This is a genomic window from Allobosea sp. Tri-44 (assembly GCF_004123845.1).
Taxonomy (GTDB): domain Bacteria; phylum Pseudomonadota; class Alphaproteobacteria; order Rhizobiales; family Beijerinckiaceae; genus Allobosea.
On sequence record NZ_NBDP01000003.1, the window covers coordinates 55,362 to 504,788 of the forward strand.

Sequence of the window (449,427 nt, forward strand, 5' to 3'; positions counted from 1 at the left end):
GAAAGAGAAACGGTGGCCATGTTGGAAAACCCTTCTGGTCAGATGCCTTCTGGCGTCGGGGCCGTCCTGGCCGCGACCCGTGGACCATCGGGCCCGATCTCGTAACAGCTGGTAAATTCGGCTCGGCCAATTGCTCGCGAATTGGGCAAAGCCGCGGCGTGGTTAACCAAATGTCACGAGGTGCCGGTGCGAGCCGGTCTGCAGGCTTCGCTCAGCGATGTCCCGGACAAGGAAAAGCCGCCGGCGACGGGTCTCGTCGACGGCGGCTGGAAAAGTACAGGCGGCTGAAAGTGCAGGCGCTCAGGCGATGCGCTCGACCTCGTGCTGCTGGTTGGCAGTGTCCCGGCCGCGCTCGATGATCTCGCGCGAGAGGGCGCGCAGCTTCAGCAGCGTCTCGTCCGGAAGCTGCTCGATGACCTCGCCGGTATCGCGATCCGTCTTGCGCAGTACGATGCTGCGCGTCTTCGGATCGATCTCGATCCGGCGATCGATCACGTCGCGCAGATTCTGCTCGCGGCGCTGTTCATCGAAGCGGCGCTGCTGCGTCGTCTCGTCCTGCGTGCTCTGCTGGCGCTGCGCGTCGGAGCGACGCTCCTCGGCGCGGGCACGGATGTCGAGCTGGACCGGTTCGCCAGCCGCGATCGAGCGGACGGTCTTCTCCGGAGGGAGATCGACCGGCGTCGCGCCGTTCTGGACGGAAATGTCGGTGCGAATCGTCGCCTGGACGGCACCGGTCGCGAACGTCTTGGGTGTCGCGCCGAAATCCATTCTGGACTCCTCTCGCAAGGGCGGACTTCTTCCAAGCGTGAGACCATGCAGCAGAGAGTTGAATCTGCCGTTAGGGAAATTGGTAAATTGCAGTGCATCCGGCGCATTTTTTGCGCCCAGAAAGGGTTAATGCCCGTTCCGTCGAGTCGTCGCGCAGATTAACTATGAAATGGCCCGCTCTCGACATGCTGTGAGTTGGCTATGCCGCAGCTGTCGCAACGCTTTTCTTGGTTGTACGATTCTTACAGACTCTTCGAAACCACCAGGGGGCCGGCATTGGGCCGGGCGAAGACTCCGGCGCCGACGGTCGCAGTCGGCCCGTAGCCCGGCGCCCTGTTCTGGCGGTTGGTGTCGGTCGCGAGGTCGCGCATGATCGATTCCGAAATTGCGCGTGCGGTCGCCAGCACAGTCTGGTTGAGGTCGATCAGGTCCTGGAAGGCAAGGTGCGCGTTCTTCAGGCGCTTGACCTTCTCCGGCGCGAAGCGGGCGAGAGCAACGGCGTTCAGCTTGATCTGCTCGACGCCCTTCATGTAGACGCCGGCGAGCTCGGCCTTGCGTGTCTCGCGCTCCATCGCGTCCTTGAGGCGGCCCGCCTTGACCAGGCCGGTCTCCTCGCCGACGACATGGGAGAGGGCGCCGAGCGTCTCCATAACGGCTTCGATCAGCGTCTCGGCCTCGACGGCGTTCGAGACGCGCGGGCGCTCGTCGACGACGCGCAGGCGCTCAACCATTGTCGGCTCCCGCCCGTCCGGTGGCCGACGCGCCCGCCTGGACCTGGATCAGGTCGCGCATGATCTGGTCGGAGAGGCCGACGCCGCCGGCCCGCTGCATCTGCTTGGCATATTCCTGCGTCAGCATGGAGCGCCAGACATCGCCGCCGACGCCATTCTCGCCGAGAGGACCCTCGGTCCCGCTCGAACTCATCATGGTCTGGGTGAAGTTCTCGAGGAAGACGGTCTCGAAATCGGCGGCGGTCTTCTTCGCCTTACTGTTCTGCGAGCTCAGCGCGTCGGCGATGCCGCCGGCGAGATTGACGGCGGCGCCGATGGCGAGCTTGGCAGCAGGGGCGGCGAGGATGGCAGTCATTACATCACCTCGATGTCGGCTTGCAGCGCGCCGGCTGCCTTGATGGCTTGCAGGATGGAGAGAAGGTCGCGCGGGCCGAGGCCGAGCGCGTTGAGCCCGTCGACGAGTTCGCGCAGGGTCACGCTCTCCTTGACCAGAGCGAGCTTGTTGGTGCCCTCGGTGTCGACTTTGACGTTGCTGCGCGGGACCACGACCGTCCGACCATTGCCGAACTCGTTGGGCTGGCTGACCTGCGGCTCCTCGGAGATCGTAACGGTCAGGTTGCCCTGGGCGACGGCGACGGTCGAGACGCGCACGTCCTTGCCCATCACGATGATGCCGGAGCGCTCGTCTATGACGACGCGGGCGCCTTGGTCGGGCTCGACCCGGAGCTGCTCGATATCGGTGAGCATCCGGATCATGTTGCCCTGGAAACGCGCCGGGATCTGCAACACGACTGTCGAGGGGTCGGTCGGCTCGGCCGCGTCGCCGCCGATGAAGTCGTTGATCGCGGCGGCGATGCGGCGCGCGGTGGTCAGGTCGGGATTGCGCAGCGACAGGCGCAGCGTCTTCAGCTTGTTGAGGGCAAAATCGATCTCGCGCTCGATCAGGCCACCATTGGCGATCCGTCCGACGGTCGGGACGCCGCGCGTGATCTTGGCGGCCTCGGCCTCGGCCGAGAAGCCGGAGATCGCGACAGGCCCCTGCGAGACGGCATAGACCTCGCCATCGGCGCCGAGCAGCGGGGTGGCAAGCAAGGTGCCGCCCTGCAGCGACTTGGCGTCGCCCAGTGCCGAGACCGTGACGTCGAGCCGCGTGCCCTGGACGGCGAAGGGTGGCAGATTGGCGGTGATCATCACCGCTGCGACGTTCGCCGTACGCATGCTGGCGCCGCGGGTGTTGACGCCGAGGCGCTCCAGCATCGCCGTCAGCGACTGCTTGGTGAAAGGGGCGTTGTTGAGCGTGTCGCCGGTACCGTTGAGGCCGACGACGATGCCGTAGCCGAGGATCTGGTTGCTGCGCACGCCCTCGACCGAGGCGAGATCCTTGATGCGCGAGAGTGCGGTTCCCATGCCGCCGCTACCGGCAAAGGCGGTTCGCGTGGCGCCAGCCTCGGCCGCGCCGCTGCGCGCCGGGCCGTTATTGGTGCCATTGCCGCTGCGACCGGCCGGGCCCGCAGGTCCCGCCGGGGCGGGATCAGCCGCCATGGCGGCGCCGGCCAGCAGCAGCGCTGCAAGCGACGTCAGCAAATGGCGGAGGCGAAAGGGGCGAGGCATTTGGCACCGGGGTCAATCTGATGTCGCCAGCCCGTTGCGAGGAGCGTGCCAGTTCAGGAGAAAATGAAAACGCTTTTTAATCAGGCTTTTAGAGATAGGTGGCCTGATGAGATTGGGAGCGGTCGCCGGCGCAAAGCTGCCGCCCGGCAAATCCTGCCGGGTGATTTACCGGTCGTTAACCACGTTGCCGGCACAAGGATATGGGTCAGGCAGCGTCCGTTCAGCGCCTTTTCGGGCCGACCTTGCGAGAGCGTGATGATCCGCATCGACCAGCGCAGCCCTATTTCTTCGACCGGCCCGACGAGCCGTAGCGGGTCGACGAGCAACTCGAGTTTCCGCCTGCCGACGCGCGAAAGCACGGCGACCGCGCAGGGCACGTCCGTCAGCCATGCCGGCTCGCTCGACGGGCTGCTCGCGGTCCAGGCCGAGGAAGACGGTCAGGAGCGCAAGCGGCGTCAGGCCCGCCGCGGTCACGATCTCCTTGACGGACTTGATCAGCTCAAGGCCGCGCTACTGGCGGGACGGGTGCAGGTCTCCGAGCTCGAGCGGCTGAAGGCGATGCTGTCGGCGCGGCGCGAGGCGACCGACGATCCACGCCTCGACGAGGTGCTCGCCCATATCGAGCTGCGCGCCGCCGTCGAACTGGCGAAGCTCGGGCGCTGATCAGCGAATGAACTGATCGGCGTAGTCGGCCCCGAGCCCGTTGGTCGCGTAATGCGCCCGGCATTTGTCGAGCCGGGTGAAAACGTCGTCATAGCCGAGGCACTTGCCGTCCGGGTCGACATAGATCATCGCGCCGTTGACCTGGAACATGGTGATCATCTCCTCGACATCGGGATCGACCACCAAGGTATGGGTCTCGCCCGGCGCCTCGTAGACATAGGAGCCTTCGGTCGCGACCCAGTCATGTTCGAGATAGCGCCACTTGCCCTTCAGCACATAGCCGTGCACCGGCTGGGGATGGCGATGGCGCGAGAGGACGCCGGCGCGGCGCACGCGCAACAGGTTCATCCAGTAGCCGCGCGTCACCGAGAGGCACAAGGGCCGGAACCAGACATTGTCGTCGACCGGCACCCAGACACGCTCGTCCTCGGGGATGACGTTCGGCACGATCAGCTCCGGCGGGGAATCCTTCGGCTGCGGGTGCCGATAGGGGGTCCAGCGCTCTTCGGAGCTGACCTGGACGGGGACCGGGCTGACCGTGTTCATCGTTATTTCCTCCGCTTGAGTTCCTGATTCAGCTGGCTGGGCGGCTGATTCAGGAAACGCGGCCATGCCGCTGGTGTTTCGATCTTTTCTACGTGCTGTCAGACGGCGAGATAGCCGCCGTCGACCGGCAGGACCGCGCCGGTGACGAAGCGGGCGGCGTCAGAGAGCAGGAACAGCACCGCGCCGCCGACATCGCTCGGATCGCCCCAGCGGTTCATCGGCGTACGCGACAGGATCGGCGCGGAGCGCGCCGCATCCTCGACGAGGGGCTTGGTCAGTTCGGTCGCGATCCAGCCCGGCGCGACGGCGTTGACGCGGATGCCGTCCTGCGCCCAGGCGGCAGCGAGCGACTTGGTCAACTGGCCGACGCCGCCCTTCGAGGCCGAATAGCCCGGCGCATAGGCCGAGCCGTGGAAGGTCAGCATCGAGGCGGTGTTGACGATCGCGCCCTTGGCGAGCGCGAGCTTCTCCTTCGCCGCCAGGCACATCCGCATCGTGCCGGTGAGATTGACCTCGATCGTCAGCCGGAAGGCCTCGATCTCGAACTCCTTGCCGCCGCGCTGGATCATGCCGGCGCAGTTGACCAGCGCGTCGATGCGCTCGCAAGCAGCGACGATCGCTGCCACCTGCGCATCACTGGTGACATCGAGCCTGGCATGGCGGATCGCGGCATGGGCGGGCGTGGCCGCGACCTCGTCCTCGGTGAGGCCGGTGGCGAGGACCTGGTAGCCGGCCTGAGCAAGCGCGAGCGCAGTGCCGGCGCCGATACCGCGGGTGCCACCGGTGACGAGGGCGAGGGGGGAGGAGGAGACTGTCATGCCTCCAATCTAAATCGGTTCGCAGAGTTGCCAACTGCGCCGGAGGACGGGGCGCCCTGCGTCCGCGCGATCGGCAGGGTTGCTTGCTCGCTGAGTGTTGCCCAAAAGGCCGGCTTCCCCCTTGGAGCGGAACCCGCTAGGAAGCGCGCGGGCCGGCGGCAGCGGTTATGCTGTTGCCTGCAATCGTTCCAGACTGGCCAGAGCAGGGGTCGTATCACATGAGCAAGATCAAGGTCGCCAACCCGGTCGTCGACATGGACGGCGACGAGATGACCCGCATCATCTGGCAGAAGATCAAGGACACGCTGATCTTCCCCTATCTCGATCTCGAACTCGATTATTACGACCTCTCGGTCGAGAACCGCGACGCGACCGACGATCAGGTCACGATCGACGCCGCCAACGCCACCAAGAAGCACGGCGTCGCAGTGAAGTGCGCCACGATCACGCCCGACGAAGGGCGCGTGAAGGAATTCAACCTCAAGTCGATGTGGAAGTCGCCGAACGGCACGATCCGCAACATCCTCGGCGGCGTGATCTTCCGCGAGCCGATCATCTGCAAGAACGTCCCGCGCCTGGTGCCGGGCTGGACCCAGCCGATCGTCATCGGCCGCCATGCCTATGGCGACCAGTATCGCGCGACCGACTTCAAGTTCCCCGGCAAGGGCACGCTCTCGATCAAGTTCGTCGGCGAGGACGGCAACGTCATCGAGAAGGAGGTCTTCAAGGCTCCCGAGGCCGGCGTCGCCATGGCGATGTACAACCTCGACGACTCGATCCGCGACTTCGCCCGGGCCTCGCTTAACTATGGCCTGCTGCGCAAGTACCCGGTCTATCTCTCGACGAAGAACACCATCCTCAAGACCTATGACGGACGCTTCAAGGACATCTTCGAGGAGACCTACCAGAACGAGTTCAAGGCCGAGTTCGACAAGCTCGGCATCACCTATGAGCACCGTCTGATCGACGACATGGTGGCGTCGGCGATGAAGTGGTCGGGCGGCTATGTCTGGGCCTGCAAGAACTACGATGGCGACGTGCAGTCCGACACGGTGGCGCAGGGCTTCGGCTCGCTCGGCCTGATGACCTCGGTGCTGATGACGCCGGATGGCAAGACCGTCGAGGCCGAAGCCGCCCACGGCACGGTGACCCGCCATTATCGCGAGCACCAGAAGGGCAAGGAGACCTCGACCAACTCGATCGCCTCGATCTTCGCCTGGTCGCGTGGCCTCAGCCACCGCGCCAAGCTCGACGACAACGCCGAGCTCGCCAAGTTCGCCAGCCTGCTCGAGAAGGTCACGGTCGATACCGTCGAGGCCGGCGACATGACCAAGGACCTGGCGCTCTTGGTCGGCCCCGACCAGAAGTTCCTCTCGACCACCGGCTTCCTCGACAAGGTCAGCGAGAACCTGCGCAAGGCGATGGCCGCGTAAGCGGCCCGCGACTTGTCCGCGACACGAAGCCCGGCCGGTCTGGCCGGGCTTTTTTGTGTATGGCCGGTGGCTGGGCAGACGGCCCATGACCGCAATCTCGCCTCGGGATAGCGCTGGGACAGCGCCAGAGCCTGGGCCTGCAAGGTCCAGCGGTTGAACCGTCTCCTAGGGCGTTAGAAGCTTGGCCAGGATCGCGGCGATATCGGCAGGGGTGAAGGGTTTATTGATCCGTGGAGCGGATTGCAGCGCGTCAGTGGCGAGATCAAGGGTGCCGTACCCGGTCACTACGACGAACGGTATACCACGATCGGCGAGCTCCGCGGCGATGGGGGCGCTGCTCGTTCCGGCGAGATTGGCGTCGAGGAGGACGGCATCCATGCGCTCACTAGCGATCGTCGCGATCGCCGCGGGAACCGTCGGCGCCGGGCCCACGACCACATAGCCCAGATCTTCGAGCGTCACGGTGATGTATTCGGCGATCAGATATTCGTCTTCGACGACGAGGATGCGGCGCTCTGCGCCGGGCGATGGATCAGCAGACATCCTACGACTCCTCGCCGGGTGCGATCGCGCTTGTCGCGTTCACTGCATCCTTGAGGGGAAAAGCAATGGTCGCAAGAAGTCCCTCGGGCCGGAAATCGAGGATTGCCTCACCCCGCAGCTCGTGGCGCACGCTTCCCTTGATGAAGCGGGTTCCCTGGCCGACCCGACCAGGCGCAGACACAGCCGGTCCGCCACTTTCCGTCCAGGTAAGTTCAAAGCGCGGGTTACCGCCGTTCGTCTCGATGCGCCAACCAATCGAAACCAAGCCGGCGTCGGTCGACAACGCGCCGTATTTGAGCGCGTTGGTCGCCAGCTCGTGCAGCATCAACGTCAGCGATTGGCTTACGACCGGCTCGAAGTCGACGAGCGGGCCTTCGGCAATCTCGATGCGGCCATTGATCCTGAACGGCTCGAGCGCCTGGCCGACGATGCGACCCAGCGCGACATGCCGAAAGCCGCCCTTCAACGCGATGTCGTGCGCGCGGCCGAGCGCCTGGAGGCGGCCGGTAAAGGCTTTGCCGAATTCCTCGACCGTTCCGCTGCTGCTGAGCGTCTGAGCTGCCAACGACTGAACCACCATGAGCGAATTCTTCACCCGGTGGCTGAGCTCGGCGATAAGCATCTCGCGATGCAGCTCTGCCTGCTTTCGCTCTGTCATATCGTTGAATGCCAGCAAAATAAAATCGGGTCGGTCGCCGTAGCCGAGGATCCGCTGGGCATTCAGCGCCATCCAGCGGCGGCCGATTTGTGGAAAGTCATGTTCCACCCCGAAATCGGCGATCCAGCCCGCCGTCGGCAGCAAGTCACCGAGCAGCTTGCGAAGCGCCGGGATGTCCCATTGGCCGTCGCCCAGCTCGTACACGCGACGTCCCTCGGTCTCCTTCGCGTCGACCTGAAAATATTGGTAGAAGGCCGGATTGGCCGATTGAACGCGCAGACCACCATCCAGCACAATCATCGGGTCATGGACCGTCCGCACGATCGCCTGGGCATAGTCACGCGCCTCGGCGATGTGGGATTGCGATCGTTCCAGTTCGGTTACATCGACGAAACTCGCAACCGCGCCAGCGATACGGTTGTCGCCGGTGCGATAAGGCTGCACGCGAAGCGAATAGGAACGGCCATTATCGGCACGAATCGTCTCTTCGGACATGGCAAGCTTGTCTATCGCCTCGCGCGCTTTGCCGACGAGATCGCCATCGACGAACTTCTGCGCGAGATTGGCGATCGGCCGCCCGATATCGGCATCGATCACGTCGAACAGTCGGCTCACCGCGGGCGTGTACCATTTTATCCGCGTATGTGTGTCGAGGAAAATCGTCGCGATGTCGTTGCCTGACAGCAGATTGCGAAGATCATCGCCGGTCTCGTCGAGCTCGGCCACCTTGTGCTCAAGCTCGGTGTTGACCGCGTTGAGCTCCTCATTGAGCGACTGTAGTTCCTCTTTGGACGATTCAAGCTCCTCATTGGTCGCCTGGAGTTCCTCGTTGACGCTGGTGGCCTCCTCATTTGCGGCCTTCAGCTCCTCATTCGCCGTTTCATATTCCTCGACGATTGCCTGAAGCTCCTCGCGCGCCTCCCTGAGCTCGTCGTCGTAGTCGCGTTCCTGCTCGGGCTTCGCTTTCTTCGTTCTCGAAGCGGCGGGGCGGCTTTCAGGGCCCTTCCGGGCTGGCGAAAAGCTGACAAGTATCAGCCCGTCGCCGTTGCGGCCGCCAAGCGGGCTGGCAGTGACCTCGACCCGGCCGGTTTTGGCGCGAGTTGCCACGGATTTCGCGGCTTCGTTGTCCTCGAGCACCTGCTTCACCGCGCGGCGTATCGCCAATGCCAGTCCATCGCGCGCCATCGCCATCAGATCGAGTGTCGGCGCGCCAGGCGGCTGCGTCAGGTAATCCACGGTCGTTCCGTGAAAATGCTGGATCCGGTAGTGGCGGTCGATGACCACCGAGGCGGGGCCAAAACGATCGGCAAGCGCCTGGACCGTGACGTCGGCGAGCTTTGGTTTGGCGCGCTCGCGTTCCTGCGCCTGAACCGGCGGCCAGATCGGAAGATCGACAGCTTTAGATCCGCCGCTCCTCTGGTAGATGCGCCAACGCTTCGACACGATCGAGAACAGATGATCGCGCTGCCCGACCGATTCAGCGTTGCCAAGAAACAAGTAGCCGCCTTCGCGCAGCGCGAAATGCGCGAGCGACAGGACGCGATTTTGCCCGTCAGCGTCGAGATAGATGAGCAGGTTGCGACAGCTCACGAGGTCCATCTTCGAGTAAGGCGGGTCGACGAGCAGATTTTGCGGCGCAAAGACGACGGTTTCGCGAATCTCGCGCTTGATGCGATAGCTTTCGCCGGTCTTCTCGAAGAACCGATCGAGGCGGTCCGAAGAGAGGCTCTCGACCATGCTGCCGGGATAGACGCCGCGGCGCGCGGCCGCGAGATTGTTGTCGGCAAGATCGGTGGCGAAAATCTTGAGCTGCAGGCCCTTTTCAGCCGTTTCGGCATGCTCGGCCAGCAGCATCGCGATCGTATAGGCTTCCTCGCCCGTCGAGCAGGCGGGAACCCAGGCGCGAATGGCCTGGTCGGGCGCTGCCCGTTGGACAAGCGGCCCGATGACATCGCGGTCGAGTGCATCCCACGCTTCGGGATCGCGGAAGAAGCCGGTGACATTGATCATCATGTCGCGGACGAGCGCCTGCAATTCGGCGGGATCGTCGCGGAGCTTCAGCAAATAGTCATCGAACGAGTCCAGCCCGGCCAGTCCCATCCGCCGGTGCGTCCGCCGCGTCAGCGTCGTGCGCTTGTACTGGCGAAAATCGTGGCCGCTGCGCGCGCGGATGAGCGTCAGCACGTCACCGAAGCTCGATTCCGATGCACCGGCGATCACCTCGGTGGCGTCACCCTCGATGTAGGGGTGCTGCGCGTAGCGCATCAGTGCCGCCGGCATCTCGTCGGGTGTGAGCACGTAGTCGACCGCGCCCGAGGCGATCGCATGCCGCGGCATGCTGTCGAACTTCGCGGTCTCGGGCGTTTGCGCGATGCACATGCCACCCGAGAGCTTGATGTCCTGGATGCCGGCGGAGCCGTTGCTGCCGGCGCCGCTCATCACCACCGCGATCGAACCGGTCTTCCGGTCCTTGGCAAGTGCAGTAAAGAAGTGGTCGATCGGATGGCGCCGGCCGCGCGGCTCGGCCGGCTCCCGGAGCCGCAGTATTCCGTCTTCGATCAAAAGCGTCTGCGCGGGGACGATCACATAGACATGGTTGGCCTGGACCGCCATCCCGTCCTCGACCTCGATGACAGGCATGTCCGTATGTCTGCCGAGCAGCTCGGCAAGCAGGCTTTTTCGCGTGGGCTCGAGGTGCTGGACGATCACGAAACCCATGCCGCTATCGGGCGGCATCGCCTTCAGGAACTCGGTCGCGACCTCGAGGCCACCCGCCGACATGCCGATGCCGACGATCGGGAAGGCGGCGCCGTCGCTCTCGTCAGGGTTCGCGCTCTGGGGATCGGTGGCCGCAGGACGCTGAGTGCCACGCGCCCGGCTTTTACCCGAGACCGTCTTTTTTCGGATGGGAGCCGTATTAGCCATCTCATGTCCCATTTGAGAGGCAAGCCCCAGACCGTTGATATTTATTTTATATCAGGGAGAACTGGATAGAGAAAGGAAGGTTCCGCCGTCAGATGAGCGCCTCGACGTGGCGCGCCGGCATCCCGACCAGGATCGCGCTATTCGACCACGACCTCGCGCCGGGCCAGCACGCGCGGGCCGGTGAGCGGCGCGTCCATCACATAGCGCAATTCGTAGGTGCCGGGCTCGGCCGGGGCCTCCAGCGTGCTCTCGACATTCTCGGCCGGAAAGAAGTTCGGACCTTGCGCCTCGGGCGGTCCATCGGGCTTGACCAGGACGACGCGGTCGCGGTCGCCATTCGGGCCGATGCCGCGCACGGGCAGGGGATTGCCACGCGCGACGCGGACGGGAGCGGCGAGCGTCGCGCTCGGCGCTGTCGTCAGGAGCGGCTGGCGCAGAAGGATGACCGGCTTGCCCTCGCTCTCGCCGAGCAGGCGCAGTTCGAAGGTGCCGACCTCGCCCGGCGCCGGCAGCGACAGCACCGAGACCTGGCCGAGCGGCGCGGCGACGATGGCCGCTTCCGCGGGGTCGGTCGGCCTGCTGATGGCGAGGCGGGCATTGGCCGGGGCGCGGCTGACGAAAGCGGTGGCCATAGCGCCGGCCATCAGCGTGCGGGGGGCCGACAGGCTCGGACCCTGCGGCGGGCGCTGCGGCCGCGGCTGCTGGGCCATGGCGGGGCTGCCTGCGCAGAGAAGCAAGGCCAAGACTGTGCGGCGGAGGATCATCATCCCACGGCGAGCTGGTGGAGGCGGGCGGCCAGCTCCGGCTGGCGCAGCATGAGCAGGCGGAAATCGGCGGGGTCTAGGATGAGGAGCTTGGTCGCGACGGTTGCGCGCGCTGCGATGCCGCCCTCTGCCGGCGCGATCTCACCAAGAACGAGCTCGCCGAAGAAGCAACCCTCGTCGAGCCGCCGGCTGCCATCGGCCGCGATGAGCTCGACCTCGCCGCTGGCGACGAAATAGAGCGAGTGGGCCGGCTCATGCGGGCGGAGCACGGTGCCGCCGCCGCGCACGGTGCGGGCACGCAGCGCATGCATGATCTCGGCGATCTCGGCGGCGTTGAGGCCGCTGAACAGGGGCACGCGTGCGAGCATGCTCCAGGTGACGACGAATTCACGCCGGTGGATCTCCTGGGCGAAGGCGGTGGCGATGATGCCGACCGGCAGCGCCAGCATGACGAGGCCCATCACGGCGGTCAGCGAAGCGACGATCTTGCCGAGCGGGCTGATTGGAAACGCATCGCCGTAGCCGACCGTGGTCAGCGTCACGATCGCCCACCACATCGCGTCGGGAATGGTGCCGAACTTCTCAGGCTGGACGTCGTGCTCGACGAAATGCATCGCGGTCGCCGAGAGCAGCATGGCGCCGATCAGGATGACGACGCAGGCGACGAGCGCCTTTCGCTCGGCATGCAGTGCGGCCCCGAGCGAGGCCATGCCGGGCGAATAGCGGCCGAGCTTGAAGAAGCGCAGCAGGCGGAAGAGCAGCAGGATCTTGAGATCGCCATAGCCGAGCAGGGCGGTATAGAGCGGCACCGTCGCGAGAAAGTCGAGCAAAGCCGGTGGCGACAGCGCATAAGCGCGCCGCGCCGCCCAGTCGCTCTGGTCGCGATAGCGCGCATGCTCGGGCGAGGTCCAGAGCCGAACCGCATATTCGAGCGTGAACAGCACGGCCGAGACGAGCTCGATCCAGTAGAACGCCCGGCCATGGGCAGCGGCGAGGCTCGGCACCGATTCCAGCACCAGCGCCGCGATGTTGACGACGATCAGGGTGACCAGCCCGCCATGGACGAGCCTGGCCGAAAGATCGTCGCCGGCGCCGCGGTCGATGATCAGATGCGCCCGCCGCCGCCAGCTCATGCCAGGCTGCGGGGCGGGCGTCATGATCGTCTCAGCCCATCGCGTCGGCGACGGCGTCGAGCGCGGCCTGCGCCTGCGCGCCGTCGGGGCCACCGGCCTGGGCCATGTCGCGACGGCCGCCGCCGCCCTTGCCGCCGAGGCGCTCCGACGCTGCGCGCACCAAAGCGACCGCATCGAAACGCTCGGTCAAATCGGGCGTGACGCCGACGACGACGCCGGCCTTGCCGTCCTCGGCGACGCCGACGATGGCGACGACGCCGGAGCCGACGCGGGTCTTGGCCTCATCGACCAGGCTCTTCAGGTCCTTCATCTCGACGCCGGTGACGGCGCGCGCCAGCAGCCTGGCACCGGCGACCTCGCGGATCGGATCGCTCGCTTCGCCGCCGCCACCCATGGCGAGCTTTTTGCGCGCTTCGCTGAGCTCGCGTTCGAGCTTGCGGCGCTCCTCGACCAGTGTCGCGACGCGCGCCGGGAGTTCGGCGATCGGTGCCTTCAGCAGCCCGGCCATCTCGTCGAGCGCGACGCTCTCCTCGCGCAGGTGACGGCGCGCCGCCTCGCCGGTGAGCGCCTCGAGCCGACGCACACCGGCTGCGACGCCGGCCTCGGACAGGACAGTGACCAGACCGATATCGCCGGTGCGGCTGGCATGGGTGCCGCCGCAGAGCTCGACCGAGAAGGTTTTTGGCGTGTTGGAGTCACGGTCGGTGCCCATCGACACCACGCGGACCTCGTCGCCATATTTCTCGCCGAACAGCGCCCGTGCGCCCGAAGCGATGGCGTCGTCGACCGACATCAGCTTGGTGACGATGGGCTCGTTCTGCAGCACCAGCCGGTTCGCCATCTCCTCGACCCTGGCCAATTCCTCGCGCGAGATCGGCTTGGGATGGCTGAAGTCGAAGCGCAGGCGTTCGGGCTGCACCAGCGAGCCCTTCTGCGCGACATGGTCGCCGAGCACGCGCCGCAGCGCCTCGTGCAGCAGATGGGTCGCTGAATGGTTGGCGCGGATGCCGCCGCGCCGGCCATGCTCAACCGTCAGCTCGGCCGGCTTGCCGATCCCGATCTCGCCGGAGACGACCTTGACCTGATGGGCGAAGACATCGCCGAGCTTCTTCAGGACATCGGTCACCTCGGCCTTGAAGCCGTTGCCGACAAGGCTGCCGGTATCGCCGACCTGACCGCCGGATTCGGCATAGAACGGCGTCTGGTTGAGGATGACGATGCCGCTCTCGCCTTCCTTCAGCGTCGTGACCTCGGCATTGCCCTTGACCAGAGCGGTGACCACGCCCTCGGCGCTCTCGGTATCGTAGCCGAGGAACTCGGTTGCGCCGACGCGCTCGCGCAGCGGGAACCAGAGCGTCTCGGTCGCGGCCTCGCCGGTGCCGGCCCAGGCAGCGCGCGCCTTGGCCTTCTGCTGCGCCATCGCCGCGTCGAAGCCCTCGATGTCGACGCCGACACCGCGGGCGCGCAAAGCATCCTGGGTCAGGTCGAGCGGGAAGCCATAGGTGTCGTAGAGGGTGAAGGCGACGTCGCCTTTCAGCTTGTCGCCGGAACCCAGCGCCTGCGTTTCCTGGTCGAGGATCGACAGGCCGCGCGCCAGCGTGGTGCGGAAGCGGCTCTCCTCGAGCTTCAGCGTTTCGCTGATCAGCGCCTCGGCCCGGATCAGCTCGGGATAGGCCTGGCCCATCTCGCGCACCAGCGCCGGCACCAGCCTGTGCATCAGCGGGTCCTTGGCGCCGAGCAGCTGCGCATGGCGCATGCCGCGGCGCATGATCCGGCGCAGCACATAGCCGCGGCCCTCGTTCGAGGGCAGCACGCCGTCGGCGATCAGGAAGGCGGAGCAGCGCAGATGGTCGGCGATGACGCGATGGCTCGCGCTCATCGGCCCGTCCGAGGGGACGTTGGTGAGATCGGCGATGGTGCGGATCAGCGTCGCGAACAGGTCGATCGAATAGTTATCATGCGTGCCCTGGAGCACGGCGGCGACGCGCTCCAACCCCATGCCGGTATCGATCGAGGGGCGGGGCAGGTTGGTGCGAATGCCACCCGCCGCTTCCTCGTACTGCATGAACACGAGATTCCAGATCTCGATGAAGCGGTCGCCATCCTCGTCGGGCGAGCCCGGAGGGCCGCCGGGGATGTGGTCGCCATGGTCGTAGAAGATCTCGGAGCACGGGCCGCAGGGGCCGATGTCGCCCATGCGCCAGAAATTGTCGGAGGTCGCGATCCGGATGATGCGCGAATCCGGCAGGCCGGCGATCTTCTTCCAGAGCGTGTACGCCTCGTCGTCTTCGGAGTAGACCGTGACGGTCAGCTTTTCCTTGGGCAGTCCGAATTCGCGCGTGACCAGGGTCCAGGCATGGGTGATCGCCTGTTCCTTGAAATAGTCGCCGAAGGAGAAGTTCCCCAGCATCTCGAAGAAGGTGTGGTGGCGGGCGGTGTAGCCGACATTGTCGAGATCGTTGTGCTTGCCGCCGGCGCGGACGCATTTCTGCGCCGTGGTGGCGCGCGCGTAAGGGCGCTTCTCCTGGCCGGTGAAGACGTTCTTGAACTGCACCATGCCGGAATTGGCGAACATCAAGGTCGGGTCGTTGCGCGGCACGAGCGGGCTCGACGGCACCACCTCATGGCCGTTCGCCTTGAAGTAATCGAGGAAGGTCGACCTGATCTCGTTGACGCCGCTCATCGCAATCTTGGCTCTGCTCATGCTGGGGCCGGCTGGCCCGGCGCAGTGGTTCTAGTCAGCGCATGTGCGCCTGTCCAGAAAGCGCCAGCAAGGACACAGTCCCGGCAAGAAGCTGACCACAAAACGGAAACGGGCGGCCTTGAGGCCGCCCGTCGACTTAATGACTCTGCGCCTTGGTTTGAAGGCTCAGGCCTCGCCCTCGTCGAGGTCCTCGGCGGTCGGATCGGCGTTCTCCAGGATGCGCTCGGCGACCAGACCGGAATTCTGGCGGATGGTCGTTTCGATCTTGGCGGCGACGTCCGGATTGGCCTTGAGGAAGGTCTTGGCGTTCTCGCGGCCCTGGCCGAGGCGCTGACTGTCGAAGGAGAACCAGGCGCCGGATTTCTCGACGATGCCGGCCTTGACGCCGAGATCGACCAGTTCACCCGCTTTCGAGATGCCCTCGCCGAACATGATGTCGAACTCGACCTGCTTGAAGGGCGGCGCGACCTTGTTCTTGACGACCTTGACGCGGACCTGGTTGCCGGTCGCCTCGTCGCGCTCCTTCAGCGTCGAGACGCGGCGGATGTCGAGGCGCACCGAGGCGTAGAATTTCAGCGCATTGCCGCCGGTGGTGGTCTCAGGGCTGCCGTACATCACACCGATCTTCATGCGGATCTGGTTGATGAAGATGACCATGCAGTTCGAGCGCGAGATCGAAGCAGTGAGCTTGCGCAGCGCCTGGCTCATCAGGCGCGCCTGCAGGCCGGGCTGGTTGTCGCCCATTTCGCCTTCGATCTCGGCGCGCGGCGTCAGTGCCGCGACGGAGTCGATGACCAGCACGTCGATGGCGCCGGAGCGGACCAGCGTGTCGGTAATTTCGAGCGCCTGCTCACCGGTGTCGGGCTGGGAGATCAGCAGATCGTCGAGATTGACGCCGAGCTTACGGGCATAGACCGGGTCGAGCGCATGCTCGGCGTCGACGAAGGCGCAGACGCCGCCCTTCTTCTGCGCTTCCGCGATGGTGTGGAGCGCGAGCGTGGTCTTGCCGGAGGATTCAGGCCCATAGATCTCAACGACACGACCACGGGGCAGGCCGCCGACGCCGAGCGCGATATCGAGGCCGAGCGAACCGGTCGAGACCGTCTCGATCTCGATCGCCTGCTGGTTCTTGCCCAGGCGCATGATCGAGCCCTTGCCGAAAGCCCGTTCGATCTGCGAGAGCGCCGCGTCGAGCGCCTTGGCCTTGTCCATCGAAGAGCCTTCCACGAGCCTGAGATTCGCCTGATTCACGACGTGCGCTCCTTATGGCAGGGGCGCGACCACATCTCAATCCGCGCCATGGGAACGACTATGGTCATGGTTTGTTCTCTCTCGCAAGTTCTTTTTTTGTTCTCATTGGGGTGTAGTGGAAATTGTAGGAGTCGGCCGGTCGACGGCCGCGTTCCGGCTTGTCCTTCGAGCCGTTGCGTCAGGTGCACACCCATTCGCGCACTGCGCACCGCGTGCCTGTCCGCTCGCAAGCCTGCACGGCCTGATCCTCGGCCTGCTGGCGCGTCGGCGCAGCCCTTGCACTCCAGGGCGTGACGCGGTCGCTCTTGTCCTCGGCGACGGCGAGCGCGCCGCAGTGATGGTAGGGGAAGCCGGTGCGGTCATCATCGTCCCAATGGCGATGATTGCGGAAGACGCTTACGACGACGCATTCGTCGCCCCCAGCCCGCCGGCAATGCGCGAGAGCCAGATCCGCCGCCTCTTGCCGCTTGTCGGCGCCCCAGAAGAAGCCGTGCTTCTGGTTCGTGCTCGAATAGGCGATCGCCGCCCAGATGCCGCTTTCCTTTGACGCGGGCGGCCCCTTGACCGGCCTGGTCTGCAGATCGGCTGCGCCGAGCTGGATCGAGCAAGCGAAAAGCACGGCGATCGCCGCAATGGCAGAGCGGAGTGTCATCTTGGCTCCTTATTGTCGGGCGGCCGAGGCTACGGAAACGACGACGCAGCCACTCGCCGTCGGGAGAAGCAGGGCGTTTCCGCCATTATTGGCGAGGGCGTAGACGGCGATCTGTCCGAGGTTATTGGCGAGTTTGCTGCCTTGCGGGAGAACGGCCGGAATCTCGCCGCATGGGGCGGAGAAGGGCGCTACCCGGACCATGGTGCCTTCGCAGGTCGATTGCGTCGGCGCGGCGAAAACGACGCCGGCGGCAGGTCCGCTATAGTTCTGGGCTGTGTAGCTCATGCCGACCAGGGCCTGCACGGCATGACGATCGGCAGCTTCGCTGTTCCACGACGACTGGACGTCGTATTTCGCGCCATTCGTCAGCAATTCACCGAGGACGGGGAACACGGTGGAGCAGTTCTTCAGGCCCGCCTGCCTGGCGTGTTGCAGGAAGGGCGTTTCGGGGCGAGATCGGTCGGCCTTGTTCGTTTCCGCGATCGCCGGTTGCGAGACGAGGTTGCGGATCGTGGCATAATTCATCGAGCCGTAGGCGAGTCCGCCCAGGACAACGATGCCGATGGCGGAATAGGTCGCGATCCGGGTCCAGCTGCGTTTGGACGCGGCGCCGTCGTCGACATGGCCTGGCCGGGCCGAATGGCCCTGCTGCCGCGACATGATCCGATCATGGATGGATTGCTGGTTCATCGGCCTCGCCTGTTCATCTGATCGCCTCGACCGCTTTCGAGAGCCCTTTGAAGGTGGCGGCCAGCGTCACGGTCTTGCCGCCGGTCGTCTCATAGGAGACCTCCGGGGTCGCGCTCCTGGAAATCTGCTCGCGCAGGACCGGTCCGACGGGAAGCATTCCGACGCAGACCGTGGCGTTGCAGCCGTCGAGCTGGACCTTGACCGGATTGGTCTGGCCCGGAAGCCTCAGCGATATCGGTCCGGGGTATTTCGCATCCGGCGCGGTGCGCAGGATCATATAGGGCTTGCCGTCCTTCGAGGCCGCGAGCGACCAGCTGAAGGCCAGGCGGCCGGCCGAATCTTCGATGGTCTGGGTCACGTTGCAGACCTTCTGCCGCGCCTGCAGGTTTTCGTCGCAGATCAGCGTCCAGTTTTCGAAGGGATGGGTGATCCGCCGATAGCCGCCCAGCTTCGCGTTGGGAGGCAATGCCACGTCGGAGGGCTTGATCCTGTAATCGGAACCGGCCGGCGCCTGTCCGGCCGCGTTCTGGCCGGACAGGAGCAAGCAAGCCATGGCCATGGACACGGCTGATGCGGCTCGCTTGTCAGTCATGCCGGCCTCAGTTCAGCGTGACGCTGACACCGGCGCCGACACCCCATTCGCCACCGCTGGTCGCGCCGGTCAGGTTGGCACGGACGCGGCCGTTTTCGCTGGTGTAGCCGGCGCCGAAGGCGAACGCGCCCTCGTTTCGCCAGACGCCGCCACCGGCCGCCACGCTGAGCTTGCCGGGACGATCGTCGAAGCGGAGCGACGCGGCGGCAAGCCCGACCGCAGCGGCTTGCCTCGCCTCCTGGCGAGCTGCGCGAATTTCCTGGTTCAGCTGTCCGAACTTCTGGTCGGTATAGGCCCTGCCGGCATCGACGATGTTTGCGATCTGGCTGTCCGTGTAGGCCTTGGCCTCGGTAATGCCCCGGTTGAGCTGGTTGACGTTGACGGCGTCGGTCCCTCTCACGCCTTCGGCGACGTTGGAGATGACGACCGGCGCATTGGGGTCGCCGCCCTGCAGGGTCAGGCTGTTCTTCTTGCTGCCATCCACGTTGAGGTCATAGAAGACGGCGCTGTTGGTGATCGCGCCGATCCCGCCTGCCAGGCTTTCCAGCGCCACGTTGGTCGCATAGAGCTGCGAGCCGTTGATCGCATCGGTGCTGGCCGCCGAGATGCGTCCGGCGGCGACGTTCGTCAGCGTCCTCTCCGAGCCGACATTGCCGATGCTCACGGTGCCCACTGGGGCGGCGCCCGCGAAGTTGTAGACCGTGCCGCGGATCGTGGTGCTGGCGGTCCCGACGGCTGCGTCCGTCGCGGAGCCGGCGCCGAGCGCGACGCTGCCGGCGTGGTTAGCCGTGGCGCCGGGGCCGAGGGCGAGCGCTTGGATGCCGTTCGCGGTCGAGTTGGTGCCGAGCGCGACTCCGTCCGCCAGATTGACCGTCGCGTTCTGGCCGATGGCGATGCCGCCGGGCGCGGTCATCTGCACGATGGCGCCGTTGCCCATGCCGATGCCGTTGTCGCCATTGACCGTTGTGCGCGGGCCGACCGCCACCGAGTCGACACCGACCGCCAACGAGTCCGAAGCGGTCGAGTTGGCGTGGAAGTACTGGATCGGCGTCACCGAGAAGGAGCTCATGGCGCCCTTCAACTGCCGAAGCGTGACGGCGTCCTGGTCCAGCGTTCCGTCAGCCACGTTGGTGATCTGGCGGAAGGATGTGGCATTGCCCACCGAAACGGCGCCAAGCAACGTCTTGTCGGTGGTATTGTAGGGGATGAGATTGGTTCCCACCGTAATCGTGCCGGACGCCGGCGCCAAAGCACGATCGGCGATCGAGCCCGAGCCGAGCGCGATGCCGCCCAGGACGGTGGCCTGGCTGTCGCGGCCGAGCGCCAGCGAATTGTCGGCGGCGGCGGTCGCCTGGTAGCCGACGGCCGTGGCCGCGATCCCCTGGGCGAAGGAATCGGTGATCGCAAGGGTCCGGTCGTTGGTGCGCACATAGCGGATGCCGTCGCCATTGGCGTCGGTGTAGGCGGTCGAGACATTGCCGGCGATATTGTTGACCGTCGTGCCGAGCGTGGCGAGGTTGGTCGTGTTCACCGTGACCTGCTGGTTGGTCGCAAAGAGCTGCGAGCCGTTCACCGCGTCGGTCGATGAGGCCGTGAGCTGGCCTGCCGCGACGTTCTGGATCTGGCGCTCGGCGCCGGCCGAGCCGACCGAGAAGGCGCCGATCGGCGCCGTGCCCGCGAAGCTGTAGGCCGTGCCGCCGATCGTCGCGCCCGCCACCGCCGTCGTCGTGCCCGACACCGAATTGAGGCCGATCGCGACGTCGCCGGTGTTGTTGGCCACTGCATTCGGGCCGATGGCGACGGAATCCGTCCCCAGGGCCTGCGAATCCGGCAGGATCGAGTTGGCGTGGAAATACTTGATGCCGGCGCCGGTGGTGATGTTGTTGACGGTGATGCCGATGGCGTCGACCGCCTGGTTGGTCGCGAAGAGCTGCGAGCCGTTGATCGCGTCGGTCGAGCCGCTGTTGATCCGGCCCGCCGCGACATTGGTGATCGTGCGCTCGGCCCCCGCCGCGCCGACGCTCACCGTGGAGGTCGGGCCCGTGCCGGCGAAATTGTAGGTCGTGCCGTTGATGACGGCGTTCGGGGTGCCCACCGCAACCGCGGTCGCCGAACCTGAGCCCAGGGCGACGTCGCGGGCATTGTTGGCGACGGCAGCGTCACCGAAGGCGACCGCGCCCGCGGCGCCCGCCCGGCTGAAGTTGCCGAGCGCCACCGAGCCCTGGCCGATCGCGACGTTGTTGTTGCCGATGGCGACCGCGCCATTGGCCTGGTTGGCCGCCGTGGCGCTCGCCGTGCCGTCGGCATTGGCGATGTTGTTGGCGCCGCCGGTGAAGGCGCCGGTGCCGCTGGCGAAGCTCGGGTCGCCGATCGCGACCGCGCCGTCGCCATAGGCGACGTTGCCGGCGCCGATGGCGACAGCCTTGCCTCCGCTTGCGTTTGCGTTGGTGCCGATGGCGACGGCGTCGACGGAGCCCGCAGTGGCCTGGAGACCGACCGCGATGGCGTTGGCTGCGGACGCCGACACGTCCGTGCCGATGCCGATGGCGCTTTGTGCGCTGGCGCCTGCTCCAAAGGTGCGCGAGCCGAGATAGATGGCGTTCAACCCGGATGCGCTCGCCGAAACGCCGACAGCGACGGCATTCGTGCCGCTGGTTACGGCGCCGATGCCGAGCGCGGTGCTGGCGATTCCGCTGGCATTGGCGTTGACGCCGGCAGCGAGAGTATTGGCTCCCGTCGCATTCGCGCCGGATCCGAATGCGGAGGCGTTCTGGCCGCTCGCAATAGCCCCATTGCCGATTGCTGTGGCAAAATCGGCAGTGGCCTGCGTGGCCTGGCCGAGCGCGACGGCGAAACCGCCGGACGAGACCGCATTGGTGCCGATCGCGATGCTGTTGGGTATGGCCGTGTTGGCCTGAACGCCTGCGACCGCGCCGAGGCCGAATGCGATGGACTGATTGCCCCAGGCACTGGCGTTCCTGCCCATCGCCGTGGCGCTCGTGCCCGTCGACCGGCTCTGGCGCCCGATCGCAACGGCGTCGACCTGGGACGCCAATACGTCCGTGCCGATGGCGACGGCGCTCTCTTGAAGCGCGCCCATTCCCGCAGCGGTCCGGTTGCCAAGATTGACGGAGTTGATCGCGGTCGCGGTCGCCTGGAAGCCGATGGCGATGGCATTCTGGTTGCTCGCCGTGGCGCTGTTACCTTGGGCAATCGAATCCAGCCCGGACGCTGTTGCCCCATGCCCGATCGCGGTGGCGCGCAGCCCGGTCGCCCGGGTAACAAAGCCGATCGCCGTCGACTCCAGTCCGTCGGCTCGCGCGTTCAGGCCAAAGGCGGCCGCGCCTGCGGCTGCAACCGAGTTGACGCCAATGGCGCTTGCTGCGTCGCCGGTGGCTTGGGCGTTCCCGCCTATGGCGAGTGCGTTGACGCCGTTTGCGCCTGCGAAGACACCTATGCCTATGGCATTGAGGCCATTGGCACTCATCGCATTGCCGATGGCGATCGAAGCGTTGCCCGTCGCACTGTTATTGGTGCCCAACGCCACGCTGGTCGCGCCATTCGCTTGGGTACCGGCACCGATGGCGACGGAGCTGGCGCCAACCGCCGTGCCGCCGCCAGCCTGATATTGCGCCCGGGCTGGCGAGGAGAGGCCGAGCGCGGCGAGCGCGGCGAGGCCGCCGATCGCGCCGGCCGAACGCAGGCCCCCGCCGGCGCCCAAGGTCCCGAGACCCATGCCCTTGCGACTGACGCCGAGCACGCGGTGGGCCATGCGCAGCACCGCCATCAGCCGGCGGCGCAGCGAGCGGCTGTCGCCGCCTGAAACCCAATTGCCGGTGAAGCCGCCACGGAACCTACCCTGCGCGCGCCCGTCAGTGCAGTCAGTCATCAGCCCACTTGCTCCTTGGCCCCGCTCGAAAGCTCTCGATGTGCCGCATCGGCTTTGGCGTCTGTGTGATCGGTGGTTTCTGGGTGATTGGTTCGGTCGCGCTGTTCCGCCAGCGTCATTGCGATTTTGGTCCCGTGCTCCTCCGCCAGGCCGAAAGCTCTTTCGACCCATGGCTGGCTGGGTTCGGGAACAGCATGCAACGCTGCATGGACGCGCTCGGGCGGCAGCTTCCGCCCGATGACGGCGCTGCAGGCCGTGAAATGAAGAGCCGGGTCGCGCTCGGCATAGAATGGAGAGGTCAGGCCGAGGACGAGGTGAGAGAATAGAAAATCGATTTCCGCCGTGGTTAGCCGGTCAACATATTGACTCTGTATAGCCGTCCATGCCGCGTCGGCCTTAGAGCAAATTAATTCAAATTCAGTAATTGTTTTGCTCATACGTTAAGTCGACCGCCGCGTCAGAAGCCTATTAGAGCTGTTTGATGAGTACCTATGGTTGCGCGCCTAGGTAAAGCACCAATTCTGCCTCTTTGAAGACACGGAATTAGCGCATTGAGCTTGCGGTATGGATTTGCTGAAAAAACTGGCAATCCTTGGAATCTCGCTGAAAAACACGGCAAACGTTAGCCTCTAAGTGCTGTGTCATGCGCTACTTGTTAGGGCGGCATGTCTGAGGCTCATGATTGACGCGTTGTTAGGCGGTCGGACGAGTGCGTGCGCGCGCAGCGCGTTCGGGCCTGCGGTGCTCTGACGTGCGCCGAAATCGCTTCACGAATCAGGCTCTACTCGTCTCCAGCTTTGCCGGAGCGGGATTCGCGCTGTCCGAACGCTCTCAAAGCGTCACAGACGACGCCGGCGAACGCCGTCGCGGCCGGTGACAGGTTGCGGTCGGGCGATCTGCAGCAGGCGAGCACATTCTGCGACAGAAAAGCATCGTCGATCTCGACATGAGTCAGTCGCGCCCGAGCTCCTGCCTGCTCTCGCCCGGTCACGACGCTGACCCCGACTCCGCATTCGACAAGCGAATGGATCAGCTCGAAGGAGTTCGTCTGGACGATCGGATGGATCCGCGCATCGGACCCACCGAAGGCGATATCGAATATCTGTCGTATGAAACCCGGTCCGTCCGGCAGGATGAGATTGTGTCCGCCGAGATCCGACAGCGCGACGGACGCTCGCGCCGCAAGCGGATGGTCGGGTGAGGCGATCATATACATCTTGAGAGAGAGACTCTCCATGTATGACAGCTCCGCGTCCGGAGCGAAATTATAGGCAACGGCAAAATCGATGTCGCCATCCTTCAGGAGCGAAACGAGTCCACGCGTGCTGTCGACTTTGACGCCGAAGGTTATATTCGGATGTAACTTCTGAAATCTTTTGACCGCTTCGGGTAGGATGGTATTTACGACGACATCGTTGAATCCGAGCGTCACATGCCCGCGCCCCAGACCCTGCAGCGCGATGATTTCATCGTTTGCGGTGCGCAGTTCATTGATCGCCGAACGCAGGCGGAACTGCAGGATGCGTCCCGCCTCCGTCAGTTGCAGTCCGGCTCGACCACGCGCCCTTTCGAACAGCTTGACGCCGAGATCGGTCTCGAGGTTGCTGACCTGCCGGTTGATCGCCGACGCTGCGATGTGCAGGGATTCCGCCGCGGCGCGAAAGGAGCCGCGCTCGGCCACCTCGGAGAAGTAGCGCAGCGCGGTCGAGCCCACCAATCTATGAATCACCGGGTGCTCCGATAGCCATGCAACCGCCTGGTTTTCCGTCGAAAAATCACAGGGATTGCGAATCCAGATGGCGGGCAGCCCTCGCCATTCCGTCCATGAGGCGTGATGACGTTAGGTAACTGTCAATCGGTAACGTCGGCGGCCACTCAAATGAGTTAAATCGTTTGAAATTTTTCCTGGCATATGCGCCGGGGACAGCCGCAATGCCAGGATGCTCGCTTTAACGGGGTGGTTGTGGATCCGAGGAGCGAATACGATCGGTCCGAGGAGCGTGAAGCGTGATGCGCAAATCCCTGATCCGCCTGCTTCTCATCCCGCTCGACCTTGTCGTGGGGCTCGTCATCCTGCTCGACGAGCTGGTGCGGCCGCTCTACCGGCCATTGATCGCCTGGTTCGCCTCACTCCGGCTGGTAGCGCGGCTGGAGACGGCGATTGGGCGGCTGCCCCCCTATGGCGCGCTCGTCGCTCTCGCGATTCCCTTCGCCATCGTCGAGCCGCTGAAGCTGCTCGGCCTGCTGTTCCTGGCGCGCGGAGCGTTCATGGCCGGCATCGTCACGACGGCGATCGGCCATCTCGCCGGCTTCCTCTTGGTCGAGCGCGTCTATCATGCCGGGCGGGCGCAGCTCCTCACCATCCCCTGGTTCGCCCGGATCATGGGCTGGATCGATGCGATCCGGCAGGTTGTGATCGGGCGGATCAAGGCGAGCGCTGCCTGGCGACGTGCGGTCTTACTAGGGCAGGCGGCGCGGGAGCGCTTGCGTGGCTGGAGACTCTGGTTCGCGCGCCGGCGCGCCTGACGGAAGAGCCTCAACTTCCGGCTCTGCCTGCCAGGCGGCGGCAAGCCGCTCCAGCTCAATTGTGTAGCAATACAGCGCGAACACGATCGCGAGGAGCAGGCCGGAGCGCCATACCAGGGTGAAGCTGTCGCCGAATTTCGTCAGCTCCGGCAGGTGACGCAGGAAATAGATCGAGGCCAGCGCGCCGCCAACGATCGCGCCGAGACGGGCGGCGAACGCCAGGACATGTCCAAGAGGCAGGCTGCGGAAGCCTTGCGGCACCGGCAGTAGATAAAGCCGCGTCCAGTAACAGAATTGGCCGAGCAGCGCCGCCACACAGACCTGCGCCAGAATCTCGCTCGGCAGTGTCTGCTGCTGGCCGATCCGCTCGACCAGGATGCGGAAGGCGGTGTGGATATGGAAGAGGATCACCAGCGCGCAGAGAGTCTGCACGATCAGCAGCAGCGTGTAGGCGAGGACGGGCCGTTGCGTCATGGGCGCACGATAAATCGCAGCCCGGTGCTGATCAACGCGCTAGCCTCGAAACGAGCCTGCGGCCAGAGCAGCGGCGGCGCGGCCGGCGGCCTCGACATAGGCCGGGTCGCGGTGGACGAGCATGACCGAGAAGGCGCCGTCCATCAGCAGCACGACCTGGCGGGCGAGTTCGTCTGGTGCCGCGACGCCGTGGCTGGCGCACTCGCTGGCGAGCCAGCGCTCGAAGCCGGCCTTGTGGCGCGCGCCGATCTTGATCGCGGGATGGCCGGGCAGGTTGGCGAGCTCGGCGGCGGTGCGCAGGAAGCCGCAGCCCTTCCAGCGTGGATGCCGGGCCGAGCGCGCGAGGTTCTGGAAGATCGCCTCGATCTTCTGCGGCAGCTCGCCTTCGGCCTTGTCGAACCAGCCGGCCATCAGCTTGAGATTGGGCTGGTCGCGCGCCTCCAGATAGGCGGCGACGAGCTCGTCCTTGCTCTCGAAATGATAATAGAGCGTGCGCTTGGTGACACCTGCCTTCTCGGCAACAGCGTCGACGCTGACGGCGCGGATGCCCTCGCCATAGAAGAGCTTGCTGGCGGCCTCGATGATGCGGGTGCGCGTCGGCTTGTCAGGTTCGGCCATGGCCAATGTATACCGTACAGGTAGTATACATCGTCAAGCCTGGAGCGCAGCTTCGACCGGTCGAAACCGGAAGAAGGCCAAGGCGATGCCCGACAATGATCCCGTCCTGATTCACCAGCGCGAGGCGATAGCGACGCTGACGCTGAACCGCCCCGACAAGCTCAACGCGCTGAGCTACGGGCTGATCGACCGCCTGCTCGAAATGCTCGACGCGATCGAGGTCGATCCCTCCATCCGGGCGGTGATCCTGACCGGCGCCGGCGAGCGCGCCTTCTCGGCCGGTGGCGACATCCACGAATTCTCGCAGAGCGTCGCAGCCGGGCCGGAGCAGGCGGTGCGCGATTTCGTCCGTCGTGGCCAGGCGCTGACAGCGCGGCTGGAAGCCTTCGGCAAGCCGGTGATCGCGGCGGTGAACGGGCTCGCCTATGGTGGCGGCTGCGAGATCACCGAGGCGGTGCCGCTCGCCATCGCCAGCGAGCGCGCGATGTTCGCCAAGCCGGAGATCAATCTCGGCATGCCGCCGACCTTTGGCGGGACACAGCGCCTGCCGCGGCTCGCCGGCCGCAAGCGCGCGCTGGAATTGCTCCTGACCGGCGACCCGTTCACGCCGCAGCGGGCGCTCGAGCTGGGGCTAGTCAATGCGGTGGTGCCGCATGAGGAGCTGCTGCCGGCGGCGCATGCGCTGGCGGCGCGCATCCTGCGGCATTCTTCGCTGGCGGCAGCGAGCATTCTCATCGCGGTGACGCGCGGCATCAACACCAGCATCGCCGAAGGATTGCTGATCGAGAGCGAGCAGTTCGCCCGCATCGTGCCGACGGCCGATCTGCGCGAAGGGCTCGACGCCTGGATGGCGCGGCGCCAGCCGGTCTATTCCGGCGACTGGTCGCTGGTTGCCAAAGCCGGCTGAGGGGGTGGGGATGAGCGATCATACGAGCTTCAGCCGCGAGACCTTCGCCGCCTTCCGTGCCGATGACCGGCCGGGCCCGGTGCAAATGCTGAACCTGATCCGGCTCAATGCCGAGGCGCAGTATCCGGCCGGGCTGCATGGCGGCGGTCGCGAGGCCTTCGCGGCCTATGGCCGGATCAGCGCGCCGGTGTTGTCGCGGCTCGGCGGGCGCATCATCTGGCGCGGCGGCTTCGAGCAGATGCTGATCGGCCCGAGGGGCGAGCGCTGGGACATCTGCTTTATCGCCGAATATCCCAGTGTCGAGGCCTTCGCCGCGATGTTCCGCGATCCGATCTATCGTGAGGCGATGGTGCACCGGCAGGCGGCGGTCAGGGACTGCCGGCTGATCCGGCTGGAATCGCGGGAAGCCGGCGTGACCTTCGCGGGATAGGGCAGGGTCGCTCAGTTCTGCTTCAGACGCCCGATCAGGCCATGGATGTCGCCGAGCACGAAGAGGTCGCGGACGAGGCCGCCTTCGAAGGTGAAGGCCGGTGCACCATGCCACCAGACATGGCGGCCTGTTGGTGGCACCCCGAACATTTCGCGACGATGGAAACCGTGGAAGCGCAAGCGTCCGAAGATGCGGTTGCCTTCCTCGACCAGCGCGAGGATGTCGGAGGTGTAGTCGCCGAGCGAGCCGGTGACCCAGTCGACATAACCCGCGAATTCGCGATGGCCGCGCAGGACCGGGCCGAGCGAGCCGCGAAAGGTGAAGTCCTCGTGGAAGATCCGCGGGATCAGCGATTTGTCGGCGTGATCCCACATCTCCTTGTAGAAGACCCTGACGATCTCCTTCTGCGGCGAGAGCGTGACGCCATCGAAGGCGAGTGCGGGTTCGTCCTGCGGCGCGTCCCGTCCCTTCGGCATCTCAGTCATGCTCGGCTCTCCTTCGATGCCGCAAGGTCTGCCAAGTGCGTGCCGAGTGAGACATCAAATGTCGCAAAGCGCCATTGGGCAATCACGCATGCCGGGCTGCGTGGAGACCCCCGTCCGCCTGCGGGCCGCATCTAATCAACCTGCTGCGCGCGGTGGTTCCGCCAGGGCGGGCGCGGCCGTTTTCGAACCGCCGAGCCGGCGCGAGAGCCCCTCCATGGCAAGAAAGATTACCGGGGTGATGAACAGGGTCAGCACCTGCGAGACGATCAGCCCGCCGACCACGGCAAGGCCGAGCGGCTGACGGAGCTCCGCGCTGGCGCCGGCGCCGATCGCGATCGGCAGCGCGCCGAGGATCGCAGCCAGCGTCGTCATGATGATCGGCCGGAAACGACGTAGGCAGGCTTCGCGGATCGCAGTCTCCGGCGGCTCGCCGGCCCGCTGCAGTTCGAGCGCGACATCGATCATCATGATCGCGTTCTTCTTGACGATGCCGATCAGCATCAGGAGCCCGATCACGGCGATGACCGAGAGATCGAGGCCGAAGAGCTTGAGCGTCAGCAGCGCGCCGAGCGCCGCCGCCGGCAGGCCGGTCAGGATGGTCAGCGGGTGGATGAAGCTCTCATAGAGAATGCCGAGCACGATGTAGATCGTCAGCACCGCGCCAGCGATCAGCAGGCCCTGGTTGCCGAGCGACTGCTCGAAGGTCTTGGCGACGCCGGCGAAGCTGGTGCCGATCTGCGGCGGCATATTGAGCCCGGCCTTGATCGCGTCGATGCGCTGGACGGCCTCGCCGAGCGCACGGCCGGCGGGCAGGTTGAAGGACAGCGTGACGGCAGGGAGCTGCCCGAGCTGGTTGACGGTCAGCGGGCCGGCCTTGCGCTCGATGCGGGCGAAGGTGCCGAGCGGGACGAGCGCGCCGGAAGAGGAGCGGAAGCGGACCTGGTCGAGCCGATCGTTCGACCATTGGATGTCGGGATTGAACTCGATGATGACCTGATAGCTGTCGCTGGTGGTGTAGATCGTCGAGATCTGGCGCACGCCGAAGCCGGAATAGAGGCTGGAGCGCAGCACGTCGGCGCTGATGCCGAGCGACTGCGCCTTGGCCCGGTCGACGACGAGGTTGGCAAGCAGGGCCTTGTTCTGCAGGTCGGTGGTGACGTCGACGAAGAGCGGGTCGTGCTGCAGCGCCTCCAGCATCTTGCCCGACCAGTCTGACAGCGCCGCCTGGTCGATCGCCTGCATGACGAACTGGTACTGGCTCTTCGAGGCGCGCGCGCCGATGTTGAGGTTCTGCACCGGTGACATGTAGGTCGCGATGCCGGGGATGGCGGCGAGCTGGCGGCGCAGATCCGCGAGCATCTGCTGCAAGGGCGGGCGCTGGTCCTTCGGCTTCAGCTCGACGAAGAGCCGCCCGGCATTGAGGCTGCTCGACTGGCCGCCGGAACCGATGGTCGAGGCGACATGGGCGACATAGGGCGAGCGCCGGAAGACCTCCTCGACCTTCTGCTGCAGGGCCGACATCGCGTCGAAGGAGATGTCCTGGCGCGCTTCGGTCGCGACCTGGAGCTGGCCGATATCCTCCTGCGGGAAGAAGCCCTTGGGGATGGTCACAACCAGCCAGGCGCTGGCGGCGACGCTGGCGAGGAAGATCATCAGCACGGTGCGACGGTATTTCAGGCTGAGGTCGAGCCCGGCGCGATAGGTGCCGAGCAGGGCGTCGAAGCCGCGTTCGAGGAAGGCGAGCCGGTCCTTGCCGCCGCCGCGGCCGGCCGCACTGGCGCCGAGCCTGGCGCACATCATCGGCGTCAGCGTCAGCGAGACGAAGGCCGAGGCGAGGATGGCGACGGTGACGACCACCGCGAACTCGTTGAAGACGCGCCCGATCACGCCGCCCATCAGCAGCACCGGGATGAATACCGCGACCAGCGAGAGCGAGATCGAGACGATGGTGAAACCGATCTCGCTCGACCCCTTCAGCGCCGCGTCGAAGGCCGAAAGCCCGTCCTCCTCCATATGGCGCACGATGTTTTCCAGCATGACGATCGCATCGTCGACGACGAGGCCGACGGCGAGCGTCAGGCCGAGCAGCGAGATGTTGTCGATCGAGAAGCCGAACAGATACATCGCGCCCAGCGTCGCGATCAGCGAGATCGGCACGGCCACTGCCGGGATCAGCGTCGCGGTGAAGCGGCGCAGGAACAGGAAGATCACCGCGACGACGAGCACCATGGTCAGTCCCAGGGTGAACTGCACGTCCTCGACCGCCTGGCGGATCGAGGCGGAGCGGTCATTGAGCAGGCCGAGCGTGGTCGCCGGCGGCAGCAGCGACTGCATCTGGCCGATCGCGGTCTTGACGCGGTCGACGACCTCGACCGTGTTGGCGTCGGGCTGGCGGAAAACCGCGACGACGAGCGCGCGCGAACCGTCATACCAGCTCGCGAGCTGGAGATTCTCGACCGAGTCGATCACCTTGGCGACGTCGCCGAGCCGGACCGGGCGGCCGTCGCGGGTGGCGATGATGATGTCGGCGAAATGGCCGGCGTCGGCGAGCTGGGTCTGCGCCTCCAGCGTCAACTGCTGCGGGCCGGACTGCATGGTGCCGACCGGGGTGTTGACGTTGGCGGCGGTGATCGCCAGCTGCAATTCGTTGATGCCGATGCCGCGGGCGGCCAGCGCGGTCGGGTCGACCTGGATACGCACCGCATATTTCTGGCTGCCGAAGATCTGGACCTGCGCCACGCCCTCGACGGTGGAGAGCGTCGGCGAAAGCACCTGCTGGACGAAGGCGTCGATCTTGGAGAGGGGCGTGACCTCGCTCTTCAGCGCCAGCAGCAGGATCGGGGCGTCGGCGGGGTTGAATTTGCGGTAGCTCGGCGGCGTCGTCATGTCGACCGGGAGCTGGCGCTGGGTCCGGGCGATCGCGGCCTGGACGTCGGCCGCAGCGGCGTCGATGTCGCGGTCGAGCGCGAACTGGATCGCGATCGAGGTCGTGCCGAGCGCGTTGGTGGTCGCGATCGAGTCGATGCCGGCGATGGTGGCGAATTGCTTGATCAGCGGCGTCGCCACCGAGGTCGCCATGATCTCGGGCGAAGCGCCGGGCAATTGCGCGGAAACGTTGACGACCGGGAATTCAGCCCGGGGCAGCGCTGCGACCGGCAGCGAGCGCCAGGCGAACAGGCCCCCGAGGATGAGCGCGCACGACATCAGGATCGTCGCGACCGGATGGCGGATGCAGAAGGCGGAGACCGACATGGCGCGCCCTCACGGCTTGCTGGTTTGGGGGGCGGCCAGCCTGATCTTGGCGCCCGGCGCCAGCCGCGACTGGCCCTCGGTCACGACCTTCTCGTCCTGCGACAGGCCGGAGGCGATCGCCACGACACCGTTCTCATTGGAGGCGACCTTGACGGGCCTCGCCTCGACCGTGTCGTCGCCCTTGGCGACGTAGACGAACGGGCCCTTCTGCCCCTCCTGCAGGGCGACCGAGGGTACGGTGACGGAGCCGGGCATCATGCCGAGCTGGATGACGACGTCGACATATTGCCCGGGCCAGAGCCGGTGCGGCTCGTTCGTGAACAGCGCCTTCACGCTGACCGTGCCCGAGGGAATGTCGACCGCGGAATCGATGAAGGAGAGATCGCCGGTGGCGAGTTCCTCGCGCGTGCCGGAGGCGAAGGCGGTGACTTTCGCCGGCGTCTGCCCCTTCGCCGCGGCCTGCACCAGGGTCAGGTCGCGCTCGGGCAGGGTGAAGGTGACGCGGATCGGGGCGAGCTGCGTCACCGTCACGAGATTGCTGTTGGCGTCGTTGACGCGCACCGCATTGCCCGGCGTCGCCGTGATTGCGCCGAGCCGGCCCGAGATCGGGGCGGTGATCGTGGTGTAGCCGAGCCGGACGCGGTCGAGCGCCAATGTCGCCTCGTCCGCCTTGACGACGGCCGTGGCGACGGCCTCGTCGGCAGTCGCCTGGTCGAGCGCCTGCTGCGTGCCGGCGCCCTTGTCGACCAGGCTCTTCTGGCGGGCGAGATCGGCGCGCTTTTGCGCCACGGTCGCCTTGTCGCGCTCGACATTGGCCTCGTCGCGGGCCACCTGCGCCTTGAGCTCGCGATCGTCGAGGGTGAAGAGTAGGTCACCCTGCTTGACCTCCTGGCCCTCCTTGACGTGCTGGTCGGCGATGACGCCATCGAGGCGGGATTTGACCGCGACGATCGCGACCGGCTCGGCGAAACCGATCGAGCGGCGCGTCACGGGTACATCGGCGCGGCTGGCGAGCACGGTCGTGACCGGACTCGCCGGCGGATCCGCACGGCGCTCGGCATGCGCTTGTTCCGGGCCGTCCTGCGGCCTGATCACGCGATAGGCGGCGAAGGCGGCGACAGCCAGCAGAAGGGCTATGATCGCGTAACGTTTCATCGAAGGTCCCGGCGCAGCGCTGTCGACGACGAGCCACCTTACAGCCGGCCGCCCGGGAGCGCCTGTCCGCAGCATGAACTCTTGGTAATGCTTGATCGATCGCGGGCTGCCCTGTGCCGTCATTTTGAAGCAGCAAGGCGCCGAGGCCGGTGTTGGGTCAGTTGCCTGATAAGGAGGCAAAACCATTGATCGGATGGGCGCCAATTCTACAAAGCCGGATGCAATTATTTAAGGTGTCGACGTTATAGGCTTGGCGGTCATTGCTTAGAAGGTCGCTCTGCATGAGTGCGCTGTCGCCGAACGAATTCAGATCGTCAATCGATCTCGAAAAGCGCAAATTCCATATGAAGTCCTATTTCGAGAGTAGTTTCTACCGACAGTATCGCGCAGCGAGCATGGCTCTGAACAGCCTGGGACGGAGCCCTCGCGTCCTGTCATTGGGAGCTGGCGGAGCTTTCGTCGAGGAAGTCGTTCAGAAACATCTCGACGCTTCGGTCTTCGTCGTCGATTTCGCCGAAACCCTGAAGATAGAGGGCGAACTCTACGGCAATTTTGCAGGCATGTTCGCCGGCGACATCTCCGCTCCGGAGTGGGTCTCGCCGCTCGATGCCGTCGATGCCGTCTTCTGGTTCGACAATATCGAGCATCTGCGTACGGACCCGACAGGGATCCTGCGCAAGCTGCGTTCAGCTCTCTCGGATACCGGGCAGGTTTTCATAACCACCGATAATTTCGCGCGGCTGAGGAACATCCTGAAGCTGATCTTCAATCGCTCGATCGTCGCCTTGCCTCCCGACCTCTTCGCCGATGTCGATTTCGAGCACGAATACGTCCACCGGCGCGAATATACCCGGCCTGAGCTGGAAACCTGCCTCGCCAATGCAGGTCTGAGGCTCATGGAAGTCGAGATGCTTTGGCAAAGCCCGTCGGAGAGCCTGAAGAAGCTGCCGTTCCGAACCTTCGAATATCTGTTCCCGCGCTTTCGCCCGCATATGCTGATCCGGGCGCAAAAGGCCTAGGCGCCCGGAATCATAACTCGCGCCGCTCAGATCATCGCCGCCTTCACGGTCTCGACGAGCTGCTTCATCGTGAAGGGCTTGGGCAGGAACTGAAACTCCTCGCCCTCCGGCAGATTCTTGCGGAAGGCCTCCTCGGCATAGCCGGAGACGAAGACGACCTTCGTGGCAGGGCTGCGCTTGCGCAACTCGCCGAGCAGCGTCGGGCCGTCCATCTCGGGCATGACGACGTCGGAGATCACGAGGTCGATCTTGCCTTCGTGCTGTATGAACAGCTCGAGCGCCTCGACACCGGACGCGGCCTCGTGGACGGTGTAGCCGCGCGAGACCAGCATGCGGGCGTTGAGAGCCCGCACCGCGTCCTCGTCTTCGACCAGCAGGATCATGCCGGCACCGGTATGATCGGCGGCGACCTTCTTCGGCGCCTCCCTGGCGGCCGCCTCGGCAGCGATGTCCTCCTCGGTCGGGATATAGCGCGGCAGGAAGATGCGGAAATTGGTGCCGCGCCCGACGACGGAGTCGCAGAAGACGAAGCCGCCGGTCTGCTTGACGATGCCATAGACCATTGAGAGGCCAAGGCCCGTGCCCTTGCCGACCTCCTTGGTGGTGAAGAAGGGCTCGAAGATTTTTTCGAGATGCTCCTGCGCGATGCCGGTGCCGCTGTCCTCGACCTCGAGCAGGACGTAGTCGGTGGCGGGCAGGGCCTCGTAGCCGAGCTCGCCAACCTCGGCCGCCGGCACGTTGCGGGTGCGCACCTGCAGCTTGCCGCCGCTCGCCATGGCGTCGCGGGCGTTGACGGCGAGGTTGACCACGACCTGCTCGAGCTGGCCGAGATCGGCCTTGACCGGCCAGAGGTCGCGGCCCTGGCGGACATCGAGCGCGATCTTGTCGGCAACCACGCGCTTCAACATCAGCGAGAGGTCGGAGAGCACGTCACCGAGCGCCAGCACCTGCGGGCGCAGGGTCTGACGGCGCGAGAAGGCGAGCAGCTGCCGGACCAGCGAGGCCGCCCGGTAGGCGTTCTGCTTGATCTGCATGATGTCCGGGAAGGACGGATCGGTCGGCTTGTGGCTGGCGAGCAGGAATTCGGAGGCGTTGATGATGACCTGCAGCACGTTGTTGAAATCGTGCGCGATGCCGCCGGCGAGCTGGCCGACCGCCTGCATCTTGCCGGCCTGGTCCATATTGTCCTTGAGCTTGCGCTCGGCAGTGGTTTCCAGCGCATAGACGATGGCGCGCTCGCCATCGGTGTCCTCGCTGGCCGGAACGGGCGAGAGATAGAGCCTGGCCGAGCGGCCTTCCTCGCCGGTGAGCGCGACGTCGAGCGGGGCGATCTCGCCTTTGCCCGCGAGCGCAGCGTCGAAGGCCTGGGCGAGGGCGCCATTGCCGTTGACCAGCTCCTGGATCGTCGCCGGCTGGGCGCCGCCTTGCGTCAGGCGAGCGAAGGAGGCGTTCGAGCGCAGGATCGCGCCATGGCGGTCGACGGTCGCGATCGCCATCGGCGTCGCGTGGAAGAAGCGGGCAAAGCGCGCCTCGGCATCGGTATGGCGGTCGGCCCCGGCTTCGCCGGCGGCGCGGTTCAGGACCAGCGTGCGCGAGGCGCCGGCGCGTCCGTCCTGGCCGAAGGCGACCTGATGGTGCAGGCGCACCGGCAGGGACTGGCCGTTGCGACGGCGCAGGTCGACGTCGAGCACTTCGATGCGCACATCGCCGGGCTGGCCGCGAATGGCCTGGATCAGCGCCGCGGCATTGGGCGAGGCGATGTCGTCGAGCTGCAGGCCGCCCGAACCGAAGCGGGCGAGGTCGTAGTCGAGCCAGCCTGCCAGCGTGGCGTTGAGATAGGGCACCTCGCTGTCGGCATCGATTGAGAGGAAGCCGGCCGGGGCATGGTCGAGATAGTCGATCGCGTGCTGCAATTCCTGGAACGCGTTCTCCTGGCGCTCGCGCTCGGGGGTTACGTCGGCGACACTCCACAGGCAGGCCGGGCGGCCGGCGCGGGTGATCGGCGAGACGCGCACCCGGTACCAGCCGACGGCACCGCGTTCGTTCAAGGCCGGCTCAAGCCGGATCTCCTCGGAGAGCCGGCGGCCGGCGCGCGCGGCGGTGGCGAGGCGGTAGATCGCCTCGGAAACCTCGGCGCGGCCCTTGAACAGACGCTCGACCGGGGCGATCTCGCTAGCGTTGCGGGCGCCGGCAAAGGCGAGATAGGCCTCGTTGGCGTAAACGATGCGATTATCGCCTTCGGTGACGACGACACCGTCGTCGGCACTGTCGACGATCGCCTTGGTCAGGTCGTTGCGGGCCGAGCGGCCGGCGAACTGGATCAGCCCGATCGCGAAGGCGAACAGGCAGAACACGCCGACGACCGAGAGCAAGGCGAGCAAACCGAGGATCAGCGGCTGCGCCCATTCATTGGCGATGAAGCCGAGCGCGATCGCGGCGCCGACCAGGAGCCCCGCGATCAGCAGGATGATCCCGACATGGCCGGGCCGGTCGGACCGGTCGATCGCGGTCGATGCCGTGCTTGCGCTCATTGCAGCGGGTCCGTTTTCCTTCAGTCGCCCGTCGGTGATAGGCTAGGGCAGGGCGCCAGGATATTGTCGCCTGCCCGGCCAGCGAGTTAGGCGCGCCGGCGCTTCAGGCGCAAGACGTATCCGATGACTTCCGCCACTGCCTGATAGTGTTCGACAGGAATTTCGTCATCGATCTCGACGGTGGCGTAGAGCGCGCGGGCCAGAGGTGGGTTCTCGACGATCGGGATGCTGTGCTCGCCGGCGACCTCGCGGATCTTCAGCGCGATCGCGTCGACGCCCTTGGCGAGGCAGACCGGAGCGCCCTGGCCCTGATCGTAAAGCAGGGCGATCGCATAGTGGGTCGGGTTGGTGATGATCACCGTCGCCTTCGGCACCTGCGCCATCATGCGCGAGCGGGCGCGCTGGGCCCGCAATTGCCGCAGCTTGGCCTTCACCTCGGGATTGCCCTCGGAGTTCTTGTACTCGTCCTTCAGCTCCTGCTTAGTCATGCGCTGGCGCTGGTGCCAGCTGAAGCGCTGGTAGCCGAAATCGCCGATCGCGATGATCGCGAAGATGGCGAGCACGCCGGCCATCAGCTTGATGGTCAAAACGAGGACGGCCGGGAGCAAGGCGCGCACGTCCATCTGGGCGAAGCCCTGCAGGCGGTCGCGCTCGCCCCAGAGCACGATCCAGACGCCGACGCCGACCAGCGCGATCTTGGCGAGGCCCTTGGCGAAATTGACCCAGGCATCCTTGCCGAAGATGCGCTTGAAGCCCGCCATGGGCGAGATCCGATCGAACTTCGGCATCATCGGCTCGGTGGTCCAGAGCGGCTTATGCTGGATCAGGGCGCCGGCAAGCGCAGCGACGAGGATGAAGCCGAGCGGCAGGGCGAGCGCGGCGAAGCCCGTCATCACGCCCTTACTGGTGACATGGAAGAGGGCGGCCGGGTCGTCCGAGACCTGATGGGCGTTCATCAGGAAAGAGCGCAGCGAGAGCGCAGCGTCGCGGGCGGCCGAGCCTGCGGCGATCAGGAGCGCCAGCGTGAAGCCGCAGAGCACGAAGAAGGTGCCGATCTCCTGCGATTTCGCGACATCGCCCTTCTCGATGGCGTCGTCGAGCTTTCGCTGGGTCGGTTCTTCTGTGCGGTCTTCGTTTTCGACGTCACCGGCCATGCCTGCGCCTCCTCACAGACCGATGAACTGGCGCAGGAAGGTGCCGAGATCGTCGAGGAAGACGCCCATCATCACGCCGACCGTGGCGAGGAACACCAGCATGCCGCCGAGGATGGAAGCCGGTACGGCGAGGAAGAAGACCTGCATCTGCGGCATCAGGCGCGCGAGCACGCCGAGGCCGAGATTGAACAGCAAACCGAAGACGATGAAGGGCGCCGAAATCTGCACTGCGAGGGCAAAGCCCTGCGCCATCGCCTTGACCGCGAGCGTCATCACGTCGCCGATCTCCGGAAAGCCACCGGGCGGCAGCAGCCGGTAGCTCTCATGGATGGCTGCGAGCGCCAGGTGATGGAGATCGGCCGCCAGGATCAGCGTGATGCCGAGCATCGACAGGAAGTTGGCGAGCGAGGGGTTCTGCAGGCCGCCTGTCGGGTCGACGGTGACGGCAAAGCCGAGGCCGAGCGTCTGGGCGATGATGAAGCCGGCGGTCTGCAGCGCGCCCATCAAAAGACGAACGGTCGCGCCGATGACGAGCCCGACCAGGATTTCGCTGATCAGCAGCCCGCCGAGACCTGCCGGGTCCTGCGGCATGGTGATCGTGCCGCGTGCCATCGGCAGGATGACGAGGGTGACGAAGAAGGCGAGGGAGAGCCGGCCGCGCGACAGGATGAAGCGTTCGCCGATGCCCGGCATCAGCATCACCAGGGTGCCGACGCGCGCAAAGATCAGCACGAACAGCGCGCTGATCTCGGGCAGGATGGCGATCTGCATCGGGCGGACCCGGCTCCCGCGCCAGTGAGACGTGCCGGCCGGACTCCATGGGAAGGAGGCGCTGGCTGGCGCGAGGCTCATTCGCCCGTGGCGATTCGGACGGCGACCCTGCCCATATAACCCGCCAGGGCGTCGCCCATGAACGGCAAAAACAGCAGCATGGCGGCGAAGACTGCGATGATCTTGGGAACGTAGACCAGGGTCTGCTCCTGGATCTGCGTCAACGCCTGGATCAGCGAGACGACGAGGCCGACGGCGAGCGCGATCAGCATCAGCGGCGCGCCGGCCTTGAGGAAGACGACGATGCCGTCGCGGGCGACGTCGAGGATGGCTGCGGAGGTCATGGGCTCTGATCCGGTCGGCGTTCGGCGGGACAGTGGTCGTCAGACCGGCATCCGCATGATTTCCTCATAGGCGGCGATGACGCGGTCGCGCACCGCCACCAGCGTCTCGATCGCCGCTTCGCTCTCGGCGACCGCGGTGACCACGTCGACGACATTGGAGCGGCCGGCGGCGACATTGCCGGCCTGGATATCGGCCTGACGAGCGCTCTGTGCCGTCGATTCCAGTGCCTTGCCGACGAGGGACGAGAAGTCCGGCAGGCCGGCGCCGGCTCCGTCGAGCCCGCCGACCGAGGCGGGCTTCTTCAGCAGGGCGCTCGTGCCCATACCCTGCATCGAGGCGTAGGCGCCGGCGGCAAAACTCGATGTGGTCATGAGAGTAGCTCCGCTTCAGCCGATCGCGTCAGGCGCGCAGGATGTCGATGGTGCGTTGGATCATCCGGCGCGTGGACGAGATGACGTTGAGGTTGGCCTCGTAGCTGCGCTGGGCCTCGCGCATATCCATCGTCTCGATCAGCGAATTGACGTTGGGCATCTTGACCTGGCCGCTGGCGTCGGCAGCGGGATGGCCGGGGTCGTATTTCGTCTTGAAGTCGCTGCGGTCGCGGTTGACCCGGCCGAGATCGACGACCTGGGCGTCGAGCTCGCGGTCGAGCCTGCCCTGGAAGCTCACGATCTTGCGGCGATAGGGGTCGACGCCGGTGCGCTCGGGCGAGGAATCGGCGTTGGCGAGGTTCTCGGCGATGACGCGCATGCGGCCGGCCTGACCCTTCAGGCCGGATGCGGCGACGGCGAGGCTCTTGAGCAGATCCATGACGTGGCTCCTTAGCGACCCTTGCCGATCGCGATCTTCATCAGCCCGAGGCTCTTGCTGTAGAGCGAGGCCGCGAGCTGGTAGTCTGACTGGTTCTGCGCGACCTTCATCATCTCGTCCTCGAGATTGACGCTGTTGGCGCTCGGCGTCGTCTCGAAGCGCTTGGGGTCACGCGGATCGAAGCCGCCTCGCTGGCCGGAGAGGCCAAGATGCATCGGCGAGGTCTGCAACAGCGTCGTGCCGACGCCGGCCGGGGAGGGCGCGCGCAGGTCATGCGGCTTGAATTTGGGGGTATCGGCATTGGAGACGTTCTCGGCGAGCAGCTTCTGGCGCGCCTGATGCCACTGCATGCGCGTCTTCAGAGCTCCCATCAGGCCAAGGCCATTGTTCGCCATGCTGCCAATCTCCCGTCGGCTCTTGCCGAAGTGGGAAATTATTGCCGAGTGCATGGTTAACGCGCGGTTAACTCCGTCCGATCTGCAGGTTCATGTTAACCATCTGCTAACCATGTTTCTCGAACTGGCGGCGCTTATGGTATAGCCAACTCCGTCTATCCGTCTGATCGCCCTTACAAAGAGCGGTCGGCGGCTGTCGCGTCGCTTCATGAGGCAGACCTTGCAGACTTTGTTTGGCTTCGAACTTTCCTCCGGCCTGCGTTGGATCATCGCCTTCGCAGTAGTGCTGCTTCTGGTCGCGCTGCTCGGCTTCTTCCTGCGGCGGATGAGCGGCGGGCGGCTTAAGTTCAAGGGCCAGGGTGGGGGACGTGCCCGCCAGCCGCGCCTCGGCGTGGTCGATGTCTACGATCTCGACCGGCAGCGCCAGCTGATCCTGGTGCGGCGCGACAATGTCGAGCACCTCGTGATGATCGGCGGCGCTTCCGACGTGGTGGTCGAGACCAATATCGTACGCAGCGGTGGGCGTGTGGCGGTGCCGACGCCGACTGAAGGCCTGGCCGAGCGGCCGCTGGCCTTCGAACCCGAGCAGCGTCCGCATATCGCCGAGGAGCCGCGCCCGCTGCCGCCTTCGCCGGTGCCGGCCGCGGCCGTTCCGGTCGACCCCGTTCCGCCGCCGCGCCCGCAGCCGCCAGTTGCTCCGGCGGCGCCCGCACGCCCGATAGCCCAGCCTCAGCCGCCACGTCCTGCGCCAGCTCCGATTCCTGCCGCGGTCACCGCGGGGGCTGCCGGCATCAGCGCCGCCCTGACTCGTGATCCGGCTCCAGCCGCCAGCGCCAGCGAGCTCGGCGATATGGCACGCCAGCTCGAAGAGGCCTTGAAGCGACCGTTCTCCGCCGTGCGTCCCGGCTCGGCCGGCCCGCGCACGGAGCCGGGAGCGCCCACACCAACACCTGTCGCGCCGCCGCCGGCGCCTCCCGTGCCGTCGCCTCCCGCGCCGCCGGCTCCGCCCGTCGCCGCTGCCAAGCCGCCGGCTCCGACGCCAGCGCCCGCCCGACCGGCGCTGGATATGGAGGCCGAGCTCGAAATGGCGCTGGGGTTGAAGCCGGCATCGGCCCGCCCTGCTGCAGCAGAGACGCCGCTGGTCGCCCCACCGGTCTTCGCCCCGCCCAAGCCTCCGGCCGCCGAGCCAGTCAAGGCCGAGGAGAAGAAACCCGCCCCGGCAAGGGAGCAGACGCCGCCAGCTCCGGCCGAGCGGCCCAAGCCCGTCAAGTTTGCGCCGGTCTTTGACGACATGCTCGACGACGAGCTGGACTCCGCCAAAACGGATGCGCCCGAGGTGCCGGCCAAGAGCGAGGACAAACCCAGCGAGGACAAGCCGAACGAAGCGAAGCCCGCGGATTCCAAACCCGCTGCGGAAGCCAAGCCTGCTGAAACCAAGCCTGCTGAGGCGAAGGCGGAGACCAAGCCGGCCGAATCGAAGCCGGCGGCCAAGCCCGCTGAGGACGATCCGTTCTCGGTCGATGCGATCGAGGCGGAGTTCGCCCGCTTGCTCGGGCGCGATCCCAAGCCGAAAGGCTGAGCCAGCCTTCCTGGCGCGAAGGGGCCCAGCCTCCCTGGCGCGAAGGGACAAAGAGCCTCCCTGCCGCGAAGGCGGCAGGGGATAGCGACGCAAACCCCCTTCGCCCGCCCCAGAGCCTTGCTCTAGCGTTCCTTCGAGCCCGCGCCTTGATTCGGGCAGGGACGGATGATGGGCAGGCGGACACCCACGGCACGGAGATTGCGCTGGCTGGCGGTGTTCGCCGTCGCGCTGGGTGCGCTCGGAAGCGTCGCCCAGGCCCAGACGCTCTCGCTCGATCTCGGCCAGGGCGGCGTCACCGAGCGGGCGCTGCAGGTGGTCGCCGCGATCACGGTGCTGTCGCTGGCGCCGTCGATCCTGATCATGGTGACCTCGTTCACCCGCATCGCAGTTGTCCTGTCCCTGCTGCGCTCGGCGATCGGCACCCAGACCGCGCCGCCCAATGCCGTGATCATCGGGCTTTCGCTGTTCCTGACCGGCTTCGTGATGGCGCCGACCCTGAAGGAGGCCTATCGCGTCGCCGGCGCGCCTTTGATCGCCGGACAGATGCAGCCGCAGGAGGCGTTCGAGCGCGGCATCGTGCCGTTCCGCGAGTTCATGTTGAAGCATGTGCGCGAGAAGGATCTGGCGCTGTTCATGGAGATGTCGCGCGAGCCCCCGCCCGAGCGTCCCGATCAGGTTCAGATTCAGGTGCTGGTGCCGGCCTTCATGATCTCGGAGCTCAGGCGCGCCTTCGAGATCGGCTTCCTGCTGTTCGTACCCTTCCTGATCATCGACCTTGTGGTCGCCTCGATCCTGATGTCGGTCGGCATGATGATGCTGCCGCCGGTCACGGTGGCGCTGCCGTTCAAGCTGATCTTCTTCGTGCTGGTCGATGGCTGGGGGCTGGTCGCAGGCTCGCTGGTCAAGAGCTATGGCAGCTGAGGCAACCGCTCAGCCCTGACCGGGCTTGGGTCCGGCATTGGCCGCGTCGGCTTCGCCTGCTTTCCGTCTCTCGCGCACGGAGCTGGAATAGGCCGGGTAGCGCTTGCGATATTCCTTGAGGAAGTCGGTCATGGTGTCGGAGCCGGAGGCCGAACGCGCGGCCTCGCGGATATCAGCGGCGTTGGCGCGGCTCGCTCCGGTGACGAAGCCGAACAGCCGCGCATCGGCGCCTTGCGCCATCTTGCCAGCGAATTTGGTGCGCAGGCGGTCGAGCGAGAGCGCCTCGTCCGACATGACATAGCCGATTGCGGCGCGCATCACGTCGCCGCGCTCGCCGTCGCTGAGGGGTGCCTGTCCGCGCCAGCTCTCGCCGAGGATGCGTTCGAGCGCCTCGCCGCCCTCGCGCCAGCGCCGTCCGCTCCAGAGGATGTCGGCGTTGAGCCGATCGACTTCGGGGCCGCTTTCGCCCTCCATCAGGTCGAGCGCCTGATCGGTGCGCGACAGGTCGGAGAGCGCCTTGGCCTCGAGCAGCAGGCGGGCGCGCTTGACGTCGGCCGGGAGCTCGGCGAGCCGGGTCGAGACGATCGCCTGCAAAGCTTCTGCCGGCTTGCCGTTCATCAATCGGATCATGGCGAGCCGCGTCGCCACGGTGGAGCGCGCCGCGCCGGTCAGGCGCCGATCCATCTGGTATTGTAGGATATCGCTGGCCTGGTCGAGCAAATCGAGCTCGACCAGCCGGTCGGCAAGCAGGCGGGTGATCTCGTCGCCGCGCCGGCCGATCGGCAGGAACTCCTTGAAGTCGTAGAACAGCGCCAATGCGTCGAGCCGCGGCAGCTTTTCGAGATTGGGATCGCTGAACAACGCTTCAAAGCGCTGGGCGGTCTCGTCGTGCAGGAGCCGCGTCGCCGGGTGCTCCGGGAAGACCTCGTTGGCGCGCCGCGCCGTCTGGAAGGCGTCGCGCCAGCGCTGCTGCTCGGCATAGAGGCGACCGAGCTCGGCCAGCGTCTCGATCTCGACCTCGCCGCCGCGCCAGATCGCCGAGACCGTCTCCAGTCGGGCGATGGCCTCGTCGACCGGCAGGTCGGTGCGCTTCTCGGCACGGGCAAGCTTGACGGCGCGCAACTGCGCCTCGGCTGCGACCGGCCGGGTTTTCGCCTCGAAGAGCGGGCGGTAGGCGTTGAGCGCAGCCTCCGGCCGGCCGCTGACATCGTCGAGCTTGGCACGCAGCAGCGCCAGCTCTTCGGGGTTCATCAGTTCCTCGGGCATCTCGGCGAGCCGTCCGATCTGCTTCTCCGCCACTGTCGCCTCGCCGGAGGCGAGCGCGGCCCGCGCCATCGCCGGGCGGAACTCGGCCTGGAGATCGACGGGGTAGCGGTCGAGGATGTCTTCCGCCCGGCGGAAGCCGGCGAGGGCCTGACCGTTGCGGCCGAGCCGCTGCTCCGAGAGGGCGCGCCAGAGCCCCGCCTCGGCTTCGTCGCGGACTGGAGCGGCCTCGAAGGCCTTCAGCGCCTCGGCGCTGCGGTGCATGCGGGAGGCGATCACGCCGCGCAGGAAGACCGCGTCGCGGTTGCCGCGCATCGCGGCGTCATCGGCCAGGAGGGCATTCAGCGGTCCGGCTGCTTCCGCCATCATGCCGTTGGCGGCAAGGAAGCGGGCCAGTGCCAGACGGGTTTCGGATTTGCGTCCACGCGAGGCTCCGGCGACCTCGCGCAGCAAGGCTGCCGCGCGATCGCGGACATCGGCAGTGTGCAGGGCGGACCAGGCCTCGCTGTCGAGCAATGGCTGGGTGGCCGCTGCAGCGCTCTTCTTGTCTGCTTCGCTCGGTTTTTCGGCGTCGAGGCTGACGATCAGGCCGTTGCTACGGCCGATCCGCACCTCGTTGGTGTCGGCGCGCACGGCAAGATCATCGGCGACGGCGCTGACCACCACGCCATGGGCGCTTTGCGGCAGCCCGAACTCGACGAAACGATAGGGCTTCGACACGGCCCGCGTCGGTCCCATTGCGGTCGCGACCGCGATCGTCGGGCCGCCCTCACTGTTCTCAAGCCAGTGCACGCCGGTCAGGCCCGGCACCGGCACGTTGACGATGGTCTGGCCGCGCTCGTCGGCGCCGCGGCGCGGGCTGAGCGCGCCGGCCGGCTTGCCGGCCTTGTCGCCGAAGGTCAGGGACCATTGCGCGCCGTCATCGGAGAGCCGCACGATCTGCTGGCGGCGCGTCTTCAGCCTGACGATGGTGACCTTGGTCTCGCGAGTGACGGTGACGTCCTGAACCAGTGCGGGCAGCACGCCCTTGAGCCTGTCCGGGTCGAGCGTGTCGCGCGTGTCGAACACCAACGTGACCCGTCCCGGCTCGGCGAAGGCGGCGGCGCCTGTAGGCCGCGAGAAGCGGAAGTCGATGCGGCCACCATCACCATCGGCGGCGGAGCCGATCTCGACATCCCGGGGCGGTGCGTCAGCGGCGACCGTAGCCACTGGCTTGGGCTGGGCTTGCGGCGTCTCGGCTGTCGGGGCAGGGGACGGCGGTGCCGCGGCTGGCTTTTGCTCTGGCGCCTTGCTCTCCGCCGGCTTGGCTCCGCTTGACGGGGCGGTCTGCAGATCGGCCAGCGACAGCGGGATGGCGGCGCCGGAATGCGGCAGGTCTACGGTCCAGCCCGCCTCGTCGCGGAAGCTGCGAAGCTGGCGATCCTTCGGCACGGTGAAGACGAGCTGCGTCCGATCATCCTCGATCGTCGCCTGCTCGAGTGTGAAGTCGGCCGGCAGCAGACTACGAATCTGCGATGGCGTCACCGTCAGCGCCTGATCGAAGTTCAGGGTCAGCTTGCCGTCGCCCGAGACGGGCGTGAGCATGGTCTCCGGCGGCGTTGAGAACATCAGGCGATCGAGTGTCGGCAGGCGGGCGCTGCGGAAGCCGAGCGGCTTTGGCGGAATAGCCGGAGCGCGGGCGATCTCGCGGGCGCGTGCCTCTGCGAGGCGCAGGCGCTGGGTGAGTTCGGCGAGAATCTCGGGCGGCAGGCCCGGCAATTGGCCGGTCCAATTCTCGGGCAGCAGGTCGACGAAGGCCCGGTCGCCGGCTTCGAGCAGATTGGCGCGGTAGGGGCGGGCGAGCGCAAGGCGCAGGCCGCGGCCGTCGGGGTCGACCCGCACGACCGAAACATAATTCGGCAGGTCGGCGGCGAGCCGGCCGGGCTCGAGCTTCACCGGCTGGCTGAAGCCGATTACGACGACACCGTTCGAGACCCGCACGCGCGTCGTCACCGGTTCGTCGAAGGTGAAGGCAAGGCGGCCGAAGCCGGCGCGCATGGCCTCGCCGCGCAAGGTCGCGGTGGCGGCCGCCACCGGCGCGACGACGCCGGCAGCGAGGCTCAGCGCCGCCAGGCCAATGCCGAAGCTCAGGGACCGCAGGATACGCACGACCGCTACTCAACTCGACGCGATGGCAGAGCGGCGACAGGCCCTCCAACCTGCGCGGAGGCTAGCCCGTCAAGGATAACGGTGGGTTAAGGGGCGATCTCCCGCAGAAGTGTCTCTCTACGTGTGCCCGGCCGCGTATTTCCTCGCGCTGCGGGCGAGGTGCCGCGACAGCGCCCGCGCCGCTGGTGAGAGGCTTCGACCCTTTCTCACGCAGATCTTGAGGCAGGCCTTGCGCAGATTGCGGCCCTGGAGCGGAACAGTGACCAAACGTCCTTCGGACACGTCCCGCCGCGTGGCGCAGCGGGTCAACATGCTGACCCCCATGCCGGCCCGTGCGAAGGAGCGCAGCGACTCGATCGAGTTCGTGACCAGGGCCGGCTTGAGCTCGATACCGGTGGCTGCGGCGATATCGTCGACGAGGCGCCTCAGGCCGAAGGTCCTGTCCGGGAGCGCAAGCTTCATCTCACCGACATCTTCGATCCTCACCGAGTGCCGTTGCGCGACGGCATCGTCCATATGGGCGGCGACGACCAGCGCATCGGCGATCTCGGCGAGCGACAGGACGCTGCGGTGGAGGATCGGGTTGAACGCCACCACCACGTCGGCCTCGTCGTCGAGGAGGCGCTGCACGAGCTGGTCGGAACTCGCGACCATGACCTCGAAGCTCACCGAAGGGTGCGCGGTCGAGAACTCCGTGAGGGCAGGGTAGAGAAAATCGTCGAGCGCGCCTTCGACCGCCCAAACACGCACGTGGCCGCGCTTCATTCCCTGAAGCTCCTCGATGGCGGAACGCGCCGTCTGGACGCTGCCGAGGATGGTGCGAGCCGTCTCGAGAACCGCCGATCCCGCCGTGGTCAACCTCATGCCGCGCGCCCGGCGCTCGAACAGCGCCGTGCCGTACTCCTCCTCGAGAGCGGCGACCTGGCGGCTGATCGCCGACGGGGCGACGCGCAACGCATCCGCCGCTTCACGGACGGAGCCGTGATCGGCGACGAGCGCGAAATACCGGTAGCGGGTGAGCGACATGCTGAGAGCCTTCCGGCGTAAGCGAACCTGTTGGCCCGACAGTAAGAAACCGTTGCCGGATCGGCAACGATCTCTCCGCGATTCCGCTCTGGCTGGGCGATCTTCGCTCCCTTTAGGAATGATCAGAACAATACGGGGAGCCGATCTGATGTATTCGACCCAACCGAGCCAGGACGGCAGCTACAGGTTCATCCCCGCTGTTTTCCAATACTCCGGTGGCGTCGCGGCGCAGCCCGGCTTCAGGATCGAGCGCGCGCAACTGGCGTCCCCGGTCGCGCTGGACCAGGGCCTTGCGATCATCGAGGCGCATCTGAAACGGGTCGGCAGGCCGCTGACCGCGTTCTGCGCCTGCGAACTGCGCTCGCCCGAGCCCTTTTCGGAAGGCGGGTTCGACGCCTTCAACCGGCTCTATGCCTCCCGCCTCGACCAATGGGGCGTCCTGCAGGGAAAGGTGAACCCGGTCGCCCGGACCAACATCTGCCCCGAGCTCGGCAAGCCGGACACCGTATCGCTCCATGCCTTCAGCTATACCGTGCCTGATGCCTCGGTGCGGGCGAGCTTCGTGGTGGCCGGCAGTGGCGAGGCGCCGGAAGGCGGTGCGAGCTACGCTCAAGGAACGATCCGGCCAGGCGACGCTTCCGCCGCCGGCGTGCGTGCCAAGGCCGAATGGGTGATGGGAGAGATGGAGCACCGTCTCGCGGGGCTCGGCTTTAGCTGGGCGGACGCCACGGTCGCCAACATCTACACGGTTCGCGACATCCATCCGCTCCTTGCGGACGTCCTCCTGCCCATCACCAGCCTCGGCCGCGGCCTGACCTGGCACTTCTCGCGGCCTCCGGTGGCTGTCCTCGACTACGAGATGGATGTCAGGGGCCTGCCGCGAGAGTTCGTGATCGAGGCGCAGCCCTGACCAGAAACGACCTGGCTGCAGGTGTTGCCGGAACGGGAACGCAGTGCAGCCGGCCACAGCTTTGACGATCTCATGCTTGGAGAGCCCCGATGTTGCTTGATCGACGTGCGTTGCTCCTGGCGGGATTGACCGCCCCGGCTCTCGCAAGAGCGCAACTGGCAAGAGCGCAAACCGAGTGGCGAGCGACGAGGCCACTGCGGCTGATCCTCCCGTTCACGGCCGGGACGTCGATGGATCCGGTCGCGCGGCTGGCCCAGGAGAGCCTGAAGGACACGCTCGGCCAGACCGTTGTCGTCGAGAACATCGCCGGCGCCGCCACCGTCATCGCCGGGGCCGAGACGCTGAAGTCCCCGGCCGACGGGCACACCATGCTGATGATCGCCAACAGTTTTGCGGCGAACATCACGCTGCGGGCACGGACCGCGGACTGGCAGCGCGCCTTCGCTCCGGTGGTGCAGGCGACTGTGGTGCCCCATGTTCTCGTGGTCGCGCCGTCGCTGAAGACGGACTGGGCGGGCTTCATCAAGCGCCTGCGCGAGAGCGGCGACTCGATGACTTACGGGAGCCCCGGGATCGGGACCTCGCCGCATCTCGGCTCCGAGCACTTCCTGCGCCTGATCGGCGGCAAGGCGGTCCATGCGCCCTATAACGGCACCGCGCAGCTCTTCGTCGACCTGTTCGCCGGCCGGATCGATTTTGCGTTCAGCAACCTTCCGGACGTCGTCCAGGCGATCGAGGAGGGCAAGCTCCTCGCGCTTGCGGTCACCGCCGACAAGCGCGTGCGGGAGCTGCCCAATGTCCCGACCTTCGCCGAACTCGGGCAGCCGGACCTTCTCTCGGACAGCTGGTTCGGCGTCATGGTGCGCCGCGACACGCCGCCGCCGGCCCGCGAGGCGCTGGAGCGCGCCTGGCTTACGGCCCTGACGCGCCCGGATGTGCGCGAGCGCCTCCAGGGCCTGAGCTTCACGGTGCTGGCCCGGCCGGGCGCTGAGTTCGAGACAGTGATCGATCGCTACGTGTCGACCTATGCGACGATCATCAAGGAGAGCGGCATCTCGGTTCAGCAGTGACTACCGACTCCGTGGCCTGATCGCTGCGCGACCTGTCAGCCAAGTCAAACCGGCAGGGTGGTCAGCGTCGCGGCGCGGGCTCGATCGCCTGCAGTTCATTGCCTGCCGGCATGGCGGCCGGAGCGCGTTCGGTGGCGACCACGGGACGCCCGCGCAGCGAGAGCGCGACGGTGAGCCGCTCCGCCGCCTCCGGCGACATCGCGGCGAGCACGTCCGACATCTTGCGCGGGCTCATCTGCTGGACGACGGGAACCAGGATGTCGAGCGCCAGCCGGTCGAAGACGCGGGCGGCGTCTTTCGGCTTCATCGTTTCGTACATGATCACCAGGTTCTTGGCGGCTTGATTGGCCTCGGTCTCCTGCTTGCGCGGGCCTTCGGCCTTCTCTTCCAGTGCCTTGAGATCGTCGACGCGGCCGCCGAGCTTCTTCTCGGCCGAATCGAGCAGCTTCTCGCGCATGTCGAGCTCGCGCATGCGGGCTTCGATCTCCTCGCGGCGCTGGCCGAGCCGTTCGAGCAGGGCTTTCTCCGCCGGCGAGACCGGCTGGGCCGTGCCGTTCATCAGGCCGGCCTTGTTGTTCGGGGCGGCGTCGCGCTTGGCCTGCTCCTCGGGCGGGAGCTTGGGCGCCGGCGGGTCGATCGTGCCGGTGGTCTCGGGATCCATGAAGACGTCGGGCTGATGGGCTTTGGCGATGATCTTGGCCAGCCCCCAGACCTCTTTTTCAGGCTTGGCGGGGAGGGCCTTGGCGCTCGCTGTCGGCACCTTGCTCGGAGGAGGCTCCGCCGACCAGGCAAGCAGCTTCAGCGCCAGGAGACCCATGGCGCCGAGGATGACGGCTGGAATCAGGCGGGGCGACTGGATCACGCAGCCTGGCCTTCGAGCCTGCGGGCGGCGCGGGCGCGGATCGCGGCGGCGGCGTCGGCGGCGCTCGCCATGCGCGAGAGCACCGGCTTCTCGGGCTCGGGCGCGGGCTTGGCCGCGACCATGCTGGCGGCACTGACGATCTGGCCGATGCGCTCCATCACGCCCTGGCCGACCTCGATCTGCTGGGCGAGGTCGGCAGCGTAGCGCTCGGCGGTGCGCAGGCGTTCGCCGAGCGTGCGATCACAGTCGCCGAGCGTCAGCTTCAGGCCGGCGATGGCGCGCTCGGCCGTATCGGTGGCGGAGATCAGCGCGCCGATGGTCTGACGCATGGCGCTCTCATCGGCCTTCAACCGTTCGATGCGCTTGGAGAGCACGAAGCAGGTGATGATGGTGGCGACCAACAGGCAGCCCACCAGCGCATCGGCGATCAGGGTGATGGTCATGGGGCAGGGACTCCCTGGTCAGGACGCCGGATTGAGATGGCTGGTGTCGAAGGCGGCCATGGTCGTCTTCGAGCGTCGCAACGGGCTGACGACCTGGACCGCGATCTTGTCGTCGACGCGCCCGATCCGGCCTTCGCTGACGATGAACTCGCCGCAGCGCAGCGATGCGACGGAGTCGGGGCGTGCATCGAACATCAGCGTGTCACCGATTTCGAGCTTCATCACCCGCTTCAGCGGCATAGTGCATTCGTGCAGCACGCATTTGACCGCGACATCCGCCTGCCAGACCTCGGTCGCGAGATGGTTCTCCCAGATCGGATCGCGCCCGAGCTTCTCACCCATGAAGCTCTCGAGCAGCAATTCCCGGATCGGCTCGATGGTGGCGTAGGGCAGGAGCAGATGGAGCGAGCCGCCGCGGCCCTCCATGTCGAAGCGCAGCTCGACGCGGATGGCGGCGTTGGCCGGCCGGGAGATCGAGACGAAGCGCGGATTGGATTCGATCCGGTCGATCTTGAAGTTCACCGGCGAGAGCGGCTTGAAGGCGGCTTCGGCATCGCCGAGCACGACGCCGATGACGCGGCGTAGCAGGCTCATCTCAATCGAGGTGAAGGGGCGCCCGTCGACCCGCGCCGCCGACTGGCCACGCTTGCCGCCGAGCATGGTGTCGAGCACCGAATAGGTGAGGGCGGACTCGATGGTGACGAGGCCGAAATTGTCCCATTCCTCGGCCTTGAACACGGCGAGCATCGCCGGCAGCGAGATCGAGTTCATATAGTCGCCGAAGCGCACCGAGCGGATGCTTTCCAGCGTCACCTCGACATTGTCGCTGAATAGGTTGCGCAGGCTGGTGGAGAGGAGGCGGACCAGACGCTCGAAGATGATTTCGAGCATCGGCAGGCGTTCATAGGTGACCGAGCCCGAATCGACGATCGCCTGGATGCCGTTGCGGCCGCCCTTGCCGTCGTCTCCGATGGAGAAGCCGAGCATCGTATCGATCTCGTCCTGATTCATCAGGCGATCGATATTGGCTTCCGCTTCGCCACCGTCCTCGTCGACGATGTCGGGCATGGCAGCCCACTCCGCCGCCATGCCTTCCGGCGTCAGCGGCAGTTTGTCCTTGTCCTGGGCTTCGAGGTCGCTGCTGGCCATGTGGGTCTGCTCGGGCGAATGAGGCTGCCGCTATTGCAGCAGCAGTTCCTTGAAGAGGACGGCGTCGACCTTTGCCGGGTAGACGGTGACGTTGACCCGGCGCAGCAGCTCTTCCTTGAGCCGGTACATGCCGGCCGAGCCGTCGAGGTCGGAAGGACGCAGCTCGCGCATGAAGACCTGGAAGGCGTCCTCGACGCGCGGCAGCAGCGGCTTGACCTGGTCCGCGGTCTTGGGATCGGCGATCTCGAGCGCGACCTTGATCTTGACGATCGGCTGGCGATCCTGCTGCGGCCCGGCAGAGATGCCGATCATCATGTCCTTCATCTCGACGAAGGTGATCAGCTTCTTGGCAGCCGCGGCGGTCTGCTCGGCCGTCACCTCCTCGACGGGCTTCTTCTTCATAAGGAAGAACCAGCCACCGCCGAGTACCGCGACGAGCGCCGCGGCGCCGCCGATCATGACGAGCTTCTTCTTGCCGGATTTCGGCGCCGCGTCGGCGCCGCCCTCGGCGGTCTCGTCGTCCTTGCTCGTCTTCTTCGCCATCTCGGCTTGCCCGCCCGGGACGGGCACCGCCGCCGGCCCGTCTCTCTGGCTCCGACCTTGACCAATTACGGTTAACGGCTCGTTAAGCAGGGCAGTTTTTGCCGGGTCGTTTCTGCCGCGCTGGCGAGTTCGTGCCGGTGCAATAAGAGGCGCCCATCAGGTCAATATTTAGCTATATCAATGGCTTGCCAGAATTAACCATGTTGGCATGTCGCTTGCCACCTGATTGGCGTGGCCACCGCGCTGGGGAGCGTCGGGGCGGCCATGGGACAGATCGGGAGCAGGAGCCGTGGAAAACGCGCTTCTCGTCAGCCTGTCGCGCCAGATGGCTCTGGCGCGCGAGCTCGACGTCATCGCCAACAACGTCGCCAATGTCGGCACGAACGGCTTCAAGGCGCGCTCGGCGCGCTTTGCCGAGTACGTCTCGCCGACGGCGCGCGCCGACACCTTCCAGACGCAGGATCGCCGGCTCTCCTATGTCATCGACAAGGGCACGCCGATCGACCTCTCGCTGGGGGCGATCGAGCGCACCGGCAACCCACTCGACGTCGCGGTTCAGGGCGACAACTATCTCGTCGTCCAGACCCCCCAGGGCGAGCGCTACACCCGCGCCGGCTCACTCGATATCAATGGCCGCGGCCAGCTCGTGACCCAGTCCGGCCAGCCGGTCATGGGCGATGGCGGGCCGATTGTCTTCGGTTCGACCGAGAGCAACCCGCGGATCGCCACGGATGGCACGGTCACGTCCGATCAGGGCCAGCGCGGCAAGCTCCGGATCGTCCGCTTCGACAACCCCGCCGCGCTCGCCAGCGATGGCAGCAACCTGTTCTCCTCGACCACCGCTGCGCAGGCCGCAGGCCCACAGGCGCGGCTCGAGACCGGGGCGATCGAGCGCTCCAACGTCAAGGCCGTGGTCGAGATGACGCGGCTGGTCGAGGTCCAGCGCGCCTATCAGACGCTCTCGGCGATGATGGCCAAGACCGACGAACTACGTGCCAAGGCGATCACCCGCCTGGCCGATCAGCAAGCCTGACGCGGAAAGGGAGCAATCCATGCGCGCGCTTTACACTGCCGCCACCGGCATGATGGCCCAGGAACTCAACGTCCAGGTCATCTCGAACAACATCGCGAACGTCCGCACCACCGGCTACAAGCGCCAACGCGTGCATTTCCAGGACCTGCTCTACGAGCACTTTCGCCGCGCCGGCACGCAGACCTCGGACCAGAACACGCAGGTTCCAGCCGGCACCTTCGTCGGCTCGGGCGTCAAGACCGCCTCGACCGGGCGGGTGATGAGCCAGGGCAACCTGACGCCGACGGAGAAGCAGTACGACATCGCGATCCGCGGCGAGGGCTTCTTCCGCATCCAGATGCCGGACGGCCGCACCGCCTATTCGCGTGACGGCTCCTTCGATCTCGACAGCCAAGGTCGGCTGGTGACGCGCGACGGCTACCAGGTCCAGCCGGGCATCACCGTCCCGAACAACGCGACTAGCGTCAACATCAACGCGCAGGGCACGGTCGAGGTCAATCTTCCCGGCCAGACCGCTCCGCAGCAGCTCGGCCAGATCCAGCTCACCCGCTTTATCAACAAGGTTGGCCTCGAATCGATCGGCGACAACCTGTTCATCGAAACGGCTGGCTCCGGCCCGGCGATCGACGGGCTCGGCGGCGAAGAGGGCTTCGGCACGCTGCAGCAGAACTACCTGGAAGAAGGCAACGTCCAGGCGGTGACCGAGCTCTCCTCGCTGATCGCGGCGCAGCGCGCCTACGAGATGAACTCCAAGGTGATCTCGGCCGCTGACCAGATGATGCAGTCGACCACGCAGATCATGCGCTGAGAGGGATGAGCCAGATGATCCGCTCCATTCTCCTGATCGCGACCATGACCGCGATTCCCGCCATGGCGCTGGCCGAAGCGGTGGCTCCGGCCGGCGAGCGTACGCCCGCGGCCGCGCCGGCGGCAGCCTCCAAGCTCAAGCTGAAGACCGACCTCACCCTCTCGCGCGACATTATCGGCTTCGGCGACCTGATCGCCGGTCTGTCGCCGCAGGATGCGGCGCTGCCCGCCTTCAGGGCGCCGGCGCTCGGCGAGACCGGCACGATCCAGGTCAGCCGCATCGTCGAGGCCGCGGTGAAGCACGGCCTCCTGCGCGATGCGCAGGAGCTCGATGGCCAGGGCGTCGCCCAGGTGGTGGTGACCCGGGCGTCGCGCCGGATCACCGGGCTCGATGTCGAGGCCGCCGTGAAGTCGGCATTGCTCGAACGCTTCGGCTTCGACGGGCGCGCCTTCGCGCTGCTGCTCGATGGCGGCGCACCCTCCGTCGTGGTCGAACCGGAATTGACCGGCGACCTCGCCGCGCTCGACCTGAATTACGACGCACGTACCCGCCGTATCACCGGCCGCCTGACCATGCCTGGCAGCGCCGCGACCCGGCTGAAACCGGTGCGCGTCTCGGGCCAGCTGGTCGAGACGACGGAGGCCGTGGTGTCGCTGCGCACGATCGCCCGTGGCGAGACGCTCAAGGCATCCGACGTCACCATCGAGCGCCGGCCGCGCGATGCGCAGTTCAACGATGTGATCGGCGAGGCGAAAGCGGCGGTCGGCAAGGTCGCCAAGCGAATGCTGGTGGCGGGCTCGGTGCTGCGCAGCGGCGATGTCCAGCGCGAGGAGATCGTCGGGCGCGGCGACATCGTCACGATCCTCTACGAGGCGCGCGGCGTCGCGATCAGCATGCGCGGCCGCGCCAACGAGGCCGGTGCGATCGGCGACGTCATCTCGATCACCAATCCACAATCCAAGCGCGTGCTGCAGGGAACCGTCACCGGTCCCGGGCGCGTCAACGTCAGCCCGCAGGGCGGCGGCCAGATCGCCGCTGCCCGCTGAAGGCGATCCCATTGCTCCAGTTGCGGACCATTCCCATGACCCGGACCAACCCTCTTTCCATCCCCGCTGCCCTTGGCCTCAGCCTGATGCTGGGGGCTTGCGGTGCCGCCGACAGGCTCGCCAATGTCGGCCAGGCGCCGGCCCTGTCGCCGATCGAGGACCCGACCGCCGCCAAGGGCTACAAGCCGGTGCAGATGCCGATGCCGCCGATCGAGCACGCCTCCTTCGCGCCGAACTCGCTCTGGCGCACCGGCTCGCGCGCCTTCTTCAAGGACCAGCGCGCCCGCCAGGTCGGCGATCTCGTCACGGTCAAGGTCAAGGTCACCGACCGGGCCCAGCTCGACAACACCACCAAGCGCAGCCGCAAGAACGGCGAAGACCTCGGTGCCGAGAATTTCTTCGGCGCCGAGAGCAAATGGAGCAAGAAGGCCGATCCCAGCTCGCTGCTGAAGCTGGATTCGGATTCGTCGAGCGAGGGCACCGGCTCGGTGCGCCGGGCCGAGCAGCTCGCCACCAATGTCGCTGCCGCCGTCACCCAGACCCTGCCGAACGGCAATCTGGTGATCGAGGGCAAGCAGGAGATCCGGGTGAATTTCGAGGTGCGCGAGCTGATCGTCGCCGGCGTGATCCGGCCGGAGGACATCGAATCCGACAACACGATCGAGTCGGCCAAGATCGCCCAGGCCCGCATCGCCTATGGCGGCCGTGGCCAGATCACCGACGTGCAGCAGCCACGCTATGGCCAGCAGGTGATGGACATCCTGCTGCCGTTCTGAGGCATGTCCCGGAAAAGTGGAAACCGGTTTTCCGAGACAGGACATGCCTGAAAGATAATACCCATCCCGAGTTTCCGGCGCGACGGCAACGCTCCCCACGTTCCATGCCTTCGCGCCGGGCGGCGGTCTCTCCCGAGCCGCCTTTCCTCCCGGCCGCCCGCCACGCTCCCCAGCTATCCACGGCTGGCGGCCAGAAGCCCCGCGCCCTCCCGCGCGGGGCTTTCCTCTTTAGGCGTGAACCGCCGTCAAGCCTCGAGGACAGAGCCGGAAGAGGAGGCGTCGTGGGCCTGCCGCAGCGCGCCGGCCGATCCGCGAACCATGTCGGAGATCTCGAGCAATTGCCTCGCCAGCGGGCTGGTCTTGCGCCAGACCATGCCGATGGTCCGCGAAGGCTCGGGCTGTCCGAAGCGCACGACCGAGACCGATGCCGAGCGCGTCTCGACCGCCACCGCCATTTCCGGGATCAGGGTGACCCCGAGGCCCGCATCGACCATCTGGACCAGCGTCGACAGCGAGCTTGCATCGAGGAGGTCGCGCGGCTGCGCGGTGCGCGGCTTGGTGTTGCAAAAGGAGAGGGCCTGGTCGCGAAAGCAATGGCCCTCTTCCAGCAGCAGCAGCCGCATCTCGCGCAACGCTTCGCGATCGGGCACGGGCTTGCCCTCGTCCTGGCGCGGGCGGACGAGGACGAAGCTTTCGGTGAAGAGGGCGATCTCGGTCAGTGACGGTTCCGATACCGGCAGGGCGACGATCGCCATGTCGAGCCGGCCCTCGTTCAGCTCCTGGACCAGCCTCGGCGTCAGCGTCTCGCGCACGTGCAGGTCGAGGCCGCCATGCAGGCGAGTGAGATCGCCGATGAGGCTCGGCAGCAGATAGGGCGCGACCGTCGGGATCACGCCGATGCGCAGTTTCGCAACGAGCCCGTTCCGTGAGGCGCGCGCGTAGCCCTCCAGCTCGTCGAGGGCGCGCAGGATATCCTTGCCCCGCTGGGCGATCTCCTCGCCGAAGCTGGTCAGGCGCACCTGGCGCCTGTCCCGCTCGAACAGCTCGGCGCCGAGCTCTTCCTCGAGCGTCTTGATCTGCATGGACAGCGCCGGCTGCGAGATGGCGCAGGATTCGGCGGCGCGTCCGAAATGGCCATGCCGTGCCAGCGCCTCCAGATAGCGAAGCTGCTTGAAGGTCAGGTTTGTCATAATCTGAGCTTATCGTCGCGATCAGAAAATCGGAATTAAAATAATGAAATCCTTTTGCTAAGACCCACCCAGCAGCCAGCTGAGCTCGGAGAGTGACATGAACGCGAAGACTGAGGACAGCACGGGCAAATGCCCCGTCGCCCATGGCGGCGGCGCCCGGCAGAACCACGACTGGTGGCCGAACCGGCTGCCTGTCGAGCTGTTGAATCAGCACTCGGCCAAGTCTGACCCTCTGGGCCAGGCTTTCGACTATCGCGAGGCGTTCAAGACGCTCGACTATGAGGCGCTGAAGAACGATCTGCGCAAGCTGATGACCGATTCGCAGGAGTGGTGGCCTGCCGATTTCGGCCATTATGGTCCCCTGTTCATCCGCATGGCCTGGCACAGCGCCGGTACCTATCGCCTCGCCGATGGACGGGGCGGTGGTGGCCGTGGCCAGCAGCGCTTCGCTCCGCTCAACAGCTGGCCGGACAATGTCAGCCTCGACAAGGCGCGCCGCCTGCTCTGGCCAATCAAGCAGAAGCACGGCCAGAAAATATCGTGGGCGGACCTGATGATCCTCGCCGGCAACGTCGCGCTCGAGACGATGGGCTTCCGCACCTTCGGCTTCGCCGCCGGACGCGCCGACACCTGGGAACCGGACCAGGACGTCTACTGGGGCCGTGAGACGGCCTGGCTCGGCGGTGATCTGCGCTATGCCAATGGCTCTGAGGGCGTAAAAAAGCCTGCCGGCGAAGCCGTGCTCGTCTCCGACGACGATGCCGACGGCAAGGTGCATTCGCGCAACCTCGAAAACCCGCTCGCCGCGGCGCAGATGGGCCTGATCTACGTCAATCCAGAAGGTCCGGACGGCAATCCCGACCCGCTGCTGGCCGCAAGGGACATCCGCGACACCTTCGCCCGCATGGCGATGAACGACGAGGAGACCGTCGCTCTCATCGCCGGCGGCCACACCTTCGGCAAGACTCACGGCGCCGGCCCGACCGACAATGTCGGTTCCGATCCCGAGGCCGACGGCCTCGAAGCGCAGGGCCTCGGCTGGCACAACAGCTTCGGCTCCGGCAAGGGCGGGGATACCATCACCAGCGGCCTCGAGGTCACCTGGACCCAGACGCCGGCGCAGTGGAGCAATTTCTTCTTTGAGAACCTCTTCGGCTTCGAATGGGAACTGGAGAAGTCGCCGGCCGGCGCTCATCAGTGGGTCGCCAAGAATTCCGACGCGATCATCCCTGACGCACATGATCGGTCAAAGAAGCGCAAGCCGACGATGCTGACGACCGATCTGTCGCTGCGTGTCGACCCGGCCTATGAGAAAATCTCGCGCCGCTTCCTCGAGAACCCGCAGGCCTTCGCCGAGGCCTTCGCCCGCGCCTGGTTCAAGCTGACCCATCGCGATCTCGGCCCGCGCTCGCGCTATCTCGGCCCGGAAGTGCCGAAGGAAGAGCTGATCTGGCAGGATGTGGTGCCGGCGGTCGACCATCCGCTGGTCAACGCGGTGGACATCGCCGCGCTCAAGGAGAAAATCAGGGGCTCCAGCCTCAGTGTCTCCGAGCTGGTCGGCACCGCCTGGGCCTCCGCCTCGACCTTCCGCGGCGGCGACAAGCGCGGCGGTGCCAATGGCGCGCGCATCCGCCTGGCGCCGCAGAAGGATTGGGAGGTCAACAAACCGGCCGAGCTCGCTAGGGTGATCGAGGTGCTCGACGGCATCCGCCGCCAGTTCAACAAGGAGGCCGACGGCGACCAGAAGATCTCGCTGGCCGACCTCATCGTGCTGGCCGGCAATGTCGGCGTCGAGCAGGCGGCCAAGGCCGCTGGCCACGAGGTGAGCGTGCCGTTCACCCCCGGCCGGACCGACGCCAGGCAGGAGCAGACCGACACCCACTCCTTCGATGTGATGGAGCCGGTCGTCGACGGCTTCCGCAACTACCAGAAGGCCGGGGCCAGGGTGCCGGCCGAGGTGGCGCTGATCGACAAGGCGCAGCTCCTGAGTCTGACCGCGCCCGAGTTGACCGTGCTGATCGGCGGCCTGCGCGCCATCGACATCAACGCCGACGGGACGAAGCACGGCATCCTGACCGACCGGCCGGGCGCGCTGACGAACGACTTCTTCGTAAACCTGCTCGACATGGGCACGCAGTGGAAGGCGGCCTCCGAGGCCAAGGACGTGTTCGCGGGCACCGATCGCAAGACCGGCGCGTCGAAGTGGACCGGCACCCGCACTGACCTCGTTTTCGGCTCGAACTCGATCCTGCGCGCTCTGGCCGAGGTCTATGCCAGCTCGGATGCTCAGGCGAAGTTCGTGAACGACTTCGTCGCGGCCTGGACCAAGGTGATGAACCTCGACCGCTTCGACCTCGCCTGATCCGATGACTTGGCCCGGCCGCCACGCCTCGTGGTGGCCGGGCTGTAATCCTGGTCTTCGATGAAAAAAGGCCCCGCAGCGAAACTGCGGGGCCTTTTTCTTGGAAAGGACGATGTTGTCTACCGCGCCTCAATCGTCGCGGAAGACGCGCTCGTTGCGCTCGTGGCGCTCTTGGGCTTCGAGCGAGAGCGTCGCGATCGGGCGGGCTTCCAGGCGCTTCAGCGAGATCGGTTCGCCGGTCTCCTCGCAATAGCCGTAGGAGCCGTCCTCGATGCGGGCGAGCGCGCTGTCGATCTTGGAGATCAGCTTGCGCTGGCGGTCGCGGGCGCGCAGTTCGATGGCGCGGTCGGTTTCCGAGGAGGCGCGGTCGGCGATGTCCGGATGGTTCTCGCTCTCGCTCTGCAGGGTGACCAGGGTCTCCTTGGCCTCCTTGAGGATCTCCTCCTTCCAGGCGAGCAGCTTGCCGCGAAAGTACTCGCGCTGCCGCTCATTCATGAACGGCTCCTTGTCGGAGGGTTTGTAGTCAGGCTCGAGACTGATCTGCTTCGACATGAGAGGCCTTCTGCATGAACGTCCGCTCGAGGGCCCCGCCGGCTTTGCCGTGTCGAGGCCGCCGATTTGGCGCCCTTATAGCGACTGGTCACATTAGGAACAATCGCTTTCGCGTCGCCATGAACAAGCTGGCAAAGTGCTGGAAAATCAACGCAATCCGATGATCGCCTCGGCGATGTCCGCGGCGAGCGGCCAGGCGATCCTCTGCCGGTAGTGGGTATGGTCGAAATAGTTGTCCGGCCCGCGATTCTCCGGCCGGTCTACGCGCCAGCCAATGAGAGCAGTTTTCGGGCGGCTCTCGACTAGCCTGGCATAGGCATCGCGGCAGGCGGCATCGGCCTGGGCGCCGGCGCTGCCGGGCATGGGCAGGGCAGTGACGAATTGGACGGCCGCACCAATCTGACGGGCACGTCCGGAACCATCATGTAGAGCAACTCATGCAGCGCCGCCTCGACCGGGAAAGTGCGGCCGAAACCGCCCCAGCGCCGGTCAGAACTGGAAGTAGATGAACTCGTAATTGGCGTCGTCGCCGATCTTGAACAGGACCAGCACGAAGAGGATGGCGGTGAGGACGGCGAGCCAGCGCGCCGGGGTCGCCTTGTGCACCGCCGCCCAGGCGGTCGGGCCGATCATCGCGACCGCGATCGCGGGCAGGAAGGCGCGCCATTTGAAGCCGGTGCCGACGGGGCCGAGGCCGAGCATGCCCTTGTAGATTGCGAGCGCCGCGTCGAAGGAGGTGGCGCGGAACAGCACCCAGCAGAAGGCGACAAAAAGGAAGGTCAGCGCCCAGCCGAGCAGCTTCGGCATCGGCAGCCCGGCGCGGCGCCAGAGCACGCCGATGGCGAGCACGACGCCATGCGCCACGCCCCAGGCGACGAAGTTGAGGCCGGCGCCGTGCCAGAGGCCGCCGAGCGCCATGGTGGCGAACAGCGCCCAGAGCTGCAGCGGCAGGCCATGCCGCGAGCCGCCGAGCGGAATGTAGAGATAGTCGCGCAGGAAGCGCGACAGGGTCATGTGCCAGCGCCGCCAGAAATCCTGCAGGCTGGTGGCACGATAGGGCGCGTCGAAATTCTGCGGCAGCACGATGCCGAAGAGCAGGGCCAGGCCCAGCGCCATGTCGGTGTAGCCGGAGAAGTCGAAATAGATCTGGAAGGTGAAGGCGAGGGTGCCTTGCCACGCCTGCGCCATGCTCACCACCTCGCCGGCAGCGGCGGCGGCGAAGACAGGGTTGGCGTATTCGGAGAGCGGGTCGCCGATCAGCACCTTCTTCGCCAGGCCAATCGTCAGCAGCATGATGCCGCGGGCGATGCGCTCGGCGGCGTCGGGTCGGAGGTAAGGTCGCTCGTCGAACTGGTGCATGATCTCGCGCCAGCGCACCAGCGGCCCGGCCAGCACCTGTGGGAAGAAGGCGATGTAGAGCGCATAGCGGACGAGATCGTAGCGCGGCGCCTCGCCCCGGCGCAGATCGGTCAGGTACATCACATGGTGGAAGGTGAAGAAGGAGATGCCGAGCGGCAGCGCGAGATCGAGCTTCGTCGTCGGCAATCCCGGAATAATCGCAGCGAGATCGGCGAAGAAGTTGAAGTATTTGAACAGCGCCAGGATCGCGAGGTTGATCGCGATGGCGAGCGTGATCAGCATCCCGCGCTTGGTCTTCAGGAAGGCTTCAGCGATCAGCCAGTTGAGCAGGATCGAGAAGGCGAGCAAGGGCACGAAGCGCCAGTCCCACCAGCCATAGAAGGCGAAGGAGAACAGGGCCAGCAGCGGCAGCCGCCAGGTCGGCGCGAAGCGCTCGACCAGCCAGTGCAGGGCGAGTGCCAGCGGCAGGAAGCCGAGCAGGAAGGCGAAGGAGTTGAACAGCATCGGGCGGATGAGGGTGGCAGGAGAGGGCCGCCTTAGATGATTATCGTCGCCCTGTCATGGTCGGGACGTCGCACGCCGCCGTCGCCGCTGCCCGTCGCTCAGATGTTGTCGCCGCGTAGCGCCTCGCACACGGCTTCCGTCACCTCTTTCGTCGTCGCCTTGCCGCCGAGGTCTGGCGTGTGCAGGGCAGGGTCGGCGGTGATGCGCTCGACGGCACGCATCAGCCGGGCCGCCGCGGCCTTCTCGCCGAGATGCTCGAGCATCATCGCTCCCGTCCAGAAGGTCGCGACGGGATTCGCGATGCCCTTTCCGGTGATGTCGAAGGCCGAGCCGTGGATCGGCTCGAACATGGACGGGCTCTTGCGCTCGGGATTGAGATTCGCGGTCGGCGCGATGCCGAGCGAGCCGGCGAGCGCCGCGGCGAGGTCGGAGAGGATGTCGGCGTGGAGATTGGTCGCGACGATGGTGTCGAGCGTCTCGGGCTTCAGCGTCATGCGCATGGTCATCGCGTCGACCAGCATCTTGTCCCAGCTGACATCCGGGAAACCTGCCGCGACCTCGGCGGCGATCTCGTCCCACATCACCATGCCATGGCGCTGGGCGTTCGACTTGGTGACCACGGTCAGAAACTTGCGCGGCCGCGAGCGGGCGATCTCGAAGGCGTAGCGGATGATCCGGGTCACGCCCGCGCGCGTGAACATGGCGACATCGGTCGCGACCTCCTCCGGCAGGCCCTTGTGCACGCGGCCACCGACGCCGGAATACTCGCCCTCCGAGTTCTCGCGCACGATCACCCAGTCGAGCTCGGGGCCGGAGACATGGCGCAGCGGGCTCACGATCCCCGGCAGGATGCGGGTCGGCCGGACATTGGCGTACTGGTCGAGCGGCTGGCAGATGGCGAGCCGGAGGCCCCAGAGCGTCAGGTGGTCGGGGATGTCGGGCGCGCCGACGGCGCCGAAATAGATCGCGTCGAAAGCCCGCAACTGGTCCGCCCCGTCGGCCGGCATCATCAGGCCGTGCTTGCGATAATAGTCGGAGCCCCAGTCGAAGGATTCGACGTCGAGGCTAAAGCCGCCATCGCGTTCGGCGCAGACCTCCAGGGCCTGGAGCCCGGCGGCGATGACCTCGGGGCCGATACCGTCTCCGCCGATGGCGGCGATCCTGTGCGTGCGCATATTCTCGTCCGGTGCTTTTGAGCTGCTGTGAGATGCGGCGGCCGGCAGGGCCGAGCGCAGTCTTGGTGGCTACTGTGCCGTCACGCCGGCATTGCGGATGACCGGCACCCATTTGTCGATCTCGCTGCGGACGAGCTCGCCGAGCGCGGCCGGCGTCTGCCCGGCCTCATCGGGGAGTTCGGCGCCGAGATCGAGGAAGCGCTTGCGCGTCGTCTCGTCCTTGAGCGCGGCGCGGGCTGCGGCATTCAGCCGGTCGACGATCTCCTTGGGCGTGCCCCTCGGCGCGAACATCGCGTTCCAGCCGGTGGCCTGGAACTGCGGCAACCCCTGCTCGGCCGAGGTCGGGACATCGGGAATGACCGGGAGCCGGTCCTTGACCGCGACGACGAGGCCCTTGCCTTCCTTGGCCTGCACGGTCGGGACGATGGCCACCGTCTGGTCGCAGACATAATCGACCTGGCCGCCGAGCAGCGCGTTCAGCGCCGGTCCCGAGCCGCGGAAGGGGACGTGCTGCGGCTTGGTGCCGAGCAGCGAGTCGAGGAAGAGGCAGGTCAGATGCGAGGTCGAGCCGACCCCGCCGGAGCCGTAGTTCAGCTTTTCGGCATTGGCCTTGAGATAGGCGACGAACTCGCGGAAATCCTTGACCGGGAGGTCCTTTTTCGCGACCACCAGCATCGGCGTCGAAGCCGAATTCATCACCGGCTCGAAATCGGTGCGCGGGTCGTAGGCGAGCTTGGGATAGAGTCCGACGCTCGCGGCCTGCGTGCCGAGGTTGCCCATCAGCAGCGTGTAGCCGTCGGGCGTCGCCTTGGCGACGCGGGTCGCCCCCGTGGTGCCGCCGGCGCCGGCGACGTTCTCGACCACGACCGACTGGCCGAGCGTGCGGCCCATATGGTCGGCCATCAGCCTGGCGACGATGTCGGTGGTGCCGCCGGCGGCGAAGGGCACGACCAGCGTGATCGGGCGGGTCGGGTACGGCGTCTGCGCTGCCACTGAAGATGTCGCCGCCAGCCCGAGCGCCAGCGCGAACAGGATTCGCTTCATCGGTTCTCTCCCTTAAGTCGGCGCCCTGAGGCGGCGCGTCGATCTGCTCTTCCATTTATCTTCCATGGAAGTTTGCATGGTTGATCGTCATCGCGAGAAGCCGTGCTGTCAAGCTTCCATTCTTGCTTGCATGGAAATAATCACATGTGCTCAATCGGCTGCTGGAGGGGCCTATGGTCGAGCTTGCGCGTGCCGGGATTGTCGACGCTGGAGCCAAACGGGGCTCCTTGGTCGACGAGGCCTATGCCGCGCTGAAGCAGGCGATTCGCGACACTGATTTTCCACCCGGCTATCAGGGCTCCGAGCAGGAGATCGCGGTTCGGCTCGGCATGAGCCGCACGCCTGTGCACGAGGCGATCATCCGGCTGCAGGAGGACGGGCTGGTCCGCGTCCTGTCCAAGCGCGGCGTGCTGATCTGCCCGCTGGCGCCGCAGGACATCCGGGAGATCTACGAGGTCGTCATCGCGGTGGAATCGATGGCGGCGGAATTGCTGGCGGCCTTGCCGGATGCGGCGCGCGCGACCGTGGCCGATGAGCTGGAAGCGGCGACCGCCGCGATGGATGAGGCACTGGCGCGCGACGACTTGCCTGGCTGGGCCGAGGCCGACGAACTCTTCCATCGCCTGCTGGCCGAGCGCTGCGGCAATGGGCGCTTGCGCCGCATTGCCCAGACGGTGACCGACCAGGCGCATCGGGCGCGCATGCTGACGCTGAAGCTGCGGGCGCGGCCAATCGGTTCGGCGCAGGCGCATCGCCTGATCATCGCAGCCGTGCTGGTCGGCGACGCCGGTGAGGCCCATCGTTGCGCCCGGGCCCACCGCGTTGCCGCGCGCGACGAGATCGTTCCTTTGATCGAGCATATCGGCCTGCGGCAGCTCTGACGGGCTGGCCGCCTTACGCTCCGCTTGCGATGCTGAAGGCGCTCTACGATCTGTCGGATCTGGGTCTAGGTCCTGTCCCCATTGAATGCCGAAGGTTGCGAAGCAGCGCCCGGCGGTGGGGAAACCCAACGCCGGGGTGCGACCAGCTCATTTCGTGACGAACCTGGTCAGCTCCGTCTCGTTCGTGTCGACGACGAACACGGCCAGGATGCGTGCTGGTTCGGTCGCGCTGGCGTTCGCGCTGACGCCATGGAAGGCGCCGGGCTCCTCGACCCAGTTTTCGCCGGCCTTGTAGACCTTCTCCGGCGAACCATTGACGCTGCTGCGCACCGCGCCCTCGAGAACGGTCGCATAGATGAAGGCGGATTTCGCATGAGTGTGGGCCGACGAGGCGCCACCCGGCCCGTATTCGACGAGCACGCTCTTCAAGCTCTTGCCAGGGATATTCGGAATCGGGCGATCGAACACGATCGTCAACTTGGCCGCGGTGGGCTCGGCGGCCGGAGCCGCGGTGATCGCCAGCGCCGTGAAGGCGACGGCCGAGAAAAATCGCGTAAGCATTGCAAACCCTCCTTGCTGGTCAGCTTCTGGCCTGCTGCGCCTTGGACTGGCCGAGCCAGTCCTCGAAGCGGATCGCGCCGATGCGCGCGTTCTCGCCGGGTGTGAGCGAGCGGTCGGAGAGAACGGCGCCGTAGTAGCGCGCGTGGATATCCGGCACGACCTTGCGCGGGTCCTGCGTCGCCCGCAGGAAGCGCCGGGCCAATTCGTCGAGCGGCATCGCTTCGGGACCGGCAACCTCGACCGTGCCGTTGACCGGCGGAGCGAGCGCGACATCGGCCAGCGCCGCCGCGACATCGCTCGATGCCATCGGCTGGATCAGGGCCGGCGACAGGCGAATCTCGTCGCCAATGGTGGCCGACTGGGCGATGGCGCCGACGAACTCGAAGAACTGAGTGGCGCGCAGGATGGAGTAGGAGATGCCGGAGGCCTTGATCAGGTCTTCCTGAGCGACCTTCGCCCGGAAATAACCGTTCTCGGGCAGCCGCTCGCTGCCGACGATCGAGAGGGCGACATGGTGGCGTACGCCGGCGGCGGCTTCCGCGGCGAGCAGATTGCGGCCCGAGGTCTCGAAGAAGTCGAGGACGGCCTTGTCCTCCCAGACGGGCGCGTTCGCCACGTCGACGACGACGTCGGCACCGTCGAGCGCTTCGGCCAGACCTTCGCGGGTGATGGTGTTGACGCCGGTGTTGGGCGCAGCTGCGAGCGCCTCATGGCCGCGCGCTTTGAGGTTCTGCACGAGCTTCGATCCGATGAGGCCGGTGCCGCCGATGACGACGATCTTCATGGGCTTTCTCCGTTTCTCCCGACCGCAACCATTGCCGTCGACATGGCCGGAGAGTGCCGCCGCGCTTGCGGGGAGTCCTTGCGGCGGGCTTGAATTGCTCTTGGGAGAAGCTTGGTTTCTTGTCCAAGTCGGCACCTTGCGGCAGAAGAGCGAGCCAGGGCGCTGTCCGTCTCGGATTGATCTCGATCAGCCGCCTCGGTCAACGCAACGACGGCATTCGGCCAGAGGATGACCGACGTGCAATTCGCGTTTGGAGATTACCTGCTCGACCCCGAGCGCCGGGAGCTGACCCTGCGCGCGCAGGTCGTGACCGTCGGGCCGCAGGTCTTCGACCTCCTGCTGCATCTTATCGGGAATCGCGACCGGGTCGTCAGCAAGGACGAGCTGCTGCAGGCGGTGTGGAGCGGCCGGGTCGTCTCCGAGTCGACGATCACCAGTCACATCAACGCGGTCAGGAAGGCCGTCGGTGATAATGGCAACGAGCAGCGCCTGGTCCGGACGATCGCCCGCAAGGGGTTCCGCTTCGTCGGCGAAGTCGAGCAGGCCGGGCAAGCGCGACAGCCGGTTGGGCCGGGCGTCCTCGAACGCGCCGCGAGCCAGGTGCCGGAACTGCGCTCCACGCCGCTCCCGCCGGACAAGCCCTCAATCACTGTCCTGCCCTTTCAGAACCTGAGCGGCGATCCCGAACAGGAGTATTTTGCCGACGGCGTGGTCGAGGACATCATCGCGGCCCTGTCGCGCATCCGCTGGCTGTTCGTCATCGCGCGCAATTCGAGCTTCGCCTTCAAGGGCCGGGCGGTGGATGTGAAGGAGATCGGCCGGGAGCTCGGCGTGCGCTACGTGCTGGAAGGCAGCGTCCGCAAATCCGGGAACAAGGTGCGCATCACCGGGCAGCTCATCGACGCGACAACCGGGACGCATCTCTGGGCGGAGCGCTTCGAAGGTATGCTCGACGACATTTTCGACCTGCAGGACCGGATCGCCGAAAGCGTCGTCGGCGCGATCGCACCGCAGCTCGAACGGGCGGAGATCGAACGCGCCAAGCGGAAGCCGACGGAGAGCCTGGACGCCTACGACTACTACCTGCGCGGCACGGCGAAGCTGCACTCCGGCACCAGGGAGGCCATCGAGGCGGCGCTGCCGCTGTTCTATATGGCCACCGAGCTCGATCCCGAATTCGCGTCGGCCTATGGCATGGCGGCCTGGTGCCATCTGTGGCGCAAGGTAAATGGCTGGATGGTCGATCGCCCGCGCGAGATCGCCGAGGGCGTGCGGTTGGCGCGGCAGGCGGTCGAATTCGGCCGGGACGATGCGGTCGCCCTGACCCGGGCCGGACATGCGCTCGGCCATTTCACCGGCGATCTCGATGGCGGCATCGCGCTGATCGACAGGGCGGTGCTCCTCAATCCGAACCTCGCCGCCGCCTGGTTCCTCGGCGGTTTCCTGCGCGCCCTCAACGGCGAACCTGTTTCCGCTCTCGAGCATTTCGAGCATGCCGTTCGCCTGAGCCCGCTGGATCCCGAAATCTTCAGGATGCAGGTCGGGATGGCGCTGGCGCATTTCTTCGCGGGGCACTTCGATTCCGCCGTGGCCTGGGCCGAAAAGGCCGCCGGAAACCTTCCCAGCCTCCTCGTCGCCGCCGCCGTGATGGCGGCGAGCCATGCGCTTTCTGGCCGTGCCAATGAGGCGAGGCAAGCGATGGAGCGTATGCATGCGCTCGATCCATCCATGCGGATCGCAAAGCTCAAGGACTGGCTTCCGATCCATCGCTCGGAAGATTTGGCGCGGTTCGCGGAGGGATTGCGGCTGGCCGGGTTGCCCGAGTGACGCGGCCTATGGGTCGTGGCGGATCTGCAGTCTTCGAGCGAATGCAGGAGTGGTATTCCGGCCGCCCGTCGGGTCACCAGCTTCCGCCTACGCCCTTAACCAAGGATCGAACGCGCGCGAAGCGCGCCTATGGAAGCGTCTCGCGAACTGCAACGATATTTCGAGACGGAGGCGCGCCGTGTTCTATCGCTTTGTCCCGATCGCCTCTGCGGCGTTCCAGCTCGCATTGGTGAGCCCGGTGTCGCATCGTCCTGCGCGGAGCGGATGAATGCTCTCGAAAACTGCGTCCACGCAGCAAAAGCGGCCGCCTCGACCTCGTCAGGCGGCCAGGGCGCCGCGGCAGCGCGCGCGAGCCAGCCATACAGTTCCGCAACCAGCCTTCAAGCACGCTCACTGTGAGAGCCCTCACGCAGCCCGTCGGATTGCGGGAGCTTTCGCGAGGTATGGCCACACCTGAGTGTGAAGAACGGCTCGGAGAGCTCGAGGCTGGCCCGATGGCCGATTTCTCTTCCCAGATGGAAAGTTCGCGAGGCCAGTTTCGATCAGGATGACTGCAGGGCACCTCGTGGCGAGCGTTAAAAGGGTGACGTAGCGCGCCGACCGGGACCGAGCGCTCTTGAGCGCACGACCGGCATCGAAAGACAGTCGGCCTCGCAGCAACCGATCCCACTCTCTCGCAAACACGACAGGAGCCTTCCATGACGGAAAACGGCATCTTCGTTCCGACCGACGCGATCAGGACGATGTTCTCGTGCGCCATGTCGGACATGTACCGGGAAGAGGTTCCGCAATACGGAACGCTGATGGAGCTGGTCGGCGAGATCAATCTCGCTACGCGCCGGGCCGATCCCACACTGGACCGCAGGCTGGTGTCCAACGCCGAGATCGAGCGGCTCGATCTCGAACGGCACGGTGCCATCCGTATCGGCACGGCGGCGGAACTGGCGACGATGCGGCGGCTCTTCGCCGTCATGGGTATGCATCCGGTCGGCTATTACGATCTCTCGGCTGCCGGCGTGCCTGTCCATTCAACCGCGTTCCGGCCACTTGATCCGGATGCGCTGCGGCGCAACCTGTTCCGTGTGTTCACATCTCTGCTGCGACTTGACCAAGGGACCGCATATCAATCACCTGACGCCGCGCACGCTGGACATCGATGCCGTGCAGGATGCAATGCCGAGACAAGGGATCGCTACGGCGGGCTGGGAAAAGGCTCACCTCATCGCCGGCCGGTGCGCGATCACTGCGGCTCTATGCCGAACTCCTTGATCAGCGCGCCCATGGTCGCGATCTCCTTGTTGAGGAAGGCCGAGGCACCGGCCGGCGTGGCGAGCGGGCCGACATCGACATCGAAGCCGAGCGTCGGGGCGCGCTCGCGGACGTCCGGCTGCTGGAGCGCCTCGCCGATCTTCTGGCTCAGCGTCTGGACGATCTCGGGCGGCGTGCCGGTGGGCGCCATGACCATGAACCAGCCGCCGATGTCCGCGCTAGGGAGGGATTCGGCGATCGCCGGCACGTTTGGGATCGACTTCAGGCGCCTCGTGCCGGCGACGGCGATCGGGCGCAGCGAGCCTTCCTTGATGAAAGGCTCCGCGACCGAGGCTGACTGGATCGTCGCCTGGACGCGTCCGGCGATCGCGTCCTGGATCGAGTTCGCCGCCGAAGCATAAGGAACGAGCACCATCCCGATGCCCGCACGCCGGTTGATGGTCTGGCCGATCAGGCCGGAGATGTTGCGCTCGCTGTCCACGGCAAGGCTAAGTGAGCCCGGCTTCGCCTTCTCCTGCGCGATCAAGTCGGCGAGCGAATGGATCGGCAGCTTCGGATCGACCAGCAGGACATGGTGGCTGCGCGCGACGAGCGCGACCGGCGCGAAGTCCTTCTCCGGATCGTAAGAGAGCTTCTTGAAGGTGTGCGGGTTGGTCGAGAGCGAGGCCGAGGTGGCGAAGAGAAACGTGTAGCCGTCCGGCGTGGCGCGTGCGACGGATTGGGTTCCGACGATGTTGGCGGCGCCGGTGCGGTTCTCGACATAGACCTGCTGGCCGAGGCTGCGCGAGAGCTTGTCGGCGAGCACGCGCGCCAGGATGTCGGGGCTGTTGCCGGCCGCCTGCGGCACCACGAGAGCGACCGGGCGCTGCGGCCAGGACTGGGCCTGGGCCGGCGTCGCGGCCGCCAGCGCAACCGCGGCCGAGAGCAACAACCATGTGAGCTTGGGCATCGTTTCCTCCGGGGTGGTTTGATTGTGATGGGAGTGCGCGCGGTCAGGCTTCGTCGGCGACGCCGTTGCGCAGCGTGCCGAGGCGATCGATCTCGACCTCCACGGTGTCGCCGGGTTTCAGCCAGAGTGGGGGCATGCGTTTGGCACCGACACCGCCCGGCGTGCCGGTCGCGATGACGTCGCCGGGCTCCAGCCGCGTGAAGGCGGAGCAGTATTCGATGATGCGCGGGATATCGAAGATCATCTGGTCGAAGGTCGCGTCCTGCACGACCTGACCGTTGACCCGCGTCTGCAATCTGAGCGCACCGAGTTCGCCGAGCTCGTCGGGCGTCATCATCCAGGGGCCGAAGGCGCCGGTGCCGGGAAAGTTCTTGCCGGGGGTGAACTGGTGGGTGTGACGCTGGAAATCGCGCACGCTGCCTTCATTGTAGCAGGCATAGCCTGCGATATGGCCGAAGGCGTCGGCCCGCGCGATGTAGCGCCCGGGCTTGCCGATGACGATGGCGAGTTCGCCTTCGAAGTCGAGCTCATGCGAGACGCGCGGCCGGACGATGTCCGTCTCATGGCCGATCTGGGAGTTGGTGAAGCGGCCGAAGATGGTCGGGTGATCGACTTCGGCGCGGCCGGTCTCCTTGCGATGCATCTCGTAGTTCAGGCCGACGCAGAGGATCTTGTCCGGATTCGGCAGCACGGGGAGCCAGGTGATGGCCGAGAGCGGGTGGCGAGGCGCGCCAGCGGCTGCCGCCGCGGCCTCGCCGAGAGCGTCGGCCGCGATAGCCGATTTCAGATCGGGGAAGCGGCTGCGCAGGGCGGCGCCGAGGTCGACCGCCTGCTCGCCCTCGATCAGGCCCCAGCTCGGGGAACCGCCTATCTGGAAAGTCGCAAAGCGCATGGGTTGGGATCCTTTACGGGACGGCGCGGATGGGTTGAGCGTGGTGGAGCCCGGTCGCAGCCGGAGTGATGCGGGCTCGCAATTCGTCGAGCAGGGCGCCGAGCGCGACATCGTCGGCGGCGGTGCCGAAGACATAGTGGTCCGGCCGCACGATCGCGGCGCGGCAGCCATGCGCGGCGAACCAGCGAGCGAGCACGCCGTCCCGCTCTGTGACCGCGTTGTCGGCACGCGCGGCAGGAGCACGTATCGGATCGGATGACACCATGATCAGGCGCAGCCCGAGCGCGGAGACCTGTCGCGATAGCCCCGGCGGCAGCTTCGCGGCCAAAGTTGGCTCGACGATCAGCCGCAGGCCGGCGCCAGCGACCGCGTCGAGCCGACCATACCCCTCCGGTGACTTCACCCAGGGCTGCGGGAAGAGCGTGCCTTTCGCGGCATCGTCGCGGGTCGTTAGCAACCCGGTGACGAGCGGCGGAACGATCTCTTGGCGCGTGATGGTGCGCGGCTGCCCGCCGCCTTCTGCGAGGATGCGGGCATCTCGCGCGCGGGCGGCTACCGGGTCACGCTCGCATATCACCTGACCGATCGCCTTTATCCTCGTCGTCAGCTCGCGAACATGGCGGCTGCGTTCCTCCTCATAGCTGTCGAGCAGGCTCTCATCGGAGCTGCCCTCCAGCACGCGCGCGAGCTTCCAGATCAGATTGGCGACGTCACGCACGCCCTGGCACATGCCCTGCCCGATGAAGGGCGGCTGCTGATGGGCCGCGTCGCCGGCGATGAAGACGCGGCCGTCGCGCCACCGTTCGGCGACCAGCGCATGGAAGCGATAGCTCGCCGCGCGCCAGAGAGTGGCGTCGGCCGGCGTCAGCCAGCGCGCGAGCAGCGCCCAGACACGATCAGGCGTCTGGGCTTCCTGCGGATCCTCGCCCGGCAGGAGCATGATCTCCCAGCGGCGGTGACGGCCGGGGCCGATGATGAAGGTCGTCGGGCGGCGCGGGTCGCAATACTGCGCCGCGGTCTGCGGCAGCTTGTCGGCGACATCCTCGTTAATCAGCACGTCGACGACCAGCCAGGGTTCGTCGAAGACTAGGTCCGCGAGCCCGATGCGGAGCCGCTCGCGCACGCCGCTGGATGCGCCGTCGCAGGCGATCACATAGTCCGCGCGGACCGTCCGGCGCGAACCATCGTCGCCCGCCAGGGTCAGCGTGACGCCGGTCTGCGTCTGCTGGAGGCCGACGAGCTCCGTCCCGAGCGAGACCTTCACGCCTTCATAGCGCCCTGCATGCTCGCGCAAGGCGCCCTCCACCGGCGGCTGGGTGAAGACCATGGTCGGCGTGTAGCCGAGCGGATAGGGCTCCGGCACCATGTCGATGCGGCGGATGAGCTGGCCATCGGCGCCGAAATGCTCGGAGGCCGGAAACGGCGCCACATATGGCAGCACCTGCTCGGCGACGCCGAGATTGTCGAGGAGCCGCATGATCTCGTGATCGATCGCGATGGCGCGGGGCTTGTCGTAGACCGCGCGCTGCCGGTCGATGACGAGGCTGCAGATGCCATGGTGCCCGAGCAGGCTCGCGGCGACCGCGCCGCTCGGGCCGAAGCCGACGACGACGACCTGGTAGTCGTTTGGGGATGGGAGGTCTGGTTCGTTCAAGGGAGAATCCTGCCGTTCCGATCTGGTCAGCGGGCGCCCGGCGGCATGGCCGCGGGGCGATAGACGATGGCGGCTTGCGCGACCTTGACGTGGTCGCCCTTGGGCGGCGCGATGCCCCAATGGTCGGTTCGCCCCGGCGGCCAGACCCATTCTTCCGGCCCGCGCATGCGGTAGCTGTCGTCGACCTGCAGCACCTCGGCGGTGAATTCGACGACGAAGCCGACGGGATCGATGAAATAGGCGAAGACATTGTCGCCCGGCCCATGCCGGCCCACGCCCCAGGCGATCGGATAGCCGGCATCGACGAGGCGGCCTGAGGCACGCATCACCGATTCCCAGTCGGGCACGAGGAAGGCGATGTGGTTCAGCCCGTTCGCCTTGGCCTCGGCCAGCACCACGGCGTGGTGGTCGCTGTTGCAGCGCAGGAAAGCCATGATCTTGGAGCGGTCCGTCAGGACGAAGCCCAGCGCCTCTTCGTAGAACGCCGTCTCCGCAGCCACGTCGGCGCTGTTGAGGTTCACATGCGCCAGCCGCAGCGGCCGGTCGCGCTCCTCCTTTGCATCGGCATGCAGCCGGTCGCCCTGGACGAAGCGGAAGATGCCGCCCTGCGGCTCGCGGATTGCCATCATTGTCCCGCCATCGGGCTCGGGATTGGCCGCCGGCGGCGAAAGCAGCGTGGCGCCATGGGCGACGGCTCGTGCGGCGAGCATGCCGAGATCCTCGGCGGCATCGACCCTGAAGGTCACGGACAGGATCGCCGGGCTGTCGCTGCCGTGCAAAGCGAGCACATGGTGATCGGCCCCGCTCGCGCGCAGATGGACAGCCCCGTCCTGCCGGGCGGCGACGGCTAAGCCCCAGACCTCCGTGTAGAAGCGCTCCGAACCTTTGAGGTCCGGCGTTCCGATGGCGACGCTACGCAGGCCGGTGACGGGAAAATGTGTCATGTCAGGCCTCGCCCTCGCGCCCGAGGAAGGTCGCAGCGTTCTCGCTGAGCAGCCGTTTGCGCAGACGCTCGTCGATAAAAGCCGTTTCGATGCGCTCGACCGGCCTCCGTTCGTGGAAATTGAACGGGTAATCCGTCCCGATCATGATCTGCGTCTCGCCGAAGAGGCTGGTCAGGTGCCTCAGAGTCGGCTCGTCATAGACCAGCGCGTCGTAGAACAGGCGCCGCGCCTGCTCCGTCGGCGACAGCGCGATGCTCTCCTGCAGCGCCGGGAAGACACGCCGGCCTTCTTCCAGCCGCGGCAGCAGCAGGCCGAGCGTGCCGCCGCCATGGCTGAAGGCGATCCGCAGCTTCGGCCGGCGCAGCATCAGGTTCGAGCAGATCACCGAGGCTGCCGCGAGACCGACCTCGCCGGGATAGGCCAGCACCTGCTGCAACTGCGCGGGCCCGACCAGCCGATCCTGGCCGCAGGGACGCACGGCATGGACGAACACGGCCGCGCCCAACTCTTCCGCCGCCTCGAAGAACGGATCGAAATCAGGGGAACCGATCGGCTTGCCGTTGACGTTGCTGCCGACCTCGACCCCCGCGAAGCTCGAATCCCGCATCAGCCGGGCGAGTTCCCGGAGCGCGCGATCCATATCCTGCAGCGGCACCGCGCCGAGCCCCACGAGCCGGCCGCCAGCCTCCGCGACCATGCCAGCGATCTGGTCGTTGACATAACGCAGCAATTCGGCGGCGGGCTCGGCTTCCATCCAGTAGGAGAGCAGCTCCGGCATCGGCGAGATCGCCTGCAGGGAGAGGGCCATGCCGTCGAGATCGGCGAGGCGCTTCGGAACGTCCCAGCAGCGATCCGAGACCGTGCGATAGGTCCGGCCGTCGATCACGATGTGCCGATGGCACTCATGCGCGGGGGCGGTCGATGGCCAGCCGGTGGGCGGCGCCACCTTGAGGAAGACCGGAAACGTCGCCGGCACGACATGCGCGTGAATATCGACACCGCAGGCGCAGCGCGCCTTCATCCGACTTCCCTCGACTGCTGCTGCCGGCACCGTTTCCGCCCCGTCGATTGCAGATTTTTTGTCTGCCTTCTTATATTGCGAAATTTTTAGATGTGAAGCATTAATTTATAAATTATTTGCCGGAGCTACAGCGTGTACAAATCAAGTAGGGGAATCGCGGCCGCGTCGAACATGCTGCCGGCCGATCCCGCCGAGGCTCAGGTTCAAGCGTTCCGCATGCACGCACCCATTCCCTCAACCCGCACGTTGGATCTCTATGACAAGCTGCGGGACGATCTTTTGTCCGGCCGGCTGAAGCCGGGACAGAAGCTGCAGATGCGCTTCCTGATGGATACCTATCAGGCTGGACAGACGCCCTTGCGCGAAGCGCTGAACCGGTTGACCTCCGAGGGGCTGGTGGAAGCCCGCGAGCAACGCGGCTTCCTGGTCCCGCCCGTCAGCCGGTCGGAGCTTCAGGAACTGACGACGACGCGCTGCTGGCTCGAAGCACTGGCCCTGCGTAAGTCGATGGAGGCCGCGACGCCGGCCTGGGAGGAGGCGCTGGTCGTCGCCCATCACCGTCTTAGCCGCACGCGCCGCTCGCTAAATCCCGACCAATTCGAGGACAATCCGGAATGGGAGCGGCTGCACCGCATTTTCCATCGCACGCTGATCGGCCAGTGCGGATCCACTCCGCTGATCGGCTTTTGCGAACATCTCGCCGACCAGCTCTATCGCTACCGGCGCCTCTCGATCCGCCGGGCATTCCCGACCCGCAAGGTCGCCGACGAGCATCAAGCGATCATAACCGCTGTCTTGGAGGGGGAAGTCGATCACGCCGTCGGGCTGCTGGAGCACCACTATCAACAAACCGCGGATGTGATCCTCGAAGATCCAGCGCTTTGAAGGGAGCAGTTTCCTGGAGGATGCCTTCAGCTTTAGATTATCGAGCTGGCCAAGCCGGGCGCGATTTGCGCGACCGGCCGCCGGCACCTCCCTTAATCCGTTACCACAGCGCGGCGGCGGCCTTGGTCCCGCTATGTCACTTCGCCTTCGGTCGAGGAAGACCGCATCATCCGCAGCATGGTCGATCGCGATCTCGAACACCGCTATCCCAAGCGCGAGCCGAAAATCGGCGAGGTGATCTTCCGGATCGAGGGCTGGACAGTGTTCCATCCGCAGGATGCCGGCCGGCGCGTGATCAAGGGCGTGGATTTCCAGGTCCGGCGCGGCGAGATCGTCGGCATCGCCGGGTTGATGGGCGCAGGCCGGACCGAATTCGTCATGAGCGTCTTTGGCCGCTCCTATGGGCGCCAGATCAGCCGCACGGCGACGCTGGAGGGCCGCGAGGTCGATCTCTCGACGGTGCGCCGCGCCATCGATGCAGGGCTCGCCTATGTCACTGAGGATCGCGAGGAGCTCGGGCTCATCCTGGCCGAGGACATCCGCAAGAACATGGCGCTGGCCAACCTCGCGGCGGTCGCGCCCGGCGGGGTCGTCGACGACATGGCCGAGCTCAAGGTCGCGCAGGGCTACCGCACGCGAACGGGAATCTGCAGCGCCAGCGTCTACCAGGAGGCCGGCCAGCTTTCGGGCGGCAACCAGCGAAGGTCGTTGCTGTCGAAATGGCTCTTCACGGAGCCCAAGGTCCTGATCCTGGACGAGCCGACGCGCGGCATCGACATCGGGGCCAAATACGAAATCTGCTGCATCATCAACGAGCTGGCGGATTCGGGGCGCGGCGTCATCGGGATCTCCTCGGAGATGCCGGAACTGCTGGGAATCTGCGTGATGAATGAAGGCGCCTTTGTCGGCGAATTCGCGGCCGCCGATGCAAGCCAGGAAAAGATCATGCGCGCTATCATGCGCAATGGGGAGGCCAGACATGAGCGGCGATATCCGGAGCGGCGAAACCTTGAGCGGCGGGCCGGTGCGTCCGGCTAGTAACCATCTGAAGACGGGCCTGCGCGACTACGGCATGCTGATGTCGCTGGTGGCGATCATGCTGTTCTTCCAGGTCGTGACGGGGGCACGCTGCTGCGGCCGCTGAACCTCACCAGCCTCGTCCTGCAGAACAGCTTCATCGTCATCATGGCGCTGGGCATGCTGATGGTCATCGTCACGGGACATATCGATCTTTCGGTCGGTTCGGTCGCTGGCGTGGTCGGCGCGGTCGCGGCCGTGCTGATGGTGCGCTACGAGATGCATTTCGTGCCGGCCGCCCTGATCTGCCTGGCGCTTGATTGGGCACATATTCAATCAATCGATTGATTGAATTGTAAAGCCGTGCTATGTCTCTCGTCATGGCACGCGCATCCATCCTCAACGACGCCGAAGGCACGCGGCAGGCGCTGATCCGGACAGGGCTCGACCTGTTCGGCCGCAACGGCTTCGACGCGACCTCGACGCGCGAGATCGCGCAGGCGGCGAAGGTCAACAGCGCCGGCATCGCCTATCATTTCGGCGGCAAGGACGGGCTGAGGCAGGCCTGCGCCGAGGCGATCATCGCCCGGATCCAGGCCGTTCTGGCGGGCGCTGCGCCCGTGGCCGCGATCATGGCCGGTACGGCCGATCGGGACGCCGCAGCCGAGCAGCTGCTGTCGCTGGTCGAGCGCATGGTCGCCTTCCTGACGACAGCGCCGGAGAGCGAGCTGATCGCGCGCTTCGTCGTGCGCGAGATGCTGACGCCTGGCCCGGCCTTCGAGACGATCTATGGCGGGTTGTTCGAGCCGGTGCATCGGCGGGTCTGCGGGGTCTGGGCAGCAGCGACCGGCATGGAGCCGGAGGCGCCAGCGACGCGGCTCGCCGTCTTCGCCGCGATCGGCCAGGTCGTCTATTTCCGCATCGCACGGCCGGCGGTCACTCGCCGCATGGGCTGGAACGGCATCGGTCCGGAAGAAGCGCGCGCCATCGGCGAAACCGTCAGGTGCTCGGTCCGCGCCAGCATCCTCGCCTGCAGGGGAGAGATATCATGATCCTCGACTTCATCTGCTCCTTCGCCATCGCCGCCTCGCTCGGCGTCTGCGCGCCGCCGACGACCCGCGTCGTCGGTTATGCCGAGGGCGAATATGTCCGGCTCGGGCCGATCGACACGGCGCGGATCGAGAGTGTCGCGGTCCGCCGCGGCGAGCGTGTCGTACCTGGCGCGCTGCTCGCCGAATTGCAGGCCGACGATGCCCGAAACGCCGTCGCCGAGAGCGAGGCGCGTCTGGTCCAGGCGCAGGCACAGCTCGCCAACCTGCTCAGCGGCAAGCGGCCGGAGGAGATCGCCGTGATCGAGGCGGTCGCCGCCTCGGCGAAGGCGCAGGAACGCGAGTCGGAGCGGGCGCTTGAACGCCGGCAGGATCTCTTCCGCCGCGGCGTCTCGACCCAGGCCGATCTCGACCAGGCCCAGACGGCGCGCGATGTCGCGACAGCGCGAGTGCGCGAGACCGTCGCCAATCTCAACGTCGCCCGGCTGGCGGCGCGCGAGGAGGAGATCAATGCGGCGCGCAACCAGGTGGCGCAGGCGCAGGCCGCGCTCGACCAGGCGAAATGGCGGCTCGGCCAGCGCAAGCTGATGGCGCCGGCCGCCGGGATCGTCACCGATCTGGTGCGTCATCCCGGGGAACTCGCCGGGCCGTCGGCGCCGGCGCTGACGATCCTGCCCGATGGCGCGGTCAAGCTGATGCTCTATGTGCCGGAGGCGCTGCTCTTCGGTACCACCGTCGGCACGCGGCTCGATGTGCGCTGCTCGGGCTGTCCTCAGGGGCTTGCCGCCACCGTCTCCTATGTCTCGCAGGAGCCGGAATTCACGCCGCCGGTGATCTATTCGGCCGAGACCCGCCAGAAGCTGGTCTATCTCGTCGAGGCGCGGCCTGAGGGCGGGCCGGCGGCTCGGCTCCAGCCTGGTCAGATCGTCGATGTCATGCTGCGGGGGCGGCGGTGAGCGACGACAACGTCATCGACGTCCGCGGGATGACCAAGCGCTTCGGCAAGCGCACCGTGGTCGACAATGTCGACCTGACCGTCCGGCAGGGCGAGATCGTCGGCTTCCTCGGGCCCAACGGCTCCGGCAAGACCACGACGATCCGGCTGATCTGCGGACTGCTCACCCCCGATGCCGGGGAGGGCACCGTGCTCGGGCTCGACGTCCGGACCCAGAGTGCGCAGATCAAGCTCCAGGTCGGCTACATGACCCAGAAGTTCTCCTTCTACGAGGACCTGACGATCGAGGAAAACCTGACCTTCGTCGCCCGGCTCTATGCGCTGAAGCCGGTCGAGGAAGCGGTCTCGCGCACACTCGACAATCTCGGTCTGACCTCGCGCAAGGACCAGCTCGCCGGCACGCTCTCGGGCGGCTGGAAGCAGCGGCTGGCGCTCGCCGCCTGCATCATGCACCAGCCGAAACTGCTTTTGCTCGACGAGCCGACCGCCGGCGTCGATCCCAAGGCGCGACGCGAGTTCTGGGACGAGATCCACCGGCTCGCTGGCGATGGCCTCACCGTGCTGGTCTCGACCCATTACATGGACGAAGCCGAGCGCTGCCACCGCATCGGCTACATCGCCTATGGCCGGATGCTGGCGACGGGAACCGTCGAGGAGGTGGTCCGCGGCTCCGGGCTTTCGACCTATGTCGTCCATGGCGCGCTGAAGCCGGCCGAGATCGCCGACCTCGCGAAGACCGACGGCGTCGAGCAGGTCGCGCCCTTCGGGACGACGCTGCATGTCGTCGGCACCGACAAGGAGAAGCTGCAAGCGGCGCTGGCGCATCTGAAGGATCGCGCCGGCATCCGCATCGAGCCGGACGCGACCAGCCTGGAGGACGTCTTCATCCAGTTCATGGCCAAGGCCCAGGCCGAAGGGAGAGCGGCATGAGCACTGTAGCCCTGCTATCGGCTGGCCGGCTCGGCGCGGTGCTGGCCAAGGAGTTCGTGCAGATGCGGCGCGACCGCATCACCTTCGCGATGATGCTGGTGGTGCCGATCATCCAGTTGTTGCTGTTCGGCTACGCGATCAACAACGATCCCAAAGGCTTGCCGGCGGCGGTTCTGGCGCTGGGGCAGGATCGCTACACCCGCTCGGTCGTCGCGGCGCTCGAGATCTCCGGCTATTACCGCTTCGCCAAGCGCCCGGAGAGCGCGGCCGAGGCCGAGAGCCTGATGGCGCGCGGCGCGATCTCCTTCCTCGTCACCATCCCGAGTGATTTCGGCATGCGCGTCGAGCGCGGCGACGAGCCGCGCATCCTGGTCGAGGCCGATGCGACCGATCCGGCGGCGTCGAGCAACGCGGTCGGAGCGCTCCAGACCATCGCCAGCCGGGCTTTGACGCGGGCGCTCGGCACCGACGAGCTGAAGCGCGAGCAGAGCGAGAGTGCGCTCTCCTTCGTGGTGCACCGGCGCTACAATCCGGAGGGGATCACCCAGTACAACATCGTGCCCGGCCTGCTCGGCGTCATCCTGCAGATGACCATGGTGATGATGACGGCGATGGCGCTGACCCGCGAGATCGAGCGCGGCACCATGGAGAACCTGCTCGCCATGCCGGCGACGCCGGGCGAGATCATGCTCGGCAAGGTCTTGCCCTATCTCGCCGTCGGCAGCGTTCAGGTCGGCGTCGTGCTTTCGGCGGCGAAGTTGCTCTTCGGCGTGCCCTTCCTCGGCAGCCTCGCGCTGCTGCTGACCTGCGTCACCATCTTCGTGCTGGCGCTGGTGCTGCTCGGCTACACGATCTCGACCATGGCGCGCACGCAGCTGCAGGCAATGCAGCTGACCTTCTTCTTCTTCCTGCCCTCGCTGCTGCTGTCGGGCTTCATGTTTCCCTATGCCGGCATGCCGCTCTGGGCGCAGTGGCTCGGCGAGATCTTTCCGCTGACGCATTTCCTGCGCGTGGTCCGGGCGATCATGCTTAAGGGCGCCGATCTCGGCGATATCGGGCTGGAGGTCGTCTATCTCTCGGCCTTCGTGCCGCTCTATGCCGGCATCGCGCTGATGCGGTTCAGGAGCACACTGGATTAATCGCGTCGCGGCGCAGATTTCGCGCGGCGCCGGCTAAGCACGCGAATCCGCTTGACTATGCGTCAGGGCGGCGATCCCCTGCCGATCCCGTCGCTAGGAAGTCGATCGCGTCCATGCTGATCCTGATCCTCACGCTTCTGGCCGTATTGCTTGCCGTGGTCTTCGCTCTGCTCGCCCGCCGCGGCGACCCGAACACCGTCATCGCCGAGCGGGAAGGCCAAACGCTGAAGCGCGGGACCGGCTTCAACATGGCCGCAATCATCTCCGTGCTGATCGCGGTCTTCCTGTTCGCCTCGACCTCCTATGTCGTGGTCGGTCCGAACGAGACCGGCCATCTCAGGCGCATCTATGGCGGCTCCGACCTGCCGACCGGCAAGATCATCGCGATCGATGGCCAAAAGGGGCCGCAGGCGGATGTGCTCGGTCCCGGATTCCATTTCATCCCCTTCGTCAACGTGCTCTATCAGGCCGAGCAGCTCGATTTGGTCACGGTGCCGAACGGCAGCTATGGCCGGCTGGTCGCCAAGGACGGCCTGGCTTTGCCGTCAGGCGTGTTCATGGCGCCGGCCATCCCCGACGACAAGGTCGCCGGCATGCTCGACGGGCGTACCTTTCTGACCACCGGCGGCTTTCGCGGCGCGCAGGAGACCGTGCTGAAGCCCGGCGTCTACCGGCTCAATCGCTATCTCTTCGATGTCGAGATCAACAACCGGACCGTGGCCAGCATCGTGCCGGCCGGCTTCGTCGGGGTGATCAAGTCAAACGTCGCCGCGCCGGGCGTCGCCTGCCGCGAGGAGAAGGTCCAGACGGCCGATACGTCCGACGCGATCGTCGTGCCGGTGGTGCCTTCAGGTTGCGTCGGCATCTGGCGCAGTGTGCTGCTGCCGGGCGCCTACTACCTCAATCATCAAGCCTATGAGATGACGCAGGTCGACACTCGCGTGCAGACCTGGGAGTACAAGGGTGGTTTCCGCAAGCGCATCATCGATCTCTCGGTCGACGATCAGGGCCGCATCCGCCAGGTCGAGCGTTTTGTCGAGCAGCCGACGCCGAAGGAAGCGGCCGACCAGGCCATCTTCGTCAAGATCGAGGGCTGGGACATTCCGGTCGAGCTCCGCGTCGTCGTCCAGGTGCCGCCGGAGAACGCGCCGGTCGTGGTCGGCGGCGTCGGTGGTCTCGAGCAGATCGAGGACCGTATCCTTACGCCGACCATCCGCTCGATCGTCCGCAACGTCGCGGGCTCCTCGATCCGGGTGCCGGTGCGCAATGCCTCTGGTGAGCTTGCGCCCGGGCAGTTCCAGACCCGGCCGACCCGCGTGCTCGACCTGATCGACAATCGCGACGCGCTCGAGAGCACGATCGAGCAGCAGATCAGGATCGAGGGGCGCAAGGCCGGCATCGAGATCAAGGAAGTGCGCATGGGCGAGCCGTCGATCCCGCCGGAACTGCTGGTCTCGCGCTTGCGTGAACAGCTCGCCGAGCAGCTTTCGCGTGCCTACTCCCGCGAGACCGAGGCACAGAAAGTGCGCCTCGACACCGAGGCGGCCCGCGCCCGCGCCGATCAGCAACGCGAATTTGTCGCCGCGCAGATCGGCGTCCAGGTCGCCGAGCAGCGTCAGAAGGAGCGCCAGCTGCTCGGCCAGGCCGAGCGCGGCTATCTGGAAGAGCTGGCCAAGGGCCAGAACGCCCAGGCCAACGTGCTCGGCCAGGATCGCGTCGCCTATCTGCAGGCGCTGGAGAAGGTCTTGGCGACGCTGGAGAAGAAGCCGGAGCTGGTGACCCTGGTCGGCCGTCTCGTGCCGAACACGGTGGTGACCGGCGGCGGCGACGGGCTCGCTGGCGCTGCGGCCCTGTTGTCGGGGGCTCTGACCGGCGCGGGGGCGCCTGCGAGGAATGCCAGCGGCGCACGGTGAGTCAGGTCGCTGCCGATAGCAGCTTGCAAAATGATAGTGACTGCGGTAGCGGGACTGGGCCATGCAGCCCAAGCTCGCCCCGCTTGCCGAATGTCCCTGCGCCCGCGCGGTTGAAACCGTCGGCGAGTGGTGGAGCATATTGATCCTGCGCGATGCGCTGCTGCGTGGTCTCTCCCGCTTCGACGAATTCGAGCGCAGCCTCGGCATCGCGCCGAACATGCTGGCGCGCCGGCTGAAGCATCTGGCGCAGAGCGGGCTGTTCGAGCGACGCCTCTATAGCGAGCGGCCGAAGCGCTACGAATACGTCCTGACCGACAAGGGCAGGGATTTCTTCCCGGTCATCGCTGCGTTGATCGGCTATGCCAACCGGCATCTCGCGCCGGAGGGCGCGTCGCTGCTGCTGGCTGAGCGGGAGACCGGAGCGCCGGTCATTCCGGTCACGGTCGATGCTGCGACCTTGCGGTCGATCACCGTCGAACGCATCACCGTCATCGCAGGACCGCGCGCCAGCGCCGGCATGCGGGAGCGTCTCGCTCGCGCGGCGGCGCAGAATGCAGCTGCACAGCCCAAGTCGAACTAGGAGCTTTCCATGCCTCGCATCGTCGTCACCGGACTGGGCGTCGTCTCGCCCCTGGGCTGCGGAGCCGAGCTAGCCTGGCAGCGCCTGCTCGCCGGCCGCTCGGGCCTGCGCCGCCTGCCCGAAGCGATCGCCGAGACCCTGCCGGCCAAAGTCGCCGGCGTCGTGCCCAGCAAGGCTGAGGATGCCGAGGGCGGCTTCGATCCCGATGTTGCGATCGCGCCGAAGGACCAGCGCAAGATGGATCGCTTCATCCAGTTCGCGCTGGTCGCCGCCAGGGAGGCGCTGACCCAGGCCGGCTGGCAGCCGCAGGACGAGGCGGAGCGCGAGCGCACCGCGACGGTGATCGCTTCGGGCATTGGCGGCTTCCCGGCAATCGCCGAGGCGGTGAGGACCACCGACCAGCGCGGCGTGCGCCGGCTCTCGCCTTTCACCATTCCCTCCTTCCTGGTCAATCTCGCTGCCGGCCAGGTCTCGATCCAGCATGGCTTCAAGGGGCCGATCGGCGCGCCGGTCACGGCCTGTGCGGCCGGCGTCCAGGCGATCGGCGATGCGGCGCGGATGATCCGGGCCGGCGAGGCCGACATCGCGCTCTGCGGCGGCAGCGAGGCCTGCGTCGATCTCGTCGCGCTCGGCGGCTTTGCCGCAGCGCGAGCGCTTTCGACCGGCTTCAACGACGAGCCGGAGAAGGCCTCGCGCCCCTTCGACCGTGACCGCGACGGCTTTGTGATGGGCGAGGGCGCCGGAATCCTGGTGATCGAGGCGCTGGAACATGCGCAGGCGCGCGGCGCGACGATCCTCGCCGAATTGACCGGCTACGGCACCAGCGCCGACGCCTATCACATCACCTCCGGCCCCGAGGATGGCTCAGGCGCACGCCGGGCGATGGAGACGGCGCTGAAGCAGGCGGGCCTGAAGCCCGGCGATGTCCGCCATCTCAACGCCCATTCGACCTCGACCCCGGTCGGCGACCGCGGCGAGCTGGCGGCGGTGAAAGCCCTGTTCGGCAACGACGGCGGCATCGCGATCAGCGCGACGAAAGCGGCGACCGGCCATCTGCTCGGCGCGGCCGGCGGGCTGGAGGCGGTCTTCACCATCCTCGCCTTGCGCGACCAGATCGCGCCACCGACGCTCAACCTCGAGAACCCGGACGAGGATGCGGCCGGGCTCGATCTGGTGGCGAAGACGGCGCGGCCGCTCGCGATGGAGCATGCCATTTCGAACGGCTTCGGCTTCGGTGGCGTCAATGCGAGCGTGATCTTCAAGCGCTGGGCCTGAGCGGCGCGGCCCGAGCCTTCAGAGCGTCACCACGACCTTGCCGAACTGCTCGTTCGATTCGAGGTAGCGGTGTGCCTCGACGATCTCCTCGAACGGGAAGGTCCGGGCGATGATCGGCTTCAGCGAGCCATCGCTCAGTCCGTCGAGGATGAAGGCCTTGGCGGCGGCGAGACGTCCGGGATCACCGGTGATCTCGTGGACGAGATAGCCGCGCAGCGTCAGGCTCTTGCTGAGGACGTGGAAGAGCGGGAAGGGAGTCGCCTCGGGACTCTGGCCGCCATAGTTGATCAGCAGCCCACCGCGCCCCATCGCCGCGGTCAACGGCAGGAAGGCCGGGCCACCGACGGCATCGAATACCACCCTGATGCCATCCTCGCCGGCGATGCCCTTCAGGCGGGCTTCGACGTCGTCCTCGCTCGATGCGGCGACATGGGCGGCGCCGGCCTCGCGCAGCGCCTGCGCCTTTCGCGAGGTCCGCGTCACCGCGATCGGTATCGCGCCAATGCGGTTGGCGATCTGGATCGCTGCGAGTCCGACACTGCTTGACGCGGCGGTGATGAGGACGTGCTCGCCCTCGCTCAACCGCGCGATGTCGATCAGCGCGCCATAAGCGGTCAGATACTGCATCCAGCTCGCCGCGGCCGCCTCCCAGCCGAGCGTCGACGGGTGCTTGATCGCGAGCTCGGCCGGGACGGTGACGAGTTCGCCATGGACCGGCCAGCGCACCATCGAGCGCGGCGGCACCAGGCTGACGGTATCGCCGGGCGAGAGACCTTCGACGCCTTCGCCGATGCGCTCGATCAGGCCGGCGGCTTCGAGACCGAGCCCCGAGGGAAAGTGCGCCTGCTCGATGTAAGTCCCCGAGCGGAGCAGGGCTTCGGCCCGGTTGAGGCCGAGCGCTTTGGTCCGGATTTGGATTTCGCCGGGGCCGGGAGGTGCGACGTCGACCTCCTCGATCGTCAGGACCTCTGGGCCGCCGTGGCGGTGGAAGCGGACTGCGCGTGCCATGCTCTAAATCCAAAGCAGAGTGAGTGAATGAGCTATGACAGCGGCTTAGTTCGCGATAAATCATAGCCTGTGATCGATAATCGGAACCGTTGATTTCGAATGATGGATCGCCTCGCCAGCATGGCCGCCTTCGTCAGGGCGGTCGACCTCGGCTCCTTCGCGGCAGCGGCGGCGGCGCTCGATCTCTCTGCGCCGATGGTCGGCAAGCATGTCCGCTTCCTGGAGGGGCGCCTCGGCGTGCGCTTGCTCAACCGCACGACGCGCCGGCAGAGCCTGACCGAGTTCGGCCGTGCCTATTACGAGCGCTGTCGGACCGTTCTCGCCGAGGCCGAGGCCGCCGATGCGCTCGCCGCCGACCAATTGGGCGAGCCGCAAGGCAAGCTCAAGGTGGCGCTACCGGTGCTGTTCGGTCGGCGCTGCATCATGCCGATCCTGCTCGGCCTTGCACGTCGCCATCCAAAGCTGGAACTCGACCTCGCCTTCGGTGACGGCTTCGTCGATCTCGCCGAAGGCGGGCACGACCTCGCCATCCGCACCGGTGAATTGCACGACGCGGCCAATCTCGTGACGCGCCGCGTCGCCCGCCAGCGCATGATCGTCTGTGCCGCGCCGTCCTATCTCGAAGCTCACGGCAGTCCGGCACGTCTTGCCGATCTCGCCGATCATGACGCGCTGATCTATCGCCGCTCCGGCCATGTGCGGCCCTGGCTGTTCCCGCGCGAGGGCGGCCAGCCGGCGGAGGTCATGCCGCGGCATCGCTTGCGGCTCGACGATCTTGAGGCGATCGCCGATGCGGCCGTGCTCGGCATGGGCCTCGCCTGGCTGCCGTCGTGGCTGGTGCGCGAGCGCCTGCAAGCCGGCGCACTCGTCGAATTGCTGCCCGGCGAGGGGCGATTGCCCTACGACGTGCATGCACTCTGGCTGCAAACGCCGCATCTGCCGCCGAAGATCCGCGTCGCAATCGACGCGCTGGCGGCGGAGCTGCCGGGGCTGATGTGAGGCCGCCCCGGCGCCGAAGCTCCGCTCAGAGCGGAATATTGTCGTGCTTGCGCCAGGGCCGCTCGACGCTCTTGGTGCGCAGCATGGCGAGGGCCCGCGCGATCCGACGTCGCGTCGAATGCGGCATGATCACCTCGTCGACATAGCCGCGCTCGGCCGCGACGAAGGGAGACATGAAGCGGTCCTCATACTCCTTGGTCTGGCGCGCGATGGTCTCGGCGTCGCCGCCGCGGAAGATGATCTCGACCGCGCCCTTGGCGCCCATCACAGCGATCTGGGCCGTCGGCCAGGCATAGTTGACGTCGGCGCCGATGTGCTTGGACGCCATCACGTCATAGGCGCCGCCATAGGCCTTTCGCGTGATGATCGTGACCAGCGGCACGGTGCATTCGCTGTAGGCGAACAGGAGCTTGGCGCCGTGCTTGATCAGGCCGCCATATTCTTGCGCCGTGCCCGGCAGGAAGCCGGGAACGTCGACCAAAGTGACGATCGGGATCTCGAAGGCGTCGCAATAGCGCACGAAGCGGGCGCCCTTGCGGCTGGCGTCGGAATCGAGCACGCCGGCCAGCACCATCGGCTGGTTGGCGACGATGCCGACGGTGCGGCCCTCGATCCGGGCGAAGCCGGTGACGATGTTGCCGGCATAAGCCTGCTGGATCTCGAAGAAGTCGCCCTCGTCGACGACCTTCAGGATCAGCTCCTTGATGTCGTAGGGCTTGTTCGGATTGTCCGGGACCAGCGTGTCGAGGCTCATGTCGACGCGGTCCGGCACGTCGAAGCTCGGCCATTCCGGCACGCCGACGGTGTTGTTGGCCGGCAGGAAGTCGATCAGGCGGCGGACCTGCAGCAGTGCCTCGACATCGTTCTCGAAGGAGCCGTCGGCGACCGAGGACTTGCTGGTATGGACCTTGGCCCCGCCGAGCTCTTCCGAGGTCACGGTCTCGTTGGTGACGGTCTTCACCACCTCCGGGCCGGTGACGAACATGTAGCTGGTGTCGCGGACCATGAAGATGAAGTCGGTCATTGCCGGCGAATAGACGTCGCCGCCGGCGCAGGGGCCCATGATCACCGATATTTGGGGGATCACCCCCGAAGCCTGGACGTTGCGCTTGAAGACCTCGCCATAGCCGCCGAGCGCCGCGACGCCCTCCTGGATGCGGGCGCCGCCGGCGTCGAACAGGCCGACGATCGGCGCGCGCATCTTCAGCGCCATGTCCTGGATCTTGATGATCTTCTGGGCGTGGGTCTCGGAGAGCGAGCCGCCGAAGACGGTGAAGTCCTTGGAGAAGACGAAGACGGTGCGGCCATTGACCGTGCCCCAGCCGGTGACGACGCCGTCGCCGGGGATCTTCTCGCCCTTGTCCATGCCGAAATCGACGGCGCGATGCTGCACGAACATGTCGAACTCCTCGAAAGAGTCCCTGTCGAGCAGGAGCTCGATGCGCTCGCGGGCCGTCAGCTTGCCGCGCTTGTGCTGCGCCTCGATGCGGCGCTCGCCGCCGCCGAGGCGGGCGCCTGCGCGCCGGTCTTCGAGCTGTTCGAGAATGTCCTTCATGGAGCCCCCGCGAGCCGAGCTATATCGTCATCCGGCTTAAGGGCGGAAGGCTGGGCTGTCCACCGCGCGCGGGTGCGGCTTTGGTGCAAGACCGGGTTGGATGACGTGCGCGGCCCGGGGGGATCGCAGCGACGGCTGCGATAAGCCTCCTTGTAAATCAGATAAGTGTGTGCTTATGTATCGTCATGTTGGAGCAGGACATCTTCAAGGCGCTGGCCGACCCGACCCGCCGGGCGATCTTCGAGAAGCTCGCGGCTGGTGGCATGAACGCCAGCGCATTGCGCGAGGGCATGGCGATCAGCCAGCCGGCGATGTCGCAGCATCTTGCCGTGCTGCGCACGGCAAAGCTGGTGCGGGAGGAACGGCAAGGGCGCTTCGTCAATTACGAGGTCGACCCGGACGGGCTTGCCCTGATCGCGCAATGGCTGGCCAAGTATCGTGCCTACTGGCCGGCGCGCATCGATGCCCTCAAGGATCTGCTGCGGGATATGGACCAATGAGCGAGAGCAAGACAAAGGATCGGACGAAGCAGCTGGTCTTCGCCTACCAGCTCGATGCGCCTCCCGAGAAGGTCTGGCGGGCGCTCAGCATTCCCGCATTCCGCGAGAGATGGCTGCCGGCCGAGGTCGAAGCGCTCTCCTCCGTCCCGGGGGAGGAGGTGCGCTACCGGCTGAGGGACGAGGAGCCGCCTTTCCTGGAAAGCGTCGTGACCTTCCAGCTCGCGCCGAACGAAGGCGGTACCGAGCTACGGATCATCCATAGCCTGACCGATGCGAGACTGAGTCAGCCGCCGGTGCCCGCGAACAGCAACCAGCCGCTGATGCTGCGCGCCGCCTGACGCGGCTCGCAAGCCAAACCATCAACAATCCGAACCCGAGGAGGTCGTCGATGCACGGCACGATGCAGCTCGTCCCTATGGTCGTCGAACAGTCGACCCGCGGGGAACGCTCCTTCGACATCTATTCGCGCCTGCTGCGCGAGCGGATCGTCTTCCTCAGCGGGGAGGTCAATGACGGGTCGGCGTCGCTGATCTGCGCCCAGCTGCTCTTCCTCGAGGCTGAGAACCCGAAGCGGCCGATCCATTTCTACATCAACTCGCCGGGCGGCGTGGTCACCAGCGGCTTCGCGATCTACGACACCATGCGCTACATTAGCTCGCCCGTGCACACGCTCTGCATGGGCACGGCCCGGTCGATGGGCTCATTCCTGCTGATGGCGGGCGAACCGGGCGAGCGCGTGGCATTGCCCAATGCCAGCCTGCACGTCCATCAGCCGCTCGGCGGCGCGCAGGGCCAAGCCTCGGACATCCTGATCCATGCCGAGGAGATCCAGAAAACGAAGCGTCGGATGATCCGGCTCTATGCCGAGCATTGCGGGCGCAGCGAGGAGGAGGTCGAGCGCGCGCTCGACCGGGATCGCTTCATGAGCGCCGAGGAGGGGCTGGAATGGGGGCTGATCGACCGGATCATGACCGAGCCACCGCCGGCAGCGTGATTACAGGCTCGGCTTGCTCGGATCGCCGAGCTCGCGGTTGAGCGCGACCGCGGCGCGCACCAGCTCGGTTGCGACGGCGGGATCGACCGCGTCGCCCTCGCGCAGCACCATGGTGGCGAGCTCGAACTTGCCGCCCGGCTTCAGGCGGGGCTCGATACCGCGCAGCCGCTTGCCGCGCCAGAAGCCGAAGAGCACGCGCTCAGCCTCGGCCCGGATCAGCAGCACCGGCCCGTTCGAAAAATAGACCAGATGCGTCCACTTGATCCACTCCTCGAGCGGGGCGGCGGCCTTCACCGCCGTGCGCAGCGCCTCGACTGTCGCCAGCCGCCAGCCGTCGAGCTGGGCGACATAGTCGGCCGGGTTGTCGGCCTTGGGCGCGCCGGGAAACATCGCTTCTAGCCCTGCATCAGCAGCAGCACGGCGGCGTCATACTCCTTGCGGCGGAGGATGCGACGCTCGGCCGCTTCCTCGTCCTGCCCCCAGATGCCGATCTGGTAGTCCTCGTCGAGATGGGCGGCGGCCCAGGCTGCCTCGGCGTCGATCAGGCCCTCGGCGAGGGCGAGCATCAGGATGGTCGAGCCGGTCAGGGTCATGACATTGTGGGCGCCGGCGAGCGCGACCGGGGAATGGATCGCGGCGACACGCCTGGCCACCGCGTCGAGCACGGTCAGCGGCTGCTCGGCGAAGACCACGCCTTGCGCCATGACGAAGCGGCCGCCGATGCGCTCTTCCAGCGCCGCGATCAGTGGGGTCCAGACCTCGTCCTGCCGCTCGACCAGCGCTTCGGGCTCGCCGGCGCGGTAGCAGAGTGCATCGCTGCCGGCATAGCGGACGATCTCGGCGCGGACGGCCTCGTCCTGGTCGGCGACGCCGTCTAGCGCCGAGTTGACCAGCCGGGTCAGCGGCATGCGGGCTGGATCGATCTGCCCTTCCTGTGCTTGCCATTCCTCCGCGAGCGCGTCGGCGACGGCGCGCGAGGCGACGGCGAGCGGCTTGCGGGCCGGGGTGCGGGCGGTGCGCCCGTCAAGCGCGACATGGAACAGCCCGTCGCGCTCCAGCGCCTCGGCCTTCTCATAGAAGCGCTTGGGCAAGGCATTGCGCATCGCTTGCTGGGCGGCGGCGACGGGATCGGGCTGGCGCTGGCCGGCGGCGCCGAAGCGGGCGAGAAAATCATCGGTCGACATGGCGCGCGGTCTAGCACGGCGCCCGGCGCAGGTCAGCCACCGAACCTGTCGCGCCAGGCCGGCTTGGCGAGGGAGAAGGGCAGGGTGGTCGCGTTGTAGACGGCTCGCGCCACGGCCCGCGCCAGCACGTCGGCGGCGGTCGCGCAGAGCTCGGTCAAGGCATAGGCGTCGGACGGTGCGCCGCTATGGCCGGTCGCGGCGGCGAAGACGACGTCGCCATCGAGCGGGGCATGCACCGGCCGAAGCGCCCGGGCGAGCCCGTCATGGGCGCAGAGCGCCATGCGCTTGGCTTGCGCCTTGGTCAGCACCGCATCGGTTGCGACGAGGGCAATGGTGGTGTTGGCGCCGGGGCCACCCTTGAAGCGCAAGGCGAGGTCCTCGGGCGGGATCGCCGCCGGCCAGCCGCGGCCACCGAATTCGAGGCCGTGCTCGTACGGGCTTGCCCAGAAATGCGGGCTATCGCCGATCGTCGCCGAGCCGACGGCGTTGACCGCGACCAGAGCGCCGACGATTTGGCCGGTCGCGGCGACCGCGCTCGCCGAGCCGAGCCCGCCCTTGAGATTGACCGTGGTCGCGCCATGGCCGGCGCCGACGCTGCCGAGCGCGAACTCGGCTGCCGCGGCGGTACAGGCTTTCGTGGCGAGCGTACGATAGGGCGCCTCGCCGTCGCCGCGGGCGAAGGGCTTGTCGCCACCATTGGCGAGATCGAACAGGATCGCCTGCGGCACGATCGGCACGCGGTAGCCGCCGATCGGGAAGCCCCGTCCCTCCCGGGCCAGCCAGTTCAGGGCGCCGTCGGCGGCGGCGAGGCCCCAGATCGAGCCGCCGGAGAGAACGATGCCGTCGACATGCTCGACCGTCATGCCCGGCTCGAGCAGCGCGGTGTCGCGCGTGCCAGGTGCGCCGCCGAGGACAGCGACGGAGGCGATGCTCGGCCGCTCGAACAGGGCGACGGTGACGCCGGTCGCGGCGGCGGCATCCTCGGCATTGCCAACGACAATGCCACGAACGTCGGTGATGAGATTGCGCACGATGAAACTCGCTGCCGACCGGAGATGAGCGAACCGCTCGGCCGCATGCTGCGCCGATTCGGCGCCGGGCGGCGATCAAGATCGGAACTTCGTGCTCGCCGGTGCGTCATGCCGACATTACGATCTTGTCATGCGCGCGCCATGGCCGGGTCAGGCCGGCTCCGGCACCTTGGTGATATCGCGACCCGGCTTCGAGACCCGCAAAGCGACCGTTCTTGTAGGACCACAATCCCGGAGACTTCGCATGAAACGCATCGCCCTCATCGTCGCCTCCAGCGCCGCGGCCGTCGCGGCGACGCTGGCGATCGCCCAACCGCAGCCGATCCCGCCCGCACCGGGCAGCACTCCGCCGGCACAGCAGCAGAGCGAGCCGCGCGGTGACCGCGCCGAGCGCGGCGACCGCTCCGACCGGCGCGAGGAATGGCGTCAGCGCCGGGCCGAACGTGCGACCGCCCGGATGAACGAGCGCCTCGCTCAGTTGCGCACCGACCTCAAGCTTAAGCCTGAGCAGGTGCCGGCCTTCGAGAAGGTCGAGGCGTTGATCAAGCGCAATGCCGAGCAGCGCCGCGAGAGCTTCGCCAGGATGCGCGATCAGCGCGAGAATTTCAGGGACGCCGACATCATGGAGCGGCTCGACATGATGGCGAACCGCCAGGCCGAAAGGGCCACCCGCAGCAAGGAGATGGCCGAGGCGGTCCGCCCGCTCTGGTCGACGCTCTCGGACGAGCAGAAGACCGTGGCGCGCCGGGCCGTGCGCCAGACGATGTCGGAAGGTCGAGAGCACATGCGCGAGATGCGCGGGCGTAGTTGGCACGGCCGCGACGGCGACCGTGATCGCGACGACGATCGTGGCCCGCGCCGCTGGCGCGACCGCGGCCATGACGACGATGATCGCGGCTGAGATCGCAATTTGTCAGGCGAGGCGAGGGCGGTCCGGCAGGGCCGCCCTTTTGCTTGGTAAACTCAGGTACCGACCGCGTCCTTGACGCATTTCGTCGTGAAGCTCGTCTTGGCGGCGCCAGCGAGTTTCTTGTCGGCCGCCTGCTTGTCGCAGGCCGCGCCGGCGTCCTTCTCGCATTTGGTGACGAAGCTGGTCTTGGCCGCTCCGGCGAGCTTCTTCTCGGTGGCCTGAACGTTGCAGCTCGGGCTCTGGGCGAAGGCCGGAGCCGAGAGGCCGAGAGCGAGAACTGCGAAGATGAGCATCTTCATGGCGCGATGATCCCTGTGGCGGCGCTTCAACGCTAGCTGAGTCGCAACGTAGCGTCATGGCGCCGCTTCGCCAGCCTTCGCTTCATTGAACCGTCACATCGTGCCGGCTATAGGCCGCAGGATCGCGGCGGTTGGAAGCGCGCCGCGTCACGGGAGCAGGCGCATGCGCTTCATCCAGACCTTCGACCTCTACCCTTTCCTCGACTCGGTCGTCAGCCTGCTGGCAGCCTTCGTGCTCGGCGCGCTGATCGGGGCCGAGCGCCAGTACCGGCAGCGGACGGCGGGGCTGCGCACCACGGTGCTGGTCGCAGTCGGTGCCGCCGCCTTCGTCGATCTCGCCATGCGCATGGCCGGCGCGCATGAAGCGGTGCGCGTCGTCTCCTATGTCGTTTCCGGCATCGGCTTTCTGGGCGCCGGCGTGATCATGAAGGAGGGGATGAACGTCCGCGGCCTCAACACCGCCGCGACGCTCTGGTGCGCGGCTGCGGTCGGCGCCTGCACCGGCGCCGACATGGTGGCCGAGGGCGCGCTGGTCACCGTCTTCGTCATCGCCGGCAACACCCTGCTGCGGCCATTGGTCAACGCGATCAACCGCAGCCCGATCAACGAGAAGGCGTCCGAGGCGACCTACGAGGTCGTGGTCACCACCGATCCGGAGGCGTTGCCCTCGGTGCGCGAGGCGATGGTCGAACTGCTCGAGCAGGCGAACTATCCGGTCGGCGACGTCAAGACGGTGGAGCGCGGCGAAGAGGCGATCGAGATCGTCGCGACGCTGATCAGCACAGCCGTCGAGCGCAAGGAACTCGACGCCGTGGTCGAGCGCATCGAGCGCTTGGCCGGCGTCACCCATGCGACCTGGGAGAGCAGTACGAGTGATTGAGGGGCGTGCTGGCACCGCGAGTGCGCCACTCTGGGGTGTACCCTGATGTTGCGAGGGCTGCAGTTTTTCAGGTGAGATTCCAGCGTGCCGCCCCTCTTTCAGCTTGCAGTTGCGTCGAGCCGTTATGATACCGTGTGGTTGTTGGGAGGGGCGCAGCCGTGAACCCGTTTAGGAACCTTCGGGTGAACTTGCTGGCGAAGGGCGGCTGGGCGATCATCGCTGTGCTTTCGATTTGCATAACTATGGTGGGCATCTTCGGTCAGGGCGAGCTCGCGAGTAAGGCGCTTACAACCCTCTCCACTGCGGCCTTATTTGCTCTTGGTGCGATGGCTATGTGGCCGCGCGACTGATCCAACGGCAGAGAGGGCGATGGCTGGAGGGCTGCCTTGGGCTGGCTATCAAACAAAATCGGTCAATGGGCTCTTGCAACCCAAGAGCGAGAGCTTTCGGATTTTGTGAAGAAGTTAGAGCTTGTTGATGCGGATGAACTTGGGGGCTTTGTCGCCTTCAGCCTCATCTACGGCCGGTCACTTGAGGCAAGCCTACATACCGACCCTTACGAGCCTGCGGTGATTGTCGTGCATCACCCGCTCCTCCCGATGAAGATCGTGTCTGACATCAAGCAGCTTCAACGCGAAGGGAAGCAGCTCCTCGCTGGCGGAGCAATGACATGGCTCCACACCATACGAGCGACAGCGAGTATCGAGCTTCGCCCGCTGGGCCGTCAGCTCTGGCATAACGTCAATAGGGGCGCTCCCTTTGCAGAGGATGTGGCTTTCGACCTCGGCCTTCACGCGCTGGTGCCTTGGGGAAACTTAGGGCGAACGCCCGCCGGCTTAGGACCGCGAGCCTGACGCGATGACTCGCTTGTTGATCGCGCCGTCCGCAGCCTCCGTGGCGTTGCTCTACAAGAAGCGCGAGGAGGCCACGGGGGAAACAGGGAAGCGGCCGGAGAGAGGTGGGCTGAAAGTTTTTTTGCTGGATATTCCGGCGGAGCAGCACCAGTCCGTCGCGTTGCCGATCCAGATCGAGTTGAGCAGGGCAGAGCATGTGCCAGCCCTCAGCAATCCACTCTTAACGAGGGCTGCAACACCGTGGCACCGCGTCGGAAGAAGTCGAAAGTGGACACCGGCCCGGTGCATGCTGGTTTTGATGCGTTAGACAGCGCTTCCGAGCGGGCCGTGGCTATATCGGAACGTAACATCGGAAAGACACATACGGGCCGGCAGCGCCGTGCCTTGGCAGTTTTCTCGAAGCTAATCGTTCACAATATGGCCATGATACTTTTAACGAAGAAGTTCTTCGACGACGAAGAGCGTGGGCTGCTGGATCATTTCTCTCTGGCTTCACTAGCTCGGTCATCTCTAGATGCAGCTCTAATGACGATGTACATTTCCGAGCCTAGCCTAAATCTGACGCGGTGGGATTTTCGGCGGCAGTTGTTGTTTTTGCACGATACTAACAATCGAAGTCGCTTTCTCAAGCCTCTCCGTAAGGATGGGGTAGAGTTTGGGTTTTTCGAGAATGCCGATGCAGTGAGAGACGGCATAAGGTCGAAGTTGGGCAAGCTCGGCGCAGAGCTACTCTACAGTCAGGAGAAAATCGCGGACTATCAGCGCGGCTTTCATATATTTGTTGATGGTGTCCGAGGCGCGGTGCGAGAAGCGGGCTGGGATGTTGATGAGTTTGAGTTCAATCAGTCGTATCTCTCCGCATATGTCCACTCGCATCCGGTTAGTTTCATCCGGTTGGATGAGCATCAGGTGACGTTCGAAGGCGCGTCGCAGTTCCAAGTGGACTTCTGCCACTACCTGCTCGAAATGACGGCTGGCTATCTGGCATCCGTCGCGGATCGAATGGACGCTTTTAGTCTGCCGGGGGAGGGCGATCCCAACGGGCATCTCGAATGACTGTCGATCACCTTAATCTGCTGCTGCTAATGCCGCGCTCCCTCCGACCCCTTCATCTCCACCTCGAACTCCACCAACTGCCCGAACAGCGGCACCTTCCGGAAATCCTCATCGAACTCGCGGCGGGCGTGCCTCGTCTGCTTTCGGCTCTCGAAAACCCCCAGCCACGCCAGGGGGCGCAGGACGCGTGACATCATGGCGAACTCGGGGAGGTCGGGCCTCGGCACCTTGTCGAGCGTGTCCATGATCGTGCAGGCAGACATCAGGTCGCCCGCGCTCGACCAGTTATGCGCCGTGACCGACAGGCTCCAGAGGACCACGCCCATGTGGTGCTGCGGCCAGAACTCGATAGGGTTCCTGTCGAAGTCCTGAAGGTTGACCTTCCAGAACACCGCTTCAAACAGTTCAGCCAGCAGGGCAGGGGCCGCTTCAGGGGCCAGCAGAGCCTTCCCCGTCTTGGTCGCCTTCAGGACTCCCAGGCGCTTCCTCAAGAGCCCCGCAGCCTGCAGCACGATCCTCGTGAAAAGGACCCCGTAGGCGTCATCTTCGTTGATGACCTTGTTCATCGCCAGCGTGGTGGCCTTGTCGTAGCCCGGCCATTCCGTGCGATCGAAGACGTGCCAGACATCGGCACGCTTCAAAGCACCGGCAGGCGTGAGGACAAGCCCGCCTTTCTCCACGGCAAGCGCCAGCAGGAGCCTCGCGGCGTGGACCATCGGGACCTGAAGGGCGGCCTCGATGGGGACGTTATGGGGCGTGAGGCGGAGCGCCTGCGGGACCCTGCCGGGCGGCTCCAGGAGCGCCTTGAGAGAGCCGGGCTGAAGATGCGTCCATGCGGGAGGGATTGAGCTCACGCCAGGAACGTAGGCGGGCCGGAGCGAAGGCTCAACAGCCAGCCTGCAAGCGTGTGCGCGCAAACAAAGAAAGGGCGGCCCTTGCGGGCCGCCCTTTCCGTGAATCCCGCCAGAGGCTTGCGCGCTCCGGCTGATATCTTAGATCAGCGCGAGTAGAACTCGATGACCAGGTTCGGTTCCATCTGCACCGCGTAAGGCACGTCCGTCAGGGTCGGCGTGCGGGTGAAGGTGGCGGTCGACTTGTTGTGGTCGGCGTCGATGTAATCAGGCACGTCGCGCTCGGCGAGGGTGGCGGCCTCGATCACGATGGCGAGCTGGCGCGAGCTCTCCTTGACCGCGATCACGTCGCCCGGCTTGACCTGGTAGGACGCGATGTTGACGCGCTTGCCGTTGACCGTGACATGGCCGTGGTTGACGAACTGGCGGGCGGCGAAGACGGTCGCGACGAACTTGGCGCGGTAGATCACCGCGTCGAGACGACGCTCGAGCAGGCCGACCAGGTTCTCGCCCGAATCGCCCTTGAGGCGGATCGCCTCGGCGTAATAACGGCGGAACTGCTTCTCGGAGATCGAGCCGTAATAGCCCTTCAACTTCTGCTTGGCGCGCAGCTGGGTGCCGAAGTCGGACGGCTTGCCCTTGCGGCGCTGGCCGTGCTGGCCGGGGCCGTATTCGCGGCGGTTGACCGGGGACTTCGGACGGCCCCAGATGTTCTGACCGAGGCGGCGGTCAATCTTGTACTTTGCCTCATGGCGCTTCGACATATCGCGTGTCCTCTGTGGTTCGCGAGTTGAGGACCGCGCCCTCCTGTCCCCGTTTCCGGGGCGACAGATCCGGCCTCCGAAGAGAAGCGGATCACGGGTGCGGAAAAAGCCACGCGGCCCCGTGAGGAGCCGCGCGACGCCGGTGCCTATGAGGGATGTCGCGCTGGAAGTCAATGAGCCGGCATCAATAGCGCCAATAGGCGCGGCGATGATGCGGATGCTTGTACCAGCCGAGATGGCGGCCACGATTCCAGCCATGGTGACGGCGTGGGCCGTAGCTGTGGCCGTAATGGTGACCCTTGTGCTTGTGCCAGCCCTTCGGCTTGGCCTGTGCATCGTCGATGCCGCCGAACCCGAACAGCATGGCGCCGAGCCCGAAAATTGCGGCCAGGATCAGCTTCTTCATGGCACTCTCCCATTATGACCGGTGGCGTCGAGAACGCCTCCAGATCAGAACAGTTCCAAAATATGGTCAGATTGCGAGCGGCAGCGGCTCGGTCTCGATCCGCGCCAGGCCGAAGCCGGCCAGCGCGATATGGGCTGGGCCTGAGAGACGCGAGCCGTCGGTGAAAACGGCTACGGTGGCGACGGGCTCGGTGCGGAGCTGGGCCGGGCCGAGCAGTTGCGATGTCCGGCGCGCGATCGCCGGGGCGGGATCGATCCACTCGACCGGCCAGGACGCGAGTCGCTGCAGGCGCGCCAGCAGCAGGGGATAATGCGTGCAGGCGAGGGTGACGACGTCGGTTCGCCTTCCGTCGCGGCTGACGAAGCAGGGCGCGATCTCGGCGGCGATGTCCGTGTCGCTGACCGGCTCGCCCTTCAGCGCCGCTTCCGCCAGGCCGGCGAGGCGGCTGGCGCCGACCAGGACGACCTCGCAACCGGCGGCATAGTGCCCGATCAGGTCGCGGGTGTAGTCGCGGGCGACAGTGCCGGGCGTCGCCAGAACCGAGATGAGGTGGCTGCGGGTGCGCTCCGCTGCCGGCTTCACTGCCGGCACCGTGCCCACGAAGGGAATGGCGAAGCGGGCGCGCAGGGCCGGCAGCACCAAAGTCGAGGCGGTGTTGCAGGCGATGACGACGAGATCGGGATGGAAGCGGTCGACCAAGCGCTCCATCACGGCGAGCACGCGCGCGACCAGCGCCGGCTCGTCGAGGCGGCCATAGGGGAAGGCGGCGTCGTCGGCGGCATAGACGATGTCGGCGTCGGGGCGCTGGCGCATCACCTCGCGCAGCACGGTCAATCCGCCGAGGCCGGAATCGAAAACGAGGATGGTCGGGATTCGCAAGGGCAGCACCGGTGCGGCATAGCCGGCTCCGGCCAGAAGATCGACCTGCATCGCACTGGAACTCATCACGTCTGCCGAGCCCATGATTGGGCGCCCCGCCAGTTAAGGAGCGGTGAATCGGGCGCTTCGGCAGATAGGATAATTTAGTTGACTCTGTCCACTAGTTGGCGTTTCTCACGCGGAATGAGGAGGCAAGTCATGCCCGCCGTCGACACAGCAGCCATCGCGACGATCCGTCGCTTCGGGCGCTTCCATACGCGCTTCGTCGGCGCGCTCGGCGGCGATCTGCACGGCTCCGGCTTCGGGCTGACCGAGGGGCGGGTGCTCTACGAGCTGGCGCAGCGCGATGGCTGGCGGGCGGGCGAGCTGGCGCGCGAGCTCGGACTCGACCCGGCCTATCTCTCGCGCCTGCTGAAGCGCTTCATCGACTTGGGCTGGCTGGAGCGGGCGAAGGCAGATGGCGACGGCCGGGCCTATGAGCTCAAGCTGACCGAAGCTGGGCATAGCGCCTTCGCGCCGCTGGACGAGGCTTCGCACCGCCAGGCCAGCACGATCCTGTCGCGGTTGGGAGCGGGCGAACAGGCGGTGCTCGTTACCGCGCTCGATCGCGCGCAGGCGCTGCTCTCGGGCGCTGCCAGCCCGCAACCCTCGGTGACGATCCGCGAGCACCGCCCCGGCGACATTGGCTGGGTGATCGCGGCCCATGCCCGGCTCTATGCGGAGGTCTATGGCTGGGACATCAGCTTCGAGGCGCTCGTCGCCGAGATCGCGGCGAAGTTCCTGCGCGAGTTCCGGCCCGGACAGGAGCGCTGCTTCATCGCCGAGCTCGACGGCGCCTCGGTTGGATCGGCTTTCGTGGTGCGCGAGAGTGACGAGGTGGCGAAGCTTCGCCTGGTGCTGGTCGAGACGCGGGCGCAGGGGCTCGGCCTGGGCAAGCGCCTGGTGCGCGAGGCGCTCAATTTCGCCCGCGCCGCCGGCTATCGCCGGATGGTGCTGTGGACCAACGACATCCTGCACGCCGCCCGCGCCATCTATATCGCCGAGGGGTTCAGGCTGGTGGCGGAGGAGAAGCACCATTCCTTTGGGAAGGATCTGGTGGGGCAGAACTGGGAGCGCGATCTCTAGAGCAGGATGCGAAAAAGTGGGAACCGGTTTTTTCGCATTGATCCTGCTCTAACTCTTTGATGAGAGACGGATTCAGATTTCAGATGGAAGCGCCTTGCGATTCCATCTGAAATCATCCGGCTCTAGCGTCCACCCGATCAGCTCGTACCGCAAGCTGGTCGGTAAAACGGTCTTGATCTCAAGTGAGAGGCGGGTTCGCCCGTCAGATCGATCCAGTCTGACGGATCCGGCGCTAGACCTTTAAGCGCGCCACGGCTGCCGCTGCCGTGCGGCCGGCGAGGGTTGCGCCGCCCGCGGTCATCGCGCCGCCGCCGGCGGTCGCCTCGCCGGCGAGCCAGAGCTTGCCGCCGATCGGTTCGGCAAGGATATCGCGTGCATTAGCATGGCCCGGCAAGCAGACCGAATAGGAGCCGTGCGAGAACGGGTCGGTCCACCAGGCCGGAAAGGAGACGGGGCCGGCTGCCTTGCGGAATTCGCTGCCGATCATCGATGCCAGCAGATCGACGACCTGCTCGCGCGCGGCGCCCGGACCGGCGGTCGAGAGGTCGCGGGCGAAATCGCCGCCGCAATAGCCGATGACGAGGTCGCGGTCGTCCGGGAAGAGCTCGAAGCTGATCAGCCGCCCGGCTGCGCCGGCCTCGAAATAGGTCGTGCCCGGGGCGATGCCGAAGCGGTCGCCTTCGACCTTGAGCGCGATCTTGGTGAGCGCGCCCATGCCGATGCCGGCAAGCGCGTCGCGGGTGCGCGTCGGCAGCTCCGGCGTGAAGCGGATGCCACCGGCCTTCAGCACGCCGACCGGCACGGTGACGATGCAGGCTCGCGCCCGGAGCGTGCCAGAGGCGGTGGTGACGGCGACGCGCGAGCCGCTCCAGTCGATTGCCGTGACGGGCTGATTCAGGCGGATGTCGAGGCCGGCGCCATAGCGCGCGACGAGATTGCCGTAGCCGCTCGGCACGACATAGTCCTCTCCCGACCAGAGCCGCTGATAATCGCGTGCCGAGATGCGCGCCGATTCCTCGCCGATCGAGAGCAATAGGCCGGAGGAGGCGACGGGCGCGAGGTCGGGGCCGAGATCGCTCAGCAAATCGGCGACCGAGAGATCGCGGCTTTGCAGATCGGCCGTCTCCAGGCGCCGGTCGATCTCGCCAAAGGCACCGCGGCGCCGGGCGCGGTCGCCCGCCGGCATCGGCTTGCCGCTCTGGAAGAGCTGGAAGCCGCCGCCCCAGCTTTCGTTCGGGGTCGCGACGCCGAGGTCGCGGGCGATCTCGGTCCAGGGATTGCGCTCGGCCCAGTGGATGAACATCGCTCCGGCGTCATAGGCCGGGCCCAGCGACGAATCGGTGAAGGTACGCCCGCCAAGGCGATCACGTGCCTCGAGCACGATGGCCTGACGGCCTGCAGCCTGAAGTTGCTTTGCTGCGGCGATCCCCGCCGCTCCGGCGCCGATCACGACGACATCGGGTTCGGCGGCGCGGGCAGGGAGGGGCCCGCCGGCAAAACTTGCTGCCAGCGCGCCTGAACCCATCAGCCATCTCCGGCGGTCGAGCATGAAGCGTAATCCGTTCCTGCGACCGTTGCATGATGGCAGCCGCTTTTCGCACTGCAATACACGAGCACGAGTGCGGCAGGAGCAGGGCCATCACAGCTTTGCGAGGTCGCAGGCGTGCTTGTCCCGGAGATGATCGTCTTTCAGTTTGGACGAATAATAATCTTAGTTTTGAATTCTACTAAGTAAGTAATGTATCACGTGATCGCGAGTCTATTGACAGTTAAACTGTGCTTTAATAACCGCTGGTGGTGAAAGTAAGGCATAAGGCCTAGTTTTCAAGCAATATAAAGAGCGTTTCGACTTGGCAAGTCAATCTGGCAAGGCGAATTGCTTCTCAGCGACAGGATACGGGCGATGGGGACGAATTGCAGCGGGCTGCGCCAAGGCGTGGCGCTTGGGGCCTTGATGCTGGCCATGACGGCGCCGGCGCTCGCGCAGCAGCAACGTGCTCCCGCTCCGCCAGCGACCACCGACCAGGTTCAGCTCGACCAGATCAACGTGCAGGGTGAGGCGCAGGCAGCGCCGCTGCTGCAGGGGCCGACGACCACGACGACGACGCGCGCCGAGCTCGACCGGCAGCAGGTCCAGAGCCTGACCGATCTGTCCAACCGGGTCGAGGCCGGCATCACCTTCAACCGGCAGAACGGCTCGCTCAACATTCGCGGTTTGGATGGCGCGCGCGTGCTGACGACGATCGATGGCATCCGCCAGCCCTTCATCGTCGACACCCGGATCGGCCGCGCCGGCGCCAACGCCTTCGACTTCGATTCACTATCCTCGCTCGACCTGCTGCGCGGCGGCAGCGGCGGCGCCACGCTCGGCGGCGGTGCGCTCGGCGGCGCGCTCGCGGTCCGCACGCTTGATCCCGAGGACATCATCCGCAATGGCCGCTCCTACGGAGCGCTCGCCAAGACCGGCTATGACAGCACGGACCAGGCCTGGTTCGGCAGCGCGGCGGCGGCGGCGCGCATGGGCAACACCTCCGTCCTGCTGCAAGGCGGCTTTCGCAACGGCCACGAGATCGACAACAAGGGCAACGACAAGTCGATCGGTGCGACCCGCACCGCGCCGAACCCGGCCGACTTCAACCAGTACAGCTTCCTCGGCAAGATCTATCAGCAGGTCGGCGAAGCCCATCGCTTCGGCCTCACCGGCGAGTTCTTCAAGCGCGCCGACCGGGTCCAGACCCGGACCAGCACGGTCTCGCTGACCGGCAATTTCCGCCCTGGCTCATATCAGACCGGCGAGGATGTCGAGCGCAACCGCGTCTCGTTGACCTATGACTACAAGCAGTCCGGCGGCCTCTTCGTCGACGAGGCGCACGCCAATCTCTACTGGCAGAAGCTGAAGCGCAACGACCTGGTCAGCGCCTGGCGCTACACCAGCATCATCGGGCCTTATGGTCGCGACAACGAAAGCGAAGAGAACGCCTACGGCTTCAATGCCTATGGGGTGAAGAATTTCCAGACGGGACCGGCTTCGCATCGGGTGACGTTCGGTACCGAGCTGCGCATGTCGTCGCTGAAGCAGTATTCGTCCGGCGTCGACAATTGCCCGCCGCGGCCGGCCTCCGGTTCGTTCACGGGGGCACTCGCCACCTGCAACAACCTGTTCACCAACCAGGCCGACCAGCCTGACGTCGACGGGCGGCTCGTCGGCCTCTATGTGCAGGACGAGATCGGCCTGCTCGACAACCGCCTGCGCATCACGCCGGGCGTGCGCTTCGACTGGTATGAGGAGAAGCCGCAGGCGACGCCGGCCTATTCGGCCGGCGGCTCGCGCCCGGTCGGCCTGCCACCGTCCTCGAACGACTCCGGCTGGTCGCCGCGCATCCGGCTCGAATACGACATCCTGAAGAATGCGCCTTTCGTGAAGGACGTCACCGTCTTCGCGCAATGGGCCAAGAGCTTCCGGGCACCTACGGCGGACGAGCTCTATGGCCGCTTTGGTGGGCCCAGCACCTATCTGCGCGCCGGCAACCCCATGCTGCGGCCGGAAGAGGGCAATGGGGTCGATGTCGGCGTCCGCTTCGGCGACAGGCAGCTCGGCGGCTCGATCACCTATTTCCATACCAATTATCGCAACTACATCGAGCAGATCCAGCTTCAGGCCCCGAACGTGGGTGGCCTGTACCCACAGGGCGGCATCGTCAGCTTCCGGAACATCCCGCGCGCCGAGATCCAGGGCGTCGAGCTCAACGGGCAATACGCCTTTGCGCCGAATTGGCTGGTGCGCGGCTCCTTCGCCTATACCCGCGGCCGCAACAAGACCGACGACATCTTCCTGAACTCGATCCCGCCGGTGCAGGGCATCGTCGCCGTCGCCTATGGCACGGATCGCTGGGGCGCAGAAGTCTCGGCCAAGATGGCCGGCAAGCGCGACGACGTCTCGACGGTCCAGGCGGGCACCGGCTTCAAGGCGCCGGGCTATGCGATCTTCAACGCCTCGGCCTGGTGGCGCCCGGCGCCGGAGATCGCAGATGTCGAGCTGCAGGTCGGCGTCTACAACATCTTCGACCGCAAGTATTTCGATGCAGCCAACGTGCCGCTCGCGCGCCCGCAGTCGCGCGACTACTACAGCGAGCCCGGCCGCACGGTGAAGGCGACACTCAAGTACCAGTTTTGAGCATAAGTGTTTCGAGACTAGACTTCAGCCGGCCCTTCGGGGCCGGCTTTTTTGTGCTCGAGGGCACTGCCAATGCTGGCGTCGGCGTCAATCTGGCAGGGCTGACGACCTTCACGAACAACGACACCAGCACGGGCCGGGCCTCCGTCAGCACAGACCGTTCCCGCTCACGTCGCCGCAAAGTCATTTATCCGGGCACTTCGTAACCTTCCGTTCTTGCTGTTGCCCATTCGTCATTGTGGCGGCCCGCCGAATCCCGGCATGGTTGCAGCTCGGACTGGCCTAATTCTCCGGAGGAGAAGCCCCTATGGAAGCGCACGCGGATAGGGGCATCGAGACCATAAGATCGACCAAGAAGGGCAGGCTTCTCGCGGGCGTCAGCGGCGCCGCCTTGGCCCTGGCCTGCTGGCTGCCGGCGCCGGCCATGGCCGCGGATTATCTGGCGGGCACCGACGCCGAGCTGCGCGGGCGCATCACCCAGGCGAATGGCGACGGCGACCCCACCTCGACGATCACGCTGACAGCCAGCTTCCCCACGAATACGACCAGCCTGCCAGTTCCGACCAAGCCCATCACGATCGACACTGGGAGCTTTACGCTTTCCGGTATCAACGGCACCGGCGCGACCGCCGGCAATACGATCAATATCATTGGCGTTGCCGGCCTTAGCGACAGCTTCACGTTGCGGGGCAATTTCAAGGGCGGCGACGCGCAAGCGGCAGCCGCTGGCATTGGCATCTCGGCTCGACTCAACTCGTCAGTGACGAATTTTGGAACCATCCTGGGCGGAAACAGCACAGGAGGCGCAGGCGGATTCGGCGTCAGTCTCGGCGGGACTGGCGCAGACAACAGGCTGGTCAATCATGGAACGATTCGCGGCGGCGCCGGAGCCACGGTGGGCGGCATTGGGCTTGCCGTTTCAGGGGGCGTCACCGCCGCCATCGTCAATACCGGGACGATTGAAGGCGGAGCCGGGGCCGTTGCCGTCCGGGGCAGTGCGACGTTTGCCCTCGACAACAGCGGCACGATTCAAGGCGGGAGCGGAGCGGCCGCGATCACCACGAATTCAGCGACCGCGAACCTCAGCCTCGTTAACAGCGGCGCGATACGAGCAGGCGCCGGCTCTGCCGATGCGATTACGCTCGTGGCGGGGGTCACTACGGGCAGGATATCGCTGGAGCTGCAGGCCGGCTCTCAGATCATCGGCAATGTCGTCGCGAACCCGACCGGGCTCCTCGACACCCTGCGCCTCGGCGGGAGCGCCGACGCCAGCTTCAACGTCTCGGCCATCGGTCCGGCCGCGCAATACCAGAACTTCGACGCCTTCATAAAGACCGGCACCAGCACCTGGACGCTGACTGGCACGGGCGCCACCGCGATACCCTTGTCGGTCGAGCAGGGCACGCTGCTGGTCGCTGGCTCGACGCTCGGCCCCGTGGGCGTGCTCACCGGCGCGACGCTCGGCGGCACCGGCACGATCGGCGGCAACGTCACGATCGACACCAACGGCACGCTGGCGCCGGGCGCAGCCGGGGCGACGCCGGGCACGCTGACGATCAACGGCGACCTGACCCTGAACAGCGGCGCGCTGCTCAACTATAACCTCGGCCAGGCCGGCGTTCCCGGTGGCCCGCTCAACGATCTCACCAACGTCAACGGTAACCTCACCGTCGCTGGCCTCCTGAACGTCACGACCGCACCGGGCGGCAGCTTCGATCCCGGCATCTACCGCATCTTCAACTATACCGGCACGCTGATCGATAACGGTCTCACGGTCGGCTCGGTGCCGACGCCCGACTTCTTCGTGCAGACCGGCGTCGCCGGGCAGATCAACCTGGTCAACACCGCCGGGCTGACGCTGCGCTTCTGGGACGGCGGGACGGACGGGCGAAACAACAGCGTCATCGGCGGCGGCAACGGCACCTGGCTGGCCGCCTCCGGCAACAACAACTGGACGAACGAGCTCGGCGTCCCCAACGGTGGCTTCGCGGCGGGCTCCTTCGCCGTCTTCCAGGGCACGCCCGGCACGGTCACGGTCGTCACCGGCCTCGGCCCCGTCATCGCCTCGGGCATGCAGTTCGTAACGGGCGGCTACACCGTCCAGGGCGGCGAGATCACGCTGACCGGCACGCAGGCGGTCATCCGCGTCGGCGACGGCACCGCGAGCGGCGCCTTCACCCAGGCCACGATCGCTTCCAACCTCATTGGCGCCGCCCAGCTGGTGAAGTCCGATCTTGGTATTCTCAGCCTCACCGGGACGAACACCTATACCGGCGGCACGCTGATCTCGGCCGGCACTCTGATACTCGGCGACGGTGGCACGAACGGCTCGATCGTCGGCGACGTCGTCAACAACGGCAACCTGTTGCTCAACCGCTCGGACGCCGTCAGCTTCGGCGGCGCGATCTCGGGCACAGGCTTTGTCACCCATAGCGGCACGGGCTCGACGACGTTCACCGGCGTCAACACCTATGCGGGCGGCACCGAGATCGCCGCCGGCACGGTGATCGGCCAGGCCACGAGCTTCGGCAGCGGCCGGATCTCCAACCTTGGCGCTCTGATCATCGATCAGCCGACCGACGCGACCTTCGCCAACCGGATCACCGGCAGCGGTTCCCTCACCAAGCGCGGCGCCGGCAACCTGACCCTCACCGGCTCCAACATCCTCTCCGGCCCGACGACGGTCGAGGCCGGCAAGCTCTCGGTCAACGGCACGCTTCTGCTTTCGCCCCTCACCGTGCGCAACGGCGCGACGCTGGCCGGTTCCGGCGCGGTCGGCTCCACCACGATCCAGTCCGGCGCGACCATCGCGCCGGGCAACTCGATCGGCACCTTGAACGTCGCCGGCAACCTCGTGCTGGCGCCGGGTTCGCTCTATGAGGTCGAGATCGGCGGCAATGGCACGTCGGACCGGATCGCCGTCATCGCAACGGGGGGCGCCTTGGGAACGGCGACGGTGACCGGCAGCCAGATCGGCGTCACCGCGCTCGACCCGCAGACGAGCTACATCGGCGGCCAGCGCTACACGATCATCACCGCCGCCGGCGGGGTCAGCGGCACCGTGGCCGGGGCGGTCTCGCGCTCGGCCTTCCTCGACCTTACGGTCGACCACCGGCCCAACCAGGTCGACCTCGTCATCGCGTTGAAGGGCACGCCGCCTGTGACGCCGCCCGACCCGGGCACGCCACCTGTGACCCCTCCCGACCCGGGCACGCCGCCTGTGACCCCGCCGGGTCCGGGCACTCCTCCCGTCACGCCGCCGACTGCCCCGCCGGCGATCTTCGGGACCGTGGCGCAGACCCGCAATCAGTTCGCGACCGCAGCCGGCCTCGACACCCTGCCGCAGGCCGGCGGGACGCTGGCGCTGTACAACAGCCTGTTGATGCTCGATGCGCCCTCCGCCCGTCAGGCCTTCGACGCGCTCTCGGGCGAAATCCACGCCTCGGCCAAGAGCGCGCTGGTCGACGAGAGCTGGCTCTTGCGCGCGGCGGTCAACGACCGGCTGCGCTCGGCCTTCGGTGCGGTTGGCGCGGCGCCGATGGCGACGCTGAACTATGGCTTCAGCGCCGACCTTGCCCCGAGCGCGACCGGGCCGATGCCCAGGCTCAGGACCGACCGCTTCGCGGTCTGGGGTCAGGGTTACGGTTCCTGGGGCCGCGGCGACAGCGACCGCAACGCCGCCAAGCTGACCCGCTCGACCGGCGGCTTCCTGATCGGCGCGGATGTCGCGGTGATCGACACCATGCGCTTAGGCATCGTCGCCGGCTACAGCCGGAGCGAGTTCGACGTGAACGCGAGGCTCTCTTCGGGCGAGAGCGACAACTATCATCTTGGCCTCTATGGCGGCGGGCAATGGGGCGCGCTCGGGCTGCGCGCCGGCGCGAGCTACACCTGGCACGACATCGAGACCCGCCGCACCGTCGCCTTCGCCGGCTTCGGCGACGGCTTGAAAGCCGATTACGACGCCGGCACGGCCCAGGTCTTCGGCGAGCTCGGCTACCGTGTCGACCTCGGCCGGCTCGCACTCGAGCCTTTCGCCGGCTTGGCCTATGTCAACCTGCACACGGACGGGCTCAGTGAGACCGGCGGGGCGGCGGCGCTGACGGCCCGCAGCGACGACACCAGCCTCGGCTACTCCACGCTGGGCTTGCGCGCCTCGACCACGTTCGCGCTGCAGGGCATGGACCTGACCTTGCGCGGCGGGCTGGCCTGGCGCCACGCTTTCGGCGACGTCACGCCGACAGCGACGCTCGCCTTCGCCGGCAGCAATCCGTTCTCGGTCGCCGGTCTGCCGATCGCGAAGAACGCAGCGGTCGTCGAGGCCGGGCTTGACCTCGCCCTCGGCGCCAACGCCGCCCTGGGAGTGTCCTATACCGGGCAACTCGCCGAAAGCACACAGGACCACGCCTTCAAGGCAAATCTCGCGGTGAGGTTCTGACGGCGCGCTGCTCCATCAGGCTTTCGGCTCGCCGCCCCGGTTCGCTCTCGGCCCTTCAGCCAGCGACTTGAAGACGCCGCGCAGGGTGCGCGCTTCCTGTTCGGTCATGCCCAGCCGGTGCAGGATGTCGCGCAGATTGGCGGTCATCACCGGCTTCTTGCCGGGCGGGAAGAAGCCGCAGCGCTCGAGCTCGCCTTCGAGATAGTCGAACATCGAAAGGACGGTTGCCCTGCTCGCCGGTGGCGACGGGTTGTTCTCGCGGAAGGGTGGCTCGCCGCCGCTCGCCTTCAGCCACTCATAGCCGCAGAGCAGCACCGCCTGTGCCAGGTTGAGCGAGGCGAAGGCGGGGTTGACCGGGAAGGTCAGGATCGCGTCGGCGAAGCTGATCTCCTCATTCGTCAGCCCGATGCGCTCGCGCCCGAACAGGATGCCGACGCGTTCATCCGAGGCGATGCGCTCGCTGAGGTTTGGCATCGCCTCGGCAGGCGTGAAGACGCGCTTCATCTGGCCGCGCTCGCGCGCCGTCGTCGCCAGCACATGGTTGAGGTCGGCGATCGCCGCGGCGGCATCGGGGAAGAGCCGGGCATTGTCGAGGATATGGGTGGCGCCGGAAGCGGCTGCCGTCGCGCCCTTCTTGAGGCCGCCGCCGCTTGGCCAGCCATCGCGCGGCGCGACCAGGCGCAGCTCGGACAGGCCGAAATTCGCCATGGCGCGGGCGCACATGCCAATATTCTCGGCGAGCTGCGGTTCGACGAGAATGACGATGGGAGCTTGTGCCGTGAGGGGCGGGCGCGTGCGGTCGGTGCCGGAACCGGTCATGAGAAGGCTGCTTCCTGAAGGAGCGCGCAGCCATGCGCCGGCTGCGCGGTCTCCGTCAACCGCTCAGCGGCGATCAGGCGCGGCGGCGCTCGTGCCGGAGATCGACTACGTGACCGGCTTGGCCACCGTCATGCGTCCTGAAGGCCGCGACCAGCGCATTCAGCCGCTCGATCTGCTGTCCCAGCGCCGTGGCCGAGGCGGCGCTCTCCTCGGCGAGCGCGGCGTTAGCCTGGGTCATCTCGTCCATATGCGCGATGGTCTGGCTCATCTCGTCGATGCCGCTGGCCTGCTCGGAAGACGCCGAGGAGACCTCGGTCACCGTGGTCGCGACGCGCTGCGAGGCCTCGACGATCTGGCCGAGCACGGTGCCGGCTGAGCGCACCAGCTCGACGCCGTCACCAACTTGCGTGTTCGAAGCCTTGATCAGCGCCGAGATGCTCTTGGCCGCTTCGCTGGAACGCTGGGCGAGCGTGCGCACTTCCGAAGCGACGACGGCAAAGCCCCTGCCGGCGTCGCCGGCGCGTGCCGCTTCGACGGCGGCATTCAAGGCCAGCAGATTGGTCTGGAAGGCGATCTCGTCGATGACCGAGGTGATGTCGGAAATCTTGCGCGAGGCTTCCTCGATGCGGCTCATCGCCTGGACCGCATCGTCGACGATGGCGCCGCCCTTGCGGGCGATGCCGCTCGCCTCCTGCGAGAGCTTCGCGGCCTGGCGGGAGGCGTCGGCCGCGGCCTTGACCGAGGCGGCGAGCTCCTCGGTCGTCGCGGCGCTTTCCTCCAGCGAGGAGGCCTGCTCCTCGGTGCGCTTGGAGAGGTCGTCGGCGCCGCTGGTGATCTCGCGGCCGGCGGTCGCGACCTCGACGGAGGTCGCCTTGATCGCGTCGACGGTAGCGGCGAGGCGCTCGATCGCCGTGTTGAAGTCCTGCTTCAGCGTCTCGTAGTCGAGCGCGACCGCGTCCTCGATCCGCACGGTGAGATCGCCCTGCGAGAGGCGGGCGAGCGCCTCGGCCAAGAGGCCGACGACCTCGCGCTGCTCGGCGAGCAGGGTGCCCTGCGCGGTGGCAGCCTCTTCGCGGTGACGTGCGCTGGCGAGGTTCTGGCGCTCGGCCTCGGCCCGGCCCTCGCTGGTTTCGGCCTCGAGCCGCTGCACGGCGAGCCCGTTCTCCTTGAAGACCTGTACGGCCTGCGCCATCTGGCCGATCTCGTCGCGGCGCGACAGGCCGGCGACGGCAACCGCATAGTCACCGTCGGCGAGCCTGAGCATGGCATCGCGCAGGCGGCGCAAGGGCAGGGCGGTGGTGCGGCCGACGATGAAGGCGGCGATCAGGCCGAGCACCAGCGCGGCTGCGATCGTTCCGAGGATGATCGCCTGCGTGCGGGCCTGTGCCTCGGCGAGGCGGGCACCGGCCTCAGCCTCCTCGGCGGCGAGCCGGGTTTCGAGCTCCTGCAGCGGCGGGGCGATCAGGTCGAATTCGCCGGAAAGCTTCTCGGCGGCGAGCATGAAATCCTTCTCAGCCTTGGTCCAGGCCGGAACGATCTCGGCGTAAGCCGTGAAGGCTGGGCCGATCTCGGCCTTGGCCTCGGCCGGGATGCCCTGGCGGCCGAGCGCACGCTCGAAGCGGCCCTGCTCGACCTCCCACTGGCCGAGCAGGCTCTCGTCGAGAGTGAGGCGATAGGCAGCATCGATCCGGCGCAAGGCCGCGAGAATGCCTGGCAGCCGGGCGAGGTCGGGCGAATCCGACCCCATGCTGTGGGAGCGCACCTTGGTCGCCAGGGCTTCGGCAGCGTCTTCCAGCCTGGCGGCGAGGCCTTCAGGAGCGGCGGCGCGCAGGCCGAGCTGCATCGCGCCGATCGCGGTGAAGTCGGCCTCGATTGCCTTCATGGGGGCGTCGAGCGCAGCGATGCTGTCGCGCACGCGGTCGGCTCCGGCGGCGCTGCCAAGACGTGCGATCGCCTGCTTCAGCGATTCAAGACCGGTGCCGAAGTCCTTGAGATCAGTGGCCTCTTGGCGGAAGCGGACATCACGGCTCGACGCCTTCAGCGCGAAACTCGCGGCCCGGACCTCGCGCGAACGGGCGGCGAGCGCAGAGTAAGCTTTGGAATCCTCGAAGGCGGCCGTGAGTTGGCCGCTGCCGGTCCAGGAGGCAGCGCCGATCAGCACGAGGCCGAGGACGAAGACGACGCTGACCAGTGCGATCCTGAGCTGGATCGTCAGACGCGATGCGGCCGAGCGTGAACTTGCGGTAGACAACGCCATAACCCTCTCACCTGTCGGGATCGGGCGAAAGCATGGCAAGTCATGCTTAATGTTCCGCTAAACGCAGAGCGGGCGCAGCCGAAGCCGCGCCCGCTTTTGTCAGCGACGTGGATGCGTCTCAGAACTCTTCCCAGCCGGCATCGTTGGCGCGCTTGCGGGCCGGAGCCTGCCGCGGCGGAGTCTTCTGCTGCTCGACGAGCGCCGCAGCGAGCTTGCGCAGGCGCTCCGGCTCGGCGCCTCGGCCGCTCGCGATCGCTGCCAGGTCGGAGGTGCGCAGGGGAGGCGGGGCATACGCGGTGGCAGCGACCGGGGATCTCGCGACCGGCGCGAGCTCGTCGCCGGTCCTGAAGGTCGCGACGAGCGCATTGAGCTCGGCGATCTTGCCGGCGAGCGCATTGGCGCTGGCGGCGCTCTGCTCGGCAAGCGCGGCATTGGCCTGGGTCATCTCGTCCATATGCGCGACGGTCTGGCTCATCTCCTCGATGCCGTTGGCCTGCTCGGTCGAGGCGGTCGCGACCTCGGAGATGGTGGTCTGCACACCGCTCGAAGCCTCGACGATGCGGGTCAGCGCATCCCCGGCCTGCCGGACCAGCTTCACGCCGGTCTCGACCTCGTTGTTCGACGAGGAGATCAGGGAGGAGATGTCCTTGGCTGCCTCACTCGAGCGCTGGGCGAGGGTACGCACCTCGCTGGCCACGACGGCGAAGCCCTTGCCGGCGTCGCCGGCGCGGGCCGCCTCGACCGCCGCGTTGAGCGCCAAAAGATTGGTCTGGAAGGCGATGTCGTCGATCACCCGGATGATGTCGGAGATCTTCTTCGTGGCCTGCTCGATCCGGACCATGGCCGAAACGGCCTCGCTGGCGATGGCGCCGCCATCCTGGGCGACCTGCATGGCCTGGCCGGCCTGGCGCACCGCCTGCTGGGCGGCCTGGGCCGAGGCCTTGACCGAGGCGGCGAGCTCCTCGGTGGTCGCGGCACTCTCTTCGAGCGAGGAAGCCTGTTCCTCGGTGCGTTTGGAGAGATCGTCGGCGCCGGTCGAGATCTCGCGGGCCGAAAGTCCGACATCGGAAGCGTTGGCCTGGATGGTGCGGAGCGTCGTCGAGAGCCGCTCGGCGGTCTGGTTGATCGCTTCCTGCAGCGCGGCGAAGCGGCCACGATAGCCCGTCGTCACGCGGTGGGTGAGGTCGCCGCCGGCGAGCGACTGCATCGCCCCTGCGAACTCGGTGGTCGCGGCATCGACGACGGCGTTGATTTCGTTGACGCCTTCGACCAGCTCGCGCAGTGGTCCCTCGACATCGCCGGCTTCGGCCCGGCCGGAGAAGTCGCCGGCCCGGGCGGCCGCGACGATTCCCGCAACCTCGCCGACGAGGGCGCGGACCTTGGCGGCCTGCTCGGCGTCGGCGAGCATGGCGACCTCGCGGTCACGCCGGTTGGTTTCGAGCGCGAGCGCGTTCTGGCGGTACTCCTCGAGCGCGCCACTCAGCGTACCGATCTCGTCGGGGCAGGGCGGGGTCGGAATCTTCTGGGCGAAGTCACCGGCCTGCATGCCGGCCAGCGCCGTCTGCAGCGAAACCAATGGTCGCGCGATGCGGCGCTGCACGCCGCGCCAGCTCAGCACGCAGATCGCGAGCAAAGCGAGGAACAGGGCGCCGGTGATGGCGAGCCGGGTCCAGGCCCGCGCCAGCGTCGCCTGTGTCACGTTCTCCATCTCGTCGAAGGACTGGCCGACGGCCGCGAGGATCGCGTTGAACGGGCCGTTGCACTGCTTGGTCCATTCCTCGGCGCCGACGACCGGGCTGCTGCCCTGGCCGACGCGACCGATCTGCTCGTCCATCAGCCGGTTGGCGGCCGTGACCTCGGTGTTCATCGCGCCGACCTTGCGGACCAGCTCGGGGCTGACGCCCGGGCGCGCCGCCAGCTGCGTCAACTGCGCGACGCCGGCATCGGAGGCGCCGCGCATCTCGCCGAGCCGGCGCAGCTGCGCCGCATCCATCGGCTTGTTGCTGCCGAAGACCGGGCGCAGCACCGAGCACTGGGTGCCGTAGCTCGACCGCACGCGCCAGCCGGCCGCCTTGAAGTTCTGCAGATCGGCGAGCGCCGGATCGGACAGCCGGACCGCCGTGGAGGTCGCATCGGCGGCGGCTGTCATCACGGTCTCGATCTCGCCGATGCCGTTGTACCAGGGCATCGTCGCCGCGAGGCTGCGCTGCGCCTTGGGCTTGCCAGCCTCGGCGTACATCTCCGGCAGCTTCGACGCGGTCGCCTTTTCCTTCTGGTCGATCGCATCGGCCAGCGCGTTGCGCTCGGCGAGGTCGGTGCTGCGCAGCCGCGCCATGGCGCGCCCGAGCTCGTCGCGGTTGGCCTGCTCGATCTTGCGCAGCGTCGGTGCCGGATCGTCCGCGACCTGGATCGCGGTCTGGGCCTGGCCACGGTTGGAGCGGATGGTGTTGCCGGCTACGAGCAGGGCTTCGTCGGCGGCGACCAGTTCGACGAGCCGTCGGCTGGTCAGGACGTCCTCGACGGCCTGTTCCGCGAGAAAGGCGAGCGCGCCGAGCCCCGGCACGCACAGACACGCCATGGTGGCGACGAGATAGTTCCTGATGGAGGCGGGAAAGAGATTCACGGGACCTGTCCGGGCTGTTCTGGCGCGGGACAGGGGAGGGAGTCGCTAGCGCTCCGCCCCCGCTCGCAATGTCGGGCCCGAAAGGTCTCGCATCAGACCCTTAAAATTTTGCCTCAATTTTGCCTTGCCGCGATGGCCGCGCTCAACGCGCGGCGGCACTCGCGACCGAGCGCATCACCCGCAGCATGTTGCCGCTGGCGAGCTTGGCGAGGTTCTCTTCCGACCAGCCACGACGGATCATCTCGGCGATCAGGGCCGGGAAGGTCGAGGCGTCCTCGAGCCCGTCCGGCGTGAGGCCGCCGAAGAAATCCGAGCCGATGCCGAGATGGTCGTGACCGATGCGCTTGGCCAGATAGTCGAGATGGTCGCAGTACTGCGCCAGCGTCGCCCTTGGCCGCGGGCCGGAGCTGCGGGTGATCTCGGCTTCCGCCTTCTTGAAGTCGAGCCCTTCCCGCGCCTTGCCGTACTGATCCCTGGCCGGCCGGTTCCAGTCGCGCGAGGCCTGGTTGATGAAGTCGGGCACGAAGGTCGCCATCACGACCCCATTGTTGGCAGCGACCCGGTCGAGCACGTCATCGGGGACGTTGCGCGGGTGGTTGCAGAGCGAGAAGGCGTTTGAGTGCGACCAGACCACCGGCGCCTCGCTGATGTCGAGCACGTCGTGCATCACCTTCGGCGCGACATGGGCGAGGTCGACGATCATGCCGAGCCGGTTCATCCGGCCGATCACCTGCTTGCCGAAGGCGCTGAGCCCGTCATGGCGCGGCGCGTCGGTCGCCGAATCGCACCAGTCATGGGTGTCGTTGTGGCAGAGCGTCATCAGCCTGACGCCGAGGTCCCAATAGGCGTCGAGCGTCTCGAGCTCGTTGTCGAGCGCCGAGCCGTTCTCGATCGTCATGAACAGGGCGATCCGGCCTTCCTTCTTGGCGGCTTCGACGTCATCGGCCGAGAGGCCCGGCCGGAACACGTCGGTGTGGTGTTCCCAAATCCGGCGCATCAGCGCGATCTGCGCCAGCGCGAAGCCGGCGGGCTTGGGATGATTGGGCGGGACATAGGCCGCGAAGAACTGCGCCGCGAGCTTGCCGGCGCGCATGCGCGGGATGTCGGTGTCGGTCTCGGGATGGACCTTGCCGAGGTCGTAGGTTGCGAGGTCACCCTTCGCGGTCCGGTCGAGTCGCACGACATAGGGCAGGTCGTTATGGCCGTCGATCAGGGGGACGCGGTCGAGCAGCGCGAGCGCCTGATCATGAGCAGCGTCGGCGAGGGGAGGAGCGGCGAGGACCATGGCGCACCTGGAAAACGGGAATCGCGGAAGGCCGATCGTGGCAGGGGGCGAGCCCGTGCGCGAGGCCTAAAGAGCATGATCCGAGCGGGATCGGAGCCGCCATTCCGGTATCTCGCGTAGAGGTTGGTGCGACATCGGTGACGAGCCGGGTCTGCGCGGCGAATCGTACACTGCATGCCGAGCAATCATCTTGCGCGGAATGCGCGCGGGGCAGCAGCATCGGCTGCCTATTGCATATGCAATGTCGCGCAGATTGCTTTTGACAGAAATGTGGCGTGGGGTGATTGTCGAGCGCGCAGACCGTTGGTAGCTCTGCGCCGCAATCGCATCCCGCATGCGTCGGCGTCATGCCGCGCAAAAAAGAACGGGTAACTGATTCGAGGGGTTAGGCGTCGTTCAATGGAAGTATTCGTCCAGCAGCTCATCAACGGGCTGACCCTGGGGTCAATCTACGGCCTCATTGCCATCGGCTACACGATGGTCTTCGGCATCATCGGTATGGTGAACTTCGCCCATGGCGACGTTTTCATGCTGTCGGCCTTCATCGCACTGATCTTCTTCATGCTGATCTCGGCTTGGTTTGGGGCCGGCCTGATCGTGCTGGCGCTGATCTTCGTCCTGATCCTGGCGATGTTCTTCACCTCGCTGTGGAACTGGACGATCGAGCGCGTTGCCTATAGGCCGCTGCGCGGTTCGTTCCGCCTCGCGCCGCTGATCTCGGCGATCGGTATGTCGATCTTCCTGGTGAATTTCGTCCAGGTCGTGCAGGGGCCGCGCAACAAGCCGATTCCGCCGATGCTGAACAAGTCGATCCTGCTGATCGACAGCGCGACCTATCCGGTCTCGATCTCCTATAAGCAGCTCGTCATCATCATCACCACGGTCGTGCTGCTCGCCGCCTTCTGGTATCTGGTGCAGAAGACGCCGCTCGGCCGGGCCCAGCGCGCCTGCGAGCAGGACCGCAAGATGGCCTCGCTGCTCGGCGTCGACGTCGACCGCACCATCTCGGTCACCTTCGTGATGGGCGCCGCGCTCGCTGCGGTGGCGGGCGTCATGTACCTCGTGCTCTACGGCGTGGTGAACTTCGCCGACGGCTTCACGCCGGGCGTCAAGGCCTTCACCGCGGCCGTGCTCGGCGGCATCGGCTCGCTGCCCGGCGCTGTACTCGGCGGGCTGCTGATCGGCCTGATCGAGGTGATGTGGTCGGCCTATTTCACCATCGACTACAAGGACGTCGCCGCCTTCTGCATCCTCGCGGTCGTCCTCGTCTTCATGCCCTCCGGCATCCTCGGCCGGCCCGAAGTCGAGAAGGTCTGAGCCCATGGCCATGGACACATCGACGCCGGCCAAGCGCCAGGCCGACATGACGAAGGCACTGAAGGAAGCCGCCTTCGCCGCGCTGATCACCTTCGGCCTGTGCATCCCGATCATCGCCTGGGGCACGCGCCAGAATCTCGACAACCAGCTCGTGCTCGATCCGCGCTGGGATGCGGTCGCCTGGGCCGTGGCGATCGTCTTCGTCGGACGCTTCCTGATGGCGCTGCGCCAGCAGACACGCGGTGAGAGCAAGTCGGTCGTGCGGCTCCTGCCGCATGGCACGATCGGCTTCTTCCAGCGCCATTCGCGGATTTTCTCGCTGTTCGGCCTCGGTTTCCTGATCAGCTTCCCGATCATCGCGATCAATCTCGCGGGCTGGGGTGGGGCACTGAAATGGATCGATAATTTCGGCGTCCAGATCCTGATCTACGTCATGCTCGGCTGGGGGCTGAACATCGTCGTCGGCCTCGCCGGCCTGCTCGATCTCGGCTATGTCGCCTTCTACGCGGTCGGCGCCTATTCCTACGCGCTGCTCGCCAAGAACTTCGGCCTGTCCTTCTGGATCCTGCTGCCGATGTCGGGCATCCTCGCCGCCTTCTGGGGCATGCTGCTCGGCTTCCCGGTGCTGCGGCTGCGCGGCGACTATCTCGCGATCGTGACGCTCGCCTTCGGCGAGATCATCCGGCTCGTCCTGATCAACTGGACCGAGTTCTCGAACGGCTATGCCGGCATCTCCGGCATCCCGCGGCCGACCTTCTTCGGCATACCGTTCAATGCCAGCGATACTGGTTTCGCGGCGGTGTTCGGACTCGAATTCTCGCCGCTCTACCGTACGATCTTCCTCTACTACGTCATCCTGTGCCTGGCGCTGCTGACCGCCTATGTCAGCCTGCGCCTGCGCCGCCTGCCGGTCGGGCGCGCCTGGGAGGCGCTGCGCGAGGACGAGATCGCCTGCCGCTCGCTCGGCATCAACACCACCAACACCAAGCTGACCGCCTTCTCGCTCGGCGCGATGTTCGGTGGCTTCGCCGGCTCGTTCTTCGCGGCGCGGCAGGGCTTCATCTCGCCTGAATCCTTCGTCTTCATGGAATCGGCGGTGATCCTCGCCATCGTCGTGCTCGGCGGCATGGGCTCGCTCTGGGGCTGCGCCATCGCGGCGATCGCGATGATCGGCGGTACCGAGCTCTTGCGCGAGCTCGACTGGCTTAAGCAGATCTTCGGCCAGGACTTCGACCCGACCAAATACCGCATGCTGATCTTCGGCTTCGCCATGGTGGTGATCATGATCTGGAAGCCGCGCGGGCTGATCTCGACCCGCGAGCCGACCGCCTTCCTCAAGGAGAAGAAAGCGATCTCGGCCGACATGGTCCAGGAAGGGCACGGCTGATGACGACCAAGCCGCTTCTCCAGGTCGAGCATCTGACGATGCGCTTCGGCGGCCTGACCGCCGTCAACGACCTCTCCTTCGAGGCCCGCAAGGGCGACATCACCGCGCTGATCGGCCCCAACGGTGCCGGCAAGACCACGGTGTTCAACTGCATCACCGGCTTCTACAAGCCGACCGAGGGCATGATGACCCTGACGCAGGAGAATCGTGACGGTTCTTCGGGCGACAGCTACCTGCTCGAACGGATGCCGGACTTCCGCATCGCCTGGAAGGCCAAGGTCGCCCGCACCTTCCAGAACATCCGCCTGTTCGGCGGCATGACGGTGCTGGAAAACCTGCTGGTCGCGCAGCACAACCCGCTGATGATCGCCTCGGGCTTCACCTTCCTCGGCGTGCTCGGCATCGGCGGCTACAAGGCGCGCGAGAAGGAGGCGATCGAGAAGGCCGAGGCCTGGCTCGAGAAGATCAACCTGGTCCATCGCGCCGACGATCCCGCCGCCGATCTGCCCTATGGTGACCAGCGCCGGCTCGAGATCGCCCGCGCCATGTGCACCGACCCGGTGCTGCTCTGCCTCGACGAGCCGGCGGCCGGCCTCAACCCGCGCGAGAGCCTCGACCTCAACAATCTCCTGCTTTCGATCCGCAAGGACCACGGCACGGCGCTGCTCCTGATCGAACACGACATGTCGGTGGTGATGGAAATCTCGGACCATGTCGTGGTGCTCGACTACGGCACCAAGATCTCGGATGGCACGCCGGCCGAGGTGCAGGCCGATCCGAAGGTGATCGCGGCCTATCTCGGCGTCGACGACGAAGAGGTCGAGACGGTGGAAGCGGAGGTCGGCCTATGAGCGAAACAGCACCGCTCCCCGACGTTCAAACCGCTCCGCTCTTGGCCGTCCGCGGCGTCAAGACCTATTACGGCAAGATCATCGCGCTGAAGGGTGTCGACGTCGATGTCCGCCAGGGCGAGATCGTCACGATGATCGGCGCCAACGGCGCCGGCAAGTCGACACTGATGATGACGATCTTCGGCACCCCGCAGGCGCGCGAAGGCACCATCACCTATGAGGGGCGCAACATCACCAGGATGCCGAGCCATGAGATCGCGCGCCTCGGTATCGCCCAGTCGCCGGAGGGCCGGCGCATCTTCCCGCGGATGACCGTGTTCGAGAACCTGCAGATGGGGGCGGCCGTTGCCGGCATGCAGCATTTCGACGAGGACCTCGAGAAGATCTGCGCGCTCTTCCCGCGCGTGAAGGAGCGCCTGCAGCAGCGCGGCGGCACGCTTTCGGGTGGCGAGCAGCAGATGGTGGCGATCGCGCGCGCGCTGATGGCGCGGCCGAAGCTGCTGATGCTCGACGAGCCTTCGCTCGGCCTCGCGCCGCTGATCGTCAAGCAGATCTTCGAGGCGATCCGCGAACTCAACCGCAGCCAGGGACTGACCGTCTTCCTGGTCGAGCAGAACGCCTTCCACGCGCTCAAGCTCGCCCATCGCGGCTATGTCATGGTCAACGGCGTCATCACCATGAGCGGCACCGGGCAGGAACTGCTCGCCAATCCGCAGGTGCGGGCGGCCTATCTCGAAGGCGGCCGGCATTGAGCGGCGCGGGCTTGAACGGAGCACGATGATGCAGGGCATTCTCTATGAGGAGCCGACCATCTGGCTCTTCCTGCTGGTGACCGTGGTGATGGGCGGCTGGGCCGCCTGGATGACGGGCCGGGCGGTGGCGATCACCTGGCGCCCCCCAGTCCAGCTCGTCATCTATACGCTGATCCTCGGGCTGGCGATCCGCTTCATCCATTTCGCCCTGTTCGAAGCGACGCTGTTGTCGCCGCACTACTACATCATCGACACGATCGTGCTGTTCGCCTTCAGCTTCGCCGGCTGGCGCTACAACCGGGCGCGCCAGATGACGACGCAATATCGCTGGCTTTACGAGCGCACCGGGCCTTTCACCTGGAAGGCGCGCGAGAGCGCTTAAAATCGCTGAAAACACCACCACAATTCACGGGGCTTGCCGCGTGACAGCACCGCGAAAAAGCGCAAGACTGCGTCTCACGGTGGCACCACGCGCCGAGACGGGACGGCCAAACCGGCCCGTACTATTCTCACAGGGGAGTCACAACGCATGAAGAAGCTGCTCTTGGGCGGAATTGCCCTTGGCGCGGTCCTCGCCTTCTCGGGCGTAGCGAACGCACAGATCAAGCTCGGCGTCGCCGGCCCGATCACGGGACCGAACGCGGCGTTCGGGGCGCAGCTGAAGAACGGGGCGGAGCAGGCTGCCGAAGACATCAACGCCGCCGGCGGCATCCTCGGCCAGAAGATCCAGGTTCTGGTCGGCGACGACGTCTCCGATCCGAAGCAGGGCGTCTCGGTCGCCAACAAGTTCGTCGGCGACGGCGTCAAGCTGGTGCTCGGCCACTTCAACTCCGGCGTGACCATGCCGGCGTCGGAAGTCTATGCCGAGAACGGCATCCTGATGATCACCCCGTCGGCGACCAATCCGAAGATCACCGAGCGTGGCCTCTGGAACGTGTTCCGCACCTGCGGCCGCGATGACCAGCAGGGTGAGGTCGCGGCGAACTACATCGCCAAGAACCTCAAGGACAAGAAGATCGCCATCGTCCACGACAAGACGACCTATGGCCAGGGCCTCGCCGACGAGACCCGCAAGGGCCTGACCAAGGCCGGCGTCAAGGACGTGCTCTATGAAGGCGTCAACGCCGGCGAGAAGGACTTCTCGGCGCTGATCTCGAAGCTGAAGTCGACGGGTGCCGACTATCTCTATTGGGGTGGCCTGCACACCGAAGGCGGCCTGATCGTGCGCCAGATGCGCGACCAGGGCCTGAAGACCGTGCTGATTTCCGGCGACGGCATCACCACCGACGAGTTCGCCACGATCGGCGGCCCCGGCGTCGAAGGCACGCTGATGACCTTCCCGCCGGATCCGCAGAAGCGTCCGGAAGCCGCTGCGGTCCTGAAGAAGTTCGAGGCCCGCAAGTTCAAGCCGGAAGCCTACACCCTCTACAGCTATGCCGCGGTCCAGATCATGGCCGAAGGCGCCAAGCGCGCGAACTCGCTTGACCCGAAGAAGGTCGCCGCCGCGCTGCACGGCGCCGCTCCGGTCGATACCGTCATCGGCAAGATCGGTTTCGACAAGAAGGGCGACATCACTCGCCCGGACTACACCGTCTACACCTGGAAGAAGGGTGCCGACGGCAAGATCGGCTATGTCGAGAATTGATATCGGCTGATCGCCGCAAGGCGTGACATCAAGACCCGCTCCGGAGCGATCCGGGGCGGGTTTTTCGTGTCGGCGTCTGCCAGCGCCCGGGGCGGATCGCCGGCTCGCCTCGTGGCGCGGTCGACAGACGCCACGAGAGTTGGCTACTCGGCCAATTCTCGCATGACCTTGATCAGATCGGATTTCCCCTCGAAACCGATTCCCGGCAGGTCGGGCATGACGATATGGCCGTCCTCGACGCGAACTGAATCCGGAAAACCGCCATAGGGCTGGAAGAGATCGGGATAACTCTCGTTACCACCCAGGCCGAGACCAGCCGCAATGTTCAGTGACATCTGATGCCCGCCATGGGGAATACAGCGGGACGGCGACCAGCCATATTGGGACAGGACATCGAGCGTCCTCAGATATTCGACAAGTCCGTATGACAGGGCGCAATCGAACTGCAACCAGTCACGATCGGGGCGCATGCCTCCGTAGCGGAGCAGGTTGCGCGCATCCTGGTGAGAGAAGAGATTCTCGCCCGTCGCCATCGGACCGGGATAGAATTCCGAGAGGGCTGCCTGGAGGGCGTAGTCGAGCGGATCGCCGACCTCCTCGTACCAGAACAGGGGATAGTTGCGCAGCATCTTGGCGTAGGCGATACCGGTCTCCAGGTCGAAACGACCATTCGCATCCACTGCCAGCTGGGCCTGCGATCCGATTTCCTTCAGCACGGCCTCGATGCGCTTGCGGTCCTCGTCGATCGAGGCCCCGCCGATCTTCATCTTGACGACATTGTAGCCGCGGTCGAGATAGCGGCGCATCTCCGCCTGGAGCGCCGAGTTGTTCTTCCCCGGATAATAATAGCCGCCTGCGGCATAGACGAAGACACGCGGATCAGCTTCGCGGCCCCTTTCCTCGGCAAGAAGGCGGAACAAGGGCTTGCCGGCGATCTTCGCGACCGCGTCCCAGACGGCCATGTCGAGAGTGCCCACAGCGACGGAGCGCTCGCCATGCCCCCCCGGCTTCTCATTCGACATCATCGCCGCCCAGATGCGCTGGGGATCGAGATTGCTGCCGGCATCGTCGAGCAGGCTCTTAGGCTCGGCTTCAAGGATGCGACTGCGGAAGCGCTCCCGGATCAGGCCGCCCTGGCCGTAGCGCCCATTGGAGTTGAAGCCGTATCCGACCACCCGACGGCCGTCGCGCACGACATCCGTCACGACGGCCACCAGGCTCGCCGTCATCTTCGAGAAGTCGATATAGGCGTTGCGGATCGGAGACGCGATGGGCTTGGTGATCTCGACGACGTCGACGATACGCATCTTGAACTCCTCCAAAATCACGGTTGATGTCGGGGTCATCGTTAGGGCTGGCGCCCGCGCGGAGCCAATGCTAATGCCGAGAATGCTTATGCAGTTCCGGCATTACCGATGGAATTGATCTGGCTTGAAGATTATCTGGCGTTGGCCGAATCCTTGAATTTTTCCAAGGCCGCCTCAGCCCGAAACGTCACCCAACCGGCGTTCAGCCGAAGAATTCGCGCGCTCGAAGATTGGATCGGTGCGCCCTTGTTCATGCGCACGACGCATCATGTCGCGCTCACGCCCGCAGGAAAGTACTTTCACAATCAGGCGGAGATTCTGGCTCGTTCGCTGCGCCAGTTGCGGCGCGACACCCTGGAAGTTGCGGGCCAAGGCACCGGTCCGCTGTCGATCGCGGCGACGCATGCGCTCTCCTTCACGTTCTTTCCGAGATGGGTCCGCGGAAACGAGAAGATTCTAGCACTCGGAAACCTGAAACTGATCTCGGACAGCATGCAAGCATGCGAGCAGCTGATGCTGCGGGGGGATGCCCAGTTCTTGCTTTGCCACTATCATCCGGCCATGAGCAACCGGGTTGAAACCGGCCAGTTCAAGAGCATCGTGGTCGGGGAAGATACTCTTGTTCCGCTCAGTGCCCCCGACAAGGATGGGGCGCCGCGTTGGCGGCTCAATCGCAGTGCGACGGTGAAATACCTGGGCTACAGCGAGCAATCCGGCCTGGGTCGGATCATTGCGGCGCTTCGGGACACCGCAGATCGAACGTTTACGCTTGAGACGGTGTTTACATCGCACCTCGCCGCCACCCTGCTTTCGATGGCACGCGCCGGAGACGGTGTCGCATGGCTGCCTCGGACTTTGGCCGAGGAGGACATTTCGCTCGGCCGACTGGTCGAGGCAGGAGATTCTAACCTGGCGATTCCGATTGAAATCCGATTATTTCGGCCTGTGGCGCGTCAGGGACAAATCGCCGAAGCAGTCTGGGCCGCATTCGATCGGAGTTGAGATCTCGCGATTGGGATGTCCGGGATCGTGCCACCTCCGAGGGTCAAGCCGACGAGCGCACGCTGTCCGCCATCAACTTGGCGCCCAGAGCTCCGACCACCGCTCCGGCAGCCCGGTCGATCCAGATCTTCGAGCGCAGATAGGCAGCCTTTGGCGCGCGAGCCGAGAACCCGACGGCCACGACCGTGTACCAGGCGAATTCGATGAGGAAGAGCATGGGTGGCAGGGCGAAATACATCCATGACGGCGTCGGGGACGGCAGCAGCGCCGCGAACATGGACGCATAAAAAATCGCCGTCTTTGGATTGGACAGCTGGACGAAGAGAGCCTTCAACAGCGACTTCCATAGCGTGTTCGGTCGCTCGGTTGCCATCTCGGCAATGTCCAGCTGCTCGGGCGCTGCACGCCAGATATTGATGCCGAGCCACACAAGATAAGCGCCGCCGGCCAATCTGAGCGCCAGGTTGAGCCATTCGACCTGCAGCAGGATCGCCGTCAGGCCCGCGACCGCGACAGAGGCGAAGACAAAACCGCCAATGCCCATGCCGATCGCCGCCATCACGCCATCGGCGCGGGATCCGGAGATGGCGATGCGCGAGACCACGACGAAACTCGGGCCGGGGCTGATCGCGCCAAGCAGGAAAACGCCGAGGATCGAGGCCAGAACAGCAAGTTCATGCATGGCTGACCCTCGCCATTTTCGATGTGCCGGTTCGTGCGGCGGCGAGCCAATCTAGCGATCGGAGCTGTCAAGACAACTGCCCGCGTCGACTCCGGTCCGTGAGCCGACACTCCCGTCTTTCGCCTTCAGTCGCCGCAACTGAGCGGCCGACCAAGCAGTTGGTTTCGGTTCGCTCGGGTGAAGATGGTGGCGGAGCTTTTAGGCCAGGGTCTCGGCCGCGAACACTTTCTGGACGATCTGCCAGCGCTCGTTGAGGTAAAAACACGATAGCAGGTCGGTCACCTCACGGGGCGGGATCCGGAGGCGGAGCTTGAGCAGCGCCATATCACGGGTCATGGCGATCGAGAGGATCTGGTCGGCGCGTACGCCGCCAGCGTCATGCGGCGAGGTCAGGCTCCGGACCACATCGAGCCAGGCGGCGACAGGGGTAACCACCACGCTGTCGCCATCGCCGCGCCGGGTGACCAAGGCGGCGGGGTCGAAGATGGTCGCGAACGTGTCAGCGTCCATCGCGTAGGCGGCGTCGAAGTAGGTTTTCGCCAAGGCGACCAATCCATCTATGTTTCCTGTCGAGGGCAGGTCCTGCGGCGTCATGGTGTTTCCCTTCAAATCCAACGTCCAGCAGAATATAAAGATGGGGCGGCAATGTTTAATCCGCGCGCGCTAATCAGCCTTGTAAGCTGAGCTAAGCAATCGAAGGCGATCATGGATACTTCCTTTCTGTCTGCTGGAGACTTCAACCAGCTTCGCGCCTTCGTGGCCGTCGCCGGCTCGCTGAACTTCAGCCGGGCGGCCGAGAACCTCGGTGTGTCATCCTCGGCGCTGAGCCAGATGGTCCGGGCGCTCGAGGAGCGGGTCGGGGTCAGCCTGTTCAACCGCACCACCCGCAGCGTCTCCCTGACCGAGGCGGGGGCCAGGCTGTTCGAACGGGTACTGCCCGCCGTCGAGGAACTGGCGGAAGCGCTGGGCGAGACCCGCGAGCGCCGCGCCCATCCCGCCGGGACCGTGCGGGTGCACTGCTTCCGGGCGGCGGCCGAGCTCTATCTGACGCCAATCCTCCGTGCCTTCAGCGACGCCTATCCGCAGGTCGTGCTCGACGTCACCCTCGACGACGCCGTCGTGAACATCGTGGCCGAGGGCTATGACGTCGCCATCCGCCTCGGGGAGGTGATCGACAGGGATCTCATTGCGGTGAAACTCGGCCCGGACCTGCGCCAGACCGCGGTCGCCTCGCCCGACTATCTCGCCCGGCACGGGACGCCGGCCCATCCGCGCGATCTTCTTGCCCATCGCTGCATCGGCTGGCGCTGGCCGGGGCAGAAGACGCCGTACAAATGGGAGTTCATGGAAAACGGCAAGTGGTTCGAGGTCGCCATTGACGGCCCCCTGATCTCCAACATGAAGGACTTCGGGGTGCAGGCGGCGGTCGACGGGGTCGGCGTCGCATTCGCCAGCCAGCAGCTGATCGCGCCGCACATCGCCGAGGGCCGCCTCGTCGCGCTGCTCGAGACCTGGTCCGCCCCTTTCCCCGGTTACTACCTCTGCTACCCGGCCCAGCGGCAGATGGCGGCGCCGCTTCGCGCCTTGATCGACACGATCCGTAGCGTCCGCCGCTCCGCTTTCACACCGCCGTCAGGCTCTTCATGAAACCGGCGAAGCGCAGCAAACCGTCAGGCCAGGGGCCGTGGCCGGATTCGGTGTTGAGATGGCCGCTGTCGCCGGCATCGACGAATTTCGAGCCCCAGGCCTCAGCCAGCGCCCTGGCCTCGTCCTGCGTGCAGTAGGGATCGGTCGCACTGGCGATCAGCACCGAGCGGAAGGGCAGGGGCCTCAGCGGGATCGCGGCGAAGTCGTCCGCCATGCCGGGAATCGCCCGCTTGGCGCGCTCGGAGGCCGGCGCGACCAGGAAGGCGCCGGTGACCTCGTGCGGTTTCAGATGCTCGGCCGCATGCGCGACGGCGCTGACGCCGGCCGAGTGGGCGACGATGACGACCGGCCTGGTCGCGGCGCGCACGGCGGCGACGATGCGGTCCGCCCAGCCGTCGCGGGTCGGCTTGTACCAGTCTTCCTGCTCGACGCGGCGGGCCGTGGGCAGCTTGGCCTCCCAGCGGCTCTGCCAATGGTCAGGCCCGGAGCCCGACCAGCCGGGGACGATCAGGATATCGGTGTCGGAGGTTTTCATGGCCGCTAGATAGCGTTCGGTTCCGCGAAATCCAGCAGGCGCCTCACACTTCTCCGAACACCCGGCGGAAGATCGTGTCGACATGCTTGAAGTGGTAGCCCTCGTCGAACATCGCCTCCAGTTGCGCCACTGAGAGCTTCGCGGTCACGTCCCTGTCGGCCTTGAGATTGGTGAGGAAGTCCTCGCCGTGCTCCCAGGTGCGCATCGCATTGCGCTGGACCATGGAATAGCTGTCCTCGCGGCTGGCGCCGGCCTGGGTCAGCGCGAGCAGGACGCGCTGCGAATTGTGCAGGCCGCCGAGCTTGTCGAGGTTCTTCCTCATGTTCTGCGGATAGATCAGCAGCTTGTCGACGACACCGGTGAGGCGGGCCAGCGCGAAGTCGAGCGTCACCGTCGCATCGGGGCCGATCATGCGCTCGACCGAGGAGTGCGAGATGTCGCGCTCGTGCCAGAGCGCGACGTTCTCCAGCGCCGGCGTGACCATGCCGCGCACGAGACGGGCGAGGCCGGTCAGGTTCTCGGTCAGGACGGGGTTGCGCTTGTGCGGCATTGCCGAAGAGCCCTTCTGGCCCGGCGAGAAATACTCCTCGGCCTCATAGACCTCGGTGCGCTGGAGATGGCGGATCTCGGTCGCCAGACGTTCGACTGAAGACGCGACAACGCCGAGCGTGGCGAAGAACATGGCGTGGCGGTCGCGCGGGATGACCTGGGTCGAGACCGGCTCCGGCGTCAGCCCCATCTTGGCGGCGACATACTCCTCCACCTGCGGGTCGATATTGGCGAAGGTGCCGACGGCGCCGGAGATGGCGCAGGTCGCGATCTCGGCGCGGGCGGCAATGAGCCGGGCGCGGCAGCGGTCGAACTCGGCATAGGCCTGGGCGAGCTTGAGGCCGAAGGTCACCGGCTCAGCGTGGATGCCATGCGAGCGGCCGATGGTCGGGGTCAGCTTGTGCTCGAAGGCGCGGCGCCTGATGGCGGCGAGCAGGGCATCGACATCGGCGATCAGGATGTCGGTGGCGCGCGCCAGTTGCACCGAGAGCGTGGTGTCGAGCACATCCGAGGAGGTCATGCCCTGATGGACGAAGCGCGCCTCGGGGCCGACGATCTCGGCGAGATGGGTCAGGAAGGCGATGACGTCGTGCTTGGTGACGCGCTCGATCTCGTCGATGCGGGCGACGTCGAAGACCGCGTCCTTGGCCTTGGACCAGATCGTCGCCGCCGCTTCCTTCGGCACGACGCCGAGCTCGGCGAGCTTGTCGGTGGCGTGGGCCTCGATCTCGAACCAGATGCGGAAGCGCGTCTGCGGCTCCCAGATCGCGACCATCTCGGGGCGGGAATAGCGGGGGATCATAGCGGGCTCGCGGCGTGATGATAAAAGGCTCGCGGGCTCGCTAGCACGGAGAGGCTCGCGACGGAATGCCGTAGGGTGTCTGCTGACAGCTTCGGGCCCTCGCGGTGCCTAGCGTCCGCGCCGGCTGGGCGGGATGCTCCTCGCTTCTGGAGCGCCGACAGACCCAAGGAGGAAAAGACCGATGTCCTATGTCGATGGTTTCGTCGCGGCCGTGCCTGCCGCCAATCGCGAGGCCTATGCCGAGCATGCGCGCAAGGCCGCGCCACTGTTCAAGGAGTACGGCGCGACCCGCGTCTTCGAGTCCTGGGGCGACGATGTCCCGCGCGGCAAGCAAACCGATTTCTATCGTGCCGTTGCAGCCAAGGACGATGAGGTCGTCGTCTTCTCCTGGGTCGAGTGGCCGAGCAAGGAAGCGCGCGATGCCGGCTGGCAGAAGCTGATGGAAGATCCGCGGATGCAGCCCGGCGCCAATCCGATGCCCTTCGACGGCACCCGCCTGATCTATGGCGGCTTCGCTGCGATCGATCTGTAGGACTGCGCCGTCATTCTCGGGCGGAGCACAGCGCAGACCCGAGAATCTCGTGACGAGAAGGCGCTGGTTGGCGCCTCTTCCGGCCTGAGATGCTCGGGTCAAGCCCGAGCATGACGCTTGGAAGCTCTCAGACCCAGTCGCCCCGCGCCGTCTCGGCCGCCTTGCGGATGGCGGCGATGTTGCCGGCATAGGCCGAAGGCCCGCCCTTGAACACCGCCGAGCCGGCGACCAGCACGTCGGCACCGGCCTTGACCGCGAGCGGCGCCGTCTCTGGCGTGGCGCCGCCGTCGATCTCGAGCGCGATCGGCCGCTCGCCGATCAGCGCCCGAACCTGCGCGATCTTGTCGACGACCGAATGGATGAAGCTCTGGCCGCCGAAGCCGGGGTTCACCGTCATCAGCAGGATCAGGTCGACATCGCCGATCAGCGGCTCGGCCGCGCTCGCCGGCGTGCCGGGATTGAGCACGATGCCGGCCTTCTTGCCCTGCGCCTTGATCGCCTGGATCGTCCGGTGTGGATGCGGCCCGGCCTCGACATGGAACGAGATCAGGTCGGCGCCGGCCTTGGCGAAGGCCTCGGTGTAGGGATCGACCGGCGCGATCATCAAATGGACGTCGAAGAACTTTTTGGTGTGCGGGCGGATCGCCTTCAACACGTCGGGGCCGAAGGTGATGTTGGGCACGAAATGCCCGTCCATCACGTCGCAGTGGATCCAGTCGGCGCCGGCTTCGTCGATGGCGCGGACCTCTTCGCCGAGCTTGGCGAAATCGGCCGAGAGGATGGATGGGGCGATGCGGATCGTGCTCATGCGGCGTGGTCTAGCGCTGCGGGATGGGTCTCGCAATCGCGAAAGGCTGTCTTCAGGCCCGCTTCAACGGGAATGACAGCCGCCGGTCGGCCTCGGCGATCTCGACGGCAGCCTGGGTGAAGGCGGGCCGGAGCTTCAGCCGATCGAACCAGCGCGACAAGCCGTCGAATGGCGCGAGCGACGGGCCGCCGAGGCGCAACGAGAACAGCACGCTCATGAAGAGGGCGATGTCGGCGATCGTGACGGCGTCGCCGAAGAAGTCGCGGCCGGCGAGACGGTCTTCGAGCACGGCGTAGTGGTTCTCCAGCGCGCGCTCGGCGATCAGCGCGTCGGCCTCCTGCGCGAAGCGCCTGGTCTGGTCGGTGCTCGGCGGGCTGGTGCGATGCATCAGCGGCTTCAGCGCCTGCAGCATGATCTCGTCGGCATAGAGCTCGTTAAGCCGGCAGCGGGCGCGGGCGCCGGGGCAGAGCGGGAGGAGCGACGGCTCAGGATACGCGTCCTCGAGATATTCGAGGATCACGGTGGAATCGTAGAGCACCAGCCCGTCATCGTTCATGACCGGGACCTGCTGCTTGGGGTTGATGGCGACGACTTCGGGATGCTTGGGATCGTAGCCGGTCGTCTGGTTGAACGGCACCATGATCCGCTCGAAGGCGAGGCCTTTTTCGCGCAATGCGATCTCGATCTTGCGCGAGAACAGACTGAGCGGCCCCGAATAGAGCGTGATCATGGCAGTAACTCCAGTTTTGCTTGTCAGAACTCTGACAAAGCTTGAAGTCAGCTCGCGTCAGCAGGATTTTTTGCCCCCCAAGTCAGAGGCGCTGGAGCGGCAGCGAGAGCTTGCGGTCCCAATCGGCGATCTCGGTCAGTTGTGTCGCGAAGACGGGACGCACGGCGACCCGTTCGTACCAGGCCGCGAGCGCCGGAAGGGCAGCGAATGACGGCCCGTCCAGCCGGCGGACATAGTGCACCATCAGAAACATTCCGATATCGGCGACGGAGAAGGTGCCGCAGAGATAAGGTTTTTGGCCGAGCGCGGCGTCGATGTTGACGAAGTAGCGCGCCAGCTGGGCTTCGGCCGTCCTGGCCTCACCCTCCGCCTGCTCCAATTCCGCCTGCGGCAGGCGTTCGCCGTTGCGGTGAAAGAGCTGGCGCAGCGCGCCGAACAGCACTTCATCGGCGAAGAGCTCGTGCTGGCGGCAGCGCGCCCGCTCGACCGGCGTCGCGGGGTAGAGCGGTGGCTGCGGATAGGCCTCGTCGAGATATTCGAGGATCAGGGTGGAATCGTAGAGGGTCAGCTCGCCATCGACCAGGACCGGCACCTGCGCCTTCGGGTTGGCGGCGAGCACGTCGGGGTGCTTCGGATTGTAGCCGACCATCTGGTTGAACGGCACCACGACACGCTCGAAGGCCAGCCCCTTCTCGGCAAGCGCGATCTCGACCTTGCGGCCGAACAGGCTGAGTGGTCCGGAATAGAGCTTCATTGGTTTCGTCCCCATGCCCCAGCCGTCAAAGCGGCTGGTTATGGGCAGCCTGGGGGCCGGCCTGGTCAGCCTGCGTCAGCAGGCGCCTCCCTGCGCCGGAGGCGCGCGGCGATGCCGCGCAGCAGCCAGGGCAGGAGATAGATCGGGAACTGGGCCAGCGCGAAATAGAGGAAGGTGGTCGGCGGCACGCCGGCGCCGAGGGCAGCGACCAGCAGGCCCATGTTCCGCTGGCCGGTGCCATAGCCGATCATGAAGCGCTCGGACGCGGGAAAACGGCGCAAGGCCAGCCAGGCGCTGGCGAGGCCGACCGCGGAGACCAGGAAGGCGACGGCAAGGAAGAGCGCGACCTGGCCCGGCCGCTCCATCGCCGCGCGGGTGACACCGTCCATCGCCGCGATGGCGAAGATGAAATACATCAGCACGCCGAAGCCATCGAGATTGGGCTTCAGCGCCCGGATGCGCTCGGGCCCGAGCCAGCGCCGGATCGCGAAAGCCACGACCATGCCGCCGCCGATGAACATCACGAGCCGCAAGGCCAGCGCCAGCCGGTCGAGCGGGACGGCGGCTCCCGCCAGCCAGTCGACCAGGAACGGCGCAATGAGGGGGCTCGCGATCGTGGTGACGATGACGCCGGCGATGATCAGCGAGGGCTCGAAGCCGTAGAGGATGGCGACCGCGGGCGAGGACATGATCGGCGGCGCCGCGCCCATGATCGCAATGCCGAGCAGGAGGCCGGGATCGAGCGCTTCGCGGCCGAGCAGCAGGAGCGCGGCGGCGATCAGCAGCGCCGGGACAAACAGCAGCCAGAGGCAGGTCAGGATGAGCTTCGCCGGCCGGCGCACCAGCCCGGCGATCACGCCGAGATCGGCGCGCATGAACACCACGGTGGTGAAGCAGAAGATCGTGATCGGCAGCAGCGGGCGCGCCGCCGCCGAGAACTGCGGCAAAGCGAGCCCGAGGAAGATCGAAAGCGCGAAGCCCTGCGTGCCATAGCGGCCGAGCAGGGCGAGGGCGGAGGCGAGGGCGGCGAGCATCGAAACCGGGAGAGCGAAACGGGGCGCCACACTGGCCGATCCGGAGGGCGCCGTCATCTGGCATGGGCGCAGGGCGCTCCGGCGTCATTGCGGGTGAACGGCGATGAGCCGCCCCTGCTCGAGCGAGTCCCCCACGAAGGCGGCACTGCTTGCAATCGTAGCTGCTAGTGGGCGCAGAAAATTGCGCAAGCCTGGCATAGATTGTCGCCAACCCTGTTGCGTTGCAGCATACGCGGCGGAAATTGCGAAACTTTGCCGGATATGCCGCAATATTCCACACAAGAGCTGACAGCGCCATCGCCGGCGCTATTCTTGCACGAGGGGAAGGCTGGCGGAGGCAGGTTGGATGCGCACGGACGCGATCGTTCTTGGGGCGGGAATCGTCGGGATTTCGGTAGCGCTGCATCTGCAGAAGGCGGGCCGCTCGGTGCTGCTGGTCGATCGCGGCCAGCCGGGTGGCGAGACCAGCTATGGCAATGCCGGTTTGATCCAGCGCGAGGGCGTCTACCCTTACGGCTTCCCGCATGATTTCGGTGCGCTCATCCGCTATGCGATGAACAACACCATCGACGCGCATTACCATTGGAATGCGATCCCCAAGCTCGCGCCGTTCCTGTGGTCGTACTGGATGCATTCGCGCGCCTCGCAGCACGAGGCGATCGCCCACAAATACGCGACCCTGATCGAGCACTGCGTGACCGAGCATGACGCGCTGGCGCAGGAAGCCGGCGCGACCGACCTGTTGCGGCGCAAAGGCTGGATGAAGGTGTTCCGCACGCCCTTCGAGCAGGAGACCCGGCTGGCGGAAGCGGCGCGCTGGCAGCGCGATTTTGGCCTGAACCATCGTGCGCTCGACGCCGCGACCTTGCGGGCCGCGGAGCCGCATCTCGACCAGAGCCTGATCGGCGGCCTGCACTGGACCGACCCGGTGACGGTGATCGATCCGCTCGGCCTGTCAAAGGCCTATCTCGCATTGTTCGAGACGCTTGGCGGGCGCGTTGCGCAAGGCGATGCCGGAACGCTGACGCAGGATGGCGACCGCTGGAGCGTGACGCTGGCGGACGGCACCAAGGCGCTCGGCATGGACGTGGTCGTGGCCCTCGGGCCCTGGGCCGATGTGCTGACGCGCCAGCTCGGCTACCACCTGCCGCTCGCCGTCAAGCGCGGCTACCACATGCACTACAAGCCGCTCGGCAACGCCGTGCTGAACCACCCGGTGCTCGATACCGAGCGCGGCTATTTCCTGGCGCCGATGCGCCAGGGTGTTCGCCTCACCACTGGCGCCGAGTTCGCCAATCGCGGCGCGCCGAAAACGCCGGTGCAACTCGCCCGCGCCGAGCCGATCGCCAAGACCCTGTTCCCGCTCGGCGAGCGGCTCGATGCCGAGCCCTGGCTCGGCAACCGGCCGTGCACGCCGGACATGATGCCGATCATCGGCCCGGCGCCGAAGCACAAGAACCTCTGGTTCTCCTTCGGCCACGCCCATCACGGGTTGACGCTGGCGGCGGTGACCGGCCGCATGGTCGCGGAGATGGTGAGCGGCCAGAAGGTCTTCGTCGACCCGACGCCGTTCGCGCCGGCGCGCTTCGGCTGAGTTTCAGGTGGCGTGTACCGCCGCGTTCCGGCGGCGCAGCAGCCAGACGGCGAAGGCCGAGGCGGTCACGTACATGACCAGGCTGTAGATGCCGGGCACCACCGCCGCGGCTGGATTGCGCAGCACGTTGAGTGCGATGAAGATCGCCAGCGCGGCATTGTGGATGCCGATCTCCATGGCGATCGCCACCGCCTGGCCCTGCGGCAGGCGTAGCGCCAACGGAGCGAGATAGCCGGCCAGCATGCTGACCAGGTTGAAGGCGAGGCAGGCGCCGCCGACCGCGATCAGGCTCGGTAGCAGCGCCTTCCGCTCCATGTAGATCGCGATCGCGATCAAGGCGACGAGGACGAGGATCGAGAAGATCTTGATCGGCTTCTCGGCGCGGAGGGCGAAGTGCTCGGCCTTTGCCCGCAGCAGCATGCCGATGGCGACCGGAATCAGGATGATCGCGGCGACCTCGATGACCTTGCGATGCGGGGGCGGCACGTATTGGCCGGCGCCCAGGAAATAGTCGAGCGAGAGGTCGAGCACGATCGGCAGCGTCAGCAGGCAAAGCAGGCTGTTGACCGCCGTTAGGGTGATGTTGAGCGCGACATCACCGCGGGCGAGGTGGCTGTAGATGTTGGCTGTCGCCCCGCCCGGCGCTGCCGCGAGCAGCATCAGGCCGACGGCATGATCCGGCGAAAGCTTCAGCCAGATCGCGATCGCGAAGGCAGCAAGTGGCAGGAGCAGGACCTGGAGGAAGAGGCCGAAGCCGACGGCGAGCGGATAACGGGCGACGCGGCGGAAATCCGCGATCGTCAGGCTCAGGCCCAGTCCGAGCATGACGATGCCAATGGCGAGCGGCAGCAGCAGATCGGTCAGGATCGAAGCCTGCATGCGCGTTGCCCCTCATCAGCATTTTCTATGCCGTCGCGTCAGGCTAGTTGAGGAAGAGCGGCTACGCCACTGAGACGATAGACTCTTGTCGGGAAAGGTTTTCCGATTCTTTCGACAATCCCAGACCTAACGTTAGAACGAGGCGCAGGCCGGCTTGAGGATCAGCCCGACCGATTGCTGGCTGAAGCTGCGCTTATAGGCCTCGGCGATGGCGGCGAGCTTCTCGCGATTCCCGGCCTCGTCCGCCATTGCGATTAATACGAGCTTGCTCGGTTCGCGGATGAGTCTGCCGCCCTCGCGGTCGCGGTATTGCCCGCTGCCGTCGAGGATGGTGAGCCCGTCGGGGAAGCGCGGCGTCACCTCCGCATCGACGAAGCTGCGGAAGGCGGCTTCGCTGACGCCGACGCGGTCGCCGATCTTGCGACCGAAGAGCAGTTCGGCGCTCAGCGTGGGCTGCTGGCCGGGGGCGCAGGCTTGCTGCGGAAGGCTGGCGCAGCCAGCGAGCGAACCAGCCAGGAGAAGCGCAAAGCCGAGTCGGATCATGGCGTTGTTCCTGCTGGCTGAGAGGCCGATTCAACCATTAGACGAGCTTATAGGCCCGACGCCGCCGCCTCAGAAGCGCTGCGGGCTGAAATGGCCGAGGTCGATCGCGGGCCGGCGGCCGGCGATCAGCGCAGCGACGAGATCGGCCGTCGCGGCCGACTGGGTCATGCCGTAATGGCCGTGGCCGAAGGCGTAGACGACATTGGGGTTGCGGCTCGCCTTGCCGATGACCGGCAGCGAATCCGGCAGCGACGGCCGGAAGCCCATCCAGAGGCGGCCGCTGTCAAAGGCCGGCAGCCCGTCCACCAGCATCGCCGCTTTGTCGTAGAGCGCCTTGGTGCGGGCATGGTTGGGCGCCGCCTCGAGCCCGCCGAACTCGACGGCGCCGCCGATGCGCAGGCCGCTTTCGAGCGGGGTCATGACGAAGCCATGGTCCTTGAAGCCGACAGGGCGGCTGGTCAGGCCGGTGACGCCCGGGAAGCTGACATTGTAGCCACGCTCGGTGTCGAGCGGGATGTTGTCACCCATCGCCGCCGCCAAGGGCTTCGACCAGGCGCCGGCCGCGACGACGACGCGATCGACGACGCGCTGCCAGCCGTCCGGGCCGACCAGGGCAGGGCGTTCGCCCATCGAGATGTTGCTGACCTCGGCCTTCTCGAACGTGGCGCCGCGCGCCAGCGCCGCTTCGAAGAGCGCCATGGTGAGGGCGAGCGGGTCGCTGATATGGGCGGCGTCGGGGTGAAAGGCGGCGCCGGCGAAGCAGTCCTTCAGCGCCGGCTCCATCTGGCGCAGTTCCTGCGGCCGGAGCATGTCGACGGCGACGCCGGCGGCGCGCTGGCGCCGGGCGAGTTCTTCGAGACCCGCGGTGTCACCCGCATCACGATAGGTATAGAGCGCGCCGCGGCGGTGGATATGCCCATTGAGTCCGGCCTTCTCGGCGCGCGCCAGCCAGGCTGGCAGCGCCAGTTGCTGGATGGCGATGATGCCGGCGATCGAGCGCTCATAGGCGGCGGGGCGTGCCGCGAGCAGGAAACGCGCCAGCCAGGGCAGCAATTGCGGGAGATAGCCGAGGCGGATCGCCAAGGGGCCGAGCGGGTCGAGCAGGAAGCCCGGCACCTTGCGCAGCATGTTCGGGCTGGCGATCGGCAGCACGTCGGTATGGGCGATGATGCCGGCATTGCCGCGCGAGGGGCCGAAGGCCGGCCCTTCCTTGTCGAGGATCAGGACCTCGTGACCCTCGTCGAGCAGAGCGTGGGCGGTTGCCGTGCCGACGATGCCGGCGCCGATGATCGCGATCTTCATGTCGTGGGCAGGGCCTCGGGCAGGAGCTTGAGCGCCGCCGGCTGCTTCACCTCGATCTCGACGAAGGCGATCGGATGGGGCGAGCCGTTCATCACGTCGTGCTGGATGCCGGCCTGGCGCATATAGGCCTGCCCCTGCGCCAGTGGCACGTCGGTCTCCTTGGCTCCGTCATGGATGCGCAAGGTGCCTGCGACCAGCATGATCACGAAATAGGGCCAGCCATGGCTGTGCCAGCCGGTCACCGCGCCCGGCTCGAAATCCCAGCGCGTGATCCGGACCGTGTCGTCGTCCTGCTGGAGCGTGGCGACGGCGGGGGTCGTGCAGGCGAACGCCATGTCGGCTCCATGCGCGGGACTTTAACCGCTGATCGGCCGGCTCGCCCGCCTTGCGGTCTTGTTGAAAGTTGTGATATATCAATGGTATCCGGTGCGTCAAGCATCGCTGGTGCCGCCCATGACCGAGGATGCCCGCGTTTCCGGCGAGGATGCCCGCGTTTCCGGCGAGGATGCCCGCGTTTCCGGCGAGGATGCCATCGGCGGGCGCGTCGTCGTCAGCCTGTCCGATCTGGCCTATCGCCGTCTCGAAGAGGCGATCGTGACCCTGTCCCTGCGGCCGGGCGCGGTGCTGACCGAGGCGCAGATGATCGAGCTCGTCGGCGTCGGCCGCACGCCGGTGCGCGAGGCGCTGATCCGGCTGGCGCAGCAGGGGCTGGTGGAGATCCTGCCGCGCAAGGGCGTCGTGGTCACCGCGATCGACGCGATCGACGTGATGGCGGCGCTCGATGCCCGCGAGGTGTTGGAGCGCCTGATCGCGGCCGAGGCGGCGAGGCGGGCGGGGCCCGCCGAGCGCAGCGCCATCCTCGCCAAGGCGCGGGCGATGCGCGAGGCGGCACAGGCCAATGACGTCAACGCCTATATGCGCCTGGATAAGGAGCTCGACGCGCTGGTCGCGGCGGCGGCGCGCAGTCCTTATGCCAGCCGGGCTGTCGAGCCGTTGCAGGCGCTGATCCGCCGCGCCTGGTACTTCTTCGATCGGCAGATCGATCTCGGGCCGGCGGCGAGCCACCACGTGACCCTGGCTCAGGCGCTTGTCGCGGGCGAGCCTGCCGCTGCGGCGGAAGCGAGCGATGCGCTGATGCGCCATCTGCGCAGCGGGTTGCTGGCGGCGCTGCAGCGCGAATGACCCGGACGTTTCGGCGGCATGTGATATATCTTAACCTTGCGCCGGAAAGGGCCGTTATGTCGGCAATTGCTGAAACTGGCCTTTTACCCCTGCGTGCTTAGATAAAGCGCAGTATCCTCGCGCAGAGTTGGGCGATGAACAACATGGTCGATGCCGCCTTACGCGCGTCGCGCCCCGAAGCGCAGGCCTTCCGCGAGGCGATGGCTGAGGTGGCGAGCGCCGCTCATATCGTGACCACGCTCGGTCCGGCCGGTCGCGCGGGGCTGACTGCGACTGCCGTCGCTTCCGTCTCGGATGCGCCGCCGACCGTGCTCGTCTGCATCGAGGCCGCCAGCCGAACGCTGGCGGTGATCGAGGAGAGCGGCGTCTTCTGCATCAACACGTTGGCGGCGGCCGATCACGAACTCGCCAACGTCTTCTCCGGCCAGCGCGGCCTGACGGGGGAGGATCGCTTCAGCATCGGTGAGTGGGGAGAACTCTCGACCGGCGCGCCGGCGCTGGCGAGCGCGCTCGCCAGCTTCGACTGCCGGGTGGCGGCGGTGCACCGCGTTGCGACGCATCGTGTCGTGATCGGCCAGGTGGTGGCGCTGGGCGGCAGCGGCTCCGGGCCGGGGCTGGTCTATCGCCATCGCCGCTTCGGCGGCGTCTGAAGCCTATCTCTCTACGCTTCGATCGTGATCTCGCCGCTTTCGGCAACGATCGCGCGCCCCTGGGCGGAACTCAGCCATTGCCGCTCATGTACTCCCGCTCCTCCTCATAGAGCACGAGGATGCGGTCGATGATGGTGTCGGTCGCGCCGCGATAGGTCGTGGGGTCGAAGAGATCGTCGAGCTCTTCGGGCGAGAGCTTGCCGGCGAGCGTCGGATGGTCGGCGAGGACATCCCTGAGATGGCGGCCGCCGGCGATACAGTCGCGACTGGCCTCCTCGAGCAGATGATGCGCCTCGCCACGGCCGATCGTCTGCGCGAGCGCGAGCGAGACGCGCTCGGCCATGACGAGCCCGTTGGTCAGGTCGAGATTGTACTGCATCTGCTCGGGGAAGACCTGCACCCCTTCGATCAGCGTGACCGCCTGGTTCAAAGCTCCGCCGGCGATCAGGAAGAGCTCGCGCAATGTCGGCCATTCGGCGTGCCAGCCGCCCATGGCACGCTCGTGCTCCTGCGGCATGGCCGCGAGCATGGTCGCGACCAGCCCCGGCGCGCGCTTGGCCGCGGTGAGGATCAACGTGCACAGGACGGGGTTGCGCTTGTGCGGCATCGCCGAGGAGCCGCCCTTGCCCGGCGCTTCCGGCTCGGCGAGCTCGCCGATCTCGGTTTGCGCCATCAAGGCGATGTCCCCAGCCATCTTGCCGAGATGGCCGAGAAGCAGGCCGAGCTCAGTCGCGATCCGGGCCGGACGCCTGCGCTCGGTGTGCCAGGGCACGCGGACCGCGCCGATCGACGGCATGGTGCGAGCGAATGCTTCCGACACGGCATCGGCCTTGTCGCCGAGGGAGGCGAGGCTGCCGGCGGCGCCGCCGAGCTGATGTGCGGCTTGCCCCCAGATCATGAAATCGTCGTGGAAGGAGACGATGGGGGCGAGCCAGTTGGCGGCCTTGAGCCCGAAGGAGATCGGAACCGCATGCTGGAGGAAGGTGCGGCCGATCATCGGCGTGCGGCGATGCTCCCGGACGAGCCCGGCGAGCGCATGGGCGAGGCGTGCGGAGCGCGCCAGCAGCAATTCCCAGGCAGCGGAGTATTGCTGGGCATGCCCTGAATCGATCACGTCCTGACTGGTCGCGCCGTAATGCACCCATTTCGCCGCTTCGGCATCGACCGCTGCGACGCGGGCCGTCAGCGCCTTGACCAGTGGGATCGCCGGATTGCCGGCGAGCGTCGCGGCCTTGCCGATCGCGGCGATGTCGTAGAGCTCGGCCCGGCATTGGGCGGCGATCGCCTCTACCGCAGCGCCCGGAACGATGCCGGCCTCGGACTCGGCTCGGGCGAGCGCGGCTTCGAAAGCGAGCATGCCCTGCAGCGTGGCACGATCGTCGAGCAGCGCTGCCATCTCCTGGTCGATGAAGAGTTCGCCATAGAGGCCGCGATCAGCCATGTCCGGACGGGCCTTCGTGCGGAGCAGTCAGTGCAACCCACATCCCAGCTTCGTCCTCTTGTGTGCGCCGGTGCTTTCCGGCCATGGATCAGGCGAACTTGGATAGACCCGAGGCCGGTCCGCCTGCAACATGCCAGCGGCCGGAGAGAACCGTGAGGAGCGACGCCATGGCGATGACGATGAACGGCGAGGTGACGCTGCCCGCGGCCAAGCAGGTGGTCTGGGAGAAGCTCAACGATGCCGAGGTGCTGAAGGCCTGCATCCCCGGCTGCGAGCAACTCGCCAAGGACGACGATACGCATTTTTCGGCGGTGGTGAAGGTCAAGCTCGGCCCGGTCAAGGCGACCTTCAAGGGCAAGGTCGAGTTGCAGGAGCTTGATCCGCCGAACGGCTACCGCATCGTCGGCGAAGGCGAGGGCGGCATCGCCGGCTTCGCCAAGGGCGGCGCCAAGGTCATGCTGGACGATGCGGAGGGCGGGCAGACCGTGCTGCGCTACGAGGTCGAGGCGCAGGTCGGCGGCAAGCTGATGCAGCTCGGCTCGCGCCTGATCGATTCGGTCTCGAAGAAGCTGGCCGACGAGTTCTTCGCCAATTTCGCCAAGGCGGTCAGCGAAGGCTGACGCTCACGAGGCCTTGCGCAGCGCGGCGAGCGCCTCGCTGACGGTCGCTTCCGCTGCGCCGACCTGAAGCGCGATGTCGGCAGCCGCGGCATTGGCGCGTTCCAGCGCCTTCTCGGTCTTGCCGAGGCTGTCATTGACGCGGGTCGCGCTGTCGATCGCCTCGTCCGAACCGTGCGCGACCTCGGCGGCGTGCCGGGCAATGCCGCCGGTGACGCTGCTCTGCTGAGCGACAGCGTCCGAGATCGCTTCGGAATCCGCCTTGATCTCGCCGATCGTCGTGCCGATCGACGTGGCGCGGACGCTGCAGGCTTCAGCGCTCGCCGAGAGCTCGGCGATCTGCGTTGCGATCTCCTGCGTGGCCGAGGCCGTCTGCGTCGCGAGCGACTTCACCTCTGCCGCGACCACGGCAAAGCCGCGGCCGGATTCACCGGCTCGGGCCGCCTCGATGGTGGCGTTGAGGGCGAGCAGATTGGTCTGCGCGGCGATGTCGGCGATCATGCCGACCACGGTCTCGATGCTGCGGGTGACGTCGCGCAACCGAGCGATTGCGCCGTCCATCGCCTGCGCGTCGGCGACGGCGCGATTGGCGATCTCGAGGCTCTGGCGGGCGCGCTGGCCGATCTCGGCGATGTTTGCCGACATCTCCTCGGTCGCCGCCGCGGTCTGCATGGCCTTCTCCCGCACCAGCAGCGAGGTTTGGGCGACGGAGCCGACCTGGTCCTTGATGAAGCTGGTTGCCGCCGAAGTCTCGCCGGCCGTGTCGACGAACAACTCGACCGCGTTGCTGATTGCGGTATCGAGCTTGCCGATGCGCGAGGTCAGCGTCGCCGCGACCTCGTCGAGCGCGACCCCGCGGCGCCGCGCTTCCGCCGCCTCGAACTCCCGGTCGAGCGACATGGCGGTGTTGACGTCATAGGTCAGCACCCGCTCGATGGTGAAGAGGTCGCGCGGGATGTCGCGCCGCGAGAAGACAAGCCGCGTCCGGCTGTCCTCCAGGATCATCCGGAACAGCGTGAAGGCGATCGAGGCGCGGGCACGGGCGCCGACCTGACCGTGCCGCTCCAAAAGGGTGAGCCGTTCGAGCGAGTCGCAGTAGCCTTGATCGAAATCACCCTCGAACAGCAGGCGGAAATGGGCGGCTTCCGCCGCGAAAAGCTCGACTGAGACGGGTTCGACCGCCAGCTTCAGCATCGGGTGGATGGCGAAGGCGCGCGCGAAATCCTGCTCGACAAGGTCGACGATGACGCGATCGACGAGGGCCCGATAGCGGCGCAGGCGCTGACGCTGCCGCTCGTCATAGCCGATCGCCTGCAGGCGACGCTGGACGTGTTCGAGGATCGAGGCCAAACGCGCCATCCGTGAGCACGACGATCGGAGATCGTCATTGCGACGGATGATGCTGAGCGTGCGCGGTTAAGATTCCGCAAAGGGCTCGCTCGTCGGTTGCGACCTTTCGAGTCCTGCCTTTGCATGCGGATCGTCAAAATCATGCAAAAACGTCCCCAAACGGGCTGGTCTTCACGGCTGCTGCCCGCTTGACCGCAGAAAATCCCGGGTCCACACTGCTTTTTCAAGTTGTTCCAAGGAAATTCTTCGCTGGTCCTGGCGGGCTGGCGAGCGAATCGTGCGGTCCTTCGAGATGTCGTCGGCCGCGCCGGAAAAACAGGCTTTCGGAGGAGTGCCCCATGGCCAATCTGTCGATGACGGTGAACGGCAAGTCCGTCACCGCGACTGTCGATCCGCGCACCCTTCTGGTGCAGTTCCTGCGCGAGAATTTGAGGCTGACCGGCACGCATGTCGGCTGCGATACCAGCCAGTGCGGCGCCTGCGTCGTCCATCTCGACGGCAAGGCGGTGAAGGCCTGCACCCTGCTGGCGGTGTCCTGTGAAGGCACTGCGGTGACGACGATCGAGGGACTGGCCAATGGCGGGACGCTGCACCCGATGCAGGAGGCCTTCCGCGAGCATCACGGCTTGCAATGCGGTTTCTGCACGCCGGGCATGATCATGGCGGCGGTCGATATCGTGAACCGGCGCGGCAACAGCCTCGACGAGAAGACGATCCGCGAAGACCTCGACGGCAATATCTGCCGCTGCACCGGTTACCACAATATCGTCAAGGCGGTGGCTGCCGGCGCCGAGGCGATGGCGGGCGGCTCCACGAAGGACCGCGAGCCGCCGCGGCAGGCCGCCGAGTAAGCGCTGTCCCGGGCCGCGCCGGCATGCGGCCCTCGCCGATGTGATCCCAGCCAAAGTTGCTTCAACGCCCGCCAAGAGGCGCCACGCCAGGAGGAATCCATGTCCGCCACCGGAATCGGCGCTCCCGTCCGCCGCAAGGAAGACCATCGCTTCATCACCGGCCAGGGCCGCTATACCGACGACATCAACCGACCCGGCCAGGCCCATGCCTATTTCCTGCGCTCGCCGCATGCGCACGCCACGCTGAAGAAGATCGATACGAAAGCCGCCGCGGCGATGCCGGGCGTGCTCGGCATCTTCACCGGCGACGATCTTGCCGCCGACAAGGTCGGCGGGTTGATTTGCGGCTGGATGATCCATTCCAAGGACGGCTCGCCGATGAAGGCGGGGCCGCATCCGGCACTCGCCCAGGGCAAGGTCCGCTATGTCGGCGACCATGTCGCGGTCGTCGTCGCCGAGACGTTGGCGCAGGCGCGCGACGCTGCCGAGGCGATCGTCGTCGACTACGGCGTGCTGCCGGCGGTGGTCGACACCGCGAGCGCGGCCAAGGCAAAGACGCAGGTCCATGCCGAGGCGCCAGGCAACACCGTGTTCAACTGGCACCTTGGCGATCAGGGCGCAACGGAAGCGGCCTTCAAGGCCGCCAAGCACGTCACCAAGCTCGACATCGTCAACAACCGCTTGGTGCCGAACCCGATGGAGCCGCGCGCCGCGGTCGGCGACTACGACCAGGGCGAGGGCGCCTTCACGCTCTATACGACGAGCCAGAACCCGCATGTGGCGCGGCTCGTGCTCTCCGCCTTCATCGGCATCGCGCCCGAGAACAAGCTTCGGGTGATCGCGCCGGATGTCGGCGGCGGCTTTGGCTCGAAGATCTTCATCTATGCCGAGGAGACGGTCTGCGTCTGGGCGGCGAAGAAGGTCGGCCGGCCGGTGAAATGGACCTCGGACCGGACCGAGGCCTTCCTTTCGGATGCGCATGGCCGCGACCACGTCACCCATGCCGAGCTCGCCATGGACGCTGACGGCAAGATGCTGGCGATGCGGGTCAAGACCACCGCCAATCTCGGCGCCTATCTCTCGACCTTCTCCTCCTCGGTGCCGACCTATCTCTACGCGCCGCTGCTGTCGGGCCAGTACGACATCCCGGCGATCTATTGCGAGGTCGACGCGGTCTACACCAACACCGCCCCGGTCGATGCCTATCGCGGAGCGGGACGGCCCGAGGCGACCTTCGTGGTCGAGCGCCTGGTCGAGGTCGCGGCGCGCCAGCTCGGCAAGGACCCGGCCAAGTTCCGGACGCAGAACTTCATCAGGAAGTTCCCGCACCAGACGCCGGTGATCATGATGTACGACACCGGCAATTACGGAGCCTCGCTGAAGAAGGCGATGGAGATCATTGATTACAAAGGCTTTCCGAAGCGCCGGCGCGATTCCGCCCGCAGCGGCAAGCTGCGCGGCATCGGCTTCTCCGCCTATATCGAGGCCTGCGGCATTGCCCCATCAGCGGCGGTCGGCTCGCTCGGCGCAGGCGTCGGCCTATGGGAATCGGCTGAGGTCCGGGTCAATCCGATCGGCACGGTCGAGGTCCTGACCGGTTCGCACAGCCATGGCCAGGGCCATGAGACCACCTTCGCCCAGCTCGTCTCCGACCGGCTCGGCGTGCCCTTGGAGAATGTCTCGATCATCCATGGCGACACCGACAAGGTGCAGATGGGCATGGGCACCTATGGCTCGCGCTCGGGTGCGGTCGGCATGTCGGCGATCTTCAAGGCGATCGACAAGGTGATCGCCAAGGGCAAGAAGGTCGCGGCCTATGTGCTGGAGGCCGACGAGGCCGATATCGACTTCAAGGATGGCAATTTCAGCGTCAAGGGCACCGACCGCACGCTCGATTTCGGTTCCTGCGCGCTGCAGGCCTATGTCGCGCACAAGTTCAACGGCCAGGATCTCGAGCCGGGGCTGAAGGAGGGGGCGTTCTACGACCCGACCAACTTCACCTTCCCGGCTGGCGTCCATATCTGCGAGCTCGAGATCGACCCCGACACCGGCATCACCAAGATCGAGCGCTGGGCCGCGGTCGACGATTTCGGCAATGTCATCAATCCGATGATCGTCGAGGGCCAGGTCCATGGCGGCATCGCCCAGGGCGTCGGCCAGGCGCTGCTCGAAGGGGCCCGCTACAATGCCGACGGCCAGCTCGTGACCGCGAGCTTCATGGACTACTGCATGCCGCGCGCCGACGATCTGCCGTCCTTCGAAGTCGGCATGACGGTGACGCCGTGCCCGTCGAACCCGCTCGGGATCAAGGGCTGCGGCGAGGCCGGCGCCATCGCCTCGCCGCCCGCAGTCATCAACGCCATCACCGACGCGCTCGGCCATGAGGACATCGCCATGCCGGCGACGCCTCAGGCCGTCTGGCGCGCCGCGCAGAAAACGCTCAGCCGCATGGCTGCCGAGTGATCTGAAAGGACGAGACGATGTACGCCTTCACCTATCACCGCCCGGCGACCGCGCGACAGGCCGCCAGCCTCCTCGCCAAGAAGGAGGACGCCAAGCTGCTCGCCGGCGGGCACACGCTGCTGCCGACGATGAAGCAGCGCCTGGCCTCGCCCGGCGCGCTGGTCGACCTCAGCTCCTGCGCCGACCTCAAGGGGATCGCCCGCAAGGGCCGCAACCTCGTGATCGGCGCGATGACGACCCATGCCGAAGTCGCCGCCTCGCCGGAGGTGCAGGAGGCGATCCCGGCGCTCGCCTACCTCGCCAGCCATATCGGCGATCCGCATGTGCGCCATCGCGGTACGATCGGCGGCTCGGTCGCCAACAACGATCCGGCAGCCGACTATCCGGCAGCGCTGCTGGCGCTCGGCGCGACGGTGGTGACCAACAAGCGCAAGTTGCCGGCGGAGGAGTTCTTCAGCGGCCTCTACGAGACCGCGCTGGAGGAGGGCGAGATCATCGTCAAGGTCTCGTTCCCGGCCACCTCCAAGGCAGGCTATGCCAAGTTCCGCAACCCGGCCTCGCGCTATGCGCTGGTCGGCGTCTTCGTCGCCAAGCGCGGCAGCGAGATCGCGGTTGCGGTGACCGGAGCGGGCGAGGGCGGCGTCTTCCGCTGGCCGGAAGCGGAAGCTGCGCTGAAGGCGCGTTTCGCGAGCAAATCGCTGGATGGCCTCAAGCACACCGCCAAGGGCATCAATGGGGATATCCATGCCGATGCCGAGTATCGCGCCCATCTGATCGGCGTGATGGCAAAGCAGGCGGTGGCGCAGGCGACGGGGAAGTAACCGGGTCGGAGATCCTCTGATTTTAAAAGGCAACACAATGTCAGTTAAATCAGTATTCCTGGCTCTATTCTTCGTTTTTTTATATTATGAGCACGCTCATGCTGAAGCATGTTCTCTTCTTAATCGATCGGAGCAAGACGTTAATTCTGTAGACAAAAAGATTAGCGTTCTTCACAATTCTTCTCGATCTGAGTTGTTTTTTGTTTCTCATATGAATTGGAATAATGACGGTAGCCCACTGACATACCATCCCGATGAATGGAAGCGAGTTAATTCATGCAATGATGGCGCTAATCCGTCAGAAATTCCACGCTCGGCAAACACCCTATGTAATGGAATAACAATTCGGCGAGAGGGTCAGCAAATTCTGCGTGGCTATATGACCACGGCTGAGGCTAAGACTCTTGGATTGAGTCCTTCTCAGCGTAAACAAGAAGCTATCAAAAGATGTAATGAGTTACTATGTTACGTCAAAAGAGCAAGTTTAAAAAATTGGAATCCTGAAGATTTTTCAGTGAATTGGAGTGCAATAGCAACATACAATCCGGATCGTCCTGAAGACGGGCGCGCGTTGCCCTGCATTCAGAATGATGGACCGTACAAGGGTTACTTCGTCTCGGCGACCAGCTTTTCGGACGGGCGCATTGTCAACGTCTGCAACTATCGACGATATGTCGATCCCTTTTCCGTTCCTGCGGTCGTTCGCCCGGGAAATTCGACTTTCAGCCCAATCAAACTTCCGAACCATCTTAAAACTGTAGCGATGGAAGGCGGGGTAGCCGCAGTCGTGGATTTGGCCAGCGACCGTGTCGTTTACGCCATTATCGGTGATTCCGGTCCGGGAACTGAAGCAGGCGAAGTCTCGCCTTTCTTGCATTGGGAAATGAAAGGAACCCCCAAGGGAGAGAGAAACCCGTGGGAGCAAGGAAAGCGCATGGCGGGTCCTTTCGCCTATGTCTTTCTCCCTCACACGAAGTTACGCGCTGTCCCAGCAGTCTCGGAGATTGAAGCGGCTGGAGCTGCTGCTTTTGATAAGTGGGGAGGGATCAAGATGGCTCGCGCTTGTGCCTCCGCTGCAAAGCGTTAAATCTCGGATCGATTGCATGATCGCGTCCGCGCCTATCTCATCGCGGGTGACCTGCTTTGAGAGAGTTGCTTGAAGTATATGGCTAACGCTGCAGCCCTGCCCAATTCCATCGACGCCACGCTCGCCCTGCTGCAGGCGCAGGGCTATGTCGCCGACCGGGCGCTGGCGACCGTGCTCTTCCTGGCGTTCAGGATGAAGCGGCCGCTGCTGCTCGAGGGCGAAGCCGGCACCGGCAAGACCGAGATCGCCAAGGTGCTGGCGGGTGGACTTGGGCGCCGGCTGATCCGTTTGCAATGCTATGAAGGGCTCGACCTCGCCTCGGCCGTCTACGAGTGGAACTATGCCGGCCAGATGATGGCGATCCGTCTCGCCGAGGCCGGCGGCGTCGCCAGCGATCGTGAGCGGCTGGAGAACGACCTGTTCTCCGAGCGCTATCTGGTCAAGCGCCCGCTGCTGCAGGCGCTGGAGCCGCAAGAGGGCGGCGCGCCGATCCTGCTGATCGACGAGCTCGACCGCACCGACGAGGCCTTCGAGGCCTTCCTGCTGGAGGTGCTGGCCGATGCGCAGGTGACGATCCCCGAACTCGGCACGATCAAGGCCGCCGAGCCGCCGATCGTGATCCTGACCTCGAACCGCACCCGCGAGATCCATGACGCGCTGAAGCGCCGCTGCCTCTACCACTGGGTCGGCTATCCCGACGCCGCCCGCGAGCTCGCCATCCTGAAGGCGAAGGCGCCGGGCGCGCCGGCCAAGCTCGCCAAGCAGGTCGTTTCTTTCGTGCAGGCGATCCGCAAGGAGGAATTGTTCAAGGCGCCTGGTGTCGCCGAGACGCTCGACTGGGCGAGCGCCTTGGTCGAGCTCGACGCGGTGGCGCTCGATCCAGCCATCGTCTCCGATACGCTGGGCGCGCTGCTGAAGTACCAGGACGACATCCAGGCGATGCAGGGCTCGAAGGTGAGCGAATTGCTCGACCAGGCGAAACAGGCGGCGCGGGGATGAAACGGTTCGGTCATCCCGGACAAGCCGCGCAGCGGCGCAGCTCCGGGATCCATCGTAGGGAACTGCGCTCTACGATGGATTCCGGCGCTCCGCTGCGCTTCGGCCGGAATGACGCGCGGTTGGGGAGAGAGACGATGAACGACGACATCAAGGCGATCGAGGCCGCGACCTGGACCTATCTCGACGGGCTCTATGAGGGCGATGTCGAGAAGCTCGGCTCGGTCTTCCATGCGACCAGCGCGCTGACGCAGTCGCTCGACGGCGAGCTCAAGGTCGTGCCGCGCGAACAATGGTTCGAGGCGGTGCGGGGGCGCAAATCGCCGAAGGAGACCGGGCTGGAGCGCGGCGACCATGTGCTGGCGATCGACCTCGTCGGGCCGTCCATGGCGCTGGTCAAGGTCAAGTGCCAGATGCCGCCGCGCTATTTCACCGACCTGCTCTCCTTCCTGAAGGTCGACGGCAAATGGCTCGTGGCGCAGAAGGTGTTCATGACCGAGACGGCCGCTTGAGCGGCAAGCTCGCCGAGAACGTCGCCTATTTCGCCCGCGCCTTGCGGGGCGCCGGCCTGCGCGTCGGGCCCGGCGCAGTGGTCGAGGCGGTCGAGGCGCTGGCCGATGGCGCGCTCGGCGGCCGCGAGGACGTCTACTGGGCGTTGCATGCGATCTTCGTGAAGAAGCACGAGGATTCAGTGGTCTACGACCAGGCCTTCAAGCTGTTCTGGCGTCGGCGCGGGCTGATCGAGAAATTGATGGCGCAGATGTCGCCGGTGACGCCGCGGGTCGACAGCGAGCCGCAGAAGCCTGAGGCGGGCGCCTTACGCGTCGCCGAGGCTTTCACGCCACCGCTGCGCGAGGAGGAGCAGCCGCCGGTCGAATTGACCGAACTCACCGCGCGGCTCACCGTCTCCGAGCGCGAGACGCTGAAATCGCGCGATTTTGCCCAGATGAGCGCGGCCGAGATCGCCAAGGCGCGTCAGCTGATCGCCGAGCTCAGGCTACCCAATGATGCCGTGCCGACGCGGCGCTTTCAGGCGGCCCATGCGGGAGCGCGGATCGATTCGCGCCGGACCTTCCGCCGCTCCCTGCGCGGCGGCGGCGCTTCGATCGATCTCGCCTTCCGCGAGCGAGCCGAGGTGCATCCGCCGCTGGTGGCGCTCGTCGACATCTCCGGCTCGATGGCGGAGTATTCGCGCATCTTCCTGCATTTCCTGCACGCCATCACCGAGCAGCGCCGACGCGTGCATTCCTTCGTCTTCGGGACGCGCCTGACCAATGTCACGCGCATGCTTCGCGCCCGCGACCCGGACGAGGCGCTGGCGCTGGCCGGCAAGGCGGCGCCGGACTGGGAGGGTGGTACGCGCATCGCCTCGGCGCTGCACGCCTTCAACCGGGTCTGGTCGCGCCGGGTGCTGGCGGGCGGGGCGGTGGTGCTGCTCTTCACCGACGGGCTGGAGCGACATCTCGGCCCCGATCTGTCCTTCGAGATGGACCGCCTGCACCGCTCCTGCCGACAGCTGACCTGGCTCAATCCGCTCTTGCGCTATGACGCGTTCGAGGCGCGGGCTAGCGGCATCCGGACGATGCTGCCCCATGTCGACCAGTTCCGGCCGATCCACAATCTCGCGGCCATGGCGGATCTCTGTGCCGCGCTCCGCGCCGATACGAGGCAAGCCAGTGATCCGAGGCTGTGGCTGAAGAAGGCGGGTTAGATGGCGAGCCAGTAGCCGGAGGGCAGCCATCGAGCCAAAGCGGCCTTCGCATAAGATGATCACAAACGCCTGCGATTGTTGGTCGATGATTTCAAATGGAAGCGTCTTCCAAGAATCGGCTGATCACTCTCCAAACGACAAGCGGATCGGGAGAGAAGAGGTCGTGTCCTGAGTTTTCGAAGAGACGCACCTTCAGGCTCGGCTTTGCTGAGGTGTACCGCTTGATATCGTCTGTCCCCAGTAGGGCACCCAGCTCCACGTTCCCATAAAGCAGCAACATCTCCCCCGGAAAATCGTGCACGGCGTCGATGAGGTCGATGTGGCGAGAAGAGCGCTGCAAGCCCTCGATGGCATGTCGAGGCATCCGCTCCGACATGGCCCTACCGCGCCAGATCGATGATGCGACAGCTGCTTGATACCCATCGGGCAGACGTGTATGGCGCGCAGGATAGTCACCTAAAATCAGCCGTCTAATTCGCTCGCGGTAGGTAGGTAACGTTGCCAAGGCATACGAGACACCGCGAGAGTAACCTAGCAGGTCGAACTTACTGACGAGGTTTTGATCAATCATTGTGCAGACATCGCTGACGTGATCGTCAAGGGAATAGGCATCAGGTGGAGCGTCGCTATTCCCTCGACCTCTTAGGGAAATCGCATACACCGGTCGAGGATAAAGAAATTGGGCAAGCTCAGTCCAGTCGTCGATATTTTCCGAAAGGCCGGGGATAATCACAAGCGGATAGCCATCATGGCCTTCGTTGTTCAAACATTCGAGAGAGACGTCACCATTCTTAAGCTTGAAGGTCCGCATTGAAGGTTCCGCCTCAGGAGGTTGACGTCCGCCGACAAGACATCGAGCGATAGCGAAACCGGCCGCGCGGGTCGAGAATTCATACGCTGCGTCATGCTCTGGATGCTCACAATTTGCGGCAGCCATGCTTAAGTAGACAGGGCTTTTGGACGAAGCCTGCGTATGATGCGCGCCGCCTGCACCCGGAACCGGCGATCATGATCAGTACCAACACCGATATCCTCGCCACCGCCGAGGCCTGGGCCAGGGCCGGGCGCGGCGTCGCGCTCGCCACCGTGGTCGAGACCTGGGGCTCGGCCCCGCGTCCTGTGGGCTCGCATCTCGTCATCGACGGCGAGGGCAATTTCCTCGGCTCGGTCTCCGGCGGCTGCGTCGAGGGCGCGGTCGTGGCCGAGGCGGGCGACGTCATCGCCGACGGCAAGCCGCGTACGCTCGAATTCGGCGTCGCCGATGAGACCGCCTGGCAGGTTGGCCTCTCCTGCGGCGGCCGGATCAAGGTCTATGTCGAGCCGGTTCGGGCTTAGGGAAACGGATTAATGGCCTCCTGGGAAACGCTCCTCGCCTTCGCGACGGTGACGCTGCTCATCGCCTATTTCCCCGGGCCGGCGCTGCTTTATACGGCGGCGCAGACCATCGCCCATGGCCGCAAGGCCGGGTTGATGGCGATGCTCGGCATCCATCTTGGCTGCTATGTTCACGTCATCGCCGCGGCCTTCGGCCTGTCGGCCGTGTTCAAGCACGTGCCCGAGCTCTATGTCGCGGTGAAGATCGTCGGCGCGCTCTATCTAGTCTGGCTCGGCATCGGCATGATCCGCTCCAAGCTGGGCGGTGAGACGCAGGCCGTCGCGCCGGCCAAGACGGTCAGGCGCGCCCTGGTCGATTCCTTCATCGTCGAGGTGTTGAATCCGAAGGTCGCGCTGTTCTTCATCGCGCTGCTGCCGCAGTTCGTCGATCCTGCGGCCGCGTTGCCGGTCTGGGCGCAGTTCCTGATCCTCGGCACCATCGTCAACTTCGCCTTCTCCTCGGCCGATCTGATCACCGTCCTGGCGGCCAGCCTGGTGATGAAGACGATGAAGGCGAGCCGCGCTGGCTTCGCCTTCGGGCGCTGGCTCGGCGGCTCGCTGATGATCGGGCTCGGCCTCAAGCTCGCAACCGACAAGGGCTGACCCGATGGCCTCGATCGAAGTCCTCTTCGCGCTCGTCCTGGCGACGCTCGTCTTCGCCTATATCCCGGGCCCGGCAGTGCTTTACATCGCCGCCCAGACCATGTCGCGCGGCCGCAAGGCCGGCTTCATGGCCGTGCTCGGCGTCCATCTCGCCGACTATGTCCACGTGCTTGCCGCCGCGTTCGGCCTGTCGGCGATCTTCCGGCATGTGCCCGAGCTCTATCTGGCGATGAAGCTCGTCGGTGCCGCCTACCTGATCTGGCTCGGCATCAGCTTCTTCCGCCGTGTCGCGCCGGTGGAGGCCGCCGCCGATGTCGCGCCGCGCTCGCCGATGCGGGCGCTCGTCGACAGCCTTGCGGTCGAATTGCTCAATCCGAAGACGACGATCTTCTTCGTGTCTTTCCTGCCGCAATTCGTCGATCCGTCGGCGAGCCTGCCGCTCTGGGCGCAGTTCCTGATCCTCGGCGTCGTGGTCAACCTGCTCTTCACCTCCTCCTCGATCCTGACGGTGCTGACCGCCTCCTACATGCAGGCGAAAGTCGCCGCCAACAGCGTGGCGCAACGCGTGATCCGGGCGATCGGCGGTACCATCCTGATCGGGCTCGGCGCCCGCATCGCGCTCGATCGGAACTGAGTCAGCCGATGGATCTTTCGCTCCTCTCCGTACTCAATGCCGAGCGCGCCGCGCGGCGCGCAACCGTGCTGGTGACCGAGCTCGGTTCCGGTGAGCAGCGGCTGGTGAAAGAGGCTGACCTTACCGGCGATCCGTTGGCGGAGGCGCTCGACAAGCAATTGCGCAGCGGCAAGAGCGGCAACGTCGAGGTCGACGGGAAGGCCTATTTCCTGACCGTACAGGCGCCGCCGCTGCGTCTCGTCGTCACCGGCGCCGTCCATATCTCACAGGCGCTGGCGCCGATGGCCAAGCTCCTCGATCTCGACATCGCGGTCATCGACCCGCGCACCGCCTTCGCCACGGCTGAGCGCTTCCCCGAGGTGACCCTGCTGGCGGAGTGGCCGGAGGAGGCCCTGCAGCGCCTGCCGTTCGACGGCTACACTGCCTTCGTCGCGCTGACGCACGACCCCAAGATCGACGATCCGGCGCTGATCGCGGCGCTGCGTTCCAACTGCTTTTATATCGGCGCGCTCGGCAGCCGGAAGACGCATGGCAAGCGGCTGGAGCGGCTCGCAGCGGCCGGTTTCGAAGAGGTCGATATGAAGCGCATCCACGCGCCGATCGGGCTCGACATCGGCGCGGTCTCCCCGGCCGAGATCGCACTCGCCATCCTCGCCGAGATTGTGCAGGCGCTGCGCGGCCCACGTCGCAAGCCCGCTTGAGAGATAGCGCCCCATGAAGTTCGGCCCTGTCCCGATCGCCGAAGCCGCCGGCTGCGTCGCGGCCCACACCGTGCGCGCCGGCGACGTGATCGTGCGCAAGGGGGCGACGATCGGCGACGAGGACGCGCGCAAGTTCGCCGCGGCCGGGTTGACCGAGATCGTCGCTGTGCAGTTCGAGGCCGGCGACATTGACGAGAATGCTGCCGCCGAGCAATTGGCGCGGGCGCTGGCGGGCAAGGCGGTTATCACCGAGGCGCCGTTCACCGGCCGGGTCAACCTGTTTGCCGCAGCGGCGGGCATCCTGCGGATCGATGCGGGCGTGATCGACGCGCTGAATGCCGTCGACGAGGCGATCACCGTCGCGACCCTGCCGGCGCTGAAGCCGGTCGTCGCCGGCGAGATGGTCGGCACGGTCAAGATCATCCCCTATGCCGTGTCGGAAAAGCGGATCGCCGAGGCGCTGGAGCGGCTTGGTGCCGACAGGCCGATCGCGATCGCCGAGTACAGGCTGAAATCGGTCGCGGTCGTCTCGACCTTGCTGCCGGGCCTGAAGACCAGCGTGGTCGACAAGACCTTGCGCACCATGGCCGAGCGGCTCGAGCCGGCCGGCGCCGCGATCGAACGTGATCGGCGCGTGCCGCATGAGAGCCCGCCGCTGGCTGAGGCGATCCGCGAGGCCGTCGCCGGTCCGGCCGAGCTCGTCGTGGTCTTCGGGGCTTCGGCCATCACCGACAGGCGCGATGTCGTGCCGCAAGCCCTGACCCTGGCCGGCGGGAGGGTCGAGCATCTCGGCATGCCGGTCGACCCCGGCAACCTGCTGATGCTGGGTACGCTCGACGGCAAGCCGGTGATCGGTGCACCGGGTTGCGCCCGGTCGCCCAAGGAGAACGGCTTCGACTGGGTGCTGCAGCGCAGCCTTGCGGGCGTGCCCGTCAGCCGCGCCGACATCCAGAAAATGGGCGTCGGGGGGCTGCTGATGGAGATCGTCTCGCGGCCGCAGCCGCGTGCGCCCGGCCGCGGCGAGGCCGCGCCCGTCGCCGGCATCGTGCTGGCCGCCGGGCGCTCGACCCGCATGGGCACCGGCAACAAGCTGCTGCAGGCGGTGCGCGGCAAGCCCCTGGTGCGCCATGCCGTGGAAGCGCAGCTTGCCTCGCGCGCTGCACCGGTGATCGTCGTCACTGGCCACCAGAAGGATGAGGTCCATTCCGTGCTCGCCGGGCTCGATGTCATCGTCGTGCACAATCCGGCCTTCGCCGAGGGCCTGTCGGGCTCGCTCAAGGCCGGGCTCGCGGCGCTGCCGGCCGACGTACCCGGCGTCGTCGTCTCGCTCGGCGACATGCCGAACGTCACCGCCGGCGTCATCGACCGGCTGGCGCAGGCCTTCGCCGATCGACCAGATGCGCTCGCCGTCGCGCCGACTTTGCTCGGCCAGCGTGGCAATCCGGTGCTGCTGGCGCGGGCCATCTTCCCCAAGGTCGCCAAGCTCGGCGGCGATCAGGGCGCGCGGCGGCTGCTCGACGCCGCCGGCGATGCGGTCGAGGAGATCGCGCTCGACGATCCCGCCATCGCGCTCGACATCGACACGCCCGAAGCGCTCCGGGCGCTGACGGGGCAGGGGCCGCGCAGCTGAGGTCTCAGCGCTTCCAGTGGAAGCCCAGGGTTGCGTAAACCTCACTCTTGTCATCTCTGGATTTCTGCGCGCCAGCTGATAGCCGCCAGGTGATGCCGAAGGCTTCCATGCCCGTGAGGTGCATGCCGAGCCGGACCTTGAAGTAGTCACGCTCGCGATAAAGCTCGATTTCCGGGCCGAAATAGAGCTGTCGCACGATTGTCCAACCTGCTGCTATCCGCGCGCCCGAGCGCCCACTGCCGGCCGCCACTGCATAGGCATTGACCTGAATCAGCGAGTTTTTGTCGGGCGCTGCCCAGATGTCCAGTTGGATTCGAGGACCGATACGCTGGCCGATGCCGCGCCAGTCGCGCCATGTCAGATACGACGTCTCGAGGTCGGGGCCCACCGAAACGGCGACGAAGCTGTCATGGACCCGCCACTCATAGCCGAGTAGCGCGCCGACATCGCTCTTGTACAGGCTCCCTTGCGTCGGCCGGCGGCGCGCGGGTTCGGTACTTGCACCCGAGACGAGGCTGAGCCTGAAGCCGCTGGCATCGAGGCCATCGCCGCCGACGGCATATTTCATACCGAAAGCGCCGTAGATCTTGCCGGCGCCTGCATCCAGAGATCCGAACATCACAGCCGACAAAGGTGGCCGCTCGTGCAAGGCGGGATCGGCCTGCGCTGGTGAAGACAGCAGCGTACTCGCGAGGGCGATTCCCCGCGCGAGCACGCCTGACCGCCTCGCGACCCCCCACGCCACGCCAACGCCCCTTCCGTCCTTCCGATCGGACGGTGCCGCTACACGTCATGAGTGTGGCAGCTGGCCAAATTCCTGCAAGGATTTGTTAACCATCGCGGTTCAGCCTGAAGGCAGCCGGCTCATCGTTCTCTGGTCAAGGAGCGCATTGGTGATGGTCTCGCAGGATTTCATCCGCCAGTTGGCAGGCTACGGGTTGACGACCGCCAGAATCCTCTACCGGATGCCGGATCACCCCGACTTCCTACAGAGCTATGTCTGGCAGGAATACGATTTGGCGCCGCGCTTCCCGGAGCTGCACAAGTTCCTCGATTTCTGGCGGCGCGAGCTCGACGGACCACTGCACTCGATCACGGTGGCGCATGCCGGGCTGATCCGCCCAGCCGAGATCATCAATGTGAACGGCGTGCTGACGTTGCACTGACTGCCATGCGCTGCGGCGGGGTTGTTGGGCCGGCGCCGGACATGCTAGGCCGCAGGCCCTGCTGATCGCCCGGCGAGCCTCTTGTCCTCCCCTCTGCGCACCTCCGGACTGCTGCTCGCGCTGGCTCACCTGCCGGGCCCGCGTATCGCTGTCCGCGACATCGTCGCGGCATTGCGGGACCGGGCCTATGCCTTGCTGGTGGTGCTGCTCGGCTTGCCGAACTGCCTGCCGATGCCGCCGCCGATCCCGCTGGTCTGCGGCCTGGTCCTCGCTTTCGTCGCCGCACAGATGCTGATGGCCCGGGCCACGCCCTGGCTGCCGCAGCGGCTGCTCAATCGCAGCATCGCCCAGGCTGATCTCGCTCGCGCCGTCCAGCGCGCCTTGCCGCCCCTGATCCGGCTCGAGCGCTTCTCGAAGCCGCGGCTGACCATGCTCGGTGGCCCGTTTGCACTGCCGGTGCTCGGTGCTGTGCTGCTGTTCCTGGCGCTCGGATTGATCGTCGCGGCGCCGTTCATCGGCCAGATTCCGCTCGGGCTCGCGGTCTGCCTGGTCGGGCTCGGCCTGGTCGAGCGCGACGGTGTGCTGATCATCGTCGGTGCCGCGATCGGCGCGATCGGCCTCGCCCTGTCGGCGGGCTTCGCCTATGCGCTGGTGAGCTGGCTGGCGAGCTTCTTCTAGGCGCTGCCGCTCAGGCGGCGAGGGCCTGCTCGAACGGCCGGTCGAGCGCCAGCAGCCGGTCGATCTCCTCGGGCGGCACACCCTTGGAAAACAGGAAGCCCTGCAGTTCGTGGCAGCCGATCGCCTGCAGGAAGCGGTGCTGCTCTGCCGTCTCGACGCCTTCCGCGCAGACGCGCAGGCCGAGCGCCCGGCCAAGATGGACGACGGAATGGACGAGGATCGCAGATTCGCCCGTCGCTTCCATATACTCCAGGAAGGACCGATCGATCTTGATCTTGTCGAAGGCAAAGCGGCGCAGATAGATCAGGCTCGAATAGCCGGTGCCGAAATCATCCAGCGCCAGGCTGACGCCGTGGGCGCGCAGATCCATCATCGCAGCTTCCGCCGCATCGGCATCCTCGACCACGACGCCCTCGGTCAGTTCGAGCTCGAGCCGGTCGGGGTCGAAGCCGGTCTCCTCGAGGATGCGGATCACGCTGGCGACGAAGTCCTTGTGGCGGAACTGGATCGGCGAGACGTTGACCGCGAGCTTGATGCCAGGCCATTGCCGGGCCTGCTCGCAGGCTCGGCGCAGCACCCATTCGCTGAGCGGGACGATCAGCCCGCGTTCCTCGGCGATGCCGATGAATTCGGATGGCGGTATCAATCCATGCTCGGGATGCGGCCAGCGCACCAGCGCCTCGACACCGATGATGCTCGTGCCGTCGATCGAGACCTGCGGCTGATAGTGCAGCAGCAGCTCGTCGCGAGTGATCGCGTTGCGGAGATCCTCCTCGACCATCCGCTTGAGCTGCAGCGCCCGGTTCATCTGCGGCTCGAAGAAAGAATAGCGGTTCCGGCCTTCGTTCTTCGCCTGATAAAGCGCAGTGTCGGCGAGGCGCAACAGCACGCTGCGATCGGCGCCGTCCTGCGGTGCGTGGGCGATGCCGATCGAGCAGCCGATGGTGACGGCGACGCCGCCGATCTCGAAGGGGCTGGTCAGCGCATCGAGAATGCGCTGGCCCAGCGTGGCGCTGGCGTTCGGCGCGGTCATATGGGTCTGGATGATGCCGAACTCGTCGCCACCGAGGCGGGCGACGGTGTCGCCGACGCGCAAGATCGTGGTCAGGCGGTTGGCGACCTGACGGATCAGTTCGTCGCCGGCATTGTGGCCATAGGTGTCGTTCACCGCCTTGAAGCGGTCGAGGTCGAGCATCAGCACCGCGAGCGCGCTCTTGGTCCGGCCGAGCTGGGCAAGTTCCTGGTCGAGGCGGAGATCGAAGGTCCGGCGATTGGGCAGGCCGGAAAGCTCGTCCTGGCCGGCGAGGCGCTGGATCTGGCTCTCGCGCGATGCGATCTGCTGGGCGGCGCTGCGCAGGCGCTGCAGGACATAGGCGAACAGCGCGACGAAAAGGATCCCAACCGCACCCAGCGCCCAGGCGAACTGGCTGATCATCGCATCGCCTGGGCGTTCCGACGTCCAACTCAGCCAGGCGCGCACCGAGCCGTCGGGCGAGGGAATATCGTGCCGCTGCAGCGGGTTAGCCGGCCGTTCCGTCACGATCTCCAGCCGAGGCACGCGATAACGCCGACCCAGCTCGTTGAGCTGCTCCTGAACGACTTTGCGGTAACCGACGATGAAGGCGGCCGCTTCGGAGCCAGCCTGTTGATTGGCTGCCTGTTCTGGGGGGCGCATATCGGCGGTGATGATGCCGAACGTTTCAGTTCCCCGATGCACCAGCACAGCCCTGACCGGGCCGCTCGCGATGCCGGGCAAAGCCTCTGTTGCGGTGCCGCCCGGCAGATCGGGCCTGAGCTGGAGCAAGGCGTCGTAGTCGGCTTGTGTTGCAGGCTCGCGCCGCTCGACGCCGGCAAGGAGGCGACCCGAGGCGGTCACCAGATAGGAGCCGTCGAAATCGAGGAAACGGTTGCTTAGTTGGGCGAAGGCCCATTGCAGGGTGGTGTTCGGCAGGAGGCTGTTCAAAACCGGTTGCAATACGCCGGCGGCCTGCAGATTCTCGAAGCGCAGGCGCCGCAGATGCACCTGGGTTGCGAACGCCGCGTCGAGGCGTTCGCGTTGCCGGACCGTCTCGATCTGGTTGGCGTTGCTGACCATCGCGAACATCACGCCGAGAACGGCCGCCAGCACGAGAGCGAACGCGCAAGCCAGCGTCGCCAGCGTGCGGGTCAGCATGCGCGCCGACGATTCGGTGTTCGTCATCTTAACGAGAGTCGGCAAAGGCCCTGACCTGTGGCGGCGCGCTAGCAGCGGACCTTGACAGGGGAATCTTGCTATCCGGTTTCCGGCGACGCCGAGAAATCAGCGAAGTTGCATTTCTTTGGGCCTGCACCAACTCGTCGGTGCTACTTGTCGGCAGGCTCATAAGGCGGGCGGGGAATCGCCATGTGGGCGGCACGGAGCGCCGCTGACCAGCGCTCGCGCAGATCGTGGAAATAGGGTTCGCCGGCCTCGATCCGACGATTGAGCTCGGGGCCGGCGGCGTCGCGCCGGAGCACGATCAGATCGATCGGCAGGCCGACGCCGAGATTGGAGCGCATGGTCGAATCCATCGAGATCAGGCCAACCTTGAGCGCATCGTAGAGATGGCTCTTGAAGGTGACGGCGCGATCGAGGATCGGCTTGCCGTACTTGTGCTCGCCGATCTGCAGGAAGGGTGCATCCATGCCGCATTCGATGAAGTTGCCGGCCGAGTAGATCATGAAGAGCCGCATGGGCTGGCCCTGGATCTGGCCGCCGAACAGAAACGACATGTCGAATTTGACGCCTGCATCGCGCAGCGCCTCGCCGTCGCTCTCGCGGACGGTGCGGACAGCGCGGCCGACGAGCTGGGCGGCGCGGAACATGGAGGGGGCATTCTGCAGCGTCTCGGCCTCGCCCGTATCGAGATTGGGAATGCCCTCGTGCAGCAGGCTGACGACCGATTGGGTAACGGAGAGGTTACCTGCGGTGGCGAGCGCCATCGTCCGCTCGCCCGGCCAGGAGAAGACGTGCAGCTTGCGGAAGGTCGAGATGTCGTCGAGCCCGGCATTGGTCCGGGTATCGGCGATCATCACGAGCCCGTCCTGGACGAGGATGCCGGCGCAATAGGTCAAGATCGATCTCCGCAGCACGCCGACACGGCGTGCGAGGCTGGTATCAGGCCGCCATGACAGCGGCAATGTGGTGCCGCTGCTATTGCCCCTGGAAACGCGGCTTGGCCGCCTGGGCGCTGACCTCGACGAGGAGGCTCTCGCCCTGGCCGCCGGTGCGGGCGCCGCGGACCGGGGCAGCATCGGCATAGTCGAGCCCGGTTGCGACGCGCACATGCGTGTCGATCGGGCAGAGGCCATTGGCGCTGTCGAAGCCGATCCAGCCATAATCGGGCAAATAGGCCTCGGCCCAGGCATGGGCGCCGTCGGCGTGGGGCAGAGTGTCCGATGCCGCAACATAGCCCGAGACGTAGCGCGCGGGGACCCCCAAAAGGCGGGCGCACGTCATGAAGACATGGGCGATGTCCTGCGGGATGCCTTCGCCGGCCTCTGCACAGGCCGCAGCACCGATACCGAGATGGTCGGCCGTCGGTACGCAGCGGATCTCGGTGTGAATCGTCTCCAGCAGTGAGTGCAGCTTTGTCAGATCGCTGCCGTCCCGGCCGGCGGCCTTGTCGGCGAGCGTGCGCAGCGGCTCGCTGCCTTGCGTCAGGCGGGTATCGCGCATGAAGACGTCGGGCGGCGCCTTCTCGGTCACGCCGCGGACAACGCCGGCGAGATCGATGGTCTCGACCAGTCCGTTGATCTCGATCGTGTAGCTCTCGATCGGTCCATCGGCGGTGAAGTCATGGACGATGTTGCCGAACGGATCCTGCCCGGCATGGAGCCGCCCGTCGATGCTGGGCGCGACGCGCCACGACATGACGTGCTGGCCGTCATGGTCGCGCGGCGTCAGCCGCAGCACCTGCCGCAGCTGCCGCACCGGCTCGGCATAGGAATAGGCGATGCTGTGGGAAATCCGGATCCGCATGCGGCGAGGAATCCAAGGTCGGGAGCGGAAGGGAAGGCTTCTTACTGTAGATACTGCTCGACGATGACGTGTCCGAGGCGGTTGTTCTCGGTGATGAAGTCTTCGATGAACTCGTGCAACCCGCGCTGGAACACCGCCTCGATCGGCGTATTGGCGAGATTGGTCAAGGTCTTGCGCGCCTGGCGCTGTGCCGGTCCGTGCCGGTTATAGGCGTCGCCGATCTGGTCGAGGAAGCGCGAGATGTTCTCGTAGCAGCTGGCCAGCGAGCGCGGCATGCGCCGGTTGAGGATCAGGAGGTCGGCGATCAGCACCGGCTTCACGGCCTGGCGATAGACCCAGTGATAGGCGGTCAGCGCCGAGACCTCGCGCAGCATCGTGGTCCACTGGAAGTAGTCGAGCGAGCCGCCGACCTGCTCGTTGTCGGGCAGCAGCACATGGTACTTCACGTCGAGGATGCGGGCGGTGTTGTCGGCCCGCTCGACATTCACGCCGAGCCGCGAGAACCAGTAGCCGTCGTCGCGCAGCATGGTCCGGTAGGCCGAGCCGTCGAAGGTCAGCGAGACATTCTTCACCCAGTCCAGGAAGCGGGCGAACTCCTCGCGATCCATGCGCTTGCGCTCGAAGCGCTGCAGTTCGAGCCAGGCGCCGTTGAGCGCGTCCCACATCTCAGAGGTCAGCGCGGTGCGCACCGCGCGGGCGTTGGAGCGGGCGAGCGCGAAGCAGTTGCGGATCGAGGTGGGGTTATCCGGGTTGAAGCTGAGGAAATCGCAGACATTGCGCTCGTTCGCCTCGCCATAGGCCTTGGCGAAGGTCTCCTCGCAGCCGGCGGTGGCGACGGCGCTCTGCCATTCGGTGCCGGCGCCGCCATAGGCTGAGGGCAGGTTGGTCAGGCGGGTCGTGGCATCGAGGATGCGGGCGAGATACTCGGCCCGCTCCACATAGCGCGAGACCCAGTAGAGGCTGTCAGCGGTACGGGAAAGCATGATCAGGTCCGGTCTTCTGGCAAAATGCGGTTCGCGCGGGTGCTCGGACTGCGCACGGGGCTGGATCGAAGGCGCTCCCGCTCGCTCATGCATCGAGAACCCAGGTGTCCTTGGTGCCGCCACCCTGGCTGGAATTGACCACGAGCGAGCCTTCCTTGAGCGCCACGCGGGTCAGCCCGCCCGGCACGCAGGAGATGCCGTTGGCTCCCGAGAGCACGTAGGGCCGCAGGTCGACATGGCGCGGCGCCACGCCGGAGGCGACGAAGGTCGGACAGGTCGAGAGCGCCAGCGTCGGCTGGGCGATGAAGCCCTCGGGCTGCGCCTTCAGCTTCTTGCGGAAGGTGTCGATCTGCTGCTTGCTGGCATGCGGGCCGACCAGCATGCCATAGCCGCCGGAGCCGTTGACCTCCTTGACGACGAGCTTGTCGAGATTGTCGAGGACATAGGCGTTGGCCTCGCGCTCGCGGCAGCGATAGGTCGGCACGTTCTTCAGGATCGGCTCCTCGCCGGTGAAGAACTTCACAATCTCCGGCATGTAGCTGTAGACCGCCTTGTCGTCGGAGACGCCGGTGCCGACCGCGTTGGCCAGCGTGACGTTGCCGGCCTTGTAGGCGCCGATGATGCCGGGCACGCCGAGCACGGAATCGCTGCGGAAGACCAGCGGATCGATGAAGTCGTCGTCGATGCGCCGGTAGATCACGTCGACGCGCTTGGGACCTTGCGTCGTGCGCATGTAGACGACGTCGTCCTTGACCAGCAGGTCCGAGCCCTCGACCAGCTCGACGCCGAGCTTGTCGGCCAGGAACGAGTGCTCGTAGAAGGCCGAATTGTACTGGCCGGGCGTCAACAGGCAGATCGTCGGGTCGGAAGAGGCGGTGCGCGGCGCGACGGAGCGCAATGTCGCCAGCAGCTGGTCGGGATAGTTGTCGACCGGGGCGACGCGATGGGTGGCGAAAAGCTCGGGGAAGAGCCGCAGCATCACCTCGCGGTTCTCCATCATGTAGGAGACGCCGGAGGGCGTGCGGGCATTATCTTCCAGCACGTAGAAAGTGTCGGCATCGACGCGGACGATGTCGATGCCGGCGATATGGCAGTAGATGCCGTGCGGCACCTGGAAATCGACCATCTGCATCTGGTAGCAGGCGTTGCGATAGACCAGGTCCGGCGGGATGATCCCGGCCTTGAGGCATTCCTTCGGCCCGTAGACATCGGCCAGGAACATGTTGAGCGCGGTGACGCGCTGGCGCAGGCCCTTCTCCAGCTTGGTCCATTCCGGCTTGGTCAGCACGCGCGGGATGATGTCGAAGGGGATCAGGCGCTCGGTCGATTCCTCGTCGCCATAGACGGCGAAGGTGATGCCGATGCGGCGGAAGAACAGCTCGGCCTGCGAGCGCCGCAGCGCCAGCATCTCGGGCGGCGCCTCCTTCAGCCAGCGGTCCAGCTCGCCATAGGCCGCCCGCAGGCCGCCTTCTCCACCCGTCATCTCATCGAATGCGACCATGCAGGCGTCTTCCCCTATTTCAGGTAGCCTATGCGCATTCGCTCGCCTTCGGAAAGAGGTCTGTTGCCAAGCACTTTGGCTAGGCTTGCCTGTTTCTTGGGCAGGGTCAGCTCGCCGCCGTCGAGATCGGCGCGCGGATCGTTGCCGTGATCAGCGTCGCCAGCGTCGCGGCGGCCCGCCCTTCGTCGATATGGCCGCGCAATAATTCGAGTGAGATCGCCTCGGCCGCGCCGAGGATGGCGGTGCAGCGCAGGCTCAGCTCGTCCGCCGGCAGTTGGGCCGCGTGCGGGGTGAGGGCACCGCGCCAGATCCCGACATAGCGGGCGACGAGCTCGCGCTGCACGGCTTCCATCGCCTCGCTGCCCTTCAGCGCCGCCGAGAGCGCGTACCACTCGGTCCCGACCTCGAGGGCGCAGCTCATATAGGCTGCGGCGATCGTCGCGGCGATCGCGCCCAGCCGTCCGTCCGTCGCCTTGAGCGTATCGACGAGCAGGGCCGTCTGCTTGTCGTCGATGCGCCGGAAGAGCGCGATCATCAGCACCTCGCGGGTGCCGAAATGATCATAGGCGACCGGCTTGGTGACGCCGGCGCGCTCGGCGACGCGCGCCAGCGTCAGGGCCTCGGTGCCTTCCTCGCGCACCATCACCTGAGCGCAGTCGAGCAATTGCTCACGGCGCTCCTGCTTCGGCAGCTTGCGGGCTGATGCGGCGGCGAAAGTGGGTGGCATGTCGATTCAAGTTTCCCGGCGAAGGCCGCTTGACAAAAGGGAAAACGCATTCCTACTTAAAGTAACTTACTATTAGAAGGAATGCTAGCCCTTCAGTGGCCGACCTCGGCCAGGAGACTATCAGATGCCCAGCATAGAACATCCCGTCCTCGTCATCGGCGGCTCCGGCGTCGTCGGCGCACAGGCAGCAGCAGCGATCCGCCGCCTGCATCCCAGCCTGCCGGTGACGATCGCCGGTCGCGACCTCGCCAAGGCGCAGGCAGTCGCCGGCAAGCTCGGCGTCGAGGCGCTTGCCGCCGACCTCTCCAGACCCGATCTCGGGCTGCCGCAAGAGGCGCGCTTCAGCGCCGTCATCGTCTTCGTCAAGGACGACTGGAGCCATGCGCTGCGCTTCGCCCAGCGTCAGGCATCCCGCATCTCAGCGTCTCCAGCGGCGCCTTCGAGATCGGTATCGAAGCCGCCGGCTTCATCCATGCGCCGCAAGCAGCACCGGTCGTGCTCGCGAGCCAGTGGCTCGCCGGCGCGGCACTGTTTCCGACGCTGGACTACGCCAAGGCGTTCCGGGCCGTCGAGACGATCCATGTCGGCGTGCTGCTCGACGAGGAGGACATGGGCGGGCAGGCGGCGCTGGCCGATTATGAGCGCATCACGCAGTCGGGCTCGGCGACGTTGACGCTGAAGGGCGGCCGCTTTGCCTGGATCGCGGGCGATGAGGCCAAGGCGCGCTATCGCAGTGTCGACGGCGTCGAGCTTGCGGCAACCGCCTACGGCCCGCTCGATATCCTCAGCCTCGCCACCGTGACCGATGCGAAGAATATCCGCTTCGACCTTGCTTTCGATGTCTCGGCCAGCCGCCGGCGCGGCGAACCATTCTCGACCGAGAGCGTGATTTCGATCGAGGGCGTGCTGCACTCCGGCGAACGCGCCACGCGCAGCTACGAGGTCGTGCATCCGCAGGGGCAGGCGCCGCTGACGGCACTCGGCGTTGCACTTGCAACCGAACGCGCGCTCGGGCTCGCCGGTGGCGAGGCGCTGAAGCCTGGCCTCTACTTCCCTGATGGGGTCATCGACCCGGCCTATTACGTCGGGCGGATGAAGGAATTCGGCGCGGTCTTCACGGAGGCCGAGGCCAATGGCTGATCCCGCTTTCGGGCCCGTCCTCATTCTGGGCGGCTATGGCAGCGTCGGCTCGCGTACGGCGCGCGCCTTGCGCCAGCTCCATCCCGAGCTGCCGCTGGTGATTGCTGGCCGCGACGTGGCCAAGGCGCAGGCGCTGGCCGCGGAACTCGGCCATGCCAGCACCGAGCCGCTTGATCTCGATCGCGACGATCTCGGCCTGCCGGCCGACCTCAAGCCCGCGGTCGTGCTGATGGCGGTGCGTGACCTCTCGCTGCGCACGCAGAGCTGGGCGGCGGCGCAGGGTGCGGCCTATATCGCGCTGTCTGATGGCGTCTTCGAGGTCGGGCCGGCGATCGCCGGATTCATCCGTCAGCCCGAAGCAGCGCCGGTCGTGCTGCTCGGGCACAGCATGGGGGCGGTGCCGGCGCTCGCGGCGCTGCATGCCGCGGGTGAGTTCGAGCGCATCGATGCGATCGAGGTCGGCCTCGTCTTCGATCCTGCCGATCCGCTGGGCGCAGCCTCGCAGCAGGACATGGACCGCATCGGCGCGATCGGTCCGGCGCCGCTGGTCAAGTCCGAGGGACTGTGGCGCTGGATCTCGGCGCCGCAGACGCAGCGCAGCTTTACCGGTGTCGATGGCCGCACGCATCAGGGCGCGACCGTTGGTCTGGTCGATGTCTTCAGCCTGTCGGCGAGCAAGGCGGGAAGCGTCCGCGTCGACTTCGCCGAGGGGCAAACGGCGAGCACCTTGCGCGGCGAGAAGCCCTCGCATGAGGTGATCATCGAGATCGCTGGCAAGCGCCGCGACGGCCGCCAGGGCCGCTTCCGCTGGGAGCTGGTCGATCCGGATGGCTATGCCGCGCTCAGCGCCAAGGGCATCGCCGTGGTGATCGAGGGCCTGTTCGGGCTTGCCGGCAAGGAACGGCCGACAGCGGGGTTGCATCTGCCGGAGACGCTGGTCGAGACCGGCCATCTGATGCGGCGGCTCGCTGGTTTCGGCATCGTGCTGCGGGAGGTGTGATCAATTGCGTCATTCTCGGGCGGAGCGAAGCGCCGACCCGAGAATCTCAGGACGAGACGGCGCCATCCGGAGCCTCAATCGGCCTGAGATGGTCGGCTCAAGGCCGACCATGACGTCCGTAGCGCGTCTGCGCCAGGGCGTCAGATCAGGCCCGCTCGCAAGGCCCACGCGCGTGGTTGCCGCATCAGAGAACCTCAAAAACCTCGTATTCGACGCCGCCCGGACAGCGGCCTCCCTTGGCGACGGCGACGATGCCGTTGAGCCAGGCATGCCTTGGTGCGGAGGTTTCGAAAGAGGGTGTCGTGCGAAGATAGTATTCGGAGGCGTCGACCGCCTCGCCGCGGGCCAGACGCTCGTCGACGGCACGCGAGGCTCGCCTGATGCCACGATAGGTCATCAGAATCAGGCCCCCGTCGTCGGCGACAAGAAGGAGTCTGACGTCCTGTTGAAATGTCCCGTCGGCGCGGGCGAGCAGGAGATCGGAGCCGATCAGCGGCGATACTGATCCCTTCAGGCGCTCTCCTTCGAAGATGCCGCCTGAAACAGCAAAAATGCGGCGACCGCCGGCTGGCGTCTGCCCCAGATCCAGCGTTGGATGCAGCGAGAGCAAAAGTGTAAACAATGGGCGCGATTGCAGGGACAATGCCTGTCTCCTCTGTGTCAGGCGACCGTAAACAGGCGTGCTTTCGCCTCAAAACGCGCTTTGCTTGTCGTCACCACAAGAGAAACTGATCATGAGACCGTCGCTGGAATCTCTGCGCGTCTTGGAAGCATGCGTCTCGGCCGGCAGTTTCGCGCGCGCTGCCGAACGCCTGTTCCTGACGCCCGCGGCGGTCAGCCTGCGCATTCGCACGCTGGAGGCCGAGCTCGATCAGGCACTCTTCGTGCGCGCCGGTCGGCGGGTGGTCCCGACGGCGGCCGCATCGGTTCTGGCCGGGCGGATCCGCGACGCGTTGGCCGGGATCGCCGGGGCGGTCGACGAGTTTCGGTCCGCCATCCCTCCGCTCCGGCTTACGGCGCCGCCGACATTCGCATCGCGCTGGCTTGCGCCGCGGCTGGCGCGCTACCCAGCACCTGGCGCCGGTCTGGTCGAACTCGACGTTTCGTCGGAGATGCGCGATCCGCACACGTTCGACGTTGCGATAAGGACGGGCCGCGGCGGCTGGCGCGGGCTTGAGGAATTTCGGCTCGCTCCCGTTGAAGTAACGCCGATGCTGGCGCCCTCGCTGCTCGGCGGGCGAATGCTGTCGGAGCCCGGAGAACTGGCCGATTTCGAACTCCTGCCGCACCCCGACTGGCAGCGCTGGTTTGAGGAAGCTCAATGCAGAGCTTCCGGGCGTCTGCGCTTTGTCGCAGTCGACTACCCGACGCATGAGTTGGATGCCAATGCCGCATTGGCAGGCGCGGGTGTGGCGCTGTTGTCGCCCTCGTTGTTTCGACCGCTTCTGACCGACGGCCGGCTGATCGCACCGTTCTCATGCGTCCTGAGCGGCCCGGCATGGCATTTCGCACTGGTGCGCGCCGATGACGCTCGCCAGGCGCCGCGACATCTCTGCGCATGGCTTTGCGAGCAGGCACGCGCAAGCGCGATGTTGCCGGCGAGCGCCGGCGCGCTGTCCTCGCGATAATGGCGTATCGGTCGGATCAGCCCCAGACCCTTGAAGCTGGCATGGCCGTCGCGGCCGACGATGATGTGGTCGTGGATGGCGGTGCCGAGCGGCTTGGCGATATCGATCAGCTCGCGGGTCATCCGCATGTCGGCGCCTGACGGCGTCGAGTCGCCCGAGGGGTCGTTGTGGATCAGCATACTCAAAGATTATATCTTATTGTTTTTCAAAACTTGCTCAATTATCGAAATCGACAGGGATCGTTAATTGGTACAGGTAGCGCCTGATGGTTTGTGATGAATACTCTGAGATCATGTCATAGCTTTCATGATACTTCGTTGTCCCGCAAGAACACGGATTTCGCATGGTGACTCTTGTCATATCGTACTATTCAGGACATGAGCGGCCAACCGCAGTGATCGGTTCACCCTGCCGGGCTTACTCCGCCAATGACAAGGATCGGGAGGGCCTGCAGGTCACCAGATTGGATTTGTCCCAACGATCGAGCTCGCTGACGGGATAGAGGACCGCCTTGCCGATTTTGATGAAGGACGGGCCGATGCGCATCGCTCTCCAGTTCCGGAGCGTGCCTTCACCGACCTGGCCACGGTAGCGGATGACGACTTCTTCGAGCGCAAGGTAGGCAGGGGACGACACGAGAACTCCTGACGACAAGCAATCGTGCAGCGGCCTGCTGCACGATTGGATGCGCCTTGGGGAGAGCGCGCCGAGTAGCGTAGCGAACCCACGCTGGATGCCGTCCAGAAGGTACGTAAGAGGGCAGGCCGCGCCGTTCGACGCCTCATCACCGGTCTCGCTGCGCGCCGTGGCCGGTTCACCGCACACGGAGCAACAGCCGCTCCTGGCCCTTTCCTGACGCTGGCAACGTCCGCTTCCGGACAACCAGCTTCGCCGCGTGGGCCGGGCTCGGCCACCAAAAGCCGTTTGGAACGTCCATATGCTGGTGGCAGATGCGGTTTCCTCGCAAGAGCGAGCCGTGGCCTTGCTCGGCTGCCACGAGGCGCTCTTCTACGAGTTCGTTTGAACGGCATGTGCTGGCCGATCATTTTCCACGCTCGATCGACCGCTTCGTGGATTTGTGGATAAACCTGCGTCCGCTTCATGAAGCCCATTGTGGGCGATGCGGCGTCAACCTGACCATGTTCAGGATTCGCTAAACTTCTGCACCGCGGCATAAGCCACCGCATTGCGGTATGTTATCCGCCGTCCTCGTCGCTTGACATGTTTAGTGATCAGCTGTTCACTAAACAAATCGCTGAACTCGGACGGCTAGTTCCGGGGCGGCGTGAGGAAACGTCCCGCGCTGGCTTTGCCCCCTCGTCCGGCTGTGCCCTTCGCGGTCGCTCAGGTTCACCCGTCACCCCAATGACGGCTGGTGACGGCATGCCAAGGGAGGGAAACATGAACACAATCAGGACATGGATGCTTGCCGCGACCATCGCCGGAAGCGCAGCGCTGGCTGCCTCCGCCGCTCAGGCGCAGGGCAAGTCGCTGACTTTGTGCTGGGCGGCCTGGGATCCGGCCAATGCGCTGGTCGAGCTCTCCAAGGACTTCACCGCCAAGACCAGTATCGCCATGAAGTTCGAGTTCGTGCCCTGGCCGAACTTCGCCGACCGGATGCTCAACGAGCTCAATTCGAAGGGCAAGCTCTGCGACCTGATCATCGGCGACTCGCAATGGATCGGCGGCTCGGCCGAGAACAAGCATTATGTGAAGCTGAACGACTTCTTCGCCAAGGAAGGCATCAAGATCGACGACTTCATGCCGGCGACCGTCGCCGGCTATGCCGAATGGCCCAAGGGCACGCCGAACTACTGGGCGCTGCCGGCGATGGGCGACGCGCTCGGCTGGACCTACCGCAAGGACTGGTTTGCCAAGCCCGCGCTGCAGGCCGAATTCAAGGCCAAGTACAACCGCGATCTCGCCGCTCCCAAGACGCAGACCGAGCTGAAGCAGATCGCCGAGTTTTTCCAGGGCCGCGACGTCGACGGCAAGAAGGTCTATGGCGCGGCGATCTTCACCGAGCGCGGCTCGGAAGGCATCACCATGGGCGTCGCCAACGCGCTCTATCCCTTCGGCTTCAAGTATCAGGACCCGAAGAAGCCCTACGCCATGGCCGGCTTCGTCAATTCCGACGACGCTGTGAAGGGCCTCGAATTCTACAAGTCGCTCTACAAATGCTGCACCCCGCCGGGCTACTCCAACGCCTATATGCAGGAGGGTCTCGACGCCTTCAAATCCGGCCAGGCGGCCCTGCAGATGAACTGGTTCGCCTTCTTCCCCGGCCTCTATAAGGATCCGAATGTCGGCGGCGACAAGATCGGCTTCTTCGTCAATCCGGCCGAAAAAGAGAAGGGCTCGCAGCTCGGCGGCCAGGGCCTTTCGGTCGTGTCCTATTCGGCTAATCAGGCCGAGGCGCTCGCCTATATCAAATGGTTCGCCTCGCTCGACGTGCAGAAGAAGTGGTGGGAACTCGGCGGCTACACCTGCCACAAGGGCGTGCTGAACGATCCCGGTTTCGCCAAATCCGCGCCCTTCGCGGCTGACTTCCTCGTCGCCATGGGCCAGGTCGTCGATTTCTGGGCCGAACCTTCCTACGCGCAGCTGATGCAGGCGGAGCAGGCGCGCATCCACGACTATGTCGTGGCCGACAAGGGCACCGCCAAGCAGGCGCTCGACCTGCTGATCCAGGACTGGACCAAGGTCTTCAAGGAAGACGGCAAGTTCTGACGCCGCGACGCCCTCTGAGCTGAGCCAAAGGCTGCGCCTTTCCTAAGGGGGGCGCAGCCAGCCCCCGACTTTGCCTTTGAACGGTGCTGAGTCATGAATGCGAGCGACATCACCGGCATCAGGAGCGCGACAGCGATGCGCGCAGCCCATCCCCCGATCGCCCATCAGGTCCGGGGTCTTTCCGATAAGGCCATCGCCTGGCTCTTCATCGCGCCGACGATGATCCTCCTGCTCGCGATCAACCTGTTCCCGCTGATCTGGACGATCCAGCTCTCCTTTACCAACTACCGCGCCAATCGCCCCAATGCACCGCTACGCAATGTCGGGCTCGATCACTATCAGACGATCCTGTCGGATCCTGAAATCTGGCAGCGCATGCAGGCGACGGCGCATTTCGTGTTCTGGACGATCTTGCTGCAGACCATCATCGGCTTCGCGCTGGCTTATCTGATCGATCGCAAGTTCCGCGGCCACGGCTTCTGGACCACGCTGATCCTGATCCCGATGATGCTGTCGCCGGCCGTGGTCGGCAATTTCTGGACCTTCCTGTACCAACCGCAGATCGGCCTGTTCAACTATGTGGTCTCGTTCTTCTCGGGGATTCCGCCATCGTCATTCCAGATGCTGGGCGATGTCACCTTGAGCCCCTGGGCGATCATCATCGTCGATACCTGGATGTGGACGCCCTATGTGATGTTGATCTGCCTTGCCGGCCTGCGCTCGATCCCCGACTACATCTACGAGGCGGCCGAGGTCGATCGGGCCAGCAACTGGCGCCAGTTCATCTCGATCACACTGCCGATGTGCCTGCCCTTCATCATGCTGGCGGTGCTGTTCCGCGGCATCGAGAACTTCAAGATGTTCGACATGGTCAACCTGCTGACCTCGGGCGGACCGGGCTCAACCACCGAGCTTGCCTCGATCACGCTCAAGCGCGCCGCCTTCGAGGCCTGGCGCACCGGCTATTCCTCCGCCTTCGCGATCATCCTGTTCGTCGCCGTGTTCGGGCTGGCGAACATCTATGTGAAGGCCTTGAACAAGGTGAAGGCACGATGAGCGGCGCCCTCTCTACCGCCCATTCCGTCGTCGCCCCAAGCGGCCGGGTCAAGCTGCTCGCCGGCGCGATTGTGGCGCTCTACGCGCTGGTCGCGCTTGTGCCGCTGCTCTGGATCGGCCTGACCAGCATCAAGACACCACCGGACTCGATCTCCTACCCGCCCAAGGTCGTGCCATTCGTGCATTTCGAGCCCTCGATCGAAGGCTATTGCAATCTCTTCAACACGCGCTCGCGCCAGACGGCCGACTATCTCGCCTCGCTCCCGCCGGCAAACTCGGCCTGCGAAGAGATCACGCGCGCTCGCAGCATGGTCGTCGTCGGTCCCTCCAACTATGTGCCGCGCTTCCTCAATTCGCTGATCATCGCCTTCGGCTCGACCTTGCTCTCGGTGGGCTTGGGCACTTGCGCGGCCTATGCCTTCTCGCGCTTCAAGGTGCCCTTGAAGGACGATCTGCTGTTCTTCATCCTGTCGACGCGGATGATGCCGCCGATCGCCGTCGCGATCCCGATCTTCCTGATGTATCGCGAGCTCGGCCTCTCCGATACGCGGCTCGGCATGATCCTGCTCTACACCTCGGTCAATGTTTCGCTCGCTGTCTGGCTGCTCAAGGGCTTCATCGACGAGATTCCCCGGGAGTACGAGGAAGCGGCGATGATCGACGGCTATACGCGGCTGCAGGCCTTCCGCAAGGTCGTTCTGCCACAGGCCACGACCGGCATCGTCGCGACCGCGATCTTCTGCCTGATCTTCGCCTGGAATGAATACGCCTTCGCCGTGCTGCTCACCTCCGGCACCGCACAGACCGCCCCGCCCTTCATCCCGATCATCATCGGCGAGGGCGGCCAGGATTGGCCGGCGGTGGCAGCCGGTACGACGTTGTTCCTGATCCCGATCCTGGTTTTCACGGTGCTCCTGCGCAAGCACCTGCTGCGCGGCATCACATTCGGGGCGGTGCGCAAATGAGCCTGCATGCCAGCCATTCCCAGCAACCGGACGACGCGCCTCGATCGCGCTGGCCCAGGGCGCTGCGACGCGGGCCGATGGAGACGCTGGCGACGGTGCTGATCGCGGCCGGCGTGCTGATGCTGCTGCAGCCCTTCTCGCTGACGCTCTACGGCTATTCCTTCGTCACGACGCTGATCGGCGTCGTCATGTTCACCTTCGTCACCAAATTCCCGGAGTGAGCCATGGCCGAGATCCGGGTCGATAATCTGGTGAAACGGTTCGGATCCTTCACGGCGGTGCGGGATACGAGCTTCACGGTCGAGGACGGAGATTTCTTCTGCCTGCTCGGCCCCTCGGGCTGCGGCAAGACCACGACCCTGCGCATGGTCGCAGGCCTTGAGCTGCCGAGCTCGGGCTCGATCCGGCTCGGCGGCGAGGACGTCACCTTCAAGCGCGCCCGCGAGCGCGACATCGCCATGGTGTTCCAGCTCTTTGCGCTCTACCCGCACATGAACGTGCGCAGGAACATCAGCTTCCCGCTGGTCTCGATGGGAGTGCCGAAGGCCGAAACCAGGCGGCGGGTCGAGGACGCTGCGAAGACCTTGCGGATAGAGCATCTCCTCGACAAATCGGTCTCTGGCCTCTCGGGCGGTGACCGGCAGCGGGTCGCGCTGGGCCGGGCGATCGTGCGCGAGCCGAAGGCCTTCATGATGGACGAGCCATTGGGGGCCCTCGATGCCGAGTTCCGCCATCTGATGTGCGGCGAGCTGCGCGCGCTGCACGACCGGCTGAAGGCGACGACGGTCTATGTCACCCATGACCAGCTCGAAGCCATGTCGATGGCCGACAAGATCGCGGTGATGAATGACGGCGTGATCGAACAGCTCGGCTCGCCCCAGGAAATCTATGACCACCCGAACTCGATGTTTGTCGGGGATTTCATCGGCTCGCCCGCGATGAACTTCATTCATTTTGAGGGAACAGCCGTAGCGGGCACGGCTTCGGTCACCATCGATGCTGCCGCCGTTCCCCTGCCCGAACTGCGTGAGACCCGCGCGCCCGGGCTGCTGGCGCTGGGGGTTCGACCGGAGCAGATCGTCATCGGCGATCCCGGGCGGCAGGGTGGGGTTCTTACCGGCGAAATCTTCGGCGCGGAGTATCTTGGCACGACCCAGATCGTGACCGTCACCACCCCACGCGGCACGCTCAAGGCGCGCCTGCCAGCCCATCTGCGAGCTGCCGCCGGAGACCGGGTCAGCCTCTCCTTCAAGCCGGAGCGGCTCTCGTTGTTCGATGCAGCGACCGGCAAGGTCATCCGCTCCGCCTTGCATGAGGCCAGCACTGTGAGGCGGGCCCATGGCTGAGATCGCACTGACGCAGGTTTCGAAACGCTTTGGCACGGTAAAGGCGGTGGACGATCTCTCGCTGACCATCGCCGATGGCGAGTTCATCGTGCTGCTGGGGCCGACGGGCGCGGGCAAGACGACTGCCTTGCGCCTCGTCGCCGGCCTGGAGACGCCCGATGACGGCCGGGTCTTCATCGGCGGGGTGGATGTCACGGGCCTGCCGCCGGCTGCTCGCGACGTGACCTTCGTGTTCCAGCAATATTCGCTCTACCCGCACCTGAGCGTCTTCGACAATCTCGCCTTCCCGTTGCGCTCGCCGACGCGGCGCACGCCCGAGGAGGAGATCAAGTGCGCCGTGGGCGAGGTGGCGCGGCTGCTGCGGATCGAGGACAAGCTGGGCAACCGCGCGACGCAGCTCTCCGGCGGCCAGATGCAGCGCGTCGCGATCGGTCGTGCGCTGGTGCGCCGCCCGGCCGTCTACCTGATGGACGAGCCGCTCTCCTCGCTCGACGCCAAGTTGCGATCGGAACTGCGCATCGAGCTGAAGCACATCCAGCAGGACCTGGGCGCGACGATGCTCTACGTCACCCATGACCAGACCGAGGCGATGACGCTGGCCTCGCGCATCGGCGTGATCAATCAGGGCCGACTCGTGCAAATCGGCACGCCGCGCAGCATCTACGAGGACCCGGCCAACATCTATGTCGCCACCCGCCTCGGCAGTCCTGGCATCAACCTGCTGCCACGCGCGCTCTTCCCCGTTCTGGAGGCGCCGGCCGCCGCGGCCACCATCGGCGTGCGCACAGAACACCTCGCCATCGCCAAGGCGAACAACGGCGCTGTGACGGGCAAGGTGAACTGGATCGAGCGGCTCGGCGACCAGAACCACCTGCATATCGACGTGAACCAGCAGCAGATCGTCAGCCTGGTCGATCCGGACGAAGGGCTCGGCGTCGGCGACGAGGTGGCCGTGACCCTGCGCAAGCCCCTGTTCTTCGCCGCCGACGGCCAGCGGGTGAGGTGAGCGATGGATGAGGCGCTCAAGCGGAAGCTGATCGCGGCCATGACCGAGGCGGTCGTGGCGCATGCCGAGGAGCTCACCACGCTCGACCAGGCCATTGGCGACGGCGATCACGGCCTGAACATGAAGCGCGGTTTCGAGGCCGTGCTGGCGGAGTCGGACGCGATCACCGCAAAGCCCTTGCCGGACGCGCTGAAGACGATCGGCACGACGCTGGTCATGAAGGTCGGCGGCGCCTCCGGCCCCCTCTACGGCACCTTGTTCATGACGCTCGGCAAGGAGCTTCCGCCGGAGCCGACGATCGCGGATGTGGCGCGGGCGCTGGCGGCGGCGATCGAGGCGGTGAAGGCGCGGGGCAAGTCCGATCTCGGGCAGAAGACCATGCTCGACGTGCTGGCTCCCCTGCAGGTCGCTCTTGCCGCCGGCGGTGCCGATCTCCCTTCGCGCCTGCCCGCGGTCGCCGACGAGGCTGCCGCCGCGACAGTGCCGCTCAAGGCCATTCGCGGACGTGCGTCGTTTCTCGGCGAGCGGTCAATCGGCCACATGGACCCCGGCGCGCGCTCGTCCGCGCTGCTCGCCACGGCAATCTGCAACGCCATCGGAGCCTGAACCATGCCAGCTCACAGGAATGTCGGCATCGTGATCGTGTCGCATTCGGCCAAGGTCGCCGAGGGCGCCGCCGACATGGTTCGCCAGATGGTCGGCGACAATGTCCCGCTCGCCTCGACCGGGGGCAATGCCGAGGGCGGCTTGGGCACGGATGTCGCCGCCATCATGGCGGCCATCGACAGGGCGTGGTCGGAGGCGGGCGTCGCCATCCTGGTCGATCTCGGCGGGGCCGAGACCAACAGCGAGATGGCGGTGGAAATGATGCCCGAGGAGCGGCGCGATCGCCTCGTCATCTGTAATGCACCGATCGTCGAAGGCGCCGTGATGGCTGCGACCGAAGCCTCGGGAGGCTCTCCCCTGGCGGTGGTGCAGGCGACGGCAGAGGAACTGATTTCGGCATGAACGGTATGTCGAGTGAAGGCAGTGAGAGGATAGTTGGAATGCAGGAGGTGACGGCCAGTGCCCTGCTCACCAACAAGGTCGGGCTCCATGCCCGGCCGTCGGTAAAGCTCACTCAGCTTGCCAAGCGCTTCGTGTCCCGTGTCGAAGTGGCGACCAGCGCGGCCGGTCCGTGGACCGACGCCAAGAGCCCCGTGAAGATCATGCGCGTCAAGGCGTCCCAGGGCGAGGTGCTGCATTTCAAGGCCTGCGGTGAGGATGCGTCAGCCGCTATCACCGCACTGGTCGATATCGTCGCGCGCAAATTCGATGAGGAGTGAGCCGTGATGGAACGGCGCCTGTCCGGCCTCGCCGCATCGACCGGGCTCGCATTCGGGCCGGCGGTGATGTTTCGCGCGGTCGGCGAGATGCGGCGCGAGAAGGGCCCGGTCGCGAGCGAGAGGCAGGCTCTGGCGGATGCGATCTCCGCGTCTCTCGAGGCCGTCGCAGCTCTGGCCGAAAGCCTCAATGGCGAGGCCGCCGATATCGTCGGCTTCCAGGTCGCGCTGCTCGATGATGATGCGTTGACGGAGGCCGCCTATGCCGCAATCGAAGGCGGCGCTGCGGCCGATACGGCCTGGCGGCAGGCGATGGTGGACGAGATCGCGGGCTACGAGGCCTCGGACGATCCCTATTTCCGGGCCCGCGCCGCGGATATTGCCGATATTCGCGACCGGGTGCTGCGCCAGCTCTTCGACTTGCCCGAACTGACGAGCGCGCCGCCCGGCGCCATCATCCTGGCGCAGGATCTGCCGCCCTCCGCCTTCCTCGGTATCGACTGGTCCCGAGGCGGCGGCATCGTGCTCGGAGCCGGCAGCCCGACCAGCCATGTCGCCATGCTGGCCCGCGGACGAAGCGTGCCGATGGTGGTCGGCATCGGCTCCGAATGGGAGGCCATATCCGGCACCGTCGTCGTCGATGGCGTGGCGGGTCTCGTCCTGACCGGCGCATCGCATGAGAGCATCGAGCGCGCACGGCGACAGGCGAACGATCTCGGTCGCCTGCGCGAACAGGCGGAGGCGCGCAAGTCGCAGCCTGCGGTGACCCGGGACGGCACCCCAATCGCTGTGATGATCAATGTCGCCGACTTGGACGACGTCGCTGGTCTGCCGCCCGAGGCTTGCGATGGAATCGGCCTGACCCGCACGGAGTTTCTCGTCGAGCAGACCCTCCGGGACGAAATGGCCCAGTTCGAGGCTTATGCCGGCCTGCTGCGCTGGGCGGCCGGCCGGCCGGTGACGATCCGCACGCTCGATGCCGGCGGCGACAAGCCTATTGCCGGCTACACGCTCGATGGCGAGACCAATCCCTTCCTGGGGCTGCGTGGCATCCGGCTGTCACTTCGTCATCCCGACATCTTCCGCGTGCAGTTGCGCGCTCTGGCGCGCGCGGCTGCCATCGGCCCGCTCAAGATCATGCTGCCCATGGTCACGACGGCGCAGGAGCTGGAGCAGGCGCGAGCGCTGCTCGACGCCGTGCTTGTGGATCTTGCAGCCGAAGACATGCCGCATGCCGTACCGGCACTCGGCATCATGGTCGAGGTCCCGGCAGCTGCGATGGCGATCGCGAGCTTCGACGCCGCCTTCTTCTCGATTGGCTCAAATGATCTGACGCAATACGCCACCGCTGCCGCGCGCGACGGGTTGGCGGTCGCGGCCTATAGCGACGTCCTGCATCCAGGCGTGCTCGCGATGATCTCCCATGTCGCGCGCCATGGCGCCGAGACCGGCCGCGAGGTCAGTCTCTGCGGCGACGCCGGCGGCGATCCGCATGCGATCGAGGCCTTGCTGCGGGCAGGCATCCGTGTCGTATCGGTATCGCCCGGCCTGCTGGCAATCGCGAAGGACGCCATCCGCGACGTCGATCTCTCCGTGCCGGACGAAGCCGCATGAGCAGTCCCGAGACCGTCTCGACCGAGCAATCGCCGCTGGCCGCCTATAAGGCGATCCTGCGCGCGGTGATCGAGAATCGTCCTTCCGGGACGAGGCAGCGGCTGGCAGAAGCCCTGGGCAAAAACCGCAGCTTCATTTCGCAAATCATCAGCCCCGCCTATGCCACACCCGTGCCGGTGCAGCATCTGGAGACGATCTTCCACGTCTGCCACTTCGCGCCGCCGGAACGGCAAGCCTTCCTGAACGCTTATCGCGCCGCGCATCCAGGACGCCTGGAGCAGGTCGATACCGCGCGGCCGATGCGGCGGCTGGTGGTCGAACTGCCGGATTTCGGCAGTTCCGACCTGAACGCGCGCGCCGATCATATCGTGCTGGGGGTCGCGCGGGGCCTGGTGTCGCTGGTTCCGACCAATGACGATGAAGACTCTGAGAGGCGGGGAGGGGGCCCATGAAAAAGCTGGTCAACGCGGTCGACAGCATCCTGTCGGAGAGCCTTCAGGGACTCGCAGCCATCCATGGCGATATCCTCGTCCTTGGCGAAGACGAGAAATTCGTTCGGCGCAAGGCGCTGACACCCGGCAAGGTCGCGCTGATCTCGGGCGGCGGCTCCGGCCATGAGCCCCTGCATGCCGGCTTCGTCGGCGTCGGCATGCTCGATGCCGCCTGTCCGGGCCACGTCTTCACCTCGCCGACGCCGGACCAGATGTTGGCGGCGGTGAACGCCGTCGGCACGGCTGCCGGCTCGCTCTTCATCGTCAAAAACTATGAGGGCGACGTGATGAATTTCGAGATGGCGGCCGAGATGGCCAACACGCCCGTGGCGACGGTCATCACCGATGACGACGTCGCCGTTCCCAAATCGACCTGGTCGACCGGTCGGCGCGGCGTGGCAGGCACGCTGATCGTCGAGAAGATGGTCGGCGCGGCCGCCGAGCAAGGCCGCGAGCTCGGCGCCCTGAAGTCCCTGGGCGACGAGGTCAACCGTCGCACCCGCTCGATGGGCGTGGCGCTCACCTCCTGCACCGTGCCTGCGGCCGGCAAGCCGACCTTCACCCTCAGTGAGGACGAGATGGAAATGGGCGTCGGCATCCATGGCGAGCCGGGTCGGAGACGCGTGAAACTCGCATCCGCCGACGCCATCGCAGACGAGATGATGGGCGCGATCCTCGACGACCTGTCGTTGCTGAGCGGCACGCCCTGCCTGCTGCTGGTCAACGGCTTCGGCGGCACGCCCGCCATGGAGCTCTACCTGATGGCCAATGCCGCAAAACGCGTGATGGCAGGGCGGGGCCTCGCCGTTGTGCGCGGGTTGGTGGGATCCTATGTCACCTCGCTCGACATGGCGGGCTGTTCGTTGACGGTCACGGTGTTGGACGACAGCCTGACCGAGCTCTGGGACGCACCGGTCCATACGGCAGCGCTACGATGGGGGTAGGCATCCGCAACTTTTGAATGTCGGCTATCGGCGCGGGGCCCAATGCCTGCTTTTGGCGCTTACCGGAACCGGGGAGGGCGGTTCTGGCCCGTCAACGGCTTAAGTGGTGGGCTTCAGGTCTCCTAGAACGGTCGGGATCAGTTCCGAGACGGTCGGATGGATCGGAACCGCCCATTGCAGCACGGGATAGGGTGCACCGGCATTCATCATGTCCAGGATACCGTGGATCGCCTCGTCGCCGCTCACTCCCAGGATGGCTGCCCCCAGAATTTTCTTTGTCTCTGCGTCGGCGACCACCTTTATGAAGCCCTTGGTCTCACCCTTCTCGATCGCACGTCCAACCCGCGTCATCGAGCGTTTGGATACCAGTAGCTTGCGGCCTATGCGCATCGCTTCCGTCTCCGACAGGCCGACGCGCCCGAGCGGCGGATCGACATAGAGCGCGTAGGCGGCAATCCGGTCGCTCACCCGGTGATTTCCACGATCAAGAAGATTGGCGGCGACGATCTCGTAGTCGTTGTAGGAGGTGTGGGTAAAGGCTCCGCGGCCATTGCAGTCCCCCAGCGCCCAGACGCCGGGAACATTGGTGGCCAAGCTGTCATCCACCCCAATGTAGCCTCGGGCATCCACCGCGACTCCTGCCTTGTCGAGGCCGAGATCATCCGTGTTGGGGTGGCGCCCCACCGCCAGCAGGATGTGCGAGCCCACCGCCGCAGGCTCCCCGGAGATGCAGTCGATACCGACCGCCACGCCGTCCACATGAGTCTTTAACGCGATGCAGGTGGCGTCGGTGCGCACGACGATCCCCTCGTCGACGAGAATCTCCCGTACGGCCTCGGAGACGTCCTCGTCCTCGCGGGCGATTAGCCGCGGCCCCTTCTCGATGATCGTGACCTCCGCGCCGAAACGCCGGTACATCTGGGCGAATTCGAGCCCGATATAGCTGCCGCCGACGACGACAAGGTGCCTCGGGACGGTGTCGAGCTTGAGGATCGAGGTGTTGGTCAGGTACGCGACCGAGTCAACGCCTGGCAGGGCGGGCACGCTGGCGCGGCCGCCGACATTGATGAAGATGCGCGGCGCCTTCAGCAGGCTATCACCAATCCGGACGACATCCGGACCTTCGAACCGGGCATGCCCTTCGATGACTGTCAGCCCGGCCATGCCCCGCAGCCATGTCTCGACACCGGTGCGGGCATTGGTCGAGACCGTATCGGCTCGGGCCTTGATCCGCGGCATGTCGATCTTGATCGGACTCTCGATGGCGATCCCATACTCGGCGCCCCGCCGGGCCAAGTGGGCGGCATAGGCGCTGGCGATCAGCGTCTTGGTCGGCATGCAGCCGGTATTGACGCAGGTTCCGCCAAACAGTTTGCGCTCGACGAGCGCGACCTTCATCCCGGCAGCAGTCAGCCGTCCGGCGAGAGGGGGGCCGGCCTGCCCGGCCCCGATGACGATGGCGTCGAAGAATTGTGTCATGGCAAAGGGCTCCACGATGAGCGCAGCGCCGGGTATCCCGCGTCAACGGCGCGACTGGATTTCGTCAAGATTCAGAGCGTGAGCGCGCTTTATAAACGTTGAGTGCGCATCGATGAGCGAACGCATCAACGCTCACGAGTCGATATCGTCGTCGTCGACGTGGAACCGTTGGGCCTGTGCGGCGCAACTCATCGAGACGCGGCCAATGACGACGACCTCGCAGCCGCTCGTTATGACGGCAGTTGCTTGCCGGCCTGCTCCCGGACGATGTACTCGGCGTACCAATCCGGCCAGTTCTCATCGTGTTGCCCGCCGTTCCGCTTCTCGTGTTCGCCATGCGCGGCCGCGGCGCGCCGAAGCGTGGCTGCGAGGTCATTAGATGAGGCGAACGTCGTATCGCCCGCGTCCACGCGTCCGGGCAGACGGTGGGTGATCTCCTGGATCAGCCAGTTGTTGCCGTCCGGATCCTTGAACGAGGCCCATGAGGCGTAGCTGCGTCGCGTAGGCTCCGGTCCGCTGCGACGGCCTCCATCCTCGCCATAGTGGTACACCTCGCTCACTTCGGCACCGCGCGCGGCGAGCGCGGCGCGCGTCGCCTCGATGTCGGACACGATGAAATAGGGCGCCACCGTGTTTCCCATGCCGAAGATGACCGACGCGGGCGAGCCTGGAGGCGTGAACTGAATGACCCGAAAGTTGTCGCCTGCAATGTCGGCGTCGAGTCTCCATCCCAAGTCGCTGTAAAAGTGCTTGGCGCGATCGACATCCGAAACAGGGATGCTGACGACCTCAAGCTTAAGGTCGGCCATCTGGATTCCCTGGGTATTGTCTGCAGTCTCGCTGCGCACCTGAGTATCGCTCATGTCGAACTCCTTGGGTTTGGGTGCCTTGAGAGCGGCGGGTCGTTCAGGCCCTTTCACGTCACAGGATCTTTGCCATTAATCAGCGGCCAGCTGCCTAGTCAGCCGCCGGCCCTGCAGCGGCGGCAGCAGTTACGAGCTAGATTGAGCGGCTTTGGTGGCGGTCTCTGCACGCAGCCTTGGCTGGATGCGTTGGCATCGACCCCCTCCTGGCGACCGTGCTTGAGCCAACGTGAATCTACCATACCGGCCGAGGGTTGGCTTGCTTCAAAAGCAGGCTCCAGGCGACGCACCGAAGCCAGGCGTCACTCCCGAATGTCCGAGTTGGGTTGAGGGACGCCCTCCGCGGCACCATTCTTCCCCTTGCCAGAAAGCAGTCCTTCCGGAGGTCCCCTTTGGGCCACAAGCGTGCCGTCGCGCGCCTGGGTGGAATGCGTCATATGCTGACATTGGGGCGCTTCCCGAAGCTGGACGTGAATCGCCGATTGGATAGGTGGCTGCCGACGATCTGATGCGGAAGCGTTGATTAGATGACCAACGCAAGTGGCTCCGAAGTGATCCCATTTTCAGCCATGCCGAGCGACCAGATTCCGCGCTTTTGTCGTCTCCGCATGAGGGACGATCCCAGCCAAGATTGGACGGTTGCGGTGGGTTGTGCTGAGGTAAAGGCATGCCCCATCCCCCGCTCCACATCGACTTCCTGAATGCGCTCGATGTTGAGGCGTTGGCTCTGACCGACGCGGAGATCATTGCCGCCGTGGAGGCGGGTCTTGCCGCACAGGGGCAGAGGCAGACGGAGATCGAACCGCGCGTGCATCTGATGCCGAAGGCCGGCGCCAACGGCCATTTCAACGTGCTGCGCGGGGCCTTCCGCGCGCCGATCAATCGCGCCGGAGTCAAGGTGATCGGCGACTTCGTCGATAACTACAAGCAGGGCCTGCCCTCGGAGATGGGGCTGCTCCTGCTGATGGACCCGCTAACAGGCGTGCCGACCGCGATCGTCGACGGTAGCCACCTCACCGATATGCGCACCGGTGCCATCACAGCGATCGGCGCGAAATATCTCGCCCGCAAGGGCTCGAAGGTGCTCGGCCATGTCGGCGCGCGCGGCACGGCCTACTGGAACGTGCGCCTGCTCGATTCCCTGTTTGATTTCGACGAAATCCGCGTCCATTCCCGGCGCCCTGAAAGCAGGGACGCTTTCGGCGCGCGCCTTTCGGCCGATCTCGGCAAGCGCATCGTCGTCACGGAGGACTGGCGCTCCTGCGTCGAAGACGCCGACATCGTCGTCGAGGCCTCGCGGCTGAATGCCCCAGAGCCGATGCTGAAGACGCAGTGGATCAAGCCCGGCGCCTTCGTCGTGCCCTATGGCACGATGAGCGCGGTCGAATTGTCGCTCACCGATATCATGGACAAGCTCGTCGTCGACGACTGGGGCCAGTGCAAGGGCGGCCCTTTCGGCTCGCTGCGCGCCCATGTCGAGGCAGGCAAGCTCTCGGAGGCGACGCTCCATGCCGAGATGGGCGAGATCGTTGCCGGCCTGAAGCCTGGCCGCGAGAGCGATGACGAGACCATTCTGTTCTGGCATCGCGGCCTTTCGCTTTCGGACATCGCGCTCGGCCATTTCATGCTGGAAAAGGCCAGGACGCTGGGGCTCGGCCAGCGGCTGCGCTACGCGTGAGCCCGGACGCCCGAGGCCGGCTCCGGCTGGCCCGTCATTGCGAGCGCAGCCACGCCGTGACGATCAGGACATGGGGCCGCCGGCGCTGCGTGCCCGGATCGCCGCCAGCGTGATCTGCCCCAGCGCCGTGCCGTCTTCGCCTAAGATCGTCGCGGCCTCGCGCCCCTCGGCCAAAAGCGCCGACAGCACCTCGCGGACGGTCAGCGAGCCCGGCAGCTCGAGCCCTCCGACCGCGCCGCCCGCTTCGACCGCATCGTGCGCCCGCACGAGCGACAGCCGGCGCAACGCCCGGTCGGCGCCGACGAAATCGGCGACGAAGTCGTTTGCCGGCGCAGCCAGCAACCGGTCCGGCGTGTCGTATTGCACGAGCCTGCCATCCTTCATGATCGCGACGACGTCGCCCATGCGGATCGCCTCGTCGATGTCGTGCGTCACCAGGATGACGGTCTTCTGCAGCCGCTTCAGGATGGCGAGGAACTCGTCCTGCAAGCGGCCGCGCACGATCGGGTCGACGGCCCCGAAAGGCTCGTCCATGAGCATCACCGGCGGATCGGCCGCGAGCGCGCGCGCCACGCCGACGCGCTGGCGCTGCCCGCCCGAGAGATGGCGCGGATAGCGCGAGAGATACAGCGCGGGGTCGAGGCCGACGAGCTCCAGCATCTCCTCGCTGCGCGCTCTGATGCGCGCGGCGTCCCAGCCGAGCAGCCTGGGCACGGTGGCAACGTTCTGCGCGATCGTCATGTGCGGGAACAGGCCGATCTGCTGGATGACGTAGCCGATATGCCGCCGCAGCTCGACAGGATCGGCCTTGGTCACATCCCTGTCGCCGACGATGATGCGTCCCGAGGTCGGCTCGATCAGCCGGTTGACCATGCGCATCGTCGTGGTCTTGCCGCAGCCGGAGGGGCCGATCAGCACGCAGACCCGGCCCTTCTCGATCGTCAGGTCGAGCGCATCCACCGCCGGGCGCGGGACGCCTGGGAACAGCTTGGTGACCTTCTCCAGCTGGATCGTCATGAGGTTCCCATCCGCAGCTGGCGTGTCATCAGCCGTTCGATTCCCGCAAAGGCGATCTCGACCGTCAATGCCAGCAGGGCGACCGCGACGGCGCCGGCGATCAGTTGTGGGAAGTTGAAATTGGCCATGCCGGCGGTGATCAGCTCGCCGAGCCCGCCGCCGCCGATGAAGGCCGCCAGCGTTGCCGCCGAGACGATCTGGACGGCTGCCGTGCGGATGCCCGCGAAGATCACCGGAAGTGCCAGCGGGATCTCGATCTGCGTCATCACCTGCCTGTCGGACAAGCCCTGTCCGCGCGCCGCCTCGACGATGTCGGCATCGACCTCGGTCAGCCCCGTATAGGTGTTCAGCAGCAGGGCCGGGAGGCCGTAGAGCGTCAGTGCCACGACAGAGGGCAGGAAGCCCGTGCCCAGCAGCGGCAGCATGATCACCAGCAGCGCCAGCGACGGCACGGTCCGCAGGATATTGACGGTTGCGATCGCGGCATTGGCGAAGCCTCGATGGCGCGTCAGGGCCAACCCGAGCGGCAGCGCGATCAGAAGCACAGCGGCCAGCGCGACACCGGTGAGCCAAAGATGGTTCTGCAGCGCGACGATGAAAATCGAGGGGTTGGCGGCGATCCATCCGGTCACCAGGCGGTTTCCGCCTGGTTGGCGCGCAGGCGCAGCTCGACCCGGCGCAAACTCTCGTCGCAAAGGATTGCCAGGGCCGATGTTACCACCGCGCCGGCAACGACCTTCTCGCCGAAATCCTGGGTGATGCCCTGGAAGATGACGTCGCCGAGCCCGCCCGCATTGATGAAGGCGGCCACCGTCGCGACCGAGACCTGCGTGACCACCGTGATGCGGATACCGGCGATGATCACCGGGAGCGCCAGCGGCAGCTCGATGGAAAAGAGCCGACGCCACCTGCCATAGCCCATGCCGTCGGCGGCATCGAGGATGTCGGGCGAAATCTCCCGCAGGCCGGTTGCGACGTTGCGGATGATGATCAGCAGCGCATAGGCGACAAGCGCGACGATCGCCGGCCAGAAGCCCAGCCCCAGATAGGGGATCAGCAGCGCGAAGATCGCCAGCGCCGGCACGGTATAGAGCGCGCCCGAGACCAGCAGCACGACGAGGGCGAAACCCGGCCGTCGCGCCGAGAGCACACCGAGCGGCAGGCCGATGGCGAGCGCGATCGCAAGGCCGACGCTGACGAGCTGAATATGCTCCCACAGCGCCAACAGCAGCCGGTCGTAGTTCTCGATCGTCCAGCTCATGGCCCCGAGCCTTCGCCGGTCGCCATGTCCGTCAGGACCAGTCCACCGGCTTCGATGGTCAGAGCCAAAGCCTCGTATTCGCGCCCCATCGGTCGGTCGTCGTCGAGGCGGGCGACGTGTCGGCGAACGAAGGCGTGCACGGCCGCGGTGCCGCGCCCGAGCGTGATTTCGCCGCGCAGATCGACGGCTTCCGCCGCGACGACGAGTTCGATCGCGGCCAGTCGCGTCAGGCGTTTCGCGATGGCATGCGTTTTCTCCACGATGGCGGGCGTCATTGGCGCGTAGTCCTCGACGCCATCGGCGACGGGCAGGGTCATGGCGCCGAGCGGCAAGGCGAGACGGCGGATCTCGGCCTCCAGCGCCGAGACGGTCTTCTGCGAGGTCGCGAAACCCGAATGCGAGCCGCCATGTCGTGTCAGGAAGCGCGGTAGGTCGCTCATCGAAGGCGACATCAGTTTCATGATGCGTGCAGCCGAAGTCGCCGCCAGATGCGCCAGCGCAAGGCCTGCCGCCTCCAGCGTCAGCGCCAGCTCGGTTGTGTCGAAATTGACGCTGGAGAGCATGGCGTCGCGCGATACCAGCACGGCCGGGCTGTCGCAGATGCTGGCAAGTTCCGCTTCGACGATTGTCCTAGCCGCTGCGACGGCGTGGGATGCATGGCCTGCGATTGGAGTGAGACAACGGAAGGAGAGAGGGTCCTGAAGCCGCCGTGCCGTGCCCGCCTCGAGCAGGTCGCTGCCGGCAAGCAGCGTGCGTAGCCAATTAGTGCCCGCGCTATGACCCGGCATGCCCCGCATCGAGGCGAGATCGGCGTCGAGCGGTGAGAGATTGGCACGAAACCCCTCCATCGCGAGCGCTCCCGCGACGACACTGGCCTGCAAGGCCGTGCTCAGCGCGTCGACCGCCAGCGCCGCCAGCCCGATGCCTTGCGAATTGGCGTTCAGCAGAGCGAGCCCGTCCTTGGGGCCGAGTTTCGGCAGAGCGATGCCGGCTGCCGCCATCGCTTCGCCGCCGGGTCGAACCGTGCCGGCGAATTCGGCCTCGCCCGCCCCGATCAGCGGCAGGAAAACCTGCGCCAGCGGGCTGAGATCGGCCTCGCCGAGCGAGCCGATCCCGCGCACGATCGGGTGGACACCGGCGTTGAGCATGGCGGCGACCGTCTCTGCCAGCGCCGGGGACAACCCCGATGCGCCGTGGCAGATGCTGACAAGGCGCGCGAACAGCAGTGCGCGCACCGCCTCGATCGTCAAGGGCTCGCCGACGCCAACGGCTCGCGCCCGGATCGCCCGTGCCTGGAACGCGGGAATGGCCTCGCTCGAAAGCCTCGTATCGACGGCGGCGCCGAGTCCGGTCGTCAGACCGTAGACGCTGTCGCCGCGTTCGAGCGCGCGCAGCACGACGGCGCGTGCCGCCCGCAGGCGCGGGCCGACGGATTCATGCAGGGCGACAGGAGCAAAGTCGCGCGCGACCGCGACGATCGCCTCGATCCCGATCGCAACCTCGCCGAGAACGATCGCGGCGGGTCTTGCAGCCGCGTCGCCTGCCGGCGTCGATCCGGCGCTCAGTTCACCAGCCCCTTGGCCTTCAGGAAAGCGGCTGCGACGGTGCGCGGCTCCTTCTTGTCGACCTCGACCTGGCGGTTCAGCTCCTGCATCGTCGGGTTGTCGAGCGCGGCGCCGACCTTTTCGAGCACGGCGACGATCTTCTCGTTGGCGGCGATCTCAGGGCGGACGACCGGCGCGAGGAAATAGGGCGGGAACAGCGACTTGTCGTCGTCGAGCGCCACGAATTTCTCTGCCGCGATCTGCCAGTCGGTCGAGAAGCCATTGGCAACCTCGATTTGCTTCTGGTTCAGCGCCTCATAGCGCAAGCGCAGTGCCGCGAACTGCTTGAACTCCGCGAATTCGGCCCCGTAGACCTCCTTCAACCCTTTGATACCGTCGCGGCGATCGACGAACTCCGTGCCGGCGCCGAGCCTGAGCTTCGACGAGGCCTTGCCGAGATCGCTTAGCGTCTTGAGGTTGAGTTCCTTGGCAGTCTCGGGCCGCACCACGATTGCATAGCCGTTGTTGATGCCCGACGGCTTCAGCCAGGTCAGGTTGAACTCCTTCTCGTAGAAGGCCTTGACCATGCCGCGCACTTTCTCGGGGTCGGTCTCGGTGACGCCCTGCGCCTTCATCACGGCGTTGAGGCCGGTGCCGGTATATTCCGGATAGAGGTCGATGGCGCCGCTCTTCAGTGCCTCATGCGCGACGAGCGTGCCGCCAAGATTGATCTTGCGCTCGACCTTGAAGCCGGCGGCCTCCAGCGCCGCGCCATAGAGTTCCGCCACGACGAACTGCTCGGTGAAATTCTTCGAGCCGATCTTGATGGTCTGGGCCGAGGCGGTTGAAAGGCCGGTCGCCAGCACTGCGGCAGCCGCAAAGACCGTTCTGAGAATGCGCATGGCTTGGGTTCCTGGGGATGCGATGGGGGCAGGCTAACAAGCGGGGCGGCCGATGCAAGGAACGGGCGAAACAAAGAATGGTGACGCGCGTTTCGCATCGCCCGATGGAAGATCCATATACCTCACGACACTCCGGGCAGGGCATTCCGTTCTCCGCCCCGGATCGCCACCGGCAGGCGGTTCTCGATCGGCGAGAGCGGGCAGACCCAGGCTTTCGAATAGGCGCAGGACGGATAATAGGCGAAATTGAAATCGAGGATCAGGCGGCCATCGGCCGTGCGGCCGAGGTCAGCGCTCTTGATCGTATCGAGCAGATAGCGCCCTCCGGCAAAGCTCTCGCGCCCATTGGTCGCGTCGCCGAAGGGCAGGAACACCCCGCCACCATAACCCTCGATCCAGTAGAGCGTCAGCTCCTTACCCAGCGCGGGCTCCAGACCGATCGTCATGGCGAACGGCACGAGTGTCAGCATTCCGTCCTTGCCAGCCTCCAGCTGGATCGTCCCGCGGTCGATGGCCGGGCCGAGCTCGACCTTGAAGCGCAGCGACGGATCATAGACGAAGCAGTCGATGCTGCGAAATTGCGCCCTGCGCGCCACTGCCAGAGGTGACTGCAAATGCTCGCGGAACAGCCGGTCGCGCACGCCGCGCCAATGCGCCCAGCCTTGCCGAGCGGGCATGGCTCTAATGGCTGCATAGAGATCGGCTATCTCGCGCCGCCAGCCATACAGGCTGACATAGTGCTCAAACGCTGTGTCGGCTGGCACTTGCCCCGCGGCCTTGAGGGTCTGATCCGTCATGATGTTGCGCCCTTGCGGCGGATACCCCGGTCAACGCACCGCAACCCGGCAAGTTGCACGGCAAAAATGTTCCACTATCGCCGCGTCAGCTCATGGCAGCTGGGACATCGGAAAGCGCTCGCGTGGCGTTAACGCGGCGAAGTCGAAGGTGACGATGTCGCCAGCGGGGAACTGGTTGATGTCGCGAGCGTGGTGGTCACGGTACGGTCAATCCTTCGCTTAAGAGTGTGGGGCCTCGCGGAAGTCCGGCTCGCCGCGCGTAACGATCATTGCGCGAGCGACGACGGCCTTGGGGTGACGATTCATGAGACGGTGGCATGCGCAGCGTCGTGCGCAAGGTCCTGATCAGCTCGCGATGATTAGCGCTCCGCGCTTCGGAAACGGAGCGACTGTGCGGCTCATTTCAAACCGCAACGCGATGCGTTGCCAGTGGCGTATGGCAGCTCAGGTTCTCGAAACCGTCCCGCGTCACGGCGTAGAAGTCGCCGAGATTGGCGCCGGCCGAGAGCGGCTCCAGCCATTGCGCGTGCAACACGAAGACCATGCCTTCCTCCAGGCGATCGTAATTGTGCGAGGCGAGGTTGAAGCTGTTGCCGGCCCCGGCCATGCCGACGGCGTGGCCAATATTCGGGTTATGGGGGCCGTGCGTCGCCGGATAGACATGCATCAGCTTGCGGCCCTGCGCCTCCCAATCGGGATCGCTGACAATTTGCCGCTTGATCAGCCGCGGGCCGCCATCCTCGGCCGTGCTCCAGTTATAGGGCATGGTGCGCGTTTCCGGCGAGGTCAGCAGGCCCTTCTCGATCAGGGGTTCGAAGGCGGCGTTGTTGATGTCGCGCATCAAGGCACCGGGCTGGATCAGCTTCTCGGCGCGCTTGACCCCTTCCTCGCAGGCGGAGAGCACCAGTTCCTGCCGATCGGTGATGTCGCCGAAGGCGATCATACGGGAGGTCTGGGCGTTGTAGCCCCGGAACGTCACGTTCGAGATGTAGAGATTGGCGATATCGCCCGACCGCATGACGTGGCCGTAGGGCTTGCCGCAATGGGTGCCGAAGGCGTTGGCGCCGATCTGGTAGCCATCAGCCGACTCCCCACCCCGCGCCAATTGCGCGTAGGTGAAGGCGGCGAAGATCTCGTGATCGGTCACGCCGGGCTTCGCCACATGATAGGCCGCCTGGATGCCGATATCGATCAGCTGCGAGGCGGCCCGGAACATGTCGACTTCGCGCGGCGAGCGCACGCGCTGCATGCGGTCGATGATGCTGCTGTCGTCGACGAACCTGGCGCACGGGACCAACTCTTTCAGCAGGCCGATGAATTCTCCGGAACGGGCGTCGCCCATCCAGCCAATCTGCGGACGGGCAGGGACGAGGCCAGCCAAGAGCTTGGCGCAGGCTTCCGCAGTCTTGACCACGGACGAGCCCGGCCGGTCGGCATATTCGCGCCCGATCGCGCCGATCTGCCAGATGTCCTCGACCAGGACCGGCTCGCCGCCCGGCGGCAGAATGACGGCCTGCGTGAAGAAGGAGAGCAGCGTCAGCGGCTTGTCCTCGTCCATCGGGACGATCAGCACGCCCTCGCGCATCCAGTCGCAGAGATAGCGCAGATAGGCGTTGGAGGTGTGAAACCAGCCGATCATGTCGGTGTGGACGATGAGGACGTCGTGCCCGGCGACGACGCATTCGCGGCGAATCTTGCGCAGCCGCTCCTCGAACTCCGCGAGCGGAAGTGGAATCGGTGCATTGAACTGGAAATCGGGCTCGAAATCGGCCAGCAGGGCTTCGATGCGGCGGTGGCCGGTCAGCGGCATGAATGTCACGGCTTGGATCCTTCCAGGAGACTGAATTTGACGCAGGCCTAGCCTTGGCGCTTGGGCTCGAGCGCTCGCCAGGAGACGATGAGGCACAGGAAAACCGCGCCGATCAGCAAGCCGGAAATCGCGGCGACCCGGACGTCGAGCGATTCCTCGATCATCTGGAACATCCGCAGCGGCAGCACCGTGGTGCGCGCATCGGCGAGGAAAAGCGTCACGGAGACATTGTCGAGCGACTGCATGAAGACGAGGAACATGCCCGCCAGGATGCCCGGCAGCATGAGCGGCAGCGTCACGCGCAGGAAGGTGCGGAACGGGCCCGTACCAAGCAGAGCCGAGGCCTCTTCAAGGCTGGGATCGAGGCGCTGGGTGATCGCCGCGCAGGCGCGGTACATCAGCGGGCCGAACACGACGATATGGCCGAACACGACAAGCCCGAAGGACGGGCTCAGGCCCGCGCGCCCCGAGGCGATCAGCGCTGCGAGACCATAGACGAGGCTCGGCAGCACGAGCGGAGCCAGCATCAACGGCTCGACCGCTGCCGAGGCCGCTGGCTTGAGCCGGGTGACGCCATAGGCGGCCGGCGCGGCGACCAGCAGCGAGCCGAGCACGGTGAGCGCCGCGATCTGGACCGAATGCAGGATCGCCGTATGGATCGGGGCCGACTGCGCCGGGTCGAGCAAGGCGCTGTACCAGCGCAAGGAAAGCCCGTCCGGCGGGAATTTCAGCGTCTGCCCGGCGGTGAACGACATGGCCAGACCGACCGCGACGGGGGCGATCATGAAGGCGATGGCGAGGCCGCCGAGGCCGTAGACGAAGAGCCGGTAGGCCCAGTCAGATGGGCGGGAACCGTCAAGCATGGCCGGCGAGCCTCGGATGGCGGGAAGCGGCCGTCATCGCCAGCATGACGACGCTGGTCGCAGCCAGCAGCACGAAAGCCGCCGCCGCAGCCGATGGCCACTGGAACAGCACGCCGACCTCGCGATAGACGAACTGAGGCAGATAGATCAGCCGAGCGCCGCCGATCACCGACTGCGTCACGTAAGAGGTCGTCGCACCGGCGAAGACCAGCACCCAGCCGGCGAGGATGCCGGGCGCCATCATCGGCAGCAGGATCGTGGACAGGACGCGCCAGGGTCCGGCCCCGAGCGTGGCCGCGGCAGCCGCCAGACTGCCATCGCTGCGCGTCATGACCGCAATCACTGGCAGGACGAGCAGCGGCAGCTCGATCTGGGCGAGGACGACGACGAGCGCAGTTTCATTGAACAGAAGGCTGCGCGGAGCCGGAAAGAAGCCGAGCTCGACCATCGCCTGGCTGATCGGCCCCAGCCGGCCGAGGATGACGATCCAGGCGAAGGTGCGCACGACGTTGCTGGTCAGCATCGGCAGCAGCGTCAGGAAGACGATGACGCGACGCATTCTCGGGCCGGCGTGCCAGTAGAGCAGCACGATCGGCAGGGCGATGAGCGTCGTCAGCGCGACCACCTTCGCGCCGAGCCCAAGCGTGTCGACGAGGACGCTGAGGATGAACGGATCGGCGAACAGGCGCCGATAATTGTCCAGCGTCGGAGCGCCGGAGGTGTCGACGAGACTGAACACCCCGAGCAAGGCGAGTGGCACGAGGAACCCCGCCAGCGACAGCACCAGCATCGGCAGCAGAAACGGCAGTCCGGTGCGGTTCATCCTGCTCTCGCCCCCTCGGTCAAAGCATCTGGCTCACTTGCGGACGACGCGGTCGAACTCGGCCGTCCAGGCCGCGCGCTTGGCGTTGATCTTCGCCCAGTCCGGGTAGACCAGCGTCTTCATCTGCTCGTCCGAGACAAAGGCCTTGATGCCGGGAGGCAGCGGCACGTCCGCGTTGGTCGGGATCATCTCGGTCGGCGGCAGTGCGAGCTTGGCCTGGGCGTCGGCCGAGATCGCCGCATCCATGTACTGGTAGACGCCCTGGGGATTGGCTGCGCCCTTGGCGAGGTGGATCGTCACCGGAACGCTCGGCGAGCCGCTGGCGGGATGGACGAACTCGCAGGGCACGCCGAGCGATTTGAGGCGCGCGACATTGCCGGTGCTGGCCATGAAGACGGCGATCTCGCCCTGCTGGAACATCGTCATCTGCTGGCTGCCATTGTTGGCGATGGCGCCGATCTTCGGCAGATGCGAGGCGAGGAGCTTGAAGACGGGCGCCATGTCGTCTTCGCTGCCGCCATAGAGCTTGGCGATCTCGACCCACGCCATGGTCGCGGTATTCGAGCCGAAGCCGATCCAGGCGACCTTGCCGTCATAAGCGCGGTTTTCGAAGAGATCCTTGTAGCCGGCGGGTTTGGGCACCAGGCTCGGATTATAGGCGATGCCGTTGATCTCGACGGTGACGTTCGGCCCGTATTCGGTGCGGGCGGCGGCGGCGAGCTTGCCCCAGTTCTTCAGCCTCGACGGGTCGATCTTCTCGATCAGCCCGCGGGATGCCGCTTCCGCCGTCTGGCCGGGCGACATCAACAGCGCATCGAAGGGGGGCTTGGAGGGGTTGGCGAGCAGTTTCGCGAGTTGGTCCTGCGCGAGCGCCGGTGCGACGACGAGCTCCGTTCCTTGCGCCTGGACGAGCGGCGCGACGATCTTGCGATAGGCGTCCTCCCATGCGTTGGGGAAGGAGGCGGCGACGACAGAACCTGCCGCGCGGACGGAACCCGGAGATAACAGCCCAAGTGCCGGGAGGCTGGCGAGGCCGGCGGTGAATTGACGACGGCTGAACGGACGGCTGGTCATGGCGGCGATCCTTCTGATGGCGGTCAGGGAGCAGGGAACAGTCGGCAGCGATCGAGAGCGAAGGTCACGAAGACGTCTTCCGGCAGGTTGTCGGTTGAAGAGCCCGGCATGCGGCTTTCGGCGGCGCGGACCTGATGGCTGCCGGCGACCAGAAGGTCGTGCATCATCAGTGGTCCCTGGGGGACGGAGAGCAGCCGCTTCGCAGGCAGGGCGCCGGCGGATGGACCGGCCTGAAGCATGACGTGCTCGGGCCTGACCGCGAGGACGACAGGCGAACCCGGCACGAACCCGACGGGGGCGGGCATCGGCAGCATGGCGCCGGAGCTCAACCGCAGCAGGGCGGCGCCACCGGCGCCCGTCTCGACGATGGCATCGAGCAGCGAGGCGTGGCCGACGAAGCCGTTGACGAACAGGCTTGCCGGACGATCGTAGAGTTCGGCCGGCCGGCCCGCCTGTTCGACGCGGCCGCGGTTCATGACGATCAGCCGGTCGGCGACCGACTGCGCCTCGTCCTGATCATGCGTCACGATGATCGCCGTGATGCCCAGGCTGCGCTGGAGGCGGACGAACTCGAACTGGAGATCGGCGCGCAGGCCTCGGTCGAGCGCCGCGAAAGGCTCGTCGAGCAACATGATCGCCGGGCTCGGTGCCAAAGCGCGCGCGACCGCGACCCGCTGCTGCTGGCCGCCGGAGAGCTGCCGTGGCAGGCGATCCGCAAAAGGAGCGAGCCGCACCAGCCTGAGCATCTCATCGACGCGCTCGCGGCGCTCGGCGCGCGGAACGCGCGAGATTCCGTAGGCGATGTTCTCGGCGACCGTGAGATGCGGAAAGAGCGCATAGTTCTGGAAGACCATGCCGACGCTGCGCTCGCGCGCCGGGACATTCGTAACGTCGCGCTCGCCGATCCGCACGGCCCCCGCGGCCGGGCGCAACAGCCCGGCGATGACGCGAAGCATGGTCGACTTGCCGCAGCCGCTTGGACCCAGGATCGCGGCGATCGTACCGGCGGGAACCTCGAAGCCGACATCCTCTATGGCTGCCGCCCCGGCATAGGCGTGGCTGACGCCCGCCACGGCGAGACGCTGTCCGAGTCGCGGCACGGCAGGCTCCAGGTTCGTCTCGGCCGCCATCGACATGGTGCGTCATCCGATCGTTGGGATCGAGCGCCTTGACCATCCGCGATGATCACCAACGCTCCTCTCTCGGCGATTCCTGAAAAGCGTCTGGCAAGGCGCATGCCAACCGCCGGCGGAATGTCGGACAGGCGGCGCTAATGCTCTGAAAATAAAGTCAAAAATTTGCTTTTGGCATGGATATCATAATCAAAATCTAACTTGGTTTCATATTTGAAACCATTTTTGGCTGCACAAATTTCGACGCACTGAGTGTTAAATGGGCTGTATCCTGATGCCTCTAAACGCTATCTGTGATCGGCACGTATGACGGCAGTCAGGGAAGCAAGATGAACGAGCGCGGCAGCGAAATGTCTGGCGACGACGTTGTCGTGCGCATCTGCGACACGCTGTCGGAAGCGATTGCCGAAGGGGCGCTTCGCCCCGGCATGAAGCTTCCCGAGGATGTCATCGGGGCGCATTTTGGCGTGAGCCGCACCGTCGTTCGCGGGGCCATCGCGGTGCTGCAGCGCGATCACATCGTCGAGCGCAAGCGCAATCGCGGTGCCTTTGTCGCGGAGCCCGGTATCGAGGAGGCGCGTGCTCTTCTGGAGGCTCGCCGCGCTCTCGAATTGCTGATGCTGGAACGCGTCTGCGAGCGCGCCGACCCGGAACGGATTGCCGCATTGGAGGAGCTCACGATCGAGGAGGAGCGCATTCACGCTGCTCCCGACGCTGCTGCGAAGTCCAGGCTCGCCGGCCGCTTTCACGTGGAATTGGCCAGGCTCAGCGGAAACGCCGTGCTGCTCGAACTGCTGGAGAAGGTTCTCGCCAGGATTTCGCTCGTCGATGCGCTATATCGGCGGAAGAATGGCGATCAGTGCGGCGCCGACCACCACCGCCAAATCATCGGAGCTGTTGCGCGAGGCGACAAGGCGGATGCTATCGCGCTCATGAGCGAGCATCTTGATGATCTCGAGAACCGGCTCCTGCTCGATGAAGCTCAGGGCGAAAGCCATAACCTGACTGCGGTGCTGGAGCGCTTCTCGGCGCGTTGTTAAACGGCCTCGTGCAGTGGCCCAATCCACAATTGCTGGAAAGGGGCAGATCCCGGTCGATTACAAATATCCGGTTCCGAGCAATGATTGAGGGACCGCTATTGGCGCAAGGTTTCGGTTCTTCCTTTGCGAGAACACCGGCACGCAATCGACAGTCGGCCTCCATTCGAAAACGGAAACTGCACCTAGAGCAGGATGCGAAAAAGTGGGAACCGGTTTTTCGCATCGATCCTGCTCTAACCCTTTGATGAGAGACGGATTCAGATTTCAGTTGGCATCGCCTTGCGATTCCAACTGAAATCATCCGGCTCTAAGGGGCGGATTTGGGCGACGACCTCGCCAACTCCACATTCCTGGCGTGAGGTTGCGCCAAGGGGTCTTCGCCAAGCCGGCGCAACCAGGAAAAGACTGGCGGAGCCACGTCGGCAATCGATTCGACGATGATATCGATGAAGACCGGGCCGTCGAACGCCAGGGCTTCGTCCAGGGCCGCGGTCAGCTCGGCAGCGTCCGTCACCCGCCAGGCCCTGAGGCCGAACGCTTCGGCGATGCGCGCGGCGTCCAGCGAGAGGAAATCGACTGAGTAGGTCGCGTTGTGGCCGTGAAGGCGCTGCAGCGCCTTGATCCAGCCGAAGCAGCCATTGTTGAAATGGATGAGCACAGCCGGCACGCCGAGCCGGACCAGCGTCTCGAGCTCGCCGCAGTTCATTCCAAACGAGCCATCCCCGAACAGCGCCAACGGTCGCGCCTCCGGGCGTGCCAGCCAGGCACCGACTGCCGCCGGCAGCGCATAGCCGAGGCCGCCATAGGCGCGTGGAATGATGAAATCGGTATCGGGATCGTCGAGCCGCAGCAGGCGCGTCATGTGCGGCGTCGGCGTGCCCGGATCCGAAAGGATGCTGAAGGCGCCGTCCAACCGCTCGTTCAGCGCCTGGACTACGCGCTGGGGTTTCAGCGGCAAGCTGTCGTCGAGAAGCTCGTCCTGCACTTCCCGCCAGAACTGCGCCCTCCAGCCATTCAATCTTTCGAGCCATTGTGGGTCCACTGCGAGCGTATCTGGCAGGGCCGCAGCCAAGCCTTCCGCGACCGCGCGTACATCGCCGTTTATGCTGAGCGCATTGGCCGAGTTGTTGCCGATGATCTCGGGATCGATATCGATCTGGACGATGCGCCGCTCGTGATCGGGTGGCGGGAATGTCCAGCCGACGGACACGACCGAGCCGAGGCGGCAACCCCAGTAGATGAGGAGGTCGGCTTCTGCGACGGCGCGGTTGGCATGCGGATGAAAGCCGTTGTCGCCGGTCACGCCGATGGCGAGCCGATGACCGTCGGGCAACGAGCTCTGCCCGGTGATGGTGTTGACGATCGGCATGCCCAGGCGTTCGGCCAGAGCGAGCAGCGCCGCGCCGGCTTGCGACCGCTTCGCACCGCCGCCGAAGACGAAAAGCGGGCGCCGCGCCTGGCCGATCAGGGCAATCAGGCTGTCGAGTTCGGCCGACGTCGCTGACGGCCGATAGGCCGGGAAACTGCAATGATGCGTCTCGACATGCAGCGAGACGGCGGCCGGCTCGACCTCTTCGTGAAGCACGTCCTCAGGGACGGCGAGATGGACGACGCCCGGCTTGCCGCCCGTCGCGACGCGGAAGGCACGGCGCACCGTGTCCGGCAGCCTTTTGGCGGATTTGACCAGCCAGGACGCCTTCGCCACCGGCTCAAACAGACGGGCGCAATCAAGTTCGGTGATGACGCCGCGCCCCTCGCTGGCGACCGGCGTGTCGCTGGTGATCACGATCAGCGGAACCGAAGAGCCATTGGCCTCGGCGACACAGGGCAAGACATAGGTCGCCCCGGCGCCGCTCGGGACCTCGACCACCCCCGGTCTGTTGGTGAGGCGTGCATAGGCGTCCGCCATATAGCCGGCCGAACGCTCGTCGCGGGCCATGACATGGCGCAACTGTCCCTGCGCCTCGCGCAGAGCGTCATAGAGCGGGACGTTCGTATCGCCGGGCACGCCGAAGATGACGTCGACCCCATAGGCTGTCAGCATGTGAACGAGAAGGTCGGCGCCGCGCATGTCAAAGATTCCTGATGAAACGCCACCCTATGGCACGGCACCGTCGACAGCATCGGCATAGTGTCGGAGCCATTGCTCGGCGACTGGCGAAATGCCGGAACTCAGTCTCCGCGCGTGAATTTCTTCGCCAAGACGATCAGCGTCATGCAACGTTCGACTGCTTCCAGGCTTGTAATCTCGTCTATGACGGCATCCAGGTCCTCGCTGAGAGGAGCTTCCACGACCAGCATCAGATCAAACGCGCCGCTGACCGAGGCGCAACTGCGGACTTCCGGCAGGCTTTCGAGCCGCCGCACCACCTCCGACTGCCGACGCTGCCTGATCGAGAGCAGAAGCGTTGCTTCCAGTTGCTGTCCGACCGCCGGGCTGGCGAAGACGGCGCGATAGCCCGTGATGGTGCCGTTGCGCTCCAGCCTCTCGATCCGCTCGTGCACGGTCGTTCGCGGCAAGCCGAGCTTTTTTGCGATCGCTACGGTCGGCTGGCGCGCATTCGCGGCGAGCACCGCCATGATCCTGCGGTCGTTGTCGTCTTCCCTGTTGGCGCGCGTCATGGCAGCCGGCGCCCTGCGACGAACCAGTCTGCCGGGCGGCTCTCGCAGAAGCAGATGTCGATGTCTGCCGCAGGCGCGCCAAAGCGCGCCAGGGCCGCGATGCAGGCCAGCGCGAGGCGTTCCTTCAGCGCCGGAGAGCGTCCTGCGAGCATGGCGATCTCGATCAGGCAATAGCGCGCGCCTCGGTTTGCCGGTGCGACCATCTGCTCGGCGGCATAAGGTCGCCAGAACAGTGTCAGCGCCGCCGGCCCGAGCGACCATGCCGCCATTGCAGCACCCCGCAGCCCTTCAAGTGCGGCATCCGGCGCAGCGCACCAGTCCTGCGCGGTGTGAACGGCGATCACCGGCATGGCCTAGCTCGCATCCGCCGAAACGACCGTCGCCGCCGCCGGTCCTGGCTGCTCCGACAGGATTGTCGCGCTGATCTTTTCGGCGATCATGATCGTCGGGATGTTGGTGTTGGCGCTCGGCACGGACGGCATCACCGAGGCATCGGCGATGCGCAAGCCGGCGACGCCAATGACGCGGCCATCGCCCATCACCACGGCATCGGGATCACCCGGCGCACCCATGCGGCAGGAGCCGGCGGCGTGCCAGACTCCATGGACCGAGCTGCGGACGAAATGCTCCAGAACCTCGTCGTCGGCGAGCATCCTCTCCAGCGGAGCTCCTTCGGTGACGACATGGCGCAGGAGCTTGCGCCTGAGCCAGGCCGGACCGTCGAGACCGAAGGCAAGGATCGAGGTCAGGATCAGGTTCTTGGTCGAGACGATCCCGAGGTCGCGGACGCGCTCGCTGTAGCTCGTCGGGAATGGATCATGCGTCACGGCGCGGAGCGCCGGCTGGCCGAAGATGCCGGCGGCCAGCCGCAGCCCCGACATCAGGCGGTCGAGATCCCGCCGGTCGGACAACAGGGCGAACTCGACGCGAGGCTCCTCGGCCGTCGAGGCGGAGGTCAGGACGACCTTGCCCCGCGAGAACGGCCGGTTCACCCAGGTGACCAGCGAGCCGAGCTGCAAGCCCACGGGGTGCCAACCGGTCTTGCTCAGGGCGACCATGTACATGTCGCCCTGCGGCGCGCCGGCCTGGCCGGAGGAGTAGCGCAAGCCGAGATGGGTGTGGCGGCGGAGCGCGGGCTGGAGTCGGGCCTCGCGGCGGACATAGGCCGAGACCGAAAGCGCCGGATGCTCCTGCAGATTGCGCCCGACGCCACGCCGGTCGGCGAGGACGGGAATGCCGAGCGCTCTCAGCTCCGCGGCCGGACCGATGCCATTGCGCAGCAGCATGGCAGGCGAATGGAGCGCGCCGGCGCAGATGATCGTCTCGGTGCCGGAGATGCCGACAGGCCCGTCCGGCCCTCTTGCCGAGACGCCGGTGACGCGTCCGTCCAAGATCGTCAGCGCCTCGACCCGGCAATCGGCGATGATCGTCAGGTTGCGGCGGCGCCTGGCGGAATTGTCGAGATAGGCGATCGCCGTCGAGACACGCCGGTCGTAGACATTCGAGATGGCGATCGGAAAGCAGCCGTCGCCGAACTCGGCGTTCTGATCCTGCATCGGGGAGAAGCCCGCCTCGACCATGGCGGCGGCCGCGGCGCGCGAGAAGCCGGGCCACACCTCGGGCTGGATGCGCCGGATCGGGATCGGCCCGGTGTTGCCGTGGAGCGGGCCGGCGAAGTCCATGTCCCGCTCGAGCTTGCGAAAGAACGGCAGGACGCCCTGCCAGTCCCACCCTTCGGCGCCATTCGCGGCCCAGTGGTCATAGTCGCTCGGCAGGCCGCGGTTGGCCTGCATATCGTTGAGGCTGGAGCCACCGCCCATGATCCGCGCCTGCTCATAGCGCTTTGCCTTCGGCAGGGCCGACGGATCATTGTGCGAGACCGGCTCGAGGAAGACCTTGAGGTCGGCCCAGATGTTCGCCGGATTGAAGTAGGCGACACGCGGATAGCTGTCGAGGATCGCGGGCTCCTCCTGGTCGGGGGGCTGATCGCGCCCGGCCTCGATCAGGACGACCCGATGCTGGCCCGAAGCGGAGAGGCGGTTCGCCAGGACGCAGCCGGCGGAACCGCCGCCGACGATGATGAAATCGGCTTCCAGTTTCTGCATCGCCGCCACCGTCAGGCTTCGTGCACGAAGCGGGTCAGGAGATAGGGCTCGAGCCCTTCCGGCCCGCCCTCATGGCCCCAGCCGCTGGCACCGGACCCTCCGAACGGCACCTCCGGCAACGCGACCGTGAAGGTATTGACCCCGATCGCGCCGGCATTCAGGCCTTGCGCCAGTCGCCGGGCCGTCGGGGCATGATCGGTCACCACATAGCCTGCCAGGGCAAAGGCGCTGTCATTGGCGAGCGCGAGGGCTTCGTCGAGATCGTCAAAGGCCGCGACGGGAGCGATCGGGCCGAATGGCTCGATGCGCATGACCGCGGCCGAGGCAGGCACCTCGGCCAGCACCGTCGGCGAAAAATAGAAGCCGGGGCGCTCGAGCGGGCGCCCGCCGGCAACGACCCTGGCATTCGCCCCGGCGGCATCCGAAACCAGGACCGACATCGCATCGAGGCGACGAGCGTTCGACAGCGGTCCCATCCCGGTGGCATCGTCGCTGCCCGGCCCGACGACGATGGCGCGCGCCCGCTCGGCCAGCCGAGCCAAGAAGCGATCGTACCCTGAGCGATGGACATAGAAGCGGCTGGCGACATTGCAGCTCTGTCCGGCATTCCGGAACTTGGCGGCGGCGACCAGGTCGGCGGCAGCTTCGGGATCGGCGTCGGCGCAGATGATCGTCGGGGCATGCCCACCGAGCTCCATCGTGCAGCGCTTCAACGCCGCCCCCGCCTGTTGGGCGAGCTGGCGGCCGACCGCGGTCGAACCCGTGAAGGTGACCTTGCGGATGACGGGCGAGGCGATCAGGACAGAGGAAATCTGGGCCGGATCGCCGAAGAGCAGGTTCAGTGCGCCAGGCGGCAGTCCCGCCTGCCCGAGATGATTGGCGATTGCGAGCGCGGTCGCCGGCGTCTCCTCCGCCGGCTTGGCGATGACCGCGCAACCGGCGGCAAGAGCCGGCGCCAGCTTGCGCACCAGGTTGATGGCCGGGAAATTCCAGGGCGAGAACGCCGCGACGACACCGACGGGCTCGCGTGAGGTCGCCATGCGGGTGCCGGGGCTGCGGGCCGGAATCGTCCGCCCATAACTGCGCCGGGCTTCAGCGGCATAGAAATCGAAGGTGTCGGCGGCGGCGTCGATCTCGGCGAGCGCCTCCCGCATCGGCTTGCCATTTTCCTGCACGATCAGCGCGGCCATCGGGCTGCGGTCGGCCCGCATCGCCTGCGCCGTCAGGCGCAGCACGCGCTCGCGCTCGGGTGCCGGCGTCGCGCGCCATATCCGGTAGCCGTGCGCAGCCGCCGCTTCCGCCCGCGCGATCTCGTCGGCAGAGGCTCCGGCAAACTCGGCCAGAGCGCCACCGGTGGCCGGGTCGAGCACGGCGATGGTCGGGCCTGTGCCCCGGCAGGCCGCGCCGGCGATCCATAGCGAAGGACGGGGATAGGTCATCGAGCGCCGCCATTTTCAAAACATATGTTTGAAACATACATTTGAATCGACGGTACTGGCAATAGCCCTCGGCAAGGCTTATCCGGGCGGCGCCTCGAGACCGGCGGAGACGAAGCGAACGAGGCGGCGGACGGTCTTCTCGTGATCGGCCCGTTCGCGGTCGGTCTCGGCGACCGCGAGCGCCGCGGCAGGCGCAAGATGCACGAGCGTCTGCAGGACGGCGCCGCGCGCGCAGTCGTAGCGTAGCGCGATCTCCGTGCGGGACAGGTCGGGCAGCAGCTTCTGCAGCAGGTCGACGAAACGTTCGTGGACCGGGCCGAACTGCTCTTCGACGATGCGTTTTGTCAGCGGCAGCTGTCCGGTGCGGACCTGCATCAGAATCGTCATGACGTCCCGGTATTCGCCGGCTCCGAGCTCCACAAGGGGCCTCACAAGCGCTTCGGCGACGGCCGCTATCTTCGGCAGCGCCGGCGCCGCCTGCCGGATGCAGGCCTCGAGCGCACCGCTCCTCGCCCGGATGATCGGCTTCAGCCCGGCCTCGAAAACCTGGCGGATCAACTCGTCCTTGGAGCGGAAATAATAGTTGATCGCGGCGGTGTTGACGCGGGCCGCCTCGGTAATGTCGCGCACGGTGCCGGCTTCGAAGCCGCGCTCGGCAAAGACGGTGAGCGCAGCGGCCAGAATCCTCTCCCGCGTGTCAGGTTCGCTCGCCGCCGGCGCTGCTCGTTTCATCGAATCGTCCTTCCATAAGCCCGGGCGCCTGCGCGGACAGGTTGTCGCTCTATCGCTAGCGGCGCCAGATCGCGAGCGAAAGCCGCTTGACAACAGTTTTTTACAAACAGATGATTAAAACAATTGTTTTTATCAGGCATCGTGAGGGCGAGCCTGGAAAACCCGGAGGGGAATCCGATCATGCTGTCGAAACTGACGTCGAAGGCGTTGCTGCTCGCAGGCCTTTTCACCGCTTCGGCGGCTGTGGCCCAGGACGCACGCACGATCCGCATCGGCCTTGTCGTACCGCCGAACCAGCAATGGACCCTGAGCGCGCAGGGTTTCGGCGAGGAACTCAAGGCTGCGACCAATGGGCGGCTTTCGGTTGCGGTTTTTCCGTCGAGCCAGCTCGGCTCGGAAGCCCAGATGATCCAGCAGATCCAGACCGGAGCGCTCGACATGGGCTGGCTGACCACCGCCGAACTGTCGAACCGCGTGCCGGAACTGGCGGCATTGCACGCTCCGTTCCTCGTCAAGGACATGGATCAGGCCCGGGCCGTCCTGGAGAGCCCGTTCGCGGAGAAGATTCTCGAGCGCTTCCCGGCCAGCATCGGCGCCATCGGCCTTGGATATGGCATGACCGGCCTGCGCCAGATCCTGACCCGCGACAAATCGACGGGGATCGCCGACATCAAGGGCAAGAAGATCCGCGTCATACCGTCGGCGCCGGCGCGTGACTTCTACGAACTGCTCGGTGCGGCGCCGACGCCTGTGCCGTTCGCCGGTGTCTATGACGCGCTCGCCAATGGTCAGGTCGATGGTATCGACATGGATTTCGAGGCGACGTTCTACAACAAATACAACCAGCTCGCCAAAACCATGCTGGTGACCAACCACGTCATGGCGCCGATGGCGGCGGCCTTCTCGGCACGGGTCTGGCGTGAGCTGAGCGAGGCCGATCAGAAGTTGATCCGCGACCTCGTCGCCAAGCAGATGAAGCTCATCCGCAACGAGTTCGTCGCCAATGAGGAAGCCTTCCGCAAGCGCCTGGCGGAAGGCGGTTTCGAGATGCGGCCGATCGCGCGCGAGGCCTTCACGGAGATTGTCAAAGCCTGGGATGCGCGCTGGGCATCCAAGGCACCCGATCTGCCGGCGCTGCGCGCCTTCACCCGGTGACGCTGGCAGGTCGCGCCAACAGGAGAAAGCCCCAATGGATCTCATCGCGCGAAACGCGGTAGTCCTGCGCTGCCGTCGCAGGACCGTCGCCGAGGTGACGCAGGCCGTCAGCCGTGGCGTCGCCGCTGGTGAAAAGGTGCTGGTGACCGCCTTCGTCGCCGCGATCTTCGCGCTGATCCTGCTGAACATCGCAACCCGGGCTGCCGGCCGGCCGCTGATCTGGGTCGACGAGCTCGCGATCTATCTGATGGTCGCGACCTGCTTCGTCGGCACCTCGCTGACGGTGCGCCAGCGGCTCGACTTCGCCGTTACGCTCGTCATCGACACGCTCGGGCAAGCCAAGCGCAAGGTCGTCGACGCGACGCTGACCGTGGTCGGTCTTGCCTACGGGCTTTTCCTGATCGTGCTGTGCTGGCGGCTCTTCGATCCGGTGCAGCTGGCATGGTCGGGCTTCGATATTGCGGCCTACACCGCGGCGTCGCTGAACTTCCTCTACACCGATCCGACCCAGACGCTGGGGATTCCGAAATGGGTCGTCCTGCTCGTGCTGCCGCTTTACGCGGTCGGAGTCAGCATTCACGGCCTCGCCAATCTGGTCGAGGACCTGGGCTGGGCGGAACGCGAACGGATCGCCACCGACGTCGCCGCGACGCTGGAGGCAGGCTGACATGCTCACTGGTGCAGCCTTCACCGCCTTCCTGCTGGCCGGCCTGCCGATCGGGCTCGTGCTCTGCCTTGCGACGTTGTCCTATGTCGTGGCGACACGAAACTGGCAGCTCTTCGATTCCTACCTGATCCAGCTCTTCGGCGGCATCGATTCCTACGGCCTGCTCGCCCTGCCGCTGTTCATCCTGGTCGGCGAGTTCATGAACGCAGGCGGGATCACCACGCGGCTGCTCGGGATGACCATGGCCGTCACCGGCCGGATCCGTGGCAGCCTCGCCTATGTCAATGTCTTCGCCAACGGGCTGATCTCGTCGATCCTTGGGTCTTCGACGACCCAGATCGCGATCATGGCGCAGACGCTCGTGCCGGAAATGGTGCGCAAGGGCTACGACAAGAACTTTGCCGTCGCGACTACCGTCTCGGCGGGGTTGCTCGGGCCCATTATCCCGCCCTCGCTGATCTTCGTGATCTATGGCGTGATGGTACAGGCGCCGATCGGCGACATGTTCGTGGCGGGGATCATTCCCGGCCTGCTGATCATGGCGGCCTTCTGCCTGGTGATCTGGCTGATGGGCTTTTGGCTCGCCTATCCCGTCGAGCCCCATGCTTCTGTCCGCGAGCGCATCGGCCGGTTCATGCGCGGCCTGCCCACCATGCTGATCCCGATTGTCATTCTGGTCAGCATCATGACCGGATTGGCGAGCCCGACGGAATCGGCCGCGCTGGCCTGCGTCGCAGCGCTGGGTCTCGGCCTGGGCTATCGTGAGATCGATCTGCGCGAACTGCCGCGGATGTTCCTGCGGACCGGGCTCAACACGGCGATCGTTCTTTATCTCGTCGCCGCCGCCAACGTCTTCACCTGGGTCCTGATTCACGGCCAGGTGCCGCAGGTCGTCGCCAACTGGATGACCTCGGTGGCGAGCGGACCGGTCAGCTTCATGCTCTGGCTCAACCTCATCCTGCTGGTCATCGGCACGGTGATCGATGGCGTCGCGGGGCTGATCCTGATCGTGCCGATCCTCTATCCGATCGCGATCGGCCTCTATGGCATCGATCCGATCCATTTCGGGGTGGTTGTCTCGATCAATCTGACCCTGGGGCTGGTGTCGCCGCCGGTCGGGGCTGCGCTGTTCGTCGGCGCATCGTTGACGAACACCAAGCCGAGCGACGTCTTCGCCATGTCACTCCCCTTTTGCCTGGCAACCTGCGTGGTCCTGGTCGTTCTCAGCATCTGGCCATGGTTCACGCTGGCGCTGATCAGATGACTCCAAGCACAAACAGGAAAATCGCGATGAATCGGTCGAGCACGGCACCTGGCGGCGTCGCCCGCATCTGGCGAGGTCGGACCAGCAGCGCCCTGGCGAACGAGTACACCCAGTATCTCTACGACCACGGGGTGAAAAAGCTCGAGTCGCTCGGGGCGCGCGGTGTCCAGATGTTCCGCGAGGACCAGGCGGATTCCAGCTTCTTCATGGTGACTTCGTTCTGGGACAGCATGGAAGCGATGACCCGTTGGGCTGGAGCCGACCCGACCAGGATCAGGCACCTTGAAAAGGATCCCGAATATCTTCTCGAACTGCCCAGCAGTGTTCAGATCCTGAGCGTCGTCTCCTGCAACTGGATGCTGGCAGATATGATGCGCATTTAGAACATATTGGTTCCGTCGTACCTATCGCAGTCGCCCGCCATATCCGGGCGTGTCGAGATATCGAACCGCAGGCCGCGATCGGCAAGGATTCGGGAGAGCGCCAGCACGGTATCGTTGACTCGCGGTCCGGAAGTACCGGCTGGCAAGCAGCTCGACCGAGCGCGCGCCGCATAGACGATCGCGACGCGGCGAGATCATTGGCAATGTCGGTTTCCGGGCAACCCACCAGAGGCCGCTCCTGGCGCAACCGAGAAGGCCCGGAGGTTGCTTTACACGCATTGGTGCCTAGCCTCCCCGAGAAACGATGTTGCGTAGATTAGGGCCCTAACATAACAATCGTACGGCTGAACAGCGATTTCGGCCAAGGCCTGCTGATCGCGGGCCTTATCAATAGGGAGGCTTACTAGCTCGGAGGAGACATCGATGACTCGACGTGTTCGCTTCGTGATGCCCTGTGCCTTATTAACCTCATTCGTTCTGTCCGGGGCGGCGGCGGCCCAAACTCCCGGACTCACCAGCACCGCCGTGATGTCAGGTCGTGACCTTACCTGGGACATGGCATTCCTGCCCGACGGCACGATGTTCTTCACCGAGAAGTGCAGCGGACTCTCGGTCCGGCTACCATCCGGCAAGATCAACTCCCTGCTCGGCATCAAGGATTCCAAGAACTACCCCGACACCGCATCAGACCTCTTCTGCGGTGGTCAGGCTGGCATGTACGGTGTCGCGATCGACCCCGACTTCGCTACCAACCGCTTCATCTACGTGTCCTCGGCGTCGAACATGACCGCGCCGGGAACCAATCGGGTGCTGCGGCTGACGGTCAATCCCGACCTGACCAAGGTCTCGAACCGGCAGGATATCGTCACCGACATCGCCTACAAGCCGGCGCCCAGCAACCATCCCTTCGGCGATCCGGGCGCGCATAATGGCGGGCGCCTCCGCTTCGGTCCGACGGACGGATTCCTGTATGTGACGACAGGCGACACCCATAATGGCGAGGTGCCGCAAAGTCCGACCCGCATCGGCGGAAAAGTGCTCCGCATCGACCGGGACGGCAAGGCCGCGCCCGGCAACAACTCGCCACAAGGCTTCGATGCGCGCGTCTTCACCTACGGGCACCGCAACCCGCAAGGCATCTGCTTCCGCCCGGGCACCAACCAGCCCTACACGGCGGAGAACGGCCCCTGGCATAGCGACGAGGTGACGGCGCTAACCGCCGGCGGCAATGCCGGCTGGGATCCGCGCCCCAATATGGCGGGACGCGCCGACTGTCCCGACAACTATTGCGGCTATTCGCCGAACCAGATGGGCGCGGTGGATCCGAAGGATCGCTCGGCATTCATGCCGATGACCGACACCAAGACCTATCCCAACGCGATGAAGCCGGCCTGGAACAACGAGACGCTCTCGCAGGGCATGTCGTCATGCGTGTTCCTGAACGGCCCGCAATGGAAGGACTGGAACGGCCGGATGGTCGTGACCTTCATGGGGATCGGCATCCACGGAACGCCGGTCGGCAACCGCCTCGACGTGCTCGACATCACGCCCGATGGCTCGTCCGCCAAGCGCAGCACGGTGTCGTTGCCGATGCCGGCCGGGCGCTTCCGCTCCGTCGTGCAGGCGCCGGACGGCAGCATGTACGTCGCCACCGACCAGGGCGACGTCTACCAGCTCAAGCCCAACTGAGCGCATCCGCCAGCCGCGCCGCAGAAGCGGCGGTGCGGCTGGCCTTTCCTCTCCTGAGACGCCGCCCCTGCGATCCCGCCCGCTCTGGATCGAGCATGAGGGAATTCTGCCGATGCCTGACTTTCGCCACTGCGCGACGGCCTTTTTCGCCGTGCTTCTGACCTCGTCGAGCGCCGTCGCGAGCCCTGAGTTGGCGAGAAGCAAGAACTGCGTGGCCTGCCATCACGCCGAGCGCAAGATGATCGGGCCAGCCTTCAAGGCCATGGCCGAGCGCTATGGCAAGGATGAATCCGCGATCAAGACCCTGAGTGAAAGGGTCGTGAAGGGCGGCGGCGGCAATTGGGGACAAACGCCGATGCCGCCTCAACCGAGCGTTTCGCCGGAGGATGCCGAAAGCCTCGTGAAGTGGATTCTCGCCCAGTAGCGAGACCTGAGTGTCGGTCCCGTGAGGAGGTGACGCAGGCCGATGTCGAAGGACGGCTCGTCCTTCGTCGACGCAGCGAGATGACGCCGCCCGGCCGTCGGCCTCGTTTGCAACACGCTGGAGCCGGGTGTAACCTTCTCCAGCTTTCCCGAGCGAAAGCTGGCGACGATCTGGAGATACCGATCATGCGCAAGTGGAAAAAGCCCACCATCATTGAAGTGACGGTCGGCTGCGAAGTGACGTCCTACGCTCCCGCCAAGCTCTGACGTTTCGGTTCCGGGGCCCAAAGCTATTGTCCTAGGCGGGACGCAGAGGCGCCTTCTCGGATTGGCGCCGAGTAATGAGTCTTGCGGCATGAGGATCGGCCTCCCGTCCGCGAGGCAGGCGGGAGGCCGATCCTCGCGCTTTTGTGCGATGCGTTCCGCATCGTCGCCTGTTCTGGTGCTTGACGAGTTCGCGCGAGCCGCCGCCCCATGAAAGCCCACGCCACGCATATCGATGTCGCAGCGATTGTCCCGGCTCTGCCTCGCGGGGTTCGCCTGCGTTTCGACGAGACCCGCCAGCAATGGTTCCTTCTCGGCCCTGAACGCGTATTCGAGCCCGACGAGATCGCACTCGAGATTCTGCAGCGCGTCGATGGCGCGCGCAGCGTCGCGGCCATAGCGCAGGAGCTGGCGGCGGCATTCGAAGCGGATCGCAACGAGATCGCTGGCGACGTCATGGCGTTTCTGCGCGGCCTCGCCGATCAGAGGATGGTCGATCTGTGAGCGATGTCGAGACGCTCCCGCAAGCCACGCCCGTCCGGCCGACATTGCCGCCGCCCATGGGCCTGCTGGCGGAGCTGACGCATCGCTGCTCCCTGCGCTGCCCCTATTGCTCCAACCCGCTCGAACTCGACCGACGCTCGGAGGAACTCTCGACCGTCGAATGGAAGCGGCTGATCGATGAAGCGGCCGCCCTCGGTGTCCTGCATATCTATTTTTCCGGCGGGGAGCCGATGCTGCGGCGCGATATCGCCGAGCTTGTCGCGCATGCGCATCATGCCGGTCTCTATACCAACATGATCACCTCCGGCGTCGGCTTTCAGCCGGCCGTGCTGGACGCGGTTGCCGAGGCCGGACTCGACCATATCCAGCTCTCGGTACAGGCGATCGACGCGAAGACATGCGATCGCGTCGCCGGCTATGAGGGCGCCGCGGAGCGCAAGCATGCGGTTGCGGCCGCCATCGCCCGACTCGGCCTGCGCCTCACCGTCAATGCCGTCATCCACCGCGAGAACGTGCACGAGATCCCCGCCTTTGTAGAGCTTGCAGAAGCGTGGGGCGCAGCGCGGATCGAGATCGCCCATGTGCAGTATTATGGCTGGGGCCTGGTCAACCGCGCCAGGCTGATGCCGACGCGCCAGCAGGTCGAAACCGCGATGGTGCAAGTCGACGAGGCGCGGAGCCGCACGGCCGGGCGCCTCGTCATCGATAGCGTGCTGCCCGATTACTACGCCCGCTACCCGAAGGCCTGTATGGGCGGCTGGGGCGCGCGGCTGATGAATGTCACGCCGTCGGGCCGCGCCTTGCCCTGCCATGCCGCCGAAACGATCGCGGGGCTGAGCTTCGACAATATACGCGAAGCCAGCCTGTCGGAGATCTGGTATCGCGGCGCAGCGTTCAACGCCTTCCGTGGCACGGACTGGATGAAGGAGCCGTGCCGCAGTTGCGCCCGCAAGGAACAGGATTTCGGTGGCTGCCGCTGCCAGGCCATGGCCCTCGCTGGGGATGCGGCCGCGACCGATCCCGCCTGCTCTTTGTCGCCGCTGCATAAGGGAATGGTTGCGCTGGCGGAAGCCGAGGCGGCCTCCGGGCGCAGCGACTTCATCTACCGGGGCTATCAGGGCGTTTGACGAAAGCCGGCTTCTGGTCCGGAGTAACTTGCCTCCCTCTGAATCGCGCTTAAGGCGCCGGCACGAAAGCGCTGGGCGGAATATGGCCGGGCGCGACATAGGCGTGATGCAGCGCATCCAGCATCGCCCAGAGTACGTCGCATTTGAATTCCAGCGCCGCGATCACTGCCCGTTGCTCCGCCGGCGTGCGGGCGTGGGCCGTGACATAGGCGAGAGCGGTTTCAACGTCGCGCCGTGCCTGCTCCGGGCGGGCGGTGAAATAGCTCAGGCTCTCCGGACTGACGAAGTCGTAATGCGCCAGCATGCCTTCGACGCGATGGCGTATGACCTTCGGCGAGAACAGTTCGGTCAGGGAGGACGCGACCGCTTCAAGCAGTGGGCGCTCGCGCACGAAATTGACATAGGCCTCGACCGCAAAGCGGGTCGCCGGCAGCACGCCGCGATGGGCCTGCACATCCGCGCGCGCCAGCCCCAGGCTTTCGCAGAGCCGGAGCCAGCGCTCGATCCCGCCCTCACCATCATGGTCGCCGTCATGGTCGACGAGGCGCTGGCGCCAGGCCCGCCGGAGCGCGGGATCGTTGGTTCGGGCGATCAGATAGGCATCCTTCACCGGGATATGGGCCTGGTAGGTGAAGCGGTTGAGGGCCCAGGCCTGGACCTCGCCCTTGCTGCACTGGCCGGAGTGGAGCCGCGCATGAAAGGGATGCTTGTCGTGATAGCGCGCCTCGCCAACCTTCCGCAGGCGCCGTTCCAGCTCCTCGGGCGATAGCAAAGCGCTCACAGCGTCATCTCCATGCCGTCATGGGCCACCGCGACACCGGCCGTTTCGATCATCAGACGCTCTGGCGATGCTGCGATCAACGCCGGATTGGTGTTGTTGAGGTGGATATAGACTTTTCGCTCGACTCGGAGCCCGGCGAGCCAGGCGAGCGAACCGCCGTCACCGGCGATCGGCATGTGTCCCATGCGGCGGCCGGTCTTTTGGCCGACGCCGGCCCGGATCATCTCGTCATCGCTGAACAAGGTGCCGTCGAAGAACAACAGGTCCGCGCCGTCCACCCTGGCGCGCAGATCGTCGGACAGGGCAGCGCAGCCCGGGATGTAGACGATCGATCGCCCGCCACCGCTGATCCGGACGCCCGCCGTTTCCCCGGCATCGGATTCGAGCTTTGGATCCTTGTCCTCGAGATAGAGCGGCGCCTTGCCGGGAACTGGAAAGAGCTCTGTCGTCAGTCCGCCGGCCAGCGCGATTGGCGCAGAGGCGCTCGCGGCCACCCGACGTGCCGGCACTGCGGCGAAGATCGGATTGGCGGCGATCGCGTCGAGGACCGGCGGCAGCGCCACCAGATCGAACGGATGCCGCTCGCGCAGGCTGAGCAGCCCAGTGACATGGTCGATCTCGGCGCTGCTCAGGATGACCGCGCCGATCGGCGAATGCCGCTCACCACGCGGCCACAGGGCCGGCGTCGCGCGGATCTGGCTGCCGAGATCGGGCGACGCGTTCAGCACGGTCCAGCTCTCGCCGTCAAGGCTCACTGCGAGGCTCGCCTGCGTCCGCCAGGGCGCGCGCGGATCCCTGCTCCAGGCGAGCGCACAGACCCGGCATCGGCAGTTCCACTGCGGAAAACCTCCACCAGCCGCCGCGCCGAGAACGATGGCCTTCACCGCCGCGCCTCAGATCGCCGTTTTCTCGTAAGCGCACCGAACGAGCGCCTCCCTTTCCGGCGCCCTCTCACGCATTCGACCCAGGGCATGCCCCGCTCCTTCGATTGTGCTGAGAACTGTTGAGCGCCACCATCCGTCCGTCCGGCCGCATGCAGCCTACGGTATCGCCCACATGCCGGCCAAGGACCTTTCGACGATGCATTTTTGCTCGCTAAGAAGGCAACGGTAGAAAGAGAGCATCCCATGTGCAGAAGCTGGCCATGAGGATGAATGTCCGCTTCTCGGCGTACGTCCAGTGGCTGCTCTTGGCGCTCAGCTGGCAGGCTCGTGGCGGCGCAGGCCATTGAGAATGACATTGGTCATCGCTGTCGCAGCCGCGACCGGGTCCCGTTCGGCGATGGCGTCCACGATCTGCTCATGGGCTGCGACGGTGGCGCGATAATCGTCGGAATCCCTGGGTGCGCTAAGCTGGAACGACGCTCGCAGCGCCGCTGCAATCACGGCGCCGATCGAGCGCATGAAGGGGTTGCCGGCGGCGTTGGCAATCGCGATGTGCAAGCTGAGATCGGCCTCGGCAAAGTCCGCCGTTTGTCGAGCGGCCTCGGCACGCATCTGCTCGATCGCGGAGCGCATCAATGCGAGGTCGGCCTCCGTCCTGCGCTCGGCGGCGAGCGCAGCGGTGCGCGGTTCGATCGCGAGCCGAATCTCGGCGAGGTCGGTCAGGAAACTTTTGTCGATGCCAGCGTCGAGGTGCCAGGCCAGCACGTCGGGGTCGAACATATTCCAGGCAGCGCGCGGTCGGACCACCGTTCCGACACGTGCCTTGGTACTCAGGAGTCCTTTGGCGACGAGGGTCTTCACCGCCTCGCGCAGCACTGGACGCGAGACGCCGAAGGTGAGGGTCAGCTCGGCGTCGCCAGGCAGCTTCGTCCCCTCGGAATAACGGCCGACGATGATATCGATCCCGATGCTGCGCGCTATCTCCGCATGGTTCGAATGGGACCGGCGCGCCCTAATGATGATCAGGGGGGAGATCATCGCGCTCCGGCTCCGGACGCGCGCGGGCGTCGGCGGCGCGCCACAAGCAGCATCAGCTGTTGCAGGGCGATGAAGCAGAAGAGCAAGAGGCCTGTCGCGATCTTGGCCCACCAGCTCGAGAGCATGCCGTCGAAGCTGATGTAGGTCTGGATCAGACCCTGGATCAGCACACCGATGAACGTGCCGAAGATGAAGCCGTGGCCGCCGGACAGAAGCGTGCCGCCGATGACGGCCGCGCCGATGGCGTCGAGCTCGACCCCGACGGCCGAGAGCGAGTAGCCGCTCGAAGTGTAGAGCGAAAAAACGATGCCGGAGATGCCGGCCAGCACGCTGGAAAGGGTATAGATCAGCACAGTCGTGCGCCCGACTTCGATGCCCATCAGCGCAGCCGCGCTGCGGCTGCCGCCGAGCGCATAGACATTGGCGCCGAAGCGCGTGAAGTGCAGCAGCACGGCGCACAGCGCCACCACGGCCAGCATGATCATGGCGGGCACGGTCAACCTGAAGCCGCCAGGCAGCAGGAGCGCATGTTCGGCGAGCTCGCCGTAGAAGGGCGCCGTGATCGGGATCGACTCGGTCGAGAGCAGGAAGCTCGCGCCCCGGGCCAGAAACATGCCTGCCAGCGTCACGATGAAGGCGGGCAGTTCGAAATACTGGATCGCCGCGCCCATCAGTGCGCCGAACAGCGCGCAGAGCAGCAGGACGACGACGAAGGCGGTCAGCGGCGGCATGCCGGCCCGCTCGATGGCGAGCGCGAGGAAGACAGTCGTGAACCCGATCACCGAGCCGACCGAGAGGTCGATGCCGCCGGAAATGATGACGAAGGTCATGCCTACCGCGACGATGCCGAGGAAGGCGTTGTCGGTGAGCAGGTTCATCACCACCCGCGGCGAGGCGAAATTCGGATAGATCAGCGAGCAGATCGCGAAGCCGACGCCGAATACGACCGTCGTCGCGAGCACGGGCATGAAACGGTTCACGGGCGCCGCCTCCGCAGCAGGAGGCCGAGGCCGGCGAGCCGCGGCGACTGCGCGAGCAGCACGGCCAGCACCACGATTGCCTTGACGATGAGATTCATCTCCGGTGGGAAGCCCGACAACAGAATGCCGGTGTTCATTGCCTGGATGATGAGGGCGCCCAGCACCGCCAGGACCAGGCTGAAGCGGCCGCCGAGAAGCGAGGTGCCGCCGATCACCACCGCGAGGATGGCGTCGAGCTCCAGCCAGAGCCCGGCATTGTTGGCGTCCGCTCCCATGATGTCGGCGGCGGCGACGATTCCCGCAAGCGCGGCGCAGAGCCCGCACCAAGCATAGACAGCGATGGTGATGACACGGGTGCCAACGCCAGCCAGCGCGCTCGCCCGGCTATTGCCGCCGGTCGCCTCGATCAGCAGTCCGAGCGCGGAACCGCGCACGACGAGCAGCGTCAGCACCAGCATGGCGAGTGTCAGCACGATCGGAGTCGGCAAGCCCAGCAGCGAGCCACTGCCGAGCCAGGCCAGATCGGTGTTGGCGAAGGTCACGATGCGCCCCTCGGTGATGAGCTGCGCGACTCCTCGCCCGGCCACCATCAGAATGAGCGTCGCCACGATCGGCTGCATGCCGAGCAGCGCGACGAGCACGCCGTTCCACAGCCCGCACATGAGGCCGGCGCCCAGCGCGCAAACGAGGACGAATCCCAGGGCATGGCTGTCCGCCAGGCTCGCCGCGATAGCGCCGGCGATCGCCATGACAGCGCCGACTGAAAGGTCGATGCCCCGCATGGCGATGATCGGCGCCATGCCGAGCGCCAGCAGGGCGACCGGCGCGCCCCGGTTGAACACATCGACGAGACTGCCGAAAAGTCGGCCGTCCTGTACCCGCAGCTCGAGGAAATGCGGCGAGAGGAAGCTGTTGATCGCAAAGATGATGATCAGCGCGACGATCTGCGGCATCCCAAGCCGCGGCAAGACAAACGACACGGCCTTGCGCGGCATCAGACGGCCTTCGCAGCTTCGGCGGCGATCACCGCCAGGATGGTCGGCACACTCACCGCCTCGCCCTCCAGCCGCGCGACATGGGCCCGGTCGCGGAGCACCACGATCTCGTCGGCGTAGGTGACGATCTCCTCCAACTCGGACGAGGCGACGAGCAGGGCCATGCCTTCGGCGCAGAGCGCGCGGATGAGCTGGATGATCTCGGCATGGGCGCCGACGTCGATGCCGCGCGTCGGCTCGTCGAGGATGAGGATGGCAGGCTTCGTCGCAAGCCAGCGCGCCAGCAGGGCCTTCTGCTGGTTGCCACCGGAGAGCAGGCCGATCGGCCGTTCCGGGTCGGGGGGGCGGATGTCGAGCAGCCGGATCAGGCGACCGGCGATCTCGTCCTGCTCGCGGCGCGAGAGCGGACGCAGCACGCCGCGTCTGGCCTGCAGGGCGAGCACGATGTTCTCGCGCACGGTCAGCTCGGCGACGATGCCTTCGGTCTTGCGCTCCTCCGGACAGTAGCCGAAGCCGAGCCGCATCGCCTGGCGCGGCGAATGGAGCGTGACCTGCTGCCCTCGGGCGGTCACGCTGCCGCTGTCGGCGCGCTCGGCGCCAAAGACGAGACGGGCGGTCTCGGTGCGACCGGAGCCCAGCAGGCCGGCGAGTCCGACGACATGGCCGGCCCGCAAGGCCAGATCGAAAGGCTCGACATAGCCGGCCTTGCCGAAACCGCGGAAGACTGCGACCGGTTCGCTCTCGCGCGGTGCCGATACCGGACGCGCTGCCGTCGCCTCGCGCAACTCGCGCCCGAGCATCATCCGGACGAGCTCCATGCGCGGCAGTTCCGCGGTGGCGGCCGAGGCCGCGAGCCTGCCATTGCGCAGCACGGTGATCCGGTCGCAGATCGCATAGACCTGGTCCAGGAAATGGGTCACGAAGACGATGCCGATGCCGCGCGCGGCGAGCTGGCGCATCACCGCGAACAGGATCGTGACCTCATGCGCGTCGAGGCTCGCCGTCGGCTCGTCGAGGATGAGGACGCGCGCCGAGAGATCGACCGCACGCGCAATGGCGACGATATGCTGGATCGCGACCGAATAGCTCTCCAGCGGCACGGCGACGTCGATGTCGAGGTCGAATTCGGCGAGCAGTGTCCGCGCCCGGCGGCGCATCTCGCTTTCGCGGACCAGACCGAAGCGTGTCGGCTGACGACCCAGGAAGAGATTCTGCGCCACCGACAGGTTCGGCGCGAGATTGACCTCCTGGTAGACTGTGGCGATACCCGCCTTCGTCGCCTCGCCGGTCGAACGGGGAGCAATCTCCACGCCGTCGAGTTGCATCGTGCCGGCGTCGCGCGCGACGACGCCGGTCATCGTCTTGATCAGCGTAGACTTTCCCGCGCCGTTCTCGCCCAGCAAGGCATGGATTTCGCCGCTCTGCAGCGTGAAGTCGACGCCATCCAGCGCGTTGACGCCAGCGAACGACTTGGAGAAGCCACGCAGCGCCAGCAGTGGAACGGTCTCAGGCGGGGTCATGCGACCTCTGGATGTGTGTCGCGCGGGGGCGGGCGCCGCTCGCGGCAGCGCCCGCAGCGAGCCTCGGTCAGTAGCCGAGGTCCTTCTTGCTCTCATAGACCGCCTGCGGATTGTCGGCGCCGGTGTAGAGCTTCGACGCCGTCTGGATCCATTTCGGCGGGGTCGTGCCCTTGGCCTTGTAGGCGATGATGGCGTCGAAGGCCGGACCAGCCATGTCCGGGGTCAGTTCGACGGTGGCGTTAGCCTCACCGGCCGCCATGGCCTTGAAGATGTCGGGCACCGCGTCGATCGAGACGGTCAGGACATCGGAGCCCGGCTTCAAGCCCGCTTCCTTCATCGCCTGGATGGCGCCAACCATCATGTCGTCATTATGGGCATAGACTGCGCAGATCGACTTGCCGCCGCCATCGGCCTTGATGAAGCTCTCCATCACTTCCTTGCCCTTGGCTCGGGTGAAATCCCCGGTCTGGCTGCGCACGATCTTCAGGTTGGCATGCCCTGCGATGCCCTGCTCGAAGCCCTTCTTGCGGTTGGCTGCGACGCTGGCGCCGACCGTGCCTTGCAGTTCGACGACGTTGCAGGACTTGGAGCCCACGGCCTTGACCAGCCACTCGCCGGCGACCTTGCCTTCATGGACGCTGTCGGAGGTGACTGCGGTCAGATAGAGGTCTTTCCCGGACGGATCGATGTCGCGGTCGAGCAGCACGACCGGAATCTTGGCCTCCTTGGCCTCCCTCAGCACGGCGTTCCATCCGGTGGCGACGACCGGCGCGAGGAAGATGGCGTCGACGCCCTGGGCAATGAAGGAACGGATCGCTCTGATCTGGTTCTCCTGCTTCTGCTGGGCATCGGCGATCTTGAAGTTGATGTTGCGCTTCTTGGCCTCCGCCTTCGACACTGTTGTTTCGGCGGCGCGCCAACCGGATTCGGAGCCGATCTGGGAAAACCCGATCGTCAACTCCTTGGCGCCTGCACCCGAGCAAACGAGCGCACCGCAGATCACGACCGCGGCATTCAAAGCCTTGAAATTCATGGGCGTTTCTCCGTTTCGTAAGTCGCTGCGCGCTTCTGGGAGCGCCTGTTGCGGCTGGACCATGCCATAGCCTCCCGGCGCTGAATAGTCATATTGTTTGACTTATTGTGACCGATGAGCTTTCACGTGAGAGCTGTCGAGCATCAATTCATGAGGGATCGCTCCCGCCGCTGCGACCTTGGCAAAAATCCGCTGCCAGACACCGCGTCTCGCCCAGCGCGTGTAACGATTGTAGATCGTCTTCGCTGGTCCGTAGTCGCGTGGCACGTCGCGCCAGCGCGCTCCTGTCTTGAGGATGCGGAGGATGCCGCTGATCACACGCCGGTCGTCGACGCGCGGTCGACCGGCGGGTTGCGAGGCAGATGCGGTTCAAGACGCGCCCAGGCATCGTCCGATAGCCAGTAGAGATCAAGCATGGCGTTCTCCATGCCCCCGTGACCCACGCCCGCAGCGAATCTCCCAATCTTGACAATTGTTTGGTTGGGTACCCTACCTAGCCGACCTCGACGAGCGCTTTGACGACGCCAGCAGTGGGGTCGGTCAGGCCCCGGAATGCCTGAGGCAGTTCGGCGAGCTGCAGGCGATGGGTGATCAGAGCGTCGGGCACTTTGCCGGCGCGCAATGCTGCCATCACGCGTTCAAAATCCTCGATTGTAGCGTTGCGGCTGCCGAGCAGCGTGGTTTCGCGCTTGTGGAATTCCGGATCGGAGAAGCTGATATCGCTCGCTACGATCGAGACCAGAACATAGTTGCCGCCATGGGCGACAAAGCCGAAGCCGCGCTCGATGGCCTTGGGATTGCCGGTGGCGTCGAAGACGGTGTCGAAGAAGTCGCCGTCGGTGAGGCGCGAGAGCCCATCCACGTCACCTTCGCCGACCTCGACGGTGGATGCGACGCCGAGATGCGCGCGGGCAAAGGCGAGCCGGTCGGTGCGGCCGTCGAGCAGCACCACCTCTGCCCCTTCGAGTTGAGCGAAGATCGCGACCGCCAGCCCGATCGGGCCGGCGCCGGCGATCAGCACCCGGTCGCCCGCTCCGGTGCCGGCGCGCGCGACCGCATGGGCGCCGATCGCCAGGAACTCGACCATGGCCGCCTGGTCGACGCTCAATCCCTCGGCCTTCAGCACGAAAGCCTCCGGAAGGCACAGATATTCGGCCATGCCGCCGTCCCGGTGGACGCCGAGCACGCCGATCCTGCGGCAGCAATTGGTCTTGCCCTTGCGGCAGGCGTTGCATGTCCCGCAGGAGATGTAGGGGATGACGGAGACGAGATCGCCGGGCTTCAGGCGGCTTCCCGCCGGCGCCTCCTCGACCGTGGCGGCCAGCTCGTGCCCCATCACGCGCGGATAGGACAGATAGGGCTGGTTGCCCGTGAAAATGTGCAGATCGGTGCCGCAGATGCCGATACGGCGCAGCCGCAACAGCACCTCGTCCGCGCCGCGGATCGGCTTGTCGCGTTGGACGGCGGAGAGCGTGCCGGGCTGGTCGCAGATGATGGTCAGCATGGGGGAGCCTGATCAGGAGAGGGAATGCAGGTGTCGGTGACCTGCAAGCTACGGTGTTCCATCGTCCGGGCATGGGGCGGCTTCCCCATGCCCGGACAACGCAGGCTGGGCGCTCAGTAGAGCACGTTCCTGGCTTCGGGCTTGTCGATATTGTCCTTGGTGACCAGGACGACACCGGTATCGACGAGCTTGTCGACCTTCTCCTTCTTCAGGAGCTTCGAGACCGTCTTCACGCCCAGCTCGCCCATCTGGAAGGAGCCTTGCACGGCGATCGCCGTCAGCGTGCCGTCCTTGACGAATTCCTGCAGGTCCTGATTGCCGTCGAAGCCGACGGCGACGACCTTGCCCGATTTGCCGGCCTGCTTGATGGCGCGGCCCATGCCGATCGCCGTCGGCTCGTTGGCACCGAAGATGCCCTTGAGATCGGCATTGGCGGCGAGGGCGTCGGTGGTCTGGTTGAGCGCCGTCGCCATCTGCGATTGCGAATAGAACGGGCCGACGATCTGCAGCTTCGAGTGGGCCTTGATGTAGTCGGTGAAGCCGCCGACGCGGCCGATCTCCGAGCCGGCGCCCGCGACATAGGACATGATCGCGATCTTGCCGTCGCTGCCGACCTTGTCGATCAGCGCCTTGGCGGCGAGCTCGCCGGCCTTGCGGTTATCGGTGGCGAGGAAGGACTGGTAGTACTGCTCCGCCCCCTTGCCGAGCAGGGAGTCGACGATCACGACGGGAATGCGCGCCTCCCAGGCCTTCTTGACCGCGGGGACGAGCGCGTCCGGGTCGGACGGAGCCAATACGATGGCGGCGACGCCGCGATTGACCGCGTTCTCGACCATGTTCACCTGGTCGGCGATGGCGGATTCGGCGGCCGGGCCCTGGAAGGTCATGGTGTTGCCGGCGCCGACCTCCTTCATGGCCGCATCGGCGCCCTTCTGGACGTTCTGCCAGAAGGTGGAGTTGACGGTCTTGACGATCACGGCGATCTCGCCGGCCTCGGCCGGCAGGGCGGAGAGCGCCATCGCCGAGGCCAGTACTGCAGCTGCAAGCTTGTTCATCGCTCGTTTCCTCCAGATGCGGCGCCGGCTTTCCGGTCGCCTGTCGAGGAAGCTCTCTGCTTCCTGTCTCTCGCGGAGAGGGTCCGCGCCCGTCTTCATCGGCGATTGCGCAACTGGTCGATCCAGACGGTCAGCAGGATGACCAGGCCGATGATGATCTGCTGGGTGAAGGCGGAGACGCCGTTCATGTTGAGGCCGTTGCGTAGAATGCCGATGACGAAGGCGCCGATCGCAGTGCCGGAGATGCTGCCGACGCCGCCGATCAGCGACGTGCCGCCGATGACCGCGCTGGCGATGGCGTCGAGTTCGTACATCACGCCCTCATTGGGCTGGGCGGTGACCAGGCGCGACATCAGCACGCAACCGGTGAGCCCCGCGAGCGTGCCGGACAGGACATAGGTGAAGTTGACGGTGCGGGCGACGTCGACGCCCGAGAGTCGGGCGGCATCGACGTTCGAGCCGACCGCATAGATATGCCGGCCGAGGATCGAGCGGTTCAGCATGAAGGAGACGGCGAGCGCGATCGCGACCATCAGGATGACCGGATAGGGGACGCCCGGGAAGACGACGGTCGGAAAGCCGTCTTCGCCGATCGTTACGATGCGGAAGAGCGCGCCGTTGCCGAGGACGCCGAAAGATTCGCCAAGCCCTGAAACGGCGCGCGCACCGGTGAGCTGCAGCGCGACACCGCGCGCGATCAGCATCATGCCCAATGTCGCGATGAAGGGCGGCAGCCGCATCCTGGTGACGAGAATGCCGTTGGCGAAGCCGCAGGCCGATCCGGTCAGGATGCCGATCAGCATGCCGCCCCAGATCGGCAGGCCGAGCTCCTTGACGCAGAGCGCCGCCACCACGCCGGCCAGCGCCAGCACCGAGCCGACCGAGAGGTCGATGCCGCCGGTGATGATCACGCAGGTGGCCCCGATGCCCAGCAGCGCGATCGAGGTGACCTGCAGCGCGACCGTCATGCCGTTGCCGACGGTGAAGAACGCATTGCTCGTCAGCGAGAAGATGGCGACGAGGACGAAGAGGCTGCCCAGCGCGGCGAATTTCTGAATGATGTCCTTCTGCCGGTCGGTCAGGCGCCCGCTCTTTTCGCCAGGAATCGTCGTGACGCTCATGCTCACCTCACCTGTCTGTCCGTCCGAAGCCGGACGCGTAGCGCATGATTTCTTCCTGATCGGTGCCGGCGGTTTCGAGCACGCCAGTGATCCGGCCCTGGTGGAACACGGCCACGCGGTCGGTCATGCCGAGGATCTCGGGCAGCTCCGAACTGATCAGGATCACGCCGATGCCCTGGGCGGCGAGTTCGTCCATGATCCGGTAGATCGCGAACTTGGCGCCGACATCGATGCCGCGCGTCGGCTCGTCGAAGAACAGCAGCCGCGACTGGCGGAAGAGCCATTTGCCGATGATGATCTTCTGCTGGTTGCCGCCGGACAGGAGCCGGACCGGCTGCTTCATCGACGGCGTCTTGACCTTCAGTAGGTCGATATAGCGCCGGGCGGCCTCGCCATGCCTCGCGAAATCGATGAGGCCGAACCGGTTCGACACTGCTTCCATATTGGCGAGCGTCAGGTTGGCGTCGACCGGCATCTTGAGCGCGAGGCCCTGCCCCTTGCGGTCCTCGGAAAGGTAGGCGATGCCGGCCGCGATGGCGTCACGCGGCGAACCGATCGCAAGCTCGCGGCCCTCCAGGATGATCTGACCGGCGTCCGGCGTCTCGGCCCCGAAGATGGCGCGCGCGACCTCCGTGCGGCCGGCTCCCATCAGTCCGGCGAAACCCAGGATTTCCCCTCGGCGCAAGTCGAAGCTCACATCCGAGAACACGCCTTTGCGGGCGAGCCCCCTGACCGAGAGGATCACCTCGTCCGTCGGCAGCGACGTCCGCTCGGGAAATTTCTCGTCGAGCGGGCGCCCGACCATGCGTGCCACGATCTCGTCGATGCTGGTGGCGGCGAAGTCACCGGTCGCGACATGGCGGCCGTCACGCAGAGTGGTCACGCGGTCGACGATCTCGGCCATCTCGTCGAGGCGATGCGAGATGTAGACGATGCCGACGCCTGCGACTTTCAGATCGCGGATTACGTCGAACAGGAGCTGCGTCTCCTGCTCGGTGAGCGAGGAGGTCGGCTCGTCCATGATCAGCACTTCGGCCTCGAGCGACAGCGCCTTGGCGATCTCGACCATCTGGCACTGCGCGACGGAGAGCCCGCGCACCAGGCGGTCGGGGTCGATCGCGACGCTGAGGCGGTCGAGGCAACGCTTCGCATCGGCCTTGAGCCTCTTGCGGTCGACGAGGAAACCGCGACGCGGCTCGCGCGCGAGATAGATGTTTTCCGCCACCGACAGATGCGGGACTAGGTTCAGTTCCTGATGGATGATCGCGATCCCGGCGGCTTCAGCTTCGAGCGGCGAGGAAAAGCGGCGTTCGACACCCTTGTAGGTCATGCGGCCGTCATTGGGAGCGTAGATGCCGCTGATGATCTTCATCAGCGTCGACTTGCCCGCGCCGTTCTCGCCGCAGACTGCGTGCACCTCGCCGCGGCGCAGGTCGAAGCTGACGCCGCTGAGCGCTTTCACGCCTGGAAATTCCTTGGAGATGCCGGTCAGAACCAGCAGCGGCTCGCTCGCCGGCCGGTGCTGCCGATGCGAGCCGAGCGCGCGCGCATCGGCAATCTGGCCGTCCTGCATGCTCTCCTCCGCCATCGCTCGCGACGGCGGCCCTCCCGTGGTCTTGTTATCGCGGTCGACGATAGCACTGCCGATAAATTGGTAAAGCCAATTCTCGAGAGGAGGTTCGGAGGCGGTTTAAGACGCGCTAAAGCATGTTACATTTTCGAGTTTTGAAGCATTTGTGGCATTGCTTCGGGCAATCTGGTAAGGCCAATATTGGGGAGGAGTGAGATGACGTCCGTTCGACCGGCCGAGCGCCGGCTCTATCAGCAGGTCGCGGACCAGATCCGGACCCTGATCCAGAGCGGCGCTTTCGCATGCGGTGATCGCCTGCCGGCCGAGCGGGAGCTCGCGCTGCAACTGGGTGTTTCGCGGCCTTCTCTGCGCGAGGCGCTGATCGCGCTGGAGATCGAGGGCGCGGTCGAGATCCGGATGGGCTCGGGCATCTATGTCGTGTCGGCGGCGAAGACGCGCTCCCGCTTCACCGCGATCGGTGAGAGCCCGGTCGAACTAATGCAGGCTCGAGCTGTTGTGGAGGGAGCGGTCACGCTGCTGGCGGCACCGCAGATCACGCCGGAGGTCCTCGCGTCGCTGCGCCGGACGCTGGAGGGCATGCGCGCCGAGATCGAGGAGGGGCGCACGCCGACCGATCATGACCGCGAGTTCCACATGACCATCGCCGAACAGTCCGGCAACCATGTGCTGGCGCGCATCGTCGGCGACCTGTTTGACGAACGGCACAGCCCGATCTCGTCGCAATTCCGCAGCCGCTTCGAAACCCGCGAAACCTGGCGTCTCGCGGTCGCAGAGCACGAAGCCATTCTGGGGGCTCTCGAAGCGCGCGACGCCTTGCTAGCGCAGGCGATGATGCATGCGCATCTCGAGCAGTCGAAGCGCCGGTGGTTGGAAAGCGATCCGCGCTGACCGGTGCGAGCCGTGGGAGCGCTAGCCAAAGCGTCGAACCTTGCCAACTGGCGTACTGAGCGCGAGAAATCCGACCGGATGTCGACGATCCCGATCTCCGCATTCGGACACCATGCCAATGTCCGGTTCTGGCGACGTGAACTGACAATCGCGGGCGCGAAGCCACCCCGCCTATGTGCACGCTATTCCACGCTAGAATTCTCCCGCGCTCTGAAGCGGCTTTATTTCATCCCGCAAGTGGTGTGTTCTGACCGTGTCAGATCAGGCCCAGCCCCTTGAAGCTGGCCTGGCCGTCGCGGCCGACGATGATGTGGTCGTGGATGGTGATGCCCAAAGGCTTGGCGATATCAACCAGTTCGCGCGTCATCCTCATGTCGGCGCCGGACGGGGTCGGGTCGCCGGAGGGATGGTTGTGGACCAGTCTACACTAAGCTGAATTCCTGTTATGTTTCAAATTTCTGCTTCAAATTCGAAATCAATAGGGGGCGCTAAGTGGTATATGTAGAGTACGACTACTCGTGATAAATAATCATCGATCATGCTTAAGCTTGTATGATTCTTCCCAATCCCGCTTTGTTACCGATTCCGTATCGTGAATTCGTCATATCGCATCACCGATGGTTTGAACAGCCAGCCATTGTGATCCACCTCAACCTGCGGGAGCGTGGTCCTCCAACGACAAAGACCGGGAGGGTCTGCAAACTACCAGATTGGATTTGTCCCAACGATCGAGCTTGCTGACGGGATAGAGGACCGCCTTGCCGATCTTGATGAAGGACGGACCGATGCGCATCGCTCGCCAGTTCCGCAACGTCCCTTCGCTGACCTGGCCACGGTAGCGTGCAACAACTTCCTCGAGCGTAAGATACGCAGGGGTCGACACGAGCTCTCCTGAGGCCAAGCAATGATGCAGCAGCCTGTTGCACGATTGGATGAGCCTTTGGGAGAGCGCCGAGTGCGTAGCGAACCCACACTGGAGCCTCCCGCACGATGCGCAGGAGGGCAGGGCAGGCGGCGCAGTTCGATGGCTGGCCGCAGACGTCTCGTCGTGGCCCTTTCCGGACGCTCACTGGGTCTGCTTCCGGGCGGACCGGCTTCGGGCGCGCCTCCAGCCGACAGAGGACGATCCCGGCCCTCTGGGACGCCGTCGGATCGATCGTCGATCTCTTCACGCCAACCGAATGCGACAACTTCTTCAAAGCCGCTGGATATGAACCCGATTAAACCGGAAATGCTCTAGCTGCGCGTACCCCCGTTCGCGGTACCTGGATCGGCCTTTTATTTCAGGATGAGCGCTATGCTGATCAAGACGATGGCCATGCCAGCCAGCGAGAGGGGCGCTGGAACCTCGCCCAGGATCAGCCAGCCGAGGAGAATTCCGATCACCGGATTTACATAGGCGAATGTCGAGGCAACGGCCGGGCTAAAACTGCGCACGACGTGAATGAAGGAGATCAGCGCGATGACCGAAGCGAACAGGATCAGGAATGCGAAGGCGCCGAGTTGGCCGTGGCTGGGTGCGTGGGGCAGCGGAGCTCCTTCAACCAGCACTGGCAGGGTCAAGGCCAGCGCCGCGGCACCTATCTGATACGTGGCCGTCCAGGCGGGCGGGCTGCGCCCGATCAGCGGGTGTTGCAGCATGGTGCCCGTTGCCCAGGCCAGTCCGGCCCCGCCCAGCAGAACAACGGTCATGAGCGCATGCTCGGGCTCCACGATGACGGCATCAGGTACGAGCAATGCCGGAGCCATGACGAGCCCAAGACCACCGAGGCCGACCGCGAGCCCGACCAGAACGTCTGGTCGCGGTTTCGAGCGGCGGGCTGCGACGTCCAGCAACGCGCTCCAGAGCGGTATGGCGCCCAGGGCCATGACGACGAAGCTCGAGGCCGCATATTGCGAAGCCATGGCGGCAAGCCCGTTGCCGCCGACCCACATTAGGATGCCCGACAGAGCGCATAATCCCAGATCGCGTCGGCACAGGCGCGGCGGTGGGCCGGAGATGACGGCGCTGATCGCCGCCAGCAAGATGGCCGCGGCCCAGAGGCGCGCCGTCTGCAACTGCAGAACCGTGACCGCAGCGGGGCCGCTGAGGCAGATCTTGACCGCGAAATAGGCCGCTCCCCAGACGAGGTAGATGACGAGCAGATGGCCGTAGGACACGAGCGACGGAGACGGAGATGAGGTGGCGATGGCCGCCTCGCGGGTATTCATGATGGCGATGCCTATCAGTGGGCGACACACCGGCCGATTTCGTCAGCCGGTGTGATCTACGGGCTCAAAGCGCAGCGACGACCGCGATTTCGACGATGAATTGCGGGGCGGCCAGCTTCGCTTCCACGCAGGCGCGCGCGGGCGCAGCGCCCGGCGCGACCCAGCCGTCCCATACCGAGTTCATCTCGGCGAAGGAGGCGATGTCGGCCAGCCAGATCATCGCGGAGACCAGCTTGTCCCGACCGCTTCCGGCCTCGGCCAGCAGGGCATCGATCCGGGCGAGAATGTCGCGGGTCTGTTCGGCGACGGAGGTGCCGGGCGCCCCCAGCGCGACCTGTCCGGCCAGATGGACGCTGCCGACATGGATGACCGCCTGGCTCATGCGAGGGCCGGGCTGGATTCGCAAAGGGAGGGTCATGGAAAAGGGCCTTTCATTGGCGGGCTGGTCTTGGAATTGGCGAGCGGGCAGCCGTCGCGACCGCCCGCTCGATCAGGCGATGCCGCGCTCGAACAGGCGCCCGGCTTCCGGCATGGCATCCTCGATGCCGGCAAGGCGCAGACTGTGCCAGGCCATCGCATGGTTGCTCGAGGTCACTGGGATGCCGATGCGGGCCTCCAGCCGGGGCACTGCCTCGGCGACGCGCAGGCTGGTGCAGGAGACGAAGATCGCCTCGATGCCGGGCTGCGCCGCGAGCCTTTCCGCCGCCGCCTCGATCGATGCGACCGAGATCAGCGCCGCTTCGCGGTCGTCCGGCCGGTCGAAGGTGGCATAGGCCGGGACGCCGATGTCGCGCGATTGGAAGTAGCGGGCGAGATCGGCGTTGATCGCAGGGGAATAGGGCGTGAGCAGGCCGATGCGTCCGACATCAAGCGTCGTGAAGGCGGCGAGCGCGCCGGTCACGGGCGTGGTGCAGGCGACGCCGGGGCGAGCCTTGCGGATCTCGTCGAAGACATAGTCCTCGCCGAGCGTCATCGTTGCCGAGGTGCAGCCGAAGGCGACGACGTCGAGCGGAAGACCGGGCAGGATCAACTCGGTGCAGGGCGTGATGCGCGGGCCGATGGCGCGCAGCGTTTCAGGCGTGATGTCGGCATCGTTGAACAGCCGCGCCTCGTAGAAGGCGATGCCCGGCGCGCGAATGAGGGAACGGTATTCGTGCTCCAGCGTCTGGTCGGTGGCGAGCACCACGAGACCGATCGCGGCACGCGAGCCGAGCGGCGCATCGAGCATGGAGGCCATCACGCCGAGATCGAGAGGCTCGGCGGATGGAGAGGATGCAGCGACTGCGGACATGAGCGGTCCTTTCGCGTTCAGGCGGCCAGCAGGCCGTCCATCGGGATGGCGGGGGCGCGGCCGGCGATCAGGTCGGCCGTGATGCGGGCCGAGCCATGCGACATGGTCCAGCCGATATGGCCGTGGCCGGTGTTGAGGAAGAGGTTGGCGTAGCGTCGGCGGCCGAAGAAGGGCAGGTTGGTCGGCGTCATTGGCCTTAAGCCCGCCCACATTTCGGCGCGATCGTAATCGGCGCCCTCGGGGTAGAGTTCCTGCGTGACACGCTTCATGAAAGCGAAGTCGGCCGGCTCGTGGCTCTTGTCATAGCCGGCGAACTCGGCTGTGGCAGTAACGCGGATGCGGTCTCCGAAGCGCGAGATCGCCACCAGATTGTGTTCGTCGACGCAGGCCAGGCTAGGCGGCTGCGGCCGGTTGCCGATGGGGATCGTCAGGGAATAGCCCTTGATGGGGTAGATCGGCAGTGAAACGCCGATGCGGCGCGCGAGGCCTGCGCTTTGCGAGCCGAGCGCCAGCACATAGGCATCGCCCTTGACCGTGCCCTTGTCGGTGACGACCTGCGTGATGTTCGCGCCAGCCGTTTCGATTTCGGTGATCGTCGTACCGGTCCGGATCTCGCCGCCTCGCGCCGTCACGATCGTGGCGAGCGCCCGGGTGAACAGGGCTGAGTCGCCGGTCTCGTCGGTCGGGCAATGGATCGCGCCGGCAATCTTGTCGCCCATGCCGGCGAGCGCGGGGTCGAGTGCGACCACGCCGGTGCGGTCGAGAACCTCGATGATCTGCCCGTCGGATTCCAGCAGTTTCATCTGCTGCACCCCGCGGTCGAGCGCTTCCTGGCTTCGGTGAAAATAGAGGATACCGCGATCGTTGCGGTCATAGGCGATCGTCTCTTGCCCGATCACCTCTTGGAGGACCGCCTGGGAATAAGCCGCGAGCCTGTGCTTGAGCAGCGTGTTGCGCTTCGCCTTGGTCTGGGTGCACTCCATCAGGAAGGCCCAGGACCAGTTATACAGGTCCGGATCGGTCGAAAGCCTGAAGCGCAGTGCCTGATCCTTGAGGAACAGCGACTTGAGCAGGATCATCGGCGCCTTGGGCGAGGACCAGACGAAAGAGTGGCCGGGCGCGATCATGCCGGCATTGCCCCAGCTCGTCTCCGCCGCGACCTGCGGATTGCGTTCGATCAGCACGACCTCATGGCCGTCCTTCTGGAGCTGATAGGCCGTCGTCACCCCGACGACGCCGCCTCCCAGCACGATGATACGCTTTGCCATGTTCTCTCCTCCCCGATGGTTCTCGTTGCCTGGCGGGCTCAATGCGCGCCGAGATAGAGGCCGGCGAGCTCGGGATTATCGAGCAACTCCGATGCGCGCTGCTCGATGGCGACACGGCCCAGCGACAGCACATAGGCGCGCTCGGAGACCGCCAGCGCCTGTGCCGCATTCTGCTCGACCATGAGGATCGTCATGCCGGTGCGGTCGCGGATGCGCACGATCTCGTCGAAGACTTCGTCCATCATCACCGGCGAGAGGCCGGCTGAGGGCTCGTCGAGCAGCAGTACGGCCGGGTCGGCGATCAGGGCGCGCGCGATCGACAGGAGCTGGCGTTCGCCCCCCGACAGCGCCGAGGCGCGCCGGTCCCGCTTGTTGGCCAGCGACGGATAGCTCTTCATCAGCGCGGCGAAGCGCTGCCGACGCTCGGTTGCGACCAGGAAACGGGCGCCGAGCAGGATGTTGTCGGCGACGCTGAGCGTGGTGAAGACGTTGTCGGTCTGAGGCACGAAGCCGACATGGTGAGTGCGCACGCGTCGGTGGACCGGCACGGCGGTCGCATCCTGCGCGTTGATGTAGACGTTTCCAGCGCGCGGCGGCACGAAACCGCCGATCGCCTTGAGCAACGTCGATTTCCCGCAGCCATTGGGGCCGAGGATCGTGACGATCTCGCCAGCCGCCACGCGCAGATCGAGCCCATGCAGGATATCGGGACCATCGCCATAGCCGGCGCGTAGGCCCTCGACCACGATCATGCCGTCGAGCTTGCTCATACCCGCACCTCTGCCGGCACCTTTACCGGCGGTTTCTCAGGCGAAGTGGCCACGCGCCGGGCAGCGGCGCGGCCGAGATAGGCCTCGACCACGCGCGGATGGTCGGCAAGCTCGGCCGGCGGGCAGTCGGCGATCAGTTCGCCGCGGTCGAGCACCACGCAGCGCTGGCAGAGATTGCGCACGAAGGCCATGTCGTGCTCGACGATCAGCAGCGTCACGCCCTGAGCATTGGCCTGCTTGAGCAACGTGACGATGCCTCCGCGCAGGTTCGGATGCACGCCCGCCGTCGGCTCGTCGAGGCAGAGGATGTCGGGCCCGTTGGCGAGGGCGGCGGCAATGGAGAGCAACTTCTTCTGGCCGCCGGAGATGGCACTCGCCGGCTGATCGGCAACGCGTGACAGCAGGAGCTGCTCCAGCAACTCGTCGGTGCGTGCGCTGGCGCGCAGGCTTCTGCCGACTAGCGCCGCGAAGATGCCGGCATCGGAGCGCTCGGCCGCGAGCAGCACTTCGCGGACACTCATGCGCGTCGGCATGCGCGGCAATTGGAAAGTGCGCAGCAGGCCGCGCCGGGCGATCTCGGAGGCTGGAAGAGCGCCGATGGCCTGGTCACCGAGCGCGACCTGACCGGCATCCATGGCGATGAAACCGGTGAGCACGTTCAGCAGCGTCGACTTGCCGGAGCCGTTGGGACCGAGCAGCCCGACGATGCTCCCGCGCGCGATATCGATGTCGACATCGTCGAGCACGATATGGGCGCCGAAGGCCTTGCGCAGTTTCTGCGCTGACAATGCGATCTCAACCACGGATGCTGCCCACCTTCTCGGGGATAAGCCCCTGCGGCCGCAGCAGCAGGAAGCCGAGCAGCCCGCCGCCGATGAGAGTCAGGCGCATCGCGGCGACGTATTCGGAAGGCAGGGCGAAGAAGTCTTTGGCGAAGGGCACCGCCGCGAAGAGCATCTGGGTCAGGATCGCGCCGACGACCACGCCCGCATGGCTGCCGAGCCCGCCGATCACCACCATCGTCCAGACCACGAAGGTCTCGGTCGAGAAGAGTTGGTCGGGGCCGACGAAGGTCATGTAATGAGCAAAGAGGAAGCCCGACAGCGCAGCCGGGACCGCTGCCACCAGCATGGCGCTCCGGCGCAAGCCGTCGAGATCATAGCCGAGCGAGGCGGCGAATTGCGGCTCCTCGCGCATCAGCCTGAGCGATAATCCGAACTTGCTCTGTGTCAGGCGGTGGAAGAGCCACCAGGTCGCGGCCAGCAAGGCGAGCGTGACGCTGAAGAGGATGAGGTGGCCCTGCAGCCGGGTGCTGCCGGTGAAGAGCTGCGGAAGGCCGCTGATGCCCTGCGCACCGCCGGTCAGCCAGGTCTCATTGGTCGCGATGGTGAGCAGGATCTGGCCGATCGCCAGCGTCGCGATGCCCCAGTAGTCGGAGCCGAGGCTGCGGCCGAGCCGCGCGAAGAACAACGCCACGAGACTAACCAGCACAAGGCCGAGCAGGAGACCCACGACCGGGCCGAACTGGTTGTTGAAGGCGAGCGCCGCGCCATAGGTGCCGCAGCCGAACAGTGCGATCTGGCCGAAATTAACGAGCCCCGCGAAGCCCGTTTGCAAGTTGAGGCTGAGCGCCAGCAGCCCGTAGAGCGCTGCGATGGTGGCGACGTGGAGCGAGAATTCAAACACGCTTCACCTCGTTCACGAACAGGCCATAGGGCCGGAAGAGCAGGGCCACGACCAGGATCAGGAAGGAGGCCGCGGCGATGTAGTTGACCGGGATAAACAGGAAGGACTGGCCGACCAGCGGGCCGAAATTGATCGCGGCGGCGAGTGTCTCGGCAAAGGAGATGACGAGCGCGCCGAAGATCGCGCCTATCGGATTGCCGAGCCCGCCGAGGATGGCGGCGGCGAAGACCGGCAGCATCAGGTCGGGGCCGAGTAGGATATTGAGCTCGCTCTTGATCGCGATGCCGGTGCCGCCGAGCGCCGCGAGCATGCCGCTCAGGAAGATGATCACCCGCACGACTAGGCGCGCATCGATGCCGGTCGCCCGCGCGAGGTTCGGATTGGCGGCGGTGGCGCGCATGCAGCGGCCGATATCGGTGCAGAACAGCAGCAGCGCGAGCAGGATGAAGGCCGTCAGGCTCATGGCGAGCGAGATCATCTGCGTCAGCGTGACATTGCTGCCGAAGACGTCGAAGAGCGCCGTGATCGCGAAATCGAAATGGCGGGTGTCGGGACCGGCGGTGACTAGGAGGGTCGCGGTGAACAGCATGCCGACTGCGAGCGAGCCGATCATCGCGATGGCCGAGCCCGACTTCAGCAGCCGCTCGAAGACGAGCAGGTTCAGCGCGACGGCGAGGACGCCAACGAAAAGGCAGGCCGCCGCCACAGCGAGCGCGAAGGGAATGCCGCTGCGGGCGATGAGATAAGCGAGGAACGGGCCAATCGTCGCATATTGGACGATGGCGATATTGGGAAACTTGACCAGGGAGTATCCTGCGCTGAGCGCGACCGCGACGAGCGCGATGTCGCCTGCCCGCAGCAGGAGATCGACCAGAAACTGAACCATGCTTTGCTTAGCCTTGCGGGAGCGTTCGCTGCGATGTGGCCACACCGCCGAGCGCGGCGGTGTGGCCGGGATCGGTGCAAGGATCAGCGCTGCTCCATGCCCTCAGCGCCGCGTCTGAGCTTCAGATAGGGCTGCAGCATACGCTGGCGGTCGGCATCGAAGGCGATGGTGCCGGTGGCGCCCTCATAGCTCTTGCCGACCTCCATCAGCGCGGCCTTGACCGCCTCGGGCTCCGCACTGCCGGCCTTGTTGGCGGCGGCGGCGAAGACCTTCACCGCGTCATAGCCATAGCCGCTGAAGGAGGTCTTGAAGCCCATGCCGTATTTCTTCCTGTAGGCCTCCTCATAGCCCTTGCCGTTGGCGCCGATGAAGTTGAGATCCATGCCGTACTGGCCGGTGACGAACTCGGGCTTGCTGTCAGCGGTGCACATGGTGAAATAGATCGCGTACCAGGGCGTCCTGTTGACGCTGAGTTCGAAGGACTCGCGGTTGATCAGTGCAGCGTCCTTGCCATAGGCCGAGTAGATGAAGGCGTCGGGCTTGAACTGGGCCGCCTGCTGCAGTTCGCGACGATAGGAGGTCTGGCCTTCGGTGTAGAGCAGCGTCGAGGCGACGCTGCCGCCGATTTTCTCAAACTCCTCCTTGAAGCCCTCGGACATGCCATGGCCATAGGCGTTGTTGGGGCCGATCACGACGACCTTCTTCCAGCCCATCGCGAGCGCATCGACCGCTGAAAACCTGCTGGAGACCGCCTCGAGGCCGATCACGCTGAACGAGGTCGGACCGATCTGACGGACCTTGTTGCTCGATGAGCCGGCATTGATGTGGATCTTGCCTTCCTGCATCAGATACTGCGCCATCGGCAGGGTGATGCCGGAAGAGTATTCGCCGATCACTGCCGGCACCTTGTCGACAGCGACGAGCTTCTTGGCGGCGTCCAGCGCGGAAGGCGGTCGCCCGCCCGAATCCTCGACGATGACCTTGAGCGGCTTGCCGAGCACACCTCCGGCGGCGTTGACCTCTTCAACTGCGATCTCGATGCCGCGGCGCTGGTCCTCGCCCTGCGTCGCACTGGCGCCCGAGAGCGGGATGATCGCGCCGATCGTGGTCTGTGCCGCCGCCGGAACGGCGGTCAGAAGGCTCGTCGCCAGAAGCAGTGCTGCACGCATGTTCGTGTCCCCTCTTCAACGTGGACGTCGTTGCGTCCTGAAGTGAGTACACTTTATAATTCTCTTATTGATGCACAATCTGAAATGTTGTGCAGACGCTGCCTGCGCACCGGGCAGGCTGGGTCGTTTCGCGGCAGAAAGTGGAGATTCCGGCGATTTTTGCGGCAAGCGGCGGATGGCAGCCCGGGTTGCCCGCGAAACTGACGATTTGTAGCGCGAAGCGGAGGGCCGGAAGGCCCCTGGGATCGCGCCGCCCGTCCTCAGGCGGCCTTGCCAAAGAAGATCAGGGCGAGGCCGCGGGTGGCGACATCGATGGCATGGGCCGAGCTCAGCGTGATGTGCTTCTGCAGGATCGCTGCGCCTTTGGCGGCGTCGCGCCGGCGCAGGGCATCGATGATCGCGGCGTGCTCCTGGTAGCTTCCGGTCCGCTGCGCCAGAACCTCAAGGTTGACGCGGCGGAAGAACCGGATCCGGGAGGCAAGCGCCTCGAGTGCGGAGGCCATCTGGGGGTTCTTAGACAACCGCGTCAGCGCCATGTGAAAGGCCTCGTCGGCGAGCGCGATCTTTGCCCAGGAGCCTTGCTCGTCGAGATCGCTGTGTTGTTCCCAGGCTGCGACAGTCGCCTCGATCTCATTGTCCGAGGCGCGCTCACAGGCGAGCACGAAGGCGGTGCATTCGATGGCGGCACGCAGTTCGTAAAGGTCTCGAACAGCGTCGGGCGTCAGATTGCGCGCGTAGAAGCCCTTGTTCGGCACCGAGACGACGAAGCCGTCGCTTTCCAGCCGGTTGAGGGCTGCGCGGACGGGCGTCCGGCTGACGCCGAGTTGCGCGGCCAGCTCCACCTCGTTGATCTTCTCGCCGGGCCGGAAACGGAAGTCGATCGCGAACTCCTTCACGATTCCATAAATGCGCTCGACACTGTCGGCCGCGCGCCCGCGCGGCTTGGTCTGGGGGCTCCCCCGGCCGGCGTCGGGTGCCTTCGCGCTTTGTCGAGTGGCCACTATGCGTCGCTCCTATCTGCCCGGCATAGAGCCTAGCAGGGACACAAGCATATAAGGCAGATGTGCATCACAAACTAGATTCAGTTGATGTAGGCGATCGATCGCCCCCAGATCGTCTCTGGCTCGGATGTGCCCGCGCCAAATTGCAAAGTTTCATGCAAGCGCTCATCGCTGAGCAAAGATGACCGCCAAATCGTGAACGTCTGCTTTGGGGCAGATCGCTAACGTCAGCTAGTGGCGCGATCCTGACCAATGGGGCTGGCACCGACTACGTCTGTATGCGGCCAAGGCCAGCCATCTGCGCGAGTCGACACCAGCGACCGTTGTTTGCGCTCTTTGCCGTTCGGTGGGTCTGTCGAACGTTGGAGGGGGACGAACACCATCGAGTGTGCGAGGCGGGGAAGGGGGCTTCTTTACCCGCAGAATGGCCCCTGCAAGCTGAAGATGTGCATTTGCGTTTTACCCCCCGTCGGACAGCGGTCGGACAGGTCGGAGAAAATTCGCAAGCCTCTCATTTCAGTGGAGATTCAAGTTGAAGCGTGATCCATCGTGTTTCAGAATACCCATGTGGTACCGTCTGGATAGTTGTGAATCAGTATAATAATATTAATTCTTATTATTTTTCAAGTAATTGTTCAATTTTAGAAATCAGTAGCGTCGCTAAGTGGTATATGTGCCGTGTGACTCCGCGTGATTAATAATCGCCAATCATGGTGTAACTTCCGTGATACTCCGTAATCCCGTTTGATCACGGATTCTGCTTCGTGAAGCTCGCCTTTCCAATACGCAGCGGGTGCACAGGCCCGGCGGCAGAAACAGGCGGGCGTCGCGGGCCTTGAGCTCCAGGCCGGCCCAGGCTTGGGCCTGGGTCAGCTTGGTTTCGCCTTCCGGGTTCACCGGCACAGTGGCAGTCGATAGATCATGGTCGCCGTCCTTTTGAGGGCCTAAGCGGTCAGGCCGGCTTCGTGTCGGTCGCTGCCATCTGAATTGCGAAATCGCGGTAGGAGTGCAGCGGGCGGCCGAGGATACTGGTCAGACGCTCGACGTCGCCGATCTCCGGGATCATGCCGTCGCTGACGAAGCGCTCGGCCATCAGGCGCATCTCATAGGCCATCCACTTCGGCATGATGTTCGCGAGGTTCTGCTCGAACTCGGTGGGATCATCGCCGCCATAAGAAACCGGGCGTCCCAGGACATCTGACCAGATCATGGCCACGTCCGAACCGGTCAGCGTATCCGGGCCGACAAGGTTGATGGTCTCGATCGGCAGCTTTCCCGGGGCCTCCTTGCGACGGATCAGCTCGATCGCTGCGATCTCGGCAATGTCGCGGGCGTCGACCATGGCAATGCCCTTGCTGCCGATCGGCATCGGATAGACGCCATAGTTGACGATGACATCCTTGATCATGAGGTCGTTGTCGATGAAATAGGCCGGACGGAGGATCGTGGCGCTGAAGCCCATCTGTTCGATCATCCGCTCTGCGCCGGACTTCACCGCAAAATGCGGCACGTTCACAAAACGATCGGCGTGGATCACTGACAGATAGACGACCCGCTCGACGCCTGACCCGCGGGCAATGTTCAGGGCGATGAGAGCCTGGGTGAATTCGTCGCCCGAGACCGCATTGAGCAGGAACAACGTGCTGACGCCATTTAGCGCGGTGCGCAGCGAGTCGAGATCGAGCAGATCGCCCTGCACGACCTCCACGCCGGCCGGGAATTTCACCTTCGAGAGATCGCGGGTGAGCACGCGCACGCCGGCACCGCGCTCCACGAGTTGCTGGACGACATGGCGGCCAACCCGGCCGGTGGCGCCGATAACGAGGATGGTCATGGGAAATCTCCGTGTGTCTGAATTGACACCCAGAGATTTATCGATCCACATTCGATCCAATAGCCGTCGAATTTGGACAGAGTGTCTCACAGATGGAACGGATGGATCTTCTGGCCCTTGCCGATTTCAATCTCGTCGCGCGCCACGGAGGATTTGGGCGGGCTGCTCGCGCTGCCAGCCGCCCCAAGGCGACATTGTCCCGCCGGGTCGCCGAACTCGAAGCTGCCCTCGACTTGCGTCTGTTCGAGCGCGGAGGGCGCGCGTTGAAGCTCACCCAGGAAGGTCGAGCGCTCTACGAGCGGACCGCCGCGCTGCTCACTGAACTCGACGAGTCTGCGGCTGCAGTTGCGTCCGGAGGGCACACGCCACGCGGGCGATTGCGGATCAGCGCGCCCTTACTGTTCTCGCAGATCGCAATGGGGAAGCTCGCAGCCGAGTTCGCTGCAAGGTTTCCGGAAGTTCGGCTCGAGGTCACGACCGAAGACCGACCGGTCGACATGATCGAGGAAGGCTACGACCTTGCGATCCGCGTCAATCCAGATCCCGACGAGACCCTCGTTGGCCGTGCGTTCTTGCGGGATCGTCTGGTGGTGGTCTCCAGCCCTGTTCTCGTTCGGCCGAATGACGGCTCCCCAATCCCCGCAGTGGTGCGCGGGCCGTTTGACCGTACAGATTTCTGGAAGATCGTGACCTCAACCGGGAGTTCGAGCATCAGGATCGATCCCGTCTTGAGCCTGTCATCCATCATTATGGTCCGCGACGCGGTTCGGGCGGGTGCCGGCGCATCGCGCCTCCCCATATCGCTCGTCAGTCATGATCTGGCGGCAGGGACCCTTGTTCATTGGGGCGACGTCGACAGCCCAGAAATCGCTCTATGGACCCTCTACCCCTCTCGCCGCCTGCTGAGCGCTCGCGTCTCGGCGTTCCTCGATCACATCAGGGCGGCCTTCCCAACCGGCTCGCCGCATGAGCTTGCTGCCTACATCGGCAAGTGAGGTGCAAACGCTGGAGCTTTCCCAAACGCCTTCAGTAATATCCATCGCCAAGGTATTAAGCTCTCTTCAACGGCTTCGAAGTGGGTCGAGAACTGATTCCCGATGCCGGCTTAGAAATGTCCGCTTCGTGGTCATGTGCCAACTTCCGGTTCTGGCGCATTTCAACCGGGAAGGAGAGGGCAGTTGTGGTGGCCTCTTCCTGACGTCCGGAACGTCTGCTCGCAGGTAGGCCAGCTCGGCATGGAGAAGCGCGGCCAGGCTAGACCATAACGGACGCTCCCAACGGCCGCCCTTGAACGAGCGTTTGAGGCAACGCCGTTGTCCGTGACGAAGGCGCCGTCCTCCCAGCGCATTGCGATGCCGTCGCCGGTCTTTCCATAGTTCGCCTTCTTGACCGTCAGTATCCGTTGATCAGAGTCCGGTACTGCCCCTGCTCGTTTTTGGTTAGGCGCAGGCCGCAGAGACGCAGGCCGTCCAGTATCTCGATGTCGAAGTGGCCTAGCGTCGGCCCGGCCTCTTTGGCTGCCGAAATAGTCGGCGCTTCGCCAGGACGGTCGGCCATTTGTCGATCGCCGTCCGACAAGATTCCAATTTTTCAGCTTTCGAACGGACCTTCATGGTCATTCGCGAGTTTTTTGATCAGCTCGATCTCTTCACGAAGCGACACGACGGCCGCTACGGTTGTCGATAGGGGGTCTAAGCAAAACAGATCCCAAAGCTCGCGGTTGTGTCCTTTCTGCCGGACCTGCCAGCGGCCCTTGGTATCTTTAGCGATCGGGAAGAGTGAGCAAGGCAACGGCTTGTATCGATATTTGTCGCCTTCTTCGGCGCCGACCCGGTGCAGCACACAACCCTGATTGAAGAACACGCACCAGCTGGAGACGACGCGTAGCATAGGCTGGTCGCGCAGACCTCTGCGGCTGAGGTAGCCGTGCTTTTTGACAAGCTTCCGGGCTTCGGGACGCATTTCCGGCAGGAACTTCGATAGATTGGCATTGATGCGACCAGACTCCGCCCTGGTGACCGGCGGCCGGCCGTTTCTACAGCAGATTCCGGCGCATCCGCGACCGTAGGTGCACTCGAACCTCGCTGAAGCCGCGTTGGAGATCAGCGTGTCAGCGGTCTTCTCGCTCTGGATTTCGTTCATTCGCGCGTGTCTCCCGTCAGTACCTTACTGAGGATGACGCAATCGTCTCCTGGCCCATAGAAGCCGGCAATACGGCCGGCCTCAATGAAGCCGCCTAGCTCGTAAAAGCGTCTGGTCTTCGCGTAGTCGGCCCGTCCGCTAGTTTCGACGACGAGACACGTCCCCCCCTGTGTACGGATCGCAGCCTCGACGGCGGTCTGTAGTGCTCGCCCGACGCCTGCACTCTGCGCTTGGCTCCGAATGCAGATCCAATAAAGATACCAAGATGTTGTGGTCAAAGGCGCGGGCCCGAAACAGGCATAGCCATCCAGTTGATCATCGGTTTCTATGGCCAGCAAGGCGTATTCTCCGTCGAGGCCGGCATCGACCATTGCCAGCGCGACGCGAATCTCCTCTTCACTGAACACACTGCACGCGGCGAGGATTTCTTCCACGCACGGCCGGTCGGTGGACCGGAGCAGCCTTATCGTCACGCCCATTCGATCTGTCGGCGCAGGAAGCCCTCCCATGTCCAACCGACCTCCTCTGCCGCTCGGACGATGCCGACGCCAACGCCGAGATTGGGATTTGGATTGATGTCGAGGACGAACGGCCGATTGGAAGCATCGAGCCTGATGTCGACTGTAAGGTAGCCGCGCGCACCGACGGCCCGCCAGGCTGCAACCGCCACTGCGAAGATGCGGTTGCGCAATTCTGATTCAAGTGTCGAATAGCAGTAGGGCGAGTCGAGAAACTCCTGACTGCCTTCCTCCCACTTCGAAACATAGGTGCTCAGGCGCAGCCCGTTTAGAAACCGTGTCTCGCAATAGGAGAGGTTGTCGGGCTCGTCTCGGCCCCATAGCGCGACCATGAATTCGCGCCCGGGAATGAACGCTTCGATGACGGCCCGGCCGGGGAGCCTTGCGAGTGCACAGGCCATCTGCGTTTCGGTCTCACACACTGAATCGAGGTCGATGTGGACCGATGCATCCTCATCCGCCGGCTTGACGATGCAAGGGAAAACGCCGTTGGGCGGCACCGGGATACCAGTTTCCGTTAGGACGGCCCGGGTCCTGTCCTTGCGGCGGCACAAGGCAAGGGTCTCGCTGCCGCAACCGGTGAAGCGCACGCCAAGCCATTCCAGGACAGCGGCGGCATGAGCCTCCAAATCCGAACGCCCGAGCGGCGCCTCACAGAGGTTGAATACAACGGCGGGACGATGGGACGCCACCGCTTCGACGATCTCGCTCACCTCCCCCCGAACGCCCACAACGCGCGCCTCCGGGATCGCCTCGGCAATGGCCGCCGCCGTCTCGCTGAGGTCGAACTCATAGGGCGAGCGCTCCGGTGGGCCGGCGGGCGGCAAAGTGTGGAGCACAAGCACCGTCATCGCGTGAAGCAGCCATATAGTCGGCTTCGGCACAAGGGGTGAAGGTCTGCTTAACCAGTCGCAGCGCGGCCAAGATCCCAGTGCGCTTCGACACGGTCCGCCCCGCTTGATCTCGACCCGTGGATACATGATCGTGTCATTACGAGCGTGAACCGTTGGTCAGCTCAAAGGCCAAGCCATGAAGATCACTTCGACCGCCGGTCGGCGCCCGAGCCTCACGATGTTCCCGTCGCAGGCGTGCGCAGCGCAGCTTGGCGAGACCGGTGCTTTTCTAGGTTCGTTTTGGTGAGAGTAGCGATCCTGCACAATCTGCGGCCCGAGCAGTCTGTCGGCGCATTTCCCGACGACATGTACGAGGAGTACGACACCAGCGATACCATTTCAGCAATCTGCGCCGCACTCGCTGATCTCGGCCTGACGCCGGTGCCTCTTGTCGCTGATCGGCAATTGCCTTGCAAACTGCAAGATGGGCAGTTCGACTTTGCCTTCAACATCGCCGAGGGCGCCGGCCGACGATGCCGCGAAGCAGTGGCAGCCGCCCTGTGCGAACTGCTCGAGATTCCGTTCACCGGCTCCGATGCGCTGACTTTGGCCGTGGCACAGGACAAAGCGGTTGCGCGTCGCATTGTTTCGCCGGAGGTACTTGTCGCGCCGGGCCGTCTGGTCGAGCCGGGTAGTTCGGACATGAGCGATTTTCGACACTTGCGCTACCCGGTCATCGTCAAGCCGAACGACGAAGGCTCCAGCAAAGGTATTGGGCCGGGCGCGATCTGCGGTTCGCTCGAAGCGGCGTTGGAGCGGTGTCGTTGGCTTGGCGAGAACTATGGCGCACCGGCGCTCATCGAGGAGTTCCTTCCTGGCGTCGAGATCACCGTCGGCGTGTGCGGGAATGGATCGGAACGGCGAATTCTGGGGGTCATGGAAATCGCACCAGCCGACCCGGGGATGGACGGAAACCGTTTCATTTATGACGTCGGCACGAAGCGGGACTGGCGTCGCCGCGTACGCTACCATGTCCCGGCGCGCTTGCCCGCCCAGACCCTGTCGATAATAGAAGCAAGCGCGTTTGCTGCAGCGCGGCTCCTGGGTTGTCGCGATCTGGCTAGAATCGACTTCCGCCTCGATGAACACGGCGTGCCGCATTTCCTCGAATGCAATCCTCTACCAGGGCTCGATCCCGAGCAGGGTGACATCGTCATCATGTGTCGTGGCAGCGTGCCTTATGCAGAGCTTGTCCAAGGCATAATTTTGGACGCAGGCCGGCGGCTCGACATCCCCATCCGGTGAGCACATCGATGATTTTGCGCCGCCTTCCGCCCTCGTAAGGGCGAGCCGCTAAGGAGCCCGAAAAAGAAGAGAAATCGCTGATGGCTTCACCGCCAATCGGCAGGCGGCGAATATAGGAGCGGTTAATGTCATCGCCACATGCAGTCGAAAATTCCGAGGAAGACAGAGAGTGGCCCAGCGAAATCGGCAACCCGGCCGGCACGGATACACACACCACCGAGTTCTCATTCGTTTTGCGTGCGAGCCCATATGGGGTCGGCGTCTTTGCCGCCCATCCCATTCGGAAAGGGACGATTCTACGCCTCTACAACGAACTGGAAGGTGCTTCGGTCGCAAAGCGTGTTAGAGTCGAAGAAGTGCCTGGCGAATTCATAAAATACTGTATCCCCTGTCTTGAGCAAGGATGGGTCTCCCGGCCGATGGACTTTGGTAAAATGGATCTGGTCTGGTTCCTAAATCATGCCCATGACCCAAACGCAGCGCCTGACGGGGAATATAAGTACACTGCCTTGCGCAACATCAAGGCTGGCGAAGAAATCATGATTGATTATGATACCCTCTAGCAACTTATCAGATATCTGATCCGCCTCTGGCTATGGACGGCGCTTCAATAGTCATTCGGTCCCAGATCGAATTAAGCTTTAAATTGGGACGCCGGGCCGAAGGAGAGTGTAACTTCCGCGGCCGGGCCGCCAGTGCGGCTAGAGCACCATATAGGGTGCGCGCACGGCAACACGTCGATTTTACGCTTTCTCGCCAGACGACTTCGCTGTAGCGTTGCGAGTTCTGAGATCGAGCAGACGGGGGGCGGCCCGATGCCAATTTATGTTTCATTCAGTTTGCCGGTCGGCAGTTATTGCGAAGCAATCTCTGCGTCATTAGGGGCTTCAACATCTCCAACAGCGGGCGGGGTTCAGCGACTCGCCCAGGCGAGAGACTTATATTTTTCGAAACAACAGGATGAGCTGAGTCCGAAATTGTTTCTCGCCAGCGCGAAAGGTGCGCACTTCCCCTGGGTTTGGGTCGAGTTGTACAAGAAAGCCGCCGGCCTGCCCTATTTAACGTACAAGCTCACTGATGCTATTATTATGTCGTACCAATTTTCGGCGTATCCCAGTAATGATATGAAGCAAACTGAAACTATTAGCCTGGATTTCGCAGATATAAAAGTAGAATATCGATAAATATTCACTAGCATTCCCTCTTGGAACAACGCGCGGACAGCCTGTATCTACCTCCCAACACTGGTTCATCTCAATGGCACCGCATGCCCCCGCGTCAGAGGGGTCCCGCTTGGATGCCGATCGCCCCGCCAACGCTGTTCTTATTCCACGCCGATGCGTAATGGATCGTGTCGCAGCGCATTCTCCGTACTGATGAGGGCAATGGCGGTCCAAGAAACATCGAACCGGTTGCGATCATCGTAACGCTGCTTTCAGGCCACGGCCTTGAGCGACTGGGCGCGTAGTGACGCTGCCCCCAGTAGCATCTCGGTCAGCGATGCCGAGGTGCTCGATTCCTTGAAGGCCTTGGGCACGGTCCGCCCGGGTGGCTGCAGCTTAATGGGACACTTTCAATATTCCTCAAGGGGTCGCCGACGGACTTCGGCTTCGCGACGCGGGAATGTCCGCTTGGAGGTGTTATTCCAATGTCTTCTCGTGGCGCGAGGCTGCCTCGAAGGACCCTGCCATGGCAAATGGCCGGAGTGGGTCGAGCGCGGACTTAGGGATATCGAAGCCCGCCACGCTCCTAGCGACCGAAGGCGGCCCAGAGCATCGAGACACCCACGACCACCAGGAACACCGCGAAGATTTTCTTCAAGGTTCTGGCCTGGAGATTGTGCGCCAGCTTCGCGCCCAGCGGGGCTGTTAGGGTCGCCACGCCGCCGATCAGAACCAAAGCGGGCAAGTTGATATAGCCGATACTCAAAGGGGGCAGGCCCGTAGTGTTCCAGCCGGAGATCAGGAATCCCAAGGTTCCGGCCAGCGCGATCGGGACCCCAATGGCAGCGCCAGTCCCGACGGCGGTATGCATCGGCAAACCAAATGCTGCCAGCGTCGGGACGCTGAGAGCACCGCCACCTGTTCCCATCAGCGCGCATAAATACCCGATGACCGCGGCGCATATCCGATGGGCTGTCGACGAGCCGTTCACACTGCTCATCAGGCGCTGCTGGAAGGGCAGAAAAATGTTGGCGGCGATGAAAAAGGCCATGAATCCCAATACCGCCTGAAGCACCTTCCCCGAAAAAATGCCTGCGGACAGTCCTCCGGCCAGCGTGGCCATGAAGATGACCGGCGCCCAGAGCTTGAAGGTGGACATGTCCAGCGCTCCCTTCACGTAGTGAGACCGAGCGCTGGTGATGCCGATCGGTATGATGATGGCCAATGAGGTTGCAACGGCCACGTGCTGGCCTATGTCGCCACCGAACCCCATCGTGGCCAGAGCAAGGGCAAGTGCTGGAACGATGATGCCTCCGCCGCCAATACCCAGCAGGCCGGCGAGGATGCCCGATAGTGCTCCAGTCACGAGCAATCCCGCCGCGAACGGAAGAAGTTCCGAATGACCCATTTCGATGGTCCCTGGCGCAATCGGCGGCGTCTGCCAGACGCATGAAATGGCTGTGCGCCAATGCGGTGTCTCTTAAGCGCCAGCGAGAGCGGTCAGCAATACCCTCGAAAGCCGGTCGATCGTACCTCAACTGCATGAGGAACTGTCCAAATCTCGATATCGGCGCCTACGCGGATTCCGCGTGAAATGACAGAGTCTGCAACGGGTCGGAGGCAGATCTGGCGTCCACGAATGCGAACGTCCGGTTCCAGGCAATGAGCCAAAGTCCGCTCTTGGCATTTCAGTCAGGGAAGAGAGCTGCTCTGGCGCAATCCGCCCAAAGGGCAGGCGGCGCGCGTCCGCAAGAGGCCAAGCGAGCTGTCGACACCTGCGGAGGGCAGAGAGCCGTCGCGTCTGCGAGGGAGGGAAGGGGACTTCTCTGCTCTCCGAATGGGGCCCGTGAAGCTGGCCTTGTACATTCGCGTTTTGCCATCCGTCGGGCAGCAGGTTGCCAGGTCGGAATGCGTTCGTAAGCGCCTGGTTTCAGAGGGGATTTAAATCGAAGGGTGATTCATCGTGATTCACAATGCCCGTGGGGGGCCGAGCGGGATTTTGTGGACCAGTATATAAAAAGGCCAAATCTTGTTGTTTTTCAACTATCTGTTCAAAATGTAAATTTAACAAGGGTCGCTAATTGGTATATGTCGAGCGTTACTGCTTGTGACAAATACTCAATAATCAGGTTTGAGCTGCCGTAATACTCGACAATCCTGCTGGATCACGGATTCCGCATCGTGAAGCCCGTCATATCTTATTGGCCAGAGATGAACAGCCCGCCAGCGCCCGGTCGTCACCACCTCTTCGCTTTTCTCGACGCTGGTATGGCCTTACGTCGAAAAGCGGACAACGGTTGCGTAGATCGGTCTTTCCCGGGAGCGCTGGGTGGCTCTCGTCAGGCGGCGAATTCGGAACTGCTCGCGTCTCGCACCGTCGTCAGCGCATCGAATGCGTGGATCCAGCCGAAATCGTCCGGGAACCTCGACACCCGCCGATCGCGATCCGCCAAGGCCGAGCTTTCGTCGGGGAGGTGCAGCAGGTCGTTCGTCGCGCGCGAGCTGAGCTGAATGATCCTCGTTCGCGACCGCCGAAGCCGCTGATAGCGCGACATCATGGCTTCGATCTCATCCCGCCGCGTCGACGTCAGCATTTCGGCGAGCGTGATCGCATCTTCGATGGTCGTGTTGGCACCTTGGCCATGGTGCGGCCCCATTGCATGGGCGGCATCGCCGAGCAGAACCGCACGGCCTCGCCACCACTGTCGCAGTGGCCGTACCGTGAATAGCGCCCATCGCACGCGATGCTCGACCGCGGCAACCATTTCAGTGACGGCCGGGTGCCAACCCTTAAATGGCGCCAGAGCGGTCGATGGCTCGACAGGAGCCTGCCAGCCCTCATGCGACCATGTCTTGGGACCTTCGACGACAGCGAAGAAGTTCACATCCTGAGCCCGTTCGCCGATCGCATAATGTAGCAGATGAGCGCCGGGGCCCATCCAGAACTGGATGGCCTGTGGGTCGGGAAGCGACGGCAATTGCTTGGCAGGCACAATGCCGCGAAATGCACTGGTTCCCGAGTAAATGGTCTCTTCTCCGCCGATCACATATCGGCGGACCAAGGAACGGACCCCGTCCGCGCCGATGACCAAATCTGCCTCTGCGATGCGGCCATTGGCGAAACTGAGGCTCATGATCTGATCGTGCTCGGAGAGCTCGGTCAAGCGGTGGCCGAGTTGAAGACCCGCTCCCGCCAGCGCGCCGGACAAAATCCGCTGGAGGTCGGCGCGATGAATTCCGAAATAGGGTGCTCCGAAACGCTTCTGATAAGCGAGATCATCGTGAACGGGGAAAGCTGCGATGCGATGCCCCTTCCGCCAGTCGCGATAGATCAGTTCACTAGGCTCGGTTGAACAGCCGGCGATGAGGTCGAGCACGCCAAGACGACGCAGTTCCCGCGTCGCGTTGGCCGAGAGCGCCACCGCTGCCCCGATTTCACTGAGTTCGGACGCCTGTTCGTAAACGGTCGCCTCAATGCCGCGCTGTCGCAATGCAAGCGCAAGCGTCAAGCCACCGATCCCTCCCCCGACAATGGCAATCCGCAGGTTCCGGCTGTTCTTCATGGCTGTCTGCGCCTCGTTTTGACACTGCTCGTTACCGTGAAGAGCGGGCCCGGCGTCTCGATCCCACTATGGGCCCTGAAGGCGATTTTTCTGGCGGGCCTGCTTGCCTTGCACCGTGGCGAGATGCCGAGATGGCGTTCGAGGATCCGTGAGGGCGCCTCTGCTATGCAGCAAGCTCGATGAGGAAGTCTGGTTGGGCCTGACACCTCTGTCCTGGCCGGGACGCCCGACATGACACCGGATTTCGGACCTCGTCGAGAGCACATTTCTGGCAGCTACGTTAGAAGACACTCGCGTCGAGCAACACAATTTTTTGAATCTATATTGATACCCAGACCGCATAATCAGCTCGTCCGGGCATTGAACCAGAAATCAACATCGTGCGCCCGGCAGCGAGATTTACTGCTTGGCCGGCGCCAAGGTGTTACGTGTCGTTCTTGTTCTTGACCGACTGGTTCCACTCATCGAATTCGCGCACCAGCTTGGTCAGCGCCGCGAGCAGAGCGGAATTGTCGTTCTTGCGGTGGCTCATGATGATCGGCGTCATCATGCGTGGTTCATCGAGATCGATGTAACGGATATCGTCGCGGCCGAGGCGTCTTACCGAGGCCGGAACGAGGCAGACTCCGCCACCCGAGGCCACCAGGCCGAGCGCCGTCTGCACCTCCTTCGCCTCCATGCCGATGGTCGGCTCGACACCGGCATCGCGATAGAATGACAGGACCTGATCGGCATAGCTCGGCCGCGGCGTTTTCGGGTAGAGGATCAGCGGCTCGCCGGCGGTCTGCCTGAGCCTAATCTTGCCCTCGCTGGCCGCCAGCTTGTGGCCGAGCGGGACGGCGAGGCACAGTGTTTCCTCGCGAATGACCCGGCGCGTGATCCGCTCGTCGTCGAAACGCAGGCGGCCGAAGCCGACATCGATGCGGCCGTCCTTGAGCGCAGCGACCTGCTCCATTGTGGTCAGCTCGACCAGTTGCACTTCCGCTCCCGGCGCGATGATGCGGAAGCGCCGGATCAACTCGGGCAGCGCGTCGTAGAGCGTCGAGGCGACGAAGCCGATATTGAACTGCAAAACCATGCCTTTGGAGATCCGCTGCGTCATCGCGCGCATCTCGTCGATCCGCTGCAGGATCTGGCGACTTTGCTCGAAAAGGTATCGACCCGGTTCGGTCAGGGTGATCGGGCGGCCCCGGTCCAGTAATCTGACGCCCAGTTCCTCCTCGAGCTGCTGGACCTGACGGCTCAGCGGCGGCTGGGCGATATTGAGCTTTTCTGCGGCGCGGCTGAACGAGCCTTCCGCCGCGACGGTGGTGAAGTAGCGCAGATGGCGCAGCTCCATGCTCGTTTCCCCGGCGAGGCCGTCGATACCTCCTGGGTATGAAAATAGACACAATCAATCCTGTGCAGCAAGCGGGGCGAATTCTATCGTCGGTCCATCTCAGCAAGGGCCGTGACCTTGACGATTGCAGCCACCCGGATAGAGCAGGTCGAGACGTTTCTGGTCGATCTTCCGACCATTCGTCCGCACCAGCTGTCGATGACGACGATGCAGGGCCAGACCCTGATGATCGTCAGGATCGGTACCTCCGACGGCATCGTCGGCGTCGGCGAGGGGACGACCATCGGCGGGCTCGCCTACGGACCCGAGAGTCCGGAGGGCATGAAGCTCGCGATCGACACCTATTTCACGCCGATCCTGCTGCAGAGCGACCCCAATCGCATCGGCTTGACGATGGCTGCGATTGCCAAGGCCATTCAGGGCAACAATTTCGCCAAGAGCGCGGTTGAGACTGCCCTGCTCGATGCCTTGGGCAAGCGCACCGGCCTGGCGGTTTCGGAGCTTCTCGGCGGGCGCTTCCATGGCCGTTTGCCCGTCGCCTGGACGCTGGCGAGCGGCGACACCAGCCGCGATATCGCCGAAGCGGAGCAGATGCTCGAGCGGCGCCGGCACAACATCTTCAAGCTCAAGATCGGCCGTGGCGATCCGCGCGAGGACATCGCCCATGTGGCAGCGATCAAGCAGGCCTTGGGCGGCCGCGCCAGTGTCCGCGTCGACATCAATCAGGCCTGGAGCGAGACGACCGCCTCGGCTTGCCTGCCGATGCTGGCCGACGCCGGCGTCGATCTGATCGAGCAGCCGATCGCGCTGAAGAACCTCAAGGGGATGGCGCGCTTGGCGCGCGAGACCTCGGTCGCGATCATGGCCGACGAGGCGCTGAACGGCCCCGAGACGGCGTTCCAGATCGCCTCGCTCGCCGCCGCGGACGTGTTTGCCCTGAAGATCGAGCAGTCGGGCGGACTCTACGCCGGCGCCAAGGTGGCGGCGATCGCCGAAGCCGCCGGGATCGGCCTTTATGGCGGCACGATGCTGGAGGGCGCGGTCGGGACGATCGCGTCTGCCCAGCTCTTCTCGACGATCGCAAAGCTGGAATGGGGCACCGAGCTGTTCGGGCCGCTGCTGCTGACCGAGGAAATCCTCGAGGAGCCGCTGGACTACAGCGAATTCAGTCTCGGCGTTCCCACCGGGCCGGGCCTCGGCATCGCGCTCGACGAGGCGCGCATCGCGCGCTTCCGCCGTGACCGTGCCGAACGCTCGGTCCATCTCGTGCTGAAGACGGGGAGCTGACGGGATGCTGTTCCATGTCGAGATGGAGGTTCGGCTGCCGCATGACATGCCCGCGGAGAAGGCCGACGCGTTAAAGAAGACCGAGCGCGAGCGCGCCCACGAATTGCAGGCGTCCGGCGCCTGGCGCCATCTCTGGCGCGTCGCCGGCCGCTACGCCAATGTCAGCGTTTTCGACGTCTCGGGCGCCGAGGAGCTTCACCAGATCTTGTCGACGCTGCCGCTCTTCCCCTTCATGGCGATCAGCGTGACCCCGCTCTGCCGCCATCCCTCCTCGATCCGCGAGGATGACCGCTAGCCGTTCTACCCATTCAAGCCGGCCGCCAAAGATGGCCGCTTCAACACGAGGGAAACGCCATGCCTGCCAATCTGATCTCGAAGACCGACATGAAGGCGCTCGCCGCGAAGGCGGCCGGCCTCGACCAACCCGGCGGCGATCCGCGCGTCAAGGAGGTCGTGAACCGGCTGCTCTATCGACTGATGCAGGTCATTGACGAACTCGACGTCTCGATGGACGAGTTCTGGGCCGGCGTCGGCTATCTGGGAGAGGCGGCCAAGGCGAACGAGCTCGGCCTCGTCGTGCCAGGCATCGCGCTGGAGCATTTCCTTGATCTTCGCCTTGACGAGGCCGAGCGCCTGGCCGGTCTCGACGGCGGCACGGCCCGCACGATCGAGGGGCCGCTCTATATCTCCGACGCGCCGCTGTGCAAGCACGAGGCGCGTCTCGACGACGGCACCGACGACGGCGAGATCCTGTTTATGGAAGGGCAGGTGTTCGACACCAAGGGCCGCCCGGTTCCCGGCGCAATCGTCGATGTCTGGCACGCCAATTCCTTCGGCTTCTATTCGTTCTTCGGGCCGCCGCAGTCGCCCTACAATCTGCGCCGCCGGATCGAGACCGACGCCGAGGGCCGCTACCGCTTCCGCTCGATCATGCCCTCCGGCTATGGCTGCCCGCCGGGCTCCAACACCGAGAAGCTCCTGGCGATGATGGGCCGCCATGGCCAGCGCCCGGCCCACATCCATTTCTTCGTCACCGCCGATGGCTACCGGCAGTTGACGACGCAGATCAACATCGACGGCGACAAGTATCTCCACGACGATTTCGCCTTCGGCACGCGCGACGATCTCATCCCGCCGGTCGAGCGTGTCACCAATGCGGCCGAGATTCACAAGGCCGGGCTCAACAAGCCGTTCGCCCGCATCGAATTCGACTTCAAGATGACCCGCGAGCAGGCCGGCGCACCGAGCACCATCGTGCGCCGCGAGCACGCCGTCGCCGCCTGAGCGAAATCGAGAACGGCAAGGTCGCGCCAGCGACGCGGCCTTGCTGCAACAAGATCAAGACGGGGAGTTGGAACCATGCTGGATGCCGTGATCACCCGACTGGAATCCTCCGTCGAGGATAATCGTGAGACGGGCAGCTTTCGCTGCCGGCGCGACATCTTCACCGATCCCGAGCTGTTCGAGCTGGAGATGAAGCATATCTGGGAGGGCAACTGGGTCTATCTCGCTCATGAGAGCCAGATCGCGAACAACAACGACTACCTGACCAGCTTTATCGGCCGGCAGCCGATCGTGATCAGCCGGGATCGCCAGGGCCAGTTGCACGCCTTCCTGAACGCCTGCTCGCATCGCGGCGCCATGATCTGCCGGCACAAGCGCGGCAACAAGTCGACCTATACCTGCCCGTTCCATGGCTGGACCTTCAACAATACCGGCAAGCTGCTGAAGGCGAAGGATCCCGACGGAGCCGGCTATCCCGAGACCTTCAACAAGAACGGCTCGCATGATCTCACCAGGCTCGCCCGCTTCGACAACTATCGCGGCTTTCTGTTCGGCAGCCTGAACCCGGATGTGAAGCCGCTGCCGGAGCATCTCGGCGAAGCCGCCAAGATCATCGACCTGATCGTCGACCAGTCGCCGGACGGGCTCGAGGTCCTGCGCGGCTCCTCCTCCTATATCTATGACGGCAACTGGAAGCTGCAGACCGAGAACGGCGCGGACGGCTATCACGTCTCCTCCGTGCACTGGAACTACGCCGCCACCACCAATCAGCGCAAGGCGGCGGTCGCCGCTGCCGCGGGCAAGGACGATGTCCGCGCCATGGACGCCGGCGGCTGGGCCAAGAAGGGCGGCGGCTTCTACTCCTTCGAGAACGGCCACCTCCTGCTCTGGACCAACTGGTCGAACCCGGAGGATCGCCCGCTCTATGAGCGCCGGGCCTCGCTGGTCGAGCAGTTCGGCGCGCCGCGTGCCGACTGGATGATCGAGAAGAGCCGCAATCTCTGCCTCTATCCGAACGTCTATCTGATGGACCAGTTCTCGTCGCAGATCCGGATGTACCGGCCGATCTCGGTCGACAAGACCGAGGTGACGATCTACTGCATCGCGCCCAAGGGCGAGAGCGCCGAAGCGCGCGCCCATCGCATCCGGCAATACGAGGACTTCTTCAACGCCTCCGGCATGGCGACGCCGGACGATCTCGAGGAATTCCGCTCCTGCCAGATCGGCTACGGCGCCCGGAGCGCGGTCTGGAACGACCTCTCGCGCGGCGCCACCCATTGGATCGAAGGCGCAGACGCCGATGCGCAGGTCATCGGTCTCGAACCCCTGCTATCGGGCGCCAAGACCGAGGATGAGGGCTTGTTCGTGGTCCAGCATCGCTACTGGAAGGACGCGCTGGTCGCCGCGCTGCGCAAGGAAGCCGAAGCCGGTTTGCGGCAGGCGGCCGAGTGAGGCCCTGACGCCGCGGCCCGCTTATCCAAGAAAAACGACAAGGGAGGATCGCCATGTCCGCCATGCTGAAGACCGTCGCCAAGACCAGGGTCGTGACGATCGAGGAGGTCCAGGCCTTCCTCTATGCCGAGGCGCGTGCGCTTGATGATCGCGACTGGGACACCTGGCTCGCCTGTTACGCGCCGCAGGCGACGTTCCACATGCCGGCCTGGGACGATGACGACACGCTGACCGAGGATCCGCAGAAGGAGATCTCCCTGATCTACTACGGCTCGAAGCAAGGGCTCGAGGATCGCGTCTTCCGCATCAGGACCGAGCGCTCGAGCGCGACCTCGCTGCCGGAGCCGCGCACCTCGCACAACATCTCGAATGTCGAGATCGTCGAACAGGGCGAAGGCCATGCGGAGATCCGGTTCAACTGGCTGAATCTGAGCTTCCGCTACAAGACGACCGATAGCTATTTCGGCACGTCCTACTACACGCTCGACACATCCGGTGACGGGTTCAAGATCACGGCCAAGAAGGTCGTTCTGAAGAACGACTACATCCACCACGTGGTGGATATCTATCATATCTGACCACAATCCCCGGGCGGCCGGGGCGCTACGCCTTCAGGGCGGACGCCTTTGCGCGGGTCTATGGAGGCAGCGCGTCACGGGTCGATGGACCGGCGGAGCCGCTGCTGGAGGACGATCATGACGCATCGCATCGCCTTGAATTTCGAGGATGGGGTCACCCGCTTCATCGAGGCGCGCCCGGACGAGCTCGTCGCCGACGCCGCTTATCGCCTGGGCCTCAATATCCCGATGGATTGCCGCGACGGCGCCTGCGGCACCTGCAAATGCCATTGCGAATCCGGCCGCTACACGCTCGGCAGCTTTATCGACGACGCGATGACCGATGAGGAGGCCGAGCAGGGCTATGTCCTGACCTGTCAGATGAAGGCGCAATCGGACTGCGTCATCAACATCCCGGCCTCGTCTTCGCTCTGCAAGGTCAAGCCGTCGTCGCTGCCGGCGACAGTCGCCGAGATCCGCCAGCTCTCCCTGTCGACGATCGGTTTTTCTCTCGCGGTCGCGGGCGAGCCGCTGTCCTACCTGCCCGGCCAATATGTCAACGTCTCCGTCCCGGGCACGACCCAGACGCGATCCTATTCCTTCTCCTCGATGTCGCGGGACGGGGCGGTCGAGTTTCTCGTCCGCAATATTCCCGGTGGGCTGATGTCGAGCTATCTCGCAAAGCGCGCTGCGCCGGGCGACGGCCTCACCATCACCGGGCCGGTCGGCAGCTTCTATCTGCGCGAGGTCAAGCGGCCGCTGCTGTTCCTGGCCGGCGGCACCGGGCTCGCGCCGTTCCTCGCCATGCTCGACGAGTTGAAGAACATCGGCAGCGACCAGCCGATCCACATGATCTACGGCGTCACCAGCGACGCCGATCTCGTCGAGACCGACAAGCTGACGGCCTTCGCGGCGCAGATCGCCGGCTTCACCTATTCGACGATCGTGGCCGATCCTGCGAGCGGCCACGACCGCAAGGGCTATGTCACGAACCATATGCCGGACGCCGTGCTGCATGGCGGCGATGTCGACCTCTATCTCTGCGGTCCGCCGCCGATGGTCGATGCCGTCCGCACGCATCTTGCGGAGCGCGGCGTCGTGCCGAAGAGCTTCCATTTCGAGAAGTTCTCGCCGTCGGAGGGCAAATGATGGCCCCGGCCATGCGGTTTTCCCGCAAGAGCATGGTCGTGACCGGCGCCGCCCAGGGCATCGGCCGGCAGGTCGCGATCGAGGCGGCGGCCGAGGGCGCCAGGCTGACGCTCGTCGACCGCTCGCCTCTCGTCGAGCAGGTCGCGAGCGAGATCCGCGACGGCGGCGGCGAGGCGATCGGCATCGTCGCCGATCTCGAGAGTTGGGACGCCAATGTCGAGGTCATGGCGGCGGCCAGCCGGACCTATCGCGCGATCGACGTCCTCGTTACCAATGTCGGCGGCGCGATCTGGATGAAACCCTTCCAGCATTTCGACGAGAAGCAGATCGTCGCGGAAATTCAGCGCTCGCTCTTCACGACGCTCTGGGGCTGCCGGGCCGTGCTGCCCCATATGCTCGAACAGGGGCGCGGCGCCATCGTCAACGTCTCATCAATCGCGACCAAGGGCGTCAACCGCGTGCCCTATTCGGCCGCAAAGGGCGGGGTCAACGGGCTGACCGCGGCGCTGGCCTTCGAACTCGGAACCAAAAATATCCGGGTCAATGCGGTCGCGCCGGGCGGCACGACCGCGCCGCCGCGCCAGGTGCCGCGCAACACCGAGACGCAGGGCGCGCAGGACAAGGCCTGGGTTCAGGAGGTCGTCGACCAGACCGTCGAATCCAGCCACATGAAACGCTACGGGCTGCTGCGCGAGATGTCGGCGGCCATCCTGTTCCTCGCCTCGGACGCCGCTTCCTACATCACCGGCACGGTGCTGCCGGTCGGCGGCGGCGACCAGGGCTGAAGAGCGCCGTCATGAGGCTATCGCGATCACGGACTCCGGTGCCGGGGAGCCCGGCTGCCAAGCCTATACGGCGTCCGGCGCGCCCGCAGAGGCGGCGTCGATCTTTCACGCACAGAGCATAGTGCATTCAGATTGAATCGAGGGACGGGCCATCCCGGACAAGCGGCGAAGCCGCGCCGATCCGGGATCCATGCCGGAACCTTCCCGACATGGGGTCAGGCATGGATCCCGAGTCTCTCTGTGGTCGCCCGGGACGACCCCGGACATCAGCCTTCAAGCAAGCTGCCTGACGATACTTATGCGCCATAAATACAACCTGACGCCTGCTCCAACATCCGGCAGGCGCAGGGCCTTTGCGGAGTTGGCGAAGCGGCTATACCCGCAAGGTATCAAAATACACTCAATCGATCCTGTCCTTACCGAGTGGGCCTCCCTAGCGTGACGGTCGGGAAGAAACGCTTGCCGCACGAGGAGCGCCGGTCATGCCGGACGCCCCTCCCGGTGGCGAAAAACGCGCAACAGTCGCTGGAGGAGAGTTTCATGTCGCAATCGATCGTTTCGTCGCGCCCGCTTGATCGCCGTCGCTTCCTGATGGGGTCGGCCGGTGCCCTGGCTGCCGGCGCCGCGTTCCGGTTTCCGACGCCGGCGATCGCGCAGCCCGCGCCGCTCAAGGTCGGCTTCATGCTGCCCTATTCGGGCACCTTCGCGAAGCTTGGCAAATTCATCGATGACGGCTTCCGCCTCTATGTCGAGCAGCAGGGCGGCTCGCTCGGCGGCCGTCCGATCCAGTTCGTCCAGGTCGACGACGAATCCAAGCCCGAGAGCGCGACCGACAACATGAATCGCCTCGTCGGCCGCGAGAAGGTCGATGTCGTGGTCGGAACCGTGCATTCCGGCGTCGCCATGGCGATGGTCAAGGTTGCCCGCGACACCAACACCATGCTGATCATCCCCAATGCCGGCGTGAACGAGGCCACCGGCCCCCTCTGCGCGCCCAATATCTTCCGGACCTCGTTCTCGAACTGGCAGGTCTGCGAGCCGATGGGCAAGGTGATGTTCGACGAGGGCCGGCGCAACGTGGTGACGATCACCTGGCGCTACGCTGCCGGCCAACAGATGGTCGGCGCCTTCGCCGAGGGCTTCACCAAGGCCGGCGGCAAGGTCGTCGAGGAGCTGGCGCTGCCCTTCCCGGAGGTCGAGTTCCAGGCCCTGATCACCCGCATCGCGACGCTGAAGCCCGACGCCGTCTTCGCCTTCTTCGCGGGCGGCGGCGCCGTGAAGTTCGTCAAGGACTATGCCGCGGCCGGCCTCAACAAGTCCGTTCCGCTCTATGGCGCGGGCTTCCTGACCGATGGCACGATCCCGGCACAGGGCGAGGCTGCCAACGGCATCAAGACGACGCTGCATTACGCCGACAATCTCGACAACGCCGCAAACAAATCCTTCCTGACCGCCTTCAAGGCGAAGACCGGGCAGGACGGCGATATCTATGCGGTGCAGGGTTTCGATGCGGCTGCGCTGATGGCGGCGGGACTTTCCGCCACGAAGGGAGATTGGGGCGCACGAGCGCAGGTCGCCGCGGCCATGCAGGCGGCTAAATTTGACAGCCCGCGCGGCCCTCTGAGCTTCAGCAAGGCGAACAATCCCGTCCAGAACGTCTATCTGCGCGAGGTCCGCAACGGCCGCAACGAGCTCGTCTCGGTCGCCGGTCAGGCTGTGAGCGATCCGGCGCGCGGCTGCCGCGCTCAGAGCTGAGTGCCGCCGCCAACCGGGGGAGGGCGCGCGCTGAACCTCCCGCACGCGCGCCCTCCGACTTTTTTTCCCCAAGGAGCATCGCCATGGATGCGATAACCTTCGCCGTTCAGCTTCTGAATGGCGTCCAGTACGGCCTTGTGCTGTTTCTCGTGGCGAGCGGCCTGACGCTGGTCTTCGGCATCCTCGGCGTCATCAACCTCGCCCACGGCGCGTTCTACATGCTCGGCGCCTATCTCGCCTGGGCAATCGCGTCCTATACCGGCAGCTTCGCGCTGGCGCTGGTCGGAGCGCTGGCGATCTCGTTCGCGCTCGGCGTCGCGCTCGAAGAGGTCTTCGTCAAACGCATGATCGGGCGCGACCATCTCGCCCAGGTGCTGCTGAGCTTCGGGCTGATCCTCGTGATCGACGAGCTCCGCCAGATCCTGTTCGGCAAGGACGTTCACTCGGTCGCGCCGCCCTCCTGGCTGCAGGGCTCGATCCAGCTCACCGAGGTGTTGTCCTATCCGGTCTACCGGATCGCGCTCTGCCTGGTGTGCCTCGTGCTGGCGGTGGCGATTTTCTACGTCATCCAGCGCACGCGGCTCGGCATGATCATCCGAGCCGGCGCCGAGAATCGCGACATGACACGTTGCCTCGGTATCCCGTTCGATCTGGTCAATCGCTATGTCTTCGCCGGCGGGATCGCGCTCGCCGGCCTTGGTGGGATTCTCGTCGCGCCGATCTCCACCGTCTTCCCCGGCATGGGCGACGGCATGCTGATCCTCTCCTTCGTAGTGGTCGTTCTGGGCGGCATCGGCTCCGTCACCGGCGCGGCGATCGGCGCGCTGCTGATCGGCCTCACCGACACCTTCGGCAAGGTCTTCTTCCCGCAGGTCTCATCGATCCTGATCTATGTGCTGATGGCCGGCGTGTTGCTCTGGCGGCCGAACGGCTTGCTCGGCAAGGCGTGAGGAGGCTGCAATGATCCGATCCGCAACACCCGTGACCATGATCGCCATCGCCGCCGCTTTGGCCTTGGCGCTGGCGCTGCCGGTGATCGCGCCGGGCTACTACGTCCAGTTTGCCTCGAAGGCGATGCTGATGGGGATGCTGGCGCTCTCGCTGAACCTGATCGTCGGCTTCGGCGGGCTGGTCAGCCTGTGCCATGGCGCCTTCTTCGGGCTTGCCGGCTACATGCTGGGCTTCCTGACGCCGGACAGCGGCGGCGCCTCGCTCTGGCTGTCCCTGCCGGTCGCGCTTCTGACCGTCGCGGCGGTCGCCGCGATCATCGGCGCGCTGTCGCTACGCACGCGCGGCATCTACTTCATCATGGTCACGCTCGCCTTCGGCGAGATGCTCTTCTACCTCTTCCACGACACCAGGATCGGCGGCGGTTCGGATGGCATGTATATCTATTTCAAGCCAGAGATCGCGATCGCCGGCTCGGCCCTGCTCGATCTGGAGAAGTCGAATACCTTCTTTTACGTCGCGCTGGCCTGCCTCGTCGGCACGGCGCTGCTGATCCGGGGGCTCGTCCGCTCGCCGTTCGGCCATGCGCTGGTCGCCGCGCGGGATAACGAGCGCCGGGCGCTCTCGCTGGGCTTTCCCGTCTTCCGCCTTCGCCTCGCCGCCTTCGTGATCTCGGCGATGATCGCGGGTCTCGCCGGCTATTTCTCGGCGGCGCAGTTCGGCTTCGTCGCGCCGCAGCTGCTCGGCTGGCATCTCAGCGCGACGATGCTGGTCATGGTCGTGCTCGGCGGCATGAGCTCGATCCTGGGTCCGCTCGTCGGCGCGCTCGCCCTGATCGGTCTGGAGGAGGTGCTGAAATCCTCCTTCGAGCATTGGAAGCTGATCAAGGGCCTCATCATCATCGGGCTGGTCTTCGCGCTGCCGGGCGGGCTGCAGCAGCTTGCTGCCATGCTCCAGACAGGATCCTCGCAGGTGCCCGACCTTGGCGCCGACGTCGCCGAACCCGTCCCCGCGCCGGCCGGAGAGGCGCGCAGCCATGTCTGAGATCCTGCTCAAGGCGACGGCGCTGGAAAAGCGCTATGGCGGTCTGAAGGCTGTGTCGGGCGTCTCGATCGACGTCCATCGCGACGAGGTCCACGCCGTCATCGGCCCCAATGGCGCGGGCAAGTCGACGCTCATCAACCTGCTCTCCGGGGACGTCTCCGTCAGCGCCGGTGCCGTGATGCTCGGCGAGCGCGACATCACCAATCTCGCGCCGGATCGGCGCGCCCGCGCTGGCCTCGGCCGCTCCTACCAGAAGACGACGATCTTCCAGAATTCCACCGTGTTCGAGAATGTGCGCCTCGCTGCCCAGGCGCATGGCGGCCAGGCGCTGCGGCTATTCGGCAGCGTCGTCAGAGACAGCAACGTCAACGCTCGCGCCGATAGCGCGATCGCCGAGGTCGGCCTCGCGCGCCGCGCCAGCACTATCGCGAAGCTGATGAGCCATGGCGAGCAGCGGCAGCTCGAAATCGCCATGGTGCTCGCGACGGAGCCGAAGCTCATCCTTCTCGACGAGCCGCTCGCGGGGATGGGCCAAGCCGAGGCCTCCAGCATGATCGCGCTGATCGGCCGCCTGAAGTTCGGGCGCGCCATCCTGCTGGTGGAGCACGACATGGACGCCGTCTTCGCGCTGGCGGACCGGCTGACGGTCATGGCGGACGGCGCGGTGATCGCGGCCGGTTCGCCCGGGCATGTCCGCAACCATCCGGCCGTCCGTTCCGCCTATCTCGGCCACGATCATGGAGCGGCGGCATGAACGCGCTGTTGTCCGTTTCGGACCTGAGGAGCTTCTACGGTGCCAGCCAGGTCCTGCACGGGGTCGACCTCGTGGTCAGGCCCGGCGAGCAGATCGCCCTGATCGGGCGCAACGGCATGGGCAAGACGACCCTGCTGAAGTCGATCGTCGGGCTCCTGGCCGATCGGCGCGGGCAGATCAGCTTCGCGGGATCCGACACCTGCGGCGCGAGGCCGGAAGACATCGCCGGCAAGGGCATGGCCTATGTGCCGGAAGGGCGCGGCGTCTTCGGCTCGCTCTCGGTGGTCGAGAATCTGCTGATGGCGGCGCGCGCCGGCGTCTCCGGCTCCCGGCGCTGGACGATCGAGCGCGTCTTCGAGGCCTTCCCGCGCCTGCATCAACGGCGTGGCAATGGCGGGCACCAGCTCTCGGGCGGCGAGCAGCAGATGCTCTCGATCGGGCGCGCCCTGATGACCAATCCCGACCTCATCCTGCTCGACGAGGCGACAGAAGGGCTGGCCCCGCTGATCGCGCAGGAAATCTGGCGGACGCTCGGCGTGATCCGCTCGGAAGGCATCGCGACGATCGTGGTCGACAAGGACTTCCGCGCCCTCGCCAAGGTCGCCGACCGCATGGTGATCATGGCGAAGGGCGAAATCGCCTTCGACGGTAGCCCTGGCGACCTTCTGGCCGATCCTGCCATTCTGGAACGGAATCTGGGCATCTGACGGCGCACGCGCCCGAGCCCCCAGGGCTGCCACCCGGCGATCGAAGAACGCACCCGAACCGTCATCGACTCGCTAATCACAGAGTCCGCTTACGGAAAGCAGTTCATTTTGAGTGAAGCGAAGGAATCCATGGCGTATCTCCCGCCAGCGATAGCTGGCGCGGCGGACACGATTTCTGGTGTCGCCCAGACACCCAACCAGAGGTCTCGGCAGTGCGCCGTTATGGCTTGTGAGATTCGGGTGCGCTGGTCGGACCTCAGCGACGTCATCCGCCTATTCGATCGGATCGGCATCCGGCAAAAGGCGGTTGTTTACCGAGACGAAGATGTAGCCGCGAGGCAGCCGGTGAGCCGCCTTGTTCGCTTCGGTGCTGAAGCACAATACAATACTCTGTATTGAATTGTGACGAGCGCAAACAAGCTGCCACGCGGCTGCGCTATTCCCTGTTTTTCTACGCTGGGATCCTACGCTCGGCGGTTCTCTCTTGATCCGAGATGGCGGTAAGGCTCAGCTTCATCCGCAGCGAAGCGGTGGTCGCAATGAGGAGACGCCGGACGGTCAGATCAGGCCCAGCCCCTTGAAGCTGGCATGGCCGTCGCGGCCGACGATGATGTGGTCGTGGATGGTGATGCCCAAAGGCTTGGCGATATCAACCAGTTCGCGCGTCATCCTCATGTCGGCGCCTGACGGCGTCGGGTCGCCCGAGGGATGGTTGTGGACCAGGATCAGCGCGGTCGCGGAGAGCTCCAGCGCCCGGCGCATCACCTCGCGCGGATAGACCGGGGTGTGATCGACCGTGCCGGTCTGCTGCACCTCGTCGGCGATCAGCGCGTTCTTCTTGTCGAGGAAGAGGATGCGGAACTGCTCGCGTTCGGCGAAGGCCATGGCGAGGCGGCAATAGTCGATCACAGACGACCAGGAGGAGAGCACCGGCTTCTTGGCGACCTGGCCCTTCATCGTGCGCTTCAGCGCCGCCTCGACGATCTTCAGATCGAGCGCGACGCTCTCGCCGATGCCCTTGACCTCGGTCAGGCGCGAGAGCGGCGCGCCGATCACCTCGGCGAAGGAGCCGAAATGCTGGATCAATTGCTTGGCGAGCGGCTTCACGTCGCGCTGCGGGATCGAGCGGAAGAGCAGGAGCTCGAGCAGTTCGTAATCGGGCAGGGCGGCATCGCCGCCGTCGAGGAAGCGCTGGCGCAAACGGTCGCGGTGACCAAGATGATGCGGCGGGGCGTCGTCAGGGGCAGCGGCAATCGGGGCTGACTTGCCGTTGCCGCTGGTCTTCATGTGCGGGCGAGCGGATTGTCGAGGCCGGCTGGCGAGAGCGTGAAGATCTCGCAGCCCGTATCGGTCACGCCGACCGTATGCTCGAACTGGGCCGAGAGCGAGCGGTCGCGCGTCACCGCGGTCCAGCCATCGGAGAGCACCTTCACGCTCGCCTTGCCGAGATTGATCATCGGCTCGATGGTGAAGAGCATGCCGGGCTTGAGCTCGACGCCTTCGCCGGGGCTGCCATAGTGCAGGATGTTGGGTGCGTCGTGGAAGACTTGGCCGAGGCCATGGCCGCAGAAATCGCGCACGACCGAGCAGCGCTCGCCCTCGGCATAGCGCTGGATGGCAAAGCCGATATCGCCGGTCGTCGCGCCGGGGCGCACCGCGCGGATGCCGCGCAGCAGGCTCTCATAGGTGATCTCGACCAGACGCTCGGCCTTGCGGGGTATGTCGCCGACACCGAACATCCGGCTGGAATCGCCATGCCAGCCATCGACGATCAGCGTGTAGTCGATGTTGACGATGTCGCCCTCGCGCATCGGCTTGTCGTCGGGGATGCCATGGCAGACGACATGGTTGATCGAGGTGCAGATCGACTTGGTGTAGCCGCGATAGAACAACGTCGCCGGATAGGCGCTGTTGTCCATGGCGAACTGGAAGGCGAGGTCGTCGAGGCGCTGGGTGGTCACGCCGGGCCTGACCTCGCCGGCGAGCATGTCGAGGCCGCGCGCGGTGAGCTGGCCGGCCTTGCGCATCGCCGCGAAGGCCTCGGGCCCATGCAGCTTGATGGCGGGGTCGCGCCGCGCGCGCGAGATCGATTCGTTCAGGGTCATTCCGGAGGCCGCTCCTTGATCTTCTTATCTATTGGGTTTGGGTAGCGGTGCAAGGCAGATGCGCGGGCAGGGTGGGCAGCGTCGCCTGCGTGGGATCTGGGCGGTCGCGCGGGAGATCGTCGCAATTTGTCCAAGGCAGGAGCGGCGGGCAACAACAATGCTGTGTCAAAACGTATTTCTCGATATGTGAAGTATAAACTCGATGTGTTTATCTGTAATAATTCAAAAGTGTAATGTATTGACCTGAATAATCCTGGTTGCTAGGCCGCGATCGTCGTTTTTACCGAAAGTCGTGTGCCGTGAATATTCGCTTTGCCCTGCTGGGCTCGTCCGCGCTTCTGTTTGCTCCCGTCGCCGCCCTGGCGCAGGGAGCCGATGGTCGGCAGATCCAGCTCGATACGATCGTCGTCGAAGGGCAGGGCAGCGGTGAGAAGGGTGTCTTCACCGCCAACGGCTATGTCGCCACCTCCGGCCGCAGCGCCAGCAAGACCGATACGCCGCTGCTCGAGACGCCGATGTCGATCTCGACGGTGACGCAGACGCAGCTCGAGCAGCGCAAGCCGCAGAACCTCTTGGAAGCGCTGGCCTATACGCCGGGCGCGCGCATCGGTACCTATGGTTTCGATCCGCGCTACGACGCCTTCACCATCCGCGGCATCGACGTCACCCACAACGCCGTCTTCCGCGATGGCCTGCGCCAGATAGGCAGCCCGAACGGGCTGATGCGGCTCGAGCCCTATGGGCTGGAAGCGATCAGCGTGCTGCGTGGCCCGGCCTCGGCGATCTATGGCGCCAGCACCAGCGCCGGCATCGTCGACCTGATCTCGAAGCGGCCGACTGAGACGCCGTTCCGCGAGATCGAGATCCAGGGCGGCTCCTTCGGCCGCAAGCAGTTCAATTTCGATGTCTCCGGCCCGGCAAACGCGGAGGGGACGCTGCTCTACCGGCTGACCGGCGTCATCCGCGACGCCAAGAGCGACATCAGCGCGATCAAGGACGACCGCATCTTCATCGCGCCGGCGCTGACCTGGAAGCCGAACGAGGCGACCAAGCTCACCGTGCTCGGCGAATACATGGATTCGACCACGGGCGGCACGGCGGCCTATCTCAACCAGTACGGCCCTTATGTCGATCGCCAGGGCAATGTGCTGTCCAAGACTTTGGGCGCGACCAAGGTCTATGTCGGCGACAAGCGCTACAATGATTTCCGCCAGCAGCAGGCCCGCATCGGCTACGAGTTCGAGCACAAGTTCGACGAGGTCTTCACGCTGCGCCAGCGGGCGCGCTACCAGCAGCTCGGCAACAACCAGCAATATGTCTATTTCGACCCCGGCCTGACCCGCGAGAACACCGCAGGTTTCTCGGTCGACACCTCGCTGGAGGCGAAGGTCCGGACCGGGGCGGTGGAGCACACCCTGCTTGCCGGCGTCGATGTCAGCCGGCTGCACTACAAGAGCAAGGAAGCCTTTGGCGGCGTGCCGCTCGGCTACAACCCGGCCTTCCTGTGGCGGACCGAGCAGACGCTGACCACGACCGGCGTCTATCTGCAGGACCAGGTGAAATGGGGCGGCTGGCGCCTCTCGGCCGGCGTTCGCAATGATTGGGTCGACAGCAAGTTCGAGGCGGGCGCCGCCGGCGCGGTCCCGACCGAGAGCAAGCGCGCCGACGGCAAGTTCACAGGCCGGGCCGCGCTGTCTTACGTCACCGAGTTCGGCCTCGCCCCCTATGTCAGCTACGGCACCTCCTTCGTGCCCAATCCCGGCACCGTGCTGAACGGTGGCGTCGCCCAGCCGACGAGCGGCAAGCAGGCCGAGCTCGGCGTGAAATACGACCTGCCGGGCTACAACGCTTCGCTGCGCGCCGCCTTATTCAACATCCGCCAGGACAATGGCGTGGTCTACGAGGTCGTCGACGGCCTCAACCGCCAGGTCCAGCTCGACCTGCGCTCGAGCGGCTTTGAAATCGAGGGCGTCGCGTCGCTGGCCAACGGCCTCAGCCTTCAGGCCTCCTATTCCTACAATGACGCCCGCATCAAGAAGCTGACCGCGGAGACCGTCGGCAACCCGCTGTCCAGCATTCCCTATCACATGGCCTCGCTCTGGCTCGACTATACCGTCCAGAATGGGCCGGTGCGTGGGCTCGGGATCGGCGGCGGCGTGCGTTATGTCGGCTCCAGCCTCGGCGACAATCTCGGCCGGCCGGTGATCGACAACAAGGCGCGCACCTTCGTCGACGGCTCGATCCGCTATGACCTCGAAAATCTCAGCCCGCAGCTCAAGGGCATGCGCGTGCAGGTCAACGCCACCAACCTTCTGAATGAGGTCCAGCAGACCTGCACCGCCGGCTATTGCTATTTCGACGAGGGACGCAAGGTCATCGCCAGCCTGCGCTATCGCTGGTGAGGGCGCTCATGCTGTCGCCGGCGGCGATCGTCATTGCCATCGGGGGCCTTTATGTCGGCCAGAGCATCATCGGCGGGCTGACTTTCATTGCCCTGCCGAGCGTGCTGCGCGAGCGCGGCCTGCCGCTCGACCAGATCGGCCTGACCTATCTCGCCGTGCTGCCCTGGGCGCTGAAGTTTTTGTGGGCGCCGGCGATCGAGCGCTACCGTTTGCCCGATACCGGCCCGGCGCGCTCGCGGACGATCGTGCTGGCGACGACGCTGATCTCCGCTGCGGGATTGATCGCCGTCGGCCTGATCGGCCCGGTCGCTTTCATTCCGCTGATCGCCGTCTTCGTGCTGATCGCCTTCTCCGCCTCTACCGGCGACATCGCCTGCGACGGGCATGCGGTCGAGACACTGTCGCAGGCGCATCATGGCTGGGGCAACGCTGCCCAGGTCGGCGGCGCCTATCTCGGCTCGGCGCTCGGCTCCGGTCTGTTCCTCGTGCTGGTGGCACGGCTCGACTGGCAATTCGCCACCTTCGCCATGGCCGGGCTGCTCCTGTTGCTGGCGCTGCCCTTCCTGCTCTCGCCGGCTCCTGTCGCTCCGACACGGCGCACGCACCAGCCCTCGCTGAAGGAGGCGCTGAGGCGGCCGGAGATGCGCTCCGGTCTCCTCCTCGCCGCCATTTACGTTCTCGCGCAGAAATGGGGCGTGGCGATGCTCGGGCCCTATCTGGTCGACAGCGGGCTCGATCTGGCCTCGCTCGGCCTCGTCAACGGCGTCGGCGGCCTCGCGGTCGGTTTCGCTTGCGCGCTGCTCGGCGGGGCGCTGGTGCGGCTGCTCGGTGCACGCAGCGTGCTCGCTTTGGCGCTCGTGCTGCAAGCAGCTTCGCTCGCGGGCCTCGCCTTCGCCGCCTGGCGCGGGCTGCCGCAGCCGGTCGTGCTTGCTCTGGCGCTGGCGAGCTCCTCCGGCATCATGGCGCTCGGCTTCGTCGCGCTCTATGCGCGCTTCATGGCGCTGTCCGATCCGCGCCAGGCCGGCGTCGACTTCACCTTGCTGCAGTGCATGGACGGGTTGGTCAGCATGGCCGGCGGGATCGGCGCCGGCTGGATTGCCCAGCATTTCGGCTATGGCGTCTGCTTCGCGCTCGCCGCCGGAGCCGCTCTGGTTGCGGCGCCATTGGTCGCGTTTCTGAATGAGCCGGCGGTCTCGGCGCCACCAGCGGCCCAGGAGCAGGCGGCGCTCGGATGAGCCAGGCAGCGCCACTGCCGTCCTTCGCCGCCCGCTTTCCGGAGGCGCTGGCCTGGTACACGGACAAGCTCGTACTGTCCGGTGAGGGCCGTGAGGTCGTCTCGGGACCTGACCTGCTTACGGGCGCCGCTGATCGGTTGATGGCGCGTTTCGCCGTGCTCTATCCGAACAGCGACCGGCGCGCGCTGGTCTCGATGTGGACGCAATGGCATTTCGGCGCTCTGATCATTCCAGCGACGGTGGCGATCCTGCTATGCGACCGCGATCTGCCGCTGGAGCTCGACCGGATCGCGGTCGTGCCGCAGGAAGCCGGGCTGACCAGCGCCATCGTCATTTCCGACGAAGGCGGGTCGCGAGTTGATGGCAGCGACCCCTTCGCGCGCCTGTTCGACGGCCATGTCGCGCCGCTGATCAGCCATTTGGCGGGGCAGTTCCGGGTGTCACCACGGCTGCTCTGGGCCAATGCGGCAGCGATCTTCGAGTGGTCGCTGCAGCAGCTTCCAGCCGAGCTCGCCGATACGCAGACGCTGGCGGCGGCGCGCCTGCGACTGGAGCGGCCGCTGGAGCCGGTCGGGCGCCGCAATCCCATGTTCGAGGCGGTGCGTTATCCCGTCGAGCAGGGGGCGCCGGTCAGGCGTCGCAAGCTCTGCTGCCTGCGCTATCTGCTGGCCGGGGTCGAAGATTGCGGCAGCCTTTGCCCGTTGCATGCGGGCTGCGCTCCGGCGGCGACCGATGCGGCCTGACATAGGCCTCTTGCCGCGCCGGCGTCGATCAAGCCGCTGGCGCAGGCTGCGCCAGGGGTGTATCAGCCCGCCGATGGCATTCAACGAGATCAGACCGGCCGAGGACCAGCCCTTCGGCACCTTCGCGCCGCGGGGCAGCATCGCCCGCATCATCGCCTGGACGCGCTGCGCCTCCGGCTCCTTCCTCGGCCGCAAGTTCGCCTTCGCGCTGCGTCGTCTCGGGCTCAACCGGCTCAAAGGCCAGCCCGTCGACATCGAGGCGCTCGGCGCGCAGATGCGGCTCTATCCGGAGGGCAATGTCTGCGAGAAGCGGGTGCTGTTCACACCGCAGTACTTCGACGCGCGGGAGCGTGAGCTCCTGGCCTCACGCATACGCGACGGCTTCTGCTTCATCGATATCGGGGCGAATATCGGCGCCTATTCGCTTTTCGTCGCGGCCCGCGCCGGCCGGGGCGCGCGCATCCTGGCGGTTGAGCCGCAGCCCGACATCTTCGCGCGGCTGACCTACAACATCGCCCAGAACCCGTTCGGCACGGTCAAGGCTGTCGCCTGTGCGCTCGCCGACAAGCCGGGCGAGCTGACGCTGTTCCTCGATCCTGCGAACAAGGGCGAATCGAGCGTGCGCATCCTGCGTTCCAGCAATGCGAACTCGGTACGCGTGCCGGCGACGACGTTGTTCGCGCTGATGCAGGGCGAGGGCTATGAGCGGCTCGATGCGGTCAAGCTCGATGTCGAGGGCGCCGAGGACCTGATCCTCGAACCCTTCCTGCGCGATGCTCCGGAGGCGCTCTGGCCGGGCTTCATCATCGTCGAGGATTCGCGCGGGCGCTGGCAGAGCGACCTGCCGGCTCTACTGGAGAGCAAGGGCTACAAGCTCATCGCCCAGACCCGGCTGAACCTCGTCTACGAGCGCACGCGCTCGTGATACGCCGCGCCAGGCGCGCATAGCGGCCCCGACCGGCGCGCCGCTTGAGCAATCGCGCGCAAGCGGCTTAGCTCGCTCGCGGATCGGGGAGGCGGCCCCTGCGTTCTGAACAGCACAGGATAAGCCCATGACGGCATCGACTTCTCCCGCCTTTCCGCCCGTCATCACCGCAGCAATCCTGGTGATCGGCGATGAGATCCTGTCCGGGCGGACCAAGGACAAGAACATCGGCTATATCGCCGAATACCTGACCAATATCGGCGTCGAGCTGCGCGAGGTCCGGGTCGTGCCCGACCTGACCGACGAGATCGTCTCGGCGCTGAACGCGCTGCGCTCGCGCTACACCTATGTCTTCACCACCGGCGGCATCGGACCGACCCATGACGACATCACGGCCGACGCGGTCGCCACAGCCTTCGGCGTGCCGATCGACCATGACCAGCGTGCGGTCGACATGCTGCTGGAGCGGTTCCCGGCGGACCAACTCAACGAGGCCAGGATGCGGATGGCGCGGATTCCGGCCGGGGCGGACCTGATCGCCAATTCGGTGTCGAAGGCGCCCGGTTTCAGGATCGGCAACGTCCATGTCATGGCCGGCGTCCCGGCGATCATGCAGGCCATGCTCGACGTCGTCGCGCCGACGTTGAAGACCGGCGCCAAGATCCTGTCGGAGACGGTGAGGGCCGGCCTGAAGGAAGGCGATATCGGCACGCCGCTCGCCGAGATCGCCAAGGCCCATCCCGACTGCTCGATCGGCTCCTATCCGTTCTGGTCCGAGACCGGGCCGGACACCAACATCGTCATCCGCTCGCGCGACCCGGAGAAGCTGATGCTGGCGACGTCGGCCGTGCAGGCGATGGTCGAAACTGAGCGGAAGCGCCTTAGCGCATAGGATGCATATTATAATATTTGCAATCTTAGATTGTAATTTTCAGCTTTCTAACGCCGTTCAAAGTTTAATTGGGCGATAATTTAGAATAATTCGTAAGTATCTCTAGGGCATGATTCAAGGGATTTCTATTTGATGTGACGAGTTTTCATAAACTTAGTCTGCTAATGATGGCGGATACATTTAAATTTATTGAATGTATTCAATTTATGGGGCAAGATTGATTTATGGCAGTTTTTTGAATTGCCCTAACGTCATCTTGATTTTTAACTTGAAGGCCGCCTTCGCTTAGCGAGTCATAAACCATTCTCAGCCATTCTGATCTTGCGGATCATGAGTCCGTGTGGGGCTGAATGCGGGGGGACGGGCATGCGGCTAAATCCATTTGCGGGCGGCGCTTCGCGCCGTGAGATCGAAGGCGAGATGGCGGCGCTCAATCGCGCCATGGCGGTGATCAGTTTCAAGCTCGACGGCACGATTCTCGATGCCAACGAGAACTTCCTGAAGGCGGTGGGGTACACGCTGGAGCAGGTGCGGGGGCACCATCACAGCATGTTCGTCCTGAAGGAGGAGGCCGCGAGCGCCGAATACAAGGCGTTCTGGGAGCGGCTGCGGCAGGGTGAATACGACGCGCGACAGTTTCTCCGCGTCGCCGCCGATGGCAGCGAGTTCTGGATCGAGGCGAGCTACAATCCGGTCTTCGATTCCCGCGGCAAGCCGGTCAAGGTGATCAAGTTTGCGACCGTGATTACGGACCAGAAGAACCGCGAGGCCGATCTGGCCGGGCAGGTCGCCGCGATCCGCAAGGCCATGGCGGTGATCGAGTTCACGCTCGACGGCCACATTCTCGACGCCAACGAGAATTTCCTCGCCGTCACCGGTTATGGGCTCGACGAGATCAAAGGCAAACACCACGCCATGTTCTGCGACGCCGCCCATCGCAGCTCGGCGGAGTATCGCTCCTTCTGGGAGAAGCTCGGCCGCGGCGAGTACGATTCCGGCCAGTACCAGCGCTTCGGCAAGGGTGGCCGCGAGGTCTGGATCCAGGCGAGCTACAACCCGATCATGGATGCCAAGGGCCGGCCGCTGAAGGTGGTGAAATACGCTACCGACATCACCGAGCAGAAGGCGGCGCGCCAGCTCGCCAAGGCGGTGGGCGAAGCGCAGGCAGTCATTGGTCGGGCCAAGGACAAGGACCTGACGAGCCGCATCGATATGGCCGGCAAGGAGGGCGAGGTCGCGGTCCTCTGCGGCGGTATCAACGAGCTGATCGAGACCATGGCGGAGGTGATCGGCGCCGTCGGCGCGATCTCCGGCAAGGTCGGCGTCGCGGCCGACCGGATGGCGGGCGAGAGCCTCGAACTCGCCGAACGCGCCGAGGCCCAGGCCTCGAGCCTGCAGGAGACGGCGGCGACGACCGAGGAGCTGGCCGCCTCGATCAAGACCAGCGCTGGCAATTCGCGTCAGGCTGCGGCGCTCGGCGACGAAGCCAAGGCCGTGGCCTCGCGCGGCGGGGCGATCGTCGCCGATGCCGTCGCGGCGATGGGCCGGATCGAGCAGGCCTCGACCTCCATCGCCGACATCATCTCGATGATCGACGAGATCTCCTTCCAGACCAACCTGCTCGCGCTCAACGCGGCGGTCGAGGCGGCGCGTGCCGGCGATGCCGGTCGGGGCTTCGCCGTCGTCGCCTCGGAGGTGAGGGCGCTGGCCGGCCGCTCCAGTGAATCCGCCAACGGCATCAAGGCGCTGATCGCCAATTCGAGCCAGCAGGTCCGCTCCGGCGTCCAGCTGGTCAAGGATACCGGCCGGACGCTCGAGGAGATCGTCGATGCGGCGAACCGTGTTGCCGGAACCATCGCCGAGATCTCGAGCGCGGCGACGGAGCAGGCCAATGGCGTCGAGGAAATGGCCAAGACCGTCGCCCATATGGACGAGATGACGCAGCAGAACTCGCTGATGGCGGATTCCAGCTCGAAACTGTCGCGCGATCTGCAGGCCGAGACGCAGGCGCTGGCCGCGCTGGTCGGCGCCTTCCGGCTCGGCGGCAGCGAACAGCCGGCTGCGCTTGCCGCGAATCTGCGCTCGGTGCTGCCGGCGATGAAGGCTGTGGCCGCGCCGGCGAAACCCGTGCCGCTCCCGCGCGCCAGGGTGGCGGGTGGCCGGAGCGACGATGGCTGGGCCGAGTTCTAGGGCCAACAAAAGAGTCGCGCGGCGGGGATTGTGGCCGCGCGGCTCTTGCCAGCTTTCGCCGAATGCGCTTTGCGGAAAGGCTCTTTCTTAAGTCTGCCGCAGGACCAGCCATGGCCGAACCGAGCGCCAACAAGGCCTTCCCCGTTTCCTGGGACCAGTTCCACCGCGACGCCCGGGCGCTCGCCTGGCGCCTCGCCGATGCCGGACCGTTCGAGGCGATGGTCTGCATCACCCGCGGCGGGCTGGTGCCGGCGGCGATCATCTGCCGCGAGCTCGGTCTGCGCATGATCGAGACGGTCTGCGTCGCGAGCTATCACGACTACAAGAACCAGACCGAACTCAAGGTGATGAAGGAGATCGCCCCCTCGATCCGCGCCATCGGCGACGGCAAGGGCAAGGGCGTGCTCGTCGTCGACGACCTGACCGACACCGGCAAGACCGCCCGCGTCGTGCGCGAGATGCTGCCGAACGCCCATTTCGCCACGGTCTATGCCAAGCCGGCCGGGGTGCCGGTGGTCGACACCTTCGTCACCGAGGTCAGCCAGGACACCTGGATCTATTTCCCCTGGGACATGGGCCTGTCCTATGTCGAGCCGATCGCCAAGGACCATAAGGGCTGAGCGCGGCGCGTCTTTCCGGGGCTTCGCGAAGCGAAGAGCCCGGAACCCATGAACACTCCTCTTTTCGTCATGGTCGGGCTTGTCCCGACCATCCACGTCTTCCTTCAGGCAGCGTGGTGTCCAAGACGTGGATGCTCGCCACAAGGGCGAGCATGGCGGGCTGGAATTGCGTCGTGGTCATGGGTTCCGGGCTCAGGCCCTTGGCCTGCCCCGGAATGACACCCGAGTTCAGGCGTGGCTCGGCGCCTTGAGCGCCACCACCATGCCGAGGATGGCCAGCGCCATGCCGGCGATCTCCAGCGCCGAGGCGCGCTCGCCGAGGAAGGCGGCGCCCGAGAGCGCCGTCACCACCGGCACCAGCGGCAGGAAGAGCGCGGCGCGGCCGGCGCCTAAAATCGCGACGGCCTGCGTGTAGAGGAAGAGCGCGACCGCGCCGACGATGACGCCCTGATAGAGCGCCTGCAGCGCAATGGCTGAGAGCGGCACCTGCAGCAGGTTGACCGGCTGGACCAGCGCCAGCAGCGGCAGCAGCGGCACCGAGAGCAGGCAGGTCGCCATGGTGACCTCGACCGCATCCGCCCCCCAGCGCCGCGCCAGCAGGCCGAAAATCGACCAGAGCACGGCGATCAGGACGAAGAGCAGGTCGCCGATCCAGGCGCCCTCACGGGTCGGCGTGTTCGCCATCGCCTCGAAGGAGAAGACAACGACACCGGCGACGATGATCGAAAGCCCGATCACCCTGAGCGGGCTGATGCGCTCGCCGAGCACGAGGACGGCGAGCAGCGCGGTCGCGACTGGGATCAGCCCCGGCGAGATCACCGAGGAGTGCAAAGCCGGGGCGAAATGGGCACCGCCGACCAGGATCAGGCTGTAGCTCGGCCCGACGATGGCGGTCAGGATCAGCGCCCGCTTCCAGCCGAGCTTGCCGACCGGGAACGGCTTCAGGCGCTTCAGCGCGAAGGGCAGCAGCACCAGCGAGGCGGCAAGGAAGCGCAAGATGGTGACATCGCCGGCCGAGAGCCCGTCGGCCACCGATTGCCGCGAGATCACCGACTGCACGCCCCAGATCACGGCCGACAGGATGCCGCAGGCAAAGCCGATGGCGAGGCGGGGGGAAGCGGGAGCGGTCGGGGACACTGGGCGAAGGCCTTGCGGGAGCAGGGCGGCTTATGGGCTGAGGGGGAAGCGGCGGCAAGGGTGGGCCGCGTCACGAGGGTTCACGCTGGACGCATGGGCGAGGACACGCGGGGAACCCTCTCCTGTAAGGAGAGGGCAGGGTGAGGTGTAGGCCGCTTGACCAGTGCCGCGAGCGCTCACCGCGCGGTTGGGTTCAGGCTAACGATCTCTCTCCCGAACACCTCACCCCTGCCCCTCTCCTTACAGGAGAGGGGTTCTCCGTCGAGGCTCCCGCGCCCTTCACTCCACCGCCGCGACCAGCCGCTCCAGGAACCCGTCGATCGCGGCCTTGTCGATCCAGCGCAGCACCGCGACGAGATCGTGCTCGGGGTCGATCCAGATCAGGTTGTTGCCCGCTCCTTGCGCGCTGAAGGCGCTCGCCGGCAGCTTGGGATTGGCGGCGGGGCCGCGGTTCAGCCACCAGAGGAAGCCGTAATTCGGCAGGGTCGGCGAGGGCTTGAGCGATTGCTCGATCCAGGCCGAGGGGACCAGCTCGCGCCCCTCCCAGAGGCCCTTCTGCGCGATCAGCTGGCCGAAGCGGGCATGGTCGCGGGCGCTGATGAAGAGGCCGCCGCCCCAATGGCCGCCGCCGGGGACCGACTGCATGCGCTCACCATCGATCTCGAGCCATGAGGTCTCGTAGCCCTCCCAGCGCCAGCCCGTTGATGCGCCGATCGGGTCCATGATACGCTCGCGCAGAACCTCGGGCAGCGGCCGGCGGAAGCGCCGCAGCAGCGCGTAGCCGAGCGCATTCACCCGGACGTCGTTGTATTCGTAGAGGCTGCCGGGCTCGTGCAATTCGCGGCGCTGGCCCTTGCGGCTGTTGTCGGCGCCGATGCCGATCTGCCTGTTATGGTCGACCTGGTCGGACTTGCCGAAGATCTCGCCCTGCCATTCGCTGTTCATGTTGAGCAGATGGCGCCAGGTGATCTTCGCATTGTGCGCGCTGGAGAAATGCGGGCCGTCGACGCTCTTGCCGACCGGCTCGTCGAGATCGGCGATCAGGCCCTCAGTGACGGCGAGGCCGGCCAGCACCGAGAGGTAGCTCTTGGCGATCGAGAAGGTCATGTCGGCGCGCTCGACATCGCCCCATTCGGCGACGACCTCGCCGCCCTGCAGCACGACGCCCGCCGGCCCGCCGCGCGGCTCGACCGGCCCGACGATCTCGGTCCACGGACCCTTCTCGTCCCATTCGCGATTCCCGACATAGGCGCCGTCCGGATAGAACATGCTGCGCGGCCAGGGGGAGTCATGCGCCTGCGCGAAATCGACGGCGGTCTGGAGGCGGGCGGGGGAGAGGGAGCTGGGCAAGGAGGGGACTCGGGGAGCGCTGCTTGATTGCTAGGCAGCCAACATCTTGACCTGCGTGATAGGCGGACCGCAACGAGGATTTAAAGGGGGACACCTACATCGCTAGTAGCATGCTCAACTGCCGTTCAAGCCTATTTCGAACAGTTTTGCTTCGGCCTCGCGTCGAATGAGAAGTCCGCGAGCATCGGGATCGCCCTGCCAGATGCGCTTCATAGATCTAATCCGATCGGGGACTTCTCTAAACCGTTCCTGGCTCATTAACGTACGAATTTCACGCATCTCTCGTCGACGATCGAGAGGGTCATTCTGACGCGAATTCATTCCGTTTCCACGATTGTAGACTATCGACGTTAAAGCTCCAAAACTGTTATCGGAAATCTGATTGCAATTAGGGAATGTAGCTTCTACCAAATTCATGTATAATTTGACAAAATAATCGAACTGCCTGACAGCTTCTTCCCATTTAATCTCAACATGCTGAAGATTATCAGCCGCTGACTGTGCGTTATTGGCTTTAATTTCGCAAGCGGATTCGAGCGCGTTAATACGATCATTATCGATGTAGCCGGTCCAGTCGGTACGGAACTGACTTTTGGTAACGTAACCTATGTCGTATCCAATAGCGATTGTTACGCCCGATTGGCCTTTTGGCCAGATAGGAGTCCTAAAGCGCCTCTCGTAAAGTGAACGACTTGATACTTCAGCTGAGATCAAAAGTTGGCGGGTTTGAGGGGAGATTATTCTTCGCGACGGGCGCCTAAAGGTTCGAGGTAAATCTGGGCGCTGAGCAAGTGTCTCAGGAGGTGGAACAAAACTCAGATTTATCAGCTCATTGAATCTCTTTGCTTTTAATACAGCCTCCGCGTCGGACTCTAGCTCAGATAGCAAGCGAGTAAAATCTTCAGAAGGGCTTTGTGAGAAGGCCTTCAATGTGATTGGCCCCTGCATCAATAAGGTGATGAATAGCCGCCTATCCATCATTGCCGACTCATAGAAAACTGGAACGCAGCATCGATTGCGTCTGGGGCTGATAGCTTTCGTTCGTAAATAGATTTAAAGCCTTCGATAACAGCTGAGCCTCTTTCCTCTGACGTACCATGAGTTCCTCGGGTTACGCCTCCAAATGATCTTTGGGTTGTCGCAAAGGCGACCGCTGGAAAATCATTTCGTTCAAGTTTTTTGAATCCTGCATAGTATCCAGCCATGTAGTCGGCAAATTGTTCCGCTCTAAACGGATTGTTATCTTGCATAAGTCGATCAATAAGGCCAGTTTTATAGCTCACAATATGCCCAAATTCGTGAGCGCAAACAGCTACTACTGACGCATCCGGATGCTCTGGGCGTGTAAGAAGCTGTTGAAGCATGTTGAGCCCAAACAATACCGTGCCATCTGCTCTCTGTAGTCTCGGCTCGGGCGTTGCGAGAGCGTTTGGTTGAGATCCGTCTTGGTAATAGGCAAAAGCAGGTAGTACATCGAATAGCTGTGACAATCGCCCCAGTGTTTGAGCCAGTGCTCGATCAAGTTCCGGATTTCCAGATCTTGCCTCAATCACCTCGCTGCCAGTTTGGAGTAAGGTGGCTGTCTGTGTTCTAGAAAAATACCGTGGCGCTTCGAGTTTTGGAACGTGGCAGCCTAAAGCTCTTACCGAACTTACGTTTGCGTGGCAATCGCATGTGCATGTCAACAACGTCAGTGCGCCGCCTAAGATCGTTTCCCGCCGCGAGATCATTGGCACATCGCTGGGTAAAGTCTGCAGCCATCAGAGGAAGCCGCAGTTGGGGGTTGCGTTGAGGGAGGGCTTCCGCCGCTCGCGCTTGGCGGGTTAGGTGCCGGCCCAGTGCCAACTCTTGGCGGAGGGGCAGAAGAGGGGGTAATTTGAAAATTCAAGTATTCAACTTTACCCGTATGTTGTGAAATTCCGATATACCAATCTGTAGCTTGATTGGTTTGGTGCTGAACTCTTACTGCGTAAACCGGCCCGGCCGGTAGTTGTTGCTGTCCTGTAACTTGAAAATTCGTGGGAGAGCCGAGCTGCTGAAGTTGCGGATAGCACCCACTCCCTCCCGTCTGCATCGAAATCATCTGAAACAACTGAACGCCAAGAATCTGAAATGCTTGCGGCGGGCCACAGTTTTGGAACGCGCCCAGCAGAATGGAAAGCGCTTGTCGAGGATCTGGTGGCGCCTGCATCCCGTGAGGCCCGGGATACGGCAGCACGGCTGGTTGCGCAGATGCCCCCATCGCACTCAGAGCAAAAAAAAGCATGCCAAGAGCGGGTGTCTTCATCGCGCAAGCTCCATGAGGCGTCGAGCATATTCTGAAAACTATGAAAGTCTAGATGCAGAGTGACGATGATGGAGGTAGGCCACTGCCCTAGGGTACTGAGGCTGAGTTAACACCAAGCACTGCTGGCTCTCACTGCAAGGATTGAAGTTAAGCCCTCAGCGCCGCACCCTCACTCTTCCATCATCGTCTCCACAAACGTCGCCGGGTCGAGGCAGAATTCGCGGATGAGGCGGAAATGCCGGGTCTGCTCGATCGTGATCGGATCGAGCCCGTATTTGCTCAAGCCGAGCAGGCGGGCGCCGGGATAGGCCATCAGGATCGGGGCATGGGTCGCCATGATCACCTGGCACTGGCCGAGCCGGTCCATGCGGCGCAGCAGCTTGAGGAACTCGATCTGGCGGGCCGGCGACAGCGCCGATTCCGGTTCGTCGAAGATGAAGATGCCGCGGCGCTGGCAGCGCTCCTCGAAGAAGCGCAAAAAACCCTCGCCATGCGAATGGGAGAGAAAATCGGGTGGCGCATAGCCAGAATCGCGGGCGGCGCTGTCGAGATAGCGTGCCACCGAAAAGAAGCTTTCGGCCCGGAAAAACCAGCCATCGGTGACCTTGGGCAGCCAGCTCGCCTTGAGCGCGCTCGCGAGCCGGCCACCCATGGCCTCGACGGCCTGCGCATGGTCGACCGGGCGGTAGCCCTTGCCGCCGCCGGCCTCGTCAAAGCCGGCGAGCGCGGCGATGCCTTCGAGCAGCGTCGATTTTCCCGTGCCGTTCTCGCCGACGATGATGGTGATCGACCGGTCGAAGGACAGCTCGAACTCGTCGCGCAGGAAGGGCAGGCACCAGGGATAGGCTTCGGCGTCGGGCACCGCATCGCGGTCGAGCCAGATGCGCCTGAGATAGGGCGCGGGCAGGCGGGTCGGGCTGCTTCGTCTCATGGGCACTCAAGGTCGGGGTGGGGCAGGCTATAGCGTGCTGCGTTTCAATCAAAGCGCGAGTCATCCCGGACAAGCCGCGAAGCGGCGCCGATCCGGGATCCATTCCCGAGCCTTTCCGAAAGAGGTTCCGGAATGGATCCCGGGTCTCCCTTCGGTCGCCCGGGACGACTCGCGCTTAAATGACGAAGACCATTTAGACCCGGCTTGCGATCGTCCAAGCGTGAATGTCCCGCCGGCTTCCGCCGCGAGGGTGTGAAGGGAACGCCATCCGAGGGAGGCGCGGGGACGGGCGGCGTCGCAGTCGACGGCTGCGTGCCGAATGTCGATGTCGAATTGTCGAGGCAGCGCCACTGGCCACTGCCCGAACCCCGCGCGCGGTTCTCTTAAGGTGCTCTCGCCGTCTGGTTACGTCCGGCAGGACTGGGAGTGCCTCTCCCATCGACGAAAACCCCTCCGTGGTGGAACGAGCCAACCGGTCGCAAAGTGGATCGCACTCTGCGCGGCCGAACTCATTCGGGCTTGCGAAGCTCTTTCGCCACGGACACCGCTCTCCCGCCCGGCCTCTCGACGCCTCGCGAAGCCCCCTCGGTTCGGGCGGGACGGGGAGAAGCATAAGCCAGGTTTTGGGGGCGGGGATTGATTGGGGAGTTGTCCCCGTTGGCTCGGCCGTCATGCTCGCCCTTGTGGCGAGCATCCACGTCTTGAACCCCGAATGTGACAAGCGAAGACGGGGATGGTCGGGACAAGCCCGACCATGACGAGGAGGCGCGGGGAACCCTTCTCCCGCATCGAAGTCGGCTTCATCCGACTTCGACACTTTGAGTGCTGATCTCGGGCAGGCCCGAGATCAGTGGAGAAGGGCAGGGATGAGGGCCTGCCCTAATCGTAGAAGGCGCACCGGCACCGTTGCGTTCAGATGATCAGCGGCGGTCCCTCACCCCTGCCCCTCTCCCATCCGGGAGAGGGGTTCCGTGGCGTGGTTCCTTGCGCGCTCGGCAACGAAGACGTGGATGGTCGGGACAAGCCCGACCATGACGAAACCAGCGGCTTTTTGGGGCTTTGGACTGCTCAGTTCTGCTGCAGGCTGCCGCGCAAGGGGCGGGAGGGCGGCATCAGCGCGGCGAGGCGGGCGTCGCTCCTCGGCGGCGCGATGAAGGCCTGCGCGGTCTTCCCGGACATGCCGAGATCGTAAGGCCGGCTCGGCGGCAGCGTCATGTTGGTGACGAGCTGCGAGGCTGCGCTGGCGGGGGCGGCGGCGGGCGCCTCGGGCGCGAAGGCGAGCGGCGCGGTCGCGAAGGAGGTCGACCCGGTCGAGGCCGTGGTGGCGAGCGGCGCCGGCGCGGTGACCGCGGCGAGCTGGTAGCTCGGCTCTTCGATGCGGCGGCGCTCGGGGCGCTCGCCCTTGACGTAGAAGGCGTTGCCGCCGGCCACCGTCACGTAATGCATGTTGGCGTATGAGAAGCGCAGGCCCGCCATGTGGAAATGCTTGGCGTTGCCGACAGCCTCGTTGCGCTTGCCGGCGAGGATGGCTTCGGCGGCGGCCTCGGCCTTCGGCAGGTCGCGGGCGACCATCTGGCGGGTCAGCACGCCCGGCGCGAACTGGCGCGGCGCGCCGACGACGCCGCAGATCGTCTCAGGATAGCGCGGCGCTCCGACCCGGTTCATCACCACCGTGCCGACGCCGAGCAGGCCTGCATCGCTCGAGCGGTTCGATTCGAAATACATCGCGCGGACAAGGCATTCCTTCTCGCGCGGGTCGGCCTTGGCGAGCTCGATGGCGCGCTTGCGGGCCTCGTGCGGCTGCTTGGCGGCGGGGGCGGCGGTGTTCGCAGCGGTCTGGACCGGCGAGACGCTGCAGGCGCCGAGGGCAGGCGCAGCCAGGGCAACCAGAAGCGGGATCGTCTTGCGGGGGCCCATGCCGGTGAAACGGACGGCGTTCGCAGCGATCATTGTCCGCTTCATGCGGTCATCTCCTGATTACGGGTCGGGCCTGCCTCGGGTGGCAGGCCGTCATCACCGGAAAGGAATCCGAAGCCTCTTACCAGAAAGTTAATTTCGAAAGGAAGAGGCAAAGCTGCATGACGGCGGGTCGGCGCTCCACTGTGGTGAGGCGCTCGGATTTTCGGAGTGGGAATTGACTGGGGGTTGTTCCCGTTGATGGCACATTGCGCGGGAGCAGGGCAGGGATGAGGGCCTGTCCTATCAGCAAGAGACGCGCGCTGCCATGCCGGGGGAGGCCGGGACAGCAAGCCCGACCGTGACGGGGCCTCAGGCGGCCGTGCCGTTGATCAGGCGCTGATAATGCTCGGCATATTGGTAATAGCGCTCGGCCTCGACCCTGTCGCCGGTGAGGGCCTTGGCCTTGGCCAGAGCGACATAGCGCTCATAGCTCGCCTGCGGGCTTGCGCCCGGCTTTGCCTGCGCAGCGTCGGCGCGTGGCCCCGGGCGGGTGAAGCGATTGTCGAACGCTGTCGTTCTGGATGGGTGTGTGTTCATGTCCAGCCTCCTTATCCCAGCATCTTCTTGACGATGCGACGCAGCTCCTGCCGGCTGAGCCCGCAGGGTTGCGGCTTCCAGTCAGGAGAGCTTGCGGGCGCGGATTTCGGCGGAAGCGTATTGGCGATCGCATCGGCGACACGCCCGGTCTGCGGTGACTTCAGTCGTATTGATTCTTGCATTTATGTCCGTTTGCCGCCCGGCTTAAGGCCGCGCGGTCTTGTGGTGACATCGCCGGGCACACTACGTGCGGCGATGATGCTGCGATTGGCAGCGATCCGTTTTCGATGGGTAGGGTGGAGGCTCGTCGCCGGTTCCAAGCAGAGGAACCAGCCGATCAGTCTTCGCCTGCCTACTATTTCTATCCGGGCAATGTGGCCAAATGAAGTTGTTCGGCCGCGTTCTGCTGCTTTGTGACTGTCGAGACCTTATGGGAAATAGGTCGTCGCAACAGTTGCCGGACGATGACGACATGGTCCCTTGAGGTTTTTCTCGATGGCGGTCATCGCCGCGTCCACCGACAGGAACGGCCCCTTCCGGATGTCGCTCAGCCGCTCGACCTGTTCCTGCGAAAGAGTGATCCAGCAGGTGCCGTGCGGATCGCAAATGATCGAGCAGATCGGACGCTCGAGCAGGTCGCAGACGCCCCAGTCGCCGGAGAGGTTGCGCCGCACGGTCGTGTCCATGGCTTCCTCCGGATCTACTCCGATATGGCCATGGAAGCGGTGATTTGTAAGGGCAAGGCGCTGATCGAGGCCGATGTTCCCCGGTTGGAGCGTCATTTCATCGGCGCCCGGATCGCTGTTGCGGAGCCGCATTGCTTTTCGCAGTTGCAGCAAAGTCGGATTCTTGCTCACCTGCTGCCCGCCTCATCAAACGATTGAAAAGCGGAGAGCGGCGTGGCGGGTACGGAGGAGTTGTCGCCATCGGCGCTGGCGGGCGAATTGTCGGCGGCGATCGTGCAGGCGCGCTCGGATGCGCGCGAGGACCCGTTCGGCAATCCGGTGCTGCGCGTCACGCTCTGGCTGACCCGCAAGATGGATCGTGGCGAGGTCACGCTCGAGGATGCCGCCGCGCTGATCCGCCAGCTCGGCCGCGCCGCGCTCGCCGACAGGGCGGCGCGCGTCGCGTCTTATGTCGGGCTGGAGCAGGATGAGCTTGAGGCTTATGCGGTGCTGGCGCGGCGCGTCGCCGATGAGGCGAGCGGCGCGGCGCAGCCCTTCGAGGCCTATGGCGCGGCGCTGGCGCGGGTGCGCTTCGCCGCGGTCTTCACCGCGCATCCGACCTTCGGCATGAGCCGGGTGGTGGCGCATGCGCTGGCCGAACTCGCCTCGAATGAGGGCGAGGCGGCGGCGCTGAGGGCGGCCGATCTCTCCTTCCGGCCGGATGAAGCGATCACCTTGCAGGACGAGTTCGAGCAGGCGCGCTTCTCGGTACGCAACGCCCGCGACGCGATCGACCGGCTGAACGCCGCCTTCCTGGCCGAGGCACGGGCGCGCTGGCCGCAGCGCTGGCGCGAACTCAGGCCGCGCGCCTTGCTGCTTGCCTCCTGGGTCGGCTGTGACACCGATGGGCGAACCGATATCGGCTGGTGGGACACGCTGCGCTACCGGCTGGAATCGAAGCGTGGCCAGTTCTTCCGCCTGCTGGAGAAGCTGCCGGAGGCGCCGACGACCGCCGAGGTGAGGGCGCTGGTCGAGGGCGCGCACGCGGCGGTCGAGCGGCAGCTGGCGCTTTGCCCGCCTTTGAACAGCAAGCCGGAGATCGGGGCGCTGCAGGCGTTCTCGCTCGCACTGGTCGGCGAGCGTGAGGCGGCCCTGCCGGATTCCTCAAAGCTGCTGGCCGCGCTCGACAAGGCGATCGTGCTGGCTGAAGACGAGGCGACGGCGAGCGCGCTCATCCTGGCGCGGGCCGGCGTGATCGCACATGGCGTCTCGATCGCGCTGCCGCACTTCAGGCTCAACGCCTCGCAATTGCACAACGCGATGCGCGGGGTGATCCCGCTCGACGAGGAGCCGGCCCAGCCGGCGCAGCGGCGCGCCTTCCTTTCCGCCGCGAACCAGGCGCTCGCCAGGGCGAAGCCGACGCCGGTGGATTTCGGGGCGCTCGCGGTCGAGCGCGCCTCGGCGGCGCGGATGATGATGATGGTCGCGCAGATCGTGAAGCATGTCGACGGCTCGCGACCGGTGCGCTTCCTGATCGCCGAGACCGAGACCGGTTATACGCTGCTGTCGGCGCTCTATCTCGCCAAGCGCTTCGGCATCGCCGACCTCGTCGAGATCTCGCCGCTGTTCGAGACCTCCGACGCGCTGGAGCAAGGGCCGCGCATCATCGACGAGGCGCTGCGCAGCCCGCATTGGCGCGACTATCTCAAGCGCCATGGAAGGCTCTGCGTCCAGTTCGGCTACTCCGATTCCGGCCGCTATATCGGCCAGGTCGCGGCGACCTTCTGGGTCGAGCGGCTGCGCAGTCGCATCCTCGAATTGCTGCAGCGCTATGGGCTTACCGAGATCGAGCTCGTGATCTTCGACACCCATGGCGAGTCGGCCGGGCGCGGCGCACACCCCGACAGTCTTGCCGACCGGCTCGCCTATCTCGATCCGGAATGGCCGCGGCGCGCCTTTGCCAAGGCCGGCGTCAAGGTCACGCGCGAGACCAGCTTTCAGGGCAGCGACGGCTATCTGCTGTTTGGCACGAGCGGGCTGGCGGGCGCGACGGTGGCGCGTATCGCGGAAAGTGTCTTCGCCGACCCGTCGGCCGGCGCGGATGATCCGATCTATGCCGAACCGGATTTCTCGACCGAGTTCTTCCAGACCGTGCGCGAGGAGATGACCCATCTCGTCGACGATCCCGGCTATGCGGCGCTGATCGGCACCTTCGGCCCGTCCTTGCTCGACAAGACCGGCTCGCGCCCGGCGGCGCGGCAGAGCGATGCCGGCGGGCCGACGGTGATCCGCCATCCGCGCGAGCTGCGCGCCATCCCCAACAACGCCATCCTGCAGCAGCTTGGCTGGCTGGCGAACAGCGTCCACGGCATCGGCCAGGCGGCGGCGCGAGCGCCCGAGCTGTTCCTTGCGATGCGCGAGAGCTCGGAGCGCTTCGGCCGGGCCTACCGCCTTGCGGCCCATGCCATGGCGAACAGCGATCTCGACGTGCTGCGCGCCTATCTCGACACGCTCGACGCCGGCAGCTGGTTCGACCGGGCACGGCGGACCGAGAAGGAGGGGCGGCGCGACGAACTGCTCGCCGTCGCGGACGCATTGGCACAGCTCGACCTGGCGCCCACGCTCCGGCGGCTGTTCTGGCGCTTCGCCTCGGACCGGCTGAAGCTGAAGGAGGCGGCGGGCGAGCTGCCGGCGATGCCGGTCAGGCTGGTGGCGCTGCATACGCTGCGCCTCTCGCTGCTGCACCGGATCTGGCTGTCGGCGACGCATATCCCCGATTTCCGCCCGCATGCCGGGGTGACGCGCGAATTGCTGCTCGAACGCATCCTGCGGCTCGACATGGCCGGGGCGCTCGCGCTTCTCGGCGAGATCTTCCCGGTCAACCCCGATCCGGCGCTGGGCCTCGATTTCGGCGAGCCTGCCGGTCCGCGCGAAGGCGGAGCCTATGCTGCCTTGCACCGCGACGTGATCGAGCCGATGCGGGCGTGCTTTGCGTTGCTGCGCGAGATCTCAGGCGCGATCCAGCACGAGATCGGCGCGTTCGGCTGAGGGATCAGCCGCCAACCGTCATGCTCGCCCTTGTGGCGAGCATCCACGTCTTGAACACCGCTCTCGAAGGATGAAGACGTGGATGGTCGGGACAAGCCCGACCATGACGGAAGGGGTGATGGACGGCCTCAGGCCGCCCGGTCGAGCGCGACCACGATGTCGGTGTACTCAGGCTCGTGCGGAGAGAGATTCTTTCGGCTCTCATCACTCCAGCGCGCGAGCTTGACCACACGCCCCATGCTCTCGGCGGCTCCATCGGTCTTCACCGGCTCGATGATGGCGAGCCCGCCGGTGTCGAGGAAGAAGGTATGTTCGCCGAACAGCTCGCCGAGCTGGACCGTTGCCGGATGGTTCTCCGGTATCGCCTGGGCCTCGATCTGGTGGAGGGCGCTGTCGATGCCTGCTTCGTTCAGTTTCATGATCGATCCTTTCATTGCGAGTGAGAGACGGATTCACCGATCGGACTGTGCCAATCCGATCGCATCCGGCTCTCGCGGCGCTGCGCGGGAACGGGCAGGAGCGCCGCACTGCCCATGGAAGTGCTCCGGTCTGGCGGCCGGCACTCCTCAAATGGCCTGGCTTCTCAGATGCTCTCCTCGGCGATCAGGGTCAGGTCGCCGTCCTCGTCGAAGGCGACCGCGATGACCGCGGCGGAGTTCATGCCCTTGGCCTGAAGCGCCTTGGCGGCGACGGGAATGGCGTCTATCGACTGCCTGAGCTGCTGCAACTCGTCAGGACTGGTCTGCGCGATGGCGCTGTCGACCTGCACGCGCAATTGCGGCGGCAACGAGCGGCGTTCGATCACGGTCGCAGTGCGGATCGCAGTCGGATCCTGGAGGCCGGGAACCTCAGGGACGGGGAGGGAAGGCGATTGGCCCTGCGCTGCGGCCGCGCCGGTAAACAGCACGAAGGACAGGCAGACGGCGCTGGCAAGGTTACGCATCTCTGGCTCCTTTCCATCGCTGGAGGAGGGGCAAGCGCCCGATGCGGAGCGACCCTGGATGCGAAATCTGGTCAGCCTCTGTCGCTGGTCTGACCGTTCGAAGGTATCAATGCGATTGAAATGGGACGGCGCGGGCGAGACTGTGCCTCAGCGCGTGCGCTCCGAGAGCTCGGCCGAGGCGGCGGCGTTGCGATCGCCGATCGCCTGCACAGGCTCCCAGACCGTGTAGTTGTCCCTCGGAGTCGAGATCAGGTATTTGAGCTGGCCCTTGGCCTTGGCCGAGAGCAGCTTGCTGGTCTGGAAGCTGGCGAAGTTGGCATAGGCGCGCGCGCCGCCATCGAACACCACGACGCGATCCTTCAGGACGATGATGTCGCCCTTCTTCAGCGTCTCGTCCTTGAGGTACCAGAACGGGTCGTTGGCATATTCCATCGGCTTGACGAGCGGCGTCTTCGGCCCGTCCTTGACGTCCTTGGTGGCGCCTTCGAGCTTCGCCTTCTTGCGCGAGGGCCGAACGGTCATGTGCAGCGGCACGCTCTCCGGCATGGGCGCGACGGCCCGGCGCTGCGGGACGCCGAACAACGTTTCCCAGAAGCCCGCTGCGTTCGCGGGCGAGGCGACAGCAATCGAGGTCGCTGCCAGCGCGGCAACCGCTATGACTTGTTTCGAAATTGACGGCACGGCTGAATCCCCAGCTCCGCAACCGGAGATAGTGATAAGTCTGCCCGATCTCAATGACGACAGAGCGACGTGATGAATCGCTTCTTCGTCACATTTCGGCGATTGCGTCGAACCCATTGCGAGATTGTTGAGCTGTGATCGATTCCGCGATGAATTTTGCTGCGTTGCAGCGCTGGCACCGCGCTGGGCTCATGCGGCCATGCGCCGGCAAAGGGATCAAGGCTGTGGAAGCTTGAGCACCTCGCGCAGCACCGGAATGGTCGCGTCGGCGATCGCGGAATGGCCGCTGGCATTGGGATGGAAGGAGCCGCCAAGCGTCGCGGCGAGAAGAGGCTGCACCTTGTCCTGGGGAGGATAGGGCGTCCTTCCTCTACCGATCGGGGCGACGCGCATGTAGTGGCCGGTGAGGAAGGCATCATTCGGCGTGACGAACCAGCGGTTGCGTGGCCGATAGGCGCGCCATTCGCTCGGCGCGAACGGCTCCCACAGGAAGTGGTGGGGCTTTTTGAACCCGACATAGGTGGGAAATTGCATCGCACCTGAAATCTGGCGATCCGGCGCATCGGCGGGTGCGCCCGCCGTGCAAAGGGCGTGGCCAGCGAAGCGCTCGACATGGCTATCGACGAACCGCCAGCGCCGACCTTCAGGAAGGGCGGCGACGGCAGCTGCAATGTTCTGGTTCAGGAACGGCACGAACGTGGCCGCTTCCCGACCTGTATCGTCCTTGCTGATCGCGAGAATGCGGTGGACGTCCATGCCCGCGTCGCTCGGCTGACAGACGCTGCTTCCGCCGCCGCTGCGCGTGATCTGCGGATAGCCGGTCTGGATGATGGCGGAGGAGGGCAGGTCGAGGTGCCTGCGGAAGGCGTCGGACAATTCCCCGATGCGGTTCGGGATCAGGTCCCTGACGGCCTGGCGCGCCTCGTCGAAGGTCTTGGTCGCGACCTGGCTGAGCCAAAGCTCGTAGAGCATTTCTGTGAACGGCCCGTAATCGCCCTTGGCGACCACCTCTTCGGCGATCACGCTGGAGAAGCCGATATCGTTTCCACCGACGCTGAGCAGCACTGCGTCCGGCTTGAGCCGGGCCCGCTCCTTGCAATCGCGCAACTCGCTTTGCCAGTCGAAGCCCCTGCCACGATTGTTGAAGCGGCTGTAGCCGACCCTGCTGCTGCAGTAGTCGCGCCAATAGCGCATGAGTTGCGGTGAAGCGTCGTAGAAGCTTTCCTCGTCGTCTCGCGCCGCATAATAGCCGAGGATGCCGGCCTGGACCTCGGCGCCGGTGCAACTATAGGGCGTCAGCGTTACGGCCAGGTCGCGATGCGCCAAGGCAAGGATGAGCGTCGCGCGGACATGCTGAGAATAGAGCGAGCGATGGCATTGGCTGTTGAGCCAGATGGCTCTTGCGTAGGGATGTCCCAGTCTTTGGTGATCGCCACCAAGCCGTCGCGGATAATTCCGAGGACGTCCATTGGTCGACGAGGATGCTTGGTAGCTTGATGGGCTGTCATCGACGAGCTCGACCGGCTTGTCGGGATTGCCTTCGCCCGAGGAGAACGAATCGCCGAAGCCGACGATCGCGACATGGCGCAGCCGCACGCTCCTGGTCTCGGCCACAGGTGCATTCGCTGCTGTCACCGTGATGTCGAAGGGCTTGTCGAAGGCGCGCCGCGCCAGCCGCACTTCCGTGGCGCAGGGTGCGACGACGGTGAGTTCGGCAGCTACCCATCGGCAGGATTGCCCGGCGAGCGCCGGCGGCAGGTCGGCGATCCTTGCGAGCACGTCGGCGACGCGCGGCTCCATGAACTGGTCGCCGGTGTCGAGCTTACATTTCCAATGGCCGTGATTGCCGTTCTCGAAGCAGGTTTCGCGCGTGACCGCGGAGGTCCAGCCATAGCGCGCGATGCTGACCCGGTCACCGAAGGCCCTACCGAGCGTGCCTTTCGCAGCGGCACGTTGCATGGCGTCTTCAAAAGCGAAGGCCGGCCGCTCCTTGCGGTCTTCAGCTGGCAGCGCGGCGAAGACCTCGGCGAGCTTGCGGAACTGCTTTTCCTGCTTGAACAGGCGAAAGCGGTTGGCGATCTCCCACTCGATCCGCGGCTGCGCGAAAGCTTCGCCGGCAGCGAGCCCGACAGTCAGGAGCAATAGAAACAAGCGCAGCCGAAACATGCCGTCCCCCCCCGCTTCACGCGGCAACCGTAGCGTGTGTGATGACGCAAGGGAAGGTCTCGTCTGCGCATTGTATCCCGGCCCATTCGCCTTAGGTTGCAGGCGGGAGAAACGACAAGGGAGCACGAGCCGAAATGGCCGTAATCGAACTGCCGGCGCAGCCCTTTGATGTCGAGGGCGCCCGGATGACGCTGTTCCAGGCGCTGCTGGCTGCCGCCGGCAAGCATGGCAAGGGCCGCGTCGCGCTGGAGGACCCGGAACGGCAGCCGATCACCTATGGCCGGCTGGTGCTGGGCGCGCTGGTGCTCGGCCGCAAGCTTTCGGCATTGACCAGGCCCGGCGAGACGGTCGGGCTGATGCTCCCCAATGTCCAGGGCATGGCGGTGACGCTGTTCGGGCTCTCGGCCTTTGGCCGCGTGCCGGCCTTGTTGAACTTCACCGCAGGCCTGAAGAACCTCACCGCCGCCTGCGAGATCGGGCCGGTCTCGACCATCGTCACCTCGCGGCGCTTCATCGACCAGGCCAAGCTCGACGATATCGTCGAGGCGCTCGAGCCAGGGCGGCGTGTGATCTATCTCGAGGATGTCCGCAAGGAACTGGCCAGCCTCGACAAGGCCATCGGCGCGCTGGCCTCGCTGGCGCCGGGCATGGTGCATCGCCGCCATGCGGCCAAGCCCGACGACCCGGCCGTCGTGCTCTTCACCTCGGGCACCGAGGGCAAGCCGAAGGGCGTGGTGCTGAGCCATGCCAATCTCGTCTCCAACGCCCGCCAGATCTTCGAGCTCGCCGCCGGCTTCCTCTCCGAGCGCGACGTGGTCATGAACCCACTGCCGGCCTTCCACTCCTTCGGGCTGACTGCCGCGCTGCTGATGCCGCTGATCCATGGCATGAAGGTCGTGCTTTATCCGAGCCCGCTGCATTACAAGCAGGTGCCGAAGCTGATCGGCGAAACGGCTGCGACCTTCCTGTTCGCCACCGACACGTTTCTGCAGGGGTACGCGCGCGCTGCGGATGAGGGCGACCTCAAGAGCGTGCGCTATGTCGTCGCCGGAGCCGAGCGGGTGAAGCCGGAGACGCGCCGGATGTGGGAGCCCTATGGCACCACCATCCTCGAAGGCTATGGCTGCACCGAATGCTCGCCGGTGCTGGCCTGCAACACGCCGGTGGCGACCAGGGATGGCAGCGTCGGGCGGCTTCTGCCCGGCATCACGGCCAAGCTCGAGCCGGTCGAAGGCATCACCGAGGGCGGGCGGCTCTGCGTGAAGGGGCCGAACGTCATGCTCGGCTATCTCAACGCCGACCGGCCGGGCGCGATCGTGCCGCCGGAGGGCGGCTGGCACGACACCGGCGACATCGTCGCGATCGATGACGGCTTCATCACCATCAAGGGCAGGGCGCGGCGCTTCGCCAAGCTTGGCGGCGAGATGGTCTCGCTCGCGGCGGTCGAATCGATGATCGCCGGCCTCTGGCCCGGTCACAATCACGTGGTCGTGGCGCTGCCCGATCTGCGCAAGGGCGAGCAGCTCGTCCTCGTCACCGAAAAGCCCAATGCCGAGAAGAAGGCGCTGCAGGACGAGGCCAAGGCGCAGGGTTTCCCGGAATTATGGCTGCCGAAGGCGATCCTGGTGACCGGTTCGATTCCCGTCCTCGGCAATGGCAAAATCGATTATGGTGGCACGCGCGAGCTCGCCATCACGATGAGGCCGCTGCTGTGACGCCACAATCGCATGATCAGGGAAGCCGCATGATCACGCTTCTTCCTCTCGTCTTCGTCCGCGCTGCGGCTTTCGCCGTCGCCGGGATCGCCTTGACGCCCGCGGACCTAGCCGCCCAGGCGGCCGGCCAGACCTATGTCCGTCGCGACGAATGCATCGAGGCCGGCAAGCTCTCGGCCGAGCAATGCGAGCACGCCTATCGCAACGCCCGCGCCGAATTCGAGCAGAAGGCGCCGCGTTACGGCTCGCGGGTCGCCTGCGAGCGGGCGCACAAGCGCTGTGGCGCGCAGGTCTCGACCACCGGCGGCTGGGACGCGCTGGCGCGCGGCGGTGGCGGGCAGTCTTACGTGCCGCGCTTCGTCGGCATTCGCGTCACCGGCGAAGGCGCATCAAGCAAGGCCTTTCCGATCGTCGAGGGCACGGCGAAGATCGCCTTCTCGGCCCGCCAGGTCGCGGCGCTCGACGACAAGGTCGCCGGCCGTCGGGCGGTGATGGGCGGCGGTAGTGGCGGTGGCCAGCACAGCCAGCAAGCGAGTGGCCCCTATATCCGCCGCGGCGACCGCGACGACACGGTACGCGTGCCGATGCAGGAGAAGAAGATCGGCTCCGACGTCGCACCGGGGCTCTATGTCGATCCGGACGGGGTCGAATGGTACAAGCCGGCGCACCGGCGCTGAGCCGGCGCGCGCAACCGGCGCTTGTCGGAAAGGCTTTCCGTCGCTAACCAGTTTCGCGGCGCGGACGTGGCGAAACTGGTAGACGCAAGGCACTTAAAATGCCTCGCCGGAAACGGCATGCGGGTTCGACCCCCGCCGTCCGCACCAATCGCGATGAGATTCGTCTCCCCTTGTGCATTGGGAAAAGGGGGGCCTGTTTTCGCTCCGATAGCGATTTTTGGTGAGAAAGAGGGCAACCTGCTTCGACGTATGGCAGGTTCTCATGACGCAAAGTTATATAAGGATGTACTGCACTTAAAAGTTGCGCCGACAGATGAGCTATGCAACGTTTTGGTCGATTTTATGCTTTGCGTTGCCGGGACGACCGACCGCTCGGCTATCAAGGCCGCGTCGGACCGTCGTTGAGGCTCAGATTGTCGGAGGGAGCCCTTGCCATTTCCGCTGACCTTCATCCCGGCTCAAGGCTGGCATCATGTGCCGCGGAGCTTCGGTGCGCCTCGTAGCAAGGGCAAACGGAAGCATGCCGGCTGCGACCTCTATGCGCCCGTCGGCACGCCGGTCCACGCCGTGGCCGATGGCAAGATCACGATACACCGGCCGTTCTACCTGGGCACATTCGCGACCGTCATCGATCACGGTGATTTCGTCGTCCGCTACGGAGAGGTCCAGAAGGCGCTGGCAGGCGGGCTCAAGGTCGGTGACGAGGTCGCCGCCGGACAGGTGATCGGATCGGTCGGCAAACTGTCCGGCCTGAACATCAGCATGATTCATTTCGAGATGTTTTCCGGGACGGTGAACGGTGAACTCACCACCACCAAATCCCCGTTCTTTCGCAGAGCCGACCTGATGGACCCGACTGCGCAGCTCGACGCCTGGGCACAGCAGCCATTGCCGACGTAGGCGCTGCCTGCCGGCGTCTTTCGGGGGAGGGGGTCGATGGCAACACAGGGCAACAGCGGTGGGCGCCGACCGCGCCGGAATCCCAGCCGGCCGAACGATGCTCTGATCGAGGCATTCGTCTTCGAAACCTTCGGCGTGCGACGCTTTCTTCAGGATGGCCCGGTCCGGTCGGATGTCTGGTTGCGCTATCTGATGCGGGCGCTCGCCGATCGCGCAGACGAGCGAACATCGCTGATCCTGTCGCCCAAGCTGACCGCCGGTCCCGAAGGACAGCGACCGGCGTCGACCGCCGATCTTGCCGACGAGATCGTGCGCCGTCTCGGGGGAGCGTCGACCAAGGCCAGCCGCCACAAAGTCACGCGCGTTCACCGGATCGCGGTCACATCTCGTTACGTCATCGTCGACCTGACATTCACGGAACTCGTGCATGCGGTGCTGCCCCTGACGCAGTGGTGGCGCGACAATGCCCCTCGCATGGAGCTGCGAAAGCTCGAGGACGCTCTCTTCAAACCGGACGGCGACATGACCGTCCGCGCGGTCCTGAGGGATATCGACGTCGACATCGACGTTCTCCGCTTCGGAGCGCTCATCACGATTATCGACATGGCGGAGAAGCCCGAGAGTCGGGAGCTCGCCATCGACCTCATGGGAAAGCTCGTCGTCGGCCCGGGGCGGTCGCGCGAGGATGACGACCTCGACGATGATCCGATGCAACGGAGCGGCAGGCGATCGCTCGACGAGGGCGACGACCCGCCAGGGGTGGATCGCGCACGCATCGGCGAGCTCAACCCGCTCTGGCAGCCATTCCAGCAGCTGATGCAGGAGATCGGCCAGGCGAGCGAGCTGCCGGCCGGTGCCAGTGGGGGCACGGTCTCGATCTGGTCGATCGCGCGCAACCGCCTGGCATTGCGCATGGAGCTGGAAAGCTTCGACCTGCCGCCGGCCCGGTTGCCGCCTCCATGCGCGGCGCTGTCGCGCGACACGGTCAAGGCCGACGCCGCCATCCGGCTGTTCGACCTCTCGACCCGCGACTTCACCTGGGCGGTCATCGATACCGGAATCGATCCGAAGCGTGCGGTCTTCCGCGATTGGCGCAAAACCGATCATGTGTCCCGCGTGACGCGTTCGCTCGATTTCACCCGGTTGCGAAGGCTGATGTCCGGGCAGGTTTCGCTCGAGACGATGATCGCGCAACTGCCTTTGCAGAAGCGGAACGATCCGACGATCAAGCGCCAGATCCAGCAGCAGTTCTCGTCGCTCGACGCTCTGGCACGCGGGGTCGCGGAGGCGGATTGGTCGATCATCGCGCCGTTGCTCGAAGTCGATCCCGATGGCGACGACGCAGTGCCCGATGACGAGCACGGCACCCATGTCGCCGCCATCCTCGGCGGCTGCTTTCCAGTGCCGGGGGAGGCGGCGCAAGGTCCCTTCTACGGCGTCTGCCCTGATATCCGCCTGCTCGATCTGCGCGTCTTCGGACGGCGGACCGGTGAGGGCGAGGAAAGCGGCGGCGATGAGTTCACCATCCTGGCCGCGCTCGACTATCTGACCTGGCTCAACCGCAACCCGGAATTGCCGCAGGTGCACGGCGTCAACATGTCGGTCTCGATCAGGCATCTGGTCGACGCCCATGCCTGCGGGCGAACCCCGATCTGCGAGGCGGTGAACCGGCTCGTCGCACTGGGCACGCCGGTGGTGACCGCCGCCGGCAATGCCGGCTTCGACCCGGCCGCGAACAAGGTCAATCTCGGTTTCGGCTACCGCGGCATGAGCATCACCGATCCCGGCAATGCCGATGGGGCAATCTGCGTGGGCGCGACACACCGCGCCGACCCGCACAGCTTCGGCGTCAGCTACTTTTCCAGCCGCGGCCCGACCGGCGACGGCAGGCTCAAACCGGATCTGGTCGCGCCCGGCGAGAAGATCGTTTCGGCTATCCCCGGCAATGGGGACCGCTTCGCCTCGAAAGACGGCACGTCCATGGCGGCACCGCATGTCTCGGGGGTCTGTGCCCTGCTGATGGCGCGGCATCGCGAACTCATCGGCCGCCCGGAGCGGATCAAGCAGATCCTGATCAGAACCGCGACCGATCTGGGGCGCGAACGCTATTTCCAGGGGGCGGGGCTGGTCGACGCCCTGCGCGCCCTGCAGTCGGTATGAGCGGGAGGGGTCCATGATCACGTTCGAAGCTGTCGATGCCGGCCATGGCGACTGCATCCTGCTGCGCTATCACAGCGGCGATGGCGGCATCGATCCGCCGCATGAGCGCATCCTGCTGATCGACGCGGGGCCGACGACGGCGAAACACATGACGCCGGGCGCAAAGAGCTTCCGGCCGCTCGAGCACAGGCTGGCGCCGCGGCTGGCTGCGATCAAGCAGGAGCGGGACGGGCGCCCGTCAACGGTCGAGGACCATGCCGGGAAAGCGACGCTGAAGCTCGGCCTCGTGGTCTGCACCCATATCGATGCCGACCATATCGACGGCGTCGAGCAGATCTATCATTGCCTTGCCGAGAGCCTGAACTGCGTGCCGGGCATGCCCCAGCTAGAGATCGGCATGCTCTGGTTCAATTCCTTTTCGGCGCTGCTCGGCGACCAGGTGAAGATCCTGGCCAAGGAGCTCGACAGAACGGCCGAGGCGGTCGCCGTGAGCGTCGCCGACGGCGACGATCTGACGAGCTCTGCGCGAACGATTCACGGCGACAACATCAATTCGCGGGAGCCGGGCAAGCTCATTGCCATGGGGCAGGTCTTCGACAAGGCTTTCGGTCCGGCGAAGATCACGATCCTCAACCCGGACAAGACGTCGCTGGAGAAGCTGCGCAAGGAGTGGAAGAAAAAATCCAAGGTCGCGCCGGCTCAGGGCGTGCCGGCTTCGGTCCAGTCCACCAACTGGCTGAAAGCGGACAAGACGGACAAGTCAATCGCCAACCTCTCGTCCATCACCATGCTGGTCGAGCACGAAGGCCGGAAAATCCTGCTGACCGGCGATCAGCTCGGCAGAGACGTCCTGCGGAGCCTCAAGCAAAGCGGCCTCATGTCGGATGCCGACAAGACCTTCCACGTCGACATCCTGAAAGTGCCGCACCACGGTGCGATCGGCAACAACCAGCGCGACTTCATGAGTGCGGTCACCGCCGACACCTACGTCTTCAGCGCCATCGGCAAGGACCAGAATCCGGATCCGCCGGTGGTCGAATTCTACGCCAAGTTGGCAAAGTCCGGCCGCAAGTTCACCATGGCCTTCACCAATGGCGACCTGAGTTACGAACTCGAGGACGGGAAACCGCCCGAACTGAACGGAAAGCCAGTGGTGACACTGCAGCAACTGATCGCCGATCTGAAAGCCGCTCATCCGAAAATCCGCGACAACGTCACCTTCACCTTTCGAGACAAGGACAAGCCGTCCCTGGTGTTCGAGCTGCCAAAGCGAGGCTGAGCCGTTTTCTGCTGCGTGGAGATGGTGAAGCTGGCAGGCGCAAGGCACTAAAATGCCCCGCCGGAAACGGTATGCGGGTTCGATCCCCGCCGTCCGCACCATGACTTGAAAGATGAGTTGTTAGGCCGATAGTGAACTGCGCGCCAAAAGCTGAGCTGGGCTTACCGCCGAGATGCGGACATTAGCGTGCAGGGACACCGCTTCTGTCTCCTTGATCGACCGACTCTACCCAATTTTGGAGGAAGTTCAGGGTCTCAGGTCAACGTTATTCGCGCCACTCTTTCTTTGCTTCGCTCCGCAATTTCTCGAAGCTAGGGCAGCGGGAAAGAATTTCGAATGCGCCTTTAGCGATATTTTCTCCAGCGCTTGTATCACTGGGATAATGCAAACCGGCAATCTCCCGATTTTTACCTACCCTGTTGGCTAACACCGTCAGAGAGCCCTCGGCATCTTTCCGCACCGATGCTGCTGTAAGGGACAGCATATGAGACATCAGTGAGTGGCCACTCGGATACGAAGCATGCCCGGGCACAGCAATCATCGGCATCAGCGCCGGACATAACTGATGCGGGCGCGGCCGATTGAATTTGAACTTGTAGAAAAACATCACCATTTCACCCACGCGGGCTGCGGTTTTGATCATTTCGTATGTGGCGGGATGCGATGCGCGATTCATCATCAATAAGCCTAGCCAATATTTCGGAAAATCAGTACTCTGCGCCACAATTTCGTTTCTGGATTTATTCCGTTCGTTCATCAATTCCAGTAAATACTCGATTTCGTTACGCGTAATCTCGGATTTGGTCGATGGCGGTGGCGAAACAGATATTTCGCTTTCCCAGCTGGACGTCGCGAATTCAGGCAAGATTGCTAGGCCGACGTAATCCGGATCCCAATAGCGCCTTGGGAACTCTGTAACATCTGTGAGTACATCGAGCGGACCCTCTCTTAAGCCCGGTTGCTCCGGGTGGGTCGGAAATTCCGGCAAGTCTAGCGGATCAAAAAAGCAGTTTCCCATAATCTTCCCCCTTGTTCACATTATCGGATGCTGCCCACGGCCTCCGATTCGTCTCGCTCATTCGGGAAGGCCGGCGTCCAGTAAGCGCCTCAAGAATGTTTCTCGGACCTCCTTATCCCACCAGGGGCACTGAGGCGCATACACAGAGACCCGGAAGGATGGCTGCTCAGACAGTAGGGCGCGAGCGACTTCCTTCGCCTCTTCCAGTCTGTCGAGCGCAACAAGACTGGCTGTCAGGACCCGCAGCCCCGCTCGAAAATGCGGGTTCTGCCCCACGGCCTTGCGGTCGCAATCCACGGCCGCCTCGTAAGATTCACCGGCGTAGTGGGCAAGGCCTAGGAAAGACAGATAGTAGAATGCATGCCGGTCTGCTGGTGACAGCGCGATCCCGCGCTCCGCGCGCTCGACCGCCTCTTTGGCATCTCCCATATAGGCGTATGTGCCGCTGCTGAGGGCCCAAGCCCAGGCGTGGCTTGGCGAACAATTGATCGCGCGCTCAAAATAAGATGTCGCCGCTGCGTATTCGTGGAACAGGAATGACTTGACGTGTCCGCAGATTGCGAGCGCCAGCGAATTGGAGGCATCCCGATCAACAGCGGCGGAGGCCAACTTCCAGGCTTGGTAAGCATCCAATGTCGGGTCGGCTGACCAGCCTTGGCCAATGTTGAAAATGTGCCAGAGGGAGGCGTAAGCGTAAGCTGGGGGATATCGGCTGTCAGTCTCGATGGCGCTGCCGAGAAATTTTCGTGCACGAACGAACTGTTCGCTGTCCATTCTATAGAGCAAGTCGATACCCTGAAGAAGCAGGTCATACGCGTCCATACTCTCGGGGCGCTTCATCACAGCCCGCGCAAGTTCGGCTTCGCGGACATGGGGAGCAATAGTCCCAACAACCTTGGTTGCGATACTATCCTGCATATCAAATATCGATGACAAGATGCCGTCCATATGGTCGGACCAAAGAACGCTGCCGCTCCTCACATCGGTCAGGGAGCAGGTTACGCGAATTTCATCGCTAGATCGTCCAATAACTCCTGTAAGAACGTAGTGTGCCCCCAATCGTTTTCCTAGAAGGGCAGGGGGCTCTTTCGTGCAATAATCGATAGTCGAGCCTCGATTAATCGTCATAATATCGCGCAGGCTACTTAGCGCGCCAATTATGCCATCCATCAGGCCTTGTGAAAAATAATCTTCGCCGCCACTGCCGTCAAAAGCCGAAAACGGAAAAACAGCGATGGTTGGCAGGCGCGTTCTCTTGCGATACGGCTTGACCATAGAGGGGAATGAATCTGTGCGCGGCGTATTGATCAGAAATGCGTGCGTCGGACTATGAAAATTCTTCAACCTAATCCGGCCGCAATCATTGGAGGATATATTGATCTTACCATCAATTTGATCGAATAGATCACTCGAAATCAATACGGCGCCGGGAGTGGCTATCTGCTGAAGTCGCGATGCTGTATTTACAGCGATTCCAAAAATATCGCTATCTTCGATAATTACGCTGTCGATTGTTGCGCCAATTCTAAATTTGATTCGACGATCAGGATCACGCTGCCTTTGGGATTGGTGCGTAGATTTCTGTATATTTAGGGCGCAATCTACCGCTGCGACAGCGTCGCTGAAGCAAGCGAGAAAGCCATCGCCAGTGAATTTAACAATTCTACCTTTGTACTTTTCGACAACAGGAGTTACCACGGACGCCCAGAGCCACATCAGCTGCTTGTGGGTCTCTTCCTCCGCCGTATCCATCATTCGGCTATAGTCGGCGACGTCAGCGCAGAGGACTGCGAGGACACTACGATCCAACGTTTGCGCCGTCGACAACATGCGCAGTCCGCCTACGTCTGATGGCAGAAGGGCTAAATCAGGCCAGAGGCAAGGCTGTCAGCGTAACCGGCACGGGTTACTGCCGGCATCATGTCGTCTCTTCGCCTTCTTGGAAAGGGGCTGACGTGTGCGGCACCTCACAGACGAGGTGTCCTCCGAGCCGCAATAACGCTGCAACACCGCCCGACGAGGCGGCGGGCAAGGCAATGGGAGCGGCACCATGTATGCGCTGAAAAGCGATTTTCTCCACGACATCGATGACCTCACCGACATGCTGCGGCCTCGCACCAAATCGGTGCTCGACCGGCTGGTCGGACGCAGGGCAGTTGGGCAAATCCTCGGTGAGCAGTTTCTCTATGAGGTCCATGGTCCATTCGTCCCGCCTCATCGAAAGCCTGCCCGGCGTCCCCTGACGACCAGGCTGATCGAAGCGCTGTCGGGACGGCTGCGCAGCATCCGCGACAGGGTGCAGACGCGCCGCGCGGCCAACGCGTTGCCGAGTCTCGACGACAGGACGCTGGGGGATATCGGCATCAGCCGTTCGGAGATCGAGTTCGCCGTCCGGCACGCCGATCCGCGGCCGTGACCGCGGAGCGGGGCCCCAGGCCGCGCTCGACCTCGCCGCCGGAAACGGCATGCGGGTTCGATACCCGCCGTCCGCGCCATGGCCTGACAGAGGAGACGTTCGGGCAATCGTCGCTGCGTGCCACGAGCGGAATTTGGGCCATTGCCCGCAAGCCGACGTTGGCCGAGGTGCTTCCGGCTCCAATCGGATATCCATCGGTCCCGGTTGATTGGAAGTTGCAGCTCGTGATCCCGCCGATGCGTGGCGAGCGGTTTCAGAAGGCGAGGAAACGCCGCGCTCAGCGCGTTCGAACTAGGCATAGGGCCGAAGCAAGCTTGAGATGTTGCGTCTTTCTCCGGCCTCTATCGGCTTGTCAGAAGATCGAACTCGTCGGCAGGCCTAGCGCCATTGCGCCGGCATAGTGTGCCTGGGGACTGGCCTGGAGTGGGTGAAAACGTGCACCTTGGATGTCACGAAAGCGCCGCTCCAATCCCGTTGCCCGATAGAACGACGCGCCGCCGGCCAGCTCCATCGCCAGATCGACGGCAGTAATCGCGTGGCGGGCAACCAGAGTGCGCCCGATCATCACCTCGTTGACCGTCTCGGCGCAGGGCGCGTTACGCGCCACGGTATCCAGCATCCAGCGGTGTGCGAGCTGCGCGGCCCGCAATTCGGTGTCCATGCGTCCGGCCAGCGATGGGTCGGATGCCTGTTTCTTCTTCGCGATCTCGACAGCGATGTCGCGGGCGCTCTCTGCAACTCCGAGGTAGACAGCATAGATCAGCGGGAAAGCGATGGTCGCAATCGTCTCGAAAACAGGGTGCCACTCGCCGGCCTTGCGCGAAAACGCGACATTCGCGGCGGGGATGAAGAGATTCTCGATCACGACGTCGTTCGACGCGGTGCCGCGCATGCCCAGCGTGCGCCAGGTGTCCTCGATGCGCACCGCCGAGGACTTCATCGGCGCACCGAAGTGAATGACCGACCGGTTCCCGTCTTCTCCTTCGTGGATCGCTCCCGTCATCAGGATATCTCCGGCTTCGGCGCCGGAGGTGAACACCTTCCGCGCCGTGATACGATAGCCGTCGCCGTCCCTCTCGGCCTTTCCCGATCCGCCAATCCAGTCCGAGCCACCGGACGACAACAAGATGATTCTCTCCGCGGCGACCCGTTTCAGCAGGGGTTCCACAGCGGCGACCTTCTGGTGCCGCCAACGCCAAGCGGGGATGGCGACCTGATGGGTGTGCATGGAAAAGGCCAGCGCCGTGGAACCGCACGCCCTCGCGAGCACGCGCAGCATCTCGGCGAGCTCGGATATCTCGGCGCCGCCGCCGCCGAGTTCCCGCGGGACGCCTGCCTCGATGAGGCCCGCCTCCTTCAGCAAGGAATAGCTCTCGCTGACGAAGCGGTCATTCTGGTCGATCTCGGCGGCACGCGCGGCGAGTTTCGGCGCAAGATGGCGCGCCGTTTCCACGACATTGGCGGGAGAGGCGGTGCCTCCGACGAATGACGGGGGTGAGGCTTTCGAAGCAGAGATCGTCGACATGGTGTCCTCCATTCCTGCGAGGCAGAAGGATCACCGCTGAGGTTCCGAGATTCCAGTTCAGCAACTGAACTGCCGGCATTTTCCGTGTGACCCCCGATCTGGTACCATTCGCCAAAAGAAAAACGGGGTTCGCCATGAACAATCGCGGTGGCTACGGCCAGTTCTGCCCGGTGTCGATGGCCTCGGAGATATTGTGCAGTCGATGGACGACGCTGGTGGTGCGAGAACTGCTCTGCGGCAGCACCCGATTCAATGATCTGCGGCGCGGCCTACCGAAGATGTCGCCTGCCTTGCTCTCGAAACGGCTCAAGGAATTGCAGCAGGCCGGGGTCATCACCGTATCGCGCAAGACGAAGAGCTCGGTTGAATATCACCTTTCCGAGGCGGGCGAGGAACTGAGATCGTTGATCATGGGCCTCGGCAACTGGGCGCAGCACTGGATGGAATCGCGGCTTTCGCTCAAGAACCTCGACCCTTCATTGCTGATGTGGGACATGCGCCGGAGTCTCAACGTCAAGCTGCTGCCGGAGCATCGCTGCACGATACAGTTTCTGTACCCCGAACTTCCGGGGTCACAGAAGAGGTGGTGGCTGGTGGTGGCCGACGGTGCAGTCGACCTTTGCAATTTCGATCCCGGCCATCAGCTCGATCTGCTGGTCACGAGTTCCCTGCGCACGATGACAGCGATCTGGATGGGACTGACGACGATCAAGAAGGAGTCCGACACCGGTCACTTCGAGATCGACGGCGATCAGGCGCTGGCTTGCTCCATGCAACAATGGCTGGGGCTCAGCGCCTTCGCCTTCGAACCGCGTCGGGTGCAGTGACGGACGCGACGATCATCCGCCCAGTACAGACGATGGATAATCGCCCGGAAGCAGACAGGGTGGGCACGATGCGCAGAGCTTCGTCGAACTCGACGCGACACCCATAACAGGCTCGAGTTGACCGACATGTGTTCGGGAGGTTTGACGCGCGACATCAAGGCTCAAATTGTCCCGCATTTGCCTAAGCCGAGCGTGCACCAACCACATGAAGGGTTTCGCTCGCGCTTGCGGCGCTGAGCAGATTCGGTGCCGGCGTTCAGGGCGACGCCTGCGCCCGCTGGGTGGCGCGCAGCAGCTCGCGCGGCAGCGCGCCGGTCTGACGCTCGACCATGCGGTGCACGACCGGCGGCTCGGGCCCGATATGAAGGCCCCTGACCCGGTCGCCGATTTCGGCGTCGGCCTGGGTGGCGCGCTGGGCCTGGCGGACATATTCGACCCAGGTCGGGCTGTCATAGCGCTCGATCCAGAGCTCGGCATCGGTCAGGTCGCGCAGCAGCGACCAGTGGCGGGCACCGTCGCGGCGGCGGATGCGCCGGCGCTCCTCCATCGCCTTGAGGAACTCGACCACGTCCTCCTGCCTGATCCGCCATTCGATGGTGACGAAGACCGGGCCGCTGCGCGGCTCGATATCGACCGCGATGTCGGGCTTTCGCCAGCGGCTGAGCGGATCGAGATTGAGCGCCTCGAGCGGCGGCAGCCGATAGCGCAGCCCGACTGCTGCGCCGAGGACGAGTGCGACCGCCGCCGCGGTGAGGCCGCCGGCCGGGCCGGAATGGAGGGTGACCCAGCCCCAGGCCCAGCTGCCCGCGGCCATGCCGCCGAAGGCCGCCATCTGGTAGAGCGCAAGCGCGCGCCCCACCACCCAGCGCGGCGCCGACAGCTGCACCGTCGAATTGAAGGTCGAGAGCGCCAGCACCCAGCAGGCGCCGCCGACGGCAAGCGCCGGCATGGTGAGCCATAGGGTCGGGCTCAGTGCTACAATCAGGGCCGCGGCCGCGTAGGCCAGGAAGGTCAGGCGTATGAGCGTCTCGGTGCTGAAACGGCGGCGCAGCCGGGCGCTGACGAAGGCTCCGGCGACCGCGCCGGCGCCGAAGGCACCCAGCAGGATGCCGTATGTCAGCGGGCCGCCGCGCACGAGATCGCGCGCGACCAGCGGCATCAAAGCGAGACCGACGACGCCGCCGAAGCCGAAGAGGAAGGCGCGCAGGATGACGGCGCGGATATTGGGCGACATCGCGACATAGCGGAGACCGGCGCTCATCGCGATCAAGAACGTCTCGCGCGGCAGCAGGCGCTCGACGCGCGGCGGCTGCCAGCGGGCCAGCACGACGAGCAGGCCGACAGAGCTGAAGGCATTGACGATGAAGGCTGCGACCGCGCCGAAGGCGGCGACGATGGCGCCACCGATCGCCGGGCCGACGCTGCGAGCGATGTTGAAGGCGACACTGTTCAGCGTCACCGCCGCCGGCACCTCGGGTCGCGGCACCATGTCGCCGACCGAGGATTGCCAGGCCGGGTTGTTGAGCGCGTTGCCGCAACCGAGCAGGAAGGTGAAGGCGAGCAGCAGCCAGGGCGAGAGCAGCCCATACCAGGCGAAGACCGCCAGCATGATCGAAACAGCGAGCATGAAACCCTGTGCCGTCAGCAAGATGCGGCGGCGGTCGTAATTGTCCGCGATTGCGCCGGCGGCAAGCGAGAACAGCATCACCGGCAGCGCGGTCGAGGCCTGGACGAGCGCGACCATGTCCGGTGAATTGGAGAGCGAGGTCATCAGCCAGGCAGCGCCGACCATCTGGACGAGGCCGCCGAAGTTCGAGACAAGGCTTGCGATCCAGACCGCACGGAAGATCGGCTGGCGCAACGGCGCAAAAGCTGAATAGCGCCTGTCATCAGGCTTCAGGCCCTCGGCGGCGAGGTCGGCTTCGGCGGTCTCGGCCGTGGTCTGCGTGGCGGGCTCATGCGGCATGTCACAGTTAGAGCATGCCGGCGGGCGATGGGAAGCCGCGCTGCGCCATTGTCCGTCATCGGATGATTGGAGACCGTTTTCGGGTTTCGGCGGGTTTAACCCCGCCGATGCTCCACCTTCGGCAGGAACCAGGCCAGCAGGCCGATCGCCGGCAGGAAGGCGCAGATCCGGTAGACCGCCTCGATGCCGATCCAGTCGGCGACTTCGCCGAGGATCGCCGCCGCGAGTCCGCCGAGGCCGAAGGACAGGCCGTAGAACAGGCCGCCGATCAGGCCGATCCGGCCCGGCATCAGCTCCATCGCGTAGATCAGGATCGCGGCGAAGGAGCTCGCCATGATCAGGTTGATCACCACCGTCAGCACGCCGGTCCAGAACAGGTCGGCGAAGGGCAGGATCAGCGAGAAGGGCAGGGCGCCGAGGATCGAGAACCAGAGGATGCGGTTGCGGCCGACCTTGTCGCCAATGATGCCGCCGGCGAGCGCCCCGACCGCGGCGGCCGCGAGGAAGAGGAACAGCATCAGCTGCGAGCCTTGCACCGAGATGCCGAATTTCCCGATCAGGTAGAAGGTGTAATAGGAGCTGAAGCTCGACGAGTAGGCGTTCTTCGAGAACAGCAGGATGACCAGGATGGTGATCGCCAAGGCGATCCGGCCCTTCGTATGCGTGGCGGCGGCGGGTGCGGCAGTCGCGGCCTTCACCGGCTTCGGGGCGGTCGCGGCTGCCTTGCTCAGCTCGGCATAGCGGCGAGCCGTCCAGACCATCAGGATCATGGCGAGCAGGGCCGCGGCCGAGAACCAGGCGACGCTGGTCTGGCCGCGCGGCACGATGATGAAGGCGGCAAGCAGCGGGCCGAGCGCGCCGCCGCTCTGGCCGCCGACCTGGAAGATGCCTTGCGCCAGGCCCTGCTGGCCGCCCGAGGCGTTGCGGGCCATGCGGGTCGCTTCGGGATGGAAGATCGAGGATCCCAGGCCGACGCAGGCCGCGGCCAGCAGCAGCAGCGGGTAGCTGCCGGCATAGGCGAGGCCGATCAGCCCGGTCAGCGTGCAGCCCATGCCGACGACCATCGAATAGGGCATCGGGTTCTTGTCGGTGTAGTGGCCGACGACCGGCTGCAGCAGCGAGGCGGTGATCTGGAAGGTCAGCGTGATCAGGCCGATCTGGCCGAAATCCAGCGCATAGGCCGTCTTGATGATCGGGTAGATCGCCGGGATCAGCGACTGGATCATGTCGTTGAGCAGATGCGTCGCGCTGAGCGCGAACAGCACCGGCAGGTCGGCGCGGCGGGTGGAGGCGATCGGCTTGCTGACGTTCATGCGGATGATTTCGCCGGGCGCAGCTCTATTGCGGGCGAGGGTCCGCCGGATGGCCGCGAAGCCGGCTCATAGCATCGCGGCCGGCGCCAGACCCAGAGCGGCGCGCACAGGGCCGCCCTGACGTGGGCGCGGGATGGGAGGCGCCGGCAGCTGGGTCTGCCGACGCTCTCTGGTGCTACTTCACTTCGCCCGCGATCTCGGCGATCGCCGGGGCCTTGGTGATCAGCCCGCGCTCGACCAGGAAGGCGCCGAAGCGCTCATAGCGGCGCCGGTCGAGGGCGCGCGGGCGCTTGGCGAAGCGCGGCAGGGTGTCCGTCCAGGCCTGACGGTTGAGGGCGTCATCGAGATCGGGATGGGTGGCGATGAAGAGCTTCCAGGCTTCCTGCGGGTGGTTGGTCAAATAGAGCGCCGCCTTCTCGATGGCGTCGAGGAAGCGCGGCAGGCGGGTATCGCCCACGGCATCGCGGCGGGTGATCAGGATCAGTTCGTCATAGGCCGGCACGCCATGCTCCTCTGGGTAGAAGGCCGTGCCGGGATGGCCTTCGAGCTTCAGCTGCGTCAGCTCGAAATTGCGGTAGCCGCCGATGGTGGCGTCGACCCGGCCGCTGATCAGGGCGGCCGAGAGCGCGAAGTTGACGTTGACGAGCTTGACGTCGTCGAGCTTGAGGCCGGCCTTGGCCAGCATCTGGCCGAGCAAGGTGGTCTCGGTGCCGGAGACGGCATAGCCGACCGTCTTGCCCTTGAGATCGGCGAGGCTCTTGATCGGCCCGTCGGCCTTGACGATGACGCTGTTGAGCGGCGTCTCGACCAGCGTGCCGACGCGGACGATCGGGATGCCGGCGGCGTGGTCGAGATAGAGATTGGGCTGGTAGTGGATGCCGATATCGGCCTGGCCGGCGGCGACGAGGCGCGGCACGGCCGACGGGTCGGAAGGCGGCACCATGGTGACCTCGAGCCCGGCCTCCTTGAACAGGCCGAGCTGCTGCGCGACGACCAGCGGCGCATGGTCGGGATTGACGAACCATTCGAGCATCACCGTGAGCTTGTCGGCGGCGCTGGCCGGGCTGGCGAGGCTGGCCGCCAGGATGAGGCCGGTAGCGAGGAGGGCGCGTCTGGTCAGGGCGCGGAGGGTCATCGGGCGAAATCCTTCTGCGTGATCGGCTTGAAGCGGGGCGGACTCATTGCTCGCTCGCCCAGGGAATGAGGCGCGGGCCGAGCGTGTCGACGAGATGGCGCAGGACGAGGCTGAGCACGGCGAGCACCGTCATCGCGGCAAAGACCGTGTCGGTCTGCATGCGGGCATTGGCCTGGACCATGACGAAGCCGAGCCCGGCGGAGGAGCCGACCCATTCGCCGATCACCGCGCCGAGCGGCGCGAGAGGGGCTGCGACCCGCAGGCCGGTGAGGAGGGCGGGCATGGCCAGCGGCAGGCGGACATGGCGCAGCGTCTGCCAATGCGTCGCCGAGGTCAGCGCGGTGGCGTCGATCAGTTCCGGGTCGGTCCGGCGCAGGCCATCGGTGAAGGCAGAGGCCACGGGAAAGAAGATGATGATCGTCGCCATGATCACCTTCGAGCCCATGCCGAAGCCGAACCAGACGACGAGCAGCGGCGCGATGACGAAGACCGGGAAGGATTGCAGCACGAGCAGGACCGGCCAGAGCAGGCGCCCGAGCCGTGGCAGCGCCACGATGGCGAGCGCCGTCAGCGCCCCGAAAGCTGAGCCGAGCACGAAGCCGAGCGCGATCTCGGCGATGGTGGTCAGGCTATGGCTGAAGAGGAAACCGGGCTGGCGCTGGAAGGCTGCGGCGACGTCGAGCGGCGAGGGCAGGATGTAGCGCGGTGGCTGGAACAGCCAGATCGCGCTTTGCCAGGCGAGTAGCAGGACGAGAATGGTGCGCAGGGCCGGCGCGAGCGCGGCCATCATAGGCCTCGTGGAAGCCGAGCTTCGCTCTATCGCGTCCTGCGTCGTCAAGGCTCGCCTTTCCGGTGGAAGGCGGGCACGGGGATAAGCACTGACCAGGCTGCCCCGAGCGACTCCCTCCGCCAGCATGATCTGGTTCAGGTTCGAAGGGTGCTTCTCAGCCCGCCTTGCGGCGAACGCCCCCGTCTCTCGTAAACCCTTGTGGCAGAAAGGCTTGCGCCTGTCACGCCTGACTTAAGCCGGTGCGGCGTCGCTCAGGCTGCGTCGTAGGCCGAGTCGAAGAAGGCCTTCTCCAGTGCGACGGTGCGCAGGAAGAAATCACGGCTCGTCTGCGCCTCTTCCGGGCCGACGCGGTCGAGCTCGGCCCGCAGGAAGCCGACGAAGTCGCGGAAGTCGGGGTTGTCGTGCAGGGTGATCCATTCGGCATGGACGAAGTTCGCCGGCAGCGGCTGCGACGCTTGCTGCGCCCAGTCGAGATAGAGCCATTCGGCCACGACCAGCACGGAGAGGGCAGCGGCATAGGAGCGGGTCGCGGCCGCTTCGCGCATGATCGCCTTGAAGCCAGCGGTGGGCTCGGCGTCAGGACGCTCCGTGCGCTCGCGCTCGCTGACGCCGAGCGCTTCGAAGGAGCGCAGGAAATAAGTGTTCTCCTCGCCGCTGACCATGCCGATGAAGCGCCCGAAGCGGATGCGGGCCTCGAAGCTGTCGGCGCTGGCGAGCGCAGCGCCCAGCAGGGTCAGGAAGCTGTCGAGGAAGCGGTGGTCCTGGATCAGATAACGCGCCATGACCGCGTCGGACACCGTGCCGTCGAGCAATTCGGCGACGAAACGGTGGCCGACAGCCTGCGACCAGGCCGGCTGACTGGCAAGGCGGAGGGTCTCGGTGAAACGGGCGGTCATGAGGTCAGTGCCTTTCGCTGATCGGGCTTTCCCTATCAGGATCGCCCCGCAAAAACAGGCCGGGACGTAGAAACCTCTCCCCTCTTGTTGGGAGGGGTGGTGGTCGCAAAGCCGGAGCGATCGGCAAGAGCATGATGGCGCCGCATGAGGCTCCCGGGAAGAATGCTGACAGAGGCTGTCAGCCGGAGCGCCGTTAATACAGACCAATTAGTATGTATGGGAGGAAGCGATGATGAAGCTCTATGGTTTCGGGCCGACGCGGACCCTGCGAGCCCTTTGGGGGCTGAAGGAGCTCGGCGTGCCGTTCGACTACATTCATGTCGACCTGCTTGGCGGCGAGGCGCAGACGCCCGAGTTCCTGAAGCTCAACCCGGCCGGGAAGCTGCCGGTGCTGGTCGACGGCGACAATGTCCTGCCGGAATCGGCGGCGATCATCCTCTATCTCGCCGAGAAATTTCCGGAGAAGCGCCTGCTGCCGGATGATCTCGACGAGCGGGCGCAGGCCTATCGCTGGATCCTGTTCGCGATGACCGAGCTGGAGCAGCCGCTCTGGCGCATCACCAAGCACAGCTTCCTCTATCCTGAGGAAAAGCGGCTGCCGCAGGACATCGTGCTCGCCAGCGAGGAGTTTCGGCGCATGGCGGCGGTGCTGGAGGCCCATATGGACGGGCGCGAGTTCATCGTCGGCGACCGGATCGGCGCGGCCGACTGCGTCACCGCCTATCTGATGGACTGGGCGAACGAGCAGGGTCTGCTCGACGGCTCGCCGCGCCTTCAGCGCTATCTCGAACGCATGTATGCGCGACCATCGGCGCCGCAGCGGATCGCCGAAGCCTTCGCCAGCGTGCAGCCGGCGGCATAGCGGGGGTAACGGCTACTCCGCGGGCAGGCCGGTCAGTCCGGGCGGCGGGCCGTGGCAAGGGCGACGGTGCGCTTCGGCCAGAGGCGCTCGCACAGCGCCACGACGCCGAGGCCGGTCAGGCCGCCCAGGATCTTGACGAACGCATCCAGCGCGCGAGCATGCCGGCTCGCCTCGAAATGCTGGGCGAGTTCGAGCCCCGCGGCACCGGCGACGATGCACAGGAGAATCACGCCCTTGCGCGCCGGATAGGCGGTCGCGAGAGCCGCGGCGGCGACCAGATAGGCGACGAAACGCTCAATCTGCGGTCCCAGATGCGAGATATGCGGGCGGGCGCCGATCGGGGACAGGGTCGCGACGATGACGACGGCGACCGCAACCCAGCCGATCAGGGCGGCCCAGCGGCGCAGGGAAAGCTCGAGCCCGAAGAGCCGCATCGCCGTCTGCCGCGCCTCCTGCTGCGCCAATCCGTCTCCGGAAAGCAAAAAGGGCCCAAGCGGCCGCCGCTCAAGCCCTCGAAAATGCTGGCTCCCGGAGCAGGATTCGAACCTGCGACCAATCGATTAACAGTCGATTGCTCTACCGCTGAGCTATCCGGGATCGGTGGGCGGCGTATAGCGACGCCGCCGGCCGGGTGCAAGCCTTTTGCTGGCATCAAGGTGGAGAAAATCGTGGGCGCCCGCTCTGCCCCAGCGTCAATTCACATTGCCGAGAGAGTTTCGGTTGCGGCGCGCTGCGGCATGTGGTTATACGCCCGCCGAGGAGCGCGCTTCGGGCGGCGCTCCGGGATGGCCTCGTGGCGGAGTGGTTACGCAGAGGACTGCAAATCCTTGCACCCCGGTTCGATTCCGGGCGAGGCCTCCAAACTCCATCGCGGCGACGATAGATGCGCCGCGTTGCTTCTCAGACCCCGTAGACAAGATAGAGTATCGCCAGCGCTCCGCCCGAGAGCAGGCTGAGCTTGCCCATACGGCTGCGCAGGAAGGTCCCGACCGCGCGGGCGAGCGCTGCCAGGGCCAGCGCTGCGGCAAGGAGTGATCCGACAGCGAGCACGGTGAAGGCGATGACCTTCCAGGCGGGCGCGGCGCCGCCGGCGATCAGCAACCAGTCCACCACGATGCAGAGCGCCAGCAGTTTCAGCGCGGCCTGCCAGCGCTCTGCCCGGCTCGGCTGCCTGCGCACCGCGGTCCGTACCTGGCGCCTCGAAGGGCCGGTTGGGGCAGGGGAGCCGCCGGCGGGCTGGTATGCGGGCGCCCGGTCGGGGATCGCCTGGATGTCTCTGGTCCAGCTTTCGGAGATGCGCGCCTGATCGCGGATGATCTGCTCCTGCACCTGGTTCAGGTCGTGAAAGAAGCGATCCTGCCGGTTGATTTCATGTGTCTTGTACGGATCTTCGCCAGCCGGATACCACATCTCGACCCCCGTTTTTCGGCTTCCGTCGCAAATCCCTGATATCGGCAATCCTGGAGGAGCTTGCGGGCCGCAGAGGCGGTTTCGACTGCGTTGGCAATGTCGATCAATCAGTCCGGACGACGGCGCCTGAAGCGTTCCAGCACGCCGAGGCACCAGGTCGCGAAGCGCGCCATCGGCCGCCGCAACGGCGGTATGTCGGCCGCCAGCAGCATCAGTCCCAGCGGAAGCATCCAGACACCGAGGATCGGCAGGAACGAGAACACGCCGCCGATGATGAGGGCGAGCCCCGCCGGGATTCTGATCAAACGCGAATCGCGATGCCGGAGCCAGCGCATCGCCCGAGCGAGCCGGGGATGGAGTTCGGCTTCGATCCGCTTGAAGGCGGCTCTGAGTTCCTGTCTTCCTGATGAAAAACGCATCTCGCCTCGGTCGTTGCTGTTCCAGCGAAACGCGCAGCTTGCCCGATCGTTCTCGTTGGGGCGGCGGCGCTCGTTCTTCATGTGTGCCGCATTGGATTTTCTCCAAGACCGGCATACGCCGAATGAGATAGATCATGCGCCACCGGCACCAGCGCGCCCGCGACAGCTTGCCTTTTGGCGCCGCCTCGCCCAAAACCCGCGGGCAGGGGTCGAGGCGCCCGTCCGGGCGACTTCCTTCGGAGATTTGAGCATGAGCAGCTTCGCCGAACTGCGGCGCATGATGGTCGATTGCCAGTTGCGCACCTATGACGTGACCGATCGCGCCGTGCTCGCCGCAGCCGACGCGGTGCCGCGCGAGGCGTTCCTGCCGGGCGAGCTCACGCATCTGGCCTATCTCGACCGTCAGGAGCCGCTGCCGGGCACGAGCCGGGCCCTTCCGGCGCCGATGGTGAGCGCGCGCATGATCCAGATCCTGGATCTGCAGCCGGGCGAAGAGGTTCTCGAATATGGCGGCGGCTCGGGCTATGGCGCTGCGCTGATGGCGGCGATGGACGCCAGGACGACGCTGCTCGAGCCGGACGAGGCTGCGCTGGCGCTGGCGCGTGCCGCCTTCGCCCAGCCGGGCGTTCCGGCCGCCGAGCTGGTTGCGAGCCTGCCGGAGCACCGGCAGTTCGATGCCGTGCTGGTCAGCGGCGCCTGCGAGGTTCAACCCGAGCCGCTGTTCCGTCATGTCCGCCAGGGCGGACGCCTGATCGTGGTCGAGGGGCTGGGCCGTTCGGCACGCGTCATGCTCTATCGCAAGGCGGGCGAATCGTTTTCGGGGCGGCCAGTCTTCGACGCGGCGGCTCCCGTACTGCGCGAATTCCGCAAGGCGGAGGTGTTTGCCCTGTGAGTCGGATCGCCCTTCAAGGCGGTTTTCCCCAGAATGGGTAGTCCGTCGGTACTAATCACCGGCGGGAGTGTCGCATTTTTGCGGCAGTGCAGAAATGAAAGGCAGCCAGTTCCTCTCGCGACATTGGCGAGGCGCGCTGCAAAGCTTATGCTTTTAGACCGAGTGCCGAGGCTGGGGCGATGCCTGGGCGTGACTAGAGTCCGCACAAGAGGCGTCCAGTGATTATAACGCGACCGACTTTGAAGAAGACCGCGAGCCGTCTGGCGATCGCCGGCATGCTGGGAGCCTTGGCAGGCTCGCCGGCGCTGGCGCAGACGATGGACGCGGCGCTGGCGCGCGCCTATTCAGCCAATCCGACGCTGAATGCGCAGCGCGCCACGGTGCGCGCCACCAATGAGAACGTACCGCAGGCGCTGTCCGGCTATCGCCCGCGCGTCACGGCCTCCGCCGATATCGGCGCCAGCATCACCGACGGCGACACCCCGTTCAATGCGCAAGGCACGGGCAGCCCGCACAGCCGCAGCACCACGCGCCTCAATCCGCGCGGCGCCGGCGTCCAGGTCGATCAAAACATCTTCGACGGCGGCAAGACCCGCAGCTCCGTCAGCCAGGCCGAATCGCAGGTGCTCGGCGCCCGCGCGACCTTGCAAAACACCGAGCAGAACGTCCTGCTCGACGCCGCCACCTCCTATATGAACGTCTTGCGCGACACGGCGATCCTCAATCTGAATCGCAACAACGTCGAGGTGCTGGAGGAGCAGCTGCGCCAGACGCGAGATCGATTTCAGGTCGGCGAGGTGACCCGCACCGACGTCGCGCAGGCCGAGGCACGCCTCTCGCAGGCCCAATCGCAGGCGATCCTGGCCGAATCCAACCTGAAGACCTCGATCGCGCGCTTCCGCCAGAACATCGGCATCGAGCCGAAGCAGCTCGCGCCCGGCCGGCCGGTCGAGAACCTGCTGCCGAAATCCCTGCCGGCTGCGCTCAACGCCGCACTGACGGCGCATCCGGCCATCATTGCGGCGCTGCACGGCGTCGATGCGGCGGAGCTGCAGGTCAAGGTCACCGAGGCGGATCTATATCCGGTGCTCGGTGTGCGCGGCACCGTCCAGCAGCGCTACGACAACCAGTTCTTCGGCGACAACCGCACCTCGGCCAGCGCGGTCGCGACCCTGACGATCCCGCTCTACGAGGGCGGCCAGGTCTACTCGCGCACGCGCCAGGCCAAGGAGACGGCGGGGCAGCGCCGGATCGAGGTCGACACCTCGCGCGATACCGTGCGTGCGGCAGTGGTGTCGGCCTGGGGCGGGCACGAGGCCGCCAAGGCTCAGATCACGGCGGCGCAGGCCCAGGTCCAGGCCGCCGAGACGGCGCTCGCCGGCGTCCGCGAGGAGGCCAAGGTCGGCCAGCGCACGACCCTCGACGTGCTCAACGCCCAGCAGGAACTGGTGATCGCCCGTTCGACGCTGGTGACGGCGCAGCGCGACCGCGTCGTCGCGTCCTATGCCGTGCTGTCGGCGACGGGGCGGCTTTCGTCCGACACGCTGAAGCTCAAGACCGAGCGCTACGACGCCCGCAAGCACTATGATCAGGTCAAGGGCCTGCTCTGGGGCACGCAGACGCCGGACGGGCGCTGAACAGGCACGCTGGCCGGCGCGTAGACGCGCCGGCGCAACACTCCGGATTTCTCCTGTGGGTGGCCGCTAGGTCGCCTTGCCTGCTGGTTTCCCGGTGAAATACTCATGAGTGGGGCGCGCTGATTCCATGGGCGCTCCTTGAGTCGAGTGACCGGAATCAGCATGAGCGCGCAGCCCAAGGCCAGCGAACCCTCGATGGAGGAGATTCTCGCCTCCATCCGGCGGATCATCGCCGATGACGAGAAGCCTGCCGAGCCGCAGCCGGAGCCCACGCCGGAACCGGTCGCGCTCGCTCAGCAGCCTGAACCGGAACCCGAGCCGGAACCCATCGAAGACGATGTGCTCGATCTCGGCGCCGAGGCAGAACGCATCGAGGAGGAGCCGGCTGCGCCCGTCGCGGCATCGGCTGATGACATCGACTTCGTCGAGCCGCAAGCTTCGGTGCAACCGGAGCCCGAGCCCGAGCCGCCGCAGCCTGTCGCCTTCGTGCCGCCCCCGGTTCAGCCGCAACCTGCGCCGATGGACATGGCGGCGCTGATTTCCGACCAGGCCGGCGCCGCGGTGCACAGCGCTTTCGGCGCGCTCGCCAACACCGTGCTCAGCAACAATGCGCGCACGCTCGAAGACCTGGTCAAGGACATGCTGAAGCCGATGCTCAAGACCTGGCTCGACGACAACCTGCCGACCATGGTCGAGCGGCTGGTGCGGGCCGAGATCGAGCGCGTCGCCCGCGGCGGGCGACGCTGAGGTCAGGAGCCGGATCCGATCAGGTTGAATCAAGCTGATCGGAACGGGCTCTAGCGGCGCCGTCGCCGAGCTTGCGTCCGAGGTTGCCCGAACGCGCCGCCTTCGTTCAGGCTCTGGATCGCATAACCGGCGAGCGCCATCAGCGCGGTCTGCGGCCCGAGGCGCGAGACGAGAAGCTGCATGCCGAGCGACAGCGGGCGGGGATAGCGGCCCGAGGCTGCCTCCGAGGCGACCCAGGCGCCGACGAGGTGGACGAGAAGTCTCATCGTTTTACTCCCGGTTTTCAGAGCAGGACCTTGCGATTGCTGCCGAGCTCTGGCCGCGAGCCGGTGACGGCGGCAGCCATCATCTTGACCGAGGTCACGATCTTGCCGGGGCTGTCCCAGAACTCCGCCAAGGCCGGGCGAACCTTCAGGATGCGGATATTCGGATCGTCCTGGCTTTCCCAGAAGGCGCGGGCCGCCGTCGACCAGAGCTCGGCAATCCGGTTGCGGTCGTCGAGCAGATTGGCCGTACCGGTGACCGAGACATATTTGTAAGAGCCGTTGTCGCCGAAGCAGAGGCAGACGTTCTCGTTGATCTCGATCTCGTCGTCCTTGTGATTGCGCACATCGGTCAGGAAGTAGATCGCATCCTCGTCGCGGCGAGGATGGGCGCTCATCGGGCGGGCGCGAAGCTGGTCGTCATTGCCGTCATGGCTGACGAGCATGCACAGGCCGATCTCCTCGATCAGCTCCCAGGTCCTGTCCTGGTCGGTCTTGTGGGTCATTGGGCGGCTCCTTTGTGATCTCCACCAACCGTCGAAGCGGGGCCGAGGTTCCGTTTCCGCCGGTCGCGGAATTGCCGGCTTTGCTGGTATGGTCTTCTTCCACGAGGCGCGAGGTTCCCGATGGCCAAGCTCAAGTCCCGCAACGACCTGAAATCCAACACCAAGACGGCGATGATCGAATTGCTCAACGCCAGGCTCGCCGATGGCATCGATCTCGCGCTCGTCACCAAGCAGGCGCACTGGAACCTGAAGGGGCCCGGCTTCATCGCCATCCACGAGATGCTCGACGGCTTCCGCGGCGAGCTCGACACCCATGTCGACACGGTGGCGGAGCGGGTGGCGCAGCTCGGCGGAATCGCACTCGGGACGGTGCAGGTCGTCGCCGGCGCGACCAAGCTCAAGACCTATCCGACCGATATCGTCGCGGTGAAGGACCATCTCGCCGAGTTGATCGAGCGCTATGCCGAGGCCGCGAAGTCGGTCCGGGCGGCGATCGACGCCGCCGACGAAGCCGGCGATGCCGACACGGCCGACATCTTCACCGCCTATTCGCGGGCGCTGGACAAGGCGCTCTGGTTCCTGGTGTCGAGCGCGGCCTGAGAGCGCTTGCGAATTCTACTGGTGCGGCCGGCTGACACGGCCGTCTGCGCTTCCGGTGCTCACGGACATAGGTCCGCTCCGCTCCGGTTCTCGACGACCGCGCCATCCGTCACGCGCCAGCGAATTCTCAAGCACTCTCAGTAAGGCGGGGCGGCCCTTGCGTCGAAGCCGTTGACGCGGGCCCGTCCCATGCGCTCTTAAGGCCGCAGACCTTTTGGCTTTCGTTTTTCGCGGCCGGGGCAGGCTCCCCGGCCGTTTGGCGTTCGAGCAGAGCGATGATGGACAAGACATTCGAGCCGGCCTCCGTCGAGGCGCGCATCAACAAGGCCTGGGAGGAGGCGGATGCCTTCAAGGCGGGCCGCGGGGCGGCGCCCGGCGCCGAGCCCTATTGCATCGTGATCCCGCCGCCGAACGTCACCGGCTCGCTGCATATGGGCCATGCGCTCAACAACACGCTGCAGGACCTGCTCTGCCGTTTCGAGCGCCTGCGCGGCAAGGACGTGCTCTGGCAGCCCGGCACCGACCATGCCGGCATCGCGACGCAGATGGTGGTCGAGCGCAAGCTCGCGGCCGAGAACAAGACCGATCGCCGGACCATGGGCCGCGAGGCCTTCCTGGCCGAGGTCTGGAAGTGGAAAGAGGAATCTGGCGGGACGATCGTCAACCAGCTCAAGCGTCTCGGTGCCTCCTGCGACTGGTCGCGCGAGCGCTTCACCATGGACGAAGGTCTCTCGGCCGCCGTGCTCAAGGTCTTCGTCGGCCTGCACAGGCAGGGGCTGATCTACCGCGCCAAGCGGCTGGTGAACTGGGATCCGAAGTTCCAGACCGCGATCTCGGACATCGAGGTGCTGCAGCTCGAGAAGACCGGCTCGTTCAAATGGCAGCGCGGCGGCGAGGAGGCGTTCGACGCCGCCAAGCTCGAGAAGGCGCTCGCCAAGGACCCGAGCGGCCACCTCTATTATTTCGACTATCCGATCGAAGGCGCCGCCTACGATCCGGAGGATGCCTCGACCTACATTTCCGTCGCGACGACCCGGCCGGAGACGATGCTGGGCGATACCGGCGTCGCGGTGCATCCCGAGAACGAGACTCTCAAGGGCCTGATCGGCAAGAACGCGGTGCTGCCGCTGGTCAAGCGCGTCATCCCGATCTTTGGCGACGACTATGCCGACCCGGAGAAGGGCACCGGCGCGGTCAAGATCACCCCGGCGCACGACTTCAACGACTTCGACGTCGGCAAGCGCCATTCGCTGAGGGTCGTCAACATCCTGGACGGTGAAGCTCGCATCCTGATTCAGGACAATGCCGACTTCCTGGAAGGCGCTGCGCCCGAGCGCGAGACGCTGGCGCTGCACGGCCTCGACCGGTTCGCGGCGCGCAGGGCCGTGGTCGGGCTGATGGTGGAGCGCGGGCTGCTGCGCAAGGTCGAGCCGAACACCCACACCGTTCCGCATGGCGACCGCTCGGACGTGGTGATCGAGCCCTGGCTGACCGACCAGTGGTATGTCGACGTCCAGCCGCTGGCGCAGCGCGCGCTCGCAGCGGTCAAGGACGGCAAGACCAGGATCACGCCGGAAAGCTGGACCAAGACCTACAATGACTGGCTCGAGAACATCGAGCCCTGGTGCGTCTCGCGCCAGCTCTGGTGGGGACATCAGATCCCGGCCTGGTACGGGCCTGACGGGGAATGCTTCGTCGCCGAAACGGAAGCGGGCGCTCAGGCGTTGGCGCTCGGCCATTATGGCGGGCCGGTCGAACTCAGGCGCGACGAGGACGTGCTCGACACCTGGTTCTCGTCCGCCCTGTGGCCGTTCTCGACGCTCGGTTGGCCCGAGGAGACGGCCGAGCTCAAGCGCTACTATCCGACCGCGACCTTGGTCACCGGCTTCGACATCATCTTCTTCTGGGTCGCCCGGATGATGATGATGGGCCTCAACTTCATGGACGAGGTGCCGTTCCGCGACGTCTATCTCCACGCGATGGTTCGCGACGAGAAGGGCGCGAAGATGTCGAAGTCGAAGGGCAACGTCATCGACCCGCTCGTGCTCATCGACACCTATGGCGCCGATGCGCTGCGCTTCACCTTCGCGGCCATGGCGGCGCAGGGGCGCGACATCAAGCTCGCGACCTCGCGCGTCGAGGGCTACCGCAACTTCGCGACCAAGATCTGGAACGCGGCGCGCTTCGCCGAGATCAATGGCTGCCTGCGGGCCGAAGGCTTCGATCCGGCTGCCGTCAAGCTGCCGCTCAACCGCTGGATCCTCTCCGAGGCGGCGCGCACGGCCGAGACGGTCGCCGCCGGCATCGAGAGCTTCAGGTTCAACGAGGCGGCGGACGGCGCCTATCGCTTCGTCTGGGGCCAGTTCTGCGACTGGTATCTCGAATTGTCGAAGCCGGTGCTGCAGGCCGAGGAACTGGATGCAGCCGGGACCGCAGCGCGGGTGGAGACGCAGGCGACCGTCGCCCATGTCATCGACCTGATCTGCCAGCTGCTGCATCCGTTCATGCCGTTCCTGACCGAGGAGCTCTGGGCGCAGAAGGCCAATGCCGGCGCGCCCCGCGTGGTGCCGGCCGGGGAGGCGGGCCTTGTCTGCCTGACGCGCTGGCCCGAGCTTTCCGCGCTGGTCGACGAGACGGCCGAGGCCGAGATCGGCTTCGTCGTCGACCTCATCTCCGACATCCGCTCGATCCGCTCGGAGACCAACGTGCCGGGCGGAACGCAGGTGCCGCTGGTGCTGGTCAAGGCGAGCGCGGCGACGCGGGCCGCCGTCGAGGCCTGGGCGCCGATGATCGAGCGGCTGGCGCGGCTTTCGGCCATCGAGTTCGCCGGGGAGGCGCCGGGCCAGTCGGCGCAGATGATCGTGCGCGGCGAGGTGGCGGCGCTGCCACTTGCCGGCATCATCGATCTCGACGCCGAGCGGGCACGCCTCGCCAAGGAACTCGCCAAGCTCGACCAGGACATTGTCGCGGTCGAGCGCAAGCTCGGCAATCCCGACTTCATGGCGCGCGCGCCGGAAGAGATCGTCGAGGAGAACCGCGAGCGCAAGGCGGCTGCCGAAGCCCGCAAGCTGAAGATCAGGGAGGCGCTGGAGCGGCTCGCATGAGCTGCTCCCGCAATCTCGTCACGAAAGCGTCGCGCTGTTGACGCCCATCTGCGCAATTGACTCTAGCCCAAGAGATAACTGGCCTGACCGCGCCAGATAGATTAATGCATGGGACGCAGGGCAGACCTGCAACCGGCGCGAGAACCCAGGAACGGTTTCCCCTTCATGCTCAAGCGTGCTTACGACTGGTGCGTTTCCTATGCGTCGCATCCCGGAGCCCCCTGGCTGCTCTTCGCCATCACCTTCGTCGAAAGCTCCGTCAGCCCGCTGCCGCCGATCCCGCTGCTGATCCCGATGTGCATCGCCAGGCCTGACCGGGCCTGGTTCTATGCCGGCGTCTGCTCGCTCGGCGCCGTCACCGGCGGCTATCTCGGCTATGCGATCGGGGCGCTGCTCTATGAATCGGTCGGCGCCTGGCTGATCGGAATCTACGGCCTGCAGGAGAAGGCGGCGCACCTGATCCACACCTCGCAGGACTATTGGTTCTGGGTGTTGCTGACCAAGGGCCTGACCCCGATCCCGTTCAAGATCGTCACGATCATGTCCGGCTTCCTGCATTTCGACATCTGGAAGTTCACGGTCGGCATGGTGATCTCGCGCGTCACCTTCTTCGCGATGATCGCGGTCGCGCTGCGCTACTATGGCGATGACATCCGCATCTTCATCGAGAAGCACCTGCCGATGACGGCGCTGGCGCTGGCGGTGGTCGTCATTGGCGGCTTCTTCGTGCTGCCGATGGTGCTCTGAGTCTCTGTTTATTGCATTTTCTTCACGCGAACCGGTGTCCACTTCGCTCGAAAATGCTTTAGCGAAAAACCCTCAGACGCCCGCAAGCTGCTGACGGACCGGTTGCACGCCGCCTGACCTTCGGGCGGCGTTGCCTTATGGTCGCCCGAGGATGCAGCCGCGGAGAGTTCGATGCGCTCACTCCAACGATCGAATGGTGGCACATGAGCGGCCGCCGCCCCGATCTCGCCCAGCTCGACTTCGGCAATTTCGCCCGGCAGTTCGACCGCTGCCTGCGTCAGGATCGCGTCATCGCCTTCTCGCAATGGCGCGACATCGTCGCGGCGGTACCGCCCGGCCTGCAGGATTTCTTCTGGCGCGTCGTCGAAGTGAATCTCAGCCCGGCCGGTGAGACGCGGCTGCGCGCCTTGCGGGAATGGAGCGCCTTCTACGGCGAAATCCTCGACGCCCGCTTCCGCCGCCCCTCAGCCGACCGGCCGCAGTTTCGCACGACGAAGCAGGCCTTCGATTCCTATTCGGCGATCTTCTGGCGTTTCGGTTCGACCGATGCGCGCTTCGATTTGAGATTCGGCCGACTCGTCCTGCTGGCGCTGCGCAAGGAAAGCAGCACGATCGCGAACCACGGCAAGGGCTCCTATGACGACCTCCTGGTGGTGATGCGCCGGACCGGGCGCTTCCGCGAGCTGACGAGCTTCCCGATCTGCACCGAGCCGGGCGCGCAATATTCACAACGCGCCGGCAGCGGCGACAAGCGCTACAAGGGCGTCGGGTTCAAGAAGGCCGACGGCGTCGATATCAACAAGGACGGCATCAAGGATGCCGGTCGCATGACCGAGGGCACCTACCAGTATTTCGAGAAGAAGGGCGGCTTCCTCGGGGACCGGGCCTTCCAGGTGAAGAACACGCAAATCGCCGAGCGCGACACCGACGGCGACGGCCGCTTCACCCAGGACGACAAGAGCCGGATCGACCCGAAAGGGGCGGGGACCAGCATGTACATCCACCGCGGCGGGGCGGACAATGTGCTCGAGCCCAATACCTGGTCGGCCGGCTGCCAGACGGTTCCGAAGAACCGCTACCCGATCTTCCTCAAGGCGGTCGGGAAACCCAACGCCTTCTACTATGTGCTGGTCAATGCCGCGTCCTGAAGTCCTTGCAGCCGGCTTGATGGCGGCCCTGCTGTTCGCTGCTCCGGCGGCGCGCGCGCAGTCTGAAGCCGTCGCCTCGGCGCCGGCCGGGCAGGTCGCCTGCTCCTTCGGCGCCTTCGTCAGCGAGACCGATCCGGAGGGGCTGAACGTCCGTGCCGGGCCGGGTACCGGCAACAAGGTGGTCGGCACGCTGCCGCCGGTGAAGCTCAGCAGCGACGATCCGCCGGTGCGTGCGATGGTCGAGGTCGAGGTCAGCGCCGGCGCCAATGGCTGGTTCCGGATCGCCAAGGCCCGCGACAACGAGGCGCTGACGGATGCTGCGCCACGGCCGATGTTCAAGGGCTCAGGCTGGGTGAGTGGGCGCAAGCTCACTGTGAAATCGCAAGCCAATGCCGGTCGTCAGCGACCCGATGCGAAGGCGCCGGCGGTGCTGACCGGTCAGGAGGGGGCCGGCTTCGACGGCGATGCCTTCGTCCAGAACGGGCGCCTCATCGGCTGCAATGGCAAATGGGTGCTGGTCGAATACGGCCCGTTCCCGGAGGGCAGCGAGGCCCTGTCCGGCGTCGAGATCAAGCCTGCCGCCAAGGCGGGGGCCGAGGCCGGCCGCGTCCGCGCCTGGGTCGACCGCATTTGCGCGACGCAGGAAACCAGCTGCGACGGTGGGTAGGGCGCGGGGAACCCCTCCCCCTTGTGGGGAGGGGCAGGGGTGGGGGTCGCAAAGCCGGAGCGATCGGTAGAACTTCGCAGCACGCAGCTGCTGCCACTCCCGTTTCCTGCCGGCGATCGCCAGGCGGCACCACCCCCATCCCCATACCCTTCTCCACAAGGGGGAAGGGAGGAGCCCAAGCGATCTCCCCTTGCAAGGAACCGCAAAGGAAAGACACATCGTTCAGGTTTGAAATGCCTATCGCTTCCGGAACACCACGCTGAGATTGTTGGCCGGCATCGCCGTCACCTCCGGCTCGCCGAAACCGGCGGACCGGGCGAGATCGGCGACTGCCTCGAGTTCGCGCAGGCCCCATTTCGGATTGCGCCGGCGCAGGCTGTCGTCGAAGACGGCATTGCTCGGCGCGAGTGGCACGTCGCTCTGGCGATAGGGCCCGTAGACATAGAGCGGCCCGCCCGCTGGCAGCAGCTCCGCCGCGTGCCGGATCAACCCCTCCGTTGCCGCCCAGGGCGAGATGTGGATCATGTTGATGCACAGAATCGCGTTGGCCTCGGTGACGAGCCAGCGTGGCGCGGTCGCGTCGAGGCGGACGGCCGGGAGCAGATTGGGCAGGGCACTCTCGCTTGCCCAGGCGTCGATGCTGGCGAGTGCGGCCGGATCAGGATCGCTCGGCTGGAAGATCAGGTTCGGGAACGCCGCGGCAAAATGGACGGCGTGCTCGCCGGAGCCGCTGGCGATCTCGAGAACGCGCCCCTGTGCTGGCAGAACCTCACGCAGTACGGCGAGGATCGGTTCGCGGTTGCGCTGCGTCGCCGGGGCGAGCTGGCGGGGATCGCCTTGATGGTGATCGCCTCGATGGGGATCGTCCTGGGGCATCGTCTTCTCCCATCGCGTTCGGCCGTCAATGCGTTATAAGCGGCTCAGAAGCAGACCGATACAGAGTGCGGCCCTGCAGTTTCCGAGCCGGTTTTGTTAACCGAGATATTGATCGTCGTCGTCCTCACCGTCATTAACGGTGTCCTCGCCATGTCGGAACTCGCGGTCGTCTCGTCCCGGCCGGCGCGGCTCAAAGTCCTCAGCGATCAAGGCAGCAAAGGCGCCGCGAAGGCGATCAAGCTCGCCGAGAATCCGGGCCGCTTCCTGTCCAGCGTACAGATCGGAATCACGCTGGTGGGCGTGCTCTCCGGCGCCTTCTCCGGCGCGACGCTCGGCGCGCGCCTGTCGGAATGGCTCGGTACGCACGGGCTGTCGAATGCCGCCGCCGACGCGCTTGGCGTCGGTACCGTCGTCGTTCTCATCACCTATCTTTCGCTGATCCTCGGCGAACTGGTGCCCAAGCAGATCGCACTGCGCGATGCCGAGCGCGTCGCCGCGCGCGTCGCGCCGGCCATGGTGGTGCTGGCCAAGGTCGCCTCGCCATTGGTCTGGCTGCTCGACGCCTCGGGCAAGCTCGTGCTGGCGCTGCTCGGCCAGAAGGGCGAGCCTGAGGAGACGGTCACCGAGGAGGAGGTCCGCACCATCATCGCCGAGGCCGAGAATGCCGGCGTGCTGGAGCGCGACGAGCGCGAGATGATCTCGGGCGTGATGCGCTTCGCCGACCGCTCCGCAAGGGCGCTGATGACGCCGCGGCGCGAGGTCGAGGTGATCGACCTCTCCGATACGACCGACGAGATCAAGGCGCAGGTCCGCGCCACCAAGCGCTCGCGCTTGCCGGTGCAGGACGGCGAGGCCGACGCGATCATCGGCGTGGTCACCGTCAAGGACATGTTCGACGCGCTCTCGGACGGCGACGGCCGCGACCTGCGCAGCCTCGTGCACGAGGCCCCGGTGGTGCTCGACACCAGCGGGGCGCTCGACGTGCTGCGCGCCATCCGCGCTTCCAACGTCCATCTCGCGCTGGTCTTCGACGAGTACGGCCATTTCGAGGGCATCATCACCTCGAGCGACGTGCTCGAGGCGATCACCGGCGCCTTCCAGGAGGACGAGGCCGACGAGCCACCGATCGTCACGCGTGCGGACGGCTCCTTCCTGGTCGCCGGCTGGATGCAGGTCGACGAGTTCTCGCACGAGCTCGGCATCCATGTGCCGCGCGATGCCGACTACCAGACCGTCGCCGGCTTCGTGCTGGCCGAGATGAACCGGCTGCCCAATGTCGGCGAGAGCTTTCAGAAGGGCCATTGGCGCTTCGAGGTGGTCGATCTCGACGGCAGGCGCATCGACAAGCTGCTGGTCAGCCGGGTGGATTGAGCGTTCGGCGGGCTGCAGTTCGACTGGAAGGTTGATACGAAGAGCGCGTCATGCTGGGCATTACCTTGTGCGCGAGCTCCGCTACCAAACCCTTCTGGGACCACGTCGATGCGGCTTCGGCCTTAGAGGACGTCCCGTCGATCCGAAGGCTCGGCTATCGGCCCCATCTCACGCTGACGCGCGATTCGACGATCGAACCCTCCGTGCTCCGAAAGGGTATGGAGGTGTTCGACGGTGAAGCCGCAATCTCGCTCTCCTTCGATCGGGTCGATTTCTTCGATACCGACCCGATCGTGCTCTGGTTGGCACCTCGGTACGATCAGCGGTTGCTCGACCTGCATGGCAGGCTGCATGCGGCTCTGGAGCCGGAGGGTCCAACCCGTGATCCCAACTATGCCCCAGAGCGGTGGAAGCCTCATCTGACCGTCGCAATGGCGATTCCGGTTTCGAGGCGATCGGATGCGCTGAAGTTGGTTTCGCGATCGGTCGATGCGTTCGAGCTGACATTCGACAGCGTGGATTGCGTCTCCTGGCCGCCCGTACAGGTCCTGCACAGGCTGGCTCTGGCCGAACGGTCGCACAGCCGTTGACGCTAGCCATGCCCGGTGATCTAAGCTTCTCGCAGGGGCTTATCGCGACCGCCCCGTGAGGCGTCAGCCCAAGGATCGCGTCCACATTCCTTAGCTCAAGGATGGACGCTCATGTCTTCCAACATCCAGATTACACCTGCGCAATTGTCCCGGCTCGTCGGCCTACCCGATGCGCCCGTTCTGATCGACGTCCGCATCGACGAGGACGTCGCTGCCGATCCGCGCCTGCTGCCGGCCTCGGAACGCCGCAGCCATCGCGACGTCGCCGCCTGGGCCGGCGCCTATGCCGGCCGCAAGGTCGTTGTCATCTGCCAGAGGGGGCATAAGCTCAGCGAAGGTACTGCTGCCTGGCTGAGGCATGAGGGCGTCGAGGCCGAGAATCTCACCGGCGGCTTCGAGGCCTGGCGCGAGGGCGGCGGGCTTCTGGTCGAGACGGGCAAGCTGCCGAAGCGCGATGCCGCCGGGCGCACGCTCTGGGTGACGCGGGCGCGGCCCAAGGTCGATCGCATCGCCTGCCCCTGGCTGATCCGCCGCTTCGTCGATCCAAATGCCGTCTTCCTCTTCGTCTCGGCCTCGGAGGTGCCGGCGGTCGCCGACCGCTTCGCGGCGACGCCGTTCGACATCGACGGCGTGTTCTGGAGCCATCGCGGCGAGCGCTGCAGCTTCGACATCATGATCGAGGAATTCGGGCTGTCCTCGCCCGCGCTCGACCAGCTCGCCACGATCGTCAGGGCGGCCGATACCGCGCGGCTCGACCTCGTGCCGCAGGCGGCCGGCTTCCTTGCCGCCTCGCTCGGCCTGTCACGGATGTATCGCGACGACCTGGCACAGCTCGAAGCCGGCATGCTGCTCTATGACGCCTTCTATCGCTGGTGCCGGGATGCGACCGAGGAAACCCATAACTGGCCGTCCGTGCCGGTGAAGAGCTGAGGACGGGCGATGACGATCGCGACGAATGAAGGGGCGGCCATGGCCGCCCCGGCCACTCCGTCACTCGCCGAGGCGACGCGGGTGTGGCTGAAGATCGGCCTGCTCTCCTTTGGCGGGCCGGCCGGGCAGATCGCGCTGATGCACAAGGAGCTGGTCGACGAGCGCCGTTGGATCGGCGAGCGCCGGTTCCTGCATGCGCTCAACTACTGCATGCTGCTGCCGGGCCCGGAGGCGCAGCAGCTCGCCATCTATATCGGCTGGCTGATGCACCGGACGATCGGCGGGCTGATCGCCGGCCTGCTCTTCATCCTGCCCGGCGCGCTGGTGATGTGGGGCTTGAGCCTGCTCTATGTACTCTATCGTCAGGTTCCGCTGGTCGATGCGATCTTCTTCGGCGTCAAGGCGGCGGTGCTCGCGGTCGTGATCGAGGCGGGCCTCAGGATCAGCAAGCGGGCGCTGAAGAACCGGGCGATGGTCGCGATCGCGATCGCGGCCTTCCTGGCGCTCTTCCTGCTCAAGGCGCCGTTCCCGCTCGTCATCCTCTGCGCCGGGCTGATCGGCTGGCTCGGCCATCGCTGGGCGCCGGCGCTGTTCGGCGGCGGCGGCCATGCCGGCAAGGACGGAGCGCCGGAGTTCAAGGGCGTCGTCGACCTGATGTTCGAGCGCGGCGAACTCACCCATGCCGAGCCCTCGGCGGGGAGGGCGCTCAAGGTGCTGGCGGTCTGGCTGCCACTCTGGCTCGGGCCGGTGGTGCTGCTCTGGGCTCTACTCGGCGGCGGCAATGTCTTCACCCAGATCGGCGGCTTCTTCAGCGCCATGGCGGTCGTTACCTTCGGCGGCGCCTATGCCGTGCTGGCTTATGTCGCGCAGGCCGCGGTCGAGACCTATGGCTGGCTCGTCGCCGGCGAGATGGTCGACGGGCTAGGCCTTGCCGAGACGACGCCCGGCCCGCTGATCCTGGTGCTGCAGTTCGTCGGCTTCCTCGCCGCCTGGCGGGCGCCTGGCGGGCTCGATCCGCTCGTCGCCGGCAGCCTCGGCGGACTCCTGACCGTCTGGGTCACCTTCGCGCCCTGCTTCCTCTGGATCTTCCTCGGCGCGCCCTACATCGAAGCACTGCGCGGCAACAAGGCGCTCTCGGCGGCGCTGACCGCGATCACTGCCGCGGTCGTCGGCGTCATCGCCAATCTGGCGCTCTGGTTCGGCCTGCATGTGCTGTTCAGGGTGGTGCAGCCGATGGTATTTGGGCCTTTGGTGCCTGACCTGCCGGTTCTGGCTTCGCTCGACTGGCGGGCCGCCGTGCTCGCTGCGGCGGCGATGATCGCGCTGCTGCGCTTCAAGCTCGGGATGATCCCGGTGCTGGCCGCCTGCGCTGCGGCGGGCGTCGTGCTCGTGAGGCTTCCGGTGTGACGCAGGTTGTTGCGCAGTGTGGAATTCTGAACTGCTGACTGCAGTGATTGCGATCCGGCGGTGAAATGGTCATCTCGATGGGCGGAGGCCCATGAGATGACCCACCGTTTCCTTGAGATCGCCACGACACCGGCCGTGAAGGCAGCGCAGGAGGCGCAAGGCAGCCGGCGCGCCTATGCCCGGCAGGAGGAGGGCGAGCCGCATAATGACCGGCTCGGCGAGGCCGAGGCCGGTTTCATCGCGGCGCGCGATTCCTTCTATCTGGCGAGCGTGTCGGAAACCGGCTGGCCTTATCTGCAGCATCGTGGCGGCCCGGCCGGCTTCCTGCGCGTGCTCGACGAGACGACGCTCGGCTTCGCCGACCTGCGCGGCAACCGGCAATATCTCAGCCTCGGCAACCTCACGGCAGACGACCGGCTCTGCCTGTTCCTGATGGATTACGGTCACAAGGCACGGCTGAAGATCTTCGGCCGGGCGCGCTTCCACGATCTCGCCGCCGAGCCGGAGCTGGCCCAGCGCCTGATCGTGCCGGGCTATCGCGCCGTGCCGGAGCGCGGCATGACCATCAAGGTCGAGGCTTTCGACTGGAACTGCCCGCAGCACATCACGCCGCGCTTCAGCGAGGCCGAGCTGGCGCCGGCACTCGCGCCGGTGCGCCAGCGTCTTGAAGAACTCGAAGTGGAGAATGCCCGGCTGCGGGCCGAGCTGGCGGTACGTGCTTGAGGCAGACCGTTTCATTCCTCCCCGTCATTCCGGCCGTAGCGAAGCGGAGTGCCGGAATCCATCGTAGAGCGCGGCGGTCTTCGATGGATTCCGGAGCTGCGCGCCTTCGGCGCTTGTCCGGAATGACGGAAAGGGTGGAGAGCGCCAGTACTTAACGCTTTTCGCTGGGCTCGATCACCCTGTATTCGGCGTCGACGATCTCACCGCGGGCGGCCTCGGGCTGCCTGCGCTCGAACGGGTTCTGCGGGTCGATGCCGGCGGCGCGCATGCGGCGGCGCAGCTGCCAGGTGGCGAAGGCGGCGCCGGCGATCACCAGCGGCACGAGGATCAGTGCCAGGCTCGCCGCGACCAGGAAAATCAGCACCCCGACGACGAAGGCACCGGCCATGACCAGCCAGCTCGCCCAGCGGGGCAAGCGGCCCAGACGGGCACTGGCGGCATTGTTGAGGTCGATGCGGATCATGGCTCGTTTCGTTTCGTGTCACCCGCGGACAATCTAGGAAGCGAATGCGGCGTTGACGAGATCAGCCGAAGCGAGGCGATGACGATTTCGTCAGGACGGCGCGCGCCAGTCATAGATCCAGGCATGGCGTTGGCGCATGCCGGCGGGGCCCATGCGGCGCATGGCGAAGTCGCGGGCATAGCTCCACGGCCGGCCGAGATGATAGGCCTCGCCGTTCTTGCGGCTGGCCTGCTGGACGCGGGCGGCACGTTCGGTACGCGCCTTGGCATAGGCTGCCAGCGCCGCCGGCACGGACGCCGTCCCTTCGCTCGTCAGCCGCGTGGCGAGTTCATGCGCCAACACGGCGGCGTCCTCGATCGCGAGTGCCGCGCCCTGGGCCAGGAAGGGCAGGATCGGGTGGGCGGCGTCGCCAAGCAGGGCGATGCGGCCTTTCGCCATCCTGGCAGGGGCGCGGTCGTAGAGCGACCAAATCCGCCAGTTCGGCGCACGCTCGATCAGTTCGCGCAGGCCAGGGCCGGCGTTGCCGGCGATCTCCGTCAACTGCGAGGCCTCGCCCTCGCGCGACCAGCCGGGCCTCGCCTCGCGCGCGGCGCGGATCAGGACGAGGTTGATCTCCTTGCCGCCTGAGACGGGGTAATGCACTGCATGTCGGGCGCGGCCGAGATGCAGCGCCACGGCCGGGCGGCGCAGCGCCTCCGGCAATCCTTCCGCCGGAATCAGCGAGCGCCAGGCTTCCCAGCCGGTGAAGCCGGGCTCGCCCGCATCGCCGACGAGGGCGCGGGCGCGCGACCAGAGGCCGTCGGCGCCGATCAGAGCCATGGCCTCGACCGTCTCGATTCCGCCGCTCTCGCTGCCGAGCGTGACGGTGACGCCGGTTTCGGTCTCATGCGCATCGACCAGGCCGCGACCGATGATCCAGCGGATGTTCGGCAAGGTCCGGGCCGAATCGAGCAGGAGCTGATGCAGGTCGGCGCGCTTCAGCGAGCGCGACGGCGTCGCGCCCTCGACCGGCGGGGCGAAGGGCATGGCGAGCAAGGGCTTGCCGCCGCCCCAATGGCCGATCGCCAGTGCTTCGGGGCGAATCGCGGCGCGGCGCAGAGCGAGGCCGAGATCGAGCGATTCGAGCACGCGCCCGGCATTGGGCGAGACCTGGATACCGGCACCGGCTTCGTCGAAGCGCGTGCGCTTCTCGGCGATGGCGACGGGAACGCCGCGGCGGGCAAGCGCGATCGCGGCTGTCAAGCCGCCGATTCCAGCGCCCGCGATGAGGATCGGGAGATTGGCCATCTGGTTATTCCCGCCGCGCCCCGCGCGCATTCCGTTCAGCCGATGTCGGCTGAACGAAAGAATTCGCGCAGAATCAATAGGTTGAGCATGTTCTCATCGCAAAAGTGGTTTCCACTTTTGCGGAACATGCTCAGCGGGATGCCTCTCACGCCGCTTTGGCGGCGGTGTCGTGGTACTCGCACTCGGCCGGCTTGCAATGGCCATGGCCGACCGACGGCTCGTATTTGAACAGCGTCGAGCAATAGGGGCAGACGATCTCGTCGTCCGAGCCCATGTCGAGGAAGACATGCGGATGGTCGAAGGGCGGCTTGGCGCCGATGCACATGAACTCGCGCGCGCCGACATGGATCACGGCGACGCCGGGATCGTTGTGGAAATGCGGGGTGCCGTGATCGGCCATAGCTCTCGTCCTTGCGATTTGGGTGGCACCATAATCGTTCGCCGCAGCTCGCGCCAGCGCGCGCAAAGCAGACCGATGCTGCTGCTGCCGTGTCCTGTCGCCGCTGCGCGCGGCGAAGCGATCAGGGCTGGCGGGCGCAGCTCTGGCCGATCTCGCGAGCCCGCTCGATTTCGGCCGGGCTCAGTGCGTCAGCCGTCGCCTTGACCCAGAGGTTGGCCTGTTTCAGCCCGTCCATCGAGCAGCCGCAGACGCGCTCGCAGATCTCCTTAGGCGTGCCCGTTCCGGTGCAGGAGCGCTGGCAGGAGGTCAGGAACGGAGCCGCCTCCGCGTCGGGCAGCTTCGGGCCGGTGACCTGCATGAACAGGAACAGCGCGCCGATGAAGAGCGGTTGGTGGACGAGATAGACAAAGAGGCTATTGCGGCCGCCAAGGACGATGACCTTGGCCGGTGCGGAGGTCGCCCGCCAGCGCCCCCAGCCGCTTTCCTGTGCTTTCGGGAGAGCGATCCGCGCCAGCACCATGCCGGCGAGCACGCAGCCGAACCAGGGGAAGATCGGCACGAAATCGGCGGTGAGCGGCCAGGGGCCGAAGCCGAGAAAGGAGAGCCAGTCCTGCGTGAAGAGATCGTGCCCCAGGATGAAGGGCAGGGCGAAGACGACGGCCGCCGCGAGCGCGATCACCAGTGTCGGCAGGAACAGGAAGGGCAGGGCCAGCAGGCTCGCCAGTGCGATATGGTGCAGGATGCCGAAGAAGATGAAGATCTGCGGCAGGGCGAACCAGGTGGCGGAGGTGACCAGGATCGCGGCGCAGGCGACCAAAGCGAGGCGGCGCAGATAATTGCCGCGGTCGAAGCCGTTGCGCGTCGCCAGCACGAGGCTGAAGCCGACGATCGCCAGGAAGGAGCCGGCGATCAGCCGGGCGAAGACGCGCCAGCCGGGATCGCTGACGACGTCGACGCCGATCAGCCGGAAATAGGAGAGGTCGTAGGCGAAGTGGTAGACGAACATCGCCAGGAGAGCGATGCCGCGGGCCAGATCGACCAGTTCGATACGGCCGCCGGCCGAAGGTTGCGCTTGCTCGCTCATGGCTTCGTCATAAGCGGGGCGCGGCGTCTGGAAAAGGGGTGGTGGGCCTCTCTTCAGCCCTCATCCTGAGGGGCGGACCATAGGTCCGCGTCTCGAAGGATGCTCCAGTTGGTTCCCGAGCTTCCTGAAGCATCCTTCGAGACGCCACTACGTGGCTCCTCAGGATGAGGGCTCGATAAATTCAAGCCATGTCTCTGCGCCGGCTGCGCTACCCAAAGCCGAGCGGGCATGGCAGACCAGCCCTCAGATCAAGCAGCTCGCGGCAGGGCCGATGCAGACATTCGATTCCGACGGCGTGACCATCGCCTATCTCGACCTCGCCCCGACCGGCGAGGGCAGCGGCGATCCGATCGTGCTGATCCACGGCTTTGGCTCGAGCCATGCGGTGAACTGGGTCAACACGCAGTGGACCAAGACGCTGACCCATGCCGGCCGGCGCGTCGTGCTCTACGACAATCGCGGCCATGGCCGCAGCCAGAAGCTCTACGACCCCGAAGCCTATCACTCCAACATCATGGCCGAGGATGCGCGCAGGCTGATGGACCATCTGTCGATCGAGCGCGCCGACATCATGGGCTATTCGATGGGCGCCCGTATCTCGTCGCATCTGACGCTCGCCCATCCTGAGCGCGTGCGCTCGCTGCTGCTGGGCGGGCTCGGCATCCACCTGGTGGAGGGCGTCGGCCTGCCGCTCGGCATCGCCGATGCGATGGAGGCGCCTTCGCTCGCCGACCTGACCGATCCGATGCAGCGCATGTTCCGCGCCTTCGCCGAGAACACCGGCAGCGACCTACGGGCCCTCGCGGCGTGCATTCGCGGTACGCGCCAGACGCTGAGCAAGGCGGAGGTCGGCCGCATCGCCGTGCCGACCCTGGTCAGTGTCGGCACCAAGGATGATGTCTCCGGCTCCGGCCCGGAGCTGGCGGCCCTGATCCCGAGCGCGCAAAGCTTCGCCATCGAAGGCCGCGATCACAATCTCGCGGTCGGCGATCGCACGCACAAGCAGGCAGTCGTCGAGTTCCTGGCGCGCCGCCCGTAGAATAAAATTCTCCTCAGGTAGAATATTATTCTACGACAATCACTTGTGACTATTGCCTCGCAAATCGATTCTTGTTCTTCGCCGCTTGATTCAGCTAGAAGGCGGAGCCATGTGCTCTGGCGCGACCTTCTCGTGCTAGTTTCAACTACGAGCGAACCGCAGCGGAGAACGCCATGCCATCCGGGCGCCCGAACATCGATATCCGCGATCCCGCGACCGGTCTCGACCGCGTAGACCCGGTTTGGTCGCGGCTGCGCAACGAGGCGGAGCTGGCGATCGCGAGCGAGCCGGCGATGGCGAGTTTCATCCTGGCGACGATCGCGAACCAGCCGAGCTTCGAGGCGGCGGTGGGCCATCGCATCGCCGCGCGCCTCGGCCATGGTGCCGTACCGGCCGAGCTGATCGCCCAGGCTTTCGACGAGGCGATCGAGGCCGACCCCGAGATCGGGCAGGGCATCCGCGCCGATGTCGCCGCCGTGCTCGACCGCGATCCCGCCTGCTACCGTCTGATCGAGCCGGTGCTCTATTTCAAGGGCTTCCACGCGCTGCAGACGCACCGCCTGGCCAATTGGCTGTGGCGGCAGGACCGGCGCGACTTCGCGCTCTATCTGCAGAGCCGCTCGTCGGAGGTGTTCCAGACCGACATCAATCCGGCCGCCAAGATCGGCAAGGGCATCTTCCTCGACCACGCTACCGGTCTCGTTGTCGGCGAGACCACGGTGATCGAGGATAATGTCTCGATGCTGCAGGACGTGACCTTGGGCGGCACCGGCAAGCAGGGCGGCGACCGCCATCCCAAGATCCGCAAGGGCGTGCTGATCGGCGCCGGCGCCAAGATTCTGGGGAACATCGAAGTCGGGCAATGCGCCCGCGTCGCGGCCGGCTCGGTCGTGCTCGCGGCGGTGCCGCGCAACACCACGGTCGCCGGCGTGCCGGCCAAGGTGGTCGGCGAGGCCGGCTGCGCCGAGCCGTCGCGCTCGATGGACCAGATCCTCGCCGGCGATTGCGGCGGCGGCATCTGAGGCCGTCTCGAAACTCTACTCCAACGGCCGTCTGACGGCGTTTTCTGCGTTTCCGGTGCTCACGGACAAATGTCCGCTGCGCTCCGGTTCTCGAAAACACCGCCAGCCGACTCGCTGGAGCGACTTTCGAGACGGCCTCCGGATCGTCTCCGGGGTGACAGGTGCAGGGCCGGTCAGCCCTGCACGAGCTTCTTCTTGTGGTCGTCGAGATGGCCGAGATCGCGCTCGGGATCGAGCCGGTCGCGCACGCGCTGCTTGAGCTGCTTCACGTCCGGGAAGCCGCCGTCGACGGTGCGATCCCAGATCAGATCGCCGTCATAGTGGATCTGGAAGATGCCGCCGGTGCGCGGGATCAGCACGACCTCGCCGAGATCCTGGCCGAAGGTCTGCAGCAGCTCCTGCGCCATCCAGGCGGAGCGGAGCAGCCAGTTGCACATGCTGCAATAGGTGATGGCGATGCGCGGGCCGGGCTTGGGTTCGGTCATGGTCGTGCTCCGGAAATGGTGCCAGCCGACGGCTGGCGGATTCGAAAACGCTTCTGCCGTCATGGCGTTGCGACGGCAAGCGGCCTGCGCGCAGCGTGCTCTGGCACGAAACTTTGTCCTCGGCTTGCGCTTCGCTCCAAAACCCCCTAATGCGACCGCGTTTTTCCGGCCCTGCGCGGGCGTCGTCAGGAACTAAGGTGTCATGGCCAAAGAGAAGTTTGCTCGGACGAAGCCGCACTGCAACATTGGCACGATTGGTCACGTCGACCATGGCAAGACGTCGTTGACGGCTGCGATCACGAAGGTTCTGGCGGAGTCGGGTGGCGCGTCGTTCACGGCGTATGACCAGATCGACAAGGCGCCCGAGGAGAAGGCGCGCGGCATCACGATCTCGACGGCTCACGTCGAGTACGAGACCTCGGCCCGCCACTATGCGCACGTCGACTGCCCCGGGCACGCCGACTATGTGAAGAACATGATCACCGGCGCCGCGCAGATGGACGGCGCGATCCTGGTGGTGTCGGCCGCCGACGGCCCGATGCCGCAGACCCGCGAGCACATCCTGCTGGCACGCCAGGTCGGCGTTCCCGCGCTGGTGGTGTTCATGAACAAGGTCGATCTCGTCGACGACGCCGAGTTGCTCGAGCTCGTCGAGATGGAGATCCGCGAGCTTCTGTCGAAGTACGACTTCCCGGGCGACGACATCCCGATCACCAAGGGCTCGGCCAAGGCTGCGCTCGACGGCGTGACGCCGGCGATCGGCCATGACGCGGTGCTCGAGCTGATGAAGACGGTCGACGCCTACATCCCGCAGCCCGAGCGCCCGATCGACCAGCCCTTCCTGATGCCGGTCGAGGACGTGTTCTCGATCTCGGGTCGTGGCACGGTGGTGACCGGCCGCGTCGAGCGCGGCATCGTCAAGGTCGGCGAGGAAATCGAGATCGTCGGCCTGAAGGACACGGTGAAGACGACGGTGACCGGCGTCGAGATGTTCCGCAAGCTGCTCGACCAGGGCCAGGCGGGCGACAACATCGGCGCGCTGCTGCGCGGCACCAAGCGCGAGGACGTCGAGCGCGGCCAGGTGCTGTGCAAGCCGGGTTCGGTCAAGCCGCACACCAAGTTCAAGGCCGAGGCCTACATCCTGACCAAGGAGGAGGGCGGCCGCCACACCCCGTTCTTCACCAACTACCGCCCGCAGTTCTACTTCCGCACGACGGACGTGACCGGCGTGGTGCACCTGCCCGAGGGCACCGAGATGGTGATGCCTGGCGACAACATCGCCATGGAAGTGCACCTGATCGTGCCGATCGCGATGGAAGAGAAGCTGCGCTTCGCCATCCGCGAGGGCGGCCGCACCGTCGGTGCCGGCGTCGTCGCAACGATCATCGCCTGATCGACGCACATAGCGATCTGGGAAAGGGCGGCGGTAACGCCGCCCTTTTTCGTTTTCCGGACTACAGGGCCGTCATTCCGGACAAGCCGCGATAGCGGCGCAGCTCCGGAATCCATCGTAGAGCGCCGGAGTCCTACGATGGATTCCGGCGCTCCGCTTCGCTGCGGCCGGAATGACGATGGAACAGGCACTGGCGTCTCCCGATCCGGCATGCAAGGCTCTTGTATCTTGCATACGGACTGGAGATCGCGATGAGTCCCCGCCATTCGCTCGCCGACAGGCTGCGCCAGCCCGATCTCGTGGTCGCGCCCGGCTGCCATGACGCCATCGGTGCGCGGGCGCTCGAGCAGGCGGGGTTCGAGGCGGTCTACATGACCGGCAACGGTCTTTCCGCCAGCCTGATCGGCGCGCCCGATATCGGCCTCCTGACCATGACCGAGATGGTGGCGCGTGGCCGGGCGCTGGCCGCCGCGATCAAGGTGCCGCTGATCGCCGATGCCGATACCGGCTATGGCAATCTCAACAACGTCGCCCGCACCGTCGCCGAATATGAGGCGGCCGGCGTCGCCGCGATCCATCTCGAGGACCAGGTCACGCCCAAGCGCTGCGGCGCCATGGCGGGGCTCGCTTTGGTGACGCGCGAGGAGCAGGCCGAGAAGATCCGCATCGCCGTGGCGACGCGGCGCGATCCCGATTTTCTGATCATCGGCCGCTCGGATGCGCGGCTGCCGCTCGGCCTCGACGAGGCGATCGCGCGCGGCAAGGCTTATGCGCAGGCCGGCGCCGATCTCGTGCTGCTCGAGATGCTGCAATCCGAGGAGGAGATGAAGCGGGCGCTGCGCGAGATCGAGGCGCCGCTGATGTTCAACTATGTCGAGGGCAGGGTGCCCTCGCTGACGGCCGAGGATTTCGGGCGCCTCGGCTTCAAGGTGCTGAGCTATCCGGTGTCGTCGACCCTGGCCTACGCCCATATGATGGCGGCCTTCGCGCGTGAGCTGAAGCGCTCCGGCACGACGCGGGCGCTGGAGCCTGCAATGCTCGATCTGCGGAGCTACGAGGCCTTCCTGGGGCGCGAGCACTATGCCTGATCTCAGGGTGGAGCAGCCGAAATCGCTGGTCGCGATCGTCGAGGAGCGGCTGCGTAACGCGATCGTCAACGCCGAGATGCGCCTCGGCGAGACACTGTCCGAGGAAGCGCTGAGCGAGGCGCTGGGCGTTAGCCGCACGCCGGTGCGCGAGGCGCTGGCGCGATTGCAGCTGCAGGGGCTGGTGACGATCGTGCCGAAGAAGGGCACCTTCGTCTTCGCGCCGACCGAGGAGGACGTCGCCGAGCTCTGCGTCTTCCGCTTCATGCTGGAGACGCAGGCCCTGCGCGAATGCATGGCCAAGGCGCGCGCGGCCGCGCTCGCCGCGATGAACGAGGCGCTCACCGCGATGGAGGCGACGCAGGCGGGCGGCACGCGCCACGACTATGCCCGGGCCGATACCGTGTTCCACGAGGTCTTCTTCCAGCATTGCGGCAACCGCTATCTCGGCAACGCCTATCGCGGCGTCTCCGGCCGGGTCGCGGCGCTGCGCACGCATCTCTCGGTGCCGCTGGAGGGCGAGCAGGAGCGCTCCATGGCCGAGCATCGCCTGATGGTCGAAACCTTCGCTGCCGGCCGCCTGGCCGATCTCGATACCGTCCTGCATCGACACATCATGCGGGCGTGGGACGCCTATGCCGACGTGCTACGCCGTGGCGGCGTTCCGGCCTGACGGGACGCTGCGACGGAGCGCTTCCAGCGCCAAATGATCTTGCATACAGTGTCCTAGAGACTATGCTCCGGACGAGAGCCGCAAACGGCCCATCGAACCTCGGGAGGAGGCGTCATGAATAATGCTCTTAAAGCTGTGGCCCTGGCGCTCGCGCTGGCTGCGACGCCGGTGGCGGCACAGGACAAGGTGAAGCTCGTCACCATCGCCGAGCTTTCCGGGCCGGGAGCGACCGCCGGCACCAACTGGAAGAGCGGCATCGAGCTCGCGATCGAGGAGCTCAACGCCAAGGGCGGCATTCTCGGCCGCAAGATCGATCTCGTCGCCTATGACACGCAGACCAACCCGGCCAATGCCCGCGCCGCCGTGCAGCGCGCGATCGACGAGGGCACTCATGCCGTGCTGGGCCCGGTCTATACCGGGTCGATCATGGCCTCGATGCAGATCGCGCAACGGGCCGAGATCGCCCAGCTCGCGGCCGGCGACGGCACGTCCTACACTGCCCAGGGCAACCCCTTCATCTTCCGGACCTCGCTCAGCCAGTCGGCCGCGATGCCGAAGATCGCCGCCTATCTCAAGGACGAGGTCAAGGCGAAGTCGGTCGCGGTCGTCTGGGTCAACAACGACTTCGGCAAGGGCGGGCACGAAGCCATCCTCAAGGAGCTGAAGAGCCGCGGCATCGCAGTCTCGGTCGATCTTTCGACCGAGCAGGGCCAGGCCGACTTCGCCGCCGACGCGATCAAGATCAAGAACGCCAATGCCGATGCCGTCTTCGTCTATCTGAACGAGGAGGAGAGCGCCCGGCTGCTGGTGGCGATGCGCGACCAGAACGTCGGCAAGCCGGTGATCGGCGAGACCACGATCCTGAGCCAGAAGGTGATCGAGCTCGCCGGCAAGGCCGCCGACGGCGTGCGCGGACATGTCGGCCAGACCGTCGATGCGCCGATTCCCGCTCTGCAGGAGTTCGGCAAGCGCTTCGAGGCCCGCTTCAAATTCGTGCCCGACCATAACGGCATCAAGGGCTACATGGCCGTCCATGCCGTGAAATGGGCGACGGAAAAGCTCGGCAAGTTCGAACCGACCAGGATCGCGGCGACGCTGCACGGTGCCACGATCAAGCCGGAGGAGGAGCCGGGCATCCTGATGGAGACCACCTTCGACGCGAAGGGCGATGTCCAGCGCGAGAGCTTCCTCGCCGAGGTCGTCGACGGCCGGCAGAAGATCATTGCGCGCCTGCCGAAATAAGCGATCGGCCCGGGGCGTGGTTCGGGAGGGCGGCGTTAGCGCCGCCCTTTATCGTTGAGTGGCCGCTTCCAGAGCCAACTTGTTCGCGAGCTGCCTTCGGTGAATTATGCTGAATCTGCACGGCCTTGCCGTGTACGGCTGAGGATATGAGTCAACTTCGCGCGGGGCGCTCGCGATTTCGACTTGAAAAGCCCGCGGAGTTCGGGCTAAGCAACCGACGCTACAGGGGTGTAGCTCAGTTGGTAGAGTACCGGTCTCCAAAACCGGGTGTCGTAGGTTCGAGCCCTACCGCCCCTGCCAGCCGCGCGATCGCGCGGCGATGCCGTCCGCAGCGCGGCGATCAGTCAGTTCCATCGGCGACGTCGTTCACCATCGCCTTGCGACCGGCCGGCGCGGCATGGCCCTGTCTCGCAGAAACGTGATTCCCGCCGCGCCGATGCCGGCTTTGCCTGTGAGCCGCAGGCTTTAGGCTTTCACGCAGCGTTCGCGCTGGTGCGGATGCCGCCGGAGATCATCGATGAAGCTGTTTTCAAGACGCGCCTGCGTCGCGACGCTCGCTCTTGCCGGCCTCGTCGCCGGCGGGTTCGCGGAGGCCGCCGAGATCAGGGTGTTGACCGCTGGCGCCTTCAAGCCGATCGTGTCGGCCGTCACCGCCGATTTCGAGAAGCTGAGCGGCCACAAGCTCACCATCGACAACGACACGGCGGGTGCCTTGCAGCGCCGGATCGCGGCGGGCGAGGCCTTCGATGTCGCCATCGTGACGCCGGCGGTAGTCAAGGATCTGATCGACAAAGGAAAAATCGCGGCGGACAACGTCTCCAACCTGGCGCGCACCTCCATCGGCGTCGCGGTCAAGGACGGCGCGCCCCGTCCCGGCATCGCAAGCGTGGCGGCCTTCAAGGCGGCGCTGCTCGCCGCGCGCAAAGTCGCCTATATCGACCCGGCGGCGGGTGGCTCCAGCGGCATCTACTTTGCGAAACTGCTCGAGACGATGGGCATCGCGGACGAGGTCAAGGCCAAGGCCGTGCTGGTGCCGGGCGGTCTGGTGGCCCAGCGGCTCGTCACCGGCGAAGCCGATCTCGCCATCCACCAGATCAGCGAGATACTCGCCGTCTCCGGCGCGACCTTGGTCGGGCCGCTGCCGGCCGAGATCCAGAGCTACACGACCTATGCCGGCGGCGTCGGGACCGCGAGCCTGCAGCCTGACGGCGCCAAGGCCCTGCTGGCCTTCCTGCGCGGCGAAATAGCCAGGCGCGTCCTGGCGGAGAAGGGCATGGAGCCGGCGACCAACTGAGGGCCGGCGCCCGCCCGGGGGTGGCCGCGGCGCGCAACAAGGCGCTTGGCGAGCGCGCGATAGCGTTGTAAGAAGCCCCTTAACGACGGCGCGCGGCTCCCTGAGCCCCGCGCCGCGAATCTTTCAGGACCGCCGAATCGCCGCTCCGACGCGATGATCCGGAACCGAGGTGACGAGCCCGATGGCGAAGACGAATCCCTTCCAGTTCCTGCAGGAGGTGCGCAGCGAAGCCGCCAAGGTGACCTGGCCCTCGCGCCGCGAGACCCTGATCACCACCGGCCTCGTGCTGCTGATGGTGCTGATGTCCAGCCTGTTCTTCCTCTTCACCGACACGGTGATCCGCTGGGGTCTCGGCCTCATCCTCGGCGCACGCTGAACGAAGGCAATAAGAACGTGAGCACCCGCTGGTACATCGTCCACGCCTATTCCAACTTCGAGAACAAGGTCGCGCAGTCGATCAAGGATCAGGCGGCACAGCGTAATCTCGCCGACAAGTTCGAGGAAGTGCTGGTTCCGACCGAGAAGGTCGTCGAGGTCCGCCGTGGCCGCAAGGTCGACACCGAGCGCAAGTTCTTCCCCGGCTATGTCCTGGTGAAGTGCGAGATGACCGACGAGGTCTACCACCTCATCAAGAACACGCCCAAGGTCACCGGCTTCCTCGGCGCCGACAAGGCCAAGCCGATGCCGATTCCCGAGAACGAGGCGCTGCGGATCAAGGGCCAGGTCGCCGAGGGCATCGAGCGGCCGAAGCCGACGATCGTGTTCGAGGTCGGCGAGCAGGTGAAGGTCGCCGACGGCCCGTTCGCCTCGTTCAACGGCGTCGTCGAGGATGTCGATCACGCCCGCGCCCGCCTCAAGGTCGCGGTCTCGATCTTCGGCCGCGCCACGCCGGTCGAGCTCGAATACAGCCAGGTCGAGAAGCTCTGACGCCTCGACGCCTCGGTCTTTTGCAGAAGGGTGCCGGAGACGGCACCCTTTTTGCGCTATTTCGTAGTTAACGCCTCCTTCAGGCGTGTGTGACAATGTCCCGCCGGCTTTTGGTGCAGGCGGGCATGTTTCCCAGGACATTCAAGGCGACGGTCGGGCAGCGCCTGGCGCTGTGGGGCGTGCTCCTCGGCGCGCTGTCATGCCTTTATGTCGCGACCGAGCTGGTCGGCTCGCGCAAGCTCCACGGCTTTACGCAGGCCCTGGAGGCGCAGAGCGATCTCGCCCGACGCCTCGAAGCGACGACCATGCTTTTCGAGCGCATCAGCATCGCGATCTTCTCGGGCAACCGGGCGGAACCGTCCGATCTCGAGGTGCTCGCGATCGCAGCCGAGGACATCGCCACCCGGCTCGAGGGCAGGCTGGAGGTCGATGCGCTGACGATTGCGGGGCGTGCCCTCGCGATGCGCGGAGCCGCCGACACGGCTACGGCCCGGGCCGAGCTCAGGGTGATCGCTGACAAGCGCTCGGCTCTGCGACGCACACTCGGCGAGGAGATCGGCCGGCTGAGCGCGAGCCTGTCGCGGCATGTCGAGAGCGCCCATCAGAACAAGGTCCTGCTCTCGCTGCTCGGCCTATTCAGCCTCGTCTTCATCGTGGTGCTCGAGCATCGCTGGCTGGTCCGCCCAATCTCCGGCATGGCGCGAGCCCTGGCCGAGAATCGGCAAGAGGGGCAGGGGCTCGACAAGCTCGCCATGCGGCGCGACGAGATCGGCATGCTCGGCCGCGCCCTGCTGGCGCATCGGCGCGGGCTGCAGGCCGAGCAGGACGCCGCCCAGACGCGACTGGACGCGCTTTCGGGCGAAGTCGCGCGCCAGGAAGCCGCTCAGGCCCGCAATGCAGTCTTCCAGGAACGGATCGCCGCGATCGCGCAGGCGCTCGAGCAGCATGCAGCCCGGCTGTCGCAGGCAGCCGGAGAATTCGCACAGCTTTCGGGTGTCGTCGACGAGCGGGCCGGCGCGGCCACGCAGTCGACGCAGCGTGTCTCCGAGCATGTCGATCATGTTGCCGGCGCGATTGCGGAAGTGTCCACGCTGCTGGCCACGGCGGCAGGCGAGGCCTGGCGAACCTCCGAGGTCGCCGATGCCGCAAAGGCGCTGGTCGATCAGGCGACCGCCGATACGGTCGAGCTGAGCGATGCGGTCGGCAAGATCGTGCAGGTCATCGACATCATCGGAACCGTCGCCAGCCAGACCAATCTGCTCGCGCTCAATGCGACCATCGAGGCGGCGCGAGCCGGCGAGGCGGGCAGGGGCTTCGCTGTGGTCGCCGGCGAGGTCAAGCAGCTCGCACACCGCACCGCCGAGGCGACCGACGATGTCCGCACAGGGCTGAACCAGATCACCGTCGCGGCGCAGCGCATCACCTTGCGCATCGGCGCCCTGGTGACCTCGGTCGAAAAAGTCGACAAGGCAGCGCTCTCGATCGCCGAAGTGACCGCTCGCCAGGATGTAGGCTCGCGCTCGATCAGCGAGACGACGTCGCGAACTGCCGGCGATGTCAGGCTCGTGGCCGAGCAGGTCGAGCAACTCGCCGGTACGCTGGCGAGTTGGCGTCAGACCGCCGGCTCGGTCACGGCGGCCTCGGCCGATCTCGACCGGCAGGCGGCGGAGCTGCGGCAGGCTGTCGAGGGCTTCATCACGCGCAAGGACCTGGCCGCATGAGCATGGCGATCTCCGAGGCGGAAGCGGGCGCAGCGGCGCGGCCACCACTGCCGGCCATCGCGCAGATCTTGCACTGGTTGACTGCGGCACTGGTGCTTGCGCTGTTCGCAAGCGGCGTGATGATGAAACAGATCGGCGAGGGGCCGGCTGCCGACATGCTCTATCTCTGCCACAAGACCACGGGCGCCTTGCTGCTCGGCCTCGTGCTGATCCGCATCGCCTATCGCCTGTTCGCGCAGCTCACGGCGCGCTGGCACAAGGGAGTGGCGAGCCGGCCGGTGCATGCGCTGCTGTATCTTGCGCTGCTGGTGGTGCCGCTTCTGGGCTGGGCTGGCGTTTCAGCCTTCGGCGCACGGCAGCTGCTGTTCGGCCTCTCGCTCCCGGCGATATGGCCGGAGGAGACGGGCCATGCCGACCTCTTGCTGACGAGCCATGCCTGGCTCGCCTTCGGGCTGATCGCGCTCGTCGTCATCCATATCGGGGTGGCGCTCGGCGATTACCTGACGCGCGACGCCAAGGCCGGCTGAGCCTGCGTTAACCGGTTAACACCCGCGCCACTCCGGCGGCGCCTATGCTTCCTGGCCATCCGAAATAGGATGCCAGGGAGGACAAGATGACCGGCAAGCGCATTTTGATGATCGTCGGCGATTTCGGCGAGGACTACGAGATCATGGTGCCGTTCCAGGCCCTGCTCGCAGTCGGCCACAAGGTCGATGCCGTCTGCCCCGACAAGAAGGAGGGCGACAGTGTTGCGACCTCGATCCATGATTTCGAGGGCCAGCAGACCTATTCGGAAAAGCGCGGCCATAACTTCGCGCTCAACGCCAGCTTCGCCGATGTCGACGCCGCGGCCTATGACGCGCTGGTGCTGCCGGGCGGCCGCGCGCCGGAATATCTGCGCCTGAACAAGCAGGTAATCGCGATCGTCAGGCACTTCTTCGAGGCCAACAAACCGGTCGCCGCGATCTGCCATGGCGCGCAGATCCTCGCCGCTGCCGATGTTCTAAAGGGGCGCAGCTGCTCGGCCTATCCGGCCTGCAGCCCCGAGGTGGAACTCGCCGGTGGGCGCTATGCCGACATCGCCATCGACGCGGCGACGACCGACGGCAATCTGGTGACTGCGCCCGCCTGGCCGGCGCATCCGGCCTGGATCTCCCAGTTCCTGGCGGTGCTCGGAACGCAGATCAGTCATGGCGCGCTGCGGCAGGCCGCCTGAACCGGGTCGGGCCTCGCTTCACTCGGCCGTCGCTGTATGATGCGTGGCAATCGCGCGGGGAGGGCGCCATGTGCAAGCTCTTCATCAATGCCGATGCCGATCTCTGGCGGACACGCCTGAAATCGGTACGGCTCAATGGCTTCTCGACCAGCGTCAGGCTCGAGAACCTGTACTGGCGCGTGCTCGAGGAAATCGCGGCGCGCGACGGGATGAGCCTCGGTCAGCTCCTGGCCAAGCTCCATGGCGAGCTGATCGAGACGCATGGCGACGGCGAGAACTTCGCCTCCTTCCTGCGCGTCTGCTGCGGCCGCTACCTGATGCTGCAGCTCGCGGGCGAGGTGCCGCGCGAGCTCGACCGGCCGATCCGCGAACTCGACGCCGACAGCATCCTGGCGCGCGAGGCGCAGCGGCTTTCGCCTGCGACACGCCGTCCGCAGCGCCCAGACCCTCCCGGGGCTTCCCTTTCGATGCGCCCTGTGCCATAGGGCGGCCCTCACATGCGTGGGAGGCGTGCCGGTCAGCCAACCGGAGGTTCACGCCGCACCACGCCCTGCAACACCCCGATCCGGAGCGATAGCAGCTCACGGGCGGGGCGTCGTCGTTCCGGTCGGCACCGGGGCGAGCGACAGGAGCAGCCATCATGGCTAAGAAGATCACGGGTTACGTGAAGCTTCAGGTTCCGGCGGGCGCGGCCAATCCGTCGCCGCCGATCGGTCCGGCGCTGGGTCAGCGCGGCCTCAACATCATGGAATTCTGCAAGGCCTTCAATGCGAAGACCGCGCAGATGGAAAAGGGCATGCCGATCCCGGTGATCATCACCGCGTATCAGGATCGCTCCTTCACTTTCGAGATGAAGCAGCCGCCGGTCTCGTACTGGCTGAAGAAGGCTGCTGGTCTGACCTCGGGTTCGAAGACCCCGGGCAAGGGCGGCAACGTCGGCAAGGTCACGTCGGCTCAGCTCATAGAGATCGCCGAGAAGAAGATGGCCGATCTCAACTGCGACAGCGTCGATTCGGCGGTGGCGATGATCCGTGGCTCGGCCCGTTCCATGGGCCTGGAAGTCGTGGGCTGAGGGGGAACTGACAATGGCACATGTCGGAAAGCGCGTCGTCAAAGGCCGTGAAGGCGTTGACCGCATCAAGCTCTACCCGCTCGCCGAGGCCGTCGCGATGGTCAAGGCCCGCGCGAACGCCAAGTTCGACGAGACCGTCGAGATCGCGATGAATCTCGGCGTCGATCCGCGTCACGCCGACCAGATGGTCCGCGGCGTCTGCAACCTGCCGAACGGCTCGGGCCGCACGCTGCGTGTTGCCGTCTTCGCCCGCGGCGCCAAGGCCGAGGAGGCCAAGAAGGCCGGAGCCGACATCGTCGGCGCCGAGGATCTGGTCGAGACCGTGCAGAAGGGCGAGATCAACTTCGACCGCTGCATCGCGACGCCGGACATGATGGGCCTGGTCGGCCGCCTCGGTAAGGTGCTGGGCCCGCGCGGCCTGATGCCGAACCCGCGCGTCGGCACGGTCACCATGGACCTGACCGCCGCCGTCGCCGCCTCGAAGGGCGGCTCGGTCGAGTTCCGCGTCGAGAAGGCTGGCATCGTCCACGCCGCCGTCGGCAAGGCCTCGTTCGATGCCGCCAAGCTCGGCGAGAACATCAAGGCGTTCGTCGATTCGGTCTCGAAGGCGAAGCCGGCCGGCGCCAAGGGCACCTATATCCAGCGCGTCGCGATCTCCTCGACCATGGGTCCGGGCGTCAAGATCGAGCCGAACACCGTTCTCGGCGGCTGATCGCGCTTTGCGACCGCCGCCTCGGCGGTCGCAGCCCCGCCTTGCGCTTCAGCGCAAGGATTACCACTTGGCAGAAGTCGGGGGAGGGTCTATAGCCTCCTCCGTGTTTCCATAAGTGACGGGGCTTCCGCGTGCTTGGCACGAGGAGGTCCATTTCGCGTTTTTTGGCGGCTGGAGCCCGTTCTGATGAGCTTGCATCGCAAGCTCATCAGTAAAAGCGGTCTCCAACTTAACGTGAGAGACGGATTCACCGACCAGGTTTTCAACCTGATCGGATCCGTTTTTGGCCGCCGAAAAAGGGTGTTTGGTCGAAGGGGAGTGATCTCCGAAGACCGGGCATCCGAGTCCTGTCTGAGACTGCAGGTGCGCCTTTGGCTCCGGCCGGAGGGCATAATTTCGCCAAGAGGCCTGCATAGACGGTGCAAGAACTCTTCCGGTGCCGAACGGCGCCGATGAGAGGTTCGAACCATCTCGCCCGATCACGGCTTCTAGCCATGGCAGGGGACAGGGCACTGAGCGTCGCTCCGGCGAGGGGTCGGTGTCAACCGGTCACTTCCGAGAGCGGCACGTGCAACTGGCGGCGGGCCTTAAAACCTGTCGCCTACCGGAGAGAGCCCAGTGGATAGAACGGCAAAATCTGATGCCGTCGCGACACTGAACGATGTCTTCTCGAAGACGTCGGTCGTTGTCGTGGCCCACTATGCGGGTTTGACGGTGGCCCAGTTCCAGAAGCTTCGTCGCGAGATGAAGGCCAATGGCGCCACCGTGAAGGTCGCAAAGAACCGGCTGGCCAAGATCGCTCTTGAAGGCACCGACGTCGCGTCCATCAGCAACCTGCTGACGGGTCCCACCCTGATCGCCTATTCCAGCGATCCGGTCGCGGCGCCGAAGGTCGCCACCGCCTTCGCCAAGGAGAACGACAAGCTCGTCATCCTCGGCGGCGCGATGGGCACGACCGCCCTGAACCCCGACGGCGTCAAGGCTTTGGCCACGATGCCCTCGCTCGACGAACTGCGCGCCAAGTTGCTCGGCCTCCTGCAGGCCCCTGCGACCAAGATCGCCCAGCTCTCGACCGCGCCTGCCGCAAAGCTCGCGCGCGTGTTCCAGGCATATGCCGACAAGGACGCTGCCTGAGCAGCCGACAACCCTTAATCGTTCGAACCTCTTACATCAGGAACTTAAACCATGGCCGATCTCGCCAAGCTCGTCGACGAACTCTCGTCGCTCACCGTTCTCGAGGCTGCTGACCTCGCCAAGTTGCTCGAAGAGAAGTGGGGCGTCTCGGCTGCCGCCGCCGTCGCCGTCTCCGCCGGCCCGGCTGCTGGTGGCGCTGCCGCTGCCGCTGTCGAAGAGCAGACCGAGTTCACCGTCGTTCTTGCCGCCGTCGGCGACAAGAAGATCGAGGTGATCAAGGAAGTCCGCGCCATCACCGGCCTCGGCCTCAAGGAAGCCAAGGATCTGGTCGAGGCCGCTCCGAAGCCGGTCAAGGAAGCCGTTGGCAAGGACGAGGCCGAGAAGCTCAAGAAGCAGCTCGAGGCCGTCGGCGCCAAGGTCGAGCTCAAGTGAGCCCGGGCCGGCTGATGCCGGTCCGTCTGTAGTCGACAAGCACAGTCCCGGGGCGGCTCGCCGCCTCCGGGGCTGTTGCGTCGTTTCCGGAAGGGACGGCGCGTACACAAAGACCGCCCGCGCATGCGGTGCAGGTCGATCCAGTTTGAATGTCGGCGCGACATGATGCGCCGAGCGGCTCACCCGGCGGCCCGACCGCCTATACCCCGGACCACCGGGTGAGCCGTCCGAGATTGCGAGGAACATGATGGTAACTTCCCTCCAGGGCCGCAGGCGCGTCCGCAAGTTCTTCGGCAAGCTCAAGGAAGTGGCGGAGATGCCGAACCTCATCGAGGTTCAGAAGGCGTCCTACGACCAGTTCCTGATGGTCGAGGAACCCAAGGGCGGCCGCGGCGATGAAGGCCTGCAGTCCGTCTTCAAGTCGGTGTTCCCGATCGGCGACTTCTCGGGCGCGTCGCTGCTGGAGTTCGTCAAGTACACCTTCGAGCCGCCGAAATACGATGTCGACGAGTGCCGCCAGCGCGGCATGACCTTCTCGGCGCCGCTCAAGGTGACGCTGCGCCTGATCGTGTTCGATATCGATCCCGACACCCAGGCCAAGTCGGTCAAGGACATCAAGGAGCAGGACGTCTACATGGGCGAGATGCCGCTCATGACGGACAACGGCACCTTCATCGTCAACGGCACCGAGCGCGTCATCGTCTCGCAGATGCACCGCTCGCCGGGCGTGTTCTTCGACCACGACAAGGGCAAGACCCATTCCTCGGGCAAGCTGCTCTTCGCTGCCCGCATCATCCCCTATCGCGGCTCCTGGCTCGACATCGAGTTCGACGCCAAGGACATCGTCTACGCCCGTATCGACCGCAAGCGTAAGATCCCGGTCACCTCGCTGCTGTTCGCCCTCGGCATGGACGGCGAGGAGATTCTCAAGCGCTTCTACAACCGCGTCGACTATGTCCGCGACGACAAGGGCTGGCGCGTCCCGTACGACGCCGAGCGCATGAAGGGCTTCAAGGCGACCGTCGACATGATCGACGCCGACACCGGCGAAGTCGTGATCGAGGCCGGCAAGAAGCTGGTCGCGCGCACCGCCCGCCAACTCGCCGACAAGGGCCTGAAGTTCCTGCGCGCCACGGACGAGGATCTCGTCGGCCAGTACGTTGCCGAGGATCTCGTCGACCCCAGCACCGGCGAAGTTCATGCCGAGGCCGGCGAAGAACTGCATATGGCGGCGGACCCGAAGACCGGCGAGATCAAGGGCAACCTGATCGACCTGATCAACAAGGGCTACACCGAGATTCCGGTGCTGGACATCGACCACATCACCGTCGGTCCCTATATCCGCAACACGCTCGGCGTCGACAAGAACTCGCGTCGCGAAGAGGCGCTGTTCGACATCTACCGCGTGATGCGCCCGGGCGAGCCGCCGACGCTCGAGACCGCCGAGAACATGTTCCAGTCGCTGTTCTTCGACTCGGAGCGCTACGACCTCTCGGCCGTCGGCCGCGTCAAGATGAACATGCGTCTCGACCTCGACGCCGAGGACACCGTGCGCATCCTGCGCAAGGAGGACATCTTTGCGGTCGTCAAGGCGCTGGTCGACCTGCGCGACGGCAAGGGCGAGATCGACGACATCGACCATCTCGGCAACCGGCGCGTGCGCTCGGTCGGCGAACTGATGGAGAACCAGTATCGCCTGGGCCTCCTGCGCATGGAGCGCGCCATCAAGGAGCGCATGTCCTCGGTCGATATCGACACGGTGATGCCGCAGGACCTGATCAACGCGAAGCCGGCGGCTGCCGCGGTGCGCGAGTTCTTCGGCTCGTCGCAGCTCTCGCAGTTCATGGACCAGACCAACCCGCTCTCGGAGGTCACCCACAAGCGCCGTCTTTCGGCGCTTGGCCCGGGCGGCCTGACCCGCGAGCGCGCCGGCTTCGAGGTGCGCGACGTCCACACCACGCATTACGGCCGCATCTGCCCGATCGAGACGCCGGAAGGCCCGAATATCGGCCTGATCAACTCGCTCGCCACCTTCGCGCGCGTCAACAAGTACGGCTTCATCGAGAGCCCGTACCGGCGCATCCGCGACGGCAAGCAGACCGACGAGATCATCTATCTCTCGGCGATGGAGGAGGCGAAGTACAACGTCGCCCAGGCCAACGCCGTCGTCGACAAGGAAGGCCGTCTGACCGACGACCTGATCGTCTGCCGCCGCGCCGGCGAGGTCATCGTCGTGCCGGTCGACAAGGTCGACTTCATGGACGTCTCGCCCAAGCAGGTCGTCTCGGTCGCCGCGGCGCTGATCCCGTTCCTCGAGAACGACGACGCCAACCGCGCGCTGATGGGCTCGAACATGCAGCGCCAGGCGGTGCCGCTGGTTCGCGCCGACGCGCCGTTCGTCGGTACCGGCATGGAGGCTGCGGTCGCCCGTGACTCCGGCGCTGCCATCGCGGCCCGCCGCGCCGGCATCGTCGACCAGGTCGACGCGACCCGTATCGTCATCCGCGCTTCCGACGAGATGGACCCGACCAAGCCGGGCGTCGACATCTACCGTCTGCAGAAGTTCCAGCGCTCGAACCAGTCGACCTGCATCACGCAGCGTCCGCTGGTACGTGTCGGCGACGTCATCAAGAAGGGTGACATCGTCGCCGACGGCCCGTCGACCGAGTTCGGCGAGCTCGCGCTCGGCCGCAACGTGCTGGTCGCGTTCATGCCGTGGAACGGCTACAACTTCGAGGACTCGATCCTGCTCTCGGAGAAGATCGTCTCGGACGACATCTTCACCTCGATCCATATCGAGGAATTCGAGGTCATGGCCCGCGACACCAAGCTGGGTCCTGAGGAAATCACGCGCGACATTCCGAACGTCTCGGAAGAGGCGCTGAAGAACCTCGACGAAGCCGGCATCGTCTATATCGGCGCGGAAGTGGCGGCGGGCGACATCCTCGTCGGCAAGATCACGCCGAAGGGCGAGAGCCCGATGACGCCGGAAGAGAAGCTGCTGCGCGCCATCTTCGGCGAGAAGGCTTCGGACGTTCGCGACACCTCGCTGCGCGTGCCCCCGGGCGTCCAGGGCACGATCGTCGAGGTCCGGGTGTTCAACCGCCACGGCGTCGACAAGGACGAGCGCGCCCAGGCGATCGAGCGCGAGGAAATCGAGCGTCTCGCCAAGGACCGCGACGACGAGCAGGCGATCCTCGACCGCAACACCTTCGCGCGTCTGGCCGAGATCCTGACCGGCAAGACCGGCCTTGCCGGTCCGAAGGGCTTCAAGAAGGACACGGTCATCACCCGCGAGGTGATGAGCGAGTTCCCGCGCTCGCAGTGGTGGCTGTTCGCCACGGCGGACGACGCCCTGATGACCGAAATCGAGGCGATGCGGAAGCAGTACGACGAGTCGAAGAAGCGCCTCGAGCAGCGCTTCCTCGACAAGGTCGAGAAGCTGCAGCGCGGCGACGAGCTGCCGCCCGGCGTGATGAAGATGGTCAAGGTCTTCGTCGCGGTGAAGCGCAAGATCCAGCCCGGCGACAAGATGGCCGGCCGCCACGGCAACAAGGGCGTGGTCTCGCGCATCGTGCCGGCGGAGGACATGCCGTTCCTCGAGGACGGCACCCATGCCGACATCGTGCTGAACCCGCTGGGCGTGCCCTCGCGCATGAACGTCGGGCAGATCCTGGAGACCCATCTGGGCTGGGCTGCCGCCGGCCTCGGCAAGCAGATCGGCAAGGCTCTCGACGCCTATCGCAAGGCGCATGATTCCAAGGCGCTGCGGGCCTCCTTCGACGCCGTCTACGAGGACAACGAGATCATCGCCTCGATGGACGACGCCGAACTGGTCGAGATGGGCCAGAATCTGCGCCGCGGCGTGCCGATCGCGACCCCGGTCTTCAACGGCGCCAAGGAGTCGGACATCGAGCGGCTCCTGGAGCAGGCCGGGCTGCACTCGTCGGGTCAGTCCACCCTCTATGACGGCCGCACCGGCGAGCCCTTCGACCGCAAGGTGACGATGGGCTACATCTACATGCTGAAGCTGCACCACCTCGTGGACGACAAGATCCACGCCCGCTCGATCGGCCCCTACTCGCTGGTCACCCAGCAGCCGCTCGGCGGCAAGGCGCAATTCGGCGGCCAGCGCTTCGGCGAGATGGAGGTCTGGGCGCTCGAAGCGTACGGCGCCGCCTACACGCTGCAGGAGATGCTGACGGTGAAGTCGGACGACGTCGCGGGCCGCACCAAGGTCTACGAGTCGATCGTGCGCGGCGAGGACAACTTCGAAGCGGGCATCCCGGAGAGCTTCAACGTGCTCGTCAAGGAAATGCGCTCGCTCGGTCTCAACGTCGAGCTCATCAACAACAAGCCGAAGCCGGGCGACGTGCCGGCCGAGGCAGCCGAGTAAGGCGCGACGCCCGCAGGGGCGGAACGTCGTTCGTTACTCATGCCGGCGGCACTTTCGCCGCCGGCCGATGGATCAAGGGCCGGGCAGGGCGGTTTTCCCTAAAACCCCACCGGCTACAGGAGACAGGCTATGAAGCAAGAGGTCATGAACCTTTTCGGCCAGCAGCCGGTGCAGCAGGCGTTTGACGCGATCAAGATCTCGATCGCCAGCCCGGAGAAGATTGCATCCTGGTCGTTCGGCGAGATCAAGAAGCCCGAGACGATCAACTATCGTACGTTCAAGCCCGAGCGCGACGGCCTGTTCTGCGCCCGCATCTTCGGGCCGATCAAGGACTACGAGTGCTTGTGCGGCAAGTACAAGCGCATGAAGTTCAAGGGCGTGATCTGCGAGAAGTGCGGCGTCGAAGTGACGCTCGCCCGCGTCCGGCGCGAGCGCATGGGCCATATCGAGCTCGCCGCTCCCGTCGCGCATATCTGGTTCCTGAAGTCGCTGCCCTCGCGCATCGGCCTCCTGATGGACATGCCGCTCAAGGACCTCGAGCGCATCCTCTACTTCGAATCGTATGTGGTGCTCGAGCCGGGCCTGACCCCGCTCAAGGATCGCCAGCTGCTGACCGAAGAAGAGTATGTCCGCTGCCAGGAAGAGTACGGCGCCGACACCTTCACGGCGATGATCGGCGCGGAAGCGATCCGCGAGATGCTGCGCGCGCTCGATCTCGACCAGATCAACGCCGACCTGAAGCATGAGATCGCGACCACGACGTCGGAGCTCAAGCCGAAGAAGCTGATGAAGCGCCTCAAGATCATCGAGGCCTTCCAGGAGTCGGGCAACAAGCCGGAATGGATGGTGATGACCATCATCCCGGTGATCCCGCCCGACTTGCGTCCGCTCGTTCCGCTCGATGGCGGCCGCTTCGCGACCTCGGACCTGAACGACCTCTATCGCCGCGTCATCAACCGCAACAACCGCCTGAAGCGGCTGATCGAGCTGCGCGCGCCGGACATCATCATCCGCAACGAGAAGCGGATGCTGCAGGAATCGGTCGACGCCCTGTTCGACAACGGCCGCCGCGGCCGCGTCATCACCGGCGCCAACAAGCGTCCGCTGAAGTCGCTCGCCGACATGCTGAAGGGCAAGCAGGGCCGCTTCCGGCAGAACCTGCTCGGCAAGCGCGTCGACTATTCCGGCCGCTCGGTCATCGTGGTCGGCCCGGAGATGAAACTGCACCAGTGCGGGCTGCCGAAGAAGATGGCGCTCGAGCTGTTCAAGCCGTTCATCTACGCCCGCCTCGACGCCAAGGGCTACTCGACCACGGTCAAGCAGGCCAAGAAGCTGGTCGAGAAGGAGAAGCCCGAGGTCTGGGATATCCTGGACGAGGTCATCCGCGAGCATCCGGTGCTGCTCAACCGCGCGCCGACGCTGCACCGCCTCGGCATCCAGGCCTTCGAGCCGGTTCTGATCGAGGGCAAGGCGATCCAGCTGCACCCGCTGGTCTGCGCCGCCTTCAACGCCGACTTCGACGGCGACCAGATGGCCGTGCACGTTCCGCTGTCGCTCGAGGCGCAGCTGGAAGCGCGCGTGCTGATGATGTCGACCAACAACATCCTGCACCCGGCGAACGGCATGCCGATCATCGTGCCGTCGCAGGACATCGTGCTCGGCCTGTATTACCTCTCGATCATCTCGGATGGCGAGCCGGGCCAGGGCAAGATCTTCGGCGACTTCGGCGAACTCGAATACGCGCTGCACGAGAAGGTCGTGACGCTGCATTCGAAGATCAAGTATCGCTGGACCGGTGTCGGCGCCGACGGCAAGTCCTACACCAAGATCTACGACACCACGCCGGGCCGCGTCATTCTCTCGACTGCGCTGCCCGAGCACCCCGCCATGACCTTCGACGTCGTCAACAAGCTGATGACCAAGAAGGAGATCTCCAACATGATCGACGCCGTCTATCGCGGCTGCGGTCAGAAGGAGTCGGTGATCTTCTGCGACCGAGTCATGGGGCTGGGCTTCAAGCACGCCTTCAAGGCCGGCATCTCCTTCGGCAAGGACGACATGGTCGTGCCGGAGAACAAGTGGGAGATCGTCGACGCGACCCGCACGCTCGCCAAGGACTACGAGCAGCAGTACCAGGACGGCCTGATCACCCAGGGCGAGAAGTACAACAAGGTCGTCGACGCCTGGGCGAAGTGCTCCGACAAGCTCGCCCAGGAGATGATGGCCCGCATCTCGACCGTGAAGAAGGACGAGAACGGCCGGGATAAGCCGATCAACTCGATCTACATGATGAGCCACTCGGGCGCCCGTGGTTCGCCGGCGCAGATGAAGCAGCTCGCGGCGATGCGCGGCCTGATGGCCAAGCCGTCGGGCGAGATCATCGAGAGCCCGATCATCTCGAACTTCAAGGAAGGCCTCGACGTTCTCGAGTACTTCAACTCGACCCACGGCGCCCGCAAGGGTCTGGCCGACACCGCGCTCAAGACGGCGAACTCGGGTTATCTCACCCGCCGTCTCGTCGACGTGGCGCAGGACGCGATCATCTCCGAGGTCGATTGCGGCTCGGACAACGGCATCAAGATGCGCGCCATCGTCGATGCCGGCCAGGTCGTGGCCTCGCTCGGGATGCGCATCCTTGGCCGTTCTGCGGCCGTGGAGGTGGTCGACCTCGAAGGCAACATCCTGGTCGCCAAGGGCGCGGTGATCGAGGAGAGCCACATCGCCAAGATCAACGCCGCCGGCGTCCAGGAGGTGAAGATCCGCTCGGTCTTGACCTGCGAGACCAAGAACGGCGTCTGCGCGACCTGCTATGGGCGCGATCTCGCCCGCGGCACGCCCGTCAACATGGGCGAGGCCGTCGGCGTCATCGCGGCGCAGTCGATCGGCGAGCCGGGCACGCAGCTCACCATGCGTACCTTCCACATCGGTGGCGCGGCGACGATCGCCGACCAGTCCTTCGTCGAGTCGAACTTCGAGGGCACTGTCAAGATCCGCAACCGCAATGCGGCGCGCAACTCGGACGGCGACCTGATCGCGATGGCGCGTAACCTCGCCATCGTCATCACCGGCCCGGACGGCGCCGAGCGCGCGGTTCACCGCGTCCAGTTCGGCTCGAAGCTGCGCGTCGACGACGGCGACAAGGTCAAGCGCGGCCAGCGCCTGATCGAGTGGGATCCCTATTCCCGCCCGATCCTGGCGGAGGTCGACGGCAAGGTCGGCTACGAGGACCTGGTCGACGGCATGTCGATGACGGAGACGACCGACGAGGCGACCGGCATCAACAAGCGCCTGGTGATTGACTGGCGCGGTTCGGCCCGTACGTCGGACCTGCGTCCGGCGATGACCCTGCACGGCTCGGACGGCAAGATCGCCAAGCTCGCCCGTGGCGGCGAGGCGCGCTACATCCTGCCGGTCGAGGGCATCATCTCGGTGGAGCCGGGCTCGTCGGTGAAGGCCGGCGACGTGCTGGCGCGTGTCTCGACCGACTCGGCCAAGACCCGCGACATCACCGGCGGTCTGCCGCGCGTTGCCGAGCTCTTCGAGGCGCGTCGTCCCAAGGATGCCGCGATCATCGCCGAGAAGGCCGGCGTCATCGGCTTCGGGCGCGACTACAAGAACAAGCGTCGCGTCACGCTGACCCCGCATGACGGCACGGACGCCGTCGAGTATCTGATCCCGAAGGGCAAGCACATCCACCTGCAGGATGGCGACGTCGTCGAGATCGGGGACTACATCCTCGACGGCAACCCGGCCCCGCACGACATCCTGGCGATCAAGGGCGTCGAGGAGCTTGCCGCTTACCTGGTCAACGAGATCCAGGAGGTCTACCGCCTCCAGGGCGTGACCATCAACGACAAGCACATCGAGGTCATCGTCCGGCAGATGCTGCAGAAGGTCGAGATCACCGAATCCGGCGATAGCGACATTCTCACTGGCGACCAGATCGACCGGATCGAGCTCGAGGAGGTCAACTCCAAGCTGCGCGAGGAGGGCAAGAAGCCGGCTTCCGGCGTGCCGGTCCTGCTCGGCATCACCAAGGCCTCGCTGCAGACTCGCTCCTTCATCTCGGCCGCCTCCTTCCAGGAGACGACCCGCGTCCTCACCGAGGCTGCGGTCAACGGCAAGATGGACATGCTGGAAGGCCTCAAGGAGAACGTCATCGTCGGCTCGCTGATCCCGGCTGGCACTGGCGCGCAGGTCGCCCGCATCAAGCAGGTGGCGACGCGCCGCGACGATCTGATCGTCGGCCAGAAGGCGGATGCGGCGGCCAAGGCCGCGGCCGCTGCCTCGGCTGCTGTCGCGGCGGCTCTGCCCGCCGCCGAATAGAGCCCGTTCCGATCAGCTTGCAACGCAAGCTGATCGGAAAAACGGTCTCTAAACTCAAAGTGAGAGACGGATTCACCGATCAGACTGATTCAGTCTGATCGGATCCGGCTCTAAGACCGGCAAGTTCTACTTGCTTTGTGGAACGGCCGCCTTCGGGCGGCCGTTTTCGTCTCGGCTCCCTTGACCTTTTCTAAGGTAAGCGGCCTAAACTGACTTTGCGAAATCTGCCGGGGGGCAGCGATGCGCCAGCGCGTCTCTCGTGGCGGTCGGAAGCGACTGAGCGACGAGCGGCGTGCTGACACACCATGCGGGCGTGGTCGCGGAGGATATTCTCGTCCTGCGGACCGGGTCCGGGTGCGGCCGGGATGATGGACGAGCAATTTTTCGACAGTCTTTACGAAGCGGCGGTGGTGCCGGAGCTGTGGCCGCAGGTCCTGCGGCGGTTCCAGGAGATCGCGCGCGGCGCCGGCGCAGTGCTGGTCGCCGTGACGCCGACCTCCAACCGTTGGATCTCGTCCTCGCCCGAGTTCGACCAACTCGTCGCGACGCACTTCAACCGTTTCCCGGGCAATGAGCGAACGCGCCGCCTGATCGAGCGCCGCCATGCCGGTTTCCTGCGCGATATCGACATCCTCTCCGAGGCCGAGATGGCGGACGAGCCGGTCTATCGTGATTTCCTGCTGCCGCAAGGGTTCGGCATCGGCGTCGCCACCCTGGTCGCCTCGCCGACCGGCGAAGCCTTCATCCTGCATGCCGAGCGCGAGCGCGAAGAGGGCCATGTCGAGGATGACATGATCGCTCGCTTTGACAGGATGCGGCCCCATCTCGCCCGTGCCATGCTGCTTTCGGCCCGGCTCGAATTCGAGCGGGTGCGGGGGGCCGCCCAGGCACTGGATGCCATCGGCCTGCCGGCGGCGGTGCTCGATCGCAATGGCCGCGCGCTCGCGCTCAATCCTCGCTTCGAGGCATTGGTGCCGGCGGTGGCGATTGACCGCCCATCGCGGCTTGGGCTCGTCGATATGGCGGCAGATGGCCTGCTCGCCTCGGCCTTGCAAGCCACGGGCCGGGCAGCCGGCACCACGGTGCGCTCGATCCCGGTGGCGCGTCGCGAGAATCAACCGCCGTTGATCCTGCACCTGACGCCGATTCGCGGTGCCGCCCACGACATCTTCTCGAGGGCGGCGAGCATCCTGGTGGTGACGCCGGTGGTGGTGAAGGACGTGCCGACCGCCGATGTCGTCCAGGGCCTGTTCGACCTGACGCCGGCGGAGGCCAGGCTTGCTGCGCTGATCGCCGCCGGACACCGCCCGCGCGAGGCGGCTGCCGCACTCGGGATCATGGAGGAAACCGCGCGCTCGACCTTGAAGCGGGTGATGGCCAAGACCGGACTGCATCGCCAGGCCGACCTGATCGGCCTGTTGCGCGGGGCAGGGGTCGCGGCGGGCACGACCGATTGAGCGGCATCTGAATGCTCGCCGCGAGATTGCGTTAACTCCCGCCAAATCCGGGGTTGACGCGAATCTCCGACTGAGTCATAAGCGCGCCACTGTCGACGGTTGTCGGACACGTTTGTCGCTTGCCTTTGTTGCGAGCGAGGTTCGCGACCGAAACTCCGTCGGAAATTCCAGCGTCTAACGACGACATGGCAGGACGCATGAACGCGGGTTCCGTGTTCCTCTGCATGGCGAACGCGCCTGAGGCCCCGGAAATGGGCGCCGATGGCGCGGCTTCGTTTGGTCATGGCCTCGCAAGGCGCCGGAATGGACACGAAATTCATCTAGCGCTCAAGGGAGCGAGAGGCCTTAAATGCCGACAATCAGCCAGCTGATCCGCAAGCCCCGTTCGCCGGTCAAGGCGCGTAACACCGCTCCGGCGCTCGAGAATTGCCCGCAGAAGCGCGGCGTCTGCACGCGTGTCTATACGACGACCCCGAAGAAGCCGAACTCGGCGCTCCGCAAGGTCGCCAAGGTGCGCCTGACCAACGGCTTCGAGGTGATCGGCTACATCCCGGGTGAAGGCCACAACCTTCAGGAGCACTCGGTCGTCATGATCCGCGGTGGCCGCGTCAAGGACCTTCCCGGCGTGCGCTACCACATCCTGCGCGGCGTGCTCGACACGCAGGGCGTCAAGAACCGCAAGCAGCGCCGTTCGAAGTACGGCGCCAAGCGTCCGAAGTAATTTTCCTGCCCGACCGGCGGGGCAAGATGCCCCAGCCGGTTCGCAGCTTTTGAGATTTGACCGGAGACTAGACGATGTCCCGCCGCCACAGTGCCGAAAAGCGCGAGATCATCCCGGACGCCAAGTTCGGCGACGTGATCGTGACCAAGTTCATGAATTCCGTCATGTACGAAGGCAAGAAGTCGACTGCCGAAGGCATCGTCTACGGCGCCTTCGACATCATCGAGGGTAAGCTGAAGAGCGACCCGCTCGCCGTCTTCAAGACTGCGCTCGAGAACGTCGCCCCGGCGATCGAGGTTCGCTCCCGCCGTGTCGGCGGTGCGACCTATCAGGTCCCGGTCGAGGTTCGCACCGAGCGCCGCCAGGCTCTCGCGATCCGCTGGCTGATCGCCGCTGCTCGTGGCCGCAACGACCGCACCATGGTCGAGCGTCTCTCGTCCGAGCTGATGGATGCCGCGAACAATCGTGGCAACGCCGTCAAGAAGCGCGAAGACACGCACCGGATGGCGGAAGCCAACCGCGCCTTCTCGCACTACCGCTGGTAATTCGTCCGTTCCGACCCGGAAAGACAGAGCATTCCTATGCCCCGTTCTCATCCCATCGATCGCTATCGTAACTTCGGCATCATGGCCCACATTGATGCGGGCAAGACGACGACGACCGAGCGTATCCTGTTCTACACCGGCAAGAGCCATAAGATCGGCGAAGTCCATGACGGCGCCGCCACCATGGACTGGATGGCGCAGGAGCAGGAGCGTGGCATCACGATCACCTCTGCCGCGACGACCTGCCTGTGGCGCGATCATCGCCTGAACATCATCGACACCCCCGGCCACGTCGACTTCACCATTGAGGTGGAGCGTTCGCTGCGCGTGCTCGATGGCGCCGTCTGCGTGCTCGACGGCAACCAGGGCGTTGAGCCCCAGACCGAGACTGTCTGGCGCCAGGCCGACAAGTATGACGTTCCGCGCGTCGTGTTCGTCAACAAGATGGACAAGATCGGCGCCGATTTCTATCGCTGCGTCCAGGACATCATCGACCGCGTCGCCGGCAAGCCCGTCTGCCTGCAGATCCCGATCGGTTCGGAGTCGAACTTCGCCGGCGTCATCGACCTTATCAAGATGAAGGCGATCGTCTGGAACGGCGAGGCGCTCGGTGCCTCCTTCGAAGAGAAGGAGATCCCGGCCGATCTCGCCGACAAGGCTGTCGAATACCGTCATAAGCTGCTCGAAGCCGCCGTCGAGATGGACGATGCGGCCATGGAAGCCTATCTCGACGGCACCGAGCCGGATGCCGAGACCCTGCGCCGGCTGGTTCGTACCGCCGTGCAGCGCCGTGCCTTCCACCCGGTGCTCTGCGGCTCGGCCTTCAAGAACAAGGGCGTGCAGCCTCTGCTCGACGCCGTCGTCGACTTCCTGCCGTCGCCGGTCGATCGTGGCGACATCAAGGGTATCGACTTCAAGACCGAGGAAGAGACCGTTCGTCACCCGACGGACGAGGATCCCTTCTCCATGCTCGCCTTCAAGATCATGGACGACCCCTTCGTCGGCACCATCACCTTCTGCCGCGTCTATTCGGGCAAGGTCGAGACCAGCCAGGGTGTGATCAACTCGACGCGCGACAAGAAAGAGCGCGTCGGCCGCATGCTGCTGATGCACGCGAACAACCGCGAGGACATCAAGGAGGCCTATGCCGGCGACATCGTCGCCCTGGCCGGCCTCAAGGACGTCCGCACCGGCGACACGCTGTGCGACCCGGTCCACGCCGTGATCCTCGAGCGCATGGAATTCCCCGAGCCGGTCATCACGATCGCGATCGAGCCGAAGTCCAAGGCCGACCAGGAGAAGCTGGGCCTGGCGCTGTCGAAGCTCGCGAACGAGGATCCGTCCTTCCGCGTCTCGACCGACCAGGAGAGCGGCCAGACCATCCTCAAGGGCATGGGCGAGCTGCACCTCGACATCAAGGTCGACATCCTGCGCCGGACCTACAAGGTCGACGCCAATATCGGCGCGCCGCAGGTTGCCTATCGCGAGACGCTGACCAAGAAGGCCGAGATCGACTACACTCACAAGAAGCAGACCGGCGGTACGGGCCAGTTCGCCCGCGTCAAGCTCGTCATCGAGCCGAACGAGACCGGCAAGGGCTTCGAGTTCGAGTCGAAGGTCGTCGGCGGCTCGGTGCCGAAGGAGTATATCCCCGGCGTCGAGAAGGGCCTCAACTCGGTCATCGGTTCCGGCGTGCTCGCCGGCTTCCCGGTGGTCGACGTCAAGGTCACGCTGATCGACGGCGCCTTCCACGAGGTCGACTCGTCGGCTCTCGCCTTCGAGATCGCCTCCCGCGCTGCTCTGCGCGAGGGTCTGCAGAAGGGCGGCTCGGTGCTGCTCGAGCCGATCATGAAGGTCGAGGTGGTGACGCCTGAAGACTACACCGGCTCGGTCATCGGCGACCTGAACTCGCGGCGCGGCCAGATCCAGGGCCAGGACATGCGCGGCAACGCCGTCGTGGTCAACGCGATGGTGCCGCTGGCGAACATGTTCGGCTACGTGAACCAGCTGCGTTCGTTCAGCCAGGGCCGCGCCAACTACACGATGCAGTTCGATCACTACGAGCAGGTGCCGTCCGCGGTCGCTGCTGAGGTCCAGGCCAAATACGCCTGATTGAACAACGCATTACACGGAACACTTGAGAAGATCTGACGGAGGCTGACATGGCCAAAGAGAAGTTTGCTCGGACGAAGCCGCACTGCAACATTGGCACGATTGGTCACGTCGACCATGGCAAGACGTCGTTGACGGCTGCGATCACGAAGGTTCTGGCGGAGTCGGGTGGCGCGTCGTTCACGGCGTATGACCAGATCGACAAGGCGCCCGAGGAGAAGGCGCGCGGCATCACGATCTCGACGGCTCACGTCGAGTACGAGACCTCGGCCCGCCACTATGCGCACGTCGACTGCCCCGGGCACGCCGACTATGTGAAGAACATGATCACCGGCGCCGCGCAGATGGACGGCGCGATCCTGGTGGTGTCGGCCGCCGACGGCCCGATGCCGCAGACCCGCGAGCACATCCTGCTGGCACGCCAGGTCGGCGTTCCCGCGCTGGTGGTGTTCATGAACAAGGTCGATCTCGTCGACGACGCCGAGTTGCTCGAGCTCGTCGAGATGGAGATCCGCGAGCTTCTGTCGAAGTACGACTTCCCGGGCGACGACATCCCGATCACCAAGGGCTCGGCCAAGGCTGCGCTCGACGGCGTGACGCCGGCGATCGGCCATGACGCGGTGCTCGAGCTGATGAAGACGGTCGACGCCTACATCCCGCAGCCCGAGCGCCCGATCGACCAGCCCTTCCTGATGCCGGTCGAGGACGTGTTCTCGATCTCGGGTCGTGGCACGGTGGTGACCGGCCGCGTCGAGCGCGGCATCGTCAAGGTCGGCGAGGAAATCGAGATCGTCGGCCTGAAGGACACGGTGAAGACGACGGTGACCGGCGTCGAGATGTTCCGCAAGCTGCTCGACCAGGGCCAGGCGGGCGACAACATCGGCGCGCTGCTGCGCGGCACCAAGCGCGAGGACGTCGAGCGCGGCCAGGTGCTGTGCAAGCCGGGTTCGGTCAAGCCGCACACCAAGTTCAAGGCCGAGGCCTACATCCTGACCAAGGAGGAGGGCGGCCGCCACACCCCGTTCTTCACCAACTACCGCCCGCAGTTCTACTTCCGCACGACGGACGTGACCGGCGTGGTGCACCTGCCCGAGGGCACCGAGATGGTGATGCCTGGCGACAACATCGCCATGGAAGTGCACCTGATCGTGCCGATCGCGATGGAAGAGAAGCTGCGCTTCGCCATCCGCGAGGGCGGCCGCACCGTCGGTGCCGGCGTCGTCGCAACGATCATCGCGTAACGGCTGATCTGGGGGCGAGAGCCCTTCTGGGCTTTCGCCTTTTCACGTCACGGAGATAACACGACCATGAACGGTCAGAATATCCGGATCCGCCTCAAGGCGTTCGACCATCGCATCCTCGATGCGTCGACGCGCGAGATCGTCTCGACGGCGAAGCGCACCGGCGCTCAGGTCCGCGGCCCGATTCCGCTGCCGACGCTGATCGAGAAGTTCACCGTCAACCGCTCGCCGCACATCGACAAGAAGTCGCGCGAGCAGTTCGAGATGCGGACCCACAAGCGGGTTCTCGATATCGTCGATCCGACCCCCCAGACGGTCGACGCCCTCATGAAGCTTGATCTCGCCGCCGGCGTCGACGTCGAAATCAAGCTCTGATCCATCATCGGGTCCTCTGTTTCCGGGTTTCCCGGATGGACATGACCCCAAGGGAAGGTATGCACCGATGCGTTCCGGTGTGATTGCACAGAAAGTCGGGATGACCCGCATCTTCACCGATGCCGGCGAGCACATCCCGGTCACCGTGCTGAAGCTCGACAACTGCCAGGTCGTCGCGCATCGCACGATCGAGAAGAACGGCTATGTCGCCGTGCAGCTCGGGTCGGGCTTGGCCAAGGTCAAGAACGTCTCGAAGGCGCAGCGCGGCCACTTCGCCGTGGCCAAGGTCGAGCCGAAGCAGAAGATCGTCGAGTTCCGCGTCAGCGATGACGCGCTGATCCCGGTCGGCGCCGAGCTCACCGCCGACCACTTCGTCGTCGGCCAGTTCGTCGACGTTTCCGGCACGACCACCGGCAAGGGCTTCGCCGGCGGTATGAAGCGCTGGAACTTCGGCGGCCTGCGCGCCACGCACGGCGTCTCGGTCTCGCATCGTTCGATCGGTTCGACCGGTGGCCGTCAGGACCCGGGCAAGACCTTCAAGAACAAGAAGATGCCGGGCCATCTCGGTGTCGAGCGCGTCACCACGCAGAACCTGCGCGTCGTCCAGACGGACGCCGAGCGCGGCCTGATCCTGGTCGAAGGCGCCGTCCCCGGCGTCGCCGGCGGCTGGATCCATGTCCGCGACGCAGTCAAGCGCTCGCTGCCGAAGGACGCCCCGCTGCCGGGCAAGTTCAAGGTCTCCGGCGAGGGCAAGGCCGACATTGTCGAGGCTCCTGCGGCGCAGGCTGAGGAGAACGTGTGATGAAACTCGATATCGTCACTCTTGACGGCGGCAAGGCCGGCTCGGTCGAGCTTTCGGATGCGATCTTCGGCCTCGAGCCGCGCGCCGACCTGCTCGCCCGCATGGTGCGCTACCAGCTCGCCAAGCGCCGCGCCGGCACGCACAAGACCAAGGGCCGTTCGGAAGTCGACCGCACCCGCAAGAAGATCTACAAGCAGAAGGGTACCGGCGGCGCTCGTCACGGTGCAGCTTCGGCTCCGCAGTTCCGCGGCGGCGGCAAGGCCTTCGGTCCGGTCGTGCGCGACCACGCCCATGACCTGCCCAAGAAGGTCAAGGCGCTGGCGCTGCGCCACGCGCTCTCGGCCAAGGCCAAGGACGCGGGTCTGATCATCATCGACGACGTCAAGCTCGCCGAGCCGAAGACCAAGGTGCTTCTGGGCCATTTCGGCAAGCTCGACCTGTCGAGCGCGCTGGTGATCGGCGGCGCCGAGATCGATGTGAACTTCGGCCTGGCGGCGCGTTCGATCCCGAACGTCGACGTGCTGCCGATCCAGGGCATCAACGTCTATGACATCCTGCGTCGCGACAAGCTCGTGCTGACGCGCTCGGCTGTCGATGCGCTGGAGGCGCGCTTCAAATGAGCCAGTCCAAGAATCTGGATCCGCGCCACTACGACGTCATTCGTGGCCCGGTGATCACCGAAAAGGCGACCATGCTCTCGGAGCACAACAAGGTCGTCTTCAAGGTAGCGAAGACCGCGACCAAGCCGCAGATCAAGGCGGCGATCGAGAAGCTCTTTGACGTCAAGGTCAAGAGCGTCAACACGATGGTCACCGAAGGCAAGATGAAGGTCTTCCGGGGCCGGCTCGGCCAGCGTTCGGACGTCAAGAAGGCGGTCGTGACCCTCGAAGAAGGTCACTCCATCGACGTGACCACTGGGCTCTGAGGGAAGGATCGTCATCATGGCTTTGAAGAGTTTCAAGCCGATCACGCCGAGCCTTCGCCAGCTCGTGATCGTCGACCGCAGCGAGCTCTACAAGGGCAAGCCGGTCAAGGCGCTGACCGAGGGCAAGTCGTCCTCGGGCGGCCGCAACAATCTCGGCCGCATCACCGTCCGCTTCCGCGGCGGTGGCCACAAGCGCACCTTGCGCCTGATCGATTTCAAGCGCCGCGGCAAGGCCGGCGTGCCGGCGACCGTCGAGCGGATCGAGTATGATCCGAACCGCTCGGCCTTCATCGCGCTGATCAAGTATCAGGATGGCGAGCTGTCCTACATCCTGGCGCCGCAGCGCCTGGCCGTCGGCGACAGCGTCGTCGCCGGCGACAGCGTCGACGTGAAGCCCGGCAACGCTGCCCCGATGGGCACGCTGCCGATCGGCACGATCGTCCACAATGTCGAGCTCAAGATCGGCAAGGGTGGGGCGCTGGCACGTTCGGCGGGCAACTACGCCCAGATCGTCGGCCGCGACCAGGGCTATGTCATCGTCCGCCTGAACTCGGGCGAGCAGCGCCTGATCAGCGGCCTGTGCTATGCCACGGTGGGCGCGGTCTCGAACCCCGACCACATGAACCGGAATGACGGCAAGGCCGGGCGCTCGCGCTGGCTCGGACGTCGTCCGCACAACCGTGGTGTCTCGATGAACCCGGTCGACCATCCGCACGGCGGCGGCGAAGGCCGCACCTCGGGCGGCCGTCATCCGGTCACGCCCTGGGGTCTGCCGACCAAGGGCAAGAAGACCCGCTCGAACAAGCGGACCGATACGTTCATCGTGTCGAGCCGTCACGCCCGCAAGAAGAAGAACTGAGGTCCGTCATGGCGCGTTCGCTTTGGAAAGGTCCGTTTGTCGACGGATACCTCCTGAAGAAGGCCGAGGTCGCCCGTTCGGCGAGCCGGTCTGAAGTCATCAAGATCTGGAGCCGTCGCTCCACGATCCTGCCGCAGTTCGTCGGTCTGACGTTCGGCGTCTACAACGGCCACAAGCATGTGCCGGTGAACGTCTCCGAGGAAATGGTGGGCCACAAGTTCGGCGAGTTCTCGCCGACGCGCACCTTCCCCGGCCACGCGGCCGACAAGAAGGCGAAGAGGAAGTAAGCCATGGGTAAGCCCTCCGCCCCCCGTGCGCTGCCCGAGAACGAGGCCAAGGCGGTCGCGCGCAACCTGCGCGTTTCCCCGCAGAAGCTGAACCTTCTCGCCCAGCTCATTCGCGGCAAGAAGGTCTCGACCGCGCTCTCCGATCTCGAGTTCTCGCGCAAGCGGATCTCGACCGATGTGCGCAAGTGCCTGCAGAGCGCGATCGCCAACGCCGAGAACAATCATGATCTCGACGTCGACGACCTCGTCGTGTCCCAGGCTTTCGTCGGCAAGGCGCTCGTCATGAAGCGCTTCCATGCCCGCGCTCGCGGCCGTGGCGCCCGCATCATGAAGCCCTTCGCCAACATCACGATCGTGGTGCGCGAAGTTCAGGCTGCGAAGGCCTGAGGAGAGAACGATGGGTCAGAAAATCAATCCGATCGGCCTTCGTCTCGGCATCAACCGGACCTGGGATTCGCGCTGGTTCGCTCAGAAGGGCGAGTACGGCAAGCTGCTCCATGAGGACATGGCGATCCGCGCCGCCCTGATGAAGCTGCTGAAGCAGGCTGCTGTCTCGAAGATCATCATCGAGCGTCCGCACAAGAAGTGCCGCGTCACCATCCACTCGGCTCGTCCGGGCGTGGTGATCGGCAAGAAGGGCGCCGACATCGAGAAGCTGCGCAAGACCGTGTCGAAGCTGACGTCTGCCGACGTCACCATCAACATCGTCGAGGTGCGCAAGCCGGAGATCGACGCGACCCTGGTCGCCGATTCGATCGCTCAGCAGCTCGAGCGCCGCGTCGCTTTCCGTCGCGCCATGAAGCGCGCCGTTCAGTCGGCGATGCGTCTGGGCGCCGAGGGCATCCGCATCAACTGCTCGGGCCGTCTGGGTGGCGCTGAAATCGCCCGCCTCGAATGGTATCGCGAGGGCCGCGTGCCGCTGCATACGCTGCGCGCCGACGTCGACTACGGCGTCGCCACTGCCTTCACGACCTATGGTACGTGCGGGATCAAGGTCTGGATCTTCAAGGGCGAGATCCTCGAACACGACCCGATGGCCCAGGACAAGCGCCTCTCGGACGAGGGCGGCCGCTCGGGTGGTGAGCGTCGCGAACGTCGCGAGCAGGCTGCGTAAGGCTGATCGAGAAGAGCCATGCTGCAACCAAAGCGCACTAAGTTCCGTAAGCAGTTCAAGGGACGCATTTCCGGCGTCGCCAAGGGCGGTACGGATCTCAATTTCGGCCAGTTCGGCCTGAAGGCCCAGGAGCCGGAGCGCGTCACGGCCCGCCAGATCGAGGCGGCCCGTCGTGCCATCACCCGCGCCATGAAGCGCGCGGGCCGGGTCTGGATCCGCATCTTCCCGGACGTGCCGGTTTCCAAGAAGCCGACCGAAGTCCGCATGGGTAAGGGCAAGGGAGCGCCCGAATTCTGGGCGGCCAAGGTCAAGCCGGGCCGGATCATGTTCGAGCTCGACGGCGTGCCGGAGGATATCGCCCGCGAGGCGCTCCGTCTCGGTGCCGCCAAGCTGCCGATCAAGACCCGTTTCATCCAACGCATCGCCGAGTAAGGAGGGCGACATGAAAGCTACGCAACGCCTGTCCGACATCAAGGTGATGAGCGCGGACCAGCTCCAGGACGAGCTTCTCAAGCTCAAGAAGGAGCAGTTCAACCTGCGTTTCCAGCGCGCGACCGGCCAGCTCGAGAATACCGCTCGGGTCACCGAAGTGCGCAAGGATATCGCCCGCATCAAGACACTGCAGCGGTCCAAGACCGCGGCAGTGAGCGCCTGAGGAGTAGGACAATGCCGAAGCGCGTGCTGCAGGGCGTCGTCGTCAGCGACAAGCAGAACAAAACTGTTGTGGTTAAGGTCGAGCGGCGTTATACGCACCCGCTCCTCAAGAAGACGGTGCGCCGTTCGAAGAACTATCACGCCCATGACGAGGCGGGGTCGTTCAAGGTCGGTGACTCGGTTTGGATCGAGGAGTCGAAGCCCATTTCCAAGCTGAAAAGCTGGGTTGTGCTCGACAACGCTCCCAAGGCGTAAGTCAAATCATTGAGGCCAGGGGGCAAAGCGACCCCCGTCAGTCGTAGTCCGGGCTCAGGCACTCCGCCTTTGCCCGGAAACCGCGCTGATACACAGATGGAAGGATCAAGGCCATGATCCAGGTGCAGACCAATCTCGAGGTCGCCGACAATTCCGGCGCCCGCCGCGTGATGTGCATCAAGGTTCTCGGCGGCTCGAAGCGGCGCTATGCCCGCATCGGCGACATCATTGTGGTTTCCATCAAGGAAGCCATCCCGCGCGGCCGCGTGAAGAAGGGCGACGTCATGAAGGCGATCGTCGTGCGCACCGCCAAGGACATCAAGCGCCCCGACGGTTCGGTGATCCGCTTCGACCGCAATGCGGCCGTGCTGATCAACAACCAGAAGGAGCCTGTGGGCACCCGTATCTTCGGACCGGTTCCGCGCGAGCTGCGCGCCAAGAACCACATGAAGATCATTTCGCTCGCTCCCGAGGTGTTGTGATGGCTGCGAAAATCAAAAAGGGCGACAAGGTCGTCGTGCTCGCCGGCCGCGACAAGGGCAAGAACGGCGAAGTGCTTCAGGTCCTGCCGAAGGACGCCCGCGCCGTCGTGCGCGGCGTGAACCTGGTCAAGAAGCACACCAAGGCTACTGCCCAGTCCGAGGGCGGCATCATCAGCAAGGAGGCCACGATCGATCTGTCGAACCTGGCCGTCGCCGATCCGAAGGACGGCAAGCCGACCCGCGTCGGCTTCAAGGTGCTCGATGACGGCCGCAAGGTCCGTTTCGCCAAGCGTTCGGGGGATCTGATCGATGGCTGAGAATCAGCAGGCGGCTCTCTCGCCGCGCATGAAGAAGCATTACGAGGACGTCGTCCGTCCCGCGATGATCGCCGAGTTCGGCTACAAGAACGTCATGGAAGTGCCGACCCTTGAGAAGGTCGTCATCAACATGGGCGTTGGTGAAGCGACTGCCGACCGCAAGAAGGTCGACAACGCCGCCGGCGACCTCGCCATGATCGCCGGTCAGAAGCCGGTCATCACCAAGTCCCGCCTCGCCATCGCCGGCTTCAAGCTGCGCGAGAACATGGCGGTCGGCTGCAAGGTCACGCTGCGCAAGACCAAGATGTTCGAGTTCGTCGATCGGCTCGTCACCATTGCCTTGCCGCGTGTGCGCGACTTCCGCGGTCTCAACCCGAAGTCGTTCGACGGGCGCGGCAATTTCGCGCTCGGGATCAAGGAGCACATCGTGTTCCCCGAGATCAACTACGACAAGGTCGACCAGGTCTGGGGTATGGACGTGATCGTCTGCACGACTGCCAAGTCGGATGACGAGGCGCGTGCCCTGCTCAAGCACTTCAACTTCCCGTTCCGGCAGTGAGCCCTCGGGCTCATACGCGGAAACCAGGAGATATCGATGGCTAAGAAAAGCTCCGTCGAGAACAACAACCGCCGCAAGGCGCTCGTGAAGAAATTCGCGGGCCGTCGTGCGCGTCTTCTCGCGATCGCTAATGACGAGAACCAGTCGATGGACGAGCGCTTCCTTGCTCGCCTGAAGCTGGCCGAACTGCCGCGCAATTCTGCCGGCATCCGCGTGCGCAACCGTTGCGAAGTCACCGGCCGCCCGCGCGCTTTTTATCGCAAGTTGAAGATGTCGCGCGTTGCTCTGCGCGAGCTCGGCAACAAGGGGCTGGTTCCCGGCCTCGTCAAGTCGAGCTGGTGAGGAGGTAGCATCATGGCGATCATCGATCCGCTTGGCGATATGCTGACCCGCATCCGCAATGCGCAGATGCGGCGCAAGTCGCGCGTTTCCACCCCGGGCTCGAAGCTGCGCGCCCGCGTTCTGGACGTGCTGGCGTCGGAAGGCTACATCCGTGGCTATTCGACCACCGAGTTCGGCAACGGCCGCACCGAGTTCGACATCGAGCTGAAGTACCACGAGGGACAGCCGGTCATCCGGTCGATCTCGCGCGTGTCGAAGCCCGGCCGTCGCGTCTACTCCTCGGTCGAGACCATGCCGCGCGTGGCCGACGGCCTCGGCGTCACCATCGTCTCCACGCCCAAGGGCGTGATGTCCGATCATCTTGCCCGCGAGCAGAACGTGGGTGGCGAAGTGCTCTGCAAGGTCTTCTGACCTTCAGGCCGCTGCTCAGGAGAGATCCAATGTCTCGTATCGGTAAGAAGCCTGTTTCGGTCCCGGCTGGCGTCACCGCCAATGTCTCGGGCCAGCTGGTCAAGATCAAGGGCTCGAAGGGCGAACTGTCCTTCGAAGTTCCCGTCGAGGTTTCGGTTGCACTGGAGAACGGCGCCATTGCCGTCCAGCCGCGCTCGCAGACCAAGCGCGCCCGCGCCCTCTGGGGCACTTCGCGGGCTCGCATCAACAACCTGGTCGTCGGCACCACCGCGGGCTTCGAAAAGAAGCTCGAGATCAACGGCGTCGGCTACAAGGCCGCCGTCAACGGCAAGGTGCTGAAGCTGTCGCTCGGCTACAGCCACGACATCGACTATGAAATCCCGGCCGGGGTGACGATCACGACGCCGAAGCCGACGGAAATCGTCGTCGTCGGCATCGACAAGCAGGTCGTCGGCCAGACCGCCGCCGAGATCCGCGACTATCGCGGTCCCGAGCCCTATAAGGGCAAGGGCGTCAAGTACGCCGGCGAATTCATCTTCCGCAAGGAAGGCAAGAAGAAGTAAGGACGCCAGCCATGAGCAAGCAGACAGTTGCGACTGCGCGCCGCAAGGCCCGCGTCCGCCGCGCAATCAAGGCAGTGGCCAATGGCCGCGCCCGCCTGTCAGTGCATCGCACCGGCAAGCAGATCTATGCGCAGGTCATCGACGATGCGAAGGGGCTGACGCTCGCTTCGGCCTCGTCGCTCGACAAGGATATCCGCGCCGACTTCAAGTCGGGCGCGAATGTCGAGGCCGCGGCCGCGATCGGCAAGATCATTGCCGAGCGCGCGATCAAGGCCGGCGTCAAGGAGGTCGTGTTCGACCGTGGCGCCTACATGTACCATGGCCGCGTCAAGGCGCTGGCCGAAGCTGCTCGCGAAGGCGGGCTGAGCTTCTAACTGGTTGAAGACCGCGGGATGCGGGAGGCCTTACCGGCTTCCCGCATATCGCATTTGGAAAGTCGCTCCATTCCGGGGCGCTCGAGCGAGCGGCGGGCCATGATCGGCACCGTCCGCGCAAGTAAGAGGAAGACATGGCGAGAGAATCTCGTGACCGTCAGGTTCGCGAAGAGCGCGATTCTGAATTCGTGGACCGCCTGGTCCACATCAACCGCGTTGCCAAGGTGGTGAAGGGCGGCCGTCGTTTCGGCTTTGCTGCCCTCGTCGTCGTTGGTGACCAGAAGGGCCGCGTCGGCTTCGGCCACGGCAAGGCCCGCGAAGTGCCTGAGGCGATCCGCAAGGCGACGGAAGCCGCCAAGCGCGGCCTCGTTCGCGTCCCGCTGCGCGACGGCCGCACGCTGCATCATGACGTCCAGGGCCGTCACGGCGCCGGCAAGGTCATCCTGCGCGCTGCGCCTGCCGGTACCGGCATCATCGCCGGCGGCCCGATGCGCGCCGTCTTCGAGGCGGTCGGCATGCAGGACGTGGTGTCGAAGTCGCTCGGCTCCTCGAACCCCTACAACCTCGTGCGCGCCACCTTCGACGCGTTGAAGAACGAGGATAGCCCGCGCAGCGTCGCCGCGCGTCGCTCGCTCAAGGTCTCGGCCCTGCAGACGCGTCGTCGCGATGCCGGCACCGATGCCGCGGCCGAAGCGTGAGGGTGGGATCATGGCAAAGGCTACAACCACCACCGTCGTCGTCGAGCAGATCGGTAGCCCGATCCGCCGCGAGGCTTCGCAGCGCCAGACCCTGATCGGTCTCGGCCTCAACAAACTCCGCCGGCAGTCGACCCTGGTCGATACGCCGGCCGTACGGGGCATGATCGACAAGGTCAGGCATCTCGTGCGCGTCGTCGACGGCAAGTGAGGGGATCGTCTGATGAAACTCACAGAGATCCGTGACAACGAAGGCGCGCACAAGTCGCGCATGCGTGTCGGCCGTGGCATCGGCTCCGGCAAGGGCAAGACCGCCGGACGCGGCGTCAAGGGCCAGAAGGCTCGCGCCGGCGTGGCGGTCAAGGGCTTCGAGGGCGGCCAGATGCCGCTCTATCGGCGCCTCCCGAAGCGCGGCTTCCACAACCTGTTCTCCAAGGATCTGAACGAGGTCAATCTCGGGCGCATCCAGCAGGCGGTCGAGGCCGGCAAGCTGGACGCCAAGGGCGCGGTGACGATCGAGGCGCTGGTCGCCGCCGGCGTCATCACTCGGCAGGCCAAGGACGGCGTCAAGATCCTCGGCGTCGGCGAGCTCAAGGCGAAGCTGGCTTTCGAGGTTGCCGGTGCGTCGAAGTCGGCGGTCGAGGCGATCGAGAAGGCTGGCGGCACGGTCAAGATCCTGGCGGCTGCCGCTTCACAGGCGTGACTTCCACGCTTACATGACTAACGCGAGCGGCGGCCGGGCCCGAAGCCTTGGCCGCCGTTCGACTGTCTGGCGCGCTTTCCGCTCGACCGGAAACGGTCGAGCGATCAGAATTCGCGCCGACTGAGAATCGCTGAGCATGTTCTCATCGCAAAAGTGGTCCCCACTTTTGCGGAACATGCTCGAGACCAGAATTCACCCAAGGACCGGACGCATGGCATCGGCGGCTGAACAGCTTGCGGCAAACCTGAACTTCGGCGCGCTGGCCAAGGCCGACGAGCTGAAGAAGCGGATCTGGTTCACGCTGGGGGCGCTGATCGTCTACCGGCTCGGCACCTATATTCCGCTGCCCGGCATGAACCCGGAGGCGGTCGCCGACCTGTTCAAGCAGAGCCAGACGGGCGTGCTCGGCCTGTTCAACATGTTCTCGGGCGGCGCGGTCGGTCGGCTCGCGATCTTCGCGCTGGCGATCATGCCGTATATTTCGGCCTCGATCATCGTCCAGCTGCTCTCCAGCGTCGTGCCGACCTTCGAGGCGCTGAAGAAGGAAGGCGAGGCGGGTCGCAAGATCCTCAACCAGTACACGCGCTATCTCACGCTGGTGCTGGCGCTGTTCCAGGCCTGGGGCATCGGTGTGGGCTTGCAGGGCTCGGGCAATCTCGTGCTGGAACCGGGGCCGTTCTTCCTGGTCTCGACCACGATCACCCTGGTCGGCGGCACGATGTTCCTGCTCTGGCTCGGTGAGCAGATCACCAGCCGCGGCATCGGCAACGGCACCTCGATGATCATCTTTGCCGGCATCATCGCCGAGTTCCCGGCGCAGCTGGCGCAGACACTCGAGCTCGGCCGCCAGGGCGCGGTCTCGACCGGCCTCTTGCTGCTGGTGCTGGTCATGGCGGTCTGCGTCATCGCCTTCGTGGTCTTCGTCGAGCGCGCCCAGCGACGCCTGCTGATCAACTATCCCAAGCGCCAGGTCGGCAACCGGATGTATGAGGGCCAGACCTCGTTCCTGCCGCTGAAGCTCAACACCGCTGGCGTGATCCCGCCGATCTTCGCCTCCTCGCTGCTGCTGCTGCCGACGACGATCGCGAGCTTCAGCCAGGCCTCGGGCGGCACCGGCATCCTGTCGACGATGGCGACCTATCTCGCGCATGGCCGGCCGCTGTTCATGTTCCTCTACGCGGCGCTGATCATCTTCTTCTGCTTCTTCTACACCGCGATCGTGTTCAATCCGGTCGAGACGGCGGACAACCTCAAGAAGCATGGCGGCTTCATGCCGGGCATCCGTCCGGGCGAGCGCACCGCCGAACATATCGACCGGGTGCTGACCCGTATCACCGTGCTCGGCGCCGCCTATTTGACTATCGTCTGCTTGATCCCCGAGTTCATGATCACCTATGCCCAGATTCCGATCATCCTGCTCGGCGGCACCTCGCTGCTGATCGTGGTGACGACGACGATGGACACAGTGGCTCAAGTCCACGGCCATCTCCTGGCCCATCAGTATGAGGGCCTGGTCAAGAAGGCGAAGTTGAGGGGGGCAAGGCGCTGATGAGGCTGATTTTCCTGGGGCCGCCGGGGGCGGGGAAGGGCACTCAGGCGACACGGATCGTCGCGAAACACGGTATTCCGCAACTCTCGACCGGCGATATGCTGCGCGCGGCGGTAGCCGCCGGCACCCCGGTCGGCCTCAAGGCGAAGGCGGTGATGGATGCCGGCGGACTGGTCTCGGACGAGATCGTCATCGGCATCGTCGCCGACCGCATTGAAGAAGCCGATGCGAAGAACGGCTTCATCCTCGACGGCTTCCCGCGCACCCTGGCGCAGGCCGAGGCGCTTGACGCCATGCTCGCTGAGAAGGGGCTGAAGCTCGACAAGGTGCTCGAGCTCAAGGTCGACCAGAGCAAGCTCGTCGACCGGATCGTGCGCCGGGCCGAGGAGGCCAAGGCTGCCGGCCAGCCGGTGCGCAAGGACGACGATCCGGAGGTCTTCAAGACCAGGCTCGATGCCTATAATCGCGACACCGCGATCGTCGCGCCCTATTACGACAAGCGCGGCCAGCTCACGCCGATCGACGGCATGCAGCCGATCGACCGGGTCACCGGAGCGATCGAGCAGGCGCTCGCGGGCTGAGGCCCCTATGTTGATTTGAGTTCGGACGCCGCGCGGTTCTCGCCGCGCGGCTTTTTCTTGCGGTGGAGCAGGCTCTTGGCCGACGGTAACGACGACTACGTCTATGACGAGGCCACCGGTGAATGGCGCCCGGCAGCGGAGATGGCGGCTGCGGCCGCCGCGCTCAAGCCCGAGGTTCGCGATGCCGCCGGCAATATCCTCACCGATGGCGACTCGGTGGCGCTGATCAAGGACCTCAAGGTCAAGGGCGCCAACCAGACCCTGAAGCAGGGCACGGTGATCAGGTCGATCCGGCTGACGGACAACCCCGAAGAGATCGATTGCCGCTTCGAGGGCATCAAGGGCCTGGTCCTGCGCACGGAGTTCGTGCGGAAGCGCTGATTTCCGTCGCAGCTCGCGCCCTATCGCGACGCCCGAAGCCCGACGTTTCAAAGCCGCCGAGTTGTGGCATGCTGCGGCTTGGAAGAACGGGCGGGCTGGCCGTGCAGGTCGATCCTTCGGATGTCCATCAGACGCTCGAATACCGGCTAGACGCGGAGTTCGCGAGCTGGCTGCCGATCGGCTTGCTGACCTGCTTCTGCGGCCTTTTCATCTTCGCCTTGAAATCTCCCGGCTGGCCGCCCCCGGACGAGACCTTCGGCGCCTTTGCCGCGATCCTTGTCGGAATCGGACTTACAGCCTTCGCGCTTCTGCGCCGTGCCCGCCGCGGCAAGCCGGTCTATGTGCTGTCGCCCGAAGGGGCACACATACGCTGGTCGTCATCGCGCAAGGAGAGCTTCATTCCCTGGCACGAGATCAAGGGCGTCGATACGATCGACATCACGGTCCGGCACTGGCTGACGCGCTATCCGCAGAACCTCGACTATCACGACGTCACCGTGGTCCTGGTCTCCAAACAGTTCTACCAGGCGAACCTCCATATCAAATCGCTGTTCCAGCGCGGGCCTTACTGGTCGCAGACGAACTTCATCCCGAGGGGCGACATGATCCAGTGCGCCCTGCATGGAGAGCTCGTCAGTGTCGAACCGCAGCAGCTGCGCGCAGCGGTCGAGGCGCGCTGGCGCGCGTTCGGCGGAGAGCCCGACAGGCCAAGACCGAGCGTGCCGGTCGTCTATGCCGCGCGCTGGCCGGATGAAGATAACGCGGCGGCCGTGCCCGGTCGGAAGGTCGTCGCGGCAGGAGAGGGGCCGCGACCATTCTCGGCCTGGGACACGGTCAAGATCGTGCTGCCGCTGATCGGCATCGTCGTCGCAGGCAGCAATCTCCTGGGGATCTGGTCGACCGACGCGCAGATCCAGGCCTTGGCGCGAAAGCGGGAATGGCAGGAATGGAACGCCCGCTACGAGCGGGAGCGGCGGGAACTCGACGAGAGACTGCGCAAGCAGCGCGAGGAGATCGACGAGGCCATGCGGCGCGCCTTCACACGCTATTGACGGATTGCTGGTGGCGAGGAGGAGACCGGTGCGCATTTGCGCCGGCGCAGGCGCGATTAAGCGCTCCGCTGCCGCAATTGACACATCTCCCCCCAGAAACTGAACTTCGTGCAGGCCCATAACGGCCAAAGACACGGCAGCGGCGGCAGCCCTGGGTCGGTGGCATAGGCCATCGCCGGCTAACCCGACCGGCCGGAGATCGGGAGGATGGCATGAACCGGATTGCTTGCCTTATGGCGGCTGCGCTGCTCGCGGCCGCATCGACAGCGCGGGCGCAGGATGCGGTCAAGATAGGCATCCTCAACGACCAGTCGGGCAACTATGCCGAATTCGGCGGGCTCGGCTCGGTCGAGGCGGCGAAGCTGGCGATCGAGGATTTCGGCGGCTCGGTACTGGGCAAGCCGATCGAGATCGTCGCCGCCGACCATCAGAACAAGCCCGACGTCGCCGCCGGCCTGGCGCGGCGCTGGTACGATGTCGACGGCATCACGGCGATCGCCGACCTGACCAATTCGGCGGTCGCGCTCGCGGTCGCGGGGATCGCGAAGGAGAAGCAGAAGGTCGCGCTCTATAACGGGCCGGCGACGACGCGCCTTTTCAACGAGGACTGCATGGCCACCGGCTTCATGTGGACCTTCGACACGGCGACCTCGGCCAAGGGCACGGCGCTGTCGGTGCTGCGCGAGGGCGGCGACAGCTGGTACATCATCGCGGCCGACTACGCCTTCGGCCACCAGCTCACCGCCGACATCGAATCGATCGTCGCGGCCAATGGCGGCAAGACGCTCGGCACCGTGCGTGCGCCGCTGTCGACGCCGGACTTCTCGTCCTTCCTGCTGCAGGCGCAGGCCTCCAAGGCCAAGATCGTCGCCTTCGCCAATGCCGGCGCCGACACGATCAATTCGATCAAGCAGGCCGGCGAGTTTGGCCTCGTCGACAGCGGCCAGAAGCTTGCGGCCATGGTCGTGGTGCTGAGCGACGTGCACGGGCTCGGGCTCGACAAGGCCAAGGGGCTGATCACCACTACGGCTTATTACCACGATGCCGACAAGCCGAGCCGCGCCTGGGCCGACCGCTATATGGCCAAAACCAAGAAGATGCCGGGCATGATCCAGGCCAGCGTCTATTCGTCAGTGCTGCATTATCTCAAGGCGGTGAAGGCGGCGGGCACGGCGGGAGGGCCGGCGGTCGCGGCCAAGATGAAGGAGCTGCCTGTCGATGACTTCTATGCGCCCGGTGCCAAGGTCCGCGAGGACGGCCGGCTGCTGAACGACATGCTGCTGGTCGAGGCCAAGGCGCCGTCGGAGTCGAAGGCGCCCTGGGACTACTTCAAGGTCGTTCGCAAGATCCCGGCGGCCGAGATCATCGCGCCGCTGTCGCAGAGCAAGTGTCCGCTGGTGAAGAAGTGACGCAAGCATGGATGGGCGCGCCTGGGTTGACAGGGCGCGCCCAACCGACTACCAGCGCGCAATCCGGTTTCAGATGAGCGATGCCGATGCCTTCGCAAGAAGGGTCGACGTCGCGTTCTCGCGTGGACTGGGTTCAAACGCTCCGCAAGGGCCGGCCTCCACCGGACGCGGAGTTCTTGTCATTGTCGTGGCGCCTCGCGTCGCGGCCGCAATGGAGAGGTGAAGAACATGGCTCGTATCGCGGGCGTCAACATTCCGACCGGCAAGCGCGTCGTCATCGGTCTGCAGTACATTCACGGCATCGGCGCCCAGAAGGCGCAGGAAATCTGCACCAAGGTCGGCATCGCCGCCGAGCGCCGGGTCAACCAGCTGACCGACGCCGAGGTTCTCCAGATTCGCGAGACGATCGACCGCGACTATCTCGTCGAAGGCGATCTGCGCCGCGAAGTCTCGATGAACATCAAGCGCCTGATGGACCTCGGCTGCTATCGCGGCCTGCGCCATCGCCGCTCGCTGCCGGTGCGTGGTCAGCGTACCCACACCAACGCCCGCACCCGCAAGGGCAAGGCGAAGCCGATCGCCGGCAAGAAGAAGTGAGTTTCGGCGGGCCGGACAACCGGCCCGCCGTATTTTACGTCGCCTGACCCGCTTGCGGGCAGGCGATATCCCCAGCGCCTGGCATCACGGGCGCGCCTGAAGGATGGAAGAAACAGACTATGGCCAAGGAAGCCCAACGCGTCCGTCGTCGCGAACGCAAGAACATCGTTTCCGGCGTCGCGCATGTGAACGCCTCGTTCAACAACACCATGATCACCATCACCGACGCGCAGGGCAACACGATCTCGTGGTCGTCCGCCGGCACGATGGGTTTCAAGGGTTCGCGCAAGTCGACTCCCTATGCCGCTCAGGTCGCCGCCGAAGACGCCGCCCGCAAGGCTGCCGAGCATGGCATGCGCACCCTCGAAGTCGAGGTCACCGGCCCGGGTTCGGGTCGTGAGTCGGCGCTGCGTGCGCTGCAGGCCGCCGGTTTCACCGTCACCTCGATCCGCGACGTGACGCCGATCCCGCACAATGGCTGCCGGCCGCGCAAGCGTCGCCGCGTCTGAGCCATAAGCTGGATCGAAGCGGCGTCCGCAGGGGCGGACGCCGGTACGGGGCGGCCCGCCGCCGCCATTATTGAATCACCAGGAGTGCGGTCGTGATCAGCAAGAATTGGCAGGATCTGTCCAAGCCTAACAAGCTCGAAGTCAAGGTCGGCGACGACCCGAAGCGTCAGGCCACCGTGATTGCGCGTCCGCTCGAGCGTGGCTTCGGCATGACGCTCGGCAACGCGCTGCGCCGCGTGCTGCTCTCCTCGCTCCAGGGCGCGGCCGTCACTGCCGTCCAGATCGACGGCGTGCTGCATGAGTTCTCCTCGATCCCTGGCGTCCGCGAGGACGTCACCGACATCGTCCTGAACATCAAGGCGATCGCCATCAAGATGCAGGGCGAGGGTCCCAAGCGCATGACCCTGCGCAAGACCGGCCCGGGCACCGTCACCGCCGGCGACATCAACACCATCGGCGACGTCTCGATCCTCAACCCCGAGCTCGTGCTCTGCACGCTCGACGAGGGCTCCGAGATCCGCATGGAGTTCACGGTCAACACCGGCAAGGGCTACGTCCCCTCCGAGCAGAACCGTCCCGAGGACGCGCCGATCGGCCTGATCCCGGTCGACAGCCTCTACTCGCCGGTCAAGAAGGTCTCCTACCGCGTCGAGAACACCCGCGAGGGCCAGAACCTCGACCGCGACATGCTGACCATGCAGATCGAGACCAACGGCTCGGTCACCCCTGAGGACGCGCTGGCGCTCGCCGCCCGCATCCTGCAGGACCAGCTTGCCGTCTTCATCACCTTCGAAGAGCCGCGCAAGGAAGAGGCCGTCTCGACCGCGCCGCAGCTGCCATTCAACCCGGCTCTGCTCAAGAAGGTCGACGAGCTCGAGCTGTCCGTCCGCTCGGCGAACTGCCTGAAGAACGACAACATCGTCTATATCGGCGACCTGATCCAGAAGTCGGAGGGCGAGATGCTGCGCACCCCGAACTTCGGCCGCAAGTCGCTGAACGAGATCAAGGAAGTGCTCGCCACCATGGGCCTCCATCTCGGCATGGATGTGCAAGGCTGGCCGCCGGAGAACATCGAAGAGCTGGCGAAGCGCTTCGAAGAGCACTACTGAGACCCCGGCGCGGGACCGCTTCCCGCGCCATCCCCGCACGGCGTGAAATCACGCCGGAGCATAAAGGACGGCCGTTCCGTGGCACGGCGGCCGTAAGCAACGAAGGAGCCAAACATGCGTCACGGATTTCGCGGTCGCCGTTTCAACCGCTCGGTCGAGCATCGCCAGGCGATGTTCGCCAACATGGCCCAGGCCCTGATCAAGCACGAGCAGATCACCACCACGCTGCCGAAGGCCAAGGACCTGCGTCCGGTCGTCGAGAAGCTGATCACGCTTGGCAAGCGCGGTGACCTGCATGCCCGCCGCCAGGCGATCGCGCAGATCAAGGACGTCGCTCTGGTCGGCAAGCTCTTCGCGGTGCTCGGCCCGCGCTACAAGGAGCGCAATGGCGGCTATCTGCGCATCATGAAGGCGGGCTTCCGCTTCGGCGACAACGCTCCGCTCGCCGTGATCGAGTTCGTCGATCGCGACGTCGACGCCAAGGGCAAGGATTCCGGCCCGGTCTTCACGGCGGATGACGAGCAGGCAGCCTGAGCCTCACCGGCATCAAGCATTTTAAAAGGGCGGTCTTCGGACCGCCCTTTTTCTTTGCCCGCGCAAATCAGGGCGATTGCTACGAGACATTGTTGCGCCCGCTCGCGCTTTTCGCTGCGCCGGGTCGATGCTAGCGTCATCCCGAACCGGGCCGGGCGGTACAACGCCATCGGGAAACAGGCCCGGGACGAGGGAGATATCCGCATGAAGCGCGCTGCTCTGGCCATTTTCGCTGCCATCGCGGTCCTGCCGGCCCAGGCCCAGGACAAGTATCCATCGAAGCCGATCAACATGCTGGTGCCGTTCGCCGCCGGCGGCTCCTCCGACGTGATCGCGCGCCTTGTCGGCGACGAGATGAGCCGGATTCTCGGCCAGCGCATCGTGATGGAGAACATGGGTGGGGCGGGCGGTGCGACCGCGCTGACGCGCGCGGCCCGGGCCGAGCCCGACGGCTACACCATCGTGATCGGCAACAGCGGCACCAATGCGGCTTCCTACACGATCTACAACGACCTGAAGTACACGCCGGCTGACTTCGTGCCGATCGGCCTCGTCGCCAAGACCTCGCCGATGATCGCGCTGAAGCTCGACTTCCCGGCCAAGGACCTCAAGGAGTTCCTCGCCTACGCCAAGGCGAATCCCGGCAAGATCAGTCTCGGCCATGCCGGCGTCGGCTCGTCGAATTATCTGATCTGCCGCAATTTTCTCAAGGCCTCCGGGCTCGACGTGGCGCTGGTGAGCTATCGCGGTGCGGGGCCGGCGCTGAACGATCTGATGGGCGGGCAGATCGACGGTGTCTGCGATGCCGCGACCTCGCTCTCTGGCGCCGTCCAGGGCAACAAGGTCAAGGCCCTGGTGGTGGCGACGCCGCAGCGCCTGCCGAGCTTGCCGGACGTGCCGACCGCGGCTGAGGCCGGACTGCCGGCCTTCCAGGCGCAGGGCTGGAACGCGATCTTTGCACCGAAGGGCACGCCGCAGCCGGTGATCGACAGGCTGAACGAGGCGCTGCGGACTGCGCTCGCCAGCGAGAGGCTGCATGGGCGTTTCAAGGAGCTTTCGTCCGTGCTCCCCGAGAAGGACGAGATGTCGCCGGAGTTCGTCGCCAAGATGCTTCCGGTCGAGATCGAGAAATACAAGGTGCTGCTCAGCGACGCGAAGTAAGCTCAGGCGCGAGCGCTGGCGAGCTCGCCGGCAAGATCGAGCAGCACGTCGAGCGGCTGCTCGAAGATCTCGGCCTCCGGCGAGACGCCATAGAGCCCGAAGATGAACTGGGTCGTCTCGTTGTGTTCGGCGAAGGCCATCGCCCAGCCGGCGAATTGCGGTTGAGCGACGGTATCCTGCGCCAGCAGGCGCAGATCGCCATGGCGCGGATCGACCATGATCCGGCCATAGGTTTCCGCGACATTGCCGGTCTCGCCTTCGATGATCTGGGCAAATCCACCCGGCGTCGCCATCAGGAAACCCGTGAGATGCCTTTCGGCATTGTGCCGCCGCGCCGTCTCGAGAATGCGCGCGAGCTCGGCGCGTCGATCTGCCTCGACGAGTCGGCTGCGGCTGGCATAAACAAGGCGCACGAGGCTCACGTCGTTGCTCCTTTCGAGGGCAAGGCGGGGTGTTTTGCGGCCCGGAACGGAAACGCGCAGCGCGTGTTTTCGAGACTATCCGGGATGCTGCCGCGGAGGGGCGGTTCGAGAACTTAACGTCCCACGCAGCAATTTTGTTTCAAGAAGGAGGTCGGCATGCGCCGTTCCATCATGCCGAATCGAGATCAGTTTATCGCCTTGACCCTCGGTCTGGGATTGTCCGTCGGGGTGTTCATGCCGGCGCACGCCCAGGTCCGGCAGGTGCCCGAGGCGCGCCAGCAGATCACGCTGTCCTTCGCGCCGGTCGTGCAGAAGACGGCCCCCTCGGTCGTCAACGTCTATGGCGCGCGCGTTGAGCGGCGGCCGCAGAACCCGTTCATGGACGACCCGTTCTTCCGCCGCTTCTTCGGCGATGGTGGCTTCGGCCTGCCGCGCGAGCAGGTGCAGCGCTCGCTCGGCTCCGGCGTGATCGTCGATGCCGGCGGGCTGGTGGTCACCAACAACCACGTCATCGAGGGCATGACCGAGGTCAAGGTGGCGCTTGCCGACAAGCGCGAGTTCGAAGCGACGATCCTGCTGCGCGACCCGCGCACGGATCTTGCCGTGCTCAAGCTCAAGGGCGCCAAGGATCTCGCCGCGATCGAACTCGGCGATTCCGATACGCTGCAGATCGGCGACCTCGTGCTCGCGATCGGCAATCCGTTCGGCGTCGGCCAGACGGTGACGCAGGGCATCATCTCGGCCCTGGCCCGCACCCAGGTCGGTGTCGGCGACGCCCAGTCCTTCATCCAGACCGATGCGGCGATCAACCCCGGCAATTCCGGCGGCGCACTGGTCGACATGCAGGGCCGGCTCACCGGCATCAACACCGCGATCTTCTCGAAGTCGGGGGGCAGCGTCGGCATCGGCTTCGCCATTCCCTCGGCCATGGTCCGCGTCGTCATCGAAAGCGCGAAGTCGGGGGCGTCGAGCGTACGCCGGGCGTGGTTCGGGGCCCGGTTGCAGGCGCTGACCCAGGACGTCGCGGATGGGCTCGGGCTGGACCGGCCGGCCGGCTCGGTCGTCGCCAGCGTGGTCGAGTCGGGGCCGGCGGCCGAAGGCGGCCTCAAGCGCTCGGATGTGATCCTCGCCGTCGATGGCGTCGGCGTCGACGATCCCGAGAGCTTCGGCTACCGCTTTGCGACCCGGCCGATTGGCGGCACGACGCAACTCACCGTGCTGCGCGCCGGCAAGCGCATCACCGTCCCGGTCAAGCTGACGCCGGCGCCGGAGACGCGCCCGCGCGAGCCGGTCAAGGTCGCCGGCCGCACGCCCTTCACCGGCCTGACCGTGCTGAACCTGTCGCCGGCCGTCGCCGAGGAACTCTCGATCGACCTGTCGACCGAGGGCGTCGTCGTCAGCGAGATCGAGGAAGGGAGCGCGGCCGCCCGTGTCGGCTTCCGCAAGGGCGATCTGATCGTCGCGATCAATGGTGAGCGCATCAACGCCTCGCGCGACATCGAGCTGGCGACACGCGAGCGCAAGCGCTCCTGGGAGGTGACGATCTCGCGGGGCGGCCAGAGCGTGACCTCGACGTTCGGCGGGTGAGGTGAGCGACCTCTTCTCCGCCTCAGGCCTCGACAAGTCCGGCCCGCGCCCGCTCGCGGACCGGGTGCGGCCGACGACGCTCGGCGAGGTCGCCGGCCAGGATCACCTGACCGGCCCTGACGGCGTGCTGAGCCGGTTGATCGCTTCCGGCTCGCTCGGCAGCCTGATCTTCTGGGGGCCACCCGGAACCGGCAAGACGACGGTGGCGCGCCTGCTCGCGGGGGTGACCGATCTCGGCTTCGAGCAGATCAGCGCGATCTTCTCCGGCGTCGCCGACCTGAAGAAGGTCTTCGAGGCCGCACGCGGCCGCCGGCTCGGCGGCAAGGGCACCTTGCTCTTCGTCGACGAGATCCACCGCTTCAACCGGGCCCAGCAGGACGCCTTCCTGCCGGTGATGGAAGACGGCACGATCACGCTGGTCGGCGCCACCACCGAGAACCCGTCCTTCGCACTCAATGCCGCGCTGCTGTCGCGCGCCCGCGTCCTGACCTTCAAGGCCCTCGACGAGGGCGCGCTGCTCTTCCTGCTCGGCCGGGCCGAGGCGCTGGAGCATCGCGAATTGCCATTGACGCCGGAAGCGCGCCTTGCGCTGGCGCGCTTTGCCGATGGCGACGGGCGGGCGGTGCTGACGCTCGCCGAAGAGACCTGGCGCGCCGCCAAGCCTGGCGAGATCTTCGACGAGGCGGGCCTGTCCGAGGTGATCCAGCGCCGCGCGCCGATCTACGACAAGGCGCAGGACGGCCACTACAACCTGATCTCGGCCTTGCACAAGACGATCCGCGGCTCCGATCCGGACGCAGCACTCTACTATTTCGCCCGCATGCTCGACGCCGGCGAGGACCCGCGCTTCCTGGCGCGGCGGCTGGTGCGCATGGCGGTCGAGGACATCGGGCTCGCCGACCCGCAGGCGCTGGTCCATGCCCGCGCCGCCGCCGAGACCTATGAGCAGCTCGGCTCGCCCGAAGGCGAGCTCGCGCTGGCCAACACGGTGATCTATCTCGCCACCGCGCCGAAATCGAACGCCGCCTACACCGCCTACAAGGCAGCGATGAGCGTCGCCAAGCAGGCGGGATCGCTGACGCCGCCGAAAACGATCCTCAACGCGCCGACCAAGCTGATGAAGAGCGAAGGCTACGGCGCCGATTACGCCTATGACCACGACGCGCCCGACGCCTTCTCGGGCCAGAACTATTGGCCCGACGCGCTCGGCCGCCAGCGCTTCTACGACCCACCGGAACGCGGCTTCGAGCGTGAGATCAGGAAGCGGCTGGAGTACTGGGAGAAGCTGCGGCAGGAGCGGGAGGGGTAGGGCGCAAAATCCCCTCGCTTACGGCGTGGCTCGACTGGCAAAGGCTTGTGCGGGCAAAGTCGATACCTTGCAATCGCCGGTAGCCTCGCTGACACTGCCGGACCGGCGGGGAGCAAGCGGCCGTGGCGGACAAGACAGGTAGCATCAAGCTGCGCTCGCCCAACGATGTCGGGCGCTTCCTGAACGACAAGCCGCGCGAATGGGCCGAGATGGTGGTTGCTCGTTCCGGGCTACGGGCGCTGCCGGTGCTGGCGCTTATCCTGCGAATTAGGCCAGATTCCGATATTTCCTCGGGCGATCGCACATTGCCGCTCTTGCGCGCGCTGCTATTGCCTTGGCTGACGGCGCTTGCTTCGAGCCGTGATGGAGAGCTTCGCGACAGAGCCCGCTCCATTTATTCCGACGCTCACGCTCGCGCTCAGGATCACGCCGCAGACGTCGCCAAGGTCGCCGTCCAGGCGGCGATGCTGATAATCTCGTCGACTTATCATCATAGCTTTGGCAATCGCTACAGTCGCGAGATCGCTGAGGCGGTCGACGCTGCGATTCCCGAACAGGGGGCTGCGCTTGCGGCTGTCTCTTACGATGCTTTGCAAGTCGCTGCCGGCGGCGGCGGCGCGGGAGACCTGCGAAGCTGGCCGCTCTGGCCCGACGGGCAGGTTCCGGATTCGATCGCCAGCCATTGGCGTCGCTTCGCCGCGACGCTCGAGACGGCAGAACATGGCGCCGACTGGCGGGTGGTCTGGCTCGACTGGTATGAAGCGCTGCGGGATGGCCGCGCGCCTTGGGGGCTGCGGCGCCAAACTGGCGAAGCTCTTCTGATCGAGGCGATGCTCTGGCCGAAGGAGGAATGGTCGAAAGGGGCCGCCCACATCAACCGGCGGATCGCGGAGTTAATCGAGGCGGCGCGGGAAAGCCGCGGCGAGGCACCTCCAGACGACTCGGCCGTCGCCGCGCCGGACGCCGAGATGCTGCCGCCGGCCGAGCCTTTGCCGGGGCAGAACAGCGCTGTGCGCTTCGGTGTCGTCGCCGGCAAGGTCGAGGTGCTGCCGACACAGGCCTGGGGAGAGAACGCGCTGCGTGCCGACCCCTATTTCAATCGCGCCGTGCAATTGGCGGAGGGATTGCACGTGCGCCTGCAGGGCTCCAATGCGGTGCCCGACGTCGCGGGGGCTGTCGCGGCTTTGCTCGCGGTCCTCGGCGGTGGAGTCGAACGGGTCGAGCCCGATTTGCTGCGGATGTCGGCACGCAGCATCGCCTCGAAAGCCCGCAGCTACGGCCATCCGCAGGCCGAGTGGGAGCTGAACCCCGACGCGGTCTCCGAGCTTTTCGAACTCGACGGCGCCCTGGTCGATCTGCAGAGCTTCGTGCGCGGCGCGATCGCAGCCAACGAGGCCGAAATCCGCGCGCTCGATCTCAAGCCGGATCAGGCGGCGGCGATCAAGCACGCGGTCGATGAACTCAGCGACGCCATCGTCGCGGAACCGGCCCTGTTCAGCGCCGAGACACAGGCCGTGTTCGCATCGGCCGCCGTCGCCGGCGACACGGCGCTCGACCCTCTCGCCGCCACGACGATCCAGGCCTCGCGGCTGCTCGTCGCCGAGAGCCTGACCAGGACGCTCGCGCTCGAAGTCGCGCGCAACGAGTCGGCTTCGGTCGAGCAGGGCTCTTCGAAGGATGCCGGGCCGGCGCAGGATGAGGCGGGCGCAAGCGCGCCACCGGGAGGCCGGCCGTCCCCGCGCGATCGCAAGGCTGCAGCGCAGGGCGCCGAATCAGCTGACGCACAGGCCTGGTCGCACTTCACGACGCGCCTGCTCGACCGCATCGGTAAGAAGGGGCCGGACAAGATCGGTGATGCGGTGATTGATGCGGTCTGCTCGGCGATCCGCCATGCGCCGAAGACGATACCTGCCGTAGGGGCCGCGCTGGTGGCGATGGTCTGGAGCAATCCGGTCCTGGCCGCCAGTTCCGGCCTGACGATCAGCGCTTCGTGGATCGGATACGAGCTCTGGAAACGCAGCAGGCAGCCGAAATGACAGGCACAGCCTGACGAGACGATGGCCTCAAAAGCTCCGCTCCACGAAAACCTGCGTCGAGATCTGCCGCCCGGCGAGGCCGATGGGGATCTCGCGGCCGCTGAGCGCGATTTTCGCCCAGGCGATGGAGCTTTCGATCCCGGCCTTGAAGCCCTCGACGGGGGTCCAGACCAGATTGGCGGCGAAGCGGTCGATCCGGACTTCGCCGCGGATCTGGTTGGCGAGCGGCACTTCGAGCCAGTAGCGGCTGAGATAGGCATTGCTGGCGAGCTCGTCGGTCCATTCGAAACGACCGGAGACCACCGTTGAGAAGCCGCGGGTGGCGTCGCTCGCCAGCAGTACGCGGCTGACGGTGCGGGCATCGAGCTGCGAGCCGATATAGGGCGCGCCGTCGATCGCGCCGGCGAGCTGGGCGGTCAGGTTCCAGCCATGCCCGAACGCCTCGCTTTCGTAGGTCGCGCCGATGATGCCGGCGCGGCCGAAGCGCGAGGGCGTGCCGGGGATTTCGCGCAGGGCCAGCGCGCCATGAACGGTCCAGCCACCTTGCGCATAGACCAGCCGGCCGACGGCATCCGGTATTCGCCGGCCGGTCCCGACCGGCGCGGTCGAGGAGGCGTTGCCGAGTGCCGGATCCTCGAGGGCGAGCGTCGCGGTCCAGCTCTCGGTCAGTGGCAGCTCGAGGGCGATCACCCCGACGGTGCGCGAGGGGACCCGCGTCGAGAAGATGAACTCGTCGCCGGTCCAGAACGAGAAGCGCGAGGCATCGAGCCCGAAGGTCCAGGGGCCGATCAGGATCGTCGCCTCGTCGATCGAGTTCTCGCTGACGCCGTCGACCGGGCTGTACACGGTGAAGCCGAAGGCGGTGCCGATCCGCAGCCCCGACGAAAGCTCATGCGAGGTCGCGATCCGGAAGGCGGCGCTGACCGAAGAGGAGGTCGCGTCGGAAGGCGGCGGCGGGGCGAGGCGCGAGGCGCGGAAGGAATCGCGCTGCATGCCGGCGCTGACAGTGCCGGTGATCGAGAGGCAAGTGGCTGAGCCGGGCAGGACGAGGCCGCGCTGCGGCGGATCGTCGTCATCGTCCTCTTCGTCGTCGCTATCGTCGTCCGCTTCGTCTTCTCCAGCCGTCGCCGGCTTTGCCGGCTCGCTGGCAAAGAGCGGCGGCGTCTCGGGCAGCAAGATGGTGCAGGCGCGCGCGAAGCTGGGAGCCTGCGCCGGACGCGCCGGCAAGCGCGCCGGCGCCGCGAAGGCGATCTGCGACAGCAGCACGAGGCCGAGCCCAGCCAGAAGCGCCGTGCCGGTCCATCCGCCTCCGAGCTCAGAACCGCATGCCATCGGCGCGACGATCCCCCACGCTATCCAGCGTTTCTGCCGTTCGCAGGCGAGGCAAGTCAATTGCGCAGGTGGGAGCCGGCAGGGCGGTGCTTTTCTTGTTGGTGCGGCCTGCGGACAGGCGCAGGCCGCTGGATCGTCGCTGTGAATCAGGCTGCCGAAGCTGATCGAGGCGGGAATGCGGGGGAGGCCGAGTGCTCGCCGCGAATCTCGTAGGCAACCAGCGAGAACCAGCCGAAGAGCACGAGGCCGGCGCCGCCGACGATCACCCCGGCCCAGGATGGGTTGGCCATGCCGGCCGCGACGAGCGCCGGAGCCAGCAGGGCCGTGACGATGCTGTAAATCGCCCAGCCGCGTTTGCCGGCGGCGCTGAACCGGCGCGCCAGGACGAAGCAGGCGGCGATCAGCGACAGGAACGAAACGAGGAAGGCCACCATGTGCAAGGCGCCGGTGACGCTCATCTGTGGCGCCTGGCCGGGGGCGGGGAGCGGATCGGGCCCGAACAGGCCGGCGCCGATCATGCCGAGACCGTAGAGGCCGGCGAGGATAGGACCCGCGCTGCCGCCGCGCTGGCCGCGCAGGGCCCTGCGCAAGCCAATTGCGCCAGCGAGCGCCAGGGCGCCGGTCACCAGGAAGTTCGCGACCTGGATCCAGCCGAGCTCACCGACCGCCAGGAAGCTGATGGGCTGGGTGCGGATGTCATAGCTCGGCCTGAGCGCCAGCTGCAGGGCGGCGAGGCCGTAGAAGACAGGTGTGCTCGCCACGCCGCAGGCGAGGAGGGCGCGATCGAGATGTTGGGACGAAGCGGTTTGCATCTGGCTCTCCATGAGCGAAAGGGGTAGAGTGAAACTGAACGGTTTAGTACAACTAAACTGTGTAGTTTCATTCATGCTGTCAAGCCCTGGAGGAGCCGCGCCATGTCGCAAGCCACTCTCGACCGATCCGAGCGCAAGCGCGGCACCGTCCTCGAAGCGGCGACGAGCCTGTTCCTGAGCAAGGGCTATGACGGCACGACGATGGACGAGGTTGCGGCGCTGGCGGGCGTGTCGAAGCCGACGCTCTACCGCTATTTCGCCGACAAGGAGCGGCTCTATGCCGAGATCGTCGCGGCAACCACGGACAATATCGACGGATTGCTAAAGCTGGTGGCCGAGGAGCTTGCCGCCTCCGATGATCCGAGGGAGGGGTTACAGCGGCTCGCCAACAAGTTCCTGACGGCGCTGATGCAGCCGGACCTGCTGCGCCTGCGGCGGCTGGTGATCGCCAATGCCGAGCGGTTTCCCGAGGTCGGGCAGGGCTGGTTCAGCCGCGGCTTTGGCAGGGTGCTCCAGACGCTGTCGGGAGCGTTTCAGCGCTATGCCGCCAACGGCCGGCTGCGGATGGACGATCCCCTGCTGGCGGCCGACCATTTCGCCGGGCTGGTGCTCTGGATACCCCTCAACCGCGCGATGTTCAGCGGCAATTGCGACAGCGATCCGGCCGAGCTCGCCCGCTATGCGGAGGCCGCGGTCGACGCGTTCCTGCGGGGCTACGGCACGGAGGCGGCCAGGTAAGGGGGCGGATCGGGTCGAAAACGGACATATCTGCAGCGGATTTCGTTTGTGCGCGCTGGCGCGGCGCTCTATGCCTCAGCGATGCTTTCCACCGCTCTCGTCTTCCTCGGCGCCGGCATCGGCGGCGTGCTCCGGCACGGCGTCAACGTCGCCTCGCTGAAATGGCTCGGCCCTTCGTTCCCCTACGGGACGATGGCGATCAACATCCTCGGCTCCGGCGTGATGGGGCTGGTCGCCGGCTTCCTCGCCTTCAAGGCCGGCGAGGACTGGACGCAGAATGCGCGGCTGTTCCTCGCCACCGGCATTTTGGGCGGCTTCACCACTTTCTCGGCCTTCTCGCTCGATGCCATGCTGCTCTGGGAGCGCGGCGAGGCGATGCTCGCGGCGTTCTATGTGCTCGGCTCGGTCGTGTTGTCGCTGGCGGCGCTGATCGCGGGATTGTCCATCGTGCGGGGGCTGACATGAGAACCGGCGGCAAGGGAACTGGCGGTAAGGGAGCTGGGGCTCCTCCGCGAGGCAACGGCCCCAAGCGCGGCGGCAGGCCGCCCGCCTCAGGCGCGCCGAAGGGCAAGCGCCCGAGCCATGATGCACGCCGCTCAGCCCGCGCCAGGCCACGCCCGGCGGAAGACGAGGTCGTGCGCACCGAGCCGACGCGCGACCCGAAACCACATCATCCCGCGCCGCGAGCGGCGGGTCCGCGCAAGCCTGCGACACGCAAGCCGCCGATCACGGATGCGCCGACGCGCGCCGAGGTCAAGGCTGTCACCGCCGAAGTGCTCGCGACCGGCGTGCAGCAGCTCGTGGTGACGCCAGACGAAAACGAGATGCGGATCGACCGCTTCCTCGAGGCGCGTTTCCCCCAGCTCTCCTTCAGCCATATCCAGCGCATCGTCCGGAAGGGCGAATTGCGGGTCAACGGCAAGCGCGCCGACAGCAAGGACCGGCTTGAGGCCGGCCAGACCGTGCGCATCCCGCCGCTCAAGTTGGAGCAAGCGGCGGAGCGGCCGCGCTCGGCCAAGGCTGATAACGACACGATCGGCTTCCTGCGCTCGATCACGCTCTATGAGGACGATGACGTCATCGTCCTCAACAAGCCGGCGGGCCTGGCTGTGCAGGGCGGCTCCGGCACGACACGGCATGTCGATGGCATGCTCGATGCCCTCACCGGCAAGGACGGGCAGAAGCCGCGCCTCGTGCACCGGCTCGACAAGGACACGGCCGGCTGCCTCGTCATCGCCAAGTCGCGCTTTGCCGCGGCGACGCTCGCCAAGACCTTCCGCTCGCGCTCGGCGCGAAAAGTCTACTGGGCGCTGGTCGCCGGCGTGCCGCGCGTGCGCCAGGGCCGGATCTCGACCTATCTCGCGCGCGAAGAGGCCTATGACGGCGACCAGCGCATGGCGATCGCCGAGCATGGCGGGGAGGGCGCCATGCATGCGGTGACCTATTATGCCGTGGTCGAGACCGCGGCGCAGAAGCTCGGCTGGCTCTCGCTCAAGCCGGTGACCGGCCGCACCCACCAATTGCGCGCGCACGCCGCCCATATCGGCCATCCGATTGTAGGCGACCCGAAATACTTCAACATCCAGAACTGGGAACTGCCCGGCGGCATCCAGAACAAGCTGCATCTGCTGGCGCGGCGCATCGTGCTGCCGCATCCGCGCGGCAAGGGCACGATCGATGTCAGCGCGCCGCTGCCGCCGCATATGCGCCAGAGCTGGAACCTGCTCGGCTTCGAGGATGCACCTTACGACCCGATCGTCGACGCACCGGACGAATAGGAACGGCCGCACGAGAAAGTTGCGTGACCTGACGTAAGAACACTTGCGGAACAAAGCGTGTTCTGTTCTAAGTTTGTTCCTGTGAATATCCATCACGGGAGGCTTTCCATGTTGCGCACCGCCTTGCTTGCCGCCGGCCTCGTTCTCTCCTTCTCCTCCACGGACTTTGCCCAGGCGCAGCCGGCCCCTGCTGCCCCGAAACCGGTCGCAGCAGCGGCCGATGAGCCGGTGCCGCGCGCTGCCCGCGCCGAGGCGCGGCGCGACTGCTATGCCGAGAACATCGCGCTCTCGGGCGATGATCTTCGCCGTGCCATGCGCGACTGCCTGCAGGAGCGCTTCCCAGGCGTGAAGCTCTATGCCAGCGACGGGCTGACCCGCGACGGCAAGCCGACGGCCGTGACGGCACGGGCGGCCTGCAAGCAGGAGGCCGATGCAAGCGGGCTCAAAGGAGCCGAGCGGACGGCGTCGCTGGTCGCCTGCTTCAACGGCAAGCGGCCGGATCTCGCCCAGCGCGCCGAATGCCGCAAGGAAGCGCGCGGCAAGGGGCTCGATGGCGACGCCTTGAAGGCGGCGATCGCCGAATGTGGTCGCAACCCGCAAGGGTGAGGCCGTGGCGGCATGAGGGCCTTGCGCCGGCGGAGATGGCGAGCTGCCGCCATCTCCTGTAGAGCGCCGGCATGGACCTCATTATCTTCGACCTTGACGGCACGCTGATCGATTCCGAGGCGATCATCCTCGGCGCGCAATACGAGACCTTCGCGCGCTGTGGCCGTGTCCATCCCGGTCGCGAAGCGGGTCTCGGCGTCATCGGGCTCACCCTCGACATCGCACTGATGCGGGTCGCGGGACTTGCCGAGCCGGACGACGTGCTGACGCAGACCTACCGGGATGTCTTCAACGACATGCGGCGGCGGGCGGAGACCGATCCGTCCTTGGCCGAGCCGCTTTTCCCGGGCGTCGCCGAGATGCTGGCGGGGTTGTCGCAGCGGCCGCAGACGCTGCTCGGCATCGCCACCGGCAAGTCGCGGCGCGGGGCGGACTACGCCATTGAACACCATGGCTGGGCCAGCCTGTTCGCGACGACGCAGACCGCCGACGATGCGATCTCGAAACCGCATCCCGGGATGATCCTGCGGGCGATGGCCGAGACGGGCATCGCGCCGGAGCGGACGCTGATGGTCGGTGACAGCACCTTCGACATGGAGATGGCGGGCGCGGCCGGCGTGACCCCGGTCGCGGTCTCCTGGGGCTTCCAGCCGGTCGCGGCGCTGCGGGCGGCCGGAGCGCGGCATGTGATCGAGAATTGCGCCGAGCTGACCAGCATCGTCGACGGGTTGGCGGTGGCACAACCGGCCTAAGGGCGGACGGACCGCCTTCCGAGAGCCGGCTCCGATCAGTTTGCATTGCAAGCTGATCGGCGAAGCCGCTCAGGACGCCTCAAGCTGGCCGAGCTCGTGCAGCAGCGCAGCGCCGGTGCGAAGTCCGCTGTAAAAGCAGTCGAGCGTCAGGTTCTCGTTTGGCGCGTGGTTCGCCTCGTCGGGATTGGCGTAAGGCGTGACGAAGGCCGGAATGCCGAGGATCCTGGTGAAGACATAGCCGGGCAGGCTGCCGAAGCCCGCCGGGATCAGCAGCGGCTCCTCGCCCTGCGCCGCGACGAAGGCCCGGCGCAGGGGGGCGGTGTAGGGCGAGGCGATCGGCGTCTTCGAGGGCTGCATGCCCATATCGGCCGTGACGAACTCGACCTCCGGCGCGTGCAGCGCCACATGCGCGGCGACCTTGCGCAGGATGTCCTGCGGATCCTGCGCCTCGACAAGGCGGATATCGCATTTCACCAAGGCTTCATTGGGCAGGACCGTCTTGGTGCCGGGGCCGCCATAGCCGCCGTGGAAGCCGTTGATGGTCAGCGTCGGACGGAAGCAGAGGCGCTCATAGAAGGGCCGAGCGGCCGGCGCATCGAGTCTGGCCAGGCCGAGGCTGTGCTTCACCGCTTCGATGTCGAGCGGCAGGCGCTCGATCGCGGCGAGCTCCTCTTGGGTCGGCGCTTCGATATCATCGTGAAGGCCGGCAATCGTGATCTCGCCCGCGGCGTTCTTCATGGTTCCGAGCAGATGCACCAGGGTCCAGATCGGGTTCGGCACGACGCCGCCGAAATTGCCGGAATGCACGTCGCGGACGGCATGGCGGCAGCGCAGCTCGAAGGAGACCACGCCGCGCGAGCCGAACTTGATCGCAGCCGCCCCGCTGACGTGGCGCGGCCCGTCGGCGGTGACGGCGAGATCGGCCTTGAGCATCGCCTTGTTGGCGCGCACGAAGCCGGCGATGTTCGGGCTGCCGATCTCCTCCTCGCCTTCGAGCAGCAGGATGACGTTGCAAGGCAGCGTGCCATGCACCTTGAAATGGGATTCGATCGCAAGGATCTGGGCGAAGTGCTGGCCCTTATTGTCGCCGACGCCGCGCGCATAGATCCGGCCGTCACGGATCGTCGGTTCGAAAGGCGGCGAGACCCATTTGTCGAGCGGGTCGGGCGGCTGCACATCGTAATGGCCGTAGAGCAGCACGGTCGGCTTGCCCGGCGCCTTCTCCCAGCGCGCGACGACCATGGGATGCCCCTCAGTCGGCACAAGGCTGGTCTCCAGCCCGATCTCAGTCAGCATCTCGACCAGCAGCGCGCCGACCTCGGCGATGCCGATGTTTTCGGCACTGATGCTCGGGTGGCGCAGATAGGCGATCAGGCGATCGAGAAAGGCGCCTCGGTTGGCCTCGATATGCTCGAAGACCGCAGCAAGCGTGTCGGGAGAAGCCATGGTCGCGCTACCTGCCTGCGATGAGGATCCGAGATCACGGCAGATTGGTTACGACGCCGCGCGCGGTTCATCCAATGCGCCAGACGCAGCCCGGCGACGCACCTGAGGGCGCGGAGGGGAAAGCTGCGCCAGTAACATCCTCGCAACCACGTCCGATCAGGGCCGTTTAACCTGAACGCGCGTTCAGATTTGCGTGTTAACCACCTGATCACGGGCCCGGCCGCATCGTCTTCACACGACAGGGACAAACCGACACAAAACAACGTCGGACAGGGGTTGAACAATGATCGGCCATGAACTTCGTGAATTCGTCGATCGCGTGATGGACAGGCACGTGATCGACGATGAAGACGTCCGAGTTCTTCAGCGCGAAATCTTGCACGAGGTCGTGCTGACTCGCGACATCATCGACGTGCTGGTGGCGCTCGACCGTGCCGTCGCCGACAAGTCGCCGCTCTTCGCCGATGTGCTGCTGGCGTTCTGCGTCGACTTTTCCGTCTGGGAAAGCCGCCCGACCGGCAAGATCGACCGCGACAAGGCGCACTGGCTGGTGACGACGCTGTCGGCGGGGCAGGGCCCGACGCCGCTGGCGCAGAAGATCGCCTTCGAGGTGGTGCGCGAGGCCGAGATCTGCGACGAGGCACTGGTCAGCTTCGCCCTGCGCAAGGCCGAGGCCCGGCTGCCGCTCGGCTTCACCGCGCAGCGTGTGCTGCTTGCGAGCTGAGGTCGCCTGAGAGAACGGAGCGCTCGCGCCCGGCTGCCGCCGGGCGTTTGCGCACGTTACAAAACTTTCGCATCAGTGGACGGATGCGCTTGCCTCCCGTAAATCCCGCACTGCACAGTGACGGCACCGGGTCTGGGGGAAGCCACGCATGTTCTCGAAGATTCTGATCGCGAACCGTGGCGAGATCGCCTGCCGCGTCATCAAGACGGCCCAGCGCATGGGCATCAAGACGGTGGCCGTCTATTCCGATGCCGATCGCGACGCGCTGCATGTCGAGATGGCCGACGAGGCCGTGCATATCGGCGCCGCGCCCGCCGCCGAATCCTATCTCGTCATCGACAAGATCATCGCCGCCTGCAAGCAGACCGGGGCGGAAGCCGTCCATCCCGGCTACGGCTTTCTCTCCGAGCGCGAGGCCTTCGCCAAGGCGCTGAAGGAGAACGGCATCGTCTTCATCGGCCCCAATCCGGGCGCGATCGCCGCGATGGGCGACAAGATCGAATCGAAGAAGGCGGCGGCCGCGGCCAATGTCTCGACCGTGCCCGGCTATCTCGGCGTGATCGAGGACCCAGAGCACGCCGTGACCATCGCCGACGAGATCGGCTATCCCGTGATGATCAAGGCCTCGGCCGGCGGCGGCGGCAAGGGCATGCGCATCGCCCATTCGGCCGGTGAGGTCGCCGAGGGCTTCGCCCGGGCCAAATCGGAAGCGGCGTCCTCCTTTGGCGACGACCGCGTCTTCGTCGAGAAATTCATCGTCGATCCGCGCCATATCGAAATCCAGGTGCTGGGCGACAAGCACGGCAACGTCATCTATCTCGGCGAGCGGGAATGCTCGATCCAGCGCCGCAACCAGAAGGTGCTGGAAGAGGCGCCGTCGCCGCTGCTTGACGAGGCGACGCGCCGCAAGATGGGCGAGCAGGCGGTCGCGCTCGCCAAAGCGGTGAATTACGACAGCGCCGGCACGGTCGAGTTCGTTGCCGGCCAGGACAAGTCGTTCTATTTCCTCGAGATGAATACCCGGCTGCAGGTCGAGCATCCGGTAACCGAGATGATCACCGGCATCGACCTGGTCGAGCAGATGATTCGCGTCGCCTATGGCGAGAAACTTGCGATCGGCCAGGGCGATGTGAAGCTCAATGGCTGGGCGGTGGAATCCCGCGTCTATGCCGAGGACCCGACCCGCAACTTCCTGCCCTCGACCGGCCGGCTCGTGACCTATCGTCCGCCGAGCGAGGGGCCGGATGGCGACGCCACCGTGCGCAACGATACCGGCGTGTTCGAGGGCGGCGAGATCTCGATCTATTACGACCCGATGATCGCCAAGCTGGTGACGCATGCGCCGACACGCGAGGCCGCGATCAAGGCGCAGGCGCGCGCGCTCGACGCCTTCGCCATCGACGGCATCCGCCACAACATCCCTTTCGTCGCGGCGGTGATGCAGCATCCGCGCTGGATCTCGGGCAATCTCTCGACCGGCTTCATCGCCGAGGAATTCCCGGAGGGCTTCTCGCTGCCGCAGCCGGAAGGCGAGATCGCCTTGCGCATGGCGGCGATCGCGATCGCCTGCGACCATCGGCTCAATGCCCGCAAGCGAAACGTCTCGGCGCAGATGGAGGGCTGGCGCAAGGTCGAGTTCGAGCGCACCCGCATCGTCTCGCTCGGTGGCGAGCGTTTCGAAGGTGACGTCACCGAGCAGGGTGGGGCGGTGACCATCGCCTTTGCCGACCGGAGTCTCACGGTCGCGAGCGACTGGCGGCCGGGCGAGCCGGTCTGGCGCGGCACGCTCGACGGCGTCGCCATCGCGGCGCAGGTCCGCTCGATCCTGAACGGCGTCGCGCTCGGCCATGCCGGCGCCTATGCCAACGCCCATGTCTACACCCCGCGCGAGGCCGAGCTCGCCGCGCTGATGCCGGAGAAGGTTGCCGCGGATACCGGAAAATTCCTGCTCTGCCCGATGCCCGGGCTGGTCAAGGCGATCTCTGTCGTCGTCGGCCAGGAGGTCAAGGCGGGCGAGGCTTTGTGCATGGTCGAGGCGATGAAGATGGAGAACGTGCTGCGCGCCGAGAAGGACGTCACCATCGCCAAGATCCTGGCGAAGGAGGGCGATTCGCTCGCGGTCGACGCGGTGATCATGGAATTCGCCTGAGGCAGGCGCTTCCGCGGCCGTCACACCCTTCCGTCATTCCGGACAAGCGGCGAAGCCGCGCAGCTCCGGAATCCATCGTAGGGCGTTGCGCCTTACAATGGATTCCGGCGCTCCGCTTCGCTGCGGCCGGAATGACGAGCGTATTTGACAGGGCGCTGCCGCTTGCCTTCGCTCGCTCGCAGGCTGATTGTCGCCGGCCGATCATGCGGAGCGACTACATGCTGACGATCTGGGGGCGGATCAGCTCCATCAATGTCCAGAAGGCGGTCTGGGCCGCCGGCGAGGTCGGCCAGCCTTTCGAACGCATCGACATCGGCGGCAAGTTCGGCGGCAATCGCGAGCCGGCCTATCTCGCGAAGAATCCGAACGGGCAGATTCCGACGCTGGAGGACGGCGAGATCGTCATCTGGGAGTCGAACAGCATCGTGCGCTATCTCGCTGCCCGCTATGGCGCCGGCTGGATCTGGGAGGAGGAGCCGGCGCGGCGCGCCGAGGCGGATCGCTGGATGGACTGGATGAACACCTCGCTGCAGCCGGCGATGACGCCCGCCTTCTGGGGATTGATCCGCAAGACATCGGGTTATGCCGACCAGGCGACGATCGACGCTTCCGTCGCCAATGCAGAAGCCAAGCTTGACATCCTCGAGGCGCATCTGGCCGGACGAGCCTATCTCGCCAATGAGCGCTTCGGCATGGCCGACATCACGGTGGCGCCCGGTGCGCATCGCTGGTTGCATATGCCGGTGCCGCAGAAGGGCTGGCCCAATATCCGCCGCTGGTACCAGCATGTCTCGGCGCGGCCGGCTGCCGGTCCGGCGCTGCCGTTGCCAATCACGTGAGGCCGGCAAGCGGCGCTTGACCCGACCGATTTGGCCGTCATGATCGCCGCCATGCGCGGTTTTCTCGTTGTTTCCGTCACACTGGCGCAGCTCGGCTGCACGGCAGCGCTTGCGCAGGTGCCGACCAACCCCGTGCAATCAGCCGATCGCATGCAGGTGGCGAATTGCGTCCGGCAGGGAATGAGTGCCAGCCCGGGCTGCATCGGCCTTGTCGCCGTGCCCTGCGTCAGTGCCGCCTCGGCAAACGATCGGGCTCAGGCCGAGATCACATGCGCGCGGCGCGAGGAAGCGGTCTGGCGCGAACGGTTGACGCTGGCGGGCGCGACGCTGGAGCGGACCCTCGAAGCCGGGGCGCGCAGCCAGTTCGCGGCGCTGCAGCTCGCCTGGCAAAGCTACGCCGTGCAGAAATGCGCCTTCTACGGCGCATCCCAGCCACCGGCGCGCTCGGCCGGGCTACAGGCCGGCTGCGAATTGCGCGAGGTCGCCGAGCGCGCGCTGGAGATCGAGCGCTTCGCGGCGCGGCAGACCCGCCGTCCGCCCGCAGCGCCGCCGCAGATCATCCGGTAATCGCTCTGCGCGTCATGCTCGGGCTCGTCCCGAGCATGTCAGGCCGAATGGGGCTCGAACAGCTCCTTCTGGTCATGAGATTCTCGGGTCTGCGCTTCGCTCTGCCCGAGAATGACGGCGCCGGCCGTCCGGTCCTCACCGCAACGTGAACCAAAGTCTGCACTGAACCCCGACCGCGCTGGGCCGTTTCCTAACGGCCTGTCAGCTTTCTGCGCGTAAGGGGAGGCCGGTCTGTTCAAGAAAATCATGTTCTTCGTCCTCTCAAAGATCCTCTGGTTCCTGGCCTCGCCGGTGAACCTCGCCATTGGCGGGCTCGTGCTGGCGAGCCTGCTCGCTTTCACGCGCTTTTCCGGGCCGGGTCGCTGGCTCGGGCTGATCTGTGTGTTTGCGCTCGGCATGCTCGCCTTCAGCCCGCTGCCGCGGATTATCGTCAGGCCGCTGGAGGATCGCTTCCCGCAGCAGGCGGTGAATTCCGGCAAGGTCGACGGCATCATCGTGCTCGGCGGCGCGATCGGCGTGGCGCGCGAGGACATCGTGCTCAACAATGCCGCGGCGCGGATGACCAAGGCGGTCGAGCTTGCCCGCGCCCATCCCGAGGCGAAGCTGGTCTTCACCGGCGGCGGCGCCAACCTGCTTTCGCCGGTGGTGAAAACCGAGGCCGATGGGGCGCGATTGCTCTTCCTCGGGCTCGGCCTGCCGGAGAACCGCCTCGTCCTCGAGGACAAGTCGCGCAACACGGTCGAGAACGCTGTCTTCACCCGCCGCCTCGTCGATCCCAAGCCGGGCGAGCGCTGGCTCTTGGTGACCTCGGCCTGGCACATGCCCCGCGCCATGGGCGTGTTCCGCAAGGCGGGTTTCCAGGTCGAGGCCTTCCCCGTTGACTTCCTCTCGGCTGGCGCGCCGGCCGACTATGTCCGCCCCTATCGCAAGGCGGCGCGCGGACTCGACATCGCCGACGACGCCTTCAAGGAGTGGGCCGGACTGGTCGCCTATTACCTCGCCGGCTATACAGACGCGTTGTTCCCCGGGCCGGCGCAGGCCGCCGGCCGGCGTTAATGCGCGTCATGCTCGGGCTTGACCCGAGCATCTCAGGCCGGAGGAGGCTCCATTTGGCGCCGTCTCGTCCGGAGATTCTCGGGTCTGCGCTTCGCTTCGCCCGAGAATGACGCGTCCGTCACTCCGGCAGGCGCAGGCGGTAGACGCCGCGGAAATCGTCCGGGTCGACGGGGCGCCCTTTTCGGGTGATCACCAGTTTGCCGTCCTTCATCAGCTGCACGGCGACGCGGCGGATCGGCTGCATCAGCGGTCCCCAGCCGTCGGGATGGTCGCCGCCGATGGCGCGGGCGATATCCATCGGCGAGGTCGTCCGATCGCTCCGCTCGGTGGTGAGACGCAGGATCGTCTCGGCAAGCTCGTCATCTGTCGGTGTGGTCATGCCGCTTGCTGAGCGCAGCGGCGGGTTTCGTCAAGCGCTGCGGCGTCCTGCGCCGACGGCGGCGGCCGAATCCGAGGCGAATTGCCGGCGCCACATCACCGTTAGCACCGCTGCCGTGGCGACCAGGAAGAGCCAGGGCGAAATGAACCAGCCGAGATAGCCCAGCGCAAAGAAGAAGGCGCGCTGGCCGCGGTTGAAGTGCAGCCCGGCGACGATGTTCATCGCCACCGCCTCGCGCGCCGCGGCGATCGTCTCCGGCTTGTCGGCTTCGGTCCAGGACGGGATCGCGCCGATCAGGATGGCGCAGTAGTTGAACAGCCGGTAGCTCCAGCTGAACTTGAAGAAAGCATAGGCGAAGATCACCGCGAGCCCGATCACCTTGATCTCCCAGGCGGCGCGGGTCGTCGTGGTGGCGAAGGGCAGGTCGGCGAAGACCTGGACGACACGGTCGGCCGATTGCAACAGCGTCAGCGAGCCGCCGATGGCGATCAAGGAGGTCGAGGCGAAGAAGGCAGTGCCGTTCTGCAGGCCGTTCATCACCTGCGTGTCGATGATGCGGTTCTCGCGCTTGACCGATTCCATGATCCAGCGCTCGCGGCGTTGGTTCATCAGTGTGTTCAGGCTGCGCCTGGAATGCGGGCCGGTTTCGACGGCCAGCAGATAGCCGACCCAGGCGGCCGCGAAGAACGCGATGGCGATGAGGTCGAGCGTCCCGAATCCAGCCATGAGCCCCTCCTGGCGGCAGATTGGCGAGGCCAGCGCGCGCCGGCAAGCCCGCGATTGACGGTTGTCGCGGCAGCCGCCACTTTGCCGGCCTCGCGCAGGAGGACCAGCCATGCCGCAGACGATCACCAAGGGCTACAAGGCGCTGCTGGCGGAGGCGGAAGCTGCGGTCAAGACGCTGTCGGTCGAGGAGGCGCAGGCGCTGATCGGGCAGGGCGATACCGTCTTCGTCGACCTGCGCGATCCGCGCGAGCTCGAGCGGGAAGGGCGCATGCCCGGCGCCTTCCATTGCCCGCGCGGCATGCTGGAGTTCTGGATCGATCCGGAAAGCCCCTATGCCAAGCCGGTCTTCCAGGAGGACAAGCAATTCGTCTTCTTCTGCGCCGGCGGCTGGCGCTCGGCGCTCGCTGCCAAGACGGCGCAGGAGATGGGCCTGAAGCCGGTCGCGCATGTCGCCGGCGGCTTCGGCGCCTGGAAGAAGGCCGGCGCTCCGTTCGACGCACCCGAGCCGAAGCAAGGCTGAGCCCACAGCTTGTCCCACATCATCATCGTTCTCATCGTCGTCTGCTTCGTCTTCCGCAAGCCGCTCGGCCGCCTGTTGGCGAAGCGCTTTCCCGACCGGGCGAAGCGCCAGCGCGTCCTGGCCACTATCATCGCGGCGTTCCTGCTGGTTATCGGGATGAGGCTGCTGGCGATGTTCTGGTGAGGCTGCTTCCTTCTCCCCTCGGGGGAGAAGGTCCGGCAGGGGATGAGGGCGGTTCGACCGGGTGAGACATACGCCGCTCACCCAGCATGGCGGGCCCTCATCCGACCCGGCTTCGCCGGGCCACCTTCTCCCCCGGAGGAGAGAAGGAAGAGCGCGAGAATCCTCCACGCGCGTTACCTCACACCGTGACGGCAATGCGAAGCTGATCGGTTTCGGTTGCAACCACCCCATGCATAAGACGCGGCTTGCACAATAAGCGGGCATGCGGCATGTTGCCGATCTTGGCTCCAACTCAGGAAAGGGAGGGCTGAATGAGTTTTATCGTCATCGCCGCTCCCACCATGCGGACCCGCCACCACTAGGTCGGTTCCGCACGAGGCCCGCCTCTTCGGCGGCCCGAGCCAGCATTTCCCATCGCGTTTTCTGAAGCGACGCCCCTTGTCGCGCTTCGCCTGAATTTGGAGCCGGTCTCACCCTGACCGGATGCTTTCATGTCTCTTTCTCCCAGGAAGGAACGGCAAGAGCCGTTCCGGGCCGTTCTCGGCTTCACTTTTTCACATTGGGGCCGCCAACGCTGGCGTGTCGCCGGTGTAGTCCTCACCGTGATGGCGGCGACCGCTGCCGACCTGTTCATGCCGCTCTATGCCGGGCGGTTGGTCGATGCGGTCGCCGGCGAGCGGGCGAGCGGGCTCGACGCTGCGCTTGCGGCGCTCGTCATGATGATTGCGCTCGGCGCGGGCACGGTGTTCTTCCGCCACCTGTCCTTCATCGGCATCACCGCGATGACGCTGCGCACCATGGGCGACGTGGCGCGTGAGGCGTTCGCGCGCCTGCAGCGCTTCTCGACCGACTGGCACGCCAACAACTTTGCCGGCTCTACAGTGCGCAAGATCACGCGCGGCATGTGGGCGCTCGACCTGCTCACCGACACGATCGTGATCGCGCTGCTGCCGTCGCTGATCGTGCTGCTCGGCACGACGGTGCTGCTGGCCTGGCATTGGCCGGCGATGGGCGCGGTCGTCTTTGCCGGCGCAGTGATTTACTGCGCCGTGACGATGGTGCTGTCGCTGCGCTTCGTCGCGCCGGCGGCGACGCTCGCCAACAGCTGGGACACCAGGCTGGGCGGCGCGCTGGCCGACTCGATCTCGTGCAACCCGGTGGTCAAGGCCTTCGGCGCCGAGGCGCGCGAGGATAGCCGTCTCTCGGGCGTACTGGCGAAATGGGCGGGGCGGACGCGGCGGACCTGGGTGCGCGGAACCTGGTCGGGTACGGCGCAGCAGATCGTGCTGCTTGGCTTACGCGCCTCGGTGATCGGTCTGGTGATCTGGCTCTGGGCCAATGGCCAGGCCACGCCCGGCGACGTCGCCTTCGTGCTGACCAGCTATGCCGTCGTGCATGGCTATCTGCGCGATGTCGGCCAGCACGTCCACAACCTCCAGCGTTCGGTGAACGACATGGAGGAGATGGTGGCGATGCACGCGCTGCCCTTCGGCGTGCCGGATCGTCCGGGTTCGACGGCGATGGACGTGACCGCCGGCGAGATCGCCTTCGAGCGGGTGACCTTCCACTATGGAGGCCACATCGAGCCGCTCTATCGCGACTTCTCGCTGACGATCAAAGCCGGCGAGAAGGTCGGCCTGGTCGGGCGCTCCGGCTCCGGCAAGACGACCTTCGTCAAGCTGGTGCAGCGGCTCTACGACGTCACCGACGGACGCATCGCCATCGACGGGCGCGACATCGCCTCGGCGACGCAGACGTCGCTGCGGGCGCAGATCGCGATCGTGCAGCAGGAGCCGGTGCTGTTCCACCGCTCGTTGGCGGAGAACATCGCCTATGGCCGACCCGGCGCTTCACAGGCGCAGATCGAGCAGGCGGCGCAACTCGCCAATGCGCATGAGTTCATCATGCGCCTGCCGAAGGCTTACGGCACGCTCGTCGGCGAGCGCGGCGTCAAGCTCTCGGGCGGCGAGCGGCAGAGGGTGGCGCTGGCCCGCGCCTTCCTGGCCGACGCGCCGATCCTGATCCTGGACGAGGCGACCTCGAGCCTCGATTCGGAATCGGAGGCGCTGATCCAGGAGGCGATGGAGCGGTTGATGGAAGGCCGCACCACCATCGTCATCGCGCACCGGCTTTCGACGGTGCGCGCCATGGACCGCATCCTGGTCTTCGACCGCGGCGAGGTCGTGGAAGAGGGCCGGCATGAGACGCTGCTGACCCATGACGGCGGCATCTACCGGGCGCTGTTCGAGAAGCAGGTCAGCGAGCTCGCCAAGGGGCTGGCGGTGTAAGCCGCCAGCCCTCCGTCCCTGGACGGATTCCGCTGCGAAAGGCCTGCCGCCCAAGCTCCTCCCTTCCCCCGCGTGGGGAAGGGTAGGGGATGGGGGCGAACGACCGGGCGCAAGGCTGTTCGTCGAAGTCGACCGGTCCTCTTCCCGGCGAATGCGCTCCGACTTTTCGCCCCACCCTTGCCCCTCCCTACAATCCGGTCTGAGCCGACCCGGAGGGGTTGTCGCGGCTGGAGCTTCGTATGCCGGATCGGCGCGACCTGGCCGCAGCGAGAAGTATAGCCCGCGCGCTACTGCACCGATTTCAGATAGTCGGTGGCACTGCGGCAGGCCTCGTCCTTTGTCGGAAAGCTCTGCACATTCTTCTGCGTCTCGTCACGGAAGCGGGCAACGTCGTCGGCATCGGCCGTGCGCAGCAGGCTCTCCGTCGTCGTGAGCAACATGGGCGCCAGTTCGCCGGCATAGCGCGTCTCGCATTCCGCTGTGACCCAGTTCGTCATGACCGCGATCCGAAGCAGGCGAACCACATCCTCCGTGGTCAGCTTCGGCGCCTGTGCCTGTGCCGGCGGCATGGCGGCGTGGAGCATCATCGCGGCGAGGCCGCAGGCCCGGAAAAGGATGTCACGCGGTTTCATCGCTCGCTCCTGTCGCGGGAGATGGGCGCCGCCGGCGCGGCTGCCCGTGGACGCACGCCGGCGATGGGGCCGGCGGGCAGGGGCTCGCCCGGCTCCTGAGGCGACGGCTTGCCCTCTTGCATCGGCTTGCTCAGAAAGCGATTCATCCCGGCGAGGTAAGTCTCCGGCAGGCCCCAGCTTCTGGCGCTGGTGATGATGCTCTCAAGATAGCCGGGGCGCGGCCGGCCGCCCTCGCCGCTGCGCCCGACATAGATCAGCGCCCGCCTGGCGCCGCCCTCGACGATGACCGGCTGGCTGATCTTGACATAAAGGCCGCTGGCGAGCTCCTCGAACTTGTCGAGCGTGCGGATATCGCCGAGCGCGCAGTCCCAGAGCACGCCATGGACGCTCTCGCGCGGGTCGCGGACCACCGAGGCATAGCCGTCGGTGGTGACGATGAAGCGGTGGCGCGGCAAACGGGCGAGCCCGAGCGCCTTCGAGCGCGGGCAGCGCTGCGCCATGCCGGCGACGTCCATGTTCAGGCCGTAGGCGAAGTAGAGGGGCATTGGTGCGCGTCGATCTACCGGAGTGGGGCTTCCTTCTCCCCTCGGGGGAGAAGGTGTCTGCGAAGCAGACGGATGAGGGTGGTGCGACTAGGTGAGGCGATCATCGGCTGATGCGTCCTTCCCTCATCCGACCCGGCTCCGCCGGGCCACCTTCTCCCCCAAGGGGAGAAGGAGTCGAGTCCGCCCTTCACCTCGTCTTGTTGAACAATTCCCGCCCGATCAGCATCCGCCTGATCTCGCTGGTGCCAGCGCCGATCTCGTAGAGCTTGGCGTCCCTGAGGAGCCGCCCGGTCGGGTAGTCGTTGATGTAGCCGTTGCCGCCGAGCAGCTGGATCGCGTCTAGCGCCAATTGCGTTGCCTTCTCGGCCGCGATCAGGATGGCGCCGGCGGCGTCCTCGCGGGTGGTCTCGGCGCGGTCGCAGGCCTTGGCGACGGCGTAGACATAGGCCTTGCACGAGTTCATCGCGACATACATGTCGGCGACCTTGCCCTGGACGAGCTGGAACTCGCCGATCGACTGGCCGAACTGCTTGCGCTCGTGGATATAGGGCAGGACGATGTCCATCGCCGCCTGCATGATGCCGAGCGGGCCGGCCGAGAGCACGACGCGCTCATAGTCGAGCCCGCTCATCAGCACGTTGACCCCGCGGCCGACCGAACCGAGCACGTTCTCCTCGGGCACCTCGCAATCCTCGAAGACGAGCTCGCAGGTGTCGGAGCCGCGCATGCCGAGCTTGTCGAGCTTCTGATGGGTCGAGAAGCCCTTCATCCCCTTCTCGATCAGGAAGGCGCTGATGCCGCGCGTGCCGGCCTCGGGATCGGTCTTGGCGTAGACCACCAATGTCTCGGCGATCGGGCCGTTGGTGATCCACATCTTGTTGCCGGTCAGGACATAGCGGTCGCCCTTCCTGACCGCCTTGGTCTTCATCGAGACGACGTCGGAGCCCGAGCCCGGCTCGGACATGGCGAGCGCGCCGACATGCTCGCCGGAGATCAGCTTGGGCAGGTACTTCTGCTTCTGCGCCTCGTTGCCGTTGCGGGCGATCTGGTTGACGCAGAGATTGGAATGGGCGCCGTAGCTGAGGCCGACCGAGGCCGAGGCGCGGCTGACTTCCTCGATCGCGACGCAGTGCTCGAGATAGCCGAGACCGGCGCCGCCATATTCCTCAGGGACGGTGATGCCGTGCAGGCCGAGCGCGCCCATTTCCGGCCAGAGATCGCGCGGGAACTGGTTGGTCTTGTCGATCTCCTCGGCGCGCGGGGCGATCTTTTCCTGCGCGAAGGCGTGGACGGTGTCGCGGATCGCGTCGGCGGTCTCGCCGAGGTCGAAATTGAAGGGGCGGGGCGCGTTGGCGAGCATGATGTCCTCCCGGCTCGGATGAGGCCTTTGCCCGGTTATAGCGCGGTTGGCCCTCAAGTCAGCGGGCATGCGGCGACAGATGGCTCTGCGCCGATGCCCAGGCCTCTCCAGAAGGCGCGCGGCAAATTCGCCACACCCCATCGATTTGGCGGAATGTGAACGGCCGTTCATTGTCTCGCGCGTGCGACGGCGTAAGCGTGCTGCCACGGTAGGGGATGAATGTTGGTGTCGGAGACGATCGATCCGAAGCTTGCGGCGAGCAGGCAGGTCCGGCCTTTGCCGGGGGTGACGTCGCCCGTCGTCTCCTCGCGCGCGCTCATGCTGGCGGCCGGGCTCGCATTGCTGGCCGGCGCGCCCGTCGCTCTCGCCCAGTCGGTGACGGGAACGGGTCAGGTCATCCCGGCTGTGCCGCCGCCGCCGCTCACGGCCTGGAATCTTGGCGGGTCGAATCTCTTGGTCGGCAATACCGGTACCGGCACGCTGACCATCGCGGATGGCGGCACGGTCTCGAACGCCACGGGCTCTGTCGGCAGAAACTTCGGCGGCACCGGCACGGTGACGGTGACCGGCGCCGGCTCGAGCTGGAGCAACAGCGGCGACCTCTATGTCGGCTTCATCGGCACCGGCACGCTGACCATCGAAAATGGCGGCAGCGTCAGCAACACGTTCATTGGTATTGTCGGTTTTTTTGGCGGCAGCATTGGCACGGCGACGGTGACGGGCGCCGGCTCGAGCTGGAGCAATGTCGGCGCGCTCTCTGTCGGTCATAGCGGCACCGGCACGCTGACCGTCGCGGCAGGCGGCACGGTCTCGAACACCGCGGGCCATGTCGGCCTCCTCTCCGGCGGCACCGGCGCGGTGACGGTGACGGGCGCCGGCTCGAGCTGGAGCAATGGCGGCCAGCTGACCGTCGGCAATTCCGGCACCGGCACGCTGAGGATCGAGAACGGCGGCGCGGTTTCGAACACCACTGGTTTTGTCGGCGAAAACTCCGGCAGCACCGGCGCGGTGACGGTGACGGGCGCCGGCTCGAGCTGGAGCAATGGCGGCCAGCTGACCGTCGGCAATTCCGGCACCGGCACGCTGAGGATCGAGAACGGCGGCGCGGTTTCGAACACCACTGGTTTTGTCGGCGAAAACTCCGGCAGCACCGGCGCGGTGACGGTGACGGGCGCCGGCTCGAGCTGGAGCAATGGCGGCCAGCTGACCGTCGGCAATTCCGGCACCGGCACGCTGAGGATCGAGAACGGCGGCGCGGTTTCGAACACCACTGGTTTTGTCGGCGAAAACTCCGGCGGCATTGGCACGGTGACGGTCACGGGCGCCGGCTCGAGCTGGAGCAACAGCGGTGTGCTCCGCGTCGGCGACGCCGGCACCGGCACGCTGACCGTCGCGGCAGGCGGCAAGACCAGCGCGACGACGACGACCCTGGCGCGCTTGGTCGGCTCCAGCGGCACGCTGAACCTGCTCGGTGACGCCACGAGCGGGCGCGGCGTGCTCGAGACCGCGCAGGTGATCAAGGGCGCCGGCACGGCGACGCTCAATCTCAATGGCGGCATCCTGCGCGCCACTGCCACTCAATCCGACTACCTCTCCGGCTTCGCTGCGCTGACCCTCGGCGCCAACGGCGTCTTTTTCGACAGCAACGGCTTCGCCGTCGGCGTCACGACCAGCTTCGACGGCTCGGGCGGCCTGACCAAGCAGGGCGCCGGCACGCTGACGCTGACCAATACGCAGAGCTATTCGGGCGCGACCACTGTCTCGGGCGGGACCTTGCGGGCCGGGCGGGCGGGCTCGTTCTCGGCGGCGTCGGCCTTCACCGTGGCGAGCGGCGCGACGCTCGATCTTGCCGGCTTCAGCCAGAACATCGGCTCGCTCGCCGGCGCCGGCACGATCACGCTCGGCGCGGGCACGCTGACGGCGGGCGCGAACAACAGCTCGACGAGCTTCTCCGGCAAGATCACCGGCACGGGCGGCCTCACCAAGACCGGCACCGGCACGCTCACCCTGACCGGGACCAACACCTACACTGGTTCGACCAAGGTCACGGGCGGCAAGCTGGTCGTGAACGGCTCGCTGGCGAGCAGCATCACGCTCGACGGCGGTTCGCTGGGCGGCTCGGGTACCATCGGCGGAGTGACGGCCGGTGCCGGCGCCACCATTGCACCCGGCAACTCGATCGGGACGCTCAACGTCTCCGGCAATGTCTCGTTCGCGAGTGGCTCGATCTATCAGGTCGAGATCAACGCAGCCGGCCAGAGCGACAGGATCGTCGCCTCCGGGATTGCGACGCTGTCGGGCGGCACAGTCGCGGTGCTGGCGGAGGCCGGCAACTACGCCGCGGCGACGAACTACACCATCTTGACCGCCGCGGGCGGGGTCGGCGGCCGCTTCGCCGCGGTCACCTCGAACCTTGCCTTCCTGACGCCTTCGCTCGGCTATGACAACCAGAACGTCACGCTGACCATGACGCGCAACGATACCGGCTTCGGCCCGGGCGATGGCGGCGATACGTCCGGTGGCGGGAGCTCGGGCGGCGGCGGCGGCACGTCCGGCGGCGGAACCTCGGGCGGTGGCGGCACCTCCGGTGGTGGGAGCTCGGGCGGTGGCGGAACCTCGGGCGGGTCGCAGCGCCCCTATGTCGCCGCCACGCGCAACCAGGGCTTCATCGCCAACGCGGCCGAGCGTCTGGGTGTCGGCAATCCGGTCTACGACACGCTGCTCTCGGGCACGGCGGCGGAGGCCCGCGCCGGTTTCGACCTGCTCTCGGGCGAGGCGCATGCCCAGGCCGTCAGCGTCATGATCGACGAGAGCCGGCTGGTGCGCGAGACCATCCTGTCGCGCCTGCGCGGGCCGCTGCTGACGGCGCCGGGCCAGCAGGTCGCGGCGAGCTTTTCCGCCGATCTGCCCGGCCGCAAAAGCGCGGTGCTGATGACCGCGCCAGTCCCGCAGCCACGCTATGCCCTCTGGGGCGAGGCCTTTGGCAGCGCCGGCAACAGCGATGCCGATGGCAATGCCGCGAGCCTGTCGCGCCGCAGCGGTGGCGCGCTGCTCGGGGCCGACCTGATGCTCTATGACAACCCCGGCTCGTCGCTGCGGGTCGGCGTCGCCGGCGGCTACAGCCAGTCGCGCTTCGATCTCGACGCACGGCGCTCCACCGGCAAGCTCGAGAGCGGCCATGCCGCGCTCTATGCCGGAGCCCGCTTCGGCAACCTGCGGCTGGATGCCGGTGCGGCTTACAGCTGGTCCGAGACCGACATCCGCCGCCAGGTTGCGATCCGCGGTTTCGGCGATGCCTTGCGCCTGCAGCGTCCGGGCGCGGTGGCGCAAGCCTTCGCCGAGCTCGGCTATGGCTTCGCCTTCAATGGCTTTGCGCTCGAACCCTTCGCCCAGCTCGCCCTGATCCGGGTCTCGACAGAGGCCGGCACCGAGCAGGGCGGCGCTGCGGCACTGCGCGTCCTCTCCAGCGACCAGACGCTTGGCTTCAGCACGCTCGGCCTGCGCGCCGAGGCGCAGGTCGGAGCAATGCCGCTGTTCGCGCGTGCCATGCTCGGCTGGCGTCACGGCTTTGGCGAGCTCACGCCGCAGGCGAGCACCGCCTTCGCGGTCGGCACCACCCCGGCCCGCGTGTTCGCGGCCCAGATCGACCGCGAGGCGCTCGTCGCCGAAGCCGGCCTCGACTGGCGCATCTCATCCGCCACCGCGCTCGGCCTGACCTACTCGGCAGCAGTGGGCGAACGCTCACGCGACCACGCCCTCAAGGGCAGGGTCGAAATGCGGTTCTGAAGAGGGCGGCTGGCGGGCGGGGTTGCCCCTACCGCCCGATCACCCCGCGCCGGCGCAGCAGGAACAGGGTCAGCATCGAGGCGGCAAGGCAGGCGACGGCGACCAGCCCGGCGCCGAAATCCCATTCCACCCAGGGCAGCCCTTTCACATTGATGCCGAACAGGCCGGTGATGAAGGTCGCCGGCAGGAACAGCGCCGTCAGGATCGAGAGCGTATAGAGCTGCCGGTTGGTCTGGTTGGCCGAGCGCACCGCGATCTCGTCCTGGAGCAGGCGGGCGCGGTCCTGCACCGACTGGATGTCCTGGCGCAGCGTGTCGACCCGCAGCAGCAGCCGGAGCGCGCTCGCCCGCACCGTTTCCGGGGCCGAGCGTCCCGAGGGCGTCTCGGCGAAGCGCCGGAACAGCAGGTGCAGGCCGGCGAGCTGGCGATGCAGTTGCACGGCGGAGCGGCGGACGGCGCCGACGCGCTGCGGGCCATCCTCCAGCCTGTCGAGCAGGATCTGGTCCTCGATGCTGTCGATCTCGTCTGAAAGCCTGACGACCGCGTCGGTGACGTCGTCGATCAGGTATTCGATGATGTGCTCGAAGAGCTCGGCCGGGGAGGCGATCTGCTCGCCGGCATTCAGCGCCTCGACCGCCTTGCGGATCGATTGCAGCGCTTCGCGCCGGCCGGTCAGCAGGAAGCGCTCGCCGACCGCCCAGGCGAGCGTCCCGACATTGTCGGTGCGGTCGACGATGTCGCGGGTCAGGTCATGGGCGATGCCCCAGACCAGGCTGGCGGAATGGTCGAGCCGCTGATGCGTCTCGCGGGAGAGCAGGAGCTCGCGCGCCGCCGGCGGCAGCTCCTTGCGCTCGTCGATCCAAGCCTGGGCCCTGGTGTGGACGAGGTCGAGATGCAGCCAGACGAAACCTGCTTCCGGCGCAAGCGTCGGCAGTTCGTCGCGCGGCATGAGCGCGGGCGCGCCGTTCGCATCGAAGCGATAGGCCCAGACGATGCCCGTCTGCGATTGGAGATCCCGCAGCATCGACGCTTCGTATCCGTTTGATGTGGCAGTTGCCCGCATCAGCACCCGTCAGATGACGGTTTTGCGACGAGCGCCTAATCCCGGGCCAGCGAGCCCGTCGTTGCGACGTCAGCTCGCGCTGAGCGCGGAATCTTGCCGGGCGGTGCGAATTTCAGCGGCGTGTTGCCGGCGGCCTTCGGCGTCCTCAGCCCTGCCGGGGTGGCGGGTGGCTTGGGTGTGGTTGCGACCTTGGGCTCGTCGCCGCGCCATTTGCGGGCGCCGATGTCGAAGCGGCCCTCGCGCCAGGCGGCGAATTCGCGTTCCGTGCCGAAGAAGGCGTTGCGGTCGACGTCGCCGGTGATGCCGGGCACGCGACCCGTCGTGGTGAACTGCCAGAACTCCCACTGCTTGCGCTCATAGCGGTGCTTGAGCGGGGCGGCGGTCGAGCGCAGCCAGTAGGGGTGGTCGTTGAACTCGCCTTCGAGCACGTCCTCGTGGAAGGTGATGTCGGTGTAGATGATCGGCTTCTTGCCGGTGTGTTCCTGCAAGCCCCTGAGCATCTCACGGATCTTGGCGAGCGCCTTCTCGCGCGGAATCTTTTTGCCGCACTTCTCGGACTCGCCGTTCCATTCGACGTCGAGGACCGGGGGCAGGGCGTCCGGATCGCGCGGGATGTGGCGCTTGAACCAGCGCACCTGGTCCTTGGCCGGGCGGCACCAGTAGACGAAATGATAGGCGCTGCGCGGCACGCCGGCCGCCTTCGCTTCAGCCCAGTTGCGCCGGAAGCTCGGGTCGAGATGGTCGCCGCCCTCGGTCGCCTTGATGAAGGCGAAGCGGGTGCCGGCGTCCTTGACCCTGGCCCAGTCGATCTCGCCCTGCCAGCGCGAGATGTCGATGCCCTGGATCGAGCGCTGGCGCGCATCGCGTACCCCGGCATGGGGGGAGGCGTCGCCCTTCTTCGGGTAGAGCGCCAGCGCGGGCCCGGCGCAGAGCAGGCCGAGAACGGCCGCGGCAAACGCCTGCAACGGCAAAGCTGTGGCCGGCCGCGCTTCTGGACTGGTCTCAGCGCGCCGCGCCATGCTTGTCTCCCGTTCGCGAGGCAGGATAGGCGGCGGCCGGGTTAAGAGGTGGTTAGCATTCGAGTGGCCGGCTTCAGGCTTGGTTAACCGGCGGGAGGCTGGCGATGGACGATTCCGGTGGCGAGGGAAAAGACAGGGGCAGCCGGGTCCTGGCCTATGGCGTCCATGTGCTGACGGCGCTCGGCGCCGCGCTCGGATTGCTCGCGCTGCAGGCGGTTTTCGCCGGCGATCTGGCGCAGGCCTTCGCCTGGCTGGGCGTGGCGCTGGTTGTGGATGCGGTCGACGGGCCGCTGGCGCGGCGCTTTGCGGTCAAGAGCTACGCGAAGCGCTATGACGGCGCTCAGCTCGATCTCGTCGTCGACTTCGTCACCTATGTTTTCGTGCCGGCGGCGATGCTGCTGCGGCCGGAGGTGATGGCGCAGCCCTATGGGGTGATCGCCGGCCTCATCGTGACGCTGACGAGTGCGCTCTATTTCGCCGATACCGGCATGAAGACCGACGACTGGTGGTTCCGGGGCTTCCCGGCGGTCTGGAACATCGTCGTGTTCTATATTGTCGCCTTCGTGCCGCCGGCCTGGCTGGCGCTCGCTGTCATCCTGATCGCGACGGCGCTGATGTTCCTGCCGGTCGTGTTCGTGCACCCGGTGCGCGTGCGGCGCTGGCGCCGCCTCACCATGGCGATGCTGGCGCTATGGGCAGCCGCCGCGGCGGCGGCGCTCTGGCAGGGGATGGCGCCGGACGCCTGGAGCAAGGCCGGGCTGGCGCTGGCGGCCTGCTATTTTGTCGGGCTCGGCCTGGCGCGCGCCAGAGCGCAGCGCGGATAGGCGCTACTCGGATTCCGGTGCGGTCTCGTCGTCGACGACCTGGCCGATTGGCGCCGGCTGGAAGGCGGCGGCAGCGACGGGCCTGCTCGCGCCCGGCATTGTCGCCACCGGCGTATGCTCCGGGCCGGGGCTCGGTTGCGGCGGCACGCGGCGCTCGCGCGTCCAGGTGCGGGTGCCGATGTCGAAGCGGCCCTCGCGCCAGCCGGTGAACTCGCCCTCATTGCCATAGAAGGCGTTGCGGTCGACATCGCCCCTGATGCCGGGGATACGGCCGGTGGTGGTGAACTGCCAGAAGGCCCAGGGCCGGTTCTCGTAGCGCGTCTCGGGCTTCGCCGCGGTCGAGCGGATCCAGTAGGCGTAGTCGTTGAACTCGCCCTCCAGAATGTCCTTGTGGAAGGTGATGTCGGTGTAGATCACCGGCTTCTTGCCGGTGAGCTGCTCGAGCTCGGTCAGCATCAGCCGGATCTTCTCCAGCGCCAGCGAGCGCTCGACCTTCTTAGGGCAGGTCTTGGAGTGACCGTTCCATTCGAGATCGAGCACCGGCGGCAGCGCGTCGGGATCGTTCGGGATCTGCTGCTTGAACCAGATCGCCTGCTCGTGGGCCGGGCGGCACCAATAGACGAAATGATAGGCGCCGCGCGGCACGCCGGCGCGGCGGGCGCCTTCCCAGTTCCTTTGGAAGGCCGGGTCGACATGGTCGCCGCCCTCGGTCGCCTTGATGTAGACGAAGCGGGTGCCGGCGGCCTTGACCGAGGCCCAGTCGATCTCACCCTGCCAGCGCGAAATGTCGATGCCCTGGATCGGGTATTGCTTGGCAGCCTCGACGCCGGGATGCGGGCGCGCATCGCCCTTGGACGGGTAGTTGTCCAAGCCGACGCAGCCGCCCAAAGCCGTCAGGGCGGCAAGCAGCGCGAAAGGGGCGAGGGAAAGGGTTTTCATGCGGCGGGCGGTCATTTCCCGGACAATTAAGGAGAAAGCTTGACGCCCGGTTTACGTTACCGGTTTTTCCGCGGATGTCAGGTCAGACGCAGCAGCAATGTCGCGATGCCGAGGAAGGAGAAGAAGCCGACCACGTCGGTGATGGTGGTGACGAAGGTACCGGACGCGATCGCCGGGTCGATACCGGCCTTGTCGAGTGCCAGCGGCACGGCGACGCCGGCGAGCGCCGCGATGATCAGGGTCGCGACCATGGCGAGGCCGATGACGACGCCGAGCATGGGATTGCCGAACCAGAAACCGGCGACCACGGCGGTGATGAGCGCGAAGGCGACGCCGTTGAGCACGCCGACGATCATCTCGCGCCTAAAGAAGCGCCCCATGTTCCAGCCGCCGAGTTCGCCGGTGCCGAGCGCACGGACCGCCACCGTCATCGTCTGGGTCGCGGCATTGCCGCCCTGGCTGGCGACGATCGGCGCGAGCACGGCGAGCGCAACGAGCTTGCCGAGCTGTTCCTCGAACATCGCCATCACGGAGGCGCTGACGAAGGCGGCGATCAAACTGATGAAGCGCCAGCGGAAGCGGCCGAGCGCGACCTGGCGCACCGAGTCGGAAATCTCTTCCTCCGCGTCGACGCCGGCGAGCTGCTTGACGTCGTCGTCACCGGCCTCCTCGATCACGTCGACGATGTCGTCGATGGTCATGACGCCGACCAGGCGGCCGGCCGCATCGATCACGGGGGCCGCGACGAGATTGTAGCGCTGGAACATGCGCGCCACATCCTCGACGTCGTCGGTCGCCTGCACGACGCGGCGATCGTCCTCGACGAGATCGGCGACGCTGACCGGACGCTTGCTGCGCAGCAGCTGGTCTAGCCTGACGGTGCCGACGAAGTGGTGGCTTGGGTCGGCGACAAAGATCTCAAAGAAGCGCTCGGGCAGATCTTGCGTCTCGCGCAGGAAGTCGATGGTGTGGCCGACGGTCCAGAACGGCGGCACCGCGATCACCTCGGGCTGCATGCGTCGGCCGGCCGAGCCTTCGGGATAATCGAGGCCCTGCTGCAGCACCGTCCGCTCGGCCGGTGTCAGCTTGTCCAGGATCTCGCGCTTGTCGGCCTCGTCGAGGTCTTCGAGGATATAGACCGCGTCGTCGGTATCGAGATCGCGCACGCCCTCGGCGACGGTCTCAGGCGAGAGCTCCTCGAGAATCTCCTCGCGGACGGCATCGTCGACCTCGGTCAGCGCGGTGAAGTCGAAATCGCCGCCGAGCAGGGAGATCAGCTTCGGCCGCTCCTCGGCGTCGAGCGCCTCGATCAGATCGCCGAGATCGGCCTCGTGCAGTTCGGCAACGAGCTTGCGCAAGGTGGTGACGTCGGAGAGCAGGACGGCTTGCGAGACCTGTTCGACGAATCCGGCGTCGATTGCGCCGTCCTCGTCACGGATCTGCCGCTCCAGCGTCTCGTCCGGAGCGTGCTCGGCTTCCACCATGAGTCGCTCCGCGATTCGAGGAGAGGGGATTGGGGGCAGGAGAGTCGCGCCGGAGCGCGTCAGCGCCCTTGTGTCAGCGCTGTCGTTACAAGGCAACGCGCGGAGAGCGAATTCGATGCAATCGCAACGAAAAACGGCGACCCTTGCGGATCGCCGTTTCCTGGGCTTTCGCCCTAAACTGGTGCGGTCAAGAGGACTCGAACCTCCACGGGTCTCCCCGCTACCACCTCAAGGTAGTGCGTCTACCAATTCCGCCATGACCGCAGCGGCTCTTAAGGTCACTGCGCGATGGCCGTGAACTCCGGAGCGGCGCGGGTCTAGCAAATCAGGTTCCCGGCTACAAGAGCTGCGATCAGGAAAAACGTAACGGCTGTGGGAAGGGAGGCTCAAGCCGCGTCGGCGACGGTTTCGAGCGAGTAGACGGTCGGCCGCTTCAGCATCTCGGTGATCTCGACCGAGATTCTCGTTCCGGCGACGACGACATGGCCCTTGGCGAAGGGATGGTTGTTGGCGAGGATCTGGACCTCGTCGTTCTCGGTCGCGTTGAGCTCGATGATCGCGCCACGGCCCATGCGCAGCAATTTGTAGATCGGCATCTGCGCCGAGCCGAGCACCACCGTCAGCTCTACCGCGACGTGATCGAGATCAGCCTTCAAAACCCGCCTCCGCAGACCTACTTCAAAATGATTCCACGAACTTGCCAGCGACGCGGAAACCGGCGCATGAGCAGCGGCGAAGCGATCGGACGCCGCACCGGTTGCCAAGAGTTGAACAAACTAGGTTAAGCCATAGTGAAGACGCGCGAGGCGCTGTCGGTCTCGTTCCTGCCGGAGGCGGGTTCAGAGCCGGTCGAATGGGTGATCGCCGACGCGCCGGTCGGCTATGAAGCGGCCGTCGCCGAGATGGAAGCGCGCGCCGCACTGATCGCGGACGGCGTTGCGCGCGAGCGGGTTTGGCTGGTCGAACACCCGGCGCTCTATACCGCCGGCACCTCGGCCAAGGACGGGGACCTGCTGACGCCGGAGCGTTTTCCGGTGCACCGGACCGGGCGGGGCGGGCAGTTCACCTATCATGGCCCCGGCCAGCGCGTGGCTTACGTGATGCTCGACCTGAAACGGCGGGAGCCGGATCTGCGCCGTTTCGTCTCCGCGCTGGAGGCCTGGCTGATCGGCACGCTCGCCGCCTTCAACATCCGTGGCGAGCGGCGCGAGGAGCGCGTCGGTGTCTGGGTGCGTCGCCCCGAGAAAGGGACGGATGCCGAGGACAAGATCGCCGCGCTGGGCATTCGCGTCCGGCGCTGGGTCTCGTTCCACGGCATCTCGCTCAATGTCGAGCCGGAGCTGGCGCATTTCGACGGCATCGTGCCCTGCGGCGTCTCCGACCAGGGCGTGACCTCGCTGGTCGATCTCGGTTTGCCGGTGGCCATGCCGGAGGTCGACAGCGCGCTAAGGGCGCAGTTCGAGCAGATTTTCGGTCCGACGGTCGCGGTTTCCTGAGGTTTACCTTTCGTTGACCATCCGCCGGGATGCTTGCCCCGTGACATCAACCACGGGGACGATGATGACGAGGATCATCTTCGCGGGCTGCCTGGCGGCCCTGCTTTCAGCCTGTTCGACCACCGAGGAACGCATTGCTGGCGCTGCGGCTGGTGCCGGCACGGGCGCGATCATCGGCGGGCCGATCGGCGCCGTCGCGGGCGGGGCGGTCGGCGCATTCGCCGCTCCGACCGTAACGGGGTCGGTCAAGCGGATGCGCGAATAGCGCTGCGTCGTTTCGCGCACGGCGCATCTGCGCGCCGTCGCCTGTTTGCCTTTTGGGCGCGGCGCGCCATAACCGGGCGAGAATTATCGCAAGGGAGCGCGCCGTGGCGGTCATCGAGAGCAAGGTCGATCTGAATTCGGCCGAGGCGCGCGCCAACACGCAAGCCTGGAGCGTGCTGCGCGAGCAATTGACGGAGCGGCGCGCCACCGCCGCGCTTGGCGGCAACGCCCGCTCGCGCGAGCGCCACACGGCGCGCGGCAAGCTGCTGCCGCGTGAACGCGTGCTGCGCCTGCTCGATCCCGGCTCGGCCTTCCTCGAGATCGGCTCGCTCGCCGCCTTCGACATGTACGACAAGGACGTGCACGGCGCCGGCATGATCGCCGGCATCGGCCGCGTCGCCGGGCGCGAGGTGATGGTCGTCTGCAACGACGCCACCATCAAGGGCGGCACCTATTACCCGATGACGGTGAAGAAGCACCTTCGCGCCCAGGAGATCGCGCGCGAGAACAATCTGCCCTGCATCTACCTGGTCGATTCGGGCGGTGCGAACCTGCCGCACCAGACCGAGGTCTTCCCCGACCGCGAGCATTTCGGCCGGATCTTCTACAATCAGGCGACACTGTCGGGCCTCGGCATTCCGCAGGTCGCGGTGGTGATGGGCTCCTGCACCGCCGGCGGCGCCTATGTGCCGGCGATGTCGGACGAGACGGTGATCGTCCGCAACCAGGGCACTATTTTTCTGGGCGGCCCGCCGCTGGTGAAGGCCGCGACCGGCGAGGTCGTCTCGGCCGAAGACCTTGGCGGTGCCGACGTCCATGCCAGGCTCTCGGGCGTCGCCGATCATTATGCCGGCGACGACACCCATGCGCTCGCGATCGCGCGGCGGATCGCCAGCAATTTCAACAGCGTCAAGCGGCCGGACATCGACATCGCCGAGGCGGTCGAGCCGCTCTATGGCGCCGACGAGCTCGAGTCGGTGGTGCCGACCGACCTGAAGAAGCAGTACGATGCCCGCGAGGTCATCGCCCGGCTGGTGGACGGCTCGGAGCTCGACGAGTTCAAGCCGCTCTACGGCTCGACCCTGGTCACCGGCTTCGCCCGTATCCACGGCATCCCGGTCGGCATCCTGGCCAATAACGGCATCCTGTTCTCGGAGAGCGCGCTCAAGGGCGCGCATTTCATCGAGCTCTGCTGCCAGCGCCGCATCCCGCTGCTGTTCCTGCAGAACATCACCGGCTTCATGGTCGGGCGCGAGGCCGAGACGCGCGGCATCGCCAAGGACGGCGCCAAGCTGGTGACGGCGGTCGCCTCGGCGCGGGTGCCGAAGATCACCGTGCTGGTCGGCGGCTCGTTCGGCGCCGGCAATTACGGTATGTGCGGGCGCGCCTACTCGCCGCGCTTCCTGTTCGCCTGGCCGAACTCGAAGGTCTCGGTGATGGGCGCCGAGCAGGCGGCGAGTGTGCTCGCGACCGTGCGCGGCGACAATCTCGAAGCCGAGGGCAAGCCCTGGACGGCCGAGGACGCCGAAGCCTTCAAGGCGCCGATCCGCGACAAGATCGAGGCCGAGGGCTCGCCCTATTACGCCACCGCCCGGCTCTGGGACGACGGCATCATCCTGCCCTCGGAGACCCGCCGCGTGCTGGCGCTCGCCTTCTCCGCCTGCCTCAACGCCGAGGTGCCGGAGACGCGGTTCGGCGTGTTCAGGATGTGAGAGCGCGGCGGGCGGCCGCCGCGCTCTTCGTCAATTCTTGGTCAGCCCGAGCTCCTTCAGCACGCCGTTGCCGCGCTCGGTGAAGGCCTTCACATAGGCGGCGAATTCCTCCGGCTTGTCCCAGACCGGGGTGATGCCGCGATCGGCCATGCCCTTGCGGACATCCTCGCGCTGCATGGTGCGCTGGGCGGCGTCGAACAGGATCTTGCGGCGGTCGGCCGGCACGCCCTTGGGCGCGGCGAGCGCGAACCAGTTCTGATAGGTCCAGTCGAGCCCGGCCTCCTTGGCGCTCGGCACGTCCGGGAAGTTCGGGTGGCGCTCCTCGGTCATCAGCAGGATGGTGCGCACGCGGCCCGCTTCCAGCATGGCCTTGGCTTCGATCGGCGAGCCGGTGAAGACCTGGAGGCCGCCGGCGACGAGATCCTGCAAAGCAGGGGCGCCGCCATTGCTCGGCACCCAGCGCACGGCGTCGGGCGCGATGCCGGCTGCCTTCAGAATGCCGCCCGAGGCGATATGCCAGGAGCCGCCGACGCCGGTGCCGGACGCCATGATCGACCCCTTCGGACTCTCCTTGACCGCCCTGAGATAATCGGCCGCGGTCTTCCACGGGCTGTCGGCCTTGACGGTGATCCCAGCCGGGATCAGCGATACCCGCGAGAACATGTCGATCGAGTCAGGCGTGAGATCGCCGAGGCCGAGCGACTTGAAGAAGGAGATCTCCGGGCTGACGCCGCCGATGGTGTAGCCGTCCGCCGTGGCGGTCGAGATCGCAGTATGGCCGGTGATCCCGCCGCCGCCGGTGCGGTTGACGACGTTGACCGGCTGCTTCAGCTCGGCCTCCAGCCCATTGGCGAAGATGCGCATCACCGAATCCATGCCGCCGCCGGCCGCCCAGGGCACGATCAATTGCACCGGCCGATCCGGAAAGGCGAAGGCCGGCATTGCGCCGGCCGTGAGCGCAGCCAGAGCCAGCGCGAGCTTGCGGAACCCCTTCATCATAATCCTCCCATGCTTGTCGCTTGTTCTTGCATGCAAGGAGTAGAGCGCTCTCGGGCGAGCGGCAAGAGTGTATGCGGAATTTTGTATGCAGGATATCGCGGCGCGGATCTGCATGGCGGTGGTCGTCTTGCGGCGATGGCGATGCAGAAGCCGCTCGGCGGGTGAAGTACCTGGCCGACGGTCGTCCGATCAGAGCGGAACCGTCGTCGTCTCTTTCGCGGTCTTGTTGACGACCATGGTGTAGTAGCGCGTCACGTTGCTGCCTTCGCCGAACAGGAGCTCGCAGAGCGCCGTCACCTCGTCCATGTCGGCGACGCGCAGCATCAGGATCACGTCGGTCTGGCCGGTGACGCCATAGGCCTGGACGACAGCGGGCTGTCGCGCCGCCAGCTCCAGGAACTGCCGCCGGCTCGGCTCGTCATGCCGGGCGAGCTCGACGGTGATGATCACCTTGAGGCCCTTGCCGGTCCTAGCGGGATCGAGGATCGCGACGGTGCGCAGGATCAGCCCGGCCGCTTCCAGCCGGCGGATCCGCCGCAGGCAGCTCGACGGCGCAAGGCCCACTTCCTCGGCCAGCTGCGCGTTGGTGCGCGAGGCGTCGGCCTGGAGCAGGTTCAGGAGCTTTCTGTCGATGCGATCCATCGCGGCCATTCCTTCGCCTGTCGTGCAATAAAATTGCACGAAGTCGACGATTTTGACCACCGCCGCGCATGCATCGGCGCTAGTTTCCCAGCGTCAATCGAGGACCACCGCCGATGCCGCTGCAAACCCAGTTTTACCGCAAGACACTGGAGACGCTGGCCGTCTACCGCGAGCTGGTGGTGATCATGGTTCCGATCGCCGTGGGGACGCAGGCTTTGACCGAGCTCGGTGTGATCAAGGCAGTCGCGCCCTGGCTCGCGCCGGCGATGGGGCTGTTCGGCTTGCCGCCGGAGCTGGCGCTGGCCTGGCTGACGGGGTTGCTGGTCGGGATGTGGGGCGCCGTGGTCGTCCTGTTCACGCTCGTGCCGATGACGGCGCTCAGCACCGCCGACATGACCGTGTTCTCCAGCCTGCTCCTGATGGCGCATGCCATTCCGGTCGAGCAGCGCATCGTCGCCAGGGCCGGGCCGAGTTTCTGGACGACCTCGATCTTACGCATCGCCGGGGCGATGGCCTTCGCCGCGCTGCTGCACCAGCTCTTTTCGGCGACGGGCTGGCTGTCGCAACCGATCGCCCCGGTCTGGAAGCCCATGGCGGGCGAGGGCGGCTGGATCGGCTTCGCCTATGGCACCGCCAAGACGCTGGTCGTGATGCTCGGGGTCCTGCTCGCCCTGTCCTGGGCGATGGAACTGCTCAGGGCCGCCGGCATTCTCGACGTGCTCTACAAGGCGCTCGCCCCGCTGTTCCGGCTGGTCGGCCTGCGCCAGGAGGCGTTGCCCTTCACCACTGTCGGCCTGCTGCTCGGCATTTCCTATGGCAGCGGATTGATGCTGGCGGAGGTACGCCGGCAGCCGATCGAACCGCGCCAGGTCTTCCTCGCCAGCGTCTTCATGGGCTTCGCCCACAGCCTGATCGAGGACACATTGGTCGTAGTCGCATTGGGCGCCGACCTGACCAGCGTGCTGTTCGGGCGGCTGCTCTTTGCGATCGTCGCGACGGCGGCCGTCGCCTTTGTCCTTGAGCGGTTTTCGGGTGCGCCGATGGCGCAGGGTAACTCCGCGAGCCGGTCCTAGTTGCGTCAGGTAAGCTGGTCACCTCCTGCTCAGCCGTTTGGACGCTTCCGACGAGCTTTCGGCGTCTAGGCTTGCGGAATCTCAGCGCCTTCCAAATTCAAGCCGGCGCGATAAAACGGCCTGCCATACTCGTCGCGAACCACGACGCGCAGGCCGATATTGTCAGAGATAGGTAGCTTCTCGCCGATCATTACGGCCAGGATCGCGTGTGCGGCATTTTTTGCGCTCTCGCGGTCAGGAAAGTCGACGCCTTCGTCGTCTGCGTCGGCAGCCGTGCCATCATCGGTGTCGAAATAGAAGCGTGCCATGTTCGCAGAATGCCGTTGCCCGCCCTGTGTTCCCCGCCTGGCGGGAAAAACCTCTACTTCTTCAAAAGAGGCAGGTGGAGATAGTTCGGATCGAAGTCGGCCCGATCACTCAACTCTTTCCAATTTAGCACGCGAAGCTGGCCGGCGCGAATTTCGACCAGCTTTGCCCGCCGCAGCTCCCGCAGCTTCTTGTTGATGTGAACGGTCGACAAACCGAGAGCATCGCCGATTTCGGTCTGCGTCAGCGGCATAACGCAGGTCACCCCGTCAGAAAGGCCTATCGACCTCATTCGGGTGATGTATTCGCAGAGGAAGTGGGCGATACGCGCCGGCGCGCTGCGTTTACCGATACTGGCGGTCCAGCCCCGCAGGATCGCGGTTTCGATCAGGACTTCCAGCCAGAACGCTCTCGAAAGCTCATAAGATTGCTGCAGCGCCTGTTTGATCGCCGAATGGGGAATGAAGCCGACCGTTGCAGCTGAAATCGTTCCGACGGTGTGGTCCATGACGTCGATATGGATCGACTGCAGATCCGGGATGTCGCCCGGCATGTGTAGGGATAATATCTGCCGGCCGCCATCCTTGATGACCTTGTATCGGCAGAGCAATCCATCGATGACGATGCAGCATTGATTGTTATGCCGACCCTCCAGGATGATATCCTTGCGGGCTTCATAGCGCCTTATGGTGATCGGGAGCCCGAGAAGGGTGCTTTTGTCGGAAAGGGAGAGAGCGGACCGCGCTTCCAGCTTTCTGGTCAGGACGTCCAGGATCTGCGACCGCATCAGCGGAATCCGATACGCAACCCAGTGACGGGTACGGCCGCGGGCCGTTCCATGCCGGCAGTGAGCAGAGCGATTCTCGGCGCAGTCATTCGCCCTTGGTAGTCGGGGCCATTTGCCTGCGGGATGTCATTTGACAAGTATGCCGGCTCGCGATCGCGCGCGCCGCGAAAACCCACGGGCGCCTGCGGGAAACGCAGGTTCGCCGGCCGCTAAGACTGCCGTTCCATTGTCGAACGAGTATCGTCGCCCTTCGGGTGAGGTAGGCCGCCGCCGATCCCTATCCCAGACTGAACGCCTCGTGGATGGCGCTCTGCACGCCGCCGCCCATGATCGGGCCGCCGCCGGCGACGTGGATGGCGTCGCCGACCAGCGCGGCGCCCAACCCGTGGCGCGGCGTCAGCATCGGGGCGAACTGCTCCCAGCCGTCGCTGGCGGGGTCATAGGCCTCCATCTGGCCGAAGACGCGGTTGGTGCCTTCGCCGCCCATGATGAAGACCTTGCCGCGATAGAGCACGGCGCCATGGCCGGAGCGCGCTGTCGGCAGCGGGTTGCGCGGCGCCCATTTGTCGGCCGCCGGATCATAGGCGTGGTGCAGGTTCGAATTGGTGTGAAAGCTGTCGACGCGCCCGCCGATGACGTGGATCAGGTTGCCGATGGCGAGCGTGCCGGTGTGGTCGCGCGCCGTCGGCATCGGCGTGCGCTCGCTCCAGGCATCGGCCTTGGGATCGTAGACGCGGTGCCAGTTGACCGAGGTCTTGGTGTCGGTGGTGTCGCCGATGGCGCCGCCGATCGAATATAGCAGGCCATTCAGCCCGACGATCGCGGCCGAGCCGATCGGGCGGGCCAGGGGCGCGATCTCCGCCCATTTGTCCGTCTTGGGATCATAGACGAAGCAGCGCGGATGCGGCTTGCGGTTCTGCTCGAGGAAGCCGCCGATGGCGTAGAGTTTTCCATCGAGGAAGGCGACGCCGACATGGTTGGCGCCTTGGGGCAGGGGCGCGCCGTCAGCCCATTTGTCGGCCTTGGGCTCGTAGACGTGATGATAGGGCCGGTCGGTGCGCTGCTCGCCATAGCCGCCGACGATATGCATGCGATCGTCAAAGGCTGCCGCCCAGGCCATTTCCGAGCGCGGCAGCGGCAGCAGGGCCTTGGGCTGCCAGCGGCCGGGATTGGCGGCCTTGGCCGCCGGTGAATCGAAGACGTTCTGCGAGGCGGCGAGCTCGGGCTTGCCGATGCGGCCGGGCTGGTTCAGCCGCTCGTAATGGCCGCCATGCTGCTCATGGCCGGGCTGCTGGGCGAGAGAGGGGGCGGGGGCGGCGAGCCCCGCGGCCCCGGCGGCGATGAAACTGCGGCGGCTCAGGCTGGTCATGATGCATCCTCCCTCGCTAGAACTGTAGGACAGACGCTGCGTCAGGCAAGCGCAGGCGCGGAGCCGGTTTGCCGGAAAAGCGGTTCCGTATACTGCATGCGCTGCTATGGTGCGGCACCTGAAACGGTTGAAATAGCGGTAAGGCGAGGAAGCGCATGTCTGGGCATAACAAGGTCGCGATCATCACCGGTGCCGGCTCGGGCGTCGGTCGGGCTGTCGCCATCGCCTTCCTGAAGGACGGCTATCGCACTGTGCTGGCCGGGCGCCGCGCCGATGCGCTGGAAGAGACGATCACGCTCTCGGGCGCCCCGGCCGAGCAGGCGCTCGCGGTCTCGACCGACGTGACCGACAAGAAGTCCGTCGAGGCGCTGTTCGCCAAGACCAAGGACAAGTTCGGCCGGGTCGACGTGCTGTTCAACAATGCCGGCGTCAATGCGCCAGGCGGCGTGCTGCTCGAGGACCTCTCGCTGGAAGACTGGCAGAGGGTGGTCGACACCAATCTGACCGGCCCGTTCCTGTGCACGCAGGAGGCCTTCAAGGTGATGAAGTCGCAGGAGCCGCGCGGCGGGCGCATCATCAACAACGGCTCGATCTCGGCGCAGGTGCCGCGGCCGAATTCGGCGGCCTACACCGCGACCAAGCACGCCATCTCCGGACTGACCAAGACCGCCTCGCTCGACGGGCGCAAATACGACATCGCCGTCGGCCAGGTCGATATCGGCAACGCGCTGACCGAGATGGCCAAGAAGATGACCACCGGCGTGCCGCAGCCGGACGGCTCGATCAAGGTCGAGCCGGTGATGGATGTCGACCATGTCGCGACCACCGTGCTGCACATGGCCGGCCTGCCGCTCGACGCCAACATCCTGTTCGTCACGGTGATGGCGACGAAGGCCCCGCTCGTCGGGCGCGGGTGAGCGGGCGGTTCCGCAAGCGCCACCGCCGTGAGCGGCGACCCGCTGTCGTCATGGTCGGGCCAGTCCCGGCCAGCGACGGCTTGCGATGAGCGTTTTTTGCGCGACACTGCCCGGGGCGGCCCGGGAGTGCCTCGCTTGTCAGCCTTCGATGCGTCGGAACGGGATCAAGACGTGGATGGTCGGGACAAGCCCGACCATGACGGGGAGGGCGCTCGCATCGAGAGCGAGCCCGGCCATGCCGCGCCGGTCGATCCCAGGGTTGGGCGCGCCTATCGGCTGACGATCTGGGGCATCGCACTCGGCATCCTGATCTTTGCCGGCAATGTCGTGCTCTGGGCGCTCGCGGTCGGCAACAACCAGCTGTTCAAGGACGGCGTCGATTGGGTTTACGACGTTGCGCTCTACGGCATCGCCGCTGTGGTCTTCGGGCGCGACGAGCGGGCTGAGAAGCTGGCTGCGCTCGGCATCGGGGCGGTGATGGCAGTCGCGGGCTTCCACACGCTCTACGACCTCTGGGACAAGATCCTGCGGCCGCGGCCGATCGAGCTCTTCACGCTCGGCTTCTCGGCGGCGAGCGCGATCCTGATCGCCTATCTGATCATCGGCGTGCTCTGGCGTTTTCGGGGCGAGTCCAATCCGGTGATCAAGGCGACCTGGCTGTCCTCGCGCAACGATGCGATCTCGACGACCGGCTTCGCGCTGCTCGGCCTCGGCGCGCGGCTCTTGCCGGTGCGCTGGCCGGAATACCTGTTCGATGTCTTCGTCGCCTTCCTCTGCTTCCAGGCGACCTGGGCGATCTGGCGCGCGACCAGACAGTCGCAAAACCAGACGAAAGTCGAAGCAAAAGAAGAATATTCTTCGTAGACCAAGGTCGTACGACTGGCTTGTTCTGCGCTACGCGCGAACAAAAAAATCCTGTCCGGCTTCTCCTGCAGAGGCTGTGGCGAAATCATGGCAACCCCTGCAATTCATGCCGAACGGTGCCGATATCCCGGCCCTTCGGCGCCAAGGAGCGCCAGAATGTCCGTCCTCTCCCTCATCCGTCGCGGTGCGGCCGTGCTGGCCGCGAGCCTTGCGCTCGGCGGCGCGGCGCTGGCCCAGTCCGGCCCGCTGGTCTCGACCGAGTGGCTGGAGAAGAACCTCAGCGATCCCAAGGTCAGGATCGTCGAGGTCAGTGTCGAGCCCGGCATCTATGAGCGCGGCCACATCCCCGGCGCGCAGAACATCGCCTGGCATACCGATCTCGTTGAAACCGTCTCGCGCGATATCGCCGGCCCGGAGAAGTTCCAGGCGCTGGCCCGCAAGCTCGGCGTCGACAAGGATGTGACCGTCGTCCTCTACGGCGACAACAACAACTGGTTCGCCGCCTGGGGTGCCTGGGTGTTCGACATCTACGGGCTGCGCGACAACGTGAAATTGCTGGATGGCGGCCGCAAGAAATGGGAGCTGGAGAAGCGCCCGGTCGCGACCAATCCGGTGCCGGTCAAGGCGTCCAGCTTCAGCGTCGGCGAGCCCAACAAGGCGCTGCGCGCCCGCCTCACCGACGTCGTCGCCACCGTCGAGAAGAAGTCCGAGGCGCGCGTCCTCGACATCCGTTCGCCGGACGAGTTCTCCGGCAAGATCATCGCGCCGGCCGGCTTCCAGGAGCTGGCGCTGCGTGCCGGTCATATCCCGGGCTCGGTCAACGTGCCGTGGGCGCGCGCGGTCAACCAGGCCGACGGCACGCTGAAGTCGCCGGAGGAGCTGAAGAAGCTCTATGCCGAGGTCGGGATCGACGGCAGCAAGCCGGTGATCACCTCCTGCCGTATCGGCGAGCGCTCGAGCCACACCTGGTTCATCCTCTCGCGCGTGCTCGGCTACCAGGCCGCCAATTATGACGGCTCCTGGACCGAGTACGGCAATGTTGTCGGCCTGCCGATCGCGAACCCGGCCGGCACGGTCTGGGGCGGCAAGTAAGACTGCAAGTCAACCTGAATGAGCATTTCCGACGATAGCGGCGCGCTGGACTATGAGCTGGCGCGCCGGCAGGCGGGGGCGGAGCCGATCAGGCTGCCGCCCTTGCGCTTCATCGCGGCGGCAGTCGTCGCCAGCGCGATCGCAGTCTCGATCTACCTCGTCGGGCGCCATGGCGATCCGGCGCCGCAGCTCCAGCTCTCGCTGATCCTGGGCGCGGCTTTCGGCTTCGTGCTGCAGCGCGCGCGCTTCTGCTTCTTCTGCATCTGGAAGGACTGGCTCGACCGGCGCGATCCGCGCGGCCTGCTCGGCATCCTCACGGCGCTTGCGGTCGGGCTCGCCGGCTACACGCTGATCTATGGCGCCTGGCTGCCCGATCCCTCCGGCACGCGCTTGCCGCCGACGGCGCATATCGGCCCGGTCGGTCCGGCGCTGCTGCTGGCGGGTCTCGCCTTCGGCGCCGGCATGGCGATCTCCGGCTCCTGCATCAGCGCGCATCTCTACCGGCTGGGCGAGGGCTCGCCGACCTCACCCGTCGCGCTGATCGGCGCCGGCCTCGGCTTCATCCTTGGCTTCCTGAGTTGGAACGAGCTCTATCTCCTGACGATTTCGGATTCGCCCGTACTCTTCCTGCCGCGCCAGCTCGGCTATGGCGGTGCGCTGCTGGCGGGACTCGTCGTTCTCGGCGCTGCGGCCTGGTGGCTGCTGCGGACGGGTCGGCCGGGCGAGCACGAGCCTGCGGATAACATGCCGGTCGATCCGGTCGCCGCGATCTTCCTGCGCCGTTGGCCGACCTGGTTAGGGGGGCTCTTCGTCGGGCTGATCGGCGTTGCCGCCTACCTCCGCCTCTCACCGCTTGGTGTCACCGCCGAGCTCGGCTCGCGCTCACGCCAGCTCGCGACCGGGCTCGACTGGCTGCCGGCGCGGCTTGAAGGGCTCGACAGCTTCCGCGGCTGCGCCACCCTGATCCGCGAGACGCTGCTGACGCCGAACGGGCTCTTCGTCGCTGGGCTCGTCGCGGCCGCCTTTGCCGCTGCGCTGGCTGCGGGAGAGTTCAAGCCGCGGCGGCCAAGCGGCGGGCATGTCCTGCGCGGATTGATCGGCGGGACATTGCTCGGCTGGGGCACGGTGTTCGGGCTCGGCTGCACGGTTGGGACGCTGCTCTCGGGCATCTCGGCCGGCGCGGTTTCCGGCTGGGTCTTCGGGCTCGGGCTGATCGCCGGTACGACGGTGACGTTGAAGTTCGGGCGGCGGTTGCGACTGCTGGATTGAGGCGCGGAACCACGCCGTCATTCCGGGGCAGCCCGCAGGGCTGAGCCCGGAACCCAGAACCGATGTCGGTTGTCATTGGAGCGAAGGTAGGCTGCCCTTCTGGGACAGGGCATCGGTTCTGGGTTCCGGGCCCTTCGCTGTGCGAAGTCCCGGAATGACGAGGAAGGTGCAAGCGCCCATCCGCACCCTGCGCAACAAGGCGCAGACAAGGGCTTCGGCTGGGCTATAACGGGGCATCGGTTCGAGGATGTCCCCGAGGAAGCTTGTATGTCGATTGCCGCCAAACTGCCCTCCATCCTGATCGCCAATCGCGGCGAGATCGCCTGCCGGGTGATCCGCACCGCCAAGCGTCTCGGCCTGCGCACCATTGCCGTCTATTCGGACGCCGATGCCGAGGCGCTGTTCGTCGAGATGGCGGACGAGGCCTATCGGATCGGCCCGGCGCCGGCGCGCGAAAGCTATCTCGATGCGGACAAGATCCTCGCCGTGGCGAAGCAGGCTGGCGCGGCCTGCATCCATCCGGGCTACGGCTTCCTCTCGGAGAATGCCGATTTCGCCGATGCCTGCGCGGCGGCCGGCATCGTCTTCGTCGGGCCGCCGGCTTCGGCGATCCGGGCCATGGGCCTGAAGGACGCCGCCAAGGCATTGGTCGAGAAGGCCAATGTCCCGGTGGTGCCGGGCTATCACGGCGCCGAGCAGGATGTCGGTTTCCTGGCCAAGGAGGCCGGGCGCATCGGCTATCCCGTGCTGATCAAGGCGGTCGCCGGCGGCGGCGGCAAGGGCATGAAGAAGGTCGACCGGCCCGAGGATTTCGCCGATGCGCTCGCCAGCGCCCAGCGCGAGGGCAAGAACGCCTTCGGCGATGCGCGGGTGCTGGTCGAGAAATACGTGCTCTCGCCGCGCCATGTCGAGATCCAGGTATTCGGCGACAGCCATGGCAATGTCGTCCACCTCTATGAGCGCGACTGCTCGCTGCAGCGCCGCCACCAGAAGGTGATCGAGGAGGCACCGGCGCCAGGCATGACGCCGGAGGTGCGCGCCGCCATGGGCAAGGCGGCGACGGAAGCCGCCAAGGCGGTCGGCTATGTCGGCGCCGGCACGGTCGAGTTCATCGCCGACGGGCGCGACGGCCTCAGGGCCGACCGGTTCTATTTCATGGAGATGAACACCCGTCTCCAGGTCGAGCATCCCGTCACCGAGGCGATCACCGGGCTCGATCTGGTCGAGCTCCAGCTCAAGGTCGCCGCCGGCGAGCCGCTCGGCTTCGCGCAGGAAGATGTGCGGGCGGAGGGGCATGCCGTCGAGGCGCGGCTCTATGCCGAGGACCCGGAGAAGGGCTTCCTGCCCTCGACCGGCAAGCTCTGGGCGCTGCAATTCCCGCAGAGCGAGGACATCCGCATCGACACCGGCGTCGAGGCCGGCGATACGGTAACGCCCTATTACGATCCGATGATCGCCAAGGTGATCGCGCATGGTCGCACCCGCGACGAGGCGCTCGACCATCTCGCTTTCGCGCTCGGCGAGACCATCGTCGCCGGGCCCCGCACCAACCTCGCTTTCCTGAAGAAGCTCGCCGAAGCAGAGGGCTTCCGGAAGGGGCCGTTCGACACCGGCTTCATCGAGCGCAATATCGAAGCGCTCGGGGCCGAGCCGCAGCCGCTCGATGCGGCGGCGGTCGCGGCGGCCGCGCTGCAGTTGGAAGAGGAGCGCCAGGTGGCGGCGCTCGACCTCGCTATCGAGCGGACCGGCGATGAAGCCAAGTCGCCCTGGCTCGACGCCGATGCCTTCTCGCTGATGCCGCGCCCGGCGCTCGGCCTGCCGCTGCTGGTCGATGGTGAGCGGATCGAGGCGAAGATCGAGTGGAATGGCGATGATGCGCGCGTCTCGCTGCCGGGCCATCCGCTGCCCGAAGGCGAGCATGAGGTGACTTTGGCCAAGGCCGAGGCCGGAACCTATCTCGCGCTGCATCGCGGCCGGCAGACCTCCGTCGCGCTGTTCGATCCATTCAGTGTCGATCTCAATGCAGTCGCCGGCGCTGGCGGCGTGATCAAGGCGCCGATGCACGGCAAGCTGATCGCGCTCTTCGTCACGGCCGGTGAGGCGGTGGTAAAGGGCCAGCGCCTCGCCATCGTCGAAGCGATGAAAATGGAGCATGTGCTGACCGCCCCGCGCGACGGCACCGTCACCGAACTCGGCGCCGAACCGGGCGCGCAGGTGGCCGAGGGCGCGAAGGTGGTGGTGCTGGGGGAGTGAGCCGGGCGGCCCTGGAGGCAGCTCTTCTCGAATGCTTCAGGCCTTCGGGCTCGGCGCGAAGCGGTAGTGGATCAGGTCCATGACCACGGCCTCCTCGCGCGTGCGGTTGCGGTAGCCGTGCCGGCGGTCGGCGGGAAACCGCAGCGATTGCCCCTGCCTGAGCGGCCGCCACTCCTCCTCGATCAGCAATTCGACCTCGCCGTGCTGGACGGTGATGTGCTCGACGACGCCGGTATCGTGCGGCTCCGAAATGCTCTCGAAGCCGGGTGCGAAGGTGAGCTCGTAGAGCTCGAAGCCGAACCGCGCTTCGTACGGAAAGACGAGAGCCCGCTGCATGCCCTCCTGCGACGGGCGCACGCGGAGCTCGGCGGCGTCGCGCAAAAGCAGGACATCGCCGTCGCCGCGATCGGCCTCCAGCAATGCCGTCATGGGCACGCCCAGGCCGGTGGCGATCTTCCACAGTGTCGCGATAGTCGGCGTGGATTCGCCGCGCTCGATCTGGCCGAGCATCGCCTTGCTGACGCCGGTGCGCGCCGCGGTCTGATCGAGGCTCCAGCCGCGCTCGCTCCGGATCGACTTGAGCAGCTTCGGCGTATCGACGGGGCCGACTGGCTTCATGGCAGGCACTCTCCATCTTGTGCGTTATTGCGCACAGGCTGCCTGTGCGCTAAAACGCACGCCGTGTTCCTACCATCCCGCCGAAGGCTTGTCCCATGCAGCCAAACACCAGGCTCGACCTTGATCGCATCCGAGAGGCGCGACGAGAGATTTCACCAGTGTTTCGCGACACGCCGCAGTTCCTCGCGCCTACTCTCGGCGCGTTGCTGGGCTGCGAGCTCGTCATCAAGCTCGAAACCGCCAACCCGGTCGGGTGTTTCAAAGGGCGCGGGACCGAGGTCGCGATGGCGCGCCTCGCCAGAAGCTCCGGTCCTAAAGTCGCGGTCTGCGCCAGCGCCGGCAATCTCGGGCAGGCGCTCGCCTATAGCGGCCGGGCACGCGGCATCGACATCATGGTGATCGCAGGCAAAGGCGCCAATGCCGCGAAGATCGAGCGCATTCGCCGGCTCGGCGGGGCGGTCGAGCTGGTCGAAGGCGATATCGAAGATGCCCGTGAACGCGCCCGCGAGATCGCGGCTCGCGGCGAGGGGTTCCTGATCGAGGACAGCGAGAATCTCGACACCTGCGAGGGCGCGGGCACAATCGGCCTCGAACTCGTCGAGGGCTTCGATCGCGTCGATACGGTCCTGCTCGCGCTCGGCGGCGGCGCGCTGGCCACTGGCGTCGGGCATGTCTTCAAGACCCTGGCGCCAGCGACGGAGATCGTCTGCATCCAGCCCAAGGGCGCACCGGCCCTGGCACTATCCTGGCGCGCCCGATCGGTCGTGACCACCGAGCGCACCGACACCATCGCCGATGGTGTCGCCGGGCGGTTTCCCATTCCGGAGGTCCTCGCCGACCTGCTCGCCGTCGCCGACCATGTTCCGCTGGTCGAGGAGGCCGGCATCGTCGAGGGCATGCGGCTGCTCTATCGGCATGCCGCCCTCGTCACCGAGCCTTCGGCGGCGCTTGGCATCGCCGCGATGCTGGAAGATCCCGAGCGTTATCGCGGCAAGCGCGTGGCCACGGTGATCTGCGGGGCGAATGTCTTGCCGGATCGCTTCAGCGCCTGGATGCAAGCACCTCGGTCGCCGTGACGGTCAGAGTGCGTCGAGAGCGACCCTCGCGCGCTCGGCGATGACGAGCTCGATCGCCGGATCGTCATCGTCCCCGAAGACCCAGGCGGCGGAGAGCCCGCACCAGGCCAGGATCCATTTCAGCAGCCGCTCGCGCTCCAACCCGGACTTTGCCAACACGATCCCCAGCCGGCGCTCGAAACAGCCGGGCACTGTCGCGACCGGCGGCTCGGGGTCGGCGAGATCGGGATCGCAGAACAGGATCGTGTATTCGAAGGCGCGGTCGCCGATCACCGATTTCGGGTCGATGGCGAGCCAGCCTTTGGCCTCGAAATCCAGGACATTGTCATGGTGCAGGTCGGCATGCAGCGGCACGATCTCGCGCTGCGCCGCCAGCAACTCGGTTGCCGCCGCGGCCGAGCGAGCGAGGATGCCGCCACGCTCCTGCGCCATTGGGAAGAGGTCCTTGAACCAGGTCTCCAACGGGATCAGCCCGGACGGAGCGGGGCCACGCGGCTTCTGCAAGGCGGCGATGGCGTCGCAGAGGATAGCAGTCGCCTCATCGTCGCCTGCTGAGCCGCTGCGGGCCATGGCCGCGAGCGAACGCGCGCCAGTGGCGCGCTCGATCAGCATCGCCTCGCCATGCTCGCTGCGGGCGAGCAGGCGGGCGGCGCCGTTACCGGCCCAGTACTCGAGCGGCAGGTAGCCGCGCCGCTCGTCCTCGACCTCGGGCAGCTTCAGCATGGCCGGCTGGCCGTCATGCAGGACCGGCAAAAGCTGGCTGGCATGCGTCCTGATCGGCTCGCCGGCGGCTTCAAGATTCCAGCGGATCAGCCAGGGCGAAAAGGCAGCGGTCGGCATCGTCGGTCGTCAATTCCGTCATTGCGAGTACCCGGGTCTTGCCTTCAGCAAGCCCGAGTACAGGCTCCGCGAAGCAATCCAGGGGGATTGCGCGGGCTGTTCTGGATTGCTTCGTCGCTGCGCTCCTCGCAATGACGATCAGAGGTCAATCGGCGGCGCGGCCGCGGCCCATCAGCGGAAACTGCTCGACCTCGTAGATCTGGCCTGAGACATGGCCGCTTTCCTCCGAGAGCCAGAAGGCGGTGTGGGCGGCGATCTCGGCCGGCTGCATGATCTGGCCGAAGGGCGCGAATTCGAGTGGTACCTCCTTTTCCCAGCCCGGCTTCTTGCCCTCGCGCTGCTGCGTTAAGTCCTCATTGGCGGTGAAGGTCCAGCCGACATTGAGCTGGTTGACCCGGATATGCTCGCGCCCGAGCGTGTTGGCGAGGTTGCGCGTCATCGTCATCAGCGCGCCCTTCGACATCGAATAGACGGTGAGGTTGGAATTGCCGCACCAAGCGTTGATCGAGCCGACGGTCAGGATCGAGCCGCCGGATTTCTGCAAGCGGAAGGCGCGGATCGCCGCCTCGGCGCAGAGCAACGGCGCGCGGGTGTTGATCGCGATCACGTGGTCGAAGAAGGCGGCGGTGGTCTCAGCCAGCACGCCGCGCGGATAGATGCCGGCATTGTTGACGAGGCCGTCGATGCGGCCGAAGGCTTTTCGCGTCGCATCGACCAGCGCCTGGGCCGTCGCCGGCTCGGCGAGGTCGCCGGTCGCGCCGGCGGTCGCGGGACCGAGCTTGCGGCAGGCAGTGTCGATCTCGTTCTGCTCGCGGCCGTGGATCAGCACCTTGGCGCCCTCGGCGATCAGGCGTTCGGCCATGGCGTAGCCGATGCCGGTCGAGGAGCCGGTGACGAGAATGGCCTTGCCTTGCAGTCCGCGCATATCGTGCCTCCGTTCGGATCGGTGGCCTTACTAGCCTGTAGGAGCGGCGCCGTCATGATCGCGCTTATGCTGGCCACCCCGGCGCAGCGCGGTTGTGGAGAAAGGCCGCAGGCTCTGGCGAGGGGCGCGTCTGAGGATTAGGTTGCCCGCCATGCCGCTCCATATCCTCAAGCTCTGCGTCGGCGCCGAATCGATCAGCGACCTCGAAGAGTGGATCGCCGAGCGGCAGGCGCTGCGCCGTGCCCGCGGCGAGCCGGCGGAGCAATTGCACACCACCCGGATGGTGCCGAAGCGGGTTGAGGAGATCGTCACCGGCGGCTCGCTCTACTGGGTGATCAAGGGCCAGGTTTCGGCGCGGCAGCGCCTGATTGACATCCGCCCCTTCACCGACGCCGAGGGCATCGGCCGCTGCCATCTGGTGATGGAGCCGGTGGTGGTGCCGGTCGAGCCTCGCCCGTTCCGCCCGTTCCAGGGCTGGCGCTATCTGCAGGACAAGGACGCGCCGCGCGACATCTCCGAGCGCGGCGGCGATCTTGGCGTCATGCCCGAGCAGATGCGGCGCGAGCTGGCGGAACTGGGGCTGTTGTGAGGAAAGACTGCCGTCGCCGAACCAATGACGCCGGTCGCTTGAGACTGCGGTCGTCGATGGTGCGCGAAGTCAGGATCGAGATATTGCGGGAGGCACTGATCGCCGGCGAGAAATCCGGTGAGCCTCAGCGGTTCGATAACACAGCTTTTCTCGCCCGTATGCGAGCCAAGCATCGCTGAAATAGGGCTGCGGTAGCACGGAGAGCGAATATCCGCTTTCCGTTCAGACTGCGGCGAGTACCCGCTGCAGGTCGGCTCGGCGCCTGTCACCGCGTCATTTCTTTCAGCTTCTGTGAGAACTCTCCAAAGGTCAGCTCTGGCGGTGCAGGCGATTTTGATAGCGGCGGCTCGATTATCGTGGTTCGCCAGTCGCCCCAATCGGTGCATTCACTGCAAGCTGTTAGAAGCCACCCTTGGTCGCGTTGGATTGCGACCAGCCCTGTGTTCCCGCCGGTCTTGAAAATCCAGGGCGGTGACGACTCGATGCCCCAGAAATGATTGAACACGTCATGCATCGAGACGGTGTCGTCAGCCAATATCGTCAGCTCGAGATTGATCGCCTGATCCGTCAGGCGCCCGACGAGTGTCATGCATTGCCGCTCGAAACATCCCGCTTCGACCCGAAGAAGCACGGTGTTGCTCCAGGAGGCGTGCCAGGCGACCTTGCTCCCCGCTACCGCCTGTTCCCAATCGGCTGGGCGAACTCTTTTCAGAAGCTCGGTGACGCGATCTTTCAGGTCGTTTGGCAGAGGCTTGTCGATACGAATCAGCGCTGCCAGTGCATAGGTGGAGCTCGCTGACCCGAAGCCGAGCACTGCAGCCAGAATCGTGCTCTGCAAGAACCTGAGCAGGGCTGGCGTGGATCGCATCCGAGCCATTTGCGCGGCCTACACCCCGATATTGTCGATCAGCCGCGTCCCGCCGATCCGAGCCGCGATCAGCAGCCTGATCGGGCCATCGGCGCGGGAGGTCACGGGCGCCAGCGTGTCGGCATGGCGGGCTTCGAGATAATCGAGCTCGAAGCCCGCAGTGATGATCTCGGTCTGCGCCTCCGCGACTGCCTGGAACAGCGGATCGTCGTTGCGGATGCGGGCGGCGAGGCTCTGCATGACTTTATGCAGGGTTGGAGCGAGCGCGCGCTCCTCGGTTGAGAGGTAGCGGTTGCGCGAGGACATTGCGAGGCCGTCTGCCTCGCGGAAGGTCGCGAGCGGCACGATCTTGACGCCGAGATCGAGGTCGCGCGCCATCCGCGTCACCACCTTGAGCTGCTGGTAGTCTTTCTCGCCGAAGACGGCGAAATCGGCTTGGCTCTGCGTGAAGAGCTTGCAGCAAACTGTTGCGACGCCTTCGAAATGCGTCGGGCGGAAGCGATCGTCCAGGCCGACGGCGGCCGGGCCGAGCAGCAGCACGCGGCTGGCGAAGCCGGGTGGATACATCTCCTCGACGGAGGGAAAGAAGATCGCATCGGCGCTGACTGCTTCGAGCTGGGCGCGGTCGCTGTCGAAGGTGCGCGGATATTTCTTGAAGTCCTCATGCGGGGCAAACTGCGTCGGGTTGACGAAGATCGAGACGATGACGCGGCGGGCGTGCTTCTGCGCTTCGGTCACCAGTGCGATATGGCCCTCGTGCAGCGCGCCCATGGTCGGCACCAGCGCGACCTTCTCGCCGGCGGCGCGCCAGGCGGCGACGGCCTCGCGCATCGCCTTGACCGTCTCGAAAACCGCGACCTGTGACATAGCGCTCCTCCAACCCGCTCGACGGGTAGCAAATGCCGGCGGCGCGGCCAATATCTCTGGCATGAGCGAATCCCGGCGGACGGCATGACGCGCGAAGACGGCAAGGCGGTGGGCAAGGCGGGCGAAACGCGTCCGGCGGAGAGCGCTGCGCGCTCGAAGCCCGGTGAGATCGACCGTTTCGTCGCTGCGGCGAAGCAGCTCGCGCCGCTCGCAACCGGGCAGGCCGGGCGGCTCGTCTTCGCGCTCGATGCGACGATGAGCCGGCAGCCGAGCTGGGATCTCGCCTGCTCGCTGCAGGGCCAGATGTTCGAGGTCGCCGCCAGGACGGGCGGGCTCGCGGTGCAACTCGTCTATTTCCGCGGCTTCGATGAATGCCGCGCCTCGGGCTGGCTCGGCGAGCCGCAGCGCCTGACCGGGCTGATGAACCGGATCGACTGCCGCGGCGGGCAGACGCAGATTTCTCGCGTTCTCGCGCACATCCGGGATGAGCAACGCAAGGTGCCGATCCGCGCCTTCGTCTATGTCGGCGATGCGATGGAGGAGAATGTCGACCGGCTCTGCGCGCTCGCCGGCGAACTCGGCCTGCGGGGCATCAAGGGCTTCGTCTTCCAGGAGGGCTCCGATCCTGACGCCAGCGCCGCCTTCTCCGAGATCGCGCGTCTGACCGGCGGCGCTCATGCTGGCTTCGACGTCAATGCGCCGAATTCGCTGCTCGAGCTGCTACGCAGCGCGGCAGCCTATGCCAGCGGTGGGCGCGAGGCGCTTTTGAGGCTCGCCGGCCAAAGCACGGCGGCGCAGAGACTGCTCACGGCAATGGAGGGCCGCAAGCCGTGATGCTGCTTTATGGTGTCGCCACGCTGATCCTGATCTGGTGGGTGGCCAAGTTCTTCGCCGGAGCCGATCCGAAGAAGCTGGTCAGGTTCGGCAAGGTCGTCGGTGGTACGCTCTCGCTCGGCGTCGCGGCGCTGCTGATGCTGCGCGGCCGGGCCGACATGGCGATCTTCCTCGGCGGGCTCGGAGCCTGGCTGCTCGGCTGGAGCGCCTACGGCCCGGGCGGGCTCAAGATGCCGGAATGGGCGAGGGATTGGGGCGGGGCCGGTGGCTCGGCTGGCCGTTCCAAGGTCGCATCGGCGCTGCTCGAAATGGAGCTCGACCATGACAGCGGCGGTATCAGGGGCAAGGTTCTGGCCGGTACCTTCGCCGGCCGCGACCTCGACGATCTCAAGCCCGCCGAGCTCAGCGTGCTGCTGCGCGAATGCCTCGCCGGAGATCCGGACGGCGCGCGCCTGCTAGAGGCATATCTCGACCGCCGGGCGCCCGGCTGGCGTGAAGACGCTGATGGTCACCGCGACGCGGGGCAGCGCGGCCCGGCGCGCACGGGCGCGATGACGGACGAGGAGGCCTACGAGATCCTGGGGCTTCAGCCGGGGGCGAGCCAGGAGGCGATCCGCGATGCCCATCGGGGGCTGATGAAGCGCATCCATCCGGATGCCGGCGGCACCAGCGGGCTTGCCGTTCGGGTCAACCAGGCCAAGGATACCTTGCTGAAAAAGCATGGCTGATCTCCTTTCCCGACCGGTCAGCTGCGGGTCGCGAAGCAGGCGAAGCCGCCGCGCTTGAGCTGGGCGCAGGCCTTCTCGGCATCCTTGGACTCCTCGAAGCCGGCGAAGCGGGCGCGGAACAGGGTGGCACCACCCTTCTCGACCTTCTCGGTGAAGCCGGACGCGTCGGCGAGCGAGCCCGAGGCCTTGGCGCGGGCCCGGGCCAGGATGTCCTTGGCCTTGGCCTCGTCGTCGGTGGCGCCGAGCTGGATCAGCCATTTCGAGGCGATGACGGCCTTCTCAGCCGGCTTGCTCTCGGGGGCCTTGGCTTCAGGCGCCTTGGCGGCGACCTGCGCGACCTTCATCGGTGCCGGTGCCGGCTCGGGCAGGCGGGCTTCATGCTTCTTCGGCATGGCCTGGACCTCGTCCTTGTCCGCGGGCTCGGCCAGCTTGGCGATCGAAGAGGTGACGTCGACATTCGCCGGCGGACGCAGGACCTTGCCCTCGGCCGGCGGGGCGCCGATCGACCAGCGCATCGCCGATGGCGTCGTGGTCGCCGCGACCGGGCGCATATTGGAGAGCGCGAGCGCCTGGGCGCTGCCGCTGAGAGCGCGCGGCGGAGCGATCTGCGCGGTCGTCGTCGTTGCGGCATAGGCGCGGGCGGCGGCCGGCACTTCCGGCTCGGCGCGCGGACGCGGCACCGGGATCGGCGCGGGGGCCGGGGCAGGCTCAGGCGCCTGGGCGATGACAGCCGGGCGAGCCGGCGGCTCGGGAACGGGGGCCGGAGCCGGCGCCCGGAAGCGCTCCTGCTGCGGTTCGGGAGCCTCGGCGATCATCGGGGCGCTGCGGCCGCCGGTGCTGGCGCGTGGCAGGCTGGCGAGGACGAGGTCGGCCATGATCTTGTCGCGCGAGGCGCCGGAGCGGCCGCCGAGCACGATCGAGACGATCTGGCGACCCTCGGTCTTAGCCGACGTCATCAGGTTGAAGCCGGAAGCGCGGGTGTAGCCGGTCTTGATGCCGTCGACGCCCTCGATGCGGCCGAGCAGGCGGTTGTGCCCGCGGACGGTGCGGGAGCCGTACTGGAAAGACCGCATCTGGAAGAGCGGGAAGTACCGCGGGAAGCGCTCCTGGATAGCCCGCGCCAGGATGGTCAGGTCGCGTGCCGTGGTGATGTTCGGCGGCGAGTTCGGCAGGCCGTGCGGATTGTAGAAGCGGGTCGAGTCCATGCCCAGCGAGCGCGCCTTGCGCGTCATCTGCTCGGCGAAGGCGTCTTCCGAGCCGGCGATCGCCTCGGCGACCACGACGGAGGAATCGTTGGCCGACAGGGTGATCATGCTCTTGATCGCGTCCTCGACCTCGATGGTCGAGCCGGCGCGCAGGCCGAGCTTGGTCGGCGGCTGCGAGGCGGCATAGGCCGAGACCTTGAGCTCGGAATTCATGGTGAAGCGGCCGCGCTCCATCTGCTCGAACAGCATGTAGAGCGTCATCACCTTGGTGAGCGAGGCCGGGATGCGCGGCGCATCCTCGTTGACGGCGTGGAGGGTGCGGCCGGTCTTGGCGTCGACGACCATCGCCGCATAGGGCGGGGCGTAGCCGCCCGAGACATGGCGCCGCTTCTTGCGGGCCGCCTCTGCGGGCGAGACCGTCGCAGTCAGCGCAACGGCAGCAACGCTCACCAGCCCGATGAACGCGAGCCAGCGCCCGCGCCGGGAACCAACGCAACCAAAAGCCATGCAACTCGCCTCAACTCACCCACCCGTCCGTCGCAGGCTTTGCAGCGTGGCGCGAAGGACACAGGAGAGGAGGTTAGGTGGATGCGGTTACGGAGGAGTTAAGCGCCAAAAGCGATGTTCGAAGCTGTCTGGTTGCAAACCGTCGCCAATGCACGCTGGGGGGCTCTGCGTTTGGTGCATTGCAGTGCGATGTTGACTTTTATGTTGCGGTGCACAATATCAGAAGCGCCCCGGTGATGGATCTCTTCATCTGACCTTGGGGGCACGGAACCCGGGCCATTTCGGCTCGTCAGCAGAGGCGGCGCCCGCGAGCGTCGGAGGAAACGATGATCCAGCAGTTCGAGACCATCCAGAAGGCTTCCAAAGAGAACGTCGATGCGGCCCTGAAGGCGTTCGGCGCCACCTCGAAGGGCGTGCAGGCGCTCGCCGTCGAGGCGACCGACTATGCCAAGAAGTCGTTCGAGGCCGGCACGGCCACGATCGAGAAGCTTGCCGGCGTCAAGACGCTCGACAAGGCGATCGAGATCCAGTCGGACTACGTCAAGACCGCTTTCGAGGGCTATGTCGCCCAGGTCACCAAGATCGGCGAGCTCTATGCCGCGATCGCCAAGGACGCCTACAAGCCGTTCGAGGGCATCGTCGCCAAGGCCGTCCCGACCGCGGCCAAGTGATTTCGGCAAGCGGCTGATTTTTGTCGGCCGCAGCTGATTGCCAGACGATTTCGAGAAGCCCGGCCCCGGCCGGGCTTCTTTGCATTTGTGGCCATGTTCCAGGCCGAGCGTCCCTCCCGGCAATGCCCTTGCAACTGGCGGGCGGTTGCTTGCGGCCACCGTGATCCGCTTGAGGCCGCGGCAGGAGCCAGAGGCCGCAATGAGCAGTTCGACGACGACCGGAGATGCGCGGACCTCTGCGGAGGCGCCTCCGGCGAGCGAGTTCCGGGAACCGCCCCGGGAAGCCTGGTACTGCGCCCGGAGCGCCGGCAGCCTGGCGCCGGGCGCGATGGCGAGCGTGACGGTCCTCGGCGACCAGATCGTCATCGGCCGCACGAAGGCCGGCCGGCTCTTTGCCTTGCGCGACCGTTGTCCGCATCGCGGCGCGCCATTGTCGGGAGGTCAGTTCGACGGCACCGCGATCACCTGTCCCTTCCATGGCTGGCGCTTCGGCGCCGATGGCCGTTGCCAGGCGATGCCGACATTGGTCGATGGCGACGTCACCGATCCCGGCCAGGTCAAGGTCGGCGAATTTCCGGTCCGCGAGAGCGACGGCATCATCTGGCTCTATATGGGCGCGGGGTTGGCCGAGGCGCCGCCGGTACCGGCGCTCACCCTGGCGGGTGCGACTCGCTGCCGGGTTGCCGTGTCGGTCCTGGTCGAGGCGTCCTATGATTTGTGCGTGCTCAGCCTGATCGACCCGGGCCATGTTGGCTATGTCCACAATTCCTGGTGGTGGCGGCCGACAGCGACGGCGCGGGAGAAGATCAAGGATTTCGAGCCGCTTCCCTTCGGCTTCCGGATGAAGGCGCACAAGGCGGCGGCGAATTCGCGCGGCTACCGCCTGCTCGGCCGGCCGCAGACCGAGGTCGACTTCCTGCTGCCGGGGCAGCGGATCGAGCGCATCCGCATGGGCGAACGCTCGATCATCAACGCGACCTTCGCCACGCCGATCGATGCGCGCCGGACGCTGCTCACCAATGTGCTGCTCTCGGACCTGCCCCAGCTCATGCCGCTCGCGCCGCTGATCGGATGGGCCGGGCGCGCTTTCCTGCGGCAGGATCAGCGGATTCTCGAACTGGCCCAGCAGGGGCTGGAGCGCAAGCCGACCATGCTGCTACTCGGACAGGCCGACCGGCTGGGGCAATGGTATTTCCGCCTGAAGCGGGATTATGCTGCCGCTCGCCATGAAGGAAAGGCGTTCAGCAACACGCTCGCACCGGAGCGACTGCGCTGGCGTACCTGACGCTGTGCCACAGCTTACCTTCCGATTCTCCGCCGCTGCCCGGCTTCACCGAGCCCGCAGCGGCACTTCTTTGTGGTCTGCGGTTGCAACGGGCTGGCGAAGCCGCTGCGACGTCTGTAAATTCGTGAGCGAAGCACTATCTTGAGGTCAGCCTTCGGGACGGACACCTTGAGCCACGCAGCCACCACGCCGATCGATCAGGACCTGCCAGCCGGCCTCGCGCCGCGCGGGATCGCGTCCGCCTACGCGCCGCAGCTGGCCTCGAAGCCGCGTCCGCCGTCGGCCCCCACCGATGGCGACCGTGCCGGCACCGCCGTGCTCACCCGCACCCGCACGCGCAAGCCGAACCTCTATCGCGTGCTGATCCTCAATGATGATTACACCCCGATGGAGTTCGTGGTGCACGTGCTGGAGCGGTTCTTCAACAAGGACCGGGCCGAGGCGACGCGCATCATGATGCATGTCCATCAGAACGGCGTCGGCGAATGTGGCGTCTTCACCTACGAGGTCGCTGAGACCAAGGTCACCCTGGTGATGGACCTTGCCCGTAAGCATATGCATCCGCTGCAATGCGTGATGGAGAAAAAGTAGCTTTGAACATCATCCTCTCGAAACTGGATTGGGAGCGCTGACCTTGCCGAGCTTCTCGCGCAGCCTCGAACAGGCGCTTCATCGGGCCCTCGCGCTCGCCAATGAACGCCATCATGAATATGCGACACTGGAGCATCTGCTGCTGGCGCTGGTCGACGACCAGGACGCCGCCGCGGTGATGCGCGCCTGCAGCGTCGATCTCGACACGCTGCGTCGCAACCTCGTCGACTATATCGACGCGGAGCTGACCAATCTCGTCACCGACGGACGCGACGATTCCAAGCCGACCGCCGGCTTCCAGCGCGTGATCCAGCGCGCGGTGATCCATGTCCAGTCGTCCGGCCGCGAGGAGGTGACAGGGGCCAACGTGCTCGTGGCGATGTTCGCCGAGCGCGAGAGCCACGCCGCCTACTTCCTGCAGGAGCAGGACATGACCCGCTACGACGCGGTCAACTACATCAGCCACGGCATTGCCAAGCGCCCCGGCGCCGGCGAGAGCCGGCCGGTGCGCGGCGCTGAGGAAGAGCCCGAGCAGCAGCGCGAGCAGCGCTCCGACTCCGGCAATGACGCCGACAAGGACAAGAAGAAAAAGGAAAGCGCGCTCGACGCTTATTGCGTCAACCTCAACCGCAAGGCGAGGGACGGGCGCATCGATCCGCTGATCGGCCGCGAGGCCGAGGTGCAGCGCACGATCCAGATTCTCTGCCGCCGGCAGAAGAACAATCCATTGCTGGTCGGCGATCCCGGCGTCGGCAAGACGGCGATCGCGGAGGGCCTCGCCCTCAAGATCGTGCGCGGCGAAGTGCCCGAGGTGCTGGAGGACGCGACCGTCTTCTCGCTCGACATGGGCACGCTGCTCGCCGGCACGCGCTATCGCGGCGATTTCGAGGAACGCCTCAAGCAGGTGATGAAGGAGATCGAGGCGCATCCCAAGGCAATCATGTTCATCGACGAGATCCACACGGTGATCGGCGCCGGTGCGACCTCGGGCGGTGCGATGGATGCCTCGAACCTGCTCAAGCCGGCGCTCGCCTCGGGCGGGCTGCGCTGCATCGGCTCGACCACCTACAAGGAATACCGCCAGTATTTCGAGAAGGACCGGGCGCTGGTGCGCCGCTTCCAGAAGATCGACGTCAACGAGCCTTCGGTCCCGGATACGATCGAGATCCTGAAGGGGCTGAAGCCCTATTTCGAGGAGTTCCACAAGCTGCGCTACACCAACGACGCCATCAAGGCGGCGGTGGAATTGTCGGCGCGCTACATCCATGACCGCAAGCTGCCGGACAAGGCGATCGACGTGATCGACGAGACCGGCGCCTCGCAGATGCTGGTGACCGAGGCCAAGCGCAAGAAGACGATCGGCGTCAAGGAGATCGAGGCGGCGGTCGCGACCATGGCGCGCATCCCGGCCAAGACCGTCTCCAAGGACGATGCCGAGGTGCTGCGCAACCTCGAGACCACGCTGAAGCGCACCGTCTACGGCCAGGAGAAGGCGATCGAGGCGCTGTCCTCCTCGATCAAGCTCGCCCGGGCCGGTTTGCGCGACGGCGAGAAGCCGATCGGCTGCTACCTCTTCGCCGGCCCGACCGGCGTCGGCAAGACCGAGGTCGCGCGCCAGCTCGCCTCCTCGCTCGGCGTCGAGCTCGTGCGCTTCGACATGTCGGAATACATGGAGCGCCACACCGTCTCGCGGCTGATCGGCGCGCCTCCCGGCTATGTCGGCTTCGACCAGGGCGGCCTCTTGACCGATCAGATCGACCAGCATCCGCATTGCGTGCTGCTGCTCGACGAGATCGAGAAGGCCCATCCGGACCTGTTCAACATCCTCCTGCAGGTGATGGACCACGGCAAGCTGACCGACAACAACGGCAAGCAGGTCGATTTCAGGAACGTCATCCTGATCATGACCACCAATGCCGGAGCAGCCGACATGGCGCGCAACGCCTATGGCTTTACCCGCAGCAAGCGCGAGGGCGACGACACCGACGCGATCAACAAGCTGTTCGCGCCGGAGTTCCGCAACCGGCTCGACGCGACGATCTCCTTCGGCCACCTGCCGAAGACGGTCGTGGCGCGCGTCGTCGACAAGTTCGTGCTGCAACTCGAGGCGCAGCTCGCCGACCGCAACGTCACCATCGAGCTCTCGGACGAGGCGCGCGAATGGCTGGTCGAGAACGGCTATGACGAAGCAATGGGCGCGAGGCCGATGGCCCGCCTGATCCAGCAGACGATCAAGACGCCGCTCGCCGACGAGGTGCTGTTCGGCCGGCTGAAGAACGGTGGCGCGGTCAAGGTCGTGGTGATCCAGTCCGAGACCGGCATCAAGGTGCTCGGCCTCGAATTCCCCGACGGGCCGGTCAAGCCGAAGCCGGAGAAGGACGTGGCCGCCGCGGCCGAGAAGCGCACGCGCAAGCCGCGGGCCAAAGGGCCAAGCAAGACACCGGGCAAGGCCAAGGTGGCCGGGCCGGGTGGCGCGAAGCGCGGTCCGAAGCCGGATGCTCCGGTCGAGCCGCCCAAGGCGGCGCGGAGCGTGCGCACCGTGCCGAAAGTTCCGCTGACCAAGGCCTGATCCGGTGTTCTTCAAACGCAAGCCCGCCAGCGCCTGGGCACAGAACGAGGAGGTCGCCGCGCAAGCGGCGGCACCCGCTCCAAAAGAGAAGCTCGGCTGGTTCGAGAAGCGGGCGCGCCGCCGCCGGCGTCGCATCGTCTTCGAGGAGGTGCTGGGCTGGATCCTGGTTCCGGCCTTCTTCTATCTGCTCTGGCTTGGCTATCGCGCCGTCGGCGGCGTGCCCAAGGAGATCGTCGACTTCGGGAACGAGCTGATGGGCCTGGCGATGAAGAGCTTCTGATCCGATTTGCGCCGGATGCAGGGCAGACTCGCGGTCTTGGGGCTGTCGTGCTGCAGGCGCGATGCGCTCTAAGCGAAACGGCCCGCAATTGCTGCGGGCCGTGTTTCGTTTCAGCGGGTCCGATGATCCAGCCTTCCAGAGCATCCCTGCCTTCGAGAATAGACGGGCGCTCGCCTGCGTCTCTTGCGGCATGAGCAAACCCGCCCGCAGCGCCTGGATGCGGCCGGCCTTCTCCGGCTTTCGCGATGCCGTGATGCTCCCGGCCTGGGTGGTCGGGCTTTCGCTGATGGGCGTCGGCTCGCTGGCGCGAGATGTCGGCTATCCGGTCGAGGCAGCCGTGCTCTCGACGATCCTGGTCTGGGCCGGCCCGTCGCAGGTGCTGTTCTTCGCCTCGATCGCGGCCGGCGCCGCCTGGAGCGCGATCGCGCTGGCGATCGGCTTCGCCTCGCTGCGCTTCCTGCCGATGACCGTGGCGCTGCTGCCGCTGCTGCGCCGCCCGGGACAGGGGATCGGAACGCAGCTGCTGCTCGCCCATTATGTCGCGGTGACCTCCTGGGTCGAAAGTCTCAGGCGCCTGCCGGCGATGCCGCCCGAGCAGCGCGTGCCCTATTTCCTCGGCTTCGCCAATGCCCTGATCGTCGTCAGCTCGTTCACCACTTTCATTGGCTTCCAGCTCGCCGGGGTGGTGCCGGCACCGGTCGCGGCCGGGCTGCTCTGCCTGACGCCGATCTTCTTCCTGAGCTCGATGACAGCCGGCATCCGCGGCCTCGGCGACAAGGTCGCGATCGGGCTCGGCCTCGCGCTTGGGCCGGCGGCGAGCTGGGCGATTGGCGGCGGCTTCGACCTGATCGCCAGCGGCGTCGTCGGCGGCAGCGTCGCCTTCTTCGTGCAGCGCTGGCGCAAGGCGCCAAAGGCAGGCGGATGACGCTGCCGATCGCCTTTCTCGACGGGCCGTGGTGGCCCTATCTCGCACTGCTCCTGTTCGCGGTGCTGCCGACCGAGATCTGGCGCTGGCTCGCCGTCGTCTTCGCGCGCCGGCTGGACGAGAATTCGCCTTGGCTCGAATGGGTGAGATTGGTCGCGACGGCGCTGCTCGCCGGCGTGGTGGCCAAGCTGGTGCTGGCGGCGCCAGGCGCGCTCGCCGGCGTGCCGCTTGCGGTCAGGCTGGCGGCGCTCGCCGTCGCCGTGACGGTCGTACTCATCGACCGGCGCAAGGTGATGCTGGCGGTGGTCATCGGTGAAGCGGTGCTGATCGGCGGCGCCGTGTGGCTGGGCTGAAAGCCGAGCTGCGTCGACACGGGCGCGCTCTCAACCCGCCGCCAGCGAGATGTGACGGAGCTTGTCGGGATTGCGCACGACGTAGATCGCGTGGACGCGCCCGTCGCGGATGTCGAGAGCGGTCGCCTGCAGGGTCTCGCCGCGTTCGAGGCTGAGATAGCCCGGCATGCCGTTGATCAGCACCGGCTTGTACAGCGTGGTCGTCTTGTGCAGATGGGCGACCTTGTTGGCGATGCCGGCGAAGAAGCGCAGGACGCGGTCGATGCCATAGAGTGGGTTGAGCACCGCCAGCACCTTGCCGCCGCCGTCGCTATGGAAGGCGACATCCTGGGCGAGCAAGGTCTGCAGATCGCTGGTGTCGGCCTTGTGGGCGGCCTTGAAGAAGGCCTCGACGAAACGCTTCGCATCGGCGGGGTCGACCTTGTTGCGTGGCGGCATGTCGATGCGGACATGCTCGCGGGCGCGCTTGGCGAGCTGGCGGCAGGCGCTCTCGCTGCGGTCGATGGTGCGGGCGATCTCGGCGAAATCCAGATCGAAGACGTCGTGCAGCAGGAAGGCGGCGCGCTCAAGCGGCGTGAGCCGTTCGAGCGCCAGCATCAGCGCGATCGGTGCGTCGAGCTGGGTGTCGACATCGGATTCGCCGGCGCCGATCTCCTCGACCAGAGGCTCCGGCAACCAGGCGCCGACATAGAATTCGCGCTTGCTGCGAGCGGATTTCATCTGGTCGAGGCAGAGGCGCGTGACGGTGCGGGCAAGATAGGCGCGTGGTGTCTCGACCGCGTCCTGCGGTACATCGCGCCAGCGCAGCCAGGCTTCCTGGACGATATCCTCGGCATCGCTGACCGAGCCGAGCATGCGATAGGCGAGGCGGGTCAGGAAGCGGCGATGCGTCTCGAAGATATCGTCCGGGGCGGTCATGGTGGTTGCCTCAGGCGGCCGTCATTTCGGATTTGGCCGGTCGGTCGTTGGGATGGCTCGTGCGGAAGCCGATCGCGATCCGGTTCCAGGTGTTGATCGTGCCGATAAGCAGAGTGAGCTTCACGGTTTCCTCCGGGCTGAACTCGCTGAGCACGTCCTCATAGGCCTCGTCCGGCGCATGGCTCTGCGAGATCAGCGTCAGCGCATCGGTCCAGGCGAGGGCGGCGCGCTCGCGAGGGGTATAGAGCGCCGACTCGTGCCAGGCGTCGAGCAGGAAGAGGCGGGCCGGGCTCTCGCCCTCCTTGATCGCGTCGGACGAATGCATGTGCAGGCAATAGGCGCAGCCATTGATCTGCGATGCCCGCATCTTCACCAGATGGATCAGGCTGTGTTCGAGGCCACTCTCCTTGATCGAGGCTTCGAGCGCGATCATCGGCTTCATGGTGTCGGGGGCAGTGACGTAGGGGTTGAGGCGCTTGCTCATGACGGGGCTTTCGGACTGTGGCAGGTCTGGCTCGGCGATCACCGAGCCAGCAGGCTTATGTCGGCGTGGCTTCAGGCGGCGACCTTCTCGCGGCGACGATCGTTCGGATGCAGGGTGCGGAAGCCGCAATTGATCCGGTTCCAGAGATTGATCATGCCGATGGCGACCGAGAGGTCGACGCAATCCTTCTCGTCGAAATGCTCGCGCAGTTCGGCGAAGGCCTCGTCGCTCGGGCTGCGGTCGACGAGCCGTGTCAGCTCTTCGGTCCAGCGCAGGACGGCGCGTTCGCGCGGGGTGTAGAGCTCCGACTCTTCCCAGGCACTGAGCAGGTTGATCCGGGCTTCGCTCTCGCCGGCCTTGCGCGCATCGGCGATGTGCATGTGCAGGCAGTAAGCGCAGCGGTTGATCTGCGACGCCCGGATCTTCACCAGCTCGAGCAGGCTGTGCTCCAGCTTCGACTGGTTCACGTAGTCCTGCAGGCCGAGCATGGCCTTGTAGGCGTCGGGGGCGGTCTGGAAGCCGTTGAGGCGCTGGGTCATCGTCGTCTCCATCAGGTGGTGATGAAGACAGGACGAGGCAGCCAGCGCCCGCGTGACATGCCCCTCAAAGATTTTTCAGCGCCGCCCGAATTTTTTCCGCGGCGGCCGCGAGGTCCTCGGGTTTCGCCATCTCGCTGGCGGGCGGTTTCATTGCGACACCCTCATGGCGCGGGATGACGTGGACGTGCAAATGGAAGACGACCTGGCCGCCGGCGCTCTCGTTGAACTGCTGCACGGTGATGCCGTCGGCGGCGAAGGCGGCCATCTGCGCCCGGGCGATGCGCTGCGCGATTCCTGCGACATAGCCGAGGTCGCCCTGATCGATGTCGAGGAGGTTGCGGGCCGGGTTCTTCGGGATCACCAGCGTGTGGCCGGTGGCGCGCGGCATGATGTCGAGGAAAGCGAGCGCCCGATCGTCCTCGTAGACGCGGTGGGCCGGCAATTCGCCGCGCAGGATCTTGGCGAAGATGTTGCTGGGATCATAGGCGGTCATCGCGCAGGTTCCGGTCGTTGGTGGGCTGGGGAGGTCAGCTGTCGCCAGCCTTGCGGAAGGGGCTCTCCTGCGCAAGCGCGGCCACTGCAGAGCTGATCTCACGCCGTTCGCCGGGCAGATAGGCGGCGACGGCGCGGGCGAGGCCTGGATCGGCGAGGAGATGGGCCGAGCGGGTGATCACCGGGCGATAGCCGCGTGCAAGCTTGTGCTCGCCCTGGGCGCCGGCCTCGACGCGGGCGAGCTTGAGCGCGATCGCATAGTCGATCGCCTGGTGGTAGCAGAGCTCGAAATGCAGGAAAGGGTGGTCCTCGATGCAGCCCCAGTTGCGGCCATAAAGCGTGTTGCCGCCGCGGAAATTGATGGCGCCGGCGATATTGCGGCCGGCACGGCGGGCGAGCACCAGCACCACGCGCTCGCCCATGCGCTGCCCGATCTCGGAGAAGAAGCGGCGGTTGAGATAGGGCCGGCCCCATTTGCGCGAGCCGGTGTCCTCGTAGAAGGCGTGGAAATCGTCCCAGACGCTTTCGGTGAGGTCCGAGCCGGAGAGCACCGCGACCTCGATCCCGGCGGAGAGCGCTTCGCGCCGCTCGCGCTTCAGCGCCTTGCGCTTGCGCGAGGTCAGTGTCGCGAGGAAGTCGTCATAGCTGTCGAAGCCCTGGTTCTGCCAATGGAACTGGATGTCGTGGCGCTCGAGGAAGCCAGCTTCCAGCAGCGCCGTCATGTCCGGCTCCTGCGCGAAGGTGACATGGATCGACGAGCCGCGAACCTGCTCGCGAAGTGCGTCCAGCCCGGCGATCAGGGCCTCGCGCGCCTCGGCTGCCTGCGGCCCGTCGGCGACGAGCAGGCGCGGGCCGGTCGCGGGCGTGAACGGGGCGGCGACCTGGATCTTAGGATAGTAGCGGCCACCGGCGCGCATATAGGCTTCGGCCCAGCTGTGGTCGAAGACGTATTCGCCCTGGCTGTGACCTTTCACGAAGGACGGCGCGGCGGCGATCAGGCGGTCTTCGGCATCTTCGACCAGGAGATAGGCCGGCGACCAGCCAGTGCGGCCGCCGACGCAGCCGCTCTCTTCCAGCGCGCGCAGAAAAGCGTGCGAAACGAAGGGGTTGTCCGGGTCTGCTTGAGAGATTGAATCCGCTTGTTCGGATGCCGATTCAAGCGGCCGGCCGGCGCACGGATTGGCGCAGGCGTCCCAGTCTGCGGCCGGGACGCTTTTCAGCGAGGTCGCGACGCGGACTCTGAGGCCCTCGCGCAGACCGGTTTCGCTCAAGGCAGAAAGCCCTCGAAGACCATCTGGTCGGCATGCTCGGCGGCGCGGGCGCGATCTTCCGGCGTGCGCACCGTCCAGCTCATCAGCGGCAGGCCCAGCGCCTTGCGGCAGAGGAAGGGCGCGGCGCTCGGCAGGTCGGCGACCTTCCAGGAGACGAAGTCCGGCCGGCTCTCCTCGAAATGCAGGAGGTTGGCGAGCGCGTGCTTCTGCCCGGCCGAGAGATGGTCGTAGTCGGCATAGCCGTACTCGTTCATCGCGACGATGCCGCGGGCGAAGCCGGGCGCGAGCTCGCGCAAGGCCGCCACGATCACAGGATCGAAGGATTTCAGCACGATCGGCTGGCCCTTGTGGCCGGCGAGGATCTCCGCGGTGCGCTTCGCCAGCCGCAGATCGCCGTCGAAGCGGCTCTTCACCTCGATCACCAGGGGGGTGTGGCCGCCGATGGCGTCGAGGAAGGCGGGCAGGGTCGGGATGCGGTCGCTCGCGCCCTTCAGCCCGATCTGCGCGAGCTCGGCCGCCTTGCGGGCGTCGACGCGGCCGGTCTCGGCCGTGAGACGGTCGAGAACGAAGTCGTGGAAGACGATCGCATCCTCGTCGGCGCTGAGCTGGATGTCACATTCGATGGCGAAATTGCCGGCGATCGCGCCGGCGGCCGCCGAGAGCGAGTTCTCGATCACGCCGCCGGCGGCATCGTGCAGACCACGATGCGCGATCGGGCGGGTGGTGAGCCAGGCTTCAGCTGCCATCAGGCGATCTCGAACATGGCTTCGACCTCGACGGCGGCATCGGCCGGCAGGTTGGCGACGCCGACGGTCGAGCGGGCATGGCGGCCGGCATCGCCGAGCACCTCGACCATGAAGTCGGAGGCGCCGTTCATGATCGCCGGCAATGCGGCGAAATGCGGGGCGGCGTTGATGAAGCCGCCGAGGCGCACGCAACGCACGATCCGACCGAGATCGCCGCCGAGCGCCGCCTTGGCCTGGGCCAGCACGTTGATGGCGCAGAGCCTGGCCGCCTCGAGCCCGGCCTCGTTGAAGATCTCGGCGCCGAGCTTGCCCTTATGCGCGTCGGAGAGCTTGCCATCGAGGCCGAAGCAGATCTGGCCGGAGATGATCAGCAGATTGCCGGTGATGACATAGGGCACATAGTTCGCGACCGGGGCGGCCGGGGCGGGCAGGGTGATGCCGAGGGCGGCGAGCTTGGTGTCGACGGCGTTCATCGGAGAGGCTCCTGACCGGATCTGAACAGGAGCCTTTCATCGCCGATGCCAAGCCGGGTCGCAAGCGCGACGCGGCTTGGCCGATGTGCCTGCCGAGCAGGGCGGAATCAGGCGGCGTCGGCACGCACCGTGCGGTAGCGCTCGGCCGGCCGGTTGCGCGAGAGATTGGGGCCAAGCGCCAGCCGCGCTGCGCTGTAGCGCTCGAAGTCGGCCGGATCCGGCAGCGAGGGGATGGTGACGAGCTCGCCCTGGTCGAAGCCGACCAGGGCCGCATCGACCATATCGTCGACCTCCATCACCATTTCGGGCGGGAAGCCGTCGACATTGACACCGGCCCGGGCCCAGATCTCGGTGCGGGTGGCGCCCGGCAACACGGCGTGGACGCGGACGCCGGCGGCCTCGAGCTCCTTCTGCAATGAGAGGCTGAGGTTCAGCACATAGGCCTTGGTGCCGCTGTAGCTGCCGTTGAACAGTTCCGGCGCGAGCGCCAGCACCGAAGCGATGTTGATGATGGCGCCTTGCTTGCGGGCGGCGAAATTGCGGGCGGCCGCGGCGGCGAGGCGGGTCGGTGCGATGACATTGAGCTCGATCATGGTCTGGAAGCGGTCGATATCGCCTTCGACCAGCGTGCCAGCGACGGACATGCCGGCATTGTTGACCAGCACGGTCAGGCTCTGATCCTCGCGCAGGCGCTGCTCGACCTGAGCGAGATCTGCCTTGGCCGTCAGATCGGCCTTCAGCCATTCGACCTTGCGGCCGGTCTCGCGGCCGAGGCGCTCGGCGAGCGCGGAAAGGCGCGCCTCATCGCGGGCGACGAGGATGAGGTCATAGCCGCGGCGGGCCAATCTGTCGGCGTAGACGGCGCCGATCCCGGTCGATGCGCCGGTGATGAGGGCGGTGCCGAGCTGCTGCGTAGCCATGTCCATCTCCTGTTCGGGTTCGACATCATGTTTTTCATGATGATCATCATGATTGAATTTACATGATACTGATCATATAAAGAGTCAAGAGCTGGATTTTGGATTTCAAAGGAGCGGACCGATGCGCGTCAGCCGCGAACAGATGGCAGAGAACCGCGAGCGCATTCTCGAAACGGCGGCGACACTGTTTCGCGAGCGCGGTTTCGACGGAGTCGGCGTTGCCGATGTGATGAAGGCGGTCGGCCTGACCCATGGCGGCTTCTATGGGCATTTCACGTCGAAGGATGATCTCGCTGCGCAGGCGCTCGGCCGCGCCTTCGCGAACGCCAATCGGTGGACCAGCGAGGCGAAGGCGGCAGACCCGCAAGCGCCGCTGCAGGCGATCGCCAGCCGCTATCTGTCGCCATCGCATCGCGACGATCCTGGCCATGGCTGTCCGGTCGCGGCGCTCGGTTGCGATGTCGTGCGACAGGGCGGGGCATCGCGTCTGGCTGCGACGGAGGGCGTGCGCACGGCGATTGGGGGCATGTCCGCCATCGCGCCGGGCGAAACCGAGGAGGAGCGAAGGGCCAGTGCCATTGCGAGCTACGCTACGCTGGTCGGCGCGCTCGTCCTCTCCCGCATGGTCGACGACGAGGCATTGTCGGACGAGATCCTCGCTGCAGCCAGGGCCGCGCTGGAACCCACGCAACAGTGACCGGCGGAACGAGCGGCCTCCGCCCCGCCTTGTTTGCGCCATTGCCGCAATGCACCTAGATTCGATCGGGCTGCAGTTCGACTTAAGCAGAGCGCGAATCGAGGATCGGCATGAAGACGTATCGCGGCGGGATCGCAGGCCTGGCGGTGATGGCGGCCACTGGGGCCTGGGCGCAAAATCCTGCCGATCGCGTCGTGCTGGTGCCGCACCGGGCGGTCTATGATCTCGCGCTCGACGACGGCAAGCCGTCGCGCGACATCACCACGGCGCGCGGCCGCATCGCCTTCGACTTCTCCGGCGACGCCTGCGACGGCTACGCGCTCTCCTTCCGCCAGGTCACGGAACTCACCAGTGAAGGCGGGCCGCGCGTGATCGATGCGCGCACCACGAGCTATGAGGAAGGCGACGCCAAGAGCTATCGCTTCAAGACCGAAAGCTCTGCCGCCGGTGCGCCGGCTGACATCGTCGACGGCACGGCCAAGAAGGGCGACGCCGGCTATGAGGTCAGCCTGCGCGCGCCCAAGGCCGAGATGCATCGCGAGGCGAGCGCGGCGATGTTCCCGAACGAGCAGATGAAGGCGGTGATCAAGGCGGCGCGGGCCGGGCAGAACACCTTCAATGTCCGCCTCTATGACGGCGCCAATTCCGGCAAGGACGTCTACGACACGCTCTCGGTGATCGGCCGCAAGATCGCGACGCCGGCGGCCGAGGCGCCGCTGCGCAAGCCGGAATTCGAGAAGCTCGCGCGCTGGCCGGTGACGATCTCCTATTTCAAGGTCGGCTCGGGCGAGAGCACGCCGGCCTATACCGTCTCCTTCGAGCTCTACGAGAACGGCGTCACCGGCGCGATCCGGCTCGATTACGGCTCGTTCGCGCTGCGCGGCACGCTCACCCGTCTGGATCTGCTTCCGGCGAGCGAGTGCGCGAAGTAGCCCTGCGCGTATCGCGCAGCGACAGGCCCTTCTCGATCGCGGCATCGCCGAACTTGGCGCGGACCGTGTCGAGGGCGTTTTCCATCGCCTTCAGCTTCGGCGTCTGCAGGTCGGCGAGATCGCCGCGATCGGCTTCGGCCGGATCGGAGAAATCGCTCATGCCGATGCCGATCAGCCGGTAGCGTGGCCCGGTGCATTCGCGTCTGAGCAGGTCGCGCCCGGCGGAAAAGAGCCGCGCCGCGAGCTGGCTCGGCTCGGGCAAGCGCGTGGCGCGGGTGATAAGGTGGAAATCATGGGTCTTGAGCTTGAGGGTGACGGTGCGCCCGGCGAGTTCCTGTGCTTTCAGCCTTCGCGAGGTCTTCTCGCAGAGGCGCCAGAGGATCGGCTCCAGCTCCTCGAAACGGGCGAGGTCGACGTCGAGCGTCGTCTCGGATGAGACGGTCTTGGCCTCGTGCTCGACCGTGACCTTGCGCGGGTCGATGCCGAGCGCGAGATTCTTCAGACGCGGCCCGTCTTTGCCGACCAGGCGATAAAGCGTGGCGATCTCGGCCTTGGCGAGGTCGCCGATGGTGCGGAAACCGGCGAGGCCGAGCTTCGCCGCGCCGGCCTGCCCGATGCCCGGGATCATCCCGACCGGCTTTTGGGCGAGGAAGGCGACAGCCTCGGCCTGGCCGATGATCGAGAAGCCGCGCGGCTTGTCGAGATCGGAGGCAACCTTGGCCAGGAACTTGGCGTAGGACAGCCCGACCGAGATGGTGATGCCGATCTCGTCCTCGATCCGGCGCTGGAAGCGGGCGAGGGTCAGCGCCGGGCTGGCATGATGGAGCCGCTCGGTACCGCCGAGGTCGAGGAAGGCCTCGTCGATCGAGATCGGCTCGACCAGCGGCGTCAGTTCCTGCATCAGCTTGCGGACCTGGCGTCCCACAGCGACGTATTTCGCCATGTTCGGCTTGACCACGATCGCCTCGGGGCAGGCCTTCAGCGCCTTGAACATCGGCATGGCCGAGCGCACGCCGGACATGCGGGCGATGTAGCAGCAGGTCGAGACCACGCCGCGCTTGCCGCCGCCGACGATCACCGGCTTGTCGAGCAGGCTGGGATCGTCGCGCTTCTCGATCGCGGCATAGAAGGCGTCGCAATCGATATGGGCAAGATGGAGGCTGTCGCGCTCGGCATGGCGCAGGAGGCGCGGCGAGCCGCAGGCCGGGCAGCGGCGCAGGCCCGGCGCCGAACGCGCCTCGTCACGGTCCTGCAGGCAATCGCGGCAGAGCACCCGGCCGGAGCTGGCGGCGCTCGCCGACAGGATCATGGCTCGAAGGCTTCGGGCGGGCCGGCGAGGATTTCGCGCGCTTGCGCGACGATCTCCGGATTCAAGCCGAGATTTCCGGCAAACTCCAGCAGCAGCGAATCGCTGGCGCAGAGATGATCGAGCACGCCGAGGAGGAAGCCGGGCTCCTGCGCGGCGCTCCGCAAGGTGGCCGGGCCAAGGCCGGTGACGGCCAGAAATGGCTCCAGCCGTTCAGGCTCGGAGGCGAGGAAGGCGAGGGCCTTGAGTGCCAGCGTCTCGGCTTCTTCGCTGGTGATCGGGTGCGGCATGACCATCTATGATCGGAGAGTCTGGTTTCAGGTTTGCGTTTCGTCAACGGCTCGCATGCTAAGGCTAGCACTGAACGCGGCCGCCGGCCCGGGAAATCCGTCTATTGGATGCCCGGCGGGGCGGCCCTGGGGGACAGATGACAAAGACGGTTCTGATCGTCGAGGACAACGAGCTCAACATGAAGCTCTTCAACGACCTGTTGGAGGCCCATGGCTATGCGACGCTCAAGACGGCCGACGGTATCGAGGCGATCGAGCTGGCGCGCACGCATCGGCCCGACCTGATCCTGATGGACATCCAGCTGCCGGAGGTTTCGGGGCTGGAGGTGACCAAATGGATCAAGGAGGACGATGCGCTGAAGTCGATCCCGGTCATCGCGGTCACCGCTTTCGCGATGAAGGGCGACGAGGAGCGCATCCGGGAGGGCGGCTGCGAGGCCTATATCTCGAAACCGATCTCGGTCGGCAAGTTCCTCGAGACTGTTCGCGCCTATGTCGGCACGGCCTGAAGGGAAGCGCTGAACCATGTCAGCCCGGGTCCTGGTCGTCGACGACATCGCCGCGAATGTGAAGCTGCTCGAAGCCAAGCTCAGCGCCGAGTATTTCGACGTCGCTACCGCGACGAACGGGATCGAGGCGCTGGCGATCTGCGAGCGCGGCGAGGCCGATCTCGTCCTGCTCGACGTGATGATGCCGGGCATGAACGGTTTCGAGGTCTGCCGCCGGCTGAAGAACAGCGCGACCACGGCCCATATCCCGGTCGTCATGGTCACGGCGCTCGACCAGCCGAGCGATCGCCTGAAGGGGCTCGATGCCGGCGCCGACGACTTCCTGACCAAGCCGATCGACGACACGGCGCTGTTTGCCCGCGTGCGCAGCCTGGTGCGACTCAAATCGGTCACGGACGAATTGCGCCAGCGTGCGCTCGCCTCGCGCCAGCTCGGCATCGCCGATCCGCTCGCGGCCGCCGCGGCCGAAACCGGGCTCAATGGCCGCGTCCTCCTGATCGAGGACAGACCCCTGATCGCCCAGCGTCTGGTCCAGGCGCTTTCCGCCTTCCATTCGATCGAGACCGAGCCCGATGCGCAGGCGGCGCTTACCCGCGCCGCCGAAGGCGATTTCGAAATCGTGCTGGTGAGCCTCGACCTGAAAAATTATGACGGCCTGAGGCTGTGCAGCCAGCTGCGCTCGCTTGAGCGGACCCGCAATCTTTCCGTGCTTTTGCTCGGTGAGGCTGAAGACCGCTCCCGCGTGCTGCGCGGCCTCGAGATCGGCGCGCATGACTTCCTGGTCCGGCCGATCGACCGGAACGAATTGCTGGCGCGCGCCCGGACGCTGGTTCGCCGCAAGCGCTTCGCCGAGCGGCTGCGCGACAGCGTGCAGTCCTCGATGGAAATGGCGGTGATGGACCAGCTCACCGGTCTCCATAATCGCCGCTATCTCGACAGCAGGCTGTCGGTGCTGTTCGACGAATCGGCGCTCCGGGCCAGGGCGCTCTCGCTGCTGGTGCTCGACGTCGACCGCTTCAAGGTGGTCAACGACAGCTGGGGCCACGACGCCGGCGACGAGGTGCTGCGCGAGTTCGCCGACCGGATCCGCGCCTGCACGCGCGGCATCGACCTGGTGGCTCGCATGGGCGGCGAAGAGGTCGTCGTCGTCCTGCCGGACACCGCGCTCGACGCGGCACGGGCGGTGGCGGAACGGATTCGGCAGCGGGTCGAGGGCGAGCCCTTCCAGATCCAGCGCGGCCAACGCTCGATCACGGTGACGGTGTCGATCGGTGTCGCCAGCCGGCGCGCAGGCGATGCCGGGCCGGTCGAGATGATGAAGCGGGCCGACGAGGCGGTGTATCGGGCGAAAGCCGCCGGCCGCAATCGCGTGATCGTGGCAAGCGCCGCCTGACCTGCGAGCCGCCGGGCCGGTAAGGTTTCCAAGTAGGGTTAAGTTTCGATGAATAATAGTGAATCAATCGGATTCGATTGATTCGGAGAGGCTTCCACGTAGGGTGATTTCCAAGAGAACGGCTGCACGCGCAGCCGTCCGGAATGCCCTTCGGAAGCCCAGGTTCCGCCGCATCTCCTGGGTTACCGCTGGGCTCGGCCGGTCGATGGCGGGATCCTGGCCTCCTCAGCCCCGTCGTCGGCCGGCCACCTCGTTCTCCGGTGGTATGGCTCGCAGCCTGATCAGCGCCGATAGCGCTCGATCAACTCGGGCAGCCAGTAGCCGAGCAGGCCAAAGCCAGCGAGCAGCAGCAACAGCAGCAGGGCGGCGCGCAGACGATGCGTCCACCGGCGCGACTCGTCGACCTCGACGATCAGGCGCAGGAAGCCGCGCAACAGCCCCGGGCGCGAATGCGGTTCTGCTGGATCAGGACGGCTGTTCAAGACGGTGCTCCTGCCGACACGGCGAGCGGTGCCGCGTCCGGATGACAGGGTAAAAGATCGAAGCATCCGACGCCAGCGACGTCGCAGCGGAACAGTGGACCGCTGATCGCGTTGAAGTCATCAGCTGTCGATCTCGGCAAATACTGGCCGAAGATTAGGCAGTCGAGTGACGTAAGGCCTCATTAACCGTCGTCGTCTCATGCTAATCTGACTACGATTCGCATGCCCCGCTATTCGGCTGCGAAGATGCTGGCCTGACATCCTCGCCAAGGAGCGACCCATGCGTATCATCGCATCGGCGCTCTGCCTCGCGCTGTTGCCGTGGGGCGGAGGGCCTGTCTACGCGCATAGTTGGTACCCGTATGATTGCTGCAGCGACCGGGATTGCTGGCCGATGGGCCTCGATGCCGATGCGAAAGAACCCGATCCACGCATCGTTCCGGGCGGGTATCTCACCCATGACGGACATTTCGTGCCGGAGCAGGCAACGCGCGTCTCGAAGGACGGGCGCTTCCACGTCTGCAGAAGCGGCGGAATGCTGACGGGCACGGTGATCGCGCCGTCGCAGCGGCCGTTCTGCCTGTTCGTGCCGAAGCCGGCGTTCTAGAGCTGAAGCCCGTACCAGATCGGCAGACTACCCTGGGACGCTTGAATCGGCG

The 449,427-nt window shown here is 65.8% G+C and carries 444 protein-coding genes, 5 tRNA genes, 8 pseudogenes and 1 riboswitch (1 of these 458 cut by a window edge); of the genes and pseudogenes, 242 read left to right on the top strand and 215 right to left on the bottom strand.

All coding sequences use genetic code 11. The features are described 5' to 3' along the window. The 5 genes from B6S44_RS00290 to B6S44_RS00310 form a co-directional block, all read right to left on the bottom strand. A protein-coding gene (locus tag B6S44_RS00290; RefSeq protein WP_129154818.1) for a flagellin N-terminal helical domain-containing protein crosses the window boundary here: on the bottom strand, positions 1-20 show its start. 1,288 nt of this gene lie to the left of the window's left edge; only the first 20 of its 1,308 coding nucleotides appear in the window; it begins with the start codon at positions 18-20; the stop codon falls past the left edge of the window. Positions 21-300: 280 nt separating this feature from the next. Next, entirely contained in the window at positions 301-768 is a 468-nt protein-coding gene (locus B6S44_RS00295; RefSeq protein WP_129154819.1) for a FlaG family protein, read from the bottom strand. A gap of 242 nt (positions 769-1,010) precedes the next feature. Beyond that, entirely contained in the window at positions 1,011-1,499 is a 489-nt protein-coding gene (locus B6S44_RS00300) for a hypothetical protein (RefSeq protein ID WP_129154820.1), read from the bottom strand. Further along, positions 1,492-1,854 carry a rod-binding protein gene (locus B6S44_RS00305; protein WP_129154821.1) on the bottom strand — a complete coding sequence of 121 codons (363 nt, stop codon included), beginning with the start codon at positions 1,852-1,854 and terminating at the stop codon, positions 1,492-1,494. The genes B6S44_RS00300 and B6S44_RS00305 overlap by 8 nt, the downstream gene beginning before the upstream one ends. After that, a complete protein-coding gene (locus B6S44_RS00310; RefSeq protein ID WP_129155530.1) occupies positions 1,854-2,906 on the bottom strand; it encodes a flagellar basal body P-ring protein FlgI in 1,053 nt (350 codons plus the stop codon). The genes B6S44_RS00305 and B6S44_RS00310 overlap by 1 nt, the downstream gene beginning before the upstream one ends. 459 nt (positions 2,907-3,365) lie before the next feature. Between B6S44_RS00310 and B6S44_RS00315 the strand changes: the two genes are divergently transcribed. Continuing rightward, positions 3,366-3,773 (top strand): flagellar assembly protein FliX, encoded by a 408-nt coding sequence (locus B6S44_RS00315; protein WP_129154822.1) that lies wholly within the window; start codon positions 3,366-3,368, stop codon positions 3,771-3,773. Here B6S44_RS00315 and B6S44_RS00320 read toward each other — a convergent pair whose 3' ends face one another. Beyond that, positions 3,774-4,319: a 2,4'-dihydroxyacetophenone dioxygenase family protein gene (locus B6S44_RS00320; protein ID WP_129154823.1), complete on the bottom strand. Its 546-nt coding sequence runs from the start codon at positions 4,317-4,319 to the stop codon at positions 3,774-3,776. 98 nt (positions 4,320-4,417) lie between these two features. Beyond that, on the bottom strand, positions 4,418-5,137 hold the full coding sequence (locus B6S44_RS00325) for an SDR family NAD(P)-dependent oxidoreductase (protein WP_129154824.1): 720 nt from the start codon (positions 5,135-5,137) through the stop codon (positions 4,418-4,420). A gap of 218 nt (positions 5,138-5,355) precedes the next feature. On the opposite strand from B6S44_RS00325, the gene B6S44_RS00330 reads away from it, so the two are divergent. Next, positions 5,356-6,570, top strand: coding sequence for an NADP-dependent isocitrate dehydrogenase (locus B6S44_RS00330; protein WP_129154825.1), 1,215 nt, complete (start codon positions 5,356-5,358; stop codon positions 6,568-6,570). A gap of 165 nt (positions 6,571-6,735) precedes the next feature. On the opposite strand, the gene B6S44_RS00335 is transcribed toward B6S44_RS00330, so the two are convergent. From B6S44_RS00335 to B6S44_RS00390, 12 genes are all read right to left on the bottom strand, one after another. Further along, a complete protein-coding gene (locus B6S44_RS00335) occupies positions 6,736-7,113 on the bottom strand; it encodes a response regulator (protein ID WP_129154826.1) in 378 nt (125 codons plus the stop codon). Between the two features lies 1 nt (position 7,114). Beyond that, positions 7,115-10,696: a chemotaxis protein CheB gene (locus B6S44_RS00340; RefSeq protein ID WP_164985662.1), complete on the bottom strand. Its 3,582-nt coding sequence runs from the start codon at positions 10,694-10,696 to the stop codon at positions 7,115-7,117. A gap of 137 nt (positions 10,697-10,833) precedes the next feature. Next, positions 10,834-11,406 carry a hypothetical protein gene (locus B6S44_RS00345; protein ID WP_129154828.1) on the bottom strand — a complete coding sequence of 191 codons (573 nt, stop codon included), beginning with the start codon at positions 11,404-11,406 and terminating at the stop codon, positions 10,834-10,836. A gap of 53 nt (positions 11,407-11,459) precedes the next feature. Further along, the gene (locus B6S44_RS00350; protein WP_248309376.1) at positions 11,460-12,617 is read right to left on the bottom strand and encodes a cyclic nucleotide-gated ion channel; all 1,158 of its coding nucleotides are present in this window, start codon (positions 12,615-12,617) and stop codon (positions 11,460-11,462) included. Between the two features lie 7 nt (positions 12,618-12,624). Next, positions 12,625-15,276 carry an alanine--tRNA ligase gene (gene alaS / locus B6S44_RS00355; RefSeq protein ID WP_129155532.1) on the bottom strand — a complete coding sequence of 884 codons (2,652 nt, stop codon included), beginning with the start codon at positions 15,274-15,276 and terminating at the stop codon, positions 12,625-12,627. 186 nt (positions 15,277-15,462) lie between these two features. After that, on the bottom strand, positions 15,463-16,548 hold the full coding sequence (gene recA, locus B6S44_RS00360) for a recombinase RecA (RefSeq protein ID WP_282568159.1): 1,086 nt from the start codon (positions 16,546-16,548) through the stop codon (positions 15,463-15,465). Between the two features lie 178 nt (positions 16,549-16,726). Next, positions 16,727-17,200: a DUF4189 domain-containing protein gene (locus tag B6S44_RS00365; RefSeq protein ID WP_129154829.1), complete on the bottom strand. Its 474-nt coding sequence runs from the start codon at positions 17,198-17,200 to the stop codon at positions 16,727-16,729. A gap of 9 nt (positions 17,201-17,209) precedes the next feature. Further along, complete coding sequence (locus B6S44_RS00370; RefSeq protein WP_129154830.1) at positions 17,210-17,890, bottom strand: hypothetical protein; 681 nt, start codon at positions 17,888-17,890, stop codon at positions 17,210-17,212. Between the two features lie 13 nt (positions 17,891-17,903). Next, a complete protein-coding gene (locus B6S44_RS00375) occupies positions 17,904-18,449 on the bottom strand; it encodes an invasion associated locus B family protein (RefSeq protein WP_248309429.1) in 546 nt (181 codons plus the stop codon). A gap of 40 nt (positions 18,450-18,489) precedes the next feature. Further along, the gene (locus tag B6S44_RS00380) at positions 18,490-22,371 is read right to left on the bottom strand and encodes a YadA-like family protein (protein WP_129154832.1); all 3,882 of its coding nucleotides are present in this window, start codon (positions 22,369-22,371) and stop codon (positions 18,490-18,492) included. After that, entirely contained in the window at positions 22,371-22,808 is a 438-nt protein-coding gene (locus B6S44_RS00385) for a hypothetical protein (RefSeq protein WP_129154833.1), read from the bottom strand. The genes B6S44_RS00380 and B6S44_RS00385 overlap by 1 nt, the downstream gene beginning before the upstream one ends. A 344-nt stretch (positions 22,809-23,152) precedes the next feature. After that, the gene (locus B6S44_RS00390; RefSeq protein WP_129154834.1) at positions 23,153-24,100 is read right to left on the bottom strand and encodes a LysR family transcriptional regulator; all 948 of its coding nucleotides are present in this window, start codon (positions 24,098-24,100) and stop codon (positions 23,153-23,155) included. 278 nt (positions 24,101-24,378) lie between these two features. Here B6S44_RS00390 and B6S44_RS00395 point away from each other — a divergent pair, with 278 nt between their 5' ends. After that, positions 24,379-24,897, top strand: coding sequence for a hypothetical protein (locus tag B6S44_RS00395; RefSeq protein WP_129154835.1), 519 nt, complete (start codon positions 24,379-24,381; stop codon positions 24,895-24,897). Here the strand turns inward: B6S44_RS00395 and B6S44_RS00400 are convergent. Both B6S44_RS00400 and B6S44_RS00405 read right to left on the bottom strand, forming a co-directional pair. After that, positions 24,832-25,371: a hypothetical protein gene (locus tag B6S44_RS00400; RefSeq protein WP_129154836.1), complete on the bottom strand. Its 540-nt coding sequence runs from the start codon at positions 25,369-25,371 to the stop codon at positions 24,832-24,834. The two genes, B6S44_RS00395 and B6S44_RS00400, sit on opposite strands and share 66 nt — an antisense overlap. A gap of 39 nt (positions 25,372-25,410) precedes the next feature. Next, the gene (locus B6S44_RS00405; protein WP_129154837.1) at positions 25,411-25,989 is read right to left on the bottom strand and encodes a TetR/AcrR family transcriptional regulator; all 579 of its coding nucleotides are present in this window, start codon (positions 25,987-25,989) and stop codon (positions 25,411-25,413) included. An 85-nt stretch (positions 25,990-26,074) separates the two neighbouring features. Between B6S44_RS00405 and B6S44_RS00410 the strand changes: the two genes are divergently transcribed. Beyond that, the gene (locus B6S44_RS00410; protein ID WP_129154838.1) at positions 26,075-26,896 is read left to right on the top strand and encodes a crotonase/enoyl-CoA hydratase family protein; all 822 of its coding nucleotides are present in this window, start codon (positions 26,075-26,077) and stop codon (positions 26,894-26,896) included. 10 nt (positions 26,897-26,906) lie between these two features. Then, positions 26,907-27,326: a DUF1330 domain-containing protein gene (locus B6S44_RS00415; RefSeq protein ID WP_129154839.1), complete on the top strand. Its 420-nt coding sequence runs from the start codon at positions 26,907-26,909 to the stop codon at positions 27,324-27,326. Positions 27,327-27,337: 11 nt separating this feature from the next. Here the strand turns inward: B6S44_RS00415 and B6S44_RS00420 are convergent, their stop codons facing one another. From B6S44_RS00420 to B6S44_RS00430, 3 genes are all read right to left on the bottom strand, one after another. After that, positions 27,338-27,811, bottom strand: coding sequence for an ester cyclase (locus tag B6S44_RS00420; protein WP_248309377.1), 474 nt, complete (start codon positions 27,809-27,811; stop codon positions 27,338-27,340). A gap of 135 nt (positions 27,812-27,946) precedes the next feature. Next, the gene (locus B6S44_RS00425) at positions 27,947-31,063 is read right to left on the bottom strand and encodes an efflux RND transporter permease subunit (protein ID WP_129154840.1); all 3,117 of its coding nucleotides are present in this window, start codon (positions 31,061-31,063) and stop codon (positions 27,947-27,949) included. 9 nt (positions 31,064-31,072) lie between these two features. Further along, on the bottom strand, positions 31,073-32,218 hold the full coding sequence (locus tag B6S44_RS00430; protein ID WP_164985663.1) for an efflux RND transporter periplasmic adaptor subunit: 1,146 nt from the start codon (positions 32,216-32,218) through the stop codon (positions 31,073-31,075). Positions 32,219-32,499: 281 nt separating this feature from the next. Between B6S44_RS00430 and B6S44_RS00435 the strand changes: the two genes are divergently transcribed. Then, positions 32,500-33,237 (top strand): methyltransferase domain-containing protein, encoded by a 738-nt coding sequence (locus tag B6S44_RS00435; protein ID WP_129154842.1) that lies wholly within the window; start codon positions 32,500-32,502, stop codon positions 33,235-33,237. 26 nt (positions 33,238-33,263) lie between these two features. Here the strand turns inward: B6S44_RS00435 and cckA are convergent, their stop codons facing one another. From cckA to flgB, 7 genes are all read right to left on the bottom strand, one after another. Next, positions 33,264-35,768 carry a cell cycle histidine kinase CckA gene (gene cckA / locus B6S44_RS00440; protein WP_129154843.1) on the bottom strand — a complete coding sequence of 835 codons (2,505 nt, stop codon included), beginning with the start codon at positions 35,766-35,768 and terminating at the stop codon, positions 33,264-33,266. Positions 35,769-35,854: 86 nt separating this feature from the next. Then, positions 35,855-36,922, bottom strand: coding sequence for a flagellar biosynthesis protein FlhB (gene flhB / locus B6S44_RS00445; RefSeq protein WP_129154844.1), 1,068 nt, complete (start codon positions 36,920-36,922; stop codon positions 35,855-35,857). A gap of 12 nt (positions 36,923-36,934) precedes the next feature. Further along, positions 36,935-37,693, bottom strand: a complete 759-nt coding sequence (fliR, locus tag B6S44_RS00450) for a flagellar biosynthetic protein FliR (RefSeq protein ID WP_129154845.1) — start codon at positions 37,691-37,693, stop codon at positions 36,935-36,937. A gap of 77 nt (positions 37,694-37,770) precedes the next feature. After that, entirely contained in the window at positions 37,771-38,037 is a 267-nt protein-coding gene (gene fliQ / locus B6S44_RS00455) for a flagellar biosynthesis protein FliQ (protein ID WP_129154846.1), read from the bottom strand. 39 nt (positions 38,038-38,076) lie between these two features. After that, complete coding sequence (gene fliE / locus B6S44_RS00460; RefSeq protein ID WP_129154847.1) at positions 38,077-38,409, bottom strand: flagellar hook-basal body complex protein FliE; 333 nt, start codon at positions 38,407-38,409, stop codon at positions 38,077-38,079. Positions 38,410-38,437: 28 nt separating this feature from the next. Continuing rightward, on the bottom strand, positions 38,438-38,848 hold the full coding sequence (gene flgC / locus B6S44_RS00465; RefSeq protein WP_129154848.1) for a flagellar basal body rod protein FlgC: 411 nt from the start codon (positions 38,846-38,848) through the stop codon (positions 38,438-38,440). Between the two features lie 11 nt (positions 38,849-38,859). Further along, positions 38,860-39,243 carry a flagellar basal body rod protein FlgB gene (gene flgB, locus B6S44_RS00470; protein ID WP_129154849.1) on the bottom strand — a complete coding sequence of 128 codons (384 nt, stop codon included), beginning with the start codon at positions 39,241-39,243 and terminating at the stop codon, positions 38,860-38,862. 220 nt (positions 39,244-39,463) lie between these two features. Between flgB and B6S44_RS30015 the strand changes: the two genes are divergently transcribed. Beyond that, positions 39,464-40,822, top strand: a complete 1,359-nt coding sequence (locus B6S44_RS30015; RefSeq protein WP_164985664.1) for a flagellar biosynthetic protein FliO — start codon at positions 39,464-39,466, stop codon at positions 40,820-40,822. A 168-nt stretch (positions 40,823-40,990) separates the two neighbouring features. Continuing rightward, positions 40,991-41,743 (top strand): flagellar type III secretion system pore protein FliP, encoded by a 753-nt coding sequence (gene fliP, locus B6S44_RS00480; protein WP_129155535.1) that lies wholly within the window; start codon positions 40,991-40,993, stop codon positions 41,741-41,743. A 9-nt stretch (positions 41,744-41,752) separates the two neighbouring features. Here the strand turns inward: fliP and B6S44_RS00485 are convergent, their stop codons facing one another. Both B6S44_RS00485 and B6S44_RS00490 read right to left on the bottom strand, forming a co-directional pair. Beyond that, the gene (locus B6S44_RS00485) at positions 41,753-45,154 is read right to left on the bottom strand and encodes a tetratricopeptide repeat protein (RefSeq protein ID WP_129154851.1); all 3,402 of its coding nucleotides are present in this window, start codon (positions 45,152-45,154) and stop codon (positions 41,753-41,755) included. A 117-nt stretch (positions 45,155-45,271) separates the two neighbouring features. Beyond that, positions 45,272-46,180 (bottom strand): LysR family transcriptional regulator, encoded by a 909-nt coding sequence (locus tag B6S44_RS00490; RefSeq protein ID WP_129154852.1) that lies wholly within the window; start codon positions 46,178-46,180, stop codon positions 45,272-45,274. A 148-nt stretch (positions 46,181-46,328) separates the two neighbouring features. Here B6S44_RS00490 and cnbZ point away from each other — a divergent pair, with 148 nt between their 5' ends. Together cnbZ and B6S44_RS00500 are read left to right on the top strand one after the other, a co-directional pair. Further along, positions 46,329-47,090, top strand: coding sequence for a 2-amino-5-chloromuconate deaminase CnbZ (gene cnbZ / locus B6S44_RS00495; RefSeq protein ID WP_129154853.1), 762 nt, complete (start codon positions 46,329-46,331; stop codon positions 47,088-47,090). Between the two features lie 230 nt (positions 47,091-47,320). Beyond that, positions 47,321-48,160 (top strand): Bug family tripartite tricarboxylate transporter substrate binding protein, encoded by an 840-nt coding sequence (locus tag B6S44_RS00500; RefSeq protein WP_164985665.1) that lies wholly within the window; start codon positions 47,321-47,323, stop codon positions 48,158-48,160. 61 nt (positions 48,161-48,221) lie between these two features. On the opposite strand, the gene B6S44_RS00505 is transcribed toward B6S44_RS00500, so the two are convergent. From B6S44_RS00505 to fliL, 4 genes are read right to left on the bottom strand one after another with little or no spacing between them, the layout of a single operon-like run. Beyond that, complete coding sequence (locus B6S44_RS00505; RefSeq protein WP_129154855.1) at positions 48,222-49,022, bottom strand: MotE family protein; 801 nt, start codon at positions 49,020-49,022, stop codon at positions 48,222-48,224. After that, a complete protein-coding gene (locus tag B6S44_RS00510) occupies positions 49,019-49,465 on the bottom strand; it encodes a DUF6468 domain-containing protein (protein WP_129154856.1) in 447 nt (148 codons plus the stop codon). The genes B6S44_RS00505 and B6S44_RS00510 overlap by 4 nt, the downstream gene beginning before the upstream one ends. 18 nt (positions 49,466-49,483) lie before the next feature. Beyond that, positions 49,484-50,614 (bottom strand): flagellar motor switch protein FliM, encoded by a 1,131-nt coding sequence (gene fliM, locus B6S44_RS00515; RefSeq protein ID WP_129154857.1) that lies wholly within the window; start codon positions 50,612-50,614, stop codon positions 49,484-49,486. Positions 50,615-50,644: 30 nt separating this feature from the next. After that, complete coding sequence (fliL, locus tag B6S44_RS00520; protein ID WP_129154858.1) at positions 50,645-51,157, bottom strand: flagellar basal body-associated protein FliL; 513 nt, start codon at positions 51,155-51,157, stop codon at positions 50,645-50,647. A 289-nt stretch (positions 51,158-51,446) separates the two neighbouring features. On the opposite strand from fliL, the gene flgF reads away from it, so the two are divergent. The 4 genes from flgF to flgH are packed head-to-tail and all read left to right on the top strand — an operon-like array spanning position 51,447 to position 54,820. Further along, positions 51,447-52,190 (top strand): flagellar basal-body rod protein FlgF, encoded by a 744-nt coding sequence (gene flgF / locus B6S44_RS00525; RefSeq protein ID WP_129154859.1) that lies wholly within the window; start codon positions 51,447-51,449, stop codon positions 52,188-52,190. A gap of 19 nt (positions 52,191-52,209) precedes the next feature. Next, positions 52,210-52,998: a flagellar basal-body rod protein FlgG gene (gene flgG, locus B6S44_RS00530; RefSeq protein ID WP_129154860.1), complete on the top strand. Its 789-nt coding sequence runs from the start codon at positions 52,210-52,212 to the stop codon at positions 52,996-52,998. Positions 52,999-53,012: 14 nt separating this feature from the next. Further along, positions 53,013-54,044 carry a flagellar basal body P-ring formation chaperone FlgA gene (gene flgA / locus B6S44_RS00535; protein WP_164985666.1) on the top strand — a complete coding sequence of 344 codons (1,032 nt, stop codon included), beginning with the start codon at positions 53,013-53,015 and terminating at the stop codon, positions 54,042-54,044. 11 nt (positions 54,045-54,055) lie between these two features. Then, on the top strand, positions 54,056-54,820 hold the full coding sequence (gene flgH / locus B6S44_RS00540) for a flagellar basal body L-ring protein FlgH (RefSeq protein WP_465246073.1): 765 nt from the start codon (positions 54,056-54,058) through the stop codon (positions 54,818-54,820). A gap of 245 nt (positions 54,821-55,065) precedes the next feature. On the opposite strand, the gene B6S44_RS00545 is transcribed toward flgH, so the two are convergent. Then, positions 55,066-56,010, bottom strand: a complete 945-nt coding sequence (locus B6S44_RS00545) for a hydrogen peroxide-inducible genes activator (protein WP_129154863.1) — start codon at positions 56,008-56,010, stop codon at positions 55,066-55,068. A 97-nt stretch (positions 56,011-56,107) separates the two neighbouring features. Here B6S44_RS00545 and katG point away from each other — a divergent pair, with 97 nt between their 5' ends. Beyond that, positions 56,108-58,372 (top strand): catalase/peroxidase HPI, encoded by a 2,265-nt coding sequence (gene katG, locus B6S44_RS00550; RefSeq protein ID WP_129154864.1) that lies wholly within the window; start codon positions 56,108-56,110, stop codon positions 58,370-58,372. Between the two features lie 129 nt (positions 58,373-58,501). Here the strand turns inward: katG and dksA are convergent, their stop codons facing one another. The 5 genes from dksA to B6S44_RS00575 form a co-directional block, all read right to left on the bottom strand. Next, positions 58,502-58,924, bottom strand: coding sequence for an RNA polymerase-binding protein DksA (dksA, locus tag B6S44_RS00555; RefSeq protein ID WP_126110106.1), 423 nt, complete (start codon positions 58,922-58,924; stop codon positions 58,502-58,504). Between the two features lie 147 nt (positions 58,925-59,071). Next, positions 59,072-59,287: a hypothetical protein gene (locus tag B6S44_RS00560; RefSeq protein WP_129154865.1), complete on the bottom strand. Its 216-nt coding sequence runs from the start codon at positions 59,285-59,287 to the stop codon at positions 59,072-59,074. A gap of 126 nt (positions 59,288-59,413) precedes the next feature. Next, a complete protein-coding gene (locus B6S44_RS00565; protein WP_129154866.1) occupies positions 59,414-60,787 on the bottom strand; it encodes an MBOAT family O-acyltransferase in 1,374 nt (457 codons plus the stop codon). A 98-nt stretch (positions 60,788-60,885) separates the two neighbouring features. Next, a complete protein-coding gene (locus B6S44_RS00570; protein WP_129154867.1) occupies positions 60,886-61,962 on the bottom strand; it encodes a tartrate dehydrogenase in 1,077 nt (358 codons plus the stop codon). Positions 61,963-62,031: 69 nt separating this feature from the next. Beyond that, on the bottom strand, positions 62,032-63,006 hold the full coding sequence (locus B6S44_RS00575) for a tripartite tricarboxylate transporter substrate-binding protein (RefSeq protein ID WP_129154868.1): 975 nt from the start codon (positions 63,004-63,006) through the stop codon (positions 62,032-62,034). A gap of 173 nt (positions 63,007-63,179) precedes the next feature. Here B6S44_RS00575 and B6S44_RS00580 point away from each other — a divergent pair, with 173 nt between their 5' ends. After that, positions 63,180-63,887 (top strand): GntR family transcriptional regulator, encoded by a 708-nt coding sequence (locus B6S44_RS00580; protein ID WP_129154869.1) that lies wholly within the window; start codon positions 63,180-63,182, stop codon positions 63,885-63,887. A gap of 147 nt (positions 63,888-64,034) precedes the next feature. Here the strand turns inward: B6S44_RS00580 and B6S44_RS00585 are convergent, their stop codons facing one another. Together B6S44_RS00585 and B6S44_RS00590 are read right to left on the bottom strand one after the other, a co-directional pair. Then, positions 64,035-64,448, bottom strand: a complete 414-nt coding sequence (locus B6S44_RS00585) for a cupin domain-containing protein (RefSeq protein ID WP_129154870.1) — start codon at positions 64,446-64,448, stop codon at positions 64,035-64,037. Positions 64,449-64,467: 19 nt separating this feature from the next. Beyond that, a complete protein-coding gene (locus tag B6S44_RS00590; protein WP_129154871.1) occupies positions 64,468-65,232 on the bottom strand; it encodes an SDR family oxidoreductase in 765 nt (254 codons plus the stop codon). 237 nt (positions 65,233-65,469) lie between these two features. Between B6S44_RS00590 and B6S44_RS00595 the strand changes: the two genes are divergently transcribed. Together B6S44_RS00595 and B6S44_RS00600 are read left to right on the top strand one after the other, a co-directional pair. Then, positions 65,470-67,059, top strand: a complete 1,590-nt coding sequence (locus B6S44_RS00595) for a winged helix-turn-helix domain-containing protein (RefSeq protein ID WP_129154872.1) — start codon at positions 65,470-65,472, stop codon at positions 67,057-67,059. 698 nt (positions 67,060-67,757) lie between these two features. Next, positions 67,758-68,250: pseudogene (locus B6S44_RS00600) on the top strand (2-oxoadipate dioxygenase/decarboxylase family protein); the annotation flags it as partial. A gap of 49 nt (positions 68,251-68,299) precedes the next feature. Here B6S44_RS00600 and B6S44_RS00605 read toward each other — a convergent pair. Genes B6S44_RS00605 through B6S44_RS00625 form a run of 5 tightly spaced genes read right to left on the bottom strand, consistent with a single transcriptional unit; the run spans position 68,300 to position 73,788 of the window. Then, a complete protein-coding gene (locus B6S44_RS00605; RefSeq protein WP_129154873.1) occupies positions 68,300-69,277 on the bottom strand; it encodes a Bug family tripartite tricarboxylate transporter substrate binding protein in 978 nt (325 codons plus the stop codon). 43 nt (positions 69,278-69,320) lie between these two features. After that, a complete protein-coding gene (locus B6S44_RS00610) occupies positions 69,321-70,169 on the bottom strand; it encodes a fumarylacetoacetate hydrolase family protein (RefSeq protein WP_129154874.1) in 849 nt (282 codons plus the stop codon). A 13-nt stretch (positions 70,170-70,182) separates the two neighbouring features. Next, positions 70,183-71,823 carry a bifunctional 3-(3-hydroxy-phenyl)propionate/3-hydroxycinnamic acid hydroxylase MhpA gene (gene mhpA / locus B6S44_RS00615; protein WP_206735080.1) on the bottom strand — a complete coding sequence of 547 codons (1,641 nt, stop codon included), beginning with the start codon at positions 71,821-71,823 and terminating at the stop codon, positions 70,183-70,185. A 26-nt stretch (positions 71,824-71,849) separates the two neighbouring features. Continuing rightward, entirely contained in the window at positions 71,850-72,767 is a 918-nt protein-coding gene (locus B6S44_RS00620) for a VOC family protein (protein WP_129154876.1), read from the bottom strand. Position 72,768: 1 nt separating this feature from the next. Continuing rightward, positions 72,769-73,788, bottom strand: a complete 1,020-nt coding sequence (locus tag B6S44_RS00625; protein WP_129154877.1) for an amidohydrolase family protein — start codon at positions 73,786-73,788, stop codon at positions 72,769-72,771. Positions 73,789-74,004: 216 nt separating this feature from the next. On the opposite strand from B6S44_RS00625, the gene B6S44_RS00630 reads away from it, so the two are divergent. The 10 genes and pseudogenes from B6S44_RS00630 to fabF all read left to right on the top strand — a co-directional run bounded on the left by B6S44_RS00630 (position 74,005) and on the right by fabF (position 83,531). Beyond that, on the top strand, positions 74,005-74,673 hold the full coding sequence (locus B6S44_RS00630) for a GntR family transcriptional regulator (protein WP_129155536.1): 669 nt from the start codon (positions 74,005-74,007) through the stop codon (positions 74,671-74,673). A 150-nt stretch (positions 74,674-74,823) separates the two neighbouring features. Next, positions 74,824-75,711: pseudogene (locus B6S44_RS00635) on the top strand (ATP-binding cassette domain-containing protein); the annotation flags it as partial. A 34-nt stretch (positions 75,712-75,745) separates the two neighbouring features. Further along, positions 75,746-76,002: pseudogene (locus tag B6S44_RS00640) on the top strand (sugar ABC transporter permease); the annotation flags it as partial. Between the two features lie 68 nt (positions 76,003-76,070). Further along, positions 76,071-76,742 carry a CerR family C-terminal domain-containing protein gene (locus tag B6S44_RS00645; RefSeq protein WP_248309380.1) on the top strand — a complete coding sequence of 224 codons (672 nt, stop codon included), beginning with the start codon at positions 76,071-76,073 and terminating at the stop codon, positions 76,740-76,742. Further along, positions 76,739-77,695 (top strand): HlyD family secretion protein, encoded by a 957-nt coding sequence (locus tag B6S44_RS00650; protein ID WP_129154880.1) that lies wholly within the window; start codon positions 76,739-76,741, stop codon positions 77,693-77,695. Before B6S44_RS00645 ends, B6S44_RS00650 begins: the two co-directional genes overlap by 4 nt. A gap of 29 nt (positions 77,696-77,724) precedes the next feature. After that, positions 77,725-78,624 (top strand): ABC transporter ATP-binding protein, encoded by a 900-nt coding sequence (locus B6S44_RS00655; RefSeq protein ID WP_129155537.1) that lies wholly within the window; start codon positions 77,725-77,727, stop codon positions 78,622-78,624. Continuing rightward, entirely contained in the window at positions 78,621-79,763 is a 1,143-nt protein-coding gene (locus B6S44_RS00660) for an ABC transporter permease (RefSeq protein ID WP_129154881.1), read from the top strand. The genes B6S44_RS00655 and B6S44_RS00660 overlap by 4 nt, the downstream gene beginning before the upstream one ends. A gap of 113 nt (positions 79,764-79,876) precedes the next feature. Next, a complete protein-coding gene (locus tag B6S44_RS00665) occupies positions 79,877-81,676 on the top strand; it encodes an SPFH domain-containing protein (protein ID WP_129154882.1) in 1,800 nt (599 codons plus the stop codon). A gap of 61 nt (positions 81,677-81,737) precedes the next feature. Further along, a complete protein-coding gene (locus B6S44_RS00670; protein WP_129154883.1) occupies positions 81,738-82,256 on the top strand; it encodes a winged helix-turn-helix transcriptional regulator in 519 nt (172 codons plus the stop codon). Positions 82,257-82,265: 9 nt separating this feature from the next. Beyond that, positions 82,266-83,531, top strand: coding sequence for a beta-ketoacyl-ACP synthase II (gene fabF, locus B6S44_RS00675; RefSeq protein WP_129154884.1), 1,266 nt, complete (start codon positions 82,266-82,268; stop codon positions 83,529-83,531). A gap of 18 nt (positions 83,532-83,549) precedes the next feature. Here the strand turns inward: fabF and B6S44_RS00680 are convergent, their stop codons facing one another. Then, positions 83,550-84,539, bottom strand: coding sequence for a zinc-dependent alcohol dehydrogenase family protein (locus B6S44_RS00680; RefSeq protein ID WP_129154885.1), 990 nt, complete (start codon positions 84,537-84,539; stop codon positions 83,550-83,552). Between the two features lie 102 nt (positions 84,540-84,641). Here B6S44_RS00680 and B6S44_RS00685 point away from each other — a divergent pair, with 102 nt between their 5' ends. Continuing rightward, the gene (locus B6S44_RS00685) at positions 84,642-85,538 is read left to right on the top strand and encodes a LysR family transcriptional regulator (protein ID WP_129155538.1); all 897 of its coding nucleotides are present in this window, start codon (positions 84,642-84,644) and stop codon (positions 85,536-85,538) included. Between the two features lie 25 nt (positions 85,539-85,563). On the opposite strand, the gene B6S44_RS00690 is transcribed toward B6S44_RS00685, so the two are convergent. Further along, complete coding sequence (locus B6S44_RS00690) at positions 85,564-87,093, bottom strand: acyl-CoA carboxylase subunit beta (RefSeq protein WP_129154886.1); 1,530 nt, start codon at positions 87,091-87,093, stop codon at positions 85,564-85,566. A gap of 185 nt (positions 87,094-87,278) precedes the next feature. Between B6S44_RS00690 and B6S44_RS00695 the strand changes: the two genes are divergently transcribed. The 3 genes from B6S44_RS00695 to B6S44_RS00705 are packed head-to-tail and all read left to right on the top strand — an operon-like array spanning position 87,279 to position 88,587. Next, positions 87,279-87,593 carry an ArsR/SmtB family transcription factor gene (locus tag B6S44_RS00695; protein WP_129154887.1) on the top strand — a complete coding sequence of 105 codons (315 nt, stop codon included), beginning with the start codon at positions 87,279-87,281 and terminating at the stop codon, positions 87,591-87,593. Next, the gene (locus tag B6S44_RS00700) at positions 87,590-87,931 is read left to right on the top strand and encodes an SRPBCC family protein (protein ID WP_129154888.1); all 342 of its coding nucleotides are present in this window, start codon (positions 87,590-87,592) and stop codon (positions 87,929-87,931) included. Before B6S44_RS00695 ends, B6S44_RS00700 begins: the two co-directional genes overlap by 4 nt. Positions 87,932-87,981: 50 nt before the next feature. Then, on the top strand, positions 87,982-88,587 hold the full coding sequence (locus B6S44_RS00705; protein WP_129154889.1) for an ATP-dependent Clp protease proteolytic subunit: 606 nt from the start codon (positions 87,982-87,984) through the stop codon (positions 88,585-88,587). Here B6S44_RS00705 and B6S44_RS00710 read toward each other — a convergent pair whose 3' ends face one another. Genes B6S44_RS00710 through B6S44_RS00720 form a run of 3 tightly spaced genes read right to left on the bottom strand, consistent with a single transcriptional unit; the run spans position 88,588 to position 90,802 of the window. Next, the gene (locus B6S44_RS00710; protein WP_129154890.1) at positions 88,588-88,977 is read right to left on the bottom strand and encodes a DUF1801 domain-containing protein; all 390 of its coding nucleotides are present in this window, start codon (positions 88,975-88,977) and stop codon (positions 88,588-88,590) included. Positions 88,978-88,982: 5 nt separating this feature from the next. After that, complete coding sequence (locus B6S44_RS00715) at positions 88,983-89,771, bottom strand: ATP12 family chaperone protein (protein ID WP_129154891.1); 789 nt, start codon at positions 89,769-89,771, stop codon at positions 88,983-88,985. 32 nt (positions 89,772-89,803) lie between these two features. Further along, positions 89,804-90,802, bottom strand: coding sequence for a P1 family peptidase (locus tag B6S44_RS00720; RefSeq protein WP_129154892.1), 999 nt, complete (start codon positions 90,800-90,802; stop codon positions 89,804-89,806). A gap of 244 nt (positions 90,803-91,046) precedes the next feature. Between B6S44_RS00720 and B6S44_RS00725 the strand changes: the two genes are divergently transcribed. Next, complete coding sequence (locus B6S44_RS00725) at positions 91,047-91,703, top strand: Spy/CpxP family protein refolding chaperone (RefSeq protein ID WP_164985667.1); 657 nt, start codon at positions 91,047-91,049, stop codon at positions 91,701-91,703. Between the two features lie 62 nt (positions 91,704-91,765). Here B6S44_RS00725 and B6S44_RS00730 read toward each other — a convergent pair whose 3' ends face one another. Continuing rightward, on the bottom strand, positions 91,766-92,011 hold the full coding sequence (locus tag B6S44_RS00730; protein ID WP_129154894.1) for a hypothetical protein: 246 nt from the start codon (positions 92,009-92,011) through the stop codon (positions 91,766-91,768). Between the two features lie 163 nt (positions 92,012-92,174). On the opposite strand from B6S44_RS00730, the gene B6S44_RS00735 reads away from it, so the two are divergent. From B6S44_RS00735 to B6S44_RS00745, 3 genes are all read left to right on the top strand, one after another. After that, complete coding sequence (locus B6S44_RS00735) at positions 92,175-92,891, top strand: MgtC/SapB family protein (protein ID WP_129154895.1); 717 nt, start codon at positions 92,175-92,177, stop codon at positions 92,889-92,891. Positions 92,892-93,277: 386 nt separating this feature from the next. Continuing rightward, the gene (locus B6S44_RS00740) at positions 93,278-93,745 is read left to right on the top strand and encodes a hypothetical protein (RefSeq protein WP_129154896.1); all 468 of its coding nucleotides are present in this window, start codon (positions 93,278-93,280) and stop codon (positions 93,743-93,745) included. A 267-nt stretch (positions 93,746-94,012) separates the two neighbouring features. Then, complete coding sequence (locus B6S44_RS00745; protein ID WP_129154897.1) at positions 94,013-94,801, top strand: hypothetical protein; 789 nt, start codon at positions 94,013-94,015, stop codon at positions 94,799-94,801. A gap of 26 nt (positions 94,802-94,827) precedes the next feature. Here B6S44_RS00745 and B6S44_RS00750 read toward each other — a convergent pair whose 3' ends face one another. The 4 genes from B6S44_RS00750 to murI form a co-directional block, all read right to left on the bottom strand. After that, entirely contained in the window at positions 94,828-95,517 is a 690-nt protein-coding gene (locus B6S44_RS00750) for a hypothetical protein (RefSeq protein ID WP_129154898.1), read from the bottom strand. Between the two features lie 281 nt (positions 95,518-95,798). After that, complete coding sequence (rpsD, locus tag B6S44_RS00755) at positions 95,799-96,416, bottom strand: 30S ribosomal protein S4 (protein WP_129154899.1); 618 nt, start codon at positions 96,414-96,416, stop codon at positions 95,799-95,801. Positions 96,417-96,600: 184 nt separating this feature from the next. After that, positions 96,601-96,822: a hypothetical protein gene (locus tag B6S44_RS00760; RefSeq protein ID WP_129154900.1), complete on the bottom strand. Its 222-nt coding sequence runs from the start codon at positions 96,820-96,822 to the stop codon at positions 96,601-96,603. Between the two features lie 66 nt (positions 96,823-96,888). Further along, positions 96,889-97,752: a glutamate racemase gene (murI, locus tag B6S44_RS00765; protein WP_129155539.1), complete on the bottom strand. Its 864-nt coding sequence runs from the start codon at positions 97,750-97,752 to the stop codon at positions 96,889-96,891. Between the two features lie 147 nt (positions 97,753-97,899). Here murI and B6S44_RS00770 point away from each other — a divergent pair, with 147 nt between their 5' ends. Beyond that, on the top strand, positions 97,900-98,826 hold the full coding sequence (locus tag B6S44_RS00770) for a bifunctional helix-turn-helix transcriptional regulator/GNAT family N-acetyltransferase (RefSeq protein WP_129154901.1): 927 nt from the start codon (positions 97,900-97,902) through the stop codon (positions 98,824-98,826). A 232-nt stretch (positions 98,827-99,058) separates the two neighbouring features. Here the strand turns inward: B6S44_RS00770 and B6S44_RS00775 are convergent, their stop codons facing one another. Continuing rightward, on the bottom strand, positions 99,059-100,351 hold the full coding sequence (locus B6S44_RS00775; RefSeq protein WP_248309381.1) for a flavin monoamine oxidase family protein: 1,293 nt from the start codon (positions 100,349-100,351) through the stop codon (positions 99,059-99,061). A 378-nt stretch (positions 100,352-100,729) separates the two neighbouring features. Between B6S44_RS00775 and B6S44_RS00780 the strand changes: the two genes are divergently transcribed. Next, entirely contained in the window at positions 100,730-103,000 is a 2,271-nt protein-coding gene (locus B6S44_RS00780; protein ID WP_129154903.1) for a TonB-dependent hemoglobin/transferrin/lactoferrin family receptor, read from the top strand. A 307-nt stretch (positions 103,001-103,307) separates the two neighbouring features. Next, positions 103,308-107,438, top strand: coding sequence for an autotransporter domain-containing protein (locus B6S44_RS29755; RefSeq protein ID WP_129154904.1), 4,131 nt, complete (start codon positions 103,308-103,310; stop codon positions 107,436-107,438). A 15-nt stretch (positions 107,439-107,453) separates the two neighbouring features. Here the strand turns inward: B6S44_RS29755 and B6S44_RS00790 are convergent, their stop codons facing one another. From B6S44_RS00790 to B6S44_RS00805, 4 genes are all read right to left on the bottom strand, one after another. Then, positions 107,454-108,257: an RNA methyltransferase gene (locus B6S44_RS00790; protein ID WP_129154905.1), complete on the bottom strand. Its 804-nt coding sequence runs from the start codon at positions 108,255-108,257 to the stop codon at positions 107,454-107,456. Positions 108,258-108,330: 73 nt separating this feature from the next. Beyond that, complete coding sequence (locus B6S44_RS00795) at positions 108,331-110,514, bottom strand: methyl-accepting chemotaxis protein (RefSeq protein ID WP_129154906.1); 2,184 nt, start codon at positions 110,512-110,514, stop codon at positions 108,331-108,333. Positions 110,515-110,632: 118 nt separating this feature from the next. Next, positions 110,633-113,137 carry a methyl-accepting chemotaxis protein gene (locus B6S44_RS00800; protein ID WP_129154907.1) on the bottom strand — a complete coding sequence of 835 codons (2,505 nt, stop codon included), beginning with the start codon at positions 113,135-113,137 and terminating at the stop codon, positions 110,633-110,635. A gap of 142 nt (positions 113,138-113,279) precedes the next feature. Continuing rightward, positions 113,280-114,422 carry a dipeptidase gene (locus B6S44_RS00805; protein WP_129154908.1) on the bottom strand — a complete coding sequence of 381 codons (1,143 nt, stop codon included), beginning with the start codon at positions 114,420-114,422 and terminating at the stop codon, positions 113,280-113,282. Between the two features lie 399 nt (positions 114,423-114,821). Here B6S44_RS00805 and B6S44_RS00810 point away from each other — a divergent pair, with 399 nt between their 5' ends. From B6S44_RS00810 to B6S44_RS00835, 6 genes are all read left to right on the top strand, one after another. Continuing rightward, complete coding sequence (locus B6S44_RS00810) at positions 114,822-115,739, top strand: branched-chain amino acid ABC transporter permease (RefSeq protein ID WP_129154909.1); 918 nt, start codon at positions 114,822-114,824, stop codon at positions 115,737-115,739. Between the two features lie 10 nt (positions 115,740-115,749). After that, complete coding sequence (gene livM / locus B6S44_RS00815; protein WP_465246074.1) at positions 115,750-117,126, top strand: high-affinity branched-chain amino acid ABC transporter permease LivM; 1,377 nt, start codon at positions 115,750-115,752, stop codon at positions 117,124-117,126. Further along, entirely contained in the window at positions 117,126-117,977 is an 852-nt protein-coding gene (locus tag B6S44_RS00820; protein WP_129154911.1) for an ABC transporter ATP-binding protein, read from the top strand. The genes livM and B6S44_RS00820 overlap by 1 nt, the downstream gene beginning before the upstream one ends. Then, entirely contained in the window at positions 117,974-118,729 is a 756-nt protein-coding gene (locus B6S44_RS00825) for an ABC transporter ATP-binding protein (protein ID WP_129154912.1), read from the top strand. Before B6S44_RS00820 ends, B6S44_RS00825 begins: the two co-directional genes overlap by 4 nt. Positions 118,730-118,757: 28 nt before the next feature. Further along, the gene (locus B6S44_RS00830) at positions 118,758-119,111 is read left to right on the top strand and encodes a DUF6867 family protein (RefSeq protein WP_129154913.1); all 354 of its coding nucleotides are present in this window, start codon (positions 118,758-118,760) and stop codon (positions 119,109-119,111) included. Between the two features lie 147 nt (positions 119,112-119,258). Further along, positions 119,259-120,374 carry a branched-chain amino acid ABC transporter substrate-binding protein gene (locus B6S44_RS00835; protein ID WP_129154914.1) on the top strand — a complete coding sequence of 372 codons (1,116 nt, stop codon included), beginning with the start codon at positions 119,259-119,261 and terminating at the stop codon, positions 120,372-120,374. 143 nt (positions 120,375-120,517) lie between these two features. On the opposite strand, the gene B6S44_RS00840 is transcribed toward B6S44_RS00835, so the two are convergent. Next, positions 120,518-121,681 (bottom strand): mandelate racemase/muconate lactonizing enzyme family protein, encoded by a 1,164-nt coding sequence (locus tag B6S44_RS00840; RefSeq protein WP_129154915.1) that lies wholly within the window; start codon positions 121,679-121,681, stop codon positions 120,518-120,520. 108 nt (positions 121,682-121,789) lie between these two features. Here B6S44_RS00840 and B6S44_RS00845 point away from each other — a divergent pair, with 108 nt between their 5' ends. Next, the gene (locus tag B6S44_RS00845; protein ID WP_129154916.1) at positions 121,790-122,683 is read left to right on the top strand and encodes a LysR family transcriptional regulator; all 894 of its coding nucleotides are present in this window, start codon (positions 121,790-121,792) and stop codon (positions 122,681-122,683) included. A gap of 43 nt (positions 122,684-122,726) precedes the next feature. Here B6S44_RS00845 and B6S44_RS00850 read toward each other — a convergent pair whose 3' ends face one another. Further along, the gene (locus B6S44_RS00850) at positions 122,727-123,365 is read right to left on the bottom strand and encodes a LysE family translocator (protein WP_129154917.1); all 639 of its coding nucleotides are present in this window, start codon (positions 123,363-123,365) and stop codon (positions 122,727-122,729) included. Positions 123,366-123,563: 198 nt separating this feature from the next. Then, entirely contained in the window at positions 123,564-123,959 is a 396-nt protein-coding gene (locus B6S44_RS00855) for a nuclear transport factor 2 family protein (RefSeq protein WP_129154918.1), read from the bottom strand. 111 nt (positions 123,960-124,070) lie between these two features. Here B6S44_RS00855 and B6S44_RS00860 point away from each other — a divergent pair, with 111 nt between their 5' ends. After that, entirely contained in the window at positions 124,071-125,012 is a 942-nt protein-coding gene (locus tag B6S44_RS00860) for a LysR family transcriptional regulator (RefSeq protein ID WP_129154919.1), read from the top strand. On the opposite strand, the gene B6S44_RS00865 is transcribed toward B6S44_RS00860, so the two are convergent. Together B6S44_RS00865 and purB are read right to left on the bottom strand one after the other, a co-directional pair. Further along, positions 124,987-125,547 carry an RBBP9/YdeN family alpha/beta hydrolase gene (locus B6S44_RS00865; protein WP_129154920.1) on the bottom strand — a complete coding sequence of 187 codons (561 nt, stop codon included), beginning with the start codon at positions 125,545-125,547 and terminating at the stop codon, positions 124,987-124,989. The two genes, B6S44_RS00860 and B6S44_RS00865, sit on opposite strands and share 26 nt — an antisense overlap. A gap of 43 nt (positions 125,548-125,590) precedes the next feature. Next, positions 125,591-126,898: an adenylosuccinate lyase gene (purB, locus tag B6S44_RS00870; protein ID WP_129154921.1), complete on the bottom strand. Its 1,308-nt coding sequence runs from the start codon at positions 126,896-126,898 to the stop codon at positions 125,591-125,593. A gap of 181 nt (positions 126,899-127,079) precedes the next feature. Between purB and B6S44_RS00875 the strand changes: the two genes are divergently transcribed. Then, positions 127,080-127,430 carry a DUF1428 domain-containing protein gene (locus tag B6S44_RS00875; RefSeq protein ID WP_129154922.1) on the top strand — a complete coding sequence of 117 codons (351 nt, stop codon included), beginning with the start codon at positions 127,080-127,082 and terminating at the stop codon, positions 127,428-127,430. A 127-nt stretch (positions 127,431-127,557) separates the two neighbouring features. Here B6S44_RS00875 and rpe read toward each other — a convergent pair whose 3' ends face one another. The 4 genes from rpe to B6S44_RS00895 all read right to left on the bottom strand — a co-directional run bounded on the left by rpe (position 127,558) and on the right by B6S44_RS00895 (position 130,786). Beyond that, positions 127,558-128,238 (bottom strand): ribulose-phosphate 3-epimerase, encoded by a 681-nt coding sequence (rpe, locus tag B6S44_RS00880; protein ID WP_129154923.1) that lies wholly within the window; start codon positions 128,236-128,238, stop codon positions 127,558-127,560. Positions 128,239-128,290: 52 nt separating this feature from the next. Then, complete coding sequence (locus B6S44_RS00885; protein ID WP_248309382.1) at positions 128,291-128,968, bottom strand: glutathione S-transferase family protein; 678 nt, start codon at positions 128,966-128,968, stop codon at positions 128,291-128,293. 82 nt (positions 128,969-129,050) lie between these two features. Beyond that, positions 129,051-129,722: a glutathione S-transferase family protein gene (locus B6S44_RS00890; RefSeq protein WP_129154924.1), complete on the bottom strand. Its 672-nt coding sequence runs from the start codon at positions 129,720-129,722 to the stop codon at positions 129,051-129,053. Between the two features lie 65 nt (positions 129,723-129,787). Beyond that, on the bottom strand, positions 129,788-130,786 hold the full coding sequence (locus B6S44_RS00895) for a sodium:proton symporter (protein ID WP_164985668.1): 999 nt from the start codon (positions 130,784-130,786) through the stop codon (positions 129,788-129,790). A 316-nt stretch (positions 130,787-131,102) separates the two neighbouring features. Here B6S44_RS00895 and B6S44_RS00900 point away from each other — a divergent pair, with 316 nt between their 5' ends. After that, positions 131,103-132,350, top strand: coding sequence for an NAD(P)/FAD-dependent oxidoreductase (locus tag B6S44_RS00900; protein WP_129154926.1), 1,248 nt, complete (start codon positions 131,103-131,105; stop codon positions 132,348-132,350). Positions 132,351-132,353: 3 nt separating this feature from the next. Here the strand turns inward: B6S44_RS00900 and B6S44_RS00905 are convergent, their stop codons facing one another. From B6S44_RS00905 to B6S44_RS00920, 4 genes are all read right to left on the bottom strand, one after another. Continuing rightward, a complete protein-coding gene (locus B6S44_RS00905) occupies positions 132,354-133,229 on the bottom strand; it encodes a bile acid:sodium symporter family protein (protein WP_129154927.1) in 876 nt (291 codons plus the stop codon). A 132-nt stretch (positions 133,230-133,361) separates the two neighbouring features. Then, positions 133,362-133,772, bottom strand: coding sequence for a DUF3574 domain-containing protein (locus B6S44_RS00910; protein ID WP_129154928.1), 411 nt, complete (start codon positions 133,770-133,772; stop codon positions 133,362-133,364). A gap of 69 nt (positions 133,773-133,841) precedes the next feature. Next, positions 133,842-135,074, bottom strand: coding sequence for an FAD-binding oxidoreductase (locus B6S44_RS00915; protein WP_129154929.1), 1,233 nt, complete (start codon positions 135,072-135,074; stop codon positions 133,842-133,844). Then, the gene (locus B6S44_RS00920; RefSeq protein ID WP_129154930.1) at positions 135,071-135,409 is read right to left on the bottom strand and encodes a cupin domain-containing protein; all 339 of its coding nucleotides are present in this window, start codon (positions 135,407-135,409) and stop codon (positions 135,071-135,073) included. Before B6S44_RS00920 ends, B6S44_RS00915 begins: the two co-directional genes overlap by 4 nt. Before the next feature lie 118 nt (positions 135,410-135,527). Here B6S44_RS00920 and B6S44_RS00925 point away from each other — a divergent pair, with 118 nt between their 5' ends. After that, complete coding sequence (locus B6S44_RS00925) at positions 135,528-136,256, top strand: GntR family transcriptional regulator (RefSeq protein ID WP_129154931.1); 729 nt, start codon at positions 135,528-135,530, stop codon at positions 136,254-136,256. A gap of 134 nt (positions 136,257-136,390) precedes the next feature. Further along, positions 136,391-136,906: a flavin reductase gene (locus B6S44_RS00930; RefSeq protein WP_129154932.1), complete on the top strand. Its 516-nt coding sequence runs from the start codon at positions 136,391-136,393 to the stop codon at positions 136,904-136,906. Between the two features lie 70 nt (positions 136,907-136,976). Here B6S44_RS00930 and pcaB read toward each other — a convergent pair whose 3' ends face one another. Further along, positions 136,977-138,347: a 3-carboxy-cis,cis-muconate cycloisomerase gene (pcaB, locus tag B6S44_RS00935; protein ID WP_129154933.1), complete on the bottom strand. Its 1,371-nt coding sequence runs from the start codon at positions 138,345-138,347 to the stop codon at positions 136,977-136,979. Positions 138,348-138,514: 167 nt separating this feature from the next. Here pcaB and B6S44_RS00940 point away from each other — a divergent pair, with 167 nt between their 5' ends. Beyond that, on the top strand, positions 138,515-138,967 hold the full coding sequence (locus B6S44_RS00940; RefSeq protein ID WP_129154934.1) for a CoxG family protein: 453 nt from the start codon (positions 138,515-138,517) through the stop codon (positions 138,965-138,967). A 3-nt stretch (positions 138,968-138,970) separates the two neighbouring features. Here the strand turns inward: B6S44_RS00940 and B6S44_RS00945 are convergent, their stop codons facing one another. Continuing rightward, positions 138,971-140,323, bottom strand: coding sequence for a methyl-accepting chemotaxis protein (locus tag B6S44_RS00945; RefSeq protein ID WP_129154935.1), 1,353 nt, complete (start codon positions 140,321-140,323; stop codon positions 138,971-138,973). 329 nt (positions 140,324-140,652) lie between these two features. Between B6S44_RS00945 and B6S44_RS00950 the strand changes: the two genes are divergently transcribed. From B6S44_RS00950 to B6S44_RS00980, 7 genes are all read left to right on the top strand, one after another. After that, positions 140,653-141,165, top strand: a complete 513-nt coding sequence (locus B6S44_RS00950) for a (2Fe-2S)-binding protein (protein ID WP_129154936.1) — start codon at positions 140,653-140,655, stop codon at positions 141,163-141,165. Positions 141,166-141,264: 99 nt separating this feature from the next. After that, on the top strand, positions 141,265-143,628 hold the full coding sequence (locus B6S44_RS00955; RefSeq protein ID WP_129154937.1) for a xanthine dehydrogenase family protein molybdopterin-binding subunit: 2,364 nt from the start codon (positions 141,265-141,267) through the stop codon (positions 143,626-143,628). Positions 143,629-143,645: 17 nt separating this feature from the next. Beyond that, positions 143,646-144,449, top strand: coding sequence for an FAD binding domain-containing protein (locus B6S44_RS00960; protein WP_129154938.1), 804 nt, complete (start codon positions 143,646-143,648; stop codon positions 144,447-144,449). Between the two features lie 37 nt (positions 144,450-144,486). Further along, positions 144,487-145,536, top strand: a complete 1,050-nt coding sequence (locus tag B6S44_RS00965; protein WP_129154939.1) for a hypothetical protein — start codon at positions 144,487-144,489, stop codon at positions 145,534-145,536. A gap of 78 nt (positions 145,537-145,614) precedes the next feature. Continuing rightward, a complete protein-coding gene (locus B6S44_RS00970) occupies positions 145,615-146,535 on the top strand; it encodes an AAA family ATPase (protein WP_129154940.1) in 921 nt (306 codons plus the stop codon). Between the two features lie 134 nt (positions 146,536-146,669). Further along, the gene (locus B6S44_RS00975) at positions 146,670-147,044 is read left to right on the top strand and encodes a nuclear transport factor 2 family protein (RefSeq protein ID WP_129154941.1); all 375 of its coding nucleotides are present in this window, start codon (positions 146,670-146,672) and stop codon (positions 147,042-147,044) included. Next, the gene (locus tag B6S44_RS00980; protein ID WP_164985669.1) at positions 147,041-148,243 is read left to right on the top strand and encodes a vWA domain-containing protein; all 1,203 of its coding nucleotides are present in this window, start codon (positions 147,041-147,043) and stop codon (positions 148,241-148,243) included. The genes B6S44_RS00975 and B6S44_RS00980 overlap by 4 nt, the downstream gene beginning before the upstream one ends. A 91-nt stretch (positions 148,244-148,334) precedes the next feature. Here B6S44_RS00980 and B6S44_RS00985 read toward each other — a convergent pair whose 3' ends face one another. After that, positions 148,335-149,054, bottom strand: a complete 720-nt coding sequence (locus tag B6S44_RS00985; protein WP_164985670.1) for an alpha/beta fold hydrolase — start codon at positions 149,052-149,054, stop codon at positions 148,335-148,337. Positions 149,055-149,251: 197 nt separating this feature from the next. Between B6S44_RS00985 and B6S44_RS00990 the strand changes: the two genes are divergently transcribed. From B6S44_RS00990 to B6S44_RS01010, 5 genes are read left to right on the top strand one after another with little or no spacing between them, the layout of a single operon-like run. Further along, entirely contained in the window at positions 149,252-149,578 is a 327-nt protein-coding gene (locus B6S44_RS00990; RefSeq protein ID WP_129154944.1) for an XdhC family protein, read from the top strand. Positions 149,579-149,590: 12 nt separating this feature from the next. Continuing rightward, the gene (locus tag B6S44_RS00995; protein ID WP_129154945.1) at positions 149,591-150,220 is read left to right on the top strand and encodes a LysE family translocator; all 630 of its coding nucleotides are present in this window, start codon (positions 149,591-149,593) and stop codon (positions 150,218-150,220) included. Positions 150,221-150,224: 4 nt separating this feature from the next. Beyond that, positions 150,225-150,854, top strand: coding sequence for a LysE family translocator (locus B6S44_RS01000; RefSeq protein WP_129154946.1), 630 nt, complete (start codon positions 150,225-150,227; stop codon positions 150,852-150,854). An 8-nt stretch (positions 150,855-150,862) separates the two neighbouring features. Continuing rightward, complete coding sequence (locus B6S44_RS01005; RefSeq protein WP_129154947.1) at positions 150,863-151,555, top strand: XdhC family protein; 693 nt, start codon at positions 150,863-150,865, stop codon at positions 151,553-151,555. Positions 151,556-151,568: 13 nt separating this feature from the next. Then, positions 151,569-153,185, top strand: coding sequence for an NTP transferase domain-containing protein (locus B6S44_RS01010; protein WP_129154948.1), 1,617 nt, complete (start codon positions 151,569-151,571; stop codon positions 153,183-153,185). A 4-nt stretch (positions 153,186-153,189) separates the two neighbouring features. On the opposite strand, the gene bcsS is transcribed toward B6S44_RS01010, so the two are convergent. Continuing rightward, positions 153,190-153,900 carry a cellulose biosynthesis protein BcsS gene (gene bcsS / locus B6S44_RS01015; protein WP_129154949.1) on the bottom strand — a complete coding sequence of 237 codons (711 nt, stop codon included), beginning with the start codon at positions 153,898-153,900 and terminating at the stop codon, positions 153,190-153,192. Between the two features lie 181 nt (positions 153,901-154,081). Between bcsS and B6S44_RS01020 the strand changes: the two genes are divergently transcribed. Together B6S44_RS01020 and B6S44_RS01025 are read left to right on the top strand one after the other, a co-directional pair. Continuing rightward, positions 154,082-154,351, top strand: a complete 270-nt coding sequence (locus B6S44_RS01020; RefSeq protein ID WP_129155541.1) for an usg protein — start codon at positions 154,082-154,084, stop codon at positions 154,349-154,351. Positions 154,352-154,432: 81 nt separating this feature from the next. Beyond that, on the top strand, positions 154,433-155,029 hold the full coding sequence (locus B6S44_RS01025) for an exopolysaccharide biosynthesis protein (protein ID WP_129154950.1): 597 nt from the start codon (positions 154,433-154,435) through the stop codon (positions 155,027-155,029). 10 nt (positions 155,030-155,039) lie between these two features. Here the strand turns inward: B6S44_RS01025 and B6S44_RS01030 are convergent, their stop codons facing one another. The 7 genes from B6S44_RS01030 to B6S44_RS29760 all read right to left on the bottom strand — a co-directional run bounded on the left by B6S44_RS01030 (position 155,040) and on the right by B6S44_RS29760 (position 162,622). Next, positions 155,040-157,229 (bottom strand): putative bifunctional diguanylate cyclase/phosphodiesterase, encoded by a 2,190-nt coding sequence (locus B6S44_RS01030; RefSeq protein ID WP_129154951.1) that lies wholly within the window; start codon positions 157,227-157,229, stop codon positions 155,040-155,042. A gap of 143 nt (positions 157,230-157,372) precedes the next feature. Next, on the bottom strand, positions 157,373-158,122 hold the full coding sequence (locus B6S44_RS01035; protein WP_129154952.1) for a proteasome-type protease: 750 nt from the start codon (positions 158,120-158,122) through the stop codon (positions 157,373-157,375). A 79-nt stretch (positions 158,123-158,201) separates the two neighbouring features. Beyond that, positions 158,202-159,029, bottom strand: coding sequence for a transglutaminase family protein (locus B6S44_RS01040; protein WP_129154953.1), 828 nt, complete (start codon positions 159,027-159,029; stop codon positions 158,202-158,204). A gap of 41 nt (positions 159,030-159,070) precedes the next feature. Beyond that, on the bottom strand, positions 159,071-160,012 hold the full coding sequence (locus B6S44_RS01045) for an alpha-E domain-containing protein (protein WP_129154954.1): 942 nt from the start codon (positions 160,010-160,012) through the stop codon (positions 159,071-159,073). Positions 160,013-160,097: 85 nt separating this feature from the next. Next, positions 160,098-161,513 (bottom strand): circularly permuted type 2 ATP-grasp protein, encoded by a 1,416-nt coding sequence (locus tag B6S44_RS01050; RefSeq protein WP_129154955.1) that lies wholly within the window; start codon positions 161,511-161,513, stop codon positions 160,098-160,100. A 106-nt stretch (positions 161,514-161,619) separates the two neighbouring features. Beyond that, complete coding sequence (locus B6S44_RS01055; protein WP_129154956.1) at positions 161,620-162,240, bottom strand: TetR/AcrR family transcriptional regulator; 621 nt, start codon at positions 162,238-162,240, stop codon at positions 161,620-161,622. A gap of 52 nt (positions 162,241-162,292) precedes the next feature. Next, positions 162,293-162,622, bottom strand: coding sequence for a hypothetical protein (locus B6S44_RS29760; RefSeq protein ID WP_248309383.1), 330 nt, complete (start codon positions 162,620-162,622; stop codon positions 162,293-162,295). Between the two features lie 113 nt (positions 162,623-162,735). Between B6S44_RS29760 and B6S44_RS29765 the strand changes: the two genes are divergently transcribed. Both B6S44_RS29765 and B6S44_RS01065 read left to right on the top strand, forming a co-directional pair. Further along, positions 162,736-163,380 (top strand): saccharopine dehydrogenase family protein, encoded by a 645-nt coding sequence (locus tag B6S44_RS29765; RefSeq protein WP_248309384.1) that lies wholly within the window; start codon positions 162,736-162,738, stop codon positions 163,378-163,380. Then, positions 163,373-164,380, top strand: a complete 1,008-nt coding sequence (locus tag B6S44_RS01065; RefSeq protein WP_129154957.1) for a saccharopine dehydrogenase NADP-binding domain-containing protein — start codon at positions 163,373-163,375, stop codon at positions 164,378-164,380. The genes B6S44_RS29765 and B6S44_RS01065 overlap by 8 nt, the downstream gene beginning before the upstream one ends. Positions 164,381-164,564: 184 nt before the next feature. Here the strand turns inward: B6S44_RS01065 and B6S44_RS01070 are convergent, their stop codons facing one another. Then, positions 164,565-165,023 (bottom strand): DUF3237 domain-containing protein, encoded by a 459-nt coding sequence (locus B6S44_RS01070; protein WP_129154958.1) that lies wholly within the window; start codon positions 165,021-165,023, stop codon positions 164,565-164,567. 91 nt (positions 165,024-165,114) lie between these two features. Here B6S44_RS01070 and B6S44_RS01075 point away from each other — a divergent pair, with 91 nt between their 5' ends. Then, positions 165,115-166,008, top strand: a complete 894-nt coding sequence (locus B6S44_RS01075) for a LysR family transcriptional regulator (protein WP_129154959.1) — start codon at positions 165,115-165,117, stop codon at positions 166,006-166,008. A 14-nt stretch (positions 166,009-166,022) separates the two neighbouring features. Here the strand turns inward: B6S44_RS01075 and B6S44_RS01080 are convergent. Then, a pseudogene (locus tag B6S44_RS01080) lies at positions 166,023-166,187 on the bottom strand (JAB domain-containing protein); the annotation flags it as partial. A gap of 238 nt (positions 166,188-166,425) precedes the next feature. Further along, positions 166,426-166,644: an MBL fold metallo-hydrolase gene (locus B6S44_RS01085; protein WP_129154960.1), complete on the bottom strand. Its 219-nt coding sequence runs from the start codon at positions 166,642-166,644 to the stop codon at positions 166,426-166,428. Positions 166,645-167,430: 786 nt separating this feature from the next. Here B6S44_RS01085 and B6S44_RS01090 point away from each other — a divergent pair. From B6S44_RS01090 to dhaK, 12 genes are all read left to right on the top strand, one after another. Further along, positions 167,431-168,738 carry an ABC transporter substrate-binding protein gene (locus B6S44_RS01090; RefSeq protein WP_465246082.1) on the top strand — a complete coding sequence of 436 codons (1,308 nt, stop codon included), beginning with the start codon at positions 167,431-167,433 and terminating at the stop codon, positions 168,736-168,738. Positions 168,739-168,873: 135 nt separating this feature from the next. Next, the gene (locus tag B6S44_RS01095) at positions 168,874-169,794 is read left to right on the top strand and encodes a carbohydrate ABC transporter permease (protein WP_129155542.1); all 921 of its coding nucleotides are present in this window, start codon (positions 168,874-168,876) and stop codon (positions 169,792-169,794) included. Further along, positions 169,791-170,759: a carbohydrate ABC transporter permease gene (locus tag B6S44_RS01100; RefSeq protein WP_129154962.1), complete on the top strand. Its 969-nt coding sequence runs from the start codon at positions 169,791-169,793 to the stop codon at positions 170,757-170,759. Before B6S44_RS01095 ends, B6S44_RS01100 begins: the two co-directional genes overlap by 4 nt. Further along, complete coding sequence (locus tag B6S44_RS01105) at positions 170,756-170,980, top strand: hypothetical protein (RefSeq protein ID WP_129154963.1); 225 nt, start codon at positions 170,756-170,758, stop codon at positions 170,978-170,980. Before B6S44_RS01100 ends, B6S44_RS01105 begins: the two co-directional genes overlap by 4 nt. Before the next feature lie 3 nt (positions 170,981-170,983). Further along, positions 170,984-172,105 (top strand): ABC transporter ATP-binding protein, encoded by a 1,122-nt coding sequence (locus B6S44_RS01110; RefSeq protein WP_129154964.1) that lies wholly within the window; start codon positions 170,984-170,986, stop codon positions 172,103-172,105. After that, entirely contained in the window at positions 172,098-173,111 is a 1,014-nt protein-coding gene (locus B6S44_RS01115; RefSeq protein ID WP_129154965.1) for an ABC transporter ATP-binding protein, read from the top strand. The genes B6S44_RS01110 and B6S44_RS01115 overlap by 8 nt, the downstream gene beginning before the upstream one ends. Positions 173,112-173,114: 3 nt before the next feature. Beyond that, entirely contained in the window at positions 173,115-173,717 is a 603-nt protein-coding gene (gene dhaL, locus B6S44_RS01120; RefSeq protein WP_129154966.1) for a dihydroxyacetone kinase subunit DhaL, read from the top strand. A gap of 3 nt (positions 173,718-173,720) precedes the next feature. Further along, positions 173,721-174,119 carry a dihydroxyacetone kinase phosphoryl donor subunit DhaM gene (gene dhaM, locus B6S44_RS01125; protein WP_129154967.1) on the top strand — a complete coding sequence of 133 codons (399 nt, stop codon included), beginning with the start codon at positions 173,721-173,723 and terminating at the stop codon, positions 174,117-174,119. Positions 174,120-174,157: 38 nt separating this feature from the next. Further along, complete coding sequence (locus B6S44_RS01130; protein WP_129154968.1) at positions 174,158-174,436, top strand: HPr family phosphocarrier protein; 279 nt, start codon at positions 174,158-174,160, stop codon at positions 174,434-174,436. Between the two features lie 6 nt (positions 174,437-174,442). Next, on the top strand, positions 174,443-176,047 hold the full coding sequence (locus B6S44_RS01135) for a phosphoenolpyruvate--protein phosphotransferase (RefSeq protein ID WP_129154969.1): 1,605 nt from the start codon (positions 174,443-174,445) through the stop codon (positions 176,045-176,047). After that, positions 176,044-176,499, top strand: a complete 456-nt coding sequence (locus B6S44_RS01140; protein ID WP_129154970.1) for a hypothetical protein — start codon at positions 176,044-176,046, stop codon at positions 176,497-176,499. The genes B6S44_RS01135 and B6S44_RS01140 overlap by 4 nt, the downstream gene beginning before the upstream one ends. After that, positions 176,496-177,482: a dihydroxyacetone kinase subunit DhaK gene (gene dhaK, locus B6S44_RS01145; protein ID WP_129154971.1), complete on the top strand. Its 987-nt coding sequence runs from the start codon at positions 176,496-176,498 to the stop codon at positions 177,480-177,482. Before B6S44_RS01140 ends, dhaK begins: the two co-directional genes overlap by 4 nt. 99 nt (positions 177,483-177,581) lie before the next feature. On the opposite strand, the gene B6S44_RS01150 is transcribed toward dhaK, so the two are convergent. Both B6S44_RS01150 and B6S44_RS01155 read right to left on the bottom strand, forming a co-directional pair. Beyond that, complete coding sequence (locus B6S44_RS01150; protein WP_129154972.1) at positions 177,582-178,961, bottom strand: FAD-containing oxidoreductase; 1,380 nt, start codon at positions 178,959-178,961, stop codon at positions 177,582-177,584. Positions 178,962-179,191: 230 nt separating this feature from the next. Beyond that, the gene (locus B6S44_RS01155; protein WP_129154973.1) at positions 179,192-179,824 is read right to left on the bottom strand and encodes a VOC family protein; all 633 of its coding nucleotides are present in this window, start codon (positions 179,822-179,824) and stop codon (positions 179,192-179,194) included. Positions 179,825-180,491: 667 nt separating this feature from the next. Between B6S44_RS01155 and B6S44_RS01160 the strand changes: the two genes are divergently transcribed. Continuing rightward, on the top strand, positions 180,492-181,502 hold the full coding sequence (locus B6S44_RS01160; RefSeq protein WP_129154974.1) for an ornithine cyclodeaminase family protein: 1,011 nt from the start codon (positions 180,492-180,494) through the stop codon (positions 181,500-181,502). A gap of 63 nt (positions 181,503-181,565) precedes the next feature. Here B6S44_RS01160 and B6S44_RS01165 read toward each other — a convergent pair whose 3' ends face one another. From B6S44_RS01165 to B6S44_RS01215, 11 genes are all read right to left on the bottom strand, one after another. Next, positions 181,566-182,519, bottom strand: a complete 954-nt coding sequence (locus B6S44_RS01165) for an ABC transporter ATP-binding protein (protein WP_129154975.1) — start codon at positions 182,517-182,519, stop codon at positions 181,566-181,568. Beyond that, positions 182,516-183,151 carry an ABC transporter permease gene (locus tag B6S44_RS01170; protein WP_206735056.1) on the bottom strand — a complete coding sequence of 212 codons (636 nt, stop codon included), beginning with the start codon at positions 183,149-183,151 and terminating at the stop codon, positions 182,516-182,518. Before B6S44_RS01170 ends, B6S44_RS01165 begins: the two co-directional genes overlap by 4 nt. Continuing rightward, on the bottom strand, positions 183,148-183,780 hold the full coding sequence (locus tag B6S44_RS01175; RefSeq protein ID WP_129154976.1) for an ABC transporter permease: 633 nt from the start codon (positions 183,778-183,780) through the stop codon (positions 183,148-183,150). The genes B6S44_RS01170 and B6S44_RS01175 overlap by 4 nt, the downstream gene beginning before the upstream one ends. Beyond that, positions 183,777-185,345: an aromatic amino acid lyase gene (locus B6S44_RS01180; protein ID WP_206735073.1), complete on the bottom strand. Its 1,569-nt coding sequence runs from the start codon at positions 185,343-185,345 to the stop codon at positions 183,777-183,779. Before B6S44_RS01180 ends, B6S44_RS01175 begins: the two co-directional genes overlap by 4 nt. Next, entirely contained in the window at positions 185,342-186,226 is an 885-nt protein-coding gene (locus B6S44_RS01185; RefSeq protein ID WP_129154978.1) for a glycine betaine ABC transporter substrate-binding protein, read from the bottom strand. The genes B6S44_RS01180 and B6S44_RS01185 overlap by 4 nt, the downstream gene beginning before the upstream one ends. A gap of 122 nt (positions 186,227-186,348) precedes the next feature. After that, on the bottom strand, positions 186,349-187,023 hold the full coding sequence (locus B6S44_RS01190) for a DUF1684 domain-containing protein (protein WP_129154979.1): 675 nt from the start codon (positions 187,021-187,023) through the stop codon (positions 186,349-186,351). Between the two features lie 403 nt (positions 187,024-187,426). Then, complete coding sequence (locus tag B6S44_RS01195) at positions 187,427-188,833, bottom strand: M24 family metallopeptidase (protein ID WP_129155544.1); 1,407 nt, start codon at positions 188,831-188,833, stop codon at positions 187,427-187,429. A 47-nt stretch (positions 188,834-188,880) separates the two neighbouring features. Then, positions 188,881-189,696 carry an ABC transporter permease gene (locus B6S44_RS01200; RefSeq protein WP_129154980.1) on the bottom strand — a complete coding sequence of 272 codons (816 nt, stop codon included), beginning with the start codon at positions 189,694-189,696 and terminating at the stop codon, positions 188,881-188,883. Beyond that, a complete protein-coding gene (locus B6S44_RS01205; RefSeq protein ID WP_129154981.1) occupies positions 189,689-190,519 on the bottom strand; it encodes an ABC transporter permease in 831 nt (276 codons plus the stop codon). The genes B6S44_RS01200 and B6S44_RS01205 overlap by 8 nt, the downstream gene beginning before the upstream one ends. 33 nt (positions 190,520-190,552) lie before the next feature. Then, complete coding sequence (locus tag B6S44_RS01210; RefSeq protein WP_129154982.1) at positions 190,553-191,593, bottom strand: extracellular solute-binding protein; 1,041 nt, start codon at positions 191,591-191,593, stop codon at positions 190,553-190,555. A 23-nt stretch (positions 191,594-191,616) separates the two neighbouring features. Next, complete coding sequence (locus B6S44_RS01215; protein ID WP_248309385.1) at positions 191,617-192,729, bottom strand: ABC transporter ATP-binding protein; 1,113 nt, start codon at positions 192,727-192,729, stop codon at positions 191,617-191,619. Positions 192,730-193,055: 326 nt separating this feature from the next. Here B6S44_RS01215 and B6S44_RS01220 point away from each other — a divergent pair, with 326 nt between their 5' ends. Further along, the gene (locus B6S44_RS01220; protein WP_129154983.1) at positions 193,056-193,766 is read left to right on the top strand and encodes a GntR family transcriptional regulator; all 711 of its coding nucleotides are present in this window, start codon (positions 193,056-193,058) and stop codon (positions 193,764-193,766) included. 307 nt (positions 193,767-194,073) lie between these two features. Here B6S44_RS01220 and B6S44_RS01225 read toward each other — a convergent pair whose 3' ends face one another. The 6 genes from B6S44_RS01225 to B6S44_RS01250 form a co-directional block, all read right to left on the bottom strand. Continuing rightward, positions 194,074-195,837: a thiamine pyrophosphate-binding protein gene (locus B6S44_RS01225; RefSeq protein ID WP_129154984.1), complete on the bottom strand. Its 1,764-nt coding sequence runs from the start codon at positions 195,835-195,837 to the stop codon at positions 194,074-194,076. A gap of 101 nt (positions 195,838-195,938) precedes the next feature. Next, positions 195,939-196,388, bottom strand: coding sequence for an Lrp/AsnC family transcriptional regulator (locus B6S44_RS01230; RefSeq protein ID WP_129154985.1), 450 nt, complete (start codon positions 196,386-196,388; stop codon positions 195,939-195,941). After that, complete coding sequence (locus B6S44_RS01235; RefSeq protein WP_129154986.1) at positions 196,385-196,738, bottom strand: tautomerase family protein; 354 nt, start codon at positions 196,736-196,738, stop codon at positions 196,385-196,387. Before B6S44_RS01235 ends, B6S44_RS01230 begins: the two co-directional genes overlap by 4 nt. Positions 196,739-196,741: 3 nt before the next feature. Continuing rightward, complete coding sequence (locus tag B6S44_RS01240) at positions 196,742-198,493, bottom strand: GMC family oxidoreductase (protein ID WP_129154987.1); 1,752 nt, start codon at positions 198,491-198,493, stop codon at positions 196,742-196,744. Between the two features lie 11 nt (positions 198,494-198,504). Continuing rightward, the gene (locus tag B6S44_RS01245) at positions 198,505-199,932 is read right to left on the bottom strand and encodes an NAD-dependent succinate-semialdehyde dehydrogenase (RefSeq protein ID WP_129154988.1); all 1,428 of its coding nucleotides are present in this window, start codon (positions 199,930-199,932) and stop codon (positions 198,505-198,507) included. Between the two features lie 78 nt (positions 199,933-200,010). Further along, positions 200,011-200,664: a TetR/AcrR family transcriptional regulator gene (locus B6S44_RS01250; protein ID WP_129154989.1), complete on the bottom strand. Its 654-nt coding sequence runs from the start codon at positions 200,662-200,664 to the stop codon at positions 200,011-200,013. Positions 200,665-200,844: 180 nt separating this feature from the next. On the opposite strand from B6S44_RS01250, the gene B6S44_RS01255 reads away from it, so the two are divergent. From B6S44_RS01255 to pqqE, 9 genes are all read left to right on the top strand, one after another. Continuing rightward, the gene (locus tag B6S44_RS01255) at positions 200,845-201,819 is read left to right on the top strand and encodes a TRAP transporter substrate-binding protein (RefSeq protein WP_129154990.1); all 975 of its coding nucleotides are present in this window, start codon (positions 200,845-200,847) and stop codon (positions 201,817-201,819) included. A gap of 34 nt (positions 201,820-201,853) precedes the next feature. Continuing rightward, positions 201,854-202,486, top strand: coding sequence for a TRAP transporter small permease (locus tag B6S44_RS01260; RefSeq protein ID WP_164985672.1), 633 nt, complete (start codon positions 201,854-201,856; stop codon positions 202,484-202,486). Position 202,487: 1 nt separating this feature from the next. Further along, the gene (locus B6S44_RS01265) at positions 202,488-203,750 is read left to right on the top strand and encodes a TRAP transporter large permease (RefSeq protein WP_129154992.1); all 1,263 of its coding nucleotides are present in this window, start codon (positions 202,488-202,490) and stop codon (positions 203,748-203,750) included. A 26-nt stretch (positions 203,751-203,776) separates the two neighbouring features. After that, entirely contained in the window at positions 203,777-204,133 is a 357-nt protein-coding gene (locus B6S44_RS01270; protein WP_129154993.1) for a hypothetical protein, read from the top strand. Positions 204,134-204,661: 528 nt separating this feature from the next. After that, positions 204,662-205,822: a PQQ-dependent sugar dehydrogenase gene (locus tag B6S44_RS01275; RefSeq protein WP_206735057.1), complete on the top strand. Its 1,161-nt coding sequence runs from the start codon at positions 204,662-204,664 to the stop codon at positions 205,820-205,822. Between the two features lie 112 nt (positions 205,823-205,934). Beyond that, the gene (locus B6S44_RS01280) at positions 205,935-206,246 is read left to right on the top strand and encodes a c-type cytochrome (RefSeq protein WP_129154994.1); all 312 of its coding nucleotides are present in this window, start codon (positions 205,935-205,937) and stop codon (positions 206,244-206,246) included. Positions 206,247-206,275: 29 nt separating this feature from the next. After that, the gene (gene pqqA / locus B6S44_RS29590) at positions 206,276-206,512 is read left to right on the top strand and encodes a pyrroloquinoline quinone precursor peptide PqqA (protein WP_206735058.1); all 237 of its coding nucleotides are present in this window, start codon (positions 206,276-206,278) and stop codon (positions 206,510-206,512) included. Positions 206,513-206,719: 207 nt separating this feature from the next. Then, positions 206,720-207,013, top strand: a complete 294-nt coding sequence (gene pqqD, locus B6S44_RS01290; protein WP_129154995.1) for a pyrroloquinoline quinone biosynthesis peptide chaperone PqqD — start codon at positions 206,720-206,722, stop codon at positions 207,011-207,013. Positions 207,014-207,069: 56 nt separating this feature from the next. Beyond that, entirely contained in the window at positions 207,070-208,140 is a 1,071-nt protein-coding gene (gene pqqE, locus B6S44_RS01295) for a pyrroloquinoline quinone biosynthesis protein PqqE (RefSeq protein ID WP_129155547.1), read from the top strand. A gap of 49 nt (positions 208,141-208,189) precedes the next feature. Here the strand turns inward: pqqE and pqqC are convergent, their stop codons facing one another. From pqqC to B6S44_RS01355, 12 genes and pseudogenes are all read right to left on the bottom strand, one after another. Further along, positions 208,190-208,921, bottom strand: coding sequence for a pyrroloquinoline-quinone synthase PqqC (gene pqqC, locus B6S44_RS01300; protein ID WP_129154996.1), 732 nt, complete (start codon positions 208,919-208,921; stop codon positions 208,190-208,192). Continuing rightward, entirely contained in the window at positions 208,918-209,805 is an 888-nt protein-coding gene (gene pqqB / locus B6S44_RS01305; RefSeq protein WP_129154997.1) for a pyrroloquinoline quinone biosynthesis protein PqqB, read from the bottom strand. Before pqqB ends, pqqC begins: the two co-directional genes overlap by 4 nt. 312 nt (positions 209,806-210,117) lie before the next feature. Next, the gene (locus tag B6S44_RS01310; RefSeq protein WP_129155548.1) at positions 210,118-210,843 is read right to left on the bottom strand and encodes a FadR/GntR family transcriptional regulator; all 726 of its coding nucleotides are present in this window, start codon (positions 210,841-210,843) and stop codon (positions 210,118-210,120) included. Continuing rightward, a complete protein-coding gene (gene yjfF / locus B6S44_RS01315) occupies positions 210,840-211,811 on the bottom strand; it encodes a galactofuranose ABC transporter, permease protein YjfF (RefSeq protein ID WP_129155549.1) in 972 nt (323 codons plus the stop codon). Before yjfF ends, B6S44_RS01310 begins: the two co-directional genes overlap by 4 nt. Before the next feature lie 8 nt (positions 211,812-211,819). Continuing rightward, positions 211,820-212,803 carry an ABC transporter permease gene (locus B6S44_RS01320; protein WP_129155550.1) on the bottom strand — a complete coding sequence of 328 codons (984 nt, stop codon included), beginning with the start codon at positions 212,801-212,803 and terminating at the stop codon, positions 211,820-211,822. Between the two features lie 14 nt (positions 212,804-212,817). Next, positions 212,818-214,338: a sugar ABC transporter ATP-binding protein gene (locus B6S44_RS01325; protein WP_129154998.1), complete on the bottom strand. Its 1,521-nt coding sequence runs from the start codon at positions 214,336-214,338 to the stop codon at positions 212,818-212,820. Between the two features lie 67 nt (positions 214,339-214,405). Next, positions 214,406-215,371: a galactofuranose ABC transporter, galactofuranose-binding protein YtfQ gene (gene ytfQ / locus B6S44_RS01330; protein ID WP_129154999.1), complete on the bottom strand. Its 966-nt coding sequence runs from the start codon at positions 215,369-215,371 to the stop codon at positions 214,406-214,408. Between the two features lie 108 nt (positions 215,372-215,479). After that, a pseudogene (locus tag B6S44_RS01335) lies at positions 215,480-215,787 on the bottom strand (IS5 family transposase); the annotation flags it as partial. Between the two features lie 77 nt (positions 215,788-215,864). Continuing rightward, positions 215,865-216,875 (bottom strand): zinc-binding alcohol dehydrogenase family protein, encoded by a 1,011-nt coding sequence (locus B6S44_RS01340; protein ID WP_129155000.1) that lies wholly within the window; start codon positions 216,873-216,875, stop codon positions 215,865-215,867. Between the two features lie 113 nt (positions 216,876-216,988). Then, the gene (locus B6S44_RS01345; RefSeq protein WP_129155001.1) at positions 216,989-217,930 is read right to left on the bottom strand and encodes an ABC transporter substrate-binding protein; all 942 of its coding nucleotides are present in this window, start codon (positions 217,928-217,930) and stop codon (positions 216,989-216,991) included. Positions 217,931-218,025: 95 nt separating this feature from the next. Then, a complete protein-coding gene (locus B6S44_RS01350) occupies positions 218,026-219,051 on the bottom strand; it encodes an ABC transporter permease (protein WP_129155002.1) in 1,026 nt (341 codons plus the stop codon). Positions 219,052-219,058: 7 nt separating this feature from the next. Next, positions 219,059-220,624, bottom strand: coding sequence for a sugar ABC transporter ATP-binding protein (locus tag B6S44_RS01355; RefSeq protein ID WP_129155003.1), 1,566 nt, complete (start codon positions 220,622-220,624; stop codon positions 219,059-219,061). A gap of 213 nt (positions 220,625-220,837) precedes the next feature. On the opposite strand from B6S44_RS01355, the gene B6S44_RS01360 reads away from it, so the two are divergent. Next, positions 220,838-221,530 (top strand): FadR/GntR family transcriptional regulator, encoded by a 693-nt coding sequence (locus tag B6S44_RS01360; RefSeq protein ID WP_129155004.1) that lies wholly within the window; start codon positions 220,838-220,840, stop codon positions 221,528-221,530. A 256-nt stretch (positions 221,531-221,786) separates the two neighbouring features. Here the strand turns inward: B6S44_RS01360 and B6S44_RS01365 are convergent. Continuing rightward, positions 221,787-221,951: pseudogene (locus B6S44_RS01365) on the bottom strand (JAB domain-containing protein); the annotation flags it as partial. Between the two features lie 228 nt (positions 221,952-222,179). After that, positions 222,180-222,413 carry a helix-turn-helix transcriptional regulator gene (locus tag B6S44_RS01370; RefSeq protein ID WP_129155006.1) on the bottom strand — a complete coding sequence of 78 codons (234 nt, stop codon included), beginning with the start codon at positions 222,411-222,413 and terminating at the stop codon, positions 222,180-222,182. A gap of 236 nt (positions 222,414-222,649) precedes the next feature. Here B6S44_RS01370 and B6S44_RS29595 point away from each other — a divergent pair. Continuing rightward, positions 222,650-222,754, top strand: a pseudogene (locus tag B6S44_RS29595) (IS630 family transposase); the annotation flags it as partial. 54 nt (positions 222,755-222,808) lie between these two features. Here B6S44_RS29595 and B6S44_RS01380 read toward each other — a convergent pair. The 12 genes and pseudogenes from B6S44_RS01380 to B6S44_RS01435 all read right to left on the bottom strand — a co-directional run bounded on the left by B6S44_RS01380 (position 222,809) and on the right by B6S44_RS01435 (position 233,646). Continuing rightward, positions 222,809-223,741, bottom strand: a complete 933-nt coding sequence (locus B6S44_RS01380; protein ID WP_129155007.1) for a DMT family transporter — start codon at positions 223,739-223,741, stop codon at positions 222,809-222,811. 64 nt (positions 223,742-223,805) lie between these two features. Then, the gene (locus B6S44_RS01385) at positions 223,806-224,159 is read right to left on the bottom strand and encodes a RidA family protein (RefSeq protein WP_129155008.1); all 354 of its coding nucleotides are present in this window, start codon (positions 224,157-224,159) and stop codon (positions 223,806-223,808) included. Positions 224,160-224,231: 72 nt separating this feature from the next. Further along, positions 224,232-225,032, bottom strand: coding sequence for a maleate cis-trans isomerase family protein (locus B6S44_RS01390; protein ID WP_164985673.1), 801 nt, complete (start codon positions 225,030-225,032; stop codon positions 224,232-224,234). Between the two features lie 17 nt (positions 225,033-225,049). Next, entirely contained in the window at positions 225,050-226,300 is a 1,251-nt protein-coding gene (locus tag B6S44_RS01395) for a D-amino acid dehydrogenase (RefSeq protein ID WP_129155009.1), read from the bottom strand. A gap of 38 nt (positions 226,301-226,338) precedes the next feature. Further along, positions 226,339-227,070: an ABC transporter ATP-binding protein gene (locus tag B6S44_RS01400; protein ID WP_248309386.1), complete on the bottom strand. Its 732-nt coding sequence runs from the start codon at positions 227,068-227,070 to the stop codon at positions 226,339-226,341. Then, positions 227,067-227,858, bottom strand: coding sequence for an ABC transporter ATP-binding protein (locus tag B6S44_RS01405; RefSeq protein WP_248309387.1), 792 nt, complete (start codon positions 227,856-227,858; stop codon positions 227,067-227,069). Before B6S44_RS01405 ends, B6S44_RS01400 begins: the two co-directional genes overlap by 4 nt. A gap of 7 nt (positions 227,859-227,865) precedes the next feature. Further along, entirely contained in the window at positions 227,866-228,756 is an 891-nt protein-coding gene (locus tag B6S44_RS01410; RefSeq protein WP_129155011.1) for a branched-chain amino acid ABC transporter permease, read from the bottom strand. Next, positions 228,749-229,642 carry a branched-chain amino acid ABC transporter permease gene (locus tag B6S44_RS01415; protein ID WP_129155012.1) on the bottom strand — a complete coding sequence of 298 codons (894 nt, stop codon included), beginning with the start codon at positions 229,640-229,642 and terminating at the stop codon, positions 228,749-228,751. The genes B6S44_RS01410 and B6S44_RS01415 overlap by 8 nt, the downstream gene beginning before the upstream one ends. A gap of 83 nt (positions 229,643-229,725) precedes the next feature. After that, positions 229,726-230,811, bottom strand: coding sequence for an ABC transporter substrate-binding protein (locus tag B6S44_RS01420; RefSeq protein ID WP_129155013.1), 1,086 nt, complete (start codon positions 230,809-230,811; stop codon positions 229,726-229,728). 260 nt (positions 230,812-231,071) lie between these two features. Then, positions 231,072-231,812 (bottom strand): GntR family transcriptional regulator, encoded by a 741-nt coding sequence (locus B6S44_RS01425; RefSeq protein ID WP_129155014.1) that lies wholly within the window; start codon positions 231,810-231,812, stop codon positions 231,072-231,074. Between the two features lie 741 nt (positions 231,813-232,553). Beyond that, positions 232,554-232,715 (bottom strand): annotated as a pseudogene (locus B6S44_RS01430) (AtaL-like protein); the annotation flags it as partial. Positions 232,716-232,764: 49 nt separating this feature from the next. Next, positions 232,765-233,646 carry an SDR family oxidoreductase gene (locus B6S44_RS01435; protein ID WP_129155015.1) on the bottom strand — a complete coding sequence of 294 codons (882 nt, stop codon included), beginning with the start codon at positions 233,644-233,646 and terminating at the stop codon, positions 232,765-232,767. 101 nt (positions 233,647-233,747) lie between these two features. Between B6S44_RS01435 and B6S44_RS01440 the strand changes: the two genes are divergently transcribed. After that, on the top strand, positions 233,748-234,641 hold the full coding sequence (locus tag B6S44_RS01440; protein ID WP_129155016.1) for a LysR family transcriptional regulator: 894 nt from the start codon (positions 233,748-233,750) through the stop codon (positions 234,639-234,641). 397 nt (positions 234,642-235,038) lie between these two features. Here the strand turns inward: B6S44_RS01440 and B6S44_RS29215 are convergent, their stop codons facing one another. The 4 genes from B6S44_RS29215 to B6S44_RS01455 are packed head-to-tail and all read right to left on the bottom strand — an operon-like array spanning position 235,039 to position 237,157. Beyond that, positions 235,039-235,203: a hypothetical protein gene (locus tag B6S44_RS29215; protein WP_164985674.1), complete on the bottom strand. Its 165-nt coding sequence runs from the start codon at positions 235,201-235,203 to the stop codon at positions 235,039-235,041. Positions 235,204-235,236: 33 nt separating this feature from the next. After that, a complete protein-coding gene (locus B6S44_RS01445; RefSeq protein ID WP_129155017.1) occupies positions 235,237-235,788 on the bottom strand; it encodes a YkgJ family cysteine cluster protein in 552 nt (183 codons plus the stop codon). Then, positions 235,785-236,267, bottom strand: coding sequence for a GNAT family N-acetyltransferase (locus B6S44_RS01450; protein WP_164985675.1), 483 nt, complete (start codon positions 236,265-236,267; stop codon positions 235,785-235,787). The genes B6S44_RS01445 and B6S44_RS01450 overlap by 4 nt, the downstream gene beginning before the upstream one ends. Beyond that, positions 236,258-237,157, bottom strand: a complete 900-nt coding sequence (locus B6S44_RS01455) for a D-alanine--D-alanine ligase family protein (RefSeq protein ID WP_164985676.1) — start codon at positions 237,155-237,157, stop codon at positions 236,258-236,260. The genes B6S44_RS01450 and B6S44_RS01455 overlap by 10 nt, the downstream gene beginning before the upstream one ends. A gap of 285 nt (positions 237,158-237,442) precedes the next feature. On the opposite strand from B6S44_RS01455, the gene B6S44_RS01460 reads away from it, so the two are divergent. From B6S44_RS01460 to B6S44_RS01470, 3 genes are all read left to right on the top strand, one after another. Next, positions 237,443-238,444 carry a D-alanine--D-alanine ligase family protein gene (locus tag B6S44_RS01460; RefSeq protein WP_129155020.1) on the top strand — a complete coding sequence of 334 codons (1,002 nt, stop codon included), beginning with the start codon at positions 237,443-237,445 and terminating at the stop codon, positions 238,442-238,444. Between the two features lie 125 nt (positions 238,445-238,569). Then, on the top strand, positions 238,570-239,007 hold the full coding sequence (locus tag B6S44_RS01465) for an SET domain-containing protein-lysine N-methyltransferase (RefSeq protein ID WP_129155021.1): 438 nt from the start codon (positions 238,570-238,572) through the stop codon (positions 239,005-239,007). Between the two features lie 252 nt (positions 239,008-239,259). Then, a complete protein-coding gene (locus B6S44_RS01470) occupies positions 239,260-239,628 on the top strand; it encodes an Hcp family type VI secretion system effector (protein WP_129155022.1) in 369 nt (122 codons plus the stop codon). Positions 239,629-240,193: 565 nt separating this feature from the next. Here the strand turns inward: B6S44_RS01470 and B6S44_RS01475 are convergent. The 3 genes from B6S44_RS01475 to B6S44_RS01485 form a co-directional block, all read right to left on the bottom strand. Beyond that, positions 240,194-241,015 (bottom strand): sulfite exporter TauE/SafE family protein, encoded by an 822-nt coding sequence (locus B6S44_RS01475; protein ID WP_129155023.1) that lies wholly within the window; start codon positions 241,013-241,015, stop codon positions 240,194-240,196. Between the two features lie 931 nt (positions 241,016-241,946). Next, the gene (locus B6S44_RS01480) at positions 241,947-243,170 is read right to left on the bottom strand and encodes an FAD-dependent monooxygenase (protein ID WP_129155024.1); all 1,224 of its coding nucleotides are present in this window, start codon (positions 243,168-243,170) and stop codon (positions 241,947-241,949) included. 424 nt (positions 243,171-243,594) lie between these two features. Continuing rightward, positions 243,595-244,509, bottom strand: coding sequence for a LysR family transcriptional regulator (locus B6S44_RS01485; protein WP_129155025.1), 915 nt, complete (start codon positions 244,507-244,509; stop codon positions 243,595-243,597). 111 nt (positions 244,510-244,620) lie between these two features. Here B6S44_RS01485 and B6S44_RS01490 point away from each other — a divergent pair, with 111 nt between their 5' ends. The 12 genes from B6S44_RS01490 to B6S44_RS01545 all read left to right on the top strand — a co-directional run bounded on the left by B6S44_RS01490 (position 244,621) and on the right by B6S44_RS01545 (position 256,231). After that, entirely contained in the window at positions 244,621-245,796 is a 1,176-nt protein-coding gene (locus tag B6S44_RS01490; protein WP_282568161.1) for a muconate/chloromuconate family cycloisomerase, read from the top strand. Positions 245,797-245,800: 4 nt separating this feature from the next. Continuing rightward, positions 245,801-246,091 carry a muconolactone Delta-isomerase gene (gene catC / locus B6S44_RS01495; RefSeq protein WP_129155026.1) on the top strand — a complete coding sequence of 97 codons (291 nt, stop codon included), beginning with the start codon at positions 245,801-245,803 and terminating at the stop codon, positions 246,089-246,091. Positions 246,092-246,150: 59 nt separating this feature from the next. Continuing rightward, positions 246,151-247,080 (top strand): catechol 1,2-dioxygenase, encoded by a 930-nt coding sequence (gene catA / locus B6S44_RS01500; protein ID WP_129155027.1) that lies wholly within the window; start codon positions 246,151-246,153, stop codon positions 247,078-247,080. Positions 247,081-247,155: 75 nt separating this feature from the next. Then, positions 247,156-248,532 carry a benzoate 1,2-dioxygenase large subunit gene (gene benA / locus B6S44_RS01505; protein WP_129155028.1) on the top strand — a complete coding sequence of 459 codons (1,377 nt, stop codon included), beginning with the start codon at positions 247,156-247,158 and terminating at the stop codon, positions 248,530-248,532. A 53-nt stretch (positions 248,533-248,585) separates the two neighbouring features. Beyond that, entirely contained in the window at positions 248,586-249,110 is a 525-nt protein-coding gene (gene benB / locus B6S44_RS01510; protein ID WP_129155029.1) for a benzoate 1,2-dioxygenase small subunit, read from the top strand. 117 nt (positions 249,111-249,227) lie between these two features. Then, positions 249,228-250,238: a benzoate 1,2-dioxygenase electron transfer component BenC gene (gene benC, locus B6S44_RS01515; protein WP_129155030.1), complete on the top strand. Its 1,011-nt coding sequence runs from the start codon at positions 249,228-249,230 to the stop codon at positions 250,236-250,238. Continuing rightward, positions 250,235-251,023, top strand: coding sequence for a benzoate diol dehydrogenase BenD (gene benD / locus B6S44_RS01520; RefSeq protein WP_465246075.1), 789 nt, complete (start codon positions 250,235-250,237; stop codon positions 251,021-251,023). Before benC ends, benD begins: the two co-directional genes overlap by 4 nt. 540 nt (positions 251,024-251,563) lie before the next feature. Beyond that, positions 251,564-252,778: an ABC transporter substrate-binding protein gene (locus B6S44_RS01525; protein ID WP_129155031.1), complete on the top strand. Its 1,215-nt coding sequence runs from the start codon at positions 251,564-251,566 to the stop codon at positions 252,776-252,778. Positions 252,779-252,861: 83 nt separating this feature from the next. Continuing rightward, the gene (locus tag B6S44_RS01530) at positions 252,862-253,728 is read left to right on the top strand and encodes a branched-chain amino acid ABC transporter permease (protein WP_129155032.1); all 867 of its coding nucleotides are present in this window, start codon (positions 252,862-252,864) and stop codon (positions 253,726-253,728) included. A 10-nt stretch (positions 253,729-253,738) separates the two neighbouring features. Next, the gene (locus B6S44_RS01535; protein ID WP_129155033.1) at positions 253,739-254,770 is read left to right on the top strand and encodes a branched-chain amino acid ABC transporter permease; all 1,032 of its coding nucleotides are present in this window, start codon (positions 253,739-253,741) and stop codon (positions 254,768-254,770) included. Next, positions 254,763-255,524 (top strand): ABC transporter ATP-binding protein, encoded by a 762-nt coding sequence (locus tag B6S44_RS01540; protein WP_129155034.1) that lies wholly within the window; start codon positions 254,763-254,765, stop codon positions 255,522-255,524. The genes B6S44_RS01535 and B6S44_RS01540 overlap by 8 nt, the downstream gene beginning before the upstream one ends. Then, positions 255,521-256,231, top strand: coding sequence for an ABC transporter ATP-binding protein (locus B6S44_RS01545; RefSeq protein WP_129155035.1), 711 nt, complete (start codon positions 255,521-255,523; stop codon positions 256,229-256,231). The genes B6S44_RS01540 and B6S44_RS01545 overlap by 4 nt, the downstream gene beginning before the upstream one ends. A 558-nt stretch (positions 256,232-256,789) precedes the next feature. Here the strand turns inward: B6S44_RS01545 and radC are convergent. Both radC and map read right to left on the bottom strand, forming a co-directional pair. After that, positions 256,790-257,518, bottom strand: coding sequence for a RadC family protein (gene radC / locus B6S44_RS01550; RefSeq protein WP_129155036.1), 729 nt, complete (start codon positions 257,516-257,518; stop codon positions 256,790-256,792). Continuing rightward, positions 257,515-258,336 (bottom strand): type I methionyl aminopeptidase, encoded by an 822-nt coding sequence (map, locus tag B6S44_RS01555; protein WP_129155037.1) that lies wholly within the window; start codon positions 258,334-258,336, stop codon positions 257,515-257,517. Before map ends, radC begins: the two co-directional genes overlap by 4 nt. Before the next feature lie 299 nt (positions 258,337-258,635). On the opposite strand from map, the gene B6S44_RS01560 reads away from it, so the two are divergent. From B6S44_RS01560 to gpt, 7 genes are all read left to right on the top strand, one after another. Then, the gene (locus B6S44_RS01560; protein ID WP_129155038.1) at positions 258,636-260,738 is read left to right on the top strand and encodes a TonB-dependent siderophore receptor; all 2,103 of its coding nucleotides are present in this window, start codon (positions 258,636-258,638) and stop codon (positions 260,736-260,738) included. An 8-nt stretch (positions 260,739-260,746) separates the two neighbouring features. Continuing rightward, positions 260,747-261,973: an MFS transporter gene (locus B6S44_RS01565; protein ID WP_129155039.1), complete on the top strand. Its 1,227-nt coding sequence runs from the start codon at positions 260,747-260,749 to the stop codon at positions 261,971-261,973. Continuing rightward, positions 261,970-262,716 (top strand): siderophore-iron reductase FhuF, encoded by a 747-nt coding sequence (fhuF, locus tag B6S44_RS01570; protein ID WP_129155040.1) that lies wholly within the window; start codon positions 261,970-261,972, stop codon positions 262,714-262,716. The genes B6S44_RS01565 and fhuF overlap by 4 nt, the downstream gene beginning before the upstream one ends. A 73-nt stretch (positions 262,717-262,789) precedes the next feature. Beyond that, entirely contained in the window at positions 262,790-263,641 is an 852-nt protein-coding gene (locus B6S44_RS01575; RefSeq protein ID WP_129155041.1) for an FkbM family methyltransferase, read from the top strand. Positions 263,642-263,768: 127 nt separating this feature from the next. Beyond that, the gene (locus B6S44_RS01580; RefSeq protein WP_129155042.1) at positions 263,769-264,533 is read left to right on the top strand and encodes a competence/damage-inducible protein A; all 765 of its coding nucleotides are present in this window, start codon (positions 263,769-263,771) and stop codon (positions 264,531-264,533) included. Positions 264,534-264,899: 366 nt separating this feature from the next. Continuing rightward, positions 264,900-266,723, top strand: a complete 1,824-nt coding sequence (locus B6S44_RS01585; RefSeq protein ID WP_164985677.1) for a methyl-accepting chemotaxis protein — start codon at positions 264,900-264,902, stop codon at positions 266,721-266,723. 110 nt (positions 266,724-266,833) lie between these two features. Then, a complete protein-coding gene (gene gpt / locus B6S44_RS01590) occupies positions 266,834-267,343 on the top strand; it encodes a xanthine phosphoribosyltransferase (protein ID WP_126110372.1) in 510 nt (169 codons plus the stop codon). A 228-nt stretch (positions 267,344-267,571) separates the two neighbouring features. Here gpt and B6S44_RS01595 read toward each other — a convergent pair whose 3' ends face one another. The 8 genes from B6S44_RS01595 to B6S44_RS01630 all read right to left on the bottom strand — a co-directional run bounded on the left by B6S44_RS01595 (position 267,572) and on the right by B6S44_RS01630 (position 276,230). Beyond that, entirely contained in the window at positions 267,572-268,480 is a 909-nt protein-coding gene (locus tag B6S44_RS01595; protein ID WP_129155044.1) for a DMT family transporter, read from the bottom strand. A 279-nt stretch (positions 268,481-268,759) separates the two neighbouring features. Next, positions 268,760-269,830 (bottom strand): serine hydrolase domain-containing protein, encoded by a 1,071-nt coding sequence (locus B6S44_RS01600; protein ID WP_248309388.1) that lies wholly within the window; start codon positions 269,828-269,830, stop codon positions 268,760-268,762. Between the two features lie 114 nt (positions 269,831-269,944). Continuing rightward, on the bottom strand, positions 269,945-270,811 hold the full coding sequence (locus B6S44_RS01605; protein WP_129155045.1) for a lysozyme family protein: 867 nt from the start codon (positions 270,809-270,811) through the stop codon (positions 269,945-269,947). Beyond that, complete coding sequence (locus B6S44_RS01610; RefSeq protein ID WP_248309389.1) at positions 270,808-271,560, bottom strand: M48 family metalloprotease; 753 nt, start codon at positions 271,558-271,560, stop codon at positions 270,808-270,810. Before B6S44_RS01610 ends, B6S44_RS01605 begins: the two co-directional genes overlap by 4 nt. 726 nt (positions 271,561-272,286) lie before the next feature. Next, complete coding sequence (locus tag B6S44_RS01615) at positions 272,287-273,048, bottom strand: AAA family ATPase (RefSeq protein WP_129155046.1); 762 nt, start codon at positions 273,046-273,048, stop codon at positions 272,287-272,289. Positions 273,049-274,116: 1,068 nt separating this feature from the next. Next, positions 274,117-275,010: a cell wall hydrolase gene (locus B6S44_RS29600; protein WP_248309390.1), complete on the bottom strand. Its 894-nt coding sequence runs from the start codon at positions 275,008-275,010 to the stop codon at positions 274,117-274,119. A gap of 306 nt (positions 275,011-275,316) precedes the next feature. Next, the gene (locus tag B6S44_RS01625) at positions 275,317-275,544 is read right to left on the bottom strand and encodes a DUF4167 domain-containing protein (RefSeq protein WP_129155047.1); all 228 of its coding nucleotides are present in this window, start codon (positions 275,542-275,544) and stop codon (positions 275,317-275,319) included. A 428-nt stretch (positions 275,545-275,972) separates the two neighbouring features. After that, the gene (locus B6S44_RS01630; protein ID WP_129155048.1) at positions 275,973-276,230 is read right to left on the bottom strand and encodes a hypothetical protein; all 258 of its coding nucleotides are present in this window, start codon (positions 276,228-276,230) and stop codon (positions 275,973-275,975) included. A 30-nt stretch (positions 276,231-276,260) separates the two neighbouring features. On the opposite strand from B6S44_RS01630, the gene B6S44_RS29220 reads away from it, so the two are divergent. Together B6S44_RS29220 and B6S44_RS01635 are read left to right on the top strand one after the other, a co-directional pair. Next, positions 276,261-276,428: a hypothetical protein gene (locus tag B6S44_RS29220; RefSeq protein ID WP_164985678.1), complete on the top strand. Its 168-nt coding sequence runs from the start codon at positions 276,261-276,263 to the stop codon at positions 276,426-276,428. Positions 276,429-276,581: 153 nt separating this feature from the next. Continuing rightward, positions 276,582-279,257 carry a phosphoenolpyruvate carboxylase gene (locus B6S44_RS01635; RefSeq protein ID WP_129155557.1) on the top strand — a complete coding sequence of 892 codons (2,676 nt, stop codon included), beginning with the start codon at positions 276,582-276,584 and terminating at the stop codon, positions 279,255-279,257. A gap of 128 nt (positions 279,258-279,385) precedes the next feature. Here B6S44_RS01635 and B6S44_RS01640 read toward each other — a convergent pair whose 3' ends face one another. The 4 genes from B6S44_RS01640 to B6S44_RS01655 all read right to left on the bottom strand — a co-directional run bounded on the left by B6S44_RS01640 (position 279,386) and on the right by B6S44_RS01655 (position 283,047). After that, positions 279,386-279,676, bottom strand: coding sequence for a hypothetical protein (locus B6S44_RS01640; protein ID WP_129155049.1), 291 nt, complete (start codon positions 279,674-279,676; stop codon positions 279,386-279,388). Between the two features lie 164 nt (positions 279,677-279,840). Next, entirely contained in the window at positions 279,841-280,200 is a 360-nt protein-coding gene (locus tag B6S44_RS01645; RefSeq protein ID WP_129155050.1) for a hypothetical protein, read from the bottom strand. A gap of 147 nt (positions 280,201-280,347) precedes the next feature. Beyond that, positions 280,348-280,881 (bottom strand): hypothetical protein, encoded by a 534-nt coding sequence (locus B6S44_RS01650; protein ID WP_129155051.1) that lies wholly within the window; start codon positions 280,879-280,881, stop codon positions 280,348-280,350. A 216-nt stretch (positions 280,882-281,097) separates the two neighbouring features. Further along, positions 281,098-283,047, bottom strand: a complete 1,950-nt coding sequence (locus B6S44_RS01655) for an SGNH/GDSL hydrolase family protein (RefSeq protein WP_129155052.1) — start codon at positions 283,045-283,047, stop codon at positions 281,098-281,100. A 134-nt stretch (positions 283,048-283,181) separates the two neighbouring features. Here B6S44_RS01655 and B6S44_RS01660 point away from each other — a divergent pair, with 134 nt between their 5' ends. The 6 genes from B6S44_RS01660 (at position 283,182) to B6S44_RS01685 (ending at position 289,778) form a co-directional block, all read left to right on the top strand. After that, positions 283,182-284,762: an AMP-binding protein gene (locus B6S44_RS01660; RefSeq protein WP_129155053.1), complete on the top strand. Its 1,581-nt coding sequence runs from the start codon at positions 283,182-283,184 to the stop codon at positions 284,760-284,762. A gap of 29 nt (positions 284,763-284,791) precedes the next feature. Next, entirely contained in the window at positions 284,792-285,439 is a 648-nt protein-coding gene (locus tag B6S44_RS01665; protein WP_164985679.1) for a DUF1190 domain-containing protein, read from the top strand. 60 nt (positions 285,440-285,499) lie between these two features. Further along, positions 285,500-285,586: transfer RNA gene (locus B6S44_RS01670), tRNA-Leu, on the top strand. 282 nt (positions 285,587-285,868) lie between these two features. Next, positions 285,869-286,339 (top strand): M23 family metallopeptidase, encoded by a 471-nt coding sequence (locus tag B6S44_RS01675; protein WP_129155055.1) that lies wholly within the window; start codon positions 285,869-285,871, stop codon positions 286,337-286,339. Positions 286,340-286,375: 36 nt separating this feature from the next. Beyond that, on the top strand, positions 286,376-288,499 hold the full coding sequence (locus B6S44_RS01680; RefSeq protein ID WP_129155056.1) for a S8 family peptidase: 2,124 nt from the start codon (positions 286,376-286,378) through the stop codon (positions 288,497-288,499). A 13-nt stretch (positions 288,500-288,512) separates the two neighbouring features. Continuing rightward, complete coding sequence (locus tag B6S44_RS01685; RefSeq protein ID WP_129155057.1) at positions 288,513-289,778, top strand: ComEC/Rec2 family competence protein; 1,266 nt, start codon at positions 288,513-288,515, stop codon at positions 289,776-289,778. 265 nt (positions 289,779-290,043) lie between these two features. Here B6S44_RS01685 and B6S44_RS01690 read toward each other — a convergent pair whose 3' ends face one another. Then, positions 290,044-290,766 carry a phosphatase PAP2 family protein gene (locus B6S44_RS01690; RefSeq protein ID WP_206735059.1) on the bottom strand — a complete coding sequence of 241 codons (723 nt, stop codon included), beginning with the start codon at positions 290,764-290,766 and terminating at the stop codon, positions 290,044-290,046. Between the two features lie 87 nt (positions 290,767-290,853). Next, entirely contained in the window at positions 290,854-292,626 is a 1,773-nt protein-coding gene (locus B6S44_RS01695; RefSeq protein WP_129155059.1) for an adenylate/guanylate cyclase domain-containing protein, read from the bottom strand. Positions 292,627-292,846: 220 nt separating this feature from the next. Between B6S44_RS01695 and B6S44_RS01700 the strand changes: the two genes are divergently transcribed. Next, on the top strand, positions 292,847-293,212 hold the full coding sequence (locus B6S44_RS01700) for a DUF1127 domain-containing protein (protein ID WP_248309391.1): 366 nt from the start codon (positions 292,847-292,849) through the stop codon (positions 293,210-293,212). Between the two features lie 352 nt (positions 293,213-293,564). Here B6S44_RS01700 and B6S44_RS01705 read toward each other — a convergent pair whose 3' ends face one another. Further along, positions 293,565-294,737, bottom strand: coding sequence for an acyl-CoA dehydrogenase family protein (locus B6S44_RS01705; RefSeq protein ID WP_129155060.1), 1,173 nt, complete (start codon positions 294,735-294,737; stop codon positions 293,565-293,567). Positions 294,738-294,871: 134 nt separating this feature from the next. Between B6S44_RS01705 and B6S44_RS01710 the strand changes: the two genes are divergently transcribed. Continuing rightward, positions 294,872-295,564 carry a winged helix-turn-helix transcriptional regulator gene (locus B6S44_RS01710; protein WP_129155061.1) on the top strand — a complete coding sequence of 231 codons (693 nt, stop codon included), beginning with the start codon at positions 294,872-294,874 and terminating at the stop codon, positions 295,562-295,564. Between the two features lie 256 nt (positions 295,565-295,820). Here B6S44_RS01710 and B6S44_RS01715 read toward each other — a convergent pair whose 3' ends face one another. The 5 genes from B6S44_RS01715 to B6S44_RS01735 form a co-directional block, all read right to left on the bottom strand. Then, a complete protein-coding gene (locus tag B6S44_RS01715) occupies positions 295,821-297,530 on the bottom strand; it encodes an MFS transporter (RefSeq protein WP_129155062.1) in 1,710 nt (569 codons plus the stop codon). Positions 297,531-297,625: 95 nt separating this feature from the next. Next, positions 297,626-298,843 (bottom strand): MFS transporter, encoded by a 1,218-nt coding sequence (locus tag B6S44_RS01720; protein WP_129155063.1) that lies wholly within the window; start codon positions 298,841-298,843, stop codon positions 297,626-297,628. A 175-nt stretch (positions 298,844-299,018) separates the two neighbouring features. Continuing rightward, complete coding sequence (locus B6S44_RS01725; RefSeq protein WP_129155064.1) at positions 299,019-299,978, bottom strand: ABC transporter substrate-binding protein; 960 nt, start codon at positions 299,976-299,978, stop codon at positions 299,019-299,021. 43 nt (positions 299,979-300,021) lie between these two features. Beyond that, positions 300,022-300,765 (bottom strand): ABC transporter permease, encoded by a 744-nt coding sequence (locus B6S44_RS01730; RefSeq protein ID WP_129155065.1) that lies wholly within the window; start codon positions 300,763-300,765, stop codon positions 300,022-300,024. Between the two features lie 97 nt (positions 300,766-300,862). Then, positions 300,863-300,959, bottom strand: a riboswitch (TPP riboswitch). Between the two features lie 60 nt (positions 300,960-301,019). After that, complete coding sequence (locus tag B6S44_RS01735; protein ID WP_129155066.1) at positions 301,020-301,664, bottom strand: TenA family protein; 645 nt, start codon at positions 301,662-301,664, stop codon at positions 301,020-301,022. Positions 301,665-301,893: 229 nt separating this feature from the next. Between B6S44_RS01735 and B6S44_RS01740 the strand changes: the two genes are divergently transcribed. After that, entirely contained in the window at positions 301,894-302,526 is a 633-nt protein-coding gene (locus B6S44_RS01740) for a glutathione S-transferase family protein (RefSeq protein ID WP_129155067.1), read from the top strand. Between the two features lie 32 nt (positions 302,527-302,558). On the opposite strand, the gene B6S44_RS01745 is transcribed toward B6S44_RS01740, so the two are convergent. After that, positions 302,559-302,990, bottom strand: coding sequence for a VanZ family protein (locus B6S44_RS01745; RefSeq protein ID WP_129155068.1), 432 nt, complete (start codon positions 302,988-302,990; stop codon positions 302,559-302,561). Positions 302,991-303,048: 58 nt separating this feature from the next. Next, positions 303,049-303,123 (bottom strand) — tRNA-Asn (locus B6S44_RS01750). Positions 303,124-303,313: 190 nt separating this feature from the next. Between B6S44_RS01750 and B6S44_RS01755 the strand changes: the two genes are divergently transcribed. Then, a tRNA-Cys gene (locus tag B6S44_RS01755) sits at positions 303,314-303,387 on the top strand. Between the two features lie 39 nt (positions 303,388-303,426). Here the strand turns inward: B6S44_RS01755 and B6S44_RS01760 are convergent. Both B6S44_RS01760 and B6S44_RS01765 read right to left on the bottom strand, forming a co-directional pair. Further along, a complete protein-coding gene (locus tag B6S44_RS01760) occupies positions 303,427-303,936 on the bottom strand; it encodes a hypothetical protein (RefSeq protein ID WP_129155069.1) in 510 nt (169 codons plus the stop codon). A 107-nt stretch (positions 303,937-304,043) separates the two neighbouring features. After that, complete coding sequence (locus tag B6S44_RS01765; RefSeq protein ID WP_248309392.1) at positions 304,044-304,436, bottom strand: YgaP family membrane protein; 393 nt, start codon at positions 304,434-304,436, stop codon at positions 304,044-304,046. 169 nt (positions 304,437-304,605) lie between these two features. On the opposite strand from B6S44_RS01765, the gene B6S44_RS01770 reads away from it, so the two are divergent. From B6S44_RS01770 to B6S44_RS01780, 3 genes are all read left to right on the top strand, one after another. Next, the gene (locus B6S44_RS01770) at positions 304,606-305,247 is read left to right on the top strand and encodes a protein-L-isoaspartate O-methyltransferase family protein (protein ID WP_164985680.1); all 642 of its coding nucleotides are present in this window, start codon (positions 304,606-304,608) and stop codon (positions 305,245-305,247) included. A gap of 275 nt (positions 305,248-305,522) precedes the next feature. Then, positions 305,523-306,884 (top strand): TolC family outer membrane protein, encoded by a 1,362-nt coding sequence (locus tag B6S44_RS01775; RefSeq protein WP_129155560.1) that lies wholly within the window; start codon positions 305,523-305,525, stop codon positions 306,882-306,884. Positions 306,885-307,079: 195 nt separating this feature from the next. Then, positions 307,080-307,631, top strand: coding sequence for a PopZ family protein (locus B6S44_RS01780; RefSeq protein ID WP_129155561.1), 552 nt, complete (start codon positions 307,080-307,082; stop codon positions 307,629-307,631). Between the two features lie 50 nt (positions 307,632-307,681). On the opposite strand, the gene B6S44_RS01785 is transcribed toward B6S44_RS01780, so the two are convergent. Both B6S44_RS01785 and B6S44_RS01790 read right to left on the bottom strand, forming a co-directional pair. Further along, on the bottom strand, positions 307,682-307,897 hold the full coding sequence (locus tag B6S44_RS01785; RefSeq protein ID WP_129155071.1) for a hypothetical protein: 216 nt from the start codon (positions 307,895-307,897) through the stop codon (positions 307,682-307,684). A gap of 17 nt (positions 307,898-307,914) precedes the next feature. After that, positions 307,915-308,400 carry a pyridoxamine 5'-phosphate oxidase family protein gene (locus B6S44_RS01790; protein ID WP_129155072.1) on the bottom strand — a complete coding sequence of 162 codons (486 nt, stop codon included), beginning with the start codon at positions 308,398-308,400 and terminating at the stop codon, positions 307,915-307,917. A 120-nt stretch (positions 308,401-308,520) separates the two neighbouring features. Between B6S44_RS01790 and dps the strand changes: the two genes are divergently transcribed. The 5 genes from dps to B6S44_RS01815 all read left to right on the top strand — a co-directional run bounded on the left by dps (position 308,521) and on the right by B6S44_RS01815 (position 314,666). Further along, positions 308,521-309,000: a DNA starvation/stationary phase protection protein Dps gene (dps, locus tag B6S44_RS01795; RefSeq protein ID WP_129155073.1), complete on the top strand. Its 480-nt coding sequence runs from the start codon at positions 308,521-308,523 to the stop codon at positions 308,998-309,000. A gap of 275 nt (positions 309,001-309,275) precedes the next feature. Next, entirely contained in the window at positions 309,276-312,104 is a 2,829-nt protein-coding gene (locus tag B6S44_RS01800; RefSeq protein WP_129155074.1) for a valine--tRNA ligase, read from the top strand. A gap of 165 nt (positions 312,105-312,269) precedes the next feature. Continuing rightward, complete coding sequence (locus B6S44_RS01805; RefSeq protein WP_126110433.1) at positions 312,270-312,851, top strand: YqaA family protein; 582 nt, start codon at positions 312,270-312,272, stop codon at positions 312,849-312,851. A 203-nt stretch (positions 312,852-313,054) separates the two neighbouring features. Next, positions 313,055-313,999, top strand: coding sequence for a hypothetical protein (locus B6S44_RS01810; protein ID WP_129155075.1), 945 nt, complete (start codon positions 313,055-313,057; stop codon positions 313,997-313,999). Beyond that, complete coding sequence (locus tag B6S44_RS01815) at positions 313,986-314,666, top strand: SH3 domain-containing protein (protein WP_129155076.1); 681 nt, start codon at positions 313,986-313,988, stop codon at positions 314,664-314,666. Before B6S44_RS01810 ends, B6S44_RS01815 begins: the two co-directional genes overlap by 14 nt. A gap of 237 nt (positions 314,667-314,903) precedes the next feature. Here B6S44_RS01815 and B6S44_RS01820 read toward each other — a convergent pair whose 3' ends face one another. Further along, complete coding sequence (locus B6S44_RS01820) at positions 314,904-315,542, bottom strand: DUF938 domain-containing protein (protein ID WP_129155077.1); 639 nt, start codon at positions 315,540-315,542, stop codon at positions 314,904-314,906. Positions 315,543-315,635: 93 nt separating this feature from the next. Between B6S44_RS01820 and B6S44_RS01825 the strand changes: the two genes are divergently transcribed. From B6S44_RS01825 to B6S44_RS01845, 5 genes are all read left to right on the top strand, one after another. Beyond that, positions 315,636-316,913: a hemolysin family protein gene (locus B6S44_RS01825; RefSeq protein WP_129155078.1), complete on the top strand. Its 1,278-nt coding sequence runs from the start codon at positions 315,636-315,638 to the stop codon at positions 316,911-316,913. Positions 316,914-316,963: 50 nt separating this feature from the next. After that, entirely contained in the window at positions 316,964-317,503 is a 540-nt protein-coding gene (locus B6S44_RS01830) for a 2'-5' RNA ligase family protein (RefSeq protein WP_129155079.1), read from the top strand. Positions 317,504-317,614: 111 nt separating this feature from the next. Beyond that, positions 317,615-318,433 carry a chromate resistance protein ChrB domain-containing protein gene (locus B6S44_RS01835; RefSeq protein WP_129155080.1) on the top strand — a complete coding sequence of 273 codons (819 nt, stop codon included), beginning with the start codon at positions 317,615-317,617 and terminating at the stop codon, positions 318,431-318,433. A gap of 9 nt (positions 318,434-318,442) precedes the next feature. Continuing rightward, positions 318,443-319,840 (top strand): chromate efflux transporter, encoded by a 1,398-nt coding sequence (gene chrA / locus B6S44_RS01840; RefSeq protein ID WP_129155081.1) that lies wholly within the window; start codon positions 318,443-318,445, stop codon positions 319,838-319,840. Positions 319,841-319,936: 96 nt separating this feature from the next. Further along, positions 319,937-320,563, top strand: coding sequence for a pyridoxamine 5'-phosphate oxidase family protein (locus B6S44_RS01845; protein WP_129155082.1), 627 nt, complete (start codon positions 319,937-319,939; stop codon positions 320,561-320,563). A gap of 151 nt (positions 320,564-320,714) precedes the next feature. On the opposite strand, the gene B6S44_RS01850 is transcribed toward B6S44_RS01845, so the two are convergent. The 4 genes from B6S44_RS01850 to B6S44_RS01865 form a co-directional block, all read right to left on the bottom strand. After that, the gene (locus B6S44_RS01850) at positions 320,715-321,026 is read right to left on the bottom strand and encodes a hypothetical protein (protein ID WP_129155083.1); all 312 of its coding nucleotides are present in this window, start codon (positions 321,024-321,026) and stop codon (positions 320,715-320,717) included. 90 nt (positions 321,027-321,116) lie between these two features. After that, entirely contained in the window at positions 321,117-322,313 is a 1,197-nt protein-coding gene (locus B6S44_RS01855) for an FAD-dependent monooxygenase (protein WP_129155084.1), read from the bottom strand. A gap of 145 nt (positions 322,314-322,458) precedes the next feature. Further along, positions 322,459-322,713 carry a zinc-finger domain-containing protein gene (locus tag B6S44_RS01860; RefSeq protein WP_057191132.1) on the bottom strand — a complete coding sequence of 85 codons (255 nt, stop codon included), beginning with the start codon at positions 322,711-322,713 and terminating at the stop codon, positions 322,459-322,461. A 121-nt stretch (positions 322,714-322,834) separates the two neighbouring features. Beyond that, positions 322,835-323,797 (bottom strand): acetyltransferase domain-containing protein, encoded by a 963-nt coding sequence (locus tag B6S44_RS01865; protein ID WP_129155085.1) that lies wholly within the window; start codon positions 323,795-323,797, stop codon positions 322,835-322,837. A 271-nt stretch (positions 323,798-324,068) separates the two neighbouring features. Here B6S44_RS01865 and B6S44_RS01870 point away from each other — a divergent pair, with 271 nt between their 5' ends. Then, positions 324,069-324,836, top strand: a complete 768-nt coding sequence (locus tag B6S44_RS01870) for an alpha/beta fold hydrolase (protein WP_129155086.1) — start codon at positions 324,069-324,071, stop codon at positions 324,834-324,836. A 173-nt stretch (positions 324,837-325,009) separates the two neighbouring features. After that, complete coding sequence (gene cysE / locus B6S44_RS01875; RefSeq protein WP_129155087.1) at positions 325,010-325,858, top strand: serine O-acetyltransferase; 849 nt, start codon at positions 325,010-325,012, stop codon at positions 325,856-325,858. A gap of 173 nt (positions 325,859-326,031) precedes the next feature. Here cysE and B6S44_RS01880 read toward each other — a convergent pair whose 3' ends face one another. Further along, entirely contained in the window at positions 326,032-326,343 is a 312-nt protein-coding gene (locus B6S44_RS01880; protein ID WP_126110461.1) for an Rdx family protein, read from the bottom strand. Positions 326,344-326,545: 202 nt separating this feature from the next. Between B6S44_RS01880 and tuf (B6S44_RS01885) the strand changes: the two genes are divergently transcribed. From tuf (B6S44_RS01885) to B6S44_RS02150, 54 genes are all read left to right on the top strand, one after another. Further along, positions 326,546-327,736, top strand: a complete 1,191-nt coding sequence (tuf, locus tag B6S44_RS01885; RefSeq protein WP_129155088.1) for an elongation factor Tu — start codon at positions 326,546-326,548, stop codon at positions 327,734-327,736. Between the two features lie 251 nt (positions 327,737-327,987). After that, positions 327,988-328,824 carry an isocitrate lyase/PEP mutase family protein gene (locus B6S44_RS01890; protein ID WP_129155089.1) on the top strand — a complete coding sequence of 279 codons (837 nt, stop codon included), beginning with the start codon at positions 327,988-327,990 and terminating at the stop codon, positions 328,822-328,824. Then, complete coding sequence (locus tag B6S44_RS01895; protein WP_129155090.1) at positions 328,817-329,494, top strand: GntR family transcriptional regulator; 678 nt, start codon at positions 328,817-328,819, stop codon at positions 329,492-329,494. Before B6S44_RS01890 ends, B6S44_RS01895 begins: the two co-directional genes overlap by 8 nt. A gap of 114 nt (positions 329,495-329,608) precedes the next feature. Beyond that, positions 329,609-330,736 carry an ABC transporter substrate-binding protein gene (locus tag B6S44_RS01900; RefSeq protein ID WP_129155091.1) on the top strand — a complete coding sequence of 376 codons (1,128 nt, stop codon included), beginning with the start codon at positions 329,609-329,611 and terminating at the stop codon, positions 330,734-330,736. Between the two features lie 224 nt (positions 330,737-330,960). Beyond that, positions 330,961-331,036: transfer RNA gene (locus tag B6S44_RS01905), tRNA-Trp, on the top strand. A gap of 217 nt (positions 331,037-331,253) precedes the next feature. Further along, positions 331,254-332,030: a molybdate ABC transporter substrate-binding protein gene (locus tag B6S44_RS01910; protein WP_129155092.1), complete on the top strand. Its 777-nt coding sequence runs from the start codon at positions 331,254-331,256 to the stop codon at positions 332,028-332,030. 181 nt (positions 332,031-332,211) lie between these two features. Continuing rightward, complete coding sequence (gene secE / locus B6S44_RS01915; protein ID WP_057189978.1) at positions 332,212-332,406, top strand: preprotein translocase subunit SecE; 195 nt, start codon at positions 332,212-332,214, stop codon at positions 332,404-332,406. 17 nt (positions 332,407-332,423) lie between these two features. After that, positions 332,424-332,957, top strand: a complete 534-nt coding sequence (gene nusG, locus B6S44_RS01920) for a transcription termination/antitermination protein NusG (protein ID WP_129155093.1) — start codon at positions 332,424-332,426, stop codon at positions 332,955-332,957. 125 nt (positions 332,958-333,082) lie between these two features. Then, complete coding sequence (locus B6S44_RS01925) at positions 333,083-334,678, top strand: methyl-accepting chemotaxis protein (protein WP_164985682.1); 1,596 nt, start codon at positions 333,083-333,085, stop codon at positions 334,676-334,678. Beyond that, positions 334,675-335,205 carry a cytochrome b gene (locus B6S44_RS01930; RefSeq protein WP_129155095.1) on the top strand — a complete coding sequence of 177 codons (531 nt, stop codon included), beginning with the start codon at positions 334,675-334,677 and terminating at the stop codon, positions 335,203-335,205. Before B6S44_RS01925 ends, B6S44_RS01930 begins: the two co-directional genes overlap by 4 nt. 86 nt (positions 335,206-335,291) lie before the next feature. Further along, the gene (locus B6S44_RS01935; RefSeq protein ID WP_129155096.1) at positions 335,292-335,894 is read left to right on the top strand and encodes a DJ-1/PfpI family protein; all 603 of its coding nucleotides are present in this window, start codon (positions 335,292-335,294) and stop codon (positions 335,892-335,894) included. A gap of 68 nt (positions 335,895-335,962) precedes the next feature. After that, on the top strand, positions 335,963-336,379 hold the full coding sequence (locus tag B6S44_RS01940) for a ribbon-helix-helix domain-containing protein (protein ID WP_129155097.1): 417 nt from the start codon (positions 335,963-335,965) through the stop codon (positions 336,377-336,379). Between the two features lie 155 nt (positions 336,380-336,534). Beyond that, positions 336,535-336,966 (top strand): 50S ribosomal protein L11, encoded by a 432-nt coding sequence (gene rplK / locus B6S44_RS01945; RefSeq protein WP_129155098.1) that lies wholly within the window; start codon positions 336,535-336,537, stop codon positions 336,964-336,966. A 13-nt stretch (positions 336,967-336,979) separates the two neighbouring features. Continuing rightward, positions 336,980-337,678 (top strand): 50S ribosomal protein L1, encoded by a 699-nt coding sequence (gene rplA / locus B6S44_RS01950; RefSeq protein ID WP_110489242.1) that lies wholly within the window; start codon positions 336,980-336,982, stop codon positions 337,676-337,678. A 618-nt stretch (positions 337,679-338,296) separates the two neighbouring features. Then, complete coding sequence (rplJ, locus tag B6S44_RS01955) at positions 338,297-338,812, top strand: 50S ribosomal protein L10 (protein WP_129155099.1); 516 nt, start codon at positions 338,297-338,299, stop codon at positions 338,810-338,812. A gap of 51 nt (positions 338,813-338,863) precedes the next feature. Next, complete coding sequence (gene rplL / locus B6S44_RS01960; RefSeq protein WP_129155100.1) at positions 338,864-339,244, top strand: 50S ribosomal protein L7/L12; 381 nt, start codon at positions 338,864-338,866, stop codon at positions 339,242-339,244. Between the two features lie 247 nt (positions 339,245-339,491). Further along, on the top strand, positions 339,492-343,640 hold the full coding sequence (gene rpoB / locus B6S44_RS01965; protein WP_129155101.1) for a DNA-directed RNA polymerase subunit beta: 4,149 nt from the start codon (positions 339,492-339,494) through the stop codon (positions 343,638-343,640). Positions 343,641-343,769: 129 nt separating this feature from the next. Beyond that, complete coding sequence (gene rpoC, locus B6S44_RS01970; protein ID WP_129155102.1) at positions 343,770-347,966, top strand: DNA-directed RNA polymerase subunit beta'; 4,197 nt, start codon at positions 343,770-343,772, stop codon at positions 347,964-347,966. A 365-nt stretch (positions 347,967-348,331) separates the two neighbouring features. Further along, positions 348,332-349,423, top strand: a complete 1,092-nt coding sequence (locus B6S44_RS01975) for a helix-turn-helix transcriptional regulator (RefSeq protein ID WP_164985683.1) — start codon at positions 348,332-348,334, stop codon at positions 349,421-349,423. 349 nt (positions 349,424-349,772) lie between these two features. Continuing rightward, on the top strand, positions 349,773-350,144 hold the full coding sequence (rpsL, locus tag B6S44_RS01980) for a 30S ribosomal protein S12 (RefSeq protein ID WP_057189964.1): 372 nt from the start codon (positions 349,773-349,775) through the stop codon (positions 350,142-350,144). A 74-nt stretch (positions 350,145-350,218) separates the two neighbouring features. Continuing rightward, positions 350,219-350,689, top strand: coding sequence for a 30S ribosomal protein S7 (rpsG, locus tag B6S44_RS01985; RefSeq protein ID WP_110489247.1), 471 nt, complete (start codon positions 350,219-350,221; stop codon positions 350,687-350,689). Positions 350,690-350,725: 36 nt separating this feature from the next. After that, positions 350,726-352,801, top strand: a complete 2,076-nt coding sequence (gene fusA / locus B6S44_RS01990; RefSeq protein ID WP_129155104.1) for an elongation factor G — start codon at positions 350,726-350,728, stop codon at positions 352,799-352,801. A gap of 50 nt (positions 352,802-352,851) precedes the next feature. Then, positions 352,852-354,042, top strand: a complete 1,191-nt coding sequence (tuf, locus tag B6S44_RS01995) for an elongation factor Tu (RefSeq protein WP_129155088.1) — start codon at positions 352,852-352,854, stop codon at positions 354,040-354,042. 66 nt (positions 354,043-354,108) lie between these two features. After that, on the top strand, positions 354,109-354,417 hold the full coding sequence (gene rpsJ, locus B6S44_RS02000; RefSeq protein WP_043237115.1) for a 30S ribosomal protein S10: 309 nt from the start codon (positions 354,109-354,111) through the stop codon (positions 354,415-354,417). Positions 354,418-354,484: 67 nt separating this feature from the next. Beyond that, the gene (rplC, locus tag B6S44_RS02005) at positions 354,485-355,219 is read left to right on the top strand and encodes a 50S ribosomal protein L3 (RefSeq protein WP_126110510.1); all 735 of its coding nucleotides are present in this window, start codon (positions 354,485-354,487) and stop codon (positions 355,217-355,219) included. Next, complete coding sequence (gene rplD, locus B6S44_RS02010) at positions 355,219-355,839, top strand: 50S ribosomal protein L4 (protein ID WP_110489251.1); 621 nt, start codon at positions 355,219-355,221, stop codon at positions 355,837-355,839. The genes rplC and rplD overlap by 1 nt, the downstream gene beginning before the upstream one ends. After that, positions 355,836-356,144, top strand: coding sequence for a 50S ribosomal protein L23 (locus B6S44_RS02015; protein ID WP_110489252.1), 309 nt, complete (start codon positions 355,836-355,838; stop codon positions 356,142-356,144). Before rplD ends, B6S44_RS02015 begins: the two co-directional genes overlap by 4 nt. Before the next feature lie 16 nt (positions 356,145-356,160). Further along, the gene (gene rplB, locus B6S44_RS02020; RefSeq protein ID WP_129155105.1) at positions 356,161-357,003 is read left to right on the top strand and encodes a 50S ribosomal protein L2; all 843 of its coding nucleotides are present in this window, start codon (positions 356,161-356,163) and stop codon (positions 357,001-357,003) included. 8 nt (positions 357,004-357,011) lie between these two features. After that, positions 357,012-357,290, top strand: coding sequence for a 30S ribosomal protein S19 (rpsS, locus tag B6S44_RS02025; RefSeq protein WP_091842265.1), 279 nt, complete (start codon positions 357,012-357,014; stop codon positions 357,288-357,290). Between the two features lie 3 nt (positions 357,291-357,293). Next, positions 357,294-357,677 (top strand): 50S ribosomal protein L22, encoded by a 384-nt coding sequence (rplV, locus tag B6S44_RS02030; RefSeq protein ID WP_126110514.1) that lies wholly within the window; start codon positions 357,294-357,296, stop codon positions 357,675-357,677. 10 nt (positions 357,678-357,687) lie between these two features. After that, positions 357,688-358,404 carry a 30S ribosomal protein S3 gene (rpsC, locus tag B6S44_RS02035; RefSeq protein ID WP_126110515.1) on the top strand — a complete coding sequence of 239 codons (717 nt, stop codon included), beginning with the start codon at positions 357,688-357,690 and terminating at the stop codon, positions 358,402-358,404. An 18-nt stretch (positions 358,405-358,422) separates the two neighbouring features. Beyond that, the gene (gene rplP, locus B6S44_RS02040; protein WP_056799002.1) at positions 358,423-358,836 is read left to right on the top strand and encodes a 50S ribosomal protein L16; all 414 of its coding nucleotides are present in this window, start codon (positions 358,423-358,425) and stop codon (positions 358,834-358,836) included. A 10-nt stretch (positions 358,837-358,846) separates the two neighbouring features. Beyond that, positions 358,847-359,059, top strand: a complete 213-nt coding sequence (rpmC, locus tag B6S44_RS02045) for a 50S ribosomal protein L29 (RefSeq protein ID WP_110489255.1) — start codon at positions 358,847-358,849, stop codon at positions 359,057-359,059. A gap of 11 nt (positions 359,060-359,070) precedes the next feature. Then, on the top strand, positions 359,071-359,313 hold the full coding sequence (rpsQ, locus tag B6S44_RS02050; protein WP_091842255.1) for a 30S ribosomal protein S17: 243 nt from the start codon (positions 359,071-359,073) through the stop codon (positions 359,311-359,313). A gap of 113 nt (positions 359,314-359,426) precedes the next feature. Next, a complete protein-coding gene (gene rplN / locus B6S44_RS02055) occupies positions 359,427-359,795 on the top strand; it encodes a 50S ribosomal protein L14 (protein WP_057193256.1) in 369 nt (122 codons plus the stop codon). Next, positions 359,795-360,112 (top strand): 50S ribosomal protein L24, encoded by a 318-nt coding sequence (gene rplX / locus B6S44_RS02060; protein ID WP_057193254.1) that lies wholly within the window; start codon positions 359,795-359,797, stop codon positions 360,110-360,112. Before rplN ends, rplX begins: the two co-directional genes overlap by 1 nt. Continuing rightward, a complete protein-coding gene (rplE, locus tag B6S44_RS02065) occupies positions 360,105-360,671 on the top strand; it encodes a 50S ribosomal protein L5 (RefSeq protein ID WP_110489256.1) in 567 nt (188 codons plus the stop codon). The genes rplX and rplE overlap by 8 nt, the downstream gene beginning before the upstream one ends. Before the next feature lie 36 nt (positions 360,672-360,707). Continuing rightward, a complete protein-coding gene (gene rpsN, locus B6S44_RS02070) occupies positions 360,708-361,013 on the top strand; it encodes a 30S ribosomal protein S14 (protein WP_057193250.1) in 306 nt (101 codons plus the stop codon). A 12-nt stretch (positions 361,014-361,025) separates the two neighbouring features. Next, entirely contained in the window at positions 361,026-361,424 is a 399-nt protein-coding gene (gene rpsH, locus B6S44_RS02075; RefSeq protein ID WP_110489258.1) for a 30S ribosomal protein S8, read from the top strand. Positions 361,425-361,453: 29 nt separating this feature from the next. Continuing rightward, entirely contained in the window at positions 361,454-361,987 is a 534-nt protein-coding gene (gene rplF, locus B6S44_RS02080; RefSeq protein ID WP_129155106.1) for a 50S ribosomal protein L6, read from the top strand. 11 nt (positions 361,988-361,998) lie between these two features. After that, the gene (gene rplR / locus B6S44_RS02085) at positions 361,999-362,361 is read left to right on the top strand and encodes a 50S ribosomal protein L18 (protein ID WP_126110520.1); all 363 of its coding nucleotides are present in this window, start codon (positions 361,999-362,001) and stop codon (positions 362,359-362,361) included. A 134-nt stretch (positions 362,362-362,495) separates the two neighbouring features. After that, positions 362,496-363,059, top strand: coding sequence for a 30S ribosomal protein S5 (gene rpsE / locus B6S44_RS02090; RefSeq protein ID WP_110489261.1), 564 nt, complete (start codon positions 362,496-362,498; stop codon positions 363,057-363,059). 10 nt (positions 363,060-363,069) lie between these two features. Continuing rightward, entirely contained in the window at positions 363,070-363,267 is a 198-nt protein-coding gene (rpmD, locus tag B6S44_RS02095; protein ID WP_129155107.1) for a 50S ribosomal protein L30, read from the top strand. Between the two features lie 12 nt (positions 363,268-363,279). Further along, the gene (gene rplO / locus B6S44_RS02100) at positions 363,280-363,759 is read left to right on the top strand and encodes a 50S ribosomal protein L15 (RefSeq protein WP_129155108.1); all 480 of its coding nucleotides are present in this window, start codon (positions 363,280-363,282) and stop codon (positions 363,757-363,759) included. Positions 363,760-363,970: 211 nt separating this feature from the next. Next, entirely contained in the window at positions 363,971-365,308 is a 1,338-nt protein-coding gene (gene secY / locus B6S44_RS02105; protein WP_129155109.1) for a preprotein translocase subunit SecY, read from the top strand. After that, positions 365,308-365,889, top strand: a complete 582-nt coding sequence (locus B6S44_RS02110) for an adenylate kinase (protein ID WP_129155110.1) — start codon at positions 365,308-365,310, stop codon at positions 365,887-365,889. The genes secY and B6S44_RS02110 overlap by 1 nt, the downstream gene beginning before the upstream one ends. 75 nt (positions 365,890-365,964) lie before the next feature. Further along, positions 365,965-366,270, top strand: coding sequence for an alkylphosphonate utilization protein (locus tag B6S44_RS02115; protein ID WP_129155111.1), 306 nt, complete (start codon positions 365,965-365,967; stop codon positions 366,268-366,270). A 68-nt stretch (positions 366,271-366,338) separates the two neighbouring features. Continuing rightward, positions 366,339-367,322, top strand: a complete 984-nt coding sequence (locus B6S44_RS02120) for a hypothetical protein (RefSeq protein WP_129155112.1) — start codon at positions 366,339-366,341, stop codon at positions 367,320-367,322. A 212-nt stretch (positions 367,323-367,534) separates the two neighbouring features. Next, the gene (locus B6S44_RS02125; RefSeq protein ID WP_248309394.1) at positions 367,535-368,731 is read left to right on the top strand and encodes an ABC transporter substrate-binding protein; all 1,197 of its coding nucleotides are present in this window, start codon (positions 367,535-367,537) and stop codon (positions 368,729-368,731) included. A 228-nt stretch (positions 368,732-368,959) separates the two neighbouring features. After that, positions 368,960-369,328, top strand: coding sequence for a 30S ribosomal protein S13 (gene rpsM / locus B6S44_RS02130; RefSeq protein WP_129155113.1), 369 nt, complete (start codon positions 368,960-368,962; stop codon positions 369,326-369,328). Between the two features lie 119 nt (positions 369,329-369,447). Further along, on the top strand, positions 369,448-369,837 hold the full coding sequence (rpsK, locus tag B6S44_RS02135) for a 30S ribosomal protein S11 (RefSeq protein WP_043237079.1): 390 nt from the start codon (positions 369,448-369,450) through the stop codon (positions 369,835-369,837). Positions 369,838-369,929: 92 nt separating this feature from the next. Then, a complete protein-coding gene (locus tag B6S44_RS02140; RefSeq protein ID WP_110489267.1) occupies positions 369,930-370,946 on the top strand; it encodes a DNA-directed RNA polymerase subunit alpha in 1,017 nt (338 codons plus the stop codon). 114 nt (positions 370,947-371,060) lie between these two features. After that, entirely contained in the window at positions 371,061-371,480 is a 420-nt protein-coding gene (gene rplQ, locus B6S44_RS02145; protein WP_126110536.1) for a 50S ribosomal protein L17, read from the top strand. 204 nt (positions 371,481-371,684) lie between these two features. Continuing rightward, positions 371,685-372,641 carry a tripartite tricarboxylate transporter substrate-binding protein gene (locus B6S44_RS02150; RefSeq protein ID WP_129155114.1) on the top strand — a complete coding sequence of 319 codons (957 nt, stop codon included), beginning with the start codon at positions 371,685-371,687 and terminating at the stop codon, positions 372,639-372,641. A 2-nt stretch (positions 372,642-372,643) separates the two neighbouring features. Here B6S44_RS02150 and B6S44_RS02155 read toward each other — a convergent pair whose 3' ends face one another. After that, positions 372,644-373,063, bottom strand: coding sequence for a BLUF domain-containing protein (locus B6S44_RS02155; protein WP_164985684.1), 420 nt, complete (start codon positions 373,061-373,063; stop codon positions 372,644-372,646). A 234-nt stretch (positions 373,064-373,297) separates the two neighbouring features. On the opposite strand from B6S44_RS02155, the gene B6S44_RS02160 reads away from it, so the two are divergent. The 3 genes from B6S44_RS02160 (at position 373,298) to B6S44_RS02170 (ending at position 377,995) form a co-directional block, all read left to right on the top strand. Continuing rightward, positions 373,298-374,650 (top strand): DegQ family serine endoprotease, encoded by a 1,353-nt coding sequence (locus tag B6S44_RS02160; RefSeq protein ID WP_248309433.1) that lies wholly within the window; start codon positions 373,298-373,300, stop codon positions 374,648-374,650. Position 374,651: 1 nt separating this feature from the next. Then, positions 374,652-375,959 (top strand): replication-associated recombination protein A, encoded by a 1,308-nt coding sequence (locus B6S44_RS02165; RefSeq protein ID WP_129155116.1) that lies wholly within the window; start codon positions 374,652-374,654, stop codon positions 375,957-375,959. Between the two features lie 122 nt (positions 375,960-376,081). Further along, a complete protein-coding gene (locus B6S44_RS02170) occupies positions 376,082-377,995 on the top strand; it encodes a hypothetical protein (protein ID WP_129155117.1) in 1,914 nt (637 codons plus the stop codon). A gap of 27 nt (positions 377,996-378,022) precedes the next feature. Here B6S44_RS02170 and B6S44_RS02175 read toward each other — a convergent pair whose 3' ends face one another. Both B6S44_RS02175 and B6S44_RS02180 read right to left on the bottom strand, forming a co-directional pair. After that, the gene (locus tag B6S44_RS02175; RefSeq protein WP_129155118.1) at positions 378,023-379,327 is read right to left on the bottom strand and encodes a hypothetical protein; all 1,305 of its coding nucleotides are present in this window, start codon (positions 379,325-379,327) and stop codon (positions 378,023-378,025) included. Positions 379,328-379,473: 146 nt separating this feature from the next. Next, entirely contained in the window at positions 379,474-380,139 is a 666-nt protein-coding gene (locus B6S44_RS02180; RefSeq protein ID WP_164985685.1) for a DUF998 domain-containing protein, read from the bottom strand. A gap of 102 nt (positions 380,140-380,241) precedes the next feature. Here B6S44_RS02180 and B6S44_RS02185 point away from each other — a divergent pair, with 102 nt between their 5' ends. The 5 genes from B6S44_RS02185 to B6S44_RS02205 all read left to right on the top strand — a co-directional run bounded on the left by B6S44_RS02185 (position 380,242) and on the right by B6S44_RS02205 (position 384,013). Beyond that, entirely contained in the window at positions 380,242-380,877 is a 636-nt protein-coding gene (locus tag B6S44_RS02185; protein WP_129155120.1) for a TetR/AcrR family transcriptional regulator, read from the top strand. A gap of 81 nt (positions 380,878-380,958) precedes the next feature. Beyond that, positions 380,959-381,342: a fluoride efflux transporter CrcB gene (gene crcB / locus B6S44_RS02190; protein WP_129155564.1), complete on the top strand. Its 384-nt coding sequence runs from the start codon at positions 380,959-380,961 to the stop codon at positions 381,340-381,342. Beyond that, the gene (locus B6S44_RS02195; RefSeq protein ID WP_129155121.1) at positions 381,339-382,655 is read left to right on the top strand and encodes an RluA family pseudouridine synthase; all 1,317 of its coding nucleotides are present in this window, start codon (positions 381,339-381,341) and stop codon (positions 382,653-382,655) included. Before crcB ends, B6S44_RS02195 begins: the two co-directional genes overlap by 4 nt. Positions 382,656-382,763: 108 nt before the next feature. Continuing rightward, on the top strand, positions 382,764-383,261 hold the full coding sequence (locus B6S44_RS02200) for a hypothetical protein (protein ID WP_129155122.1): 498 nt from the start codon (positions 382,764-382,766) through the stop codon (positions 383,259-383,261). A 71-nt stretch (positions 383,262-383,332) separates the two neighbouring features. Then, positions 383,333-384,013 carry an HAD-IA family hydrolase gene (locus B6S44_RS02205; protein ID WP_129155123.1) on the top strand — a complete coding sequence of 227 codons (681 nt, stop codon included), beginning with the start codon at positions 383,333-383,335 and terminating at the stop codon, positions 384,011-384,013. Between the two features lie 69 nt (positions 384,014-384,082). Here the strand turns inward: B6S44_RS02205 and B6S44_RS02210 are convergent, their stop codons facing one another. Further along, positions 384,083-385,459: a M20/M25/M40 family metallo-hydrolase gene (locus tag B6S44_RS02210; RefSeq protein ID WP_129155124.1), complete on the bottom strand. Its 1,377-nt coding sequence runs from the start codon at positions 385,457-385,459 to the stop codon at positions 384,083-384,085. Between the two features lie 334 nt (positions 385,460-385,793). Between B6S44_RS02210 and B6S44_RS29225 the strand changes: the two genes are divergently transcribed. The 5 genes from B6S44_RS29225 to B6S44_RS02235 all read left to right on the top strand — a co-directional run bounded on the left by B6S44_RS29225 (position 385,794) and on the right by B6S44_RS02235 (position 390,794). Further along, a complete protein-coding gene (locus tag B6S44_RS29225) occupies positions 385,794-386,183 on the top strand; it encodes a hypothetical protein (RefSeq protein ID WP_164985686.1) in 390 nt (129 codons plus the stop codon). A 148-nt stretch (positions 386,184-386,331) separates the two neighbouring features. Beyond that, on the top strand, positions 386,332-388,332 hold the full coding sequence (locus tag B6S44_RS02220; protein WP_129155125.1) for an acetyl-CoA carboxylase biotin carboxylase subunit: 2,001 nt from the start codon (positions 386,332-386,334) through the stop codon (positions 388,330-388,332). A 218-nt stretch (positions 388,333-388,550) separates the two neighbouring features. Next, on the top strand, positions 388,551-389,171 hold the full coding sequence (locus B6S44_RS02225) for a glutathione S-transferase family protein (RefSeq protein WP_164985687.1): 621 nt from the start codon (positions 388,551-388,553) through the stop codon (positions 389,169-389,171). Between the two features lie 51 nt (positions 389,172-389,222). Then, positions 389,223-389,738 (top strand): lysozyme inhibitor LprI family protein, encoded by a 516-nt coding sequence (locus B6S44_RS02230; RefSeq protein WP_164985688.1) that lies wholly within the window; start codon positions 389,223-389,225, stop codon positions 389,736-389,738. Between the two features lie 246 nt (positions 389,739-389,984). Further along, positions 389,985-390,794: a YdcF family protein gene (locus tag B6S44_RS02235; protein ID WP_129155128.1), complete on the top strand. Its 810-nt coding sequence runs from the start codon at positions 389,985-389,987 to the stop codon at positions 390,792-390,794. A gap of 118 nt (positions 390,795-390,912) precedes the next feature. On the opposite strand, the gene B6S44_RS02240 is transcribed toward B6S44_RS02235, so the two are convergent. Further along, the gene (locus tag B6S44_RS02240) at positions 390,913-391,173 is read right to left on the bottom strand and encodes a DUF3253 domain-containing protein (protein ID WP_129155129.1); all 261 of its coding nucleotides are present in this window, start codon (positions 391,171-391,173) and stop codon (positions 390,913-390,915) included. A gap of 30 nt (positions 391,174-391,203) precedes the next feature. Next, the gene (locus B6S44_RS02245) at positions 391,204-391,899 is read right to left on the bottom strand and encodes a DUF599 domain-containing protein (RefSeq protein ID WP_129155130.1); all 696 of its coding nucleotides are present in this window, start codon (positions 391,897-391,899) and stop codon (positions 391,204-391,206) included. 109 nt (positions 391,900-392,008) lie between these two features. On the opposite strand from B6S44_RS02245, the gene B6S44_RS02250 reads away from it, so the two are divergent. The 3 genes from B6S44_RS02250 (at position 392,009) to B6S44_RS02255 (ending at position 394,890) form a co-directional block, all read left to right on the top strand. Continuing rightward, positions 392,009-392,419 (top strand): rhodanese-like domain-containing protein, encoded by a 411-nt coding sequence (locus B6S44_RS02250; protein WP_129155131.1) that lies wholly within the window; start codon positions 392,009-392,011, stop codon positions 392,417-392,419. A gap of 9 nt (positions 392,420-392,428) precedes the next feature. Then, a complete protein-coding gene (locus B6S44_RS29230) occupies positions 392,429-392,602 on the top strand; it encodes a hypothetical protein (protein ID WP_164985689.1) in 174 nt (57 codons plus the stop codon). 491 nt (positions 392,603-393,093) lie between these two features. Continuing rightward, positions 393,094-394,890, top strand: a complete 1,797-nt coding sequence (locus B6S44_RS02255; RefSeq protein WP_129155132.1) for an ABC transporter ATP-binding protein — start codon at positions 393,094-393,096, stop codon at positions 394,888-394,890. Between the two features lie 287 nt (positions 394,891-395,177). On the opposite strand, the gene B6S44_RS02260 is transcribed toward B6S44_RS02255, so the two are convergent. The 3 genes from B6S44_RS02260 to B6S44_RS02270 all read right to left on the bottom strand — a co-directional run bounded on the left by B6S44_RS02260 (position 395,178) and on the right by B6S44_RS02270 (position 397,427). After that, positions 395,178-395,522: a hypothetical protein gene (locus B6S44_RS02260; RefSeq protein WP_129155133.1), complete on the bottom strand. Its 345-nt coding sequence runs from the start codon at positions 395,520-395,522 to the stop codon at positions 395,178-395,180. Beyond that, positions 395,519-396,067 (bottom strand): gamma-glutamylcyclotransferase family protein, encoded by a 549-nt coding sequence (locus tag B6S44_RS02265; RefSeq protein ID WP_129155134.1) that lies wholly within the window; start codon positions 396,065-396,067, stop codon positions 395,519-395,521. The genes B6S44_RS02260 and B6S44_RS02265 overlap by 4 nt, the downstream gene beginning before the upstream one ends. A 187-nt stretch (positions 396,068-396,254) precedes the next feature. Next, positions 396,255-397,427 carry an isovaleryl-CoA dehydrogenase gene (locus tag B6S44_RS02270; protein WP_129155135.1) on the bottom strand — a complete coding sequence of 391 codons (1,173 nt, stop codon included), beginning with the start codon at positions 397,425-397,427 and terminating at the stop codon, positions 396,255-396,257. A gap of 225 nt (positions 397,428-397,652) precedes the next feature. On the opposite strand from B6S44_RS02270, the gene B6S44_RS02275 reads away from it, so the two are divergent. After that, positions 397,653-401,213 carry an autotransporter outer membrane beta-barrel domain-containing protein gene (locus B6S44_RS02275; RefSeq protein WP_164985690.1) on the top strand — a complete coding sequence of 1,187 codons (3,561 nt, stop codon included), beginning with the start codon at positions 397,653-397,655 and terminating at the stop codon, positions 401,211-401,213. Between the two features lie 28 nt (positions 401,214-401,241). Here the strand turns inward: B6S44_RS02275 and B6S44_RS02280 are convergent, their stop codons facing one another. Together B6S44_RS02280 and B6S44_RS02285 are read right to left on the bottom strand one after the other, a co-directional pair. Continuing rightward, positions 401,242-402,237 carry a CorA family divalent cation transporter gene (locus tag B6S44_RS02280; protein ID WP_164985691.1) on the bottom strand — a complete coding sequence of 332 codons (996 nt, stop codon included), beginning with the start codon at positions 402,235-402,237 and terminating at the stop codon, positions 401,242-401,244. Positions 402,238-402,311: 74 nt separating this feature from the next. After that, positions 402,312-403,295 carry a glycoside hydrolase family 25 protein gene (locus B6S44_RS02285; protein WP_129155138.1) on the bottom strand — a complete coding sequence of 328 codons (984 nt, stop codon included), beginning with the start codon at positions 403,293-403,295 and terminating at the stop codon, positions 402,312-402,314. A gap of 104 nt (positions 403,296-403,399) precedes the next feature. Here B6S44_RS02285 and B6S44_RS02290 point away from each other — a divergent pair, with 104 nt between their 5' ends. Beyond that, the gene (locus B6S44_RS02290; protein WP_129155139.1) at positions 403,400-404,119 is read left to right on the top strand and encodes a CDP-alcohol phosphatidyltransferase family protein; all 720 of its coding nucleotides are present in this window, start codon (positions 403,400-403,402) and stop codon (positions 404,117-404,119) included. Positions 404,120-404,122: 3 nt separating this feature from the next. Here B6S44_RS02290 and B6S44_RS02295 read toward each other — a convergent pair whose 3' ends face one another. The 4 genes from B6S44_RS02295 to B6S44_RS02310 form a co-directional block, all read right to left on the bottom strand. Beyond that, positions 404,123-405,058, bottom strand: coding sequence for a glycoside hydrolase family 25 protein (locus B6S44_RS02295; RefSeq protein WP_248309395.1), 936 nt, complete (start codon positions 405,056-405,058; stop codon positions 404,123-404,125). 77 nt (positions 405,059-405,135) lie between these two features. Further along, a complete protein-coding gene (gene mgtE / locus B6S44_RS02300; RefSeq protein ID WP_129155140.1) occupies positions 405,136-406,542 on the bottom strand; it encodes a magnesium transporter in 1,407 nt (468 codons plus the stop codon). Positions 406,543-406,721: 179 nt separating this feature from the next. Next, positions 406,722-406,806, bottom strand: a tRNA-Leu gene (locus B6S44_RS02305). Between the two features lie 122 nt (positions 406,807-406,928). Continuing rightward, positions 406,929-407,198, bottom strand: a complete 270-nt coding sequence (locus B6S44_RS02310) for a FliM/FliN family flagellar motor switch protein (RefSeq protein WP_126110608.1) — start codon at positions 407,196-407,198, stop codon at positions 406,929-406,931. A 135-nt stretch (positions 407,199-407,333) separates the two neighbouring features. Between B6S44_RS02310 and lipB the strand changes: the two genes are divergently transcribed. From lipB to B6S44_RS02325, 3 genes are all read left to right on the top strand, one after another. Beyond that, positions 407,334-408,038 carry a lipoyl(octanoyl) transferase LipB gene (gene lipB / locus B6S44_RS02315; protein WP_465246076.1) on the top strand — a complete coding sequence of 235 codons (705 nt, stop codon included), beginning with the start codon at positions 407,334-407,336 and terminating at the stop codon, positions 408,036-408,038. 40 nt (positions 408,039-408,078) lie between these two features. Continuing rightward, positions 408,079-408,303, top strand: coding sequence for a hypothetical protein (locus B6S44_RS29605; RefSeq protein ID WP_206735062.1), 225 nt, complete (start codon positions 408,079-408,081; stop codon positions 408,301-408,303). 103 nt (positions 408,304-408,406) lie between these two features. Then, positions 408,407-410,014, top strand: a complete 1,608-nt coding sequence (locus B6S44_RS02325; RefSeq protein WP_129155142.1) for a carboxyl transferase domain-containing protein — start codon at positions 408,407-408,409, stop codon at positions 410,012-410,014. Positions 410,015-410,044: 30 nt separating this feature from the next. Here the strand turns inward: B6S44_RS02325 and B6S44_RS02330 are convergent, their stop codons facing one another. Together B6S44_RS02330 and B6S44_RS02335 are read right to left on the bottom strand one after the other, a co-directional pair. Then, on the bottom strand, positions 410,045-411,010 hold the full coding sequence (locus B6S44_RS02330; RefSeq protein WP_164985692.1) for a Bug family tripartite tricarboxylate transporter substrate binding protein: 966 nt from the start codon (positions 411,008-411,010) through the stop codon (positions 410,045-410,047). A gap of 192 nt (positions 411,011-411,202) precedes the next feature. Further along, positions 411,203-411,655, bottom strand: coding sequence for an Lrp/AsnC family transcriptional regulator (locus B6S44_RS02335; RefSeq protein WP_129155144.1), 453 nt, complete (start codon positions 411,653-411,655; stop codon positions 411,203-411,205). A 113-nt stretch (positions 411,656-411,768) separates the two neighbouring features. On the opposite strand from B6S44_RS02335, the gene B6S44_RS02340 reads away from it, so the two are divergent. Next, positions 411,769-412,728, top strand: coding sequence for a nucleoside recognition domain-containing protein (locus B6S44_RS02340; RefSeq protein ID WP_129155145.1), 960 nt, complete (start codon positions 411,769-411,771; stop codon positions 412,726-412,728). A gap of 65 nt (positions 412,729-412,793) precedes the next feature. Here the strand turns inward: B6S44_RS02340 and B6S44_RS02345 are convergent, their stop codons facing one another. From B6S44_RS02345 to B6S44_RS02355, 3 genes are all read right to left on the bottom strand, one after another. Then, positions 412,794-413,036 (bottom strand): DUF6894 family protein, encoded by a 243-nt coding sequence (locus B6S44_RS02345; RefSeq protein ID WP_129155146.1) that lies wholly within the window; start codon positions 413,034-413,036, stop codon positions 412,794-412,796. Between the two features lie 53 nt (positions 413,037-413,089). Beyond that, positions 413,090-413,821, bottom strand: coding sequence for a Crp/Fnr family transcriptional regulator (locus tag B6S44_RS02350; RefSeq protein WP_129155147.1), 732 nt, complete (start codon positions 413,819-413,821; stop codon positions 413,090-413,092). Positions 413,822-414,098: 277 nt separating this feature from the next. Next, on the bottom strand, positions 414,099-415,190 hold the full coding sequence (locus B6S44_RS02355) for a Kelch repeat-containing protein (RefSeq protein WP_129155148.1): 1,092 nt from the start codon (positions 415,188-415,190) through the stop codon (positions 414,099-414,101). A gap of 155 nt (positions 415,191-415,345) precedes the next feature. Between B6S44_RS02355 and B6S44_RS02360 the strand changes: the two genes are divergently transcribed. From B6S44_RS02360 to B6S44_RS02380, 5 genes are all read left to right on the top strand, one after another. Continuing rightward, on the top strand, positions 415,346-416,107 hold the full coding sequence (locus B6S44_RS02360; RefSeq protein ID WP_129155149.1) for an SDR family oxidoreductase: 762 nt from the start codon (positions 415,346-415,348) through the stop codon (positions 416,105-416,107). A gap of 171 nt (positions 416,108-416,278) precedes the next feature. Next, positions 416,279-416,971 carry a cation efflux transmembrane domain-containing protein gene (locus B6S44_RS02365; protein ID WP_129155150.1) on the top strand — a complete coding sequence of 231 codons (693 nt, stop codon included), beginning with the start codon at positions 416,279-416,281 and terminating at the stop codon, positions 416,969-416,971. A 156-nt stretch (positions 416,972-417,127) separates the two neighbouring features. After that, a complete protein-coding gene (locus B6S44_RS02370; protein WP_129155151.1) occupies positions 417,128-418,063 on the top strand; it encodes a sulfurtransferase in 936 nt (311 codons plus the stop codon). Between the two features lie 18 nt (positions 418,064-418,081). Continuing rightward, the gene (locus B6S44_RS02375; protein ID WP_129155152.1) at positions 418,082-419,332 is read left to right on the top strand and encodes a YeeE/YedE family protein; all 1,251 of its coding nucleotides are present in this window, start codon (positions 418,082-418,084) and stop codon (positions 419,330-419,332) included. 267 nt (positions 419,333-419,599) lie between these two features. Then, the gene (locus tag B6S44_RS02380) at positions 419,600-421,585 is read left to right on the top strand and encodes an acetyl/propionyl/methylcrotonyl-CoA carboxylase subunit alpha (protein WP_129155153.1); all 1,986 of its coding nucleotides are present in this window, start codon (positions 419,600-419,602) and stop codon (positions 421,583-421,585) included. A gap of 36 nt (positions 421,586-421,621) precedes the next feature. Here the strand turns inward: B6S44_RS02380 and B6S44_RS02385 are convergent, their stop codons facing one another. Continuing rightward, entirely contained in the window at positions 421,622-422,203 is a 582-nt protein-coding gene (locus tag B6S44_RS02385; protein WP_129155154.1) for a helix-turn-helix domain-containing protein, read from the bottom strand. Between the two features lie 158 nt (positions 422,204-422,361). Here B6S44_RS02385 and B6S44_RS02390 point away from each other — a divergent pair, with 158 nt between their 5' ends. After that, entirely contained in the window at positions 422,362-423,279 is a 918-nt protein-coding gene (locus B6S44_RS02390) for a threonine ammonia-lyase (protein WP_248309396.1), read from the top strand. Between the two features lie 3 nt (positions 423,280-423,282). Here B6S44_RS02390 and B6S44_RS02395 read toward each other — a convergent pair whose 3' ends face one another. Both B6S44_RS02395 and B6S44_RS02400 read right to left on the bottom strand, forming a co-directional pair. Continuing rightward, positions 423,283-424,119 (bottom strand): aminoglycoside phosphotransferase family protein, encoded by an 837-nt coding sequence (locus tag B6S44_RS02395; protein ID WP_129155156.1) that lies wholly within the window; start codon positions 424,117-424,119, stop codon positions 423,283-423,285. 145 nt (positions 424,120-424,264) lie between these two features. Continuing rightward, positions 424,265-425,044: an SDR family NAD(P)-dependent oxidoreductase gene (locus tag B6S44_RS02400; protein WP_129155157.1), complete on the bottom strand. Its 780-nt coding sequence runs from the start codon at positions 425,042-425,044 to the stop codon at positions 424,265-424,267. A 151-nt stretch (positions 425,045-425,195) separates the two neighbouring features. Between B6S44_RS02400 and B6S44_RS02405 the strand changes: the two genes are divergently transcribed. Both B6S44_RS02405 and B6S44_RS02410 read left to right on the top strand, forming a co-directional pair. Beyond that, positions 425,196-425,633 carry a DUF1489 family protein gene (locus B6S44_RS02405; RefSeq protein WP_129155158.1) on the top strand — a complete coding sequence of 146 codons (438 nt, stop codon included), beginning with the start codon at positions 425,196-425,198 and terminating at the stop codon, positions 425,631-425,633. A gap of 56 nt (positions 425,634-425,689) precedes the next feature. Then, positions 425,690-425,812, top strand: coding sequence for a type II toxin-antitoxin system ParD family antitoxin (locus B6S44_RS02410; protein ID WP_129155159.1), 123 nt, complete (start codon positions 425,690-425,692; stop codon positions 425,810-425,812). 86 nt (positions 425,813-425,898) lie between these two features. On the opposite strand, the gene B6S44_RS02415 is transcribed toward B6S44_RS02410, so the two are convergent. Further along, positions 425,899-426,471, bottom strand: a complete 573-nt coding sequence (locus tag B6S44_RS02415) for a hypothetical protein (protein ID WP_129155160.1) — start codon at positions 426,469-426,471, stop codon at positions 425,899-425,901. A 48-nt stretch (positions 426,472-426,519) separates the two neighbouring features. After that, entirely contained in the window at positions 426,520-427,368 is an 849-nt protein-coding gene (gene panC, locus B6S44_RS02420; protein WP_129155161.1) for a pantoate--beta-alanine ligase, read from the bottom strand. 84 nt (positions 427,369-427,452) lie between these two features. On the opposite strand from panC, the gene B6S44_RS02425 reads away from it, so the two are divergent. Both B6S44_RS02425 and B6S44_RS02430 read left to right on the top strand, forming a co-directional pair. Next, positions 427,453-428,202, top strand: a complete 750-nt coding sequence (locus B6S44_RS02425) for a VWA domain-containing protein (protein WP_248309397.1) — start codon at positions 427,453-427,455, stop codon at positions 428,200-428,202. Further along, positions 428,202-428,930 (top strand): DnaJ domain-containing protein, encoded by a 729-nt coding sequence (locus B6S44_RS02430; protein ID WP_129155567.1) that lies wholly within the window; start codon positions 428,202-428,204, stop codon positions 428,928-428,930. Before B6S44_RS02425 ends, B6S44_RS02430 begins: the two co-directional genes overlap by 1 nt. A 17-nt stretch (positions 428,931-428,947) precedes the next feature. On the opposite strand, the gene B6S44_RS02435 is transcribed toward B6S44_RS02430, so the two are convergent. After that, positions 428,948-430,642 (bottom strand): serine hydrolase, encoded by a 1,695-nt coding sequence (locus tag B6S44_RS02435; RefSeq protein WP_129155162.1) that lies wholly within the window; start codon positions 430,640-430,642, stop codon positions 428,948-428,950. A 326-nt stretch (positions 430,643-430,968) separates the two neighbouring features. On the opposite strand from B6S44_RS02435, the gene B6S44_RS02440 reads away from it, so the two are divergent. The 7 genes from B6S44_RS02440 (at position 430,969) to B6S44_RS02470 (ending at position 437,316) form a co-directional block, all read left to right on the top strand. Further along, entirely contained in the window at positions 430,969-431,313 is a 345-nt protein-coding gene (locus B6S44_RS02440; protein ID WP_129155163.1) for a phasin family protein, read from the top strand. 199 nt (positions 431,314-431,512) lie between these two features. Next, the gene (locus B6S44_RS02445; protein WP_129155164.1) at positions 431,513-432,598 is read left to right on the top strand and encodes an aromatic ring-hydroxylating oxygenase subunit alpha; all 1,086 of its coding nucleotides are present in this window, start codon (positions 431,513-431,515) and stop codon (positions 432,596-432,598) included. Positions 432,599-432,853: 255 nt separating this feature from the next. Beyond that, on the top strand, positions 432,854-433,189 hold the full coding sequence (gene clpS, locus B6S44_RS02450) for an ATP-dependent Clp protease adapter ClpS (RefSeq protein WP_248309434.1): 336 nt from the start codon (positions 432,854-432,856) through the stop codon (positions 433,187-433,189). A 43-nt stretch (positions 433,190-433,232) separates the two neighbouring features. Then, positions 433,233-435,758 carry an ATP-dependent Clp protease ATP-binding subunit ClpA gene (gene clpA, locus B6S44_RS02455; protein ID WP_129155165.1) on the top strand — a complete coding sequence of 842 codons (2,526 nt, stop codon included), beginning with the start codon at positions 433,233-433,235 and terminating at the stop codon, positions 435,756-435,758. Between the two features lie 4 nt (positions 435,759-435,762). Beyond that, positions 435,763-436,038 carry a hypothetical protein gene (locus B6S44_RS02460; RefSeq protein ID WP_129155166.1) on the top strand — a complete coding sequence of 92 codons (276 nt, stop codon included), beginning with the start codon at positions 435,763-435,765 and terminating at the stop codon, positions 436,036-436,038. A gap of 190 nt (positions 436,039-436,228) precedes the next feature. Beyond that, a complete protein-coding gene (locus tag B6S44_RS02465) occupies positions 436,229-436,963 on the top strand; it encodes an AzlC family ABC transporter permease (RefSeq protein ID WP_164985693.1) in 735 nt (244 codons plus the stop codon). After that, positions 436,960-437,316 (top strand): AzlD domain-containing protein, encoded by a 357-nt coding sequence (locus B6S44_RS02470; RefSeq protein WP_129155168.1) that lies wholly within the window; start codon positions 436,960-436,962, stop codon positions 437,314-437,316. The genes B6S44_RS02465 and B6S44_RS02470 overlap by 4 nt, the downstream gene beginning before the upstream one ends. 30 nt (positions 437,317-437,346) lie before the next feature. Here B6S44_RS02470 and B6S44_RS02475 read toward each other — a convergent pair whose 3' ends face one another. From B6S44_RS02475 to B6S44_RS02510, 8 genes are all read right to left on the bottom strand, one after another. Continuing rightward, the gene (locus B6S44_RS02475; protein ID WP_129155169.1) at positions 437,347-438,234 is read right to left on the bottom strand and encodes a sigma-70 family RNA polymerase sigma factor; all 888 of its coding nucleotides are present in this window, start codon (positions 438,232-438,234) and stop codon (positions 437,347-437,349) included. A 10-nt stretch (positions 438,235-438,244) separates the two neighbouring features. Further along, positions 438,245-438,718 carry a carboxymuconolactone decarboxylase family protein gene (locus B6S44_RS02480; protein WP_129155170.1) on the bottom strand — a complete coding sequence of 158 codons (474 nt, stop codon included), beginning with the start codon at positions 438,716-438,718 and terminating at the stop codon, positions 438,245-438,247. Positions 438,719-438,789: 71 nt separating this feature from the next. Then, positions 438,790-439,257: a carboxymuconolactone decarboxylase family protein gene (locus tag B6S44_RS02485; protein WP_129155171.1), complete on the bottom strand. Its 468-nt coding sequence runs from the start codon at positions 439,255-439,257 to the stop codon at positions 438,790-438,792. Between the two features lie 64 nt (positions 439,258-439,321). Continuing rightward, positions 439,322-439,750: an HIT family protein gene (locus B6S44_RS02490; protein ID WP_129155172.1), complete on the bottom strand. Its 429-nt coding sequence runs from the start codon at positions 439,748-439,750 to the stop codon at positions 439,322-439,324. A 34-nt stretch (positions 439,751-439,784) separates the two neighbouring features. Next, entirely contained in the window at positions 439,785-441,005 is a 1,221-nt protein-coding gene (locus tag B6S44_RS02495; RefSeq protein ID WP_129155569.1) for a GNAT family N-acetyltransferase, read from the bottom strand. A gap of 11 nt (positions 441,006-441,016) precedes the next feature. Next, positions 441,017-441,766: a glycerophosphodiester phosphodiesterase family protein gene (locus B6S44_RS02500; RefSeq protein WP_129155173.1), complete on the bottom strand. Its 750-nt coding sequence runs from the start codon at positions 441,764-441,766 to the stop codon at positions 441,017-441,019. Beyond that, positions 441,766-442,239: a RidA family protein gene (locus B6S44_RS02505; protein WP_129155174.1), complete on the bottom strand. Its 474-nt coding sequence runs from the start codon at positions 442,237-442,239 to the stop codon at positions 441,766-441,768. The genes B6S44_RS02500 and B6S44_RS02505 overlap by 1 nt, the downstream gene beginning before the upstream one ends. A 107-nt stretch (positions 442,240-442,346) precedes the next feature. Beyond that, positions 442,347-443,159 (bottom strand): SDR family NAD(P)-dependent oxidoreductase, encoded by an 813-nt coding sequence (locus tag B6S44_RS02510; RefSeq protein ID WP_129155175.1) that lies wholly within the window; start codon positions 443,157-443,159, stop codon positions 442,347-442,349. A 121-nt stretch (positions 443,160-443,280) separates the two neighbouring features. Between B6S44_RS02510 and B6S44_RS02515 the strand changes: the two genes are divergently transcribed. Both B6S44_RS02515 and B6S44_RS02520 read left to right on the top strand, forming a co-directional pair. Further along, positions 443,281-443,856, top strand: coding sequence for a TetR/AcrR family transcriptional regulator (locus B6S44_RS02515; protein ID WP_129155176.1), 576 nt, complete (start codon positions 443,281-443,283; stop codon positions 443,854-443,856). 110 nt (positions 443,857-443,966) lie between these two features. After that, on the top strand, positions 443,967-444,788 hold the full coding sequence (locus tag B6S44_RS02520) for a cell envelope integrity EipB family protein (protein ID WP_129155177.1): 822 nt from the start codon (positions 443,967-443,969) through the stop codon (positions 444,786-444,788). Here B6S44_RS02520 and B6S44_RS02525 read toward each other — a convergent pair. Together B6S44_RS02525 and B6S44_RS02530 are read right to left on the bottom strand one after the other, a co-directional pair. Next, positions 444,745-446,097 carry a DNA polymerase IV gene (locus B6S44_RS02525; RefSeq protein ID WP_129155178.1) on the bottom strand — a complete coding sequence of 451 codons (1,353 nt, stop codon included), beginning with the start codon at positions 446,095-446,097 and terminating at the stop codon, positions 444,745-444,747. The two genes, B6S44_RS02520 and B6S44_RS02525, sit on opposite strands and share 44 nt — an antisense overlap. Next, the gene (locus B6S44_RS02530; protein ID WP_129155570.1) at positions 446,094-446,384 is read right to left on the bottom strand and encodes a DUF3572 domain-containing protein; all 291 of its coding nucleotides are present in this window, start codon (positions 446,382-446,384) and stop codon (positions 446,094-446,096) included. The genes B6S44_RS02525 and B6S44_RS02530 overlap by 4 nt, the downstream gene beginning before the upstream one ends. 137 nt (positions 446,385-446,521) lie before the next feature. On the opposite strand from B6S44_RS02530, the gene B6S44_RS02535 reads away from it, so the two are divergent. Together B6S44_RS02535 and B6S44_RS02540 are read left to right on the top strand one after the other, a co-directional pair. After that, positions 446,522-446,893: a response regulator gene (locus B6S44_RS02535; protein ID WP_126110694.1), complete on the top strand. Its 372-nt coding sequence runs from the start codon at positions 446,522-446,524 to the stop codon at positions 446,891-446,893. Positions 446,894-446,909: 16 nt separating this feature from the next. After that, positions 446,910-448,286: a PleD family two-component system response regulator gene (locus B6S44_RS02540; protein ID WP_129155179.1), complete on the top strand. Its 1,377-nt coding sequence runs from the start codon at positions 446,910-446,912 to the stop codon at positions 448,284-448,286. Positions 448,287-448,567: 281 nt separating this feature from the next. On the opposite strand, the gene B6S44_RS02545 is transcribed toward B6S44_RS02540, so the two are convergent. Beyond that, on the bottom strand, positions 448,568-448,768 hold the full coding sequence (locus tag B6S44_RS02545) for a hypothetical protein (RefSeq protein ID WP_129155180.1): 201 nt from the start codon (positions 448,766-448,768) through the stop codon (positions 448,568-448,570). A 280-nt stretch (positions 448,769-449,048) separates the two neighbouring features. Here B6S44_RS02545 and B6S44_RS02550 point away from each other — a divergent pair, with 280 nt between their 5' ends. Continuing rightward, on the top strand, positions 449,049-449,375 hold the full coding sequence (locus B6S44_RS02550; RefSeq protein ID WP_248309398.1) for a hypothetical protein: 327 nt from the start codon (positions 449,049-449,051) through the stop codon (positions 449,373-449,375). Positions 449,376-449,427 lie beyond the last annotated feature (52 nt).

Coding starts and splice junctions, on each gene's coding strand:
- B6S44_RS02550 (WP_248309398.1), top strand. CDS start 449,049: ATGCGTATCATCGCATCGGCGCTCTGCCTCGCGCTGTTGCCGTGGGGC.
- B6S44_RS00910 (WP_129154928.1), bottom strand. CDS start 133,772: ATGATCCGACTCGGCTTTGCGCTTCTCCTGGCTGGTTCGCTCGCTGGC.
- B6S44_RS29760 (WP_248309383.1), bottom strand. CDS start 162,622: ATGGCTCCAGTCGTCCTTGACGAAGACGATGACGGCGCTGAAGCGCGC.
- B6S44_RS01265 (WP_129154992.1), top strand. CDS start 202,488: ATGCTCACTGGTGCAGCCTTCACCGCCTTCCTGCTGGCCGGCCTGCCG.
- B6S44_RS01845 (WP_129155082.1), top strand. CDS start 319,937: ATGACCCACCGTTTCCTTGAGATCGCCACGACACCGGCCGTGAAGGCA.
- B6S44_RS02515 (WP_129155176.1), top strand. CDS start 443,281: ATGCGCGTCAGCCGCGAACAGATGGCAGAGAACCGCGAGCGCATTCTC.
- B6S44_RS01260 (WP_164985672.1), top strand. CDS start 201,854: ATGGATCTCATCGCGCGAAACGCGGTAGTCCTGCGCTGCCGTCGCAGG.
- B6S44_RS00865 (WP_129154920.1), bottom strand. CDS start 125,547: ATGAAAACCTCCGACACCGATATCCTGATCGTCCCCGGCTGGTCGGGC.
- B6S44_RS00960 (WP_129154938.1), top strand. CDS start 143,646: ATGTACGCCTTCACCTATCACCGCCCGGCGACCGCGCGACAGGCCGCC.
- B6S44_RS00770 (WP_129154901.1), top strand. CDS start 97,900: ATGCCCGCCGTCGACACAGCAGCCATCGCGACGATCCGTCGCTTCGGG.
- B6S44_RS02235 (WP_129155128.1), top strand. CDS start 389,985: ATGTTCTTCGTCCTCTCAAAGATCCTCTGGTTCCTGGCCTCGCCGGTG.
- B6S44_RS00325 (WP_129154824.1), bottom strand. CDS start 5,137: ATGACAGTCTCCTCCTCCCCCCTCGCCCTCGTCACCGGTGGCACCCGC.
- rpsL (WP_057189964.1), top strand. CDS start 349,773: ATGCCGACAATCAGCCAGCTGATCCGCAAGCCCCGTTCGCCGGTCAAG.
- B6S44_RS00915 (WP_129154929.1), bottom strand. CDS start 135,074: ATGAAGATCGCGATCATCGGCGCCGGCATCGTCGGCACGGCAACCGCC.
- B6S44_RS02445 (WP_129155164.1), top strand. CDS start 431,513: ATGAGCAGTTCGACGACGACCGGAGATGCGCGGACCTCTGCGGAGGCG.
- B6S44_RS02530 (WP_129155570.1), bottom strand. CDS start 446,384: ATGCCGCACCCGATCACCAGCGAAGAAGCCGAGACGCTGGCACTCAAG.
- B6S44_RS00295 (WP_129154819.1), bottom strand. CDS start 768: ATGGATTTCGGCGCGACACCCAAGACGTTCGCGACCGGTGCCGTCCAG.
- B6S44_RS01140 (WP_129154970.1), top strand. CDS start 176,044: ATGAGCAGTCCCGAGACCGTCTCGACCGAGCAATCGCCGCTGGCCGCC.
- B6S44_RS01735 (WP_129155066.1), bottom strand. CDS start 301,664: ATGACCGCCCGTTTCACCGAGACCCTCCGCCTTGCCAGTCAGCCGGCC.
- B6S44_RS01715 (WP_129155062.1), bottom strand. CDS start 297,530: ATGCCGCATGAGCCCGCCACGCAGACCACGGCCGAGACCGCCGAAGCC.
- B6S44_RS02185 (WP_129155120.1), top strand. CDS start 380,242: ATGTCGCAAGCCACTCTCGACCGATCCGAGCGCAAGCGCGGCACCGTC.
- B6S44_RS01820 (WP_129155077.1), bottom strand. CDS start 315,542: ATGCCCCAGGACGATCCCCATCGAGGCGATCACCATCAAGGCGATCCC.
- rplB (WP_129155105.1), top strand. CDS start 356,161: ATGGCTTTGAAGAGTTTCAAGCCGATCACGCCGAGCCTTCGCCAGCTC.
- B6S44_RS00950 (WP_129154936.1), top strand. CDS start 140,653: ATGGCCAATCTGTCGATGACGGTGAACGGCAAGTCCGTCACCGCGACT.
- B6S44_RS00380 (WP_129154832.1), bottom strand. CDS start 22,371: ATGACTGACTGCACTGACGGGCGCGCGCAGGGTAGGTTCCGTGGCGGC.
- B6S44_RS00435 (WP_129154842.1), top strand. CDS start 32,500: ATGAGTGCGCTGTCGCCGAACGAATTCAGATCGTCAATCGATCTCGAA.
- B6S44_RS00585 (WP_129154870.1), bottom strand. CDS start 64,448: ATGCTTACGCGATTTTTCTCGGCCGTCGCCTTCACGGCGCTGGCGATC.
- map (WP_129155037.1), bottom strand. CDS start 258,336: ATGACCCTGAACGAATCGATCTCGCGCGCGCGGCGCGACCCCGCCATC.
- B6S44_RS01805 (WP_126110433.1), top strand. CDS start 312,270: ATGCTCAAGCGTGCTTACGACTGGTGCGTTTCCTATGCGTCGCATCCC.
- B6S44_RS00625 (WP_129154877.1), bottom strand. CDS start 73,788: ATGAAGGCGCGCTGCGCCTGCGGTGTCGATATTCACGCGCATGTCGTG.
- B6S44_RS02230 (WP_164985688.1), top strand. CDS start 389,223: ATGCGCGGTTTTCTCGTTGTTTCCGTCACACTGGCGCAGCTCGGCTGC.
- B6S44_RS00660 (WP_129154881.1), top strand. CDS start 78,621: ATGAGCACTGTAGCCCTGCTATCGGCTGGCCGGCTCGGCGCGGTGCTG.
- B6S44_RS02175 (WP_129155118.1), bottom strand. CDS start 379,327: ATGGCATGCGGTTCTGAGCTCGGAGGCGGATGGACCGGCACGGCGCTT.
- B6S44_RS00510 (WP_129154856.1), bottom strand. CDS start 49,465: ATGACCATCACCCTGATCGCCGATGCGCTGGTGGGCTGCCTGTTGGTC.
- B6S44_RS01280 (WP_129154994.1), top strand. CDS start 205,935: ATGCCTGACTTTCGCCACTGCGCGACGGCCTTTTTCGCCGTGCTTCTG.
- B6S44_RS02355 (WP_129155148.1), bottom strand. CDS start 415,190: ATGACCAGCCTGAGCCGCCGCAGTTTCATCGCCGCCGGGGCCGCGGGG.
- B6S44_RS00795 (WP_129154906.1), bottom strand. CDS start 110,514: ATGGCGTTGTCTACCGCAAGTTCACGCTCGGCCGCATCGCGTCTGACG.
- B6S44_RS00590 (WP_129154871.1), bottom strand. CDS start 65,232: ATGAAGATCGTCGTCATCGGCGGCACCGGCCTCATCGGATCGAAGCTC.
- B6S44_RS00610 (WP_129154874.1), bottom strand. CDS start 70,169: ATGCGCTTTGCGACTTTCCAGATAGGCGGTTCCCCGAGCTGGGGCCTG.
- B6S44_RS02370 (WP_129155151.1), top strand. CDS start 417,128: ATGTCCGTCCTCTCCCTCATCCGTCGCGGTGCGGCCGTGCTGGCCGCG.
- B6S44_RS02120 (WP_129155112.1), top strand. CDS start 366,339: ATGCTGCGGCTTGGAAGAACGGGCGGGCTGGCCGTGCAGGTCGATCCT.
- B6S44_RS01880 (WP_126110461.1), bottom strand. CDS start 326,343: ATGACCGAACCCAAGCCCGGCCCGCGCATCGCCATCACCTATTGCAGC.
- fliL (WP_129154858.1), bottom strand. CDS start 51,157: ATGGCGAAGAAGACGAGCAAGGACGACGAGACCGCCGAGGGCGGCGCC.
- B6S44_RS01780 (WP_129155561.1), top strand. CDS start 307,080: ATGGAGGAGATTCTCGCCTCCATCCGGCGGATCATCGCCGATGACGAG.
- B6S44_RS02225 (WP_164985687.1), top strand. CDS start 388,551: ATGCTGACGATCTGGGGGCGGATCAGCTCCATCAATGTCCAGAAGGCG.
- B6S44_RS01700 (WP_248309391.1), top strand. CDS start 292,847: ATGTATGCGCTGAAAAGCGATTTTCTCCACGACATCGATGACCTCACC.
- B6S44_RS01030 (WP_129154951.1), bottom strand. CDS start 157,229: ATGACGAACACCGAATCGTCGGCGCGCATGCTGACCCGCACGCTGGCG.
- B6S44_RS01725 (WP_129155064.1), bottom strand. CDS start 299,978: ATGACCCTCCGCGCCCTGACCAGACGCGCCCTCCTCGCTACCGGCCTC.
- B6S44_RS01435 (WP_129155015.1), bottom strand. CDS start 233,646: ATGACCATCCTCGTTATCGGCGCCACCGGCCGGGTTGGCCGCCATGTC.
- B6S44_RS00315 (WP_129154822.1), top strand. CDS start 3,366: ATGATCCGCATCGACCAGCGCAGCCCTATTTCTTCGACCGGCCCGACG.
- B6S44_RS02280 (WP_164985691.1), bottom strand. CDS start 402,237: ATGCTGCGGGATCTCCAATCGCAGACGGGCATCGTCTGGGCCTATCGC.
- B6S44_RS00835 (WP_129154914.1), top strand. CDS start 119,259: ATGAAGAAGCTGCTCTTGGGCGGAATTGCCCTTGGCGCGGTCCTCGCC.
- B6S44_RS01975 (WP_164985683.1), top strand. CDS start 348,332: ATGATGGACGAGCAATTTTTCGACAGTCTTTACGAAGCGGCGGTGGTG.
- B6S44_RS01730 (WP_129155065.1), bottom strand. CDS start 300,765: ATGGCCGCGCTCGCGCCGGCCCTGCGCACCATTCTCGTCCTGCTACTC.
- B6S44_RS01775 (WP_129155560.1), top strand. CDS start 305,523: ATGCTGGGAGCCTTGGCAGGCTCGCCGGCGCTGGCGCAGACGATGGAC.
- mgtE (WP_129155140.1), bottom strand. CDS start 406,542: ATGGTGGAAGCCGAGCACGCTCCGGACGAGACGCTGGAGCGGCAGATC.
- rpsJ (WP_043237115.1), top strand. CDS start 354,109: ATGAACGGTCAGAATATCCGGATCCGCCTCAAGGCGTTCGACCATCGC.
- B6S44_RS00650 (WP_129154880.1), top strand. CDS start 76,739: ATGATCCTCGACTTCATCTGCTCCTTCGCCATCGCCGCCTCGCTCGGC.
- rpmD (WP_129155107.1), top strand. CDS start 363,070: ATGGCAAAGGCTACAACCACCACCGTCGTCGTCGAGCAGATCGGTAGC.
- catA (WP_129155027.1), top strand. CDS start 246,151: ATGCCTGCCAATCTGATCTCGAAGACCGACATGAAGGCGCTCGCCGCG.
- B6S44_RS01050 (WP_129154955.1), bottom strand. CDS start 161,513: ATGGTCGCATTCGATGAGATGACGGGTGGAGAAGGCGGCCTGCGGGCG.
- B6S44_RS01155 (WP_129154973.1), bottom strand. CDS start 179,824: ATGAGCGATACTCAGGTGCGCAGCGAGACTGCAGACAATACCCAGGGA.
- B6S44_RS02345 (WP_129155146.1), bottom strand. CDS start 413,036: ATGGCACGCTTCTATTTCGACACCGATGATGGCACGGCTGCCGACGCA.
- tuf (WP_129155088.1), top strand. CDS start 326,546: ATGGCCAAAGAGAAGTTTGCTCGGACGAAGCCGCACTGCAACATTGGC.
- B6S44_RS02335 (WP_129155144.1), bottom strand. CDS start 411,655: ATGGATCGCATCGACAGAAAGCTCCTGAACCTGCTCCAGGCCGACGCC.
- B6S44_RS01540 (WP_129155034.1), top strand. CDS start 254,763: ATGTCTGAGATCCTGCTCAAGGCGACGGCGCTGGAAAAGCGCTATGGC.
- flhB (WP_129154844.1), bottom strand. CDS start 36,922: ATGGCCGGTGACGTCGAAAACGAAGACCGCACAGAAGAACCGACCCAG.
- B6S44_RS01270 (WP_129154993.1), top strand. CDS start 203,777: ATGAATCGGTCGAGCACGGCACCTGGCGGCGTCGCCCGCATCTGGCGA.
- B6S44_RS02110 (WP_129155110.1), top strand. CDS start 365,308: ATGAGGCTGATTTTCCTGGGGCCGCCGGGGGCGGGGAAGGGCACTCAG.
- fliR (WP_129154845.1), bottom strand. CDS start 37,693: ATGCAGATCGCCATCCTGCCCGAGATCAGCGCGCTGTTCGTGCTGATC.
- B6S44_RS02160 (WP_248309433.1), top strand. CDS start 373,298: ATGCCGGCGCACGCCCAGGTCCGGCAGGTGCCCGAGGCGCGCCAGCAG.
- B6S44_RS01210 (WP_129154982.1), bottom strand. CDS start 191,593: ATGACCAGCCGTCCGTTCAGCCGTCGTCAATTCACCGCCGGCCTCGCC.
- B6S44_RS29220 (WP_164985678.1), top strand. CDS start 276,261: ATGGAAGCGGTGATTTGTAAGGGCAAGGCGCTGATCGAGGCCGATGTT.
- gpt (WP_126110372.1), top strand. CDS start 266,834: ATGGCCGAACCGAGCGCCAACAAGGCCTTCCCCGTTTCCTGGGACCAG.
- B6S44_RS02400 (WP_129155157.1), bottom strand. CDS start 425,044: ATGCGCGGACTGCAAGGCAAGGCCATTCTCGTCACCGGCTCCTCGACC.
- B6S44_RS01530 (WP_129155032.1), top strand. CDS start 252,862: ATGGATGCGATAACCTTCGCCGTTCAGCTTCTGAATGGCGTCCAGTAC.
- tuf (WP_129155088.1), top strand. CDS start 352,852: ATGGCCAAAGAGAAGTTTGCTCGGACGAAGCCGCACTGCAACATTGGC.
- B6S44_RS01175 (WP_129154976.1), bottom strand. CDS start 183,780: ATGAGCTGGACGATCGAGAACTACGACCGGCTGCTGTTGGCGCTGTGG.
- B6S44_RS02255 (WP_129155132.1), top strand. CDS start 393,094: ATGTCTCTTTCTCCCAGGAAGGAACGGCAAGAGCCGTTCCGGGCCGTT.
- B6S44_RS02470 (WP_129155168.1), top strand. CDS start 436,960: ATGACGCTGCCGATCGCCTTTCTCGACGGGCCGTGGTGGCCCTATCTC.
- B6S44_RS01450 (WP_164985675.1), bottom strand. CDS start 236,267: ATGGGCGTGACGATAAGGCTGCTCCGGTCCACCGACCGGCCGTGCGTG.
- B6S44_RS01935 (WP_129155096.1), top strand. CDS start 335,292: ATGACCGGCAAGCGCATTTTGATGATCGTCGGCGATTTCGGCGAGGAC.
- B6S44_RS00995 (WP_129154945.1), top strand. CDS start 149,591: ATGGCCTCCTGGGAAACGCTCCTCGCCTTCGCGACGGTGACGCTGCTC.
- B6S44_RS00730 (WP_129154894.1), bottom strand. CDS start 92,011: ATGAAGATGCTCATCTTCGCAGTTCTCGCTCTCGGCCTCTCGGCTCCG.
- rplX (WP_057193254.1), top strand. CDS start 359,795: ATGGCTGCGAAAATCAAAAAGGGCGACAAGGTCGTCGTGCTCGCCGGC.
- B6S44_RS01480 (WP_129155024.1), bottom strand. CDS start 243,170: ATGAAGAACAGCCGGAACCTGCGGATTGCCATTGTCGGGGGAGGGATC.
- B6S44_RS00365 (WP_129154829.1), bottom strand. CDS start 17,200: ATGACACTCCGCTCTGCCATTGCGGCGATCGCCGTGCTTTTCGCTTGC.
- B6S44_RS00725 (WP_164985667.1), top strand. CDS start 91,047: ATGAAACGCATCGCCCTCATCGTCGCCTCCAGCGCCGCGGCCGTCGCG.
- rplF (WP_129155106.1), top strand. CDS start 361,454: ATGTCTCGTATCGGTAAGAAGCCTGTTTCGGTCCCGGCTGGCGTCACC.
- B6S44_RS01135 (WP_129154969.1), top strand. CDS start 174,443: ATGGAACGGCGCCTGTCCGGCCTCGCCGCATCGACCGGGCTCGCATTC.
- B6S44_RS00330 (WP_129154825.1), top strand. CDS start 5,356: ATGAGCAAGATCAAGGTCGCCAACCCGGTCGTCGACATGGACGGCGAC.
- B6S44_RS01665 (WP_164985679.1), top strand. CDS start 284,792: ATGATCACGCTTCTTCCTCTCGTCTTCGTCCGCGCTGCGGCTTTCGCC.
- B6S44_RS01245 (WP_129154988.1), bottom strand. CDS start 199,932: ATGACCTATCCCCGTCCTTCGCTATGGATCGCCGGCGCGGCCTGCCGG.
- rpsE (WP_110489261.1), top strand. CDS start 362,496: ATGGCGAGAGAATCTCGTGACCGTCAGGTTCGCGAAGAGCGCGATTCT.
- B6S44_RS01645 (WP_129155050.1), bottom strand. CDS start 280,200: ATGCGTAACCTTGCCAGCGCCGTCTGCCTGTCCTTCGTGCTGTTTACC.
- B6S44_RS01235 (WP_129154986.1), bottom strand. CDS start 196,738: ATGCCGGTGATCGCCGTTCACACCGCGCAGGACTGGTGCGCTGCGCCG.
- B6S44_RS00490 (WP_129154852.1), bottom strand. CDS start 46,180: ATGTCGCTCACCCGCTACCGGTATTTCGCGCTCGTCGCCGATCACGGC.
- cckA (WP_129154843.1), bottom strand. CDS start 35,768: ATGAGCGCAAGCACGGCATCGACCGCGATCGACCGGTCCGACCGGCCC.
- benB (WP_129155029.1), top strand. CDS start 248,586: ATGTCCGCCATGCTGAAGACCGTCGCCAAGACCAGGGTCGTGACGATC.
- B6S44_RS01010 (WP_129154948.1), top strand. CDS start 151,569: ATGAAGTTCGGCCCTGTCCCGATCGCCGAAGCCGCCGGCTGCGTCGCG.
- B6S44_RS02285 (WP_129155138.1), bottom strand. CDS start 403,295: ATGGCGCGGCGCGCTGAGACCAGTCCAGAAGCGCGGCCGGCCACAGCT.
- B6S44_RS00410 (WP_129154838.1), top strand. CDS start 26,075: ATGCCCGACAATGATCCCGTCCTGATTCACCAGCGCGAGGCGATAGCG.
- dps (WP_129155073.1), top strand. CDS start 308,521: ATGGCCAAGCTCAAGTCCCGCAACGACCTGAAATCCAACACCAAGACG.
- alaS (WP_129155532.1), bottom strand. CDS start 15,276: ATGAGCGGCGTCAACGAGATCAGGTCGACCTTCCTCGATTACTTCAAG.
- B6S44_RS01630 (WP_129155048.1), bottom strand. CDS start 276,230: ATGGACACGACCGTGCGGCGCAACCTCTCCGGCGACTGGGGCGTCTGC.
- B6S44_RS02380 (WP_129155153.1), top strand. CDS start 419,600: ATGTCGATTGCCGCCAAACTGCCCTCCATCCTGATCGCCAATCGCGGC.
- rpsC (WP_126110515.1), top strand. CDS start 357,688: ATGGGTCAGAAAATCAATCCGATCGGCCTTCGTCTCGGCATCAACCGG.
- B6S44_RS00970 (WP_129154940.1), top strand. CDS start 145,615: ATGGCTAACGCTGCAGCCCTGCCCAATTCCATCGACGCCACGCTCGCC.
- rpsN (WP_057193250.1), top strand. CDS start 360,708: ATGGCTAAGAAAAGCTCCGTCGAGAACAACAACCGCCGCAAGGCGCTC.
- B6S44_RS01610 (WP_248309389.1), bottom strand. CDS start 271,560: ATGATCTCGCGGCGGGAAACGATCTTAGGCGGCGCACTGACGTTGTTG.
- B6S44_RS02395 (WP_129155156.1), bottom strand. CDS start 424,119: ATGCCGACCGCTGCCTTTTCGCCCTGGCTGATCCGCTGGAATCTTGAA.
- B6S44_RS02270 (WP_129155135.1), bottom strand. CDS start 397,427: ATGCTCGCCAACGCGCCCCGCCCCTTCAATTTCGACCTCGGCGAGACC.
- B6S44_RS01310 (WP_129155548.1), bottom strand. CDS start 210,843: ATGATCTCCCCCCTGATCATCATTAGGGCGCGCCGGTCCCATTCGAAC.
- benD (WP_465246075.1), top strand. CDS start 250,235: ATGATGGCCCCGGCCATGCGGTTTTCCCGCAAGAGCATGGTCGTGACC.
- B6S44_RS01855 (WP_129155084.1), bottom strand. CDS start 322,313: ATGGCCAATCTCCCGATCCTCATCGCGGGCGCTGGAATCGGCGGCTTG.
- flgA (WP_164985666.1), top strand. CDS start 53,013: ATGATCCGCTCCATTCTCCTGATCGCGACCATGACCGCGATTCCCGCC.
- B6S44_RS01275 (WP_206735057.1), top strand. CDS start 204,662: ATGTCAGGTCGTGACCTTACCTGGGACATGGCATTCCTGCCCGACGGC.
- B6S44_RS01900 (WP_129155091.1), top strand. CDS start 329,609: ATGAATAATGCTCTTAAAGCTGTGGCCCTGGCGCTCGCGCTGGCTGCG.
- B6S44_RS00680 (WP_129154885.1), bottom strand. CDS start 84,539: ATGGCACGCGCAGTCCGCTTCCACCGCCACGGCGGCCCAGAGGTCCTG.
- B6S44_RS02525 (WP_129155178.1), bottom strand. CDS start 446,097: ATGATCCTGTCGGCGAGCGCCGCCAGCTCCGGCCGGGTGCTCTGCCGC.
- benC (WP_129155030.1), top strand. CDS start 249,228: ATGACGCATCGCATCGCCTTGAATTTCGAGGATGGGGTCACCCGCTTC.
- B6S44_RS01215 (WP_248309385.1), bottom strand. CDS start 192,729: ATGTCGATGGCGGCCGAGACGAACCTGGAGCCTGCCGTGCCGCGACTC.
- B6S44_RS01230 (WP_129154985.1), bottom strand. CDS start 196,388: ATGACGCGCGCCAACAGGGAAGACGACAACGACCGCAGGATCATGGCG.
- B6S44_RS01440 (WP_129155016.1), top strand. CDS start 233,748: ATGGATCTTCTGGCCCTTGCCGATTTCAATCTCGTCGCGCGCCACGGA.
- B6S44_RS01200 (WP_129154980.1), bottom strand. CDS start 189,696: ATGCTTGACGGTTCCCGCCCATCTGACTGGGCCTACCGGCTCTTCGTC.
- fabF (WP_129154884.1), top strand. CDS start 82,266: ATGCCTCGCATCGTCGTCACCGGACTGGGCGTCGTCTCGCCCCTGGGC.
- rplO (WP_129155108.1), top strand. CDS start 363,280: ATGAAACTCACAGAGATCCGTGACAACGAAGGCGCGCACAAGTCGCGC.
- B6S44_RS01760 (WP_129155069.1), bottom strand. CDS start 303,936: ATGTGGTATCCGGCTGGCGAAGATCCGTACAAGACACATGAAATCAAC.
- B6S44_RS00990 (WP_129154944.1), top strand. CDS start 149,252: ATGATCAGTACCAACACCGATATCCTCGCCACCGCCGAGGCCTGGGCC.
- B6S44_RS01345 (WP_129155001.1), bottom strand. CDS start 217,930: ATGAACAAGCTTGCAGCTGCAGTACTGGCCTCGGCGATGGCGCTCTCC.
- B6S44_RS00700 (WP_129154888.1), top strand. CDS start 87,590: ATGAGCGAGAGCAAGACAAAGGATCGGACGAAGCAGCTGGTCTTCGCC.
- B6S44_RS00500 (WP_164985665.1), top strand. CDS start 47,321: ATGGATCCGGTCGCGCGGCTGGCCCAGGAGAGCCTGAAGGACACGCTC.
- B6S44_RS00975 (WP_129154941.1), top strand. CDS start 146,670: ATGAACGACGACATCAAGGCGATCGAGGCCGCGACCTGGACCTATCTC.
- B6S44_RS00350 (WP_248309376.1), bottom strand. CDS start 12,617: ATGACGCCCGCCCCGCAGCCTGGCATGAGCTGGCGGCGGCGGGCGCAT.
- B6S44_RS00940 (WP_129154934.1), top strand. CDS start 138,515: ATGGCGATGACGATGAACGGCGAGGTGACGCTGCCCGCGGCCAAGCAG.
- B6S44_RS01835 (WP_129155080.1), top strand. CDS start 317,615: ATGTCTTCCAACATCCAGATTACACCTGCGCAATTGTCCCGGCTCGTC.
- B6S44_RS01470 (WP_129155022.1), top strand. CDS start 239,260: ATGCCAATTTATGTTTCATTCAGTTTGCCGGTCGGCAGTTATTGCGAA.
- B6S44_RS01360 (WP_129155004.1), top strand. CDS start 220,838: ATGACGTCCGTTCGACCGGCCGAGCGCCGGCTCTATCAGCAGGTCGCG.
- B6S44_RS02490 (WP_129155172.1), bottom strand. CDS start 439,750: ATGACCGCCTATGATCCCAGCAACATCTTCGCCAAGATCCTGCGCGGC.
- B6S44_RS00405 (WP_129154837.1), bottom strand. CDS start 25,989: ATGGCCGAACCTGACAAGCCGACGCGCACCCGCATCATCGAGGCCGCC.
- B6S44_RS00655 (WP_129155537.1), top strand. CDS start 77,725: ATGACCAAGCGCTTCGGCAAGCGCACCGTGGTCGACAATGTCGACCTG.
- flgC (WP_129154848.1), bottom strand. CDS start 38,848: ATGGATCTGCTCAAGAGCCTCGCCGTCGCCGCATCCGGCCTGAAGGGT.
- B6S44_RS00400 (WP_129154836.1), bottom strand. CDS start 25,371: ATGACGCAACGGCCCGTCCTCGCCTACACGCTGCTGCTGATCGTGCAG.
- B6S44_RS01250 (WP_129154989.1), bottom strand. CDS start 200,664: ATGAAACGAGCAGCGCCGGCGGCGAGCGAACCTGACACGCGGGAGAGG.
- B6S44_RS00620 (WP_129154876.1), bottom strand. CDS start 72,767: ATGACACATTTTCCCGTCACCGGCCTGCGTAGCGTCGCCATCGGAACG.
- B6S44_RS02125 (WP_248309394.1), top strand. CDS start 367,535: ATGAACCGGATTGCTTGCCTTATGGCGGCTGCGCTGCTCGCGGCCGCA.
- B6S44_RS02195 (WP_129155121.1), top strand. CDS start 381,339: ATGAGAACCGGCGGCAAGGGAACTGGCGGTAAGGGAGCTGGGGCTCCT.
- B6S44_RS00930 (WP_129154932.1), top strand. CDS start 136,391: ATGAACAACATGGTCGATGCCGCCTTACGCGCGTCGCGCCCCGAAGCG.
- B6S44_RS00665 (WP_129154882.1), top strand. CDS start 79,877: ATGCTGATCCTGATCCTCACGCTTCTGGCCGTATTGCTTGCCGTGGTC.
- B6S44_RS00750 (WP_129154898.1), bottom strand. CDS start 95,517: ATGGTCCACGCCGCGAGGCTCCTGCTGGCGCTTGCCGTGGAGAAAGGC.
- B6S44_RS00580 (WP_129154869.1), top strand. CDS start 63,180: ATGGTCGAGCTTGCGCGTGCCGGGATTGTCGACGCTGGAGCCAAACGG.
- B6S44_RS00320 (WP_129154823.1), bottom strand. CDS start 4,319: ATGAACACGGTCAGCCCGGTCCCCGTCCAGGTCAGCTCCGAAGAGCGC.
- B6S44_RS00850 (WP_129154917.1), bottom strand. CDS start 123,365: ATGCATGAACTTGCTGTTCTGGCCTCGATCCTCGGCGTTTTCCTGCTT.
- B6S44_RS00300 (WP_129154820.1), bottom strand. CDS start 1,499: ATGGTTGAGCGCCTGCGCGTCGTCGACGAGCGCCCGCGCGTCTCGAAC.
- katG (WP_129154864.1), top strand. CDS start 56,108: ATGAACGCGAAGACTGAGGACAGCACGGGCAAATGCCCCGTCGCCCAT.
- B6S44_RS01485 (WP_129155025.1), bottom strand. CDS start 244,509: ATGGAGCTGCGCCATCTGCGCTACTTCACCACCGTCGCGGCGGAAGGC.
- B6S44_RS00705 (WP_129154889.1), top strand. CDS start 87,982: ATGCACGGCACGATGCAGCTCGTCCCTATGGTCGTCGAACAGTCGACC.
- B6S44_RS01005 (WP_129154947.1), top strand. CDS start 150,863: ATGGATCTTTCGCTCCTCTCCGTACTCAATGCCGAGCGCGCCGCGCGG.
- rplK (WP_129155098.1), top strand. CDS start 336,535: ATGGCTAAGAAGATCACGGGTTACGTGAAGCTTCAGGTTCCGGCGGGC.
- B6S44_RS00855 (WP_129154918.1), bottom strand. CDS start 123,959: ATGACGCCGCAGGACCTGCCCTCGACAGGAAACATAGATGGATTGGTC.
- B6S44_RS02485 (WP_129155171.1), bottom strand. CDS start 439,257: ATGACCCAGCGCCTCAACGGCTTCCAGACCGCCCCCGACGCCTACAAG.
- rplA (WP_110489242.1), top strand. CDS start 336,980: ATGGCACATGTCGGAAAGCGCGTCGTCAAAGGCCGTGAAGGCGTTGAC.
- B6S44_RS00560 (WP_129154865.1), bottom strand. CDS start 59,287: ATGCCCGGCAGCGCCGGCGCCCAGGCCGATGCCGCCTGCCGCGATGCC.
- rpmC (WP_110489255.1), top strand. CDS start 358,847: ATGAAAGCTACGCAACGCCTGTCCGACATCAAGGTGATGAGCGCGGAC.
- B6S44_RS01765 (WP_248309392.1), bottom strand. CDS start 304,436: ATGAAGAACGAGCGCCGCCGCCCCAACGAGAACGATCGGGCAAGCTGC.
- B6S44_RS01045 (WP_129154954.1), bottom strand. CDS start 160,012: ATGCTTTCCCGTACCGCTGACAGCCTCTACTGGGTCTCGCGCTATGTG.
- B6S44_RS00925 (WP_129154931.1), top strand. CDS start 135,528: ATGACCGAGGATGCCCGCGTTTCCGGCGAGGATGCCCGCGTTTCCGGC.
- rplP (WP_056799002.1), top strand. CDS start 358,423: ATGCTGCAACCAAAGCGCACTAAGTTCCGTAAGCAGTTCAAGGGACGC.
- B6S44_RS01870 (WP_129155086.1), top strand. CDS start 324,069: ATGCAGACATTCGATTCCGACGGCGTGACCATCGCCTATCTCGACCTC.
- dksA (WP_126110106.1), bottom strand. CDS start 58,924: ATGTCGAAGCAGATCAGTCTCGAGCCTGACTACAAACCCTCCGACAAG.
- B6S44_RS01065 (WP_129154957.1), top strand. CDS start 163,373: ATGGCTGATCCCGCTTTCGGGCCCGTCCTCATTCTGGGCGGCTATGGC.
- B6S44_RS01940 (WP_129155097.1), top strand. CDS start 335,963: ATGTGCAAGCTCTTCATCAATGCCGATGCCGATCTCTGGCGGACACGC.
- B6S44_RS00340 (WP_164985662.1), bottom strand. CDS start 10,696: ATGGCTAATACGGCTCCCATCCGAAAAAAGACGGTCTCGGGTAAAAGC.
- B6S44_RS02540 (WP_129155179.1), top strand. CDS start 446,910: ATGTCAGCCCGGGTCCTGGTCGTCGACGACATCGCCGCGAATGTGAAG.
- B6S44_RS01740 (WP_129155067.1), top strand. CDS start 301,894: ATGATGAAGCTCTATGGTTTCGGGCCGACGCGGACCCTGCGAGCCCTT.
- B6S44_RS00575 (WP_129154868.1), bottom strand. CDS start 63,006: ATGAAGCGAATCCTGTTCGCGCTGGCGCTCGGGCTGGCGGCGACATCT.
- B6S44_RS00545 (WP_129154863.1), bottom strand. CDS start 56,010: ATGACAAACCTGACCTTCAAGCAGCTTCGCTATCTGGAGGCGCTGGCA.
- B6S44_RS00820 (WP_129154911.1), top strand. CDS start 117,126: ATGACGACCAAGCCGCTTCTCCAGGTCGAGCATCTGACGATGCGCTTC.
- panC (WP_129155161.1), bottom strand. CDS start 427,368: ATGTCACAGGTCGCGGTTTTCGAGACGGTCAAGGCGATGCGCGAGGCC.
- rplV (WP_126110514.1), top strand. CDS start 357,294: ATGGGTAAGCCCTCCGCCCCCCGTGCGCTGCCCGAGAACGAGGCCAAG.
- B6S44_RS00830 (WP_129154913.1), top strand. CDS start 118,758: ATGCAGGGCATTCTCTATGAGGAGCCGACCATCTGGCTCTTCCTGCTG.
- B6S44_RS01090 (WP_465246082.1), top strand. CDS start 167,431: ATGCTTGCCGCGACCATCGCCGGAAGCGCAGCGCTGGCTGCCTCCGCC.
- B6S44_RS02220 (WP_129155125.1), top strand. CDS start 386,332: ATGTTCTCGAAGATTCTGATCGCGAACCGTGGCGAGATCGCCTGCCGC.
- rplN (WP_057193256.1), top strand. CDS start 359,427: ATGATCCAGGTGCAGACCAATCTCGAGGTCGCCGACAATTCCGGCGCC.
- B6S44_RS00645 (WP_248309380.1), top strand. CDS start 76,071: ATGGCACGCGCATCCATCCTCAACGACGCCGAAGGCACGCGGCAGGCG.
- B6S44_RS29215 (WP_164985674.1), bottom strand. CDS start 235,203: ATGGCCGACCGTCCTGGCGAAGCGCCGACTATTTCGGCAGCCAAAGAG.
- B6S44_RS01195 (WP_129155544.1), bottom strand. CDS start 188,833: ATGCCGCTGACCGGCCACCGCCGCATCGAAGCCCTGCTGGCCGATTTC.
- B6S44_RS01705 (WP_129155060.1), bottom strand. CDS start 294,737: ATGTCGACGATCTCTGCTTCGAAAGCCTCACCCCCGTCATTCGTCGGA.
- B6S44_RS01205 (WP_129154981.1), bottom strand. CDS start 190,519: ATGAACCGCACCGGACTGCCGTTTCTGCTGCCGATGCTGGTGCTGTCG.
- rpsG (WP_110489247.1), top strand. CDS start 350,219: ATGTCCCGCCGCCACAGTGCCGAAAAGCGCGAGATCATCCCGGACGCC.
- B6S44_RS01850 (WP_129155083.1), bottom strand. CDS start 321,026: ATGATCCGCATCGACCTCAACAATGCCGCCAGTGCCCGTCTGGGCCGC.
- B6S44_RS02435 (WP_129155162.1), bottom strand. CDS start 430,642: ATGGCTTTTGGTTGCGTTGGTTCCCGGCGCGGGCGCTGGCTCGCGTTC.
- B6S44_RS00310 (WP_129155530.1), bottom strand. CDS start 2,906: ATGGGAACCGCACTCTCGCGCATCAAGGATCTCGCCTCGGTCGAGGGC.
- flgG (WP_129154860.1), top strand. CDS start 52,210: ATGCGCGCGCTTTACACTGCCGCCACCGGCATGATGGCCCAGGAACTC.
- B6S44_RS00370 (WP_129154830.1), bottom strand. CDS start 17,890: ATGAACCAGCAATCCATCCATGATCGGATCATGTCGCGGCAGCAGGGC.
- B6S44_RS01685 (WP_129155057.1), top strand. CDS start 288,513: ATGATCACGTTCGAAGCTGTCGATGCCGGCCATGGCGACTGCATCCTG.
- B6S44_RS00430 (WP_164985663.1), bottom strand. CDS start 32,218: ATGAAACGTTACGCGATCATAGCCCTTCTGCTGGCTGTCGCCGCCTTC.
- B6S44_RS01535 (WP_129155033.1), top strand. CDS start 253,739: ATGATCCGATCCGCAACACCCGTGACCATGATCGCCATCGCCGCCGCT.
- fliE (WP_129154847.1), bottom strand. CDS start 38,409: ATGACCACATCGAGTTTTGCCGCCGGCGCCTACGCCTCGATGCAGGGT.
- B6S44_RS01400 (WP_248309386.1), bottom strand. CDS start 227,070: ATGAGCAAGCTCGACGGCATGATCGTGGTCGAGGGCCTACGCGCCGGC.
- murI (WP_129155539.1), bottom strand. CDS start 97,752: ATGCAGGTCGATCTTCTGGCCGGAGCCGGCTATGCCGCACCGGTGCTG.
- B6S44_RS01710 (WP_129155061.1), top strand. CDS start 294,872: ATGAACAATCGCGGTGGCTACGGCCAGTTCTGCCCGGTGTCGATGGCC.
- rpsH (WP_110489258.1), top strand. CDS start 361,026: ATGGCGATCATCGATCCGCTTGGCGATATGCTGACCCGCATCCGCAAT.
- B6S44_RS00735 (WP_129154895.1), top strand. CDS start 92,175: ATGCGCTTCATCCAGACCTTCGACCTCTACCCTTTCCTCGACTCGGTC.
- B6S44_RS00375 (WP_248309429.1), bottom strand. CDS start 18,449: ATGGCCATGGCTTGCTTGCTCCTGTCCGGCCAGAACGCGGCCGGACAG.
- B6S44_RS00385 (WP_129154833.1), bottom strand. CDS start 22,808: ATGAGCAAAACAATTACTGAATTTGAATTAATTTGCTCTAAGGCCGAC.
- B6S44_RS00775 (WP_248309381.1), bottom strand. CDS start 100,351: ATGGGTTCAGGCGCGCTGGCAGCAAGTTTTGCCGGCGGGCCCCTCCCT.
- B6S44_RS00825 (WP_129154912.1), top strand. CDS start 117,974: ATGAGCGAAACAGCACCGCTCCCCGACGTTCAAACCGCTCCGCTCTTG.
- B6S44_RS29755 (WP_129154904.1), top strand. CDS start 103,308: ATGGAAGCGCACGCGGATAGGGGCATCGAGACCATAAGATCGACCAAG.
- B6S44_RS00305 (WP_129154821.1), bottom strand. CDS start 1,854: ATGACTGCCATCCTCGCCGCCCCTGCTGCCAAGCTCGCCATCGGCGCC.
- B6S44_RS00945 (WP_129154935.1), bottom strand. CDS start 140,323: ATGGCGCGTTTGGCCTCGATCCTCGAACACGTCCAGCGTCGCCTGCAG.
- B6S44_RS00890 (WP_129154924.1), bottom strand. CDS start 129,722: ATGAAGCTCTATTCCGGACCACTCAGCCTGTTCGGCCGCAAGGTCGAG.
- radC (WP_129155036.1), bottom strand. CDS start 257,518: ATGAAGACCAGCGGCAACGGCAAGTCAGCCCCGATTGCCGCTGCCCCT.
- chrA (WP_129155081.1), top strand. CDS start 318,443: ATGACGATCGCGACGAATGAAGGGGCGGCCATGGCCGCCCCGGCCACT.
- B6S44_RS02480 (WP_129155170.1), bottom strand. CDS start 438,718: ATGAGCAAGCGCCTCAACCCCTACGTCACTGCCCCCGACACCATGAAG.
- cysE (WP_129155087.1), top strand. CDS start 325,010: ATGCCATCCGGGCGCCCGAACATCGATATCCGCGATCCCGCGACCGGT.
- B6S44_RS00630 (WP_129155536.1), top strand. CDS start 74,005: ATGCACGCACCCATTCCCTCAACCCGCACGTTGGATCTCTATGACAAG.
- B6S44_RS02360 (WP_129155149.1), top strand. CDS start 415,346: ATGTCTGGGCATAACAAGGTCGCGATCATCACCGGTGCCGGCTCGGGC.
- B6S44_RS01720 (WP_129155063.1), bottom strand. CDS start 298,843: ATGAACGTCAGCAAGCCGATCGCCTCCACCCGCCGCGCCGACCTGCCG.
- B6S44_RS01165 (WP_129154975.1), bottom strand. CDS start 182,519: ATGACGATCCAGCTGGAGAAGGTCACCAAGCTGTTCCCAGGCGTCCCG.
- B6S44_RS01100 (WP_129154962.1), top strand. CDS start 169,791: ATGAGCGGCGCCCTCTCTACCGCCCATTCCGTCGTCGCCCCAAGCGGC.
- B6S44_RS01640 (WP_129155049.1), bottom strand. CDS start 279,676: ATGAAACTGAACGAAGCAGGCATCGACAGCGCCCTCCACCAGATCGAG.
- cnbZ (WP_129154853.1), top strand. CDS start 46,329: ATGTATTCGACCCAACCGAGCCAGGACGGCAGCTACAGGTTCATCCCC.
- B6S44_RS02440 (WP_129155163.1), top strand. CDS start 430,969: ATGATCCAGCAGTTCGAGACCATCCAGAAGGCTTCCAAAGAGAACGTC.
- rpsK (WP_043237079.1), top strand. CDS start 369,448: ATGGCCAAGGAAGCCCAACGCGTCCGTCGTCGCGAACGCAAGAACATC.
- B6S44_RS02505 (WP_129155174.1), bottom strand. CDS start 442,239: ATGAACGCCGTCGACACCAAGCTCGCCGCCCTCGGCATCACCCTGCCC.
- B6S44_RS01545 (WP_129155035.1), top strand. CDS start 255,521: ATGAACGCGCTGTTGTCCGTTTCGGACCTGAGGAGCTTCTACGGTGCC.
- B6S44_RS00985 (WP_164985670.1), bottom strand. CDS start 149,054: ATGCGGACCTTCAAGCTTAAGAATGGTGACGTCTCTCTCGAATGTTTG.
- fhuF (WP_129155040.1), top strand. CDS start 261,970: ATGAGCCAGGCAGCGCCACTGCCGTCCTTCGCCGCCCGCTTTCCGGAG.
- B6S44_RS02200 (WP_129155122.1), top strand. CDS start 382,764: ATGTTGCGCACCGCCTTGCTTGCCGCCGGCCTCGTTCTCTCCTTCTCC.
- B6S44_RS01130 (WP_129154968.1), top strand. CDS start 174,158: ATGCAGGAGGTGACGGCCAGTGCCCTGCTCACCAACAAGGTCGGGCTC.
- B6S44_RS00780 (WP_129154903.1), top strand. CDS start 100,730: ATGGGGACGAATTGCAGCGGGCTGCGCCAAGGCGTGGCGCTTGGGGCC.
- B6S44_RS02465 (WP_164985693.1), top strand. CDS start 436,229: ATGAGCAAACCCGCCCGCAGCGCCTGGATGCGGCCGGCCTTCTCCGGC.
- B6S44_RS01150 (WP_129154972.1), bottom strand. CDS start 178,961: ATGACACAATTCTTCGACGCCATCGTCATCGGGGCCGGGCAGGCCGGC.
- B6S44_RS01055 (WP_129154956.1), bottom strand. CDS start 162,240: ATGCCACCCACTTTCGCCGCCGCATCAGCCCGCAAGCTGCCGAAGCAG.
- B6S44_RS01340 (WP_129155000.1), bottom strand. CDS start 216,875: ATGCTGACCATCATCTGCGACCAGCCCGGCACGCTCTCCGCCGTCCAA.
- B6S44_RS00845 (WP_129154916.1), top strand. CDS start 121,790: ATGGAATTGATCTGGCTTGAAGATTATCTGGCGTTGGCCGAATCCTTG.
- B6S44_RS00690 (WP_129154886.1), bottom strand. CDS start 87,093: ATGAAGGACATTCTCGAACAGCTCGAAGACCGGCGCGCAGGCGCCCGC.
- B6S44_RS01020 (WP_129155541.1), top strand. CDS start 154,082: ATGGTCTCGCAGGATTTCATCCGCCAGTTGGCAGGCTACGGGTTGACG.
- rpoC (WP_129155102.1), top strand. CDS start 343,770: ATGAAGCAAGAGGTCATGAACCTTTTCGGCCAGCAGCCGGTGCAGCAG.
- B6S44_RS01220 (WP_129154983.1), top strand. CDS start 193,056: ATGAACGAGCGCGGCAGCGAAATGTCTGGCGACGACGTTGTCGTGCGC.
- B6S44_RS01830 (WP_129155079.1), top strand. CDS start 316,964: ATGCTGGGCATTACCTTGTGCGCGAGCTCCGCTACCAAACCCTTCTGG.
- B6S44_RS01105 (WP_129154963.1), top strand. CDS start 170,756: ATGAGCCTGCATGCCAGCCATTCCCAGCAACCGGACGACGCGCCTCGA.
- B6S44_RS01420 (WP_129155013.1), bottom strand. CDS start 230,811: ATGCGTGCAGCACTGCTTCTGGCGACGAGCCTTCTGACCGCCGTTCCG.
- B6S44_RS01785 (WP_129155071.1), bottom strand. CDS start 307,897: ATGAGACTTCTCGTCCACCTCGTCGGCGCCTGGGTCGCCTCGGAGGCA.
- B6S44_RS01895 (WP_129155090.1), top strand. CDS start 328,817: ATGCCTGATCTCAGGGTGGAGCAGCCGAAATCGCTGGTCGCGATCGTC.
- B6S44_RS01185 (WP_129154978.1), bottom strand. CDS start 186,226: ATGCGCATTCTCAGAACGGTCTTTGCGGCTGCCGCAGTGCTGGCGACC.
- B6S44_RS01095 (WP_129155542.1), top strand. CDS start 168,874: ATGCGCGCAGCCCATCCCCCGATCGCCCATCAGGTCCGGGGTCTTTCC.
- B6S44_RS02150 (WP_129155114.1), top strand. CDS start 371,685: ATGAAGCGCGCTGCTCTGGCCATTTTCGCTGCCATCGCGGTCCTGCCG.
- livM (WP_465246074.1), top strand. CDS start 115,750: ATGGACACATCGACGCCGGCCAAGCGCCAGGCCGACATGACGAAGGCA.
- B6S44_RS01190 (WP_129154979.1), bottom strand. CDS start 187,023: ATGACGGATCAGACCCTCAAGGCCGCGGGGCAAGTGCCAGCCGACACA.
- rpoB (WP_129155101.1), top strand. CDS start 339,492: ATGGTAACTTCCCTCCAGGGCCGCAGGCGCGTCCGCAAGTTCTTCGGC.
- catC (WP_129155026.1), top strand. CDS start 245,801: ATGCTGTTCCATGTCGAGATGGAGGTTCGGCTGCCGCATGACATGCCC.
- rpsD (WP_129154899.1), bottom strand. CDS start 96,416: ATGTCGAAGCGCCATGAGGCAAAGTACAAGATTGACCGCCGCCTCGGT.
- B6S44_RS01385 (WP_129155008.1), bottom strand. CDS start 224,159: ATGACCCTCCCTTTGCGAATCCAGCCCGGCCCTCGCATGAGCCAGGCG.
- B6S44_RS01925 (WP_164985682.1), top strand. CDS start 333,083: ATGTTTCCCAGGACATTCAAGGCGACGGTCGGGCAGCGCCTGGCGCTG.
- purB (WP_129154921.1), bottom strand. CDS start 126,898: ATGATCCCCCGCTATTCCCGCCCCGAGATGGTCGCGATCTGGGAGCCG.
- B6S44_RS01910 (WP_129155092.1), top strand. CDS start 331,254: ATGAAGCTGTTTTCAAGACGCGCCTGCGTCGCGACGCTCGCTCTTGCC.
- B6S44_RS01445 (WP_129155017.1), bottom strand. CDS start 235,788: ATGAACGAAATCCAGAGCGAGAAGACCGCTGACACGCTGATCTCCAAC.
- dhaL (WP_129154966.1), top strand. CDS start 173,115: ATGGATGAGGCGCTCAAGCGGAAGCTGATCGCGGCCATGACCGAGGCG.
- B6S44_RS01160 (WP_129154974.1), top strand. CDS start 180,492: ATGCCCCATCCCCCGCTCCACATCGACTTCCTGAATGCGCTCGATGTT.
- rplE (WP_110489256.1), top strand. CDS start 360,105: ATGGCTGAGAATCAGCAGGCGGCTCTCTCGCCGCGCATGAAGAAGCAT.
- ytfQ (WP_129154999.1), bottom strand. CDS start 215,371: ATGAATTTCAAGGCTTTGAATGCCGCGGTCGTGATCTGCGGTGCGCTC.
- B6S44_RS00905 (WP_129154927.1), bottom strand. CDS start 133,229: ATGCAGGCTTCGATCCTGACCGATCTGCTGCTGCCGCTCGCCATTGGC.
- B6S44_RS00710 (WP_129154890.1), bottom strand. CDS start 88,977: ATGTTTCCCGGCGCGCCCAAGGCCGACAACCCGGCCGACTATGTCGCC.
- rplQ (WP_126110536.1), top strand. CDS start 371,061: ATGCGTCACGGATTTCGCGGTCGCCGTTTCAACCGCTCGGTCGAGCAT.
- B6S44_RS01565 (WP_129155039.1), top strand. CDS start 260,747: ATGCTGTCGCCGGCGGCGATCGTCATTGCCATCGGGGGCCTTTATGTC.
- B6S44_RS02265 (WP_129155134.1), bottom strand. CDS start 396,067: ATGCCCCTCTACTTCGCCTACGGCCTGAACATGGACGTCGCCGGCATG.
- B6S44_RS01455 (WP_164985676.1), bottom strand. CDS start 237,157: ATGACGGTGCTTGTGCTCCACACTTTGCCGCCCGCCGGCCCACCGGAG.
- rpsM (WP_129155113.1), top strand. CDS start 368,960: ATGGCTCGTATCGCGGGCGTCAACATTCCGACCGGCAAGCGCGTCGTC.
- B6S44_RS01605 (WP_129155045.1), bottom strand. CDS start 270,811: ATGATGGATAGGCGGCTATTCATCACCTTATTGATGCAGGGGCCAATC.
- B6S44_RS00695 (WP_129154887.1), top strand. CDS start 87,279: ATGTTGGAGCAGGACATCTTCAAGGCGCTGGCCGACCCGACCCGCCGG.
- B6S44_RS00840 (WP_129154915.1), bottom strand. CDS start 121,681: ATGCGTATCGTCGACGTCGTCGAGATCACCAAGCCCATCGCGTCTCCG.
- B6S44_RS01615 (WP_129155046.1), bottom strand. CDS start 273,048: ATGAGACGAAGCAGCCCGACCCGCCTGCCCGCGCCCTATCTCAGGCGC.
- B6S44_RS02510 (WP_129155175.1), bottom strand. CDS start 443,159: ATGGCTACGCAGCAGCTCGGCACCGCCCTCATCACCGGCGCATCGACC.
- B6S44_RS01075 (WP_129154959.1), top strand. CDS start 165,115: ATGAGACCGTCGCTGGAATCTCTGCGCGTCTTGGAAGCATGCGTCTCG.
- B6S44_RS01395 (WP_129155009.1), bottom strand. CDS start 226,300: ATGGCAAAGCGTATCATCGTGCTGGGAGGCGGCGTCGTCGGGGTGACG.
- B6S44_RS01110 (WP_129154964.1), top strand. CDS start 170,984: ATGGCCGAGATCCGGGTCGATAATCTGGTGAAACGGTTCGGATCCTTC.
- rpsQ (WP_091842255.1), top strand. CDS start 359,071: ATGCCGAAGCGCGTGCTGCAGGGCGTCGTCGTCAGCGACAAGCAGAAC.
- B6S44_RS02295 (WP_248309395.1), bottom strand. CDS start 405,058: ATGAAAACCCTTTCCCTCGCCCCTTTCGCGCTGCTTGCCGCCCTGACG.
- B6S44_RS02405 (WP_129155158.1), top strand. CDS start 425,196: ATGCCGCTCCATATCCTCAAGCTCTGCGTCGGCGCCGAATCGATCAGC.
- B6S44_RS00760 (WP_129154900.1), bottom strand. CDS start 96,822: ATGAAGAAGCTGATCCTGGCCGCAATTTTCGGGCTCGGCGCCATGCTG.
- B6S44_RS00345 (WP_129154828.1), bottom strand. CDS start 11,406: ATGGCCCAGCAGCCGCGGCCGCAGCGCCCGCCGCAGGGTCCGAGCCTG.
- fusA (WP_129155104.1), top strand. CDS start 350,726: ATGCCCCGTTCTCATCCCATCGATCGCTATCGTAACTTCGGCATCATG.
- B6S44_RS01325 (WP_129154998.1), bottom strand. CDS start 214,338: ATGACCCCGCCTGAGACCGTTCCACTGCTGGCGCTGCGTGGCTTCTCC.
- secE (WP_057189978.1), top strand. CDS start 332,212: ATGGCGAAGACGAATCCCTTCCAGTTCCTGCAGGAGGTGCGCAGCGAA.
- B6S44_RS00790 (WP_129154905.1), bottom strand. CDS start 108,257: ATGACCGGTTCCGGCACCGACCGCACGCGCCCGCCCCTCACGGCACAA.
- B6S44_RS00605 (WP_129154873.1), bottom strand. CDS start 69,277: ATGCCCAAGCTCACATGGTTGTTGCTCTCGGCCGCGGTTGCGCTGGCG.
- B6S44_RS01355 (WP_129155003.1), bottom strand. CDS start 220,624: ATGCAGGACGGCCAGATTGCCGATGCGCGCGCGCTCGGCTCGCATCGG.
- B6S44_RS00900 (WP_129154926.1), top strand. CDS start 131,103: ATGCGCACGGACGCGATCGTTCTTGGGGCGGGAATCGTCGGGATTTCG.
- B6S44_RS01810 (WP_129155075.1), top strand. CDS start 313,055: ATGAGCGGCCGCCGCCCCGATCTCGCCCAGCTCGACTTCGGCAATTTC.
- B6S44_RS01575 (WP_129155041.1), top strand. CDS start 262,790: ATGGCATTCAACGAGATCAGACCGGCCGAGGACCAGCCCTTCGGCACC.
- B6S44_RS01475 (WP_129155023.1), bottom strand. CDS start 241,015: ATGGGTCATTCGGAACTTCTTCCGTTCGCGGCGGGATTGCTCGTGACT.
- B6S44_RS00810 (WP_129154909.1), top strand. CDS start 114,822: ATGGAAGTATTCGTCCAGCAGCTCATCAACGGGCTGACCCTGGGGTCA.
- B6S44_RS01800 (WP_129155074.1), top strand. CDS start 309,276: ATGATGGACAAGACATTCGAGCCGGCCTCCGTCGAGGCGCGCATCAAC.
- B6S44_RS02385 (WP_129155154.1), bottom strand. CDS start 422,203: ATGAAGCCAGTCGGCCCCGTCGATACGCCGAAGCTGCTCAAGTCGATC.
- B6S44_RS02330 (WP_164985692.1), bottom strand. CDS start 411,010: ATGAAGGGGTTCCGCAAGCTCGCGCTGGCTCTGGCTGCGCTCACGGCC.
- B6S44_RS02015 (WP_110489252.1), top strand. CDS start 355,836: ATGAGCCAGTCCAAGAATCTGGATCCGCGCCACTACGACGTCATTCGT.
- secY (WP_129155109.1), top strand. CDS start 363,971: ATGGCATCGGCGGCTGAACAGCTTGCGGCAAACCTGAACTTCGGCGCG.
- rplR (WP_126110520.1), top strand. CDS start 361,999: ATGAGCAAGCAGACAGTTGCGACTGCGCGCCGCAAGGCCCGCGTCCGC.
- B6S44_RS01865 (WP_129155085.1), bottom strand. CDS start 323,797: ATGAGCGAGCAAGCGCAACCTTCGGCCGGCGGCCGTATCGAACTGGTC.
- B6S44_RS02180 (WP_164985685.1), bottom strand. CDS start 380,139: ATGCAAACCGCTTCGTCCCAACATCTCGATCGCGCCCTCCTCGCCTGC.
- B6S44_RS01655 (WP_129155052.1), bottom strand. CDS start 283,047: ATGTTTCGGCTGCGCTTGTTTCTATTGCTCCTGACTGTCGGGCTCGCT.
- B6S44_RS01350 (WP_129155002.1), bottom strand. CDS start 219,051: ATGAGCGTCACGACGATTCCTGGCGAAAAGAGCGGGCGCCTGACCGAC.
- B6S44_RS01465 (WP_129155021.1), top strand. CDS start 238,570: ATGTCATCGCCACATGCAGTCGAAAATTCCGAGGAAGACAGAGAGTGG.
- B6S44_RS02520 (WP_129155177.1), top strand. CDS start 443,967: ATGAAGACGTATCGCGGCGGGATCGCAGGCCTGGCGGTGATGGCGGCC.
- rplC (WP_126110510.1), top strand. CDS start 354,485: ATGCGTTCCGGTGTGATTGCACAGAAAGTCGGGATGACCCGCATCTTC.
- pqqE (WP_129155547.1), top strand. CDS start 207,070: ATGGGCCTGCTGGCGGAGCTGACGCATCGCTGCTCCCTGCGCTGCCCC.
- B6S44_RS02410 (WP_129155159.1), top strand. CDS start 425,690: ATGGTGCGCGAAGTCAGGATCGAGATATTGCGGGAGGCACTGATCGCC.
- B6S44_RS00805 (WP_129154908.1), bottom strand. CDS start 114,422: ATGGTCCTCGCCGCTCCTCCCCTCGCCGACGCTGCTCATGATCAGGCG.
- B6S44_RS02205 (WP_129155123.1), top strand. CDS start 383,333: ATGGACCTCATTATCTTCGACCTTGACGGCACGCTGATCGATTCCGAG.
- B6S44_RS00920 (WP_129154930.1), bottom strand. CDS start 135,409: ATGGCGTTCGCCTGCACGACCCCCGCCGTCGCCACGCTCCAGCAGGAC.
- B6S44_RS01930 (WP_129155095.1), top strand. CDS start 334,675: ATGAGCATGGCGATCTCCGAGGCGGAAGCGGGCGCAGCGGCGCGGCCA.
- B6S44_RS02260 (WP_129155133.1), bottom strand. CDS start 395,522: ATGAAACCGCGTGACATCCTTTTCCGGGCCTGCGGCCTCGCCGCGATG.
- B6S44_RS00570 (WP_129154867.1), bottom strand. CDS start 61,962: ATGCGCACGCACAGGATCGCCGCCATCGGCGGAGACGGTATCGGCCCC.
- B6S44_RS02240 (WP_129155129.1), bottom strand. CDS start 391,173: ATGACCACACCGACAGATGACGAGCTTGCCGAGACGATCCTGCGTCTC.
- B6S44_RS01000 (WP_129154946.1), top strand. CDS start 150,225: ATGGCCTCGATCGAAGTCCTCTTCGCGCTCGTCCTGGCGACGCTCGTC.
- B6S44_RS02210 (WP_129155124.1), bottom strand. CDS start 385,459: ATGGCTTCTCCCGACACGCTTGCTGCGGTCTTCGAGCATATCGAGGCC.
- B6S44_RS01115 (WP_129154965.1), top strand. CDS start 172,098: ATGGCTGAGATCGCACTGACGCAGGTTTCGAAACGCTTTGGCACGGTA.
- B6S44_RS00335 (WP_129154826.1), bottom strand. CDS start 7,113: ATGTCTGCTGATCCATCGCCCGGCGCAGAGCGCCGCATCCTCGTCGTC.
- rpsS (WP_091842265.1), top strand. CDS start 357,012: ATGGCGCGTTCGCTTTGGAAAGGTCCGTTTGTCGACGGATACCTCCTG.
- flgB (WP_129154849.1), bottom strand. CDS start 39,243: ATGGCGAACAATGGCCTTGGCCTGATGGGAGCTCTGAAGACGCGCATG.
- B6S44_RS01770 (WP_164985680.1), top strand. CDS start 304,606: ATGAGCAGCTTCGCCGAACTGCGGCGCATGATGGTCGATTGCCAGTTG.
- B6S44_RS01255 (WP_129154990.1), top strand. CDS start 200,845: ATGCTGTCGAAACTGACGTCGAAGGCGTTGCTGCTCGCAGGCCTTTTC.
- B6S44_RS00420 (WP_248309377.1), bottom strand. CDS start 27,811: ATGACTGAGATGCCGAAGGGACGGGACGCGCCGCAGGACGAACCCGCA.
- B6S44_RS01635 (WP_129155557.1), top strand. CDS start 276,582: ATGGATCGTGGCGAGGTCACGCTCGAGGATGCCGCCGCGCTGATCCGC.
- dhaK (WP_129154971.1), top strand. CDS start 176,496: ATGAAAAAGCTGGTCAACGCGGTCGACAGCATCCTGTCGGAGAGCCTT.
- B6S44_RS01040 (WP_129154953.1), bottom strand. CDS start 159,029: ATGCGGATCCGGATTTCCCACAGCATCGCCTATTCCTATGCCGAGCCG.
- B6S44_RS02340 (WP_129155145.1), top strand. CDS start 411,769: ATGCCGCTGCAAACCCAGTTTTACCGCAAGACACTGGAGACGCTGGCC.
- fliQ (WP_129154846.1), bottom strand. CDS start 38,037: ATGACCTCCGCAGCCATCCTCGACGTCGCCCGCGACGGCATCGTCGTC.
- B6S44_RS01860 (WP_057191132.1), bottom strand. CDS start 322,713: ATGGCCGATCACGGCACCCCGCATTTCCACAACGATCCCGGCGTCGCC.
- B6S44_RS01525 (WP_129155031.1), top strand. CDS start 251,564: ATGTCGCAATCGATCGTTTCGTCGCGCCCGCTTGATCGCCGTCGCTTC.
- B6S44_RS01890 (WP_129155089.1), top strand. CDS start 327,988: ATGAGTCCCCGCCATTCGCTCGCCGACAGGCTGCGCCAGCCCGATCTC.
- B6S44_RS00415 (WP_129154839.1), top strand. CDS start 26,907: ATGAGCGATCATACGAGCTTCAGCCGCGAGACCTTCGCCGCCTTCCGT.
- B6S44_RS01380 (WP_129155007.1), bottom strand. CDS start 223,741: ATGAATACCCGCGAGGCGGCCATCGCCACCTCATCTCCGTCTCCGTCG.
- B6S44_RS00860 (WP_129154919.1), top strand. CDS start 124,071: ATGGATACTTCCTTTCTGTCTGCTGGAGACTTCAACCAGCTTCGCGCC.
- B6S44_RS01580 (WP_129155042.1), top strand. CDS start 263,769: ATGACGGCATCGACTTCTCCCGCCTTTCCGCCCGTCATCACCGCAGCA.
- B6S44_RS00425 (WP_129154840.1), bottom strand. CDS start 31,063: ATGTCGGTCTCCGCCTTCTGCATCCGCCATCCGGTCGCGACGATCCTG.
- B6S44_RS29600 (WP_248309390.1), bottom strand. CDS start 275,010: ATGAAGCGGACAATGATCGCTGCGAACGCCGTCCGTTTCACCGGCATG.
- B6S44_RS01625 (WP_129155047.1), bottom strand. CDS start 275,544: ATGAACACACACCCATCCAGAACGACAGCGTTCGACAATCGCTTCACC.
- B6S44_RS02475 (WP_129155169.1), bottom strand. CDS start 438,234: ATGACCGCCCCGGACGATATCTTCGAGACGCATCGCCGCTTCCTGACC.
- B6S44_RS02535 (WP_126110694.1), top strand. CDS start 446,522: ATGACAAAGACGGTTCTGATCGTCGAGGACAACGAGCTCAACATGAAG.
- dhaM (WP_129154967.1), top strand. CDS start 173,721: ATGCCAGCTCACAGGAATGTCGGCATCGTGATCGTGTCGCATTCGGCC.
- B6S44_RS00685 (WP_129155538.1), top strand. CDS start 84,642: ATGGATCGCCTCGCCAGCATGGCCGCCTTCGTCAGGGCGGTCGACCTC.
- fliM (WP_129154857.1), bottom strand. CDS start 50,614: ATGGCCAGCAGCGACCTCGAAGCCCAGGACAAGGACAAACTGCCGCTG.
- B6S44_RS00715 (WP_129154891.1), bottom strand. CDS start 89,771: ATGTCGACCGATGATTTTCTCGCCCGCTTCGGCGCCGCCGGCCAGCGC.
- pqqD (WP_129154995.1), top strand. CDS start 206,720: ATGAAAGCCCACGCCACGCATATCGATGTCGCAGCGATTGTCCCGGCT.
- B6S44_RS01415 (WP_129155012.1), bottom strand. CDS start 229,642: ATGGTTCAGTTTCTGGTCGATCTCCTGCTGCGGGCAGGCGACATCGCG.
- rplD (WP_110489251.1), top strand. CDS start 355,219: ATGAAACTCGATATCGTCACTCTTGACGGCGGCAAGGCCGGCTCGGTC.
- B6S44_RS02500 (WP_129155173.1), bottom strand. CDS start 441,766: ATGGCAGCTGAAGCCTGGCTCACCACCCGCCCGATCGCGCATCGTGGT.
- pcaB (WP_129154933.1), bottom strand. CDS start 138,347: ATGGCTGATCGCGGCCTCTATGGCGAACTCTTCATCGACCAGGAGATG.
- B6S44_RS02430 (WP_129155567.1), top strand. CDS start 428,202: ATGCTGCTTTATGGTGTCGCCACGCTGATCCTGATCTGGTGGGTGGCC.
- B6S44_RS02245 (WP_129155130.1), bottom strand. CDS start 391,899: ATGGCTGGATTCGGGACGCTCGACCTCATCGCCATCGCGTTCTTCGCG.
- benA (WP_129155028.1), top strand. CDS start 247,156: ATGCTGGATGCCGTGATCACCCGACTGGAATCCTCCGTCGAGGATAAT.
- B6S44_RS00875 (WP_129154922.1), top strand. CDS start 127,080: ATGTCCTATGTCGATGGTTTCGTCGCGGCCGTGCCTGCCGCCAATCGC.
- B6S44_RS00885 (WP_248309382.1), bottom strand. CDS start 128,968: ATGATCACGCTCTATTCGGGGCCGCTCAGTCTGTTCTCGCGCAAGATC.
- B6S44_RS02290 (WP_129155139.1), top strand. CDS start 403,400: ATGGACGATTCCGGTGGCGAGGGAAAAGACAGGGGCAGCCGGGTCCTG.
- B6S44_RS01695 (WP_129155059.1), bottom strand. CDS start 292,626: ATGTTGTCGACGGCGCAAACGTTGGATCGTAGTGTCCTCGCAGTCCTC.
- B6S44_RS00565 (WP_129154866.1), bottom strand. CDS start 60,787: ATGCTGTTCAACTCCTTCGCCTTCCTGCTCGGCTTCCTGCCGCTGGCA.
- B6S44_RS01390 (WP_164985673.1), bottom strand. CDS start 225,032: ATGTCCGCAGTCGCTGCATCCTCTCCATCCGCCGAGCCTCTCGATCTC.
- B6S44_RS01790 (WP_129155072.1), bottom strand. CDS start 308,400: ATGACCCACAAGACCGACCAGGACAGGACCTGGGAGCTGATCGAGGAG.
- fliP (WP_129155535.1), top strand. CDS start 40,991: ATGGGCAGGCGGACACCCACGGCACGGAGATTGCGCTGGCTGGCGGTG.
- B6S44_RS01240 (WP_129154987.1), bottom strand. CDS start 198,493: ATGCAGAAACTGGAAGCCGATTTCATCATCGTCGGCGGCGGTTCCGCC.
- B6S44_RS02425 (WP_248309397.1), top strand. CDS start 427,453: ATGACGCGCGAAGACGGCAAGGCGGTGGGCAAGGCGGGCGAAACGCGT.
- B6S44_RS02375 (WP_129155152.1), top strand. CDS start 418,082: ATGAGCATTTCCGACGATAGCGGCGCGCTGGACTATGAGCTGGCGCGC.
- yjfF (WP_129155549.1), bottom strand. CDS start 211,811: ATGCCCGTGCTCGCGACGACGGTCGTATTCGGCGTCGGCTTCGCGATC.
- rpe (WP_129154923.1), bottom strand. CDS start 128,238: ATGAGCACGATCCGCATCGCCCCATCCATCCTCTCGGCCGATTTCGCC.
- B6S44_RS02250 (WP_129155131.1), top strand. CDS start 392,009: ATGCCGCAGACGATCACCAAGGGCTACAAGGCGCTGCTGGCGGAGGCG.
- B6S44_RS01660 (WP_129155053.1), top strand. CDS start 283,182: ATGGCCGTAATCGAACTGCCGGCGCAGCCCTTTGATGTCGAGGGCGCC.
- B6S44_RS02350 (WP_129155147.1), bottom strand. CDS start 413,821: ATGCGGTCGCAGATCCTGGACGTCCTGACCAGAAAGCTGGAAGCGCGG.
- B6S44_RS01815 (WP_129155076.1), top strand. CDS start 313,986: ATGCCGCGTCCTGAAGTCCTTGCAGCCGGCTTGATGGCGGCCCTGCTG.
- B6S44_RS00955 (WP_129154937.1), top strand. CDS start 141,265: ATGTCCGCCACCGGAATCGGCGCTCCCGTCCGCCGCAAGGAAGACCAT.
- B6S44_RS01585 (WP_164985677.1), top strand. CDS start 264,900: ATGCGGCTAAATCCATTTGCGGGCGGCGCTTCGCGCCGTGAGATCGAA.
- rplL (WP_129155100.1), top strand. CDS start 338,864: ATGGCCGATCTCGCCAAGCTCGTCGACGAACTCTCGTCGCTCACCGTT.
- crcB (WP_129155564.1), top strand. CDS start 380,959: ATGCTTTCCACCGCTCTCGTCTTCCTCGGCGCCGGCATCGGCGGCGTG.
- B6S44_RS01680 (WP_129155056.1), top strand. CDS start 286,376: ATGGCAACACAGGGCAACAGCGGTGGGCGCCGACCGCGCCGGAATCCC.
- B6S44_RS00670 (WP_129154883.1), top strand. CDS start 81,738: ATGCAGCCCAAGCTCGCCCCGCTTGCCGAATGTCCCTGCGCCCGCGCG.
- B6S44_RS00965 (WP_129154939.1), top strand. CDS start 144,487: ATGTCAGTTAAATCAGTATTCCTGGCTCTATTCTTCGTTTTTTTATAT.
- B6S44_RS01225 (WP_129154984.1), bottom strand. CDS start 195,837: ATGCGCGGCGCCGACCTTCTCGTTCACATGCTGACAGCCTATGGGGTC.